At 69.1% G+C, this 446,159-nt stretch carries 422 protein-coding genes, 4 tRNA genes, 2 other RNA genes, 5 pseudogenes, 2 riboswitches and 1 other annotated feature; of the genes and pseudogenes, 230 read left to right on the top strand and 203 right to left on the bottom strand.

Annotated features, from left to right (window positions below):
- Positions 1–218 precede the first annotated feature (218 nt).
- The 8 genes from JOE48_RS22310 to JOE48_RS22275 form a co-directional block, all read right to left on the bottom strand.
- On the bottom strand, positions 219–1,241 hold the full coding sequence (locus tag JOE48_RS22310) for a zinc-binding dehydrogenase (RefSeq protein ID WP_210032965.1): 1,023 nt from the start codon (positions 1,239–1,241) through the stop codon (positions 219–221).
- 76 nt (positions 1,242–1,317) lie between these two features.
- Positions 1,318–1,602 carry an SH3 domain-containing protein gene (locus JOE48_RS22305; protein WP_210035987.1) on the bottom strand — a complete coding sequence of 95 codons (285 nt, stop codon included), beginning with the start codon at positions 1,600–1,602 and terminating at the stop codon, positions 1,318–1,320.
- A gap of 33 nt (positions 1,603–1,635) precedes the next feature.
- Positions 1,636–2,403 carry an SDR family NAD(P)-dependent oxidoreductase gene (locus JOE48_RS22300; RefSeq protein WP_409518607.1) on the bottom strand — a complete coding sequence of 256 codons (768 nt, stop codon included), beginning with the start codon at positions 2,401–2,403 and terminating at the stop codon, positions 1,636–1,638.
- Entirely contained in the window at positions 2,400–3,683 is a 1,284-nt protein-coding gene (locus JOE48_RS22295) for a beta-ketoacyl-ACP synthase (protein WP_210032964.1), read from the bottom strand. Before JOE48_RS22295 ends, JOE48_RS22300 begins: the two co-directional genes overlap by 4 nt.
- A 103-nt stretch (positions 3,684–3,786) precedes the next feature.
- A complete protein-coding gene (locus JOE48_RS22290) occupies positions 3,787–5,064 on the bottom strand; it encodes a Zn-dependent hydrolase (protein WP_210032963.1) in 1,278 nt (425 codons plus the stop codon).
- Positions 5,065–5,171: 107 nt separating this feature from the next.
- Entirely contained in the window at positions 5,172–5,633 is a 462-nt protein-coding gene (locus tag JOE48_RS22285) for a tellurite resistance TerB family protein (protein WP_210032962.1), read from the bottom strand.
- A 276-nt stretch (positions 5,634–5,909) separates the two neighbouring features.
- Complete coding sequence (locus JOE48_RS22280; protein ID WP_210032961.1) at positions 5,910–7,076, bottom strand: carboxylate-amine ligase; 1,167 nt, start codon at positions 7,074–7,076, stop codon at positions 5,910–5,912.
- Between the two features lie 88 nt (positions 7,077–7,164).
- Positions 7,165–8,682 carry a CYTH and CHAD domain-containing protein gene (locus JOE48_RS22275; protein ID WP_210032960.1) on the bottom strand — a complete coding sequence of 506 codons (1,518 nt, stop codon included), beginning with the start codon at positions 8,680–8,682 and terminating at the stop codon, positions 7,165–7,167.
- Positions 8,683–9,025: 343 nt separating this feature from the next.
- Here JOE48_RS22275 and selB point away from each other — a divergent pair, with 343 nt between their 5' ends.
- On the top strand, positions 9,026–10,987 hold the full coding sequence (gene selB, locus JOE48_RS22270; RefSeq protein ID WP_210032959.1) for a selenocysteine-specific translation elongation factor: 1,962 nt from the start codon (positions 9,026–9,028) through the stop codon (positions 10,985–10,987).
- On the opposite strand, the gene JOE48_RS22265 is transcribed toward selB, so the two are convergent.
- Positions 10,984–11,283 carry a hypothetical protein gene (locus JOE48_RS22265; RefSeq protein WP_210032957.1) on the bottom strand — a complete coding sequence of 100 codons (300 nt, stop codon included), beginning with the start codon at positions 11,281–11,283 and terminating at the stop codon, positions 10,984–10,986. The genes selB and JOE48_RS22265 overlap by 4 nt on opposite strands.
- Before the next feature lie 368 nt (positions 11,284–11,651).
- Positions 11,652–12,878 carry an MSMEG_0565 family glycosyltransferase gene (locus JOE48_RS22260; RefSeq protein WP_210035984.1) on the bottom strand — a complete coding sequence of 409 codons (1,227 nt, stop codon included), beginning with the start codon at positions 12,876–12,878 and terminating at the stop codon, positions 11,652–11,654.
- Between the two features lie 363 nt (positions 12,879–13,241).
- Here JOE48_RS22260 and JOE48_RS22255 point away from each other — a divergent pair, with 363 nt between their 5' ends.
- From JOE48_RS22255 to JOE48_RS22225, 7 genes are all read left to right on the top strand, one after another.
- Entirely contained in the window at positions 13,242–14,048 is an 807-nt protein-coding gene (locus JOE48_RS22255) for an SGNH/GDSL hydrolase family protein (protein WP_210035983.1), read from the top strand.
- Between the two features lie 161 nt (positions 14,049–14,209).
- On the top strand, positions 14,210–14,740 hold the full coding sequence (gene hslV / locus JOE48_RS22250; protein WP_192707359.1) for an ATP-dependent protease subunit HslV: 531 nt from the start codon (positions 14,210–14,212) through the stop codon (positions 14,738–14,740).
- 497 nt (positions 14,741–15,237) lie between these two features.
- Positions 15,238–16,923, top strand: a complete 1,686-nt coding sequence (locus tag JOE48_RS22245) for a methyl-accepting chemotaxis protein (RefSeq protein WP_210035982.1) — start codon at positions 15,238–15,240, stop codon at positions 16,921–16,923.
- 210 nt (positions 16,924–17,133) lie between these two features.
- Positions 17,134–18,804, top strand: a complete 1,671-nt coding sequence (locus tag JOE48_RS22240; RefSeq protein ID WP_210032955.1) for a methyl-accepting chemotaxis protein — start codon at positions 17,134–17,136, stop codon at positions 18,802–18,804.
- 65 nt (positions 18,805–18,869) lie between these two features.
- Positions 18,870–18,925 (top strand) — a sequence feature (sul1 is cis-regulatory element that is thought to sense ions involved in sulfur or methionine metabolism; They are found in Alphaproteobacteria).
- Between the two features lie 60 nt (positions 18,926–18,985).
- Entirely contained in the window at positions 18,986–20,482 is a 1,497-nt protein-coding gene (locus JOE48_RS22235) for a SulP family inorganic anion transporter (RefSeq protein ID WP_210032953.1), read from the top strand.
- A 102-nt stretch (positions 20,483–20,584) separates the two neighbouring features.
- Positions 20,585–21,898, top strand: coding sequence for an ATP-dependent protease ATPase subunit HslU (hslU, locus tag JOE48_RS22230; protein WP_210032951.1), 1,314 nt, complete (start codon positions 20,585–20,587; stop codon positions 21,896–21,898).
- Between the two features lie 2 nt (positions 21,899–21,900).
- Entirely contained in the window at positions 21,901–22,785 is an 885-nt protein-coding gene (locus JOE48_RS22225) for an EamA family transporter (RefSeq protein WP_409518646.1), read from the top strand.
- Between the two features lie 7 nt (positions 22,786–22,792).
- On the opposite strand, the gene JOE48_RS22220 is transcribed toward JOE48_RS22225, so the two are convergent.
- From JOE48_RS22220 to JOE48_RS22205, 4 genes are all read right to left on the bottom strand, one after another.
- On the bottom strand, positions 22,793–23,194 hold the full coding sequence (locus JOE48_RS22220) for a PTS sugar transporter subunit IIA (RefSeq protein WP_091714599.1): 402 nt from the start codon (positions 23,192–23,194) through the stop codon (positions 22,793–22,795).
- Positions 23,195–23,369: 175 nt separating this feature from the next.
- Positions 23,370–23,810 carry an HPr kinase/phosphorylase gene (locus tag JOE48_RS22215; protein ID WP_210032949.1) on the bottom strand — a complete coding sequence of 147 codons (441 nt, stop codon included), beginning with the start codon at positions 23,808–23,810 and terminating at the stop codon, positions 23,370–23,372.
- Positions 23,810–25,603 (bottom strand): stimulus-sensing domain-containing protein, encoded by a 1,794-nt coding sequence (locus JOE48_RS22210; protein WP_409518645.1) that lies wholly within the window; start codon positions 25,601–25,603, stop codon positions 23,810–23,812. The genes JOE48_RS22215 and JOE48_RS22210 overlap by 1 nt, the downstream gene beginning before the upstream one ends.
- Before the next feature lie 29 nt (positions 25,604–25,632).
- Positions 25,633–26,343 (bottom strand): response regulator transcription factor, encoded by a 711-nt coding sequence (locus tag JOE48_RS22205; RefSeq protein WP_210032945.1) that lies wholly within the window; start codon positions 26,341–26,343, stop codon positions 25,633–25,635.
- 305 nt (positions 26,344–26,648) lie between these two features.
- On the opposite strand from JOE48_RS22205, the gene JOE48_RS22200 reads away from it, so the two are divergent.
- The 3 genes from JOE48_RS22200 (at position 26,649) to lepA (ending at position 29,869) form a co-directional block, all read left to right on the top strand.
- Positions 26,649–27,434: a HugZ family protein gene (locus JOE48_RS22200; protein ID WP_210032943.1), complete on the top strand. Its 786-nt coding sequence runs from the start codon at positions 26,649–26,651 to the stop codon at positions 27,432–27,434.
- Between the two features lie 24 nt (positions 27,435–27,458).
- Complete coding sequence (locus JOE48_RS22195; protein WP_409518605.1) at positions 27,459–27,695, top strand: hypothetical protein; 237 nt, start codon at positions 27,459–27,461, stop codon at positions 27,693–27,695.
- 371 nt (positions 27,696–28,066) lie between these two features.
- Complete coding sequence (gene lepA, locus JOE48_RS22190; RefSeq protein WP_210032941.1) at positions 28,067–29,869, top strand: translation elongation factor 4; 1,803 nt, start codon at positions 28,067–28,069, stop codon at positions 29,867–29,869.
- Positions 29,870–30,031: 162 nt separating this feature from the next.
- Here lepA and JOE48_RS22185 read toward each other — a convergent pair whose 3' ends face one another.
- From JOE48_RS22185 to JOE48_RS22175, 3 genes are all read right to left on the bottom strand, one after another.
- The gene (locus tag JOE48_RS22185; protein WP_210032939.1) at positions 30,032–30,349 is read right to left on the bottom strand and encodes a cytochrome c; all 318 of its coding nucleotides are present in this window, start codon (positions 30,347–30,349) and stop codon (positions 30,032–30,034) included.
- A 151-nt stretch (positions 30,350–30,500) separates the two neighbouring features.
- Positions 30,501–31,784 (bottom strand): PQQ-dependent sugar dehydrogenase, encoded by a 1,284-nt coding sequence (locus tag JOE48_RS22180; protein ID WP_210032936.1) that lies wholly within the window; start codon positions 31,782–31,784, stop codon positions 30,501–30,503.
- Between the two features lie 278 nt (positions 31,785–32,062).
- The gene (locus JOE48_RS22175; RefSeq protein ID WP_210032934.1) at positions 32,063–33,565 is read right to left on the bottom strand and encodes an NAD(P)/FAD-dependent oxidoreductase; all 1,503 of its coding nucleotides are present in this window, start codon (positions 33,563–33,565) and stop codon (positions 32,063–32,065) included.
- A 242-nt stretch (positions 33,566–33,807) separates the two neighbouring features.
- On the opposite strand from JOE48_RS22175, the gene JOE48_RS22170 reads away from it, so the two are divergent.
- Positions 33,808–35,595, top strand: a complete 1,788-nt coding sequence (locus JOE48_RS22170; protein ID WP_210032932.1) for a hypothetical protein — start codon at positions 33,808–33,810, stop codon at positions 35,593–35,595.
- A gap of 3 nt (positions 35,596–35,598) precedes the next feature.
- Here JOE48_RS22170 and glp read toward each other — a convergent pair whose 3' ends face one another.
- From glp to JOE48_RS22135, 7 genes are all read right to left on the bottom strand, one after another.
- The gene (glp, locus tag JOE48_RS22165) at positions 35,599–36,828 is read right to left on the bottom strand and encodes a gephyrin-like molybdotransferase Glp (RefSeq protein ID WP_210032930.1); all 1,230 of its coding nucleotides are present in this window, start codon (positions 36,826–36,828) and stop codon (positions 35,599–35,601) included.
- On the bottom strand, positions 36,825–37,316 hold the full coding sequence (gene moaC / locus JOE48_RS22160; protein WP_210032928.1) for a cyclic pyranopterin monophosphate synthase MoaC: 492 nt from the start codon (positions 37,314–37,316) through the stop codon (positions 36,825–36,827). Before moaC ends, glp begins: the two co-directional genes overlap by 4 nt.
- 3 nt (positions 37,317–37,319) lie before the next feature.
- Positions 37,320–38,222 (bottom strand): indole-3-glycerol phosphate synthase TrpC, encoded by a 903-nt coding sequence (trpC, locus tag JOE48_RS22155; RefSeq protein WP_210032926.1) that lies wholly within the window; start codon positions 38,220–38,222, stop codon positions 37,320–37,322.
- A complete protein-coding gene (trpD, locus tag JOE48_RS22150) occupies positions 38,219–39,256 on the bottom strand; it encodes an anthranilate phosphoribosyltransferase (RefSeq protein ID WP_210032924.1) in 1,038 nt (345 codons plus the stop codon). Before trpD ends, trpC begins: the two co-directional genes overlap by 4 nt.
- Positions 39,257–39,291: 35 nt before the next feature.
- Positions 39,292–39,906, bottom strand: coding sequence for an aminodeoxychorismate/anthranilate synthase component II (locus JOE48_RS22145; protein WP_210035978.1), 615 nt, complete (start codon positions 39,904–39,906; stop codon positions 39,292–39,294).
- Between the two features lie 157 nt (positions 39,907–40,063).
- Positions 40,064–41,584 (bottom strand): anthranilate synthase component I, encoded by a 1,521-nt coding sequence (gene trpE / locus JOE48_RS22140; protein ID WP_210032922.1) that lies wholly within the window; start codon positions 41,582–41,584, stop codon positions 40,064–40,066.
- A 3-nt stretch (positions 41,585–41,587) separates the two neighbouring features.
- Positions 41,588–43,489: a peptidylprolyl isomerase gene (locus tag JOE48_RS22135; RefSeq protein WP_210032920.1), complete on the bottom strand. Its 1,902-nt coding sequence runs from the start codon at positions 43,487–43,489 to the stop codon at positions 41,588–41,590.
- 189 nt (positions 43,490–43,678) lie between these two features.
- On the opposite strand from JOE48_RS22135, the gene tpiA reads away from it, so the two are divergent.
- Positions 43,679–44,440 (top strand): triose-phosphate isomerase, encoded by a 762-nt coding sequence (gene tpiA, locus JOE48_RS22130; RefSeq protein ID WP_210032918.1) that lies wholly within the window; start codon positions 43,679–43,681, stop codon positions 44,438–44,440.
- A 248-nt stretch (positions 44,441–44,688) separates the two neighbouring features.
- Here the strand turns inward: tpiA and JOE48_RS22125 are convergent, their stop codons facing one another.
- The gene (locus tag JOE48_RS22125; protein WP_210032916.1) at positions 44,689–45,135 is read right to left on the bottom strand and encodes a nuclear transport factor 2 family protein; all 447 of its coding nucleotides are present in this window, start codon (positions 45,133–45,135) and stop codon (positions 44,689–44,691) included.
- A 251-nt stretch (positions 45,136–45,386) separates the two neighbouring features.
- On the opposite strand from JOE48_RS22125, the gene secG reads away from it, so the two are divergent.
- The 13 genes from secG (at position 45,387) to cobJ (ending at position 59,517) form a co-directional block, all read left to right on the top strand.
- Complete coding sequence (gene secG, locus JOE48_RS22120) at positions 45,387–45,806, top strand: preprotein translocase subunit SecG (protein WP_210032914.1); 420 nt, start codon at positions 45,387–45,389, stop codon at positions 45,804–45,806.
- A 155-nt stretch (positions 45,807–45,961) separates the two neighbouring features.
- Positions 45,962–47,590, top strand: a complete 1,629-nt coding sequence (locus JOE48_RS22115; protein ID WP_192706773.1) for a CTP synthase — start codon at positions 45,962–45,964, stop codon at positions 47,588–47,590.
- A 205-nt stretch (positions 47,591–47,795) separates the two neighbouring features.
- Positions 47,796–48,248: a DNA polymerase III subunit chi gene (locus JOE48_RS22110; RefSeq protein WP_210032912.1), complete on the top strand. Its 453-nt coding sequence runs from the start codon at positions 47,796–47,798 to the stop codon at positions 48,246–48,248.
- Between the two features lie 2 nt (positions 48,249–48,250).
- Positions 48,251–49,840 (top strand): S10 family peptidase, encoded by a 1,590-nt coding sequence (locus tag JOE48_RS22105; RefSeq protein ID WP_409518604.1) that lies wholly within the window; start codon positions 48,251–48,253, stop codon positions 49,838–49,840.
- 75 nt (positions 49,841–49,915) lie between these two features.
- A riboswitch (cobalamin riboswitch) is annotated at positions 49,916–50,111 on the top strand.
- Between the two features lie 33 nt (positions 50,112–50,144).
- A complete protein-coding gene (locus JOE48_RS22100) occupies positions 50,145–50,327 on the top strand; it encodes a CbtB domain-containing protein (RefSeq protein WP_210032911.1) in 183 nt (60 codons plus the stop codon).
- A gap of 16 nt (positions 50,328–50,343) precedes the next feature.
- The gene (locus tag JOE48_RS22095) at positions 50,344–51,081 is read left to right on the top strand and encodes a CbtA family protein (protein ID WP_210032910.1); all 738 of its coding nucleotides are present in this window, start codon (positions 50,344–50,346) and stop codon (positions 51,079–51,081) included.
- Positions 51,074–51,475: a DUF1636 family protein gene (locus tag JOE48_RS22090; RefSeq protein WP_210032909.1), complete on the top strand. Its 402-nt coding sequence runs from the start codon at positions 51,074–51,076 to the stop codon at positions 51,473–51,475. Before JOE48_RS22095 ends, JOE48_RS22090 begins: the two co-directional genes overlap by 8 nt.
- The gene (gene cobW, locus JOE48_RS22085; protein WP_210032908.1) at positions 51,472–52,506 is read left to right on the top strand and encodes a cobalamin biosynthesis protein CobW; all 1,035 of its coding nucleotides are present in this window, start codon (positions 51,472–51,474) and stop codon (positions 52,504–52,506) included. Before JOE48_RS22090 ends, cobW begins: the two co-directional genes overlap by 4 nt.
- A 73-nt stretch (positions 52,507–52,579) precedes the next feature.
- On the top strand, positions 52,580–55,927 hold the full coding sequence (cobN, locus tag JOE48_RS22080) for a cobaltochelatase subunit CobN (protein ID WP_210032907.1): 3,348 nt from the start codon (positions 52,580–52,582) through the stop codon (positions 55,925–55,927).
- A complete protein-coding gene (gene cobG, locus JOE48_RS22075) occupies positions 55,924–57,291 on the top strand; it encodes a precorrin-3B synthase (RefSeq protein WP_210032906.1) in 1,368 nt (455 codons plus the stop codon). The genes cobN and cobG overlap by 4 nt, the downstream gene beginning before the upstream one ends.
- Positions 57,288–57,980, top strand: coding sequence for a precorrin-8X methylmutase (locus JOE48_RS22070; RefSeq protein WP_280921331.1), 693 nt, complete (start codon positions 57,288–57,290; stop codon positions 57,978–57,980). Before cobG ends, JOE48_RS22070 begins: the two co-directional genes overlap by 4 nt.
- Positions 57,980–58,759, top strand: coding sequence for a precorrin-2 C(20)-methyltransferase (locus JOE48_RS22065; RefSeq protein WP_210032905.1), 780 nt, complete (start codon positions 57,980–57,982; stop codon positions 58,757–58,759). Before JOE48_RS22070 ends, JOE48_RS22065 begins: the two co-directional genes overlap by 1 nt.
- Positions 58,756–59,517, top strand: a complete 762-nt coding sequence (gene cobJ, locus JOE48_RS22060) for a precorrin-3B C(17)-methyltransferase (protein ID WP_210032903.1) — start codon at positions 58,756–58,758, stop codon at positions 59,515–59,517. The genes JOE48_RS22065 and cobJ overlap by 4 nt, the downstream gene beginning before the upstream one ends.
- On the opposite strand, the gene JOE48_RS22055 is transcribed toward cobJ, so the two are convergent.
- Positions 59,484–60,251 (bottom strand): cobalt-precorrin-6A reductase, encoded by a 768-nt coding sequence (locus JOE48_RS22055; protein ID WP_210032902.1) that lies wholly within the window; start codon positions 60,249–60,251, stop codon positions 59,484–59,486. The genes cobJ and JOE48_RS22055 overlap by 34 nt on opposite strands.
- Before the next feature lie 28 nt (positions 60,252–60,279).
- Between JOE48_RS22055 and cbiE the strand changes: the two genes are divergently transcribed.
- Genes cbiE through JOE48_RS22035 form a run of 4 tightly spaced genes read left to right on the top strand, consistent with a single transcriptional unit; the run spans position 60,280 to position 64,002 of the window.
- Positions 60,280–61,512 (top strand): precorrin-6y C5,15-methyltransferase (decarboxylating) subunit CbiE, encoded by a 1,233-nt coding sequence (gene cbiE / locus JOE48_RS22050; RefSeq protein ID WP_210035972.1) that lies wholly within the window; start codon positions 60,280–60,282, stop codon positions 61,510–61,512.
- A complete protein-coding gene (locus JOE48_RS22045; RefSeq protein ID WP_245252917.1) occupies positions 61,509–61,913 on the top strand; it encodes a cobalamin biosynthesis protein in 405 nt (134 codons plus the stop codon). The genes cbiE and JOE48_RS22045 overlap by 4 nt, the downstream gene beginning before the upstream one ends.
- Positions 61,910–62,686: a precorrin-4 C(11)-methyltransferase gene (gene cobM / locus JOE48_RS22040; protein ID WP_210032900.1), complete on the top strand. Its 777-nt coding sequence runs from the start codon at positions 61,910–61,912 to the stop codon at positions 62,684–62,686. The genes JOE48_RS22045 and cobM overlap by 4 nt, the downstream gene beginning before the upstream one ends.
- Complete coding sequence (locus tag JOE48_RS22035; RefSeq protein WP_210032899.1) at positions 62,683–64,002, top strand: cobyrinate a,c-diamide synthase; 1,320 nt, start codon at positions 62,683–62,685, stop codon at positions 64,000–64,002. The genes cobM and JOE48_RS22035 overlap by 4 nt, the downstream gene beginning before the upstream one ends.
- Before the next feature lie 56 nt (positions 64,003–64,058).
- Here JOE48_RS22035 and JOE48_RS22030 read toward each other — a convergent pair whose 3' ends face one another.
- Positions 64,059–64,466, bottom strand: coding sequence for a helix-turn-helix domain-containing protein (locus JOE48_RS22030; protein WP_210035970.1), 408 nt, complete (start codon positions 64,464–64,466; stop codon positions 64,059–64,061).
- Positions 64,467–64,848: 382 nt separating this feature from the next.
- Between JOE48_RS22030 and JOE48_RS22025 the strand changes: the two genes are divergently transcribed.
- Positions 64,849–65,196 (top strand): antibiotic biosynthesis monooxygenase family protein, encoded by a 348-nt coding sequence (locus JOE48_RS22025; RefSeq protein ID WP_210032898.1) that lies wholly within the window; start codon positions 64,849–64,851, stop codon positions 65,194–65,196.
- Between the two features lie 368 nt (positions 65,197–65,564).
- Positions 65,565–67,070: an undecaprenyl-phosphate glucose phosphotransferase gene (locus tag JOE48_RS22020; RefSeq protein WP_210032897.1), complete on the top strand. Its 1,506-nt coding sequence runs from the start codon at positions 65,565–65,567 to the stop codon at positions 67,068–67,070.
- An 86-nt stretch (positions 67,071–67,156) separates the two neighbouring features.
- On the opposite strand, the gene JOE48_RS22015 is transcribed toward JOE48_RS22020, so the two are convergent.
- Positions 67,157–67,642, bottom strand: coding sequence for a transcriptional repressor (locus JOE48_RS22015; RefSeq protein WP_210032896.1), 486 nt, complete (start codon positions 67,640–67,642; stop codon positions 67,157–67,159).
- Between the two features lie 126 nt (positions 67,643–67,768).
- Here JOE48_RS22015 and JOE48_RS30895 point away from each other — a divergent pair, with 126 nt between their 5' ends.
- The 3 genes from JOE48_RS30895 to JOE48_RS22005 are packed head-to-tail and all read left to right on the top strand — an operon-like array spanning position 67,769 to position 69,584.
- On the top strand, positions 67,769–67,903 hold the full coding sequence (locus tag JOE48_RS30895) for a hypothetical protein (RefSeq protein ID WP_280921330.1): 135 nt from the start codon (positions 67,769–67,771) through the stop codon (positions 67,901–67,903).
- Positions 67,900–68,712: a metal ABC transporter ATP-binding protein gene (locus tag JOE48_RS22010; RefSeq protein WP_210032894.1), complete on the top strand. Its 813-nt coding sequence runs from the start codon at positions 67,900–67,902 to the stop codon at positions 68,710–68,712. The genes JOE48_RS30895 and JOE48_RS22010 overlap by 4 nt, the downstream gene beginning before the upstream one ends.
- 47 nt (positions 68,713–68,759) lie before the next feature.
- Positions 68,760–69,584 carry a metal ABC transporter permease gene (locus JOE48_RS22005; RefSeq protein WP_210035967.1) on the top strand — a complete coding sequence of 275 codons (825 nt, stop codon included), beginning with the start codon at positions 68,760–68,762 and terminating at the stop codon, positions 69,582–69,584.
- On the opposite strand, the gene JOE48_RS22000 is transcribed toward JOE48_RS22005, so the two are convergent.
- From JOE48_RS22000 to JOE48_RS21990, 3 genes are read right to left on the bottom strand one after another with little or no spacing between them, the layout of a single operon-like run.
- On the bottom strand, positions 69,585–70,448 hold the full coding sequence (locus JOE48_RS22000) for an SDR family oxidoreductase (RefSeq protein ID WP_210032892.1): 864 nt from the start codon (positions 70,446–70,448) through the stop codon (positions 69,585–69,587). It lies immediately after the preceding gene.
- Positions 70,445–71,587, bottom strand: coding sequence for a tRNA epoxyqueuosine(34) reductase QueG (gene queG / locus JOE48_RS21995; protein WP_210035965.1), 1,143 nt, complete (start codon positions 71,585–71,587; stop codon positions 70,445–70,447). The genes JOE48_RS22000 and queG overlap by 4 nt, the downstream gene beginning before the upstream one ends.
- 29 nt (positions 71,588–71,616) lie before the next feature.
- Positions 71,617–72,309: a glutathione S-transferase family protein gene (locus JOE48_RS21990; RefSeq protein WP_210032890.1), complete on the bottom strand. Its 693-nt coding sequence runs from the start codon at positions 72,307–72,309 to the stop codon at positions 71,617–71,619.
- 255 nt (positions 72,310–72,564) lie between these two features.
- Between JOE48_RS21990 and JOE48_RS21985 the strand changes: the two genes are divergently transcribed.
- From JOE48_RS21985 to JOE48_RS21965, 5 genes are all read left to right on the top strand, one after another.
- Positions 72,565–73,368 carry an undecaprenyl-diphosphate phosphatase gene (locus JOE48_RS21985; protein WP_210032889.1) on the top strand — a complete coding sequence of 268 codons (804 nt, stop codon included), beginning with the start codon at positions 72,565–72,567 and terminating at the stop codon, positions 73,366–73,368.
- A gap of 169 nt (positions 73,369–73,537) precedes the next feature.
- Positions 73,538–75,427, top strand: a complete 1,890-nt coding sequence (locus JOE48_RS21980) for a methylmalonyl-CoA mutase family protein (RefSeq protein ID WP_210032888.1) — start codon at positions 73,538–73,540, stop codon at positions 75,425–75,427.
- 42 nt (positions 75,428–75,469) lie between these two features.
- Entirely contained in the window at positions 75,470–75,844 is a 375-nt protein-coding gene (locus JOE48_RS21975) for a hypothetical protein (RefSeq protein WP_210032887.1), read from the top strand.
- Positions 75,845–75,981: 137 nt separating this feature from the next.
- Positions 75,982–76,431, top strand: coding sequence for a hypothetical protein (locus JOE48_RS21970; RefSeq protein WP_210032886.1), 450 nt, complete (start codon positions 75,982–75,984; stop codon positions 76,429–76,431).
- A 49-nt stretch (positions 76,432–76,480) separates the two neighbouring features.
- Entirely contained in the window at positions 76,481–77,197 is a 717-nt protein-coding gene (locus tag JOE48_RS21965; RefSeq protein WP_210032885.1) for a glutathione S-transferase, read from the top strand.
- Positions 77,198–77,210: 13 nt separating this feature from the next.
- On the opposite strand, the gene JOE48_RS21960 is transcribed toward JOE48_RS21965, so the two are convergent.
- Positions 77,211–78,971 carry a bifunctional protein-serine/threonine kinase/phosphatase gene (locus tag JOE48_RS21960; protein WP_245252916.1) on the bottom strand — a complete coding sequence of 587 codons (1,761 nt, stop codon included), beginning with the start codon at positions 78,969–78,971 and terminating at the stop codon, positions 77,211–77,213.
- Complete coding sequence (locus JOE48_RS21955) at positions 78,968–80,506, bottom strand: YifB family Mg chelatase-like AAA ATPase (RefSeq protein WP_210032884.1); 1,539 nt, start codon at positions 80,504–80,506, stop codon at positions 78,968–78,970. The genes JOE48_RS21960 and JOE48_RS21955 overlap by 4 nt, the downstream gene beginning before the upstream one ends.
- Positions 80,507–80,652: 146 nt before the next feature.
- Here JOE48_RS21955 and JOE48_RS21950 point away from each other — a divergent pair, with 146 nt between their 5' ends.
- The 4 genes from JOE48_RS21950 (at position 80,653) to JOE48_RS21935 (ending at position 83,374) form a co-directional block, all read left to right on the top strand.
- Positions 80,653–80,913 carry a PepSY domain-containing protein gene (locus JOE48_RS21950; RefSeq protein WP_210032883.1) on the top strand — a complete coding sequence of 87 codons (261 nt, stop codon included), beginning with the start codon at positions 80,653–80,655 and terminating at the stop codon, positions 80,911–80,913.
- Positions 80,914–80,967: 54 nt separating this feature from the next.
- Positions 80,968–81,066, top strand: an RNA gene (gene ffs / locus JOE48_RS21945) — signal recognition particle sRNA small type.
- A 36-nt stretch (positions 81,067–81,102) separates the two neighbouring features.
- Positions 81,103–82,968, top strand: coding sequence for a DNA polymerase III subunit gamma/tau (locus JOE48_RS21940; protein WP_210032881.1), 1,866 nt, complete (start codon positions 81,103–81,105; stop codon positions 82,966–82,968).
- Positions 82,969–83,050: 82 nt separating this feature from the next.
- Entirely contained in the window at positions 83,051–83,374 is a 324-nt protein-coding gene (locus JOE48_RS21935) for a YbaB/EbfC family nucleoid-associated protein (protein WP_210032879.1), read from the top strand.
- Positions 83,375–83,643: 269 nt separating this feature from the next.
- Here JOE48_RS21935 and JOE48_RS21930 read toward each other — a convergent pair whose 3' ends face one another.
- Entirely contained in the window at positions 83,644–85,263 is a 1,620-nt protein-coding gene (locus tag JOE48_RS21930; RefSeq protein WP_210032878.1) for a phosphoenolpyruvate carboxykinase, read from the bottom strand.
- Positions 85,264–85,666: 403 nt separating this feature from the next.
- On the opposite strand from JOE48_RS21930, the gene recR reads away from it, so the two are divergent.
- The 4 genes from recR (at position 85,667) to truA (ending at position 88,590) form a co-directional block, all read left to right on the top strand.
- Positions 85,667–86,272, top strand: a complete 606-nt coding sequence (gene recR, locus JOE48_RS21925) for a recombination mediator RecR (RefSeq protein ID WP_210032877.1) — start codon at positions 85,667–85,669, stop codon at positions 86,270–86,272.
- Between the two features lie 104 nt (positions 86,273–86,376).
- Positions 86,377–86,892 (top strand): peptide deformylase, encoded by a 516-nt coding sequence (def, locus tag JOE48_RS21920; protein WP_210032876.1) that lies wholly within the window; start codon positions 86,377–86,379, stop codon positions 86,890–86,892.
- A gap of 7 nt (positions 86,893–86,899) precedes the next feature.
- Complete coding sequence (fmt, locus tag JOE48_RS21915) at positions 86,900–87,829, top strand: methionyl-tRNA formyltransferase (protein ID WP_210032875.1); 930 nt, start codon at positions 86,900–86,902, stop codon at positions 87,827–87,829.
- Positions 87,829–88,590 carry a tRNA pseudouridine(38-40) synthase TruA gene (truA, locus tag JOE48_RS21910; protein ID WP_210032874.1) on the top strand — a complete coding sequence of 254 codons (762 nt, stop codon included), beginning with the start codon at positions 87,829–87,831 and terminating at the stop codon, positions 88,588–88,590. The genes fmt and truA overlap by 1 nt, the downstream gene beginning before the upstream one ends.
- Here truA and dapE read toward each other — a convergent pair.
- The 3 genes from dapE to JOE48_RS21895 all read right to left on the bottom strand — a co-directional run bounded on the left by dapE (position 88,572) and on the right by JOE48_RS21895 (position 93,457).
- Positions 88,572–89,750, bottom strand: coding sequence for a succinyl-diaminopimelate desuccinylase (gene dapE / locus JOE48_RS21905; RefSeq protein WP_210032873.1), 1,179 nt, complete (start codon positions 89,748–89,750; stop codon positions 88,572–88,574). The genes truA and dapE overlap by 19 nt on opposite strands.
- An 82-nt stretch (positions 89,751–89,832) precedes the next feature.
- Positions 89,833–92,178 (bottom strand): amylo-alpha-1,6-glucosidase, encoded by a 2,346-nt coding sequence (locus JOE48_RS21900; protein ID WP_210032872.1) that lies wholly within the window; start codon positions 92,176–92,178, stop codon positions 89,833–89,835.
- 148 nt (positions 92,179–92,326) lie between these two features.
- Positions 92,327–93,457 carry a glycosyltransferase family 4 protein gene (locus JOE48_RS21895; protein WP_210032870.1) on the bottom strand — a complete coding sequence of 377 codons (1,131 nt, stop codon included), beginning with the start codon at positions 93,455–93,457 and terminating at the stop codon, positions 92,327–92,329.
- A gap of 601 nt (positions 93,458–94,058) precedes the next feature.
- Here JOE48_RS21895 and rpmI point away from each other — a divergent pair.
- The 5 genes from rpmI (at position 94,059) to JOE48_RS21870 (ending at position 99,345) form a co-directional block, all read left to right on the top strand.
- Positions 94,059–94,262 (top strand): 50S ribosomal protein L35, encoded by a 204-nt coding sequence (gene rpmI, locus JOE48_RS21890; protein ID WP_007561407.1) that lies wholly within the window; start codon positions 94,059–94,061, stop codon positions 94,260–94,262.
- A 51-nt stretch (positions 94,263–94,313) separates the two neighbouring features.
- Positions 94,314–94,691 (top strand): 50S ribosomal protein L20, encoded by a 378-nt coding sequence (gene rplT / locus JOE48_RS21885; protein WP_091778722.1) that lies wholly within the window; start codon positions 94,314–94,316, stop codon positions 94,689–94,691.
- 160 nt (positions 94,692–94,851) lie between these two features.
- Complete coding sequence (gene pheS / locus JOE48_RS21880) at positions 94,852–95,934, top strand: phenylalanine--tRNA ligase subunit alpha (protein ID WP_210032869.1); 1,083 nt, start codon at positions 94,852–94,854, stop codon at positions 95,932–95,934.
- 98 nt (positions 95,935–96,032) lie between these two features.
- Positions 96,033–98,453, top strand: a complete 2,421-nt coding sequence (pheT, locus tag JOE48_RS21875) for a phenylalanine--tRNA ligase subunit beta (RefSeq protein WP_210032868.1) — start codon at positions 96,033–96,035, stop codon at positions 98,451–98,453.
- A 10-nt stretch (positions 98,454–98,463) separates the two neighbouring features.
- The gene (locus tag JOE48_RS21870) at positions 98,464–99,345 is read left to right on the top strand and encodes a DUF1186 domain-containing protein (protein WP_210032863.1); all 882 of its coding nucleotides are present in this window, start codon (positions 98,464–98,466) and stop codon (positions 99,343–99,345) included.
- Here the strand turns inward: JOE48_RS21870 and JOE48_RS21865 are convergent.
- On the bottom strand, positions 99,334–100,119 hold the full coding sequence (locus JOE48_RS21865) for a molybdopterin-synthase adenylyltransferase MoeB (protein ID WP_210032862.1): 786 nt from the start codon (positions 100,117–100,119) through the stop codon (positions 99,334–99,336). The genes JOE48_RS21870 and JOE48_RS21865 overlap by 12 nt on opposite strands.
- A gap of 105 nt (positions 100,120–100,224) precedes the next feature.
- A complete protein-coding gene (infC, locus tag JOE48_RS21860) occupies positions 100,225–100,746 on the bottom strand; it encodes a translation initiation factor IF-3 (RefSeq protein ID WP_238194347.1) in 522 nt (173 codons plus the stop codon).
- A 288-nt stretch (positions 100,747–101,034) separates the two neighbouring features.
- Between infC and JOE48_RS21855 the strand changes: the two genes are divergently transcribed.
- Positions 101,035–101,457 carry a MerR family transcriptional regulator gene (locus JOE48_RS21855; RefSeq protein WP_210032861.1) on the top strand — a complete coding sequence of 141 codons (423 nt, stop codon included), beginning with the start codon at positions 101,035–101,037 and terminating at the stop codon, positions 101,455–101,457.
- Complete coding sequence (locus JOE48_RS21850; protein WP_210032860.1) at positions 101,396–101,806, top strand: carboxymuconolactone decarboxylase family protein; 411 nt, start codon at positions 101,396–101,398, stop codon at positions 101,804–101,806. Before JOE48_RS21855 ends, JOE48_RS21850 begins: the two co-directional genes overlap by 62 nt.
- 13 nt (positions 101,807–101,819) lie before the next feature.
- Here JOE48_RS21850 and JOE48_RS21845 read toward each other — a convergent pair whose 3' ends face one another.
- Entirely contained in the window at positions 101,820–103,070 is a 1,251-nt protein-coding gene (locus JOE48_RS21845; protein WP_409518603.1) for a glycosyltransferase family 4 protein, read from the bottom strand.
- A 143-nt stretch (positions 103,071–103,213) separates the two neighbouring features.
- Between JOE48_RS21845 and JOE48_RS21840 the strand changes: the two genes are divergently transcribed.
- Positions 103,214–103,981, top strand: a complete 768-nt coding sequence (locus JOE48_RS21840) for a carboxylesterase (protein ID WP_210032859.1) — start codon at positions 103,214–103,216, stop codon at positions 103,979–103,981.
- A 31-nt stretch (positions 103,982–104,012) separates the two neighbouring features.
- Here the strand turns inward: JOE48_RS21840 and JOE48_RS21835 are convergent, their stop codons facing one another.
- A complete protein-coding gene (locus JOE48_RS21835; RefSeq protein ID WP_210032857.1) occupies positions 104,013–104,297 on the bottom strand; it encodes a DUF1150 domain-containing protein in 285 nt (94 codons plus the stop codon).
- A gap of 110 nt (positions 104,298–104,407) precedes the next feature.
- Positions 104,408–104,836 (bottom strand): Hsp20 family protein, encoded by a 429-nt coding sequence (locus JOE48_RS21830; protein ID WP_210032855.1) that lies wholly within the window; start codon positions 104,834–104,836, stop codon positions 104,408–104,410.
- Positions 104,837–105,241: 405 nt separating this feature from the next.
- Here JOE48_RS21830 and JOE48_RS21825 point away from each other — a divergent pair, with 405 nt between their 5' ends.
- The 7 genes from JOE48_RS21825 to JOE48_RS21795 all read left to right on the top strand — a co-directional run bounded on the left by JOE48_RS21825 (position 105,242) and on the right by JOE48_RS21795 (position 109,538).
- The gene (locus tag JOE48_RS21825; protein ID WP_210032853.1) at positions 105,242–105,733 is read left to right on the top strand and encodes a hypothetical protein; all 492 of its coding nucleotides are present in this window, start codon (positions 105,242–105,244) and stop codon (positions 105,731–105,733) included.
- 75 nt (positions 105,734–105,808) lie between these two features.
- Complete coding sequence (locus JOE48_RS21820; protein ID WP_210032851.1) at positions 105,809–106,285, top strand: Tat pathway signal protein; 477 nt, start codon at positions 105,809–105,811, stop codon at positions 106,283–106,285.
- A gap of 132 nt (positions 106,286–106,417) precedes the next feature.
- Positions 106,418–107,107 carry a MotA/TolQ/ExbB proton channel family protein gene (locus JOE48_RS21815; RefSeq protein WP_210032850.1) on the top strand — a complete coding sequence of 230 codons (690 nt, stop codon included), beginning with the start codon at positions 106,418–106,420 and terminating at the stop codon, positions 107,105–107,107.
- Positions 107,108–107,162: 55 nt separating this feature from the next.
- Positions 107,163–107,636, top strand: a complete 474-nt coding sequence (locus tag JOE48_RS21810) for an ExbD/TolR family protein (protein WP_192706724.1) — start codon at positions 107,163–107,165, stop codon at positions 107,634–107,636.
- 4 nt (positions 107,637–107,640) lie between these two features.
- Positions 107,641–108,639: an energy transducer TonB gene (locus JOE48_RS21805; RefSeq protein ID WP_210032848.1), complete on the top strand. Its 999-nt coding sequence runs from the start codon at positions 107,641–107,643 to the stop codon at positions 108,637–108,639.
- A gap of 296 nt (positions 108,640–108,935) precedes the next feature.
- On the top strand, positions 108,936–109,265 hold the full coding sequence (locus tag JOE48_RS21800) for a hypothetical protein (protein WP_210032846.1): 330 nt from the start codon (positions 108,936–108,938) through the stop codon (positions 109,263–109,265).
- Between the two features lie 6 nt (positions 109,266–109,271).
- Positions 109,272–109,538 (top strand): BrnA antitoxin family protein, encoded by a 267-nt coding sequence (locus JOE48_RS21795; RefSeq protein ID WP_210032844.1) that lies wholly within the window; start codon positions 109,272–109,274, stop codon positions 109,536–109,538.
- Between the two features lie 14 nt (positions 109,539–109,552).
- Here JOE48_RS21795 and JOE48_RS21790 read toward each other — a convergent pair whose 3' ends face one another.
- The 3 genes from JOE48_RS21790 to JOE48_RS21780 are packed head-to-tail and all read right to left on the bottom strand — an operon-like array spanning position 109,553 to position 111,308.
- The gene (locus tag JOE48_RS21790; RefSeq protein WP_210032842.1) at positions 109,553–110,035 is read right to left on the bottom strand and encodes a YaiI/YqxD family protein; all 483 of its coding nucleotides are present in this window, start codon (positions 110,033–110,035) and stop codon (positions 109,553–109,555) included.
- A complete protein-coding gene (locus tag JOE48_RS21785) occupies positions 110,032–110,235 on the bottom strand; it encodes a hypothetical protein (RefSeq protein ID WP_210032841.1) in 204 nt (67 codons plus the stop codon). The genes JOE48_RS21790 and JOE48_RS21785 overlap by 4 nt, the downstream gene beginning before the upstream one ends.
- Positions 110,235–111,308, bottom strand: a complete 1,074-nt coding sequence (locus JOE48_RS21780; protein ID WP_210032839.1) for an adenylate/guanylate cyclase domain-containing protein — start codon at positions 111,306–111,308, stop codon at positions 110,235–110,237. The genes JOE48_RS21785 and JOE48_RS21780 overlap by 1 nt, the downstream gene beginning before the upstream one ends.
- A gap of 279 nt (positions 111,309–111,587) precedes the next feature.
- Here JOE48_RS21780 and JOE48_RS21775 point away from each other — a divergent pair, with 279 nt between their 5' ends.
- Positions 111,588–112,427, top strand: coding sequence for an aldo/keto reductase (locus tag JOE48_RS21775; RefSeq protein WP_210032837.1), 840 nt, complete (start codon positions 111,588–111,590; stop codon positions 112,425–112,427).
- A 13-nt stretch (positions 112,428–112,440) separates the two neighbouring features.
- Here JOE48_RS21775 and JOE48_RS21770 read toward each other — a convergent pair whose 3' ends face one another.
- The 3 genes from JOE48_RS21770 to JOE48_RS21760 all read right to left on the bottom strand — a co-directional run bounded on the left by JOE48_RS21770 (position 112,441) and on the right by JOE48_RS21760 (position 116,875).
- Positions 112,441–114,066 carry a sensor domain-containing diguanylate cyclase gene (locus JOE48_RS21770; protein WP_312893339.1) on the bottom strand — a complete coding sequence of 542 codons (1,626 nt, stop codon included), beginning with the start codon at positions 114,064–114,066 and terminating at the stop codon, positions 112,441–112,443.
- Positions 114,067–114,173: 107 nt separating this feature from the next.
- Positions 114,174–116,348, bottom strand: a complete 2,175-nt coding sequence (locus JOE48_RS21765; RefSeq protein ID WP_210032835.1) for a transglycosylase domain-containing protein — start codon at positions 116,346–116,348, stop codon at positions 114,174–114,176.
- A 140-nt stretch (positions 116,349–116,488) separates the two neighbouring features.
- Positions 116,489–116,875 carry an ATP-dependent helicase gene (locus JOE48_RS21760; RefSeq protein ID WP_210032833.1) on the bottom strand — a complete coding sequence of 129 codons (387 nt, stop codon included), beginning with the start codon at positions 116,873–116,875 and terminating at the stop codon, positions 116,489–116,491.
- Between the two features lie 172 nt (positions 116,876–117,047).
- On the opposite strand from JOE48_RS21760, the gene JOE48_RS21755 reads away from it, so the two are divergent.
- Both JOE48_RS21755 and JOE48_RS21750 read left to right on the top strand, forming a co-directional pair.
- Entirely contained in the window at positions 117,048–117,500 is a 453-nt protein-coding gene (locus JOE48_RS21755) for a hypothetical protein (protein WP_210032832.1), read from the top strand.
- A 112-nt stretch (positions 117,501–117,612) separates the two neighbouring features.
- Positions 117,613–117,867 carry a pilus assembly protein PilZ gene (locus tag JOE48_RS21750; RefSeq protein ID WP_210032830.1) on the top strand — a complete coding sequence of 85 codons (255 nt, stop codon included), beginning with the start codon at positions 117,613–117,615 and terminating at the stop codon, positions 117,865–117,867.
- 9 nt (positions 117,868–117,876) lie between these two features.
- Here the strand turns inward: JOE48_RS21750 and JOE48_RS21745 are convergent, their stop codons facing one another.
- From JOE48_RS21745 to JOE48_RS30460, 4 genes are all read right to left on the bottom strand, one after another.
- The gene (locus JOE48_RS21745; RefSeq protein WP_210032829.1) at positions 117,877–118,947 is read right to left on the bottom strand and encodes an acyltransferase family protein; all 1,071 of its coding nucleotides are present in this window, start codon (positions 118,945–118,947) and stop codon (positions 117,877–117,879) included.
- A 107-nt stretch (positions 118,948–119,054) separates the two neighbouring features.
- Positions 119,055–119,429, bottom strand: a complete 375-nt coding sequence (locus tag JOE48_RS21740) for a restriction endonuclease (RefSeq protein WP_210032828.1) — start codon at positions 119,427–119,429, stop codon at positions 119,055–119,057.
- Positions 119,430–119,498: 69 nt separating this feature from the next.
- Complete coding sequence (locus JOE48_RS30465; RefSeq protein ID WP_245252913.1) at positions 119,499–119,882, bottom strand: hypothetical protein; 384 nt, start codon at positions 119,880–119,882, stop codon at positions 119,499–119,501.
- A 20-nt stretch (positions 119,883–119,902) separates the two neighbouring features.
- Positions 119,903–120,271: a hypothetical protein gene (locus tag JOE48_RS30460; RefSeq protein ID WP_245252912.1), complete on the bottom strand. Its 369-nt coding sequence runs from the start codon at positions 120,269–120,271 to the stop codon at positions 119,903–119,905.
- A gap of 112 nt (positions 120,272–120,383) precedes the next feature.
- A riboswitch (TPP riboswitch) is annotated at positions 120,384–120,489 on the top strand.
- Between the two features lie 71 nt (positions 120,490–120,560).
- Here JOE48_RS30460 and thiC point away from each other — a divergent pair.
- Positions 120,561–122,447, top strand: a complete 1,887-nt coding sequence (gene thiC, locus JOE48_RS21730) for a phosphomethylpyrimidine synthase ThiC (protein ID WP_210032827.1) — start codon at positions 120,561–120,563, stop codon at positions 122,445–122,447.
- 22 nt (positions 122,448–122,469) lie between these two features.
- Here thiC and JOE48_RS21725 read toward each other — a convergent pair whose 3' ends face one another.
- On the bottom strand, positions 122,470–123,129 hold the full coding sequence (locus JOE48_RS21725) for a TY-Chap domain-containing protein (RefSeq protein ID WP_210032826.1): 660 nt from the start codon (positions 123,127–123,129) through the stop codon (positions 122,470–122,472).
- Between the two features lie 110 nt (positions 123,130–123,239).
- Between JOE48_RS21725 and JOE48_RS21720 the strand changes: the two genes are divergently transcribed.
- Positions 123,240–123,578: a hypothetical protein gene (locus JOE48_RS21720; protein WP_210032825.1), complete on the top strand. Its 339-nt coding sequence runs from the start codon at positions 123,240–123,242 to the stop codon at positions 123,576–123,578.
- Positions 123,579–123,588: 10 nt separating this feature from the next.
- On the opposite strand, the gene JOE48_RS21715 is transcribed toward JOE48_RS21720, so the two are convergent.
- Together JOE48_RS21715 and JOE48_RS21710 are read right to left on the bottom strand one after the other, a co-directional pair.
- Positions 123,589–124,413 (bottom strand): class II glutamine amidotransferase, encoded by an 825-nt coding sequence (locus JOE48_RS21715; protein WP_210032824.1) that lies wholly within the window; start codon positions 124,411–124,413, stop codon positions 123,589–123,591.
- Between the two features lie 122 nt (positions 124,414–124,535).
- Entirely contained in the window at positions 124,536–126,305 is a 1,770-nt protein-coding gene (locus tag JOE48_RS21710) for an N-acetylglutaminylglutamine amidotransferase (protein ID WP_210032823.1), read from the bottom strand.
- Between the two features lie 233 nt (positions 126,306–126,538).
- Between JOE48_RS21710 and JOE48_RS21705 the strand changes: the two genes are divergently transcribed.
- Positions 126,539–126,613 (top strand) — tRNA-Gly (locus JOE48_RS21705).
- A gap of 78 nt (positions 126,614–126,691) precedes the next feature.
- On the opposite strand, the gene JOE48_RS21700 is transcribed toward JOE48_RS21705, so the two are convergent.
- From JOE48_RS21700 to JOE48_RS21685, 4 genes are all read right to left on the bottom strand, one after another.
- A complete protein-coding gene (locus tag JOE48_RS21700; protein WP_210032822.1) occupies positions 126,692–127,972 on the bottom strand; it encodes a cytochrome P450 in 1,281 nt (426 codons plus the stop codon).
- A 59-nt stretch (positions 127,973–128,031) separates the two neighbouring features.
- Positions 128,032–129,168, bottom strand: a complete 1,137-nt coding sequence (locus JOE48_RS21695; protein WP_210032820.1) for a helix-turn-helix transcriptional regulator — start codon at positions 129,166–129,168, stop codon at positions 128,032–128,034.
- Between the two features lie 155 nt (positions 129,169–129,323).
- Complete coding sequence (locus tag JOE48_RS21690; protein WP_210032818.1) at positions 129,324–131,117, bottom strand: di-heme-cytochrome C peroxidase; 1,794 nt, start codon at positions 131,115–131,117, stop codon at positions 129,324–129,326.
- A gap of 221 nt (positions 131,118–131,338) precedes the next feature.
- The gene (locus JOE48_RS21685) at positions 131,339–132,085 is read right to left on the bottom strand and encodes a glucose 1-dehydrogenase (RefSeq protein ID WP_210032816.1); all 747 of its coding nucleotides are present in this window, start codon (positions 132,083–132,085) and stop codon (positions 131,339–131,341) included.
- 107 nt (positions 132,086–132,192) lie between these two features.
- On the opposite strand from JOE48_RS21685, the gene JOE48_RS21680 reads away from it, so the two are divergent.
- Positions 132,193–132,597, top strand: a complete 405-nt coding sequence (locus tag JOE48_RS21680; protein ID WP_210032815.1) for an ArsR/SmtB family transcription factor — start codon at positions 132,193–132,195, stop codon at positions 132,595–132,597.
- A gap of 58 nt (positions 132,598–132,655) precedes the next feature.
- Here the strand turns inward: JOE48_RS21680 and JOE48_RS21675 are convergent, their stop codons facing one another.
- A complete protein-coding gene (locus tag JOE48_RS21675; protein ID WP_210032814.1) occupies positions 132,656–133,999 on the bottom strand; it encodes an LLM class flavin-dependent oxidoreductase in 1,344 nt (447 codons plus the stop codon).
- A 619-nt stretch (positions 134,000–134,618) separates the two neighbouring features.
- On the opposite strand from JOE48_RS21675, the gene JOE48_RS21670 reads away from it, so the two are divergent.
- The 4 genes from JOE48_RS21670 (at position 134,619) to JOE48_RS21655 (ending at position 138,209) form a co-directional block, all read left to right on the top strand.
- Positions 134,619–135,575, top strand: a complete 957-nt coding sequence (locus JOE48_RS21670) for an aliphatic sulfonate ABC transporter substrate-binding protein (protein WP_210032813.1) — start codon at positions 134,619–134,621, stop codon at positions 135,573–135,575.
- A gap of 8 nt (positions 135,576–135,583) precedes the next feature.
- Positions 135,584–136,363, top strand: coding sequence for an ABC transporter permease (locus JOE48_RS21665; RefSeq protein ID WP_312893338.1), 780 nt, complete (start codon positions 135,584–135,586; stop codon positions 136,361–136,363).
- A gap of 68 nt (positions 136,364–136,431) precedes the next feature.
- Entirely contained in the window at positions 136,432–137,214 is a 783-nt protein-coding gene (locus JOE48_RS21660) for an ABC transporter ATP-binding protein (RefSeq protein WP_210032811.1), read from the top strand.
- A gap of 38 nt (positions 137,215–137,252) precedes the next feature.
- Positions 137,253–138,209, top strand: a complete 957-nt coding sequence (locus JOE48_RS21655; RefSeq protein ID WP_210032810.1) for an aliphatic sulfonate ABC transporter substrate-binding protein — start codon at positions 137,253–137,255, stop codon at positions 138,207–138,209.
- Positions 138,210–138,235: 26 nt separating this feature from the next.
- Here JOE48_RS21655 and JOE48_RS21650 read toward each other — a convergent pair whose 3' ends face one another.
- The 3 genes from JOE48_RS21650 to JOE48_RS21640 form a co-directional block, all read right to left on the bottom strand.
- The gene (locus tag JOE48_RS21650; RefSeq protein WP_210032807.1) at positions 138,236–141,400 is read right to left on the bottom strand and encodes an efflux RND transporter permease subunit; all 3,165 of its coding nucleotides are present in this window, start codon (positions 141,398–141,400) and stop codon (positions 138,236–138,238) included.
- A complete protein-coding gene (locus JOE48_RS21645; RefSeq protein WP_210032805.1) occupies positions 141,393–142,502 on the bottom strand; it encodes an efflux RND transporter periplasmic adaptor subunit in 1,110 nt (369 codons plus the stop codon). Before JOE48_RS21645 ends, JOE48_RS21650 begins: the two co-directional genes overlap by 8 nt.
- 308 nt (positions 142,503–142,810) lie before the next feature.
- Complete coding sequence (locus tag JOE48_RS21640) at positions 142,811–143,206, bottom strand: exopolysaccharide production protein YjbE (RefSeq protein WP_210032804.1); 396 nt, start codon at positions 143,204–143,206, stop codon at positions 142,811–142,813.
- Between the two features lie 400 nt (positions 143,207–143,606).
- Here JOE48_RS21640 and JOE48_RS21635 point away from each other — a divergent pair, with 400 nt between their 5' ends.
- The 4 genes from JOE48_RS21635 (at position 143,607) to JOE48_RS21620 (ending at position 147,011) form a co-directional block, all read left to right on the top strand.
- Complete coding sequence (locus JOE48_RS21635) at positions 143,607–144,368, top strand: LamB/YcsF family protein (protein ID WP_210032802.1); 762 nt, start codon at positions 143,607–143,609, stop codon at positions 144,366–144,368.
- Complete coding sequence (locus JOE48_RS21630) at positions 144,365–145,099, top strand: 5-oxoprolinase subunit B family protein (RefSeq protein WP_210032801.1); 735 nt, start codon at positions 144,365–144,367, stop codon at positions 145,097–145,099. The genes JOE48_RS21635 and JOE48_RS21630 overlap by 4 nt, the downstream gene beginning before the upstream one ends.
- Positions 145,099–146,115 (top strand): biotin-dependent carboxyltransferase family protein, encoded by a 1,017-nt coding sequence (locus JOE48_RS21625; RefSeq protein ID WP_210032800.1) that lies wholly within the window; start codon positions 145,099–145,101, stop codon positions 146,113–146,115. Before JOE48_RS21630 ends, JOE48_RS21625 begins: the two co-directional genes overlap by 1 nt.
- A 107-nt stretch (positions 146,116–146,222) precedes the next feature.
- Complete coding sequence (locus JOE48_RS21620; protein ID WP_210032799.1) at positions 146,223–147,011, top strand: aldolase; 789 nt, start codon at positions 146,223–146,225, stop codon at positions 147,009–147,011.
- A 5-nt stretch (positions 147,012–147,016) separates the two neighbouring features.
- Here the strand turns inward: JOE48_RS21620 and JOE48_RS21615 are convergent, their stop codons facing one another.
- Entirely contained in the window at positions 147,017–148,222 is a 1,206-nt protein-coding gene (locus JOE48_RS21615) for a lytic murein transglycosylase (RefSeq protein WP_409518644.1), read from the bottom strand.
- A 212-nt stretch (positions 148,223–148,434) separates the two neighbouring features.
- Between JOE48_RS21615 and JOE48_RS21610 the strand changes: the two genes are divergently transcribed.
- The 3 genes from JOE48_RS21610 (at position 148,435) to JOE48_RS21600 (ending at position 150,711) form a co-directional block, all read left to right on the top strand.
- Positions 148,435–148,929, top strand: coding sequence for an SRPBCC family protein (locus tag JOE48_RS21610; protein WP_210032797.1), 495 nt, complete (start codon positions 148,435–148,437; stop codon positions 148,927–148,929).
- Between the two features lie 143 nt (positions 148,930–149,072).
- Positions 149,073–150,485: a pyruvate kinase gene (pyk, locus tag JOE48_RS21605; protein ID WP_210032796.1), complete on the top strand. Its 1,413-nt coding sequence runs from the start codon at positions 149,073–149,075 to the stop codon at positions 150,483–150,485.
- 97 nt (positions 150,486–150,582) lie between these two features.
- The gene (locus JOE48_RS21600) at positions 150,583–150,711 is read left to right on the top strand and encodes a TFIIS helical bundle-like domain containing protein (protein ID WP_192706684.1); all 129 of its coding nucleotides are present in this window, start codon (positions 150,583–150,585) and stop codon (positions 150,709–150,711) included.
- A 52-nt stretch (positions 150,712–150,763) separates the two neighbouring features.
- Here JOE48_RS21600 and JOE48_RS21595 read toward each other — a convergent pair whose 3' ends face one another.
- Positions 150,764–151,951: a patatin-like phospholipase family protein gene (locus tag JOE48_RS21595; protein ID WP_210032794.1), complete on the bottom strand. Its 1,188-nt coding sequence runs from the start codon at positions 151,949–151,951 to the stop codon at positions 150,764–150,766.
- 419 nt (positions 151,952–152,370) lie between these two features.
- Between JOE48_RS21595 and JOE48_RS21590 the strand changes: the two genes are divergently transcribed.
- Positions 152,371–152,898, top strand: a complete 528-nt coding sequence (locus JOE48_RS21590) for a GcrA family cell cycle regulator (protein ID WP_210035957.1) — start codon at positions 152,371–152,373, stop codon at positions 152,896–152,898.
- A 12-nt stretch (positions 152,899–152,910) separates the two neighbouring features.
- Here the strand turns inward: JOE48_RS21590 and JOE48_RS21585 are convergent, their stop codons facing one another.
- Complete coding sequence (locus tag JOE48_RS21585) at positions 152,911–153,858, bottom strand: TAXI family TRAP transporter solute-binding subunit (RefSeq protein WP_210032792.1); 948 nt, start codon at positions 153,856–153,858, stop codon at positions 152,911–152,913.
- Between the two features lie 209 nt (positions 153,859–154,067).
- Here JOE48_RS21585 and cysK point away from each other — a divergent pair, with 209 nt between their 5' ends.
- The 4 genes from cysK to JOE48_RS21565 all read left to right on the top strand — a co-directional run bounded on the left by cysK (position 154,068) and on the right by JOE48_RS21565 (position 156,802).
- Positions 154,068–155,042 carry a cysteine synthase A gene (gene cysK / locus JOE48_RS21580; RefSeq protein ID WP_210032790.1) on the top strand — a complete coding sequence of 325 codons (975 nt, stop codon included), beginning with the start codon at positions 154,068–154,070 and terminating at the stop codon, positions 155,040–155,042.
- 514 nt (positions 155,043–155,556) lie between these two features.
- Positions 155,557–156,054 (top strand): hypothetical protein, encoded by a 498-nt coding sequence (locus JOE48_RS21575; protein WP_210032788.1) that lies wholly within the window; start codon positions 155,557–155,559, stop codon positions 156,052–156,054.
- Positions 156,055–156,335: 281 nt separating this feature from the next.
- Positions 156,336–156,647 (top strand): hypothetical protein, encoded by a 312-nt coding sequence (locus JOE48_RS21570; protein ID WP_210032786.1) that lies wholly within the window; start codon positions 156,336–156,338, stop codon positions 156,645–156,647.
- A complete protein-coding gene (locus JOE48_RS21565) occupies positions 156,644–156,802 on the top strand; it encodes a hypothetical protein (RefSeq protein ID WP_210032784.1) in 159 nt (52 codons plus the stop codon). The genes JOE48_RS21570 and JOE48_RS21565 overlap by 4 nt, the downstream gene beginning before the upstream one ends.
- Before the next feature lie 47 nt (positions 156,803–156,849).
- On the opposite strand, the gene JOE48_RS21560 is transcribed toward JOE48_RS21565, so the two are convergent.
- Both JOE48_RS21560 and typA read right to left on the bottom strand, forming a co-directional pair.
- Entirely contained in the window at positions 156,850–157,086 is a 237-nt protein-coding gene (locus tag JOE48_RS21560; protein WP_210032781.1) for an RAG2 PHD domain containing protein, read from the bottom strand.
- A gap of 169 nt (positions 157,087–157,255) precedes the next feature.
- Complete coding sequence (gene typA / locus JOE48_RS21555; RefSeq protein WP_210032779.1) at positions 157,256–159,079, bottom strand: translational GTPase TypA; 1,824 nt, start codon at positions 159,077–159,079, stop codon at positions 157,256–157,258.
- Positions 159,080–159,504: 425 nt separating this feature from the next.
- Here typA and JOE48_RS21550 point away from each other — a divergent pair, with 425 nt between their 5' ends.
- Both JOE48_RS21550 and JOE48_RS21545 read left to right on the top strand, forming a co-directional pair.
- The gene (locus tag JOE48_RS21550; protein ID WP_409518602.1) at positions 159,505–162,156 is read left to right on the top strand and encodes an ABC transporter transmembrane domain-containing protein; all 2,652 of its coding nucleotides are present in this window, start codon (positions 159,505–159,507) and stop codon (positions 162,154–162,156) included.
- Between the two features lie 77 nt (positions 162,157–162,233).
- Positions 162,234–163,670 carry a cytochrome P450 gene (locus tag JOE48_RS21545; protein ID WP_210032777.1) on the top strand — a complete coding sequence of 479 codons (1,437 nt, stop codon included), beginning with the start codon at positions 162,234–162,236 and terminating at the stop codon, positions 163,668–163,670.
- On the opposite strand, the gene JOE48_RS21540 is transcribed toward JOE48_RS21545, so the two are convergent.
- The 5 genes from JOE48_RS21540 to minC (JOE48_RS21520) all read right to left on the bottom strand — a co-directional run bounded on the left by JOE48_RS21540 (position 163,660) and on the right by minC (JOE48_RS21520) (position 167,656).
- A complete protein-coding gene (locus JOE48_RS21540; protein WP_210032775.1) occupies positions 163,660–164,544 on the bottom strand; it encodes an alpha/beta fold hydrolase in 885 nt (294 codons plus the stop codon). The two genes, JOE48_RS21545 and JOE48_RS21540, sit on opposite strands and share 11 nt — an antisense overlap.
- A gap of 260 nt (positions 164,545–164,804) precedes the next feature.
- A complete protein-coding gene (minE, locus tag JOE48_RS21535; RefSeq protein ID WP_210032773.1) occupies positions 164,805–165,143 on the bottom strand; it encodes a cell division topological specificity factor MinE in 339 nt (112 codons plus the stop codon).
- Complete coding sequence (gene minD, locus JOE48_RS21530) at positions 165,140–165,955, bottom strand: septum site-determining protein MinD (protein WP_210032771.1); 816 nt, start codon at positions 165,953–165,955, stop codon at positions 165,140–165,142. The genes minE and minD overlap by 4 nt, the downstream gene beginning before the upstream one ends.
- 13 nt (positions 165,956–165,968) lie before the next feature.
- The gene (gene minC / locus JOE48_RS21525; protein WP_210032768.1) at positions 165,969–166,700 is read right to left on the bottom strand and encodes a septum site-determining protein MinC; all 732 of its coding nucleotides are present in this window, start codon (positions 166,698–166,700) and stop codon (positions 165,969–165,971) included.
- A 302-nt stretch (positions 166,701–167,002) separates the two neighbouring features.
- A complete protein-coding gene (gene minC / locus JOE48_RS21520; RefSeq protein WP_409518643.1) occupies positions 167,003–167,656 on the bottom strand; it encodes a septum site-determining protein MinC in 654 nt (217 codons plus the stop codon).
- Between the two features lie 211 nt (positions 167,657–167,867).
- Here minC (JOE48_RS21520) and addA point away from each other — a divergent pair, with 211 nt between their 5' ends.
- Complete coding sequence (gene addA / locus JOE48_RS21515; RefSeq protein ID WP_245252910.1) at positions 167,868–171,359, top strand: double-strand break repair helicase AddA; 3,492 nt, start codon at positions 167,868–167,870, stop codon at positions 171,357–171,359.
- 195 nt (positions 171,360–171,554) lie between these two features.
- Positions 171,555–171,878, top strand: coding sequence for a thioredoxin (trxA, locus tag JOE48_RS21510; protein WP_010682902.1), 324 nt, complete (start codon positions 171,555–171,557; stop codon positions 171,876–171,878).
- Positions 171,879–171,991: 113 nt separating this feature from the next.
- Here trxA and JOE48_RS21505 read toward each other — a convergent pair whose 3' ends face one another.
- From JOE48_RS21505 to trpA, 4 genes are all read right to left on the bottom strand, one after another.
- Entirely contained in the window at positions 171,992–172,885 is an 894-nt protein-coding gene (locus JOE48_RS21505) for an outer membrane protein (protein WP_210032762.1), read from the bottom strand.
- Positions 172,886–173,119: 234 nt separating this feature from the next.
- Positions 173,120–174,445, bottom strand: coding sequence for a folylpolyglutamate synthase/dihydrofolate synthase family protein (locus tag JOE48_RS21500; RefSeq protein ID WP_210032760.1), 1,326 nt, complete (start codon positions 174,443–174,445; stop codon positions 173,120–173,122).
- Positions 174,446–174,455: 10 nt separating this feature from the next.
- On the bottom strand, positions 174,456–175,355 hold the full coding sequence (gene accD / locus JOE48_RS21495) for an acetyl-CoA carboxylase, carboxyltransferase subunit beta (RefSeq protein WP_210032758.1): 900 nt from the start codon (positions 175,353–175,355) through the stop codon (positions 174,456–174,458).
- 78 nt (positions 175,356–175,433) lie between these two features.
- Entirely contained in the window at positions 175,434–176,273 is an 840-nt protein-coding gene (gene trpA / locus JOE48_RS21490) for a tryptophan synthase subunit alpha (protein WP_210032755.1), read from the bottom strand.
- Between the two features lie 205 nt (positions 176,274–176,478).
- Between trpA and JOE48_RS21485 the strand changes: the two genes are divergently transcribed.
- Positions 176,479–177,144 carry an HAD-IA family hydrolase gene (locus tag JOE48_RS21485; protein WP_210032753.1) on the top strand — a complete coding sequence of 222 codons (666 nt, stop codon included), beginning with the start codon at positions 176,479–176,481 and terminating at the stop codon, positions 177,142–177,144.
- Between the two features lie 100 nt (positions 177,145–177,244).
- Entirely contained in the window at positions 177,245–179,917 is a 2,673-nt protein-coding gene (locus tag JOE48_RS21480) for an MGH1-like glycoside hydrolase domain-containing protein (RefSeq protein WP_210032750.1), read from the top strand.
- A gap of 35 nt (positions 179,918–179,952) precedes the next feature.
- Here JOE48_RS21480 and JOE48_RS21475 read toward each other — a convergent pair whose 3' ends face one another.
- The 8 genes from JOE48_RS21475 to JOE48_RS21440 form a co-directional block, all read right to left on the bottom strand.
- Positions 179,953–180,360, bottom strand: a complete 408-nt coding sequence (locus JOE48_RS21475) for a MucR family transcriptional regulator (RefSeq protein WP_210032749.1) — start codon at positions 180,358–180,360, stop codon at positions 179,953–179,955.
- Positions 180,361–180,610: 250 nt separating this feature from the next.
- Complete coding sequence (locus JOE48_RS21470; protein ID WP_210032747.1) at positions 180,611–181,327, bottom strand: LrgB family protein; 717 nt, start codon at positions 181,325–181,327, stop codon at positions 180,611–180,613.
- A 3-nt stretch (positions 181,328–181,330) separates the two neighbouring features.
- Positions 181,331–181,735, bottom strand: coding sequence for a CidA/LrgA family protein (locus JOE48_RS21465; protein ID WP_210032746.1), 405 nt, complete (start codon positions 181,733–181,735; stop codon positions 181,331–181,333).
- Positions 181,736–181,751: 16 nt separating this feature from the next.
- Positions 181,752–182,213 (bottom strand): TerB family tellurite resistance protein, encoded by a 462-nt coding sequence (locus JOE48_RS21460; protein ID WP_210032745.1) that lies wholly within the window; start codon positions 182,211–182,213, stop codon positions 181,752–181,754.
- 78 nt (positions 182,214–182,291) lie between these two features.
- On the bottom strand, positions 182,292–182,978 hold the full coding sequence (locus JOE48_RS21455; protein WP_245252909.1) for a DJ-1/PfpI family protein: 687 nt from the start codon (positions 182,976–182,978) through the stop codon (positions 182,292–182,294).
- 151 nt (positions 182,979–183,129) lie between these two features.
- Positions 183,130–183,813 (bottom strand): TenA family protein, encoded by a 684-nt coding sequence (locus JOE48_RS21450; protein ID WP_210035955.1) that lies wholly within the window; start codon positions 183,811–183,813, stop codon positions 183,130–183,132.
- Between the two features lie 17 nt (positions 183,814–183,830).
- Positions 183,831–184,505, bottom strand: coding sequence for a response regulator (locus tag JOE48_RS21445; RefSeq protein ID WP_210032743.1), 675 nt, complete (start codon positions 184,503–184,505; stop codon positions 183,831–183,833).
- Positions 184,502–185,977 (bottom strand): ATP-binding protein, encoded by a 1,476-nt coding sequence (locus tag JOE48_RS21440; RefSeq protein WP_210032742.1) that lies wholly within the window; start codon positions 185,975–185,977, stop codon positions 184,502–184,504. The genes JOE48_RS21445 and JOE48_RS21440 overlap by 4 nt, the downstream gene beginning before the upstream one ends.
- Before the next feature lie 276 nt (positions 185,978–186,253).
- On the opposite strand from JOE48_RS21440, the gene JOE48_RS21435 reads away from it, so the two are divergent.
- Positions 186,254–187,081: a hypothetical protein gene (locus JOE48_RS21435; RefSeq protein ID WP_210032741.1), complete on the top strand. Its 828-nt coding sequence runs from the start codon at positions 186,254–186,256 to the stop codon at positions 187,079–187,081.
- 196 nt (positions 187,082–187,277) lie between these two features.
- On the opposite strand, the gene JOE48_RS21430 is transcribed toward JOE48_RS21435, so the two are convergent.
- A complete protein-coding gene (locus JOE48_RS21430) occupies positions 187,278–189,032 on the bottom strand; it encodes a DEAD/DEAH box helicase (protein ID WP_210032740.1) in 1,755 nt (584 codons plus the stop codon).
- A 405-nt stretch (positions 189,033–189,437) separates the two neighbouring features.
- Here JOE48_RS21430 and JOE48_RS21425 point away from each other — a divergent pair, with 405 nt between their 5' ends.
- On the top strand, positions 189,438–190,535 hold the full coding sequence (locus tag JOE48_RS21425; RefSeq protein ID WP_210032738.1) for a calcium:proton antiporter: 1,098 nt from the start codon (positions 189,438–189,440) through the stop codon (positions 190,533–190,535).
- Between the two features lie 213 nt (positions 190,536–190,748).
- On the opposite strand, the gene JOE48_RS21420 is transcribed toward JOE48_RS21425, so the two are convergent.
- A complete protein-coding gene (locus JOE48_RS21420) occupies positions 190,749–191,486 on the bottom strand; it encodes an FAD-binding oxidoreductase (protein ID WP_210032736.1) in 738 nt (245 codons plus the stop codon).
- On the bottom strand, positions 191,461–192,066 hold the full coding sequence (locus tag JOE48_RS21415) for a sulfite oxidase-like oxidoreductase (RefSeq protein ID WP_210032734.1): 606 nt from the start codon (positions 192,064–192,066) through the stop codon (positions 191,461–191,463). The genes JOE48_RS21420 and JOE48_RS21415 overlap by 26 nt, the downstream gene beginning before the upstream one ends.
- 168 nt (positions 192,067–192,234) lie before the next feature.
- On the opposite strand from JOE48_RS21415, the gene JOE48_RS21410 reads away from it, so the two are divergent.
- Positions 192,235–192,537, top strand: a complete 303-nt coding sequence (locus JOE48_RS21410) for a hypothetical protein (RefSeq protein WP_210032732.1) — start codon at positions 192,235–192,237, stop codon at positions 192,535–192,537.
- On the opposite strand, the gene JOE48_RS21405 is transcribed toward JOE48_RS21410, so the two are convergent.
- From JOE48_RS21405 to JOE48_RS21395, 3 genes are all read right to left on the bottom strand, one after another.
- Positions 192,507–193,475 carry a DMT family transporter gene (locus JOE48_RS21405; protein WP_210032730.1) on the bottom strand — a complete coding sequence of 323 codons (969 nt, stop codon included), beginning with the start codon at positions 193,473–193,475 and terminating at the stop codon, positions 192,507–192,509. The genes JOE48_RS21410 and JOE48_RS21405 overlap by 31 nt on opposite strands.
- Positions 193,472–193,747: a translation initiation factor IF-1 gene (infA, locus tag JOE48_RS21400; protein ID WP_091781030.1), complete on the bottom strand. Its 276-nt coding sequence runs from the start codon at positions 193,745–193,747 to the stop codon at positions 193,472–193,474. Before infA ends, JOE48_RS21405 begins: the two co-directional genes overlap by 4 nt.
- Before the next feature lie 211 nt (positions 193,748–193,958).
- Entirely contained in the window at positions 193,959–195,098 is a 1,140-nt protein-coding gene (locus JOE48_RS21395; RefSeq protein WP_210032728.1) for a branched-chain amino acid ABC transporter substrate-binding protein, read from the bottom strand.
- A gap of 254 nt (positions 195,099–195,352) precedes the next feature.
- Between JOE48_RS21395 and JOE48_RS21390 the strand changes: the two genes are divergently transcribed.
- Positions 195,353–196,558 (top strand): amino acid aminotransferase, encoded by a 1,206-nt coding sequence (locus JOE48_RS21390; protein WP_210032727.1) that lies wholly within the window; start codon positions 195,353–195,355, stop codon positions 196,556–196,558.
- Positions 196,559–196,562: 4 nt separating this feature from the next.
- The gene (locus tag JOE48_RS21385; protein WP_210032725.1) at positions 196,563–197,594 is read left to right on the top strand and encodes a hydroxyacid dehydrogenase; all 1,032 of its coding nucleotides are present in this window, start codon (positions 196,563–196,565) and stop codon (positions 197,592–197,594) included.
- Positions 197,595–197,706: 112 nt separating this feature from the next.
- Here JOE48_RS21385 and JOE48_RS21380 read toward each other — a convergent pair whose 3' ends face one another.
- From JOE48_RS21380 to JOE48_RS21370, 3 genes are all read right to left on the bottom strand, one after another.
- Entirely contained in the window at positions 197,707–198,501 is a 795-nt protein-coding gene (locus tag JOE48_RS21380; RefSeq protein ID WP_210032723.1) for a hydroxypyruvate isomerase family protein, read from the bottom strand.
- A gap of 3 nt (positions 198,502–198,504) precedes the next feature.
- Positions 198,505–199,176 (bottom strand): aspartate/glutamate racemase family protein, encoded by a 672-nt coding sequence (locus JOE48_RS21375; protein ID WP_210032722.1) that lies wholly within the window; start codon positions 199,174–199,176, stop codon positions 198,505–198,507.
- 105 nt (positions 199,177–199,281) lie between these two features.
- Entirely contained in the window at positions 199,282–200,262 is a 981-nt protein-coding gene (locus JOE48_RS21370) for a LacI family DNA-binding transcriptional regulator (RefSeq protein ID WP_312893333.1), read from the bottom strand.
- 231 nt (positions 200,263–200,493) lie between these two features.
- Here JOE48_RS21370 and JOE48_RS21365 point away from each other — a divergent pair, with 231 nt between their 5' ends.
- The 8 genes from JOE48_RS21365 (at position 200,494) to JOE48_RS21330 (ending at position 210,721) form a co-directional block, all read left to right on the top strand.
- Complete coding sequence (locus tag JOE48_RS21365; RefSeq protein ID WP_210032720.1) at positions 200,494–201,801, top strand: alpha-hydroxy acid oxidase; 1,308 nt, start codon at positions 200,494–200,496, stop codon at positions 201,799–201,801.
- 13 nt (positions 201,802–201,814) lie between these two features.
- Entirely contained in the window at positions 201,815–202,885 is a 1,071-nt protein-coding gene (locus tag JOE48_RS21360; protein ID WP_210032719.1) for a lactonase family protein, read from the top strand.
- 116 nt (positions 202,886–203,001) lie between these two features.
- Entirely contained in the window at positions 203,002–204,297 is a 1,296-nt protein-coding gene (locus tag JOE48_RS21355; protein WP_210032718.1) for an MFS transporter, read from the top strand.
- Between the two features lie 32 nt (positions 204,298–204,329).
- A complete protein-coding gene (locus JOE48_RS21350) occupies positions 204,330–205,166 on the top strand; it encodes an NAD(P)-dependent oxidoreductase (protein ID WP_210032717.1) in 837 nt (278 codons plus the stop codon).
- A gap of 46 nt (positions 205,167–205,212) precedes the next feature.
- The gene (locus JOE48_RS21345) at positions 205,213–205,914 is read left to right on the top strand and encodes a substrate-binding domain-containing protein (RefSeq protein WP_210032716.1); all 702 of its coding nucleotides are present in this window, start codon (positions 205,213–205,215) and stop codon (positions 205,912–205,914) included.
- A gap of 213 nt (positions 205,915–206,127) precedes the next feature.
- Complete coding sequence (locus JOE48_RS21340) at positions 206,128–207,450, top strand: MFS transporter (RefSeq protein ID WP_210032715.1); 1,323 nt, start codon at positions 206,128–206,130, stop codon at positions 207,448–207,450.
- A 148-nt stretch (positions 207,451–207,598) separates the two neighbouring features.
- Positions 207,599–209,230, top strand: a complete 1,632-nt coding sequence (locus JOE48_RS21335; RefSeq protein WP_210032714.1) for an ABC1 kinase family protein — start codon at positions 207,599–207,601, stop codon at positions 209,228–209,230.
- Positions 209,231–209,485: 255 nt separating this feature from the next.
- Positions 209,486–210,721 (top strand): sensor histidine kinase, encoded by a 1,236-nt coding sequence (locus JOE48_RS21330; protein ID WP_210032712.1) that lies wholly within the window; start codon positions 209,486–209,488, stop codon positions 210,719–210,721.
- Positions 210,722–210,795: 74 nt separating this feature from the next.
- On the opposite strand, the gene JOE48_RS21325 is transcribed toward JOE48_RS21330, so the two are convergent.
- Positions 210,796–211,152, bottom strand: coding sequence for an Hpt domain-containing protein (locus JOE48_RS21325; protein WP_210032710.1), 357 nt, complete (start codon positions 211,150–211,152; stop codon positions 210,796–210,798).
- A 368-nt stretch (positions 211,153–211,520) separates the two neighbouring features.
- Here JOE48_RS21325 and JOE48_RS21320 point away from each other — a divergent pair, with 368 nt between their 5' ends.
- The 3 genes from JOE48_RS21320 (at position 211,521) to JOE48_RS21310 (ending at position 215,842) form a co-directional block, all read left to right on the top strand.
- Positions 211,521–212,981, top strand: coding sequence for a sensor histidine kinase (locus tag JOE48_RS21320; RefSeq protein ID WP_210032708.1), 1,461 nt, complete (start codon positions 211,521–211,523; stop codon positions 212,979–212,981).
- Positions 212,966–214,369 carry a sigma-54 dependent transcriptional regulator gene (locus JOE48_RS21315; protein ID WP_210032706.1) on the top strand — a complete coding sequence of 468 codons (1,404 nt, stop codon included), beginning with the start codon at positions 212,966–212,968 and terminating at the stop codon, positions 214,367–214,369. Before JOE48_RS21320 ends, JOE48_RS21315 begins: the two co-directional genes overlap by 16 nt.
- 147 nt (positions 214,370–214,516) lie before the next feature.
- Positions 214,517–215,842 (top strand): MFS transporter, encoded by a 1,326-nt coding sequence (locus JOE48_RS21310; protein WP_210032704.1) that lies wholly within the window; start codon positions 214,517–214,519, stop codon positions 215,840–215,842.
- A gap of 161 nt (positions 215,843–216,003) precedes the next feature.
- Here JOE48_RS21310 and JOE48_RS21305 read toward each other — a convergent pair whose 3' ends face one another.
- Positions 216,004–216,219 (bottom strand): hypothetical protein, encoded by a 216-nt coding sequence (locus JOE48_RS21305; RefSeq protein ID WP_210032702.1) that lies wholly within the window; start codon positions 216,217–216,219, stop codon positions 216,004–216,006.
- Between the two features lie 168 nt (positions 216,220–216,387).
- On the opposite strand from JOE48_RS21305, the gene JOE48_RS21300 reads away from it, so the two are divergent.
- The 3 genes from JOE48_RS21300 (at position 216,388) to eda (ending at position 220,405) form a co-directional block, all read left to right on the top strand.
- The gene (locus JOE48_RS21300; protein ID WP_210032700.1) at positions 216,388–217,509 is read left to right on the top strand and encodes a type II asparaginase; all 1,122 of its coding nucleotides are present in this window, start codon (positions 216,388–216,390) and stop codon (positions 217,507–217,509) included.
- 411 nt (positions 217,510–217,920) lie between these two features.
- The gene (gene edd / locus JOE48_RS21295; RefSeq protein WP_210032699.1) at positions 217,921–219,747 is read left to right on the top strand and encodes a phosphogluconate dehydratase; all 1,827 of its coding nucleotides are present in this window, start codon (positions 217,921–217,923) and stop codon (positions 219,745–219,747) included.
- A gap of 22 nt (positions 219,748–219,769) precedes the next feature.
- Positions 219,770–220,405 carry a bifunctional 4-hydroxy-2-oxoglutarate aldolase/2-dehydro-3-deoxy-phosphogluconate aldolase gene (gene eda, locus JOE48_RS21290; protein WP_210032698.1) on the top strand — a complete coding sequence of 212 codons (636 nt, stop codon included), beginning with the start codon at positions 219,770–219,772 and terminating at the stop codon, positions 220,403–220,405.
- A gap of 61 nt (positions 220,406–220,466) precedes the next feature.
- Here the strand turns inward: eda and JOE48_RS21285 are convergent, their stop codons facing one another.
- Together JOE48_RS21285 and JOE48_RS21280 are read right to left on the bottom strand one after the other, a co-directional pair.
- Positions 220,467–222,578, bottom strand: coding sequence for an ABC transporter ATP-binding protein/permease (locus tag JOE48_RS21285; RefSeq protein WP_210032697.1), 2,112 nt, complete (start codon positions 222,576–222,578; stop codon positions 220,467–220,469).
- A 152-nt stretch (positions 222,579–222,730) separates the two neighbouring features.
- Positions 222,731–223,048, bottom strand: coding sequence for a hypothetical protein (locus JOE48_RS21280; RefSeq protein ID WP_210032696.1), 318 nt, complete (start codon positions 223,046–223,048; stop codon positions 222,731–222,733).
- 291 nt (positions 223,049–223,339) lie between these two features.
- Here JOE48_RS21280 and JOE48_RS21275 point away from each other — a divergent pair, with 291 nt between their 5' ends.
- Both JOE48_RS21275 and JOE48_RS21270 read left to right on the top strand, forming a co-directional pair.
- The gene (locus JOE48_RS21275) at positions 223,340–223,972 is read left to right on the top strand and encodes a 2OG-Fe(II) oxygenase (protein ID WP_210032695.1); all 633 of its coding nucleotides are present in this window, start codon (positions 223,340–223,342) and stop codon (positions 223,970–223,972) included.
- Positions 223,973–223,993: 21 nt separating this feature from the next.
- Positions 223,994–224,641: a peptidase inhibitor family I36 protein gene (locus JOE48_RS21270; protein ID WP_210032694.1), complete on the top strand. Its 648-nt coding sequence runs from the start codon at positions 223,994–223,996 to the stop codon at positions 224,639–224,641.
- A 3-nt stretch (positions 224,642–224,644) separates the two neighbouring features.
- Here the strand turns inward: JOE48_RS21270 and lpxB are convergent, their stop codons facing one another.
- The 9 genes from lpxB to JOE48_RS21225 all read right to left on the bottom strand — a co-directional run bounded on the left by lpxB (position 224,645) and on the right by JOE48_RS21225 (position 236,536).
- Positions 224,645–225,820, bottom strand: coding sequence for a lipid-A-disaccharide synthase (gene lpxB / locus JOE48_RS21265; protein ID WP_210032692.1), 1,176 nt, complete (start codon positions 225,818–225,820; stop codon positions 224,645–224,647).
- The gene (locus tag JOE48_RS21260; protein WP_210032690.1) at positions 225,817–226,680 is read right to left on the bottom strand and encodes an LpxI family protein; all 864 of its coding nucleotides are present in this window, start codon (positions 226,678–226,680) and stop codon (positions 225,817–225,819) included. The genes lpxB and JOE48_RS21260 overlap by 4 nt, the downstream gene beginning before the upstream one ends.
- Before the next feature lie 12 nt (positions 226,681–226,692).
- Positions 226,693–227,511, bottom strand: a complete 819-nt coding sequence (lpxA, locus tag JOE48_RS21255; RefSeq protein WP_210032688.1) for an acyl-ACP--UDP-N-acetylglucosamine O-acyltransferase — start codon at positions 227,509–227,511, stop codon at positions 226,693–226,695.
- Positions 227,508–227,984 carry a 3-hydroxyacyl-ACP dehydratase FabZ gene (gene fabZ, locus JOE48_RS21250; protein WP_192706618.1) on the bottom strand — a complete coding sequence of 159 codons (477 nt, stop codon included), beginning with the start codon at positions 227,982–227,984 and terminating at the stop codon, positions 227,508–227,510. Before fabZ ends, lpxA begins: the two co-directional genes overlap by 4 nt.
- A 289-nt stretch (positions 227,985–228,273) precedes the next feature.
- Positions 228,274–229,332 carry a UDP-3-O-(3-hydroxymyristoyl)glucosamine N-acyltransferase gene (lpxD, locus tag JOE48_RS21245; protein WP_210032686.1) on the bottom strand — a complete coding sequence of 353 codons (1,059 nt, stop codon included), beginning with the start codon at positions 229,330–229,332 and terminating at the stop codon, positions 228,274–228,276.
- A gap of 50 nt (positions 229,333–229,382) precedes the next feature.
- The gene (gene bamA, locus JOE48_RS21240; RefSeq protein WP_210032684.1) at positions 229,383–231,953 is read right to left on the bottom strand and encodes an outer membrane protein assembly factor BamA; all 2,571 of its coding nucleotides are present in this window, start codon (positions 231,951–231,953) and stop codon (positions 229,383–229,385) included.
- A 426-nt stretch (positions 231,954–232,379) separates the two neighbouring features.
- A complete protein-coding gene (locus JOE48_RS21235; RefSeq protein WP_210032682.1) occupies positions 232,380–233,534 on the bottom strand; it encodes an RIP metalloprotease in 1,155 nt (384 codons plus the stop codon).
- A gap of 165 nt (positions 233,535–233,699) precedes the next feature.
- Complete coding sequence (locus JOE48_RS21230; protein WP_245253430.1) at positions 233,700–235,214, bottom strand: DHA2 family efflux MFS transporter permease subunit; 1,515 nt, start codon at positions 235,212–235,214, stop codon at positions 233,700–233,702.
- Positions 235,215–235,291: 77 nt separating this feature from the next.
- Positions 235,292–236,536 carry an HlyD family secretion protein gene (locus JOE48_RS21225; protein ID WP_210032680.1) on the bottom strand — a complete coding sequence of 415 codons (1,245 nt, stop codon included), beginning with the start codon at positions 236,534–236,536 and terminating at the stop codon, positions 235,292–235,294.
- 139 nt (positions 236,537–236,675) lie between these two features.
- Between JOE48_RS21225 and JOE48_RS21220 the strand changes: the two genes are divergently transcribed.
- On the top strand, positions 236,676–237,314 hold the full coding sequence (locus JOE48_RS21220; RefSeq protein WP_210032678.1) for a TetR/AcrR family transcriptional regulator: 639 nt from the start codon (positions 236,676–236,678) through the stop codon (positions 237,312–237,314).
- A 112-nt stretch (positions 237,315–237,426) separates the two neighbouring features.
- On the opposite strand, the gene dxr is transcribed toward JOE48_RS21220, so the two are convergent.
- The 7 genes from dxr to JOE48_RS21185 all read right to left on the bottom strand — a co-directional run bounded on the left by dxr (position 237,427) and on the right by JOE48_RS21185 (position 243,661).
- Positions 237,427–238,605, bottom strand: a complete 1,179-nt coding sequence (dxr, locus tag JOE48_RS21215) for a 1-deoxy-D-xylulose-5-phosphate reductoisomerase (protein WP_210032676.1) — start codon at positions 238,603–238,605, stop codon at positions 237,427–237,429.
- Between the two features lie 19 nt (positions 238,606–238,624).
- Positions 238,625–239,482, bottom strand: a complete 858-nt coding sequence (locus tag JOE48_RS21210) for a phosphatidate cytidylyltransferase (protein ID WP_210032674.1) — start codon at positions 239,480–239,482, stop codon at positions 238,625–238,627.
- Positions 239,483–239,501: 19 nt separating this feature from the next.
- On the bottom strand, positions 239,502–240,065 hold the full coding sequence (frr, locus tag JOE48_RS21205) for a ribosome recycling factor (RefSeq protein WP_210032672.1): 564 nt from the start codon (positions 240,063–240,065) through the stop codon (positions 239,502–239,504).
- Positions 240,066–240,377: 312 nt separating this feature from the next.
- On the bottom strand, positions 240,378–241,100 hold the full coding sequence (gene pyrH, locus JOE48_RS21200; protein WP_210032670.1) for a UMP kinase: 723 nt from the start codon (positions 241,098–241,100) through the stop codon (positions 240,378–240,380).
- A gap of 196 nt (positions 241,101–241,296) precedes the next feature.
- Complete coding sequence (locus JOE48_RS21195) at positions 241,297–241,440, bottom strand: hypothetical protein (protein WP_210036140.1); 144 nt, start codon at positions 241,438–241,440, stop codon at positions 241,297–241,299.
- A 108-nt stretch (positions 241,441–241,548) separates the two neighbouring features.
- Positions 241,549–242,475, bottom strand: a complete 927-nt coding sequence (gene tsf / locus JOE48_RS21190) for a translation elongation factor Ts (RefSeq protein ID WP_210032669.1) — start codon at positions 242,473–242,475, stop codon at positions 241,549–241,551.
- 118 nt (positions 242,476–242,593) lie between these two features.
- The gene (locus JOE48_RS21185; RefSeq protein ID WP_210032667.1) at positions 242,594–243,661 is read right to left on the bottom strand and encodes a 30S ribosomal protein S2; all 1,068 of its coding nucleotides are present in this window, start codon (positions 243,659–243,661) and stop codon (positions 242,594–242,596) included.
- A gap of 459 nt (positions 243,662–244,120) precedes the next feature.
- On the opposite strand from JOE48_RS21185, the gene JOE48_RS21180 reads away from it, so the two are divergent.
- Entirely contained in the window at positions 244,121–247,210 is a 3,090-nt protein-coding gene (locus JOE48_RS21180) for a patatin-like phospholipase family protein (RefSeq protein ID WP_210032665.1), read from the top strand.
- Here JOE48_RS21180 and JOE48_RS21175 read toward each other — a convergent pair.
- The 7 genes from JOE48_RS21175 to JOE48_RS21145 all read right to left on the bottom strand — a co-directional run bounded on the left by JOE48_RS21175 (position 247,167) and on the right by JOE48_RS21145 (position 252,843).
- Entirely contained in the window at positions 247,167–247,904 is a 738-nt protein-coding gene (locus JOE48_RS21175) for a pseudouridine synthase (protein ID WP_210032663.1), read from the bottom strand. The two genes, JOE48_RS21180 and JOE48_RS21175, sit on opposite strands and share 44 nt — an antisense overlap.
- A complete protein-coding gene (locus JOE48_RS21170) occupies positions 247,901–248,806 on the bottom strand; it encodes a class I SAM-dependent methyltransferase (RefSeq protein ID WP_210032661.1) in 906 nt (301 codons plus the stop codon). Before JOE48_RS21170 ends, JOE48_RS21175 begins: the two co-directional genes overlap by 4 nt.
- A gap of 160 nt (positions 248,807–248,966) precedes the next feature.
- Complete coding sequence (gene era / locus JOE48_RS21165) at positions 248,967–249,938, bottom strand: GTPase Era (protein WP_210032660.1); 972 nt, start codon at positions 249,936–249,938, stop codon at positions 248,967–248,969.
- Positions 249,935–250,714: a ribonuclease III gene (gene rnc, locus JOE48_RS21160; RefSeq protein WP_210035953.1), complete on the bottom strand. Its 780-nt coding sequence runs from the start codon at positions 250,712–250,714 to the stop codon at positions 249,935–249,937. The genes era and rnc overlap by 4 nt, the downstream gene beginning before the upstream one ends.
- Positions 250,711–251,496: a signal peptidase I gene (lepB, locus tag JOE48_RS21155; protein WP_210032659.1), complete on the bottom strand. Its 786-nt coding sequence runs from the start codon at positions 251,494–251,496 to the stop codon at positions 250,711–250,713. Before lepB ends, rnc begins: the two co-directional genes overlap by 4 nt.
- Positions 251,497–251,686: 190 nt before the next feature.
- On the bottom strand, positions 251,687–252,097 hold the full coding sequence (gene acpS / locus JOE48_RS21150; protein ID WP_210032658.1) for a holo-ACP synthase: 411 nt from the start codon (positions 252,095–252,097) through the stop codon (positions 251,687–251,689).
- Positions 252,094–252,843 (bottom strand): pyridoxine 5'-phosphate synthase, encoded by a 750-nt coding sequence (locus JOE48_RS21145; protein ID WP_210032657.1) that lies wholly within the window; start codon positions 252,841–252,843, stop codon positions 252,094–252,096. The genes acpS and JOE48_RS21145 overlap by 4 nt, the downstream gene beginning before the upstream one ends.
- A gap of 404 nt (positions 252,844–253,247) precedes the next feature.
- On the opposite strand from JOE48_RS21145, the gene rpsF reads away from it, so the two are divergent.
- The 11 genes and pseudogenes from rpsF to JOE48_RS21085 all read left to right on the top strand — a co-directional run bounded on the left by rpsF (position 253,248) and on the right by JOE48_RS21085 (position 262,462).
- Positions 253,248–253,712: a 30S ribosomal protein S6 gene (gene rpsF / locus JOE48_RS21140; RefSeq protein WP_210032655.1), complete on the top strand. Its 465-nt coding sequence runs from the start codon at positions 253,248–253,250 to the stop codon at positions 253,710–253,712.
- A 3-nt stretch (positions 253,713–253,715) separates the two neighbouring features.
- Positions 253,716–253,973, top strand: a complete 258-nt coding sequence (gene rpsR, locus JOE48_RS21135) for a 30S ribosomal protein S18 (protein WP_091712669.1) — start codon at positions 253,716–253,718, stop codon at positions 253,971–253,973.
- Positions 253,974–254,101: 128 nt separating this feature from the next.
- Positions 254,102–255,118, top strand: coding sequence for a hypothetical protein (locus JOE48_RS21130; RefSeq protein WP_210032653.1), 1,017 nt, complete (start codon positions 254,102–254,104; stop codon positions 255,116–255,118).
- A 41-nt stretch (positions 255,119–255,159) separates the two neighbouring features.
- Entirely contained in the window at positions 255,160–255,732 is a 573-nt protein-coding gene (rplI, locus tag JOE48_RS21125) for a 50S ribosomal protein L9 (RefSeq protein WP_192706596.1), read from the top strand.
- Between the two features lie 317 nt (positions 255,733–256,049).
- Positions 256,050–257,537: a replicative DNA helicase gene (locus JOE48_RS21120; RefSeq protein ID WP_210032651.1), complete on the top strand. Its 1,488-nt coding sequence runs from the start codon at positions 256,050–256,052 to the stop codon at positions 257,535–257,537.
- A 19-nt stretch (positions 257,538–257,556) separates the two neighbouring features.
- Positions 257,557–258,060 (top strand): annotated as a pseudogene (locus JOE48_RS30455) (DUF29 domain-containing protein).
- 70 nt (positions 258,061–258,130) lie between these two features.
- Positions 258,131–258,580: a cupin domain-containing protein gene (locus JOE48_RS21105; RefSeq protein ID WP_210032647.1), complete on the top strand. Its 450-nt coding sequence runs from the start codon at positions 258,131–258,133 to the stop codon at positions 258,578–258,580.
- Positions 258,581–258,589: 9 nt separating this feature from the next.
- Positions 258,590–259,492: an SMP-30/gluconolactonase/LRE family protein gene (locus JOE48_RS21100; protein ID WP_210032646.1), complete on the top strand. Its 903-nt coding sequence runs from the start codon at positions 258,590–258,592 to the stop codon at positions 259,490–259,492.
- Positions 259,489–260,388, top strand: coding sequence for a VOC family protein (locus JOE48_RS21095; RefSeq protein WP_210032645.1), 900 nt, complete (start codon positions 259,489–259,491; stop codon positions 260,386–260,388). The genes JOE48_RS21100 and JOE48_RS21095 overlap by 4 nt, the downstream gene beginning before the upstream one ends.
- Before the next feature lie 80 nt (positions 260,389–260,468).
- Positions 260,469–261,377: a prolipoprotein diacylglyceryl transferase gene (gene lgt / locus JOE48_RS21090; protein WP_210032644.1), complete on the top strand. Its 909-nt coding sequence runs from the start codon at positions 260,469–260,471 to the stop codon at positions 261,375–261,377.
- Positions 261,374–262,462, top strand: coding sequence for an SAM-dependent methyltransferase (locus JOE48_RS21085; protein WP_210032643.1), 1,089 nt, complete (start codon positions 261,374–261,376; stop codon positions 262,460–262,462). The genes lgt and JOE48_RS21085 overlap by 4 nt, the downstream gene beginning before the upstream one ends.
- A 25-nt stretch (positions 262,463–262,487) precedes the next feature.
- Here JOE48_RS21085 and JOE48_RS21080 read toward each other — a convergent pair whose 3' ends face one another.
- Positions 262,488–262,685, bottom strand: a complete 198-nt coding sequence (locus JOE48_RS21080) for a fibronectin-attachment protein (FAP) (RefSeq protein ID WP_210032642.1) — start codon at positions 262,683–262,685, stop codon at positions 262,488–262,490.
- Positions 262,686–262,832: 147 nt separating this feature from the next.
- Here JOE48_RS21080 and pgeF point away from each other — a divergent pair, with 147 nt between their 5' ends.
- From pgeF to JOE48_RS21065, 3 genes are all read left to right on the top strand, one after another.
- Positions 262,833–263,603 (top strand): peptidoglycan editing factor PgeF, encoded by a 771-nt coding sequence (gene pgeF / locus JOE48_RS21075; RefSeq protein WP_210035950.1) that lies wholly within the window; start codon positions 262,833–262,835, stop codon positions 263,601–263,603.
- A 271-nt stretch (positions 263,604–263,874) separates the two neighbouring features.
- Positions 263,875–264,726 (top strand): outer membrane protein, encoded by an 852-nt coding sequence (locus tag JOE48_RS21070; RefSeq protein WP_210032640.1) that lies wholly within the window; start codon positions 263,875–263,877, stop codon positions 264,724–264,726.
- 206 nt (positions 264,727–264,932) lie between these two features.
- Positions 264,933–265,709: a DUF2076 domain-containing protein gene (locus tag JOE48_RS21065; protein WP_210032639.1), complete on the top strand. Its 777-nt coding sequence runs from the start codon at positions 264,933–264,935 to the stop codon at positions 265,707–265,709.
- Between the two features lie 94 nt (positions 265,710–265,803).
- On the opposite strand, the gene JOE48_RS21060 is transcribed toward JOE48_RS21065, so the two are convergent.
- On the bottom strand, positions 265,804–266,634 hold the full coding sequence (locus JOE48_RS21060; protein ID WP_210035948.1) for a L,D-transpeptidase: 831 nt from the start codon (positions 266,632–266,634) through the stop codon (positions 265,804–265,806).
- Between the two features lie 289 nt (positions 266,635–266,923).
- Here JOE48_RS21060 and JOE48_RS21055 point away from each other — a divergent pair, with 289 nt between their 5' ends.
- The 5 genes from JOE48_RS21055 to JOE48_RS21035 all read left to right on the top strand — a co-directional run bounded on the left by JOE48_RS21055 (position 266,924) and on the right by JOE48_RS21035 (position 271,199).
- On the top strand, positions 266,924–267,640 hold the full coding sequence (locus tag JOE48_RS21055) for a protein phosphatase CheZ (protein ID WP_210032637.1): 717 nt from the start codon (positions 266,924–266,926) through the stop codon (positions 267,638–267,640).
- A gap of 79 nt (positions 267,641–267,719) precedes the next feature.
- Positions 267,720–269,780 (top strand): excinuclease ABC subunit UvrC, encoded by a 2,061-nt coding sequence (gene uvrC / locus JOE48_RS21050; RefSeq protein ID WP_210032635.1) that lies wholly within the window; start codon positions 267,720–267,722, stop codon positions 269,778–269,780.
- Between the two features lie 73 nt (positions 269,781–269,853).
- Complete coding sequence (gene pgsA, locus JOE48_RS21045) at positions 269,854–270,453, top strand: CDP-diacylglycerol--glycerol-3-phosphate 3-phosphatidyltransferase (protein ID WP_210035946.1); 600 nt, start codon at positions 269,854–269,856, stop codon at positions 270,451–270,453.
- Positions 270,454–270,505: 52 nt separating this feature from the next.
- The gene (gene moaD / locus JOE48_RS21040; RefSeq protein ID WP_192706584.1) at positions 270,506–270,757 is read left to right on the top strand and encodes a molybdopterin converting factor subunit 1; all 252 of its coding nucleotides are present in this window, start codon (positions 270,506–270,508) and stop codon (positions 270,755–270,757) included.
- A 211-nt stretch (positions 270,758–270,968) separates the two neighbouring features.
- Positions 270,969–271,199, top strand: a complete 231-nt coding sequence (locus tag JOE48_RS21035) for a hypothetical protein (protein WP_210032633.1) — start codon at positions 270,969–270,971, stop codon at positions 271,197–271,199.
- Between the two features lie 175 nt (positions 271,200–271,374).
- On the opposite strand, the gene JOE48_RS21030 is transcribed toward JOE48_RS21035, so the two are convergent.
- The gene (locus tag JOE48_RS21030) at positions 271,375–272,145 is read right to left on the bottom strand and encodes an SDR family NAD(P)-dependent oxidoreductase (RefSeq protein WP_245252906.1); all 771 of its coding nucleotides are present in this window, start codon (positions 272,143–272,145) and stop codon (positions 271,375–271,377) included.
- A 160-nt stretch (positions 272,146–272,305) separates the two neighbouring features.
- On the opposite strand from JOE48_RS21030, the gene JOE48_RS21025 reads away from it, so the two are divergent.
- On the top strand, positions 272,306–272,713 hold the full coding sequence (locus tag JOE48_RS21025) for a flagellar biosynthesis repressor FlbT (RefSeq protein WP_210035942.1): 408 nt from the start codon (positions 272,306–272,308) through the stop codon (positions 272,711–272,713).
- A 6-nt stretch (positions 272,714–272,719) separates the two neighbouring features.
- On the opposite strand, the gene flaF is transcribed toward JOE48_RS21025, so the two are convergent.
- Positions 272,720–273,091, bottom strand: a complete 372-nt coding sequence (gene flaF, locus JOE48_RS21020) for a flagellar biosynthesis regulator FlaF (protein WP_210032631.1) — start codon at positions 273,089–273,091, stop codon at positions 272,720–272,722.
- 111 nt (positions 273,092–273,202) lie between these two features.
- Here flaF and JOE48_RS21015 point away from each other — a divergent pair, with 111 nt between their 5' ends.
- Positions 273,203–273,505, top strand: a complete 303-nt coding sequence (locus tag JOE48_RS21015; RefSeq protein WP_409518601.1) for a hypothetical protein — start codon at positions 273,203–273,205, stop codon at positions 273,503–273,505.
- On the opposite strand, the gene JOE48_RS21010 is transcribed toward JOE48_RS21015, so the two are convergent.
- From JOE48_RS21010 to JOE48_RS21000, 3 genes are all read right to left on the bottom strand, one after another.
- Positions 273,506–273,646 (bottom strand): hypothetical protein, encoded by a 141-nt coding sequence (locus tag JOE48_RS21010; protein WP_210032629.1) that lies wholly within the window; start codon positions 273,644–273,646, stop codon positions 273,506–273,508.
- A gap of 88 nt (positions 273,647–273,734) precedes the next feature.
- Positions 273,735–274,058, bottom strand: a complete 324-nt coding sequence (locus JOE48_RS21005) for a hypothetical protein (RefSeq protein WP_210032627.1) — start codon at positions 274,056–274,058, stop codon at positions 273,735–273,737.
- A 128-nt stretch (positions 274,059–274,186) separates the two neighbouring features.
- Positions 274,187–274,696 (bottom strand): metallophosphoesterase, encoded by a 510-nt coding sequence (locus JOE48_RS21000; protein ID WP_210032625.1) that lies wholly within the window; start codon positions 274,694–274,696, stop codon positions 274,187–274,189.
- A 157-nt stretch (positions 274,697–274,853) separates the two neighbouring features.
- On the opposite strand from JOE48_RS21000, the gene JOE48_RS20995 reads away from it, so the two are divergent.
- The 6 genes and pseudogenes from JOE48_RS20995 to JOE48_RS20970 all read left to right on the top strand — a co-directional run bounded on the left by JOE48_RS20995 (position 274,854) and on the right by JOE48_RS20970 (position 281,891).
- The gene (locus JOE48_RS20995) at positions 274,854–275,573 is read left to right on the top strand and encodes a cytochrome c biogenesis CcdA family protein (protein ID WP_210032623.1); all 720 of its coding nucleotides are present in this window, start codon (positions 274,854–274,856) and stop codon (positions 275,571–275,573) included.
- A 28-nt stretch (positions 275,574–275,601) separates the two neighbouring features.
- Positions 275,602–276,110 (top strand): annotated as a pseudogene (locus JOE48_RS20990) (hypothetical protein).
- A gap of 87 nt (positions 276,111–276,197) precedes the next feature.
- Positions 276,198–278,177: a glycosyltransferase gene (locus tag JOE48_RS20985; protein WP_210032621.1), complete on the top strand. Its 1,980-nt coding sequence runs from the start codon at positions 276,198–276,200 to the stop codon at positions 278,175–278,177.
- The gene (locus JOE48_RS20980) at positions 278,174–279,277 is read left to right on the top strand and encodes a glycosyltransferase (protein WP_210032619.1); all 1,104 of its coding nucleotides are present in this window, start codon (positions 278,174–278,176) and stop codon (positions 279,275–279,277) included. The genes JOE48_RS20985 and JOE48_RS20980 overlap by 4 nt, the downstream gene beginning before the upstream one ends.
- Before the next feature lie 282 nt (positions 279,278–279,559).
- Positions 279,560–281,035: a GumC family protein gene (locus tag JOE48_RS20975; RefSeq protein ID WP_210032617.1), complete on the top strand. Its 1,476-nt coding sequence runs from the start codon at positions 279,560–279,562 to the stop codon at positions 281,033–281,035.
- Positions 281,028–281,891 (top strand): WecB/TagA/CpsF family glycosyltransferase, encoded by an 864-nt coding sequence (locus tag JOE48_RS20970; protein ID WP_210032615.1) that lies wholly within the window; start codon positions 281,028–281,030, stop codon positions 281,889–281,891. Before JOE48_RS20975 ends, JOE48_RS20970 begins: the two co-directional genes overlap by 8 nt.
- A gap of 2 nt (positions 281,892–281,893) precedes the next feature.
- Here the strand turns inward: JOE48_RS20970 and JOE48_RS20965 are convergent, their stop codons facing one another.
- The 5 genes from JOE48_RS20965 to JOE48_RS20945 form a co-directional block, all read right to left on the bottom strand.
- Positions 281,894–282,469 carry an NUDIX domain-containing protein gene (locus JOE48_RS20965; protein WP_210032614.1) on the bottom strand — a complete coding sequence of 192 codons (576 nt, stop codon included), beginning with the start codon at positions 282,467–282,469 and terminating at the stop codon, positions 281,894–281,896.
- Between the two features lie 39 nt (positions 282,470–282,508).
- Positions 282,509–282,766 (bottom strand): sulfurtransferase TusA family protein, encoded by a 258-nt coding sequence (locus JOE48_RS20960; protein WP_245252904.1) that lies wholly within the window; start codon positions 282,764–282,766, stop codon positions 282,509–282,511.
- An 82-nt stretch (positions 282,767–282,848) separates the two neighbouring features.
- On the bottom strand, positions 282,849–283,178 hold the full coding sequence (locus JOE48_RS20955) for a hypothetical protein (RefSeq protein ID WP_210032612.1): 330 nt from the start codon (positions 283,176–283,178) through the stop codon (positions 282,849–282,851).
- Between the two features lie 98 nt (positions 283,179–283,276).
- Positions 283,277–284,644 carry a glutamate--cysteine ligase gene (locus JOE48_RS20950; protein ID WP_210032611.1) on the bottom strand — a complete coding sequence of 456 codons (1,368 nt, stop codon included), beginning with the start codon at positions 284,642–284,644 and terminating at the stop codon, positions 283,277–283,279.
- A 295-nt stretch (positions 284,645–284,939) separates the two neighbouring features.
- Positions 284,940–285,692, bottom strand: a complete 753-nt coding sequence (locus JOE48_RS20945; protein WP_210032610.1) for a 16S rRNA (uracil(1498)-N(3))-methyltransferase — start codon at positions 285,690–285,692, stop codon at positions 284,940–284,942.
- A gap of 219 nt (positions 285,693–285,911) precedes the next feature.
- On the opposite strand from JOE48_RS20945, the gene JOE48_RS20940 reads away from it, so the two are divergent.
- A complete protein-coding gene (locus tag JOE48_RS20940) occupies positions 285,912–286,391 on the top strand; it encodes a hypothetical protein (protein WP_210032609.1) in 480 nt (159 codons plus the stop codon).
- Positions 286,392–286,475: 84 nt separating this feature from the next.
- Positions 286,476–287,423, top strand: coding sequence for a 4-hydroxybenzoate octaprenyltransferase (gene ubiA, locus JOE48_RS20935; protein ID WP_210032608.1), 948 nt, complete (start codon positions 286,476–286,478; stop codon positions 287,421–287,423).
- A 15-nt stretch (positions 287,424–287,438) separates the two neighbouring features.
- Here ubiA and JOE48_RS20930 read toward each other — a convergent pair whose 3' ends face one another.
- Positions 287,439–287,894 (bottom strand): DUF6101 family protein, encoded by a 456-nt coding sequence (locus JOE48_RS20930; protein WP_210032606.1) that lies wholly within the window; start codon positions 287,892–287,894, stop codon positions 287,439–287,441.
- A 410-nt stretch (positions 287,895–288,304) separates the two neighbouring features.
- On the opposite strand from JOE48_RS20930, the gene JOE48_RS20925 reads away from it, so the two are divergent.
- Positions 288,305–289,120 carry a 3'(2'),5'-bisphosphate nucleotidase CysQ gene (locus JOE48_RS20925; protein ID WP_210032604.1) on the top strand — a complete coding sequence of 272 codons (816 nt, stop codon included), beginning with the start codon at positions 288,305–288,307 and terminating at the stop codon, positions 289,118–289,120.
- A 219-nt stretch (positions 289,121–289,339) separates the two neighbouring features.
- Here JOE48_RS20925 and JOE48_RS20920 read toward each other — a convergent pair whose 3' ends face one another.
- Both JOE48_RS20920 and JOE48_RS20915 read right to left on the bottom strand, forming a co-directional pair.
- Positions 289,340–289,576: an AsnC family transcriptional regulator gene (locus tag JOE48_RS20920; RefSeq protein WP_210032602.1), complete on the bottom strand. Its 237-nt coding sequence runs from the start codon at positions 289,574–289,576 to the stop codon at positions 289,340–289,342.
- A gap of 240 nt (positions 289,577–289,816) precedes the next feature.
- Positions 289,817–290,026, bottom strand: a complete 210-nt coding sequence (locus tag JOE48_RS20915) for a cold-shock protein (protein ID WP_210032600.1) — start codon at positions 290,024–290,026, stop codon at positions 289,817–289,819.
- A 316-nt stretch (positions 290,027–290,342) separates the two neighbouring features.
- Between JOE48_RS20915 and JOE48_RS20910 the strand changes: the two genes are divergently transcribed.
- Positions 290,343–290,732, top strand: coding sequence for a hypothetical protein (locus tag JOE48_RS20910; protein WP_210032598.1), 390 nt, complete (start codon positions 290,343–290,345; stop codon positions 290,730–290,732).
- Between the two features lie 21 nt (positions 290,733–290,753).
- On the opposite strand, the gene JOE48_RS20905 is transcribed toward JOE48_RS20910, so the two are convergent.
- Entirely contained in the window at positions 290,754–290,957 is a 204-nt protein-coding gene (locus JOE48_RS20905; protein ID WP_210032595.1) for a hypothetical protein, read from the bottom strand.
- A gap of 157 nt (positions 290,958–291,114) precedes the next feature.
- Here JOE48_RS20905 and JOE48_RS20900 point away from each other — a divergent pair.
- A pseudogene (locus JOE48_RS20900) lies at positions 291,115–291,460 on the top strand (DJ-1/PfpI family protein).
- An 18-nt stretch (positions 291,461–291,478) separates the two neighbouring features.
- Here JOE48_RS20900 and JOE48_RS20895 read toward each other — a convergent pair.
- A complete protein-coding gene (locus JOE48_RS20895) occupies positions 291,479–293,140 on the bottom strand; it encodes a calcineurin-like phosphoesterase family protein (RefSeq protein WP_210032593.1) in 1,662 nt (553 codons plus the stop codon).
- A gap of 155 nt (positions 293,141–293,295) precedes the next feature.
- Positions 293,296–294,594, bottom strand: coding sequence for a murein L,D-transpeptidase (locus JOE48_RS20890; protein ID WP_210032591.1), 1,299 nt, complete (start codon positions 294,592–294,594; stop codon positions 293,296–293,298).
- Positions 294,595–294,823: 229 nt separating this feature from the next.
- Between JOE48_RS20890 and JOE48_RS20885 the strand changes: the two genes are divergently transcribed.
- The 5 genes from JOE48_RS20885 (at position 294,824) to JOE48_RS20865 (ending at position 299,613) form a co-directional block, all read left to right on the top strand.
- Positions 294,824–295,210 carry a hypothetical protein gene (locus tag JOE48_RS20885; protein ID WP_210032589.1) on the top strand — a complete coding sequence of 129 codons (387 nt, stop codon included), beginning with the start codon at positions 294,824–294,826 and terminating at the stop codon, positions 295,208–295,210.
- 41 nt (positions 295,211–295,251) lie between these two features.
- On the top strand, positions 295,252–296,226 hold the full coding sequence (locus JOE48_RS20880; RefSeq protein ID WP_210032587.1) for a DUF1775 domain-containing protein: 975 nt from the start codon (positions 295,252–295,254) through the stop codon (positions 296,224–296,226).
- Positions 296,227–296,290: 64 nt separating this feature from the next.
- On the top strand, positions 296,291–296,713 hold the full coding sequence (locus tag JOE48_RS20875) for a hypothetical protein (protein ID WP_210032585.1): 423 nt from the start codon (positions 296,291–296,293) through the stop codon (positions 296,711–296,713).
- Positions 296,714–296,757: 44 nt separating this feature from the next.
- Positions 296,758–298,902, top strand: coding sequence for a TonB-dependent receptor family protein (locus tag JOE48_RS20870; protein WP_210032583.1), 2,145 nt, complete (start codon positions 296,758–296,760; stop codon positions 298,900–298,902).
- Positions 298,903–299,082: 180 nt separating this feature from the next.
- Positions 299,083–299,613, top strand: a complete 531-nt coding sequence (locus JOE48_RS20865; RefSeq protein WP_210032581.1) for a DUF1465 family protein — start codon at positions 299,083–299,085, stop codon at positions 299,611–299,613.
- A 148-nt stretch (positions 299,614–299,761) separates the two neighbouring features.
- Here the strand turns inward: JOE48_RS20865 and rpmE are convergent, their stop codons facing one another.
- Complete coding sequence (gene rpmE, locus JOE48_RS20860; RefSeq protein WP_012322259.1) at positions 299,762–300,010, bottom strand: 50S ribosomal protein L31; 249 nt, start codon at positions 300,008–300,010, stop codon at positions 299,762–299,764.
- Positions 300,011–300,253: 243 nt separating this feature from the next.
- On the opposite strand from rpmE, the gene JOE48_RS20855 reads away from it, so the two are divergent.
- Together JOE48_RS20855 and JOE48_RS20850 are read left to right on the top strand one after the other, a co-directional pair.
- Positions 300,254–302,098, top strand: coding sequence for an ABC transporter transmembrane domain-containing protein (locus JOE48_RS20855; RefSeq protein ID WP_210032579.1), 1,845 nt, complete (start codon positions 300,254–300,256; stop codon positions 302,096–302,098).
- A 49-nt stretch (positions 302,099–302,147) separates the two neighbouring features.
- Positions 302,148–303,170: a D-cysteine desulfhydrase family protein gene (locus JOE48_RS20850; protein WP_210032578.1), complete on the top strand. Its 1,023-nt coding sequence runs from the start codon at positions 302,148–302,150 to the stop codon at positions 303,168–303,170.
- A 15-nt stretch (positions 303,171–303,185) separates the two neighbouring features.
- On the opposite strand, the gene JOE48_RS30890 is transcribed toward JOE48_RS20850, so the two are convergent.
- From JOE48_RS30890 to JOE48_RS20815, 7 genes are all read right to left on the bottom strand, one after another.
- Entirely contained in the window at positions 303,186–303,575 is a 390-nt protein-coding gene (locus JOE48_RS30890; RefSeq protein WP_312893327.1) for a methyl-accepting chemotaxis protein, read from the bottom strand.
- 228 nt (positions 303,576–303,803) lie between these two features.
- Positions 303,804–304,817, bottom strand: coding sequence for a peptidoglycan -binding protein (locus JOE48_RS20840; protein ID WP_210032576.1), 1,014 nt, complete (start codon positions 304,815–304,817; stop codon positions 303,804–303,806).
- Positions 304,817–305,791, bottom strand: coding sequence for a MotA/TolQ/ExbB proton channel family protein (locus tag JOE48_RS20835; RefSeq protein WP_210032575.1), 975 nt, complete (start codon positions 305,789–305,791; stop codon positions 304,817–304,819). Before JOE48_RS20835 ends, JOE48_RS20840 begins: the two co-directional genes overlap by 1 nt.
- Positions 305,792–305,891: 100 nt before the next feature.
- Positions 305,892–306,710 (bottom strand): TIGR00282 family metallophosphoesterase, encoded by an 819-nt coding sequence (locus tag JOE48_RS20830; protein ID WP_210032574.1) that lies wholly within the window; start codon positions 306,708–306,710, stop codon positions 305,892–305,894.
- A gap of 3 nt (positions 306,711–306,713) precedes the next feature.
- Positions 306,714–307,325 carry a 5-formyltetrahydrofolate cyclo-ligase gene (locus JOE48_RS20825; RefSeq protein WP_210032573.1) on the bottom strand — a complete coding sequence of 204 codons (612 nt, stop codon included), beginning with the start codon at positions 307,323–307,325 and terminating at the stop codon, positions 306,714–306,716.
- Positions 307,315–307,471: non-coding RNA, 6S RNA (ssrS, locus tag JOE48_RS20820), on the bottom strand. The genes JOE48_RS20825 and ssrS overlap by 11 nt, the downstream gene beginning before the upstream one ends.
- A gap of 94 nt (positions 307,472–307,565) precedes the next feature.
- On the bottom strand, positions 307,566–309,065 hold the full coding sequence (locus tag JOE48_RS20815) for a formyl transferase (protein WP_210032572.1): 1,500 nt from the start codon (positions 309,063–309,065) through the stop codon (positions 307,566–307,568).
- A gap of 261 nt (positions 309,066–309,326) precedes the next feature.
- Between JOE48_RS20815 and JOE48_RS31090 the strand changes: the two genes are divergently transcribed.
- Positions 309,327–311,432 carry a GumC family protein gene (locus JOE48_RS31090; RefSeq protein WP_210032571.1) on the top strand — a complete coding sequence of 702 codons (2,106 nt, stop codon included), beginning with the start codon at positions 309,327–309,329 and terminating at the stop codon, positions 311,430–311,432.
- A complete protein-coding gene (locus JOE48_RS20805; protein WP_210032570.1) occupies positions 311,432–312,733 on the top strand; it encodes a VpsF family polysaccharide biosynthesis protein in 1,302 nt (433 codons plus the stop codon). The genes JOE48_RS31090 and JOE48_RS20805 overlap by 1 nt, the downstream gene beginning before the upstream one ends.
- Positions 312,734–312,740: 7 nt before the next feature.
- Here JOE48_RS20805 and JOE48_RS20800 read toward each other — a convergent pair whose 3' ends face one another.
- Positions 312,741–313,976 (bottom strand): glycoside hydrolase family 5 protein, encoded by a 1,236-nt coding sequence (locus JOE48_RS20800; protein WP_210032569.1) that lies wholly within the window; start codon positions 313,974–313,976, stop codon positions 312,741–312,743.
- Entirely contained in the window at positions 313,976–315,157 is a 1,182-nt protein-coding gene (locus tag JOE48_RS20795; RefSeq protein ID WP_210032568.1) for a DUF1972 domain-containing protein, read from the bottom strand. The genes JOE48_RS20800 and JOE48_RS20795 overlap by 1 nt, the downstream gene beginning before the upstream one ends.
- A gap of 160 nt (positions 315,158–315,317) precedes the next feature.
- Between JOE48_RS20795 and JOE48_RS20790 the strand changes: the two genes are divergently transcribed.
- The 3 genes from JOE48_RS20790 to JOE48_RS20780 all read left to right on the top strand — a co-directional run bounded on the left by JOE48_RS20790 (position 315,318) and on the right by JOE48_RS20780 (position 318,845).
- Entirely contained in the window at positions 315,318–316,460 is a 1,143-nt protein-coding gene (locus tag JOE48_RS20790) for a glycosyltransferase family 4 protein (protein ID WP_312893324.1), read from the top strand.
- Between the two features lie 262 nt (positions 316,461–316,722).
- Positions 316,723–317,712 (top strand): sterol desaturase family protein, encoded by a 990-nt coding sequence (locus JOE48_RS20785; RefSeq protein WP_210032566.1) that lies wholly within the window; start codon positions 316,723–316,725, stop codon positions 317,710–317,712.
- 2 nt (positions 317,713–317,714) lie between these two features.
- On the top strand, positions 317,715–318,845 hold the full coding sequence (locus JOE48_RS20780) for a GNAT family N-acetyltransferase (RefSeq protein WP_210032565.1): 1,131 nt from the start codon (positions 317,715–317,717) through the stop codon (positions 318,843–318,845).
- A gap of 32 nt (positions 318,846–318,877) precedes the next feature.
- Here JOE48_RS20780 and JOE48_RS20775 read toward each other — a convergent pair whose 3' ends face one another.
- Both JOE48_RS20775 and JOE48_RS20770 read right to left on the bottom strand, forming a co-directional pair.
- Positions 318,878–320,215, bottom strand: a complete 1,338-nt coding sequence (locus JOE48_RS20775; RefSeq protein ID WP_245252902.1) for a hypothetical protein — start codon at positions 320,213–320,215, stop codon at positions 318,878–318,880.
- Positions 320,216–320,331: 116 nt separating this feature from the next.
- A complete protein-coding gene (locus tag JOE48_RS20770) occupies positions 320,332–321,525 on the bottom strand; it encodes an aminotransferase class V-fold PLP-dependent enzyme (RefSeq protein ID WP_312893323.1) in 1,194 nt (397 codons plus the stop codon).
- A 104-nt stretch (positions 321,526–321,629) separates the two neighbouring features.
- Between JOE48_RS20770 and JOE48_RS30445 the strand changes: the two genes are divergently transcribed.
- Genes JOE48_RS30445 through JOE48_RS20760 form a run of 3 tightly spaced genes read left to right on the top strand, consistent with a single transcriptional unit; the run spans position 321,630 to position 323,325 of the window.
- A complete protein-coding gene (locus tag JOE48_RS30445; protein ID WP_245253603.1) occupies positions 321,630–321,914 on the top strand; it encodes a hypothetical protein in 285 nt (94 codons plus the stop codon).
- A complete protein-coding gene (locus JOE48_RS30440) occupies positions 321,848–322,414 on the top strand; it encodes a molybdopterin-binding protein (protein ID WP_312893420.1) in 567 nt (188 codons plus the stop codon). The genes JOE48_RS30445 and JOE48_RS30440 overlap by 67 nt, the downstream gene beginning before the upstream one ends.
- Before the next feature lie 38 nt (positions 322,415–322,452).
- On the top strand, positions 322,453–323,325 hold the full coding sequence (locus JOE48_RS20760; RefSeq protein WP_210032564.1) for a 4-(cytidine 5'-diphospho)-2-C-methyl-D-erythritol kinase: 873 nt from the start codon (positions 322,453–322,455) through the stop codon (positions 323,323–323,325).
- Positions 323,326–323,336: 11 nt separating this feature from the next.
- Here JOE48_RS20760 and JOE48_RS20755 read toward each other — a convergent pair whose 3' ends face one another.
- Both JOE48_RS20755 and JOE48_RS20750 read right to left on the bottom strand, forming a co-directional pair.
- Positions 323,337–323,810 carry a hypothetical protein gene (locus JOE48_RS20755; protein ID WP_210032563.1) on the bottom strand — a complete coding sequence of 158 codons (474 nt, stop codon included), beginning with the start codon at positions 323,808–323,810 and terminating at the stop codon, positions 323,337–323,339.
- Positions 323,807–325,621, bottom strand: a complete 1,815-nt coding sequence (locus tag JOE48_RS20750) for a chloride channel protein (protein WP_210032562.1) — start codon at positions 325,619–325,621, stop codon at positions 323,807–323,809. Before JOE48_RS20750 ends, JOE48_RS20755 begins: the two co-directional genes overlap by 4 nt.
- Before the next feature lie 164 nt (positions 325,622–325,785).
- Here JOE48_RS20750 and JOE48_RS20745 point away from each other — a divergent pair, with 164 nt between their 5' ends.
- Positions 325,786–326,226: a MarR family winged helix-turn-helix transcriptional regulator gene (locus JOE48_RS20745; RefSeq protein ID WP_210032560.1), complete on the top strand. Its 441-nt coding sequence runs from the start codon at positions 325,786–325,788 to the stop codon at positions 326,224–326,226.
- A gap of 42 nt (positions 326,227–326,268) precedes the next feature.
- Positions 326,269–327,147 (top strand): protein-L-isoaspartate O-methyltransferase family protein, encoded by an 879-nt coding sequence (locus JOE48_RS20740; protein WP_210032558.1) that lies wholly within the window; start codon positions 326,269–326,271, stop codon positions 327,145–327,147.
- A 9-nt stretch (positions 327,148–327,156) separates the two neighbouring features.
- On the opposite strand, the gene JOE48_RS20735 is transcribed toward JOE48_RS20740, so the two are convergent.
- Complete coding sequence (locus tag JOE48_RS20735) at positions 327,157–328,176, bottom strand: polyprenyl synthetase family protein (protein WP_210032556.1); 1,020 nt, start codon at positions 328,174–328,176, stop codon at positions 327,157–327,159.
- 171 nt (positions 328,177–328,347) lie between these two features.
- Here JOE48_RS20735 and JOE48_RS20730 point away from each other — a divergent pair, with 171 nt between their 5' ends.
- Positions 328,348–328,572, top strand: a complete 225-nt coding sequence (locus JOE48_RS20730) for a DUF2007 domain-containing protein (RefSeq protein ID WP_210032554.1) — start codon at positions 328,348–328,350, stop codon at positions 328,570–328,572.
- Positions 328,569–329,315, top strand: coding sequence for a tRNA1(Val) (adenine(37)-N6)-methyltransferase (locus JOE48_RS20725; protein ID WP_210032553.1), 747 nt, complete (start codon positions 328,569–328,571; stop codon positions 329,313–329,315). Before JOE48_RS20730 ends, JOE48_RS20725 begins: the two co-directional genes overlap by 4 nt.
- A 9-nt stretch (positions 329,316–329,324) precedes the next feature.
- Here JOE48_RS20725 and JOE48_RS20720 read toward each other — a convergent pair whose 3' ends face one another.
- Positions 329,325–329,636 carry a hypothetical protein gene (locus JOE48_RS20720; RefSeq protein ID WP_210032552.1) on the bottom strand — a complete coding sequence of 104 codons (312 nt, stop codon included), beginning with the start codon at positions 329,634–329,636 and terminating at the stop codon, positions 329,325–329,327.
- Between the two features lie 62 nt (positions 329,637–329,698).
- Positions 329,699–330,373, bottom strand: coding sequence for a trna delta -isopentenylpyrophosphate transferase (locus JOE48_RS20715; protein ID WP_210032551.1), 675 nt, complete (start codon positions 330,371–330,373; stop codon positions 329,699–329,701).
- Between the two features lie 517 nt (positions 330,374–330,890).
- Here JOE48_RS20715 and JOE48_RS20710 point away from each other — a divergent pair.
- Genes JOE48_RS20710 through JOE48_RS20700 form a run of 3 tightly spaced genes read left to right on the top strand, consistent with a single transcriptional unit; the run spans position 330,891 to position 332,450 of the window.
- Positions 330,891–331,688 carry a heme ABC transporter permease gene (locus tag JOE48_RS20710; protein WP_210032550.1) on the top strand — a complete coding sequence of 266 codons (798 nt, stop codon included), beginning with the start codon at positions 330,891–330,893 and terminating at the stop codon, positions 331,686–331,688.
- 10 nt (positions 331,689–331,698) lie between these two features.
- A complete protein-coding gene (gene ccmD, locus JOE48_RS20705; protein ID WP_210032549.1) occupies positions 331,699–331,842 on the top strand; it encodes a heme exporter protein CcmD in 144 nt (47 codons plus the stop codon).
- Positions 331,839–332,450, top strand: coding sequence for a DsbE family thiol:disulfide interchange protein (locus tag JOE48_RS20700; RefSeq protein ID WP_210032548.1), 612 nt, complete (start codon positions 331,839–331,841; stop codon positions 332,448–332,450). Before ccmD ends, JOE48_RS20700 begins: the two co-directional genes overlap by 4 nt.
- A gap of 3 nt (positions 332,451–332,453) precedes the next feature.
- On the opposite strand, the gene JOE48_RS20695 is transcribed toward JOE48_RS20700, so the two are convergent.
- Positions 332,454–333,068, bottom strand: a complete 615-nt coding sequence (locus JOE48_RS20695) for a septation protein A (protein WP_210032546.1) — start codon at positions 333,066–333,068, stop codon at positions 332,454–332,456.
- 88 nt (positions 333,069–333,156) lie between these two features.
- Between JOE48_RS20695 and JOE48_RS20690 the strand changes: the two genes are divergently transcribed.
- Positions 333,157–333,330 carry a hypothetical protein gene (locus JOE48_RS20690; RefSeq protein ID WP_210032544.1) on the top strand — a complete coding sequence of 58 codons (174 nt, stop codon included), beginning with the start codon at positions 333,157–333,159 and terminating at the stop codon, positions 333,328–333,330.
- Positions 333,331–333,340: 10 nt separating this feature from the next.
- Positions 333,341–333,478, top strand: a pseudogene (locus JOE48_RS20685) (type II toxin-antitoxin system VapC family toxin); the annotation flags it as partial.
- Here the strand turns inward: JOE48_RS20685 and ftsY are convergent.
- Complete coding sequence (ftsY, locus tag JOE48_RS20680) at positions 333,475–334,815, bottom strand: signal recognition particle-docking protein FtsY (protein WP_210032543.1); 1,341 nt, start codon at positions 334,813–334,815, stop codon at positions 333,475–333,477. The pseudogene JOE48_RS20685 and the gene ftsY overlap by 4 nt on opposite strands.
- Positions 334,816–334,872: 57 nt before the next feature.
- Between ftsY and JOE48_RS20675 the strand changes: the two genes are divergently transcribed.
- Positions 334,873–335,547, top strand: a complete 675-nt coding sequence (locus JOE48_RS20675; protein WP_210032542.1) for an RluA family pseudouridine synthase — start codon at positions 334,873–334,875, stop codon at positions 335,545–335,547.
- 237 nt (positions 335,548–335,784) lie between these two features.
- Here JOE48_RS20675 and mtaB read toward each other — a convergent pair whose 3' ends face one another.
- Complete coding sequence (mtaB, locus tag JOE48_RS20670) at positions 335,785–337,017, bottom strand: tRNA (N(6)-L-threonylcarbamoyladenosine(37)-C(2))-methylthiotransferase MtaB (protein ID WP_210032541.1); 1,233 nt, start codon at positions 337,015–337,017, stop codon at positions 335,785–335,787.
- Positions 337,017–337,904: a diaminopimelate epimerase gene (dapF, locus tag JOE48_RS20665; protein WP_210032540.1), complete on the bottom strand. Its 888-nt coding sequence runs from the start codon at positions 337,902–337,904 to the stop codon at positions 337,017–337,019. The genes mtaB and dapF overlap by 1 nt, the downstream gene beginning before the upstream one ends.
- 195 nt (positions 337,905–338,099) lie before the next feature.
- Here dapF and JOE48_RS20660 point away from each other — a divergent pair, with 195 nt between their 5' ends.
- The 5 genes from JOE48_RS20660 (at position 338,100) to tam (ending at position 342,455) form a co-directional block, all read left to right on the top strand.
- Positions 338,100–338,843 (top strand): GyrI-like domain-containing protein, encoded by a 744-nt coding sequence (locus JOE48_RS20660; RefSeq protein WP_210032539.1) that lies wholly within the window; start codon positions 338,100–338,102, stop codon positions 338,841–338,843.
- 189 nt (positions 338,844–339,032) lie between these two features.
- Positions 339,033–339,794 carry an endonuclease III gene (nth, locus tag JOE48_RS20655; protein ID WP_210032538.1) on the top strand — a complete coding sequence of 254 codons (762 nt, stop codon included), beginning with the start codon at positions 339,033–339,035 and terminating at the stop codon, positions 339,792–339,794.
- 93 nt (positions 339,795–339,887) lie between these two features.
- The gene (gene trpS / locus JOE48_RS20650) at positions 339,888–340,952 is read left to right on the top strand and encodes a tryptophan--tRNA ligase (RefSeq protein WP_210032537.1); all 1,065 of its coding nucleotides are present in this window, start codon (positions 339,888–339,890) and stop codon (positions 340,950–340,952) included.
- A complete protein-coding gene (locus JOE48_RS20645; protein ID WP_210032536.1) occupies positions 340,949–341,650 on the top strand; it encodes a haloacid dehalogenase type II in 702 nt (233 codons plus the stop codon). Before trpS ends, JOE48_RS20645 begins: the two co-directional genes overlap by 4 nt.
- A gap of 22 nt (positions 341,651–341,672) precedes the next feature.
- Entirely contained in the window at positions 341,673–342,455 is a 783-nt protein-coding gene (gene tam / locus JOE48_RS20640) for a trans-aconitate 2-methyltransferase (protein WP_210032535.1), read from the top strand.
- Positions 342,456–342,478: 23 nt separating this feature from the next.
- Here the strand turns inward: tam and JOE48_RS20635 are convergent.
- From JOE48_RS20635 to aroQ, 13 genes and pseudogenes are all read right to left on the bottom strand, one after another.
- Positions 342,479–344,554: pseudogene (locus tag JOE48_RS20635) on the bottom strand (methyl-accepting chemotaxis protein).
- Positions 344,555–344,793: 239 nt separating this feature from the next.
- Positions 344,794–345,447 (bottom strand): pyridoxamine 5'-phosphate oxidase family protein, encoded by a 654-nt coding sequence (locus JOE48_RS20630; RefSeq protein ID WP_210032534.1) that lies wholly within the window; start codon positions 345,445–345,447, stop codon positions 344,794–344,796.
- Positions 345,448–345,613: 166 nt separating this feature from the next.
- Positions 345,614–346,633, bottom strand: coding sequence for a ketol-acid reductoisomerase (ilvC, locus tag JOE48_RS20625; protein WP_210032533.1), 1,020 nt, complete (start codon positions 346,631–346,633; stop codon positions 345,614–345,616).
- A gap of 12 nt (positions 346,634–346,645) precedes the next feature.
- Positions 346,646–347,302, bottom strand: coding sequence for a TetR/AcrR family transcriptional regulator C-terminal domain-containing protein (locus tag JOE48_RS20620; RefSeq protein ID WP_210032532.1), 657 nt, complete (start codon positions 347,300–347,302; stop codon positions 346,646–346,648).
- A gap of 83 nt (positions 347,303–347,385) precedes the next feature.
- Complete coding sequence (locus JOE48_RS20615) at positions 347,386–348,030, bottom strand: glutathione S-transferase family protein (protein WP_210032531.1); 645 nt, start codon at positions 348,028–348,030, stop codon at positions 347,386–347,388.
- Between the two features lie 24 nt (positions 348,031–348,054).
- Positions 348,055–348,210 carry a hypothetical protein gene (locus tag JOE48_RS30435; RefSeq protein ID WP_245252901.1) on the bottom strand — a complete coding sequence of 52 codons (156 nt, stop codon included), beginning with the start codon at positions 348,208–348,210 and terminating at the stop codon, positions 348,055–348,057.
- A gap of 109 nt (positions 348,211–348,319) precedes the next feature.
- Positions 348,320–348,574 carry a MazF family transcriptional regulator gene (locus JOE48_RS20605; protein WP_245252900.1) on the bottom strand — a complete coding sequence of 85 codons (255 nt, stop codon included), beginning with the start codon at positions 348,572–348,574 and terminating at the stop codon, positions 348,320–348,322.
- 92 nt (positions 348,575–348,666) lie between these two features.
- On the bottom strand, positions 348,667–349,209 hold the full coding sequence (ilvN, locus tag JOE48_RS20600) for an acetolactate synthase small subunit (protein ID WP_210032530.1): 543 nt from the start codon (positions 349,207–349,209) through the stop codon (positions 348,667–348,669).
- Between the two features lie 82 nt (positions 349,210–349,291).
- A complete protein-coding gene (locus JOE48_RS20595) occupies positions 349,292–351,067 on the bottom strand; it encodes an acetolactate synthase 3 large subunit (RefSeq protein ID WP_210032529.1) in 1,776 nt (591 codons plus the stop codon).
- Positions 351,068–351,491: 424 nt separating this feature from the next.
- The gene (locus JOE48_RS20590) at positions 351,492–352,937 is read right to left on the bottom strand and encodes an amidase (RefSeq protein ID WP_210032528.1); all 1,446 of its coding nucleotides are present in this window, start codon (positions 352,935–352,937) and stop codon (positions 351,492–351,494) included.
- 174 nt (positions 352,938–353,111) lie between these two features.
- Positions 353,112–354,191 (bottom strand): dihydroorotase, encoded by a 1,080-nt coding sequence (gene pyrC / locus JOE48_RS20585; protein WP_210032527.1) that lies wholly within the window; start codon positions 354,189–354,191, stop codon positions 353,112–353,114.
- Between the two features lie 13 nt (positions 354,192–354,204).
- Positions 354,205–354,906 carry an orotate phosphoribosyltransferase gene (locus JOE48_RS20580; protein WP_210032526.1) on the bottom strand — a complete coding sequence of 234 codons (702 nt, stop codon included), beginning with the start codon at positions 354,904–354,906 and terminating at the stop codon, positions 354,205–354,207.
- 141 nt (positions 354,907–355,047) lie between these two features.
- On the bottom strand, positions 355,048–355,497 hold the full coding sequence (aroQ, locus tag JOE48_RS20575) for a type II 3-dehydroquinate dehydratase (RefSeq protein ID WP_210032524.1): 450 nt from the start codon (positions 355,495–355,497) through the stop codon (positions 355,048–355,050).
- Between the two features lie 175 nt (positions 355,498–355,672).
- Between aroQ and JOE48_RS20570 the strand changes: the two genes are divergently transcribed.
- The 3 genes from JOE48_RS20570 to JOE48_RS20560 all read left to right on the top strand — a co-directional run bounded on the left by JOE48_RS20570 (position 355,673) and on the right by JOE48_RS20560 (position 356,983).
- Positions 355,673–356,515 (top strand): 3-keto-5-aminohexanoate cleavage protein, encoded by an 843-nt coding sequence (locus JOE48_RS20570; RefSeq protein ID WP_210032522.1) that lies wholly within the window; start codon positions 355,673–355,675, stop codon positions 356,513–356,515.
- Between the two features lie 45 nt (positions 356,516–356,560).
- A tRNA-Gly gene (locus JOE48_RS20565) sits at positions 356,561–356,634 on the top strand.
- Between the two features lie 61 nt (positions 356,635–356,695).
- Positions 356,696–356,983 carry an MTH1187 family thiamine-binding protein gene (locus tag JOE48_RS20560; protein ID WP_210032520.1) on the top strand — a complete coding sequence of 96 codons (288 nt, stop codon included), beginning with the start codon at positions 356,696–356,698 and terminating at the stop codon, positions 356,981–356,983.
- A 47-nt stretch (positions 356,984–357,030) separates the two neighbouring features.
- On the opposite strand, the gene JOE48_RS20555 is transcribed toward JOE48_RS20560, so the two are convergent.
- The gene (locus JOE48_RS20555; RefSeq protein ID WP_210032518.1) at positions 357,031–357,204 is read right to left on the bottom strand and encodes a metallothionein; all 174 of its coding nucleotides are present in this window, start codon (positions 357,202–357,204) and stop codon (positions 357,031–357,033) included.
- Positions 357,205–357,358: 154 nt separating this feature from the next.
- On the opposite strand from JOE48_RS20555, the gene JOE48_RS20550 reads away from it, so the two are divergent.
- Together JOE48_RS20550 and JOE48_RS20545 are read left to right on the top strand one after the other, a co-directional pair.
- Positions 357,359–359,677 (top strand): FdhF/YdeP family oxidoreductase, encoded by a 2,319-nt coding sequence (locus tag JOE48_RS20550; RefSeq protein WP_210032516.1) that lies wholly within the window; start codon positions 357,359–357,361, stop codon positions 359,675–359,677.
- A gap of 45 nt (positions 359,678–359,722) precedes the next feature.
- Positions 359,723–361,084: a pentapeptide repeat-containing protein gene (locus tag JOE48_RS20545; RefSeq protein ID WP_210032513.1), complete on the top strand. Its 1,362-nt coding sequence runs from the start codon at positions 359,723–359,725 to the stop codon at positions 361,082–361,084.
- A 31-nt stretch (positions 361,085–361,115) separates the two neighbouring features.
- Here the strand turns inward: JOE48_RS20545 and JOE48_RS20540 are convergent, their stop codons facing one another.
- On the bottom strand, positions 361,116–361,586 hold the full coding sequence (locus JOE48_RS20540) for a MarR family winged helix-turn-helix transcriptional regulator (protein WP_210032511.1): 471 nt from the start codon (positions 361,584–361,586) through the stop codon (positions 361,116–361,118).
- 142 nt (positions 361,587–361,728) lie between these two features.
- Positions 361,729–363,105 carry an L-seryl-tRNA(Sec) selenium transferase gene (gene selA, locus JOE48_RS20535; protein ID WP_245252899.1) on the bottom strand — a complete coding sequence of 459 codons (1,377 nt, stop codon included), beginning with the start codon at positions 363,103–363,105 and terminating at the stop codon, positions 361,729–361,731.
- A gap of 249 nt (positions 363,106–363,354) precedes the next feature.
- Here selA and JOE48_RS20530 point away from each other — a divergent pair, with 249 nt between their 5' ends.
- The 4 genes from JOE48_RS20530 (at position 363,355) to JOE48_RS20515 (ending at position 367,214) form a co-directional block, all read left to right on the top strand.
- Complete coding sequence (locus JOE48_RS20530) at positions 363,355–364,785, top strand: mannose-1-phosphate guanylyltransferase/mannose-6-phosphate isomerase (RefSeq protein WP_210032506.1); 1,431 nt, start codon at positions 363,355–363,357, stop codon at positions 364,783–364,785.
- Between the two features lie 131 nt (positions 364,786–364,916).
- Positions 364,917–365,930: an SDR family oxidoreductase gene (locus tag JOE48_RS20525; protein WP_210032505.1), complete on the top strand. Its 1,014-nt coding sequence runs from the start codon at positions 364,917–364,919 to the stop codon at positions 365,928–365,930.
- Between the two features lie 12 nt (positions 365,931–365,942).
- Complete coding sequence (locus tag JOE48_RS20520) at positions 365,943–366,842, top strand: alpha/beta fold hydrolase (protein WP_210032503.1); 900 nt, start codon at positions 365,943–365,945, stop codon at positions 366,840–366,842.
- A 174-nt stretch (positions 366,843–367,016) separates the two neighbouring features.
- Positions 367,017–367,214 carry a hypothetical protein gene (locus JOE48_RS20515; protein WP_210032501.1) on the top strand — a complete coding sequence of 66 codons (198 nt, stop codon included), beginning with the start codon at positions 367,017–367,019 and terminating at the stop codon, positions 367,212–367,214.
- 84 nt (positions 367,215–367,298) lie between these two features.
- Here JOE48_RS20515 and JOE48_RS20510 read toward each other — a convergent pair whose 3' ends face one another.
- Positions 367,299–367,727, bottom strand: coding sequence for a cupin domain-containing protein (locus JOE48_RS20510; RefSeq protein ID WP_210032499.1), 429 nt, complete (start codon positions 367,725–367,727; stop codon positions 367,299–367,301).
- A gap of 98 nt (positions 367,728–367,825) precedes the next feature.
- Between JOE48_RS20510 and JOE48_RS20505 the strand changes: the two genes are divergently transcribed.
- Positions 367,826–368,449, top strand: a complete 624-nt coding sequence (locus JOE48_RS20505) for a ribonuclease D (protein WP_210032497.1) — start codon at positions 367,826–367,828, stop codon at positions 368,447–368,449.
- 170 nt (positions 368,450–368,619) lie between these two features.
- On the opposite strand, the gene JOE48_RS20500 is transcribed toward JOE48_RS20505, so the two are convergent.
- The 3 genes from JOE48_RS20500 to glnA form a co-directional block, all read right to left on the bottom strand.
- Positions 368,620–369,258, bottom strand: coding sequence for a VOC family protein (locus JOE48_RS20500; protein ID WP_210032495.1), 639 nt, complete (start codon positions 369,256–369,258; stop codon positions 368,620–368,622).
- A 112-nt stretch (positions 369,259–369,370) separates the two neighbouring features.
- Positions 369,371–369,637 carry a hypothetical protein gene (locus JOE48_RS20495; protein WP_210032494.1) on the bottom strand — a complete coding sequence of 89 codons (267 nt, stop codon included), beginning with the start codon at positions 369,635–369,637 and terminating at the stop codon, positions 369,371–369,373.
- A gap of 535 nt (positions 369,638–370,172) precedes the next feature.
- Positions 370,173–371,582 (bottom strand): type I glutamate--ammonia ligase, encoded by a 1,410-nt coding sequence (gene glnA, locus JOE48_RS20490; protein WP_192706492.1) that lies wholly within the window; start codon positions 371,580–371,582, stop codon positions 370,173–370,175.
- 336 nt (positions 371,583–371,918) lie between these two features.
- On the opposite strand from glnA, the gene JOE48_RS20485 reads away from it, so the two are divergent.
- A complete protein-coding gene (locus JOE48_RS20485) occupies positions 371,919–372,953 on the top strand; it encodes a glutamine synthetase beta-grasp domain-containing protein (protein ID WP_210032493.1) in 1,035 nt (344 codons plus the stop codon).
- A gap of 209 nt (positions 372,954–373,162) precedes the next feature.
- On the opposite strand, the gene JOE48_RS20480 is transcribed toward JOE48_RS20485, so the two are convergent.
- Both JOE48_RS20480 and JOE48_RS20475 read right to left on the bottom strand, forming a co-directional pair.
- The gene (locus JOE48_RS20480) at positions 373,163–373,342 is read right to left on the bottom strand and encodes a DUF2735 domain-containing protein (protein ID WP_210032492.1); all 180 of its coding nucleotides are present in this window, start codon (positions 373,340–373,342) and stop codon (positions 373,163–373,165) included.
- A 186-nt stretch (positions 373,343–373,528) separates the two neighbouring features.
- A complete protein-coding gene (locus JOE48_RS20475) occupies positions 373,529–373,867 on the bottom strand; it encodes a P-II family nitrogen regulator (RefSeq protein ID WP_003600526.1) in 339 nt (112 codons plus the stop codon).
- A gap of 193 nt (positions 373,868–374,060) precedes the next feature.
- Here JOE48_RS20475 and JOE48_RS20470 point away from each other — a divergent pair, with 193 nt between their 5' ends.
- On the top strand, positions 374,061–375,563 hold the full coding sequence (locus tag JOE48_RS20470) for an NAD(P)H-hydrate dehydratase (protein ID WP_210032491.1): 1,503 nt from the start codon (positions 374,061–374,063) through the stop codon (positions 375,561–375,563).
- On the opposite strand, the gene JOE48_RS20465 is transcribed toward JOE48_RS20470, so the two are convergent.
- Positions 375,556–377,046, bottom strand: a complete 1,491-nt coding sequence (locus JOE48_RS20465) for a multicopper oxidase family protein (protein WP_210032490.1) — start codon at positions 377,044–377,046, stop codon at positions 375,556–375,558. The two genes, JOE48_RS20470 and JOE48_RS20465, sit on opposite strands and share 8 nt — an antisense overlap.
- A gap of 148 nt (positions 377,047–377,194) precedes the next feature.
- On the opposite strand from JOE48_RS20465, the gene JOE48_RS20460 reads away from it, so the two are divergent.
- The 11 genes from JOE48_RS20460 (at position 377,195) to JOE48_RS20410 (ending at position 387,110) form a co-directional block, all read left to right on the top strand.
- Positions 377,195–377,279, top strand: a tRNA-Leu gene (locus JOE48_RS20460).
- A 131-nt stretch (positions 377,280–377,410) separates the two neighbouring features.
- Entirely contained in the window at positions 377,411–378,820 is a 1,410-nt protein-coding gene (gene tig, locus JOE48_RS20455; protein WP_210032489.1) for a trigger factor, read from the top strand.
- Positions 378,821–378,944: 124 nt separating this feature from the next.
- Positions 378,945–379,571 carry an ATP-dependent Clp protease proteolytic subunit gene (locus JOE48_RS20450; protein WP_012322036.1) on the top strand — a complete coding sequence of 209 codons (627 nt, stop codon included), beginning with the start codon at positions 378,945–378,947 and terminating at the stop codon, positions 379,569–379,571.
- A gap of 184 nt (positions 379,572–379,755) precedes the next feature.
- A complete protein-coding gene (gene clpX, locus JOE48_RS20445) occupies positions 379,756–381,027 on the top strand; it encodes an ATP-dependent Clp protease ATP-binding subunit ClpX (protein WP_091712519.1) in 1,272 nt (423 codons plus the stop codon).
- Positions 381,028–381,273: 246 nt separating this feature from the next.
- Entirely contained in the window at positions 381,274–383,700 is a 2,427-nt protein-coding gene (gene lon, locus JOE48_RS20440; RefSeq protein ID WP_210032488.1) for an endopeptidase La, read from the top strand.
- A gap of 70 nt (positions 383,701–383,770) precedes the next feature.
- On the top strand, positions 383,771–384,541 hold the full coding sequence (locus JOE48_RS20435; RefSeq protein ID WP_210032485.1) for an aspartate/glutamate racemase family protein: 771 nt from the start codon (positions 383,771–383,773) through the stop codon (positions 384,539–384,541).
- A gap of 12 nt (positions 384,542–384,553) precedes the next feature.
- Positions 384,554–384,629: transfer RNA gene (locus JOE48_RS20430), tRNA-Val, on the top strand.
- Between the two features lie 970 nt (positions 384,630–385,599).
- Positions 385,600–385,809 carry a cold-shock protein gene (locus tag JOE48_RS20425; protein ID WP_210032484.1) on the top strand — a complete coding sequence of 70 codons (210 nt, stop codon included), beginning with the start codon at positions 385,600–385,602 and terminating at the stop codon, positions 385,807–385,809.
- Positions 385,810–385,914: 105 nt separating this feature from the next.
- Positions 385,915–386,277, top strand: coding sequence for a DUF6481 family protein (locus JOE48_RS20420; protein WP_210032482.1), 363 nt, complete (start codon positions 385,915–385,917; stop codon positions 386,275–386,277).
- A 44-nt stretch (positions 386,278–386,321) separates the two neighbouring features.
- Entirely contained in the window at positions 386,322–386,522 is a 201-nt protein-coding gene (locus JOE48_RS20415; protein ID WP_210032480.1) for a hypothetical protein, read from the top strand.
- 375 nt (positions 386,523–386,897) lie between these two features.
- On the top strand, positions 386,898–387,110 hold the full coding sequence (locus tag JOE48_RS20410) for a hypothetical protein (protein WP_210032478.1): 213 nt from the start codon (positions 386,898–386,900) through the stop codon (positions 387,108–387,110).
- A gap of 132 nt (positions 387,111–387,242) precedes the next feature.
- On the opposite strand, the gene JOE48_RS20405 is transcribed toward JOE48_RS20410, so the two are convergent.
- From JOE48_RS20405 to rsgA, 5 genes are all read right to left on the bottom strand, one after another.
- The gene (locus JOE48_RS20405) at positions 387,243–387,464 is read right to left on the bottom strand and encodes a hypothetical protein (RefSeq protein WP_210032476.1); all 222 of its coding nucleotides are present in this window, start codon (positions 387,462–387,464) and stop codon (positions 387,243–387,245) included.
- A 409-nt stretch (positions 387,465–387,873) separates the two neighbouring features.
- Complete coding sequence (locus JOE48_RS20400; RefSeq protein ID WP_210032475.1) at positions 387,874–388,143, bottom strand: hypothetical protein; 270 nt, start codon at positions 388,141–388,143, stop codon at positions 387,874–387,876.
- Positions 388,144–388,397: 254 nt separating this feature from the next.
- Complete coding sequence (locus JOE48_RS30875) at positions 388,398–388,529, bottom strand: hypothetical protein (RefSeq protein WP_280921329.1); 132 nt, start codon at positions 388,527–388,529, stop codon at positions 388,398–388,400.
- 221 nt (positions 388,530–388,750) lie between these two features.
- Complete coding sequence (locus JOE48_RS20395; protein ID WP_210032474.1) at positions 388,751–388,957, bottom strand: hypothetical protein; 207 nt, start codon at positions 388,955–388,957, stop codon at positions 388,751–388,753.
- A 384-nt stretch (positions 388,958–389,341) separates the two neighbouring features.
- The gene (gene rsgA, locus JOE48_RS20390) at positions 389,342–390,376 is read right to left on the bottom strand and encodes a ribosome small subunit-dependent GTPase A (protein WP_210032473.1); all 1,035 of its coding nucleotides are present in this window, start codon (positions 390,374–390,376) and stop codon (positions 389,342–389,344) included.
- A gap of 389 nt (positions 390,377–390,765) precedes the next feature.
- Between rsgA and groES the strand changes: the two genes are divergently transcribed.
- Positions 390,766–391,053, top strand: a complete 288-nt coding sequence (gene groES, locus JOE48_RS20385) for a co-chaperone GroES (protein WP_210032472.1) — start codon at positions 390,766–390,768, stop codon at positions 391,051–391,053.
- 99 nt (positions 391,054–391,152) lie between these two features.
- Positions 391,153–392,796: a chaperonin GroEL gene (gene groL, locus JOE48_RS20380; RefSeq protein WP_210032471.1), complete on the top strand. Its 1,644-nt coding sequence runs from the start codon at positions 391,153–391,155 to the stop codon at positions 392,794–392,796.
- A gap of 307 nt (positions 392,797–393,103) precedes the next feature.
- On the opposite strand, the gene JOE48_RS20375 is transcribed toward groL, so the two are convergent.
- On the bottom strand, positions 393,104–394,720 hold the full coding sequence (locus JOE48_RS20375) for an FAD-dependent oxidoreductase (protein WP_210032470.1): 1,617 nt from the start codon (positions 394,718–394,720) through the stop codon (positions 393,104–393,106).
- A 554-nt stretch (positions 394,721–395,274) separates the two neighbouring features.
- Between JOE48_RS20375 and JOE48_RS20370 the strand changes: the two genes are divergently transcribed.
- The 10 genes from JOE48_RS20370 (at position 395,275) to JOE48_RS20325 (ending at position 408,623) form a co-directional block, all read left to right on the top strand.
- Positions 395,275–396,051 (top strand): VOC family protein, encoded by a 777-nt coding sequence (locus tag JOE48_RS20370; RefSeq protein WP_210032469.1) that lies wholly within the window; start codon positions 395,275–395,277, stop codon positions 396,049–396,051.
- A 233-nt stretch (positions 396,052–396,284) separates the two neighbouring features.
- A complete protein-coding gene (locus JOE48_RS20365; protein WP_210032467.1) occupies positions 396,285–396,479 on the top strand; it encodes a hypothetical protein in 195 nt (64 codons plus the stop codon).
- Positions 396,476–397,105: an aldehyde dehydrogenase iron-sulfur subunit PaoA gene (gene paoA, locus JOE48_RS20360; RefSeq protein WP_210032465.1), complete on the top strand. Its 630-nt coding sequence runs from the start codon at positions 396,476–396,478 to the stop codon at positions 397,103–397,105. The genes JOE48_RS20365 and paoA overlap by 4 nt, the downstream gene beginning before the upstream one ends.
- Positions 397,102–398,052, top strand: coding sequence for a xanthine dehydrogenase family protein subunit M (locus JOE48_RS20355; RefSeq protein ID WP_210032463.1), 951 nt, complete (start codon positions 397,102–397,104; stop codon positions 398,050–398,052). The genes paoA and JOE48_RS20355 overlap by 4 nt, the downstream gene beginning before the upstream one ends.
- A 4-nt stretch (positions 398,053–398,056) precedes the next feature.
- Positions 398,057–400,270 carry an aldehyde oxidoreductase molybdenum-binding subunit PaoC gene (gene paoC, locus JOE48_RS20350; RefSeq protein WP_210032462.1) on the top strand — a complete coding sequence of 738 codons (2,214 nt, stop codon included), beginning with the start codon at positions 398,057–398,059 and terminating at the stop codon, positions 400,268–400,270.
- Between the two features lie 28 nt (positions 400,271–400,298).
- Positions 400,299–400,802, top strand: coding sequence for a VOC family protein (locus tag JOE48_RS20345; RefSeq protein WP_210032460.1), 504 nt, complete (start codon positions 400,299–400,301; stop codon positions 400,800–400,802).
- Between the two features lie 190 nt (positions 400,803–400,992).
- Positions 400,993–401,877, top strand: a complete 885-nt coding sequence (locus JOE48_RS20340) for a helix-turn-helix domain-containing protein (RefSeq protein ID WP_210032458.1) — start codon at positions 400,993–400,995, stop codon at positions 401,875–401,877.
- A 294-nt stretch (positions 401,878–402,171) separates the two neighbouring features.
- Positions 402,172–404,916, top strand: coding sequence for an ATP-binding protein (locus JOE48_RS20335; RefSeq protein WP_210032457.1), 2,745 nt, complete (start codon positions 402,172–402,174; stop codon positions 404,914–404,916).
- Positions 404,917–405,609: 693 nt separating this feature from the next.
- The gene (locus JOE48_RS20330; RefSeq protein ID WP_245253416.1) at positions 405,610–406,644 is read left to right on the top strand and encodes an STELLO glycosyltransferase family protein; all 1,035 of its coding nucleotides are present in this window, start codon (positions 405,610–405,612) and stop codon (positions 406,642–406,644) included.
- Complete coding sequence (locus tag JOE48_RS20325) at positions 406,644–408,623, top strand: hypothetical protein (RefSeq protein ID WP_210032453.1); 1,980 nt, start codon at positions 406,644–406,646, stop codon at positions 408,621–408,623. The genes JOE48_RS20330 and JOE48_RS20325 overlap by 1 nt, the downstream gene beginning before the upstream one ends.
- A 127-nt stretch (positions 408,624–408,750) precedes the next feature.
- On the opposite strand, the gene JOE48_RS20320 is transcribed toward JOE48_RS20325, so the two are convergent.
- Positions 408,751–409,662, bottom strand: coding sequence for a DMT family transporter (locus JOE48_RS20320; protein WP_210032452.1), 912 nt, complete (start codon positions 409,660–409,662; stop codon positions 408,751–408,753).
- Between the two features lie 99 nt (positions 409,663–409,761).
- On the opposite strand from JOE48_RS20320, the gene JOE48_RS20315 reads away from it, so the two are divergent.
- Positions 409,762–410,988 (top strand): glycerophosphodiester phosphodiesterase family protein, encoded by a 1,227-nt coding sequence (locus tag JOE48_RS20315; RefSeq protein WP_210032451.1) that lies wholly within the window; start codon positions 409,762–409,764, stop codon positions 410,986–410,988.
- 218 nt (positions 410,989–411,206) lie between these two features.
- Here JOE48_RS20315 and JOE48_RS20310 read toward each other — a convergent pair whose 3' ends face one another.
- The 4 genes from JOE48_RS20310 to JOE48_RS20295 form a co-directional block, all read right to left on the bottom strand.
- Complete coding sequence (locus tag JOE48_RS20310) at positions 411,207–411,446, bottom strand: hypothetical protein (protein ID WP_210032450.1); 240 nt, start codon at positions 411,444–411,446, stop codon at positions 411,207–411,209.
- A gap of 21 nt (positions 411,447–411,467) precedes the next feature.
- Positions 411,468–411,935 (bottom strand): hypothetical protein, encoded by a 468-nt coding sequence (locus tag JOE48_RS20305; protein ID WP_210032449.1) that lies wholly within the window; start codon positions 411,933–411,935, stop codon positions 411,468–411,470.
- Positions 411,936–412,364: 429 nt separating this feature from the next.
- A complete protein-coding gene (phbB, locus tag JOE48_RS20300) occupies positions 412,365–413,093 on the bottom strand; it encodes an acetoacetyl-CoA reductase (RefSeq protein ID WP_210032448.1) in 729 nt (242 codons plus the stop codon).
- A gap of 114 nt (positions 413,094–413,207) precedes the next feature.
- Complete coding sequence (locus JOE48_RS20295) at positions 413,208–414,392, bottom strand: acetyl-CoA C-acetyltransferase (protein WP_210032447.1); 1,185 nt, start codon at positions 414,390–414,392, stop codon at positions 413,208–413,210.
- 324 nt (positions 414,393–414,716) lie between these two features.
- Here JOE48_RS20295 and phaR point away from each other — a divergent pair, with 324 nt between their 5' ends.
- The gene (phaR, locus tag JOE48_RS20290) at positions 414,717–415,307 is read left to right on the top strand and encodes a polyhydroxyalkanoate synthesis repressor PhaR (protein ID WP_210032446.1); all 591 of its coding nucleotides are present in this window, start codon (positions 414,717–414,719) and stop codon (positions 415,305–415,307) included.
- Positions 415,308–415,744: 437 nt separating this feature from the next.
- Here phaR and rpmF read toward each other — a convergent pair whose 3' ends face one another.
- Positions 415,745–415,933: a 50S ribosomal protein L32 gene (gene rpmF / locus JOE48_RS20285; protein ID WP_003601373.1), complete on the bottom strand. Its 189-nt coding sequence runs from the start codon at positions 415,931–415,933 to the stop codon at positions 415,745–415,747.
- A 226-nt stretch (positions 415,934–416,159) separates the two neighbouring features.
- On the opposite strand from rpmF, the gene JOE48_RS20280 reads away from it, so the two are divergent.
- A complete protein-coding gene (locus JOE48_RS20280; RefSeq protein WP_210032445.1) occupies positions 416,160–416,519 on the top strand; it encodes a helix-hairpin-helix domain-containing protein in 360 nt (119 codons plus the stop codon).
- A gap of 4 nt (positions 416,520–416,523) precedes the next feature.
- Here the strand turns inward: JOE48_RS20280 and JOE48_RS20275 are convergent, their stop codons facing one another.
- Together JOE48_RS20275 and JOE48_RS20270 are read right to left on the bottom strand one after the other, a co-directional pair.
- Positions 416,524–417,162: a hypothetical protein gene (locus JOE48_RS20275; protein WP_210032444.1), complete on the bottom strand. Its 639-nt coding sequence runs from the start codon at positions 417,160–417,162 to the stop codon at positions 416,524–416,526.
- On the bottom strand, positions 417,159–417,461 hold the full coding sequence (locus tag JOE48_RS20270) for a hypothetical protein (protein ID WP_210032443.1): 303 nt from the start codon (positions 417,459–417,461) through the stop codon (positions 417,159–417,161). The genes JOE48_RS20275 and JOE48_RS20270 overlap by 4 nt, the downstream gene beginning before the upstream one ends.
- Positions 417,462–417,658: 197 nt before the next feature.
- Here JOE48_RS20270 and JOE48_RS20265 point away from each other — a divergent pair, with 197 nt between their 5' ends.
- The 3 genes from JOE48_RS20265 (at position 417,659) to JOE48_RS20255 (ending at position 423,932) form a co-directional block, all read left to right on the top strand.
- On the top strand, positions 417,659–420,538 hold the full coding sequence (locus JOE48_RS20265) for a phosphoenolpyruvate carboxylase (protein WP_210032442.1): 2,880 nt from the start codon (positions 417,659–417,661) through the stop codon (positions 420,536–420,538).
- Positions 420,539–420,872: 334 nt separating this feature from the next.
- On the top strand, positions 420,873–422,807 hold the full coding sequence (locus tag JOE48_RS20260) for a sensor domain-containing diguanylate cyclase (protein WP_245252897.1): 1,935 nt from the start codon (positions 420,873–420,875) through the stop codon (positions 422,805–422,807).
- A 63-nt stretch (positions 422,808–422,870) separates the two neighbouring features.
- Positions 422,871–423,932, top strand: a complete 1,062-nt coding sequence (locus JOE48_RS20255; RefSeq protein WP_210032440.1) for an HD-GYP domain-containing protein — start codon at positions 422,871–422,873, stop codon at positions 423,930–423,932.
- Positions 423,933–424,140: 208 nt separating this feature from the next.
- Here the strand turns inward: JOE48_RS20255 and JOE48_RS20250 are convergent, their stop codons facing one another.
- The 3 genes from JOE48_RS20250 to JOE48_RS20240 all read right to left on the bottom strand — a co-directional run bounded on the left by JOE48_RS20250 (position 424,141) and on the right by JOE48_RS20240 (position 427,312).
- Entirely contained in the window at positions 424,141–425,640 is a 1,500-nt protein-coding gene (locus JOE48_RS20250; protein WP_210035934.1) for an HWE histidine kinase domain-containing protein, read from the bottom strand.
- Between the two features lie 230 nt (positions 425,641–425,870).
- Positions 425,871–426,329 carry an NfeD family protein gene (locus tag JOE48_RS20245; RefSeq protein WP_210032438.1) on the bottom strand — a complete coding sequence of 153 codons (459 nt, stop codon included), beginning with the start codon at positions 426,327–426,329 and terminating at the stop codon, positions 425,871–425,873.
- Between the two features lie 5 nt (positions 426,330–426,334).
- A complete protein-coding gene (locus JOE48_RS20240) occupies positions 426,335–427,312 on the bottom strand; it encodes an SPFH domain-containing protein (RefSeq protein WP_210032437.1) in 978 nt (325 codons plus the stop codon).
- 351 nt (positions 427,313–427,663) lie between these two features.
- Here JOE48_RS20240 and JOE48_RS20235 point away from each other — a divergent pair, with 351 nt between their 5' ends.
- From JOE48_RS20235 to JOE48_RS20220, 4 genes are all read left to right on the top strand, one after another.
- Positions 427,664–428,758 (top strand): glycosyltransferase family 4 protein, encoded by a 1,095-nt coding sequence (locus JOE48_RS20235; protein ID WP_210032436.1) that lies wholly within the window; start codon positions 427,664–427,666, stop codon positions 428,756–428,758.
- Between the two features lies 1 nt (position 428,759).
- Complete coding sequence (locus JOE48_RS20230; RefSeq protein ID WP_210032435.1) at positions 428,760–429,848, top strand: glycosyltransferase family 2 protein; 1,089 nt, start codon at positions 428,760–428,762, stop codon at positions 429,846–429,848.
- Positions 429,845–430,891: a glycosyltransferase gene (locus tag JOE48_RS20225; protein ID WP_210032434.1), complete on the top strand. Its 1,047-nt coding sequence runs from the start codon at positions 429,845–429,847 to the stop codon at positions 430,889–430,891. Before JOE48_RS20230 ends, JOE48_RS20225 begins: the two co-directional genes overlap by 4 nt.
- A 216-nt stretch (positions 430,892–431,107) precedes the next feature.
- Positions 431,108–431,338, top strand: coding sequence for a DUF6894 family protein (locus JOE48_RS20220; RefSeq protein WP_245252895.1), 231 nt, complete (start codon positions 431,108–431,110; stop codon positions 431,336–431,338).
- A 128-nt stretch (positions 431,339–431,466) separates the two neighbouring features.
- On the opposite strand, the gene JOE48_RS20215 is transcribed toward JOE48_RS20220, so the two are convergent.
- Positions 431,467–431,649 carry a hypothetical protein gene (locus JOE48_RS20215; protein ID WP_210032433.1) on the bottom strand — a complete coding sequence of 61 codons (183 nt, stop codon included), beginning with the start codon at positions 431,647–431,649 and terminating at the stop codon, positions 431,467–431,469.
- Positions 431,650–431,949: 300 nt separating this feature from the next.
- Here JOE48_RS20215 and JOE48_RS20210 point away from each other — a divergent pair, with 300 nt between their 5' ends.
- The 4 genes from JOE48_RS20210 (at position 431,950) to JOE48_RS20195 (ending at position 437,667) form a co-directional block, all read left to right on the top strand.
- Complete coding sequence (locus JOE48_RS20210) at positions 431,950–433,110, top strand: efflux RND transporter periplasmic adaptor subunit (RefSeq protein ID WP_210035931.1); 1,161 nt, start codon at positions 431,950–431,952, stop codon at positions 433,108–433,110.
- Positions 433,111–433,119: 9 nt separating this feature from the next.
- The gene (locus JOE48_RS20205) at positions 433,120–436,257 is read left to right on the top strand and encodes an efflux RND transporter permease subunit (protein WP_210032432.1); all 3,138 of its coding nucleotides are present in this window, start codon (positions 433,120–433,122) and stop codon (positions 436,255–436,257) included.
- A gap of 201 nt (positions 436,258–436,458) precedes the next feature.
- Positions 436,459–437,016: a DUF4337 domain-containing protein gene (locus JOE48_RS20200; protein ID WP_210032430.1), complete on the top strand. Its 558-nt coding sequence runs from the start codon at positions 436,459–436,461 to the stop codon at positions 437,014–437,016.
- Positions 437,017–437,139: 123 nt separating this feature from the next.
- A complete protein-coding gene (locus JOE48_RS20195) occupies positions 437,140–437,667 on the top strand; it encodes a phosphate-starvation-inducible PsiE family protein (RefSeq protein WP_210032428.1) in 528 nt (175 codons plus the stop codon).
- Positions 437,668–437,732: 65 nt separating this feature from the next.
- Here the strand turns inward: JOE48_RS20195 and JOE48_RS20190 are convergent, their stop codons facing one another.
- A complete protein-coding gene (locus JOE48_RS20190) occupies positions 437,733–438,251 on the bottom strand; it encodes a TspO/MBR family protein (RefSeq protein ID WP_210032426.1) in 519 nt (172 codons plus the stop codon).
- A 91-nt stretch (positions 438,252–438,342) separates the two neighbouring features.
- On the opposite strand from JOE48_RS20190, the gene JOE48_RS20185 reads away from it, so the two are divergent.
- From JOE48_RS20185 to JOE48_RS20170, 4 genes are all read left to right on the top strand, one after another.
- Positions 438,343–439,548 carry a trans-sulfuration enzyme family protein gene (locus JOE48_RS20185; protein WP_210032424.1) on the top strand — a complete coding sequence of 402 codons (1,206 nt, stop codon included), beginning with the start codon at positions 438,343–438,345 and terminating at the stop codon, positions 439,546–439,548.
- Between the two features lie 302 nt (positions 439,549–439,850).
- Positions 439,851–440,309, top strand: a complete 459-nt coding sequence (locus JOE48_RS20180) for a hypothetical protein (protein ID WP_210032422.1) — start codon at positions 439,851–439,853, stop codon at positions 440,307–440,309.
- Between the two features lie 105 nt (positions 440,310–440,414).
- On the top strand, positions 440,415–441,344 hold the full coding sequence (locus JOE48_RS31085; RefSeq protein ID WP_210032420.1) for an AEC family transporter: 930 nt from the start codon (positions 440,415–440,417) through the stop codon (positions 441,342–441,344).
- A 113-nt stretch (positions 441,345–441,457) separates the two neighbouring features.
- A complete protein-coding gene (locus JOE48_RS20170) occupies positions 441,458–442,687 on the top strand; it encodes an acyl-CoA dehydrogenase (protein ID WP_210032418.1) in 1,230 nt (409 codons plus the stop codon).
- A gap of 172 nt (positions 442,688–442,859) precedes the next feature.
- Here JOE48_RS20170 and addB read toward each other — a convergent pair whose 3' ends face one another.
- Complete coding sequence (addB, locus tag JOE48_RS20165; RefSeq protein ID WP_210032416.1) at positions 442,860–446,024, bottom strand: double-strand break repair protein AddB; 3,165 nt, start codon at positions 446,022–446,024, stop codon at positions 442,860–442,862.
- Between the last annotated feature and the right edge of the window lie 135 nt (positions 446,025–446,159).

Below are 446,159 nucleotides of genomic sequence, written 5' to 3'. Positions count from 1 at the left end.
GGGGCGGGTCAGTTTCCCACCCACCAGCCCGGACGTCGGAGCGCTTCGGGATCGCGTGCTGCGTTGGTCCTCGCCCGGGGGCTCGATCCTGCGCCGTCGTTCCGGGGCGGCGAAGGCGAGCCCGGAACCCAGAACCGCAGAGGCAGTGCCGGGTGTCGCTTAAAGACCGCGGACATGGGCGCCGTCTTGCCGTGCTTGCGACACTGCAAAGCGATGACTTAGAGGCTGACGAGGATCTTCCCGAAGACCCGGCGTGATTCAAGCCGTTCCAGGCCCTGCGCGAAGTCGGCCAGCGGGTAGACGGTGTCGACCACCGGCCGGATGCCGGCTGCCATCTTGTCGAGCGACTGGCGAATGTTCGCGAGCGAGCATCCGAAGGAGCCGGTGATCCGATACTGCTGCTGGAACAGCTGCATCAGGTTCATCGTCGCTGAGACACCGGAAGTCGATCCGCAGGTGACGAGCCGGCCGCCGCGCTTCAGGCACAGCAGGGAGCCGTTCCAGGTATCGGCCCCGACATGCTCGAACACCACGTCGACACCCTTGCGCTTGGTCAGGCGCCGGACCTCGCCCTCGAAACGCTCGGTGCGGTAGTTGATCACGTGGTCGGCGCCGAGCTCGGCGGCCTTGCGGCCCTTCTCGTCGTCCCCGACCGTCGTGTAGACCGTGCAGCCGATCGCCTTGGCCATGCGGATCGCCGCGGTGCCGATCCCCGAGCCGCCGGCATGGACCAGCACGCTCTCGCCGGGCTCAAGCCGGGCATTGTCGAACAGCATGTGCTGGACCGTCCCGAAGGCGATGCCCGCGCAGGCCGCGTCGGTGTCGCTGACGCCCTCCGGCACCTTCACCACCAGCCGCGCCGGCATCGTCACGCGCTCGCGGGCGAAGCCATCGAGGTGAAAGCCCATGACCCCCGAGACATCCTCGCAGAGGTTGTCGCGGCCGTCGCGACAGGCGCGACACCGCCCGCAGGTCATGGCACCGTAGGGCACGACCCGGTCGCCGGGCGCGAGATCGGCGACGTCCTCTCCCACCGACTCGACGATCCCCGCGGCCTCGGCCCCCACGATCAGCGGCATCTTCCGCTTGGCGAAGGCCATGCCGCGAAAGCCCCAGACGTCGATGAAGTTGAGGCCGACCGCGCGGATCCGGACCTGCACCTCGCCGGCGCCGGGGGCGGACGGCGCTTCGATCTCACTCACGCGCAGATCGCGGTCACCGAACAGCTGAAGGGCTTGCATAAGCGTTGTTTCCGTTGGCGGCGGCGAGGCACGCAGCTCGGTGATGTCAGGGCGGGTCAGGCTTCGAGACCTGCCGCTAATCCGGCGCCAGGTAGCGCCGCCTTGCCCAACCCAGCACCCGGCCGGCCTTGACCCGGCACCAGGTGGTGCGGCTCGGGGTCTCGTTGGTGCAGCCGAAGACCAGCGCCCGCGACCGGATCTCGCCGAGCTGCTCGGCCGACGGGTCCGGCTCCGCGCGGATGCTCAGAGCCTCGCCGGGCGCGAGACCCGAGATGCGATACGTCTCTGGCTCGGCCCAGGCCGGATCCGCCGCGAGCGGTGCGATGCAGAGGGCAACAGGGAGGGCGAGGCGGGCGCGCATCGGCAGGGACGTCCGGTTCGGCGGCGTCACCGGTCAGGTCCGATGCACGCCCAGCATGGCGGTCAGGCCGCCATCGACAGGCAGCACGGCCCCGGTGATGTAGGAAGCCCCTTCGCCCATCAGGAAGGCTGCGAGTGCGGCGACATCCTCGGGACGCGCAAAGCGGCCCGCGGGGATCTGCCGCTCCATGCCGTCCCGATACGCGGCGTAGCGCTCCATCATGGCGGTGTCGACGAAGCCCGGCGCGATGACATTGACGGTGACGCCGCGCTTGGCCGTCTCGATGGCGAGCGTCCGGCAATAGGCGATGAGCGCGCCCTTGGTCGCCGCATAGGCGGCGTTGCCGGCATTGGCCCGCAGCGCGGCGACAGAACCGATCGCGACGATCCGGCCTGACCGCGACCGCGTCATCTCGCGCACCAGGGCCTTCGCCAGACTGGTCAGCGAGAAGAAATTGACCTGCATCGCGGCCTCGGCCCGCTCCTGATCGAGCATGGCCGCGAGGGCATCGGAGGATTGGCCGGCATTGTGGACCAGCCCGTAATAGCCCGTCGCCTCCGCAATTTCGCAGAAGCCGTCGAGCGCCGCCTTGTCGGCAAAGTCCAGGGCATGGGCCGCGAAGGCGCGATCCGGATGCGCCGCGCGCAGATCGGCGAGCAGAATCTCCGCCGCGTCGGCCGAGGCGCGGTAGGTGAAGTCGACCGCGTGACCCGCACCGGCGAGCGCGCGCACGATCGCGGCGCCGATCCCGGAGGCGCCGCCGGTGACGAGGACCCGGCGCGAAGAGGCCACGCCGCTCACGCCGGTTCCGCGCCGAAGACCAGGCAGGTGTTCTGGCCGCCGAACCCGAAGGAGTTCGACAGCACCGTGCGGACCGGCAGATCGCGGGCGGTCTCGACCACGTCGAGGACGATCGTCGGATCCGGCACCCGATGGTTGATGGTCGGCGGGATTCGGCCGTTCCGCAGCGTCAGCAGCGACACGGCCGCCTCGATGGCACCGGCGGCGGTGAGGGTATGGCCGATCATCGACTTGTTGGACGTCACCGGCAGGGAGGCGGCCCGGTCGCCGAACACGGCCCCGAGACCCAACCCCTCCATCTTGTCGTTCTCCGGCGTGGAGGTGCCGTGGGCGTTGACCGTGTCGATCGCGTCGGCCTCGATCCCGGCATCCTCCAGGCTCGCCCGGATCGCCGCGATGATCGGGGCCCCGTCCGGGCTGGAGCGGGTGCGGTGGAAGCCGTCGCCCTTCTCGCCGCATCCGAGGACGTAGCCGAGGATCGCGGCGCCCCGGGCGGCAGCGGCCTCCGCGTCTTCGAGGACGAGGGCCGCCGCGCCCTCGCCCATGACGAAGCCGTCGCGGTCCTTCGAGAACGGCTTCGAGGCCGCTGCCGGATCGTCGTTGCGGGTCGAGAGCGCCGACAGCAGCGAGAAGCGGATCAGCGATTCGGGATTCACCGACCCGTCGGTTCCGATGCAGAGCGCCGCCGCGGTCTCGCCGCGCCGGATCGCCTCGACGCCGAGTTGGATGGCGGTGGCGCCCGACGAGCAGGCAGTGGAGAGCGAGATCGGCGATCCCTTGGTGCCGAAGCGATCGGCGATCCGGTCAGCCACAGTGCCGAAGATGAACAGGTCGTGCCAGGGATCGAATCGGCGTGTCGCAGCGGCCCGGAGCAGGCCGGCATAATCGACCGGCCCGTCGCCGCCGGCGGCCTCGGCCAGAGCCTGCCGCTGCGGCCACTCCATCTCGACCGGCGGCACCGCGATGAACAGCGCCCCCGGGAAATCGCCCTTGGACCCGATCCCGGACTGCGCCACCGCCTCCTCGGCGGCGACGGCGGCGAAGCGCTCGGACAGCAACGGCGCGACCAGAGGCTCGGTGTTCAGGAAGTCGACCGTACCGGCGATGCGCGTGCGCAGGCCGTCGGTGGAAAACCGGCCGATGGCGTGGATCCCGGACCGGCCCTCGGTCATGGCGGCCCAGGTGTCCGCCTGTCCCTGGCCGAGGGAGGAAACGACGCCGATGCCGGTGACCGCGACGAGCGGCCGGCCCTTGGCGTCGCGGTACGATCGCGCGCTCATGCCGTGGTCCTTAGAAGATTTTTGCGGTTTCGCACACCGGGCCACCCGGCATGTTCCGAAGCGCCGCCACCGGCTGCGGCGATCCGGACCACGCTCCGGCCGATCAGGCAGCCGTTGTCGCCCTCGGGGCATTGGCGAGGCGCAGCACCGTCTGCAGCAGCACGTCGGCTCCGGCCGCGCAGTCGCTTTGGGTCGCGGATTCTGCCTCGTTGTGGCTGATCCCGTCCTTGCAGGGCACGAAGATCATCGCGGCCGGCACCTTGCCGGCGAGGTTGCAGGCATCGTGCCCGGCGCCCGAGATGATCCGGCGGCGGGCATGCCCGAGCCCTTCGGCGGCTTCGTCGATGGCCGTCACGATGGCGGGATCGAACGGCACCGGCTCCTTCCGCCAGATCCGGCTCAGCGCGATCTCGAGCTTGCGCCGCGCCGCGATCTCGGCCGCAGCCTCTTCGAGCGCCGCCTCCATCGCATCGAGGGTCTCGGAGCGCGGGTCGCGGACGTCCACCGTGAAGGCGACCCGGCCGGGCACGACGTTGCGGGAGGGGGCCAGGATCGCGGCCTCGCCGATCGTCGCCACCGCCGAAGGCGCGTGCGCCAGGGCGATCCGCTCGGCGGCCAGCGCGAACTCCGACAGCGCCAGCAGGGCGTCCCGGCGGCGCGGCATCGGCGTGGTGCCGGCGTGGCTCTCGAAGCCCGTGATCACGCCGTCGAACCACATGATGCCCTGGCCGCCCTCGACCACGCCGATGGTCTTGCCCTCGGCTTCGAGGATCGGACCCTGCTCGATGTGCAGTTCGACGAAGGCGCCGATCTCCTGCGCACCCACGGCCTCGGCGCCGCGATAGCCGATGGCGTCCAGGGCCTCCGCGACCGTCGTGCCGGCGGCGTCGCGCTTGGCCAGGATCGCGTCGGTGGTGAACTCGCCGGCATAGGCGGCCGAGGCCATCATGGCCGGCGCGAAGCGCGAGCCCTCCTCGTTGGTCCAGTTCACCACCATCAGTGGTGCCTCGGTCTCGATGTTGGCGTCGTTCAGACTGCGCATCACTTCGAGACCGGCCAGGACACCGAGAACGCCATCGAACTTCCCGCCAGTGGGCTGGGTGTCGAGATGCGAGCCGAAGGCGATCGGCTTCCGGCTCATGTCGCGGCCGGTCCGCAGGGCGTATTGCGTGCCGAGCGCGTCGACCGAGACCGTCAGCCCGGCCGCCTCGCAGGCGTCCCGGAACCAGTCACGCACGCGCCCATCCTCGGGCGAGAGCGTCAGCCGGTTGATGCCGCCGGCAGGGGTGCCGCCGAACGCGGCGGTCTCCAAGATCGTGGACCAGAGCCGCGTGCCATCGGCGCGCAGGTTGTGGGTCTTGCTCGGGATCGTCTCGGCCATGCCGGTTCCTTTCACGGCGCGGGGCCGTGCGACAAGTGCTTTGTGAGGAGACGCCGCCCTCTCGGCGACGCGCCACCCTCCAGCAACGCCGATGCCAACCGCGCCCGTCAGGCCGGCGAGCGACGTACCGGATTGGCCCGCAGGAGCCCGACGCCGTCAACCCGCAGCGCCGCCGCGATCTCACCGAGGGCGCTCGCCTCGATGTTGCTGATCCCGTCTTGGTCGGCGACGTCCGCGGCGATCAGGAACACGTTCTGGCGCTGGATCTCGGGCCGTTCTGCGATCGCCCCGACATGGCGCAGGTTCTCGGCACGGCCGAGGCGCGTGCGCGCCCGGGCGATCCCCTCGTAGAGTTCGGTCTCCAGCATCAGCGCGTCGTAGCCCTTCATCAGCACCGGATCGGCACGAAGACCGTGGAGGGCGGCGTCGAATTCCCGGCCAGCGACCTCGCCGTCGGCCACGATGACGTTGGCGGACGCCGAGACGGCGGCGAGCATCAGCGCCTTGTCGCCCGCGTAAGCGGTCACGGTGCGGCCGACTTGGCCGATGATGTCGCGCAGGAGGCTCATGCCGGACGATCGCGGGTGGCTGCGGAAAACGTGTGAGGGATAGCAGAGCACGGCCGATAGGGAAGCCATTGCGGTGCAGGCCGTCGACGCGACGCCGGCATGGGCAGATGACAGCCGATCAGATCCGCCGAATACAGGCAAATCGGTGATCGATTCGACGAATAGACACGCTTCGGCAACATGCGTGTGCGACTCATCAAGACAACCGCGCCGTCAAAGCGCGGTCGGCGGATCGCAGGCTCCGACACCCCCCCTCAGCCGGATCCTGTCCCGTCGTCACGCCGCCGGAACGTTGTTCGGGTGCCCCCCAGGCCCGAGCGTCGTGCCGGCGGCGGTTTCGTTGGCGAGATGGTCCACCACGGCCGAGAGTGCTGCGCGCTCCGTGGATCCGGACCGGCGCGCGGCCGCGAAGACAGCCATTTGACGATCCGCGCTCGTCCCATCGGCCGCGATCGCGCGTGCGCGCCCGCAGGCCTCGGCGCAGTGCAGAGCGTCGGCGTCCTCGGCGATCAAGCCGAGCACATTATCGACGCTCGCATCCAAGGCTATGGCCTGCGCGCGGGCCTCATCGATAAGCGTGGCCCGGATGCCGTCGCGCTCGGCCCGCCACAGGTTCTCCATCACGAAGCCCCGTGACGCCGCGGTCATGCCGGCATTGCAGGTCCGGTCCCGTACGACGTGCCGGACGAGGCACCGGAACAGCGACGCGATACAGAGCGCATCGTCGAGGTGCGTACAGCTGTCGGCCACCCGCAATTCGAGCGTCGGGTACTTGAGCGAGGCGCGCAGGTGCCACCAGAGATAGCTGGCATCCGCTATGGCGCCGGCCCTGGTCATGACATCGACGTAGCGGGCGTAGTCGGCCTCGTCTGCGAACAGCTCCGGCACACCGGTCCGCGGCAGCTCGGCATAGGCGCGCATCCGGTAGCCGGCCAGCCCGGTCTGCCGGCCCTGCCAGAACGGCGACGAGGTCGAGAGCGCCAGCAGCACCGGCAGGAACGGCAGCAGCCGGTTGATCAGCCCGATCCGTGCCTCCGGGTCCGGAACTTCGACGTGGACATGGAGGCCACAGACGAGGTTGCGCCGTCCGAGCATGCGGAGGTCGGCCATGATGCCGTGATAGCGCGCCTTGTCGGTGGGACGCTGGTCGCGCCAGCGCGCCGTGGGATGCGTGCCCGCCGCGAAGGGCAGAACCCCCCGCTCGGTGCCGATCTCCGAGAGGCTGCGCCGCAGGTCAGCGAGGTGCCCCCTGGCCTCGGCGACGTCGGCGCTCGGCGGAGAGGCCACTTCGACCTGACACTGAAGCTGCTCCCGTTCGGCATGGTCGAGGCGGGCCCGCACGGCGGCGTGGAAGGCCCGGAGCCCGGCGCGCGGCGTCCCGCGCGTGCGGGCATCGGCGAGGAAGAACTCCTCCTCAATACCGAACCTGTAGGCGTGGGCCATCGGCGCTCCCTGCCCGCGCCCGGGCGGACCTTCCGGCGAACGCCACCGCACCGGCCAAGTTCCGGACCGTGCGGTGCCGCGAGACGCGTCAGCGCCAGAACGGCTTCACGTCGAGGAGCTCGGCCCGGGCGTCCGCGGCAGCCTCAAGCAGCTTCTGTGCCCCGGGATCGTCCGGGCCCGGCATCGGCGGGCCGGACAGGCTCTCGGTCATCGCGCGCGCGGTCTCCTGATCGTTCAGCACGCCGAGGTGGTCCTGAAGGTCCGACAAGGCGGCCCCGAATTTCTCCTGCCGCCGCCGGGATTTCTTCTTGTGAAAGAGGCCGGCGAAGAATTCCGCGCCGTAGCGCAGCTTCTTCGCGGCGATGCGGGCACGGTGGCGGGTATGGGGGTCAAGCTTTTTGAGGCCGCGGCCGCGCTTCTTGAGCCGCAGACGGGCCCTGTCGAGCACGCGGGCCGCAAAATCGCGACCGTCCTCCTTGGCCGCCGGCTGTGCCGCCCAGGAGCCGGCCTCGATCCAGCCGGCGAACTCGATGATGAGGCCGCGCCATTGCGGGCTCTCCAAGGTTGCGAGAACCGCGTCGTAGGCGCGCTCCCGCTCCGCCTCCGCCCGCTCGCGCAGGCCGTCGAGACCCTGATCATCCGGACGCTCCTCGACAAGGGTCGGCAGCGTGTGTCCGAGGAACACATCGAGGTTGCGGGCATGGCCGAACGGCTCGGTCACCCGCTTGATCTCGTCGTTGAAGCCCTCCGCCCGCGGATCGCCCTCCAGCATGGGCGCGAACAGTGACAGGGCCGAGCGCAGCCGGCGCAGCGCCACGCGGATCTGATGCAACGCCTCGGGTGCCCGGCCGCCCTCAAGAAACGCCGTCTCGTTGAGGCGCATGTGGCGCAGGCAGGCCCGCGCGACGCGCCGAAAGACGTCGCCCGTGCTCGCACCCTCCGGGAGGTCCAGGATCTCGGACTTGGCGATGGATGGTCCCTTGCCGTCGAGAAGCGCGAATCCGACGGCACTCTTGGCCTTCACCGACAGGCGCAGGGGCACGCTTTCGGCGAGCGCCTGAGCGACCAGGAAGAGGTCGGCCGGATCGCCCTCCTGAAGTTCCAGCTCGACTTCACAGAGCGACGCATCGCCGGTCGGAGCTTCGACACGGCCCTCGTCCAGGGTGACGAGGATCTTCGACGCGCCTTGCTCGACCGGGATCTCACGGCGCCTGACCACGGTGGAGAACAGACGCTCCAGGGGCGCATCGGCCTCGCGCAGGACCTGCTCGGCTGCGGTCCCGGCCCAGGCCGCCGGGTCCGGCGTCTCGCCGACGATCTCGGATTCCCACTCGGCCCGATTGAACAGGCCGACATCGCCGCGGCCCGCCTTCACGGTCTGGATATGGCGGCTACCCTTGGCGCGCACGCGCAGGGTCAGGCCAGCCGCCCTGAGGTCGCGGCCCGGCGTATCGTAGTAGGTCGTGACCAGAAGCTCGGGTTCCAGGGCCGCAGCGCCCTCCAGCCGCGGATGGGCGGCGAGTGCGGTCAGGTCCGGACCTGCGCAGTCGAGCTTCAGCTCGATCTCGCGGGGCTCTGCCGGGGCGGCGCTATCGGTGTCGCTCATGCTCTCCTCTTTGTGACCTGCCTTGCCGGATGGCGCGAGGCACTCAGCCGGTTGCATCGAAGGGTCGCGCTGATGCCACTTAGGCTCGCCATCCGGTGAAGCATGCTGAGGGACACAGACGCTTTCACGGCATCAAGCAGGGCGCAAGAGCATCGCCGTATGCGGATGAGGCATGTTGCGCCGCGTTAAAAACGCGCTTTCCCAAAACCGAATCGCGTGGCAAAACAAATTGTCCACAATCCAATCCGCCTTTCTCGCTCCGGTCCCGATCGTCCGGAGGCTCGCGGTTCGATGTTGAACCGGTGAGGCAGACTTCCCTTGCTACGAGAGTGGTGCGCCCGGCGTGGACGGTAGCACCGCGGAGATCATCCGGTCGGTGGCTGCGTTGAAGACCCTCCTCGTCGGCGTGATCGGGCATGTCGATCACGGCAAGACCGCTTTGGTGCGTGCGCTCACCGGGATCGAGACGGACAGGCTCAAGGAAGAACAGGCCCGCGGCGTATCGATCGTCCCGGGCTTCGCCCTGCTGTCCTCGGACCAGGGTGAGATCGACCTCGTCGACCTGCCCGGTCACGAACGATTCGTGCGCGCCATGGTGTCGGGCGCCACCGGCATGCGGGCCGTCCTTCTCGCCGTCGATGCACAGGAAGGCATCAAGCCGCAGACCGTCGAGCATCTGGAGATCGCCCGCCTGATCGGCGTGCGTCGCGGCGTGCTGGCGCTGACCAAGACGGATCTCGCAACGCCCGACGCGATCGCGGCGCGGTCGGCCGAGATCGCCGCCGCGGCGTCCCGCGCCGGTCTCGAGGCGGGTCCCGTCATCGCAACCTCCACGATCACCGGTTCGGGCTTCTCAGAGCTTGCCGCGGCTTTGTCGGCGCTGCTCGTCGAAGGCGAGCCCAGCATCGACGACGGCTTTCCATATCTGCCAGTCGATCGGGTGTTCTCGCGGCCGGGCTTCGGTACCGTCGTGACCGGCACGCTGCGACGCGGCCCGCTCGCGGTCGGCGACACCGTTGAGATCGCGCCCGGCGGCCGGACTGCCACGGTCCGCGGCCTCCAGATTCACGGCCGTCCGGTCGAGCGCGCCGAGCCCGGGCGTCGGACCGCCGTCGCCCTGCGCGGCATCGGCCTCGACGAGATCGCCCGGGGTCAGGCCCTGTCGCTGCCGGGCCTGCTCGCGCCGAGTCATTGGCTCGATGTGGCGATCACGGCCGCGGCCAGCGCGGAGGCAGCGCTGGCCGCTGGCACCAATTGCCGCCTGCTGGTCGGCACCACGGAGGTCGAGGCCCGGCTGCGACTGCTCGACCGCGACGCGCTCGAACCGGGCGCGAGCTGCCAGGCGCAGCTGCACCTCGCCGAGCCGGTTGCGGTGCCGGCTCGGGAGCCCTTCGTCCTGCGGCTCGATTCCCCGGCGGCGACGGTCGCTGGCGGCCGCGTGATCGACCCGGAAAGCCGGCGGCGGCGGCGCAACGATCCGCGCGTGATGGTTGATCTCGCCAAGCTCGCGACCGGCCGGCCGAGCGAGGTGATCGCGGTCCGTCTCGGGCAGGCCGGCGCGGCCGGCGCAGTGCTGCCCGAACTGGCTCGGCTCGCGGGCGTGGCCCCGGAGCGCGCTCGGGCATTGCTGGTCGAAGCCGGCGCGCGGGACGTCGGCGAGCGGCTCATCGGGGCCGGAGCCTTCGAGGCCCTTCGCACCGGCGCACTGGCAGCCCTGTCGCAGCACCATCGTGACAACCCGATGGAGCACGGAATTACGATCGAGCGCCTGTCCCGCTCGCTGTCCCTCGCTGAAGCGCTCACCGCCACAATCCTGCGGGCTCTCGCCGCTTCAGGTGCGGTCACCCAGGCCGGAACCCTGTGGCGGCGCGCCGATTTCGATCCGGCTCGGAACGAAAGCGAGGCCGCGCGCCGGCTGGAGCAGCTCTTCCGCCGCGCCGGCCTCAACCCGCCGGACGAAAGCGACGCCGTGGGTCGCGACGTGCGCCGACGCGAGGCCCTGACATATCTGGTCGGAGCCGGCACGGTGATCCGCGCTGTCGATCGCGTGCAACGCCGCGCGGTGCTGTTCCACCGGGAGGCGGTGGCGGGTGCCCGGGCGCGTCTTGCCGAAGCCTTTCCTCACGCCACCACGGCCGAGTCGGGCTTCCTGGCCCGAGAGGCCGGCGCGACCCTGGGAATCTCGCGCAAGTTTTCGATTCCCCTCCTCGAGCACCTCGACGCGGTCGGCTTCACCCGTCGGGCGGGGGATCGCCGGGTGATCGTCGGTTTGGAGCCGGACTCCACCGGCGAGGGTTCGGCCTAGAAATCCTCGCCGGGCCAGTCGCCAGGACCAGGTTCGTAGCAGGTGTATCCGATCAGGCAGTTCGGGTTGTCCCGGGTCGGGCGAAACGCGCGTTTGGCGATCTCGGTCGGCTCGCAGAACGTTCGGTCCCGGACGAATCGATCGTAGGTCATGCCGCCGGTTCCGAGCACCAGGGCACCCCGCGCCTGGATCAGCCGCATGGTCTGCTGGCAGGTCATGGTCGTGCTGGAGAGTCGCGTCTGCGCTGCGGCTGGGGTCGCGGCCAGGATCAGCGCCGCGGCAATCCGGATCTTCATCGCCTTCGCCTGTCGTCTGCGGGAAGATATGCGAACAACCCGACCGGTTCGGGCACTGCTCCCGTGTCGGTTCTCCACGTCGGCCGGCGGGCGACGGCTGACGCCTCGAAAAGCTCGGCCTGGACTGTACCGGGCTCCGGACGGCGCGCCGATGGCTCGATCCGGGCCGGCTGCGCTTGTGTCCGGCCGGAGGGATCACCGAGGCGGGGCCGAACACGCGTGTGAGCCATACCAAGGGCCAGGCAGCTCAGGGCCGCGAGTTCCTCGACCGGGGGGGCCTGACCGACCGAGAGGTGATCCTTGTCCACCGGCGACGGCGAGCAGCATGTTTCCCGGATCCGCCCGGCCAGCGGATCAGGAAGTGGGTCTCAGGCATCGCGCGGGAACCGCTGGATATTCCAGGCTGCCGAGCCCGTGGCCACGGGCATCAACGGCTTGCGGCTAGGCGCGAAGGACTCGTAGATCGGCAGGTGGCGGGCAGCGCAGGTCTCCCAGGTGTGAGCGCGGGCGACTTCGCGGCCGGCGTTGCGAAACTGTGCACGGCGCGCGGGCTCCAGGCTCGTGCGCATCGCCGATGCGATCGCACCGGCATCGTCAGGGTCGGCCGTGAGGGTCTCGACCAAGGCAGGGCCATCGACGCCGGACGACTGCGCCGAGATGATCGCCGGTGTCCCGCACGCCATGGCTTCCAGGACGCAAAGGCCGTAGCTGCCGGTCAGGGATGGCGCGATCAACGTGTCGGCGATTCGGTAGAGGCTTGGCATGTCCGCCTGCGTCATCGGTCCGGCGCGAATCACAGGCTGGCCCGGACCGATCGCCAAGCCCGCGCGCTCGAGCAAGGCGCAGCACCGGGCCTCGTAGCCCGCATGGTCGGCGCGCGCGTCGCCGCCAGCCACGAGGAGTTGCGCATCCGGGACAAGCTGACGGATGGCCGCAAAAGCCTCGATGATCGTGAGCGTGTTCTTGCGCAGCGCAAACCCGCCTACGCTGAGGAAGACGGGCCCTGCGCCGAGCCCGAGCCGGCGGCGCAGATCACCGTCGCCGGATTCAGGCTCCGGCCGGTACACCGCGCCGTCGACACCATGGCCGATCATGTCGGCCCGCATCCCGAACTCGGCCAGCAGCTCTGCGGCTCCGGTCCGGCTGACGCAGAGCAGCCGGCCGGCATCGACGATCGCGCGCTCCTGCCATTGTGCGAGCTGGGACTCGGCAACCATCGTGACGTGATGCACCGTACGCACGAAACCGGGAATGAGGCGGCGGCGGGTCAGGGTCGCCAGCGCGTTGCCGCTGATGCCGCATTGCGCGTGAAAGATGTCGAAGTCGCACGCCGCCGGCGTCGAGAAATGGGCGAGGTAATCGGCGATCCGAGTACCCACCAGGGCAGCGGCCGTTCCGGTCACCGGCTTGGCCGACACCGAAACAACCGGGCACCTTGCGTCACGGAAGAAGCCGCGCCCGCTGGGATCCGGGGCGTGGACCACGGCCTCGTGCCCGTGTGCGCAGAGCGCTTCGCCGAGGGCGAGCGCATGGACCGTGCTGCCGCAGGGTTCGGTCGAGCGCGTGAGGATCGCGATGCGCAAGCTGTCGACCAAGGGACGACCTGTCGTGGCTCGCAGCCGGTCCGGAGTCGCGCCCGAAATTCCGAACCGCGTTCTCCGCCGCCCTGCCGGAGATCCGCAGCAGTCTCGACGCATGGTTCGTGCCGCGTGGGGCTCTCGACGCCGGCCTGCACCATCGGTCTGTCGCCTGACACCGCCCGCAGCCGACGGACGCAAGCAGCAGGATCAGTTTTGCCCGCCCGGCCATCCCGATCCTCGGCGGCCGAGTTCGATAATTTTGTGTTACGAATTCAACGCGCATTAAAGCGAAGGACGGAACCCCACTTTGCAGGCGGGTGTGTCAGATTGTATCCGTTGCTCACGAGAGCCGGAGCAGTCGGTCCCTTGTCCCAGACTATGAACAGCGTTGGTCCCGCCCGGCCGCTCCGGAAGATGCTGCGCCGGCTTGGTGTCCTCTGTAGCCTCTTGGTCGTGCCAACGGCCGTCTTGGCCTACGCGGACCTGCTTCCGGATTCGCTGGATCTTCTCGGACTCGACCTGCGGGAAAGCCCGGACTTGCCGCATGTTGCGCGCCAGATCGCGATCGGCGCGCCGTTGAAGATCGTGGCCTTCGGCTCGTCATCGACGGAGGGTGTGGGCGCTTCCAGCCCGGCCAACGCCTACCCGGCGCGTCTCCAGATCGATCTGCGCAAGAAGCTGCGCGGGATCGACGTCGCCGTGATCAACCGCGGCATCGGCGGTGAGCACGTGGACGACATGCTGGCACGCCTTGATCGGGATGTGATCGCGGCCGAGCCGCAGTTGGTCATCTGGCAGACGGGGAGCAACGATCCCCTGCGCGGAGTCTCGATCGACCATTTCCGTGAGGCCACGGTGGCGGCGATCCGGCGGATCCGTGAGGCCGGCATCGATGTCGTGCTCATGGAGCCGCAATGGTGCCCGAAGCTCGAGGCGACGCCTGGTTCGTCGCGGTTCCTGGACGCGGTGCGCAGCATCGGGGATGAGCTCGACGTGCCGGTCATCCGCCGGGCCGACCTGATGCACGGCTGGGTGCGCGAGGGAAAGCTGACCGCGAAGCAGCTGTTCGCCTCCGACGGCCTGCACATGGCTGATCGCGGCTACGCCCTTCTCGCCGAGGCGGCGGCGCAATCGATCCTGCAGGATGCCGGCAGCACGCAGACGGCCGAGGCCGTCGCGGAGTAAGACCTCTTTTATCGCCACGGATGCGGGTGCTGCTGCGCGGTCATCGTGGATCGGCGGCTGGACGCCGCCGACAAGGCTCCCCATCTCGGCGCGATCGAGAGCGGAGCCGAATCTTGAGCCAAGACGCATTCAGGCATGACGACCGGGGCAACCCGCCTCAGATGCACGCGACCACCATCCTGATGGTCCGGAAGGGCGGCCGTGTCGTGCTCGGCGGCGATGGTCAGGTGAGCCTCGGCCAGACGATCGTGAAGGGCAACGCCCGAAAGGTCCGGCGTCTCGCGAAGGGGGCGGTGATCGGCGGGTTCGCGGGTGCCACGGCCGACGCCTTCACGTTGTTCGAGCGCCTCGAAGCGAAGCTCGAACAATATCCCGGCCAGCTGACCCGGGCCTGCGTGGAGCTGACGAAGGACTGGCGGACCGACCGTTACCTGCGTCGCCTCGAAGCGATGATGCTGGTCGCCGATCGCGACGTAAGCCTTCTCCTGTCGGGATCGGGGGACGTGCTGGAGCCGGAGAGCGGCGTGATGGCAATCGGTTCGGGCGGTAATTATGCGCTCGCGGCCGCACGCGCCTTGGAAGATGGCGAACTCGACGCGGAGGCGATCGTGCGCCGCGCCATGGCGATCGCAGCCGAGATTTGCGTTTACACGAACGGCAATCTCGTGATCGAAGCGCTCGACGCGGCCTGAACCGCCGCAGCAATCCATCCTGCGAACGCGCATGATCAAAACACCGTGACGCGCGAGACTTAAGGCGAACGAGCAGTTCCGTGCGTGCCGGTCCGCGGTTTCGACCGCAGACTGGCGGCGCATCCTGTTCCCGATCATAAACGAATCCATCAGCGACATCTTTGCCAAGATTGCGGATACGCGCTGAGGCAATTAATATCTTTGCGCCTGGACCAAAACTCATATTCGCGCAAGACTTGCCCAATGAGATCTCGGGCATGGCATCCGCTTGCTCATCAGGTGCCCGGCCAGTCGGCCTGCTGACGCTCGCAATACCTGACTCGCATAGTCTCGGCCTGGCTGCGGATCGACAGACGTTCACGCCTGCGAATCATTGTCGATGTCTTCGAGCGCTCACCCAGCCTGCACGAAGTAAGACAAATTTTACACGGTACAAATTAATACGTTCCCGCGAGATCAGCAATTCGATGATGTCGTCGCCTAGTAGGAACTGCAGGATGCGCTTCATCAACGATATTGGGATCGTAACCAAGCTCTCGGTTGCCTTCGGAACACTGACCGCAGTCACCATTGGCATCAGTGCAGTCGGATACAGTCGTTTATCATCGATCGAGCACACCAATGGTTTGACGGAACACACCTATAAAGTTCTGACGGAACTCGAAGGCCTGACCATGTCGATGGTCAATCAGGAGACCGGTCTGCGCGGATACCTCCTGTCTGGAGATCCGAAGTTCCTCGAACCCTTCCGCGCGGGCCAGAAGGCCTACACGGCCGTCATCGCGTCGGCGAGGTCGCTCACCGCCGACAACGCCGAACAGCAAGGGCGCCTCGACGCTGTCGGCCGATCCGCTCAGACGTGGTCGGACGTCGCCGCGAAGGAGATCGCGCTCGTCGAGGCGGGCAATCTCGCGAAGGCCCAGCAGCTCGAGGCCGGAGGCGCCGGAAAGGCGTCGATGGATGCGTTGCGCGCCAAGGTCGACGACGCCGCGCAGGCGGAGCGGGATCTCCTCGCCATCCGGAGCAGCGCGCAGGCGCAATCCTTCAGGACGGCCTACCTCACGAGCATCCTCGGCAGTGCGGCCAGTGTCGTGATCGCAGGTCTGCTGGCGATCCTGGTCTTCGCGATGCTCACACGGCCTCTGAGCCGGCTGGTCGCCGTGCTTCAGCGGATGGCGCGGGGCGAGATCGAGGCGCAGATCGCCGAGGCGCAGCGCGGCGACGAGATCGGCGCCGTGGGGAAGGCCGTGGAGGGCATCAAGGCGATGGTGGCCGAGAAGGCGGCCGCGGACGCTGAGACGAAGCGCAAAGCCGATGCGGCGGCGGCGGCCGAACGGCGGAAGACCATGATCAAGCTGGCGGACGACTTCGACCGCGCAATCGGCGGCATCGTCGGCATGGTCTCGTCCTCGGCCACGCAGTTGCAGGCCACCGCCAGGACCATGTCGGTGACCGCGACCGAGACGTCGAGCCAATCGACCACCGTGGCGGCCGCGGCGGAGGAAGCCGCCTCGAACGTCAACACCGTAGCGGCCGCAGCCGAGGAACTGGGTTCGTCCGTCCAGGAGATAGGCCGGCAGGTGAACGGCTCGGCTCAGCTGGCGCAGCGCGCCGTCAGCGATGCCGACCAGACCGGCGCTCTCGTCCAGGAGTTGAGCGGGTCCGTGGCCCGGATCGGCGATGTGGTCGGCCTGATCTCCAACATCGCCGGACAGACCAATCTGCTGGCGCTCAACGCGACCATCGAAGCCGCCCGGGCCGGCGCGGCGGGCAAGGGCTTCGCCGTGGTGGCCGCGGAGGTGAAAGCGTTGGCCGAGCAGACCGCCAAGGCCACGCATGAGATCTCCGGCCAGATCGCTCAGATCCAGGCCTCGACGGGGCAGGCCGTGGCGGCCATCGGCGGTATCACCGGTCGCATCCGTGAGATCAGCGGTGTCGCCACGTCCATAGCGGCAGCCGTCGAGGAGCAGGGCGCGGCCACGCAGGAGATCGTTCGGAACGTCGCGCAGGCGGCTCTCGGAGCCGGCGAGGTGACGACCAACATCTCCGGCGTCGCCGGCGCGGCCGAAGAGACGGGTGCCGCGGCCGATCAGGTCCTCGGTGCAGCCTCGGAATTGTCGCGCCAGTCCGAAAGCCTCACGGCCGAGGTCGGGCGCTTTCTCGAGACCGTGCGGGCGGCGTGAGAGCGCCGCCAGGATTGATCGCGTTGATCGGCGCACCTCCCGGCGAGAGGAGACCGGGAGGTGCAGATTGGAGCGCTTCGATGACCGATGGGCGAACCACGCGTCCAGCTGAATTCAGGCGGAAACCAGTGTAGATCCCGCTAGTGAGTTAACGGGCTTTTGAACAATTAGCGCCATTTTTCTCCAACCACGCCTCGGGGTTGGAATACAATGCAAATCGGCGCAAAACTCCTGGGCTTTGTGGCGGCCTGCAGCCTGACGACGCTGGTCGTCGCCGGTGTCAGCGTGGCGACGCTCCAAAGCTTCGAGCAGTCGTTGACGCGTGTCGAGAATGCCTCGATCCGCGCACTCAACGCCGCGAACTTCAACCGCCTCGCCGCCGAAGTCACTATGGACTCGCGCGGCGTCTACGCGTCCGCCGACCGGGCCGAAGCGGCGAAATATGCCGCCGGCCTTCGCAAGAGCTTGGCCGACATGGACGCGCTGCGCGCCGCGTGGGCGCCACTGGTGACCGAGGCCGAACGACCGCTCTTCGACACGATGACGCGCAATGCCGACGCCTTCCGGGCGCTGCGCACGACCCTCGCGGAGGCGGGGGAGACGGTGAGCCCCCGCGCTGCCGCCGAGCTCGGCTTCAACGACGCGAACCGTGCCAACCGCAAAGCCTTCCAGGCGAGCATCGATACCCTGGTGAACCAGGGGCGTGCCGAGATGGCGGCCATCAAGGGCGAGACGCAGGCGCTGTTCCAGGCGCGGACGCTGCTTCTCGTGGGCCTCGCCCTGGCCGGAGCCCTGATCTGCGGCGCGCTCGGCCTGCTCGTGGGGCAGCGCCAGATCGCCCGGCCGCTTCGGGCGGTCTCGGATGCGATCCAACGCCTGTCGCGCGGCGATCACGTCCTGCCGGCCATCAAGCCCAGCCGCGACGAGATCGGGGCGATCTGGGCGAGCATGCAGGTCTTCAGCGCGACCATGCGGGACGCCGAAGCCCTGCGACAGGACAACGAGCGCATGGGCGTCGAGGCGACGACGCGCAAGCGGGCCGAGATGTCGGGTCTCGCGGACAGGTTCCAGGGCAGCATCGGCGGCCTCGTCGATCATCTCGCGGGCGCTGCGGCCGGGATGGAGCGCACCGCCGCCGCGATGGCCGGGAACGCCGAGCACACCGGCGCGCAGTCGCAGGCGGTGACACGCGCGGCCGAGACCACCGCGCACAACGTCGAGGCGGTCGCGGCCGCCACGGAGGAACTCGCCGCCACCGCGAGCGAGATCGGGGTTCAGGTGACCCAGACGTCCACCGCCGCCGAGAGCGCTGTCGAGGCGGCGCGGCGGACGCGCACCAGCGTGCAGGCGCTGGCCCGCAGTGCCGACGGCATCGGGCAGGTCGTCTCCCTCATCTCGACGATCGCGGGCCAGACCAACCTCCTGGCGCTGAACGCTACGATCGAGGCCGCCCGGGCCGGCGAAGCTGGCCGCGGCTTCGCTGTCGTCGCCACCGAGGTGAAGGACCTCGCGACCCAGACCGCCAAGGCCACCGAGGAAATCGCCGGCCAGATCGCCGCCATGCGCGCCGCGACCCACGAGGCTGTCGCCGCCATCGAGGAGATCGGTGGCACGATCGAGCAGGTCCACGGTATCGCGCTCGGCGTCGCCGCGGCGGTGGAGGAGCAGCAGCTCGCCACGCAGGAGATTGCCCGCAGCGTGTCCGAGGCCGCGAGCGGCACCCGGTCGGTCACCGAGACGATGGCGCATGTCCTCGAGGCCGCCCGCCAGACCGGCGCCAGCGCGGCCGAGGTGCTGGACGCGGCCGCCGACATCGCGCGCCGCTCCAACGGGCTCGGCGGCGAGGTCGCCGGCTTCGTGGCACAGGTGCGCGCCGCCTGAGCCGCGGCGCCGCTTCGAAGCGATATTGCATTGCAGCGCAGGGGCCCGTAGGGTCCGGGCATTCGCAAGGACCCGGTGAAAGCCCGGGTGGCTCTTCCGGCCGCCGATCCGCCGGACCACGCATTCGAGACGCTGATCGCTCCGCCCAAGCCTGCGGACACGCGTCCCGTGCGGAACTTACATGTCACACACAGTATCGAGACTGGCCGGCCTCCTTCACGGGTGGAGGTCGAACGTGCGTGCCGACGCCTTGTCGGGAATCGTCGTCGCGCTCGCGCTGATCCCGGAAGCCATCGGGTTCTCGGTCATCGCCGGAGTCGACCCGAAGGTCGGCCTCTACGCCTCGGTGGTGATCGCCTGCACGATCGCATTCGCGGGCGGCCGCCCGGCGATGATCTCGGCGGCCACGGCCGCCACCGCGGTCGTGATGGTCGACCTCGTGCGCGAGCACGGCGTCCAGTACCTGTTCGCCGCCACCATCCTGATGGGGCTGATCCAGATCCTCGCGGGCCTGCTGAAGCTCGGCCGGCTGATGCGCTTCGTGTCGCAATCGGTCATGACCGGCTTCGTCAACGCGCTGGCGATCCTGATCTTCCTGGCGCAGCTTCCGGAGCTGACCGGCGTCACGCCCGCCACCTACGGGCTGATCGCCCTGGGTCTCGCGATCATCTACGGCTTTCCGCGGATCACGCGGGCGATCCCGTCACCGCTCGTGGCGATCGCGGTGCTGACCGCGCTGACGGCGGCGTTCCACCTCGACGTCCGGACGGTCTCGCATCTGGGCGCCCTGCCCTCGGCGCTGCCGAGCTTCGCCCTGCCCGATGTGCCCCTCACCCTCGAAACACTGCAGATCCTGCTGCCCTACGCGGCGACCCTGGCGGCGGTGGGGCTGCTGGAAAGCCTGCTCACCGCGCAGATCGTCGACGACATGACCGATACCGGCAGCGACAAGAACCGCGAATGCATCGGCCAGGGTGTCGCCAACATGGCCTCGGCGGTGTTCGGCGGCATGGGCGGCTGCGCGATGATCGGCCAGTCGGTGATCAACGTCTCGTCGGGGGCGCGCGGGCGGCTATCGACGCTGGTGGCCGGCGCCTTCCTGCTGGCCCTCCTCGTGTCACTGCAGGGCCTGCTCGCCGTCGTTCCGGTTGCGGCGCTCACGGCGGTGATGATCATGGTCTCGCTGAACACCTTCTCATGGCGCTCGCTGGCGCAGCTGCGCACCAACCCCCTGCCGTCCTCGACGGTGATGCTGGCGACCGTCCTGGTCGTGGTGGCAACCCGCGACCTCGCCATCGGCGTACTGGTGGGCGTGCTCCTGTCCGGCGTGTTCTTCGCCGGGAAAGTGTCGCGGCTGAGCGGGGTGACATCCGCGCTTTCCGCCGATGGTGGGACCCGGACCTATCACGTCACCGGCCAGGTCTTCTTCGCCTCGGCCGGGACCTTCACGGAAGCGATCGACGTGCTTGAGCCAGTCGAGCGCCTCGTCATCGACGTGCACGCCGCGCATTTCTGGGACATCTCGGCGGTCGCCGCCCTCGACCGCACGGTCCTCAAGGCTCGCGCGCGGGGACGGAGCGTCGAGGTGATCGGCCTCAATGCCGCCAGCGCCACCCTGGTCGAGCGGTTCGGCACGCACGACAAAGCCGGCGCGGCGCCGTCGCTGGCAAGCCATTGAGGCGGCTATTCGCGCGCGCGCGGCCTCTTGCGCGCGGCGGCGCGCGACCCCATTCCCGCGAAGGGCCAGCGTTTCGGGCCGGGAAACAGGGATGGCTAAGCGGTGACGACGTTCTCTCCGCGCGAGATCGTGTCCGAACTCGATCGCTTCATCGTCGGGCAGCACGACGCCAAGCGCGCCGTCGCGATCGCGCTGCGCAACCGCTGGCGCCGCCAGCAGCTCACCGGTCCGCTCCGCGAGGAGGTGGCGCCCAAGAACATCCTGATGATCGGCCCGACGGGCTGCGGCAAGACCGAGATCGCCCGGCGCCTCGCCCGCCTCGCCAACGCGCCGTTCCTGAAGATCGAGGCCACCAAGTTCACCGAGGTCGGCTATGTCGGCCGGGACGTGGAGCAGATCGTCCGCGACCTCGTGGAGGTGGCGATCGGCCTGACCCGTCAGGTGAAGCGCGAGGGCGTGAAGGCCAAGGCCGAGGCCGCGGCGGAGAACCGGATCCTCGATGCGCTGGTCGGGCCCACCGCGAGCGCCGCCACCCGTGACAGCTTCCGCCGCAAGCTCCGCAACAACGAGCTTGATGACAAGGAGGTCGAGCTGGAGCTGGCTGCCGGCGCGCCCGCCGGCATGCCGATGTTCGAGATTCCCGGCATGCCGGGCGCGTCCATGGGGGCGATCAACATCGGCGACATGCTGGGCAAGGCGCTCGGCGGCCAGCGCGGCAAGCCGCGGCGGATCCTGGTGCGGGACGCCTACGCGCCGCTGATGGCCGAGGAATCCGATAAGCTCGTCGACGACGAGGCGCTGGTGCGCGAGGCGATCCGCGAGGTCGAGAACAACGGCATCGTCTTCCTGGACGAGATCGACAAGATCTGCGCCCGCGAGGGCCGCGCGTCCGGCGACGTCTCCCGCGAGGGCGTGCAGCGCGACCTGCTGCCGCTGATCGAGGGCACGACGGTCGCCACCAAGCACGGCCCGGTGAAGACCGACCACATCCTCTTCATCGCCTCCGGCGCCTTCCACGTCTCGAAGCCCGCGGACCTCCTGCCGGAATTGCAGGGGCGCCTTCCGATCCGGGTCGAGCTGCAGCCGCTCACCGTGGACGATTTCAAGCAGATCCTGACCACGACCGAGGCGAGCCTGATCAAGCAGACCGTCGCCCTGATGCAGACCGAGGGCGTGACCCTCGCCTTCACGGAAGACGCGGTGGACGCGCTCGCCCGGGTTGCCGTCGAGGTGAATTCCTCGGTGGAGAATATCGGTGCCCGCCGTCTGCAGACGGTCCTGGAACGGGTGATCGACGAGATCTCGTTCACGGCGACCGACCGGTCGGGCGAGACCGTCCCGATCGATGCCGCCTATGTGCGCGCCCGGGTGCAGGATCTCGCGGCCAACGCGGATCTGAGCCGGTTCATCCTGTGAGCATCCTCGGGCGGGGCGCCCCGTCCGCAGTCGGGCTGTCGGTCGCGGCCCTGGTCGCCGGCATGGTCTCGCTTCAGTGCGGGGCGACCTTCGCCAAGAGCCTGTTCCCGGCCATCGGTGCGGCCGGGACGTCCGCGCTGCGGGTCGGCTTCTCGGCGCTGATCCTCATCGCCGTGTGGCGGCCGTGGCGGCGATGCCTGCCGGCGCGGGAGGCGGGCTGGATCGCGCTCTACGGTTCGGCCCTGGGATTGATGAACCTGCTGTTCTACCTCGCCCTGGCGCGGCTGCCCCTCGGTCCGGCCGTGGCGATCGAGTTCGCGGGGCCCCTGGCCGTCGCGCTGATCGCCTCGCGGCGCCGGTCCGATTTCCTGTGGATCGGCCTTGCCGTCATCGGGCTGATGCTGCTCCTGCCGATCGCCACGACCGACGGGCTCGATCCCGTCGGCGTCGCGCTCGATCTCGGGGCGGCGCTCGCCTGGGCACTCTACATCCTGTTCGGCCAGCGCGCCGGCCGGGTCGATGGCGGCCAGGCGGTGTCGCTCGGCATGTTCACCGCCGCACTCGTGGCGGCACCGTTCGGTGTGGCCGAGGCGGGTGCGAGCCTTCTCGCGCCTGAAATCCTGCTCTCCGGGCTGGCGGTCGCGATCATGTCGAGCGCCCTGCCCTACTCGCTGGAGATGGTGGCCCTTCGGCGCCTCGACCGGAAGAGCTTCGGCGTGCTCATGAGCCTGGAACCGGCCGTCGCGGCCTGTGCCGGCCTCGTGCTGCTGGGCGAACGAATCAGCGCCGTACAATGGCTCGCGATCGGCCTCGTCATCGCGGCCTCAGTGGGGATCACGGTCGGTTCGCGGCGATCGGCGCCGCCGGTGGCGATCCTGGAGACGTGAGCGGCGGTTACTTGCCGGCGAGAACGCGCGAGGCGACGTTGATATACTTGCGACCGGCTTCCTGGGCGTGGAGCACCGCGTCGCCGAGATTCTCCTCGTCGCGGACGCTGGCAAGCTTGATCAGCATCGGCAGATTTATCCCCGCGACGACCTCGACCGATCCGCCGTTCATGCAGGAGAGCGCGAGATTCGACGGTGTGCCGCCGAACATGTCGGTCAGCACCACCACACCCTCTCCGGTATTGACGCGACAGACCGCGGACATGATGTCCCGTCGTCGCAGCTCCATATCGTCCTCCGGCCCGATCGTGATCGTTTCGATCTGATCCTGCGGGCCGACCACGTGCTCCAGAGCGGCCTTGAACTCGGTCGCCAGCAGCCCGTGAGTGACGAGCACCATGCCAATCATCGACACGTGTTCCAACGTCCTGTGTGTGCTGCCATGTTGTGCATCGCACAGCCCCCCACAAGGCGAACGCGACTTTTTTGCCCGGACATCGCTGTAATCATGCCATGGCTGCCTCGTGCGCGCCATGGGGGGATACCACCGTTGCGCGACTCGGCACACCTGTGCGGCTGCGAAGTCACGGCTGCCCTTTTCGCAGCGCCGCACGAATGATCAGCGGCGCGAGGCCCGCGGCACGCACGCCGACGTCGAGCGTGACCTGCGGGAGCTTGACCCCGAGCAGGTCCACCGGATCGATCGGTTCGGGCAGGCGCGGCACCTCAGGAACCAAATCGACGGCGAGGTGCAGAGCCGTTTCGGCGCAGGGCACAAGACCGAGATCGGTGAGCGACAGGATGCCCTGTCCCCGCACCTCGACCCGGCCGGCCAGCGCGGGATGCGGCCGGGCCACGAGCCGTGTGCCCTCCCGTGCGCAGATGACCCGGTCGTCCGCCACGAACGTCCCGTCCTCGGCAGATGCGAGAAGCAGTGCCAGACTTGTCTTCCCGGACCCGGACTCGCCGCGGACCAGGATCCCGGCGCCGCCGAGCGTGCAGCAGGCGGCATGGAGCGTGATCATCAGGCGTGAAGCTGGCGGGGCGCCGCCGGCAGGCGCACGATGAAGCGCGCGCCGCGGATTGTCGGCTCGCCATCCTCGTCGGGTGCGCCGGGACGGTTCTCGGCCCGAATCGTCCCGCGATGCGCCTGGACGATCTGGCGCGAGATCGACAGGCCCAGGCCCGAATTCTGGCCAAAGCCCTGCTCGGGCCGGTCGGTGTAGAATCGCTCGAAGATCCGCTCCAGCGCGTGCTCCGGAATGCCCGGTCCCTCGTCCTCGCAGATCAGCTCGACCTCGCCGCGAACCCGACGCAGCACGACGCGAACCTTCGCGTCCGACGGCGAGAACGAGCGTGCATTGTCGAGGAGGTTGTTCACGACCTGTCCGAGCCGGCTGTCATGGCCGATGATCGTGAACGGCGCATCGAGGTCCGATGCCGTCGCCTCGACGTCGAGCTGAATGAGGCAGTCCTTGGGCCGGCGTCGCTCGTTGGCGACCGACACGACCGTGGTGAGAAGCCGCCGCAGGTCGACCCGGCGCGCCTCCGCGCGGGCGAGCTCGGCATCGAGGCGCGAAGCGTCGGCGATGTCGCTGATCAGCCGGTCGAGGCGCTTCACGTCGTGCTGGATGATCGCCATCAGCCGGCCGCGCGAATCATCTGTCTTGGCGAGCGGCAGAGTCTCCACGGCGCTGCGCAGCGAGGTGAGCGGGTTCTTCAGCTCGTGGCTGACGTCGGCTGCGAAGCTCTCGATCGCGTCGATCCGCCGGTAGAGCGCCTGAGTCATGTCGCGGAGCGCTCCGGACAGGTGGCCGATCTCGTCGGTGCGCTCGGTGAAGTCCGGAATCTCCTCGCGGGTCTTGATGCCCATGCGCACCTTCTCGGCAGCCTCCGCGAGGCGCCGCACCGGGCCCGCAATGGCGCCCGCGAGCAGGAACGACAGCACCACCATCACGGCCGAGGCGACGAGGAACACCTGCAGAAGGCCGAAGCGTTCCGAGGCGATGACGCGGTCGATGGCGTCGCCCTGCGTCGAGATGAGCAGGGCGCCGCGGACCGAGCCGGCCCGGTGGATCGGCACGGCCACCGAGACGGTGGTCTCGCCGAGTTTGTTGCGCCGGACGAGGCTGCCGCGATTGCCGCCGAGGGCGGCCTGGACTTCGCGGAGCGAATGGCCGTTCACCGGACCGGTCTCCTCGGCCTGCTCGGTGCGGCTGCGGAACAGGCCACCCAGCTTGGTTTGGACCGTCTCGAAGGCGGATTCGAGCATACCCGGCTTGTGCGGCTTGGGCTCGAGCGGATCCGGCCGGCCGGCGTCCCCGCGCTTGAACAGGGTGCGGGTATCGAACAGGAGGCCGCCCTCCTGATCGTAGACGCGGGCGCGATTGCCGGTGGGGGTGACGAGACGCGAGAGCAGCGGCGCCACCTTCTCCGGGTTGAGCGAGAAGGCGAGCGGCTGCGATTCCTCTTCCGCCGCCTCGCCGGCCTGCTGCTGGAGCAGCTTGTCGGGATCAATGCGGATGGTGTCGGTATCCACCGACGCGGAAGCCGCGATCGCCCCGGCGATGATCTCGCCCTGTATGGCGAGGCTCTGGATCCGGGCTTGGATGAGGCCCTGGCGGAACTGGTTGAGGTAGAGGAACCCGACGAGCAGCGCGATCAGCCCGACGAGGTTGAGGACGACGATGCGGCGCGTCAGGCTCGACGAGGCGCGCTGGCCGACCGCGTCCCAAAGGGCGCGCGGCCAACCGAGCGGACGCGACAGGGCTTGGGTCAGCGAGGCGCGGGCCGGGGCATCCTCGGCCTGGGCGGGCATACGGGTGGACATGCGGCGGATCCTGAAGATCACGCCTCCTTGAACCGGTACCCGACTCCGTAGAGCGTCTCGATCATGTCGAAGCTCTGGTCCGTCACCTTGAACTTCTTCCGCAGCCGCTTGATGTGGCTGTCGATGGTGCGGTCGTCGACGTAGACCTGGTCGTCGTAGGCCGCGTCCATCAGGGCGTTTCGGCTCTTCACCACGCCGGGACGCTGCGCCAGGGCCTGGAGGATCAGGAACTCCGTCACCGTCAGGGTGACCGCCTCACCCTTCCAAGTGCAGGTATGGCGCTCCGGGTCCATCATCAGCGCGCCGCGCTCCAGCGAGCGTGCGGCGATCTCCTCGGCACCGCGCGGCGTGGCGCCGGGCGCCTCCTTGGCGAAGCGGCGCAGGACCGCCTTCACCCGCTCCACGAGCAGCCGCTGCGAGAACGGCTTATGGATGAAGTCGTCGGCGCCCATCTTGAGGCCGAACAGCTCGTCGATCTCCTCGTCCTTCGAGGTCAAAAAGATCACGGGAAGGTCAGATTTCTGCCGCAGGCGTCGGAGAAGCTCCATCCCGTCCATGCGGGGCATCTTGATGTCGAAGATCGCGAGATCGGGCGGCGAATGCCGCAGACCGTCGAGGGCCGAGGCGCCGTCCGTATAGGTCTGGATGCGGTAGCCTTCGGTCTCAAGCGCGATCGACACCGACGTGAGGATATTCCGGTCGTCGTCGACGAGGGCGATGGTCGGCATGCGCGGTCCCTGACTGAACGGGCTCAAGCGCGGTCCCGGCTCAACGCACAGGCCGCGCCACGTCCCGGCCCCCGAGGGGCAGGCGGACACGCGAGAAAGGCCGTTTTCGGCGCAGCCCGGCTCGCGCAAAGGGACAGGTGCTTTAGTACGGCCAATCGGAAAAAGCGAGCGGCGGTCATAGCTTGGCCGTAACGCCCATCGATCGCGGCCGATCTGACGCGGTCCCGATGCCTCGCGCGCTGCCGGCCGCGCCGCTAAAGTGCTGGCGGACAACAGCGACGCTCGCAACACGGGAGACTGCGCGGATGAGCGAGAGGATCGAGGCCGGATCCGGACCGAGCGGTCCGGCGCGGCCGCTCCCGGCCGAGGCAGCGCCGTTCGACGCGATCGGCCTGTCGCGCATGCTTCTGCGCAGCATCCGCTCGGGTGCGCTCGCGACGCTCGATCCGGACGGAACGCCCTTCGCCTCGCTCGTCACCATCGCCACCGATTCGGACGGCACGCCGCTGATGCTGCTGTCGCGTCTCTCGGCCCATACCCGCAACCTGCTTGCCGATCCGCGCTGCTCGCTTCTGTTCTCGCAGGGTGGGAAGGGAGACGCCCTGGCCCATCCCCGGCTGACCGTGGTCGGGCGCGCCGCCCAGAGCACCGAGGCCCGTGCCCGGGCGCGGTTCCTGGCCCGGCACCCGAAGGCCAAGCTCTACGCCGATTTCCCGGATTTCGGCTTCTTTGCCCTCGATCCGTCGGCCGGCCACCTCAACGGCGGCTTCGCCAAGGCGGCGACTCTGACGCGCGACCAGCTGCTTCTCGATCTCGCCGGGGCTGACGCAATCGTGGCGGGCGAGCGGGGCGCTGTGGAGCACATGAACGCCGATCACGCTGACGCGCTGGCGCTCTACGCCGTCGGATCCGGCACGGACGCCGGCCTGCCTTGGCGACTCACCGGACTTGACCCGGAAGGCATGGACCTGATGGCCGGTGACCGCACTGCGCGGGTCCTCTATCCGGAGCGCGTCAGCGACATGGGTACGCTGCGCAAGAGCTTGGTTGCCATGGCCGCGCAGGCCCGCACGACCGGCACTGAAGCCTGAGAGCGCAACGACTTCACGAGGGGCATGGCGAAAAGTTGCTGGATGCCCCATATCGGCAGCATGAGTGAGACCCAGACTGATACCTACCCCTTCAGCCTCGATGTCGAGCCGGTCGGCGAGAGCGGCTCGTTGTTCCAATGGAGCATTCGCAAGCACGGCAAGCTGCACCAGCGCTCGGACCGGAAGCATCCGACCGAGGCCAAGGCGCGCTCGCACGGCGAGGCCGAGATCGAGCGCCTGATCCGCGATCGCGGCCGCTGAGCGGTCGATCGCTGTTCACGGCCTGAATCGTCCTTCACCCGGGGGGCCGGACCATGCCGGCCCCCGTGGGTTTACGCGTCCGAGCCGACCCGATCGGATCTCTGCGTCATCCCAGGGCCGCGCAGCGGACTCCAGGATCCAAACCCGCCGGCGGGCCAAACCTTTCATCGACGGTATGTCTGGACCACCGGCCCTGCTGCGTAGTCCACGAATGACGGGGCTGGAGCTTCGACCCGGCCGGTGCGTCCTCCGGCGTTCAGGCCGCGCTTGGCGCCTTCCCGCTGCGCTGCTATCTCGCGCGTGAGCCGCTCCATCCGAACACGTCCCGATGTCAGACGGCGCGCGCCGGCGCGCGCCCGAACGGAATGCCGATGACAGCCCCGATCGAATCCATCCGCAACTTCTCGATCGTCGCGCATATCGACCACGGCAAATCGACCCTGGCGGACCGGCTGATCCAGGCCACCGGCACCGTCGCGTTGCGCGACATGTCCGAGCAGATGCTCGACTCGATGGATATCGAGAAGGAGCGCGGCATCACCATCAAGGCGCAGACAGTGCGCTTGGAATACAAGGCACAGGACGGCAAGGATTATGTCCTGAACCTCATGGACACGCCCGGCCACGTGGATTTCGCCTACGAGGTCTCGCGCTCGCTGGCCGCCTGTGAGGGCTCGCTGCTGGTGGTCGATGCCTCGCAGGGCGTAGAGGCGCAGACCCTCGCCAACGTCTACCAGGCGCTCGACGCCAATCACGAGATCGTCCCGGTCCTCAACAAGGTCGACCTGCCGGCGGCTGAACCGGACCGGGTGAAGGAGCAGATCGAGGAGGTGATCGGCCTCGACGCCTCCCAGGCCGTGCCGATCTCGGCCAAGACCGGACTCAACATCGAGGCGGTGCTGGAGGCGATCGTTACGCGCCTGCCGGCGCCGAAAGGCAACCGCGATGCGCCTCTGAAGGCGCTGCTCGTGGACAGCTGGTACGACGCCTATCTCGGCGTCGTGGTGCTGGTGCGGATCATCGACGGCACCCTCAAGAAGGGCATGACCATCCGCATGATGGGCGCCGACGCGGTCTACGGCGTCGACCGGATCGGCGTGTTCCGGCCGAAGATGGCCGATATCGACGCGCTGGGACCGGGCGAGGTCGGCTTCCTCACCGGCTCGATCAAGGAAGTGGCCGACACCCGCGTCGGCGACACCATCACCGAGGACAAGCGCCAGACCACCGACATGCTGCCGGGCTTCAAGGAGGTCCAGGCTGTGGTGTTCTGCGGCCTGTTCCCGGTGGACGCGGCCGAGTTCGAGAACCTGCGCTCGGCCATGGGCCGGCTCCGGCTCAACGACGCCTCGTTCTCGTACGAGATGGAGAGTTCGGCCGCTCTCGGCTTCGGCTTTCGCTGCGGCTTCCTCGGGTTGCTGCACCTGGAGATCATCCAGGAGCGGTTGGAGCGCGAGTTCAACCTCGACCTGATCTCGACCGCGCCCTCGGTGGTCTATCGCCTCCAGATGCGCGACGGCGAGGTCAAGGAACTGCACAACCCGGCCGACATGCCGGACATCATGAAGATCGAGACGATCGAGGAGCCCTGGATCCGCGCCACGATCCTGACGCCCGACGAGTATCTGGGCGGCGTGCTGAAGCTCTGCCAGGACCGCCGCGGCGTCCAGATCGACCTCAACTACGTCGGCAAGCGCGCCATGGTGGTCTACGACCTGCCGCTGAACGAGGTGGTGTTCGACTTCTACGACCGGCTCAAATCGATCTCGAAGGGCTACGCCTCCTTCGATTACCACGTGTCGGATTACCGCGAGGGCGACCTCGTGAAGATGTCGATCCTGGTCAACGCCGAGCCGGTGGACGCCCTCTCGATGCTGGTCCACCGCACCCGCGCCGAGTCGCGCGGCCGGGCCATGTGCGAGAAGCTCAAGGACCTGATCCCCCGCCACCTGTTCCAGATCCCCGTCCAGGCGGCGATCGGCGGCAAGATCATCGCCCGCGAGACGATCAAGGCCCTGTCCAAGGACGTGACCGCCAAGTGCTACGGCGGCGACATCTCGCGCAAGCGCAAGCTGTTGGACAAGCAGAAGGAAGGCAAGAAGAAGATGCGTCAGTTCGGGCGCGTCGAGATCCCGCAGGAGGCGTTCATCGCGGCGCTGAAGATGGACGATTGATCGGCGCTTGGACGTCCGGTCCGTCATTCCGGGGCCGCGAAGCGGAGCCCGGAATCTAGAACCGTCGCGCTGCTCAGATCGAGCACGGTCGATCGTTTGGGCAGGTGCGGCGGCTCTCGCCTTCGGCGAGCCGCGGAAGGACGGCGTCCTTGCGCAGCTCCGTCAGCCCGGCGGCAGCACGTCGATCTGGATGCCGGAATAGTACGCTGCCAGATTGGCAATGTCCGCGTCGGTCAGCTCCTTGGCGACCACGTTCATGATCTCGTTCTGCCGCTTGCCGTCGCGGTATTCGCTGAGCGCCTTGACGAGGTAGGGCTCCACTTGACCGGCGAGGTTCGGCGCCTCCGGCAGCTTCGACAGCCCGTCCATGCCGTGGCAGGTCTGGCAGGCGGATGCGCGCTTCCGGCCCGCGGTCGCATCGCCGGCCTGCGCCGAGAGCGGGATGAGAGTGGCGATCAGGACGAGAAGCGGTCGGATCATCGGCTGGGCTCGGATCGCGCAACGGTGCTCACCTCCCCCTTTTGGGGAGGCGTGGATGTAAAGGCGGTGTAGGATCGAGCGGCGCGGTGCCGTTCGCAACCTCCCCTTCCCCGCCCCTCCCCGCAAGGGGGAGGGGAAAGATCGCAGGAAGCTACTTCTCGTAGGAGATCCGGTAGATCGCCCCGGCGGAATCGTCCGAGACCAGCAGCGAGCCGTCGAGCATCACCGCGACGTCCACCGGGCGTCCGAGATACTCGCCGTCGCCGGTGAGCCAGCCCTCCGCGAACGGCTTGACCGACTCGACCTTCCCGTCGGCCCCGAGCTTGGCGAACATCACCCGGGCGCCCACCGGCTCGGTGCGGTTCCACGAGCCGTGCTCGGCGATGAAGATCCCGCCCTTGTACGAGGCTGGGAACTGCTTGCCGTTGTAGAAGGTCATGCCGAGATCGGCCGCGTGCGGCGGCAGCTCGGCCATCGGGGCGACGGCGTCGGCCGGCGGGGCTTGGTCCTTGTACTCGACCGTCCGGACCGCGCCGCCGCCGAACCAAGGGAAGCCGAACGTCTCCCCCGCCTTGGTGGCGTGGTTCAATTCGCCCGGGGGCTTGTCGTCGCCCATCCCGTCGACCTGATTGTCGGTGAACCAGAGCGTCTTGTCGGCATTGAAATCCATGCCCACGGAATTGCGGATGCCGGTGGCATAGACCTCGCGGTTCTTGCCGTCGGCGTCGATGCGGATGATGCCGCCGATCCCGGTCTTCTTGTAGAGGTCCATCTTCTCGGCGGGCGGGACGTTGTAGGGCTGACCGAGGGCGATGTAGGTTTTGCCGTCCGCACCGACCCGGCAGACCCGGGCGGTGTGGTTGAAGCTCTCCTCGGCCGCCGGGATCAGCTCACCCTGCTTGACCAGCACGCCGGCGGCGACATCCGGATTCTCGTAGAAGAACTCGGCGGCCGGGAAAGCGAGAACGCGGTTCTGCTCGACCACGGTGAGGACGCCGTCCTTCGAGAAGCAGACGCCGTTCGGGATCTTGAACTCGATGCCCGGAGCGAAGGGGCGCACCTCGTCGGCGACCCGGTCCTTGTCGCGGTCGGTCACCGTGTAGATCTTGCTCTTGCGCGTGCCGACGAACAGCACCCCGGCATTGGGACCGACCGCGATCGAGCGGGCATCCGGCACGACGGCGTAGAGATCGATCTTGAAGCCGTCGGGCATCTTGATCTTCGACAGGTTCTTGCGGATCGCATCCGCGCGCCGGCCCGTCTGCGGGACCTCGGCAGCGGCCTGGGTGTTGGTGCTGTGAAAGCCCTGGAGCTTCTCCAGATCGTCGGTCTTGGCCTTGGTCTCGGCAGGGGCGGCGCCCTGCGCCAGGACGGGCAGCACCGTCGCCGGCACGGCCACGCTCGCGACGAGCGCAGCGAGAAGCAGAGATCGCATCGATAATTTCCTCCCGGCGGCCCTTGGACCAGGGCATCGCCGGACAGAAACGATAGAGGCGCGCGAGAGACCGGCAAGCGGCCCCGGTGACGCGGCCCGGACCTTGTCGCCTCGTATCGGGACTCCGGGTGCCGCCTCGAGGAGGCTGGCCGTTCCGTCATCAGGATCAACGCGCAGTGACCCAAGGCCGCTCGCCCTCGGAGAGTTCGGCGTTGCCCTGGATTGCTTCGCTCCGCGCGCAAGGACGATGCGGCCGATCCGGTCGATCGGAAACGGTCTCAGGCGACCTTGCGCGGCACGAGGCGCTCGCTGCCGAGGGCGGCATCGGCTCCCGAGATACCGGCCTCGGTGTACTCGGCGTCCTCGTTGACCCGCCAGACGTCGTGCCGGCGCCGGCCGCAGAGGATGTTCTCCACGGTCAGCATCGCGGTCATCATCGCGTGGTCCTGGTTGTTGTACTTGTGCATACCGTTTCGGCCGACGAGATGCAGGGTCGGGAAGTCGCGCTCCAGTTCCCGCCGCACGGTGGCGACGTGGGCTGCATAATCCTCGTCGTAGACTGGGTAGGCCTTCGGCTGGCGGACCACGCAGGCATCGACCACGTCGGCCGGATCGATCAGGCCGATCTGCCCGATCTCGCGCTTGGCGAGCGCCACCAGCTCGGAATCGTCCGCGTTCCAGAGACCGTCGCCCTCGAAGCAGAAATACTCCAGGCCCAGGCAGGTATGGTCCGCATCCGGCACCATCTCGGGCGACCAGGAGCGAAAATTCTGGACGCGGCCGACCTTCACCGACGGATCGTGGATGTAAATCCAGTTGTCGGGGAAGTTCTTCTGCGACTTGGCGATCAGCGCCACGGTGACGAAGTCGCGATACTTCAGTGCCCGGGCGTTGAAGGTGCTGAGAGGCCGCGGCCGGATCGCGTCGACCAGCTCGCGCACCGGCGCAGAGGAGATTACGTGCCGGGCCGTGAAGGTCTCGCGGCTGCCGTCGGCGCGACGGGCCGCCACCGTCCAGATGCCGGTGCCCGCATCGTAGCTGAGGGAATCGACGCTGCGGTCGAGGTGGAGCTTTCCGCCCTGGGCCTCGATCTTGGCGGCCGCCGCCTCCCACATCATGCCGGGTCCCCGGCGGGGATAGCGGAACGATTCGATCAGCGTCTTGATGACGGGGCCTCCGGTCTTGGCCGGCTTGCGCAGGCCGAGGGAACGCTTGATCCCGTCACGGATCGCCGCGCCAAGATCGAGGCCCTTGATGCGCTGCGCCGCCCAATCGGCCGAGATCGCATCGCACGACATGCCCCACACCTTCTCGGTGTAGGTCTTGAAGAAGATCGAGAACAGGCGCTCGCCGAACTGATTGCGGACCCAGGCATGGAAGGTCTTCGGGTCCTGCGTCGGCCGCAGGCGTGCGTAGAGGTACGAGGCGACGCAGGCCGCACTGGTGAACAGGCCGAGATTGCGGAGTGCTTCGAAGGCCTTCAGCGGGTAGGCGTAGTACCGGCCGCGATAATAGATCCGCGACAGGCGGGGCCGTTCGATGAAATCGTCGGGGAGCATCTCGTCCCAGAGATCGACCACGGCCTGCGACTTCGAGAAGAACCGATGGCCACCGATATCGAACAGGTAGCCTTTGTACGAGACCGTGCGCGAGATCCCGCCCACCTGACCGGGGTCCCGCTCCAGGACGGTGACGGACCGACCCTGCTTCGACAGCAGGTAGGCGGCGGTGAGGCCCGCGGGCCCCGCGCCGATCACCAGCGTCTCGGTGTGGTGGCTCATCCCCTGCTCCGGCAATTCGTGGGTCGCACGACGCGCGAAGCGCCGACCTGCCGGGAGCATGGGTCGTCGTGGTTAAGGAATCGCTGGCAGGACCCTCGGACTTGCGCCGGCGGACATGGTCGCCGGCCGTGTCCCGCGCTCGGGAGCGCGGCAGACGCCCGGCCTTCCTTGACCCTGCGTTAAGCACGCCTGCGCGACGATGCGCGCCAAGGCACCCGCCGCCCGACCCAGGGTGACCCATCGTGACCGCCCCAGCGCAGACCATCACCCGGGCGCTCCCACGCCTCGACAGCCGCATCGTCCTCTGGGTCGTGATCGCGTTGTGCGTCGTGACCATGAGCACGCCCCAGGCCGTCTGGGACACGATCCAACACCTGCGCGTGCCCGATACCGACGACGCCATGCGTCTCGTCGAGGTCCGGGATCTTCTGTCCGGGCAGGGCTGGTACGACAACGTTCAATCCCGCTTCCTGCCGCCGGCCGGCGTATTGAGCCATTGGTCGCGCCTCGTCGATGCGCCGATCGCCGGGATGATCCTCGCGCTGAGTCCGATCGCCGGCCCGGCACTGGCCGAGGGCCTGACGGCCGCGCTGTGGCCATTGCTGCTGTTCGGGCTGTACGGCTGGGTGCTCTACCGCGGCGTCCGCCACAGCTTCGGCGAACGGGCCGCGCTTCTGGCGGTCCTTGTTGCGACCCAGACATTCGGGGTCACGACCCAGTTTCAACCCGGACGGGTCGACCACCACAACGTCCAGATGATCGCGCTGCTCGGCTTGGCCGCCTGCATGATCCGCGGGGGTTTCCGCAGCGGACTGATCGGCGGCGGTTCGGCAGCCCTGTCCCTGGCGATCGGGTTGGAAGGCCTGCCCTCCGTCGCGGTGGCGACCCTGTATCTGGTCGGCGACTGGTGCCTGCGCGGCCGGCCTGCGCGGCCGACGCTGTCCGGGTTCGGCTTCGGGCTCGGAGCCGCGGCGCCGGTCCTGTTCGCGGCCCAGACCGCCCCAGACCAGTGGGCCGTTCCGCGCTGCGACGCGCTCTCGCCACCCTGGCTCTTCCTCGCCTCGGCCGGCCTGATCTTCGTCCTTGGCGCCACATGGGCTGGCGACCGCCTCGCCACGATCCGCGCGCGCGCCGCCCTCGCGGGGCTGTGCGGCGCAGTCATGCTGGCGGCCTTCGCGGCGGCATTCCCGGCCTGTCTGGGCGGCCCGTTTCCGGGGATGCCGGCCCTGGTGCGTGACCATTGGCTGCTGACAGTCAACGAGATGGCCTCGGTCCCGAAGCTGATTGCCGGAGGCCAATGGGAAGCGCTGGCCTTCCACCCGGTCGTGGCGCTCGCCAGCCTGACAGCCGCCTGGCTGGCCTGGCGCGGCTTGCAGCGGCGCGCCTGGACGGTCGCGGCGCTCTTCCTGTGGCCCGGCCTGATCCTCGGCGTCTTCCAGTTCCGCGGTCTCTACATCGCCTCCGGCTTCGTGCCGCTGGTCGCGGGTGCCGTGCTCGACCGCGCCCTGACGCAGGCTGAAGAATCCGGAACTGGCGCGCGCCGATGGGGCTTCGCACTCCTCGGCGGCAGCATGGTCAGCACCCTGTGGATGGCGCCGGCGCTCCTGGGCGAGGTTCTTCTGCCAGCCTCGCGCACGGCACCCGATCCCGGTGGCGCGGCGGCGTGCCAGAGCGATACGGCGCTGAGGCCCCTCGCTGCCCTACCGCCGGGTACGATCCTGGCGCCGATCTTCCTGGGACCGTCGATCCTGCTGCGCACCCCGCACAGCGTCGTAGCCGCCCCGTACCATCGCGCCATATCGGGGCTGGAGGCGGCAATCGAGGGACTGGGCGGCACCGAGGCGGATCTCGATCGCGTGCTGACGGCGCTCCGGATCCGCTATCTCGTCGCCTGCCCGGCCCGGCCGGCCGACGACCTCCAGGCCGAGCCCGCCTTCGCGACCCGGCTGGCCCGCGGCGCGGCGGAATCCGCCCGGCTGGCACCCGTGGCGCTGCCCGGTCCGCTCAAGGTCTGGCGGGTGACACGCTGAGCGTCAGAGCAGCCGCCGGTCGAGCCGGATGATCCGGCACAGATCGCCGGCCTGGGCGGGCGGCTCGTGGGGCGCGCGGATCAGCAGCGCCTCGGAGCGGCCGAGCACCGCCAGCATCGAGGAATCCTGACGCTGTTCGGGCGTCGCCACGGGAAGTTGGCCCGGATCGAACGCGAGGCTCGCCCGCATGTAATCGGCGCGACCGTCGTTGGCCGGGAGATCGCGGCCGAGCGTCGCCGGCTCGCTACGATCGGCCCCGGCCTGCGGGTCGCCCTGGAGCGCGCGGATCGCCGGAATGACGAACAGTAGGCCGCAGACGATGGACGAGACCGGGTTGCCGGGAAGCCCGATCACCAGCATGTCGCCGAGGCGGCCGTGCATCAGCGGCTTGCCGGGCCGGAGCGCGACGCGCCAGAAACCCAGTTCCAGCCCTTCCCGGGCGAGCGCCGCCTGGACGAGGTCGTGATCGCCGACCGAGGCGCCGCCGAGCGTGATCAGCAGGTCGGCCCGCGCCCCGCGCGCGCGCCGGAAGGCGTCCTCCAGGGCGCCGTGATCGTCCGCCGCGATGCCCAGATCGATGATCTCGGCACCGGCCTCGGCCGCCAGGGCCGCGAGCGCGAGGCTGTTCGACGCGACGATCTGATCCCAGGCCGGCGTCGCGCCGGGCTCCACCAATTCGTCTCCCGTCGCCAGGATCGCGACCCGGGGCCTGCGCCGGACCGACAGGCACGGGTGGCCGGCTGCGGCCGCCAGGGCGAGGCGGCGGGCATCGAGGCCGAGGCCCGCCGTCAACAGGGTGTCACCCGCGGTGAAGTCCAGGCCGGCCCGGCGGATGAAGCGGCCGGGCTCGACCGCTTCGAGGACACGGACAATACCGTCCTCGGCGCGCGCATCTTCCTGGATCAGGATCGCGTCGGCGCCGTTCGGTACCGGCGCGCCGGTGAAGATCCGCACCGCCTCGCCCTCTCCGACCTGCCCGGTGAAGCCGTGACCGGCCGCGCTAGTGCCGATGAGCCGCAGACGGGCGTCGATATGGTCCGCATCGGCGCTGCGCACCGCGTAGCCGTCCATGGCCGAGGCGGGAAACGGCGGCTGGGTCCGCGACGCGACGATGTCGGCAGCGAGCGTGCGGCCGGCGGCCTGGGCCAACGGCATGGTCTCGGCTTCCACCGGGCCCGTGACGCTGGCCAGGACCCGCGCCAGCGCCTCGGCGACCGGAATCAGGCCGCTCATACGGCAGGGGCCCGGTAGGTGCCGGACCGGCCGCCATCCTTGGCGGTCAGCCGGATGCCCTCGATCCGCATGCCGCGATCCACGGCCTTCACCATGTCGTAGACGGTCAGACATGCCACCGAGACGGCGGTGAGCGCCTCCATCTCGACGCCGGTCGGGCCCTGGACCCGGACCTCGGCGGCGATGCGCAGGCCGGGCAGCGCGTCGTCGGGCTCGATCTCCACCCGGACCTTCGAGAGCAGCAGCGGGTGGCACAGGGGGATCAGCTCGTGGGTGCGCTTGGCCGCCATGATGCCGGCCAGCCGCGCGGTGCCGATCACGTCGCCCTTCTTGGCGTCGCCCTCGCGGATCAGCGCAAGGGTCTCAGGCTTCATCACGATGCTGCCCTCGGCCCTGGCGGTGCGGTCGGTGGCCGGCTTGTCGGTGACGTCGACCATGTTGGCCGCGCCGCTGGTGTCGAGATGGGTGAGCGTCGTGCCCGGCTGCATCGCTCAGCCCTTCTTCCGGGCCTTGCCGCCCTTGGTGTCGGAGCCTTTGGCCTCGCCGTCCCCGAAGAGCAGCGCGCGGGTGGCCTGCATGACGTCGGCCTGACGCATCAGGCTCTCGCCCACCAGCACGACGCCGAGGCCGTTCTCCTGCAGACGCGCGACGTCGGCATGGCCGCCGATGCCGCTCTCCGCCACGGCGATCCGGTCGGCCGGGATGCCGGGTGCGAGGCGGATCGCCGTCTCGAACGAGACCTCGAAGGTCTTGAGGTTGCGGTTGTTGATGCCGATCAGCGCCGTGCCGAGTGGGACCGCCCGCGCGAGCTCGGCCTCGTCGTGCACCTCGACCAGAACGTCCATCCCGAGGAGATCGGCCGTTTCTACCAGCGCCACCGCCTCATCGTCGTCGAGGCAAGCCATGATCGCCAAAATGCAGTCGGCCCCCCAGGCCCGGGCCTCGTAGACCTGGTAGGGCTCAAACAGGAAGTCCTTGCGCAGCACCGGCAGCCTGCAGGCGGCCCGCGCCTGGGTCAGGTATTCCGGGCGCCCCTGGAACGATGGCTCGTCGGTCAGGACCGACAGGCAGGTAGCGCCGCCCTGTTCGTAGGCGGCGGCCAGGGTCGCTGGGTCAAAATCGGCACGGATCAGGCCCTTCGAGGGCGAGGCCTTCTTCACCTCGGCGATGAGCGCCGGGCGCCCCTCGGCGCGGTGGGCGCGGATCGCCGCCGCGAAGCCGCGGACCGGATCGGCCTGCGCCACCTTGCGCTCGAGCTTGGCGAGGGGCACGCGCAGCTTGGCTTCGGCGATCTCGCGGCGCTTATAGGCCTCGATCCGGGCCAGCACGTTCGGCCGCTCGGGCGGCGCCTCCGCGACGGTCTCGTGGGTCGCCTCTTGCGTGAGCGAGCTCATCGGCCCTCCTGCCCATTGAAGCGGTCGTTCGAGGCCTGGACGAGGCGGGCAAGGGTCGCCCGGGCTGCCCCGGAATCGACCGCATCCTGCGCCCGCGCGAGCCCGTCCGCCAGGGTCGGCACCTGACCCGCGACGACAAGTGCCGCCGCCGCATTGAGAACCGCGATGTCCCGGTAGGCGTTGCGCGCCCCCGCCAACACGGCTTGAAGCGCCTTGGCATTGTCGGCGGGATCGCCGCCGCGCAGCTCCTCGGGCGAACGCAGGGGCAGCCCGAGGTCGCGGGGATCAATGGTGAAGCGGGTAACGCGCCCACCTTCCAGAGCGACGACCCGCGTCGGCCCGGTGACGGTGATCTCGTCGAGCCCGTCGGACCCGTGGACGGTCCAGACGCGACGGCTTCCGAGTTCGGCCAGAACCCGCGTGAGCGGCTCGGCCAGCGCCTCCTGGGCGACGCCGAAGAGCTGGTAGGCGACACCAGCCGGATTGCTCAAGGGTCCCAGCAGGTTGAAGATCGTTCGGACCGGCAGCTCCGAGCGGATTCCGGCCACGTGGCGCATGGCCGGGTGGTGGGCCTGCGCGAACAGGAAGCACAAACCGGCCTCCGCGAGGCAGCGCGCCTGGTTGTCGGCATCGAGCCCGAGCCGGACGCCGAGGGCCGCGAGCACATCGGCCGCGCCGGAGCGCGATGTCGCCGCACGGTTGCCGTGCTTGGCCACCGGCACGCCGCAGGCCGCAACCAGGATCGCCGCCAGCGTCGAGACGTTCACGCTCCCGGAATGGTCGCCGCCCGTGCCGACCACGTCGATGGCATCCGCCGGCGCGGCGACGCGGGTCATGCGGGCGCGCATCGCCTCGGCCGCGCCGACGATCTCGTCGACGGTCTCGCCGCGCACCTTGAGGGCAATCAGGAACGCGCCGGCCTGAACGGGCGTCACCTCGCCCGACAGCAGGTCGTCGAAGGCCGCGCGCGCCTCGGCACGGTCAAGGGCGAGGCCCCCGGCGACCTTCGCGAGATGGGGTCTGAAACTGTCCATGGATTCTATCGGAGGGCCGCCCCGGCGCCCGGCCGTCAATGCACGTCGGCGCGGGTCCTGTCACGCGCCGCGTTCCACGCCGCAGCGAGATCGAGGAAGTTCTTCACGATCTCGCTGCCGTGCTGCGAGCGGATGCTCTCCGGATGGAACTGGACTCCGTGAAGCGGGCGCTCGGCATGCTCCAGCCCCATGATCAGGCCGTCCGCCTCGGCGGTGACCCGAAGCGTCTGCGGGCAAGTCGCACGGTCGACCACCAGGGAGTGGTAGCGTGTCGCCTCGAAGCTGTCGTTCAGGCCGCGGAACAGGCCGCTGGCCCCATGGCGGATGGTCGAGACCTTGCCGTGCAACGGCAGGGGTGCCCGCACCACGTCGCCCCCGAAGGCCTGACCGATCGCCTGGAGCCCGAGGCAGACGCCGAAGATCGGGACTTCCTCGGAGAGGTCCCGCACCACGTCGAGGCAGATCCCCGCCTCGTTCGGCGTGCACGGGCCGGGCGAGAGCACGATCGCGTCCGGCGCCCTGGCGCGGATTTCGGGGACGGTGAGCGCGTCGTTGCGCACGACATCGATCGCGCCGCAGAGCGGCCCGATCAGATGGACCAGATTCCACGTGAAGGAATCGTAGTTGTCGATGACGAGGACATTGGGCATCGCGGCGGCACGCTCGGGCATGCAGGCGATGTGACCGCTCGAGGGAGGCCGGTCAACCGGGCACGGCTTGCAAGCCCCCTGCTCAACCCAGAGACCTCATCCTAAGGTGCCTGCGTCGAGATGAGGGCGTGCTCGGGGGAGCAAGGAGCGCGGCCCCTCACTGACCCCGCTTCGCCTGGGCGGCAAACCGCACCGCCTCCTCGGCGGCCCGGAACAAGGCCTTGGCCTTGTTGACGCATTCCTGCTGCTCGGACGCGGGATCGGAATCGTAGACGATCCCGGCGCCGGCCTGGACGTGCATCCGCCCGTCCTTCACCAATGCGGTGCGCAGGACGATGCAGGTATCCATCTCGCCGCGCGCGCCGAAATAGCCGATGCAGCCGGCATAGGGTCCGCGCTTCTCGCGCTCCAGCTCGTCGATGATCTCCATGGCGCGCACTTTCGGCGCGCCCGAGACCGTGCCGGCCGGGAATCCCGCCGCCAGGGCGTCGAGCGGATCGTGACGCGGGTCGAGGTCGCCCTCGACGTTGGACACGATGTGCATGACCTGGCTGTAGCGCTCGATGAAGAACGAGTCGGTCACGCGGACACTGCCGATCCGCGAGACGCGGCCGGCATCGTTGCGCCCGAGGTCGAGCAGCATCAGGTGTTCGGCCCGCTCCTTCGGATCGGCGAGGAGTTCCTCGGCCAGAGCCGCGTCCTCGGCCGGCGTGGTGCCGCGGCGGCGCGTTCCGGCGATCGGCCGGACCGTGACGGTGCCCTCACGCACCCGCACGAGAATTTCCGGCGAGGAGCAGACGATCTGGAAGGCCTCGAAGTCGAGGTAGCAGAGGAACGGCGCCGGGTTGGTGCGCCGGAGCGACCGGTACAGGCTGAAGGCCGGCAGCGTGAACGGTGCCGAGAAGCGCTGGGACAGCACGACCTGGAAGACGTCGCCGGCGACGATGTACTCCTTGGCCCGCGCCACCATGGCGAAAAAGTCGTCGGGCGAGGTATTCGAGACCGGCTCGGGGTGGGCCACAGCCGTGAGATCGATCCGCGCCTCGATCGGCAGCGGGCCCTCGAGCGCCGCCGCCACCCGGTCGAGGCGCTGCAGAGCGTCCTCGTAGGCGGCGCGCGCCGCGATGCCCGCGGCCGGCCGAACGGGAGTGACCACGGTGATGAGGTCGCGGATCGAGTCGAAGACCACCATAACCCGCGGCCGGATCAGGATCGCGTCCGGCACCCCGAGGGGATCGGGATTGGGCTCCGGCAGCCGCTCCATGGCACGGACCATGTCGTAGCCGAGATAGCCGAACAGGCCGGCAGCCATCGGTGGCAGATCCTCGCCCTCCGGCGCGCCGATCGCGCTCTCGGCGATCAGGGCCCGCAGGCTCGCGAGCGGCGCCCGTTCGTCGGGCTCGAAGCGCTCGAGATCGGCACCGCGCGCGACGGCGGCAGTGCCGTCCCGGCAGCGCCAGACGAGGTCCGGATCGAGGCCGATCATCGAGTAGCGTCCGCGGACGGCGCCCCCCTCGACCGATTCGAGCAGGAAAGCCGATCCCGCGTGCCGGGCGCGCAGCTTCAGGAACGCCGCCACCGGCGTCTCGAGATCCGCCACGAGACTCAGCGCAACGAAGCTGGGCTGGCCGGCCTCGTAGCGATCCGCGAAGGCCGCGAAATCCGGAGCCTCGGCCATGCCTCAGTACTCGCCGCCGATCGCACGGCGCAGGGCCGGCGCATCGATCTTCACGCCCGCGTTCTTCTGGACCTCGGCGATGTACTCGGACAGCACGTCGTCGGCGAGCGCGGCCTGGAAGTTCTGCGTGATCGTCCTGTCGCTCGGGCTGTCGGCGACGAAGGCCGGCATCGTCGCGGCCGTGACCTTGAAGACTGCCCGGGAATCGTTCGCCGCCGCGGTCCCGGCCTTGCCGACCGGCGTGGCGAAGATCAGGTTGACGTTGTCGGTCGTCAGCATGTCCTTGGCCTGGTTGCGGGCCAGATCCTGCACCTCCTGCGGATTGACGCCGATCTCCTTGGCGACGTCCTCCAGAGAGGCGCCGTTGTTGAGCTTCTCCATCAGCTCGCGCCCCTTGGCCTGCAGGCGTTTGGCGATTTCGGCGGCGGTCCAGCCGGCCTTCACGCCGTCCTTGACTTGATCGAGCGGCTTGTCGTGGGCGGGATCGATGTTGGTGACGTCGTACCAGACATAGCCGCCGGCCTTGGTGCGCAGGGGCTCGTTGTCGCCGCCGATTTCGGCGCGGAACAGAGCCGGCAGGGTCGTGTCGGGGTCGGGAATGTCGCCGACCTTCCGGCCCTCCGGATCCTTGCCGTTGGGATCGACGGCCTTCACGGCCACGAGCTTGAGCCCGCGCTCGGCCGCGATGTCGGTCAGCGGCTTCGCGCCGGCCCGCTGGTCCTCGATGGCGTCGCGGGTCGTCTCCATGGCGTCGCGGGCGCGGGCCAGGGCGAGGCCCTTGCGGATCTCACCTTCGACCTGCTCGAACGGCTTCACCGTTCCGGCCTCGATCTTGGTCACCCGCAGGAGCACCGTGCCGAAGCGGCCCTGGACCGGCTGGCTGACGCCGCCTTCCGGAAGCGCGAAGGCGGCATCGGCCACCGCCTTGTCGAACAGCTCGCTCTTGGTGAGCGTGCCGAGGGTCAGATCCTTCTCGTCGGTACCGCGCTCGGTCGCGACCGCCTCGAAGGTCTTGGAGCCGTCCTCGATCGCCTTGCGGGCCGCCTCGGCGGCGGCGTTGTCGGGGAACACGATCTGCTGGATCGTGCGCTTCTCCGGGCTGCCGTAGCGATCCTTGTTCAGCCCGTAGGCGGCGCGGGCATCGGCGTCGGTGATCGCCTCGGGCTTGGCCATCGCTTCCGGGTCGACCACCAGTAGATTGGCGGACCGGAATTCCGGTGCGCGGAAGCCGGACTTGTTGGCCTCGTACCAGGTCTTCAGCTCCTCGTCGGTCGGATCCGGGATCTGGCCCGCCGTCGAGGGCGTCAGCATCAGGTAGGACGCCGCGCGGCGCTCGGTCGTGTAGCGGTGGACCGCCTCGCGCAGGGCGACCGGCACGTGCAGGCCGGACGACACCGCCTCGGCGAGCTGGAGCCGGGCAATCACCGCGCGCTGCTCGCGCACGAACATCCCCTCGTTCAGCCCGGCGCGCTGCAGGGTCTGGTAAAACAGCTGCGGCTCGAACTGGCCCTGCTGATTCTGGAAGCTCTTCTCGTCGTGGATCGCTTTGATCACCGAGGAATCCGGGACCGCGAGGCCCAGATCATGGGTCTTCTGGTCGAGGGCGGCCTCGGTGATCAGCTGGGACATCACCTGCCGGTCGAGGCCGAGCATCCGCGCTTGGTCCGGAGTGAGCGCGCGCTTCAGCTGCGCCTGATAGCGCTGCATCTGGTTCTGATAGGCCGACCGCACCTGCTCGGCCGTGATCGGCGTGCTGCCGACGGTCGCCACGTTGTTGCTGGCGCCGCCACGGAAGAACTCCTCGACGCCGTAGATGCCGACGCCGGCGATGAGCAGCGTGAAGACGACCGTCAAGACGATCTTGCCGAGCCAATGCTGGCTCGCGTTGCGGATGCCCTGAAGCATGGTCTGTGATCGAATACCTTCAGCGGCCGGACCGTTTCCGGACCGGCACTCTTCCTGAGAGCCGACCGCGATAGACCATTCGCGCCCACAGGCAAAGGCTCGGCGTCCGCACTCCGTTTGCGCGCTCAAGCTCGCTCTGGTAGGCCGCGGCAACTTCGGAAAAAGGCCGCGGCGGAAAGAGGGCGGGGAATGACGCAGTCGGGGCGCAGGCCGCTGGTCGCCGGCAATTGGAAGATGAACGGCACGCGGGCGTCGATCCAGGTGGTTGAGGCGATTCGCGAACGCCTCTCGCCGGACCTCGCCTCTCGCATCGACGTGCTGATCTGCCCGCCCGCGACCCTGATCGGCTCCTGCGTGGCCGCCGCCGCCGGCTCCCCGATCGCCATCGGCGGCCAGAATCTACACGCCCGCCCAAGCGGCGCCTTCACCGGCTCGATCTCGGCCGAGATGCTCGCCGATCTCGGCGCGCAATACGTGATCGTCGGCCATTCCGAGCGGCGGGCCTACCATCACGAGACCGACGACGGCGTCCACGCCAAGGCGCTGGGCGCCCGCCGCGCCGGCCTGTGCGGCATCATCTGCGTCGGCGAGACCATCGAGGAGCGCGAGCAGGGCCGCGCCCTCGACATCGTCCGCGCCCAGCTCGCCATCGGCTTGCCCAAGGGCGCGACCGCGGCCGACACGGTTATCGCCTACGAGCCGGTCTGGGCGATCGGCTCCGGCCGCACGCCGACGCCGCGCGACATCGCCGAGGTCCACGCGTCGCTCCGGGAGATGCTCGACAAGCTCGTCGGCGACGAGGCGCAGAAGATCCGCATCCTCTACGGCGGCTCGGTGAAGCCCGGGAACGCGAAGGAGCTCCTGTCGGTCGACAACGTCGACGGCGCCCTGGTCGGCGGCGCGAGCCTCGTCGCCGAGGACTTTCTGGGGATTTGCGCCGCCTACGCGTGAGCGCGCCTTCGCGCCGCGATCGGGAAGCGGAGTGCGGCACTGTCTGAGACCTGTCTCCCGATCGAGCGATGATCCGCGCCGTCATTCCGGGGGGCCGCAGGCGAGCCCGGAATCCAGTCCCGCTGTCGGTGCACGATCTTGACGCGCCGGCGGCTCTAGATCCCGGGCTCCGCCGCAAGGCCCCGGGATGACGGGGAGCAGCTCAAACGCTTCGCTCCGTTCGGGATGACAACCGGAATGAGCCGCGTTCAGATCTTGAACGCTTGGCGGGCCAGCAGTTGCCAGCGCCCGCCGTCCCGGTGCCAGACCTGCAATACGCCGATATGCACCGGGGAGGTCTTACCGTTCGCGGTGGATTCGCCGGTGAAGACGTGGCGCGCGATCGCGTCGTCACCCACGATCGAGACCGACCGGTCGGACAGGGTGATGCTGGGGAAGGAGGCACGCTTGGTCGCGAGCGGCTCGATGAAGGCCGCCTTGTCCTGAACCAGGCCGCTGGAATGGCCGTAGCTCAGACCGGCATGGGTCAGGGCTTCGAGGGCCGGCCCGTCGCCGGCGAGCAGGGCCTTGGTCAGGGCGTCCACCGCCTCCTCCACGGCGGCAACGTCCGAACCGGCGGCCGTCCCGGGAGGTGTCTGCAGCAGGATCGGCGTGGTGAGGGCAGCGCCCAGCGCTGCGCGGCGTGAAATCGGCATGGCTTCCTTCCCGGACGGGACGGCGGATTGGGTGCGCCGTCCTACGGTCCGAGACAGAGCACAGCCGGCTGCGGTGCGCGAGGCCCGCGTGCGACAGGCGCGACCGGATCATAAAGTTGGCGCCGGACCGTGAGTGGTGTATGGCCGGCGCAGATTTGCGGCCGTTGCCGGGAGCGGCGGTCGTCGCGCGCCCTCGCTGGTCCCCGCGACTGGCCGACTCGCGCGAGCCTGAAGACGTTTTCGGAACCCTGATGCAGACCGTCCTGATCGTCGTCCACCTCATCATCGTGCTCGCACTGATCGGCGTGGTGCTGCTCCAGCGCTCGGAGGGCGGCCTCGGGCTCGGCGGTGGCGGCGGCGGCGGTGTCGCGGGCTTCATGACCGGACGGGGCCAGGCCAATGCCCTGACCCGCGCCACCGCGATCCTGGCGGCCCTGTTCTTCGCCACCAGCCTGGTGCTCGCGATCCTGTCGCATCGCTCTGCGGCGCCGAAATCGATCCTCGACACCGGGGCGCAGCAGAATGCGGGGCAGCCCGCCAAGCAGCCGACCGGTGCCGACAATCTGCTCGACACATTGCGCCAGCAGCAGGACCGGGTCCCAGCGACGGCCCCGGCCCAGCCGGCCACCCCGGCGCAGCCGACGGTTCCGGACGCGCCTCAGTCGCGCTGACGCCAGGCGCCCGGGGCGGCGCAGCGTCTCACCCAATCCCGCTGGATCGGCGCAGTGCCGGTCCGTGCCATGCGCGGCGCGATCCCCAGTCCATATACGGGCCGGGGCATTCGCCGTTTGGCAAATGCCTGCACCTTCTTTATGGACCGAGGCCCATGACGCGGTACGTTTTCATCACCGGCGGCGTGGTTTCATCCCTCGGCAAGGGTCTCGCTTCGGCAGCCCTGGCGGCGGTGCTTCAGGCCCGCGGCTACCGGGTCCGGATGCGCAAGCTCGACCCCTATCTGAACGTCGATCCGGGCACGATGAGCCCGACGCAGCACGGCGAGGTGTTCGTCACCGACGACGGCGCCGAGACCGACCTCGACCTCGGCCATTACGAGCGCTTCACCGGCGTTCCGGCGAGCCGGGCCGACAACATCACCACGGGCCGGATCTACCAGGACATCATCGCCAAGGAGCGGCGCGGCGACTATCTCGGCGCCACGATCCAGGTGATCCCGCACGTCACCAACGCGATCAAGGATTTCGTCCTCGACGGGAACGACAGCTTCGACTTCGTCCTCGTCGAGATCGGCGGCACGGTCGGCGACATCGAGGGGCTGCCGTTCTTCGAGGCGATCCGCCAGCTCGGCCAAGAGCTGCCCCGGGGCACCTGCTGCTACGTGCACCTGACGCTGCTGCCCTACATCCCGTCCGCGGGCGAGCTGAAGACCAAGCCGACGCAGCACTCCGTGAAGGAGCTGCGCTCCATCGGCATCCAGCCCGACATCCTGCTCTGCCGCTGCGACCGGGACATCCCGGTCGACGAGCGGCGCAAGCTGGCGCTGTTCTGCAACGTCCGCGAGACCGCGGTGATCGAGGCGCGGGACGTGGCGTCGATCTACGAGGTGCCGCTTTCCTACCGGACGGCCGGTCTGGACCGGGAAGTGCTCGGCCATTTCGGCCTGGAGCACGGCGAGGAGCCGGATCTCGGACGTTGGCGGACCATCGCCGAGCGGGTGCGCAACCCCGAGGGCGAGGTCTCGATCGCCATCGTCGGCAAGTACACCGGGCTGAAGGACGCCTATAAGTCGCTGACCGAGGCGCTGACCCATGGCGGCATCAGCCACAGGGTGAAGGTCAACCTCGAATGGATCGAGGCCGAGGTGTTCGAGCGCGAGGACCCGGCGCCGTTCCTGGAAGGTCTCAACGGCATCCTCGTACCGGGCGGGTTCGGCCAGCGCGGCGCCGAGGGCAAGATCCGCGCGGCCCGCTACGCCCGCGAGAAGCGCATTCCCTATCTCGGCATCTGCTTCGGCATGCAGATGGCGGTGATCGAAGCGGCCCGCTCGCTGGCCGGGATGCCCGAGGCGAACTCCACCGAGTTCGGCGAGACCTCGGAGCCGGTGGTCGGCCTGCTGACCGAGTGGCTGCGCGGCAACGAGCTGGAGCGGCGTGCCGCGGCCGGCGACCTCGGCGGGACCATGCGGCTCGGCGCCTACGAGGCGAAGCTCGATCCGACCTCCAAGATCGCCCAGATCTATGGGTCCGAGCAGATCTCCGAGCGGCACCGCCACCGCTACGAGGTCAACATGGCCTATCGCGAGCGGCTGGAGGCCAAGGGCCTGCGCTTCTCGGGCGTCTCGCCGGACGGGCTCCTGCCCGAGACGGTCGAGCATGTCGGGCATCCGTGGTTCATCGGCGTTCAGTTCCATCCGGAGTTGAAGTCGCGCCCGTTCGAGCCGCACCCGCTGTTCAAGGGCTTCGTCGGCGCGGCGATCGAGCAGAGCCGGCTGGTCTGACAGGGCGCCACGCGGCCCTCGCCGTCCTTGCGAGCGCAGCGAAGCAGCCCAATTGCGCCACGCTCAATGAGGGCGCGCCGCCCTGGGTTGCTTCGCTGCGCTCTTGAAGTCGAAGGCGTGGGCTGACACGGCCATGCATTCGGCTCGGCGAGCGACCTTGCGCCGCTCCTCGCGCCGCGGTCCCGGACCCTATATTGACCGGGCCGTGACCGAGATCCTCTTCTACCACATGCAACGTCAGCCCCTGGAGAAGGTGCTGCCGACTCTCGTCGAGCGCTCGCTCGACCGGGGCTGGCAGGCCGCAATCCAGGTCGCCACCGAGGAGCGTCTGCAGGCGCTCGACGACCACCTCTGGACCTATTCGGACGACAGCTTCCTGCCGCACGGCACCGACCGCGAGCCCGACGCGGGAAGCCAGCCGGTCGTGCTGACCCTGCGCGACATCAATCCCAACACGGCGTCGATCCGCTTCCTCGTGGAAGGCGCCGACCTGCCGCCGGACGCCGAAGCCTACGAACGCATCTGCATCCTGTTCGACGGGACCGACCAGGATGCGCTCCTGCGCGCCCGCGAGCAGTGGAAGCAGGCCAAGGAGGCGGGCCACGCGGTCGCCTACTGGCAGCAGGACGATTCGGGCCGCTGGAACAAGAAGGCATAATCGTGCTCCTCACCAGACGTTTCGCGCGCGCCGCCTTCGCCGCCGCGCTGATCCTTGGGGTGCCTCCGTCGGTGGGCGCACATGAGGCGCCGCACGACCAGCGGCCGTCGGAAGCCAGGCAGGCGCCGCGGGGGCCGGAGGGCCGTCGCCTGCCTCCGGACTCGATGACGCGGCACAGCCTTACGCTGCCGAACGGCAAGCGCCTCGATTTCACCGCCACGGCCGGCAGCCTGCCCCTGGTCGACGAGTCCGGGAAACTGCAGGCCGAGATCGCCTACGTGGCCTATACGGTGGCGCCGGAGGCCGGCCGCGAGCGCCCGGTCACCTTCGCGGTGAACGGGGGGCCCGGCGCGGCTTCCGCCTATCTCAACATCGGGGCGATCGGCCCCTGGCGCTTGCCGACGGGGGGCGACAGCATCAGCCCTTCGCAGCCAGTCGCGCTCACGCCCAATGACGGGACTTGGCTCGGCTTCTCCGATCTGGTCTTCATCGACCCGGTCGGCACGGGCTACAGCCGCGCGGCGGACGGCAACGGCAAGGCCTATTGGAACATCGATTCCGACGCCGCGACCCTGGCCGCAATCATCGCGCGCTACCTGCGCGTCAACGACCGGATGGCCAGCCCGAAATTCTACGTCGGCGAGAGCTACGGCGGGTTCCGCGGGCCACTCATCACCGAGAAGCTTCAGGACGATATCGGTGTCGGCCTGTCCGGGATGGTGCTGCTTTCGCCGGTTCTCGATTTCGGCTGGCTGGAGACATCGCGCGCCAATCCCTGGGGCTACGTCCTGAAGCTGCCATCCCTGGCGGCCGGTGCCCTGGAACGGGCTGGAACCGTTCCGACGCCGGCGCTTCTGTCGGATGCGGAATCCTACGCCTCGGGCGCCTACCTGGCGGATCTGCTCAAGGGCCCGGGCGACGCGGCCGCCGTGGCGCGGATGACCGAGCGGGTCGCGCCCCTCGTCGGGCTCGACGCGGCTCTCGTGCGCGCGCAGGCGGCGCGCCTGTCGACCCGCAGCGTTCAGCGCGAGATCGACCGTGCCGACGGCCGCGTGACCAGCGCCTACGACACCGGCATCACCGGCTGGGATCCCAACCCGGATGCGGCCCAGTCGAGCTTCGACGATCCGCAACTGACCGCGCTGCAGGCGCCGCTGACCAGCGCGATGCTCGACCTTTACGCGCGCACGCTGAAATGGCCCGTGCCCAACATGCGCTACGAACTCCTGAACAATGCGGTGAACCGCGGCTGGAGCTGGGGGTCGGGCCGGCAGGCGCCGGAGGTGTTGTCGAACCTCAAGAGCACCCTGGCGCTCGATGGCCGCCTGCGGGTGCTGGTGGCGCACGGCTTCACGGATCTTGTGACGCCCTATTACGCCTCGAAGCTCCTGCTCGCGCAGGTGCCGGCCTATGGAGCCGGCCGCGTCAGCCTCGCCGTCTATCCCGGCGGCCACATGTTCTACACGCGACCGGATTCCCGCGCCGCGTTCAAGGCGGATGTCGAGCGCCTCTACGCGGATGCCGTGAAGGCGCGTGACGCCGGACCGGCACCGGGCGGAGCACCCGCCGAGCGCCTCAAGGATACGCCCTGACGGTCGGGAAACTCGCGCTCTCGAGAATCCCGATCTTACCGCTTGCCACTCCGTTGTGCGCAAGCCGCCATGCGTCTACAACGGCTTCGTGACGGTGCCCCGGCGACGGGGTGAAAAGGGAATGCGGTGAGGGGCGCGAGCCTCGATTCCGCGGCTGCCCCCGCAACTGTGAGCGGCGAGCACCTGCCAGAGCGCCACCGGAGCGATCCGGGAAGGCGGCAGGCGCGCAGAGCTGCGAGCCAGGAGACCTGCCGTCACGCCAGGATCCCGGAATGCCGCCGGTGGGGCGGCTGGAGACACATTGATGACCACCTCGACCCTCGCCCCAGTCGCCGCCGGCACCCGCTCGTCCGAGCGCTCGGTCGCCGTCGCGCTCGCGGCTTTCCTGGGCCTCGGCCTCCTGTTCATGGCGGGCTTCTCGCCGGCGATTGCGCTCCACAATGCGGCGCACGACTTCCGGCACACCCAGAACTTCCCCTGCCACTGACGCCTGCGTCACAGGGATGATCATCCGGCTTCTGTCGGCGGCGCTGGCCGCCGGCTTCCTCGCGGCTGCCGTCGTGACGGGGCTCGAGCTCACGCTGACCTCGCCGCTGATCGTGGCGGCCGAGCGTTACGAGCACAAGGAACCGACGCATCAGGCGGCGATCGGCCTCCCGATCGTGCTGGCTCATGCCGGGCACGACCATGCCGCGCCCGACGCGGCGCCGGAATGGCAGCCCGGCGAAGGGCTCCCGCGCATGGCGTTCACCGCACTCGCGACCCTAGTCGGTGGCGTCGGCTACGCCCTGCTGCTCGGCGCCGTGATGCTCGCCTGCGGGCGCGATCCGACCCCGCAGGTCGGCCTCGCCTTCGCGGTGGCAGGCTTCGCCAGCGTTGCCCTTGCGCCGTGCCTCGGCCTGCCGCCGGAACTGCCCGGCAGCGAGGCCGCGCCGCTCGCCGCGCGGCAGCTCTGGTGGGTCATGACCGCCGCCGCCACCGGGATGGGCCTCTACCTGATCGGTGTCCGGCGGTCGCTGATCGCGATCCTGGGCGGCCTCGTCCTGATCGTCGCGCCGCACACCGTCGGCGCACCCGAGGCACCGGCCGGAGCGTCCGAGCTGCCGGCCGCGCTGGCCGCACAATTCGCGGCCCGCTCGCTGGCCATCAGCTTCGTATTCTGGATGCTGATCGGGCTCGGCCTCGGCTGGGCCTGGCAGGCCTTCTCGCGTGAGCCGGCAGCGAGGGCGGCCCGTGTCTGAGACCGTCCTGTATGTCTGCACCTCCTGCCGCCGGGAGGGTGACGACCCGGACGGCCCCCGGTCCGGTGCGCGCCTGCTCGATGCGCTGCGGGACCGGGCCGGCGATGCCCCGCATCTGCGGGTCGAGCCGGTGGAATGCCTGTCGGTGTGCAAGCGGCCCTGCACGGTGGCAGTCGCCTCAGCCGATCGCTGGACCTACGTGTACGGCGACATGGATCCGGCGGCCTCCGCCGAGACCATCCTCGCCGGGCTCGCCGCCTACGCGGCGACCCCGGACGGCATCGTGCCCTGGCGCGAGCGTCCGGCCGAGTTCCGCAAGGGCGTGATCGCCCGCATCCCCCCTTTCCCCGAACCCCGCCCGCGCACCGCCGGCACCCTGGAGGCCGCGGAATGACCCTCGTGAACAAGATCCCCTGCACTATCGTCACGGGCTTCCTCGGCGCCGGCAAGACGACGCTCGTTCGCCACGTCGTCGAGAATGCCAAGGGCCGTCGCCTCGCCATCCTGGTGAACGAGTTCGGCGATGTCGGCTTCGACAAGTCGTTCCTGGCCGCCTGCGGCGTCGAGGGTTGCACCGAAGAGTCCATCGTCGAGCTCCCGAACGGCTGCATCTGCTGCACCGTCGCGGACGATTTCGTTCCGGCACTGGAAACGCTGCTGTCCCGCGCCGAGCCGCCGGAGCACATCCTGATCGAGACCTCGGGTCTTGCCCTGCCGAAGCCCCTGGTCCAGGCCTTCCAGTGGCCGGCAATCCGCTCGCGGGTCACTGTGGACGGCGTCGTCGCGGTGGTCGATGGGCCGGCGGTTGCGGCCGGCGCCTTCGCGGAGGATCCGGAGGCTCTGGCCGCCCAGCGTGCGGCGGACCAGTCGGTCGATCACGACAATCCACTCGAGGAGGTGTTCGAGGATCAGCTTCTCTGCGCCGATCTCGTGGTGCTCAACAAGGCCGACCTGATCGATGCCGCGACCCGTGCCCGCGTCCGCCGCGAGGTCGAGGGGCATTTGCCCCGCGCCGTGAAGGTCGTGGAGACTGAGAACGGCGCCATCGACCCGCGCGTGCTGCTGGGCCTCGGCGCCGCGGCCGAGGACGATCTGGCCTCGCGGCCGTCGCACCACGGCGAGGGCGAGGATCACGACCACGATGATTTCGAGACCGTGGCGCTGTCGCTCCGCCCGGCCTTGACGGCAGCCGATCTTGCGGCCCGTGTCGAGAAGGCGGCCGAGGCCGGAGGGGTCCTGCGGATCAAGGGCTTTGCCGAGGTCGAAGGCAAGCCGATGCGCCTCGTTGTGCAGGGCGTCGGTCGGCGCGTGGCCCACCATTTCGACCGGCCCTGGCGGGCGGGCGAGCCCCGGGATGGCAAGCTCGTGGTGATCGGCCTGAAGGGCTTCGATCAGGGCGCGGTCGCCGCGGCGTTGGCGGGATGACGGCACTCGCACGCGCCTCCACGATCCGCGGCGGCGCGCGGTCACGCGCGGTCACGGTCTAGGGGCCGCCGCGATGCATCTCGTGCGCATCGATACCGTCTCGCTCGACGATGGCGAGGCGGCGGTGGATCTCGGGCAGGAGCCCGGAGATCTCGTCGTGCTGTCCTTCACCGACAGCGACCTCGCGGGGATCGGGCAGGCACATGCCGCCGAGCCCGGTCTGCCGAGCCTGCGCCTCGCCAAGCTCTCCAGGCTGCGGCATCCGCTCTCGGTCGACCTCTACGTCGAGCGCGTGGTGGCGCACGCCAAGGTGGTGGTGATCCGCTGCCTCGGCGGGCTCGATTACTGGCGCTACGGCGTCGAGCGCTGCGCCGAGGCGGCGCGGGCACACGGCGTCGTCCTGGCGGTGCTGCCGGGCGACGACCGGCCCGATCCGCGGCTCGCCGCCTTCTCCACCGACCTCGATCTCGCCGCGCGGTGCGACGCCTATTTCCGCGCCGGCGGTCCTGACAACTTGCGCCGGATGCTGCGGTTGCTGGCCACCCGGGCCGGCGCCGATCTGGCGATCGAGCCGCCCGAGCCGTTGCCGCGCGGTTTTCCCTGGTGTGCAGGCTGCGGCGTGCTCCCCCTCGACCGAGCCGTCGCGGCCGCCGCGAGCGCCGTGCCGCTCGCGGGTTCACCGATGCCGGACACACCCGTGGCCCTGCTCGTGATCTATCGATCCGCCGTGCTGGGCGGCGATACCGCGCCGTACCTCGCGCTCACTGAAGCCCTGCGCGCGCGCGGGATCGGCGTGCTGCCGATGGCGGTGTCGAGCTTGAAAGAGCCGGTCGCTGCAGCCGCGGTCGCGGAGGCCGTGCGGGCGCGCAGGCCCGATCTGGTCATCGCCGCTACGGCCTTCTCGGCCCGCGAGGACGGCCTCGATTTCGTGCTCGACGGCGCCGATTGTCCGGTCCTTCAGGCGTTTACGGTCGGCTCGTCGCGGGCGGCCTGGGAAGTCTCGGCCCGGGGCATGGGCGCGGCCGATCTCGCCATGCAGGTGGCGTTGCCGGAATTCGACGGACGGCTTTCGGGCTTCCCGATCTCCTTCAAGGAGGAGGCCCCTGAGATCGCGGGCTTTGCGGAGCGGCGGGCGGTCCCCTACGCCGCCGGGATCGCGGCGCTCGCCGAACGGGCCGCCGGTTGGCTGCGCCTTGCCGCCCTGCCCCGCTCGCAGCGACGCGTGGCCCTTGTCCTGTCCGACTATCCGGCGCGCGGCGGAAGGGCCGGCTTTGCCGTGGGCCTCGATACGCCCGAGAGCGCGCGGATGATCGCCGCCGATCTGGCCGAAGCCGGCTACGCGGCAAGCGGGCTTCCGGATTCCGGAGCCCTGATGATCGCACTCACGGGGGGCGCTGCGGCGTTCTGCGTGCCGCTCGCCGACTACGCGGCTTGGCTCGCCGGGCTCCCCGAGGACACGCGCGCCGCGCTCACCGACGCGTGGGGTCAACCCGACGCCGACCCCGGCTGCGTAGGTGGAGCATTCCGGTTCCGCGTGGTCGAGGGCGCGCCGGAGGCGGCCGAGGGTCGCCTCGCCGTCTTTCTCCAGCCGGATCGCGGGCGCGATCCCGACCGGAAAGCCGGCTATCACGATCCGGAGCGCGTCCCGACCCACGCCTATCTGGCGTTCCATCTCGGGCTGCGGCGGCATTTCGACGTGCTGGTCCAGCTCGGCACGCATGGGACGACCGAATGGTTGCCGGGCAAGGCCGTGGCGCTCGCGCCCAGCTGCTTCCCCGCTCTCTGCGTGGGTAGCCTTCCGGTGGTCTACCCGTTCATTGTCGATGATCCGGGTGAGGCTGCCCCGCTCAAGCGCCGCCTGGGCGGGATCGCGCTCGGTCATCTGACGCCGGCGACCACCGCGCACGACTTGCCGCCTGAGGCCGCGCGCCTGCGCGAGTTGGTGGAGGAATATTCCGCCGCAAGCGTCCTCGATCCGCGCCGGGCCGCGCTCATCGCCCGCGCCATCTTGGAGGATGCCGAAGCCGCCGGGCTCCTCGACGGTGCCGGCATCGGCCCGGAAACCGCAATGGACGAGGCGCTGACCCGGCTCGACGCCCATCTCTGCGACCTCGGCGAGACCGTCTTCCGCGACGGCCTGCATATTTTCGGGCGCGCGGCCGGCGGGGCTTCGGACGCGGCTTCGTCCTGCGCGACCGGCGAGCGCACCGGGCTGCTGACGGCCCTCGACGGCCGGTTCGTCGCGCCCGGTCCCGCCGGGTCACCGTCGCGCGGGCGCGCAGACGTGCTGCCCACCGGCCGGAACCTCGCCACCCTCGATCCCCGCGCGATCCCGAGCCGCGCTGCGGCGAGCCTCGGCGAGCGGGCGGCCGCGGCGGTCGTGACCCGCTACCTCCAGGACGAGGGCGCCTATCCCGCGCGGATCGTCATGGATCTCTGGGCCTCCCCGACCCTGCGCACCGGCGGGGAGGATGTGGCGCACGCCCTGGCGCTGATGGGCGTGCGGCCGGTCTGGGACCATGCCAGCACCCGGGTCACCGGGTTCGAGGTGCTGCCGCTCGCCCTGCTCGACCGGCCCCGGATCGACGTGACGGTACGAGTCTCCGGGGCATTCCGCGATACGTTCCCCGACACTCTCGCGCTGCTCGACCGGGCCGCACGGGCGGTGGCCGACCGCGACGAGACGGACGACGAGAATCCATTGGCGGCCGCCCGGCGTCGCGGCGAGACGGCCGCCCGGGTCTACGGGGCGGCGCCGGGTCGGTACGGGGCCGGAACGGCGGCCACCGCGCTTGACGGCGCCTGGGACGCGCGCAGCGTTCTTGGACGTGCCTACCTGTCGGCCAGCGGTCACGCCTACGGCGACCGCGAAGGACCGGACGCGGATTTCGCCGCCCGAGTTGCGGCAGCGGACGCCTACCTGCACGCCTTCGACGTGGCCGAGCGCGATCTGTTCGACGGCGATGCCGCAGTGGATGCAATGGGCGGATTCGCGGCGGCGGCCTCCCTCGGGGGCGGCAGCCCGAAACTCTACAGCCTCGACGTCTCTGTGCCGGAGCGGCCGAAGACGCGCACCGCCCAGGAGGACGCGACGCGTCTCATCGGCGGGCGGCTCGCCGATCCGCGCTGGATCGCCGCGCAGATGCGCCACGGCTACCGGGGGGCGCAGGAGCTGGCACAGGGTCTCGACGCGGTCTTCGTCCTCGCCGCGACGAGCGACGCCGTGACCGATGCCGGTTTCGACCGGCTCTACGCCGCCTGGATTGCCGACGCGGACGTCTTCGAACGTTTACGCGCCGCCAATCCCGCGGCGACGAAGGCGATTCTGGAGCGCTTTGATGAGGCGCGAGACCGCGGCCTCTGGCACAGCCGCCGCAACGCCCTCCCGGCCGACGCTCTGATGCCGGAGGCGGCGGAATGAGCGCCCCCGCGCGCCAGCACCGCCGGGCCCTGCCCGAGGCCTCTTCCCGACGTGGCTGGTGCCCGGGTCTCGCCCGCCCGATGCCCACCGGTGACGGTCTCCTCGCGCGCGTGCACCCGCCGCTCGGTGTGCTCACCTGCGATCAGGCACGCGCCGTGGCGGAGGGCGCACGCCGGTTCGGCAACGGCCATATGGACTTCACGGCCCGCGCCAATCTGCAGATCCGCGGCGTGTCCGACACGACCCGCAGGCCCCTGGCCCGCCTGCTGGAAACGGCTGGGCTCGGCGACGTGCGCACCGACGGCGGTCCGCAGCGACTGACGCTCACGAGTCCGCTCGCCGGCTGCGACTCGACCGAACGGCTCGATGTGCCGGTGCTGGCCCACGCCATCGAGGCTGCGGGCCGAGCTATTCCGGGTCTCCCGGCCAAGACCCTCGTGGTCGTCGAGGGTCGCCCGGATGTGACGCTGCCGGACGCGGATTGCTTCGTCGCTGCTTCCGTCGCGGATACCGTTGTGATCGCGGCCGCGACTACTGAGGGCCGGCGCGACTTCGTCACCTGCGGGGAGCACGAGGCCCCTCCCCTGGTGGCGGCGCTCCTGGCCGCCTTCGCACGCACCGGTCACCGCCGGATGCGCGACCTGTCGGACGAGGAACTCGAGGCGCTCGTGGAAACTCTGCACGCGCTCCGTCAGGCGAAGGATCCGCCTCTCAAGGCGGATCGTCGGCGCGGCAGCAACACCCGGGACGGCAAGCCTTTCGCACCCAATGCCGGTCTCCGAACGATAGCGGGTCATCACGTCATCGCCATCGATGCGCCTTTCGGCCGGTGCAGCGCAGCCTCCCTCGACCGTGTCGTGCGGATGGCGGATGTGATCGGCGCGGACGCGATCCGCCTCTCGCCGACGCGCGGTTTCGTCCTGCGCGCTGCACCCGGCACGGACGCTGCACCGCTCCTGGCTGCGCTCGCGGACGCGTTCATCGTCACGCCCGACGATCCCCGGCGCGGGATCGATGCCTGCACGGGCGCACCGGGCTGCGCCTCCGGATCCACGCCGACGCTGGTGGATGCGGCGCGTCTGGCGGACGCGTTGCGATCGTTGGAGATGCCGCCGCTCGCCGTGCACGTCTCCGGCTGCGCCAAGGGCTGCGCCCGGCCGGCGCCGGCCGACCTGACCCTGGTCGGCCGGGCGGGCCTGTATGGCGCCATCATCGGGCGCGCCCCCGGCGATGAGCCGGCGCTCTATCTCCCTATCGAGGCGGTGCTGGAGCGGTTAGGAAGAGCCAAGACTGTCGGGCTCGCCGCCGCGTTCGCGCCGGATACAGACTCGATGGTGTGCGGGAGGACCAGGAGACCGGCATGAGCGCGAGCCAGAACGCCCTGCGCCAGACAGGATCGGAGCCGGCCGCGGCCCACGAGCCCCCGTCCCGCTACGATTACGTCCGTGATGGCGGCGCGATCTACGCCCGTTCCTTCGCGATGATCCGGGCCGAGGCCGACCTCGCGCGCTGGTCAGGCGCGGCCGAGCGCGTCGTCGTACGCATGATCCACGCCTGCGGCATGACCGACCTGCCTGCGGACGTGGAGATGTCTCCGGATTTCGCCGAAGTCGGCGTCGCGGCGCTCCAGGCCGGCGCACCGATCCTGTGCGATGTGCGCATGGTGGCCGACGGCGTCACGCGGGCGCGGCTGCCGGCCGGCAATAAGGTCATCTGCACGCTCGGCGACCCGCGCGTGCCGGATCTGGCGAAACAGCTCGGCACCACCCGATCGGCCGCCGCCATGGAGCTTTGGCGCGAGCACCTTCCGGGCAGCGTGGTGGCGGTGGGCAACGCGCCGACCGCTCTGTTCCGCCTGCTGGAGCTGCTTGACGCGGGGGTGAGGCCCCCGGCCGCAATCATCGGGATTCCCGTCGGCTTCGTCGGAGCCGCCGAGTCCAAGGACGCGCTCGCTCGGGACGGCCGCGTTCCCTTCGTGGTGGTCCATGGTCGGCGGGGCGGCAGCGCTATGACGGCTGCCGCGGTCAACGCCCTCGCCAGCGAGGTCGAGTGATGGACGGGTTCGAACGTCTGGACGCGCCTGCCGAAGAGATCCCGGCTGTGGCGGTGACCGGCATGCTCTACGGGGTCGGCATGGGCCCTGGCGATCCGGAATTGCTGACCGTGAAGGCACAGCGGATCCTGATGCGCGCGCCGGTGCTGGTGCATTTCTGCAAGCGCGGGAAGCGCGGCAATGCCCGCACCATCGCGGACGCGATTCTCCGCGACCCCGATCGCGAGATGGCGCTGGCCTATCCCTACACCACCGAGATTCACCCGGAGCATCCCGACTACGTCGCCGCGCTCGCGGCGTTCTACGACGATGCGGCCGGGCAGCTTGCGGACCATCTCGGCGCCGGACGCGACGTGGCGATTCTGTCGGAGGGTGATCCGTTCTTCTACGGTTCGTTCATGCACCTCTGGCGGCGCCTGAAGGACCGCTTCCCTGTGGAAGTGGTGCCAGGCGTGACCGGCATGTCCGGCTGCTGGACCCGGGCGGGGACCCCGATCACCTGGGGCGACGACGTGCTCACGGTTCTGCCGGCGACTCTGTCGCTCGATGCGCTCACCGAGCGCCTGAGCGGGACCGACGCCGCGGTCGTCATGAAGCTGGGGCGGCATCTGCCCAAGGTGCGCGCGGCGCTGGCGGCCGCGGGGCTGCTCGAGCGGGCGGTCTATGTCGAGCGCGGCACCATGGCGGGCGAGCGGGTCGTGCGGCTCGCCGACAAGGCTGACGACGACGCCCCGTATTTCTCGATGGTGCTGCTGCCCGGTGAGGGGCGGCGGCCTTGAGCGGAAGCGTCACGGTCGTCGGCCTCGGCCCGGGCGATCCGAGTCTGCTGACTGAATCCGCACGTCGTGCCCTGGACGCCGCCGAGGATCTGGTCGGCTACTTTCCCTATGTCGCGCGCGTGCCCGAGCGTCCGGGCCTCGTCCGGCATGCCAGCGACAACCGGGTCGAGGTCGACCGTGCCCGCCACGCGCTGCAGCTTGGGGCCGGGGGCCGACGGGTGGCGGTCGTCTCCGGGGGCGACCCCGGAGTCTTCGCGATGGCGGCGGCGTTGTTCGAGGCGGTGGAGCACGGCGAGCCCGGCTGGCGCGACCTCGCGATCACGGTCGAGCCGGGGATTACCGCCATGCTGGCGGCGGCGGCACGGCTGGGAGCGCCATTGGGGGGCGATTTCTGCGCCCTGTCGCTGTCGGACAACCTGAAGCCCTGGCCTGTGGTGACGGCCCGGCTGGAGGCCGTGCTTCGGGCGGATCTCGTCGTCGCGCTCTACAACCCGATCTCGTCCGCTCGGCCCTGGCAGCTCGGGGCCGCGCTCGAGATCGCGGCCGGGATCCGTGCCCCCGAAACGCCCGTGATGTTCGCCCGCGCCATCAGCCGGCCCGATGAGGCGATCCGGGTCGCGACGCTCGCCGAGGCCCGCGACGTGCCGGCCGACATGGCAACGATGGTCATCCTCGGCGCCTCGACCACGCGCCTGATCCCCCGGGACGGCCGTCCCCCCTTCGTCTACACCGCGCGCAAGGTCGAGGGGGCGGCGTGATCGCACAATCCCAGCCATCGGCGTGCGCCCTCGGCATCCGGGACGTTCGGCACATCGGGCTTCTCGGGCCGACGAACCATGACCACGGGAATCGCCAGATCGCGCGCCGCCGCGATCTTGCCGTAGGTCGCGGCGCCACCGGAATTCTTGCTGACGACGATCTCGATGCCGTTGGCGCGCATCAGCGCGATTTCGGAGTCCGCGTCGAAGGGGCCGCGCGCCTCGAGCGCGGTCAGATGCGGTACCGGCAGCAGGTCGCCCAGCGGCTCGACGGTGCGGGCCAGATATCTGTGCTGCGGCGCCGCCGCGAAGGCTCCCGCTTCCTGGCGGCCGATCGTCAGGAACACGCGCCGGGATTTCGGCCCCAGGGCGGCAACGGCCTGCTCCATGGTGTCGACTTCGTTCCAGAGGTCGCCGGTGCTCCGGCACCAGGCCGGACGGCGGATCGCGAGGAGCGGCACCTCCGTCAGCGCGGCCGCGCGCGCGGCGTTGGCGGAGATAGTTGCGGCGAACGGATGGGTCGCATCGACCAAGCGATCGATGCCCTCGGCGCCAAGGTATCGGGCCAACCCATCGGATCCCCCGAAACCGCCGACGCGGGTCGACACGGGCTCAGCCTTCGGCGCGGCGGTCCGGCCTGCCAGCGACAGCACAACGGACAGGTCAGGCCGGCCGGCGAGAGACCGCGCGAGGGCGCTCGCCTCGCCGGTCCCGCCGAGGATCAAGATCCGCATGCCGCCGCTCGTCATGGGCACCTTGTCCATGAGCGCTGAGCCTCTGTCGAGCCAGATTGGCCCCGCCCCCTGGCTATCGATCGTGGGCATCGGCGAGGACGGGCGGGCCGGGCTCGCGCCCGCCGCCGCTGCGGCGCTCGACTCCGCTCGCGTCGTCTACGGTGGCCGGCGCCATCTCGCCCTCGCAAGTCCGCTCGATGCGGAGACACGGCCTTGGCCGAGCCCGATCCACGAGGCCTATCCGGGCATCCTTGATCGCAGAGGCGAGCCCACCTGCATTCTGGCCACCGGCGACCCGTTTCACTACGGCATCGGCGCCGAGATCGCGCGGCTCGTGCCGGCGGCCGAGATCCGCGCGTTTCCGCAGCCATCGGCGTTTAGTCTGGCCTGCGCACGGCTGGGCTGGCCGCTGGCCGAGTGCGGCCTGATCACCCTCCACGGTCGGGCGCTCACCCGGATCAATCCGCATATCCATCCGGCCGCCCGGCTCGTCGTGCTGTCATGGGACGGATCGACCCCGGCGGCGCTCGCCGGCCTGCTCTGCGAGCGCGGCTTCGGCGCGTCGCTTCTGACCATCCTCGAGGCCATGGGCGGTCCGCGCGAACGCATCCGCGCGATTCGGGCCGACGCGTTCGATGTCGGCACCATCGATCCGCTCAACACCGTGGCGATCGCCGTCGCCGGCGAGGGCCGCAGCATCCCGCTCGCGCCGGGGCTCGACGACAGCCTGTTCGAGAATGACGGGCAGCTCACCAAGGCGGAGATCCGCGCCCTGACCCTCGCGGCCCTCCGCCCCCATCCAGGCCTGCACCTGTGGGACATCGGTGCCGGCGCGGGCTCGATCGCAATCGAGTGGATGCTCCGCCATCCGAGCCTGCGCGCCACCGCGATCGAGGCGCATCGCGACCGGGCCGCGCGCATCCTGAGGAACGCCGAGGCTCTGGGCACCCCCGATCTGACGGTGGTCACCGGCACGGCTCCCGAGGCGTTCGCCGGCCTGCAGGCGCCGGATGCGGTCTTCATCGGCGGCGGCGTTTCTCAGCCGGGCCTCCTGCGGGCGGCGCTGGCTGCGCTCAGGCCGGGCGGGCGCTGCGTCGCCAACGCGGTGACGCTTCAGGGCGAAGCCGCCCTCCTGGCCGCCTTCGCGCAACATGGCGGCAGCCTGCGACGCTATTCGGTCGACCGGGCCAGCCCGGTGGGCGGCCTGCACGGCTGGCGGCCGGCGATGCCGGTGACCCAATGGGCCTGGACGAAGCCATGACCGAGCGTCTGGTCGCCGGGATCGGATTCCGCCGACATACCGGCCCGGACGAGATCGCGGCGTTGATCACCCGTGCGCTCGACCAGGCCGGGTTCGACGGCACGGCTCTCGCCGCCGTCGCGACCGCGGCCGACCGCGCCGGCGAGCCCGCCATCGCCGCGGCCGCGGCGGGGTTCGGCCTGTCGCCCTGCCCGGTCGAACCCGCGGCCCTGGAGGCCTCCGATGCGCGGGTCGTCACGCGCTCCGCGCGCATCGAGAACCTGCGCGGGATCGGCTCGCTGGCGGAGGCGGCCGCGCTGGCCGTCGCGGGACCGGAGAGCCGCCTCGTCCTTCCCAGGATCGCGAGCGGCGGCGCCACCTGCGCGCTGGCCCTGCAACCCGACACCGATCCTGCCCCATGACGGTTCACTTCATCGGCGCCGGCCCCGGCGCGGCGGATCTCATCACCGTGCGCGGCCGCGACCGGATCGCGGCCTGCCCGGTCTGCCTCTACGCCGGATCCCTGGTGGCGCCCGAGATTCTCGGCTGGTGCCCGCCCGGCGCGCGGATCATCGATACCGCCCCCCTCGACCTGGATGCCATCATGGCGGAGATTGAAGCCGCGCATGCCAGCGGACGGGACGTGGCGCGTCTGCATTCGGGAGATCTGTCGATCTGGAGCGCGCTGGCCGAGCAGATGCGGCGGCTCGACGGGCTCGGGATCCCCTACACGGTGACGCCCGGTGTCCCGGCCTTCGCGGCCGCGGCGGCCCTGCTGCGACGCGAGCTCACCGTGCCGGGCGTGGCCCAATCCGTCGTGCTCACCCGCACCTCCGGCCGGGCGAGCGCCATGCCGGAGCGCGAGACGCTCGCGGCCTTCGCGGCCACCGGCGCGACGCTGGCGATCCACCTGTCGATCCACGTGGCCGAGCGCGTGGCGGGCGAGCTGATCCCGTTCTACGGGCCGTCCTGCCCCGCGGCGGCGGTGTTCCGCGCGTCCTGGCCGGATGAGCGGATGCTGGTGGGCGACCTCGCCTCCCTGCCGGGCCTGATCGCGGAGGCGGGGCTGGAGCGGACCGCGCTGATCCTCGTCGGGCCAGCGCTCGGCGCGGAGACCTTCCGCGAAAGCGCGCTCTACGCCCCCGATTATGATCGGCGCTACCGGCCCGGCGGCACCGTCGGGACCGCGTCGTGAGCGCCCCCGGACTCCTCGTCGCGGCGCCCCGGTCCAGCTCCGGCAAGACCACCGTCGCGCTCGCCCTGATGCGGGCGCTGACCCGACGGGGGCTGCGGATCCGCGCCGCGAAATGCGGGCCGGACTACATCGATCCGGCGTTTCACAGGGCCGCGACAGGCTGGCCGAGCTTCAACCTCGACAGCTTCGCCATGGCGCCCCCCATGCTCGACGCTCTCGCGTCGGCAGTAGCAAGCGATGCCGACCTCGTGATCGCGGAGGGCTCAATGGGTCTCTTCGACGGTGTGCGGGCCGCGGAAAGCCGGACCGGGGCGAATGCCGACATCGCCGCCCGCTTCGGCTGGCCGGTCGTGCTGGTGGTCGACGTGTCCGGCGCGGCCCAATCGGCTGCCGCGGTCGCGCTGGGCTGCAAGCTCTACGACCCGCGGATCACCATTGCCGGCGTGATCCTGAACAAGGTCGCGAGCGCGCGCCATCGCCGCTTGGTCGAGGCCGGGATGGAGCGGGTCGGATTGCCGGTTCTCGGCGTGTTGATGCGCGACGCGCAGCTCGTCCTGCCCGAACGCCATCTCGGCCTGGTCCAGGCCGGCGAGACCGCCGATCTCGAGATGCGCCTCGACCGGCTGGCCGATCTCGCCGAGGCGGGGATCGACCTCGACGCCGTGACATCCTGCGCCGGTGGCGCCGTACCGGTTTCGACGGGCGCGTTGCTCACCCCGCCCGGACAGCGCATCGCCGTCGCGCGGGATGCGGCGTTCAGCTTCCTCTATCCGCACATCGAAGCCGGATGGCGCGGGGCGGGGGCGGAACTTGTCCCGTTCTCGCCTCTAGCCGACGAGTCGCCCCGCGCGGATTGCGACGTGTGCTGGCTGCCCGGTGGATATCCGGAGCTGCATGCGGGACGTCTGGCGGCCGCGAGCCGGTTCCTGGATGGACTGCGCAAATTCGCGCAGGCTCGTCCCGTCCACGGTGAGTGCGGCGGCTACATGGTCCTGGGACAGAGTCTCGAAGATGCGGAAGGCGCGACTCACGCCATGGCGGGCCTGCTTCCGGTCAGGACCTCCTATCTCCGCCGCAAGCTCCACCTCGGCTACCGCGTCGCGCGGCTCTGCGGCGACGGGGTTCTGGGCAGGCGCGGCGTCCGTCTGATCGGACACGAGTTCCACTACGCCAGTGAAGTGTCGTCGGTGCCGGATGGATCGGCGGCGCTTGCCCAAGTCGCGGATGCGGAGGATATCGCGCTCGGCTTCGCAGGGCACCGGCTCGGCACGGTCACCGGAAGCTTCTTTCACGTCATTGCCGCAGACCAGACATAGGGTCGATGTCGACCCGGCGACGGACTTCCAGATGACGGCTCCGACCCGCCGGTGCGTCAGGTCGGGTTGACCGGAGGCGGGACGTTGCGCGCCTGAGCGAGGCGGGCAACGCTGCGGACCAGCGCCAGCACGTCCCGACGCATCTGCTCGTCCTCGATCTGCGCGTAGGCCCGCAGCAATTCTATCGCACCGTGTGCGCTCAGGAAACCGAACACGTCCTCGCGGGAATTTTCGCGAGGCTCGTTCTCCTCGAAGAAAGCCGAGACAGGCACCTCAAGTAGCCGTGCAATCTCGCGCAGCCGCCCGGCGCCGACCCGGTTCTGACCCTTCTCGTATTTTTGCACCTGCTGGAACGTCACGCCGACCGCGTTGCCCAGCGCGGTCTGGCTCATGCCACGCGCCTTGCGCAACGCTGTGATGCGGATGCCAACAAGACGGTCGACGTCCGTCGTCTGCTTCGGCATCGTCTGACCGGACACATCCTTCTCCGCGGAGGAGCTTGCGTCCTGTTGCGGACGCGGTGTCTTCGCCTCGCTGTCGCGCCGCTTCACCGCCCGCCCCTGCGTCCTATGTCGTACGAGTCGATCTGACCGCTCAAGTGATCGCAATCGGCAATCGCCAAGCCTGCGGCACAATCGAGCGACGCCGCAGTAGGACACCAAGTTGTCAGGCTATGCAAGTCTAAGCTTACAGCTTCTAGTTTAACTGTACACATCTTTGCAACATTGTTGCTGAAATGTCGACATCCAAAGTCTGCGCAGTTCCTGTGGTGCGCCTTGTCGCCGCGCCATGGGTCGCCCAAGAGACAGCGACGCTTGTACGATCAATGCCCACAAGGAGAAACGCATGTTCATCGCGATGAATCGCTTCAAGGTAGTCAAGGACGCGACTGACGATTTCGAGGCCGTCTGGCTGGGTCGCGACAGCCATCTGGGCGAGATGGAGGGTTTCGTCGAGTTCCACCTTCTTCGCGGGCCGGAGCACGAGGACCACGTTCTGTATGCATCCCATACGATCTGGCGCTCGCGCACGGATTTTGAGGCTTGGACGCGGTCCGAGCAGTTCCGGAAGGCTCATGGCCGCGTTCCGTCGACCAAGCCCCTCTATCTGGGCCATCCGCAATTCGAGGGCTTCGAGACGATTCAGACCGTCGGTGTGCCGAACGCAAATGCTGCAAGCGCCGAGCCCGTCTGACGAAGCTGGGCCACACGAAGGGTCGCGACGGCCGTGACGCGTGCGCGAGACGGACGGCTCCGTACGGTACAGGACGATCGAGCGCGACCAGGTCGAGCGCGTCAGAACTGAACAGGTTCAGCCATAAACGCTCTCACGCCCCGCGGCCGGAGCGCTGAGCGCGCGATAACTGCGCTCAGCATTAGTTCAGCATTAATCATGTATTGCGGCGATCCAGGCTTCGCTCTAAGTCGCGCCGTGCCCAAAATCCTCGGATCGTGAGTCGCTCGGGCCCACGGCTTGCTCCGTCATGGATACAGGCCGGCGCTGAAACCTTCCGCGTTTCAGACTGGTACAAAGTCCGATCAAGACGGGACGTGGCGCGGCTTATGTTTCACGAACGGCTTCCGGAAACGTTCCAGGCCCTTCCCGAAGCGGCGGAGCATCGCCGCAACGTATGGTCGGCGCTACTTCCCCGCCGCGGTCGCGCCCTGGCGCGGATCGGTTTGTCAACGGCGCTGGCTCTCACCGACGTCCTGGCGATCCTGGCCGTCACACTCTGCGTCGAGTTCGGCTACCACGTCGCGTACGAGGACGGCCCTCTTTGGTTGGGCAGCCTCCGCGGTCTGAGGCTTTCAGCGCTGCTGAGCTTGGTCATCGTCGCCACAACCGCGTTGCGCTCCGAATACAATCTCGACAACGTGATCGCGCGGAAGGCGAATATCCAGCGCGTGGCGTCGCTGTGGCTTGTGGCCTGGGCGGCTCTGCTTGTCGTCAGCTTCATGACCAAGACGACCAACGACTATTCGCGGATCGTATCGATCGGGATCTTCCTACTCGGGCTGCCCACATTGATGACGACGCGAGACCTGATGACTCGCGTCGTACGCAGGCGTCTGACGGCCGGATCGGCCTCCGTCAGCCGCGTCCATCTGGTCGGCTACGAGGAGGACATCACCCGGTTCTATGCCGCCAACGAATCCGGGAATCTCGGTCTGCGGATCGTCGGCACCAGCTACCTGCGCCGGGTTGATCCGGGGGCCGACACGGCGACGCGCCATGATCAGTTGCAGGAAGATCTCGACCTCGCCGTATCGGTCGTCCGTTTCCTGCGGCCGGACGACGTCTTCGTGCTGGTGCCCTGGGCCGACACCGCGGAGGTCGAGCGCTGCATCGATGCGTTCCTTCGGGTTCCCTCGGCCCTGCATCTGCGGCCCGGCACCGTGCTCGACCGGTTTCCGGACCTGCAGGTCGCGCGGGTCGGCGGCATCTCCGGGATCAACATCGGCCGTCGCCCGCTCAACCTGGGCGAGGTGCTGCTGAAGCGAGCCTTCGATCTCACGGTATCGGCAATCGCCCTCGTCTCGCTGTCGCCGCTGCTCGGCGCGATCGCCGTGGCGATCAAGCTCGACAGCCGGGGGCCGGTCTTCTTTCGTCAGAAGCGGTACGGGTTCAATCAGCAGCCCTTCGGCGTGTACAAGTTCCGGTCGATGCGCGCTGAGCCGAGCGCGGCCTTCCGCCAGGCGACGCGCAACGACAGCCGCATCACCCGCGTCGGCGCTTTCCTGCGGCGGACCAACCTCGACGAGCTACCCCAGTTGATCAACGTGCTGCGGGGCGAGATGTCGCTGGTCGGCCCGCGGCCGCACGCCCTCGCCCACGATCGGAGCTTCGAGCGGCGGATCGCGCTCTACGCCCGTCGCCACAACGTTCGGCCCGGGATCACCGGCTGGGCGCAGGTCAACGGGTTTCGCGGCGAGACGCTCACGGACCTCGACATGGAGCGGCGTGTCGCCTGCGACCTCCACTACATCGACAATTGGTCGATCTGGTTCGACATCCAGATCATGGCCCAGACCGTCGTGTCCCGCCGCGCTTACCGGAACGCGTTCTGACGGGCTCCTGAAACAAGGGCCTCACGCCTGCCGTTGCACGAGCTCGCGCGGCATTGTCGAGGCCATTGCGCAGGGATCCATCAACCTCAGGACGCGTGCTTCTGCTGGCTGCAGGCACCACAATCGCCTTCGACCTCAAGAATGCTGTGCGTGGGCGTGAACCCGGCACGCTTCAGCGTGCGCCCGAGGCCGCCCTCGACCTCCTCCGAAGACGTCTCGTCAACGCCGCCGCAGGTGCGGCAGATCAGGAAGATGACGCCCTCCCCCGGCGCGTGGCCATGCGCGCAGGGGATGAACGCATTGCGGCTGGCGATCCGATGGACCAACCCCTGTTCCATGAGGAAATCTAGGGCGCGATAGACCGAGACCGGTGCCACGCGCCTGCCCGGCACGCTCAGTCGCTCGGCGATGTCGTATGCGCCTTGCGCCTTTCCGGCTTGGACCACGGCCTCCAGCACCTCACGGCGCAGCGGCGTGAATTGCAGCCCGCGTTCGCGACAGTGGGCTTCCGCCCGCGCGAGCATGTCACCCGCGCCCGCGTGGCACGCGTCGTGACCCTCGTGACGGTGCATGATGGCTCCAGTGGCATGATCCGCAGGTTGTCCCACGGGTATGTTACAGTGTATCACCGCTACCCTGGACAGCACCAGTAGCCCTGCACGGTGCCCGCGCCGCCCCGAGCGCGTGACGAGGACGTCTTGCCGATCACCCCCCGCCCGAGACACGCGGCCCGGCGGTCCCTGTTTCAGAACGGGATCGGGCTGCGCCTGACGCTCGCCGGAGCGCTCTCGGCCTTCGTGTGGCTGGCCATCGCCTGGGCACTCACGGCATGAGTGTTGCGCAGCAGCCAGCCCCGATCCGGCTCGTCGGCCTGACCCTCGGCTATGACCGGCATCCGGCCGTCCACCACCTCGACGGGACGGTCCGGTCCGGGGATCTGCTGGCGCTGGTCGGGCCGAACGGGGCCGGCAAATCGACCCTGCTCAAGGGTATGGCCGGGGAAATCCGCTGCCTGGAAGGGCACATCGAACGCGCGGGCGCCCTTGCCTACATGCCGCAGGCCGACGAGATCGACCGGAGCTTCCCGCTCAGTGTCATGGATCTCGCCGGCATGGGTCTCTGGCGGCGGTCCGGCGCCTGGCGGAGCCTCCGCCGGAACAGCCAAGCGATCGAGACAGCGCTCTCGGCGGTCGGTCTCGAAGGGTTCGAGGCGCGGCCGATCGGCACCTTGTCCGGCGGCCAATTCCGCCGCGCCCTGTTCGCACGGCTCATCCTGCAGGATTGTCCCGTCGTGCTCCTCGACGAGCCGTTCACCGGCATCGATGCCCGGACGGTCGACGATCTGCTCGCGCTGATCGCGGCCTGGCACGCCGAGGGCCGCACGGTAATTGCCGCCCTTCATGACCTGGCACAGGTGCGGGCGCATTTCCCGTCCACGTTGCTCCTCGCGCGGGAGCCCGTGGCCTGGGGGCCGACCGCACGGGTACTGACGCAGGACAACTTGGCGCGCGCGCGCAATCTCTCCGAGGCCTGGGACGAGGGCGCGCCGATCTGCGCCGGCCCGCAGGCCGCGGGCGCGCACGCGCACGACCACGCCGCGCACGGGCCGGGCGCCCACGATCATCACGAGGACGCCGCGTGATCGAACCGTTCGCGACGTTCCTCGCGCCCTTCGTCGAGTTCGGCTTCATGCGCCGGGCGCTGGCCGGATGCCTGGCGCTGTCGGTGTCGGCGCCACCGGTCGGGGTGTTCCTGACACTGCGCCGGATGAGCCTGATGAGCGACGCGATGAGCCACGCCATCCTGCCGGGCGCGGCGGCCGGCTTTCTGGTCGCGGGCCTGTCCCTGCCGGCAATGACCCTGGGCGGCCTCGTCGCCGGCCTCGCGGTGGCGTTGCTCGCCGGCGCGGCGACCCGCGCCACGGTGGTGCGGGAGGACGCCAATTTGGCGGCCTTCTACCTCATCTCGCTGGCGGGCGGCGTGCTCCTCGTCTCCCTGCGGGGCTCGCAGATCGACCTGATGCACTTTCTCTTCGGCTCGGTTCTGGCGCTGGACGATGCTGCCTTGTGGCTCCTGGGCGGCATCAGCACGCTGACGCTCATGGCGCTCGCGCTGATCTACCGGCCGTTGGTCATGGAATGCGTCGACCCGCTGTTCCTGCGCACGGTGAGCCGCAGCGGCGGCCCGGTGCATCTCGCCTTCCTGGCGCTGGTGGTCGTGAATCTCGTCGGCGGCTTCCAGGCGCTCGGCACCCTACTGGCAGTCGGGCTGATGCTGCTCCCGGCGGTCGCCGCTCGATTCTGGACCCGCGACCTCGGCGGTCTCATCCCGGTTTCGATGCTGATCGCCGCGACGGCGAGCGTCTCGGGGCTCAGCCTGTCCTACCACTTCGATCTGCCGAGCGGTCCGGCCATCGTGCTGGCGGCCGGCGCCCTGTATGTCGCTTCATTGATGGTTGGGCCCTGCGGTGGCCTGCTCCGTCGCCTCGTCCGGACGCGCCACCTCGAAGCCTGATCAGGGCTGGTCCTTCAGGGCGGCCAGACCCTCACGATAGGTCGGGTAGGCGAGCGCGACACCGAGTTCATCGCGGATCAGCGCGTTCCGCACGCGCTTATTCTCGCCGTAGAAGCTGCGCGCCATCGGCGACAGGTCGGCGGTCTCGAAATCGATCTCGGGCGGCAGCGGCAATCCGGCGAGTGCGGCGGCGTGCTCGGTCACCGTCTGCGGCGCAGCCGGCTCGTTGTCGGTGACGTTGTAGACGGCCCCGGCGCGCGGCCGATCGATGGAGGCGCGCAGTGTCGTGGCGATGTCGTCCACGTGGATCCGGTTGAAGACCTGACCGGCCTTGACGATGCGCTGGGAGCGGCCTTCGCGAAGCTTGACGATCGGATTGCGGCCCGGCCCGTAGATGCCCGACAGTCGAAAGACCTGCACGGCCTTGCCGGTCTCGGCGCCGAGCTTGAGCCACGCCGCCTCGGCGTCCAGGCGGATCCGGGAGCGGGCACTGCGCGGCGCAGCCGGCGTGGCCTCGTCGATCCAGGCCCCGCCCTGGTCGCCGTAGACCCCGATGGTCGAGAGATAGCCGATCCAGCCGATCCGCCCGGCCCGGATCGCAGCCGCGTAGCGGGCGAGGACCGGGTCACCCTCCGCGCCCGGCGGTGCCGACACCAGGAGCGCGTCCGTGTCGGCGAGGTCGTCGGCAATCCGGGGATCGTCGGCGTCCGGCCCGAAGGCGCGCATGATGAAGCCGGTCTCGGCCGCGATGCGGTCGGCGGACACCGCCTCGGTGACCGTGGCGCGCACAATCGCGAACCGGTCACGCGCGCGCTCGGCGAAACGGCGGCCGGTGAAGCCGAGCCCGAAGACGAAGAGATTCATGCGGCGGATGTCTCGCCTACCCCAGCTCCCGTCAAGCCGGTGCCCTGCCACTCGTCGCGGACATGCGCATCGGTTTCACCGACGCCGAACCGGCGATAGAGAATCTCGAGCCTGCCCGACCCGAGAAGCCGGCCGCACGCCCAGACCGCCATGCCGCGCACCAGCGGCGACGCATCGGCGAGCCGGGCGACGGCCGTCTCAGCGAGATCCGGGTCGCCGGAATTGCCGATCGCGATCATCACGTTGCGCAGGAAACGGTCGCGGCCCGTGCGCTTCACGGGCGTGCCCGCGAAGAACGTGCGGAAAGCGGCATCGTCCAGCTCCGCGAGGTCCTTCAGCGCGGGTGCCGCCAGATCCGCGCGCGCGGCAAGCCGGTTCTCCGCGGCGGTGCGGGCGAACTTGTTCCAGGGGCAGACCGCGAGGCAGTCGTCGCAGCCGAAGACGCGGTTGCCGATCGCCGGCCGGAATGCCTCGGGGATCGGGCCGGGATGTTCGATGGTCAGGTAGGAGATGCAGCGCCGGGCATCGAGGCGGTAGGGCGCCGGGAACGCGTCGGTCGGGCAGATGTCGAGGCAGGCCCGGCAGGAGCCGCAATGATCACGCCCAGGCGGGTCGGGCTCGAATTCCGCGCTGGTGTAGATCGCTCCGAGAAGCAGCCAGTTGCCGTGCTCACGGGAGATCAGCACCGTGTGCTTGCCCTGCCAGCCCAGACCCGCCGCCTCGGCCAGGGTTTTCTCCATGACCGGGGCGGTGTCGCAGAATACCTTCACCCGCACGTCACCCTTGGCCGACAGGTAGCCGCCGAGTTCCTTCAATCTCCCCTTCAAAACCTCGTGGTAATCCCGGCGCTGGGCGTAGGCCGCGATCGCGCCATGATCCGTCAACGCCAACAGCGCCAGCGGATCTTCGTCGGGCCGGTAGCTCATGGCCAGGACCAGGATGCTGCGCAGGCCGGGCCAGAGGTCTGTCGGACGGGCGCGCTGGTTCGACCGCTCCTCCATCCACTCCATCGTGCCGTGCGCACCCTCGGCGAGCCAAGCCGAGAGGCGGCCCGGCAGATCCGGGAGACGGTCGGGGCGGGTGACGCGCAGGCCGCAGAAGCCGAGCGCCCGGGCCCGGGTCTCGACGAGGCGGCGCAGATCGGCGCCGAGATAGGTTCGTCGGTGGCTCAGAAATCCAGATCCGCGTAATGGGCGGCCGGCGCCATGCCGGGCACCCGGTCGGCGAGCAGGCCGCGGAACGAGGGCCGCGACTTGATCCGCGCATACCAGTTTCGCGCCATCTCGTCTTCGTCCCAGGGCACGTCGCCCAGATAGTCGACGCACGAGAGATGCGCGGCCGCCGCCAGATCGGCATAGGTCAGGTTGTCGCCAGCGATCCATCGGCGGCGCGCAATCAGGTAGCCGATGTACTTGAGGTGATAGCGCACGTTGCTGCGCGCGGCCCGAATCGCATTCATGTCGGGCGGGCCGCCGCCCTCGTGGGCCGACATGAAGCGCTTCGAGATTTTCTCGTTCACCAGATAGGCCGTGACCTCGGATTCGAACTTGACCAGGAACCAGTCGAGGAGGCGCCGCACCTCGACGCGTTCGACGGTGTCCTCCGGCAGCATCCGCCGCCCCGAGAGACCGAGCCCGCGCGTCTCGTCGAGATACTCCGCGATCACGCCCGCGCCGGGGATCACCAGACCGGTCTGCTCCAGCAGCACGGGCGTCACGCCCGCCGGGTTGATCAGCAGGAAATCGTCGCGCCGCTCCCAAGGCCGTTCTTCGAACAGCGTCGGCTCCATGCCCATCTCGGCGAGCACGAGACGGATGAACCGGGAATTCGCGCAGAAGGGGAAGTGGTAGAGGGTTGCCATCGAGGCCGTGCGGGACGTTCGGTCTGCCAGCGCGGCCGGTCCCGCGCTCGTCGAGGGTCCTGCAGCGCGGATCTTCGGCGCGCAGGACTTCGGACCGAGCGTTATTGCCCGACCGTTGCGGAGCCCTTAACACGCGCAGCCGGCTCCGGTAACCGCCCGTCAACCCTGATCGGCGAAGCCTCCGGCACAACTATTCAGGTGGTTCGCGGCGTTCCCGGCACGGGTCGACGCGCGCCCGCGGCACAAGGCTTCGCGATGGATCCGGCAAGCATCGGCAAGGCAGTCCTGCTCGCCCTGGTTGAGGGCGCGACGGAGTTCATTCCGGTCTCCTCCACCGGTCATCAGCTGCTCGTCGGCCACTTCATCGGCTTCCACTCGCCCAACAACACCTTCGAGGTCTTGATCCAGCTTGGCGCTATCCTGGCCATCCTGGCAGTCTATTTCCGGCGGCTGCTGGGCATCGCCACCGCCCTTCCCAACGATCCGAAGGCGCGCCGCTTCGTGCTCGGAATCCTCGTGGCCTTCCTGCCGGCGGCGATCATCGGCGGCCTCTTCTCGAAGATGATCAAGGCGTACCTGTTCAACCCGTGGATCGTGTGCGCGACCCTGGTGGCCGGCGGCCTCGTGCTGCTCGTCATCGACGACACCGACCTGCGCGTGAAGAAGACCGACGTCTATGATTTCTCGCTGCCGATGGACCTGAAGATCGGCATCTTCCAGTGCCTTGCGATGATCCCCGGCGTGTCGCGTTCGGGCGCCACGATCGTGGGCGCGATGCTGATGGGCGCCGACAAGCGCTCGGCCACCGAATTCTCCTTCTACCTGGCGATGCCGACGATGGCGGGTGCCTTCGCCAAGGACCTGCTCGACAACTACAAATACCTGTCGAGCAACGATGTCGGCCTGATCGTGATCGGCTTCATCGTGTCGTTCATCTCGGCGCTGTTCGTCGTGCGGGTGTTGCTCGACTACGTGTCCCGGCACGGCTTCTGGCTGTTCGCGTGGTGGCGGATCATCGTCGGTGCGCTCGGCTTCGCGGGGCTGATCATCTTCGGCTGACCCGTAGGCGGTCGCGGCGGCTTCGGACGGGACGCGTCTCGAGCGGTCAAAATTCGGTCACCCGCGGCTTGAGGTTTCCTAAACCTTCGGGCGATTGCCTCCGGCGGAACGGCATGCGAGGCAATCCCATGAGAGCGGCGCGGCAGACGCCGCGCCTTGGGACGCTCCGATGGAAGACACACCGCTCGCCGACCTCTTCGAGCCCGCCGACCGGGCGCGCTGGCTCGGCCTCGTCGAGGGTGTGCTGAAAGGCGCCGATTTCGAGAAGCGTCTCGTATCCCGGACGGCAGACGGCCTGCGGATCGAGCCGCTCTACGGGCCGGCCGAGCCGGCAGCCCAGCCGGTCCGCGGGCCCGGCCCGTGGCGGATCGTGCAGCGCGTCGATCATCCGGACATCGCCGCCGCCAACGCGCAGGCGATGACTGACCTTGAGGGCGGAGCTGACGCCCTCGTCCTGACCTTCGCGGGCGCGCCCGGCGCCCGGGGTTACGGCCTGACCGCGGCGACCGTCGAGGATCTCGATGCGGTCCTCAAGGGCGTGATGCTGCCGCTGATCGCCCTGCGCGTCGATGCCGGCGGCCGGGGGCTCGAGATCGCCCATCTCGTGAAGGCCCTGGCGGAGCGCCGGGGCGAGGATCTTTCGACCTACGATCTCGATCTGGGCATCGATCCCGTCGGCGTCCTGGCCGCCACAGGCAGCCTCGGCGCAGTCTGGAGCGAGATCGCGCCGCGCCTGGCCGAGACCGTCGCGGAACTGAGCGCCGCGGGTTTCCGCGGGCGGGCCTTCCTGGCCGACGGACGGCCCTACCACGAGGCCGGAGCCGGAGAAGCCGCCGAGCTCGGCGCCGTCCTGGCGACCGCCGTAACCTACCTGCGCGCGCAGGAAGCCGCCGGCCACGACCTCGACAGCGCCCGCGACCGTATCGCGGTGCTCCTGACGGCCGACGCCGACGAGTTCGTGACGGTCGCGAAGTTCCGCGCCGTGCGGCGCCTCTGGGCGCGGGTCGAGCAGGCCTGCGGCCTCGAGCCGAAGCCGCTCCGGGTTCACGCGGAGACCGCGTGGCGGATGATGACGAAGCGCGATCCCTTCGTGAATATCCTGCGCACCGGCATGGCGGCGGCGGCCGCCGGGATGGGCGGTGCCGACAGCGTTGCGGTCCTGCCCTATACGCAGGCGCTGGGCATGCCCGATGCCTTCGCCCGGCGCGTCGGCCGCAACTGCCAGATCGTCCTGATCGAGGAATCACATCTCGCCCGGGTCGGCGATCCGGCTGCGGGCGCCGGCGGCTTCGAGGCGCTCACCGGCCAGCTCGCCGAGGCCGGCTGGGCGGCGTTCCAGGCCATTGAGGCCGAGGGCGGGATCGTCGCCTCGCTCAGCGTCGGCAAGCTGCAACGGCGGATTGAGCTCACCCGGGACGCGCGGGCCAAGGCGGTCGCGACGCGGCGTGAGGCTCTGACCGGAGCCAGCGAGTTTCCGAACCTCGCCGAGAAGCCTGTTGCCGTGCTCGACGTGGCGCCGGTCAGCGCACCGCAAGGGTCGAATTTCGGCTCGGGCTCTGCGGTTGCGTGCGACGCCCTGCCCTCCCAGCGCCTCGCAGAACCCTACGAAGCGCTGCGCGACGCCTCCGATGCCTATCGCGCCAAGACGGGGCGCCGGCCGGCAATCTTCCTCGCCAATCTCGGTCCGGTGGCCGCCTTCAACGCGCGGGCGACCTTCGCGTCCAACGCCTTCGCGGCGGGCGGCATCGAGGCCCTGTCGAACGACGGCTTTGCCGACACGGACGCGCTCGCGGCGGCCTTCCGCGATTCGGGGGCCGCGCTCGTCTGCATCTGCTCGACCGACGCGATCTACGCGGAGCGCGCCGTCGCGACCGCGGAGGCGCTGACGCGGGCCGGTGCCGGAACGGTGTACCTCGCCGGCAAGCCCGCCGACCTCAGCGAGCCGCTGAAACAGGCGGGTGTGCAGGCCTTCCTGCATGCCGGCTGCGACCTCCTCGCCCTGCTCGATGCGGCGCTGCGCACAGCGATGCGCGCGCCGGCCGAGCAGCCGGCGACCTGACCCGTCACCGGATCTCGTGATCTTTCCCCGGACCGAAGTCGCATGACGCGCCTGATCGCCGCCGCCCTGATCGTCGCCTGCGCGCTTCCCGCCACGGCCGCACCGCACAGGGCGCCGATCCCGAACCGGTTCGACGGCACGTGGAGCGTCGAGATCATCACCGAGGCGGGCACGTGCGACAGGGCCTACCGCTACCCAGTCCGGATCGAGGACGGCCGGGCTCGCTTCATCGGCGCAGCCTTCACGGTTCAGGGGAGAGTCGCCGGAAACGGCGCCGTCCGGGGCTCGATCTCGAACGGGATGGCCACGGCCGTTGTCAGCGGACGCCTCGGCGCGAACGGGTTCGGCGCCGGGAGCTGGGTCGCCTCCGGATCCCTCGCATGCCGGGGACGCTGGAACGCCGAACGCCGAGGCTGAGCCTCGGTCGGAAGCCGTCGCAAAACGGTCTGGATCTTGCCCGGAATCGGGCACGCCGACTGACGGATCAGCCCCGTTCCCGACGCAATCATGAGGGAATGCTGAACGTGGTTCGGACACCCGACGAGGCCGCCCGCATGAAGTCTTCGATCCTCGCCACTCTCACCGTCCTCGCTCTCGTCTCGACGGCGCAGGCGCGCCCGCACCGGCAGCCCGCGGCCCCGGCAGTGAACGCGGCCGAGGCCGAGAAGGTGCTGGCGCCGCTGCGGCAGGCCGCCACCGAGTGCTTCGCCGATACGGTGCTGTCGAACCCGAAGGCGACCGCCGAGGCACGGGCGGGCCGCTGGTACGAGGCCGTCGGCATCACCGGCTTCCTCTGCCGCCCGGAAGTCGCCGCGATGATCAAGGCGCATGATCGGCTCTACGGTGCCAAGACCGGGGAGCGGTACTTCAAGGGTGCCTACGCCACGCATCTCGATCAGCAACTCGCCGAGCGGCTTCAGCCGATGCTGGCCCACAAGGCCGTCGCCAGTGCCGAGCCCCCCGCCGAGAAGGCGACCGCCGAAGACGCCGCAGCCGGCAACTGACGCGGAAGCGGCATCGTCGGGTCCCGTCTTCACCAACGATGAGGCGGCCATGGCTTACGAGCTTCATTATTGGCCGATGATCCAGGGCCGCGGCGAGTTCGTCCGCCTCTCCCTGGAAGACGCCGGGGCCGATTACGTTGACGTCGCCCGGCAGGACGACGAGGCCGGCGGCATCGAGCCGATGCAGGGCCGCCTCTCCGATCCGGAGAACCCCCGCCCGCCATTCGCACCGCCGTTCCTGCGCGACGGGGACGTGTTCGTCGCTCAGACGTCCGCGATCCTGCTCTATCTCGGTCCGCGTCTCGGCCTCGTCGGCGCATCGGAGCGCGACCGCATCTGGACGCACCAGCTTCAGCTCACCATCGCGGACGCCGTAGACGAGGCGCACGACTCCCACCATCCGGTCGGTGTCGGCCTGTATTATGCCGAGCAGAAGCCCGAAGCCCTGCGCCGGGCCAAGGGCTTCCGCGAAGAGCGCATCCCGAAATTCCTCCGCTACTTCGAGCGCGTGCTGACGGCCAATGGCGGCCGGCTGGTCGGCTCCGATCTGTCCTACGCGGATCTGTCGCTGTTCCAGCTTGTCGAGGGATTGCGCTACGCCTTCCCGAAAGCGGCGGGCGCGGCCTTGCGCGACACACCTCGGGTCGTGCGCCTCCACGACGCCGTGGCGCAGCGACCGCGGATCGCGGCCTATCTGGCGAGCGAGAGGCGGATCCCGTTCAGCGAGGACGGTGTCTTCCGCCATTATCCCGAACTGGACGCCTGACAGGGCGGCGCCCTCACCGGGGCGGATGGGCGACGAGGATGCCGGCGAGCGTCAGCGCCACGATCCCCAGCGTCAGCGACAGAAGACGCCAGAACAGCAGCGGATCCCGCTCCAGCAACGATGTCCGCCTCCCGTCCGCGAAGGCCGGGTTGGGATACCGGAGATCCTGGATGAACTCCGAGAGGGCCTGATAGCGCCGGACCGGATTCGGATGAACCGCCTTCCGCAGAGCGCCATCGACCCAGACCGGCAGCAGCGGGCGCGTCGCCAAGGCTGAGACGTAGCGCAGCCGGCGCTGCGCCGCCGGCGTACGTGCGCGCGGCACCGCATCGCCGTAGGGAAGCCGGCCGGTAAGCATCTGGTAGGCCATGACCCCAACCGCGAACACGTCGGAGCCGGCCGTCGACGGCACGCCCAGGAAGCATTCCGGCGCCGTGTACTGCACCGTGCCGAGGATCTCGGCCGGGTCGATCCGCGGATCGCCCTCGACGACGCCGGCAACCTTCGTAGCACCGAAGTCGATGACCTGAACGGTCCCCGATGCGTCGATCAGGACGTTGTCGGGCCGCAGGTCCTGATGGACCATCTCCCGCCGGTGGAACGCCTGGACCCCCTTCGCGAGCTGCTCGATGAGGCCCCGGACGGCCTCGAGCTCGGGCACGGCGTGATCGCGCATCCACTGCGTCAGGGTCTGACCCTCGACGTAGCGCATCACCGTGTAGAGGTGACTGCGGCGCCGGTTCTGCGGATGGGCCTGGAGGACATGCGGATTGTCGATCCGGCGGGCGATCCACTCCTCCATGACGAACCGTTTGCGCTGAGCGGGATCGTCGCGCAGGTCCAGCGACAGGACCTTCAAGGCGACGTGCGCCCCGGTCTCCAGATCCGCCGCGAGGTAGACGCGGCTCCGAGGACCGGAATGGAGCGTGCGCAGGAGGCGGTAACCATCGAACTCGGAAGGCGGGTCGAGCAGGGGGGCGGGATCGAGTCCCTGAACATCCTCGAGCAGATCGACGGCTTCACCCGCCGGCACCGAGTCGACCCGAACGATCTGGATCGTCAGGTTGTCCGTACTGCCGGCAGAGAGAGCCGCCTCGACGATGGCTTGGGCGGCGACATCGAGGTTCTCCGAAGACGTGATCGCCGAGACCATATCGCGCGGCGTGACATGCTCGTGGACGCCGTCCGTGGTGAGCACGAAAGTGTCGCCCGCGTCGATGCTGAGCGTATGGTAATCGATCTCGACCCGGCCGTTCACGCCCAGAGCGCGACCGAGATAGGATTCCGCCGCGGAGACGATGACGCGGTGGTCCTCGGTGAGCTGCTCGAGGGATCGTCCCGCCACACGCCAGATCCGGGCGTCGCCGGCGTGGAAGAGATGCGCGGTGCGCGACTTCAGGATCAGGACATCGAAGGTCGTGACGTAGCCGCGGTCGGCATCGTTCGGATCCAGGCCGCGCCGGGTCTGGGCGTGGAGCCAGGAGTTCGCGGCCGCGATCACCTTCTGGGCGGAATTCTTCACCGACCACGTGTCAGGGGTGGCGTAGTAGTCGCTGAGGAAGCTCTTGATTGCGGTCTCGCTCGCCGCAGCCCCCGCCGCGCTGCTGCTGATCCCGTCGGCAAGCGCCACGGCGATGCCTTTCAGGCCGAGCGCCGGTTGCTGCGGCACGAGGGCGCCGTGAAAATCCTGGTTGGCGTCCTTGCGGCCGGCCGTGCTGTGCTGCCCGATCGAGACGGTCAGATCCGAACCCGGATTGCTGATGGCCGCACTCAAGCCGCGACCGCCGTGCCGTCGCCGCGACCGCGATACGAGAGGGCTTCCGCCAGATGCAGCCGGCGGACCTGCGTCTCGCCGTCGAGATCGGCGAGCGTCCGGGCGAGACGGAGGGTGCGGTGGAAGCCACGGGCGGAGAGCCGCATGCTCTCGGCCGCCTGCCGGATCAGCGCCGTCCCGTCGGCATCGGGGCTGGCGACCTGCTCGATCAGGTTCGCCGGGCAGGTGGCGTTGGTGGTGGCGGACGACAGGCCCCGGCCGGCATAGCGGGCGCTCTGAAGGGCGCGAGCCGCAGCGACCCGGGCGGCGGCCTCGGCCGAACCTTCCGCGGGCGGCGGGAGGATCAAGTCGGCTGCCGTCACCGCCGGGACCTCGATGCGCAGGTCGATCCGGTCGAGCAGCGGGCCCGAGATCCGCGCCTGATACTGCGCCATGCAGCGGTCATTCGGGCCTCGCCGGCAGGCGTAGCCCGGCTCCAGACCCTGGCCGCAGCGGCACGGGTTCATCGCGGCCACGAGCTGGAACCGGGCCGGATAGGTGACCCGGTGATTGGCGCGGGCGATCATCACCTCGCCGGTCTCCATGGGCTGACGCAGACTGTCGAGGACCTGCGGGGCGAATTCGGGAAGCTCGTCCAGGAAGAGCACGCCGCCATGGGCCAGGGAGACCTCGCCCGGGCGCGCGCCGAGGCCGCCGCCGACCAGCGCGGCCATCGAGGCGGAATGGTGCGGCTGGCGGAACGGGCGACGGTTCGAGAGCGCGCCGTCCTTCAGTTCGCCCGCGACCGACTGGACCATGGAGATGTCGAGCAGCTCGCGGGGGCCGAGGGGCGGCAGGATCGAGGGCAGCCGGGCGGCGAGCATCGACTTACCCGAGCCGGGCGGTCCGTTCATCAGCAGATTGTGCCCGCCCGCGGCGGCGACTTCGAGGGCGCGCTTGGCCCCCTCCTGACCCTTGATGTCGATCAGGTCCGGCAAGGGTCCCGCCAGACCGGCCATTGCGGGCTCCGGGCGCGCCATGACCTGGCTGCCCTTGAAGTGGTTGGCGAGCTGGATCAACGATCGGGGGGCGAGCACGTCGAGGTCGCCGCCGGCCCAGGCCACCTCCGGTCCGGTCGATGCCGGGCAGATCAGTCCGAGGCCGCGCGCGCCCGCCGCGATGGCGGCCGGCAGCACGCCGTTGACCGCGGTGATGCTGCCGTCGAGCGCGAGCTCGCCCAGGACGCAGTAGCCGGAGAGGGCATCCGCCGGGATCGCGCCGATGGCCGCCATGACGCCCAGCGCGATCGGCAGGTCGTAATGTGAGCCTTCCTTGGGCAGATCCGCAGGGGCGAGATTGACGGTTATGCGCTTGGCCGGAAGCGCCAGCCCCGAAGCGATCAAGGCACCGCGCACCCGCTCGCGGGATTCGGCCACCGCCTTGTCGGGCAGGCCTACCACCGTGAACACCACCGAGCCCGGGATGATCTGGACCTGCACGTCGACCGCCCGCGCCTCGATACCCTCGAAGGCGACGGTGGCGACGCGCATGACCATAGGTGAAGAATCCTCGACGCCTCAGGCTCGGGCGCTCCAGATCTGCGGGAGAATTGTAGGGGACTCAAGAGGATCCGCGGCGCGCGGGAACCCCTCTGCTGCATTCCTGTTCACAGCCGACAACTCGTGATGGATTGGAGACCGCCTTGCGCCTCGCCACGCCACTTCTCGCGCTGACTTTCGCTATCGGCCTCGCGACCGCTGCCGAAGCCGACCAGAAGCTTCCACCCGACCAGCAGGCCAAGGTGGAAGCGATGCTCAAGCAGGAAGGATTCACCAAGTGGGACGAGATCGAGCTCGACGATGGCATGATCGAGGTCGATGACGCGATCGATGCCAGCGGCAAGAAGTTTGACCTGAAGCTCGACCCGAAGACCTTGGCCATCGTGAAGCGCAAGGCCGAGTAGGCGCCACCGAGCGGCAGCGCTTGCGTTCAGGCCGAGGCCCGGCCATATAGCCGGCGGGGGGTTGGCGAGGGACGTTTCACTCGCCAACCGGGTCAGGTCCGGAAGGAAGCAGCCCTAACGAGACCGAGCGGGTCTTCGTCCAGCCTCCCACCTCATTCCCTGCGCGCGGCAGCTTGATTCTGACACGGCATGGACGCTTCGACCGGCACGCCTGACGACGAGCCGGGCCTGCCCGGATTTGCAGCGCCCCCCGCCGCGGTGACGCCCTACCGGGTGCTCGCGCGAAAATACCGCCCCACGAATTTCGGCGACCTGATCGGCCAGGATGCGATGGTGCGGACCCTGGCCAACGGGTTCGCGGCCAACCGCATCCCCCAGGCTTGGATGCTCACCGGTGTGCGCGGCGTCGGCAAGACCACCACAGCCCGCATCCTCGCCCGCGGCCTCAACTACGCCCGGGCCGGCATTCCCGATACCGGGCCGACCGTGTCGATGCCGGAACTCGGCGTCCACTGCGCGGCGATCATGGAATCGCGGCACATGGACGTGCTGGAGATGGATGCCGCCTCGCATACCGGCATCGACGACGTCCGGGCGATCATCGACGGCATCTGCTATGGACCGGTCTCGGCGCGCTACAAGGTCTACATCGTCGACGAGGTCCACATGCTGTCTGAGAAGGCGTTCAACGCCTTCCTGAAGACGCTCGAGGAACCGCCCCCGCACGCCAAGTTCGTCTTCGCCACCACTGAGATCCGCAAGGTCCCGGTGACGATCCTGTCGCGCTGCCAGCGGTTCGATCTCCGCCGGGTCGAGGCCCCGACGCTGCACGCCCATCTCGCCAAGGTCTGCGCGGCCGAACGCGTCGAGGCCGAGGACGAAGCGCTGGGCGCAATCGTGCGCGCTGCGGAAGGCTCGGTGCGCGATGCCCTCTCGCTGCTCGATCAGGCGATCGCCCACGGCGCCGGGACCGTCACCGCGCAAAGCGTGCGCGACATGCTCGGATTGGCCGATCGCGCCCGCATCCTCGACCTGTTCGAGGCGGTGATGCGCGGATCCGTGCCGGCGGCCTTTGCGGAATTGCGGGCGCAGTACGATTCCGGCGCGGACCCGTCGGTGGTGCTCTCGGATCTCGCGGCCTTCACGCATCTCGTGACCCGTCTGAAGGTGGTGCCGGAAACCGCGTCGGATCCGACGCTGAGCGAGACGGAACGCGTTCGCGGCGCTGAGTTCGCCGAGAAGCTCTCGGTCCGCGCGCTGTCGCGGGCGTGGCAGATCCTGCTGAAGGCGATCCCCGAGGTCCAGGCTGCGCCCCGGCCGCTTGCGGCGGCCGAGATGGCGATCGTGCGCCTCGCCTACGCGGCCGACCTGCCCACGCCGGATGAGGCTCTGCGCCAGCTGAAGTCCGAGGCGGCCGCCGCGCTCCAGGACGATCCGCCCGCGCCGTCGGTGCGCCCGCCTCTCCCACCGATCCCTGATCTGCGGGGCGGCGGCTCTGCGGCTCTCGCGGCGTCACCTCGAACGGACATGGCACAGCCGAATCCCTCGGTCATGCCGACGGCGATGGCGGCCCCGGCTCCGCGGCCGGCACCAGCGGCGCCGCCGACGCCGCGGCTCGGCCGATTCGAGGATCTGATCGCTCTGGCGGATGCCAACCGGGACATCCTGCTCCGCACGGCGCTGGAGCGGGACATCCATCTTGTGCGGTTCGAGGAGGGCCGCATCGAATTCCGGCTCGCGTCCGGCGGGCGTCCAAGCCTTGCCACCGACCTCGCAGCGGCCATCGAGCGCTGGACCGGACGGCGCTGGGTCGTTGCCCTCTCGAAGGAAGAAGGCGCGCTGACGCGCGATGCCGCGGCCAGGGCGGCGACCGAAACCCGCCTGGAGAACGCCGCTGCCGACCCGTTCGTGCGCGAAGTGTTGACGCGTTTCCCCGGCGCGGAAATCGTTGACGTGCGTGAGACGGCGCCGGAGGCGTTGCCTATCGGCGAGGCGGAGATCCTGGGCGAAGGCGAGGCAGCGCGGGTTGACGAGGCCGCGGACGACGACTTCTAGGGACAGCGGCCACGCGGCAACGTAGCGAAGCGGCGACCCAGTCCCCAGATCAGATCACGACGAGCGAATGGAAGGCAGCCGCATGCGCGACCTTATGGGCATCATGAAGCAGGCCCAGGCCATGCAGGAAAAGATGGCCAACCTGCAAACCGAGATGGACGACATCGAGGTGACCGGCGCCTCGGGCGGCGGCTCAGTCCGGGTTACGATGACGGCCAAGGGTCAGATGAAGGGCGTCAGCATCGACCCATCCCTGATGCTGGAGGATGAGCGCGAGATCCTCGAGGACCTGATCGTGGCCGCCTGCAATGATGCCCGCGGCAAGGCCGAGGCGACCATGCAGGAGCGCATGGCCGAACTGACCAAGGGCCTGCCGCTACCGCCGGGCATGAAGCTGCCGTTCTAGGGATTGCTGAGGCAGCCTGGCTTCCGCACTGCCGGGCGGTCATCGACGCGTTCCGTCATCTCGGGGCCGTGCAGCGGGGCCCGGGATCCAGACCCGCCGACCTGTTAAACACTTGCACCATCTGTGGGTCTGGATTCCGGGCTCGCCTACGGCGCCCCGGAATGACGGGCTGTCCGGCCCCTTCTCGATCGATGCCACGCGAACCCGTCGAACACGATCGCTCGGATCAGGCGATTACGGGCGGCCTAGACGGCCGCCCGATCTTGTATTCAGGCGGCGATCGCCTGTGCGCTCGGTCCGGCGGCGCGCACGTCGGCGTCGACATGAGCCTCGAACCGCTTGAAGTTGTCGTCGAACATCTTCACCAGCCGCGCCGCCGTCTCCACGAAGGCACCCTTGTTGGCCCAGGTCTTCACTGGGGTCAGAATGTGCGGCTCGACGCCCGGCACCGAGACCGGCACCGCGAAGCCGAAATACGGGTCGCGGCGGAACTCGGCCTGAGCCAGCGAGCCGTCGAGCGCCGCGCCGAGCAGGCGCCGGGTCACGCGGATCGGCATGCGACGGCCGGTGCCGACGCCACCGCCGGTCCAGCCGGTATTGACCAGCCAGCAATCGACGCTGTGCTTGGCGATGAGGTCGCGCAGCAGGTTGCCGTAGGTGCTCGGGTGCCGCGGCATGAACGGCGCGCCGAAGCAGGTCGAGAAGGTCGCCTCCGGCCCGGTCAGGCCGCGCTCGGTGCCGGCCACCTTGGCGGTGTAGCCCGAGAGGAAGTGGTACATCGCCTCGGCGCCGGTGAGCTTGGCGATCGGCGGCATCACCCCGAAGGCGTCGCAGGTCAGCATCACGATGTTCTTCGGATGGCCGGCCCGGCCGGTGGCGCTGGCATTGGCGATGAAGTCCAACGGGTAAGCGCAGCGGGTGTTCTCGGTGAGTGCGGAATCGTCGAAATCCGGAGCGCGGGTGATGGGGTCGATCACCACGTTCTCCATCACCGTGCCGAAGCGCTCGGTGGTGGCATAGATCTCCGGCTCGGCGTTGCGCGACAGCCGGATGGTCTTGGCGTAGCAGCCGCCCTCGAAGTTGAAGATGCCCGCATTCGACCAGCCGTGCTCGTCATCGCCCAGAAGCTGGCGGGACGAGTCGTTCGACAGCGTCGTCTTGCCGGTGCCCGACAGGCCGAAGAAGATCGCCGAGCCGCCCTCGGCATCGAGCGCCGCATTGGCCGAGCAGTGCATCGGCATCACGCCCTGACCCGGCAGGATGTAGTTCAGGTAGGTGAAGACCGACTTCTTCATCTCGCCCGCGTAGGCCGAGCCGCCGATCAGCACGAGCTTCTTCGAGAAATCGATGGCGATGACGGTCTTCGAGCGGCAGCCGTGCCGGGCGGGATCCGCCTGGAAGCTCGGCAGGTCGATGATCGTCATGTCCGGCACATAGGACGCGATCTCCGAGCGGTCCGGCCGGATCAGCAGGTTGCGGATGAACAGCGAGTGCCACGCGAACTCGGTGAAGACCCGCGCCTTGACCCGATAGGCCGGATCGGCACCGCCGTAGAGGTCCTGGGCGAACAGCTCCTTGCCTTCGGCGTGCTTCAGGAAGTCCTGCCGCAGGGTCTCGAACTGCTCCGGCGTGATCGCGCCGTTGTTGTCCCACCACACCTCGCTCTCGGTGGTGGCGTCGCGGACTACGAACTTGTCCTTGGGCGAGCGGCCGGTATGACTGCCGGTGGTGGCAACAAGCGCGCCGCCGCGGGCGAGCTGCGCCTCCCTGCGGGACAGCGCCTCCTCGTAGAGGCGCGGAGCCTCGAAATTCCAGTGGACGGCCTTGAGGTTGCGGAAGCCGGACGCCTCAGCACCATGGGCCGCGTTGTGATCACCGATGTTGGTCAAGAGCGTATCTCCCGGGCCCCTGTTCGACCGTCGACGCGACTGAGCCGGACGGCACCGCCGTCCGAACCTGACCGGGAGACGTCCGCGCGGTCGTACAGGTCCGCCGCGCGCAGGATCTCCGTTTCCCGGCCGCCTGCCGTCCCTGCAACGAGTAGGCGGCGAAGCTTCGCTGTCATTATGGGCTCCATCAGAGGCCCGCAATGTGGACAAACAGGTTAGACCACAGTCGTGGACTCAGGAACCCAAGTCTGTAAGCCGTTTCATGCGTCGTGCAGCAGATCGGCACAGGCGCAGCGGCGCTGGAATACCCATATACCACTCCTGCGTGCTCGCACCCTTGCGCGCGGCCAGGGTGCGTCTATGCCCGTCCGAATCCTCAGCCCTTCCTCGCCCAAGAGGCACGATGCCCCAAGCCGTCGCCGGCCCCGAGATTGAGCGCCTGATCCAGCTTCTCGCCCGCATGCCGGGCCTCGGACCCCGCTCGGCGCGGCGGGCCGCTCTCCAGCTCATCAAGAAGCGCGACACGCTGCTCGGGCCCCTCGCCGACGCCATGCGGGTGGCGGCCGACCGCATCATCGTGTGCACGAGCTGCGGGAACGTCGACACCTCGGACCCGTGCACGATCTGCCGCGACGCGGAGCGGGACCCGACGACGCTCGTGGTGGTCGAGGACGTGTCCGACCTGTGGGCCCTTGAGCGCTCCGGGGCCGTGAAGGCGCGCTATCACGTGCTCGGCGGCGTCCTGTCGGCGCTCGACGGCGTGCGGCCGGAGCATCTGAACCTCGCGAGCCTCGTGGAGCGCGTGGCCCGGCCAGAGGTGACGGAGGTGATCCTGGCGCTGAACGCCACCGTCGACGGCCAGACCACCGCCCATTACGTCACCGAGTCGATCCGGCATTGCGGCGCGAAGGTCACGCGGCTCGCCCACGGCGTGCCGGTCGGCGGCGAGCTGGACTATCTCGACGAGGGCACCCTGTCGGCGGCGATCCGCAGCCGGACGGCGTTCTGACGGTCTGCGACGGGCGGCGAACCGGTATTTGACCGGTCCACGGCCGCACCCTATTCGACGCTGAGCCCGGACCCGTCCTGGCGCCTTCCCTGCCGGTTTCCGCCATGACCATCCGTCCGCTCGTCATCCTCCCCGATTCCGTCCTGCGCCAGAATTCCGAACCGGTCGGTCAAATCACCGCCGAGATCCGCACCCTCGTCGCCGACATGTTCGACACGATGTACGACGCCCCCGGCGTCGGGCTCGCGGCAATCCAGATCGGCGTGGCGAAGCGCGTCGTCACGATCGACACGTCGAAGGAGGAAGGCGTCCGCGACGCGCGGGTGTTCATCAACCCCGAAATCGTCTGGTCCTCGGAAGAGAAGCGGGTCTACGACGAGGGCTGCCTGTCGATCCCCGACTATTACGCCGAGGTCGAGCGGCCGGATTGGGTGCGCGTGAAGTTCCGCGACGTCGATGGCACGGAGCAGGAGATCGAGGCCGACGGTCTGCTCTCGACCTGCATCCAGCACGAGATTGACCACCTCAACGGCGTGCTGTTCATCGACCACCTGTCGAAGCTGAAGCGCGACCGGGTGATCAAGAAGTTCGCCAAGGCGGCCAAGCGCGACGCGGCCTGACCCGGCCATGCGCGTCGTCTTCATGGGCACACCGGACTTCGCGGTGCCGACACTCGCCCGGCTCGCTCAGGACGGGCACGACATCGTCGCGGTCTATACACGCGCACCCGCGAAGGCCGGCCGCGGCATGAGCCTTCGCCCTTCGCCGGTTCATGCGCTCGCCGACACGCTCAACGTGCCGGTTCTGACGCCCGCGACGCTGCGCACGCCCGAAGCCGCCGAGACCTTCGCGGTGCACCGGGCCGACGTCGCCGTCGTCGTGGCCTACGGGATGCTCCTGCCGCAGGCGATTCTCGACGCGCCGAAGCACGGCTGCCTCAACCTGCACGGCTCATTGCTGCCGCGCTGGCGCGGCGCGGCGCCGATCCAGCGCGCCGTCATGGCCGGCGATGCCGCGAGCGGCGTCGGGGTGATGCGGATGGAGGCGGGCCTCGATACCGGCCCCGTGGCCCTGGAGGCCCGACTCCCGATCGCCCCGGGCATGACGGCGGGCGCGCTGCATGACGCCCTGATGCCCCTCGGCGCCGACCTTATGGCGCAAGCGCTCGCCCGGCTCGACGCGGGCACGCTGACCTTCACGCCACAAGCGGAAGACGGCGTCGTCTACGCCCACAAGATCACCAACGACGAGGCGCGGATCGACTGGTCCCGGCCGGCGGCTGAGGTCGCCAACCGGATCAACGGGCTGTCGCCGTTTCCCGGCGCCTTCTTCGAAGTGGATCTTGGCAAAGGGCCCGAGCGCGTGAAGGTGCTGCGCGCCGCTCCCGCCGACGGCGATGGCGCACCGGGTACGCTGCGCGATTCCGAGGGAACGGTTGCGTGCGGCGAAGGCGCCGTGCGACTCATGGAGCTGCGCCGCGCCGGGAAGGGCGTCCGTGCGAGTGGCGCCGAGTTCGTGCGCGGCGCCCGCCTGACGCCCGGCGCCCGCCTCGGCTGATGCCCCGCTACAAGCTCGTCATCGAGTACGACGGCGGCCCGTTCTGCGGCTGGCAGCGGCAGGTCGAAGATCCGACGGTCCAGGGCGCGATCGAGGCGGCCGTCACGCGCTTCTCCGGCGAGGAAGTCCGGCTCACCTGCGCCGGCCGGACCGATGCCGGCGTGCACGCGATCCATCAGGTCGCCCATCTCGACCTCGCCAAGGACTGGCGAACCGACACGGTGCGAGATGCCTTGAACGCCCATCTGCGGCCGCAGCCGGTGGCGATCCTGTCCGCCGAGATCGTGCCGGAGAGCTTCGACGCCCGCCACTCGGCGATCCGCCGGCACTACCGCTACCGCATCCTCAACCGGCGCAGCCCGGCGGCGCTGACTCGGGACCATGTCTGGCACGTGCCGTGGCCGCTCGACGTGGATCGCATGCACGACGCCGCCCAACGCCTCGTCGGCCACCACGACTTCTCGGCTTTCCGCGCCGCCGAATGCCAAGCCAAAAGCCCGATGCGTACGCTGGAGCAGCTCGACGTCACCGGCGTGCCGATGGCACTCCACGACGAGATCGTGGTGGCGACCGCGGCGCGCTCGTTCCTGCACCATCAGGTGCGGGCGATGGTCGGCACGCTGATGCTCGCGGGTTGCGGCCGCCTCTCGGCGGACGACGTCGCCGCGATCCTGGCCTCGGGTGATAAGCGCCGCTGCGGGCCGCTGGCCCCGGCCGCGGGCCTGACGTTCGTGGGCGTCGACTACGATCCGGGGAAGTAGGCCTCGAGTACCCGCTCGTAGATCGCCGTCAGCCGCTCCAGATCGGCGACCGCCACGCACTCGTCGACCTGATGCATGGTCTCGCCGACGAGGCCGAACTCGATCACCGGGCAGGCATCCTTGATGAAGCGCGCGTCCGACGTGCCCCCCGTGGTCGAGAGCGTCGGCGTCAGGCCGGTCTCGGCCCGGATCGCCTCGGAGACGAGCGTCACGAAGCCGTCCGGCCGCGTCAGGAAAGCTGGCGCGTTCGATGGCTGAAGGTCGAGGTTGAAGCGCACCGCGTTCCCGGCCGCGTGCTCCAGCCGCCGACGGATCTCGGCGCCCAGGCTCTCGGCCGTCCAGTCGTCGTTGAAGCGCACGTTGAAGGTCGCCCGTGCGGTCGCCGGGATCACGTTGGTGGCCGCGTTGCCGACGTCGATGGTGGTGAATTCGAGATTCGAGGCGTCAAAATGTGCGGTCCCGGTATCGAGCGGCGCGGCGACCAGCGCCGAGGCGAGGCGCAGCAGACCCGGAATCGGGTTCTCGGCCTTGTGCGGATAGGCGACATGGCCCTGGCGACCGAGCACGGTGAGCTTGCCGGTGAGCGAGCCGCGCCGCCCGATCTTGATCATCTCGCCGAGCCGCCCCGGGTTGGTCGGCTCTCCGAGGACACAATGATCGAATCGCCCGCCCCGCGTTCGCGCCCAGTCCAGCAGCTTCACGGTCCCGTTGACCGCGGGCCCTTCCTCGTCGCCGGTAATCAGGAATGCGAGGGAGCCGCCGAAAGCAGGGCCGCGCCGTTCCAGGAAGGCAAGCGTGGCCGCCAGCATGCAGGCGATGCCGCCCTTCATGTCGGCGGCCCCCCGGCCGTACAGCATCCCGTCGGCGACCGCGCCCGCAAAGGGGTCGTGGCGCCACGCACCCTCACCCTCCGGCACGACGTCGGTATGGCCGGCGAAGACGAGGCACGGCTCTTCTTGTCCGATGCGTGCGTAGAGATTCGGCGTGTCGGGATAGCCAGGCTCCGAGAAGACCGGCCGCTCGACGGCGAAGCCGGCAGGCCGGAGCGCGTCGGCGATCACGTCGAGGGCGCCACGATCCTCCGGTGTCACCGATGGGCAGCGGATCAGGGCCTGCGCGAGGCGCAGGGCCGCGTCGGGCGCGTGATGATCAGCCGGCATGAACCCGTCCCCGGCGGCGTGACATGCCGCGCGGCCCGCTTACCCCGAAGCGGGCCGCCCCGGAACTCCCGTGTGCCCGGCCCTACTTGGTCACCACCACCTGCGCGTCGCCGTGGCGACGCTGTACCGAGACGGTGACATCGTCGTCGTAGCGCTGGAAGCGGAGATCCAGGCGCGAACCGCCGAGCTTGACGTTGTAGAGCGTCACACCGTCGAGGAAGGCCGGGAGAATCGGGTTCTTGAGCCGAACGCGGTTGCGCTCGTGGTCGAGTTCGAGGCCGAGACACGCGGCCAGGAACGCGAACGGCGCCGCCGCCGCCCAGGCCTGCGGGCTGCAGGCCACCGGATACGAGACCGGCCCGCGCTGCTTGCGGCGCATGAAACCGCAGAACAGCTCCGGCAGGCGCTTCTGGTCCTGGTAGAGCGAGGTATCGAACATCCCCTGGAAGATGCGCGCGGCCTCGTGCTTGCGGTCGTAGCGCGCCAGACCCATCGCGATCAGCGCGTTGTCGTGCGGCCAGATCGAGCCGTTGTGGTAGGACATCGGATTGTAGCGCGCCTCGCCCTTGGCGATCGTGCGCACGCCCCAGCCGTTGAAGCCGTCCTTGCACAGCAGCGTATCGGCGACGCGGGCCGCCCGCTCCGGCTTGGCGATTCCGGTGAACAGGGCGTGGCCGGCATTGGACGAGCGCACCGCGCATTGCGTCTTCGCGCCGTCCAGCGCCAGGGCGTAGGTGCCGATTTCCTCGTTCCAGAACGCCGCGTCGAACTTCTCGCGGAGGGAAGCGGCTTCCTGCGTCAGGCGCTCGGCCATCGGGTCGTGACCCAGCTGAGCCGCGAGCTTCGCCATGCCGTTCTTCGCCGCGTAGACGTAGCCCTGCACCTCACACAGGGCGATCGGGCCCTTCGCGAGCTGACCGTCGGTGTGGAAGATCGAATCGTGGCTGTCCTTCCAGCCCTGATTTTCCAGGCCCTTGTCGGTGTCGCGGGCGTACTCGACGAATCCGTCGCCGTCCCGGTCGCCGTAGCGGTCCATCCATTCCAGCGCGAGTTCTAGCGCCGGCCAGATCGCCCGGACGGTCTCGAGGTCGCCTGTGACCGCGTAGTACTCCCAGGCCAGCATCACGAAGAGCGGCGTGCCGTCGATGGTGCCGTAATAGTGCCGGAACGGCACCTCGCCGAGCATCGCCATCTCGCCGCGCCGGGTCTCGTGGAGGACCTTGCCGGGCTGGGCATCGGCCGCCGGATCGACCGCCTTGGCCTGGGTCGAGGCAAGGTAGCGTAGCACGCCCCTGGCGAATTTCGGGTCGATCCAGAGCGCCATCATCGCCGTGATGATTCCATCACGCCCGAACACAGTGGAGTACCAGGGGATGCCGGCAAACGGGTAGATGCCCTCCGGAGTGCGGGTCGCCAGCATGTAGAGGTCGGCCGTGGCCCGGCACAGGCCCTCGTTGAACTGATCGTTCGACGAGATGATCGTGGTGATCCCCGCCGTCAGCGTGCGGAGATCGCGCCGCGAGTCGCGGTAGGCACGGGCGAAGATCGTGCCCTCGCCGAGTTCCTTGAGTTCGCGCCGGGCACCGCCGGCATTGGCCGCGAGCGTCAGCTTGGCGGCCGCATCCTCGCCGACCATCGAGTCGGCCGGCGGCTTGGTGAAGGCCCGGTGCGCCTCGAAGGTCACGCGGATGAACAGGGAGGTCCGCCCCTCCGGCGGCAGCGACACGTCGAAGACGACGCGGCCCGGCTCGATCAGGTCGGGCTTCGGGCCGAAATGCAGCGCCGTGGTCCGCACGATCTCATCTAGGCCGACGTAGCGGAACTGCACCTCGCGGTCGCTCGCCACCAGGACGCCGCGCTTGCCGCGCGCCTGACGGTCAGTCCCGCGGACCTCGAACAGGTCGCGGAAATCCGCGTCGAAGGTCACGGCGATGCGTAGGCGGCGGTGCTTCGAATCGTAGGAGCGTAGGCCGATCCGGTCGTAGCAGGCGCCGCGGAACAGGAATTTGGTGCGCTCGATCGCGATCGTCTCACGGGGGATCGAGGTCTCGTCGTGGGCGTCGGTGCGGATGTCGGGCGTCGTCATGTCGACGCTGAGCGCGCCGTTATCGTCCTGCATTACCGAGGAGAGCATCAGCGGGCGCTGACCCTCCACCATGACCTCCAGGCGCGACAGGTAGCGCGTATCCTGGAAATAGAGCCCCTCGGGGCCGGGCTGAACGCCGATATCGCCGTAGGAATCGAGGACGCCGAACGCCTCGCCGAATTTCAGCGAGCGCAGGGGCCGCTCCACGAGGGAGGTCTGCGCCTCGATGTGATAGGTCGGCAGGACATCGTCCGCGTCCTGGAATCCGTGCGCCACGCTTCCGGAACTCGCCGCGGTCCGGGCCTTCGCGTCGTGGGCCGCTGCCGTGTTGTCCGCCGCCATGCAGGGCATCTCCGGGTACAAGTGAGAGGTGCGAATCGAGAGGGCTGCCGCATCTCTTCGATGCAGCAGCCCTTGTTCACTCTACGGATGAGTCGCCTTTAAGACGCTAGGCCGGTCCGAACCCGCTTCGCAAGCCCGATGCCGGGGTTCAGGCCGGCATGGCGGCGACCGGGATCGCCGGGCGCGCCGAGCCGTTCACCTCACCGTATTGCGGCTTGAAGCCGGACTTCGGCAGCTTGATCACATCGGCGCCACGGGCGAGCAGATCCTCGTAGGCGGCGACGTACTTCCTGACCATGCACTCGGCGGTGAAAGCGCTCTCGAAGTGGCGGCGGACGCCGGCGCGGCTCATAGTCTTGACCTTGGCGACCGCGGCCACGGCATCGTCCATGGTCTCGCAGAGAACGCCGCCGACGCCATCCTTGATCACCTCCGGAACCGAGCCGTTCCGGAACGCGATCACCGGCGTGCCAGCCGACATCGCCTCGATCATCACGAGGCCGAAGGGCTCCGGCCAATCGATCGGGAAGGCAAGCGCCAGGGCGTTTCCGAGGAAGTCCTTCTTCTGCTCCTCGTTGATCTCGCCGATATACTCGATCAGCGGGTGATGGATCATTGGCTCGATGACCTCGTCCCAGTAATCCTGGTCGGCCTTGTCGACCTTGGCGGCGATCTTCAGGGGCGTGCCGGAACGGATCGCCATCTCAATCGCGCGGTCGGGGCGCTTCTCGGGCGAGATCCGGCCGAGGAAGGCCAGGTAGCCGCCCTTCGCGTCCGGGTAGTACGGGCAATTCTCGGCCGGCAGGCCGTGGTGGATCGTCGCCAGCCAGTTCGAGGTCGGCGGCATCGGCAGGCGCTGATTGTCGGAGATCGAGACCAGCGGCATGCCCGTGAAGGTGCGGTAGACCGGCATAAAGTCCGGCACGTCGAGGCGGCCGTGCATCGTGGTAATGCACTTGTGGTTCAGATCCTCGAACATCGGATACTGAAGCAGGTCGATATGGAAGTGCAGGATGTCGAACTCGTGCGCGCGGCGGTGCACCTGATGCAGCATTGCCAGGTGGCTGGCGGTGTGATCCCGGTAGCCGAGCAGGCGCAGGCCCTCGGGCGTGCACGCCGCGAGCTTGGCAGTCGTCTCCGAGTCACCGCTCGCGAACAGCGTGACTTCGTGGCCCTGGCGGACCAGCTCCTCTGTAATCCAGCTGACGACGCGCTCGGTGCCGCCGTAGAACTTCGGAGGGACGGCCTCCGACAACGGAGCGATCTGGGCAATGCGCACGAAGTGTCTCCTGGTTGGCCGAATTTGACGGGGAGTCTAACTCTGCCGGCCTGAGCGGGACATGAATGAAACGGACGGCCAAGGTTATGGTTCCTGGCGCCCGGGGCTGTCGCGCCTTCTTTTGTGCAGCGCGTCATCTGTCCCCGAATTCCTCCGACTCAGCCGGGGCAAAAGGGTGCGGATTGTTCCCCGGGTGTGCAGTCCGACACGGCGTGCACCACCCGGCCGGCAGTCGATCTGTAAACGCGTTGCACCGGATCGACTCGGAGGGACGAACACGTCATTCCGGGACGGCGCAGGCGAGCCCGGAATTCAGAACCGCAGCGGGCGGCCAGCACGGCTTCGGCGGCGGTTCTCGATTCCGGGCTCGCCTGGGGCGCCCCGGACTGACGGCGCGAGCGCTCACTTCCCGACGGATGCACGGCGCACGACCAGCCGTTGCCGCCGCGTCAGCTTTCTGTCATAAGCCGCCCCGCGTCGAACCGCCCGGCCGATAGGGCTGCCGTGGCGGCTCGTGCTGCTCCACCAGAAGCATCAGCGCGCGAACCTCATCCGACCCTTGCGGGGCGGTCCGAGATCCTTTCGCGCAACGGAGAGCCAAATGCCCAAGTTGAAGACGAAATCGGGCGCGAAGAAGCGCTTCAAGATCACCGGCACCGGCAAGGTGATGTACGCCCAGGCCGGCAAGCGCCACGGGATGATCAAGCGGACGACCAAGCAGATCCGCAACCTGCGCGGCACCACGACCCTGTTCGAGGGCGATGCCGCCAACGTGAAGAAGTACTTCCTGCCGAACGCGCGGTAAGTCCTTCAACACCCGTTGCCACTGTCTTTCGTCGAATCCAGGAGATAACCGATGGCCCGCGTCAAACGCGGCGTGACCAGTCACGCGAAGCACAAGAAAGTCCTGAAGGCCGCCAAGGGCTATTACGGCCGGCGCAAGAATACGATCCGGATCGCCAAGCAGGCGGTCGAGAAGGGCATGCAGTATGCCTACCGCGATCGCAAGAACAAGAAGCGCACGTTCCGCGCCCTCTGGATCCAGCGACTCAACGCGGCGGTCCGCGAGCACGGCCTGACCTATTCGCGCTTCATCAACGGTCTGGCCAAGTCCGGCATCATCGTCGACCGCAAGGCTCTTTCAGAGCTCGCGATCCACGAGCCGGCGAGCTTTGCCGCCGTCGTCGAGAAGGCGAAGGCCGCGCTGCCGGAGAACACCGCCAAGGCCGCCTGATCCAGGCCTGAGGCGAGACGAACGGAAGGCGCGGTTCCCCAGGGAGCCGCGCCTTCGTCGTTGACGAGGCCCCGCGCCCAGCGCTTGCGCCCGGGCGCACAACGCGCGAGAGCACGCCCGCGACCGCCGCCGACTCCGCCAACCCTGCTCGAAGACAGCGATGACCGATCTCGACACCCTCGAACGCGATCTCCTGGCCCAGGTGAGCGCTGCGTCCGACGAGGCAGCCCTCGATGCGGTTCGCGTCGCCGCGCTCGGCAAGAAGGGCAGCGTCTCGGATCTCCTGAAGACGCTCGGGTCGATGACGCCGGACGAGCGCAAGGAGCGCGGCCCGTTGATCAACGGCCTGCGGGACCGGATCCAGGGCGCCGTCACCGCGCGCAAGACCGAGCTCGGCGAGGCAGCGCTAGAGGCCCGCCTCGCCTCCGAGCGGGTCGACGTGACCCTGCCGGTCCGCGAGGCCCCGGAGGTCCGCGGCCGGATGCACCCGATCTCCCAAGTGATCGACGAGATCACCGCGATCTTCGCCGACATGGGCTTCGCGGTGGCCGAGGGTCCGGACATCGAGACGGACGAGCTGAACTTCACGGCCCTCAACTTCCCGCCCGGCCACCCCGCCCGCGAGATGCACGACACCTTCTTCCTGGCTCCGGACCGCGACGGGAAGCGCAAGGTGCTGCGGACCCATACCTCGCCCGTGCAGGTGCGGACCATGCGGGCGCAGACGCCACCGATCCGGGTGATCATCCCGGGCCGGACCTACCGGCACGATTCCGACCAGACCCACACGCCGATGTTCCATCAGGTCGAGGGGCTGGTGATCGACACGAACGCCAATATCGCCAACTTGAAATGGGTGCTGGAGGAGTTCTGCAAGGCGTTTTTCGAGGTCGAGGGCGTGAAGATGCGCTTCCGCCCGTCGTTCTTCCCGTTCACGGAGCCCTCCGCGGAGGTCGACATCCAGTGCTCGCGCAAGGGCGGCGAGATCCGCTTCGGCGAGGGCGACGATTGGCTGGAGATCCTGGGCTGCGGGATGGTCCATCCGAACGTGCTGCGCAATTGCGGGCTCGACCCGGACGCCGTGCAGGGCTTCGCGTTCGGCGTCGGCATCGACCGCATCGCTATGCTGAAATACGGCATGCCGGACCTGCGCCCGTTCTTCGAGGCCGACGTCCGCTGGCTCGACCATTACGGCTTCCGGCCGCTCGACGTGCCGAGCCTCGTGGGCGGCCTCACCGCTTGAGCCACATGCGCTCTCATGCGGCCGTCCGGCTCCGGTGACGGCCCCGCGATCCTGTTCCTCCGACGGTTGAGCCGACCTCAGGCTCTCGAAGGTCCATCATGAAATTCACCCTCTCCTGGCTTAAGGACCACCTCGATACCGAGGCTTCCCTCGACACCATCGCCGAGACGCTCACGCGGATCGGCCTGGAGGTGGAGGGTGTCGACGACAAGGCTGCTGCGCTCAAGCCCTACGTGATCGCCCGGATCCTGACGGCCGAGCAGCATCCGAACGCCGACCGGCTCAGGGTCTGCACCGTCGACACCGGCGCGGGCGCGCCCGTGCAGGTGGTCTGCGGCGCACCGAACGCCCGGGCCGACCTCGTCTCGGTCTTCGCACCGCCCGGCACCTACGTGCCAGGCAAAAACATTACCCTGTCGGTGGGCACGATCCGCGGCGTCGAGAGCCGCGGCATGCTGTGCTCGGGCGCCGAGCTCGGTCTCGGCGATGACCATGACGGAATCCTGGAACTCCCGACCGACGCGCCGATCGGCCAAGCCTACGCCCTCTATGCCGGGCTCGACGATCCGGTCATCGAGATCAACCTGACGCCGAACCGTCCGGACTGCACCTCGGTCCACGGCATCGCCCGCGACCTCGCGGCCGCCGGCATCGGCACACTCAAGCGCGACACCCTGCCGGCCGTGCGCGGCGAAGGCCCCTGCCCGGTCGAGGTCGAGCTGGCGTTCGAGCCGGCCGACCGGCACCTTGCCCCGCTGTTCGCCCTGCGGCTGGTGCGCGGCGTCCGGAACGGCCCGTCGCCGGCCTGGATGCAGGCGCGGCTGCGCGCCATCGGCCTGCGCCCGATCAACAGCCTCGTCGACATCACAAACTACGTCACGTTCGACCGCGGCCGGCCGCTGCACGTCTTCGATGCCGCCAAGGTCGCCGGCAAGCTGACAATCCGGCGGGCGCGCGAGGGCGAAAGCCTGCTCGCCCTCGACGGCCGAACCCATGCGCTCACCGACGATACGGTGGTGATCGCCGACGCGAACGGCGTCGAATCCATCGCCGGCATCATGGGCGGCGAGGCGTCCGGCTGCGACGCCGGCACCACCGACGTGCTGATCGAGTCGGCCCTCTGGGATCCGGCCAACATCGCCCAGTCCGGCCGCCGCCTCGGCATCATCACCGACGCGCGCTACCGGTTCGAGCGCGGTGTCGATCCGGCCTTCACGCTGCCCGGCCTCGATTGGGCGACGCGGCTGGTCACCGATCTCTGCGGCGGCACGCCGACCGAGGCACACATTGCCGGTGAGCTGCCCGACTCCGAGCGGATCATCGAGTTTCCCTGGACCGAGGTCCGCCGCCTCGCCGGCCTCGAAGTCCCGCACATCGAGATGAAGCTGATCCTCGAGACGTTGGGCTTCCAAGTCTCCGGCACCGGCGACCGGGTGAAGGTGCTGACGCCGTCGTGGCGACCGGATGTGGAGGGCAAGGCCGACCTTGTCGAGGAGGTCGTGCGCATCGCGGGCCTGGACCGGATCGAGGCCAAGCCCCTGCCCCCGCTCGCCGGAATCGGCCGTCCGCTGCTCACCGTGATGCAGAAGCGCACCCGCGTCGCCAAGCGCGCCCTGGCGAGCCGCGGGCTCATGGAGGCGGTCACGTGGTCGTTCGTGCCGCATGCCGACGCCGAGCTGTTCGGCGGTGGTGGCGCCGACCTCGTCCTGGCGAACCCGATCGCGTCCGAACTGTCGGACATGCGGCCGAGCCTGTTGCCGGGTCTCCTGCGTGCGGCGCAGCGCAACGCCGATCGCGGCTATCCGGACGCGGCCCTGTTCGAGGTCGGACAGTGCTTCGCCTCGGACGAGCCGGAGGGCCAGACCATCCGCGCGGCGGCGGTCCGCCGCGGCGGCGCCACCCTGGCCGGCGCCGGGCGGCACTGGGATGGTGCCACCGCGACCGTTGATGCCTTCGACGCCAAGGCGGACGCCCTCGCCCTGCTCGGAAGCCTCGGCGTCCCGACAGGCGGTCTGCAGATCACGGCGGGTGGCCCGTCCTGGCTGCATCCCGGCCGCTCGGGCACGCTGCGCTTCGGTCCGAAGACCGAGATCGGCTGGTTCGGCGAGGTACATCCGCGGACGCTTCAAGCCCTCGACCTGAAGGGGAACCTCGTGGCCTTCGAGATCGTCCTCGATGCCCTGCCCTTACCCAAGCACAAGCCCACCAAAGCGAAGGCCGCTCTGGCGCTGTCGGAATTGCAGCCGCTGTCGCGCGACTTCGCCTTCGTGGTCGGCCGCGACGTGCCGGCAGCGGACATCGTGAAGGCCGCCCAGAACGCCGAGCGCAAGCTCGTGACCGGAGTCGACGTCTTCGATCTTTATGAGGGCCCCGGCGTGCCCGAGGGCTCGAAGTCGGTCGCGATCGCGGTGCGGCTGCAGCCGCTGGAGCGGACCCTGACCGACGCAGAGATCGAGGCGGTGAGCGCCAGGATCGTTGCCGAGGTGTCACGCAAGACGGGCTCTACGCTCCGGAGCTGAGGAGGATCGCGTGGACCGGATTGCCCTGCTCATCGATGACCTCGCCGCGGCCGAGCATCGGCCGACCGCGGCTTTGCGCGAGGCTCTGAAGCATCCGGCCGCGGTCGCCGACGCGACCCTGCCGCTGCTCGAAGCGGCGGCCGACCGGCGCGCGCTGACCCCGGAGCAGACCAACCTCCTCTTCTGGGGCTTGCACGTCATGGCGCATGCCCGGGACGCGCGCGCGCTCGCGCCGCTCCTGCGCCTCCTGCGACAGGACGAGGAAGATCTCGACGCGCTCCTCGGCGACGCCCTCACGGCGACCCTGGCCAAAGTCCTGGCGAGCCTGTTCGACGGCGATCCGGCCCCCCTCTTCCGCCTGATCCTCGACAGCACGGTCGACGATTTCGCCCGCATGGCCCTGCTCTCCGCCTGCACCTTCCTGACCCTGGAGGGGCGAATCGACCGCGCCGCCATGCACGACCTCCTTGTCCGCTTCGACGATGCGAAGGCCGCCGTCGAGGAGGCACCGGTCTGGGCCGGCTGGGAGGAGACGATCGCCCATCTGGGCTTTCGGGATCTCGCGCCTCGGGCGGCGGCGGCCCGCGCCGACGGACGCCTGACCGACGAGGTCAGCGACGCCGCGTGGTTCAAGGAGGCCTTGCGCAAGGCGGAGACCAAGCCGGATGACCGGGATCGGCTCGGCCCGTACCAATACGGCTACCTCGACGATCCGGTGGACGCGCTCGACTGGACCGTCGAGGGTGCGGGCGAGCCGCAGCGCAACCCGCTCAAGGATGTCGGCCGGAACGATCCCTGCCCCTGCGGATCGGGCAAGAAGTTCAAGAAGTGCTGTCTCGGCAGGGTCGAGGCGGAGGGGCCGTGGATGCCGCCGGAGCCGCTAGGCCGCTGAGGCGGCCGTCCCGCTGAGCGGATTCTCGGGATCCCAGCCGTAGCTCAGCGTCTCGAAGCGCATGGAACGGGCATCGACCATCAAGAGGCGCCCGACGAGCGGCTCGCCGAAGCCCGCCACGGCGCGAAGCACCTCCATGGCCATCAGCGAACCCATGACGCCGGCCAAGGCCCCCAGCACGCCGGCCTCCGCGCAGGCGGGTACGCTGCCGGGCGGCGGTGGGTTCGGGAACAGGCAGCGGTAGGTCGGGTTCGGAAGCCCGTCGGAACCGGTCTCGTGCGCGCGGATCGTGGTCAGCGTGCCGTCGAAGCGACCGAGGGCCGCCGTGACTAGCGGACGCCGCGCATGGAAGCAGGCATCGGATACGGTGTAGCGCGTGGCGAAATTGTCGGATCCGTCGGCCACAAGGTCGTAGCCAGCAATCAGGTCGGCCGCGTTGTCCGGCTCGATCCGGAACGGATGCCGGACCACGGTCACGTGCGGGTTGAGTCGCGCCACCGCATCGGCAGCGCTCTCGACCTTCGGCCGGCCGAGATCCGGCGTCCCGTGGATCACTTGCCGCTGAAGGTTCGACAGGGAGACCGTGTCGTCGTCGACGAGGCCGATCGTCCCGATCCCGGCCGCGGCGAGGTACTGGATCAGCGGCGCGCCGAGCCCCCCTGCTCCGACGACGAGGATCCGCGCAGCCTTGATCCGGGCCTGACCGGGTCCGCCGACTTCGGCGAGGACGAGGTGGCGGGCGTAGCGTTCAATCTCATCGGGAGCGAGGGCCATAGCCTGCCCATAATCCGCGGCGCCCCCGATCGGAAGCGCTGAAAAAGACGACGCCGCCCCCATGAGAGGGCGGCGCGGGTCTCGCGACTCTGGATCCGACCGCGCTCAGCGCGGCGCGAGGATCATGATCATCTGCCGGCCTTCGAGCATCGGCTCGCTCTCGACCTTGGCGATCTCGGCCGTCTCATGCTTGACGCGCTCCAGGAGGCGCAGACCGATATCCTGGTGAGCCATCTCACGACCGCGGAAGCGCAGGGTCACCTTGACCTTGTCGCCCTCCTCGAAGAAGCGGTGCACCGACTTCATCTTGGTGTCGTAATCGTGCTTGTCGATACCGGGGCGGAGCTTGATCTCCTTGACCTCGACCGTCTTCTGACGCTTGCGCGCCTCGTTCTGCTTCTTCTGCTCGTTGAAGCGGAAGCGCCCGTAATCGAGCAGCTTGCAGACGGGCGGCACGGAGTTCGGCGCGATCTCCACGAGATCGAGGCCGACTTCCTCAGCCAGATTGAGGGCGTCGAAGAAGGGGACGACGCCGCGGTTCTGCCCGGTATCGTCGATCAGCTGCACTTCCCGCACCCCGCGTATGTCGCGGTTGGCGCGCGGCCCGTCCTTCTGCGGGGCCGGCATGGCTCTCATCGGTCTACGAATGGCTCAGGTCTCCTGCTGCAACGACGAAACGGCGGACCGGACGACTCCCGTGGGAATCGCCTGACCGCCAGCCGTTCCGGTCTCGTCCGGACATACTACGTTGGGGGAAGCGCGGCCAGAGTCAACGGCCTACAATGGCAGCGCTCAAAATAATAACCCGCCGTGATGGCGCGACCGGCGACCGCGCTGCGTGACTGTTCGAGGCCCTTGACCTCGAGCGCGCTCGAAGCGGTACCCGTGTTGCCGTCGAGACGAGAGCAGGCACCCATGAAGATCGGAGATCTCGCCAGGCGATCAGGCTTATCGGTCCATACGCTTCGTTACTACGAGCGTATTGGGCTGATACCCTTCGCAGACCGAGACCGATCCGGGCGGCGGGATTACGATGTTTCAATCCTCACGTGGATTGCCTTCCTCGGTCGCCTGAAAGCGACCGGAATGCCGATCAGCGAGATGGTGCGCTACGCCGATTTGCGGGCTCAAGGCGCCACGACGGCTCCTGAACGCCGACGGCTGCTTGATCATCATCGCGCGCAAGTGGCTCGAACCATCGCCGAATTCCAGAGCTGTCTACTCGTCCTCGACGCGAAAATCGCCGGCTACGGCGACAGCCCCGAGAGGATCATCGATGACACAGACGCAAACGCCGGACGTAAGCCGGTTCGATCGCGGGCAGCGGGCCCTCTCTGACATCGACGGTGAGGCCGGGGAAGCGGTCGTGGCGGCCCTTGCAGACATCGCGCCGGACTTCGCCCGCTATTTGATCGAGTTTCCGTTCGGCGACATCTACAGTCGCCCGGGTCTCGACCTCCGCAGCCGCGAGATCGCGACGATCGCGGCCCTCGCCGCACTCGGCAACGCGGCGCCACAACTTAAGGTGCATATCGCGGCCGGTCTCAACGTCGGCCTGACCCGGACCAAAATTACCGAGATCCTGATGCAGATGGCCGTCTACGCCGGGTTCCCGGCGGCATTGAACGGGCTGTTCGCCGCGAAAGAGGTGTTCGCACGACATCCAAAGCCAGCGGAGACAGCCTGAGCCGACGCGTCGCCTACCGGTCGCGCGCCAGCAGTTCCGCGTAGACCGCGAGCGTGTCACCCGCCATCCGCTCAAGAGAGAAGTTGGCCTCGACATGCGCGCGGCCCCTGCGCGCGAGCGCGTCGCGGGCGCTGGCGCCGAGCGATAGGGCTTCCGTGAGCGCCGCCGCCAGCGCGGCGGCGTCTCCGGGGGGTACGCGCCAGCCGGTGCGCTGACCGGCGGGTACGTCTGGCGGGGCTAGAACCGTTTCCGGGACGGCGCCGAGATCCGAGACGACCACCGGCGCGCCGAGCGCCTGCGCTTCGACGGCGGAGCGCCCGAAGGCTTCGGGCTCGACGGATGGCACAGCAACCACCGAGGCAGCCCGGTAAGCCGCCGGCATGTCGGTGCAATGGCCGACCCTGCGGACAACGCCGCCCAGGTTCCGTGCCGCGATCAGCGCATCAAGCTCGCGCTCGTAGGCGGCGCGGCCCTGCGGGTCGCCGGCCAGCACGACCGCGATATCCGGAACGCCCCGGTCGCGCATTTGCGCCACCGCCTCGATCAGGACGCGATGCCCCTTCCAGGCTGTCAATCGGGCCGCCAGAAGAATCACCCGCTCGTGCGGTGCCACGTTCCAGGCGCGGCGCAGGGCTTCGACCCGGGCCGTGCCGACGGCCACCGGATTGAAGGTGGACAGGTCCGTTCCGCGATGGATGACCCGGACGCGATCGCCGGCCTGCTCGGCGTGAAGGCGATTGATCAGCGACGCCGTGTAGTGCGAATTGGCGATCACCACGTCGCCACGAGCCATGACTGAGTTGTACAGCACCTTCACGCTGGTGCGGCCGGAATAGCTGCCGTGAAAGGTGGTGACGAAGGGCAGTCCGAGCCGACGCGCGGCACCGAGGGCGACCCAAGCCGGAGCCCGGGAGCGCGCATGGATGATCTGCACGCGCTCCCGGCGGCAGAGCGCCATGAGCCGCAGGACGTTCACGGCCATCAGGACCGGGTTCTTCGACGCCGCGGGGAACGGGTGCCAGTGCCCGCCCTTCGCCTGCAGCTCTCCGACCAGCCGCCCGCCCTCGGTCGCGACCAGGGGGCGGGCGCTGACGGCCGCCAGGGCAGCCGCGACGTCGACGGTTGTCCGCTCCGCGCCGCCGGCGTCGAGTTCGGGGATGATCTGCAGGATCCGCGCTCCGGCCAGGACGCCGATCTCCGTCGGGAAGCCCGACAGACCGCGGCGCTCGTCGCCCATTCGCGGTCCCTCGGCGAGGACGCGCATGCCCCCGGCCGGTATCTGCCAAATGCTCGCTGCCATTGCTCCAGCATCAACGCCGCGCTTTACGGTCCGGTAAACGGAAATTGAAATCGACTCGGTCAGGGAAGGACTTCGTCCGATCCCAGACGGAGTTATCGGAGAATACGATGAGCGATCCAAGCCCCGCATTCATCATGGTCGGTACCGGCAGCGCCGTGCGCCGCATCGCGGTCCGCGTGCGCGACGGCGCGGGGCCGCCGGTCGTGTGGCTGGGCGGATTTCGTTCGGACATGAGCGCCACGAAGGCGACAGCCCTCGATGATTGGGCCAACCAGGCGGGGCGCAAGCTGGTCCGATTCGACTATGCCGCCCACGGGGCGTCCAGCGGCACCTTCGCGGATTGCACGATCTCGTCGTGGCTCGAAGACGCGCAGGCTGTGCTCGCCGCACAGGTCGACGCGCCGCCGATCCTGGTCGGCTCGTCGATGGGCGGCTGGATCGCCTGTCTCGCGGCACGTGCTCGCGCGGCGGAGGGCGCGAAGACGGCCGGGCTGGTCCTGATCGCGCCCGCCCTGGACTTCACCGAGGACCTGATCTGGAATCGCCTGAGCGAGGACGCCCGCAAGATGCTCCTGCGGGACGGCGTCCTCCGCCGGCCGAGCGACTATGCGCCGGAGCCGGATCCGATCACCCTGAAGCTCATCGAGGATGGGCGCGAGAAGTGCCTGCTCGACCGCCAGTTCGATCCCGCCTGCCCGGTCCACATCCTCCAGGGCATGCGCGACACCGATGTGCCCTATAAGCACGCCCTCAAGATCCTTGGGCGGCTGCCGGCGGAAGGCACCGTCGCCACCCTGATCGCCGACGGCGACCACCGCCTGTCGCGGCCGCAAGACATAGCGCGGCTCATCGCGGCGGTGGCCGAAATCGGCTGATCCGGACCCTTGGATGGGCCCTGTGTTCGGGTCAGTGGAGGCTGACAGGCTGCAGGTCGTGCGCGAACGCGTTGGCCAGCACGACATCGCGGGAGTCGGCCAGCATGATCGGCGCGCCGCTCGCCGAGAGAAGGGCGAACAGATCCAGGCCGGGCGTCAGTTCCGGAGCCTGCGGGAAGAAGCGGCGCACCTCGTCGGACCGGATCGGCCGGACGTAGGCGATATGCCCCTCGCCCAGCGCAGCGAGATCCGCCGGCTGGAAATCGGCCGGATCGAGATCGGCGGGGGTCAGGGGCGACATGTTCAGATCGGTCATCAATGCCCTCCTGGGGTGGCAGAGCGTCCACCGCCGGTCCAAGCGGCACCAGCGGATCGAGCCTGATGTGGGGATGATCGACGTCCAATCAATCGGACGGTCGATCTGTCTCAGCCGCGGGCGCCGATATCGATCTTCCGCACGATGCGGTCGGGCTCCGGACGCACCAGATCGATGGACAGCAGGCCGTTGGCGAGGTCTGCCCCCAGAACCTCCATGCCGTCGGCCAGGAGAAAGGTCCGTTGGAACTGGCGGGCGGCAATGCCGCGATGGAGGAAGTGGCGCTCGCGCTCGTCCACCTGCCGGCCGCGGACCACCAGCTGGCTCTCCTCCAGCATCACGTCGAGCTGGTCCCGGGTGAATCCGGCCACCGCCAGCGTGATGCGCAGACGCTCGGGCTCGCTCTCCGTTCGGGGCAGACGCTCGATGTTGTAGGGCGGATAGCCATCGTTGGCGGCCTTGGAGACCCGGTCGAGCGCCTGCTCGATCTCATCGAAGCCAAGCAGGAACGGGTGCCCGAAGGGCGAGGATCGGGTCATCGCGGCCGTCATCCAGAAAGCGAAGCCTCCGCACTCCGGGACTTGCCGCGCCCCGGGGAACGTTGAGCACCTCGACGATGGGGAGCCCGCACGGGACAGCGCTCCGCCGGGCAGAACGCCTCGGCAAGGCAGAGATATGGCCAAGGCCCCCCGAGCCATCAAGGGACGCCCGCCTTTTGTGCGTCAAACGTCCAGGATGGAAGTAAATGGGATATTTTGGCACATCTAATTGGGAAGCTTAGGCAATATCCGAAACGGCCACGCTTCCCGGTAACAGTTTGGAACTGCTCTGATTTTCTCGCCGGGCCTTGATCCCGGCAGCGCTCATGGCTACTGCCGCGGCTGATAAAGGTCCGCCGCTTACGGATCTCCCGCAACTCCCTGCCATGCGAGGCATCGAAGCCCATGAGCGCGCCCTCGACCCCGGCGGATCAGGCGGCGATGCGGCGCGTCACGGACGTGTGCGGTGACGAGGCCGACATCCTGGCGTTGTCGGTGGCCCGCTTCGTGGCCGCCGGCTACATGACCAGCGACGTGGCCTGCTGGAACGCCGCCTTCGACGGCGCCGAGCAGCTGCTCGGCCCTGCGGAAGGCTGCCGCTTCGTCGCCTGCGTGGTGGCGATCATCCGGGCGCTGCGGGCTGAGCGCGATGGCGATTGGTCGTTCATGCCGGCGAGCTGCTGCCGCGTGACCGGGCATGAATGCGCGTTGGTGAAGCTGATCGACCGAGGACGGCGACGGCTTTGGGCGGATCTCGAGGAGGCAGCGGCTGCGATTACCGGGCGTGAGGCAGCGCCTCGCCTCGTCGCTGCGGTCCGCGCGTCGGTCGGACCATTCGATGCAGCGGCCCAGCGCCTCGCGCCGGCGGTCCGTCCCGGCGGCGCGGTCCTGCATTGAGCTGCTTCTGGTGAAGGAAACGGGCCGGACGGCGTGCCGCTTGGCTTGGCTGAAGAGAAAGAGGATATCCGTTCGGTGCTTGCCTTGAGCATACCCCTGTATCGCCGGCGTATCGGGCGCATCGCCCTCGACACGGCCGCCTGCTTCGCGCTCTCGGCGCTTCTCGTCGTTTCGGCGCTCGCTCAGGATGCGTCCGAGAAGGCGGCACCAATCAAGCTTCAGCTCAACAAGGTCGAGACGGCCGGTGAGGCCTGCCGGATCACCATGGTGATCGACAACGCCAAAGGGACCGGCCTGAAATCCTACAAGGTCGACCTCTTCGCCTTCGACACCGACGGCGTCGCGCAGAAGCGGGTGGCCGTGGAGCTCGGCCCGTTTCCGCCCCGCAAGACCACCGTCAAGATCTTCGATTTCCCCGGGATCGCCTGCAACAAGGTCGGCCGGATCCTCCTCAATGACGTCCTGGCTTGCGACGGCGGGGATTCCGCCCGCGAGGCTTGCCTCGAACGGACCGAGACGGAGACCAAGGCCAGCCTCCCCTTCGACCGCTGATGCGGGTGGCTTGAGGGCCGACGAGACCAAACCGCCCTGCAGCGCATGCCGCCGGGCGGCGAGCGGCTTTCGCCGCACAACGCGATGGATGCGGCACGAGACCGCTTGAGATCAGAACGCCAGGAGCCCGCGATGGACCCGACACAAGCCCCGATCGAGGCGGCCCACGACTTCTCGTTCCTCGGCCTGTTCCTTCAGGCCGACCCGATCGTGAAGGGTGTGATGATCCTTCTGGTGATCGCTTCGATCGCGTGCTGGACGGTCGTTTTCGAGAAGGTGATCCGGCTGTCCGCGGCACGGCGTCAGGCGAAAGCCTTCGCGACGCTGGTGCGCTCGGGTGGAAGCCTCGACGGTGACCACAGGGGCATCGCGGGCCACGTCGTTAAGGCCGCGATCGATGCGTGGCGCGACCAGGATTCGTCGGAGACGCGCGCGGAGCGGCGCGAGCGGATCGAGCGGGCCATGAAGGGGGCGCTCACCCTTGAGATGAAGAGACTTCGGACCGGGTTGTCCCTGTTGGCCACCTCAGGCTCGACGGCGCCCTTCGTGGGCCTGTTCGGCACCGTCTGGGGCATCATGAACTCGTTCTCGTCGATCGCCCGCAGCCAGGACACTTCGCTCGCCGTCGTCGCGCCGGGTATCGCGGAAGCGCTGTTCGCGACCGCGATCGGCCTCGTCGTCGCGATCCCTGCCGTGATGGCCTACAACAAGTTGTCGGCTGATATCGGCGGCGTCCAGAGCACGTTCGGATCCTACATCTCCGTGCTCGGGAACCGCCTCGCGCGCGACCGCGCCGGTGCCCACCGCGCCGCCGCCGAGTAACCCCTTCGTGCGCCTGCCCCACAGGAGCCGACCGTAACCGAACCGGAGACGCCCGATGGCGATGGGATCCATTCGCGCGAGCGACGACGACGATCTCGACGACGCGCCGATGTCCGACATCAACGTGACCCCGATGGTCGACGTGATGCTCGTCCTGCTGATCATCTTCATGGTCGCCGCCCCGCTGATGACCACCGGCGTGCCGGTTCAGCTGCCGAAGACGGCGGCGCCCAAGGTGGCGCAATCGAAGAAGCCGCAGGAGGTCACCGTCGACAAGGACGGCAACCCGTCGATCGCCAAGGAGGTGTTCACGATGGACAGCATCGTGCCGCGCCTGCGTGAGATGGCAGCCGCCGACAAGGATCAGGTCATCCTGGTCCGCGGCGACCGCGATGTCCCCTACGGCAAGGTCATGGAAGTGATGGGGCTCGTCGGCCAAGCCGGCTTCACCAAGGTGTCGCTGATCGCCCAATCGCCGGGCGGCGCGGCCCCCGCGGCCCCGGCCGCGCCCGCAGGGACTGCCCGCTGACCCGATGAGCACCTTTACGTTGACGGATCTGCCGGCCGGTCTCGGCGAGCGCCGCCCGTCCGGGCTGATCGCCGCCTTCCTCGTCGCCCTGATCCTGCATGCCCTCGTGCTGGCTGGGGTGATGTTCCTGCGGCTCTCGCCGCCTGCCCCTCCCGGTGAGCAGCAGATTACCGTCGACCTGGCGCCGGTCATGACCGACGCAGCCACCGAGGCCCCGGCCGAGCAGCAGATGAGCCAGGCCGCACCGCCGGAGACGAAGCCCGTCGAGCTGCCGCCCGACGAGGCGGTTCAGCCACCGCCGCCCGCCGAGATGGCGGAAGTGAAGCCCGAGGAGACCCCGGCCGTCGAACCGCCGCCGGCCTCCGAGCCGGTGGAAACCCAGAACCAGGTCATCACCTCGACTTCCGAGGCCGCCGAGCCGCTGGCTGCGCCGCCGACGGAGTTGGCCAAGACCGAGGAGCCACCGAAGCCGGCGCCCGATCCCGCCAAGCTCAAAGCCGAGCGCGAGGCGAAGCTGCGGAAGATCCGCGAGGAGAAGATCCGCGAGCAGAAGCGTGAGGAGGCGCGGCAGGAACGGCTCGAGGAGATCCGTGAGGCGAAGGCGAAAGCCGCGCGTGAGGCGAAAGCGCGCCAAGCCAAGGCGCAGCAGGGTGCCGAATCCCGCAATTCGGCCTCGGCATCGCGTCAGAACGCGGCCGGCCGTGCGGCTGCCGGCAACGATCCCAGTGCGCTGCGCCAGTGGACGGGCGCGATCAGTTCGGCGATCCACGGACGCATGAATGCGGGTGCTGCCAACGGCACGAGCGGAGGAACCGCGGTGGTCCGGTTCACGGTCATGCGTTCGGGTCAAGTCACGGGGGCCGGTCTGGCCCGTTCCAGCGGGGTCGGTCAGATCGATAGCGCCGCCCTCTCGGCGGTTCGCGGTTCTCTGCCGCCGGCGCCGGCCGGGGTGACCCAGTCGAGCCTGTCGGTGTCCATCCCTCTCAACTTCCGCGTGCGCTAAACTCTTCCACACGAAGCTGCCAGAGACCGAACCGGCCCGTTGGATTGAACAGGACTTCCGCCAGCGCGGCCAATATTGTGCGCTGACGTACCGAACGCGCGTCGCGGATTCGCCATCCGACCGAGGAGCGTGCTAAGGCCTTGTCGAAATCGCCTCTGTGCGCGTCCAATGACGCTGCGCGAAAGCGATTGACCCGGCCTTGCCCCTCCCCCATCGAACAGGCCGGGCCCGCCCAGTCACCGTCCCGCGCATCGAGCGCGTGGCCGGAATCGCTGAGCCGGGGCGAAAGGGACAGGATGAGCGACGAGACCGAGTTCGAACTCGACGAAGCGAATGCCATTCGCGACGCGGAAGCCGAAGCGAAGACGCGTGCGGAAAACCGCATCGAGCGGGCGGAGCGCGCCGAGCGCATGGCCCGCGAAGGCGCCCAGGCCATGGCGGAGCACCACGCGGCAATCAAGGCCGTGGACGAGCGAACGCTCCGTCTGCGCTCCCTTCGGCTCGCGAAGGAGGCTGCGGACGCGCAGACCAAAGCCGCCGAGATGAAAGCCAAGGCAGCCGCCAAGAGTGCCGGCAAAGGCGGAGCCAAAAAGGCGGCGCCGAAGAAGACTGCTGCGAAGGATTAGAGGCCGATGGCCGACGATCGCAACCGCCGCCGCTTCACCGATCCCCGCGCGGCGGCCGAAGCCGCTTTTCGGGCCGCCACTACCCCGAAGCCGTCCGAAACACCGCCGCAGCCGGTCTTGCGGCCGGCCGTAGCGCCCGCCGCAATTCCCGGTGCGCGGGAGGTTGTCAGCCTTCGCCTCGACAGCACCGTCCTCGCGCATTTCCAGAAGGATGGGCCGGGCTGGCAGGACCGCATCAACGAGGCGCTGAAGGCGCTCGTCGCCGGCGCCTAGGATTGCCGGCGCCGTCAGCCGGCGGTCGGACGCTGCCGAAGGATTCGGTTGACCGCGTGATCGAGCGCCGACAGCAACGCCGATCGATCGGCGCGTGAAAACGGTTTCGGTCCGCCGGTGACGGCGCCCGCCTCACGCAGCGATTGCATGAGGTCACGCGTTGCGAGCGCCATGCCGATCGACGCCTCGCTGAACGGCTTGCCGGTGAAGGCGAGGACCGTCGCGCCGGCCTTCACGCAGCGTGCGGCGAGCGGCACGTCGGCCGTCAGCACGATGCTGCCGGGACTGGCCCGGGCGGCGATCCAATCATCGGCGGCGTCGAGTTCGGAGCCGACGACGACGCGCACGATCCAGGGCTCGCGCGGCAGGTTCAGCACGCTGTTGGCGACGACGTGGACCGTCAGGCCGTAGCGCGCGGCCACCCGGTACGTCTCGTCCTTCACCGGGCAGGCGTCGCCATCGAGGTAGATCGGCGGGGACGCGCGCGTCGAGGTCATGAGCGCGGCACGAGCTTGGAGATGAAGCCCGCCAGGATCAGCAGGACACCGAGGGCGAACAGCCCGTGCTCGATATCGCCGCCGACCGAGAGCAGGATGGCGCGACCGAACACAATCAACCCGATCAGCGGCAGCCCGAAGCGCAGCGCCATCTTCACGGTAACCAGGACGGTCGAACGCCTCGCGCCGGCTTGCGTCATCAGCGGGCGGCCACCGCACGGCGGGCCGCCAGATCCTCGATCGGCGCGGTCTCGGCGAGGCCCCGCTCGAGCGTGGCCACGGCCAGCGGCGCGCCGCGCCCGCGCAGGGCATGGGCGCCGAGCGAGCGCGCCCGCACGCCTGCCGGCAGGCGCGGCAGCCGCCCGAGAAGATCCTGCGAGATCAGGATACCGACGCCCAGCGGGCGGCACAGGGCTTCGATCCGGGACGTCACGTTCACGGCATCTCCGAAATAGGCGATCTTGTGCCGATCGACGCCGACTTCGGCCGTCACCACGGAGCCGCCGTGCAGGGCCGCCCGCAGCTGGGGCACTGTCCCGAACCGGGCTTTCCAGGCCGCGGCATCCGCCTCGATCCGATCGAGCACATCGAGCAGGCACGTCACACAACGCGCATCCTTGAGCCCTCGGGCCATCGGCCAAGTCACCATGGCCAGATCCCCGATATAATCATCGACGGATCCGCCGTTGCGCCGCACCGGCTCGGCCAGGGTCGCGAAGACGGCGCCGAGATATTCCTGGGCTCTCAGATCGCCATGCGCCTCGGCGAAGGCCGTCGAGCCGACCACGTCGAGGAACAGGAAGATCCGCTCCTCCGCCACCGGCTTGTGGTAGCGGCCGATCATGAAGTTCACGAACACCTCGCCGCCGATGAGGTCGCGCATCCGGATCACGAACACGAGGAGGCCGGACACGGCCAACGCGTAGGCGAGCACACGCGCCGTCATGCGGGTCGCGGTGGCTAGATCGTCGGGCGTGAGGGCGAAAGACCAGACCACCAGCCCGCCGATCGCGTTGCCCGCCATGATCATCAGTACGTAGGCGAGTTCGGCGGCCGGCACGTAGAGCCAAGCCGGGAAACGCCGGATCCGGGCCTGCAAGCCGGCCAGGATCAGGCCGCGATCGAAGGCCAGCACCGTCGCGCCGGTGCAGAGACCGTAGGTGAACCCAGCGAGCGGCGCGGCTCCCGCGGCGAAGATGACATTGTAGAGAAGTCCGGCGCCTGCGGAGGCCAGAAGGATCAGCGCCCAGAACATCCGGTGGGCCGGCAGCATCGGCGCATCTCCAGCATGGCCTACCGATGGACCGCGCCTCGAACCGGGCTCCGCCGTGATGCGAAACCTGCAGACGCGGCAAACCCTCGTCGCCCGATTCCAGGCCATGGCCTAAAGTTCAGCGCCGCGGGTAACACCCACCCATTGCTCAACGCCCCAAGATGGCGCGAGTAAGGCGTGCCGGACGGCGAGCGGCAGAGATACTGCACGCCGAGCGGGGGCCGTCAGCCATGAGGCGCGCCCCTCGAATCAGGTCGCGGCAGGGAAGGGAAGGCTGCCATGTACGCCAGAAGCTTCGGTGCGACGCGCGTCCCGGTTTCGGTGATCGGCCAGGGCACGTGGCACATCGACAGCGCGGACCGCGCGGATGCGGTTCGCGCGCTGCGGGCCGGCATCGATGCCGGCATGACCCATATCGACACCGCCGAGATGTATGGCGACGCCGAAGCGATCGTCGCCGAGGCGGTCGCAGATTGCCGCGAGGAAGTCTTCCTCGTCTCGAAGGTCGTGCCCGGCAATGCCACCCGCCGGGGTGTCGCGCGGGCCTGCGAAGCCTCGCTCCGCCGCCTGAGGACGGACCGGCTCGACAGCTACCTGCTGCATTGGCCGGGGCCGCACCCGCTTGAGGAGACGATCGCGGGATTTGAGGATCTGCGCCGGGCGGGGAAGATCCTCTCCTGGGGCTTGAGCAACTTCGATGTCGACGACCTCGACCGGGCGCTCGTCATCGCCGGTCCGGACCGGATCGCCTGCAACCAGGTCCTGTATCATCTGAACGAGCGGGCGATCGAGCACGCGGTTTTGCCCTGGTGCGAGAAGCACGGTGTTGCGATGGTCGGCTACTCGCCCTTCGGCAGCGGCGAGTTCCCCGATCCCGCAAGCGTCGGCGGGCAGGTCTTGGAGGGAATTGCCCGCGCGCACGGGACGACCCCCTATGCCGTGGCGCTCGCCTTCCTGACGCGGCGCCCCGGAGTCTTCACGATCCCGAAAACGAGCCGCTCCGGCCGGGCAGTCGAGAATGCCGGCGCGGCGGACCTGCATCTGGGCCCGGCCGAGATCGCCATGATCGACTCGCATTTCCCGCGCGGCCCGCGCCCCCGGATGCTGCCGATGCTCTGACCGTCGCCGAGCCTCAGGCGCACCGCGCACGCAGGACCGGCTCCTCGGCGGATGCGGCGCGCACGCGATTGCGGCCCGCCTTCTTGGCCGCGTACAGCGCCGCATCCGCCGCCATGAACAGCGTGTCTGGAGCACCGCCGGAGCCGGGATCGGCACTCGCGAGGCCGATGCTGACGGTGGCGACACCGCCAACCTCCGGAGCGTGGGCGATCTGCAGATTCACCACGGCTCTGCGCACCTGCTCGGCCACGTCGCAGGCGGCCGCGGCGTCGAGCCCCGGCAGGAGCACAACGAACTCCTCGCCCCCGATCCGGAAGCAGAGCCCATCGATCGGATGCGTCCGGCGGATGCAGTCGGCGATCACCTTGAGGACCTCGTCACCGCGGTGATGGCCAAACCGGTCGTTGAACTGCTTGAAGTGGTCCGCATCCACGATCATCAACGCCAAAAACGAGTGGGTTCGGGCGGCACGCGTCCACTCCGCAGCGACGTGCTCGTCGTAGCTGCGCCGGTTGGGAAGGCCGGTCAGGCCATCCGTCCGCGCCAGGATGGCAAGCGCGGCATTGGCCTGCTGCGTGGAGGCTTCGGCGATCGCCCGACGTCCGACTTCCCGATAAAGCAGGATCGTCAGGCAGAAGGTCAGGACGTTCAGGCAGAGGATCAGGACAGCGATGATGGCAGCCTTGTAGATCCAGTGGGCGCGAATGCTCTCGACGCTGGTGGCCACTGTCACGATCAGTGGAAGATCGTGGAGGTTGGTAAAGGCGTAGAGGCGCGCCTCTCCGTCGAGACTCGAAAAACCTACAAACTCGCCCTGCTGATGCGTCTGATAGGTCCGGTAGCCGGGGCTGCTTGCGATGTTCCGGCCGAGCACCGCCGGGCGCTCCGGCGCGCGCATCAGCAGCGTCCCGTCGCGGTGGAAGACATTGATGATCAGGCCGTCATCGAAGCGCAGACGGTCGAAGAGCCGCTGGAAGTGCGCCAGGACGATCGACCCCGTCACGATACCGGCGAAAGCGCCATCGGGCATCTCGATCCGACGGCTCATGCGGATGATCTGGCGCCCCGTCATACGAGAACGGGTCGGCCCCGTCAGGATCAGACCCGCCTGTGGATCGGAACGCAGAGCCTGAAACTCCGGTAGATCACTCAAGTTGAGGGCCGGCGACTGGTTGGGATCGCTCGTCAACCGTACCTGGCCTTCGACGTCCGTAATCGCGGCCAGACCCAGACCCGACTGCAGAGGGGAAAGATTGAAGACGGCCAACCGCCTGAGTTCGGGCTCCAGGGCGGCGATCTCCGGCCGGCGCGCCAGGCGGGCCGCATCACGCAGCGCTTGATCGTAGGACCGGATGCTTTGACCGACCCCCTCCTCGATCACCGCCAGCAGGTTGGCGCCATTGCGTCGTGCGCCATGCCAAGCGATGTCGCGCAGATCGACACAAAGATAGACACCGAGCAAGGTCAGACAGACGAGCAGGCTGGCGCCGGCTGCGGCGATCAGGCGGGTTGCCCGATCCGCGAGATGCGTGTGCAGGGCTATGGCAGCTGATCGCAGGATCATCACCGTCGCGTCACCACGGCTGCAGCCGAACGCGCACTCGCGGTGGCTGTACTCAGAATTGAGGCGAATAATCACCTATGAAGATTGACAAAGGCACCATCGAGAAGATTAGCGATCGGTGAACCGAAGAGCCGGACCGGGGGATGTCACAGGCAGCGCTCGCGCCCAGGAAGGACCGATCGTCAGTCGCCGATCCCGAACAGCTTCTCGATGAAGTTGCGGTCTTCCTTCTGGGCCCGGCGTGCCGGCGCGGCCGGACGCGGCGCCGGCGCCTCCGGCTCGCCGAAGATCTGGCCGAGGATGCCGGCCGGTGAGCCCGGAGCGGCGCTCGCCACCGAAGCGGTCGTCTCAGGCGCCTTGCGCCAGCGGTTGATGTTGGGCAGCGGAACCGGATTCTGACCCTTGAGCGCCTGGGTCATGTAGGTCTTCCAGACTTCGGCCGGCAGGTTTCCGCCGGTGACCTTCTTGGTCAATTCGCCATCGTCGTTGCCGAGCCAGACACCGGTGACGAGGCTCCCCGAGAAGCCGATGAACCAAGCATCGCGGTAATCCTGGGTGGTGCCACTCTTGCCTGCGAGGTCCCAGCCCGGGATGTCGGACTTCTTGGCGGTGCCGCTGACGAAGGTCTCGTGCATCATCGCGTTCATCATGCCGTCGGCATCGGCGCTGATGACCCGGCCGAGGCCGCTGTCGGCGCGCTTGTAGAGCACCTTGCCGTCCTGGCTCTTCACGCTGGTGACCACGTACGGGATCACGCCGATGCCACCATTGGCGAAGGCGCCGTAGGCTCCGACCATCTCCAGCAGCGTCACTTCCGACGTGCCGAGGGCGATCGACCCGTTCGCCTGGAGCGGGGACGTGATCCCGAGCCGCTGGGCGGTCTGCACCACCGCCTTCGGGCCGACTTCCTGGCCGAGACGCACCGCGACGGTGTTCAGCGATTGCGCGAGCGCGGTCCGCAGGGTGACCGGACCCTCGTAGCGATGCGAGTAGTTTTCCGGCGCCCAATTGCCGATGCGGATCGGGGCGTCATCGCGCACGGTGTCGGGCGTCGCCCCATGCTCCACCGCGGTGAGGTAGACGAAGGGCTTGAACGACGAGCCGGGCTGCCGCTTCGCGGTGGTCGCGCGGTTGAACTGGCTCTGGGCGTAGTCGCGACCGCCGATCAGGGCGCGGATCGCGCCGTCGGGCCGCATCGAGACCAGGGCGCCCTGGCCCACGTTGAACCGCGCGCCCTTGGCGTTGAGCTCGTCGGTGAGTGCGCGTTCGGCGGTGGCCTGGAGACCGGTATCGACGGTGGTCTGCACGGAGATGTCGGTGTCGAACTTGCCGACGTAATCGTCGAGCACGTCCATCACGAGGTCCGCGACGTAGTTGGCCGAGCCGCCGCCGCGGGCGTTGGCGGGCTTCGCGGGCTGAGCGAGGGCCACCTTGACGTCCTGCGCCGACGCGAAGGCGAGGTCCTGCATGGCCGCGAGCACCTGTGCGGCGCGCGCCTGGGCGGCGGGCAGGTTGCGGTTCGGGGCGAGCCGCGAGGGGGCCTGCACGAGGCCGCCGAGCATGGCCGCCTGCGCGAGGCTCACCTCCTTGGCAGGCTTGCCGAAATACCGCTGCGCCGCGGCCTCGACGCCGTAGGCGCCGGCGCCGAAATAGACGCGGTTCAGGTACAGCTCGAGGATCTCGTCCTTGGTGTACTTGTGCTCCAGCCACAGGGCGAGGATGGCTTCCTGGATCTTGCGCGAGGCGGAGCGCTCGGGCGTCAGGAACAGGTTTTTGGCGAGTTGCTGCGTCAGGGTCGATCCGCCCTGGGCGACGCCGCGCCGGGTCAGGTTCTGGCCGATGGCGCGCAGGATGCCGACCGGGTCGACGCCGAAATGCTGGTAGAACCGCCGATCCTCGATCGCCACGAAGGCGCGGGGGAGATAAGGCGGGAGCTCCTTGATCGAGACCACGCGGCCGCCCGTCTCGCCGCGGTTGGCCAGCAGCGAGCCGTCGCTCGCCAAGATGGCGATGTTGGGCGGCCGCTTGGGTACGGCGAGCTGGTCGATCGGGGGCAACTGAGAGGCGTGGTAGGCGATCAGTCCGGCCAGACCGATCACGGCCCAGAGGCCGAGCACGACGGTGCCGTAGACGATCCGGCCGAGCCACGACCGGCGACGGCGGGCGCCGCCCGAACGCTTCGGTCGGCCGCCCGTCTTGGCCGGCTGCCGCGCCGTGCCGCCCGATCGCTTCGCCACGCGCTCTCCTGTCCCGGGACGGTCCTCCCGGGACAGGCGCAGATCGAGTTCGCCGCGATCCCTCACGCGCCCTTCGGGCACATCGAAGTTCGGCTCAATCCTGCCTCGACCCTTGGCCATGCATCCCGTCTTCGCATTGATCCGAACCGACGCGCGGGTCCCGTGCGACGCGTAGCGGTTTCCGCACGCTAAATGCGGCCGTTTAAGGGGCCGTTATCGATGCGGTCCGCGCCCGTTCCCGGCTTCGACCGGAGAGAGCGTCAGGACCCCGATGCCTGATCAACGGGAGGCGTCACACCGAGCACACGCCGGGACTCGGTAAGGAGCACATCGTGACGCACGGCTTGCGGACCCGAATCCGGCGTCTCGCGGCCGAGGCGGGCGATGCGTGACCGGAAGAGCCGTCGGCGCAGACCGAGCCACCCGATGCTCTTCGTGAGCGCATGAAGGACGAGGCGGACGGCCTCCGTCCGCTCCCGCTCCAGCACGAGTTCGCTCTTGAGATTCTCCTCGCGATGAAGTGCGGCCTCGAGGTCGTGCCGCAGGGCGGCGCCGGCCTGTTCGTCCTTGCGTGCGGCCGTGAGTTGGATCCGGCATTCCTGCAGTGCGCTGAGCAGCAGAAGTTCCTGCGCGGACGCATCTCTCATCAAGCCCTCCTGAGGCGCCACCTTCGCATGAAGACCGGACGGTGCGGCCACACACAGCCCAATGCGCGATGTCGATGGCTGCCGGCGACGGCATAGCGAGCGACGCCGCTGGCCGGAAGCCGGCATCCGGATTATTCGGCAGCGTGACCACGAACCAGGGGGAATCAGGGACGTGCGCCATCGGATCGTTGTGGCCTTCGGGGCCTTGTCGTTGGGATCGGCCGTGCTGCACCTGACGCCCGTGCAGGCCTACCAGCTCGACACCGTGAACCTGGTCGGCTGCGCCCAGGAGGGCGGAATCTGCCGGATGCCCTACCCGACCAACGTGTATTACGGGGTGCCGGGCCGGACCAACGGTCGCCCGTTCCCGCAGGGCGGCACGGTTCCGTGCAACACGCAGACTTTCGGCGACCCGGCTCCGGGCCAGCCGAAGAGCTGCTGGTACGCGCCGCGCATCACCGCCGGCGGCGGTAACGAGCGCAGTCGCATTGACGAGGACGACGAGCCGCGCCGCGATACCTATCGCTACGGTCGCGACTACGATCGCCCGCCGCTACGCCGTCCCTACGACGCGGATTACGGACCGTCGCGGCGTCGCGATCGGGACGATCCGGACGAGGATTGATCTGCGACCTTGAAACTCAGTCCGCGCGCGCAACCGGCCTGTTAACCGTCGCTTGGCAACATGGTGACGCGCGAAGCCCGGCTCCACGGGCTGACGTGATCGGTGGGAGGCCATGACGGAGAATCGCCGCAGCGTTTTCCGGAAGAACGCCTTCACGATCGGCAGCGTGGTGCTCGCCCACGGCGAGGCCGGCTGCCTGGTCTGGGATGTGACCGAGACGGGCGCCCAGATCGAGGTCGAGGGCGACCAGGTCGTCCCGGCGACGTTCCTGCTGCGCTTGATTGAGGGAGCCGAGCCGCGGCCGGCCGCCGTGGCGTGGCGGCGAGGCCGCCGGATCGGCCTGACCTTCGAGCCTGTCGAAGGCTGAGCCCGCGCCTCAGCCCGGTTGCAGAGCGGTCACGGTGCGGGCGCCGGCCGTGGCGAAGACGAAGCGCCGGGGTCGCACGAACAGGAAATCGAACGGCGTGCCGCGCACGATCCGCTCGAGGATCAATGGCATCAGCACCGCCATCGCGATGACCATCAGGCTCGTCACGCCGACATCGGCGATCCAACCGCTGCGCACGAGAATCTCCCGCGTTGCGGCCATAGGCAACGAGAAGGCGAGATAGATCACGATCGAGCGCTGGCCGCAGATTCTGATCCCTTCGGCGACCGGACCGCCCAACCGGACGATCAGCGCGGCGGTCACGACGATCGCCAGGGCGCCTGCCGCACCCAGCGCAAGACTGACGAGCGGCAGACTGGCCAAGGTGGGATGATCCGGGTTGCGCCAGGGGGTCAGGGCCAGCCATCCTTCCAGGGCAGCCCAGGCGGCAAGGCCGCACAGGGCAAGACCGATCCGGCGGTGCGCGGTGTCGGCCAGCGCGAAGATCCGGCCCGCAAACAGGTACCCGGCGAGGAAATAGACATAGCGGGCGCAGAATTCATCGATCAGCGTCGAGTCGCTGCGGATGTCGGCGATCTGCAGCAGGGCAGCGCCCGCCAGCACCAAGCCCGCAGGCAGCTGGCGGAGCGCCTTGGTCACCACCGAGAACACCGCCAGCAGATAGATGAACCACAGGCTGGAATAGGGTTCGATCAGCGCATGGGCGAGATGCGCCACGAAGTCGGTCGGCCCACCGTCGCCTACGATCTTGCCGTACCGCGCGACCGACTGGATCACGAGCCAAAGCAGGTAAAAGTAGGCGAAGTGCACGACGCGGCGGTCGGAGAACAGACGCCAGTCACGGTCGATCACCCGGCCCATGAACAGCCCGGACAGCAGGAAGAAGTCCGGGATCCGGAACGGCTTCGCGAAGGCCACGACCGGATGCAGAAAACCTTCGCCGCCCATGGCTTCGCCGGTGCCGGTCACCGCATGCATCATGACCACGAGGAGGATGCAGATGCCCTTGGCGATATCGACCCAGGCGAGCCGATCGCTCGCATCCCCGGTTCCTGCCATCGTCCCGTCCTCGAAGCCGAGGCGATCCTGAACCGGGAACGGTTGACGACAAGGCTCTGCGCCGGCGCGAGCTGTCGACGTGGCGAATGCCCGGTAAATGGTGTGCGTCAGGACTTGCGCCGTGCCGCGCGCCGGTCGCGGGTCGTGCGGGTCGCGGCGTGGAAATCGGCGGGCTTGCCGCGGACCCAGGTCAGGAACCGCTCGATCTCCGGATCGGCCCTGAGGGCCTCCACATCGGCGAGGCGCTTGGCGATCTCGGCCTCGCTGTAGCGGGCATGGATGGCCGAGTGGCAGATCTGGTGCAGCCGGACCGTGCCCCGGTGCGTCCCGCCTTTCAGCTTCGGAGTCAGGTGATGGAGGCTGGAGCGGGCGCTGGGCGGGATCGGTCGCTCGCAGAGCGGGCAGACCGGATCCGGACGCGCGACCGTCTCCAATGCATCGGGATCATCGAAACTCCAACGCCGTGAGCGCCGTCCGACCACGCACATCCTCCCCCGTTCACCCTTTTACCCCTCAAAATCCGCCGGCGCCCAGACGGGCGCGAGGCGTTTTTAAAACAGCGCCTCGGCCTCGCGATCGCGGACGCCCAGGATCGAGACGTGGTCACCCGGAATGACCGCGATCCGGGCTCGTGGCCCGGCTGAAGCCGCAAGGGCGACCGCAAGCTTGGCCGGCACCACGGGATCACGGCGTCCGGGAACGATCAGCACGGGCGCCGTCCCGGTGCGGATGCGCCGGTCCGAGCGATAGGTGTCGCGCAGGAGCCGGGATGGGGCCAGCGGGACATGCCGCCGCACGGCATCCGTCATCGAGTCGAACGGCGCCTCCAGAGACAAGCCAAGCGACGAGGTGCGCGCGCCGATCGCGACTGCGACGGCGGCGCCCAAGGAATGGCCGTGAAGCAGGATCGGGGCACCCGGTGCCGGCGCGGCCACCGCCGCCATTCCGTCACGGATCAGCCCCGTCTCGCTCGGTTGCCCGGTCGAGCCCGGATAGCCGCGATCGGCGGGGGCCAGGACGCCCCAGACGCCAGGTGCCAGGCACCATCGCTGAAACGGGCCCCCTGCGGCTCGGGTCTCGAGCCATGGCCGTGGAAACTGACCACCACGCCGCAGCCCGGCTGCGACGACTTCCACAACGCGTGCAGCGTCTCGCCGTCCTCGGTGACGAGGGCGATCGCGGCCGCATCCGGAACTGCCACGCCGGCGCGCGGTGACCGATCGGCGCCCGGATAGAGGACGCGGCGCTGGTTGAGCCCGAGCACGACCAGGGCGAGCCCGTAGAAGAGAATGGCCGCGAGAACCAGGCCGATCAGGAGACGCATATCCGCCGGCGGGAAAGCGCCGCTTTCGCCGGAGCGCGAGACGGGCCGGGAGCAACTGTTCTTTACGGATTGCCCCCGGCATTGACAAAGCGGCCCGCGAGCCCGAGTCTTGAAACGTTCCGAGGGGGGCCCTGCAGGGGGCTGAGATTGGGCACGCTGCCCTGACCCTTGAACCTGATCCGGCTCATACCGGCGGAGGGACGGGAACCTGCGGTCGCGCGTCGCGCGGCCGGCTCTCTTCTCAGCCATCGCGTGGACCGGACCGCTCCAGAACGAGGAGAGGCCCACGATGAACGCACCCGTTCTCCCCAAGGACGTGAAAGGCAGCCCCGAGGCCGTGACCACCGGTCCGGTTACCGGATCGCGCAAGGTCTATGCGAGCCCGGCCGGCAGGCTGGATATCCGCGTGCCCTACCGCGAGATTGCCCTCTCCGATCCCAAAGAGGCTCCGGTGCGGGTCTACGACCCGTCGGGGCCCTACACCGAGACGGATGCGCGTATCGACCTCAATGCCGGCCTGCCCGGCGTGCGCGAACCCTGGATCGCCGGTCGCGGCTACGCGGCGGTCGCGCCGCGGGCGGTCAAGCCGGAGGATAACGGCTTCGCGGGCGACAAGCTCGTCGCCGCCTGTCCCGCCGAGCGGCTCATCCGCAAGGCCGCGCCGGGCCAGATGGTGACGCAGTACGAGTTCGCCCGCGCGGGGATCATCACCGAGGAGATGATCTACGTCGCCCATCGCGAGAATGCCTGCCGCGAGACGATGCTGGAGGGTGCGGACGCCGCACTCGCCGACGGCCAGAGCTTCGGGGCCTCGGTCCCGCCCTTCATCACGCCCGAATTCGTTCGGGACGAGATCGCCCGCGGCCGCGCGATCATCCCGGCCAACATCAACCACACCGAGCTGGAGCCGATGGCGATCGGCCGGAACTTCCTGGTCAAGATCAACGCCAATATCGGCAACTCGGCCGTGACCTCCTCGGCCGCCGACGAGGTCGAGAAGTTGGTCTGGTCGATCCGCTGGGGCGCCGACACGGTCATGGACCTGTCCACCGGCCGCAACATCCACAACATCCGCTCGTGGATCATCCGCAACAGCCCGGTCCCGATCGGCACGGTGCCGATCTACCAGGCGCTGGAGAAGGTCGGCGGCGATCCGCTCAAGCTCGACTGGGAGGTGTTCAAGGACACACTCATCGAGCAGGCCGAGCAGGGCATCGACTACTTCACCATCCATGCCGGCGTTCGGCTGGCCCATGTGCCGCTGACCGCCCGGCGCGTCACCGGCATCGTCTCGCGCGGCGGCTCGATCATGGCGCGCTGGTGCCTCGCCGGGCACCGGGAATCGTTCCTCTACGAGCGGTTCGACGAGATCTGCGACATCATGCGGGCCTACGACGTGTCGTTCTCGCTGGGCGACGGCCTGCGCCCCGGCTCGATCGCCGACGCCAACGACGCCGCGCAGTTCGGCGAGCTGGAGACGCTGGGCGAGTTGACCAAGGTCGCCTGGGACAAGGGCTGCCAAGTGATGATCGAGGGTCCCGGCCACGTGCCGATGCACAAGATCAAGGTCAACATGGAGAAGCAGCTGAAGGAGTGCGGCGAGGCGCCGTTCTACACCCTCGGCCCGCTGACCACCGACATCGCCCCCGGCTACGACCACATCACCTCGGGCATCGGCGCCGCCATGATCGGCTGGTTCGGCACCGCGATGCTCTGCTACGTCACCCCGAAGGAGCATCTCGGCCTGCCCGACCGGGACGACGTGAAGACCGGCGTCATCACCTACAAGATCGCCGCTCACGCCGCCGACCTCGCCAAGGGCCACCCCGCCGCGCAGCTGCGCGACGACGCGCTCAGCCGCGCCCGGTTCGACTTCCGCTGGGAAGACCAGTTCAACCTTGGGCTCGATCCAGACACGGCCCGGCGCTACCACGACGAGACGCTGCCGAAGGATGCCCACAAGGTCGCGCATTTCTGTTCGATGTGCGGGCCGAAATTCTGCTCGATGAAGATCACGCAGGACCTGCGCGCCGAGGTGCTGGCGATGGAGGAGGCCGGCGAGGTCGTGGGCGCATCGCCCGCGATGTCGAAGGCCGAGGCCGAGGCCGGCATGCGGGCGAAGTCGGAGGAATTCCTGGCCGAGGGTGGCAAGCTCTACGTCGACGCCGCCGAGTGAGATGGCGGCACGCCCGGTCCGTTCAGGATCCGGGCGTGCCGCAGCCCCGCCCCAGCGTTCCGCCACGCGGGGCCGCGATATCGAGGACCGCGCCCGGGCGGGCGCCGTAGGCATCGTGCAACGTCGCGAGCATCAGATCGGCAGCAATCCCGACGTCCGGTGGATCTCCCAGCTCCACGATCCGCGCAAAATTTTCCCGCGGACCATCCTGAACGAAGTGGAGCGCCGCCAGGGCGGCCAGAGCGGATGCATTCAGCCGCAGGCGGTCCCCTCCTGGTGGCCCGTAGGCGCCCGAGGCTGCCTCGCAGAGCATCTGCATATCCCGGTTCTGGAAGATGCACTGGACGTAACGCTGCGGGTGCGCGTGCAGCGTTAGGACGATGAAGCGGTCGCGCGAGACGGTGATCGATCCGCGTCGGTGTATGGCCTCGAGCCGCTCCGCGATCGCGCAGCGGTGTTCGCCGATGAAAAGCGTGCGCCCGCCCGGATCGACTCCGGAATCCGGCGCGGCCAGCGCCGCAGTCGCCGCAAAAGCGAGTGTGTAACAGACCCTGCGCATCTCGAAGCCACGCGATGCCGGAAGGCGTTCGGCCGTCACCGATCGACGGAACGGTGCCTGATCAGTCGCCCGACGCGAAGAATGCAGCACGAATTTGTGACGTGGCGGTAACGGGATGTTCATCGCATCGCCGAACGCCCTCAGGTGTCCGGTGGACCGTCCGCCGGCCTTAACCGATGATTAGGCAGGCGCGCGGTTCAATCCTCCGATCACAGGATCGCAGGAGACCGGCCATGGAGATCCGCACGCTGACCACCTCGTCGTCGGGGCCACAGGGCCTCGACGCCCTCGGAGCGACGGCCGCCGCCGCCGTGACCCAGAAGGCGCCTGAACCGCAGGTCGAAACCGCGCCGCTCGAACCTGCGGTGAAGCTCGACATCGGCTCCAATGGCGGCAAGGCGCGCTACATTCAGGATCCGGACACCAGCACGATCGTCTTCCAGGTGCTCGATCCCTCATCCGGTACCGTGATCGAGCAACTTCCGAGCGAGACCGCCTTGCGCAATCGCGCCTACGATTCCGCGCACGGAACGCGCAGTTCCCATTCCGGCAGCCTGTCGCGGGTCGCCTGAATCCGCCGGGTCAGGCTCGAAGGCGACGGAGGCCGTCGTCCGAGGCGTTGCCCCGCAGGCCGAACGCGGTCAGCGGAAGGATCTCCACGCGCTGATTGTGCCGGGCGATGAGGACGCTGTTTTCTGAGACGGAGGTCCACGTTCCGTGGTCGCGATCGAGCGGCTCGGAAGCGACGACGACGCCACCGTCGGACGCGCGATAGTAGAGAGAATTGGCCTTGTCGTTGGCGGCGTATCGGAACGCGTAGAGATCGCGTCCGTCCGCCAGAGCGGCTGTGAACCGGAACGGATGTTCACCCGCCAGATCGGTCAGCCGAACGAGCGCGCGCGCCGTTGCATCCACGGGATCGCGGCGCGGACCGGACCCCATCAGGCCGCAGCCGAGCAGGCCGAGGAAGATCGCCTCGGAATCCGTCGTGCCGGCACGGGACGGGTAGAGTTCGTCGGGGATCATCGCCTCGACCGGTCGCCGCAGCCGGCTCCAATCGCCGATATAGCCGTTGTGCATGAACAGCCACGGCCCGCACGCGAACGGATGGCAGTTCGGCCGGGTAATCGGCGTGCCCGTCGCGGCCCGCACATGCGCGAAGAACAGGTGCGAGTGCAGGTGGCGGCACAGGTAGCGCAGGTTGTCGTCCGACCAGGCGGGCTGCACCTCGCGATAGCGACCCGGCTCGGGATGATCCCCGTACCAGCCCAGCCCGAAGCCGTCGCCATTGGTCGCCGCCGTCGACTCCAGCGCCTGGATGCTTTGCGAGACCAGGCTATGGGATGGCTCAGTGACGTAATGCTCCAGCGGGATGGTGCGTCCCGCATAGGCGATCCAGCGGCACATCGACGGGAATCCTCCGGGTGCGTGTCGCGAGGCTGATCCGGGACGATCGTGGATAAAGCGGGGCACCTTGAGCGCCGCGTCAATCACATTCGCTCGCGAGAACCGTGCCGCGCCGGTCAGCCTCAGACGCCGTGGGTCTGCAGCCAGCTCTCGAGAAGGGCGACCTGCCAGAGCTTGGAATTGCCCTTGGGCGTCAGCGTGCCGTCCGGATCGGCAAGCAGGTGGTCGACATAAGCGCGGTTGAAGATGCCGCGCGCCCGCGCCTCCGGCCTGTCCAGAACCTCGCGGACGAAATCCAGGAATGGGCCGCGGATGTGCTTCAGCGCCGGGACCGGGAAATAGCCCTTCTTCCGGTCGATGACTTCGGCCGGAACGACCGCGCGGGCCGCCTCCTTGAGGATGTACTTGCCGCCGTCCCGGACCTTCAGCTCCGCCGGAATGCGTGCTGCCAGCTCGACGAGGTCGTGGTCCAGGAACGGGACGCGGGCTTCGAGACCGCAGGCCATGGTCATGTTGTCGACCCGCTTCACGGGATCGTCGACCATCATGATCTGCTGATCGAGCTGCAGCGTCTTGTCGATGGCACTGGCGCTTTGGGAACCTGAGAAGAACGCTTCGAGATACGCGGTGCTGTAGTCGCCGTTCAGCATGTCCGGCGCCAGCGCCTCGCGCATCTCGTCATGATCACGGTCGAAATAGGCTCTCGCATAATCGGACACGGGATCGGTCGAGCCCATCAGCTTCGGGTACCAGTGATAGCCGCCGAACACCTCGTCGGCGCCTTGGCCGCTCTGGATTACCGTCACGTGCTTGGCGACCTCCTGCGACAGGAGCAGGAACGCGACCGCGTCGTGGCTCATCTGCGGCTCGGCCATGGCGGCGATCGCTGCGGGCAGCGCCTCCAGCGTGCGTGAACCATCGACGGCAAGCTTGGTGTGGTCGGTCGCGAAGGTGCGGGCGATGATGTCCGAGTACTTGAATTCATCACCCTCGACGCCGTTCACCGCGTCGAACCCGACTGAGAAGGTCTTCAATCCGGTCTGGCCCTTGCGGGCCAGGAGCGCAACGAGAAGCGAGCTGTCGAGTCCGCCCGACAGGAGAACGCCGGTGGGCACATCCGCCACCTGCCGGCGCTCCACCGCCGTGCCGAGCGTCTCGAGGACCGCGTCGCGCCAATCGGCCTCGGTCATGCCGCGATCGGCCTGGCGCGGACCGATCGTGACCGACCAGTAGATCTCCTCGTGTCGGGTGCCGTCCCGTTCCAGGGTGAGGATCGTCGCCGGGGCGAGCTTGCGGACGCCCTTGAGGATGGTCAGCGGCGCCGGTACGCCCGCGTGCCAGCTCATGTAGTGGTGGAGCGCCGCCGGATCGATCGCCGTGTCGACATCGCCGGCCGCGAGCAGGGCCGGCAGTGACGAGGCGAAGCGGAAACGGCCTTTCACGTCGCTGTAGTAAAGAGGTTTGACCCCAAGCCGATCACGCGCGAGCACGACGCGTCCGGAGTCGCGCTCCAGGACGGCGAAGGCGAACATGCCGTAGAACCGCTCGACGCAGGCCCGTCCCCAGGCGTGATAGGCCTTGAGCACGACCTCGGTGTCGCTCGTCGAGAAGAAGACGTAGCCTTTCGCTTCCAGCTCGGCGCGCAGCGCGCGGAAATTGTAGATGCAGCCGTTGAAGACGATTGCCAGCCCGAGGCCCGGATCGACCATCGGCTGCTGACCGGCCTCGGACAGGTCGATGATCTTCAGCCGGCGGTGGCCGAAGACGACACGGCCGGAGCCGAACAGACCCTCGCCATCCGGGCCGCGTGCTTGGAGGCAGCCCACCATGGCCTGGACGGCAGCGGGATCGGCCGATCCATTGAAGCTGATCTCACCGCAGATCCCGCACATCGTCGCTGTCGGCCTTCGTTCCGGCGGCATGACCGCATCAACCGAGCGGAACGGCCGGCGCGCCGTGACGTTCCTTCGTCCGCGCGGCATGGAGCAGCTGCACAGGTAGCCTGAGGCAGGGTCAACGCGTTTGACGCCGTCGCTGTCCGACTGCTAGACCATGGCCGTGCATGAGCGCATGGATCGCGAGCGGGCCGGTGGCTCCGCCCCGATGATCTGTGCAGTCCATGTCGGCGGGCGTAGTTCAGTGGTAGAACGTCAGCTTCCCAAGCTGAATGTCGTCGGTTCGATCCCGATCGCCCGCTCCAGCACTTCTTTCCAGTTATATCACAGCCTGTTCGGTGCCGCCGTCGCAGCGATCGCGAACGCCGAAGGAAACCACCCGTTCACGGGGGCGTGGGAGCGCCTGTCGACGGCACCTCCGCGTAAGTGATCTTGTAGGCCGTGGGGAACGGCGTGCCGCCGTCCTCGATCGGGCCGTCCGCCTGCAAGCCATCCCGCAGTAAAATCCGACGAACGATTTCCGGGATCATCGCGGCCGCCACGTAGCGGCCCAGGCATTCGTGGTGCCCGAGACCGAAATGCAGGTACGCATGATCGGGCCGGGTCGAATCGAACCGCTCGGGATCCGGCACCCATTCAGGGTCGAACATCGCAGACAGGCTCAAAGGCAGCACGACCTGGCCCTTCAGGATGCGGGTCTCGCCAGCGCTGTCGCGCCGGAGTACGTGATCGGCTTCGGCCTGACGGAACATGAAAGCGACGATCGGCGCGAAGCGCAGGGCTTCCCAGACATAGCCGTCGAAGGCGGCGGGACTGGCGGCGGCTGCACGCGCGGCCGCGTGGATGGCGGGGCGCCGGAGGATCTCCGCGAGGGCATTCACCACCGCCTCCGCGGTCGTCTCGATGGCGCCAATGAGGAGGCCGCCCACATTGATGACCACCCGGTCCATGCCGAATCCGCTCGCCGCCGGAAGATTCAGCCGGAGGAGGCGCGTGAGGATATCGTCAGGGAGAGGGGTGCCCGCTTTCAGCGCTGCAAGCCTTGCCGGGATCAGCGACGCGAAAGTGGCGCGCATCTCCTCGCGAGCCCGTTGCGCGGCACCCTGGACTGCCTCGGCATCGGGCCGATTGTCGAACGGAAGATTGTTGAACTGGTCCAGCTGGTTCGCATAGGACCAGCGCAGCAGGTCTCCGTCCGGGGCCGGGAAGCCGAAATAGCTCTGCACGATCCGCAAAGGGACCAGGCGCGAGATCGAGGCGACCACGTCGAGCGCCCCGCCGCCCGTGTCGAGGGCGGTGTCGGTGATCGCGCCGGCCTGCTCGCGGATGGCTGGAAGATCCTCCCACGACAGCATGGCGCGCATCACTGCCTTGTCGCGGTAGTTCACGTCGGTGCCGTCGAGGGCCAGCATGAACTGGCCCATCTTGGGCTTGTAGAGTGCCACCGAGAACACCGTCGGCAGGGAGAGGATCTCAGCGATCTCGGGCCGGCGGGCAACAAGGACGACCGTGCCACAGTCCAGCACCGGCCGCCGCTGACGCAACTGCGCGAAGAAGGGAAGCGGTGCGCGTCGAATCCAGTCCCGGGCGAGCGGCCAGCGCTCGGCAAGGGGCAGCGCTTCGAGTCGGTCGAGGCAGGGGGCGTCAGGGTCGGCAGGGCGCATGGACCTCTCCCATTCTGTTGCGATCCGGCCCGGACGGTCCGGCGATGGGGCGCGGGTCGTCAGTTGAGCGAGATGTCCAGGCCTTCGCGCAGGCGCGCGACGAGCTCGCCCTGCCGGTGCGTTTCCGTTTTCGCGAAGAGGGCGCGCAGCTGCGTGCGCACGGTCGAGATCGCGATGCCGCGCTCCCGGGCATGGGCGTCGAGCGACCGCCCCGAAGCGACCGCGTGGGCGAGGATCGCCTCGGCAGAGGTCAAGCCGAACAAGCTCTGAAGACGGACGGCGCCATCCTGGCCCTTTTTAGCACCGCTTCGGATCACGACGGCCAATTCGGCCTTGACCCGCGACCCGGTTCCGGACGGTCGTTTCGACAGCGGATGCAGCGATACGCGAAACGGGATGCCGGTCTCGGCACAGGTGATCGCGATGTGCTCGGCCTGCGTGATCTTCACGTCGCCCGTCGCCGCCGCAAGAGCCTCACTGGCCGCGTGCGCAATCCGCCGGGAGCACGGGCCGTCCTTGAGCGCGAGGCTTCCCTTGTCGAGGGACAAGCCGGTGCGCGACTTCGCGAGCTCCTCGGCGGCGCGATTGGCGTGCGCGACCCGCAGGCGCGAATCGGTCAGGATCACGGCAGCGTCGAGAAGATCCAGTGCAGCGGCGAGGTCGGAGGAGCGCTCGGAGGCCTGCCGCATCAGGGCATAGAACTCGAAGGCCCGCCGCAGGTGCGGCACGAGCATCGCCAGGCGCCGCGCCTCGACAGATCGGAAGGGCCCCGCCTCCTCGTCGCGCATGGCGGCGAGCGTCGCCATGACGTCGGCCTCCTTGGCGAAGTAGGTGACGAGGCTGTGCTCGATGCCGAAGGGCCGCACGACCTCCTTGAAGAGAGCCGTCTCGCGGAACTGCACCGGGTCGACACCCTCCTCCGCCCGGATGACTTTGCCCTGGTTCGACAGGATGTAGGGCAGCCGGGGATCCTCCGTGGCGTGCCGGTAGAGGAACGTTCGGTACTGCGTACGGTCGAAACCCGACACCGCCCACATCGGCTTGCGGCTCCCGTCGAGGCTGAACACCGCGAGCTGACCAACGCGGCCTCCGACGAAATTCGTCAGATCTCCCAGTAGGGCCGACCACTCCTCAGGCTGGCCGACACGGTCGTAGATGGATCCGACCAGGTGCGAGTAGGCCTCAACTTCCTGCATCGCGGGGCTCCAAAGTTGGCAACGGGCGTGACGACGCGACTTTTCCGTTTCCGATCAGCATGGGTGAGGCACGAGCGACGCCCAGTACTAAGTACTTCCACTCATACAGCAATATGAGCTCGCATCATCAGTGACTATTCCGACGTTCCGACGACTTACAAGGTCCGAAGATACTCCAGAAGTTGCCGCCGCTTCGCATCATCGAGGCGGTCCGTCCCGTACGCGGGCCCCTCGTGGCCGCGATTCGCGTTTCCCGGTAGCGTCGTGTCGAACAGGAACGGGCCGACATCCGAACGGAAGCCGAGGCGGGCCTCGTCCAACTCCCGGCTTCCGACATGGAAGGTTTTGGAACGTTGTTCGGAGGGGAGCAGAAGTTCGTACAGGTTCGGCACCGAGCCGTTGTGCAGGAACGGTCCCGTGGCCCAGATCCCATCGAGCGGGCGCGCCTTGTAGGCGAGGAGATCGCGATCCTTGCGCCTATCGAGGAAGGTGGCGACCGCACCTTTACCACCGGCTGTCGAGACGTCGTTGAGGAGAGGGTTGCCGGATTTGATCGTCGAGGCACCCCGCTTGAGCAGGCGGTCGATGACAACGCTCTGATCGGCGCGGATCCGGGTCAGATCCGGCGCCTTATCGACCGGCGCCAGGATCGCGCCCGCGACGATCGCGCCGACGAGGTCGAGGCTGCGCGTCTCGGCGGGTAGCGGCGGCGTGGTCGCCAGAAACGGCATGCGGACACCCTCCAGGATGCCGGTCTTGGCCCGCCGGTTCGCAGCATTCTCTGCCATCTTCACATCGGTGCCGATGTCGGCGAGCGGCGTCATGACGATTGTCTGGGCGCGGTTGGATCCCTTGGCGGCGATCGCATGGCAGGACAGGCAGAGCTGATCGTACAGAACCTTGCCGGCGACGGCGTCGCGCTTCTGGGCCGGGGTGCGCGGCGCGATCCGGTCGGGCCAGATCGGTGCCGTCAGCGCGCCCAGCTGGTTCTCGATCCGCAGCAGGTTGAGCCGGTCCGCCGAGGTCTCGAACCAGAGCGGCGGAAGGGTCGGCTCGCGGATGTCGGCGTAGGCGAAGACGCCGAGCACTTCGCCGACGTTGCGGCCGAGGCGCTCGACGGCGAGCTTGTTCGGCGCGGAGCCGTTCCACTGCACCTTATCGTGCCAGGACGTGTCCCACAGGAACGGATAGCTGACGGGTGCATCGGGCTTGGCGATGTTGCGCCGGTCGTGCAGATCCAGGCCTGTCGCCCGGTTGAAGATCATCCCGAAAGCGTCCAGGCGCGCCGGCCCCCAGGACACCGACGCGCGGCTCGTCTCCACATAGTCCGAGAAGTCTTTAGCAAAACTGTCGAGGCTTTTGCGCAGGCGGTCACGGTCGGCCCCCGAGGCGCCCCGGTCTCGCGCAGACAGCTCAGGCGGGATGACGCGGTCTGCGAAGCGTTCGAACCGATCCGACTCGGTCGCGGTCAGGGTTAGGGCCCGGCCGAGTTCCTCGATGAAGGCGAACATGTCCGCATTGGTCGGGCCGCCGTCGATCTGGATCGTCTGCCCGCGCAGCTGGACGCGGTTCACGTGACAGGCGGCGCAGGTCATACCGACCCATTCGCCCCGGTCGTCGACATCCTTCACGAAGCCGATGGGCAGGCCGGTGCGGACGGAGCCGGACTCGCCGTCGTAGGGATTCGGCAGGTATCCGAAGCGCGCGAGATTGTCGGCCACGAACAGGCGGCCGCCCTCCGCACTCTCCAAGGACATGAACCACGCGTAGGGCATGATCTGCGAGCCCTGGCTCGCCGTGTAGAACCACGCCCTGTCCGAAGCGCTCCAAGACTGATTGAGGAAGAGCGGCGCCGGCCCCGGCTGCTTCGCGCCTGCCGGTATCGCCGGTCGCGCTGTCAGCACGATCAGCGCAGCGAGCGCCACGCCCGCGATCCTGGACCGGGTCACGATCGCATCTCGCGCATGGTCGGGACCTGCCGCCTCTCAGGGTGCTCCGAAAATTGATTAGACGTCGGTCATTTCAGCCGCTTCCCCCAAATGGAGGATAATCAGAGTAGGAATTCAAGCGCGAAAGAAACTTCCAGTGACAACGAACACTGGATTGGCAACCCGGTCCTGCTCGGCGCGCCGGCGCTCCAGACGGCCCGCGCGCCGCTCGTCCCCGCGCGTCAGCGCACCCCGCCACCGACGTTGATGTCCTCACCCGTCACCCAGCGGGCATCGTCGGACGCGAGGAACGCCACGACGCCCGCAATGTCATCCGGCTGGCCGGCGCGGCCGAGCGGGGTCTGCGCGACCATTCCCGCCTCCATCTCCGAACCGGAAATTCCGGCCGTATGCGTGCCCTCGGTCACCACGTAGCCGGGGCTGACCACGTTGACCCGGATCTTGCGCGGGGCCAGCTCATTGGCGAGGACGCCCGAGATCGCGTTCACGGCCCCCTTGGTGCCGCTGTAGACCGCCGTCGTGGCCGGATGGATGCTGGCCGCCACCGACGAGATGGTGATGATGCTGCCGCCCTCCCCGAGATGCTCCGAGGCGGCCTGCGTCGCCAGGAGCACGCCCAGCACGTTGACGTCGAAGATCCGGCGATAGTGCGCCTCGGTCACCTCGGCGAGCGCGGCGAATTCATACACGCCGGAATTGTTGACCAGGATGTCCAGCCGGCCGAATTCCTTGATCGCCGCTTGGATCAGCCCGCGCGCCTGCGCGGCGTCGGAGACGTCGGCCTGGACCGCCGTCGCCCTGCCCCCCGCCGCGGTGATCGCCGTCACGACGGCCTCCGCGCCCGTCCGGCTCGACGCGTAATTGACCACGACCGCGGCCCCATCCTTCGCCAGCGCCTTCGCGATCGCGGCGCCGATCCCCTTCGATGCCCCGGTCACCACTGCGACCTTGCCGTCGAGCTTCGACATGTGTGTTAACCTTCGACATGGGCCGGTTCCGGGATGGAAGCCATCGTCCCATAGTTCCGAATTTCGGAACTAATGAATCGGAGTTCAAGGCCCCATATGGCTGAAACATGAGGCCCCTGACTCACCCTGCGATTGAAGACGTTCAGCCCGAGGCGATCCTGCACGCGCTGGCCGATCCCGACCGGGCGGCGATCTTCGCCCGCATCACGCGCGCGGGCTGTGTCGAGGCCTGCTCGGCCGTCTCCGCGCTGGGCGAACGGGTGATCCCGAAATCGTCGCTGTCCAGCCATTTCAAGGTGCTGCGCGAGGCCGGCCTGATCCGGTCCGAGCGCCACGGCGTGGAGATGCGCAATCACTCACGCTTCGTCGAGGTCGATGCCCGCTTTCCCGGCATGCTCGCCGCGATCCTGAACGCCTATGCGGCCCGGTTCGCCGAGGACGGGACGGCCGAGACCAGGGCGGCCGAGACCAGGGCGGCCGAGACCAGGGCGGCCGAGACCGGCGGGACCTGAGCCACCGCCGGTCGATCGAGCCCCGCGGCTTCGGGGCGGCTCGCGCCGTCGATGGCGGTCAGCGTGCCGGACTTCCCCCGGGACCGAAGCCCGCGGGCGGACGCGAGCCGAGATGGCCTCGCAGGGTCCGGCTCTCGTAATCGCTGCGGAAGAGGCCGCGCCGCCGCAACTCGGGCAGCACCAGCTCGATGAAGTCGTCGAGGCCGCCGGGCAGGGTTGGCGGCATGATGTTGAAGCCGTCCGCGCCGCCGGCCTGGAAGCGCGCCTCCATCTCGTCGACGATCTGCGCCGCCGTTCCGACGATCTGCGAATGGCCGCGGGCGCCCGCGATGCGCAGGTAGAGCTGGCGCAGGGTCAGACCCTCGCGGCGGGCGAGATCGAACATGAGCTGCTGGCGGGACTTGATGCCTTCGGTCTCGGGCAGCTCCGGCACCGGTCCCTCGGGATCGTAGACCGACAGGTCGTGGCCGCCGATCATGCGGCCGAGCAGCGCCAGCCCGACCACCGGGTCGATCAGGTCTTGCAGCGCCTCGAACTTCGCCCGCGCCTCCGCCTCGCTCCGTCCGACGACGGGGAACAGGCCGGGCATGATCTTCAGGTCATCCGGCGCACGCCCGAACCCGGCCATACGCCCCTTGAGATCGCCGTAGAACGCGACCGCCTCGTCCAGTGTCTGGTTCGCGGTGAAGACGATCTCGGCGGTCCGCGCCGCGAGATCCTTGCCGGGCCCGGAAGCGCCGGCCTGCACCAGCACCGGCTGGCCCTGCGGCGTCCGCGAGATGTTGAGCGGCCCGCGGACCTCGAAATGCTTGCCGCGATGGTCGAGGGGCCGGAAGCCGTCCGGCTTCGAGAATTGGCCGCTGGCGCGGTCGATGATCACCGCGCCGTCTTCCCAGGTGTTCCAGAGGCCGAGGACCACGTCGACGAATTCCTCGGCGCGCTCGTATCGGTCGGCATGGCGGGCGATCCGGTCGCCGCCGAAATTCGCCGCCTCCGCGTCGGAGGCGGATGTGACGAGGTTCCAGCCGGCGCGTCCGCCGCTGAGATGATCGAGCGATGCGAAGCGCCGCGCCACGTTGTAGGGCTCGTTGAAGCTGGTCGACGTCGTGGCGACGAGACCGATCCGGCTCGTCACGGCAGCAAGGGCCGAGAGCAGGGTCAGCGGCTCGAAATGGGTCGAGCGCGCCGTCCGCTCGCTCGAGCGGAGGTCCAGATCACGGATCCCCGTGCCGTCCTCGAGGAAGATCAGGTCGAATTTGGCGGCTTCGGCCCGGCGCGCCCAGCCGACATAGCGCTCCAGAACGAGCCCGCCGTCGGCCTCGCTGGAGGGATGACGCCAGCCGGCCACATGGTGACCCGTCGCGTAGAAGAACGCGCCGAGGCGCAGGGTGTCCTGTCTCATCAATCCGACCGGCTTCGAAGACGGCCCGCTCCGGGCCGCGTCATGGGACGGAGTGTAGCCGACCGAGCAGCGGCCGCGAACCGCCGGTTGCGGACGCGGCGGAAGCCGCGAGCCCTCGCAACGGCGGACAGCTCACGCGGGGCTGCCACGACAGAGCTTCGAGATCAAATCCTTCTCCCGCCGCGGCCGAAAGCCGAAAATTATTGTCTTTATACTCCAAAGTAGAGAATGCACTTTCGTTGACTCGGGCGGCCTCCGAAAGGATCTTGTATACACTGTCTGCACCAGGGACGCCGCGGCACCGATGAAGACGCAGAAGCCGTCCGGCCGTGGCTCCGGAGCGACTTTGCGCGAAGGCCGCGCGCGCGAACGGCAATCCGCTCTGCCTCAAGGCGGTTTCACGAGCCTGCCTCGATGTCCCGCATCGGCAGGCCGCGTCCCGCCACGCCAAGTGCTGCTGTTCGCGCGCCACTGAGCGGCTTCCCCGTCAGCCAGACCGACCAAGACCGAAACGCCGGGCGCAGGGCCTCGGCCTCCCCAGCGGGGCGCCAGAACTCCGCGCATCGCAAGCCTCTCAAGCCTTAAGGTTACGCCCGTGTCGTTGATCCGCCGATCCCTGATGGCCGCCGGACTTGCTCTGGCCGGTCTGGCATTCCCCCTCGGGCAGGTTGCCCGCGCCGAGGAACCCAAGGAGATCCGGCTGGACTGGGCCACCTACAATCCGGTCGGCCTGCTCCTCAAGGAGAAGGGCTTCCTGGAGGAAGCGCTGGCCCCGCGCGGGATCAAGGTCCGGTGGGTCCAGTCGCTCGGCTCCAACAAGGCCCTCGAATTCCTCAATGCCGGAGCGATCGATTTCGGCTCGGCGGCGGGCGCGGCGGCCCTCGTGGCGCGGATCAACGGCAACCCGATCAAGGCGATCTACGCCTACTCGCGGCCCGAATGGACGGCCCTCGTCACCCGCAAGGACACCGGCATCACGAAGCCGGCCGACCTCAAAGGCAAGCGCGTCGCGGTCACCCGCGGCACCGATCCGCACATCTTCCTGATCCGCGCGCTCCAGGGCGCCGGCCTGACCGAGCGCGACGCCAAGCTCGTCCTGCTCCAGCACCCGGACGGGCGCACCGCCCTCGACCGGGGCGACGTCGACGCCTGGGCGGGCCTCGACCCGATGATGGCGGCCGCCGAGATCGAGAACGGCGACGTCCTGTTCTACCGCGACGCCGCCGCCAATACCTGGGGCCTGCTCGATGTCCGGGAGGCGTTCGCCAAGGAGAATCCGGACCTCGTGCGGGTGGTGATTGCCGCCTATGAGCGGGCGCGGGCCTACGCGCTGGCCAACCCGCAGGCGCTCTCCGCGGCCCTGGTCGCGGCCACCAAGCTGCCAGAGCCGGTGATCGCCCGCCAGCTCGAGCGCAACGATCTGTCCCAGCCGGCGATCGGCCCGGCCCAGGCCGAGTCGATCAAGGCCGCCGGCCTCGCCCTGCAGCAGGCCGGCGTGATCCCCGCCGGCACCGACGTGGCGGCTGCGGTCGACGGCCTGCTCGACCCGAGCTTCAATCCCGTCGCCGGACGGTGAGGCGCGGCGTGCCGCTGCTGCAGCGGGGCGGTCGCGCCGGACTCGGGCTGGTTCTGCCGCTCCTCCTCGCGATCGGATGGGAGATCGCGGTCGATACGGGACTCGCCTCCGGGCGCCTACTCCCGCCGCCGAGCCGGATCGGCGCGACGCTGTGGGACCTCGCGGCCTCGGGAGATCTCTGGATGCACGTCGAGGCGACCGTGGTCCGGGTCGGCCTCGGCTTCCTGTGCGGGGCCGCGGCCGGAATCCTGGCCGGCGCGCTGGTCGCCACGGTTCCGGTCCTGCGCTGGCTGGTCGATCCGAGCCTCCAGGCGCTCCGGGCCGTCCCGTCGCTGGCCTGGGTGCCGCTGTTCATCCTGTGGTTCGGCATCCTTGAGACGCCCAAGGTGCTGCTGATCGCCGTGGGCGTGTTCTTCCCGGTCTATGTCGGCGTGGCCGGGGCGATCGCCTCGGTGGATCGGAAGCTCGTGGAGGTGGGGCAGATCTTTCGCCTGTCGCGCCTCGCCCTTGCCCGCCGCATCCTCCTGCCGGCCGTCCTGCCGGCCACGCTCATCGGCCTGCGCACCGGCCTCGGGCTCGGCTTCCTGTTCGTCGTCGCGGCGGAGCTGATGGGTGCCTCCGAGGGCCTGGGCTACCTGCTGGTCGACGGCCAGCAATTCAGCAAGCCGGATCAGATCGTGGCGGCGATCATCGCCTTCGCGGTGGTCGGCAAGCTCGCCGACATGGCCCTGATCACGCTGACACACCCCTTGACGCGCTGGCAGGATACCGTGCGGGGGAGCCTGTGACGGCCGATCCGAGACCCGCGCAATTCGTGACGGCTCCGCGCACCGACCCAGACGGATCAAGGTTACAAGTGCTCATCGTCGACGACCTCTCGAAGACCTATGCCGACGGTACCGAGGCGCTGTCGGGCATCGGCCTGTCGGTTCGGCAGGGGGAGATCGTCGCGCTGATCGGCGGCTCGGGATGCGGGAAGACGACGCTGCTCCGCCTGATCGCGGGCCTCGATCAGGCGAGCCGCGGGTCCGTGCAGGTCGACGGCGAGGCGATCCGCGCGCCGCATCCGAGCGTCGGCGTCGTCTTCCAGGAGCCGCGGCTCCTGCCCTGGCTCGACGTGGCGGGGAATGTCGGCTTCGGGCTCGCCGCCCTGCCCCGCGCCGAGCGCCGCCGCCGTGTCGCCCACGCCCTCGAGCGCGTCGGCCTCGCCGAGTATGGACATCGCTGGCCGCGCGAGCTCTCCGGCGGCCAGCAGCAGCGCGTCGCCATCGCCCGGGCCTTCGTGGCCCAGCCCCGGGTGCTTCTCCTCGACGAGCCGTTCTCGGCGCTCGACGCCTTCACCCGCAAGGGGCTGCATGCGCAGCTTCTCGACCTCTGGACCGAGTCGAAGCCGACGATCCTGATCGTCACGCACGATGTCGGCGAGGCCGTCACGCTCGCCGACCGGGTCGTGGTGATGCGCCCCCGGCCGGGCCGCCTCGACGAAACCGTGGCGATCGGGCTCAGCCGCCCGCGCGATCCCGTGGCACCCACCTACGAGGAGGCGGTCCGCCGGGTGCTGGCCGCCCTCGACCGTTCCCTGCGACCGGCCCAGGCCAACCCCCGTCCCGCTCCCGAGACCCGGGCCAGCTGGTGGTGAGCCACCGCCGACCGGCGGCCCGAACCATGGATGACTCGATGCCCGTCACGCGCCGTGCCCTGCTCACCGGCCTCTCGGCCACGGTCGTCGTCGGGCTGAACCGCCCGGCCCAGGCCGCCCCCACGCTGCGCATCGGCTACCAGCGCTCCTCGACCCTGATCGCGCTGCTGCGCCAGGACGGCGCCCTGGAGCGCGCCGTGGCGCCCCTCGGCACCGGCCTGTCCTGGCACGAATTCACCAGCGGATTGCCGATCATGGAGGCGCTGAATGCCGGGCAGATCGACGTCTCGGCCGATGTCGCCGACACCGTCCCGATCTTCGCCCAGGCCGCCGGCGTCCGGATCACCTACATCGCCCAGGAGGCACCCTCCCCCGAGGCCCAGGCGATCCTCGTGCCCGCCGAATCCCCGGTGACATCGGTCGCCGACCTCAAGGGCAGACGTGTCGCCGTGACCAAGGGTGCGGGCAGCCACTACCTGCTGCTCGCGGCCCTCGCGGAAGCCAAGCTCACCTTCAAGGACATCACGCCGGCCTACCTGACGCCGGCCGACGGACGCGCCGCGCTGGCCAGCGGCGGCGTCGAGGCCTGGGTTGCCTGGGACCCGTTCCTGTCCGCGGCCCGGCAGCAATCGGGCGCGCGGGTGCTGCGCGACGGGGCCGGATTGTCGCTCTACAAGCGCTACTACCTCGCGGCCGATCCCTACGTGGCCGCCAATGGCCCGGTTCTCGCCGCCCTGTTCGACCGGCTCGCCGAGACGGGCGCCTGGGTCAAGGCGAACCCGACCGAGGCGGCCTCCCGTCTGGCGCCCCTCTGGAAGATCGAGCCGGAGGTGATCCTGCGCGCGAACGCGCAGCGGAGCTACCGGGTCGAGGCCGTCACCCGCCCAGGCCTCTCGGAGCAGCAGAAGATCGCCGACGCGTTCCGCGCCGAGGGATTGCTGCCCCGTGCCGTCGATGCCGGTGCCCTCGCCCTCTGGACTCCGCCGGCGCGCTGAGCCGGCCGGGCCGGAGATCGGGCCGCTCAGAGAGCCGGCGACAGCTCCCGATCCTCCGGCTCGACCTGGCGGAACCGCGCGAAGCGCAGGGCCATCACCGGCAGGATCAGCAGGTTCAGCACCGTCGAGGTGACCAGGCCGCCGAGGATCACCAGCGCCATCGGCCCCTCGATCTCGCGCCCGGGCTCCCCGGCACCCAGCGCCAGCGGCAGCAGGCCGAGGCCGGTGACCAACGAGGTCATCAGGATCGGCACCATTCGGTCGGCCGCGCCCTCGGCGGCGGTGTCGGCGTTCCAGGAACGGCGGTCGCGCGTCACCATCTGCTCGTAATGGGCGATCATCATCACGCTGTTGCGCAGCGAGATCCCCGACAGGGTCACGAAGCCCACGACCGAGCCCAGTGACAGCACACCGCCCGTGAGCGCCGCCGCCGCGACGCCGCCCACGAAGGCGAAGGGCAGGTTGATCAGCACCAGCAGCAGGTTCGCCGCCGAGCCGGTGACGATGGCGAGCAGCACCACGATGCCGAAGCCGGCAAGCGCCGCATGGAGCAGCAGGTCGCGGCGGGCGGCCGCCTGGGCTTCGGCAGCCCCCGAGAAAGTGACATAGACGCCTTCGGGCAGCCGCACCTCCTTGGCGATCTTGCGCTTGGCCGCCGCCACGAAGCTCGCGATATCGCGCCCGACGACGTTGGCGGTCACCGCCTGGACCCGCTGGGCGCCCAGGTGCTGCACCTGGTAGCGGCCGGCGCTCTCGTAGACGTCGGCCACCTGCGACAGGCGGACGTAGCGGCCGCCGGGAGTCCGCAGCGGCAGGTCGCCCACCGCGCTGAGGCGCCCCCGCGCCTGGGCGTCGAGGATCACCAGCACGTTGAACACGGCATTGCCGCGGTAGGTCTGGCCGACGACATCGCCCTGATAGGCGGTGCGGACCGCCTCCAGGACCTCGACCGGGTCAAGCCCCCAATGGCGCAGGTCCACCGGCCGCAGGGCGACGGTGACCTGAGGCAGGCCGGCGGGCGAGGCCTGCTGGACGTCGCGCGCGCCCTTCACCTCCGAGAGCTCCCGGGCCACCGAGCGGGCGGCGGCCTCGATCCGGTCGAGATCGCTGCCGACCACGTTGATCACGACCGGTGCGGTGAAGCCCGAGACCGTCTCCTCGATCCGCTCGGTCAGGAACGTCTTGAGCGAGAAGGCCGCGCCGGGAAATCCCGCGATCAGCGCGCGGATCGCGGTCTCGACGGAGCGCTGGGCAGAACCGTCGAGGCCGGGCTGCAGGTCGATGTGGATCTCGCTGTAATGCGGCCCCGCCGTGTCCTCACCCGCCTCCGCCCGGCCGATCTGCGACGCCACCGCACGCACGCCCGGGATCTGCTTCAGGTCCGCAGTGATCAGGGTGCCGAGCCGCTGCGATTCCTGCAGCGAGGTCCCCGGAATGGCTACCATGTGCAGGATCATGTGCCCCTCCCGGAGATCGGGGAGGAACACCGCCCCGAGGGTCGGTAGGATGGCGGCGCCGATCAGCGTCACCAGCAGACTGCCGAGCATCGCGAGCCGCGGCACCCGGCCGACGAGGGCGAGCAGCCGGAGATACGCCGCGCGGCTCCAGCGCACGACCGGCGGCTCGCGGAACGGGACGGCCTCCCCACCCTTCAGCCGGCCGCCCAGCAGAAGCAGCGCCAGCGCCGGCGTGACGGTGAGCGCGACGAGGAGCGAGGCGACGACCGCCGCGATGTAGGCAAGCGCCAGCGGGCCGAACAGGCGTCCGGCGACCCCGTTGAGCGCCAGCACCGGCATGAACATCAGGAGGACCGCCAGCGTGGCGTAGGCCACCGAGGTGCGCACCTCCAGCATCGCGGAGAACACCACGCGCGCTGCCCCGCGGCCGGCGCCGCGGGCCGCCCGAAGCCGGCGGGCGACGTTCTCGACGCCGATCACCGCGTCGTCCACCACCTCGCCGATGGCGAGGGCCAGCCCGCCGAGCGTCATGGTGTTGAGGCTCTCGCCCCAGGCCTGGAGGGCCAGGGCGGCGGCGATGAGCGAGAGCGGGATCGCCGCCGCGCTGATCAGGGCCGCCCGCCAATCCGCCAGGAAGACGAGGAGCACGAGCACCACCAGCACGCCGCCCAGCGCGAGGGCCTGGAGGACGTTGCCGGTCGCGACATCCACGAAGTTCGCCGGCCTGAACAGGTCGGGACGCAGGCTCACGCCCTCGCGGTCGAGAACCGGGCGCAGCTCGTCCAGCGCCGCCTCCAGGCGGGCGGTCACCGCGCGGGTGTCGACCCCGATCTGGGCGCCGACCATCAGCAGCACACCGGGCGTCCCGTCCACCAGGGCGCCGCTGATCGCGGGCTCGGGCGCGGCCGTGACGGTCGCCACGTCCGACAGGACCACGCTCGCCCCGCCGTCATTGTGGAGGACGGTCCGTCCCAACGCCTCGGGCGTGAGCGACTGCCCCTCGGTCCGCAGCAGCACCCGCTGGTTCGGCGTGTCGACGAAACCCGCGCCCCGGACCCCCGTCGCCTTCCGGGCCGCCGCCAGGACATCGTTGAGGCCGATCTGGTAGCGGATCAGGTCGTCCGGGCGGATCTGGACCTGGAGCGACCGGACCGAACCGCCGTAGATCGACACCTGGGCGATGCCCGGGACGGCCTGCAGGCGGCGGCGCACGGTCCATTCCGCGATATGGCGCAGGTCCATTCCATCGCGGGTCTTCGAGGTCAGCCCGACGAGGAGCACCGTGAGCGTCGAAGAGGTCAGCGGGGTCATGGCGGGCGCCGAGACCCCGTCCGGCATGCGGCCCGCAAGGGCCGCCAGCCGCTCGTTGACGCGCTGGCGCACCCGGTCGACATCGCTCCCGGATCTGAACGCCGCGGTGATCACCGAGAGGCCCTGGATCGACGTCGAGCGCAGGGTTTCCAGGCTTGGCAGGCCGCCCACCGCGACCTCGACCGGCTGGGTTACCAGCACCTCGACCTGCTCCGAATCGAGGCCCGGCGCCTCGGTCTGGATCGTCACGATCGGCGGCGCGAATTCCGGGAAGACGTCGTAGCGGGCCCCGGCGAGGGCGTAGAGGCCGAAGACGATCACCGCGCAGGCCAGCGCCAGCACCACCCGCGGCAGCCGGACCGCGAAGCCGACGAGGAGCGCCTGGGGGCCGCCGCGGCCGCCAGCGGCGGGCGGCTCAGTCATCGTCGTCGCCCACGACCCGGATGCGGCTCTTCATCTCCTCGGAGAGCAGGGCCTGGCCGCCCTTCAGGACGATCTCGCTGGCCTCGGGCAGATCCTCGACGACGAAGGCATCGGCCGACATGGGTGCGTCCGGACGGATCGGATGCCGCACATAGGCGCCGTCACCGGTGCCCCGATACACCCAGGTGCCCCCCTCCCCGTGCACGACGGCATCCTCGGGCACGAGGACGCCGCGGACCGGGCGCGCGGCCGGCAGGAAGGCCATCGTGCTCGTGCCGGGCAGGAGCCCGCTCTCGCCCGAGACGAGGTAGAAGAAGCTCTGACCCTGGATGCGCGGATCCGTGCGGGTCGCGGCCGAGACCAGCCGCAGGGCCACCCGCTCGCTCTGCGGCGGCACCTCGGCAGTGGCTGCCTTCGGCGGCTCCGGTAGGCTTTCGCTTGGCGGCAGCGTCACCTGAACCAGGAAATCCGAGCGCTCGATCAGCCGCGTGACCAGGGGCGCGCGCTCGATGATCGCCTTGCCGAGCACCGAGCCCCATTCCTGCCGGGCGGTCGCCGCGAAGGTCCGCACCTGCGATTCGGCCGCGGTCACGGCGGCCCGATCGGTCAGAAGCGTCCCCTCGGCGGTCTCGATCTGTGCAACCGCCACCACCCCGGCCCCGAGGCTGCGCGCGCGCCGCGCGGCGCTGGCGGAGACCTCGACCCGCGCCTGGGCGGTCTGAAGCGCCGCGACAGCCCCAGCGTAGTTGTTGGCGAGTTCGGTGATGCGGGCAAGGTCGAGGACGCTGCCATACGCGGTCAGCTCCTGCTCATGTGCCACGGAGGGCCGCGTCTCGGTGACGAGGCCGATCCGTTCGCGCTCGGCGGTGGAAAGCCGCACGACGGTGCGCCCGTCCTCGATCGCGGTGCGCGGCGCGGGAAGCCGCACCTCGGCGACGGCGTCCCCGCGAAGGCCGGGGACAAGGGGTTCGAGCTGCTGCCGCAGGTCCGACAGGAACGGAGCCGCGCGCGCGCGGAGGAGCGCACCGGGCTCGGTGAAGGCGACGCACGCGGCCGCGAGCAGCAAGCCTCCGGCGAGCAGGAGCGTCCGCCGCTGACCCACGTCACGTCCCTCCCCCGCGCCATTGCCGAATTTGCCCGGCTAAGATGCCGAATACACCCGGATGCGCCGCGCTCAAACTGCGCTCGTAGGGCGTGGAGAAAGGATCCGGAGGAATGTCGCGGGTCCGTGCCCGCCGATGGCGACGCTGTCCAAAGGGTGACCGTACCGTCTTCGGATGAAGGCATCGGCACTGCCGCCGCACAGCGTTCAACAACGTGGAACTTCGTCGACGATGCCCGAACGGCGAAAGGCCCGCCTCGTGCTTGCGAGGCGGGCCTTCACCGGCGTGCTGCGGTCGAGGCCGAGACTTAGCAGTCGTTGCCCGACACCGGAGCCGTCTGCCGATCGGCGGCGGCGTTGTTCATCGCGCCGACGGTGCCGGGCGACGCCGGCTGCTGACCGCCCGCAAGGTTGGCGGCGGCCGGATCGGTCGAGTTCGACTTGGCACCTGGGCTCGACTTGGCGCTGTCAGCCGTCTGCGTCGCGCCGACGTTGTTCATGGCGCCTACGGTTCCGGGCGAGGCCGGCTGCTGACCACCGGCAAGGTTCTTGCTCGACTTGTCGGCGTCCGAGCTGCTGGGGTTGGATGACTGCTGGTCCGGCGTCTTCGACTTCGTCGTCCCGGTGTTGCAGGGCGCGGCGAGGGCGGGCCCAGCGACGAGGGCGAAAAGCGCAACCGCACTGGCCAGGCGTGAGACCTTCATCAAAGCGTTCCTCCTAATTATTTCGAGGGTTCAATTGCCAAATCGACCCGAGAGTTCCGTCAATAGTAGCGCTAATTCGATGACGGATGCTCGCAAGCTGATGTCTTCGAAGCGCCGATCGCTGGGTGCGCTTGGTGATACCGGATCTTTGCCACGCGAAGCGGTGAGCAGGATTGCGGCGTCACGCCAACGGGCCGGGATCCTCGACTGGGGTCATGCGGAACTCTACCGGCAAAGCCTGGGCTTGTCGGTGCCCAGGCCAGGCATTGTTCGGGCATCGTCACGGCATCGGCCTCGCAGGCGGTGGAGGCCGGCGCACGACTTCTGCTAGAGCACATCGGCGGATGGGGTCGGATCGCACTCCGAATGACGGAGCGGCAGGGTTGAGGGAGCAAGTCCGGTGACGCGCGTGGACCTGAACTCCGATCTCGGCGAGGGCTTCGGCGCCTATGCCTGCGGCGACGACGCCGCCATCCTCGGGATCGTGACCTCCGCCAACGTCGCCTGCGGACTGCATGCGGGCGATCCCGAGATCATGGCCCGGACCTTCGCACTGGCGAAGGAGCGCGGCGTCGCGGTCGGCGCCCATCCGGGCTTCCCGGACCTGTGGGGCTTCGGCCGGCGGCGGATGCCGTTCAGCCCGCCCGAGATCGAGCGTCTGGTCGCCTATCAGGTCGGCGCCGCGCAGGCGCTCGCCGCCTATGCCGGTCACCGAATCACCTACGTGAAGGCGCACGGCGCGCTCGCCAACATCGCCGCCGAGGAGCGGCCGGTCGCCGACGCCATCGCCCGGGCGGTCCGTGCGGTGGACCGCGACCTCGCGCTGCTGGCCATCGCGCTGACCGCCCAGGTGCCGGCGGGCGAGGCCTGCGGGCTCGAGGTCCATCAGGAGATCTTCGCCGACCGCGGCTACACGGAGGCCGGCCTGCTGATCCCGCGCGGCCAGCCCGGCGCGATGATCACCGAGGCCGACGCGGCCGCCGACCGGGTCGTGCGCATGGTCGAGGCCGGCGCGATCATCACGGCGGCGGGCACGCATCTGCCGACACCGATCCGCTCGATCTGCGTTCACGGCGATTCCGACCATGCCGTTGCCACCGCCCGGGCAGTGCGCGCCCGGTTGGAGGGGGCGGGGGTGACGCTGGCGCCGTTCCGGCCGTGAGCGCGCCCGCCGAAGAGCCCCGGCTCCTCGATGCCGGCGAGGCGGCTCTGGTCGTCGAGTTCGGCACCACCGTCGATCCCGCGATCAGCGACCGGGTGCTGGCGCTCGACGACGCCCTCGACGCGGATCCGCCGGAGGGGCTTCGGGAGCGCGTGCCGACCTACCGGTCGCTGATGCTGCACTACGACCCTCTGGTTCTCGACCGAGACACGCTCGCCGCCCGAGTGCGGGCGCTCGCGGCGGGCGCCGCCGCGCGGGCGGCGACGCCGACCCTGTGGACGCTGCCCTGCTGCTACGACGCCCCGCACGGCGAGGACATCGCCCAGGTGGCCGAGCGCACCGGCCTATCGGCGGAGGCCGTCGTCTCGACCCATGCCGGGGCGACCTATCGGGTCTACATGTACGGCTTCGCGCCGGGCTTCGCGTATCTCGGCGGCCTGCCGAAGGCCCTGGCGGTGCCGCGGCGGGCGAGCCCGCGGCCGCCGCATCCGGCGAACGCCGTGGTAATCGGCGGCGGTCTCGCCGCCGTGGCGACGGTGCCGATGCCGACCGGATGGTACGTGATCGGCGCCACACCGTCCCGCCTCTACGCGCCGGAGCGCGATCCGAGCTTCTTCGTCGGCGCCGGCGACCTGATCCGCTTCGAGGCGGTGGATGCCGCGACCTTCAATGCCCTGACGGCGCGGGAGGCCGCGGGCGAGCCGGTGGCGCGGCGCGGGGAGGCCCGCTGATGGCTGCCCTCGTCGTCGAGGCCGCCGGGCCCGGGATCACGCTGCAGGATGGCGGCCGGCACGGCTACCTGCGCTACGGGATCACGGCCGCAGGGCCGATGGATCCGCTGATCTACGCCACCGCCAACCGGGCCGCGGGCAATCCCCTGGACGCCGCCGCGATCGAGATCTCGACCGGCGGCCTGGCCGTCACCGCCGCGGACGGTGCCCTCGGGCTGGCGCTGATCGTCCCCGGCTTCCGGGTCACGCTGGACGGCACGGCGCTTCCCGACGCCGTCGCGCTGACCCTCGAACCCGGACAGAGGCTCGTCGTCCGGGCGGGCGACGCGGGCGCCTGGGGCTATCTGGCGGTGAGCGGCCGCCTCGACGTGGCGCCAATCCTCGGCTCGGTGGCGACCCATACGCGCTCGGGCCTCGGCGGTCTCGACGGCCGCGCCCTGGCCGCCGGCGACCGGCTGCCGATCCGCGAACCCGGACCGGGCGACGGGGCGCCCCAGCGGCTGGTGACGCCCTGGCTCGACCGGGATCCGCGGGAGATCCGGGTCGTGCTCGGACCGCAGGACGATTACTTCGCCCCCGACCAGATCGAGGCCTTCCTGGCCGGCCCCTGGACGGTCTCGCCGCGGGGCGACCGCATGGCCTGCTTCCTGGACGGCACGCCCCTGATTCACGCCAAGGGTCACGACATCGTCTCCGACGGCATCGCCATGGGGGCGATCCAGGTGCCCGGCAACGGCCTGCCGATCATCCTGATGGCCGACCGCCAATCGACGGGCGGCTATCCGAAGATCGCCACGGTCATCGGCCCCGATCTCGGGCGCCTCGCGCAGATCCGCGGCGGGGCCCGGCTGTCGTTCCGGCGCGTCTCGGTGGCCGAGGCGGTGGCGGCGCGGCGGGCCGAGCGCGACATCCTCGCCGAACCGGTGCGCCGGGAGCCGGTGGTGCGGACCGATTTCGCGTCCGACTTCCTGCTGGGGCTGAACCTCGTCGGCGGCGTCACCGACGGACGTCCCTGAACGCGAAAGAGCCGCGCACCGCGTGCTCCGCCGCGCGCGGACGCGTAAGAGACCGCGCCGGCCGCCTCGCCGGCCGCAGTTCCGAGAGAGCAGGAAGGTCGTCACGCATGGCTCACGCCGTCACCGCATCGGATGCGCCGCCCGCGCGCAGCAACGAGCCCCTGAACGCCGACAGCGTGCGCCGCGCCCGCATCGACCTCGCCGCGTGCCTGCGCTGGGCCGCGCGCAACGGCCTTGAGGAAGGCATCTGCAACCATTTCTCGGCCGTGCTGCCGGAGCGGCCCGACCTGTTCCTGGTCAACCCCTACGGCCTCGCCTTCGCGGAGGTGACCGCGTCGAGCCTTCTGCTGTGCGACTTCCACGGCAACGTCGTCGACGGGGATGGCCAGCCGGAGGCGACCGCCTTCCACATCCATGCCGAGCTGCACCGGCTGAAGCCGCGCGCCCGGGCAGCCTTCCACACGCACATGCCCTACGCCACGGCACTCGCCATGCTCGAGGGCGAGCCGCTGATGTGGGCCGGCCAGACGGCCCTGCGCTTCTACGGCCGCATCGCGGTGGACGAGGATTACAACGGGCTGGCGCTGGACTCGTCCGAGGGCCAGCGGATCGCCATGAGCGCCGGCGAGGCGGACGTGGTGTTCCTGAAGAACCACGGCGTGATGGTGCTCGGCGAGACCATCGCGGAGGCCTGGGACGACCTCTACTACCTGGAGCGGGCCGCGCAGGCCCAGATCCTCGCCATGAGTACCGGGCGCGCCGTCAAGGTCGTGCCCGAGGCGATCGTCCGGCACGTGGCGGCCCAGGAGGCGGCCGGGCGCGCCGAGAGCGCACGCCTGCATCTGGAGAGCGTCAAGCGCGTCCTCGCCCGGGATGAGCCGGCCTTCCTCGCCTGACCGGCTCAGGGCGCCGCGCGGATCCGGTCGAGCAGCGGCGCGTCGGCATAGCCGTCCGGCGGCAGGCCGACCGAGCCCTGGAAGGCGCGCAGCGCCGCCCGGGTCTTCGGGCCGATCTTGCCGTCGACGCCGCCGGTGGCGAAGCCGCGCTCGACCAAGCGGGTCTGGAGGTGGCGGCGCTCGTCCGCGGTGAGGGCCCGGTCGCCCCGCGGCCAGTCGCGGGTGAGCGCCGGATCGCCGCGAAGGCGGTCCGACAGAAGTGCCACCGTCAGCGCGTAGGACAGGGCGGTGTTGTAGCGTAGGATCACCGCGAAGTTCGGCTGGATCAGGAAGGCCGGGCCACGGATCCCCGCGGGCAGGATCAGCGTCGCCTGGGCGTCGTCCGGCACCGGCCGGTCGCGGGCCGGCGTCACGCCCAGCGCCCGCCACGCCGCGAAGCTGCGGGCGGTGGTCTCGTCGGCGAGCGCAGCGTCGAAGCGTTCAGGCAGCACCGCCTCGGTGCCCCAGCCGTCTCCGGGTTTCCAGCCGTGGACCCGGAGGTAATTCGCCGTGGACGCCAGGGCATCGGGCACCGACGTCCAGATGTCGCGCTTGCCGTCGCCGTCGAAATCGACCGCGTCACGCTGGTAGACGGAGGGCATGAACTGGGTGTGGCCCATGGCGCCGGCCCAGGATCCGGTGAGCCCGCCCGGCATCCGGTCCAGGGGCGCCTGGTTCCAGGCCAGGATCTGAAGCGCGGCCGCGAGCTCGTCGCGCCAGTACGGAGCGCGGACGGGATCGCCGCACCCGAGCGTGGCGAGGGACCGGATCACGGACTTCACGACCGCCGGATTGTCGAGCACGGCCCCGTAGCTCGATTCGACGCCCCAGAAGGCCACGAGGATATGGCGGTCGACGCCGTACTTCGCCTCGATGGCCGCCAGGGTGTCGGCATGCTCGGCGAGCTTGCGCTGGCCGGCCTCGATCCGGGCCGGCGTCACGCTGGCTTCGATGTAATCCCAGATCGGCCTGACGAATTCGCCCTGGCTTCCGGTCGCGGCGAGGACGTCCGGATCGGGTGTGAGGTTGGCGAGCTGCGCCTCCGCGAGGCTCTGCGGCACCGCCCGCGCCGTCGCCCAGGTAATCAGATCGGTGCGGCACGACTCGAAAGGTGGCAGTGCGGCAGGCGGAGGCGGACCCGTCTCCGCGACGGCGAGAGCCGGCACGAGCATGCAGGCGAAGACCGCGATGCGGACCGAGCCGCGCCGCTTCGCGTGTCGGATCAGCGCGTTGCCGTGATCCATGAGGTCTCCGGTGGCCCAAGTCTTGTCTGTCTGCCAGCATAGCCGCCAAGGCCGAGCGACTTCCAGGCGCCAGCCTGCCCCGCGACGGACACGCGCGGCGCCCTACATCGGACCGGTGTGGCCCGACGGAGAGGGAAACCGTGAAGCGCTTTGCCTGCGCGGTCCTCGGCGCGACGCTCCTTGTCGCCGAACCCGTCCATGCCCTGGAAGTGTCCCGAAGCCGCGATATCCCGGTGCGGCCGGATGCGGTCTGGGCGCTCATCGGGGATTTCTGCGCCATTCAGCTCTGGCACCCGCAGGTGCAGCGCTGCGTCCTGTCGAACGACGACGACGATGACGGCATCCGTGCCCAGATCCGCGGCCTCGTCGTGAAGGGTGGCCAGGGCACGATCGTCGAGGTCGAGACCGCCCGGGACGAGCCCGGTATGAGCTACAGCTACAGCTTCATCCAAGGCCCATTGCCGGTACGCGCCTACAACGCGACGCTGGCGGTTCGGCCGAACGGGACGGGCGCGACGGTGATCTGGAGCGCGACCTTCGACGCGGATGGCATGAGCGATGCGGAGGCCGTCGCCGACATCACCGGTGTCTTCGATGCCGGGCTTGCTGGAATCGCCCGAGAAACGGCACGATGAGCGCGCGACCGGTTGCGTTCTTGCGCGAAAAACGCTTGCCCCGCCCCTCGCCGCAGCGCCGTCGATTACCGATGTGAGCGGCGTCGGCGCGACCGCTCGGCCGGCGCGACATCCCCGAGGCAGCCTCAGGAGCCCGAGACCGCATGCGCCGTCACCGTCACGCCAAGATCGTCGCCACCGTAGGTCCTGCCAGCTCATCGCCGGACCGGTTGCACGCCCTGTTCCTCGCCGGGGTCGACACCTTCCGGCTCAACTTCAGCCACGGCGTGCAGGAGGATCACGCCCGGGTCCATGCCGCGATCCGAGCCCTCGAGAAGCAGGTCGGCCGGCCGATCGGCATCCTGCAGGACCTCCAGGGTCCGAAGATCCGGATCGGCACGCTGCAGGGCGGCCGCCTGGATCTCGACGCCGGCGAGATGGTCCGCTTCGTCCTGGAAGGCGCCGAGGGCGACAAGCAGTCGATCCCGCTGCGCCACCCCGAGATATTCGACGCGGTGGTGCCGGGCCAGGAATTGCTCATCGATGACGGGCGGGTGCGCGTGCGGGTGACCGGACCGGATCGGACCGCCATCACCGCCGAGGTCATCACCGGCGGGCCGATCTCGAACCGCAAGGGCGTGAACCTGCCGGGCACGCTGCTGGACCTGTCGCCGCTCACCGAGAAGGACCGGGCCGACCTCGCCTTCGGGCTCGATCTGGGTGTCGACTGGGTCGCCCTGTCCTTCGTCCAGAAACCCTCGGACGTCATCGAGGCACGGGGAATCATCGGCGACCGCGCCGGCATCATGTCGAAGATCGAGAAGCCGCAGGCGCTTGAGCGGATCGACGACATCATCCGCCTCTCGGATGCCGTGATGGTCGCCCGCGGCGATCTCGGTGTCGAGATCCCGCACGAGGATGTCCCGGGCCGGCAGAAGGAGCTGATCCGCGCCTGCAGGCTCGCGGTGAAGCCCGTGGTCGTCGCCACCCAGATGCTGGACTCCATGGTCAGCGCGCCGGCGCCGACCCGGGCCGAGGCCTCCGACGTCGCCACCGCCATCTACGACGGCGCGGATGCGGTGATGCTGTCGGCGGAATCGGCCACCGGCCGCTATCCGATAGAGGCCGTGTCGATGATGGACCGGATCATCCGGAGCGTGGAGGGCCACAAGCTCTACCACTCGATCGTGGCCGCATCCGAGCCGGGCGAGGAGGAGACCCCGCCCCATGCCGTTGCGACCGCCACGGCGGATCTCGCGGAGGCCGTGCATGCGGCCGCGATCGTCGCCTACACGGCGAGCGGAACGACAGCGGCGCGGGTCGCGCGCAAGCGCCCGGCCGCCGCGATCCTGGCCTTGACACCGAACGTCGCCACCTCGCGCCGATTGAGCCTCCTCTGGGGCGCGCACAGCGTTCTGACGGAGGATGTCGACTCTTATGAGGAGATGACCACGAAGGCCCGCCATCACGCGCAGGACGAAGGTTTCGCGAAACCGAACGATATCATCGTGGTCACCGCCGGCATCCCGTTCCACACCGCCGGCAACACCAACAACATTCGCCTGATGCAGATCTGAGGCCTGCGTTGGTACGGTCGCCGGTGGAACGCGGCCGGCGGGTCACCCGTTGAATCGAAAGCTGCGCCGTTCTGGCGCGAAACCGGAGGGCCGACCCATGAACCTGATCGGACGTCTCGTCACCAAGCTCCTCGGCAACGAGAACCGCCCCATCGATCGCGACGACCGGAACGCCAGCACGGCGACGCCGATCGGACGCCTCGTCACGAAGATCCTGGGCAAGTAACCCAGTCCGTCGCCGCGCGCCCGGGCGGGCGCGCGGCACGCGATCCGCAGGGTCAGTTCCCGAGCGCGCTCGCCGTGGCTTTGACGATCGGGGCTGCCGGCACCGTATGCTGCCACAAGGTGCCGCTCCGGCCCTTCTCCAACCCCGCCTCGTAGAGGGCTCGCATGTAGGCGGTGTCGAAGCCCTTGGCGGCCGACGCCTTCGGTCCGTTCTCGTCAATGTAGGTCAGGTTGAAGCCGATGCCGTTGCTGCGCGCCAGAGCGTAGGTCGCCGTGAGCGTCGCCCGCGAGCGCGCCCGGCTCGCCGTGGTGAAGGAGCGCTCGACGATCGAGAGCGTGTTGTCCTTCGTGACCTCGAAATCTGGCTCCAGGCGGCCGTTGATCACCACGTAGATTTCGGCCTTGCCTCCGGTGCGGATGCGGCCATCGCGCAGCAGCAGCGACTGCGGCAGCGTGAAGACCGGGGTCACCACCGAACCGTCGACGTGCATCTCCTGGAAGCGGGCATCTCCGGCCGAGACGTCGATGAATTGCGGCGGGAACACCGCCGGGATGCTGGCCGAGGCGGCCAGCACGTCGCGGAACAGCTCGCGGGCATTGGGCACGCCGCTCGCCGCGATGGCGCCCATGTTCCAGATGACAGCCCGCTGCGAGTCGAGATTGGTCGTCACCACGAGCAGGCGCCGGCCCTTGGCGTGCTCCTCCGCGACCGCCCGGATCAGGTCGGACGTCACGTAGCGGTCGATCAGGCTGCGCAGGCGGCCGTCGCCGAACAGGCCCGAGCCGAACAGCACGTTGGCGAGGTTGGGCGAGGCCACGAGCTCGCCGGCGACCCCGCTGGTGTAGAATTCGGTCAGGTACGGGTCGTAGGCCGCGCCCAGGAACGCGAACGGCGCGATCAGTGCGCCGGTCGAAACGCCCGAGACCAGGGTGAATTCCGGCCGCTTCCCGGAGGCGGTCCAGCCGTTCAGCACGCCCGCCCCGTACGCGCCGTCGCCGCCGCCGCCCGAGAGCGCGAGATAGGTGAAGCCGGAGGAGCGCCGCTGCGGGTTGGCCGCGAGTTCCGCGATCGTTTCGACCGAGGCGTCGGCGTAGACGCGCGCGCCCGGGATGCCGGGCACGCTGGCGAAGGCGGCCTGATCGGCCGTGTAGGATCCGCGCGGAACGCTCCCACAGGCCCCGACCTGAGCCGCCAGCCCGAGCGCGACCAGCGCGCGCAGGCGTGTCTGACGGAAATCCATCGTCGTGACCTCAATCCGTGAAACCCGAGCCATTGTGCCATACAGAACGAGCTTGGCCGTATCGGGCGTTCCGCCTTTGCCGGCTCAAAGGCACGATACGGCCGCGCTGTTGCGCTGCGGTCACGATCGGGTCGGATCGCGGCGCGAGCGTGGCCGTGCGTGATCCGCGGGCTCGCCATCGTCGCCCATTGCCGGTGGACAGGGGCAACGGTGGGCAGGGTGACGCCCTTGCAACGCGCGCGAACGCCGCGCTAGGGTTCGACCGTGGCCTGACAAGACAGGATGTCGCACGCGGTGCGGCAGCCAATTCGCCGGCGCACAGTCTGCATCACGGCTCGCACAGCCGGATGGCGGGTCATCGACCCGGGATGCACATTGCCAGTGTGGCGCATGGCAGGCCGCAGGGGGCGGAGGGGATTATGGAAGCGGGCCTTGGCTGGACGGATGATCGCGTGGCTCTGCTGCGGCGGCTCTGGGAAGACGGGCAGAGCGCGAGCAAGATTGCCGCGCAGCTCGGCGGTGTGACCCGGAACGCCGTGATCGGCAAAGTCCACCGCCTGGGTCTGGCCGGCCGCGCCCGTGGCTCCGAGGAAGCCCCAGCCGCCGCAACGCCGTCGAAGATCGTGGACATCGAGACCGCCATCGCGGTGGTCGAGACCCAGGCACCGGAGCCTGTCGCGATCCTGTCCCATCGGCCAGCGCCGGAGTTTCCCGCCTCGACACCCGCCAAGGAGCCCGTCGCGATTCCCGTTTCCCAGCGGGTCACCATCATGGACCTTCGGGAATCCATGTGCCGCTGGCCGCTCGGGGATCCGACCACGCCGGAATTCCGCTTTTGCGGCGCGCGCTCGATCACCGGGCTGCCCTACTGCACCCATCACGCGGAGATCGCCTATCAGCCCGCCACGGAGCGGAAGCGCGATCGTCGGGTGGCGTCGTTCCGCTGAGAGATTGGCGCTTCAGCGCAAGCCGTTCCCCGCCTCGGTCATAAGGCGGGCGGTGGCGGGATTGATCCAGGCTGCTGGAACGATGCCGACGAGGTTTTTCGGCTGGGTCGCCCCGAGATCGGCGCGGGCGATGGCCCGGACGATCTGGTCGGCCAGCGCGTCGTCGAGGTTCGGCCGTGCCAGGACGAAGCTCCACGAACCAACGGTTTCGATCGGCTCCGTTTGCCCGGGAAAGCTGCCCGCGGGCACCGTGAGCCGCCGCATCGCCGCGCCCGGCTGGGCCAGCCGCGCGATGCCCCCCTCGGACGGGCCGAAGAAGCGGGCGCCCCCCGGCTCCTGCGCGAGGGCCTGAAATCCCGGCCAGTCCACGCCACCGCCCCAGAGCGCGTCGGCTTGACCCTCCCGCACGAGCGCCGGTCCGTCCCCGGCCCGATCAAGCAGGATGGGACGGATGTCCCGCGCGGGATCGAGGCCCGAGGCGTCGAGCGCGCTGCGCCCCATGACCGTCAGTCCGGAATTGTGGGTGCCGAGCACCACGGCGCGCCCCCGCAGATCGGCGACGGTTCGGATCTGACTGCCGGCCGGAACCGCGAACAGACCGGGCGTGGGGTACATCGGCGCGAGAATGGTGAGGCCATCGGCTGCGGCGAGGGCCGGATAGGCGTACTCGCCCTGCACAAGGGCCAGATCGACACGTCCGTCGCGCAGGAGCCCGGTATTCTGGGCCGATCCGCCCGTGCTCCGCGTCTCGATCGTCAGTGTGGCGTCGGCTTTGTGGACCGCCGCCGCGAACGCCTCACCGAAGGCGGGAAAGCCGCCCCCGGGCGTGGCGGTGGCGAGGACCACCCGCGCCTCGGCCGCGCGTCCGGGGCGGGCCAGCATCAATCCGAAGACCGACAGGATCGCCGCCCGGCGAGTCGGGCACCCGCATCGCTGGCTACCGGCACGTCCGCGCGTCATCGGCCACGGACCGGCGCGCGGCAACAGTTTGGAGAACGAACTTCTATCGTAACCGCGAATTTCAGCATAGCCGTTCCATCTCCGGCGCTCCTGGCTCGCGAAAGCGGAAAGAACTTTCGGTATCAGGACTTAGCCCGATTGCCCCCGCGTCAGCAACGCGATATCGCACCCTCCTGTCCATCCCCTTTTTCACGATCAGGAGTTCCGCGATGGCCGATACCCTCAACGCGCCGCCGAAGGTCGGCCACGGCCGTGTTTACGGCTCGATCACCGAGACGATCGGCAACACGCCGCTGGTCCGCCTGAACCGCCTTCCGAAGGAACACGGTGTCGAGGCCGAGATCCTGCTGAAGCTCGAGTTCTTCAACCCGATCGCCAGCGTCAAGGACCGCATCGGCGTCAACATGATCGATGCGCTCGAGGCGTCCGGCAAGCTCCAGCCCGGCGGTACCCTGGTCGAACCGACCTCGGGCAATACCGGCATTGCCCTGGCTTTCACGGCGGCGGCCCGGGGCTACCGCTTGATCCTGGTCATGCCGGAGACGATGTCGCTGGAACGGCGCAAGATGCTCGCCTTCCTGGGCGCCGAACTGGCGCTCACCCCCGGCGCGCAGGGCATGAAGGGAGCGATCGCCAAGGCCGAGGAACTCCTGAAGGAGATCCCGGGCTCCGTGATGCCGCAGCAATTTTCGAACCCGGCGAACCCAGAGATCCATCGGAAGACCACGGCCGAGGAGATCTGGAGCGACACCGGCGGCCAGCTGGACGCCTTCGTGGCGGGGGTCGGCACCGGCGGCACTGTGACCGGCGTCGGCGAGGTGCTGAAGCCGCGCCTGCCGAACCTGAAGGTCTTCGCGGTGGAGCCGGAGGATTCGCCGGTGATCTCCGGCGGCCAGCCGGGCCCACACAAGATCCAGGGCATCGGGGCCGGATTTATCCCCGACAACCTCCACACCGACATCCTCGACGGCGTCTTGAAGGTCTCCAACCAGACTGCGTTCGAGACTGCGCGGGCCCTCGCGCGCCTCGACGGCATCCCGGGCGGCATCTCGACCGGCGGCAATGTGGCCGCCGCGCTTGAGCTGGCCAAGCGGCCGGACTTCAAGGGCAAGCGGATCGTCACCGTCGCCTGCTCGTTCGCCGAGCGCTACATCTCGTCGGCGCTGTTCGACGGGATCGGCTGAGCGCCCGTCACCGGCCGCGACGTGACTCGTCCCTCGGCCGGCGTCCGAACAGGGCGCCTGCGCCGAGGCGCCCATAGTTATCCCGGGGCCGCGTCGCGGAGCCCGGGATCCAGACCCGACGACAGGGGTCCGACGAACACCTTTGAGATTTCTGGGTCGTCAACCCGGGGCTTGCCGTTCCAGCTCGGGCTCGCCGCCCCCCCGGACGGGTGGCCGCACGAACGCGGCCCAGCACCATGCTCGTCGCCAGGGAAGAGGGCCAGTCCAGTTCCAACAACCAGCCGATCTGTCGGCTCTATAAGTGCCGATTGGTCTACATTTGACCCCATCAGCATCATAGCTTCAAATAAATCCTGCTCTTCCAATCGATAATTCAGCTGTATTTGGCAATTCGGAACCTGTAAAGCGTTGCGTCGGATCGACGCGGCACAAGGCGAATACTGAACGGAATCGATCTGGATCTTCGTACGACCTTCCGCTACCGCCGATCGAGCAACCGGAAGGCGATTCTCCCATGCGCGGCCTGCTCTGCCTTCTATGGTGCCTCTGGGCGCAGGCGGGTCTCGCCCAAGGCTTCGCGATCCACGACCTGACGCAGGTGGCCGAAGCGGTCCGCACGAGCCTCGGCAGCGGATCGACGGCACAGGCGAAGCCGGAGCATCTCATCCTGACCTGCACGGCCTTCGCAGGTGCGCCCACCGCCGAATTGCAGCTCGGGCGGCTGAGCGACGGCACCGAGCAGCGGGTCCGATCGGGAAAGACCTCCTTCGGCGCGTTGGAAGCCCTCTGCATGAAGCGCAACCCGGATTGCCGGCTGTCCGGCCTTCCCGCCGGCCCGGCCATCGGCTGGATCACCGTCTACGCTCTCGGGTACGGCGGAGGCGCCACTGCGGTGATCCTGCGTGACGGCGACCTGCTGTCGATCGACGCCCGGGCGACGAGCCGCGGCAGCGCCGAGGATGCGGTGCAACGACTGGCGCAGTCGATCATGCCGCGGATCGTCGGCCCCTGACGTCCGGGTCGGCACCGATCGCGCAACCGTCCGTCTCCGCCTCCGTTGTCCCGCGAAGACGCAGAGAGGCGGATGATGACAGATCACGCAGACCGATCGTCGCCGAAGGACGACAACGCACCTGCCGGCGGCGCGAGCGCATCGGGGTCCGGCACAAGCGGCAACCAAGCCGGATCGAAGCGCGAGAATCGCGGTGGACCAAAGGGTCAGGCCAACCCGGAGCTGCGTGAAGCGATCGATCGCGCCACTGCGGCGGTCGGCCAGGATGACGGGAAGCGCTGATGGTCACGCCAACGAGCGATTCCGGAACCGTGAACCGCAAGCCCGACGACGCAGTCGGCTCCCGCGGGGATCCACCCGCCGGCGGCCGACAGACCGCCGATCAGGCCGCCATCACCGAGATGGGCGGCGGCGGAACGCCGCGGACCGAACCGAAGGACGGCTGGGGGCACGCCGGCGAGCCGGGACGATCGCCGCCGGCCGTCGGAGGCTCATCGGGCGGGCACTCCGATCAGACGGCGTCGCGCGGACCGGCCGAAGACGAGAAGGTCGCGGGCGGACGCTATCGGGCTGAGCGGGAGAACCGGGAATGAGCGAGCGCGAGGAGACCGGCTCGAAGCCGGACAAGCCGAAGAATGTCGCGCCCGACGCGGTGAAGGATCCGAACGAGAAGACCGACGGCAAGCCCGGGATGGGGCCACCGGCCGGCGGGACCCAGCGCGACGAGACAGATCCGGGCGGCAGCTGAGCTTGGGGTGACGCGGGCGCGGTAATCCCCGCCGCGCCCAGCCGCGCTCAGGCGAGCCGAAACGGGATCGGCTCAGCGGAGAGCGGGACGTCGTCCGGCCGGCAGCCCGTCTCGACACAGGCGTAGCGGATCGCGTCCTGGCGGGTCCGGAATATGCCTCCAGCCCGTCCGCCTGTCTCGATGGCCACCCAGTGACCGTCGCCATCCTGGCCTACGAGATAGGAGAGCGGCGCCTGGGTGCCGAGCGACCGGGCCGGTTGGAGCGAATTCATCGCGACGGACATGGAGATTATGGGGTTCACACGGACCTCTCGGGTCCGCCATGCCGAGTTACGCCACACGGCATAAGGGTTCGATGGACTCGAATGCGTCCAACAATAAGGACCGCATCAGCAACCGGGCCTGAGCGCCCGGTTGCCGTCCGTTCATATCCAATGGCCCCGGCCGTTCGGCTCAGGCCGCATTCTCCTTGGAACGCTCGGCGCGCTTCCGGTCGTTCGGGTCGAGGACCGCCTTGCGCAGGCGAATCGACTTCGGCGTCACCTCGACGAGCTCGTCGTCCTGGATCCAGGCCAGCGAGCGCTCCAGGGTCATCCGGATCGGCGGCGTCAGGCGGACGGCCTCGTCCTTCGAGGTCGTGCGGATGTTGGTGAGCTTCTTGCCCTTGAGCACGTTGACCTCGAGGTCGTTCTCGCGGTTGTGCTCGCCGACGATCATGCCCTGATACACCTTCCAGCCGGGCTCGATCATCATCGGGCCCCGGTCCTCCAAGTTCCACATGGCGTAGGCGACGGCCTCACCCTGGTCGTTGGAGATCAGCACACCGTTGCGCCGGCCCGGCATCTCGCCCTTGTGGGGCTCGTAGGCCTTGAACAGCCGGTTCATGATCGCCGTGCCGCGGGTGTCGGTCAGCAGCTCGCCCTGGTAGCCGATCAGGCCGCGGGTCGGGGCGTGGAAGACGAGGCGCAGGCGGTTGCCGCCCGACGGCCGCATCTCCAGCATCTCGGCCTTCCGCTCGGACATCTTCTGCACGACGACGCCGGAATGCTCCTCGTCGACGTCGATCACGACCTCCTCGATCGGCTCGAGCAGGCCGCCGGCCTCGTCGCGCTCGTACACCACGCGCGGACGCGACACGGCGATCTCGAAGCCCTCGCGGCGCATGGTCTCGATCAGGATCGAGAGCTGCAGCTCGCCGCGGCCGGAGACGTAGAAGCTGTCCTTGTCGGTCGCTTCCTCGATCTTGAGCGTGACGTTGCCCTCGGCCTCCTTGAACAGGCGGTCGCGGATCATGCGGCTCGTGACCTTGTCGCCCTCGGTGCCGGCGAGCGGGCTGTCGTTCACGATGAACGACATCGTCACGGTCGGCGGATCGATCGGCTGCGCCTGGATCGGGGTTTCGACCTGCGGATCGCAGAAGGTGTCGGCCACGGTGCCCTTGATCAGGCCGGCGATCGAAACGATGTCGCCCGCCTCGCCGATCTCGATCGGTGCGCGCTCAAGGCCGCGAAAGGCGAGGATTTTCGACACGCGGCCGGTCTCGACGACCTTGCCGGTGCGATCGAGAACCTTGATCTGCTGGTTAGGCTTCACCGATCCGGCAGCGATCCGGCCGGTGATGATGCGGCCCAGAAACGGGTTGGCCTCCAGCAGAGTGCCAAGCATCCGGAACGGCCCCTCCTCGGTCCGGGCCGGGGGGACATGCTTGAGCACGAGCTCGAACAGCGGCTCCAGGCCCACGGACGGGTCGGCCTCCGGAGTATCGGCCATCCAGCCGTTGCGGCCCGAGCCGTAGAGGATCGGGAAGTCGAGCTGCTCGTCGGTGGCGTCGAGGGCGGCGAACAGGTCGAACACCTCGTTCACGACCTCGTTGATCCGCGCGTCCGGACGGTCGACCTTGTTGATCGCAACGATCGGGCGAAGGCCGATCTTGAGCGCCTTGCCGACCACGAACTTGGTCTGCGGCATCGGGCCCTCGGCCGCGTCGACCAGCACGATCACGCCGTCGACCATCGACAGGATGCGCTCGACCTCGCCGCCGAAATCGGCGTGGCCGGGGGTGTCGACGATGTTGACGCGGGTATCTTTCCAGAGGACCGAGGTCGCCTTGGCCAGGATCGTGATGCCACGTTCCTTCTCGAGGTCATTCGAGTCCATCGCCCGCTCCTCGACCCGCTGGTTTTCGCGGAAGGTGCCGGACTGGGCCAGCAGCTTGTCGACGAGTGTCGTCTTGCCGTGGTCGACGTGGGCAATGATGGCGATGTTGCGCAGATTCATGGCGGCCCGAAACGGGTTGTGCCGGCTCCCTGGCGGCCGCGCGGCGCGGCCGTCCGCGCCGGTCCAGGTACGGAGTCGTGGTGGTTGCGTCGCAATATAAGGACATGCGTCCGTCGGCAAGGCCGCCGAGGACATGACGGGCCCGCGAAGCCCGAAACATTGGGGCAGACTCCCGGATCGGTCGCGCGTGGCTTACACCGCCAGACGACCGCCCTTCACCTGCAGGGCTGCCCTGCACGTCCGCCTGCTGCGTCGTTCACCGCCCTATATCAAGACGCGATCGCGCCTTGGCGGCGTCCGCCGCGGCCGCATCGGGTGGAGTTGGATGGAATCGAACCGCTCGGGTACCCTGACGCCGGCAGCTTTGTGTCCGGCTGTCGTGATTCGGCCCTCGCCCCACCAGAACGGACTTACGTCGGAAGGACATGATGCGCGCGCTTGAGCCGCGGCTGTTCCCGTATATCTGGCGCTACTCCAAGGCCGATCAGCTCAAGATCTGCGCCGTGGTGTTCGCGTCGCTGCCGTTCTACTTCGCGTCGCTCGACCTGCCCAAGCGGATCGTCAACGACGCGATCACCGGAAAGGCTTTCTCGCACGGCGAAGCGACCGCACCGTTCCTCGAGATGACGGTCCGGTGGCCCGACGCGCTCGGCGGCGGGACGACACGGCTGTTCGAGGGCTTCCAGCTGGACCGGTTCGAGTTGCTCCTCGGCCTTTCGACGCTGTTCCTGTCGCTGGTCCTGATCAACGGCGCCTTCAAGTTCTGGATCAATCTCCAGAAGGGCATCCTCGGCGAGCGGATGCTCCGGCGGCTCCGGTTCCAGCTCTTTTCCCTGATGCTTCGCTTCTCGTCCGAGGCGCAGCGCGAGGTGAAATCCTCCGAGACCGCCACGATCATCCGCGACGAAGTCGAGCCGATCGGCTCCTTCATCGGCGACGCCATCGTGGTCCCGGTCTTCCTCGGGACGCAGGCCGCCACCGCGCTCGCCTTCATCATGATGCAGAACCTGTGGCTCGGCCTCGCGGCCGGCGGCATGGTGGGCGTGCAGATGATCGTGATCCCGCGGCTGCGGCGCGAGATCATCCGCCTCAGCCGCCGGCGCCAGATCGCCTCGCGCAACCTCGCAGGCCGCGTCGCCGAAGTGCTCGACGGGCTGCCGGCGGTCTTGCTCAACGATACCGGACGCTGGGAGCGGGCGGAGATCGGCGGCCGCCTCTACAGCCTCTATGACCTGCGCCTGCGGATCTATCGGCGCAAGTTCGCCGTCAAATACCTGAACAACCTGCTCGCCCAGGTGACCCCGTTCCTGTTCTACGCGATCGGCGGCTACTTCGCGCTGAAGGGAGAGCTCGACATCGGCCAGCTGGTGGCCGTCCTCGCCGCCTATCGCGACCTGCCCCCGCCCCTGAAGGAGCTGATCGACTGGGATCAGCAGCGCCTCGACGTCGAGGTCAAGTACGAGACCGTGGCGGCCCATTTCGGGCCGCAGCGTCTGCGGCCGGCCGAGCACGAAGCGCAAGGGTCGCCGCCCCGGCTCGGCAGCCCGCTCCGGGTGGAAGGTCTCACCCTGCGCGATCCGCAGGGCGGCGCTTCGGTCGAGGTGCGCGACGCCGAAGTGAGCCTCCCGCAGAGCCTCGCGCTGGTGCCGTCCGGCCCGGTCGCGCAGGAATTCACGCGCGTCCTGGCGGGCCTTCAGTCCGCGCCGAGCGGCTCGATCCGGATCGGCGAGCACGACCTGTTCACCCTGCCCCGTCCGGTCCACGCGCACCGGATCGCGTATGCCGGCGTCGATCCGGTCCTGTTCCCCGGGACATTGCGCGAGAACATCCTCTACGGGCTCCGGATTCAGCCGCTGCGGACGAACGGCCTCGATCTCAGCAAGAGTCGGATCAACGAGGCGGTGAAGACCGGCAATCCGTGCGACAGCGTCGATGATCCCTGGATCGATTACCGGCGCCTCGGCGTCCGCGATGCCGACGAACTGGACGAGCGCTTGGTCGATCTTCTCGGCCGGCTCGACCTCGGGGACGACCTCTACCGGTTCGGCCTCGGGGCGCTCAGCTCGGTCGCGCACGACACGCCGGTGGGCCAGCGCATGATCGCGGCCCGGGAGCATCTACGCGAGCATTTCGCCCGCAAGGGCCTGGACGACCTGGTGATCCCCTTCGCCCGCGGGCGCTACAACGATCAGGCGACGGTCGGCGAGAACCTGCTGTTCGGCGTCCCCCGCGACCCGAGCCTGAAGGAGCCGCAGCGGCTGGCGGCCACCCCCCTGTTCCGCCAGTCCCTCGAGAAGGTGAAGCTGCTCGACGAACTCGACCGCATGGGCGTCGCGATCGCCAGCAATCTCAAGGACATTTTCGCCGACGTGCCGCCCGGCCATCCGCTGTTCCGGCGGTTCTCGTTGATCACCCCCGATGCGCTGCCGGACTACCTGCGCCGGCTGGGCCGCCTGCCTGCCGAAGGGCGCCTGAGCGAGGCCGACAGCGTGGCCTTCCTGGCGCTGACCCTGGCCTATGTGGAGCCCCGGATGCGCTTTGGCCTGCTCGACGAGGGCCTCGCCATGCGGATCGTCGGCGCCCGCGGCATCGTGCAGGGCTTCATGCACGGCGATGACGGCTGCGACGTCGAATCTTATGATCCCAACCGCATCAATCCGCGCAGCACCGTTCTCGACAACCTCCTGTTCGGCCGCATCGACACGGCGCGGATGCACGGCGAGTCGCTGATCCAGCGGGAGGCGCGGGCGGTGTTCCGGGAATTCGACCTGGAGCGGCCGATCCAGCGGCGTGGTCTCGAGAAGGACGTGGGCAACCGGGGGCAGCTGCTGGTGGAGCGTGTCCGCGTGCGGATCGGCCTCGCCCGGGCCATCCTGCGCGAACCCGAGATCCTGGTGGTCGATCGGGTCGACGAGCACCTGGAGCGCGGCGTCGAGACCCTGCTCGACGTCGCCGGCGCCACGCTGCCCCGCGCCAGCCTGGTGGCCAGCCTCTCGCCGGATGCGGATCTCGCCCGCTTCCCCGCGCGACTGCCGCTCCGCGACGCCGACGCCGGCCTGCGCAGCGCCGCCGAATGACGGAGACGTGACCCAGGCACTCGGTGTGCCCGCGATGGTTTACAGATCATCGCGTGTCCGGCACAGGATGGCGCCTCATGCCCACATCAATGGACGCGACCGCACCCCCGGCCCGGTCGACCGTGAGCCTCGCCGGCCTGCCGCGCGTGGTGCCGCCGCATCGCGCCCCGCCGGAGCGCGAATTGCCGATCGCGGCCTATCTGCGCTCGATCCGCGACAACAGCCTCCGGGGCTTCCCGAAGCGTGCCTTCGAGGAGCCGGTGACCCGCCGCGGCCTGCTCGGGCGCGCGAGCTTCATCCTCAACGACCCGGAGGCGATCCGCCGGGTTCTGGTCGAGAATCAGGGGAACTACGCGCGCACCACCGGCACGACCCGGATCCTGCGCCCGATCCTCGGCGACGGGCTGCTGATCAGCGAGGGCACGGCGTGGCGCCATCAGCGGCGCACCCTCGCCCCGGCGTTCACGCCGCGGGCCATCGACGGCTTGGTCCCGCACATCTCCGCCGCCGTGGATGACGGCTTGGATCGCATCGCCGCGGAGGCGGCGGCGGGGCCGGTCGACCTGTTCAATGCCTTCTACCGCCTCGCCCTCGAAGTTGCCGGGCGCGCCATGTTCTCGGTCGGCATGGACGAGCACGGCGCGGAGCTGCGCCGCTTCATCGCCGAATACGCCGAGCGGATGGGGCGGCCGCATCTCCTCGACATCGTGACGCCGCCGGGCTGGCCCGTTCCCCTCGATTGGTCGCGGGCGCGCTTTCGCCGCCGGTGGATCCCGTTCCTCGACCGGATCATCGCGGCCCGCCAGGCCTCGGACTGGGGTCAGGCCCGCTCGGGCGACCTGCTGGATCTGCTCGCGGCGGCGCGCAACCCGGATACGGGCGCCGCCTTCTCGCCGGGCGAGCTGCGCGATCAAGTCGCCACCATGATCCTGGCCGGCCACGAGACGACCGCCGGCACGCTGTTCTGGGCCGCCTACCTGCTTGCCCTCGCTCCGGAGGTGCAGGAGCGCGTCGCCGCCGAGGCGCGGGCCGCCGACCTCGTGGACCCGACCGGCTGCCAGAGCGACGGGCGGCTCCCCCTCACCCGCGCGGTGGTCGACGAGACCCTGCGCCTGTATCCGGCAGCGTTCGTGGTCGTCCGCCGGGCGCTCGGCCCGGACTCGGTCGCCGGCCATGCGGTGAAGAAGAACGACATCGTGATGGTCAGCCCCTGGGTGCTGCACCGGCACCGCGGCCTCTGGTCCGACCCGGAGGCCTTCGATATCAGCCGCTTCCTGCCGGGTGCGCCGCAGCCGCCGCGCTTCGCCTACCTGCCGTTCGGCGCCGGCCCGCGGGTCTGCATCGGCGCGCAATTCGCGCTGAGTGAGGCGGTCCTGTCGCTGGCGCGGCTGCTGGCGCGGTTCCGGATCGTGCTGGACGAGTGCGAGCCGGTCCTGCCGCAGGCCGTGGTCACCACCCAGCCGGACCGGGCGGCCCGGTTCCGGCTGATGGCGCGGGATCCGGTCAGCTCTTGATGCCGGTGATCGTCGCCGAGACAGCTCGTGGGTCGCGCAGCGGCCAGCGGCCGCTCTCGACCTGTGCCAGGAACGCGTCGAGCAGCCGGTTGTAGGCATCCGGCTCCTCGACCGAGAGCGCGTGGCCGGTATTGGGCAGCATGGCCAGCGCGGCGGACGGAATGATCTGTTTCAGCATCAGGCTCGGAGCCAGGCAGGGCCAATCCTCGTCGCCGGCGACGATCAGGGTGGGCACGGTGATCCCCGCCAGGGCGTCGGTCAGATCGTAGAGCGAGGGACGCCCCTTCTGGACACCGGCCTGCGTATTGGCCGAGCCGACAGCCGAATGTTCGGCGAGCATCCGCTTGAACGCGGCGTGGCCCCGCGGATCCTTGTTGGCGAACTGCACCCGAGTCGGTCCGTAGGCGTAGCGCTCAGCGAAGGCCGCCATGCCGTCGCGGCGCAGCATCTCGGCGGTGGCGTCGGCCTCGGCACGGAACAGCGCCTGCCGGTCGGGCTCCGCGCCGTAGCCGACGCCGCCGAGGCAGAGCGACAGTGCGCGCGCCGGGTGGCGCAGGCCGAAATGGAGGGTCGCGAAGGCGCCCATCGAGATCCCGGCCACGTGGGCCTTCTGCGCCCCGACATGGTCGAGAATGGCCAGGATGTCGTCGGCCGCGCGGGCCTGCGAATAGGCCGAAACGGCCTCCGGAACGTCGGAGGGCGGATAGCCCCGGGCATTGAACGCGATCGCGTGGTAGCGCTGACCGAAATGGCGGAGCTGCGCCTCGTAGCTGCGATGGTCGCCGGCGAATTCGTGGACGAAGATCAGCGGCGTCCCGCGCCCGCTTTCTTCGTAGTGAAGGCGAACTCCGTCATCCGTCGTGGCGCTCGGCATGGCGATCCCTGTGCTGATGCCCCCTTCACACCATACCGAAAACCCGAGCCGCCCGAGATGCTGCGGGCTGCCACAACGGCCGGGGTGAAACTACGCGCCGCTCGGCCCAATCGAATAAGCGCCCGTCATTCCGGGGCGCCGCAGGCGAGCCCGAAATGACGGGCTATGAAATCCCGATACCAGAATGTCGAAAAGCCGCGCCCGGCTGCCCGGACGCGGCTTGTGTCGATCCTTGCCGGCGGGAGCGATCCCGGCCCGGTTCAAGCGGCCTTCTTGGAAGCCAGCTTACCGCCGCCCTTGTTGGCGGCGACCTCGGCGAGCTTGGCCGCGAGCTTCGCGTCGAGCTTGGCCGAGGCACCGAGCGGAAGCTCGATGTCGAGGCCGAGGGTCGAGACGCCCTCGCCGCGCTCCAGGGTGACCTTCACCTTGTCGGCTTCCACCGACACGTGGTTGGCGATCACCGCCAGGATCTCGTCCCGGAGCTGCATCACGAGGTCGGGACGCCCCGACTCCGCCCGCTCGTGAGCGAGGATCAGCTGCAGGCGGTCGCGGGCGACCGTGCCGGAATTGCGCTTCTGGAAGATCCCGAGAATGCTCATGCCGCCCTCCGCATGAACAGCTTGTCGAGGAAGGACTTGCGCTCGACTGGCAGGCTCATCGGCACCTCCTCGCCCTTCAGACGGCGGGCCGCGTCGGCATAGGCGCGGGCCGGAGCGCAGAGCGGGTTATTGAGGGTGACCGGGCAGCCGAGGTTCGAGGCGCGCAGCACCTCCTGGCTCTCCGGGATGATCGCGAGCAGCGGGATCGACAGGATGTCGAGCACGTCCTCGGTCTTGAGCATGTCGCCGCGGTCGGCCCGCAGCGGGTCGTAGCGGGTGAGGATCAGGTGCTTCTCCATGTCCTCGCCCTTCTCGGCCTTGGCGGTCTTCGAGTCGAGGAGGCCGATGATCCGGTCGGAGTCGCGCACCGAGGAGACCTCGGGGTTGGTGACGACCACCGCCACGTCGGCGTGGTACATGGCGAGCTGGGCGCCGCGCTCGATGCCGGCGGGCGAGTCGCAGATGACCCAGTCGAACTTGTCCCGCAGCTCTTCCATGACCCGGGCGACGCCGGCGTCAGTGAGCGCGTCCTTGTCGCGGGTCTGCGAGGCCGGCAGCAAGTGCAGGGTCTCGACCCGCTTGTCCTTAATCAGCGCCTGCGGGAGCTTGGCGTCGCCGTTGACCACGTTGATCAGGTCATAGACGACCCGGCGCTCCGCACCCATGATCAGGTCGAGATTGCGCAGCCCGACGTCGAAATCGACGACGCACACGCTCTGCCCGCCCTGTGCCAGGGCTGCTCCGAGGGCCGCGGTCGTCGTCGTCTTGCCGACGCCGCCCTTGCCCGATGTGACGACGAGAACCTTTGCCACGCGTCGATCTCCCTTAATCCAGGCTTGCCATTCGGATGTTGCCGTTATCGAGCCAGACCTGTGCGGCCTTGCCGCGCAGGGCCGTGCCCATGTCCTCCGCCGTCCGCACGAGGCGGTCGATCCCCAGCAACTCGGGTTCGAACTTGCGGCAGTAGATACGTGCGCGCGGGTTGCGTGCCGCCCCGGCGATCGCGCGTCCGCGCAGGGCGCCGTAGACGTGGATGGAGCCGCCGGCCAGGATCTCGGCCCCGGAGGAGACCGAACCCATCACGGTCACGTCGCCGGTCGGGTTGATGACGCTCTGGCCGGAGCGGACCGAGCCCTCGACGGTGATCGAGGTGACCACCTGCGGCTCCGGCTCGGCCGGGACGCTCGGGATCTGGATCGTCTCGGACGGGTGTCCCTTGACGAGGAGCGGCGGCAGGCCCGCCGCGACCGTGTCGGCGCCCTCGATGCCGAGGACCGCGATGCCGCGGGCCTTGAGCTCGGCCATTAAGGTTTCGAGCGCGTCCGGCTCGGGCTTGAGCTGGGCGCAGTCCAGGATGACGGCCCGGCCTTGCAGCAGGGTCGGCGAGCGCTTCAGCGCCGCGTCGAGGGCCGCGAGCCACTCGGGAAGCGGCGGCTCGGGAGAGAGGGCCAGGGCCTTGAAGGCCCGTCCGCGCAGGCTGAGCGGCCGGGGCGCGGAAGGAGAAGCCGCCGCGCGGGCGGTCTCCGGATCGATCGGCTCGGGGAGAGTCTCGCTCATGTCCGCCCGTTAAGAGTTCTTACCGGACCATTGACGGTTGGGATGGTTACCGAAGGGTTAAGTTTCTGATCCGGTCGGCAAATTCTGCCGGGATCCTTGTATCGGTGCGGAAGAGGACACTTTCACGCTTCGGCCCCAGCCGCTGCGGGCAAGGTCGAGCGCGCCCGTCCTTCCGGACGCGGCACAGCAAGCCGGCGGCGTCAGATTCAGGGACGTCGCGCCCAGACGCGAATGCTTCGCTGCGCTCGTGAGGACGCCAAGAATCTCGAAACGCCGACCGAACCGCTCCAGCGGGAAGTCGCTTAACCGCGCTCGAACAGGTTGAGCTTGATCGCGTCTTCGAGGAGCCGGACCTCCACGGCCTGTCCCCGGAAAGCCGGGTCGAGGTCGTCGGCCGCTCGGTAGAGACCGTCGATCGCCACCAACTCCGGCTCGAAGCGGCGACACCAGATCCGCGCCGTGGGATCCCCGGCTGCCCCGGCGATGGCCCGTCCGCGGAGCGCCCCGTAGACGTGGATCGAGCCGCCGGCGATCACCTCGGCACCCGAGGCGACGGCGCCCAGCACGGTCACATCACCTTCCAGATGAAGCACCGTCTGGCCCGAGCGCACCGGCGCGTCGAGGATCAGCGAGCGCACGGTCTCCTTGGGCGGCGCCTCGGCCGGCGCGGCTTCACCGGGCGTATCGATTTCGCCCGCGGGGCGCCCGCCCGACAAGGCCGGCGGCATCCCGGATCCAAGAAGCGATGGCGCTGCACCCTCGATGCCGAGGATGGCGATGTTGCGGGCGGCGAGTTCCGCCAGCAGCCCGTCGAGATCCTCACGGCCGAGCCGCAATCCGCCGAGGTCGAGGATCACCGGCCGGCCGGCGAAAAAATTCGGCGCGCGCCGGTTCAGCGCATCCAGATCGCCGAACCACTCGGACACCGGTGGCACCGGCGCCAGAACGGTGGCCATGAAGGAGCGGCCACGAAAACGGATCGGCGGGCGCGCCGGCTCGGATGTCGGCTGGGTCACGGGCGTGTTCGATGTCGCTGCGAGGATCGTCCGCATCCATGCGGCGGCGCGGCGCCGGGAGCAATCCCGCATCCCCCGGTGTGACGCCTTGGCGGGCGCGCAAGCCCGTTTCTGTTGTAGAGAGATGCGGCAGCCGAGCCGGACGAGACCGTTGAGCAGCGCCACCACGCAAGCCCTCAGACCCTTCGTGGTCGATGACCTGACGCAGGCAAACCAGCGCCGCGCGGCCGACCCGCGCGCCTCGGCCTGGGTTTCGGCCAATGCCGGGGCGGGCAAGACCAAGGTGCTGACCGATCGGGTGGTGCGGCTGCTGCTCGACGGCGCGCCGCCTGGACGCATCCTGTGTCTGACCTTCACCAAGGCGGCCGCCGCCAACATGGCGATCCGCGTCTTCCGCCTCCTCGGGCGCTGGGTGACCCTGGATGACGCGGCTCTCGCCGCCGAACTCGCGGACCTGACCGGCGAGCGCGCCGGACCGGATCGGCTGCGCATGGCCCGGCGCCTGTTCGCCCGGGCCGTGGAGACGCCGGGCGGCCTGAAGATCGAGACGCTGCACGCCCTCTGCGAGCGGCTGCTGCACATGTTCCCGTTCGAGGCCAATGTCCCGGCCCGTTTCGTGGTGCTCGACGACACCAAGGCGCGCGAGCTGTTCGAGATCGAGATGGCCAACGTCCTGGCCGACGCGGTCTCGAACGGCGATACGCCGCTGAGCGCGGCCCTCGCTCGCGTGACGCCGGAGGCGACAGGCGACACCCTCCGGGCGGCGATCCGCTCCGCGATGCGGGCGCGCGCCCTGATCGATGACCGCGCCGGGCTGGACGACGCCTTCGCGCGCCTTCACGGCGCGCTCGGGCTCGCCGCGGAGGAGACCGCCGAGCGGATCGAGGCTGCGATCCTGGATGGGGGCGCCGGATGTGAGCCGGACGATCGCGCCGCCCTGGTCGAGGCGCTCCGCACCGGCAAGGCCAACGACGAGAAGCTCGCGGAGGCGCTCGCCGCCGCGGAGACCGAGCGGGTGCGATCCGAGGCGCAGCCCGACCGGAGCGAGGCGCTCGCGCTGTATCGCGGCGTGTTCTTCACCCAGAAGGACGAGCCCAAGGCCGACAGCAGCCTCGGGACCAAGAGCGTCCCGCCCACCGTTAAGGACGCCCTGATTGCCGAACGGGAGCGGCTGGTGCCGCTCTTCGATCGCCTGCGCGCCGCACGGGCCCATGCCCGCACGCAGGCCTTGTTCCAGCTCGCGGCCGAGATCCATCGACGGGTCGAAGCCCAGAAGGCCCGGCTCGGCGCCCTCGATTTCGATGATCTGATCCACAAGGCGCTGGATCTGCTCGACCGCGTCGGCGCGGGCTGGGTCCTGTACAAGCTGGACCGGGGCATCGACCATGTCCTCGTCGACGAGGCGCAGGATACCAACCCGGAGCAATGGGCGATCCTGCGGGCGATCACCCAGGAATTCGCCGCCGGCGATGGCGCCCGTGCCGGGATCCGGACGCGGTTCGCGGTGGGCGATCCGAAGCAGTCGATCTACGGCTTCCAGGGCGCGGAGCCCCGGGAATTTGCCCTCACCCGGGCGGCCTGGATCGCCGAATCGCGTTCGGCCGGCCTGACCTTCGAGGACGTCCCGCTCACGCTGTCGTTCCGCTCCACCAGCCTGGTCCTGCAGGCGGTGGACGCGGTGTTCGCCCTCGACGCACACAACGAGGGTCTGTCCTTCGAAGACACGGTGCGCAAGACCGTCCACGCCAGCGCCCGGCCCGGTGCGCCGGGAGCGGTCGAGCTGTGGCCGATCGCCGAGCCCGAGCCCACCGCCGAGCCAGAGGCCTGGACCGCGCCGCTGGACGCGCCCGAGATCAGCGCTCCCGCCATTACTACGGCCCGCCGCGTGGCGCAGGCAGTGCGGACCTGGACCACACGCGGCGACGCCACCGGCCGGGTCTGGCGTCCCGGCGACGTCCTGATTCTGGTGCGCAAGCGCGGACCGGCCTTCGAGGAAATGATCCGGGCCCTGAAGGGGCTGGGCGTTCCCGTAGCCGGGCAGGATCGACTGGAGGTCTCGGCCCATATCGCGGTGGCCGACCTCGTGGCGGCCGGACGGGCCGGGCTCCTGCCGGCCGACGACCTGACCCTCGCCACAGCGCTGAAGACGCCCCTCGTCGGCCTGACCGACGACGATCTGGTGCGGATCGCCACGCGCCGCGACTTGTCCGAGACCCTGGAGGACGCCCTGCATCGGCACGCGGCGGCCGGCGACGCGGCGGCGGCCGGCGGGCTCGCGGCGCTTTCCGAATGGATCCGGCTGGCCGGCCTCCACGGCCCGTTCGGCTTCTATGCCCGGCTTCTCGGCCCGCAGGGTGGCCGCGCCAAACTCGTGGCCCGTCTCGGCGGCGAGGCCGGTGACGCCATCGACGTGTTCCTCGCCGCCGCAGCCCAGGCGGAAACCGGCGCGGATGCGCCCTCGCTCGGCGGTTTCCTGGCGCGCTACATCGGTGCCGAGGCCGGGCATACGGTCAAGCGCGACCTGGAATCGGGTCGGGACGAGGTCCGCGTGATGACCGTGCACGGGGCCAAGGGTCTCGAGGCGCCGGTGGTCGTGATCCTCGACGGCTGCGAGCCCCTGGGACGCAACGATCCGCCGCTGCTGCCGCTGGCGATCCAAGGGGCCGTCCTGCCGCCGGTCTGGTCAGCGGGAAAGACGCAGGATTGCGCGGCCGCCGGCGAGGCGCGCGCGGCACTCCTGGCCCGTGCCCGGCAGGAACATAACCGTCTGCTCTACGTGGCCATGACCCGGGCCGCCGACCGTTTGATCGTCGCCCCCTTCCGTGGCCACGAGCGCGAGAGCGAGGCGGCGTGGTGCCGGATGATCCATGCCGGGCTGGAAAACGCCTTCGGCGCCGGCCGGTCGATCGAGCTGTCCTATGGTCCTGCCACTGTGTGGCACGACGGGATAGCGACGGACCGCAAACCCGACGGGCCGCCGCCCACCGCCGCTCCGGCGCCGGAGCCGTCCTGGCTGCGCAGCCCCGTACCGCCGGAACCGGAGGTGCCGACGCTCAGCCCGTCCGGCGCGCTCCAGGCCGCGGATGGCACGCGCGTGCCGCCGCCACGCCTGGCGGATGCTCAAGCCCGGCGGCGCGGCATCCTGATCCACGCGCTGCTGCAGCATCTGCCCCGCGTCGAGGGGGCACGCCGGGAGGCGGCCGGCCTCGCCTTCGTGCGGTCGCGGGCGCCCGGATTACCGCGTCCCGCCATCTACGGCATTGTCCGATCGGTACTGCGAATCATCGACGACCCGGACCTCGCAGCGCTCTTCGCGCCTGAAGCACGGGCGGAGGTGAGTCTGTCGGGGCGGGTGCGGACGGAGCGGGGCGAGCGCTCGGTCCAGGGGCGGGTCGACCGGATCTCGGTCACAGCCGACACGGTGCGCATTGCCGACTTCAAGACCGGACGACCGCCGGAACAGGACGCACCGCTCCCGCCGGCCGAGGCGGGCCAGATCGCGCTGTATGCCCGTCTCCTCGGCCAGATCTATCCCGGTCGGACGATTCGGCCCATGCTGATCTGGACCTCCGGTCCCGTGATCCGAACCCTCGATTCCGGCGACATCGCAGCGGCCCTCGAACACGCCGGGATCGTGACATGAGGGAATGTCCTTTGCGCTCCGCCGGCGCCGACATGCGCCAGCGCACACGCAGCAACGGGGGACGCGACCCCGCTCCCACCGGAGCGACAGGACTTCTTGACCGCGCAGTCACCCGTCGCCAATTCTGGTTGGACCGCGCGGGCCCCTGCCCGTTCGACGCTGCCCGACCGGTGGCGACTTCCGAAAGGTGACGTTATGGCGACGGTGAAAGTAACCGACGCGAGCTTCGAGCAGGACGTTCTCAAGTCCGCCGAGCCCGTCGTGGTGGATTTCTGGGCGGAGTGGTGCGGCCCTTGCCGTCAGATCGGCCCGGCGCTCGAAGAGATCGCGACCGATCTTCAGGGCAAGGTGAAGATCGCCAAGGTCAACGTCGACGAGAATCCGCAGATCGCCGCCCAGTACGGCATCCGCTCGATCCCGACCCTGCTGCTGTTCAAGAACGGCGAGCGGGTTGACCAGAAGGTAGGCGCCGCCCCGAAGGGCGACCTGTCTCGCTGGATCGGCGCGCAGACCGCCTGAACGATCCACGAGGACGCCAAAAGGAAAGCCCGGCCGCAAGGCCGGGCTTTCTCGGTTTCAAGACCCTGTTCTTTTGAAGTCCCGGGCTTCTGCCCGGGACCTGACGTCCGGTCTCAGTACGAGCCGAACTTGTAGTTCAGGCCGGCGCGGACGACAGCGAAGGCGTTCTCGTCGCGGCGGGCGTTGGTGAGCGAGTAGACCGGCAGGAGGCCGGCCCCGGTGACCGCGGCGCCGACCAGCGGCAGCTGGGCGCGGCCGTTGTTGTCGAGGTTCACGTACAGGCCTTCCACCTTCAGCGTCACGGCCGAGGAGCGGAAGAAGTTCAGGAACGAGTCGGTGGGCAGCGCGTATTCGATACCGCCGCCGACGGTCCAGCCGGTCTTGAAGTCGTTCCGACGGCCGGCGAAGTTCTGGAAGCCGACGCGAGCGCCGTCATCCGTGCCGGTGGCGTAGGCGAAACCGCCGGTGGCGTACACGAGGGTCCGGTCGAAGGCGTAGCCGAGACGGCCACGGACGGTGCCGAAGAAGTCGATCGTGTTGAGCGTGCCGTTGATCGGCACGAAGGTCGGGTTGATCAGCGCGGCGTTCGTGGCGAAGCGGGCGCGACGGCCGAAGTCGAGGTACTGCGCGTCGGCCTCGAAGCCGATCACGGCGCCGTTGCCCGGGCTCAGCTGCCAGTTGTAGCCGATCTGGCCACCGCCGGTGAAGCCTTCGCGGCTGTCGTTGCTGTAGGCCAGCGACGAGCCGTTCGGCAGCAGCGCCTGGTAGGGCGCGATACCGGCCGGCGTCACGACAACCGGGTTGCCGGGCGTCTGGACGAAGCCGCGGCCCGAGTTGCTGCTGGCGTCGAAGCCGTAGCCGGCGTTGATACCGAAATAGGCGCCGGTCCAGGTAAACACCGGAACGGGGGTGAACACCGGCGGCGGAGCGCGGCGCGGCAGGTCGGCGGCCGAAGCGGCGGCGGTGAGCGCCGTAAACGCCGCAAGAGAGGTAACAAGCTTCTTCATTACTGTGATCCCCAGCATTAGCCCGATCGACGGTGAAAATAAGCGATCGCGGCTTTTGGGGATGTAGCTTAGCTGCCACAGCCGAGGGAAAGCGTGGCCGTGGGGTGGCTTTCGCCGCGCCGATTGCGGCGGATCCACGACGTTTGGAACGCGGAAACCAAAGTTCCCGAGATGTCCAGCGTCATGCCCTGGAGCTGCCGGGGCTGACCCGAACCGCTCCGGACTTGCGATCACTCAGACCGGCGGCGTGTCGTTGGCCGCAAGGACTAAGCCGGCCAAGTACAGCGATCCGCAGATCAGGATCCGCGGCGGCTGTTCGAAGGCGATGTCCTTCACGAGTGCGAGAGCGGCCTCGATGCTCGGCGCCGCGTAGGTCGAGAGCCCGACGCTCGCGCCGATCTGCGCCACCTCGTCCGCGGGGCGTGCCGCCATTGTGCCGGTGATCGGCACGGCGACGAGGGCGCGCGCGAGCCCGACGAAGTTGCGCAGGAAGCCGTCGGCATCCTTCGTGCCGAGAAGGCCCACGATCAGCACCAGCGGCACGTCGCTCCGCTCGCCCAGATCGGCCATCGCGGCGGCCAGGATCCGGCCGCCGTCGATGTTGTGGCCGCCATCGAGCCACAGCTCGGTGCCGGGATCGAGTTGCGCTGCCAGGCGACCGCGGCCGAGCCGTTGCAGCCGGCCCGGCCAATCGACCTCGGTCAGTCCCTTCTCCAGCGCGGTGATTCCGATGTCGCCGAACCCGGCCGCGCGCAGAGCCGTGATCGCCGTTCCGGCATTGACCAGCTGGTGGCGGCCGGCGAGCCGAGGGCGGGGCAGGTCGAACAGGTCCGTCTCATCCTGGTAGACGAGGCGTCCGCGCTCCTCGTGGACCGAGAAATCCTGGTTGCCCACCAGGATCGGTCCGGCGCCCACGGTCTCGGCTTTCCGGCAGAGCACGGCGTCGGCCTCGGCATAGTCCTGGGCGGCGATCACCGCCGGACAGCCGCGCTTGAAGATCCCGGCCTTCTCGGTCGCGACGGATTCGACCGTATCGCCGAGATACTCGGCATGGTCGCGGCCGATGGGCGTCACCACCGCGCAGGCGGGCCGATCGATCACGTTGGTGGCATCGAGCCGTCCCCCGAGACCGACTTCCAGCAACAGCACGTCGGCGGGGCTTTCCGAGAACAGCAGCAGCGCCGCGGCCGTGGTAATCTCGAACATGGTGATCGGCTCGCCGCCATTGGCGGCTTCGCACCGTGAGAAAGCGTCGGCCAGCCGGTCCTCGTCCACGAAATGGCCGCCGCCGATCCCGCCGATCCGGATCCGCTCGTGGAAGCGCACGAGGTGCGGCGACGTGTAGACATGCGCGGCCAGACCGCCGGCCTCCAGGATCGCCCGCATGAACGCGATGGTCGAGCCCTTGCCGTTGGTCCCGGCGACATGGATCACCGGCGGCAGGCGCCGTTCCGGATGATTGAGCCGCCCGAGCAGCCGCTCGATCCGGCCCAGAGACAGGTCGATGGTGCGGGGGTGCAGCGCGAGGAAACGCGCCATCAGGGCGTCGGACGAGGCCATCGCGCGGGACTTACGCCGCCTCGGAGGCCGCCGCGACCGGCACGCCGGCCTGGGCGACGTTGGTCAGCAGACCGCAGAGGCGCGTGATCGTCTCCTTGAGCTGGTGTCGATGCACCACCTGATCGACCATGCCGTGGTCGCGCAGATATTCCGCCCGCTGGAACCCGTCGGGCAGCTTCTCCCGGATGGTCTGCTCGATCACCCGCGGGCCGGCGAAACAGATCAGGGCTCCCGGCTCGGCGAGATGTACGTCGCCGAGCATCGCGTAGGAGGCGGTGACACCGCCGGTGGTGGGATTGGTGAGGACCACGATGTAGGGCAGGCGCGCGGCGTTGAGGCGGCGCACCGCCACCGTCGTCCGGGGCATCTGCATCAGCGACAGAATGCCCTCCTGCATGCGGGCGCCGCCCGAGGCCGCGAACAGCACGTAGGGGGTGCGCTTCTCCAGCGCCGTCTCGGCGCCGCGCACGAAGGCCTCACCGGCCGCCATGCCGAGGGATCCCGCCATGAAGCCGAATTCCTGCGCGGCCAGCACCATCGGCAGGCTGCCCACCCGGCCGAAGCCGACCTTGAACGCGTCCTGCAGCCCGGTCTTGGCACGCGCCTCCTTGAGCCGGTCGGCGTAGCGCTTCTCGTCGCGGAACTTCAGAGGGTCGGGGGCGACCTCGGGAAGCGCGACGTCGATCCAGGTGCCCTCGTCGAACATCATCTTCAGGCGCGCCTGGGCCGACATCTTGAGGTGATGCTCGGAGCCCGGAATAACCCAGTGATTGGCCTCCACCTCCTTGTGGAAGACCATCTGCCCGGTATCCGGACACTTGACCCAGAGGTTCTCCGGGGTCTCGCGCTTGAACAGAGTCTTGATCCGGGGGCGCACAACCTCCGAGATCCAGTTCATCGGTTCGACCATTGCGTTGCGTCCGTCCGCTTCAAGCCCGCGCAGATATCAGGATGGGCGCGCCCCACCGCCAGGGTTCAGAAATCCCGCTCAGGCCGCCCGCTCGACACCGGCGGACCGCACACCCTCGGCCAGCTCGCGCACGAGGTCCACGACAGCCGGCACGCTCCCGGCATGCGGTCGGCCCTCGCCGTCGAGGGAGCGGACCAGGGCGTCCACCAGTGCCGAACCGACGACGACGCCGTCGGCGCCCTTGGCGATCGCGGCTGCATGCGCGCCGGTCTTCACGCCGAAGCCGACCACCACGGGCAGGTCGGTATGGCGGCGGATTCGGGCGACCGCCTCGGAGACCTTGCCGAAATCGGGCGTCGCCGTGCCGGTCACCCCGGTGATCGACACGTAGTAGACGAAGCCCGCCGTATTCGCGAGCACCGCCGGCAGGCGACGCTCGTCCGTGGTCGGCGTGGCCAGCCGGATGAAGGCCAGCCCCTTGGCCAGAGCCGGCAGGCACAGCTCGGTATCCTCTTCCGGCGGCAGGTCGACCACGATCAGGCCGTCAACGCCGGCCGTGACCGCCTCCTCAAGGAACCGGTCGACGCCGTAGGTGTGGATCGGATTGTAGTAGCCCATCAGGACGATCGGCGTGCTGTCGTTCTCCGCGCGGAAACGGCGGACGAGGTCCAGCGTGCCGGAAACGGTCTGCTTGGCCTTCAGCGCCCGCAGGCCCGCCGCCTGGATCGCCGGACCGTCCGCCATCGGGTCGGTGAACGGAAGGCCGAATTCCAGGATGTCGGCCCCGGCACCGGGGAGCGCCTTCAGGACCTCAAGAGAGGTCTCGGGATCAGGATCGCCCGACATCACGTAGGTGACGAGGACGGACCGGTTCTCCGCGCGGGCACGGGCGAAGGTGGCGTCGATGCGGCTCGGCATGGTCTGGCGGTGTTCACAGTTGCAGGCCGAGAACGGCCCGGGGTTGCACTGGCGCTACACCAAAGGCGCCGGCCCGTGAAGCGGGCGGCCGCTGCGGTCGCGCCTGAAGCCCGCTTGTTGCCGTCGCCCCCGCACGTCCGCGCGCGAGACGCCGCCATGCGCGGCGGCCGATTGTCGAGCCCGCCGCAGCTGGATAGCAGGTCGCATGTCCGAGATTCCGCTTCCGACGCACCCCTTCTCCGCGCTGCTGTTCGACATGGACGGCACGATCATCAGCTCGATCGCCTCGGCGGAGCGGGTCTGGTCGCGCTGGGCCGAGGCGCACGGCCTCGACGTGGCGTCGTTCCTGCCGACGATCCACGGGGTGCAGTCCGTGGAGACGATCCGGCGCCTCAACCTGCCCGGGGTCGACCCGGCGGCCGAGGCTGCCGCGATCACGCGCGCCGAGATGGAGGATGTCGGCGACATCACCGAGATCCCCGGGGCGCGGGCCTTCCTGAAGGGGCTGCCGCCGGAGCGCTGGGCGATCGTCACCTCGGCGCCCCGGGCGCTGGCGGCCCGGCGCCTTGCGGCGGCCGGCATGCCTCTGCCCACCCTCATGGTGGCCGCCGAGGACGTTCGACACGGCAAGCCCGCGCCGGATTGCTTCCTGATGGCGGCGGATCGGCTGGGGGTCGCGGCACCGGAGTGCCTTATCTTCGAGGATGCGCCGGCGGGTATCCAGGCGGCCGAGGCCGCTGGCGCGACCGTGCTGGTCGTGACCGCCACCCATCACAGGCCGGCGAGCGCCGGACACGCCGCGATCCCGGATTATTGCGGGCTCTCGGTCGATGCGGCCGCGGATGGAATCCGCGTGGTCGCGCGCGCCTGAGCGGATCGGCCCTGCAGCCGCCTCCTGGGGCATTGACTTCCCGCAGTCACAACACGGCACTATCGGGCCCGCGAGGATCGGGCACGGGAGCAGCAAGCCGATGACCAAGCCCGACAGCCTGCCGCGCAACCTCTTCGAGACCGCCGAGGGCCATCGCCTCGTGAAGGCCCGTACCGACCCGGCCTGGCGCCTTTGGGGACCGTATCTCAGCGACCGGCAATGGGGCACGGTCCGGGAGGATTACAGCCCGGGCGGCGATGCCTGGGACTATCTGCCCCACGACCATGCCCGCTCCCGTGCCTATCGGTGGGGCGAGGACGGGATCGGCGGCTTCGGCGACCGCCATCTCAACTGGTGCCTGTCGCTCGCGCTCTGGAACGGGCGCGACCCGATCCTCAAGGAGCGGCTGTTCGGTCTCACCAACCAGGAGGGCAATCACGGCGAGGACGTGAAAGAGCTCTACTACTACCTCGACGGCCTCCCGACCCACGCGTTCATGCGGATGCTCTACAAGTATCCGCAGGCCGCCTTTCCCTACGGGCAGCTGGTCGCGGAGAATGCAAGGCGGGGCCTCGACGACTCGGAATACGAGCTGCTCGATACCGGCCTGTTCGACGAGGGCCGCTACTTCGACGTCGAGATCGCCTACGCCAAGGCGGCACCCGACGACGTCCTGATGCGTGTCACCGCGACGAACCGGGGTCCGGACGCTGCGGACCTAACGCTCCTGCCACAGCTCTGGGCCCGCAATCTCTGGTCCTGGAAGCCGGACGTCGCCAAGCCGGAGCTGACGGCCGGGTCCGACGGCTCGGTCTGGGCCCGCCATGCCGGGATGCCGCCGATGCGGTTCTTCGCGGAGGGCGCGGCGGAGCTGCTGTTCACCGAGAACGAGACCAACACGCACCGGCTGTTCGGCAGCGGCCCGGCCGCGGGCTTCTACAAGGACGGGATCGACCGCTGCGTGGTCGGCGGCGACCGGGGCGCGGCCAACGGGTTGTCGGGCACCAAGTGCGCCGCCCGCTACGACCTGCATCTCGGCCCCGGGGAGACGCGGATTCTGCGCCTGCGCCTGCGCGCCGAGACCGTCGCGGGGGAGCCCTTCGCGGATTTCGATGCGGCTTTCGCCGCGCGCGAGGACGACGCAGACGCGTTCTACGCGGCGCTCCAGGCACCGATCGCCGATCCCGAGATGCGTCTCGTCCAGCGGCAGGCGCTGGCCGGCATGCTCTGGTCGAAACAGCTCTATCACTACGACGTGCGCGAGTGGCTCGCGGGCGATCCGGCCCAGCCCGCCCCCGCACCCGAGCGCCGGCGCGGGCGCAACAGCGATTGGGCGCACCTCCGCGCCAACGACATCATCTCGATGCCGGATGCCTGGGAATATCCCTGGTTCGCATCCTGGGATCTCGCCCTCCAGGCGATCGTCTTCGCGCTGATCGATCCCGATTTCGCCAAGAACCAGCTGCTGCTCCTCGTCGACGAGGCCTACGCGCATCCGAACGCGGCGCTGCCGGCCTACGAGTGGGGGTTCGGCGATGCCAACCCGCCGGTTCACGCGCTGGCGGCCTGGCGGGTGTTCGAACTGGACCGCGCGCTTACCGGGGTACCGGACCACGCCTTCCTCAAGCGCATCTTCAACAAGCTCACCCTGAACTTCACCTGGTGGGTGAACCGCAAGGATGCGGACGACCGCAACCTGTTCCAGGGTGGGTTTCTCGGTCTCGACAATATCGGCATCTTCGACCGCTCGAAGCCGGTGGGCGACGGGGCGACTCTCACCCAATCCGATGCGACCGCGTGGATGGCGACCTACGCCCTCAACCTGATGCGCATCGCCATCGAGCTGGCTCTGGAGGATCCGACCTTCGAGGACATGGCGGAGAAGTTCTTCGAGCACTTCCTCCTGATCGCGGGCGCCACCGGCGCAGGCGTGTGGGACGAGGCGGACGGCTTCTTCTACGACGTGATCGAGACCCGGGACGGCCAAAGGCTGCCGATCCGGGTGCGGACCATGGTCGGCCTGATCCCGATCTTCGCCGTGGCGACGATCAACGCGTGCGACCTCGAGAAGCTGCCGTCGCTGCGCGACCGGATGGAGTTCTTTCTGAAGAACCGGCCGGATCTCGCAACCCTGGTCTCGCGCTGGAACGAGCCCGGCCAGGGTCAGACCGCGCTGCTCTCCCTGTTGCGGGGCCATCGGCTGAAGGCGCTACTGCACCGGGCCCTGGATCCGGGCGAGTTCCTGTCGGATCACGGCCTGCGCGCCGTATCCCGGGCCTACGCCGACCAGCCGTTCTGCTTCGCCTGGAACGGCCGTGACCTCGGCCTCGCCTATGAGCCCGCGGAGTCCCGGTCACGCCTGTTCGGCGGCAATTCGAACTGGCGCGGTCCGGTCTGGATGCCGGTCAACTACCTGCTGATCGCAGGCCTCAACCGTTTCCACGACTATTACGGCCCGGATTTCCGGGTGGAGGCGCCGGCCGGTTCGGGCAAGACCTACGCGTTGCGGGAGATCGCCCGGAATCTGTCACAGCGGCTGATCGGCCTGTCGACCCGCGGCCCCGAGGGGCGGCGGCCGGTCTACGGGGACAGCCGGATCGAGCAGGACGACCCGAACTTTCGCGACCTCGTCCTCTTCTACGAATATTACGATGGCGATACCGGACGCGGCGTGGGCGCCGCGCACCAGACCGGATGGTCCGGACTCGTGGCCCTGCTGATTCAAGACGTCGCGACGGCGGCCGCCGAGGCGTCAGCTTCGGATCGGCCGTAACGTGCCCCGCCGGTCCGCAGCCGGGTGACGCGGCGCTACTCCGCCGCCTGTCTGGTCCGCAGCCGCTGGTCGATCCCGATCTGCCGCGAAATGTTCGACCGGCGAGCGCTGTAGGCGGCCGAGACCAGCGGATAATCGACGGGCAAGCCCCATTTCGTCCGGTAGGCCTCGGGCGTCAGACCGCGAATGGTCAGGTGGCGTCGCAAGGCCTTGTAGGGCTTTCCGTCCTCGAAGCTGATCAACGAATCAGGGCGGATCGATGCGCGGATCTGCGCGTCGGTCGGCCGGTCGATCGAGGTCGTTGAGGGTCGGCCAAGCGCCGCGATCGAGCGGTGAACCTGCAAGAGCAGCTCGGGGAGAACATCCGCGGGCACGCTGTTGCGCGTCACGTACGCGCTCAAGATCTTCGCTGCGATTTCAATACCAGGCGAGGCCGTTCGCATGGTCGTCTCCTCGATGTTTCTTTATGATCGCTCTGGCGCTAGTCTGTCTCGTCGGCTGCACCTCTGCCGCCAGCCATTATGCGCAACCGGCAACATAGTACAACTAAGGCGCGCATTTGTCGCACCTTAAATACTACCTCGAGTAGAAAAATTTGGGTCGCCGTAGCCGCTGCATCGGCCAAGATGCAACATTGCGCCTGCGCGCAGCACGCTGGCCCGGCGGTTACGCGTCAGAGGCGTATCATCGGCCTCAGAACAGCAGATGCAACGCCAGCGGCGCCAGGATTGCCGTCACGAAAGCATTCAGCCCCATGGCGATGCCGGCGAAGGTCCCCGCTACCTCGCTGACCTGAAAAGCGCGCGCCGTTCCGATCCCGTGTGCGGCGAGCCCGGCCGCGAACCCCCGGGCGCGCATGTCGTGGATCTTCAGCGCGTTCATCATCGGCGTCACCAGGATGGCGCCGATGATGCCCGTGAGGATGACCAGGATGGCGGTCAACGTCGGGTCGCCGCCGAGCGCCTCCGCGATGCCCATGGCGACGCCGGAGGTCACCGATTTCGGCGCGAGCGAGACGAGTACCGGCTGCGGGATGTCGAGCAACCGCGCCAGCCCGATGACGACGGCCAAGGTCGTGGCCGAGCCGGCGGCCAGGGCCGTGAGCATGGGCAGCAGCGCGCGCATCACGGTGGCCCGCCGCTCGTAGAGCGGCATCGCCAGCACCACGGTGGCGGGTCCGAGCAGGAAGTGCACGAACTGCGCGCCCTCGAAATAGCTCGGGTAAGGCGTGGCGGTCGCCGCCAGGACCCCGCCGACCAACGCCACCGTGATGAGCACCGGATTGGCGATCGGATGCCGGCCGGTGGCGGCGGCGATCCGGTCCGCCAGCACGTAGGCCGTCAGCGTGACGGTCAGCCACAGCAACGGTGTCTTGGCGAGATAGACCCAGAGGGAGAAGTCGCCGCTCACGCGTCAGGGCTCGCGGTCGGACCCGCGCCGCTCCACCAGGGCGGCCACGGCGCGAAAGACGAGGACGGTGACCAGGAGCGACAAAGCCGTCGAGACGACCAGCACGATGGCGAGCTTGAGGCCCTGTGCCCGCAGCAGGTCGAGACGACCGACGACACCGACGCCCGCCGGGACGAACATGAGCGACAGATTCATCAGCAGGCCGCGGGCCGTGGATTCGAGCGTTCCGTCGGTGAGCGGCTTCGGCAGATAACGGGGCAAGCCGAGCCGGGCATTGTCGCGCACAAGCAGGAACGCGAACATCAGCCCCATGCCGATGACCGGGCCCGGAACCGGCACGCCTGCGCCGCGCGCGAGGACCTCGCCCAGGAGCTGAGCGAGCAGGATCAGCGCCAGACTCGCGATCATCGCCGTCCCCGAGGCTTCAGGCGATTCCGGCGCCGTGCTGTCCGCTGCGCCGCGCGGCCGCGATGGCGCCGTCGTCGAAGCCGAGCAAACGGCCGAGCCGCTCGACCAGCGCTTCCTCGAATTCGTCGACATGGCCGTCTGCGGCTGCGACCGACCAAGCCATGGCGAGCAGTTCCTGCCGCTCGGTCCTGTCGGCCTCGTGGGGAATCATTTCCACGAGGCTCACAACGTCACGCGTCTCCGCGTCGATCGCGGCCGCCCGGTCGATGAGCGCGCGGGCCGCGTCCGGACCATCCGCATAATGACCCTGCACGAGGCGGGACAGGCGCTCACTCTCGGACGGAGCCAGGATCCCGTCCACCCGGGCCACGTGGACGAGGAGGGCCGTCGCGGCCAAATGCGTGTCGTCGACGGTTTCGTGGCTGCCGACGCCCAGGGCCTCGGTCGCGTAGGCGCGCAGGCGTGCGATCAAGGACATGTCGGCTCCGGCGGATCTTGCACCGCACAGTTCGGACGGGCGGCTGCCTCCGTCAAGGACGCGTCCGCATGTCGCCGCTCAGCGTGGCAGAGCTGCATCGCTGAGGCCACGGTCCGGGGAACGCGCCGCTTCCGTCGCTCCGGCGACCAGCGACCCCAGGATCGCATCGGCCGCCCGGACGACGGCCGGTCCAGCCTCGGCGGGTGTGCCGGCCCGGAAAGGTGGCTCCGGAGCGTACTCGGCGACGAGCTGCGCAGTTCGGGCGTACTCCGCACCGCGCAGCCGCGCCGCGAGCGCCAGCCCGAGATCGAGCCCCGCCGAGATCCCGGCTCCCGTAACGCGGTTCCGATCAAACACGACGCGCTCGGCCACAGGCTCGGCGCCGAGGAGCGGCAGGGCCGCATCGCGCAGACACCAGTGCGAGGTGGCCCGGTAACCGCGCAGCAGCCCGGCGGCGCCGAGGATCAGCGAACCGGTGCAGACGCTGGTGAGCCACATCGTCCGCGCGGCGCGCTCGCGCAGGAAGGCGAGCAAGGCCGGATTGCGCATCTGTGCCGGCGTGCCATCGCCGCCAGGGACGAACAGGACATCGAGCGCCTGCGGACACGTCTCGAAGCTGTGCGTCGCCACGAGCGCAAGTCCGGTGTCGGTCGCGACCGGGCCGGCCTTTTCAGCGACGAGGTAGAGGCTGTCCTGAGCCAGGCCGGCGAGCAGCGTCTGCGGCCCGACGAGGTCGAGGGCGGTCATGTCCGGGAAGAGCAGCATGGCGATCCGGACCGGTCGATCCGGCGCAATCGACCCGGGCGCGTCTGATCCTGCGGCGAGCGGCGGCCAGGACGCCGCGGCCGCCGCTGCGGCGGCCATGAGCGCGCGCCGGCTCGGACCCGATGACGCTCTCATGGATGCCGCCGGCCCTTCAGACCGGCCATCCGGCATCGCGGTAGGCACTGTCCCAGAACATCCATTCAAGCCGGGTCGCCTGCGTGAAGGCCCGGTGCATACGCTCCCGCGTGCCTACCGAAGCCGTCAGCGCCGCGTGGTCGGTGGCCGCGATCATTCCCGCCACCGCTTCCGCGAACTCCTCGCCCGCATAGGTGTCGATCCAGGCCCGATAGGGATTGCCGGCCGCCGCGCGGGCGAAGATGTCGTCGCCGACGGCCTTGTAGATCCAGAAGCAGGGCAGCAAAGCCGCGCAGACGACCTCGAAGGGCTCGGCGTAAGCCGTCGCCAGCAGGTAGGACACGTAGTGATCGCAGGCCGGCGTCAGCGGGGCCGCCGCAAAGCTCTCGGGACCGATCCCGTAATCGCGGAAGAAGCCGCCGTGGAGCGCGCGCTCCACCACGATCGCGTCCTGCGCGGCTCGGGAGAACTGCACGATCCCGTCCGGTTCCGGCGCCTTCGCGGCGGCGAGGCTCAGGGCTCGGCCGAAGCCGATCAGGTAATGCGCATCCTGGACGATGTAGTGCTGGAAGGTGGCGCGCGGCAGCGTCCCGGCAGCGAGGTCCGCGTTGAACGGCATCGACCCGATGGTGGTGCAGGCGGCGGCGTTGCGCGTCCAGGCTTCACCGGAGAAGGAGCCCGGTCCGCCGTCTCCCTTCATCATGAGGGCCATCGCGGCTAGCCCTGCCGCTGCGCGTGAGTGACGGCGACGTGGATCAGCTCGGCGAGGGTCCGCACGCCGAGCTTCTGGCGCATCTGCGAGCAGGCGTTGGTGACGGTCTTGTAGCTCACCGACAGGTCGGCCGCGATGGCCCCGTAGGAGCGCCCCTGGGCGAGGCGGGCCAGGATCTGCTGCTCGCGGGGCGTGAGCTGCGATTCCGGGGTTCGGCGGGCGTCGGCGCGCAGCATCGCCACCTCGGTGGCGAGCCGGCGGTCCAGATAGACCTCGCCGTTCCGCACCTTGCCGAAGGCCTCGAACAGCTCGGCCGAGGCATGGTCCTTCAGGACGTAGCCGAGGGCCCCGGCCTCGAGGGCGCGCGCGACGATGACCGGATCATTGTGCATGCTGAACACAAGGATCCGCGTCTCCGGCGCCACCGCGCGGATCCTCCGGATCAGGCCGAGACCGGCCATGCCGCTGCCCTGGAAGGTCAGATCGCAAATCACGATCGGCGGCCGGAGGCGGTGGAAGATGCGGTAGCCGCCGACCACCGTGGTCGCTTCCGCGATGGTCTCGACGCCGGCATCTTCCAGCACGCGTCGACAGCCCTGCAGGACGATCGGGTGATCGTCGATCACCAGGACCGGCAGACGGGTGGCTGCGACGTCGATCTGGGAAGCGATGGCGTTCATGCGCTCGGCGCGTTGTTCTCGTCGCCCTGCTCCGGCGGAACGGGGATCGTGATCCGGACGATTGCTCCGGGGCCGCCATTGTCAAGGGCGAAGCTGCCGCCGAGGGCCTCGACGCGCTCCCGCATCCCCGACAGACCGAGCCCGGTCCCGTGTTCCGCCGGGATCCCAGAGCCGTTGTCGCGGATCGTGGCCTGCACCCGACCGTCCGTCTCGCCGGCCTCGGCCTCGACCTGCGACGCGCCCCCGTGGCGCACGGCGTTGGTGGCGCTCTCCTGCACGCAGCGGAACACGGTGAGATCCACGAGGTCGCCGTAGCCGCGCGCCAAGCCGTCGAACCTGCCAACGAAGGCGATGGCGGGGTGGCGCTGGGCGAATCCGCGCAGGAGCAGGTCGAGGCAGGTGGCCAGGGGCGCCTGGCCGAGCCCGTGCGGCCGCAGGCGGTTCAGGAGTTCCCGGTTCACCGTCTGGACCTGAGCCACGATGGTGCTGATCTCATCGGCCCGGGCCGCGAGCTTCTCGCGGCTGGGCTCGGCGGGACCGGAGGCGATCCGGGCGATCGAGGCGGCATTGGCTTCGAGGGCGAACAGGCAGGGGCCGAACTCGTCATGCAGTTCGAGGGCGGTGCGGCGCCGCTCGTCATCCTGTGCGGTCAGCAGCTGTCGATTGAGCCGATTGTTGGCCGCACGAACCTCGCCCAGCGCCTCCGCCACCTTGTTGAAGCGGTCTGCAATGACCGCCAGCTCGCGGGCCCCAGGGGGCTCCAGCCGCGCCGTGTAATCGTGGTGCTCCAGCTGCGTCAGGCCAACGCCGAGCCGCCGCAGCGGCGCCAGGATGCGGCCGAGGGCGACGTAGAGCGCGATCAGCATTGCCGCGTTGATCGCCAGGGTGGTCAGCGACAGCGCGCGGGCATAGCCCCAGATCTCGTCGATCTCGTCGAGCGGCTGCGTGGTGATCTGCGCGGTGCCGAGCTGCTGGCCGTTCACCGCGATCGGCAGGGTGTGCCGCTCGATCGGCGGCATGATCAGGTCGGCGAACCAGCGCGGCGCCTCGCGCTCGGACCGGTGAGGCAGGGCCGGCTGCCCGACCTGGTCCCCGTCCGCGTCACGCACGGCGACGCGGACGTGGCGGAGCACCTTGAAGCGGAGATCCAGGGTCTGAAGCAGCGTGTCGGGGTTGCTGGTGTCCGAGAGGCGGATCGTGTCCGCGACCAGGGATTCGACGGTGGCCAGCGAGGCGCGGGTCTCGACCCGCACGGCCGTGCGGGCGTTGAGCACGATCACACCGCAGGAGATCAGGGCCGCCAGCGCATCGATCAACAGCACGACGGCGACCAGCCGCGCGCGCGTGGACCAGCCGGCCCAAGGCCAGCGCCCGATCCGGGACCCGAAAGGCGCGGACGCGTTGTTCAACGACAGGTTTCTCGGTCCGGTATCCACCGGGTGACGCATAGCGGGCGCATCGCCGAAGTCCATGCCAAGCGGTCTCGTGGAACCGCGCCCGGACAGGCTGCGCGGTGTCGGAAACGCCGCGATCACGGCGATGACAGATTCTTAAGCCGATCACGTATATCTTGTGGATAGCCGAGCCACGACTGGGCCTGCTGCCAATTCGAGCCGACATTTTTGCGCCGTATTGCGCTTTCACTGTCGATGGCAGCAACGAATCTCTTCCGTTTCATCGGAAGACGCTGGCCGGTCGCGGGGGAGCCCGGTCGCGCGCATTGTGCATCGTGTCAGAGACCCCGGACCATGATCGATCTCGCCCTGGATCCCTCTGAGACCCGAGAGACTCGGGAGCCGGAGTTGCGTCCGAAGCGTGGCGTTAACCTGCGCGTCATCCTGTTCGGTCTCGCCGGGACCGGGGCCATCTGCGGCTTCGGCGTCGCCGCCTCGACCTTGATGGCCGGCCTCGCCGCACCGGCGCCCGTGACGTTCAAGGTGTCCGGAAAAGCGGCCGACTGGCCCGACTTGAAGGATGGCCTTCCCGCTCTGGCAGGATCCGGCAAGGTGGCTTCGGCGCCGAAGCCGGCGGCCGAGCCTGCATCGCCCGCTCTGCGGATGGCCGCCCTGCCCGAGGCCTTCACGCCGGCAGCGGTGCCAGCCCGGGACGCGGCCGCGCCGCCGGCGAAGGTTGTCGCCGCCGCGGAACCGCCGGCCCGCCGCATCCCGATCCCGACCCCGATCGCGCCGGTTACGGCCGGACGCCAGGCCGTGACGCTGCCGCCGAGCCGGACGGCGGCGCTCATCGCTCCGCGGTCCTCGGAGACCGTCAAGGCGCGCGACGTGATCGAGCCCGCGGCTGCGCCTGTCCAGAAGCCGGTCGCCGCGTCCGCGCCGGTGGCCGAGAAGAGCGAGAAGCCGGTGCGCAAGGCGGTGGCGGCGCAGAAGCCGCCCGCGTCGCCCAAGGTGGCCGGCACCGCGAAGGCGCCGGCATCCGCCACGGTGGCACAGGCCGAGGCTTCGGAACCGGAGGAGACCGAGGTTCTCGGCATCAAGCTGCCGTCCCTCGCGCCGGCGGGACGCAAGCTCAAGGAGAGCGTCGACGCCCTCGGCGCAGCGGTGAAGAACGTCTTCTGAGCGGGCTGCGGCCCCGCGCGGCGGCCCGTCCATCAAGGCCCCCGCTCGCGCCCCGCGGCCAACGCAGGGGCGGTGACTGTCAGGCGGCGATCCGGACCGACCGATTCGCTCCCACGCCGTGCGCCGCCTTCAAGAGCCGCGCATTCGCCGCGGCGCCGCATGCGCGGCGATGCAGCAAGGCGGCCGACGCCGTTTCTCAGCCCCGGCCCGAATGGCGCCCAGGCTTGTGGTCAGGCTTCGGCCCGGTACGCTCGACCTTGCGCTGATGCTTTCCAGCCCGCGGGCTCGCGAAGCCCTTCGGACTGCCAGGCCGTCCGCTGCGTTCGCCGGAATCGCCATCGCCCATCAGCGCCTCGACCTGGATTTCCGGCGATCCGTTGCGGGCGAAGGCTTCGGCGAAGCGTGCCGCCGCATTGCCGCGCACCTCGAACTTGGTCTCGCGGTCGAAGATCTTGATCGCGCCGATCTCCTGGCGGCCGATGCTGCCCCGACGGGTGAGCATCGGCAGCAGCCGGCGCGGGTCGGCGTTGTCGCGGCGGCCGAGATTGAGCCGGAACCACACGGCCGGGCCTATGGCGGCGATCTTCTCGGGATCCATCGGGTCGTAGGGCGGTCGCTCGCCCCGCGGCGCGCGGCCCTCACCCGGATCGCTGACCTCCTCGGGCGCCGGCAGGCGGGTGCGGTAGACGCGGGCCAGGAGCGCAGCCAGTTCCTCCGGGCTCTTGCCGGCGAGCAGCGTCTCGGCCAGCGCCACATCCTCCTCGGCCGGCGGCTCGGAGAAGAGAGGGTCTGAGAGCATGCGCTCGCCGTCGAGGCGCCGGATCTCGTCGGCCGAGGGCGGACCGGACCATTCGGGGCTCACCTTGGCGATGGCGAACATCTGCTCGGCCCGTCGCCGACGCGAGTTCGGGATCAGGAGCACGGAGGTGCCTTTGCGGCCGGCACGGCCGGTCCGGCCGCTGCGATGCTGCAGCACCTCGGCGTCGTGCGGCAGATCCGCGTGGATCACGAGGCTCAAGGACGGCAGGTCGATGCCGCGGGCGGCCACGTCGGTGGCGACGCAGACCCGGGCGCGGCCGTCGCGCAGGGCCTGGAGCGCGGCGTTACGCTCGCCCTGGCCGAGCTCGCCCGAGAGTGCCACCACGGAGAAGCCGCGCTCGGTCAGGTTCGCCTGGAGGTGGCGGACGGCGTTGCGGGTATTGCAGAAGACCATCGCGGTCTTGGCGTCCGCCTCGCGCAGGAGGTTCAGCACCACGTGCTCGGTCTCGCGCGGCATGATTCGGACCGCCCGATAGGCGATGTCCGCATGTCCGCGGGTCTCGCTCTTGATCGCGAGTCGGAGCGCGTCGCGCTGATAGCGCTCGGCCAGCGCCTCGATGCCCTTCGGCAGCGTCGCGGAGAACAGGTAGGTCGCCCGCTCCGCCGGCGTCGCCGAGAGGATGAACTCGATATCTTCGCGGAAGCCAAGATCCAGCATCTCGTCGGCCTCGTCGAGAACGACGGCTCGCAACGCGGTGGGATCGAGGTTGCGCCGCTCCAAGTGATCGCGAAGGCGGCCGGGCGTCCCGACGACGATATGCGTGCCGTCGGCGAGCATCCGGCTTTCCCGGCGCGGATCCATGCCGCCCACGCAGGCGGTGATCCGGCCGCCGGCCGGGCCGTAGAGCCAGAACAGCTCGCGCTGGACCTGGAGCGCGAGTTCCCGGGTCGGAGCGATCACCAGGGCGAGCGGCGCCGCCGGCGGCGGGAGCATGTCGCCGTCGCCGATCAGCAGGCTCGCCATGGCGAGACCGTACGCCACGGTCTTGCCGGAGCCGGTCTGCGCGGAGACGAGGAGATCGCGGGAGCCGGCAGCCGCCTCCAGCACTGCGGCCTGAACCGGGGTCGGATCGGCATAGCCACGATCGGCAAGGGCCCGCGCGAGGGGGGCGGGCAGGGTCGGAAAAGGCAAGCTCGGGAAACTCTCAACGGCCGCGCCGCACCCGGCAGCGCGCCATCGCGCGGCGGAGGAATCAGGCACCGGACTCTATTCGGGTGGTGGTAACGTAATGCCTCGCGGGCCAACTGACCACTCCCGCCGCAACATGGGGCGGTTGCGCGGGCTCGTTCCGAGATGCGGATGTCCTGATCTCGGCCGACCGCGCCCGCCAGGACTCACCGGAGCGCCGCCCGTCTTCGCGATCGACGCGAAGCAGCCGAGGGCTGCGCGAGTTCGGCCAGCGCGGCGCCGCCTCGATTGCTTCGCTCCGCTCGCAAGGACGGTAAGAAGCCGACACCGTCGCGGCGACCTGCTAAGGCACGGTCAAGTATCGTACGTAGCGGCGTCGGCGCCAATGGACGGGAGTCACCTTTCATCATGATGGCAGCCCTGCGGGTGGCGACAGCCTGGGCCACGGTCCTTGCCTTCGCGTGGTTCGGCAAGGACTGGCTCGGCGACCTGTCGCAGCCGCTCTTCGCGGGCGGATTGTTCGCGTGGCTGCTGGTGGTGATCGTGTGGGCGGCGTTCGGCGTCGTGCATGAGGCCGAGGAACTGGCTCACCGGCTCGGAGAGCCACTGGGCACCCTGGTGCTCACCCTCGCCATCGTCATCATCGAGGTGGCGCTGATCTCGGCCGTGATGCTCTCGGCCAAGGATGCACCGACGCTCGGCCGCGACACGATGTTCGCCGTGCTGATGATCGTGCTGAACGGCGTGGTCGGACTCGGCCTCCTGGTCGGCGGCTTGCGCCACCACCAGCAGCGCTACAACCTCAAGGGGGCCTCGGCCTTCATGTCGGTGATCATCCCGCTCACCACCATCGCGCTGATCATCCCAAACTTCACCAGCTCCACCAGTGACGGGACGCTGACGACCCTGCAGGCGGTGACGTTCTCGGTGTTCACGCTGGCGCTCTACGGCGTGTTCCTGCTGATCCAGACCGGCCGGCACAGCGAGTTCTTCATCGACGCCGAGGCCCGGGATGCGGACGCGCATCCCGGTGAGGCCTCTTCCATCTCGGGCGGCAGTGTCGCCAAGCATGTCGGCCTGCTGCTCGCCAATGTTATGCCGATCGTCATCCTGGCCAAGAGCCTCGCGGTCATCCTCGACCATGGCATCGCAGCGCTCGGCGCGCCCTCGGCACTGGGCGGCGTGCTGATCGCCGCCATCGTGTTCACCCCGGAGGGCATCTCGGCGCTCAAGGCGGTGGCCCGCAACGAGCTGCAGCGGGCGATCAATCTGTGCCTTGGCGCGGCGACCTCAACGGTCGGCCTCACCGTACCGGCCATCCTGACCATCGGCCTGCTCACGGGCCAGACCGTGGTGCTCGGCCTCAAGCCCACCGAGATGACTCTGCTCGCCGTGACGCTGATCCTCAGCGCTCAGACCTTCTCGGGGTCGCGCACGACCGTTCTCGAAGGCGCGGTGCACCTCGTGCTGTTCTTCGTCTACCTCGTCCTGATCTTCAGCCCGTGATCCACGCAGGCTACCGGATCGACGCGTCATCCCGGGGCCGCGCAGCGGAACCTGGGATCCAGAGCCGCCGCCGCGCGACGGACTAAGACCGACGGAGGTTCTGGATTCCGGGCTCGCCTGCGGCGCCCCGGAATGACGGCGCTGGTCATCCGCTGGAGAGCGCCGAAGCGCCGGAGATTCCGCGTGAGGCCGCTCCTGCCCAGATCGCTTCGCTCAGGCGCCGAAGCGCTCCGTTCGGATCAGGCCCGGGGCAACGCCGGCTGCCACGATCAGGGCCGACGCCGCGGCGACGAACCGGTTGGAGCCGCAGAGGAACACCTTCCCTGGCGGGCCAGTCCGCGCCAGCGCGTCCGCGACCAAGGCCGCGTCGATCCGCCTGCCGCCAGGTTCGCGGGTGATCGCGAGGTGCAGGGAGACGCCGGGATCCGTCGCGGCGAACCGCTCCAGCTCGGCGACCGCGATCGCCTCCGCGCGGGTGCGGGCCGAGTAGATCAGCGCCGCCGGGATCGCGCGCCAGCCCTGGGCTCGACGCCGCAGCATCGCGAGCAGCGGCACCACACCGGAGCCGCCGGCCGCCAGGAGCAGCGGGCCGCCATCGGGTCCGTCCCACGAGAACGAACCGCCGATCGGCCCGCGCAATTCCACGCGGTCGCCGACGTCGGCGCAATCCGAGAACCAGCCCGAGACCTCGCCGTCCGGCAGGCCCTCGATCATCAGCTCGAGGGTCCCGCTGCCGTCCGGGGCGGAGGCGATCGAGTAGCTGCGCTGGGCTTGGTAGCCGTCCTCGGCGGTGAGGCGGACATCGACATGCTGCCCGGCCCGGTACTGCTCGGCCAGGCCGCAGCGCAGCCGGACGCTCTTCACATGGGGCGTGACCGGCGCGATCGCGGTGATCTCAGCCTGATGCCAGCGGAAGACGACGGGCTCAGTCACCGATGTAGCGCTGCTCACGCCAGGGATCCCCGTACATGTGGTAGCCGCGCAGCTCCCAGAAGCCGGCGGTGTCGATGTTCGTGAAGCGCAAGCCTCTCACCCACTTGGCGCTCTTCCAGAAATAGAGATGGGGTACGAATAGCCGCGCCGGGCCGCCGTGATCCGGGTGGATCGGCTCACCCGCGTAGCGGGTGGCCACGAGCGCGCGGCCGCCCACGAGATCCGCCACCGGAACGTTCGTGGTGTAGTCGTCGTAGGATTCCGCCAGCAGGAAGCCGGTCGGCGCCGCGACCCCGGCATCCGCCAGCAGATCGTCGAAGCTCACACCCTCCCAGTCGGTATCGAACTTAGACCACTTGGTGACGCAGTGGATGTCGCCGTGCCACGTCGTCCGCGGGAGCGCCTCGAATTCGTCCCAGCTCCAGGACTTGATCGGCCGCGATCCCTCGCGGAGCGTGAACCGCCACGTGGCGAGGTCCACCACCGGGTTGGGGCCGATCTGCAGGATTGGGAAGTCATCGGTGAGATACTGGCCCGGCGGCAGGCGTGCCCCGGTCTCGGGCGGCTGCCTGCGCCCGACGAAGCCCCGTGTCACCATGCCGGCCTCCGCGCCCCTCGCTGTCGCCCCGGGTTTGGTGCGGCGGCACACCTCACGTCAAGCCGCCAAGTCCCGTCACGTGCGGCCGAACAAACGCCCCAAAGCTCGGATGTGCTAGCGGGACTGTGCCGACGTTCGGCACGAATCGCCTGCTTTCAGGGGGAAGTCATGAAGTACCTTCTCGCGACGAGCCTTATCGTCGGGAGCCTCGCCACCCTCGCGCCCGCCGCCCAGGCACGCGACGGTATCGGTGCCGGCGGCGCGGCCGCGCTCGGCGTGCTCGGCGGCCTTGCGGTCGGCGGCGCCATCGCGTCCGCCAACAACGGCTATTACCCGGGCCGCCCGGTCTATCGCGCCCCGGCGCCGGTCTACGTCGAGGAGGATTACGGCCCGGTCTGCCACTTCGAGCGCCGCCGGACCGTCGATCCCTACGGCGACGTCTACATCCGCCGCGTCCGCGTCTGCGAGTAAGCGGCCTCCGGGACGGGCTCGACGGCGAGCGCCGGCTTCAGGCGCTCGGCACAGGCGATCCCGCAGAGGACCAGCGCGAGGGCGGCGGCTTCCGTCGCCCCGAACGGCTCGCCGACCAGCAGGACGGCGAGGACCGCGCCGAAGATCGGCACGAGGTTCACGAACAGGCCGGCGCGGTTCGGGCCGATCAGCTCGACGCCGCGCATGAAGAACAGCTGCGCCAGCAGAGACGGCCCCAGGCCGACGAACGCCACCATGGCCCAGCCCTCGCGGCTGGGCCAGACGGCATGACCGGTTGCCCACTCGACGGCGAGCGGCGGCAGGGATGTCACGAAGGCGGCCACCGCCATGGCGGCGAAGAAGGCCAGCGCCGAGACCTTCGGCCGGGTCGGCAGGAAGATCGTATAGCCCGCGTAGAGCAGGCAGGCTCCAAAGACGAGCACGTCGCCGCGATTGAACGCCAGGTGCGTGATCACCGACCAGTCGCCATGGGTCGCGGCCAGGCCGGCGCCGAGGAGCGTCAGGACCACGCCCGCGACTTGGCCGCCAGTGACCGGCACGCGATAGGCCAAGCGGTTCAGGAGGATCACCAGAACCGGGATCGCGCCCTGGAAGAGCGCGAGGTTGATCGCGCCGGTATGCACGCCGGCCGCGTAGAACAGGCAGTTGAAGGCCGTATAGCCCAGCCCGCCCATCAGCAGGATGCGCAGCCAGTGCGGGCGCAGAAGCGGCCAGTCGGCGGCGAGCCTGCGGGCAGCGAACGGCGTCAGCGCCGCGCAGGCCACCGCCCAGCGCAGGGTCGTGATCACTTGAGGGGAGACGTGGCCCGGCGCCCAGCGGCTGGTGACGGCGTTGCCCGCCCAGAGGAGCGCCGTGGCTGTGAGCAGGAGGTAGGCGGGCGCGGCCGACGGAGCCCGGGCCGCGCGCTCGCTCCTCAACGGCGGCGGAACTGGCCGCCGCGCACCTGAGGACGCGGCCCGGAGGAACGCTCGTCCTTGTGGCGGAACACGAGGCGCCCCTTTTCAAGGTCGTAGGGCGACATCTCGACGGTCACACGATCGCCGGCCAGCGTCTTGATGCGGTTCTTCTTCATCTTGCCGGCCGTGTAGGCCACGATCTCGTGGCCCTGGTCGAGCTGCACGCGGTAGCGCGCATCCGGCAGGATCTCGATCACGAGACCGTCGAACTGCATCAATTCTTCTTTCGCCATGCACCTTCTCCAGTCGGACCGTCCGGCAGCAGGCGTTCCGGCAATGCGTTTTCGGCTGTCATCGAGCTCGGGAAACGCCGCAGGGCGCGGAGCCGATCCGATGGACCGACCGCGCCAGCTCAGCAGCACCGCCCGCATGTAGTCGCCGCGGGAACAGGCCGCAAGTCACGGATGCCGAACCCGTTCCGTCTTCGACATGAATTACGCCGCCTTACGGCTCAACGTCGTTGCCGGCATAGTCGATGCGCCCCTCCGGCGAGCGCCGCCAGATTCGCAGCGCCACGGAGTTGCCGGTGCGATCGCCCCGGGCATCGAAGTTCACGGGACCGAGCACGGTGCGCACAGGCTGCGGGCCGCGGAGGGTTTCGGCCACCTTTCGGCCCTCCGCGATCCGGCCCGTCTTCGGGTCTGCGGCGTGGGACTGCTCGGTCGCCCGGGCCAGAAGTTCCACCGCCGCGTAGGCGCCGGCCGCGACGCTCTCCGCCTCGGGCCCCCGCGACGCCGGCTTGCCGCCGCGGGGATCGGGCAGGCGCGGCGGGTCCGGGAGCAGCGTCATCACCGTGCCCTCTGCGGCAGCGCCGGCGGCGGCCGGGAAGCTCGGGTCGAGGATCCCGTCGCTGGCCACCAGGGCCGCGCCCAAACCCGCTTCTCGCATCGCTCGCAGCAGCGCGGCGGCCTCGGGCGCGAGCCCACCGAAATAGACGGCGTCGAGCCGGGCAGCCTTCAGGCGGGCGACGAGGTCGGAAAGATCGCGCGTGCCCCGCGCGAAACCGTCGAACAGCACCTCCGGCGCGCCACTCTCCTTCAGCCGCGCCGAGACCGCATCGGCCAGGCCGCGCCCGAAGGTCGAGCGATCGTTGAGGATGCCGACGCGGCGCCCGGCATAGGCCTTCGCGAGGTATGCCGCCGCGGCCCGGCCCTGCTGCACGTCGCTCGGCGCCAGCCGGAACAGGCTCCAGAGGCCGCGGCTGGTCAGCGGCGTATAGGCCGCGCCGGTGGTCATCGCGATGGCGCCGGCATCCTCGTAGACCGGTGCGGCGGCCGCGACCGCACCGGATTCGAACGGCCCGATCACGAGACGCACCCCGTCGGCGGAGAATTTCCGGGCCACCGCCACGGCCTGCTTGGCGTCGCCGGCGTCGTCGGCCGGGACGAGAACCCAGCGCGGGCGGCCGCCGGCGGCCCGGTTCAGGTCGGCTACCGCCTGCTCCGCCCCCTGCCGGAGCCCCTGGCCGAAGGCGGCGTCTGGGCCGGTCAGCGGGGCCGAAAGCCCGATCCGCACCGCATTCTGTGCGGCGGCGGGGGCGACGGCGAGAAAGGCCGCGAGAGTGAGGGCGAGAGAGCGCAACATGCCGGCACTCTACGGCGGAGTCCGCTGCCACCGGAAGGCCCGTCTCCAAGGGAGCTCGGACACTGGACGAGTGACAACGATCGCCGTCGCTTGCCGGATTCTGTTTAACTTGGGCCCGTCGGGACGCAGATAAGCGCGGAAGCGCTGGCGCGCGCGGTCGATGTGCGGAATAAGGCCCTCGGACCGATCCTCGCCGGTCGACTGAACCGCCCTTCGCGGCCGTATTCGAAGACCCTCTGGGACGATTGACGATCATGACCTCGCTGTTCGCCGGCATCCAGGACGCGCCGCTCGACCCGATCATGCGCCTGTTCGAGGCTTTCAACGCCGATCCGAGCCCGAAAAAGCTCAACCTCGTCGTCGGCGTCTACACGGATGCGGACGGCAAGGTGCCGCGCCTGCGCGCCGTGCAGACGGCCGAGAAGCGCTGGATCGAGAAGGGCCTGCCGAAGACCTACCGGCCGATCGAGGGCACCAAGCCGTTCCGTGACGCGGTCCAGGAGCTTCTGTTCGGGAAGGGTGCGCCGATCCTGTCGCAGAACCGCGTCGCGACGCTCCAGAGCATCGGCGGCACCGGCGCGCTGAAGACCGGCGCCGACGTGCTGGCCAAGCTGTACCCCGGCGCCACCGTCGCGGTGAGCAACCCGAGCTGGGAGAACCACAAGGCCCTGTTCAGCCAGGCCGGCTTCACCGTGGCCGACTATCCCTACTTCTCGGCTGAGACCGGCGGCGCCGATTACCCGGCCATGAAGGCCTATCTCCAGGATCTGGCGAAGGGCTCGATCGTGGTGCTGCACGCCTGCTGCCACAACCCGACGGGCGCGGATCTCAGCCTCGACGAGTGGCGTGACCTCGTGCCCCTGATGGCCGAGCGCGGCCTGATCCCGTTCCTCGACATCGCCTATCAGGGTTTCGGGAATGGCCTCGACGCCGATGCCGAGCCGGTGCGGCTGTTCGCCGAGTCGGGGCAGGAATTCCTGGTCGCCTCGTCGTTCTCGAAGTCGTTCTCGCTCTACGGCGAGCGCGTCGGCGCACTGACGATCGTGGCCGAGAACCCGGCCGCGAAGGCGAAGGTGGAGGCGTTCGCCAAGCGGCTGGTTCGGGCGAGCTACTCGAACCCCCACACCCACGGCGCGGCGATTGTCGAGATCGTCCTCACCGATCCGGAGCTGCGCGCCGATTGGGAACGGGAACTCGCGGAGATGCGCGACCGGATCCGCACCATGCGCGAGCGAATGGCCGACAGCCTGCAGCAGCGTCATCCCGAGCGCGGCTTCGACGCCATCAAGACGCAGAAGGGCATGTTTTCCTACACGGGCCTGAGTCCCGCGGAGGCCACCCGGCTTCGCGAGGAGCACGAGGTCTACGCGTTGGAGACCGGCCGGATCTGCGTGGCTGCGGTCAACACCCACAACATCGATCACGTCATCGACGCGATCGACGCCGTGGTGAAGGGCTGACGTCGTGGTGGCTCTCAAGCGCGTCTGCCGGTTCAACGTCTGGATCAATCCGGTCTTCGATGCGCGGCTGAGGGCCGAGCCCGATATCGACCTGCAGATCGGCGATCTGCAGGGTCCGGACAGCGCGCTCAAGGCGCTGCTCGAGCAGGCCCATATCTTCCACGTCTCGCCGGCGCGGGACGAGTTGCCGCGCCGCTGGCACGTCACCGACGAACTGCTCGCGTCCTGCCCGAACCTGCTCGCAGTCTCGTCGGGCGGCGCGGGCTTCGACACGGTCGATGCCGCCGCCTGCACCCGGGCCGGCGTCGCGGTGGTCAATCAGGTCGGCGGCAATGCCCAGTCGGTCGCGGAGCTCGCGATCGGTCTGATGCTCGCCGTTTCGCGCAAGATCTGCGTCTCCGACCGGCTGCTCCGGACGGCGCGGGGCTTCTCGCGGGAATCACTGATGGGCCACGAGATCGGCGGCGCGACCCTCGGCCTCGTCGGGATCGGGCATACCGGCAAAGCGGTGGCCAAGCTCGCCCGCGGCTTCGACATGCGGGTTCTCGCCTATGACCCGCTGCTCTCCGCCGAGGAGATCCGGGCGCGCGGGGCGGAGCCGGTGGAGCGGGCACAGTTGCTCGCCGAGTCCGACATCGTGTCCCTGCACTGCCCGCTCGACGACACCACGCGCGGGAGTTTCGACGCGGCGGCCTTCGCGGCGATGAAGCCGGGGGCGCTGTTCATCACCACCGCGCGGGGCGGCGTGCACGACGAGGCCGCGCTGGCCGAGGCTCTGACCTCCGGGCACCTCGCGGGGGCGGGCCTCGATGTCTGGGCGCCGGAACCGCCGCCCCTCGAGTCGGCGCTCCTCAAGCTCGAGAGCGTGGTGGCGACCTACCACACCGCCGGCGTCACCCATGAGGCGCGCCGCAACGTGGCCGCGTGGGGTGCCGAACAGATCATCGGCATCCTGAACGGCGTGACCCCGCCGCGGCTGGTCAACCCGGAGGTCTGGCCGGCCGTGCTGGAGCGCCGGGCACGGTTGCTGGGCTGAGCCCCTCACCTTTGCGGGCGCAGCGAAGCAACCCAGTCGGCGCCTCGGCGACCAATGCCGCGCTACCCTGGATTGCTTCCCTGCGCTCGCAAAGACGGCGCGGGTTTTGCCGCTACGTCGCCGCCCGCATCCAGCCCAGCCCAGCCTCGGTGCCGGCCGCCGGATGGTACTCGCAGCCGACGAAGCCGGCATAGCCGACTTCCTCCAGCGCCGCGAAGATCGGGTCGAACGCGATCGTGCCGGTCCCAGGCTCGTGACGGCCGGGATCATCGGCGATCTGGACATGGGCGATGAGCGGCGCATGTGCGCGGATCAAAGCCGCCGGGTCGTGGCCCAGGCAGACGCAGTGGTACGCGTCGAACAGCAGCTTGACGTTGTCGCGCCCGATCGCCCGAATTGCCTGGACCGCAACCAGCGGATCGTCGATCACGTAATTGGCGATCGAGCCGGGCCCGATCGGCTCGACGATCACCGTCATCCCGCGCGCCTTGGCGGCATCGGCCGCGAAGGCGAGGTTGTCGAGGTAGGTCTCCCAGAGACGCGCCTGCTCGATACCGGCCGGCCGGACGCCCGCCATCGGGTGGACCATGCGGCAGCCGAGCTGCGCGACGTAGTCGAGCGTCGGCTCGATCGTGGAGCGGTAGTACTCGACCTTGTCGGGCAGCGCTGCGAAGCCCTTCTCGCCCTTGGAGGCGTCGCCAGCCGGGAAGCCGGTCTGGACCAGCGGCACCCCCGCCCGTTCGAGCCAGCCCGCCACCTCCCGCACCGGCGTCGCGAACAGGTTCGGATGCTCGACGGCGCGGAATCCCGCTTGCGCCGCGGCGGCGAAGCGCTCCGCGAGCGGCAGCTCCGTGAACAGGAAGCCGCAATGGCCGCTGAGGCGGTCCTTGAAGGCACCGAGCTTCATGGGTCAGGCGCTCCTGCCGGTCTCGATCATCGCGCGCATCCGGTCGACCGCGGCGTGGGGCGCCGTCAGGACCGGGACGTTCACCACCTTCCGCACCGCCTCGGCCGCCCGGGAGGTCGAGAAATGCGCGAGCATGATCGCATCGCAATCGCCCAGTTCCGGCGCGCGGTCTGCGACCAGCCGGTTATGGGTCTCGGCGTCGCCGGCCCGCAGTCGCGCCATCGCGTCGTCCACCAGCACCGTGCGCAAGGTGGCCGGCCGCTCCGCCTGCCCGACGAATTCGTCGAACTCGTCGGTCATCGTGCCGACGGACGGGCCGAAGGTAGCCAGCATGCCGATGCGCTCGCCCTGCGCGATCGCCGCGCGGAACATCGCCTCGTTGGGCTTCAGCACCGGGATCGGCACGGTCTCGATCAGCCGGTCGATGGCCGGACCGAAAGCCGAGCAGGTGATCAGGATACCGTCCGCGCCCATGTCGTGGCCGTAGCGGCCAAACCGCACGAAGCGCTCGATCATGCCCTCCGAGATCTCACCCGGCTCCTTGGCGCGGTCCAGCGACAGGCCGTCGTCGAGGAGATTGACGGTCTCGGCCTCCGGCCAGTTTTCCGCGAAGGCCGCCTGGATCGGCGCCATGGCGACCGGCGTAGCGTGCAGGAGAACGATGCGGGGAGCCATGCTGTGTCTCAGGTTGGGCGCCTCGGCCGCGGGCCGAAGCGGCATCAATCGACTTGTAAGCGATTTCAAACAGGGAGCAAGATAGCGCTACCTGTGTTCGGAAGCCTAGCGCCGGGGGGGCGCCGTGCTGGCGCGAAGGATCAGTTCGGCATCGATCTCGGTAAGCCGCACCACGGGGCGGCCCTGGATGCGGGCGATCAGGTGATCGCCGGCAGCGTGGCCAATCTCGGCGGAGTGGATCCGGATCGTCGTCAGGGGCGGATCCAGGAAGGGCGCGAAGTCGGAATCGTTGTGGCCGACCACCGACAGATCGCCCGGGATGGCGAGGCCGCGGGCGCGGGCCTCGATCATCGCGCCGAAGGCGATCTGGTCGGTGCCGCAGATGATCGCGGTGGGCGGCGGACCGCTCGCGAGCATCTGGCGGAAGCCATCGCGGCCGCCGCCGATCCCGTAGGAGATCTCGATGTCGTGCTCCGGCGTGAGCCGCAGTCCGCGGGCCGCGAGCGCCTGCGCGATGCCGTTCACCCGCGCGCCGCCGCGGTCGTTGTCCTTGCGCAGGCCCGAAATCACACCGATCCGGCGATGGCCGAGATCCATCAGGTAGTTGGCCGCCCGGGCCGCCGAAGCGGCGTTGTCGAACCCGACGCAGGGGCGCTCCCGCGACAGGCTGAAGGTCTGCACCATCGGGATACCGGTGCTCGCGATGCGGGCGTAGAGATCCGGGTGGTGAATGTCGCCGACCAGCATCAGCCCGTCGACGCCCCGCTCCAGCAGGAAGGTCGCCTCCCGCAATTCGTCCTCCAAGTCGTAGCCGGCATTGGCGGCGACCAGGGTGTAGCCCGCCTGCCGCAGCCGGTCCTGGAAACTCGACAGAACGCGTACGAAGGCCTCGTTCTCGATGTTGGGGACCACCGCACCCACTGCCATGAACCGGCGGGTCGAGAGCGCCCGGGCCGCACCGTTGGCGACGAAGCCGAGATCCTGCGCGGCGCGGATGACCGCCTCGCGCTTGTCGGCCCGGACTCCCGCGGAGCCGTTGAGCACCCGGGACACGGTGGCGGTCGAGACGCCCGCGCGGCGGGCCACGTCCCGCGCCACCGGGCTACGCCACGGTGGCTCGAGAATCTCACCCGGCAGATCCAGCACTGAAATCGACCGCCCCCCTGTCACCCGGCTTCGGCTGTCTCGCGACGCCTCATCCGCGCCTCGGCGTCGGTGCCGACTCGAACAGGCAGTATATTGACACCCCTCGCGCCACCTGACTATCTGAAAGCGCTTTCAAAAGCCGTCTGCTGGACGGTCTACAGGGAGGAGCGGATGGCGACGCTCGACCGGCCGGTCTCCGGCCCGGGTGCACTGGAACGCGAGGCGCCGACGGTGGGTGGGGCAGATGCCACGGCCCCGGGCATCGCCGCGCCCCAGGCGCTCGTGACCAGTCTCAAACGCAGCGATGCGGTCACGCCCTACCGGTTCCGCGACCTGCTGGCGCTGGACGATTTCGAGCGCCACGCGCGGCGGCTGCTGCCGCCGATGATCTTCCAGTACGTGTCCGGCGGGGTCGAGACCGGCTCGGCGCTGGCGCATAGCCGGGGCGCCTATGCCGATTACGCCCTGGTGCCGCGGCTGATGCGCGATACCTCGGCCCGCGACACCGCCACCGAGCTGTTCGGCCAGACCTACGCGGCCCCCTTCGGGATCGGGCCGCTCGGCGGAGCCGCCTTCATCGCCTATCGGGGTGATCTCGTCCTGGCCGAGGCGGCCAAGCGCATGAATGTCCCGATGTGCCTGAGCGCCTCGTCGCTGATCAAGCTGGAGGATGTCCACGACCAGAACCCGCAGGCCTGGTTCCAGGGCTACCTGCCGGGCGACCAGACCCGGATCGACCGCCTGCTCAACCGCGTGGAAGCCACCGGCTACCGCACCTTCGTGGTGACCGCCGACACGCCGACGCTCGGCAACCGCGAGCACAACACCCGCAGCGGCTTCTCCATGCCGATCAAGGTCACGCCGAAGGTCGCGTGGCAGAGCGCGACCCATCCGCGCTGGCTGCTCGGCACCGTGGCCCGGACCTTCCTCAAGCACGGCGCGCCGCATTTCGAGAACACCGAGGCCGAGCGCGGGCCACCGATGATGTCGCAAGGGGCTGTGCGCAACACCATCGCCCGCGACCAGCTCTCCTGGAAGAACCTGGAGGCGATCCGCAAACGCTGGTCCGGCAACCTTCTGGTGAAGGGGCTGCTCGCCCCGGAGGATGTCCAGATGGCCCGGGAATGCGGCGCCGACGGCGTGATCCTCTCGACCCATGGCGGTCGACAGCTGGACTACGCCATCGCGCCCCTCGACGTGCTGCCGGAGATCGCCGCGCGGAAGGGCGGCCTGAAGATCATCGTCGATAGCGGCATCCGCCGAGGCACCGATGTGATGAAGGCGCTGGCGCTGGGCGCCGACTTTGTTCTGCTCGGCCGGCCCTTCATGTTCGCCGCAGCGTTGGGCGGCGTGGCGGGCGTCGAGCACGCGATGCGGATCCTCAAGGAGGAGCTGAACCGCGACATGGCGCTGATCGGGGTGAACCGCCTGTCGGAGCTCAATCCTGATTTTCTGCGCCGCGTCCCGCGGCGGGGCTGACCCGGAGATCGCCATGTCCGATGCCGCGCTCCGCCCTGCCCCGCTCGGCCTCGCTTTCGTCGGCTGCTTCACCAGCGAGCGCCGCCGCGCGCGCGGACGGGGCATCGACGTGTATCGCACCGGCGCCGGCCTGGAGGGCTGGACCCATCTCGGGCGGATGGAGGGGCTGACGAACCCATCCTTCCTCGTGACCGATCCGGCGCGTGCCATGCTCTACACCGTTCAGGGGGACGGCGAGGCGGCGAGCGCCTTCGCGGCCGGGCCCGACGGAACCCTGCTCGCCCTCGGCAGCGCCGCCACCGGCGGCAGCAACAGCGTGCATCAGGCCCTCGACCCGAGCGGGCGCTTCCTGATCGTCGCCAATTACGCCAGCGGATCGGTGGCCCTGCTGCCGGTGCGCGCCGACGGCGGGCTGGAACCGGCGAGCCACGTCCTGCCGCTCTCAGGTACACCCGGCCCGCATCGGACGGAGCAGGCCTGCGCCCACCCGCATCACGTGGTCCTCGCGCCGGGCGGAAGGCACGTGCTCGTTCCCGACAAGGGTCTCGACCGCATCTTCGTCCTGCGAATTGAGGGCGAAGGCCTCGCAATCGTGTCGGAGGTTGCGATGCGGCCGGGGGCCGGTCCGCGCCACGTCGTCTTTCACCCGGGTCGACCCCTCGCCTTCCTGGTCAACGAGTTGGACTCGAGCGTCGCGACCTGCCGCTGGGACGCCGCGTCCGGGACACTCATCCCCCGGCATCTCGTGCCGACCCTGCCCCCGGACTTCTTTGGCGCGAGCACGGCGGCGGCGATCGTGGTGACGCCCTGCGGGCGCTTCGTCTACGCCTCGAACCGAGGCCAGGATGGGATCGCCCGTTTCCGCGTGGAGGAGTCCGCCGAGCGCCTCGACCCCACCGGCTGGACGCCCTCGGGCGGCCGGGACCCGCGCTTCATGACGCTCACTCCCGACGGCAAGCACCTGCTCGTCGCCAACGAGCAGGGCGACAGCCTCGTCGAGTTTGCGATCGATCCCGCCAGCGGCGATCTCGCCCAGACAGGGTCACGGCAGAGCCTGAGCCCCTGCACGATCGCGTTCCTGTGACGACGACCTCCGGATGCCGGGTCGTCCTCCCGAGCGGAGCGAAGCGATCACAGTGCGTCTCAAGAAATCATTCGATCAAACAAAAATAAGAACATGAACACCTCGGAGGAAACCAAATGTTCGCTAAGCGGTATAGATTCCTGATCGCGTCCCTGCTCTTCATAGCCGGGATCATCAACTACATGGACCGCGCCGCGCTCGGCGTCGCGGCGCCGTTCGTCAAGCAGGACCTCAACCTGTCGCCCTCCGAGCTGGGGGTGATCTTCAGCACGTTCTTCTTCGGCTACGCGATCTTCGCCTTCGTGGGCGGCCAGCTCGCCGACCGCTACGGCCCGCGCAGCGTCTACAGCTGGGCCGCCGCCGCGTGGTCGATCCTGTGCATGCTCACCGGCGCGGTGACCGGCTTCGCCCAGATGTTCGTGGTCCGCGCCCTGTTCGGCTTCGCCGAGGGGCCGATGAACTCGACCACGAACCGCACCATCACCACGTGGTTCCCCCGCGAGGAAACCGCCCGGACGATCGGCTTCACCTTCTCGGGCCAGACCGTGGGCAGCGCCATCGCGGCCCCCGTGGTCGGCCTGCTGGCGATCCAGTACGGCTGGCGGGTGGCGTTCGTCGCCATCGGCGCCGTCGGGCTGCTCTGGGTCGTGGCGTGGCGTCTCCTGATGACCGACCGGCCGCAGGACAACCCGCGGGTCAGCCCGGAGGAGATCGCCCTCGTCGAGCGCAGCCGGGCCGTGACCCATCTCGCGCCATCGGACCACGCGCGCTCCCTGCGGGAGTACCTGTTCCTGCCCAGCACCCTGTCGCTGGGACTGGGCATGTTCGCGGTGAACTACACCCTCTACATCTTCCTCTCGTGGCTTCCGAGCTACCTGACCGATGCCCTGCACATGCCGGTGCAGCAGATGGCGCTCGTGGCCTCGATCCCGTGGGCCTGCGGCTTCGTCGGCTATGTCGGCGGCGGCATCGTCGCCGACCACCTCTACAAGCGCATGGGCGACAAGCTGGCCGCCCGGAAGCTCACCACGATCGTGCCGCTCGCCATCGCGGGCGTCGCGCTGATCACCGTCAACGCCGCGCCGAGCCCCGCCGCGGCGGTCGCGCTGATCGCGCTGGCGGTGTTGATGCTGACGAGCTCGGTGCAATCCTGCTGGGCGACGATCCACGAGCTGGTTCCGGAGGCGCGGGTCGGCGGCGTGAGCGGCTTCATCCACCTGCTCAGCAACATCTCGGGCATCGTCGGGCCGACCGCGACCGGGCTCGCCGTGCAGTATCTCGGCGGCTACGCCAGCGCCTTCGTCATCGCCGCCCTGATCGCCGCGGCGGGCGTGATCGCCATGGCGATCTTCGTGCGCCGCCCGCGCCTGCCGGAGGCGGCTCATCCCCTGAATGCCGCCAAGACCGCCTGAACCAATGCCCCCCTGATCCCGGAGTGCAGACCATGAGCGCGCGCGCCGACATAGTCCCGCAGAAACCCGTCCTTTTGACCGGAGCCTCCGGCGCCCTCGGGCGCGTCCTGACCCGGGCCCTCGCAGAGCACGGCTGGCCCCTCCGGCTCACCGATCGCGTGCCCTTCCCGGACCCGCTGCCCGAGGGATCGCGCTTCCAGCTGGCCGATTTGGAGGACGGGCCGGCGATCCTGCGGCTCGCAGAGGGCTGCGGCACGATCCTCCATTTCGGCGGGATCTCGGTGGAGCATCCGTTCGAGACGGTGATCGGCCCGAATATCCGCGGCCTCTACCACGTCTACGAGGCCGCACGCCGCGAGGGCGCCCGGATGGTCTTCGCTTCCTCGAACCACGCCATCGGCTTCCACGAGCGAACCGAGATGCTGGATGACGACTGCGCCCTGGCGCCGGACGGCTATTACGGCCTGTCCAAGGCCTATGGCGAGATGATGGGCGGCCTGTATCGCAACAAGCACGGCGTCGAGAGCGCCTTCCTGCGCATCGGCTCCTGCTTCCCCGAGCCGACCGACGCGCGGATGCTCGCCACGTGGCTCTCCTACGGCGACATGACCCGCCTGGTCATGCGCGCCACCCTGGCCCAGACCCTCGGCCCCGCCGGAACGGTCGTGATCTGGGGCGCTTCCAAGAACAGCCGCATGACCTGGTGGCGCAGGGACGGCCGCGAGACCATCGGCTGGGCGCCGCAGGACAGCGCTGATTCCTACGCGGCGGCGCTGGAGGGAAAGACCAGCGGCAACCCGGTGGCCGAGCGCTACCAGGGCGGCGGCTTCACCGCCCGCGACTATTCCCGCGACGAGCCTGCGCGGTGATGGCGGAACGGTCGACCGGCTCTCAGATGAAACGATGAGACACGATATGGCAGACGAGCAGACCGCGACCCGATTGAAATGTGCCCTCGTGGTGCGGGGCGCCTTCGACGCGTACGTGGTGCCGGCCTTCGAGTCGGCCGGTGGCCGGGCGGCGATCCATTGGGCGCCGACCGCGGTCATCATGAAGGAGATCGAGGACGGTGCGACCGCCGACGCGGTCCTTGTCCTGTCGGATGCCATGGACCGCCTGATCGCGGCGGGCCGGGTCGAGGCGGAGACCCGGGTCGACGCGGTGCGTTCCCGTTACGGCATCGCCGTGAAGGCCGGGGCACAGCACCCGGACATCTCGACCGTGGAGGCGCTTAAGCGCACGCTGGTCGAGGCGCGCTCCGTCGCCTACTCGCGCACCGGCGCGAGCGGGATCTACTTCGCGGGGCTCCTGCCGCGGCTCGGGCTGGCCGAGGCCGTGAACGCCCGTGCGACGATCATCCCGCAAGGTTTCACGGCCGAGAAGCTGGTCTCCGGCGAGGCCGATATTGCGGTCCAGCAGATCAGCGAGCTGATGGTCGTGCCGGGCATCGAGGTCGTCGGCCCCCTCCCCGATCCGGTGCAGGAGATGACGACCTTCTCGGCCGCAATCATGCGCGGCGCGACCGACCGGGCGGGCGCCGAACGTTTCCTGGCCGGCCTGACGACACCGCAGGCCGCCGAGGCCTACCGGACCAGCGGCCTCGAACCGGCCTTCTGACCGGCGTGGCGGTCCCGATCGCGCCGTCATCGTAAGGTGCGGGCGCGTTTCCGCCCTCTCGACGCTCTCCTCCCGCTGCTGGGGGCGCGATCCTCGAACCTTCCTTCGAAGCGCGCCCGGCGGGCACCTGAGGGGGGTCTGAGCTGGGTAAGGCGGCCCGATCGGATCCCAGCCTGCCGGGCCAAGAACAGAACCATGGACCCAGAGGAAACGATGCCCCCGAACGAACAGGACCGGATTGTCCGGCAGGTCTTCTTCAGGCTGATGCCGCTGCTCTTCATCGGCTACGTGATGGCCTATGTCGACCGGATCAATGTCGGCTTCGCGGCTCTGCGGATGAACGCCGACCTCGGCATCGGCCCGGCCGTGTTCGGCCTCGGCGCCGGGATCTTCTTCATCGGCTATTTCCTCTTCGAGGTGCCGAGCAACCTGATCCTGGAAAAGGTCGGGGCGCGGCGCTGGATCGCCCGGATCATGATCACCTGGGGCCTGCTCTCGGCGGCGATGATGTTCGTGCAGGGCGCGACGAGCTTCCTCGTCCTGCGCTTCCTGCTCGGCGCGGCCGAAGCCGGCTTCTACCCGGGGGTGATCCTCTACCTCACCTACTGGTTCCCGAAGGCCTACCGCGCGCGGATCTTCGGCGCCTTCGCGGTTGGAATTCCGGTCTCCCTGGCGATCGGCGCGCCGCTCTCCACCTCGATCATGCAGCTCGACGGAGTCCTGGGCCTCAAGGGCTGGCAATGGCTGTTCCTGCTCGAGGGTGTGCCCACCACCCTGTTCGGCTTCGTCTTCCTCGCCCTGATCCCCGACCGGCCGAAGGACGCGGCGTGGCTCGCGCCGGCGGACCGGACGGCTCTGCAGGCGGTGATCGACGCCGAGCAGGGGGCGGTCGCGGCCAGCCACGGAACCAGCCTGCGCGCGGCCGTCACCGACCCGCGGCTGATGGCCCTGTCGTTCATCTACTTCGCCAATACGGGCGCCAATCTCGGATTGGCGTTCTTCCTGCCGCAGATCCTCAAGAGCACCGGCCTGTCGGACATGCAGACCGGCCTGATGACCGCGGTTCCTTACGTGTTCGGGGTGATCGGCGGCCTGACCATCGGCTGGATCTCCGACCGCACCAACGACCGCCGGGTGACGCTGGCGAGTGCTTTGATGCTCACCGCGGCGGGCCTGGCGCTCGCGGGGCTCGCCACCGGCTCGCTGTGGGCGGTGGCCTTCATGGCGGTGGCGGCAGCCGGTCTCTACGGCGGCAAAGCGCCATTCTGGGCGCTGCCGCCGGTTTTCCTCTCCGGCAGCGCGGCGGCCGGCGGCATCGCGCTGATCAACTGCATCGGCAATCTCGGCGGCTTCGTTGCGCCGTCCATCGTCGGCTGGATCCGCGAGAGCAGCGGCAGCTTCGAGGCCGGGCTTTACTTCCTGGCGGCCCTGGCCTTCTCGGCGGTGATCGTGACCCTTCTGGTCGTCAATGCCCGCTTCGGCGACGCCCGCCGGCCGGCGGCGCTTCCCGTCCCGGCAGTGGCGCCGCGCACCTGACGCGACCCGGGTGGGGATCGCCCTCAGATCCCCACCCGCAGCGCCGAAGTCGCCCGAGGGTTCGCCATCCCGGGTTCGCGACCGCAAAAAAGTCCTTATGCTCGTGCTGTCCGGACACCTCATCCCGTCGGACCGGATCGCGCCCTCCATGCTGAAGACAGCCTTCGTTGCCGCCCGCGACCGCCAGCGGCTGTCCGAGATCGCGACGATCCTGATCGGCTTCGGCGTCACGCGGGTCGTCGACCGCCTCGGCCTGCGCTATCTGCCGCTGCTGCCGCGCCGCCAGCCCCGGCTCGACGTCACCCGCCTGTCCGAGCCCGAGCGCCTGCGGCGGGCGATCGAGGCGCTGGGTCCGACCTTCATCAAGTTCGGGCAGGTTCTGGCGAGCCGGCCCGACCTCCTGTCGCCCGCCTGGACCGAGGAGCTGCAGAAGCTTCACAGCCAGGTCGTGCCGGTGTCGTGGGAGCAGATCGGGCCGCAGCTCGAGCAGGATATCGGCGGATCACCGCTCGAAGTCTTCGCCGAATTCGACACCAACCCGATCGCCTCGGCGTCGATCGCCCAGGTCTACAGGGCGCGGTTGCACTCGGGCGAGGATGTGATCGTCAAGGTGCTGCGACCGAACCTGCGCAAGATCATCGAGGCGGATTTGCGCCTGATGGCGCACGGCGCCCGCATCGTCGAGAACGAGTGGCCCGACATGGCCCGCTACCAGCCGCGGGAGCAGATGCGCCACCTCGCGGAGGGCCTCAACGGCGAGCTCGACCTCCTCAACGAGGCGCGCAACTGCGAATTGCTGGCCCAGATCTTCGAGGATCGCGACGACATCGTCTTCCCGAAGATCCACTGGGAATACTGCTCCGAGCGGGTGCTGGTGCAAGACTTCATCCACGGCATCCCGCCGAACGACGAGGCGGCCCTCCGCGCGGCCGGTGTCGACAAGAAGCTGCTCGCCCAGAAGGGCACCGACGCGTTCCTGCAGATGGCGCTGATCGAGGGCGTATTCCACGCCGATCCGCATCCCGGAAACATGCTGGCGATGCCCGGCAACAAGATCGGCTTCATCGATTTCGGCATCATCGGCCGGCTGTCGCAGCGGCGGCGCTCGCAGCTCCTCGTACTAATCGGCGCCATGCTCAAGCAGGATGCCGACGGCCTGATGGCCGTGCTCCTCGACTGGACCGGCACCAGCAACCCGGACCTCACCCGCCTCCAGGTCTCGGCCCAGTCCTTCGTGGAGAGCCACTCGTCGATCCCGCTGAATCTCGGGCTGGTGCTCACCGACTTCATGAACATGGCCCGCGAGAACGACCTCGCCATGCCGACCGACCTTGCCATCCTGTTCAAGGGGCTGGTCACAGCCGACGGCGTGATGCGCCACCTCGATCCAAATTTCGACCTGTTCGCCGCGGCCGGCCCAACGGTCCGGGCGAGCATGCAGACGCAGTTCTCGCTCTCCGCGCTCAAGCAGAAGGCCGAGGCCCTGGGGGTCGGCCTCTACGGTGCCGCCTCGGAGCTTCCGACCCTGATCCACCTGATGCTGGTGCGCCTGAAGCAGGGCCGCGTCACCGTCGAGATCGAGGTCAAGGGGCTCGACAAGGTCACCCGCGGCATCGAGCGCGCCGCCGCCCGCGTCGCCGTCGCGCTGGTGGTCGCGGCCTTCGCCACGCAGCTCGCGCCCCGGCTGATCGACCTCGGCACGCCGGTCTTCGTGTCGATTGGATTAATTATTTTCGTACTCGGGATCGGCTGGCTCGTGCTGCTGATGCGTAACAAGTAGGCGACTTGATCGCCAATCTTGTTACAAACGTAAGGTGTGGCCCTGCGGCGAATACCGGGCTCATTTGATTATCTTGCGCGTCATGTTAGCGTAACACATCCAACGATTCGCCGGGTCGCGGGCGAAGAGTGTACCAGAAGCGGCAGAACCGCCGGCACCTCTGAGCTTCCGACAATCCGTCGCCGCGCCTGCGGTCGGGGGAAGGCTGGCGGCGCGCCGCGCAGAGGCGCCCGCCGGGACCATAGGGGGCGGGCGATGGATGCGGGCCTCGTGTTGCCGTGGACCGACGGGGCGACGCACCGCCTCGGCGCGCTTGAAGCAGAAAACATCCGCCTGCGGAACCTGCTGACGCAGGCGACCGCGCAGGCCGACCGGGAGCGCCAGCGCAGCCGGCGGCTCGGCCGCATCATCGAAGCCGCGAGCCGGGTAGAGGCCGGCCGCCTCGCTGCCGGGTGCGAAGCGCCCCCGCCGGGTCCGACCCGGCGCCCGGTCTCCGACCCCGACCTCGTGCCGGCCAACGACGTCCGGGCGGAACGGTCCGCACGTCATCAGGCGACCAACGATTACCTGGAGCTGCTCGACTGCGACGGCCGCCTGATCACGGCCAGCGACGAGGGCCCGGCCCTCTTCGGCGTTCGGGACGAGGCGGACGCGGTCGGTCGCCTCTGGATGGAGATCTGGACCCGGCCGGAGGATCGCGAGGCTGCGGCGGTTGCCCTGGAACGGGCACGCGCGGGCCGGCCGAGCCGCTTCCAGGCGGAGCTGGAGACCGGCGGCACGGTGCGATGGTGGGATGTCGCCGTCACCCCGCTCGGCGCAACGCCCGACCGGCCTGAGCGCATCCTCGCGGTGTCGCGCGACATCACCGAGCTGAAGCTGACCGAGGCTCGTCAGGCCCTGCTGATGCAGGAGCTGGCGCATCGGATGAAGAACACCATGGCCCTGGTCCAAGCCGTCGCGGCGCAGACCATGCGCAACGCGGCGTCCCTTGAAGCGGCCGGCGAGGCCCTGTCGGCGCGGCTGCTGGCACTCGCCAAGGCGCACGATGTGCTCCTGCAGGGCTCCTTCGCCCGCGCCTCCCTGACCGACCTGGTGGACGGGGCGATCTCCCTGCACGGCGACGGTGTCTCGGGACGGTTCGCGATTGCGGGTCCCGAACTGACCCTGAGCCCGCGCCACGGCCTGACCCTGGCGCTCATGCTGCACGAACTCGGGACCAACGCAGCCAAGTACGGTGCGCTTTCGGTCGCGGCTGGCCGCGTCGGCATCACCTGGGACGTGACCCAGACGGAGCGCGGACCGGCGTTACAATTCCGGTGGGAAGAGACCGGAGGACCGCCGGTGGAGCCGCCGACCCGCACCGGATTCGGCACCCGCCTGATCGCCCGAAGTCTCGCCCACGGCTTCGGCGGGACGGCGACGCTGCTGTACCCACGTGCCGGGGCCGTCCTGACCTTCGAGGCGCCCCTCGACGCCGTGGCGGCTGCCTGACTGGGGATCGGCGTCACGCCGTTCCGGGCCGCATGTCCCGGACCCGACGCCGACAGGACGATGCCTCGGTTCCGTCAGCCGGTGGCCCGCCGGGTCGACGGCTCCACCGCTGGCCGCATGTCCCGAAGAGCCGTGACCGTCCGGTCGCGCAGCTTCCTGAGGTCGATCAGCGATCCCGTCAGGTCGTCGCCCGCCTTGGCGGCCTCCTCAAGGCCGCGGCACGCCAGTGACAGGGGTGTGCAACCGAGCATGCCCGACATGGACACCATGGTATGCGCCTCCCGCCCGTAATCGGCCGGACCGCGATCCGAACCCTCGAACGCGGTGGCAAGGCTCACGACGAATCGGTCAAGGAGCCGGACGAGTTTCTCCCGGCCGATCGCGGCTGTCAGCTCGTCGAGCGCATCCCGATTCACGAGCGCGTGAGACACCGTCCGCCTCCGGTTACGGGCGCGATACGAGGACGGTCCAACCTCGTTCTCTCGCCCAGGGAACGCGGTCACGCGGACATTCTCAACTCCGCCAGTGCCACGTATTCAAAAAGAAGCGCACACTTCAAGCGGCACCTGCGCAAAACCTCGCTGAATTGCAAGCACCGACGCGAGGCATTTCGACCGCCAGACCCGAATTCCCATCGCTATTCTCATCGTAAAGTTGCACTCATCTCCTTGAAGAAGCCACCGCTTGTCCACGACTCCCGCCTGCGGGCTGGTGGCCGCTGCGGTGACCAGTGCTAAGCCTTCGAACGGGCGGCGCGAAACCGTCGAGGAGCCCGCAGCTTGCCCGACCGGACAGCATCGTGACAGCCTACAGCCTGCGCGCCCGGCTGCTTGCCCTGTGGGTGCTCCTGCTGACCTCGGCAGCCGCGACCGCCTACCTGATGTATGGCGTCTACAACCAGTCGACCGGCGTGCAGGTGGCTCAGACCGAGATCGCGGTGGCGCGGGCCTGTCGCGCGATCATCGACCGGTACGCCCTGCTGGTCCACGACCGCGGCGGCAGGATTGCTGAAGGTGACCTCGCCGAAATGGTCGAGGCGGCGCTCGGTCGTTTCGGGGAGGTCGAAGGCGGCATCTGGAGCGCGTCGGACGGTTCGGTCGCCTATGCCTATCCCACCTACGAAGGGACCGGGCCGAAGACGGACGTCCCGGCGGCCGAGCGCGATACGATCGCGGCCGTGAACGCCGAGGCGCTGCGCGTCGACCACGCGGTCCCACAACGCCGGCCGAGCCGTACGCAGGTGATGCTGCTGCAGGGTTGTCCGCTGCATGGGCCCGAGCCCGGGCTGACCGCCTGGGCCATGGGACGCGCCCGCGTCAACGACGGCCCCACCTACACGCGTTTCGTGGCCGGGCTCGGCTTCCTGGCCGCCACGGTGCTCGGGTCGGCGGCCTTGCTCGGACGGTTCCTGTACGGGTTCTCCGGCCGGATCGCGCGGCTTGAAGCCGCACTCGCGACGCAACCGGACGGCGAGGATCTGCCTCGGCTCGACCGGACCGGCGAGCGCGAACTCGACCGTCTGGTCGACGCCCTCAATGCGGCGGGCGGGCGCCTGCGGGAGGCGCGGGCGCGGGTCGTGGCCGCCGAGCGTCTGGCCACGGCCGGCCGGCTCGCGGCCAGCATCGCCCACGAGATCCGTAACCCGATCGCCGCGATGCGATTGAAGGCCGAGAACGCCCTGGCCAGCGGCGATCCGAACCGCGCCACGCTGGCCCTCGAAGCGATGCTCGGCCAGATCGCGCGGGTGGACACGCTGTTGCGCGACCTCCTCAACCTGACCCAGGCGCGGCCGCTTCACCGGATACCGACCGCGATCGCCCCGCTGCTCACCGAATGCGCGCGCCTGCACGAGGATCTCGCGACCGCCGGCAACGTCCGGATCGAGACGGTGCTGGACGGTCTGCCCGGGTCGGACCACCCGCATATCGACCGAGCCCAGGTTGCGCGCGCCCTCGACAACCTGCTGCTTAACGCGCTCCAGCACACGCCCGCCGGCGGTCGTGTCCGCCTCGCCGCCGCGCGGGACACGGTTGATGGAACGATGCGTCTGCGGCTTCGCGTCAGCGATACCGGTCCTGGGGTCGATCCCGCGATCCGCACCAGCCTATTCGAGCCGTTCGTCACCGGCCGCCCCGACGGGACCGGCCTCGGACTCGCGATCGTGCACGAGATCGCGCTGGCGCATCGCGGCGCAGCCGGGTTGGTCGACAACGCGCCCGAGACCACCTTCTGTCTGGAGCTGCCATGGCGACCATCCTGATCGTCGACGACGACCGCGCCCTCCGGGAAGGCCTCACCGAGACCGTGGCCGATCTCGGACACACGCCCGTGCCGGCGGCATCCGGCTCGGAGGCGCTCGCGCGGCTGCGGGAAACCCCGGTGGCGGCCGTGCTCCTCGACCTGCGCATGCCCGGCGACCTCGACGGCATGGCCACGCTGGAGCAGATCTGCGCGTTGCCGGACCGGCCGCCCGTGACCGTCCTGACCGCCTTCGCGAGCCCGGCCAACACGATCGAGGCGATGCGCCTCGGCGCCCACGACCATCTCACCAAGCCGATCGGCCGCTCGGATCTCGCCGCTGCCCTCGACGCGATGCTGGCGCATGCCCGGCCGGACACCGCCGCTCAAGCCGCGCATGCCGGTCATCCGGGCCTCGTCGGATCGAGCGAAAGCATGCGGCGGGTCCAGAAGACCATCGGTCTCGTTGCCGACACGGCGTCGACCGTGCTGATACGTGGCGAGACCGGCACCGGCAAGGAGGAGGTGGCACGCGCCCTCCACGCTTTCTCGCGGCGGCGGGCGCGGCCGTTCATCCCGGTGAATTGTGCGGCCGTCCCGGGCGACCAGCTGGAGAGCGAGCTGTTCGGCCACGTCCGGGGCGCCTTCGCTGGGGCAGCCGCGGACCGTGCCGGCGCCTTTCACCAGGCCGAGGGCGGCACGCTGTTCCTGGACGAGATCGGCGACATGCCGGCTGCCATGCAGGCCAAGATCCTGCGCGTCATCCAGGATTGCGTTGTGACGCCGCTCGGCGGCCGTTCCGCACGGGTCGATGTCCGTCTCGTCGCCGCCACGCATCGCGATCTGCCGGCCCTCGTGGCCGAGGGCGGGTTCCGGGCCGACCTGTACTACCGTCTCGATGTCGTGCCGATCGACCTCCCCCCGCTGCGCGAGCGCCTTGCCGACATCGTGCCGCTCGCCGAGCATTTCCTGGCCCGGTCGGGCAAGCGCCTGAGCGGCGGCGCGGCATCCCGCCTCCTGGCCTATGATTGGCCGGGCAACGTGCGCGAGCTGCGCAACGTCGTGGAGCGGGCGGCGGTGCTGGTGCGCGGCGGTGTGATCGCGGCCGACGACATCGATCTGCCGGCGGGCAGACCCGAGCGGAAAGCCGGTGACGGATTACCCCAGGACTGGCTCTCCGGCGATCTGCCCGGCGCGGTGGCACGCCTGGAGCGGACCATGATCGCGGCGGCCTTGCGCGAGGCCGATGGCAATCGGGCTCGGGCCGCACGCCGTCTCGGCATCCAGCGTCAGCTCCTGTACGCCAAGATCGAGCGCTACGGGCTCGGCGCGCCGGGCACCGATCTGTCGGGAGACACGACAGGACCTGTCGGGAATCCCGACGCATCGGATCTGCCTGAGCCGGGCTAAGCCGCTCACGGAACACGGAATCTCGAGCCGGCGGCGTGCCACCTGCCTCCTGCGGGAACCGATTGCCTGCGCGCGCGTCGAGCCACGCGGCGGGCCGGCCGGATCGTAGGTGCTGGGCCCCGCCGCCGGTCGGGGGATCGAGGCACGATGGACAGGATCGAGGGGGGCCGGCAGGCCCGGGACGCGCACACCCGGGCACCCGCCAGCAAAGCCCTGCGCGGCCTCGACGCGCTGAACTTTTTCCTGGCTGACGTGCGTGACGGCCTCGGCCCCTACCTCGCCATCTATCTCATCGCGGTGCGCGGCCCCGACCAGGGCTGGAACGAAGCGACGACCGGCCTCGTCATGACGATCGCCGGGATCCTCGGCCTCGTCGCGCAGACGCCGGCGGGTGCGCTGATCGACGCGACCAACCACAAGCGCGCGGTGGTGATCGGCGGCGCCATTGCGGTGACGGCGAGCTGCCTCGTCCTGCCGTTCATCGCGAACTTCTACCTCGTGGCCGCGACGCAATCGATCGCCCACGTGGCCGGGACGATCTTCCCGCCGGCGTTGGCCGCGATCACGCTGGGCCTAGTCGGCCCGAAGATGTTCGCCAAGCGGATCGGCCGCAACGAGGGCTTCAACCATGCCGGCAATGCGGTCTCGGCCGCTCTGGCGGGCGGGCTGGCCTATTTCTTCGGCCCGGTCGTGGTGTTCTGGCTGATGGGCGTGCTGGCGGCCCTCTCGATCGGCGCCATGCTGATGGTGCCGGCCGACGCCATCGACAACGATCTCGCCCGCGGCATGACCGAAGGCGAAGCGCAGGCGCAGGCGCAGGAAACGCCCTCGGGCCTCGCCACCCTGCTGCAGAACCGCGCGCTGCTGCTGTTCGCGGTGCTCTGCGCGATCTTCCATCTCGCCAACGCGGCGATGCTCACCTCCGTGGGCCAGCTCCTCACGCATTTGTCGGGCCAGGACCATGCGACCTCGCTGATCGCCGTCTGCATCGTGGCGGCACAGTGCGTGATGGTGCCGGTGGCGATCTTCGTGGGCGCCAAGGCCGACGTGATCGGCCGCAAGCCGATCTTCCTGGCGGCGTTCGGGGTCCTGGCGCTGCGCGGCGTGCTCTACACGATGTCGAACAACCCGTTCTGGCTGGTCGGCGTCCAGCTCCTCGACGGGATCGGCGCGGGCGTCTACGGCGCGCTGTTCCCGATCGTGGTGGCCGACCTGACCCGCGGCGGCGGCCGCTTCAACGCGGCCCAGGGCGCCGTCGCGACCGCACAGGGGATCGGCGCGTCCTTGAGCGCGACGCTTGCCGGCGTGATCATCGTGTCCGCGGGCTATTCCACCGCCTTCCTGGCGCTCGCGGCCATCGCGGCCTTTGGCTTCGTGCTCTACCTCATGCTGATGCCCGAGACCCGCGGCGGCAGCGCGAGCGAGCCGGAGAGCGACGGGAATCTACCGCCGGCGGTGCCAGCGAGCGCGTGAGCGGTCACGAGTCGGCGACTCCGTCTTTGCGTGCGCAGCGAATCAACCTCGGGCAGCGCGCCCTCGGAAGAGTGGCGTGCCTGGATCGTTTCGCGCCCCGCCGGCGGCGTCGAAGAGGCAGCGGCCTAGGCTGACAGCAACCCTCTCGCCGCAAGGCGGCGTCAGAGGGTGGCGGCCAGGATCGGATCCGGCGGCATCGCCGCCACCGTCGCTTCCGGCGGAGCCTTTCGCGAGACGTAGTAGAGATCGATGGCGTGCCAGAACGCGCCCTGCTCCTCGACCGAGCGGCGCGAGAGTGAGCTCTCGAGGATCGACATCGCGGCCCGCGCGGGCTCGCTCCGCTCGAGTTCCTCGAGCAGGCCGGCGAGATGCAGCATGGGCTTACCTCCGAACGAACAGTAACTCCGTAAAACGCCCGAGCCACCCGTTCGATCCAGAGGCCGCGCGCCGGCGCGTCCCGCACGATCCTTGCCTCGCGCGGAACCGCGGCTACCATCGTGTCGCCCGAGTCTGACTCGCTTTCCTTCAACCATCGAGGATCACCGATGTTCTCAAGCCGAAGCGGCGCGGCCCTGACCGCGCGCGGCGCTTTCTTCGCGCTGGCCCTGGCCGGCACGCTCGGGGCGGGTCCGCTCCGCGCCCGCGAAATGCCCGAGGCCGGCACGGCGGCGGCGACGAAGAAGCCGAACGTCGTGATCCTCGCCACCGGCGGCACGATCGCGGGCGCCGGGGCGGATGCCGCCAACAGCGCCACCTACACGGCCGCGAAGGTTCCGGTCGACAAGCTGATCGCCGCCGTGCCCCAGATGAGTGCCGTCGCCAACGTGCGCGGCGAGCAGGTCTTCCAGATCGCCTCGGAGAGCTTCACGGATGCGCAGCTCGTCCAGCTCGGGAAGCGCGTGTCCCAGCTGCTGAAACAGGATGACGTCGACGGCGTGGTCATCACCCACGGCACCGACACGCTGGAGGAGACGTCCTTCTTCCTCGACCTCGTGGTGAAGAGCGACAAGCCGATCGTGGTGGTCGGCTCGATGCGGCCCTCCACGGCGATCTCGGCGGACGGTGCCCTCAACCTGCTGGACGCCGTGACGGTGGCCGCCAGCAAGGAGGCAATCGGCCAGGGCGTGACCGTGACGATGAACGACACCATCCAGTCGGGTCGCGACGTGACCAAGCGGACCAACGTCGTGCCCAGCGCCTTCTACAGCCAGTGGGGACCGCTCGGCATGGTGATCGAGGGCAAGACCTACTTCTTCCGCTCCCTGTCGAAGCGCCACAACTCGACCTCGGAGTTCGACATCGACCAGATCGACAGCCTGCCGTTGGTGGGCATCGTCTACGGCTCGGGCAATATGATCCCGGGCGTCTACGACGCGGAGGTCCAGGCCGGCGCCAAGGCGATCGTCAATGCCGGCACCGGCAACGGCTCGGTGGCCGGCTATCTCGTCGACACGCTCAAGGACATCCGGTCCAAGGGCACTCTCATCATCCGCTCCTCGCGGGTGCCGGACGGGCTCGTCCTGCGCAACGCCGAGCAGCCGGACGACAAATATGACTGGGTGGTCGCCCACGACCTGAACCCCGCCAAGGCCAAGATCCTGGCCGCCGTGGCGCTGACCAAGACCAACGACACCAAAGAGCTTCAGCGGATCTTCTGGGAGTACTGAGGCGCATCGAGGCGACGCGCCTTCGCCGAGGAAGCGACTTCCGACCCGCGGGCACCCTCGCCCTCTCGGGACGCGATGTTCGCAGATCGTCGGCCGAGACGCGCGCTTCTCCGCCTTGTGGGGAGGCGTTGGAGGTGGTCGAGGAGGCATCGGGACGCGCAATCCTGCACCACCCGCCACCCCCGCCCTCTCCCCGCAAGGGGGCGGGAAAAAGGGCTTTGTCTTCCGAGTGTCGAGTATCGGACTTAGCCGGGTCGACCCAGAAGTCCTCTCGTGGGCGAAGGAGGCCGCATCCGCCGGGTTACATCCCGCGGCGCACCCTTTAGATACCGGTCAGCACCGCGGTCGCGCGGGCCGAGCCGAATCGCGGCACCGGCCCCGGCCGTCGGCACCGAGCCTGGAGGAACGAGCATGACCGAGCTTCATCCCGAGGTCGCGGCGGTCACCGAGCGCGTGGTGGCGCGCTCCCGCGAGACCCGGCGCGCCTATCTCGACCTGATCGCCCGCGAGCGCGAGGCGGGGGTCCGGCGCGGCAAGCTCGCCTGCGGCAACCTCGCCCACGGCTTCGCGGCCTCCGGCGAGGACAAGGCGGCGATCCGCGACGAGCGGACCGTGATGAATATCGGCATCGTCACCGCCTACAACGACATGCTCTCGGCGCATCAGCCCTACGGACGCTACCCAGATCAGATCAAGCTGTTCGCCCGGGAGCGCGGCGCGACCGCCCAGGTGGCGGGCGGAACGCCGGCCATGTGCGATGGCGTCACGCAGGGGCAGACCGGGATGGAGCTGTCGCTGTTCTCCCGCGACACCATCGCCCTCTCGACCGCCGTGGGCTTGAGCCACGGCATGTTCGATGGCGCGGCGCTTCTCGGCATCTGCGACAAGATCGTGCCGGGCCTGCTGATCGGCGCGCTCCGCTTCGGCCACCTGCCGACCATCCTGATCCCGGCCGGGCCGATGCCGTCGGGCCTCGCCAACAAGGAGAAGCAGCGAATCCGCCAACTCTACGCCGAGGGCAAGATCGGCCGCGCGGAACTGCTCGAATCCGAGTCGGCCTCCTACCATTCGGCCGGCACCTGCACGTTCTACGGCACGGCCAACTCGAACCAGATGATGATGGACATGATGGGCCTGCACATGCCGGGCGCGTCCTTCATCAATCCCGGCACGAAGCTGCGGCAGGCCGTGACCCGCGCGGCGGTCCACCGGCTCACCGAGATCGGCGCAGCCGGAAACGATTATCGACCGCTCGGCCTGTGCGTCGACGAGAAGGCGATCGTGAACGCCGCCGTCGGGCTGCTGGCTACGGGGGGCTCGACCAACCACGCGATCCACCTGCCGGCCATCGCCCGCGCCGCCGGCATCGTGATCGACTGGGAGGATATCGACCGGCTCTCGAGCGCGGTGCCGCTGATCGCCCGCGTCTACCCGAACGGCGCCGGCGACGTGAACCATTTCCACGCCGCGGGCGGCATGAGCTTCGTGATGGCGGCGCTGCTCGATGGCGGCCTGCTGCACGACGACATCCTGACAGTGGCGGGCCAGTCGCTGCGCGATCACGCCCGCGACCCGAAGCTCGCCGGGGAGGAGCTGGTCTTCGAGGACGCCGTGCCGGAGAGCCTCGACGACACCATGCTCCGCCGTCCCGAGAACCCGTTCCAGCCGGATGGCGGCATGCGGCTGGTGAAGGGCAATCTCGGCCGGGCGACCTTCAAGACCAGCGCCGTGGAGGCGCAGCGCCGGACCATCGAGGCGCCGGCGCGGGTCTTCTCGGACCAGGACGAGGTGCTCAAGGCATTCAAGGCCGGCGAGCTGGAGCGGGATGTCGTGGTGGTGGTCCGGTTCCAGGGCCCGAAGGCGAACGGCATGCCGGAGCTGCACAAGCTCACCCCGCCGCTCGGCGTACTGCAGGACCGCGGCCACAAGGTCGCGCTGGTCACCGATGGACGCATGTCGGGGGCGTCGGGCAAGGTTCCGGCCGCGATCCACGTGAGCCCCGAGGCCCTGGGCGGCGGCCCGATCGGCCGGATCCGCGACGGCGACATCGTCCGGCTCAGCGCCGCTGAGGGGCTGCTGGAGGTGCTGGTCGACGACAACGAACTCGCCGCGCGCGGGGACGCCGTGGCTCCGGCACCCGCGCAGGGCACCGGTCGCGAGCTGTTCGCGTTCATGCGCCATGGGGCCGACACGGCCGAGCGGGGCGCTTCGGCGATGCTCGCCGCCGCCGGCCTCTGAAACCCGACAGGAGGTGCCGACCATGAACGATCTGACCAGCATCGACGCGCTGATGCGCTCCGTGCCCGTCATTCCGGTCCTGGTGATCGACGACGTGGCTCAGGCCCGGCCCATCGCCGAGGCCCTGGTGAAGGGCGGGCTGACCGCCCTGGAGGTCACCCTGCGCACGCCGGCCGCCCTCGAGGTGATCCGGGAAATGACCCGGGTCGAGGGCGCGGTGGTCGGGGCCGGGACGGTGCTTAATCCCCGCGACCTGGAGAACGCGCTCGGGGCGGGGGCCGAGTTCATCGTCTCGCCCGGCCTGACCGAGCCGCTGACCGACGCCGCCAAGGCCAACGGCGTGCCCTACCTGCCGGGTGTCGCAACGGCGGCCGACATCATGCGCGGCCTGGATCACGGGCTCGACCGGTTCAAATTCTTCCCGGCTGAGGCGGCGGGCGGGATCAAGGCGTTGAAGGCGCACGCGGCGGTGTTCGGCGCGGTGCGGTTCTGCCCGACCGGCGGGATCACCGAGGCGACCGCCCCAGACTGGCTGGCGCTTCCCTCGGTACTCTGCGTCGGCGGCAGCTGGGTGGTGAGGCCCGGCACGCCGGATCCGGCGGCGATCGAGCAGGCAGCCCGGGCGGCGGCGGGATTGCGGACGGCGACGCAAGGCTGAACGGCGGACGCGGGTCCCCTCCCCCACAGGGGGGGAGGGAGAGGCGCGGATGCGGCTCGCCTCACTCCGCCGGGAGTGCCTCCCGCCGCGCACGGGGCACGAACACCCCACCCTCCGGCTCCAGCGTGATGCGCCGGTCGTGGAAGGCGTCGAGCGTCGAGCGGTGACCGATCGACACGATCGTCGTACCGGGGAGCTTCTCGCGCAGCATTCGGTAGAGCGCCGCCTCCGAAGGCTCGTCCAGCGAGGCCGTCGCCTCGTCGAGGAACAGCCATTCCGGCTTCGCGAGCAAGGCGCGGGCGATCGCGAGGCGCTGCTGCTCGCCCCCCGACAGCCGCCGCTCCCAGGTGTCGATCTCGTCGAGGCGGTCCACCAGGGGGGCGAGCTGGGCCGCCGTCAGCGCCTCCTTGATCGCCGCATCGGAGAACTGGTCGACGGTGTTCGGGTAGACGACGGCGCCGCGCAGGGTGCCCTGCGGGATGTAGGGCCGCTGCGGCAGCACCAGCGCCGACTGCCCGGCGGGCACGTCGACCCGGCCCTTGCCGAAGGGCCAGATCCCCGCGATGGCCCGGAACAGGGTCGACTTGCCCGAGCCGGAGGGCCCGGTGACCAGGGTCGCGCCGCCGCGCGGCAGCGTCAGCGTGTCGGCGGTGACGATCGGGCGCCCGTCCGGCAGGGCGAGGACGAGACCGCGCGCGGTCACGTCGCCGGTGCTGTCGTTGCCCTGGACGAGGCCGTAGCCCGCCGCCTCCAGCGCCTCGGCCTTGGTCATCGCCCGGCGGAAGGAGCCCAGGCGGTTGGTGTTGGCCTTGTAGGCGGCCAGCGTCGTGTAGGAATCCACGAAGAACGACAGCGAGCTCTGCACCTGCCCGAAGGCCTGCGAGGTCTGCTGGAGCGCGCCCAAGGTGATCTTCTTGGCGAAGAACGAGGGTGCCGCCAGCACCATCGGGAAGATCACGCTGGCCTGCCGGTAGCTGAACGTGAAGGCGATCAGCTTGATGCGGCGGAAGATGATGCCGACGTAATTGTCGATGACGCTGTGGAACAGCGTCGCCAGCCGGGAGGCCTCCGCGCGCTCGCCGCGCAGCAGGGCGATCTGCTCGGAATAGATGCGGTTGCGGGCCAGCGCGAAGCGGAAATTCGCCTCGACTTGCTCCTGGCGGAAATCGAGCCCGATGAGCGGCCGGCCGATCAGGTGGGTGAGCCACGTTCCGACCACCGCGTAGCCGATCACCAGCCAGACCAGGAATCCCGGGATCACCGCATCGGTGAACGGCACGACGAAGTCGCGCGACAGGGTCCAGAGAATGACCATGAACGAGACGAGCTGCGCGGCCTGGCTCAGCAGCCGGATCGACAGCGTCGTGGTCTGTACGATGAAGCTGTTGACGTCGGCCTGGATGCGCTGATCCGGGTTGTCCGCCTCCTCGTCGGTGAACGGGATCCGGTAATGTGTGCCGTTGCCGAGCCAGCGCTCGTACAGACTGTGGGTCAGCCACGTCCGCCAGCGGATCAGAAGCGAGGAATCCACGAACAGGTCGAACATGCCGATGGCGATGTTCAGCGTGGCGAGCGGTACGAACACCCAGAGCAGCTGATACCAGAAGGCGGACGCGTCGTATTCCTGCAGCGAGTTGTAGATGTCGCGGTAGAAGAAGTTGAATCGCAGCGTCAGCGCGACATCGGCAAAGTTGACGAAGATCGAGAGCGCCACGAGATTGCGGCCGATCCGCCCCTCGGTGGTTCCGAACCAGCGGAACAGGCCGATCTCCTTCGTCGGCTTGTCGCGATTGGCGAAATAGGGGTCGGCAATGTTGGTGATTGCCCGGATCGGCTCCAGATACGAGATGCCGAGCACGATGGCGGCGAACACCACCGCGCCGGTGGCGGCGAAGGCCGGAGGCAGCAGCGCCGCGACCACAGGCGGCAACAGGCCCATCGTCGCGATGGTCTTCGACCCGGCAAGCAGCAGATAGCCGATTCCGTAGACCGAGACGAACACCTTCAGATAGGCCGAGATGCGGTTGGACGCGATCAGGATCGCCGCCATGGCGAAGCCGGCCAGCGAGACGTAGAGCGGCGGGCTCGGGATGCCGGGAACCGCCAGCAGGATCAGCGCGGCGACGGCCGTGAGCACGGCCTGGATTCCGAGCCCGGTCCTGAGTGCAGCCACGCGTCGATCCCCCGTCCCGCTCGCACCCGGCCAGGGGCGCAACCCGGCGGCCTTGGCCCCGGCTGATGGCCAGATAGTGGCACTGGCCCCGCGCTGTCGCGTGAAACTTTCGTCACGTTGACGCGCTGCGGCGATTTAGGCCGGCGGCGTGCCTACCAGTTCCATTCCTCGAAACCGGGCTCGCGGCAGTGATAGCCGATCGGGCATTGCGGGTTGTCGCGGGTGGGCGCGAAGCGCAGCTCCGCGATCTCCGAGCCGCTGCATTGTCCGGGCCCGCTGACGAAGCGCTCCGGGGCGGCGCCGGCGACGATCACCACGTCGCCCTCGCCCCTCACCAGCGCCATCGCCTCCGCGCAGGTCATCCGGGCGGTGACCGAGCCGCGCGGCCCTCGCGGTTGCGCAATCGCTCCCGACCCGGCCGCCACGGCGACGAGGTGTGAGCACAGCAAAGCGAGGGCCAAAGGCCTCATCAACAACGGATTCCAACACCAACCCGGGAAGAAAGCCCACGGGCGTCGCACCATCCTGCACGGGCGGGCCGCCCGAGACTGTCACCGGAATGTGCCACCGCACGGCTTTCGCCGTCGGACCGCCGCAATCGGCGGATTATGAGATTTTCGGACCGCCGCGAACAGTTGCACAATCCGATCCGGGGCCACCTGCGCGGGCGACCCCGGCAGAGCGTCGCGAACGGCCCTTCGGCACGCGTCTCCGGCGCCCGGCGTGCCGGTCGACCTGCGTCGGAGCCAGGGGATCCAACGATGTCCGCCCTCTCGATCCTTGACGTCTCTGCGGTGCGCGCCGCGCCCGTGTCCCGGGAGCCCTACGCCTATACCCTCGGGAACAATGTGCTCAATCCGGACGCAATCGACGAGATCCGGCGCGACTTCCCCAATATCGCCAAGCCCGGTTACCTCACCGTCGACGAGGTCGCCCTCAAGGGCCGGTTCAAGGCCCTGATCGACGAGCTGGAAAGCGACGAATTCTCGGCGATCCTCGGCGAGAAGTTCGGGATCGATCTCGTCTCGTGCCCGCGTCTCACCACGATCATGCGGCGCAGCCAGCTGAAATACGGCTCGATCCATACCGACGGCCCGTCGAAGGTGCTGACGCTCCTCGTCTACATGAACGACGCCTGGGACGCGCCCGCCGCGGGCCGCCTGCGGGTGCTCTACGACGGCAAGAACTACGAGCCGTTCGCGGTCGAGGTGCCTCCGACGATGGGCACGATGTTCGCCTTCCAGAGGGCCGACAATTCCTGGCACGGCCACGAGCCGTTCGAGGGCGAGCGCCGCGTCGTCCAGGTCGCGTGGCTCAAGGACGCCTCGGAACTGGAGCGCAAGCGCAAGCGCAACCGCACGGCACAGTTCCTGAAGGGCATCTTCGGCCGCTGATCGGACGATGGGGGGTGGACGATGGGGGCGTTGGTGCTGGCCGATCCGGGCGGCGGAGCGGGTTCGGGCTCCGGGCGCCGCTACGCGCTGCCGGCGCTGCTCATCCTCGGCTGGCTCGGGCTGTTCGCCTACAGCGCCGCCTACCTGACCGAGGACCTGCCCTTCCGCTCGCAGGCGCCTGAGGCGACCGCCTCGGCAGAAGCCGCCGCGCAGCGGGCACCATCGAGCCGGATCGTGATGCTCGATACGCCCGATCTGCCGAGCCTGGGTGGGCCTGCCGCGGCGAAGGCGCCGCCCGCGCAGAGCATGCAGGCCGCGCCGGTGCCGGCGGCGCTGCCGGTCGCCCGACCGGCTCCGACACCTGCCCCGGCCAGTGCCGAATATGTCGGGATCTGGGGTCCGACAGCCGAGGCCTGCGGGTCCAGGTCCCGGCGGCGGGGCTACATCCCGGCGACGATCACGCAGGATCGCGCGCGGGCCGGCCGCACGATCTGCACCTTCCACGACACGCGCCGCACCGGAAGCGCCTGGGTCACGTCGGCCGAGTGCAGCGACCGCGGCCGCCGATGGTCCTCGCAGGTCCGCCTGACAGTCGAGGGCGACCACCTGACTTGGTCGAGCAGCCGCGGGACCTCCGCGTATATCCGCTGCAGCCGCCGCGCCGGCTGAGCGTCACGGTCCGGGGGCGACCAACCCTGCGGCCTGCAGGACGATCCGCGCGGCGGCCCGGCTCGGCGTGTCCGCAGCCGCGAGCCGCATGCGGCCGTCGATCCGGGCGAGCGCGGCTCGCTGCGCGTCCCGGGCGCTGCCGCCGGCCAGGAGCGGCTGCAGGGCCCCGGCGAGACGCGCGGGCGTGCAATCGGCCTGGACGAATTCCGGCATGGCGTTCTCGGCCAGGATCAGGTTGGGCAGAACGATGCTCGGAACCTGGATCAGGCGGCGGGCGATGAATTCCTCGGCCCGCGAGACCTTGTAGGCGACGACCATCGGCACGCCCGCCAGCGCCAGCTCCAGCGTTACCGTCCCCGAGGCGGCGAGCGCCGCGCGGGCCTCGCGGAACGCGGCGTATTTCGGCGCCTCGCCGGTCACGATCCGCACCGGGACCGGCCAATCCGCCGCCAGGCGCTCGATCAGGGCACGGTGGCGCGTCACGGCCGGCAGCGAAGCCTCGATGGGCAGCGTGCGACCGACCTCGGCCATGGCCTGCCCGAAGATCGGCATCAGCCGTTCGATCTCCGAGCGGCGCGATCCGGGCAGCACCACGAGGCTGTACGGCAGCGCGTCGCGGCGCCTGAGCTCGGGATCGGCGGGGCGCAGCTCGGTCAAACGCTCGATCAGCGGATGCCCGACATAGGTGCAGGGCGGCCCGCCGAGCCGCAGATGCGCGTCCGGCTCGAACGGGAGCAGGGCCAGGACATGGTCGATGAACGGCCGCATGCCCTTCGCCCGCCAGGGACGCCACGCCCAGACGCTCGGCGAGACGTAGTCGATGATCGGGATGCCGGGCGCGGCCTTGCGCACCCGCTTCGCCACCGCGTGGGTGAAGCCGGGGCTGTCGATGATCACCAGCACGTCCGGCCTGGCGCGGACCACGGCTTCCGCGGTCTCGCGGATACGGCGCAGCAGCGTCCGCGCCCGGGCGAGCACCGGCAGGTAGCCCATCACCGCAACGTCATCGAGGGGGAACAGCGATCTGAACCCGGCCTCCGCCATGGCCTCGCCGCCGACGCCGCCGAAGGCGATATCCGGCGCCGCCGCCTGCAGCGCCCGCATCAGCTTGGCACCGAGCTGATCGCCGGAATCCTCGCCGGCCACGAGCCAGATCGTGCGGGACCGGGCGGCGCTCATGGCGCGCTCCCGTAGCCGATCACGAACAGCCCGAGGCGGTCGGCCTCCGCGGCGGTGGCCTCGCGGTCGATCACCAGGGTTCCGCCGGCTTCCAGCGCAAGGCCGACGCAGCCGGCCCGGGCGGCGTTCCGGATCGTGCGCGGGCCGATCGCCGGTAGGTCGACGCGCAGGTCCTGACCGGCCTTCGGCGCCTTCACCAGCACGGTCGCCGGCAGGGGGCGCCCGAAACCGAAGGGCCGGCGCCCGAGGGCGCGCGCCCGGGCAAGCATCCGGTCGGTGCCCTCCGGTCCCTCGACGGCGAGCACCCGGTCGCCGGCGACCGCCGTCGCCTGGCCGAGATCGTAGGGCGACAGGGCGGAGAGCACGGCCCGCCCGGTTTGGATCGAGACGGACGCCTCCGCGCCCGGTACGCGGCGGCCGATGGCGCCCTCCGGACAGAGCAGGTCCGGCGCGGCCTCGTGGACGCCCAGGACCCGATGCCCCTCCTCCTCGACGAGGGCCAATGCGGCGCGGAGCAGGCGGTCGTCACCCCCGCCCGCGATGGCGCGCAGGGCCTCGCGGTTGCGCAGCGCCGCACCGGCGTTGAGGATGGCGGCCGGGCTCGGGCGGGAGACGCCGCCGGCCGGCACGACCAGGGCCGGCCCCCAACGGCGCAGCAGCTTCAGCGTGGCCGCGAGATCGAGGAGATCGACGGTCGCGTCGGCGCTGGCGCGCAGGGTCCGCCCGGTGAAGCCGCGCAGCGCGATCACCCGGAACGGCCGGTGTGCCCGGCGGAGCGACTCGGCGACGAGTTCCGGCAGACGGCCGGCCCCGGCGATCAGGACGAGAGCCCCCTCGGGCGCGGGATCGGCCAACGCCATGTCCTGCGCCGGTCAGGCGGCGCTGATCGGGGTCGGCACCTCGCGCGGCGTGCAGATCGAGCGCTTGCCGCCGACGCGGATGAAGTCGAGGATCTCCCGCACCGCCGTGTGGGACTCGAAGGTCGCCGCCACGTCCTCGACGCGCTCCATCAGCGTGCCCTCGGGAGCGAAAAGCAGGCGGTAGGCCCGCCGCAGGGCGTGGATGTCCTCCCGCGCGAAGCCGCGGCGCTGAAGCCCGATGATGTTGAGCCCCGAGAGGGTGGCGCGGTTGCCGAGCACCATGCCGTACGGGATGCAGTCGTTCTCCAGCCCCGAGAGGCCGCCCACGAAGGCATGCGCCCCGACGCGGGCGAATTGAATCACCGCGGCGCCGCCCCCCAGGATCGCGTAATCGCCCACCGAACAATGGCCGGCCAGCATCACGTTGTTGGAGAAGATGACGTGGTCGCCGACACGGCAATCGTGGCCGACATGCGCGTTCGCCAGGAACGTGCAGTGATCGCCGACCCGGGTCTCCAGCCCGCCGCCGCTGGTGCCGGGGTTCATCGTGACGCCCTCACGGATCAGGCAGTCGGAGCCGATCGTGAGGGTCGAGGCCTCGCCGCGATACTTCAGGTCCTGCGGCGGGTGACCGATCGACGCGAAGGGAAAGATCCGGGTGCGGGCGCCGATGGTGGTGCGGCCCGCCAGGACGACGTGGCTGACCAGCTCGCAATCGGGGCCAAGCACGACCTCGGGCCCGACATGGCAGAAGGGGCCGATCCGCGCCCCGTCGCCGATCTCGGCGCCGGGCTCGACCACGGCGCTCGCGTGGATGAACGGCGCGCTCACTCCGTCACCAGCATGGCACCGATCTCGGCCTCCGCGACCAGCGTCCCGTCGACTCGGGCCTCGCCGCGGAACCACCACATGGTCCGGCGCTGGTTCATCTTCGTCATATGGAAGCGGACCTGGTCCCCGGGGGTGACCGGCTTGCGGAACTTGCACTTGTCGATGGTCATGAAGAACACCTGCTTGGTGCGCAGCTCGTCGGTCCGGATGTGTCGGCAGCAGATGGCGCCGGCCGTCTGGGCCATGCCCTCGATCAGGAGCACGCCGGGAAAGACCGGCAGACCCGGGAAATGTCCCATGAACTGCGGCTCGTTGGCGGTGACGTTCTTGATACCGACGCAGGATTCGTCTCGGTCGATCTCGACGATGCGGTCCACCATCAGGAAGGGATAGCGGTGCGGCAGCAGCTCCAGCAGCGTCTGGATATCGGCTGTGCCCAGCTCGCCGCCGGTCTCGCGCGCCGCCTCACTCATCAGATCCCGCACCTCGACGTGCCGCCCGAGGCGGCCTGGTATCCGACCGCCGACGGCGGACGGACCGCCCTCTTCGGAAGAAATCGTCGGAAGCGCAAGGCCTTCCCGGTCATGCGCGCGCGGCAAGGCGGACGCTGACACGATGGCGAGCCCGGCCGCGCCGAAAGGACGGGTGCCCGGTCCCCCGCCCTCAGGTGCCGAGGCTTCGCGGCGGCATCCAGGGAGCGGTCGGGGATCCTTGTGACCTTCGGACCCGCGTTCGCGCCGGCTGCGGCGGGGGATCGTCAGGTCACGATTCCTCGCCCGCCGAATCCTTCCCGGAGCGCTCGGCGAGACGGGCCAGCGTCGTCAGTTCCCGGAACCAGGCCCGCACGGGCTTGGCGGGGGTTCCGCCCCAGCGGCTGCCCGGCGGGACATCCCGGTTGACGTTGGACGAGCCGGCGATCTGGGATCCGCGACCGATGCGCAGGTGACCGACGACGCCGACCTGGCCGCCGAGGACGACGTAATCCTCCAGCGTCGTCGAGCCCGAGATACCGACTCCCGACACGATGACGCAGTGGCGTCCGATCACGACGTTGTGGGCAATCTGCACGAGGTTGTCGATCTTGGTCCCCTCCCCGATCACCGTGTCGCGCGAGGCGCCTCGGTCGATCGTGGTGTTGGCGCCGATCTCGACATCGTCCTGGACGATCACGCGCCCGATCTGCGGCACCTTGAGATGACTGGCGCCCATGGCGAAGCCGAAGCCGTCCTGGCCGAGCCGCGCCCCCGGATGCACAATCACCCGGTTGCCGAGGAGCGCGTGACTCAGGGTGGTCCCCGCGCCGATCGCGCAGTCGCGGCCGATGCGGACACCCGGACCGACCACCGCGTTGGCGCCGATCACCGTGCCGGTGCCGACCTCAGCGCCCGGGCCGATGACCGCGCCGGGGTCGACCGCGACACCCTCCTCAAGCCGCGCATCCGTATGGACATGGGCGCCCGGCGCAATACCGCGGGCCCCGAACTGCGAGCCGGGGCGCAACGCGTCCGGGTGCAGTCGGCCGAGCAGCACAGCGTAGGCGCGGTAGGGATCGCGGCTGATGAGGGAGATGGTTCCGGCCGGGCAGCGCGCCGCGAACCGGGGGGAGACCAGACAGGCACCCGCCCGGGTCGCGGCGAGGGCGTCGCCGTAGCGGGCATTGTCCATGTAGGCGAGGTCGCTGGGCCCGGCGCTCTCGAGCGGTGCGGCGCCGTCGAGCCTGAAGTCCGGGTTCGCACCCTCCGGAAGGGTCGCGCCGGCGACTGCCGCGACTTCGGCGAGGGTCAGGCCGCAGGCGGCGGTGAAGAAGATGGGATCTGACATGTTCGACAACGCGTCGGCCGGGACAAACCGACCGACGCGTGAGGTTTCTATCAGAACCGCGAGCCGCCGGAGAAGCGGAACGCCTGCGTCTGATCCTTGCCGACGTGGCCGTACTTGCCGAGGATCGGCACGTAGACCGCGATACCCTCATCCTTCGACAGAGCGTAGGCATAGTCGAAGCGGATCGGGCCGAGCGGCGAGTTCCAGAGGATGGACGCGCCGACCGAGGAACGGATCGTGGCGCTGTCGCGGACGTTCACGCATTCCGGCTCGACGCCGACTGTGAAGGCGTTGAAGTTGCAACGCCCGGTCACCGGCGACGTGCCGTTGATGAAGCCGTCGCCGTTCACGTCGAAGTTCCGGCGGCTGTTGTAGCCGAACAGCGTGCCGGCGTCGGCGAAGAGCGCGCCCTTCAGGCCCAGATCACGCGGAACCAGCGGCAGCGGGAACTGCACTTCGAGGGTGCCGCCGATATAGGTCGAGCCGCCGATCGCGTTCGAGCGGGCGTCGGCAATGCCGACGTCACGCGGGCCGATGCCGTTCGGCGCGAAGCCGCGGACCAGCGACGGGCCGAGGAAGAACTCGTCGGTCACCCGAAGCGGCTTGCCGTCGATCGACGAGATGTGGCCGCCCTGGAACCGGACGAAGCCGACCACGTCCTCGAAGATCTCCTTGTAGTACCGCGCATCGGCGGTCACGCGGAAGAACTTGGAGTCGCCGCCCAGGCCCGCGACATCGGGCTTCAGCTCGGCATAGAGGCCGTTCCGCGGCGCGCCGATCACGTCGAGCGTCGAGTAGGCGAGCGTCAGGCCGGCCAGCGAGGTCAGGGTGTTGCCCTGCGAGCCCTTGATGGCGATCGAGGCCTCGCCGTCATACGCGCAGTTCGGGTACAGCGCCTGGCCGCCGATGTTGCGGCCCGTGTTCGGGTCGATCGTGCCCGCCGCGTAAGTGGCGGTGTAGCCCGGGATCGGGATCGAGCAGTCGTTGTACGGCCGCTTGAGGGTGTTCGGCACCTTCAGCTCGGTGTTGTACAGCGAGTACCGGAGGGTGATGCCGAACTCCTCGGTGATCGGCAGGCCGAGGCGCAGCTGGCCGCCGTAGACCGTGGTCTCGTAGCGCGAGTACCGGGTCAGGTCGGAGTACTTGTAGAAGGCATCGAAGCCAGCGGCGAGCCGGTAGCCGAGGAAGTACGGCTCGGTGAAGGAGAAGTCGACGCCGCGCGAGTACTGGCCGCCGGTGCCGGCGAGGCGGACATACTGACCGCGGCCGAGGAAGTTCGACTCGGAGACCGAGACCTCGCCGATGATGCCGTCCTGGGTGGAGTAGCCGCCCGCCACCGAGAACGAGCCCGTGGGCTGATCCTCGACATCGATGTTGATGACCACCCGGTCCGGGGCTGAGCCCGGCTCGTTGGAGAAGCGGACCTTCTTGAAGAAGCCCAGGCCGTTCAGGCGCCGCTCGGCGCGGTCGGTCAGCACGCGGTTGTACGCATCGCCTTCCGCGATATCGAGCTCGCGGCGGATGACGTAGTCGCGGGTGCGGGTGTTGCCGCGAATGTTGATCCGCTCGACATAGACGTGGGGGCCATCCTCGACCACGAAGCCGAGGGAGACCTGGTGGCTCCCCGGGTCGCGCTGGCCGGTCGGGCGGACCTGCGCGAACGGGTAGCCGGCGCGGTTCACCTGACGGGTGACGTTGTTGAGCGTCTTCTCGACGTCGTCGGCGTTGTAGACGTCGCCCACGGCGGTGGCGACGTCGCTGTTGAGCTGCGCGGTGTCGAGACCCGGCAGGCGCGAATCCACCTGAACGGCGCCGACCTTGTACTGCTCGCCCTCGCTCACCGTGACGGTGATGACGTAGCCCGAGCTCTCACCCTCGACATAGCGCGCGTCGGCGCTGACCACCTGGAAATCGGCGTAGCCGTTCTTCAGGTAGTAGCGGCGGACCTGGTCGAGGTCGTTGGTGATGCGGTCGGGGTCGTAGACGTCGGAGGTCTTGATGAACGACAGGAAGTTCATCTCCGAGGAGCTCATCAGCCCCTTCAGCGTCCGCTCCGAGTAGGCGTTGTTGCCGACGAAGTTGATCGAGATGATGCCGGTCTTGTCGCCTTCGTCGACCTGATAGATCACGTCGACCCGGCCGTTGGGCAGGTCGACCGTGCGGTAGGTCACCTTGGCGGTGCCGCGGCCGAAGCGCTTGTAGACGTCGCGGATTCGGGCGAGGTCGGCGTTGATGATCGCCTCGCTGTAGGGGCCGCGGGCCTTGGCCTCGACGATACCCTCGAGGGTGGCCTTCTCGACCTTCTTGTTACCCTCGAAGACAACCCGGTTGATCAGGTTGTTCTCGCGGACCGTCACCACCGTGCGGCCGCCCGACTGGGCCACCTTCACGTCCGAGAACATGCCGCTCGCCAGCAGGTTGCGGCGGGCCTCCTCGGCGGAGCCGGACGCCGTCCCGGTCACGTAGGACCGGATCGTGTCGGCATCGACGCGCTGGTTGCCCTGAACGACGATCTGCTGCGCCTGAGCGGCTCCGCCCAGGACAACACCGAGACCCGCGGTGACTAGGACGATGGTTCTCCGCACCGACTTGCGTCGGTGCTTCCCCGTCAACGACATCATGCAATCGCCCGTTTCTGTTCTGGTCGCGGGGGTTAGCCCGTCACAGGCGACCGTTGATCGGTCGTCCCGTCACCTGGTCCAAGCGTGGCTTCGGTCCAAGCGTAGCTCTTAGCGGGATTCCCCTGCCAAGCAAACGCGCGGGAGGCCATCGTCAGGGGATTTTGGGGGGTCGTGGCCTTCGCGCCACTTAACGGTGGCGTCCGCCTGTGGGCAAACCACCGATCGTGGTGAACGACCCGTAAACGCTTGCGGCGACGGGTCTTTTCAATCCCGCCATCGCAAGCTTGAACGCGGCTTTAACCGAGATTCAGCGCCCCGCGAGGGCCCGTTCTGGGCGCTCTCCCGGCGAGATCGCGGCGGGAATGGGGCATCCTTTCCGGTGGAGTGCGGACAGGATACCCAGCGCCGTCGCGCGGCGGCAGCGGATCAGGTGTTCCGCCAGGACGCGCCGAGGTTGAGGATGTCGTTCCAGGCGGCGAACAGCATCAACATCAGGACCAGCGCCAGGCCGATGCGGAACCCGATCTCCTGGGCGCGCTCGCTCAGCGGGCGGCCGCGCACGACCTCGAAGGCGTAGAAAAGCAGGTGGCCACCATCGAGCAGCGGCACCGGGAAGAGGTTCAGGAGACCGATCGAGACCGACAGCAGCGCGATCAGCCCGACCAGGCCGCCGACGCCGCCGTTCTTGGCGACCTCGCCGGAGACACGGGCGATGCCGATCGGGCCGGAGAGCTGGTCGGCGGATTCGCGGCCGGTGGCGAGCTTGCTGAGATACGAGAACGTGCGCTCGACGACGAAGTAGGTCTCGTGCACCCCGAGGTCGAGTGAATCGAGCGCCCCGTAGCGGACCAGACGGGCTTCCGTGCCGGCGGGCGAGCGGATGCCGAGGCGGCCGATCCGGTGGCGGCCGAACGGTGTCTTCTCCTCGAAGGTCGCCGGGGTCGCCTGGATGGTGATCGGCTGGTTGCTGCGCTCGACCGTGAAGGTGAGCGGCGTCCCGGCGCTGCCGGTCACCGTCCTGTACATGGCGTTGAAGTCGCCGATCTTCTCGCCGTCGATGGCGGTGATCAGGTCCCCTGGCTGGAAGCCGGCCTGGGCGGCGACGCTGCCGGGCTCGACCGACGAGACGCGGGCCGGCAGCTCGTAGCGGCCGCCAAGCCAGATCGCGCCGGCGAAGAGCAGGATCGCCAGGATGAAGTTCGCCACCGGTCCGGCGGCGACGATCGCGGCGCGCTTGGCCACGGGCTGGGTCGGGAAGCTGATCGCCCGCTCCTGCGGGCTCATCCGGGCGACCGCCTCGGGATCGGGCATGCTCGCCCCGTTCACGTCGCCGTGGAACTTGACGTAGCCGCCCAGCGGGATCGCGCAGAGCTTCCAGCGGGTGCCACGACGGTCGTTGAAGCCAAACAGCTCCGGGCCGAAGCCAAGCGAGAAGGCGTGCACGCCGACCCCGCACCAGCGGCCGACCAAGAAGTGACCCATCTCGTGCACGAACACCACGACGGTGAGCACGAACAGGAACGGGATCACGGCGCCGAAGAAGCCGCCGGCGGTGCCGGTCATCGCGTTGAGGAAGTCCATAAGCCGTTCCCTGGCCGTCTTCGCGCCGGCTTCTCGGGCCAGGCATCGCGCTGTTCTAGCAGATCGGAGCCGCCCCCTGCCAACGCAATCCTGCGCGCAGGCTGCGGAAGGTCGCACGCGCCGTCCGATTCCGCACGCTCTGCGCGCGCCGGCCGGCCGGGGCCGTCAGTGCCCGCCGCCCCCGCCCGCCGCGGCGTTCGGGCGACGGATCAACGGTACGGCGCAGGCGATTGCCAGGAACAAGGCCGTGAGAGCCAGGAACACATCCTCGAAGGCCATCACCAGACCCTGGATCCGCACCGTATTCGTCATCGCCTGCAGCGCCATGCCGGGCGCAGCGCTGCCGTAGGCCTCGAAGCCGCGCTGCAGGGTGTCGAGGCGCTCCAGCGCGGCCGTGTTCGCCCAGGTGAACCGCTCGTGAAGCCGTGTGAGATGAAGGTCCCACCGGTCGTTGAGGATCGTGTTGATCAGCGCGAGGCCGACCGCGCCGCCGAGATTGCGCGTCAGGTTGAACAGGCCCGACGCGTTCTTCATGCGCGCCGGCGGCAGCGTCCCCAGCGCGATGTTGTTGATCGGGATCATGCACAGCATGAGCGAGCAACCCCGCAGGATCTGCGGCAGCAGCAGCTCGTAGAAATCCCAGTCCTTGGTGAGCCCCGTGACGATCCACGTGCCGCAGGCGAAGCCGACGAAGCCGAGCCCCATCATGAGGCGCGGATCGACCTTGCCGGACAGGCGGCCCGCGATCGGCGCCGTCGCGAACATGCACAGGCCGGAGACGAACATGGTCTCGCCGATCATCAGCGCCGAGTAGCCGCGGACCCGGGCGAGGTAGACCGGGTAGATGTAGGTCAGCCCGTAGAGGCCAATGCCCAGCACGAAGCTGGCAACGCAGCCGCTGGCGAAATTCCGGTCCGAGAAGGCGCGCAGGTCGACGATCGGCTGCCTGGCGGTGAACACCCGCCAGAAGAACAGCAGCGCCGAGGTCCCGCAGATCGCCGCGCAGGCGAAGACCGCCTCGTCCTGCAACCAATCGTGGTTCGGGCCCTCCTCCAGTACGTATTCGAGGCAGCCGAGGAACCCGGCCATGAAGGCGAGCCCAGCCCAGTCGAACGACTTGATCAGGCCGTAATTGGGCTCGTCGAAATCGACCAGGATCCAGGTCGAGACCGTCACGAAGATACCGGGGACGACGTTGATCAGGAACAGCCAGTGCCAGGACATCAGGTCGGTGAGATAGCCGCCCACCGTCGGGCCGATCGTCGGCGCCAGCGTCGCCACGAGGCCGATCATCGGCGACACGATGGTCCGCTTGGAGGGCGGAAAGATCGTAAAGGCCGCGGCGAAGACGGTCGGGATCATGCCGCCGCCGATGAAGCCCTGGGCAGCCCGCCAGACGATCATCTCGCCGATCGACGAGGAGGTGGCGCACATCAGGCTCATGGCGGTGAAGCCGCCGGCCGAGATCGCGAACATCCAGCGCGTCGAGAGTACCCGCGACAGGGTGCCGGAGAGCGGGATCGAGATGACCTCGGCGACGAGGTAGCTGGTCTGGACCCAGGGAATCTCGTCGCCCGAGGCCGAGAGGCCGGCCTGGATCTCGTTCAGGGAGGCCGAGACGATCTGGATGTCCAGGATCGCCATGAACATCCCGAAGACCATGCAGAGGAACGCCACCATGCGGCGGCGGTCCAGCGGCGGCTCGACGGTGCGGGCCAGCCCGCCCGTGGAACGTGCGGCACTGGCCACGGCCTGCCTCAGCGGCTCGCGGTGCTGACCGGCCGCTCGCGCGCGGCCCGGTCGAGCACGGAGCGGTCCGCGCCGGCGCGGGTATCGACCCGCACCACCGCCGACAGGCCCGGCCGCAGCAGACCCTCGCGGGCGACGTCCTCGGGCACGCGCACCCGTACGGGCAGGCGCTGGACGATCTTGGTGAAGTTACCCGTCGCGTTGTCGGGCGGCAGCAGGCTGAACACCGAGCCGGAGGCGGGCGAGAACGACTCGACCACGGCGTGGATCTCGCGGTCCGGATAGGCGTCGACCGTGACCGTGACCGGCTGGCCGGGGCGCATGCGCTGAACCTGCGTCTCCTTGAAGTTCGCGTCGATCCGCACGCTCTGGAGCGGCACCAGGGCGGCGATCCGGGTGCCGGGCGAGACGTAGGCGCCGGCCTCGACCGCCTTGTTGCCGACCACGCCGTCGAACGGCGCGCGGATCACCGTGAAGTCGAGATCGCGCCGGGCCCGGTCGACCGCGGTGCGCAGCTCCGCCGCGAGGCTCTCCGCCTCGCGTCTCTGCGCCTGCAGAACGTCGACATTGGCGCGAGCCGCGACGAGGCCGGCCTCCATGGCCTTGACCGAAGCTTCGGTCCGGTCGCGGTCGGCGCGGGTCTGGTCGATGCGGGACTTGGCGACGTAATCTGCCTGCATCTGCGTCGCCCGGGTGAAGTCCGCCTGGGCGCGGACAGCATCGGCGCGGGTGCCGTCGAGTTGCGCGGCGGCCTGGGCGACCTGCGCCTGCGCCGCCTCGGCCTGCCGGCCGATGCGCGCGATCGTGCTCTCCTGGGTCGCGAGCTTGTCCTGCGCGGCCTGGAGCGCGAGGCGGTAATCGCCGTCGTCGAGCTTTGCGATCACCGCGCCCTTCTTCACCGACAGGCCGTTCACCACTGGGACCGCTTCGAGGTAGCCCGGGACCTTCGCGGCCAGCACCGAGATGTCGGCCTGGACATAGGCGTCGTCGGTGGCGACGAAGAACCGCCCGACGGTCCACCATTGCCAGCCCTCATAGGCACCACCCGCAAGCGCGGCGGCCAGCACAGCGAGCAGGATAAGCTTCTTGAGAGGCCGCTTGCTCACTGACGCCGCCGATGTGGCGACCGATCCGGCCGCTGTAGCCGAATCGGCCGCCGCAGGCACTGCATGCTCCGCGCGTTCGTCCGATCCGATCTCGGCGGGGTTCTCGAGGCCGGAAGTCGGCCGATCCGCGTCCTCGCGAAGGGACATCTCAGCGCCTCGAAGTGTATGACCGAACCGTTCGGTCAATGAGGAAGACGCGTCTTGACGCGCTTCGGTAGACGCCTCAGATTATGTTGACCGAACGGTTCGGTCAAGCGCGGCGGCGTCTGGGGCGCGGAGCGGAACGATGGCTCAGGGTGTGGTGCTGGAGCGGAATCAGGCCCAGCACGAGGGCGACAAGCGGCGGCAGATCCTCGACGGCGCGCGGACGGTGTTCCTGTCGGCGGGTTTCGACGGCGCCAGCATGGGCGAGATCGCCCGGGCGGCCGGGGTCTCCAAGGGCACGCTCTACGTCTACTTCGAGAACAAGGAAGACTTGTTCGAGGCGCTGATCATCCAGGAGAAGACGGGCCTCGCCGAGGCGCTCTTCACCCTCGACGCCGACGATCCGAACGTGCCGGGTGTGCTGGTGCGGCTCGGCATCAGCTTCCTGACCGAGATGTGCCGGCCGGAGCACGTCTCGGTGGTCCGGACGGTGATCGGCGCCTGCGAGAAGTTCCCGCGTTTCGGGCAGGCCTTCTACGAGGCCGGACCCGCCTGCGGCATCGAACGCCTGTCAGGCTATCTCGACGCACAGGTTGCGGCCGGCCGGCTGCGGATCGCCGATACCGAACTCGCGGCGCGGCACTTCCTGCACCTGTGCCAAGCGGGCCTGCTGACCCGGCTGCTGTTCAGGGCGGGCGGCATCGCCGATGCGGCCCTGACGCGCCATCAGGTCGATGAGGCGGTGCGGGTGTTCCTGGCCGGGTACGGGACGGAGCGCTGAAGCGCAGCTTTGGCGGCGACCGTCTTTAAGAGTGGGGCGAAGCAATCCAACGGCGCCGCTTGCAGATGTCGCGCCGCCCACGGTTGCTTCCCTGCGCCCGTAGAGACGGGGTCTAACCGGCCGCGCGCAGCTCCGGCAGCGCCTCGGCGCTCCAGGCCCGCACATGCGCGTCGATGGCGAGCGCCTCGTCGACGTCGGCCGGCGCTGACCGGTACGGACCGGCGAAGTGCGTGCAGGCGCGCTCGACCAGATCGCTGATCCCGTAGAAGCCGATCCGGCCGGCGATGAAGGCCGCCACCGCGATCTCGTTGGCCGCGTTCATCACGGTCGGCGCCGCGCCGCCGGCCGCCAGCGCCGCGCGGGCGATCCGCAGGCAGGGGAAGCGCGCCTCATCCGCCGCCTCGAAGGTCAGCGATCCGAGCTTCACGAGGTCGAGGGGCCGGCCCCGCTCGATAGTCAGGCGGTCGCCGAGCCCCAGGCAGTGCGAGATCGGCACGCGCATGTCGGGCAGAGCCAGCTCGGCGGTGACGGCGCCGTCGAGCCAGTAGACCATGCCGTGGATCACCGATTGCGGGTGCACCACGACGTCCAGGCGCTCGGGTTCGATGCCGAACAGGTGGTGCGCCTCGATCAGCTCGAGGCCCTTGTTCATCAGGCTCGCCGAATCGATGTTGATCTTCATGCCCATCGACCAGGTTGGATGGGCGGCTGCCTCGGCCGGGGAAGCGGCAGCAATTCGTTCGCGGCTCCAGGTCCGGAACGGACCGCCCGAGGCCGTGATCATCATGGTGCGGACATCGGCGAGCGGACGGCCGGCCAGCGCCTGGCTCAGGGCGTCGTGCTCGGAATCCATCGGCAGGATCGTGGCGCCGTAGCGCGCCGCGTCGCGCATGAAGGCATCACCGGCGCAGACGAGGCTCTCTTTGTTGGCCAGCGCGACCGTGCGGCCGAGACGAAGCGCCGCGTGGGTCGATCTCAGCCCGGCCGCCCCGCTCACCGCCGCCACCACGATATCGGCGTCCCGGGCGACCGCCTCCATGACGGCGCCCTCACCCGCCCCGCTCGGGATTCCGGAACCCGACAGGGCCTCTGCGAGGACCGGGCCTGCGGCTTCGTCGGCGAGCGCCGCGAACGAGGCGTTCAACTCGCGGGCGACCTTGGCCAGTGCGATGGGATCCTTGCCGCCGACCAGGGCACCGACGCGGAACCGGCCGGCGTGCTGGGCCAGCAGGTCGGCGGTCGAGCGACCGATCGAGCCGGTGGCGCCGAAGACGCTGACGATCTGGGTCACAGGTTCAACTCCCTCATCGTCACGCGATCGCACCGATCCCGAGCAGGGCGAGATAGACGGCCGCCAGCGCGGCCACCGCAAAAAATCCGTCGAGCCGGTCCATGACGCCGCCATGGCCCGGGATGATCCTGCCGGAATCCTTGACGCCGTAATGGCGCTTCAGCCCAGATTCGATGAGGTCCCCCGCCTGGCTCAGGACGGAGGCCAGCGCGCTCACGCCCGCCACCACGGGCAGGGAAGCGGCGCTGGGCAAGGTCATCCCGGCGAGGTCGGCGACCACCGGGACGAGCGTGCCGGCCGCGACCGCGCCGACGAGGCCACCGAGGGCGCCCGACCAAGTCTTGTTCGGCGAGACCCGGGGCATCAGCTTCGGTCCGCCGATCTTTCGGCCGGCGAAATAGGCGGCGATGTCGGTGCACCAGACCACCGCGAACATCCAGGCCGGCCCGACAAGTCCAATGGCGGGGTCGTCGCGCAGGGCGACCGGCACCGCCGCGACCGCCGCCGCGCCGAGCACACCAAGGAAGGCGCGGAGCCGTCCCCGGCCGGTCCGGGCCACGGTGGCGCAGGCCGCGGCACCCAGCAGCAGGACCGCAAGGCAGGCCGGCGTCGGCGCACCGCCGCGCTGGCAGAGCAGCAGGGCCCCGAGTGTCGCCGCGCCCAGCGCGATCAGCACCTCGCGCGGCTCGGTGCGGCTCATCACCATCCACTCGGCGAAGCCGACGATGCCGGCGGCGAGCCAGATCCCCGCGAAGGGCCAGCCGCCATAGACCAGCGCGGCCAGCACGCCGGCCCCGAGCACGAGACCCGAGGCGACGCGCAGCCACAGCTCGCGCCGCCCCGAGGGACGCGCGGCCGGTGCGGCGGCGGAGGTCACGCGCGTCCCGTCCTTCGCCTCAGACCTGCATGATCTCCTTCTCCTTGGAGGCCAGCACGCCGTCGATCTCGGCGATGTACTGGTCGGTCGCCTTCTGAACGTCGGTGGCCTGACGCTTCTCGTCATCCTCCGAGATGGCGCTGTCCTTCAGGAGCTTCTTGAGGTGGTCGAGGCCGTCCCGGCGGACGTGGCGGACGGCGACGCGGGCCTCCTCGGTGTACTTGTGGGCGACCTTGACCATCTCCTTGCGGCGCTGCTCGTTCATCTCGGGGATGCGGAGCCGAATGGTCTGCCCCTCGGTCTGCGGATTGAGGCCGAGGTCGGATTCGCGGATCGCCTTCTCGACGGCGGTGACCATGCTCCGGTCCCAGACCGAGATCGACAGGAGCCGCGGCTCTGGCACGCTGACGGTAGCGACTTGGGCCATCGGCATCATCGAGCCGTAGGCGTCGACCTGGATCGGGTCGACGAGCGACGGCGTGGCGCGGCCGGTGCGCAGCGAGCCGAGATCCTTCGAGAGCGAGGCGACGGCGCCCTGCATCCGGCGCTTGATGTCGTTGAGATCGAATTCCGGTGTGGCCATGAGGGTCGTCCCGAGACGTCTGACGGTATCTTGTAGCCCTGCGCGGGCAGTCGCGGCCTCAATGGACGAATTTTTTCAGGGCCGCAAACCGTCTTCCGATCGGAACGAGCCCGGACCGGTCGGGCGGCGGTCGAACGGGTTGGGGGAACGCACGCCGTCATTCCGGGGTGCCGGAGGCGAGCCCGGAATCAAGAACCACAGACGGTGCCTTGCTTTTGCATGTCGGCGCGTCTGACGCCCGGGCTCCGCTGCGCGGCCCCGGGATGACGATGTCGGCTGCGGGCACCGGGACGCGCGGCCGGACCCGCTCCCTCAGGGTGCCACGAGTGTGGAAGGCGCCTCGCCCGACAGGATCGCGGCGATCGAACTCGGCGGATGGAGCGAGCCGACCAAGATCGATAGCTTGCTCTCGCGGGCGAGCGCGAAGGCGGCGGTGTCCATCACCTTGAGATCGCGGGCGATCGCTTCGTCGTGGGTGAGGCGGTCGTAGCGGGTCGCGGTCGGATCCTGCTTGGGGTCTGCCGAGTAGACACCATCGACCTGCGTCGCCTTGAGCACGGCGTCGCAGCGGAGTTCCGCGGCGCGCAGGACGGCGGCGGTGTCGGTGGTGAAGAACGGGTTGCCGGTACCGCCCGCGAGGACGACCACCTGACCCTTGTCGAGGTGATGCAGAGCGGGCTGGCGGGCATAGGTCTCGCAGATGGTCGGCATGGAAACCGCCGACATGGTCCGTGCCTGGACACCCGCGGCATTCAGCGCGGTCTCGATGGCCAGTGAGTTCATGACGGTGGCCATCATGCCGAGTGAGTCGCCGGTGGCCCGGTCGATCCAGCCGGCCGCTGAGATCCTGGCCCCGCGGATCATGTTGCCGCCGCCGACCACGATGGCGATCTCGGCACCCGCCTCGATCGTGCGGGCGATGTCCTCGGCCAATCCGGCCAGGGTCGGGGGGTGCAGCCAATAGCCGTCCGGAGCGGCCAGAGCCTCGCCCGACAGCTTCAGCAAGATCCGGCGAAACGGCGTCGTATCCGGCATCGGGTCTCCCGGCTCCATCCCGTATCGCGCAAGCCGGGAGGCTTCTACGTCAGGCGCGGGAGCACAGTCGAGGGGTCGAGGCCAACCCGGTGGCACATACCCCGGTCGAATCGCGAGCGATGCGGGAGCGCACGGTCGATGTTCATCCGGGCCCAGGGAGGCGCCGGCAAGCCCAGGGGCATGCCGGCGCCCGATTTCAGCTGCCCGTCAGGACGCCGACGGCGCCGAGGACGGTCATGACGAGACCGGACGCGAACACGCCGATCATCAGGTAGGAGAAGGGTTTCAAAGCCATGCCGGGAACGTAGCGCAGCGCGGCGAAATGGCGTGTGCGCCGCAACACGATCCGGCGTGGAACGGATTCGGCAGACGAAAACACGAAGCCCCGCCCGGCTCGCGCCGGACGGGGCTTGAATCGAACGGGGCCTGCTAGATCAGGCCGGTGCGATCAGGCGCGACCGGCCTGCTGCGCCACCTCGGTGGCGAAGTCCGGACCGTCTTCCTTCTCGATGCCCTCGCCCAGCGCGTAGCGGACGAAGCCTGTCAGAACCACCGGGCCGCCAACCTTGGCGCCGGCCTCCTTCAGGACTTGGCTCACCGTTTTCGAACCGTCATGCACGAAGGGCTGATCCAGAAGGGTCACCTCCTTGTAGTAGCTCTTCAGGCCGCTCTCGATGATCTTGGCGAGGACGTGATCCGGCTTGCCGGCGTTCTTCTCGCGCAGGATGTTCGACTCGCGCTCCACCGTGGCGGCGTCGACACCCGAGGCATCCAGTGCCACCGGGTTGGTCGCCGCGACGTGCATGGCGATCTGACGGCCGAGGGCCGACAGCGCGTCGACGTCGCCCTCGGATTCCAGCGCCACGAGCACGCCGATCTTGCCGAGGCCCTCGGAGATCTGGCTGTGCACGTAGGAGGCGATGACGCCCTTCTTGACCTCGAGCTTGGCGACGCGCCGCAGGTTCATGTTCTCGCCGATGGTCGCGATCAGGGCCTGCAGCTTCTCGGAAACGGTCTCGGTGGCGCCCGGGAAATGGGCGGCCTGGAGACCCTCCAGCGTGCCGTCGGTGTTCAGCGCGATCTTGGCGGCCTCGCGGGCGAAGGCCTGGAAGGCGTCGTTGCGGGCGACGAAGTCGGTCTCGGAATTCACCTCGACCACAGCGGCATGGTGGCCGGCGGACTCGACGGCGACGAGGCCCTCGGCTGCGACGCGGCCGGCCTTCTTGGCGGCCTTCGCGAGACCCTTCTTGCGCAGCCAGTCGACGGCGGCCTCGATGTCGCCCTGCGTCTCGTTGAGCGCGCCCTTGCAATCCATCATGCCGGCGCCGGTCTTGTCCCGGAGCTCCTTCACCATCGCGGCGGTGATGTTGGCCATGGCGGTCCCTTTCGTGTGGTCTGGATGAGAGAGGCCCGGCGCGCGGGTGAGCGGCCGGGCCCGGTATGTCTGGAACCGCGACGGCCCGATGACAGGGCCGCCGCGATCATCCGATGGATCAGGCCGCCGCGGCGGCCTCGACGAAGCCGCGCGCCTGCGAGACCCACGAATCGCGGTCGATGCGGCCGTTCAGCTTCAGGTCCGCATCGACCTTGGCGACGTCCTCGGGGGTCATCGCGGCGAGCTGCCAGTAGTGGTAGATGCCGGCGTCATTGAGCTTCTGCACGATCTGCGGGCCGGCGCCGTTGAGCTTGGTCAGATCGTCGGGCGCGCCGCGCGGGGCGGCGAGCAGCTCGAAATGCTCGGTCGTCTCGGCGAGCATCGCGACGTCGGCCGGGTCGAGGGCATCGGACTCGACCGAGACGGCCGCGGCGTCGTTCGCCGGCAGCTCCTCGGCCATCGGCTCCTCGGAGGCGCCGAGATCCATGCCGGACGAGCCCTGGGCACGCGAGATGCCGTCGATCGCGGCCTTGGCGATCAGGTCGCAGTAGAGCGCGATGGCGCGGCCGGCGTCGTCGTTGGCCGGGACGATGTGGGTGATGCCGTCCGGGTTGCAGTTGGTGTCGACGATGGCGGCCACTGGGATGCCGAGGCGGTTCGCCTCCTTGATCGCCAGCTGCTCCTTGTTGGTGTCGATCACGAACAGCAGGTCCGGCACGCCGCCCATGTCCTTGATGCCGCCGAGCGCCTTCTCGAGCTTCTCCTTCTCACGGGAGAGCATCAGGCGCTCCTTCTTGGTCAGGCCCGGGCCGCCGGTCTCCAGCGTCTCGGTGACCTTGCGCAGGCGCGAGATCGAGCCCGAGATGGTCTTCCAGTTGGTGAGCATGCCGCCCAGCCAGCGGGAATTGACGTAGTACTGGGCCGAGCGCTTGGCCGCCTCGGCGATCGTGTCGGCCGCCTGGCGCTTCGTGCCGACGAACAGCACGCGGCCGCCCTTGGCAACGGTGTCGCTCACCGCCTGCAGCGCCGTGTGCAGCGCCGGCACGGTCTGGGCGAGATCGATGATGTGGATGTTGTTGCGCGTGCCGAAGATGTACGGCTGCATCTTCGGGTTCCAGCGGTGGGACTGGTGACCGAAATGGGCGCCCGCCTCGAGGAGCTGACGCATAGAGAAATCGACGGCCATATCGTTGTGCTCTCCGGTTAGATCCGCCGCGGAGGGATGCGGTCGACCGAATGCTCGGGCGACCACCGGAAACGCCTCATTCAGGCATGAGGCCGGCTCCGCGTGTGGGATGGGCGGGCGCTTAGCAGAGTGCGCGCCCGGCAGCAAGTCTGTCAGGTGCGATCCGGCCGGCGAGAGCGCCGCGGACCCCACGTCGAAAGGATCTCCAACCCCGTACGATCGAGCGCCGCCATCCAGCGGCAACCATGCCGTTCGACGCCTCAAAATCGTCTTGCGCCAGCAATAATTTCTGATCTAAATTATATTTTCCGGCTATAATCCGCATCTCCGAGTTAAATACGATCGGTCTGAGGCCGATAGACTGAAGTTCGCCGCACCGCACGTCGCTCGATCAGCCGACGCGGTGTGACGGAACAAGGCGCGCCGCTGGTCCGCGGCTTGTCGGGGAGATCGTCAACGATGGCGTCAGTCGATCCTGCGGAGCCGTCGGACGAGAAACCACGCGCGATGCGCGTCGACTGGGACAAAGCCTTCGCTGAAGAAAAGACGGCGCTCGGCCTCGACGGAGACACCCAGCCAGCGGCCCTCTGCCTATCGGGCGGTGGCGTGCGCAGCGCTGCCCTGTGTCTGGGCGTGCTGCGTTCGCTGGCGGATCAGAAGCACGCGCTGCTCCAGAACGTCCATTATCTCTCCACCGTCTCGGGGGGCGGATATATCGGGTCCTGGCTGACGCGATTCGTCGCCGATCAGGACAAGGCACAGCGGGCCATCCCGACGATCGCGCGGACGATCGGCAAACGCGCTCACGAAGGCGAGGCGGCGCCGGTCAGACAGCTGCGACGCTATACGCGCTTCCTGGCGCCGCAGGCGGGCCTGCTGTCCCTCGACACCCTGGCCGGCATCCTGCTGTGGATCCGCAACACGCTGGTCAATTGGCTCATCTTCCTGCCGATCTTCGGCGCGGTGGCGAGCCTGCCCCTCTGTCATTTCGCCTTGACGGCGGCCATGGTCGGGGTCCCGGAGGATCATCCGTTCCGATTGGCGCTCGCGCTGGTCGCCTTCCTCGGTCTGACGTGGGGCGCAGCGGTTTCGATCCTCTACCTGCCCAGCCACTATCATCCCGATCCGGAGGCAAGCCCCCCGAAGGCGGGTACTTACGGCATCGCGTGGCAGAAAATCCTCGTGCTGGTCGTCGTGCCGATGCTGGCCTGGTGCGTGCTGGTTCCGCTGATGGTCGCCGACACCGTGCTGCCTCGTGCACAGATCCGGCACGCGCAGACCGTGTTCGGCACGCGGCCCGACGTGGCGTGCCCCGCCAATACGCCGGCGGCGTGCCCGCGGGCGGACGGCCAGGCGCCGCTGACCGCGGTGGTGCGCGAAGCACTCCGGATCGCCGCCAGGGACCCGTCGATCGCGGCGGATGGCCGAACCTGCGGCGCGGCTTTCCCGTCAACGGCCTGCGCACGACCCAAGCGCCCCGACTACCCCTCCGCCGCCGACCTCTGGCGGGTACCGGTCTTGAGCGCCGGCGCCTGCCTCCTGGCATACCTCATCGCAGCCTTCTTGATAGCGCTCCGGCGCTACACGCCGATCGAGCGCACCGGGCGAACCATTGACCCACGCAGGAAGCATATCGCAGTGCTCGCGCAGGGCTTCCTTCCCTGGGTGGCGGGCGCCGCGCTGTCCTGCACGTTCCTTTGGGCGGGCATCGCCCTCGCGCGCGACGGCGGCCTGTTCTGGCTGGCCATCGCCGGTCCGCTCTGGGTCGGCATGGCGGAGACTTTGCGAACGACGGTGTTCGTCGCGCTGCGCCATAAGCGGATCCGCGGCGACCTCGACCGGGAATGGCTGGCCCGCATCAGCGGCGCCAAGCTGCTCGTCATCCTGGCCGGCACCGCCGGCGGTGCCGTCGTGGTGGTCGGCGGCGCCGGGCTCGCACTGCTCAGTGGCGGCGCATTCAAGGTGCTGGCCGGCGGTGGCCTGGCATCGGGGGGCCTCGTGGCGTGGATCGGGCGGAGCGCCGCGACGGTCTTCACGCCGCGTGCCGTCGGCGGCCCCGCGCCCGCGCTTCAACTGCCCCTCGCCGCGATCGCCAATGTCGGGGTCATCGTGTTCGGAGCCATCCTGTTCGCCCTGATCGGCCACGGCCTCGCGATCCTGATCGGATCGGCGGCAATCCGGATCGCCATCCCCGCGGAGCCCGGAATGTTCGGGATCTCCGGTCTCTCATTCGCCGTCGCTGCGGCCTGCGCCGGGCTCGCCTGGAGCCTCGGCCTCGCGATCAACCTCAACCGCTTCTCGATGCATGCGGTCTACCGCAACCGCCTGACGCGCGCCTTCCTGGGCGCGGCCCGCAGGCCCGAGAGCCGGCATCCGGACGGTTTCACGGGCTTCGATCCGGCCGACAACTTGCGCATGGCCGATGCCTTCGACCGGCCCGCGGGCGGTAACCGCCTGTTTCCGGTCATCAACGTCGCCCTCAACAGCACGGTCGGCGAGGATCCGGCACGGGCCGAGCGCAAGGCGGTGTCGTTTACGATCACGCCGCTGCGCTGCGGCTCCGCGGCGCTCGATCTGGAAGACAACAGGGCGGACCCGAAGGGCGCCTATGTGCGCAGCGACATGTATGCCGGCGACGAGAAGCAGACCGGCCTGCTCGATGAGCGCAAAGGCATCAGCCTCGGGACGGCGATCACGATCTCCGGTGCCGCCGCGAGCCCCAACATGGGCTACCACTCCACGACCCTGATCGCCAGCGTGATGACGTTGTTCAATGTCCGGCTCGGAGCGTGGCTGCCGAACCCGGCCGTCGTGGACGATCCGAAGCAGCTCGGCCGCGCCGGACCACGCAACGCCGTCGGGGTCCTGCTCTACGACCTGCTGGGTCTCGCCAGCCTGCAATCCCCGTACATCTACCTCTCGGACGGCGGCCACTTCGACAATCTCGGAATCTACGAGATGCTGCGCCGACGCTGCGGCACGATCCTCGCCATCGACGCCGGGCAGGACCAGCATTACGCCTACGAGGACCTCACCCGAGCCATCGAGTATGCGCGTATCGACCTCGGTGCGGAGATCACCTTCCTCCCGCCGATCCGCGTCGGAGACGCCAAGCTGGAGGCCCAGGGTGCTTTTGCCGAAATTCGCTACCAAACGGCGACCGACAATGAACCGCCGCAGACGGGCCGCTTGATCTACCTGAAGGCGTGGCTACCGCCGGATGCGCCGGTGGAATTGCTGGCGATGCAGAAGCGGAAAACGAGCTTCCCGCACGAGAGCACCCTGAACCAGTTTTTCACCGAGAGTGATTTCGAGAGCTATCGACGGCTGGGCGAGTACCTGATGGATTGCCTCATCGATTTGTCGAATCAGGCGAACAGCGAGACTGGAACCCGGTCGCCGCCCGGAAACAAAATGGAACACCTGTTCGATGGGCTGGAACGCTTGGCGCGGCGATCCCAACAGAGCCCGTCGCCACGCCCACGCGACTTGTCGACCCAGGCCGTCAGGATGCGGCGAGAACGCGCGCGACGGCCGCCGGGCTCATGATCCGATAATCTCCGGCCGCCAGATCCTCCGGCAGATCGAGGCCGCCGACCCGATCGCGGTGCAGCGCCGTGACGTGGTTGCCGACGGCGGCGAACATCCGGCGGACCTGATGGTAGCGCCCCTCGGTCAGCGTCACAGCGCAGTGGATGGCATCATCGGCGACGAGGTCCACCGGCAGCAGCGGTCGCGCCTCGCCTTCCAGCATCAGCGTGCCCGACGCGAAGACCGCCGCCTCGTTCCCCGTCAGCGGCCGGTCGAGGGTCACGCGGTAGCGCTTCGCCACATTGGCCTTCGGGCTGATGATCCGGTGCAGCAACGCGCCGTCGTCGGTCAGCAGCAGCAGGCCGGAGGTCTCCTTGTCGAGGCGACCCACGGTGGAGAGCGGCGGCTCGCGGCGGCGCCAGCGCTCCGGCAGCAGTCCGTAGACCAATGGCCCTGCTTCCTTGTGCGAGCAGGTCACGCCCAGCGGCTTGTGCAACATCAGGCACAGGCCCGGCAGCGGATCGAGCGGCGCGCCGTCGATTACCAGCCGATTCGGCAGGTCGGGCTCGAGGGTGATCCGGTCCCCCGCATCGGCCCATTCCGCGCCGTCGAGGCGGATCGCGCCGGCACGGGCCAGCCCCTGAATCTCCCGGCGCGAGCCGTAGCCGAGATTGGCGAGCAGCTTGTCCAGCCGAACCGCCTTCGCGCTCATCGACGCGCCTCGTAGACCCGATAGCCGTTCGCCTGCACGGTGACGGCAACGCTGCGGAACGCCGCCTGAAGCACCGCCTCGTAGGGCAGGTGCGCGTTGGCCACGAGCCACAGGGTGCCGCCGGGCCGCAGCACCTCGGCGGCCCGGGCAACGAAGGCCCGGCCGAGCGCCTGATCCTCGGCGCCGCCCTCGTGGAAGGGCGGGTTCATGACGACGAAGTCGAGGTTGCCGGGCACCAGCCCGGGCGCACGGATATCGGCCCAGAGGATCGTCGCCCGCGGGTCGGCGACGTTGCGGCGGGCCATCTCGACGGCGCGACGGTCGATCTCCACGAGTGTCATCGCAGTCACGGCCTCCGCGGCGAGGACCGCCCGGGCCAGGATCCCGAGGCCGCAGCCGAGATCGACCCCCCGCCCCTTCAGGGACGGCAGGTTCGCGAGAAGCAGGGCCGTGCCGGGATCGAGCCGGTCCCAGGAGAAGATGCCGGGTTGCGTGCACAGGGCGAGGTTGTCGACGTGGCGGGGGCCGCCCTCGTCGACCGCCTCGGCGAGTCCGGCCGGCTCGGACGGCCGGTCGGTCCGGCAGATCCGGTGGTGGCGGCGCGGCTGGTCGGCTACGGCGCACCCGAAGGTGGTGAGTTCCTTGGCGAGCCGGGCCCCGCCCCGGTCCTTGGGCGCCAGGGCAATCATCCGGCCGCCAGGACCCAGGGCGCGCAGGATGTGCGCGAGCACGTAGCGCCGCTCGAGCGTTCCGGGCGGCGCGAGGACGGTGGCGGCGTCGAGGCTGTTCTCGGACAGATCCTCCAGCCGGGAGGCACCGGGAATCAACGGTGAAACCTGGACGGCATCGCCGGGGACCTCAGCGAGATCCGCCGGCGGCAGGCCGTAGACGGCATGTCGCATGAACGTTTCAGAATCTGGAGAGATGAGGCCGGAACGCGGCTCCGGTGCGGTGCGGGACCGGCCCGCGCCCGACTCGGATCATCCGGGGGAACGGCCCCATTTTACAACGGATCGATCCCGGAAGCCCAGCCTGCCGGCTCGTCCGGAGCCGCGGGGCCGGTCAGCCCCGGGGAAATTCGAGGCCCATCTCGCGGTAGCGGGCGGGGTCGTCGGCCCAGTTCTCTCGGACTTTCACGTGCAGGAACAGGTGGACCTTCGCGTCGGCCGCCTCGGCGATCTCAAGGCGCGCCGCCTGCCCGATCGACCGGATGGTCTGGCCACCCTTGCCGAGCACGATCGAGCGCTGGCTCTCCCGCTCGACGAAGATCGTCTGCTCGATCCGCACCGACCCGTCGGTCCGGACCTGCCACTGGTCGGTCTCGACCGTCGAGCGATAGGGAAGTTCCTCGTGCAGCCGGTCGTAGATCTTTTCGCGCGTGATCTCGGCGGCCAGCATCCGCAAGGGTGCGTCCGAGACCTGATCCTCCGGGTAGAGCCAGGGACCTCCAGGCATCCGGGCGGCGAGCGCGCGTCGAAGATCCTGCACGCCGCTGCCATTCAGCGCCGAGATCATGAAGGTCTCGGCGAAGGGCGCGGCGGCATTGAGCTTCGCCGCGAGATCCAGCAACCGCTCGCGGGCGATCAGGTCGATCTTGTTGAGGATCAGCAGCTTGTCGCGCTTCACTGCGCCGAGACGGCCGAGCACGGCCTCGACCTCCTCATCGACGCCCTTGCGGGCATCCACCAACAGACAGACGGCATCCGCATCCGCGGCGCCGCTCCAGGCGGAATGCACCATCGCCCGATCGAGCCGCCGCTTGGGCGCGAAGATGCCGGGCGTATCGACGAGGACCACTTGGGCATTGCCCTCGATGAAGATGCCGCGCACCAGCGCCCGGGTGGTCTGCACCTTGCGGGAGACAATCGACACCTTCGTCCCGACGAGGTTGTTCAGGAGCGTCGACTTGCCGGCATTCGGCACGCCGATCAGCGCGACGAAGCCCGCCCGGGCGTCGGCCGGCGTGCCCGGCAGCGCCGAGACGGCGTTGGCGGGCCCCTCGTTCGAAGCGTCGTCCTGATCGTGCTCGCTCATGCTGTCTCCGTCGGCCCCGCCTCCGGCAGGGCCCCGATCCCCTCCCGCTCCAATAACGCCTGGGCGGCCGCCTGTTCGGCGATCCGCTTCGATGTGCCCTCGCCGAGGCCGGGTTCAAGTCCCTCGACCTGAACGGCAATCCGGAAACGAGGCGCGTGGTCCGGGCCGGTTCGCTCCACAACCGCATAGGTGGGGATCGGCAGGCTCCGCCCCATGGCCCATTCCTGCAAGGCCGATTTCGCGTCGCGACCGCGGGCCGCGGCCGTTGGCTCGCCCGGTCGGAAATGCGCCTCGACCACCGCCCGGGCGGCCTCGAACCCGGCATCGAGATAGATGGCACCGAGGATCGCCTCGCAGACATCGGCGAGGATCGTCTGGTTGCGCCGGCCGCCGCCCATCACCTCACCCTGGCCGAGGATCAGGTGCGGTCCGACCTCCCACGACGCGGCAACTGTCGCGCAAGTCTCCCGCCGCACCAGCGCGGCGAGCCGGCGCGAGAGGTCGCCCTCGTCCGCGTCGGCGAAGGCGCCGTAGAGGCGGTCCGCCACCGCGAGGCCGAGCACGCGGTCGCCGAGGAACTCCAGGCGCTGATAGCTGCCGCCCCGCCCACTCGCCTTGCTGGTGTGGGTCAGGGCGCGCGTGAGCAGGTCCTGATCGGCGAAGTGGTGACCGATCCGCTCCTCGAGCGCGCCGAGTGGCGGGCGCGGCTTGTGGGCCCGTCGCGTCCGAGCGGAGGATCGGTGCTGTGCCGCGTCGTCCAAGTCCGAGCCGGTCAATGAATCGTCGTGAACAGGCGCGACCAGCGGACATGGGCCGGCCAGTTCCAGACCTGCCACGCCGGGGTACCCTCGTCGATCGAGAAGAAGATCATCTCGGCCCGCCCCACGAGATTCGCGAAGGGAACGTACCCGACATTGGCGAGGTCGCGCGAATCCGTCGAGTTGTCGCGGTTGTCGCCCATCATGAAGAAGTGATTGGGCGGGACCGTGTAGAGCTCGGTCTTGTCCCAGAAGCCGTTGTCGCCGTCGCGTTCGATCACCCGGTGGACCACGCCGTTCGGCAGCGTCTCGAGATATTGCGGGACCTTGGTCGCCTGTCCGTAGGGGTCGGTGGTCTCGTAATCGGCGATGCGCTCGCGCTTCACCGCCTTGCCGTTGATGTTGAGCACACCGTCGATCATCTGGATCTTGTCGCCCGGCAGGCCGATCACGCGTTTGATGTAGTCGGTCGCGTTGTCCTTGGGCAGCTTGAACACCGCGATATCGCCGCGCTTCGGCTCCGCACCCCACACCCGCCCCTCGGCCTGAACCGGGATATATTCCGAGAGGGGCAGCGAGTACTTTGAGTAGCCGTAGGAGTATTTCGAGACGAACAGGTAGTCGCCGATCAGCAGGGTCGGGACCAGCGAACCGGACGGGATGTTGAACGGCTGGAACAGCAGCGTGCGCACCACCAGGGCGATGAGCAGCGCCTGGATGCCGACCTTCAGCGTCTCGCGGATGCTGGCCCAGGTGCCGGTCTCGGCGGGTTTCCTGAGCGGCTTGCCGTCGTAATCCACGCGCGCGTTCCGTCTTCGGTTGAGGTTCGTCGCCTGCCGCCAGCGGGGCGCGGCCCCGCCGCGCGCGGCTTTGATGTGCGGTTGTCCCGAGGAATGCGCCGCAATCGTGTCCGCTGTGTGCGGCGGTCTAGACCAAGCGCGAGCCACCCGCAACGCGCGAGAGCGACCGGCTAATCCGCGGTGCCGGATCTCAGCGGGTGCCGGTCCGTGGCAGCGCCTCGATGATCACGAAGGCTTGTGCCATGGGTGGATCGTCCGTGAGACTCACGTGGAGGCGCCCCTCGTGGCCCGACGGCAGCAATTCCTGAAGCCGCGCCGCCGCCCCGCCCGTGAGGCACAGGGTCGGCTGCCCGGAGGGCAGGTTGATTACTTCCATGTCCCGCCAGAACACCCCCGCACTGAGGCCAGTGCCAAGGGCCTTGGCACAGGCCTCCTTGGCGGCGAAGCGGCGGGCGTAGCCCTCCGCGCGGGCGGCCCGCCGATCGCAGCGGGCCCGCTCGCCGTCGGTGAACACCCGGTGCGTAAAGCGCTCGCCGTGACGCTCCAGGGTCCGGGCGATCCGGCGGATATCGCAGAGGTCCGAGCCGATCCCGATGATCATGGTGCCCGCGTGCGGTCCATGGCGGCGCGCATGTCCCGGACGGCCTGAGCGAGCCCGACGAAGATCGCGTCGGCGATCAGCGAGTGGCCGATGTTCAGCTCCCGGATCTGCGGCAAAGCCGCGACCGGGCCGACGCTGCCGAGGGTGAGACCGTGGCCGGCATGGATCTCCAGGCCGAGGCTTGCGCCGTGCTCGGCCGCCCGCCGGATGCGGGCGAGCTGGTGCGCGGTGTGCGCCTCGTCCGCTTCCAGGGCGGCCTCGCAATAGCTGCCGGTGTGGAGCTCCACCACCGGTGCGCCGAGGGCGCGGGCCGCGTCCATCACGGCCGGCTCCGGCTCGACGAACAGCGAGACCCGGATGCCGGCCTCCGCCAATGCCCGGATGCGCGTGGCGAGATGGTCTCGGCCGCCGATGATATCGAGCCCGCCTTCGGTCGTGCGCTCCTCCCGCTTTTCCGGGACGAGGCAGGCGGCGTGGGGACGGGTATCCAGCGCGATCGCCACCATCTCGTCGGTGGCCGCCATCTCGAAGTTAAGCGGTACGGTGAGGCCGCGCTTCAGCGCCGCGATGTCCGTGTCGCGGATGTGGCGTCTGTCCTCGCGCAGGTGTGCGGTGATGCCGTCGGCCCCCGCCTCGACGGCGAGCAGCGCGGCCCGTACCGGGTCCGGATAATCGCCGCCGCGCGCGTTGCGAACGGTGGCGACGTGGTCGATGTTGACGCCGAGGCGCAGCTTTTCGGAAGTCATCCGCTCGTTCGTCCCCGTATCGGCGCGGTCCGACAGGCCTGCGGGAAAGATCCGCCGCGCGGCACGCCGCCCCTCCGTGGCTGCGATATGCTGGCGTTTGGCCGCCCCGACAAGACGGATCGCGCGCGTCCGCCCCACGGACGGCCCGCCGGCAGACTTGCCAGCGCCCGGAAAACCGACTATCCGCCGCCCCTCGCGTTCGCTCCGGCCGGGGGCTGAACGGACGGTGCCGCTTGCGGCATAGGGCTCATCAAGAACCCGTCGTCCGGTGTCTCCGCCTTCGATCAACCGCTCGGGCCTGAAAATCGGCTCGAAGGGCTTGGCGCCGAGCGTTCCGCGAGATGAACCGGCCCGAACCCCCGCCTCCGGCGGACGGGCTCCTTTTGACGACGAAAGGCCCGACAATGCCTCTCTACGAGCATGTGCTCTTGGCCCGCCAGGACGTGACGTCCCAGCAGGTCGAGACGATGATCGACACCTACAAGGGTGTGATCGAGCAGAACGGTGGCCGTCTCGAGAAGATCGAGATGTGGGGCGTGAAGTCCCTCGCCTACCGGATCAAGAAGAACCGCAAGGCGCATTTCGCGCTCCTCAACATCGACGCCCCGCCGGCCGCCATCGCCGAGATGGAGCGCCAGATGCAGATCTCCGAAGACGTCCTGCGCTTCATGACCGTCCGGGTCGAGGAGCTCGATCAGGAGCCGTCCGCCATGATGCAGAAGCGCGACCGCGACGACCGCAAGGATCGTGAGCGCGGCCGTCGTCGCGACGACGAGGGCTTCGGCGGTGGCGGCGGCTTCGGTGGCGACCGGGGTGACCGGGGCGATCGAGGTGATCGCGGCGAGCGCAGCTTCGGCGGGGAGGGCTAAGCCATGGCATTCGGTGCTGGTGCGGGTGCGGGCGGCGGACGCCGTCCCTTCTTCCGTCGTCGCAAGACCTGCCCGTTCTCTGGCGCGAACGCGCCGAAGATCGACTACAAGGACGTCAAGCTCCTGTCCCGCTACGTGTCCGAGCGCGGCAAGATCGTGCCGTCGCGGATCACCGCGGTCTCGGCCAAGAAGCAGCGTGAACTCGCCCAGGCGATCAAGCGCGCCCGCTTCCTCGGCCTGCTGCCCTACGTGATCAAGTAGGCCATCGACACCCGCCGGCCCGGGCCAGCCCGGGCCGGTTCCTCGCAGAGGGCGGCTCGCGCCGCCCGATCGTTGGGGCGCATCGCCGCCCCTAACCCTGCCGCAGCGGCAGCGGGACAGCGGAATTCATGGCACAGCATATCGGCATCGGTATCGGCGCGGGCCTCGTCTCGGCACTCCTGTTCGGGGTGCTCCTGAAGGCGACGCCGCTGGCGATCCTGCTCTACCTCGTGGCGCCGCTGCCGATCCTGATCGTCGGACTGGGCTGGAGCCACAAGGCCGCCCTCGCGGCGGTCGCGACCGGAAGCCTCGCGCTCGTCCTGCTGATCGCGCCCTTCATGGGCCTGGCCTTCGGCGCCTATATCGCCCTGCCGGCGTGGTGGCTCGCCTATCTGACCCTGCTGGGTCGCGAGACGCCGAACGGCCTCGAATGGTATCCGACCGGCCGCCTGCTCGGCTGGATCGCGGCCACGGCCGCCCTCGCCTTCATCGCCATCGCGGTCCTGTCCTCGCCGAACCACGCGGCCTTCGATGCGCAGTTGCGCGGGCTCGCCAACACGTTGGTGCAGGCCCGGATGCCGGACGCCCCGTCCGATTCGGACAAGACCCGCGATGCCGGGCGGGCGTCCGAGACCGGGGACACCGCTGCCGATCCGAAGGCGGCACCGGACGCGGACCCGGCCGACGTGACGCGGACCGAATTGGCCGACGCGCTGGCGCGGGTGGTACCGGCCTTCGCGGCGAACGGTCTGGCTCTGCTGCTCGCCTTCTATCTTTGGGCCTCCGCCCGGATCGTCAAGATCTCGGGACGCCTGCCGCGGCCCTGGCCGGACATCCCGTCAACCGCCATGCCGCGTGCGACGCTGGTGACGCTCGCGGTCGCGGTGCTGATGTGCTTCGCCCCCGGCTATGTCGGCGTGCTCGGCGTCGCGCTGGTCGGCGCGTTCAGCGCCGCCTTCTCGCTCCAGGGGCTCGCCGCCTTCCACGACCGCTCGCGCGGCCGCCCGGGGCGCGGGCTGATGCTGTTCGGCATGTACCTGACCCTGTTCGTGACCCAGGGCATCGCCCTGGTGGCACTCACCCTGTTCGGCCTCGCCGACACTGCCCTCGACCGCCGTCGTCCGAAGGACAGTCCGGCGCCGTGAGACCTCGGCCCCAGCGGCCGACAACCTGAAGGAGAAAGACCATGGAAGTGATCCTGCTCGAGCGCGTGGCCAAGCTCGGCCAGATGGGCGAGACTGTGAACGTCCGCCCGGGCTTCGCCCGCAACTTCCTGCTCGCCCGCGGCAAGGCCCTGCGCGCGACGGAAGCCAACAAGAAGCACTTCGAGGGCCAGCGCGCCCAGCTCGAAGCCCGCAACCTCGATCGCAAGAAGGACGCCGAGGCGGTGGCCGAGAAGCTGAACGGCCAGAGCTTCATCCTGATCCGCCAGTCGGGCGAGACCGGCGTGCTCTACGGCTCCGTCTCGACTCGCGACCTCGCCGAGGTCGTCGCGAAGGATGGCTTCACGGTCGAGCGCGGCCAATTCACCCTGAACCAGCCGATCAAGACGCTGGGCCTCCACAAGGTCCCGGTGGTGCTGCACCCCGAGGTCGAGGTCGAGATCACCGTCAACGTCGCCCGCAGCCCCGAGGAAGCCGAGCGTCAGGCCCGCGGTGAGTCGGTCACCGAGCGTGAGGCATTCAACCTCGACGACCTCGGCCTCGAAGTCGGTGCGGCGCTGGCCGATGCCGGCGAGGGCGCCGACGATCGCGGCTGATTCCTGTCGCGGCACCGACCGGCCTCGCAGTCGGCCGGAGCCGCGGCTGGGACCGAGCGTCGAGCCGTTCTGCCGCGGGTCGGCGGCGCCTGTATACCGGTGAACATCGGGGATCGTCCTCCCCAAGGCTTGACACGTTCCAGTTTTGTTCCAGCATGAACGCCCGCCGCTTGCAAGAGTCGGCGGGCGTTCGCTTGTCCGGGATCGGCCCCGGTAAATGCAGCGTCGGCTAGGCTTCGGTAACCATACCGCGGCCAAGGTCGTGCGGTGTGATCCTGGTGCGCCCGCCGCGGCGCCTGATACGGAGTCGTCCGCCGATGGCCCTGCCCAATGCGCTCACGGCCAAGCTCGAAGCGGTCCAGGCCGAGTACCGCGTCGCCCCGCACAACATCGACGCGGAGCAGGCGTTGCTGGGCGCGATCCTGGTGAACAACGATGCCTATTACCGGGTGTCGGACTTTCTGCTCGCCGAGCACTTCATGGAGGATGCCCACCAGCAGATCTTCACGGTGGCGGCCTCGCTGATCCGGGCCGGTAAGCTCGCGACGCCGATCACCATGAAGACCTATCTGGGCGACGCCGATTTCGGCGGCCAGACGGTCATGCAATACCTCGCCCGGCTCGCCGCCGATGCCACCACGGTGATCAACGCCGGCGATTACGGCCGCACGATCTACGATCTCGCCATCCGCCGCCGGCTGATCACCATCGGCGAGGATCTGGTCAACGGCGCCTACGAGGCGCCGGTGGAGCAGGCTCCTCGGGACCAGATCGAGGAGACCGAGCGCCGCCTCTACGAACTGGCCGAGGCCGGACGCTACGACGGCGGCTTCCAGAAGTTCTCGGACGCCCTCACCGCCGCCGTCGACATGGCCGCCAAGGCCTACCAGCGCGACGGCAAGCTCTCGGGCATCGCCACCGGCCTGAGCGATCTCGACGCCAAGATGGGCGGCCTGCAGCCCTCCGACCTAATCATCCTCGCGGGGCGCCCGGCCATGGGCAAGACCTCGCTGGTGACCAACATCGCCTTCAACATCGCCAAGGCGTATCGCGGCGAGAAGCAGCCGGACGGCACGACCAAGACCGTGAACGGCGGCATCGTCGGGTTCTTCTCCCTCGAGATGTCGGCCGAGCAGCTGGCGACCCGTATCATCGCCGAGCAGTCGGGCGTGCCCTCCTACAAGATCCGCCGCGGCGACATCCGTCCGGAGGATTTCTACAAGATCACCGACGCCGCCCGCGATATGCAGACGATCCCGTTCTATATCGACCAGAGCGGCGGCATCTCGATCGCCCAGCTCTCCGCACGCGCCCGACGCCTCAAGCGCCAGAAGGGCCTCGACCTGCTGATCGTCGATTACCTGCAGCTGCTCTCTGGCTCGGGCAAGCGCAGCGACAACCGCGTGCAGGAGATGACCGAGATCACCACCGGCATGAAGGCGCTGGCCAAGGAGCTGGCGGTGCCGATTATCGGCCTGTCGCAGCTCTCCCGTCAGGTCGAGAATCGCGACGACAAGCGTCCCCAGCTTTCGGACCTGCGCGAATCGGGCTCGATCGAGCAGGACGCCGACGTGGTGATGTTCGTGTTCCGCGAGGAATATTACGTCGGTAACAAGAAGCCGCGCGAAGGGACGGAAGAGTTCTTCGCCTGGGAAGCCGAGATGCAGCGCGTCCACGGCAAGGCCGAGGTGATCCTCGGCAAGCAGCGCCACGGCCCGACCGGCACGGTGGAGCTGCAGTTCGACGCCAACATCACCCGGTTCTCGAACCTCGCACAGACCGATCGGATTCCCGAGCAGATGTGATCCGCTTAGCACGCCCTGAATGGGGTGCGCGGAGGCGGCCGTGACCGGTCGCAAGCGTGCGCCGCACGGATCGGGCGCCACGGACTACGATGAGGAAGGCGACGCCTGGTCTCAGGGGCAGGCGCGCTTCCTGCGGGCGGAGGCTTGGTCGCGACTCGATATCGAGCATCTTGCGGATGAGATCGCCGACGTGGGTCGCAGCGAGCGTCATGCGCTGACCAGCGCGCTGAGCGTGGTACGACCTCATCTGCTCAAACGGGATCATCAGCCCACACGTCGGATCCCGAATTGAGTCACGTCGACACGGACCCGGCGCCCTATCGTCCAAGATCGTCTGAAAGACAGTCCCAGCCTGCGATCACGGATTCGCCGACTCATTGCCCGGGCCTTTCACCGTGCGCGAAGTGTGGCCGCGGGCGAAACTGGACTCGACGCGGCGGCTTTTCCGGAGGATTGCCCGGCTGCTTGGGACTTGATCATGACCCGGCCGATCCCCTGGCCCGAGGGTTCCGGATTGTCCTGATTGCAGGCCGCGAACCATCGCCGGATCCACTCGTTGTGCGAGGATCAAGATCTCCGCCGCAGGAGCGACGATGAGCGAGCCGACCCCTCCGACGATGCCGTACTGGCACGTCTACACCGACGCAGAGGGGATGAGCCGCCAGGAGCTTTTCCACCTGGAACGCTTCAAGTTCGAGGGGATCAACCCCGAGACCGCGCCCCAGTGGAACGACAAGATGGCCCCGGCGCAGTCGATCGTGACCTTCACGGTTCTGCCGGTGGGGTGGGTCGGCGAGTGGCACGAGAACCCCCGCCCGCAATGGATCGCGATCCTTTCCGGACGCTGGTTCGTGGAAACCATGGACGGCCATCGGGTCGAGATGGGCCCCGGCGAGCTGATGATGGGCGAGGACCAGAACACGAAGGAACAGGGCGGAAGAAAGGGCCATCTGTCCGGCACGGTCGGCGACGAGCCCTGCACGATGATCGTGACCGGCCTTCAGGTGGAGCCGACCGTGAACCAGCCGGGCCGGTTCAAGTAGGGACCGGCCATGGACGGCTTCGAACTCACGCAGCCGCGCTTCAGGGCCTACGTTCTGCCGAATGCGCCCTTGCAGAAACTGGCCGAGGGGTTCCGATGGACCGAAGGTCCCGTCTGGTTCGGTGACCGGGATGAGCTGCTGTTCTCGGATCTGCCCAACAACCGGGTGATGCGCTGGGCGGAAGATGCAGGCCTCAGCGTCTACCGGGAGGCGAGCGACTTCGAGAACGGTCACGCCCGCGACCGGCAGGGGCGGATGCTGTCGTGCTCGCATCGCGGCCGGCGCATCCACCGGACCGAGCTCGACGGCCGCATCACCAGCTTGGTCGAGCGCTACCGGGGGCGGCGGCTGAATTCGCCCAACGACATCGTCTGCAAGTCCGACGGCACGGTCTGGTTCACCGACCCACCCTACGGCATCCAGACCGACTACGAGGGCGGCAAGCAAGAATCGGAGCTGCCCGCCGCCATCTACCGCTTCGACCCGCGCGACGGCTCGCTGCGGGTGGTGGCCGACGATTTTCAGGGGCCGAACGGGCTCTGTTTCTCGCCGGACGAGCGCAAGCTCTACATCGTCGAGACTGGCCTCCAGTTCGACCCCGAACCGCTCCAGCACGTTCGGGTGTTCGACGTTGCCGAGGACGGCAGACTGTCTGGAGGCGCGGTGTTCTGCACGATCCATCCGGGCAATGCAGACGGGATCCGCTGCGACGAGCACGGCAATCTCTGGTCGAGCGCCGGGGACGGGGTGCACTGCATCGACCCCGGAGGCGAATTGGTCGGCAAGATCCTGGTGCCCACAACCGTGGCAAACCTGACCTTTGGCGGACGAAACGACAGCCGCCTGTTCCTCTGCGCGTCGCACACGCTCTACGCGATCTACGTGAACGTGCGCGGAGCGCCTTTGCTGTGAGCGGCGTACGGGCGATCGTCGGCTTCAGCCGCACCGTCTCGGATCTCTCGGTCACCGAGGCGTTCTACCGCGACGGACTTGGCTTCGTGCGGATCGCCCCGCCGGAACCCGTGCCGGCCGCGCAAGCGGAGGTGATGGGGCTTACGGACCGTCGCGCGACGCAGTTGCGCATGCAGCTCGGCGCCCAGACCGTGACCTTCCTGGTGCTCGATCCGCCCGGCGCGCCCTACCCGGCCGATCCTGCGGCGACGGACGCGTTCTTCCAGCACCTCGCAATCCCGGTTCGCGACATGGCGGCCGCGATGGCGCAGCTGGCGCGACTCGCCCCCACACCCATCAGCCGCGGTGGGCCGCAGCGCCTTCCGGCATCCACAGGAAGCGTGACCGCCTACAAATTCCGCGATCCCGATGGGCATCCGCTGGAGTTGATCGTCTTTCCCGGTGGCCCGCCCGCCGCGCGCTGGCGCGACGCGCCGGGCCTGTTTCTGGGCATCGATCATTCGGCGATCACCGTCACCGGCCTCGACGCCACCCTGGCTTTCCTGACCGGGTCGCTCGGCCTGACGGTGGCGGCGCGCGGCTTGAATCAGGGTCCGGAGCAGGCGCGCCTCGACGGGCTTGAGGATCCGCAGGTCGACGTGATCGCGCTGGAACCGCCGGCCTCAGAACCGCACGTGGAGTTGCTCCACTATCGCCGGCCTCCCGTCATCGCGCGGGGGCGGGGCGCCGGTCCAGGCGACCGAGCCGCGACCCGCTACGTTTTCTCCGCGGCCGATCTGCCGGGGCTGTCGCGACGACTGCGCGCGTCCGGACTTGCGCCGCAGGCTTCCGCCGACGGCTCGACCGTGTATTGCGCCGGGCCGGACGGACACGGCTTCTTGTTCGTGCCGGCCTGAGGGCACCTGTCCGATCAGCTCCTGCGCAGGCTTGACGCCTCGCCCCTTCGGCGTCCAATCCGGCCGCTCCGGAGGTGAGATTGATGCCGCTCCTCGCCCTGCCCTTTCCGGCCATCGATCCGGTGGCGCTCGCGATCGGGCCGATCACGATCAAATGGTACGCGCTCGCCTACATCGCCGGCCTGATCGGCGGCTGGTACTATGCGCGCCGCCTCGTGATGGCCGACAGCCTCTGGGGCGTGGTGAAGCGCCCGCAGGTCGTCGACATCGACGACCTCGTCGTCTGGGTGGCGCTGGGCGTCGTGCTGGGCGGCCGGATCGGCTACGTGCTGTTCTACAACCTGCCGATGTATATCGCCGACCCGATCGAGATCCTGGCGATCCGCAACGGCGGGATGTCGTTTCACGGCGGCTTCATCGGCGCGATCCTGGCCTTCCTGCTGTTCGCCCGCGCCAAGAAGCTCAACGGCTACACGCTGCTCGACATCGGCGCCGTGGTCGTGCCGATCGGGCTGTTCTTCGGCCGCATCGCCAATTTCGTGAATGGCGAGCTCTGGGGCCGTGTCGCGACCGATTTTCCCTACGCGGTCGTGTTCCCCAGCGGCGGTCCCCTGCCCCGTCATCCGAGCCAGCTCTACGAGGCGGCGACCGAAGGGCTGCTGCTGTTCATCGTCATGGCGATCGCCGTGCACCGGTTCGGCTTCCGCAAGCCCGGCCTGCTCGGCGGCATCTTCGTCCTCGGCTACGCCCTGGCCCGGACCTTCTGCGAGTTCTTCCGCGAGCCGGATCGCCAGCTCGGCTTCCTGTTCGGCGATCATCTCGGCCCGATGGGCGGCGGCGTGACCATGGGCATGCTCCTGTGCGTGCCGATGATGATCGTCGGGCTGACCTATATCGTGCTGGCCGCCACCGGCCGGACACGCCCGCGCCACCCGGTCGATGGGCTCGCCGCCGCCGAGGAGGCGCCGAAGGCGCCCGTGGAAGCGTGACGCCCCTCGGGGCCGAGATCGCCGCGCTGATCCGGCAGAACGGGCCGATCGGCGTCGATCGCTACATGGCGCTGTGCCTCGGCCATCCGGTCCACGGCTATTATCGCACCCGCGATCCCCTCGGCGCGCAGGGAGACTTCACGACGGCGCCCGAGATCAGCCAGATGTTCGGCGAGCTGATCGGCGCCTGGACGGCCTATGTCCACGGGCTGATGGGTCAGCCGGACCCGCTCGTCCTGATCGAACTCGGCCCAGGCCGCGGCACGCTGTTGGCCGATGCCTTGCGGACCTTGCGGGCCGCAAGTCCGGATGTGCGGGTCACGCCGCACCTCGTCGAAATGAGCCCGATCTTGCGCGCCGTGCAGGAGCGCAACCTCGCTGGCACCGGCGCGATCTGGCACGCAGAGATCGAGACGCTGCCTCCAGGCCCGGCGATCCTGCTCGCCAACGAATTCTTCGACTGCCTCCCGGTCCGCCAGTTCGAGCGCCGGCCGACCGGTTGGCACGAGCGGCAGGTCGGCCTGGGGCCGCAGGGCATGTTCGTCTTCGGCCTCGCGCCGGAGCCGACCCCGGGCCTCGACGCCGACGGGCCAGACGGGGCGTTGCTCAGCGTGCCGACAGCTGGTCTCGCGGCGATGCGGGCGCTGGCGCAACGGTTCACTGCATCGGGAGGCGCTCTGCTCGCCGTCGATTACGGCCATGTCCGACCTGGCTTCGGCGACACCCTGCAGGCGGTGGCGGGCCACCGTTTCGCGGATCCGCTGGCTGCCCCTGGGGAAGCGGACCTGACCCATCACGTCGATTTCGCGGCGTTGGCCCGGGCGGCAAGCAGCCAGGGCGCGCAGGTCCATGGACCTGTCGATCAGCGGGATTTCCTGTTCGCCCTGGGCCTGAGCGCCCGCGCCGAACGGCTGAAGACCCGCGCGACGGATGCCCAGTCCGCCGAGATCGACCGGGCGGTCACTCGGCTGACAGACTCTGGCGAGCGCGGGATGGGCTCTCTGTTCAAGGTTCTGGCGGTGAGCGGCCCGACATCGGGGCCGCTCCCTGGCTTTCCCGATGCCGGATCGTCGGCAACCGTTTGATGGCCGTCCTGGCGACCGCGGAGGATCAGCCGAAGGAGCCGAACCCTGAATCCGTCTGGCTGGGCGCCCGCGGGGTCGGCGGTGCAGGCGGGTTCGGATCGTTCGGGTCGAAGGCAGCGGGTTCGCCCGTGACCGGAGGTGCGGGCGTTGTCGGGATCCGGGGCTCCTCGGCCTCCGGCTTGGTCGTTTCAATCAGGGCGTCGGTCTCGATCCATTGGGCCATTGCGATCCTTCTCGGAATGAAGCCGTCCGCGGCTCCATACTGCATTGCAACAAGAATCTGACGCCTGAGCGACATCGTCAAGGGGCGGCCCTTGCGGTATCGGAGCGCGACAGGGAAACCGGAATGGGAGCGGGCGTGACTTCAGGCATGTTGATCGAAGCGCCGCAGCTCTCCGCGCATCCGAACCTTCGGCACGCGTTCTTCACCCGCCAGGGCGGCGTATCGGAGGACATCTACGCCTCCCTGAACGGCGGTCTCGGGTCGCGGGACGATCCGGAGCGCGTCGCTGCGAACCGAGCGCAGATGTGCGCCCAGCTCGGCCTTCCGCCGGACAGGCTCGTAAGCCTGTACCAGGTCCATTCCGCCGAAGTGGTGACCGTCGAGGCGCCGTTCGCGGCGGCGATGCGTCCCAAGGCCGACGCCATGGTGACGCGCGTACCGGGGCTGGCCCTCGGCATCGCCACCGCCGATTGCGGGCCGATCCTCTTTGCCGATGCCGAGAACGGGGTGGTGGGGGCGGCGCATGCCGGGTGGAAGGGCGCGCTCACCGGGGTGATCGACGCGACGGTGGGGGCCATGGAGGCGCTGGGTGCGCGACGGAACAGGATCGTGGCGGTGCTCGGCCCGACGATCAGCCAAGCGTCGTACGAGGTCGGTCCCGATTTCGTCGCACGGTTCCGGACGGAAGCGCCCGGCATGGAGCAGTTTCTCGGCACCGCGACTCGGCCCGACCACGCACAATTCGACCTGCCGGGTTTCATCCTGGCGCGGCTGGCTAAAGCCGGAATCGACGAAGCGACGTCGCTCGGCCTCTGCACGTATGCCGACCCGCACCGCTTCTACAGCTACCGGCGCACCACGCATCGCGGCGAAGCGGATTACGGGCGCCTAATCTCGGCCATCGCGCTCGTGCCCTGAAACCGAAACGCCCACCCGAAAACAGGGTGCGACAATCTGCCGACCTGGCGCTCGGAAAAAAGCGTAGCCGGAAGCGAACCTTGGCCGTTCGAGCGCGTTAGGGGATCAAGGTGCCGGGGAAAAACGGCGGGTTGCCTTAAGGGGCCGCGAACAGCGGTCGGCGACACCGCGGAGCGCAAAGCAGCCCTGGAACCGCTGGAAGACAACCAGATCCGCGCTCTGCGCCAGTCCGGACAACGGGCGGTGCGGAACCACCAGTGAGGACCAGATCATGAAATCCGTGCTCCGTCTGTCCACCGCCCTCGCGGGCGTCGCGCTCGCCGGCTCCGCTTTCGCCGCTGACCTGCCGCGCCGCGCTGCGCCGCCGCCGGTGTTCACCCCCGTCCCGGTCTTCACCTGGACCGGCGCCTATTTCGGTATCAACGCCGGCTACGCCTTCGACGCCAGCAGCCGCTCCAACAACTCGACCTTCGTCATCCCGGGCGGCGTCGGCCTGACCACCGGCCCGGCCGCGGTCGCCACCTTCCGCAACCGCAGCCAGGACGGCTTCACGGGCGGCGCGCAGATCGGCTACAACTACCAGTTCACCCCGGGCTCGGGCGTGGTGATCGGCATCGAGGCCGACGCCCAGTACCTCGATTTCGGCCGCAACCGGAACAACGCCTTCGTCACTGGCGGCGCGATCGCACCGGGCCTGATCCTCAACGACCCGCGCGGCCTGGCCAGCCTCGACTACTTCGGTACCGTGCGCGGCCGCCTCGGCTACGCCTTCGACCGCACCCTCGTGTACGGCACCGGCGGCTTCGCCTACGGCTCGGGCAGCGCTGACCGCTCGTTCGGCGGTTTTGCCGGCAACGACAGCTTCCGCACCGGCTACGCCGTCGGCGGCGGCATCGAGTACGCCCTGCCCACCGACTCGTTCCTGAACTTCTTCCGCTCGTCCGCCGTGACGCTGAAGGTGGAAGGCCTGTACGTGAACCTCGACCGCGGCACCCGCAACCAGGGCGTCCTGCTCGTCAACGCCGCCAATCTCGCGCCGGTCTACACCACCGGCATCGGCCGCCGCGACGACGAGTTCGCCGTGGTCCGCGCCGGCCTGAACTACAAGTTCGGCTCGTACTAAGAGGCTGCGGCGGCCCGGCTCCAGTCGGGCCGGCCCAACCGATCGAGCGAGGAGAAGCCCGGCCGAGAGGTCGGGCTTTTCGCATTCAGTCTTCGGACGAATGAAGTTTTCGCCATCGCCCCTGACAAAGCGTCGCCGCGCACCCATGTCGTGTCTGCCATGCGGCGCGTTCGAGCCCGCGGGTGAGATTCGAGGAGGACGACTCCATGAACAGCGAAGAACGCGACGTCATATCGGGCATCTTCCAGCGGCTGGAACAGGCGCAGACCCAGCCCCGCGACGCGGAGGCCGAGCGCTTCATCGCCGACAAGCTCCGCACGCAGCCCTACGCACCCTACGCGATGGCGCAGCTGATCTACGTGCAGGAAGAGGCGATCAAGAGCTTGAACCAGCAGCTCGAGCAGGCGCGCCGACAGGGCGAGCAGGCGCAGTCCTCCGGTGGCGGCGGCTTCCTGTCGAGCATCTTCGGCGGAGGCGGCAGCCAACGCCAGGAGCCGCAGCAGCAGCCGGGCTACGGCCAGCAGCGGCCGGCGGGCCAGCCCTGGGGGAATCCGGGGGCGCCTCCGCAAGGCTATCCCCAGCAAGGCTATCCCCAGCAGGGCTACCCGCAGCAGGGCAACCCGCAGCAGCAGGGCGGTCCGTGGGCCGGCCAGCCCCAGGCTCCGGCGCGTGGCGGCGGCTTCCTGGCGAACGCCCTGCCGATGGCCGCGGGCGCGGCGGGCGGCATGCTGCTCGGCAGCGCCCTGTCGAATGCCTTCGCGGGCGGCCATTCGAGCCTTGGCAGCGCCGCGGCTGCGGGCCTCGGGGGTGGTGGCGAGACGATCGTCAACAACTACTACGGCGACGGCGGCAACCAGGATCTCGGCTCGGCGCTCGACAACAGTGGGGGCGATCTCGGCGGCTTCCAGGATGCAGGCTTCAGCGATCCGGGCGGTGATCTCGGCGGTGATCTCGGCGGCGGCGACGACAGCGACTGGACCTGATCGTTCCGTTGCCCAGTGAGGTGGATTGGCCCGGTCGTGTTCAGGCACGGCCGGGCCTTTCTGTATCCGCTCACCGTCGGAACCGAGCCGACAGTCAGAGAACCTCGACGCGCGTGCCGACCGGGACGCGTTCGTACAGATCGATGACGTCGTCGTTCATCATCCGGATGCAGCCCGACGAGACCGACTGCCCGATCGTGTTGGGCTCGTTGGTGCCATGGATGCGGTAGAGCGAGGAGCCGAGATAGAGCGCCCGCGCACCGAGCGGGTTCTCGGGGCCCCCCGCCATGTGGCGCGGCAGATCGGGGCGGCGGGCCAGCATCTCGGACGGCGGGATCCAATCCGGCCACTCGGCCTTGCGGCTGACGGTCTTGAGCCCGGACCAGGCGAAGCCGGGACGGCCGACGCCGATGCCATAGCGCAGCGCCCGCTGGCCGGCCTGAACCAGGTACAGGTGCCTCCCGGCGGTGTCGATCACGATGGTCCCCGGCCGCTGCGATCCCGCGAACGGTACCTCCTGGCGCTGGTATTCCGGCGCGACCGCGCGGGCGATTCGGCTCGGATCCGGCTGAGATGCGCCGTAGATTCCGGCAGCGACGGCGCCCGCAGGAGCGGCTCCGTAGGGTCGGGACGGCACGGCATTAACCGGGGCGACGTCCGGCTCGGCGGGCAGCAGGTCGCCGGAATAGGCCGCGACGCGCTGAGGGGTCGCGATGGGTTGGGGAGCACGCATCGGTTGCGAGGTGGCGTAGCGCTGCGGCGCGCTCCGGACGCCGCCCGCGCTGCCGGTGACCAGATATTCGATGAGGCCGCCGCCGTAATTGCTGCCGCCTTCCGCGTAGCGCGCCTGCTGCGCCTGGACGGGCGCGCACCACACCAGGGCGGCAACGCTCGCCCACACACCCAGATGGACTGATCCCCGTATCATCGCACGCTCCCGCACCGGGGCTGCACATCCCGGTCGCGCGAATAGTCCCGCCTGGAACCCGCGAATCAGGTGAATGAGCGTGGTGAATCGAATGCGGTTTCGGCGCTGTCCCGCGATCCGACGACGACACCGTGAATCACCGGTAAAGCATCGCTGCCGGAGCTCGGGACGATCCGGGCGCGGACGGGAACGCACCAATCGCACGATCGAAGCGTGGCAGTCACAGTCCGCTAACCGATGTGTTAGAGAGTTACTGAGACGGAACCCGAACGCCTACGCCCGGACGATGACCCAGAAGCGCTATCGCATCGAAGACGCCCTTGGGCTTCCCGGGGCTCCCCCGCCGGCGTCGAGTACGCCCGCCTCCGGGGAGCGTCTCGAAGACATCTTCAACGCCATCCAAGACTTGCGCCGCGTCACCCAGATGAGCGCGAGCGAGACGATCGAGTCCTGTCGCCGGGACCTGCACGAAGCTCTCGCGATGCGCACCGAACTCGACATCATGAAGGATGCGATCACGCGGACCAAGTCCGAGCTGGCGACGCTGCACCGGACCGAGAACACCGGCAAGGGCATGCGCCGGGCGGCCGACGAGCTCGACGCCGTGGTCGATTCGACGGAGCGCGCGACCACGCAGCTCCTCGGGGCGATCGAGGAGATCGAGAGCCACGCCGGCATGCTCAACGCCGCGACCCTTCCGCCCGGCATGAAGCCGCATGTCGACGTGATCCTCGAGCGGGTCATCAGCGCCTACGAGGCGTGCAACTTCCAGGATCTGACCGGCCAGCGGATCACCAAGATCGTCGGCGTGATGAAGTTCATCGAGGAGCACCTCGACCGGCTGATCGCAACCTGGTCGGAACTCGACAGCTTCAAGGAGCTCATCACCGTCATGCCGGTGCCGACCGCGCTGGACGACGAGAGTTCGCTGCTCAACGGACCGAAGCTCGACCACGATCCCGGCCACGTCGATCAGAGCGACATCGACTCGCTGTTCGACTGATCCGCCTGCGGGCCGGCGGCGTACGATTTTTGTACGCCGCCCTGTCCCCCTCGGCGGCAGGAACGCTTAGATCTGCGGTATGAGCCGCAGAGCCCTCACCGACCTGCCCCCCGACGTCTTCGACGACGGCCGCGATGCCGAGCGGGACGAGACCGCCGACGAGGCTGGCCTGCCCGCCGACGCCTCGCCGGAGATCGATTTCGACTTCGAGCCCGGCGCGGTCCAGGCCGGCACCGAGGTGATCCGGCGCTTCTGGTCGACGCTTCCGTCCTCCCCCGGCGTCTACCGGATGTTCGACCATCGCGGCGACGTCCTCTACGTGGGCAAGGCCAAGAACCTGAAGGCCCGCGTCGGCTCCTACGCCCGGGGTCAGGCGCATTCGAACCGCATCGCCCGGATGATCTCGCAGACGGCGGCGATGGAGTTCGTCACCACTGCCACCGAGACCGAGGCGCTGCTCCTTGAAGCCAACCTGATCAAGCAGCTGAAGCCCCGCTTCAACGTGCTGATGCGGGACGACAAGTCGTTCCCCTACATCCTGGTCACCGAGGATGGCCCGGCCCCGCAGATCGTCAAGCATCGCGGCGCAAGGCGTCGGAAGGGCAGCTATTACGGCCCCTTCGCCAGCGTCTGGGCGGTCAACCGGACGGTGAACGCCCTGCAGCGTGCCTTCCTGCTGCGCACCTGCACCGACAGCTACTACGAGAACCGCACCCGGCCCTGCCTGCTCTACCAGATCAAGCGCTGCTCCGGCCCGTGCACGGGCGAGATCGGGCAGGAGGATTACGCGGCCATGGCGGATTCGGCGCGCGCGTTCCTCGCGGGCAAATCCAACGCCGTGAAGGATCGGATGCGCGGCGAGATGCAGGACGCGTCCGAGGCCATGGAATTCGAGCGCGCTGCCCGCTTCCGCGACCGGATCGCCGCGCTCTCGGCGATCCAGGGCGTGCAGGGCGTCAACACGCAGGGCGTCGAGGAGGCCGACGTGTTCGCCCTCGACGAGCAGGCCGGTCAGTTCTGCATCGAGGTGTTCTTCTTCCGCAACTTCCAGAACTGGGGCAACCGCGCCTACTTCCCGAAGGCGGATCGGACGATGACGCCCGACGAGGTGCTGGGCTCGTTCATCGGCCAGTTCTACGACGACAAGCCGGCGCCCCGGACAGTGCTCACCAGCCACGCCATCGAGGACGCGGAGCTGGTCGCCGCCGCCCTGTCGAGCCGGGTCGATTACCGGGTCGAGCTCCACCGCCCGAGCCGCGGCGAGCGCAAGAACCTCGTCGACTACGCCCAACGCAACGCCAAGGAGGCCCTTGCCCGACGGCTCGCCGACACGGCCTCCCAGGGCAAGCTGCTCGGAGCCCTGGGACAGGCCTTCGGGCTCGAGCGTGCGCCGCGGCGGATCGAGGTCTACGACAATTCGCACATCATGGGCACGAATGCCGTCGGCGGGATGATCGTCGCGGGCCCCACGGGCTTCATGAAGGCGCATTACCGCACGTTCAACATCAAGTCCGAGGAACTCACGCCCGGCGACGATTACGGCATGATGCGCGAGGTGCTGCAGCGGCGATTCAAGCGGCTCGCGAAGGAGGCACCGCGCACCGGGCGCGAGGACGCCCTGGCGGCGGCCGAAGGCGGCGCGCCGGAGCCGGTGCCGGCGCCTGCCGACGCGAGCGAGGCCTTCCCGGCCTGGCCCGACCTCGTTCTCATCGACGGTGGCAAGGGCCAGCTCGACGCGGCCAGAGCGGCGCTCGACGCGGTCGGTGTCGCGGGCGTGCCGCTTGTCGGCGTCGCCAAGGGGCGCGACCGCGATGCCGGGCGCGAGACGTTTTTCGTACCGGGCCGGCCGCCTTTCAAGCTTCCGCCGCGCGATCCGACGCTCTACTTCGTGCAGCGACTCCGCGACGAGGCCCACCGCTTCGCCATCGGGAGCCACCGGGCCAAGCGCAAGCGAGAGATGGTGAAGAACCCCTTGGACGAAATCGCCGGCATCGGCCCCAGCCGCAAGCGCGCGCTGCTCCACCATTTCGGGACCGTGAAGGCGATCGAGCGCGCCGCCTTCGAGGACTTGGCCAAGACCCCGGGCGTCAACGCCGCAACCGCGCGGGCAGTCTACGACTTCTTCCATGCCGGCGCCTGAGAACCCCGCCGTCATGACCGAACCGGGCACGAAGGCGTTGACGCCCGCGCCGGGCTCTGATTTCACCCCGGCGATGAACGCCGTCCTTCCCCGACGACGGTCGCCGGCCTGGACGCTCGCGAATTGCCTGACCTACGGGCGCCTCGTTGCCGTGCCGGTGATGGTCGCGCTGCTGTTCTGGCCCGAGTCACACACGGCGCGGTGGACGGCGCTCGGCGTGTTCGTCGCGGCCGCGATCACCGACTACCTCGACGGCTACGTCGCGCGGACCTACGACCAGAGTTCCGCACTCGGCCGGATGCTCGACCCGATCGCCGACAAGCTGCTCGTCTCCGCCTGCCTGCTGATGCTGACCGCGGACCACACCATCGTCGGCTCGAACATCTGGGCCGCGATCGTGATCCTGTGCCGCGAGGTCCTGGTTTCCGGGCTGCGGGAGTATCTGGCCGAGTTGAAGGTCGGCGTGCCGGTGAGCCGGATCGCCAAGTGGAAGACCACGGTGCAGTTGCTGTCGCTGGGCTTCCTTGTGGCTGGACCCGCCGGCGAAACGGTGTTGCCGGGGACGGAATCGATCGGCCTGACGCTGCTGTGGCTTGCCGCCGCCCTGACGCTTTGGACCGGCTGGGACTACATGCGGGCGGGGATCAAGCACGTCATCGACGACCCGCGCTGATGACGCGGAGCGCAAGCGGCACAGTCCCAGGCCTCTGTTCGGCGGTGTTGCCATGAAGCTCGTCTATTTCGCCTGGGTCCGGGAGCGGATCGGCCGCCCCGAGGAGGAGCTGGCCCCGCCTCCGGAGGTCGCCACCGTGACGGATCTCGTCGCGTGGCTGCGCGGGCGGGGCGAGGAATATGCCTACGCCTTCGAGGATCCGGGCGTCGTGCGCGCCGCCATCGATCGCGCCCATGCCAAGCCCGACGCCTCGATCGTCGGTGCTCGGGAGATCGCCTTCTTCCCGCCGATGACCGGGGGTTAGCCGCACGGCGCACGTAGTCGACCCGGCTTGAAGCGCGCGGAATTCCGGCGTCAATGATGCCGTCGCTCCGGCTGCCCTTCATGCCGAACGGCGCGCGGTCCGAGCCAAGTTCCTGTACGGGTTCGGGCCGCTTCAAGACTTCGTTGGCTGCGGAACGCTCAAGCTAGGGCCGCCGTTACCGAGTACCTCTATCGGTTACCGGAGCCCGAGAATGCGCAAGACCCTGCTCGCCACCGCTGCCCTGTTGAGCCTCTGCGCCGCCGCGCAGGCGCAGACTACCGTCATCGAGCGCGACCGGCCCGCTGTGGTCGTCGATCGTCCGGCCTCCGAGTCGAAATCCGTGACCGTCCACGATCACGGCGACGGCTGCGTCACCAAGACGGTGCGCAAGGAGAACGAGATGGGCGACTCCAAGACGGTGAAGAAGGAGACGTGCGACTGAGGCACGCTTCCGCGCGGCCGGGCCTTTCGCCAAGTCCGGCCGCAAACCCTCGGACGCGCGGTCTGACCTCCGGGGACCTTCCTCGCACCGACGCACGGTTTTAAGCGCCGGGCCGCTGACCGGTGCCGCCGGCCCCGCGAGGACGATCGCGGGTGACGGCGTCGCGCCCTCACCGCTAACCGGCATCCACGAAATATCCGTGGCCCGTACACATCCGGGCGTCGTCCGAGACCAGGAACAGGGCCAGCGCCGCGACATCGGCGGGCTGGATCCGGCCGTCGAGGCATTGGGCCGCGACGATCGCGGCTTCCCCCTCCGCTGTGTACCACTTCTCCTGCCGCGGGGTCTGGACGTTCCCCGGCAGGATCGCCGCCACCCGGATTCCATCACGTCCGAGATCGCGCGCGAGCGCCCGGGTCATGCCCTCGATCGCGGCTTTCGCGGTCTGATAGAGCGGCATGTCCGGCAACCCGAGATGCCAGCTGATCGAGCCGAAGTTCAGAATCACGCCTCCGCCGGCCCGCCGCATCGCGGGTACCGCCGCCTGGGCGGCGAAAAACAGATGGCGCAGATTCACCGCCATGCGGTCGTCCCAGTAGGCCGGCGTGACATCCTCGAGCGTGTGGCGGTCGTCGTTGCCGGCATTGTTGATCAGGACATCGAGGCCACCCAGGACCGTCTCGGCCTCGCTCACGAGGGCGCGGACCGCCTCGACATCTGTCAGGTCACAGCAGCGGTAGAGCGGCGTGTGAGCCGCGCCAGGCGCGAGCCTCGCCACCAGGGCTTCCGCTGCGGCGTCGGCGATGTCGCAGAAGAGAACGCGCGCGCCCTGCGTCACGAGGGCTTCGACCAGACCCGCGCCGATCCCGGATGCGCCTCCGGTCACCAGCACGCGCTTGCCGTGCAGGCTCGGATAGAGCGCGCGGTTCACAGGCGGTGACGACATCGGACTCTCCCCACTTCGATCGCGATGGCCTCAGGCCCGCGAATTGTCGGAGTTTTACGCGCGCACGGACGCCCCGCGATGCCACCGCGGGGGCCGTGGATTCGCGAAACGTTAAGAGTTGCCGAATGAAATCGCTGCGTCTTCTAGAAAGGAAAACGCCGTGCCTCTGCGCCTGGAACTCAAGCCGTTCGAGCGGCTCATCATCAACGGTGCGCTGATCCGCAACGGGGACCGGCGGTCCGCGTTCCTGATCGAGACGCAGTGCAAGTTCCTGCGGGAAAGCGAGATCATCACGGAGAGCGAGGCTGATACAGCCTGCAAGCAGCTCCACCTGACCCTGACGGTCATCTACCTCGCCGATGACCCGGCACAGGGAATCGACCTGTTCTTCCGCCAGGCGACCGACCTGATTCGTCTGGTGCCCGCGGCCGCGCAGCAGATCGCGGCCATCGCCGAACTCGTCGAGTCCGGCGAGCATTACCGCGCGCTCAAGCTCGGCCGAAAGCTCGTGGAGTGGGAGTGCGCGAGCCCGCCAGTGCCTGAGGCTCCGGCGGCACCCCAAGGCTAGCGGTGCTCAGCCCGGATTACCCTGCAGACCGGCTGCGATCTGGTTGTTGATCGAGACCAGCGTCGCGATCTTCTCGGGGGTCGGCGCAATCATCGTGTCGACGCAGTTGCGCAGGACGAAGGCACCCAGACGGGCCACACCCTGCTTGACGTCGGCCGGGAGAGGATTCTCGTCGGCCGTCGCCTCCGAACTGAGCAAGGTCCAAACGCGCTGATTGAAGGAAAGCGCCTCGTTCAGCGGCTTGGTCTCCCCCGCGGGAAGCTCACGCCCGGCGCTGATGAGTTGTTGCGCCGCTTTCAACAGCAGGGCCGATTCGGCCTCACGGGGCGTCAGAGCGCTGCGCGCGGTTCTGGCGTAGGCATTGGCGGCAGCGTTCATCGGCGTTCCCCTCCCGGCATCGCACTCGCCTGCGCAGCAGGCTTGCGCGTAGCTGTCGCAGAACAGGAGTTAAGACGGCGTGAGCGGCAGATCCGCCATGATACTGCCGGGTTGGACAACGACCACACTTTGTGGCTCGAAGGAATCCGCCGCCGGACCCCCTCACCAATGCTGAATTTCTGTCTCGGAACTGTTGCTGGCGGCCTCATCGCCTGCGTTCTGACCATCGCGGCGGCGCGTCAACCGGAGGTTCAGGCACGTCTCGGCTTGAAACCGACCCTGCCGCCGATGGCCTTGGCGGCGCTTCCGAAGCCGCCGGAGCCGGATTGCGTCCGTCGCCCCGATGCGGCCCCGAAGATCGGTACGCAGGATATGCTCTTCAACCGCCAGAGATTCTGGTCGGTTTCGCCCTAATCAGAAGGTGCCGATCAGCACGAGCAGCATGGTTGTTGCGACTGTGGTGCTGACGAAGCCGCAGAGGGCGGCCGCGAAGGATGGACCGGTCCGGACGGTGGTCGGGGATTCGAGATCGTTCGAGAGCGTGGCGGGGGTCATCGGCACAGAACCTTTTGGGCGACGTGGGTCGCGCATGTCGGGATAATGCTGGTGGCGTGGCGCGGCCGAGGTGCGGGCGCGCACCCGATCAGTCGCAGCGGTTGATTTTCTTGGCGATCCGCAAGCCCCGAAGCTCGCTGCGCAGGTCGATCGCCACGACGCCCTCGCCGCATCGCTCGAACGCGTCGCGGGCATCGTCGTAGCGGTCGCCGACCTCATCGAGCGTGTCGCAGACACGATCGTGATTGCCCAGCCGCGCCTCTTGGCGCGCCTGGAAACGCAGGGCATTCGCCTCATCGACCTTGCGCTGTGCCTCCAGGCACGCCGGCAGGGCCAGCGCCGAGGAGGTCATGACGAGGCCGGCCAGGACACTGGCGAGGCAGCGAGACAGAGTGGCCGAACTGGCACTCACGGGAACACTCACACACTGGACGTGATGGCAGACCTTCATCGGATCTGCCGGGTTTCTCGGGACGGCTCGTGTCCGCCCCGTCTCTGACCGCTCAAACGGTGAAGCTGACGTGAAGGTTCCGGTCCGGGTCAGCTCTTCCGGCGCAGTCGCGAGGTGAGGATTGCGGGCAACGCCACGGGCGCCGGCCCCATCGGATCGACGCCGACATCGTATTGCTTGGGCATCGGCTTGAGCTTGCCGTGGCTGTGCCCGTGCAGATTGAGCGCGCCTCGGCTCATGCCATTCCAGGTTCGAAATGCGTAGTGGCAGAGAACGACCATCCGGCCCTCGACCGCGAATTCCGCGTAGTGGCGGACCGAGGCCCAGCCAGGCGCCGCCAGCGTCTCGGCGCCGTCGTTGTTGCCGATGATCAGATGCTTCTCGCCGTTGAGCCCGTCGAGGATTTCGCGGATCCGCGCCCCGCTCGGACCGAGCGCGAAATCGCCGAGATGCCAGACGGTGTCGGTTGGCGCCACAACGTCGTTCCAGGCCGCGATCAGGCCGGCATCGTGGGCGGCCAGATCGGGATAGGGTCGGTGGTCGAAGCGCAAGGCCCGCTGATCGCCGAAATGCGTGTCGCCAGTGAAGAAGGTCGTCACTCGTCGCCCCACCCTGAGCCCGTCATCTAGCCGGGATTGCCGCGAAGCGCGGCGCCAGCGGCGTTGTTCCATCGGCCGCGTGGCACGTCGGCGCGTTGACGCGGCCGGCATCCGGCGCGAAGCGTGGCGTGCGGGGCGATCGTGTGAGGGCGCGAATATGCTGGGGACGGTCGGATTTGCCTTCCTGGCCGGCCTGCTCTCGGTGCTCTCGCCCTGCGTCCTTCCGCTGCTGCCGATCGTGCTCGGGACGGCGGCGTCGGAGCACCGGCTCGGTCCGGTTGCCCTTGCAAGCGGGCTCGCGGTCGCGTTCACGACCATCGGCCTGTTCGTGGCGACGATCGGCTTCGCCATCGGGCTCGACGGCGACGTGTTCCGGAGCGCCGGCGCGGTCCTGCTGGTCATCCTCGGCGTGATCCTCATCCTGCCCCGTCTCCAGGCCCAGGTCGCGACCGCGGCCGGTCCGGTGGCGGCCTGGGCCGAGGAGCGATTCGGCGGGTTCGGAACAGGGGGTCTGACCGGCCAGTTCGCCGTCGGCCTCCTGCTCGGGGCAGCCTGGAGCCCCTGCGTGGGCCCGACCCTCGGGGCGGCCTCGCTGATGGCGTCGCGGGGCGAGCACCTCGGGAGCGTCGCCCTCACGATGCTGGCCTTCGGGATCGGCGCAGCCGCGCCGCTGATGCTGCTCGGTCTCGTCTCCCGCCAGGCGCTGATGCGCTGGCGCGGCGGGCTGGCGGCCGCCGGTCGCGCCGCGAAAGCCGCCCTGGGCGCCGTCATGGTCCTGCTCGGCCTGCTGCTCCTGACGGGGCTGGACAAGCGCGTCGAGGCCGCCGCCGTCTCGGCCTCGCCGGACTGGCTCAACGCGATCACGACGCGCTACTGACAGGCAGCGCCCGCAACAGAGATCGGCGATGCCCGATGCCCCTCGTCTGACCAGTCTCGCGCATGGGGGCGGCTGCGGCTGCGAGCTCGATCCCGCCGTCCTGCGCCGGCTCCTCGCCCAGCAACCCGCCGCCGGCCCGTTCGATCGCCTTCTCGTCGGCAATGAGACCCCCGACGATGCGGCGACCGGATTCGGCATCCTGGGCCATGGGCTGGACTCGCCCGCGGCGCCGGGCTGACGCTCGCCCTCGAGGCCGATGCCCTGCCGCTGCTGCCGCGGGCGGAGGCGCTGGCGCGCGACGGCTACGTCACGGGGGCCTCACATCGCAACTGGGCTGCGTTCGGCGAGGCGGTGGACCTGTCGGCGGATGTTCCCGATTGGCGCCCCCACCTCCTGACTGACTCGCAGACCTCCGGTGGATTGCGGGTCTCCCGCGCGGCAGAGGTGGCGGATGCGATCCTGGCGCGCATCCGCGCTGCCGGCGGCCCGGATCGGCCGCGTGGAGCCGGGCCGCCCCGGATCCGTGGTGACGGCTGAGGACGTGGCGTCGCCGGGGAGGCAATCTTCAACAATCGCGGGCAGGCTCTTGCCCCGCACCGTGCAAGAGCCGCCGCCAGACCTGCTGTGACCGACGCCTCACTCCTGCCGCCTCCCGCGCACGGCATCGCCCGCTGGCCCTTCGGGACCGCCGCCTGCGGCCTCGCGCGTCCCACGTCCCTGCCGGACGGGCGGCCGTGGCCGCGGATCCGAATCATCACGGTCACGCGGCACGGGGCCGATCCGAGCGAATCCGTCGCCTCGGTCCTCCGCCAGGACTACCCGGAGGTCCGGCACGACCTCCTGCCGCCCGGCTCTGGCCGCGCCGCGGTCGAGCCGATGCTGGCCGATCCGACCATCGACCACCTGCTCTGGCTCGGCGCGGGCGATCTCCTCGCTCCAGGCGCCCTCACGGCCCTGGCGCTCGAGGCTGCGCTTACGGGCGCTGCCGCGGTGGCGGGCCTGCGCGTTCTGTACGACGACGCGGTCCGTGCGCTCGATGCGCCGGCCGCCACGATGGAGCCTGGGGACGGCACGTTCACGGACAGCGCAATCCTTTGGGCGCGCGACGCGCTGCCCACGCATGCGATCCTCGACGCCGACGGCATGCCGAATTCCGTCACGGCCTGGTCGTCGCTCGGCGAGGCTCGGTGGGCGTGGATCGGGCGCCCCGTGCTTCTGCACAGGCTCGCGGCGGCGCAGATCCCGGCGGGCGGCCTGACGATCGTCTCGCTCACCGGCCTGGGCACCCGGGGCGGCGCCGGCGTCGCGCAGCGACGGCTCGCCGACGCGCTCTCGCTCGCGGGCCACCGCGTGACTGGAATCGTGTTGAGCGGCCGCCCCGAGGCCGCCGAGTGGACCGACACGTTCCCGCAGGCCGAGGCGGCGATCGCGGCGGCCGCCCCCGACCTGGTCCTCGCCGGCAACCTGCACGGGGCGACCCGGAGCCTTGACGTCGTCGGACGTCTGGCGCGGCGGGGACCGGTCGGCTTGGTCCTGCACGACCTCTTCCCGCTCACAGGCCGCTGCTGCCATCCCCGCGATTGCGGCCGCGCCCTGGCCGGCTGCGACGCCGCCTGCCCGACACCGGATGAGTACCCACAGCTCGCCCCGGACCGGATTACCGGCATGCACCTCCGCAAGCGCGCGGTGCTTGCCGGTTCCGCCAGCTCGTGGATGCTGGCGAATTCCGACTGGACGCTGGCGCGCGCCCGGGATCTCGCGCCGCCGGGCGCGATCACGGAGCGGATCCGCTTGGCCTTCCCGACTGCCGTATTCCGGCCGGGCCATCGCGCTGCCCTGCGCAGCCGGCTCGGCCTGCCGCACGGTGACGTACTGATCCTGGTGTCGTCGGTGATCGTCGACGGGCCCGACAAGGGCTTCGCGGACCTGCGCGTCGCACTCCAGGCCGTGGCGCGACCGGGCGTCGGGGTGGTGGCGGTCGGCCGGCTCGACGACCCGACCAGGCTCGGTGTCCCGAACCTGTTCGTGCCCGGCATGATCGCCGACGAGGAGACTCTCGCCGCGTGGTACGGCGCCTGCGACATCCACGTCACGGCAAGCCGCCACGAGACGCTGGGCCAGACGCCGATCGAGGCCGGTCTGTGCGGCGTGCCGACGCTCGCTTACCGCGTTTCCGGCCTGACCTCCTCGGTGATCGACGGCGTCTCGGGCCGCCTCGTCCCGGTGCGGCCCGGCGCCCTGGCGGAGGCCCTGACCGTGCTGGTCGAGGACCGCGACGCACGGGCGCGGCTCGGCGCCTTCGCGCGGATCGCCCTCGAGAGCCGCTACAGCCCGGCCGCTGCCGCCCTGTCCCTGGACGCGGTGTTCCGCCGACAAGGCCTGGTGGACGCCACGATGCGCCCGACCTTCGCACCGGCGATGCTCGGCCACTTTCCGTTTGCAGCCGAACTGCAGAAGGGCGCCGTCGGCACGGTTCCGGCGGCCTCGCCGCCCCTGGTGCGCCGGCTGCGCCGGGCCAAGCAGATGGTCCTGGGCCGCAGGATGCCGCTCTTCGTTCGCCGCTGCCTCTATTTCGCCGGTACGCTGCGACGGAGCGCCCCGTGAGGCACGCGGGGGACGCCGGACGGCGGCGGATCTATCTCGACGAGACGCATCTGCGCGGGCACGTGACCGGGATCGAGCGGATCACGCTCGACCTCTTCGCGCCCGAGATTCTGGCGCCGCACGAGGTCCGCCCGGTGACCAGCGGATCGCTGCCCACCATGATCGCCGCGCAGCAGCTCGGCCTGCCGCTTCGGGCGCTCCGGGATCGGGAAGCCCTGTTCCTGTTTCCCGGATTCCCGCCGGGGCCGCTCTGCGCCGTCGCAGCCGCGCGGTGCCTGCTCTACGTCCATGACACCTTCCTGATCACCCGGAAGGCGGATCTGAGCCTGCGCAGCCGCCTCTACATGAGCCCGAGCTTCGCCCTCGCCCTGCGCTGGTGCCCGAACCTGTTCGTCAACAGCCGCACCACCGGCGAGGCCGTGCGCGCCCTCTGCGCGGACCGCGCCCGCGTCGCGCTGCTTCGCCCGAGCGTGCGCGACGCCTTCGGCCTCGGCGCCTTGCCCGGACCGGCCGGTTACGCCGCCGGCAAGCCGCTGCGGCTGCTCGCGATCGGAACCATCGAACCCCGCAAGAACTATCCGGCCGCCCTGGCCCTGACGGCCGCGCTGATCCGCGTCGGCATCCCGGCGGAACTCCATCTTGTCGGCCGGGTCGGCTGGGGTCGGCACGCGTTCCTCGACGATCCGCCACCCTATCTGCATCGCTACGGCTACCTGTCCGACGCCGCGCTGCGTGACCTCGCGGCCTCGTGCCATCTGCTGATCTCGACATCGAAGGCGGAGGGACTCGGACTGCCGCTGCTCGAGGTGCAGCACGGCGGCCTGCCGGTGGTGGCGCCGGATGAACCCGTCTTCCGCGAGGCTCTCGGCGCGTCGGGGCTTCTGATCCGCCCGGATCAACCGGACGCTGCCGCCGCGGCGCTGCTCGGCTGGATCGCGGAAGGCGGTCTGACCCGGGCGATCCAGGCAAGCCGGGACAACGTGGCACGCTGGAACGGAACGGCAGCCGAGGACGCGCGCCGGTTCCGAAGTTTCCTCGCCGGAGATCGAACAGCGTACGATCCGGCGGATTCAATTGTCGCACCTGGAGGCGCCGCGTGAGACGGAATACGTAGTCCCCAACAAAATCAGGGCTTCCCCCGCCTCTCAGCCGTGACACTTACGTTCGTCTCTGTATCGCTGATCTGCATGTTCCCTGCGTCAGGAACCTGCACCACCGCGAGAGTACTTGTTCGGTATGCGGGTTGCTCGACTGCCGGCGACGAGACCGCCGCAAGCGAGGATCTGTCCCGGATCGGCACGGAGCTGCACCGCGGAGAGACAGGGCGATGGAGGCGGTGGCGGGCGGCGTTCTCCGACCCGGCAGGTCAAGGAGCGAGGCGTATGTTCGACTTCTCGACACGAATGGGCGGTGATCAGCCCGTGCGCATGGTGCTGCCCCAGGTCACGCCTCGGACGGAACCGCGCGTGATCCTGCGGCGCCTGTGGCGGGGAAGCGGCTTCATCGTCCTGGGCGCCCTGTTCATGGTCGCGGTCGCAATCGCGCTGCTCGGCCTGATCCCGCCGCGCTACACATCCAGCATGCAGGTGCTCGTCGATCCGAGCGACCTGCGCGTCGTCGAGAACGACGTGAACGCCCGTCAGCCCCAGGCCGACAGCGGCGTTTCGATCGCCGAGAGCCAGGTGCGGATCATCCAGTCCGACAACGTGCTGCGCCGGGTCATCGCCAAGCTGCACCTCGATCAGGATGACGAGTTCGTGCTGCCGGACGGCAACAATCCCACCCTGAACTGGATCAAGGGCGCGCTCGGCATGCTGCCACCGCCGGCGAGCCGGGATCCGATCAACATCGCCCTCGATACGCTCCAGAACCGGCTCACGGTCCGGCGGGCCGAACGGACATTCGTGATCGACGTCGCGGTTCAGTCCCGCGATGCCGAGAAGGCCGCGCGGATCGCCAACACCATCGGCGACGCCTACTTCGCCGAAGAGGCCGCGGCCCGGACCGACACGGCGCGGCGCGCCTCCGACGCCCTGGGGGGCCGGCTCGCCAACCTGAAGCGGGACGTAGAGCAGGCCGAGAGCGCGGTCGTACGCTACCGGGAGGATCACAAGCTCGTGGCCTCCAGTGGCCGATTGCTGACGGACCAGCAGCTCGGCGACCTGAATCAGCAGCTCGTCACGGCCTCGATCAAGACCGCGGAGGCCAAGTCGCGCCTGGATCAGGCGCGCAAGATGCGGTCCTCCGATCCCAGCACGGCGCTTCCCGAGATGCTGCAATCCCTGGAGATGCAGGCTCTGCGTCAGCAATACGCCACGCTCTCCCGCAACACCGCCGAGCTCGCCACCCGTCTCGGCGAGCGGCATCCGGCGATGGCCGAGCAATACGCCCAGCAGCGCGACCTTCAGCGGCTGATCCAGCGCGAGAAGGAGCGGATCATCGACACGACCCAGAAGGATTACGACCGCGCCGCCGCCAGCGAAGCGGCGATCCGGGTCAATCTCGACCGGGTCAAGGCCGAGACGGTGTCCAGCGACCGGGCCTATGTCGGCCTGCGCGAGTTGGAGCGGACGCTCGATGCTCGCCGAGGCGTCTACGAGGCCTATTTGAAGCGATCCCGCGAGGCGAGCGAGCAGGAGCGGCTGAACACCACCAACGTGCGCGTAATCTCGGTGGCGACGCCCGCCCGCCAACGGACGTTCCCGCCTTCGCCCAAGATCGTCCTTCCGGTCGCCCTCGTGCTCGGGCTGCTCCTCGGCGGCAGCATTGCCCTCGCGCTCGGCGCAGACAGCGACCGCCGACGCGGTCAGCGCGCCGCCGCCCGTCCCGCCGCGAGCTTCCGGGCCGCCGATGCGTGAGATCGGCAATGTCGGCTTCGGGCTGGATGCCGCGGATCCACCCCGTCGCGAGGCCCGCACGACGCGGCTGCCCGCCTCCTTGGTCCCAAGCGCCGTGCAGGCGTGCCCGACCGTGGAGCTGTTCGGCCTGCGCTTCAACACCGGGACCGCCGCAGGGATCGTCGCCGCGGTGGCGGCCCGACAGGACGATGCGCCGCGCATGATCGTGACGGCCAACATCGACCACATCGTCCAGCTCAACGAGGATGCCGGCTTCCGCGGAGCCTATGCCCGCGCGGTCGCCAGGACGCTGGACGGGATGCCACTGGTCTGGCTGGCGCGGGCGGTGTGTCGCCAACCCGTGCAGCGGGTCACCGGCCACGACCTGCTGGCTTGCGTTCTCGCCGACCCGCATACCTTCGCCCGGCGCGTCTTCTTCGTGTCCTCGCGCCAGGACGCGGCCGACGCCCTGGTCGCCCGCCTGCGGGCGGAGGGCCTTCCGGATGGCGCGGTGGCCAGTATCGTGCCGCCCTTCGGCTTCGAGAATGACCGGGATTACAGCCGCGCCCTGGCGGAGCGGATCCAGGCGCACGGCACCACGCTGCTGGTTCTGGGGGTCGGGGCTCCGAAATCCGAGATCTGGGTCGATCGACACGCCTCGGCACTCGGCAACCCGATGGTGCTCTGCGTCGGCGACGCGCTCAATGTCGCGGCCGGATGCCTGAAGCGGGCGCCCGGCGTCATGCAGCGCCTCGGCCTCGAATGGATTTTCCGATTCCTCCAGGCGCCGCGCAGGCTGTTCCGCCGGTACTTCATCAAATCCTGGCGCTTCGTCGGCATCGCGGCCCGGGTGTGCCTCCCACACCGGATCGGCTGATCTCAGCCCGCTTCGGTGAACAGGTCCGGTCGGCGCAATTGCAGCGCGAAGAGCAGCACCAGCGATTTCATGTCGGTGAGGGCTCCGCGCCGACCCATAGCCGCCAGTTCCGGGAGTGGGATCTCGTGCACGGCCACGGCCTCGCTCTCCGAAGCCAATCCGCCGCCTGCGCCGGTCCGGTCGGCCTCGCGATAAGCCGCCAGGAACAGGTCCATCCGTTCGGTGGAGATGCCCGGCATCGACCAGGCGCTGGAGACGAACTCGAGCTCGCCGAGGCGTAAGCCCGTCTCTTCCATGGCCTCGCGCCGGGCCTCGTCCTCCGGCAAGCCCTCGTCGAGGAGGCCGGCCGGCACCTCGAGGTGGCTCGACGGGCCGTTGGCGTAGAGAACCGGAGCGCGAAACTGCGAGACCAGCGTCGCGACGCGCCGGTCGGGATCGTAGGGCAGCACCGCCACGGCCCGGCCGTGATCCTCGATCTCGCGCGTGATGCGGGTTCCGTCCTCCTGCAGCACCTCCGCCACGAGGTAGCGCGCCCAACCCTCGTGCACGAGGCGCACGCCCCCAATCCGTGGTGCCATACCGTTCCCAATCTCATTCCCGAGATCCTGACGGATCGTTCAGGAATACGGCGGCTTCGCGGAGACGGTCATGCGAAAACGCAACCTGTCGCCGAGGCGCTCGGCCGCGTCGAGCCGGGCGCCCTCCTCGCGCACGAGGTTCGGGATATCGATCATCGCCAGAGGATCGGTGCAGGTCACAGCGAGGGTCTGGCCGGGCCTCAGCGCCCGGAGGGCCTTGCGGGTGCGCAGCACCGGCAGCGGGCATTTCAAGCCGCTCAGGTCGATGTCGATGCAGTCCGGCGCCTCGTCCCGCAAACCTCTGGCTCCCGGAACTGGCTCAGCTGACCGGCTTGCGACGGTCATAGGCGGCCACGCGCGCCGATACCAGCGGGCCGGCCTACCACTCGTAATAGCCGAAGGCCGGACCGTAATAGCCGGCGGGCGCGGTCCAGACGTAGCGCGGGCCATAATACCCGGTGTCGAACCCGTGGCTTGGTACCGGTGCGTAGGCGACTCCGTAGCCGAACGGGGCCGGGTAGCCGTATTCGCCATAGTAGCTGTATTGCGGCCGGCCGCGTGCCGCTACGGTACCGGCGATCCGGCCCTCGACACCGTAGTGAAAGCGGCCGGGCACGTTCGATTGAGCCGGGTCGGCGGCTTGGCACGTGCCGGCGGCGATCGTCAGAAAGGCCATACCGGCCAGAATGATGGTTTTCGTACGGATCATAGAACGCCCCCCGGCGAGGCCGGACACGGCCTCCGAACGTTCCATTAGCACGTCGCGCTAGGGATTCGCGCCGGGGCAGGCGCGCCATCGGAGCCGGATCAGAAGACGCATTCCGAGAAGGCAGCACGTACGCAGGAACCCCAGCGCCCCTCGTAATCGGCCAGGAGATCGTCGGCCCGGGTTCGGCCCGCCGCCACGATGGCTTCAAGCGGCTGGAGGTAGCGCGTCTCGTCACGGCCCTCGGCATCATGGCACGCCCGCGCACGCAGACCCGACCGGGCGATGGCCAAGGCCTCGGCCGCGACCGCACCGAGCGTCGTGTTGGCCACCGGGGTCGCGAGCCCGAGCCGCGGCGCCGTGGCCCGTGCGGCCTCGCGGTTGGCCGGGCTCCAGTCCTTCACGAGGTCAAGGGCGGCGTCCAGCGCCGATTCGTCGTAGAGCAGCCCGACCCAGAAGGCCGCCTGCGCGGCGATCATGCCGGGATCGCCGACATCGGCACCGCGCATCTCGAGGAAGCGCTTCAGACGGACTTCCGGGAAGGCGGTCGACGCGTGGTTGGCCCAATCGGAGACCGTCGCGTACTCCCCCGGAAGCTGCGGAAGCTTGCCGGCCATCAGGTCGCGGAACGAGGCGCCCGAAACGTCGTGGTAGGTGTCGCCGCGCTTGACGAAATACATCGGCATGTCGAGCAGCCAGTCGACATAGGCCTCGTAGCCGAACCCCGCCTCGAAGGCGAAGGGTAGCATCCCGGTGCGATCCGGATCGGTGTCGCGCCAGATCTCCGACCGGCGCGACAGAAAGCCGTTGGGCCGTCCGTCGGTGAAGGGGGAGTTGGCGAAGAGCGCAGTGGCCACCGGCTGCAGCGCCAGAGCGGCGCGCATCTTGCGCACCATGTCGGCCTCGGAAGAGAAGTCGAGGTTGACCTGGACGGTGGCCGTGCGCAGCATCATGTCGAGGCCGAGCGATCCGACCTTCGGCATGTAGCCGGCCATGATCCGGTAGCGGCTCTTAGGCATGACCGGGGTCTCGTCACGGCGCCATTTGGGGCTCATGCCGAGGGTCAGAAAACCGATGCCCAGCGGATCGGCTACCCGCTTGGTGGCCGCCAGATGGGTGGCGAGTTCCGCCGCCGTCGCGTGCACGTCGGGAAGTGCCGCGCCGGACAGCTCGAACTGGCCGCCGGGCTCGATCGAGATCGCGCCGCCCTCCTCCGCCGACAGGCCGATGATGTTGCCGAGATCGAGGATCGGCTCCCAGCCGGTCTCGCGACCGAGGCCTTCCAGCAACGCGCGGATCCCGCGCTCACCGTCATAGGGCACGGGTGACCGGGTCTCCCGGTAGAACGGGATCTTCTCGTGCTCGGTGCCGATCGCGAAGCGCTCGCGCGGCTTCTCACCCGCGGCGAACCACTCGATCAGTTCGGCGCGCGCGGTGAGCGGCGTGGTGTCGTTGCTGTCGCGCGCCATGCGCTGCCTGCCCGTGCGTCTGACCTGTGCCTGGGAGAGGGCGCGCCGAACTGCTTCGGCGGGTCCGCCCGATGCAAACCCCATCTCGCGAACGGGGTTCGGGCTGACACCCGCCCCCGACCGCGATAAGCCCGCGGCGCAGGCGGCGTCCGGTGAGGGACATAGTCGAGCCGCCGGGAACCCACAACGCGGCGGCGCCGACCCGGGCCCTGCATCACGTTCGATCCGGCCCGACAATCGTTCGCCAGGCCACCCTTATGTGCGCCGGCACACATGGATCCGGCGGGCGGACATTTCAGCGCGCATCGCCGAGAACCGCCTGCACCAGTGTCAGCACCGCGACTGCGGCGGTGTCGGCCCGGAGGATCCGCGGCCCGAGCGACAGCGCGACGGTATTGGGTCGCGCCCGAATCAGCGCCCGCTCCTCCTCGGAGAAACCGCCTTCCGGGCCGACCAGCACGGCGAGTGGCGGCGGCGCCTGCGGATCGCCCGCAGCACGCAGGGCCGCCACCGGATCGCTGACCGGGGCGTCCTCGTCGCAGAAGACCAGGAGACGCTCCGGCGCGAGTCCGGCGAGAACCACGGGCAGTCGTTCGGGCTCCGGGCAATCCGGGATCGCCAGGATGCCGCATTGCTCGGCGGCCTCCACGGCGTTGGCGCGCAGCCGGTCCATCTTGATCCGCTCGCCCTGCGTGTATCGGGTGATCACCGGCTGGATCGTGCCGGCTCCCATCTCGACCGCCTTCTGCGCGAGGTAGTCCAGGCGCGCGCTTTTCAGGGGTGCGAACAGGTAGTGCAGGTCTGCGGGTGGAGTCTGCGGGCGCGTGCGCGCGGCAACGTGCAGGTCGGCGCCCTTGCGGCCGGTCTGGACCAGATGCGCCCGCCACTCACCGTCGCGGCCGTTGAAGACCAGCACGGGATCGTCCGCCCCCCGGCGCAGGACGTTGAGCAGGTAGTTCGCCTGCGCCCGATCGAGGGGGAGAATCACGCCCGCGGCGAGATCGGGAGCGACGTAAAGGCGCGGAGCGGTGAAGTCGTAGGCCGGCATGGCGCGTGGTTGCCCGCCCCGCCAAGCGTGTCAACGCAGAACGCGCCCTGCAATCTGTTGCCAAAAGGTTACGGGAGCGGCTTTTCCGCGCCTCGTCCACCGGTGCATCGCGCAGCCGGTTTGCCGCTTGATTGACGCCACAATCCTATGGCGAACCCAGGGAAACGGATGAGAGCCGGCCGCATGCGGATTCGGCAGGGGCGTCGAGGGAGTCGTGGAATGGTGAAGAGGAGCTTGAGCCTGGGGGCCGCGGTGCTGGTCGGCACCGTTCTGTTCGGTACCGCCGCCTTCGCGCAGAGCGCGACGCCGGAATGCGGCGCGATCCAGAAGACCCTGGCCGATCGCAAGGCCCTGGTCGGCCGCGCCAACGCGGCGTCGCAGTCCAAGAAGAAGATGACGCCGCAGGAAGCCTGTGCGCTGTTCGGCAAGCTCCAGACCAACGGCGCCGAGGGCCTGAAGTGGATCACCGCCAACAAGGAATGGTGCTCGATCCCGGATTCCTTCGCCGAAGGCTTCAAGGCTGACCACCTGAAGGTCAGCGGCATCCGCACCAAGATCTGCAGCGTGGCCGCCCAGGCGACCAAGATGGAGGCGCAGGCCCGCGCCCAGGCCCAGGCTCAGGCCAGTGGCGGCGGCGGCGGCCTGCTCGGCGGTCCGGGCTTGACCGGGAGCTTCAAGCTGCCGCAGGGCGCCCTGTAAGATCGTCTGAGAGGATCACGGATCCGGCGCGGATCCCCTCTGCAGCGGAGGGGACCTCACGTGCGGCGACCGGAGATCCGAGCGATGAGCAGGACGGCGATAGACGATGGGCGGCCGGCGGATGCGGTGACCGGGCACTGGGTCGACCGGTTCGCGCCGCGGCCCTGGCGACCGTATCTGCGCCTGGCGCGCATCGACCGGCCGATCGGGTGGTGGCTGCTGCTCCTGCCCTGCTGGTGGTCGGCCGCGCTGGCGGCGATCGCCGCGGAGCAGCCCTTCCCCGATCCCTGGCACTGCCTGCTGTTCCTGATCGGTGCGGTGGCGATGCGCGGGGCGGGCTCGACCTACAACGACATCGCCGACCGCGACCTCGATGCCCAGGTCGAGCGCACGCGCCTGCGCCCCCTCCCCTCGGGGCAGGTGCGGCCCCGCCACGCGGCCTTGTTCCTGCTGGTCCAGGCGCTGATCGGGCTCGCAGTGCTGGTGCAGTTCAACGAGGAGGCGATCCTCATCGGGCTGTGCTCGCTCGTGCCGGTGGCAATCTACCCGTTCATGAAGCGCGTCATGCCGCTGCCGCAGGCGATCCTGGGTCTGGCCTTCGCGTGGGGCGCGCTGATGGGGTGGGCGGCGGTGTTCGCCCGCCTCGACCCGCCGGCACTGCTGCTCTACGCGGGCGCGCTGTGCTGGGTCATCGGCTACGACACGATCTACGCGGTCCAGGACATCGAGGATGACGAGATCGCCGGGATCCGGTCCTCGGCCCGGCTGTTCGGCCGGCGTGTCAAAGGCGCCGTCGGACTGTGCTACGCCCTGGCGGCCATCCTGATCCTGCTGGCGGCCAAGGGCGCGGGCGCAGGTCTTGTCGGTTACCTGGGCGTTGCAGCCTTCGCGGCGCATCTCGCCTGGCAGGTGGTGGCGCTGCGGGAGCGCGACGGGCGCGGAGCGCTCACCCTGTTCCGGTCGAACCGGGATGCGGGCCTGATCCTGTTCGTCGGCCTCGCTGCCGACGCGTTGCTACACGGTCTCTTCTGAGGTCTGGGAAGACGATCAGGTGCGGGCGATGATCTCGTTCTCGCCGCGGAAGATCTGCGGCCGCGCCGGCAGCCGCCCGGTCTTGCGGCGAGCCAGGAAGCGCGGGCGGCGAGCGCCGAGCCCGGCATGGCGGCGGCGGATGCGCAACTGACCGAGGATCAAGCGGCCGATCTGCTGGGACACCGGCACGAGGGCGCCGTCCTCCCGCACGATCATCCGCACGAGCCCGGCCCGGCCCGCGATGTCGCGCCACACGGCCACGACATCGTCTTCGTCGAAGCTGCCGAGGCGGTGAAGCGCGGCGCCTTCCGCATCGACGAGGATCAGCGTGAACCGATCGGTCCCGGTGATCTCGGCATCCTCGGCCGCGTAGGCGAGTGCGATGCCGGCGGCCCGGCAAGCGCCGGACATCCGGCCGATCACCGGGAGCGGCGAAGCCGGGAAACAGAGCGCGATGTCCGCATCAAGCATCGGCTGTCCTGTGCGACGTTCGTCCGCGATCGGGGAAGTGTTCATCGGTCCGAGTCCCTGGATCAAGTGGCGACCCCTGTCGGGGCGTCCGTTATGCCAAGCAAAATCGCACCCGAACTCCTCCGCACCGCTTAAGAGCCGTCGTTAAGCGAATCTGGACAGCGCTGTCATTTGCGGAATGCTCAATGCTTCCTTGAATGCTCAACATTTCCTTGCGCTGTTCGATCATTATCGATCGATCAACCAACATCCTTGTGGCGGTGCGGGAGGCGCCGTACAACGGAGCGGCCGGATGCGCGGTCCTCCCGCACCCGGACCTCTCAGCCCAGCCGGGCCCCGACATCCGCTCAATCGGATGGACGGCGCAACGAGGCCCTCTGCGGGGCCTGACCGATTCCACGCGGAGCGCGATGCCCGAGCCTTTCACCGACGACGCCGTATCCGCCCTCATGCCGGACCTGCGCGCCGTCATGCGGGAGGCTGCCGAGATCGCGCGGCCGTTCTTCAGGCTCGGCGGCCAGACCTCCGCGCGGATCTGGTCGAAAGCCGGCGGCTCGCCGGTGACCGAGGCCGACGTAGCGGTGGACGCTTTCCTGAAGGTCCGGCTGAGCAGCCTCGTGCCGCGGGCGGCTTGGCTCTCGGAGGAGACGGCCGACGATCCGGCACGCATCGGCCACGATCTCGTCTGGATCGTGGATCCGATCGATGGGACCCGCGCCTTCCTGTCGGGCCATCCCGACTGGTCGATCGCGGTCGCCCTGCTCTCCGGCGGCCAGCCGGTGATCGGCTTCGTCCACGCGCCCGCAGGCGGCGCGGATTACGAAGCGGTGCGCGGACGCGGCGCCACGCGGAATGGCGAACCGATCCGGGTCGATGACCGGCAGAGCCTGCCGGGCGCGCGCATCACCGGCCCGAAACCGATGCTCGACCGCCTCACGCGCGGCGCCGCCCCGGATCCGGATTTCTCGGTGATCGCGCGGATCCCTTCACTGGCCCTGCGGCTCGCCCGCGTGGCCGATGGGACCGTCGATGTCGGGATGATCAGCGGTCATGCCCGGGACTGGGATCTCGCGGCCGCGGACCTCGTGCTGCGCGAGGCAGGCGGGATCGTGTGCGACTTCAACGGTGACGCCACACCCTACAACCGCCCGGATCCGGTCCATGGCGAATTGCTCGCCGCTCCCGTGGCGCTGCGCGATCCCGTCCTGGCGGCCTGGGGGCGCTGAGACGCGGGACGCGTTGTGAGCCGGGGGAGGCCCGATCGCTGGCTGACGTCCGCGATCCGATCGCGTCATCCGAGATGAGCGGCCTTCCGGAGCTGCGATGCGGAGCCCGGTCCCCGGTCGCCCCGACGCGTCAAGGTCTTCACCTACGGCGCGTCCGGGTTCCAGGTGCGCCTGCGGCGCCCCGGAACGGCAGCGTGAGCCACCGCTCCGTCGTGGCCGTCAGGCCGCCGCGGACTCGCGGAGCCTGACCGCGCCGGGCGCGAGCCCGAGGCGCTCGGCGAGATGCCAGTGCAGTTCCCGCGGAGAATGGTAGTTGTAGGACCGGTCGATCAGGTCGGTGATATCGGCCCCGGTCTGATCCGCGGTCTTGGCCCGTGCCAGCTTGCCGACCCGAAAGGTCGGCGCGTCGGTGACGGGGGACCGGACGCCGCGGCGCCGTGTATATTCGAACAACATAAATCTGGATTTTTCTTATCTGGACCGGACGTTTTACGCCGCCCGGCGTCGTTTCTAGGATTTTGCCTCCGACGCAACCGGATCCCGAACTGTCTCGTCCGGCATGGCAGCGTCGGAAGGTTGAACCGCGTCGCGCGGCCGGTTCAGGATCCCTCACACGCATCCGTCTTCTGGACCGTCTCCCTCTGCGCGCAGGGCGCAGCGGGAGGTCTGTGAGGCGCCTTCACACCTGCGGGACGGTCAGGCCGCCTGCAGGTTGCCGGCGGCGTCCTTGCCGCTGCGCTTGTCGGTGAGGATCTCGTAAGCGATCCGCTGGCCTTCGATCAGATTGCGCATTCCGGCGCGCTCGACGGCCGAGATGTGAACGAACACGTCCTTGCCGCCATCATCGGGCTGGATGAAACCGAAGCCCTTGGTCTCGTTGAACCACTTCACAGTGCCGGTATTCACGTAGTGTACCTCGTTCGTCCATAGGCATCGGCGCGGCGAAAGGGCCGCATGATGCACCAAGGTCTCTCTGGGTTTTGGCCAGTTTGGCGGGGCGCGAGATGCCGGACGCCTGAAGCGTCGGTCTCGGTGGAAAAGCCCCCCGAGGACGTATTTAGAGATAGGCTGCGGCCGCAACAAGGCGGTTCGGGCGATACATCTGTGTCGCAGGCCGGATCGCGGGCGCGGGCGGGGCACGCCGCCCCCTGTGATTTCCGGCGTTCACGATGCATATACGGAATGCGCTCAAGCAGTTAAGGCGCGTGGCTCTGGACGGTACATGGCAGGCATCTCGGTCTCGCTGGACGGTGCGAACATCCAGCTCTCTTTCCAGAAGGATGATCAGGCGACGGCGGTGGTGATGGATGCCCGCGCCGCCCGCGCCCTCGTGCGCGCCGTCGGCCAGCTCCTCACGGCGATCGACGACACGGACGAGCCGGATGTTGGCGACGAGATGGGCGACGAGGAGGTCGCCATGCTCGAAGTGACCTCCTCAGCCATCGAGATCGGCACGGACGACGAGGGCCAGGCCGTGGTCGCTCTGCAGGCCGGCGCGCTGCCGCCCTTCCAGCTTCGCCTGACGGACGAAGAGGCCCGCCACGTCGTGACGAGCCTCTCAGAGATCCTCAGCGCTCCGCGCGACGTCCGCTCCTCGCACGGCGGCCACTAGACCTTCAGCACCGTCCGCGGATCACATCCGCGTCCCGGGATCGGTCGGCGCCCCCGGGAAGATGTCGGGTTCGGAACCCGGACCGCCCGGCTCGCCGATGCCGGGGTCGTTCACCGGATAGGGTGTGCGCGGGCCGGTCGGGCCGATATCCGGCTCTTCGTCGGGCGTAGGCGGCACGGGCGGCAGATCGCCGGGCGTGGGTTCGGGCAGGCCGGGATTGGCCATGGCGCGACTCCTGATGCGTTATGGGATGATCACTAACGGACCGCGCTCCAGGGGGTTCCTTGGGCCGCCGACGCGGCCTCGGTCGCCGTCCGGCCGCGGACCGGGGTGATCAGCCTTCCGTTGCTCGGGCACCTCTCCGCAACGCGGGACGCCTGCCATGCCCGACATCGAGCAGGCCAAGATCCTGGCCACCCACGGATTCGAGGAGGCCGAGCTGACGGCTCCGCAATCCACATTGTCCCTGACCGGTGCGAACGTCACCGTCGCGGCCCCGCAATCCCGCCAAAGCAAAGGCACGATCCGGGGCTGGGACAAGACCGACTGGGGCAAAGCGGTCGCCGTACGGACGTAACCAACGCCGGCGGCCGCTGGCACGACCGGGAGATGGTGGCCGACCACGGCATCGTCACCACCGCAAACCGGGCGATCTCGACGCGTTCTGCGCCAAGGTCATCGAGGAAATTCAGGACGGCGGCCACGGCACGCGCCGGCTCGCGGCCTGATGTGACGCGAGCTGGCGGCTAGCCGCGGCCGCGCTCGCCCGCGACCTCGAGTACCGCGCAGCTCCGGATCGGCCGCCCGTACTCGTCCGTGCCCTCGACCGCGACCCGGTGAGCACCCGGCGCGAGATCGTCCGGAAGCCGCGCTGTCCAGATGTGGGTCGAGGGTATCGCCCGCACCCAGCTCTTCTTCGTCTCCGGATAGCGCTCGAACAGCTCGGTGACGAATGGGTCGGGACGGCGGGTGCGGACCAGGGCCTGCGACGGTCGCTCGCCGATCCGGAACGACAGGCTGGTGCGCGGGCCGCCGTCGAAGACATTGACCACCATTGTCGTGTCGGCGAGCGCGTCCTGCGGGATCGGCGGCCGCAGACCTTGCAGGGGGCGGGTCGCCCGAATCACTTCCGGCGCGCCGGAGCGCAGCTCGCTCTCGAACAGGATCCGCATCGTCGCGTCCGGCTGTGCCTGCGCCGGGACGAAGCGCGTCGTGTAGTCGGAACCGCGGACCGAGAGGACGTGGAACCCGTTCGGCGTGCCGTCACGGCTGTCGGCCGAGGGAATGCCGGTGCGAGTGTCGGGTCCGCTCCACCAGGAACCGGACACCGCCGTCAGCACGTGATGATGATGGCGGTCGGCGAGGTAATGGTGCTCGGTGGTGTGGGTGTGGCCCGCCAGGCTCAGCACCCTGCGCCCGGCGAGAAGATCGAGGAGCGCGTCGCGGTCGACGGTCGTGCTGCGAGGATCGTCCGGCGCGGTGTCGGTGTGCAGGGGGATATGCGTCGCGAGCACGATGAGGTCGTCCCGCGGGATCTCGGCCAGAAGGTTGCGCAGGAAGGTCAGGCCGCGCGCGCCGATCTCGCCCCGGTAAGTGTTGGCGCCGACCGGAACCGGGGGCCCGAGCCACACGACGTTGTCGAGCATCACGAACCAGGCCCGGCCGTGCCGGAACGCGTAGCTCGGCGCACCGAAGACCCGCTTCCAGGTCTCCCGGCTGTGGCGGGCATCCGGGGCCTGCATGTTGAGGTCGTGGTTGCCCGGCAGGCTGTACCAGGGCAGCCCGATCCGGCCGACGAGGCGGTTCGACCGGCCGTAGAGCGACAGATCGTCGAACAGCACATCGCCGGTGGTCAGACCGAAGGCCGCGGGAATCGCCATCGCCCGGGCGATCGCCGTGTCCCGCACATGATCGAGCTCGAGCCGGGTCTCGGGCTGGGGATCGGTGAACAGGAGGACGTCGAAGTCGTCCGGCTCCTCGACGCGGGCGAGCACGAAGTCGATCGAGGCCGGCAGCGGCCCGGTGGGTGCGAGCCCCCGATAGCGCAGGTCGAGCGCGGCGGGCGTCCCGCCCGGCTGGTGGATGTACGAATGGCGCGGGACGTTGTCGGCATCGCGCGGCAGCGCATAGCCTGGCGGCTTGATCACGAAGACCGCACCGTCGCCCGGCATCGGCAGGCGGTAGCGCCCGGCATCGTCGGTGCGGACGACGTCCTGGCCATTGGAGAGGAGCACGCCCGGCAGCGGCCTCCGGTCTGCGCCGGACCCACCGGCCGCGTAGACGAAACCCGTAGCCTCTGCGCTCCCCTGCGCCGCGGCACCACCGGCGACGAGCCCCAGAGCCGCGGCGGCGACGAGGGTCTCCCGGCGGCTGAGGAAGCCGTCACCGGGTTTAGGGTCACGCGACATGGGCGGCTCCTGCACGGGTCCGCCACGGACAAGCAGATGCGTTTGACCGATGCATGACAGCAGCCCCGAAACGCGCGCGGCCCGCATCCTGCTCGAGGATACGGGCCGCGGCCTGTCGGTATCGGGTTCGACGAGTTCCGCGTCGCGCGGGACGCTTACTCCTCGTCGCCGGGCTCGAAGGATTGCGGCATCGACTCGGCGCTGGCGACCGGCGTCGGGGCGCCGATGGTCGAGGGCACGTTCACGCCGTCACGCTTGTAGATGTCGTCACGGAACTGCACGAGTCCATCCGGGGTCGACCAAGCGGTGATGTAGGTCCAGTAGACCGGCACCGGCTGGGCGATGTTCGCATCGACGCGCTTGCCGCTCTCGATCGCCTCCTCGACCTTCTGGCGATCCCAGCCGGGCGTGTCCTTCAAGAGCCACGTGATGTACTCGCGCACGTTCTGGACGCGCACGCAGCCCGACGAGATGAAGCGGAAATCGTCGCCGAACACGCCCTTGGTGTTCGTGTCATGCATGAACACGCCGTAAGGGTTCGGGATGTTGATGCGGACGATGCCCATCGAGTTGAAGTCGGCGCCCGAATCCTGCCGGTAGGTGAAGCGGGTGCCCTCGTCGGAGAACCAGTTGACCGACTTCGGCGAGACCTCCTGACCGTTCGACAGGATGCGGATCCGGTTGTCGGTGAGGTAGTTCGGATCCTTCTGCATCTTCGGGATCAGGTCCTTCTTCACGATGGAAGCCGGGACCGTCCAGGTCGGGTTGAAGTTGATCTGGGTCGCCTTCGTGTTCATGATCGGCGACTGCCGGTCGATCTTGCCCACACCCGCAGCGTGGAGCGTCACGACCTGACCGTTCTCGACGGTCTCGACCAGGGCCGCCGGGATGTTGGTGATCACGAAGCGCCGGCCCAGATCGCCCGAGTAGGAGCGCAGGCGCACGACGTTGGTCTCGAGCTGGCGCAGACGGACATCGGCCGGGACGTTCATCGCCTGCTGCGTGGCGAGGCTCATCGTGCCGGTCTGGCTGAGGCCATGGCGGGCCTGGAAGCGCTTCACGCCGGCCGCGACATAGGAATCGTACACGCCAGAACCGCCGGCCGCCGGATCGATGTCACCGGTGACGATCAAGCGCTGGCGGACGGCGGCGACGGCTGGGCCGCGCGAGCCGATCCGCAGGTGCTCGGCACCGGAAACCTGCTTCCAGCCGCCGCGGCCGACGATGTCCTTGTAGCGCTCGACCATCTGCTCGGTGGCCGAGACGGTCTGCGGCGAGAGGATCGGCACCGTCGCGCGCTGCACCTGCATCGCCGCGGGCGAGGCATAGTCCTGCGCCCATTCGGCCTGGGCGTAGCTGCCCTGGTCGCGGGCTTCGGCGGCACCGATGCCCAGCGCGCCGAGGGCGGCGACACTGAGGAGGGTGGTGAACCGGTTTTGTGCCTTCATGCGCATCGGTCGCTGGCTCTGGTCCGGAGTACGTCAGAATGTGGCGGGAGCGGATTGTCTCGGACGCCACGGTGTCGGTCTGACGTTAAGAACCCTTATCGAAGGGGCCGGAATGTGGCATCGCGGTGCGCTAGCGCACGCGGCGCCCGGGTGCGGCGCGCTGGCAACAGCCAAGGCCATACCGGTGTGGCAGTGATGCCATAGGCGTCCGGACCGGACGACGCGCGGGAGCAGCATGACAGCGGGCCTGTCCCCCACGGATCGACGCGACCGACCTTCGGCCGCTGCCCTGCGGGCGGCGATCGCCGTGCTGGCGCTCTACGCCTTCGTGCTCCAGGCTTTCCTCGGTGGGCTGATGCCGCTCCCGGCCGCGGCCGAGGGACTTTGCGCCCAGCATGCCGCGAGCGACGCGGCACCCGACAAAGCCCTGCCGCACGGTCACGGCGCTTGCTGCACGGCCGCGCAGGCCACCACCACGGCGCTTCCGGGGCGAGCGGCTTCGGCCGTCATCGTGTGGCGGACCGCGGCAGCCTCGCGCCCGGCCTGGGCGATGACCGATGGACCGCGCGCCCGTGCCCCGCCCGGCGGCATCGCGTCACCGCGAGGTCCCCCCGCCGCCTGAGCGATCTCCACCCTCGGATCTCTCAGGACGGATGCATTCCCATGAAGACCTTTGTCTCGGCCGCCCTTGGCCTCGGCCTGCTCGCCTCCGCGGCACAGGCCCACGCGGTGCTGGAGCGCAAGCAGGCGAGCCCCGGCGCGTCGTATCGCGGCGTCGTCCAGATCATGCACGGCTGCAGCGGCAAGCCGACCACCCGAGTGAGCGTGACCATCCCGGAGGGGCTGATCGGCGCCAAGCCGATGCCGAAGCCCGGCTGGACGCTGGCGACCACGCGCGGCGCCTACGCGAAGACCTACACGACTCACCACGGCACCGCCTCCGAGGGGGTGACGGCGATCACCTGGAGCGGCGGCTCTCTGCCGGACGACGAGGTCGACGAGTTCACCTTCCTGGCGCAGGTCGCCGACACGTTCGAGCCGGGCGCGACGGTCTACGTCCCGGTGCAGCAGGATTGCTCGGAGGGTGGCCATTCCTGGATCGAGGTGCCGAAGCCTGGCCAGGATGCCCATGACCTGAAGGCGGCCGCCCCCGCGTTCCGCATCGTCCAGGTGGCGCAGATAGGCGGGGCCATGGCGGCCCCCGCGGCAGCGCCCGCTGCGTCGGCGCCCGTGAAGGCCGGCGATCTCACCATCGAGACGCCCTGGCTCCGGGCGACGCCGAACGGCGCCAAGGTGGCGGGCGGCTACGTCCGGATTACCAACACCGGGCCCGCGCCCGACACGCTGACCGGTGCCTCCGTGCCCTTCGCCAAGACGGGGGACATCCACTCCATGTCGATGGAGGGCGGCGTCATGAAGATGGCCCCGGTTTCGGACGGCCTGACGATCAAGCCCGGCGAGACCGTCGAGCTGAAGCCCGGCGGCTACCACCTCATGTTCGAGGGACTCACCGGGGCGCCCAAGGCCGGCGAGGCCGTATCGGGCACGCTGACCTTCCAGCGCGCCGGCACCGTGCCGGTGATCTTCTCGGTTGCGCCGATCGGCGCGGCGTCACCGGGCGGGCAGCACCAGCACTGACGATCCTGAGTGGCGCGCCAAGCGTCCGATCGTGACGGCTCCTGAGCACGACCCGACTCGGTCCGTGGACCGGACGCCCCTCCCGACGCGGGAGCGGGCGCCCGTTTCGTCGCCGCCCTGCCGAGCCGCGCTGGGCTGGGGCCGCCGCGCCGTGGCGCTTCTCGCCCTCTACGCGTTCGCCCTGCAGACCACGCTCAGCGGCATGGCAATGGCCGCGGCCGCCGGCCCCGAGCACGTCCTGTGCCTTGGCGATGCCGGCCAGCCCGGCGCGATGCCGGACGGCAAGCACCTGCCGGCGCACACGCCTCCGGATTGCTGCGCCTTCTGTCACGCCGCCGGTCCGGCCGCCCTCCCCGCTCCTGCGCCGGCCGCGGACATGCCGTCCCCGCGCCCGGTCGCCGCGCCCCGGACGCGCCCGGGCGGCCGCGCGCTTCCGCGGGCGCCGCCCCGCCATGGTCTCGGAGCCCGCGCACCCCCCGTCGCCTGACCGATCGCCCGCCTCTCCCGATCGCCAGACACGGATCCTTGACCATGCCCCGCTTCATCCCGGCCGGCTGCCGCGCCGCGCTCACCCTCCTCGCCTGCGCCATGCCGCTCGCCGCGCGAGGTCAGACCGCGCCGGCCGCGGTGGTCGCCCTCCCTGAACTCAGCGTGGTCGGCAGCGCCACGCCGAACGGCCCGCTACCGGGGGAAGCGCGCGGCTCGCTCTCGGTGCCGAGCGTCGATACGCAGCGTGCGACGCTGTACGGGACCGTCGGCTCGGTGGCCTTCGTGGACGCCGCCACGATCCAGGATCGCTACGCCAACACCATCCGCGACGTCCTCAAGGAGGTACCCGGGGTCTACGTGCAGGAGCGCTACGGCCAGGAGTTGCGCCTGTCGGTCCGCGGCTCGGGCATCGCGCGGAACTTCCACCTGCGCGGCATCGAGCTTCTGCAGGACGGCATCCCGTTCAACCTCGCGGATGGCAGCGGCGACTTCTATCAGATCGACCCGCTCGCCCTGCGTTCGGTTGAGGTCTACAAAGGCGGCAACGCCCTCACTTTCGGGGCGACGACGCTCGGCGGCGCGATCAATTTCGTCACGCCGACCGCCTACACGGCGCTGGCGCCCAACATCCTGCGCCTGGACGGCGGAAGCTTCGGCACGATCCGCGAGCAGGCGCAGATGTCCCGCATCGACGGGCCGCTGGACGTGCTGGTCAACGCCACGCTGACCAACGCGGACGGCTTCCGCGCCCACGAGGCGCAGGCGACGAAAAACTTCAACGCCAATATCGGCTACCGGATCGCGCCCGATATCGAGACCCGCTTCTATCTCGGCACCTACATCACCGACCAGAAGCTGCCGGGCAGCCTGACCTTCGGCCAGAGCCTGACCACCCCGACGCTCGCCAACCCCACCGCGATCACCGGCAACCAGTCGCGCAAGGTCGAGACGGAGCGGATCGCCAACCGCACCTCGTTCCTGCTCGATGTCGGCAAGCTCGATGTGGACAGCTGGGCGATCCACAAGAGCCTGTACCATCCGATCTTCCAGGCCATCGATCAGGATGGCTGGACCTACGGGATCAGCCCGCACTGGGCCGGCACGTTCGATCTCGGCGGCTACCGGGACGACGTGGTTTTGGGCCTGCGCGCCTTTGCAGGCCAGAACTCAGCGCTCCAGTTCGTCAACATCCGCGGCCAGCGGGGCGCCCAGACGCTGAATTCCCTCCAGAGCGCGTCGAGCTACGAGGCCTATGGCGAGAACCGGTTCTGGTTCCTGCCGGACGTAGCGCTGATGACCGGCGCCAAGGCATTCTCGTCGAACCGGACCTTCAGCAACAAGGGCGGCGTTCCGGGAAACCTGACGCCGCGCTACGCCGACCTGACCTATTCCGGCATCAATCCGAAGATCGGCCTGCTCTGGCAACCGCGGCCCGACCTGCAGGTCTTCGGTGACGTGACCCGGTCCCGCGACGTGCCGGACTTCTCCGACCTGGTGCAGCAGAACCTGTTGAACACCACCTTCGTCCCCCTGCAGGCCCAGCGGGCCTGGACCTACGAGGCCGGGGTCCGCGGCCGGGTCGACCGCCTCGCCTTCGACGTGACTCTCTACCGTTCGGACCTGCGCGACGAGCTGATCAACTTCTCCACCAATCCCGGCCTCAACATCCCGGCCGCCACCTTCAACACGCCGCGCTCGATCCACCAGGGCGTCGAGGCGGCGGTCACGGTCGACGTCGCCCGGGATCTCGCCGCGTCCGGCGACGGCTTGAGCCTGACGCAGATCTGGACCCACAACGATTTCCGCTTCGTCCGCGACCCGGTCTTCAACGACAACCGCATCGCGGGCATTCCGACGGATGTCCTGCGCACCGTCCTGAGCTACCGGCACCCGAGGGGCTTCCACATCGCTCCGGCCCTCGACTGGGTGCCGCAGGGCGCTTTCGCCGATCACGCCAACACCCTGCGGGTGCCGGGCTACGCGCTCCTCGGCCTCGAGGCCGGGATCGACTTCGCCAACGGCGTCTCGCTGTTCGTGGATGCCCGCAATCTCACGAATGCGCGCTACGTATCGGACATCGCCGTGGTCGCCAACGCCGCCGCGACGGCCGGCGGTGCCGGCGCGCTGGCGGCGTTCTATCCCGGCACCGGCCGCAGTGTATTCGGCGGCGTCCGCGCCTCGTTCTGAGCGCTGGCATCCGCCGCCGCCGACGATATCTGCAGACGGGAACAGCCCATTAAGGTTAAAAAACAATGAACCCTGATATCGCCGTCGTTCGGCGCTAAGATTGCCCCGTCGTCGGAAAGCCACGGACGGAGCGTCCCAAATCCGGACGGACAGGCCGTCGGACGGCACAGGAGAGGCAGAATGAACGGCTTCGATGTCACGTTCCGGGACGATCAGGACTGGGTCGATTTCGGCAAGTCCTACGTCAATTCCGAAGCCTTCAAGACGCTGTTTCGCGAGGGGATGACGCTCGTCGAGGAAACGGCCGCCTATCTCGACGGCGAGGGCCGCGACGAGTCGCGTCTCGTCTCCCGCGACGCGACGCTGAGCTACGCGGCCGAGAGCATGCGCCTGACGACGCTGCTGATGCAGATCGCCTCCTGGCTGCTGGTGCAGCGCGCGGTCGCCGAGGGCGAGATGACCCCGGCCGAGGCGCTCCTGGAGAAGCACCGGGTCAAGCTCGGCAGCTCCGAGCCGCCGAAGCCGCAGGATTTCACACTTCTGCCGGTGCGGCTCCAGCAGCTGATCATGCGGGCGCGGCGCCTGCACACGCGCATCCTGCACCTCGATGTGCTCATCACCGAGGACAGGCCGACCCCGGCGCCGGTCGAGAGCCCTGTGGCACAGCAGCAGGGCCTCCTGCGGATGGCGTTCCGCATGGCCGAGGGTTGAGCGCGTCCGCGCGCGACCGGATCCAACACCTGTCCTCGGCGGCCCTCTGCTGAGGACGGGCGCGCAACGAAAAACGGGCGGCCTCACGCGGAGACCGCCCGTTCTCATGGCGCCGCGCCGGAGGCGCAGCGCCCGATCCGTCTGGATCTCAGCGCTTGCCGAGGTTCCCGAAGCGCGAGTTGAAGCGCGAGACACGGCCGCCGCGATCGAGCATCTTCTGCTCGCCGCCGGTCCAGGCCGGGTGGGTGAGCGGATCGATGTCGAGATTGAGGGTGTCGCCCTCCTTCCCGTAGGTCGAACGGGTCTGGTACTCGGTACCATCCGTCATCACGACCTTGATGAAGTGGTAATCGGGGTGTTCAGTCCCCTTGGCCTTTGCGGCCGCGTCCTTCGCCATGACCTGTCGTCCCTGATCTGGCACGCCGGCGGGAAGCGCAGGAGGCGCCGCCCGGCCCGGAATGCGGAAGATATCACCGGTTGCACCGAACCGGGGGTTCGTGGCAACGGCACGTCTAAGCCGACCGTGGTGGCGGCCCGCGGCCATTGAACACACGCAATCGGATGAGCGGCGGCGTATACCGCAGGCTCTCCCCGGTCACAAGCGCCGCGGACCGGGGGAACGACTGACTCGTGAGGCGTGATGGCCCGTAGACCCAAGGCGGCCGCGGACGGCCGGCCCAAAGCCCCGCTCGGCGCGCTCCGGCCGTTGCTGCCCTTCGCGCTGCGCTATCGCGGGCGAATCGTCGCCGGCCTTATCGCCCTCATCTGCGCTTCGGGCTCGACGCTGGTCGTGCCGATCGCCATGCGCCGGGTGATCGACCACGGCTTCACGGCCGACGGCTCGGTCGTGATCGACGCCTATTTCCTCGCCCTGCTGGGCGTAGTCGCGGCCTTTGCGCTGTCGAGCGCAGCACGTGTCTACACGGTGGTGACGCTCGGAGAGCGCGTCGTCGCCGACCTGCGCAGCGCCGTGTTCGCGCGGCTGACGCAGCTGGATCCCGCCTTCTTCGACCGGGCCCAGTCCGGCGAGATCGTCTCGCGGCTCACGGCGGACGCGACGCAGATCAAGTCGGCCTTCGGCGTGTCGGTCTCGATCCTGCTGCGCAACCTCTTCCTGTTTGTGGGCGCCACCGCCATGATGGTGATCACGAGCCCGCGCCTCTCGGTGATGGTGCTGGCGGCCATCCCGGTCATCGTGTTCCCGCTGATCTTCTCCGGTCGCGGTGTGCGGCGGCGCTCCCGCGCCGCGCAGGACCGCCTGGCCGATGCCTCCGCCTACGCCGCCGAGGCGGTCGGAGCGGTTCGGACCATGCAGGCCTTCGGTCGCTCGGCCACGACCGCGGCCCGGTTCGCGGCGGCCTCCGAGGAAGCTTATGCGGCCGCCCGCGCCTCGATCCGGGCGCGGGCCCTGCTCACCGGCGTCGCGATCTTCCTCATCTCCGCCTCGGTGGTCGGTGTGATGTGGTACGGCGCCCAGGGCGTCCTCAACCATACGATGACGGGCGGCGAACTCTCGCAATTCGTGCTCTACGCCGTCTTCGGCGCAGGTGCCCTCGGCCAGCTCTCGGAGGTCTACGGCGACCTTGCCATGTCGGCTGGGGCGGCCGAGCGCCTCACCGAGATCCTCGCAGCCGAGCCCGCGATCCAGGCGCCATCGCCGGCCTTGCCGCTGCCAGAGCCCGCGCGGGGCGCGGTGGCCTTTGAGGATGTGCGCTTCGCCTACCCGACGCGCCCAGAGCACGCTGCCCTCGGCCGGCTCAGCTTCGCGGCGGCTCCGGGCGAGCGCATCGCCATCGTGGGGCCCTCCGGGGCCGGCAAGTCGACGGTGTTCCAGCTGCTCCTACGCTTCTACGATCCGCAGGGCGGCCGGATCGTCGTCGACGGTACCGACATCGCGCAGGTCGATCCCGAAGACCTGCGCGCCCGGATCGCCCTGGTTCCGCAGGACCCGGTGGTGTTCTCTGGGACCGTCAGCGAGAACATCCGGTATGGCCGCCCGGAGGCCGGCGAGGCGGAGGTCCGGCGCGCGGCCGAGCTCGCCAACGCACACGTCTTCATCACCGCCCTGCCGCAGGGCTATGCGACCCAGGTGGGCGAGCGCGGCGTGACGCTCTCCGGCGGCCAGCGGCAGCGCATTGCCATCGCGCGGGCCATCCTCAAGGACGCGCCGATCCTGCTCCTCGACGAGGCGACCTCGGCGCTGGACGCCGAATCCGAACGCGCCGTTCAGGCCGCCCTCGACACGCTGATGCAGGGACGCACCACTCTGGTGATCGCACACCGGCTGGCCACGATCCGCGCCGCGGACCGTATTCTGGTCCTCGACGACGGCCGTATCGTCGAGACCGGGACCCACGAGACCCTGCTGGCGCAGGGCGCGCTCTACGCGCAGCTCGCAAACCTGCAATTCACCGATGCGCTGGACGAGACCGCCCGGGGCAAGGAGCCCCGAACGCGAGGCGCGCGGCTGCCGGCGGCAGAATGAGGCACGCGGCACCGCGACAGGCACGGCCCCGCCGTGTAGATATGCCGCGATGCCGACGCTCGACCTCGCCCGCTTCCCACGCCTGCCTCTGCTGACGCAGCCGACGCCGATCGAGCCTCTGGATGGGCTGGCGCGACACCTGGGCGACAGCCTCAACGGCGTGCGTATCTTCGTGAAGCGCGACGACGTGGCGGGGATCGGGCTCGGTGGCAACAAGCTGCGCAAGCTCGAATACCTGCTCGGCGCGGCGCAGGCGGATGGCGCCGATACCGTCGTCACGGTCGGCGCAATCCAGTCGAACCACGCGCGGCTCACGGCGGCTGCATCCGCGCAGGCAGGCCTCGCCTGCGAGCTGTTCCTGACACGCAGCGTGCCGCGCCAGGATCCGGATTATACCGGCAACGGCAACCGGCTGCTCGACGACGTGTTCGGTGCCACGGTCCACGAGCTGCCGGGCGACGCGGATTCCCTGGCGGCGGCCGAAGCGCGGGCCGCCGAGCTCCGCGGCCAAGGGCGGCGGGTCTATACTTTCCCGTCCGGCGGCTCGAGCCCGACCGGCTGCCTGGGATACGCGAACGGCGCTGCGGAGATCCTGTCCCAGGCGGACCGGATGGGCGTGCGCTTCGCGCAGATCATCACCGCGAACGGCAGCGCCGGCACCCATGCCGGGCTCGTGGCGGGCCTCGCCGCCATGGGCCTCGACCCGACGCTCGCCAAATCCTTCGCGGTGCTCGCCGAGGACGGGCGTGCCCGCGCGGAAGTGCTCGAGAAGGCGAACGCCACGCTCGCGCTGATCGGTTCCGAGCGGCGCGTGTCGCCCCAGGACATCAACCTCGACGGCACGCATCGGGGGTCGGGCTACGGCATTCCCACGGACGGCATGCTCGAGGCGGTGCGGCTCATGGCCCGTACGGAGGGCAAGCTCCTCGATCCGGTCTACAGCGGCAAGGCCTTCGCGGGCCTGCTGCACGATGTTCGTGCCGGTCTCTACCCGGCTGCGTCGTCCGTTCTGTTCCTGATGACCGGCGGGACGCCCGGCCTCTTCGCCTACAAGGAAGCACTGGCTGGCTGAGGCCGCCTCAAGCCTTCAGGCACGTGCCCGCCGCATCGCATCCGCCCTGTCATGCGAACGCTGGGCTGCCGCCTGGATCCGGCCGACCTGCGAGACGAGCGTGTCCGTGGCCCTGGCCATCTGTCCGGCCAAATCCTTCACCTCCGCGGCCGCAGCCGCGTAGCCGCTCCCGGCCTCGCCGTCGCGGGCCGCCGCAATCGAGGCTCGGAGGGCCAGCAGCCCCGTCTGTCCGGCGATTGCGGCCAGCAGGCCGGTCACGTCCGCGTCCGCTTTAACGTTCGGAGCCTGATCGGCCGCCCGCGTCCCGAGGGCATGCAGGCGGCTCAACCCGTCCTCGAAGACCCGCACCGCCTCCGCGATCGCGGCGGCCTCATCGGGTAACATGGACGGGTTGAGATTCGCCATCGGTCGCAGCCTCCTCGAAGCGGCGACACCATGCAGCGACAAGGATAACATCGTGTTAATCGGCAGTGCGCGCGGCATCCGCGCCACGGCGCACATCTGACGCAAAGACCTTATGAGATGGTTTCGGGCTCTCGCCCCGATCATTCGGGCGGATAGACGCTGGCATACGGGCCTGTTCATCGCGCTATACGCAGACGCGCCAGCGATACCGACCTTGAAAACTATCCTCTACCGCTCCGTGAGCTTCATCTCGATCCGGCGGTTGCGAGCGTAGGCGTCCTCGGTGGTGCCAGGATCGAGCGGCTGGAACTCGCCGAAGGCCCCGGCCAGGAGATGCTGGGCGGGGATTCCCTTCCCGGCCAGATATTGCACCACCGCGATGGCCCGGGCGGCCGACAATGCCCAGTTCGACGGAAATTGCGGCGTGCTGATCGGCCGGGCATCGGTATGGCCATCGACCCGCAGCACCCAGGGCAGATCAGCCGGAATCTGCTTGGCGAGGTCCACGATGGCGCCGGCGATGCGGTCCAGTTCGGGTCCGGCCTCGGGCTTCAGGGTCGCGGCACCGGCGGGGAACAGCACCTCGGATTGCAGCACGAAGCGGTCGCCGACCACGCGGATGTCCGGGCGGTTGCCGAGAATCTGGCGCAGACGTCCGAAGAAGTCGGACCGGTACCGGGCAAGTTCCTGGACCTTCTGGGCCAGCGCGACGTTCAGCCGGCTGCCGAGTTCGGCGATGCGCGCCTGGGATTCCCGGTCACGGCTCTCGGAAGCCGAGAGGGCGTCTTCCAGGGCGGCGAGCTGGCGCCGCATGGCGCCGATCTGCTCGTTGAGTAGATCGACCTGTGACAGCGCCCGCTTGGTCGCGCCCCGCTCAGCCTCCAGCTGCTTGTCGAGAGCGCCCGCCGCACCCTGGCTGACCGTCGCGGCCTCGGCCTGGGACCTGGCCTGATCGCGCTCGGCCTCGACACCGGCAAGCGTCGTGCGGAGATTGCGGGCCTCGTCCTCCTGGCTGCGACGGGTCGAACGCTCCAGGGCAAGGAGGTCGGTCAGGTCCGCGATCTGCCGGTTGAGCCGGACCAGCGTCTCGTCCCGGCCGGTGAGTTCCTGCGACAGGAAGAATTGGCCGACGACGAAGATCGTGAGCAGGAACACCACCGACAGCAGCAGCGTCGCCAGCGCGTCGACGTAACCGGGCCAGACATTGAGCGTGCGCCGCGCGCGCGTCGCCGTGGAAGCCACTACACGCGCTCCCGGCCCAGCCGGTCCAGCACCTGCTTCAGCTCGCGCTCACGGCTCGCCTGCGCCTCGACCCAGTCGCGGATCATCTGCTGCTCGGCGCGCATGTGCTGAACGAGGCCCTGAATGCCCTCGGCGAGATTGGTCATGGCGAGCGTGGCGGCGCGGCTGCCTCCGCCCTCGGCCACCAGGGCGGTCAGGCGGTCGATCGCGTCCTTCAGCTCCTGCGTGCCAGCGGCCGGCCGGGCCGCCACGAGCCCCGTCTCGGCGACCGCCTCGCCGGACATCAGCCAGTCCTGCAATTCGTTGTGGAACCGGGCATGGGCCTGGCCCGCCTGCAATTCCAGGAAGCCGATGATCAGCGAGGAGGCGAGGCCGAACAGCGAGGCCGAGAAAGCGAGGCCGATTCCCGACAGCGGCACGGCCAGCCCGGATTTCAATTCGTCGAACATCACGCCGGCATCGCCGCCGCCGCGCATCCCCTTGATCACACCACCCACCGCCGAGAGGGTGTCGATGAGGCCCCAGAAGGTGCCGAGGAGGCCGAGCAGAATCAGGATGCCGGCGATGTAGCGCAACATCTCACGCCCCTCGTCGAGGCGCACCGCGATCGTGTCGAGATAGCCGGCGGTCCCCGGAAGGGTCGTCCCGGCGGCCCGGGCCGCGATCATCGGCGTCATGGGGGCCAGCAGGGCCGGCGGACGCTTGGCCTGGGCGCCGCGCGCCACGGCATTGACGTAGCTGGTCTCGCGGAACAGCCGGATGACTTGGCCAAAGGCGATCAGCACCGCGATGAGCAGCACGCCGAGGATAAGCCCGTTGAGTCCGGGATTGGCCAGGAAGGCCGGCGTGATCTGCTTGAACAAGATGAAGGCTAGGAAGCCGACGAGGATCAAAAAGATCAGCATCCGCCCGAGATAGATCCCAGGCCGTGCCAGCGGCTCTCTCTTGATTTCGCCGGTATCGCGGGCGGCCATCGGTCGCTTTAGCCTAATCTCGGGATGCGGCCGCCGACGGCGTCCGTCGAGGCCACTGTGGGGGTAGGCTTGCACGCGATCAAGTCACGCGAAGGACACGCTAATCCCAGAAGTGCGGCGCGCTCTCCTCGAGATTCGGCCCGAGGCGCAGGGCCGCGACCCGGGTGGCGAGGCCGCGCCCGTCGGTCTCGACGGCGATCCCGCAGAGCGTTCCCTCGCCGACGGCGACCTCCCAGCGGGATCCCGGCGTCTTCTGAATCATGCGGCGGATCGGCTCGTCCTTCTGCATGCCGATGACCGAGTCGTAATCGCCGCACATGCCGGCATCCGACATATAGGCCGTGCCGCCGGGCAGGATCCGATGGTCGGCGGTGGGGGTATGCGTGTGGGTCCCGACCACGAGGCTTGCGCGACCGTCGAGGTAATGGCCGAAGGCCTGCTTCTCGCTGGTCGCCTCCGCGTGGACGTCGACCACCACGGCGTCGGCCGCCGCCCCCAGGGGGCAGGCCTCGATCTCGCGCTCGACCGCGGCGAACGGATCGTCCATCGCGTCGAGGAAGACGCGGCCCATGACGTTGACCACGAGGACGCGCGCGCCGGCCTGCGTCTCGATGACCGTCGCCCCGCGGCCGGGCGTGCCGGGCGGGTAGTTCGCCGGGCGTACCAGCCGGGGCTGGCGGGCGATGAACACCAGAGCCTCGCGCTGGTCGAAGCTGTGGTTGCCGAGCGTCACGGCGTCGGCGCCGGCCTGAATCAGCTCGTCGCAGATCGTCTCGGAAATGCCGAAGCCGCCGGCCGCGTTCTCGCCGTTGACTACCACGCAATCGAGGCGCCAGCGCTCGCGCAGGCGCGGCAGGTGCTCGCAGACCACATTGCGGCCCGAGCGGCCGACGACGTCGCCGAGGAAGAGCAGGCGCATGGGTCAGGCCGTCCTCTCGAAACGGATGACCTCCGCTTCCGTAATCACGAAGTGCAGGGGCTGGTCGTGCGGCTCGGCGGGCACGCGCGCGACCGCCTGGGCGGCGAACCCGATCCCGACGGTCAGGACGGGCCGATGGCGCGACAGCCGCGTGATCGCGCCATCGTAGTAGCCGCGGCCGTAGCCGATGCGCTGACCGGTCCGGTCGAACGCCGCGAGGGGCACGATGAGGGCGTCGGGGTCGACGGGAGGAAGCGCGGGATCCGGCTCGCTCAGGCCGAAGCGGCCGGCGACCAGGGCCTCGCCCAGGCGCCACTCCCGAAAGACGAGGCCCTCCGGCGTCACATGGGGCAGCGCCACGGCCTGTCCGCGGGCGAGCAGACCCTCGGCGGCGGGGCGCGGATCCACCTCGCTGCGGATCGGCCAAAACGCCCCGATCAGCCGGGCCTCCGAGAGTTCGGGCAGGGCGAGCAGCGCCCGGGCGATCACCGCCGAAGCGGCCTGCCGCGCGGCCGGATCGAGCGCGTCGCGCGCCGCAAGGGCTTTGCGCCGGAGTTCTGCCTTGCGCGCCACGTCGGGGCAGGCGGAATCGGAAGAAGTCGGGTGCGGAGCCACGTGAGCCGTTGGAGGATCGATCCCGGGAAACCTACAGCGTAGGTGGGCGCCGTGTTGGCCAAGTCCAGGGACGAGGCCAGGGACAGCTCCCGAGGGAGTCGATAAGGCCCCGGGGATAGTGCTCCTGACGAACTCTGCAGCCCCGCCACAGACATGTAGCTGTCCGGGCAGCCGACCGCCAGGGCCATGCCGGCTAAAAATCGGCTCGCCGTCGCGTCAGGGATGCGGAACGAGACGGCGTCAGAAGCGCCGCGCGCGGGCAGCACCGTCGATGCACTCGATGCCGCCGCCGGAGTTGAGGGTATGCAGGCGGCTGCCCGTCCAGCCGGGGCCTGGTGCAATCCGAGCGAGGACGGTCTGGGCGAAGCCTGCGTCGTCGAGGCGATCGATCCGCGCCAGCCCCAGGGCGCGGCCGTAGCCGGCGGCGCAGTCCTGGATCGGGCGGATCAGGTCTCCGCCGCGCGCGACGATGCGTCCGGCCGGACGCGCGAGCGCGGGATCGACCAGGACCGGATTGGCCGGATGCGGCGTGTAGGGACCGCGGAAATCCGGTGCGGACCAGAGGTAGAGGGCATCGTGGAAGGAGCCCGCGCCGGCTGGCGCATCGCGCTCGGCATCGCGCACGGTGGCGAACATCCACCAGCGACACGCGTGCTCGACCAGGGTCGCATCGCTCGCGACCACGCCGGACAGAAGCGTCGCCTCCTTGGTCCATCCGCCCGGAAAGCGGGTCGCGCGATACAGGTCGACCGTGCCGGCCGCAGAGCTTTCCGGCACCATCCAGATCGAACCCTCGCGCTCGAACACGAACGGATACGAGAGGTGGTGGGGCTCCTCCAGAACCGGGATAGGTACGCCCTCGGGACCGTCCGGACCGAAGCGGAGAACCGAGATGATGGCCTTTCCGGTCGCGTGCGGAAAATCCTCGACGAAGAGGTAGGTCGTTCCGGCGACGGCGATCGGGAACGGATCGGCGTAGAAGCGGCGACCGTCGTCCGGCAGCACGGTCCAGGCCGAGTCGGGCAGGCGCCCGAGATCGATCAGATCGGGCCCGACGAGTCGCCGCCACCCGCAACGCCAGTGCGGGGCATTGTAGCAGAGGCGGTAGAGCCGGTGCACGAGCGCGCCGGCGAGCATCCGCCCGGCCTGCCTGGCAAAAACCGGGAGTGGCAGGCCACCGGATCGGCGCGCCGGCTCTGACGAGCCGGCTGGCGCGCCGGCGCGCCCCGCGATCCGATTGCGCAGGGCGGCGGCGATCACCGTCACCGTGCGGGCGAGCGCATCGTCGAAGCTCGGGAGCACGAGGCCCGGCCGGTCTGCGCCGAGATGGCCCTCGGCGACGATCCGACCCTCCGCCGCCAGCGTGGCACGCGGAACTGCGTGGGCGAGCAGAGCGGCGAGCAGAGCCACCTCGCCCGGAGCGCCGTCATAGGCCAGTTGCCAGGTCGCAGGACCGGGCGGAAGGTCGCCGCACACGTCGATCACGAGATCGGCTGCCGTGTCGCGGTGACGCCATCGGTCGAGTTCGTGTAGCGGTAGGAGCGCCGATCCGAGCGGCTGCAGGCCATGGATCAGGGCCTCGAGGCGGAACAGCAGGTCGGCACCGGTCGGCCACGCCGCAGGTCCGGGTGCGTCGTCGACGCTCACGCTGAGGATTCCGGGGATGTCGGAGATCCGCTGCAGCAGCGCAACCTGCCATTGGCGCGGTCGCGTACCGTCGAGGCGAACTCTCACATGCATCGACGTTCGCGCTCCGGCCCAGCGCGGCAACCCATCGCTGCATGGACCGTGCAACGCTATATGCCATCCGCCGTATCGAGAACGAGAAGATCGCGAAAGGGCGCTTAAATCTGTGAAGAGCGTTTACCAACGTTCCAGTAATCAGCGTTCCTTGCTAGGCCGATCGCAGTTATCACGGCTTGTCAGAAGCCTGCGCGACTCTTGCAGCAGGACATGTCACCCGGGCGGAACTGACCTGGATTGAGACGACGGTGACCGATCGTGGCACGGATCGACCCTAATATCGCTGTCGCAACCTGGCTCACCCCCGTGCAGCCCGGTTATCCCGAGCGTCCGGGCCTCAGTCAGCCGGAGACCACGGCCGAGTTCGGCGACCTCTGGCGCATCCTGTGGCGCCGCAAGCGGCTCGTCTTCGGGACGGCTTTTCTGCTCGGCCTGCTGGTCCTGGCCTATGCCCTGATCACCCCATCCCTCTACACGGCAACGGCCCAGATCCTGATCGACCCGCGGGACCGGCAGGTCGTGTCCAACGACGTCAATCCGGGTGCTCTCTCTCCCGATGGCGGCATCGCGCAGGTCGAGAGTCAGGTGCGGGTGATTGAATCGGACGTGGTCCTCGGACGCGCCGTCGCGCAGGCCGGGTTGGAGAAGGAGCCCGGTTTCGGGGTGCCCCAGGAATACCGCGTGCTCAACGCGCTCGCCGCGCTGCGGGAGATGATTGCCGGTCCCAAGGCGGAGCGGCCTGTCGATCCACGTGGCCGCGCGCTCGACCAGCTGCGGCGGCGCCTTGCGGTGAAGCGCGCCGACAAGGTCTTCGTGATCGACCTCGTCGTCACGACCATCGACCCGGACCTCTCGGCCCGCATCGTCAACGCCATCGCGAACGCCTACCTGACGGATCAGACAGATGCGCGATCCGATGCCGCGAAGCGCGCGGCGGGCGACCTGCGGGGCCGGCTCGACGAGCTGCGCAAGGCGGTCAACGTCGCCGACAAGAAGCTTGAGGACTACAAGGCCCGCAACGGTCTGATCGCCTCGAGCGGCCGCCTGGTGAACGAGCAGCAGCTCACCGATCTGAATACCCGGCTCGTGGCCGCCCAGGCGCGAACAGCCGAGGCGAAGGCGCGCCTGCAGGGCATCCGGAGCGCCCGCGGTCAGCCGGTCGGGTCCGGGGAGACGCCGGAAGCGGTCCAATCCTCCGCGATCGACCGCCTGCGCGGCCAATACGCCGAACTCGCCGCCAAGGAGGCGGATCTGCGCACCAATCTGGGCGAGCGCCACCCCTTCATCGCCGCGGTACGCACGCAGATGCAGGACGTCCGTCGGCTGATCGACGCAGAGCTCAGTCGCATCGCGGGCGCCGCCGAGATCGAGGCCCAACGCGCCCAGGCCAATGAGCGGACCCTGACGGCCGAGCGGGAGAAGCTGCAGCGGCAATCGGCTGTGACCGCCCAGTCGTCCGTGCAGCTGCGCGAACTGGAGCGCGAGGTCGAGGCGGCACGATCGGTCTACAACACGTTCCTGGTCCGAGCCCGCGAGATCAAGGAGCAGACCAGCATCGACAGCTCCAACGCCCGGATCATCACGGCGGCCCGGCCGCCTCAGGATCCGAGCTGGCCGCCCCGGCTGATTCTGGTCGCCGCAGCGCTCGCCGGCGGACTCGGCCTCGGGGCGGGCCTCGCGCTGACGCGGGAATACCTCGCGCCGACGGTCCTGTCGTCGCGCCAACTCGAGAGGCTCTCGAATGCGCCGGTCGTCTCCGTGCTGCCGGGTGCCCGGCCCAGCCGCGCCAACGCGGCGGCCGCGAGCTACACCCTCGACCATCTCGCGACGACATCGGGGAACCGTGCCCCCGCGCTGGCGCTGCTTGTGACGTCCGGCAAGTCGGACGAGGCCCGGCGCCGGGCCGTCATCCAGTTGCTTGCATCGGTGGCGGTCGGACGCGGGGACCGGGTGCTTCTCGTGGATGCGGACCTGCGCGCAGACGGCTCCGGCGCGGGCGGGCTGCTCGACGTATTGCGCGGCGAGCAGAGCCTCAACACGGTCACGAAGACAGACCCGAAATCCGGCATCCGCCGGATCGGCCTGGGCGACACGCAGAAACCGATCCGCGACGCCCTCACACGGGCCAACGTCGAGCGCTTCATCGCAGGCGTGAAGGGCCGGTTCGAGCTGCTGATCATCGACGGCGGCGTGCTGACCGAGAATCTGCGGCTCGGCCCCTTGGCGGCTGCGTCGGACAGGCTGCTCCTGGTCGCCTGCAACGGCGCGACGCGCCAGAGCGACCTGATCGACCTCGTCGGCACCTCGGAAGCGCTCGGGCGGCCGATCTCGGGCTCGGTGCTGTTGGGCGGACGCCGGGCTTGATGACCCCGCGACCGGCCTCGGTGGGGCGCCGCTTCGATGCGCCCCCGCGTACGAGGGCGGGCCCGGGCGTGATCGCACGGGCCGAGACCGGCGCTTTCCTGATCTGGACGCTGGCGCTCGTCGGCATCTCGGGCGGCCTGCTCTGGGCCCTGGGGCTCAATTACGACGGGATCAGCGGCTCGGCGCCGTCCAAGATCCATCCGGCAACCTACTTGGCGGTGGCGCTGTTCGGCTGGGTGATGCTGCGCGCCGGCAATCCGGTCATTCCGGTAGCCAACGCGCTGACCCGCCGCCCGGCCAGTGTTCTGCTGGCCGTCTGCGGCGTCCTGCTCCTCGTCTTGATCGCGGCTCAGGGCGGGACGGGCCTCGCAGGCTCGATCGACACCTTCGTATTGGCCGGCCTGGTCCCGATCCTGCTCATGGACCGCGACGTGGCCACGCTCGGGCGACTCGAGACCGTGTACCACCTGGTCATGCTCGCCAATGCGCTGCTCGGGCTGTTCGAGGCGGTGAGCGGCCAGCGTTTCTTCCCGTTCCGGTTCGACGGGATCGCATTCGAGACCGACACCCGGTCTGCGGCGCTCCAGGGCCACCCGCTGGCCAATGCCACCATGACGGCCTGCTACATCCTCGCTTTGGCCAAGGGCGGCGGCCGACTCGCCCCGCCCCTGCGCGCCGGCATGATCGCCCTTCAGCTCGTCGCGCTGGTCACCTTCGGCGGCCGCTCGGCCACCGTGACGACGCTCGTCCTCGGCAGCGGCGTCGGCCTCTCCGCGCTGAACCGGACGCTGCGCAGCGGCCGGATCCCGCTCGCCGGTGCGGCCTGCGCCTGCTTTGCCCTGACGCTGCTACCGCTGGCCATGGCGGCCCTGGCCGCGATCGGCTTCTTCGACACGCTGTTGAGCCGCTTCGTCTCGGACGGCGGCAGCGCGCAGGCCCGGGTCGACATGCTGGCGATCTTCGACGCCATCCCGTTCCGGCAGCTGTTGTTTGGGCCGGACGTCCTCCAGGTGAGCACCCTGCGGCGGATCTACGGCTTGGAATGGGGCATCGAGAATTCGATCATCTCGGACATCTTCTACCACGGCGTCCTGGTGACGGCGGTGCTCGTTCTGGCGGTGGGTCTCTACCTCACGGAGGTCGCGCGCAGCTGCCGGCCGGGCGTCTGGCTCCCGATCCTGGCCTTCGCGATCCTGGTCAACACCTTCGAGGGTCTGGCCGGCAAGACCACGATGCTCGCCAAGTTCGCCCTGATGCTGATCGTCCTATTCCCGCCCGGCCGACGCGCCCCGCGCAGCTGACGTCGCCTCAGCGCCGCAAGCCGAGCGCTGCCACGAGGGCGGGGTCGGCGACATGGGCGTCGTTCATCAGGCCGAGGCCGTCGAACAGGTTCCAGAACGACCACGCGAAACCCGCCCGTTCCGCCGCCTCGCGCACGTCGTGGATGTAGGCGGCGCGGTCGGGCGCGCGCGCGGCCGTGAAACGGGCATCGGTGCGCAGGGCCCCGAACTCGCCCATGAGAACAGCGGCGGGCGGGATCCCGTAGAGTTCGGCCCAGGTCGAGACGGGCGCCATCGCCCGGGCGATGTAGGCCGGACCGGGCTCGGCCGCGAAGTACTCGCGCAGCTTGGCCTCGATCACGGCCAGATCGCGGGCCTTTTCCGTCTTCGGGACCGCCGTGTTGGCCTCCATGCGGGCTCGGACCGCCGCGAGCGTCTCTTTGAGGCTGCCCTGCGTGCCGGGCCATGGCACGGCGTTGAGCCAGCGGTAGAACGGCTCCTCGGTGAGCCACGTCGCGCCCTGGTGGGAGAACAGGTAGGGCTCATAGAAGTGGAAAGTGTACAGGAGCGGCGCGAACGTCCGGAGCGGGGCCGGGTCGAGGGCCGTCAGCCCGTCGACGAGGCTGCCGCAGGCGCCGGTCGCCACCAGGGTGAGCGACGGCGCGGCCGTGCGCGCGGCTGTGAGAAGAGCGGCCTGGACGCGGTTCCAGGCGAGCGCTCCGCAGGCCTGCGGCGGCTCGTTGACCGGCTCCAGCGCCACCCGGTCGGCCCCCTTCCGGGCGCACAGACGGGCCAGATCGACGATGAGATCGCGGTAGGCCTGGAAGAGCGGGGCTCGGTCGGTCCCGTAGAAGGCGTCCGGTGTGTAGTGGTGCGTCGCCGCGTTCGCCTGGACGTTGACCAGGACGCGCATGCCGGTGGCCAGCACGGCGTCGATCGCAGACGACAGATCGCCGAGGAGTTCGCTGCGCCGCGCGCCGGTGAAAGCGACGAAGGGACCGGGATCGAGCGGCAGGCGCGCGAAGTCGAAGCCGAGCGCCGCGAGCTGGCGCAAGTCGGACCGGCTCGGCACCGGCCGGTCCGCCTGGAAGGGCGGCCAGGCGTATTCGGTGCGCGGGGCCGGAAATTCGGTGGTGAGCGAGAACCAGGGCCAGAGCGCGATCCCGCGGCGGAGCCGCAGCGGCTCCGCGTCGCTCCGGGCCGGGTGCGTACCCGCCGCCGCGACGGCGAGGCCGCCCGCCAGGAGCGCCCGCCGGCTCGGCATCACAATTCCGTCCCGGCGGTTGCGCGGGCAGGCGTGATGACGGGCGCGGGGCGGCGGAGTGGCGCCTTCGGATAGCCGCCGACCCGCCGCACCTCCTCCTCGTAGGCCGCCAGCACGTCGTCCCAGCGGAAGCTCTCGGCGCGCTGCCGCGCCGCCGTACGGGCGCTGCTGACTGCAATCTCGTCGGCGAGCACGCGCTCGATCGCGGCGGCGCAGGAATCCCCATCCGTGAAGTAGAACTGGGCGTCGCCCGCGGTGCCGCGGTTGAACGGGTTGTCGTGGGCGATCACCGCATTGCCCGCCCAGAGGGCCTCGACCAGCGACGGATTGGTGCCGCCAACCGTGTGTCCGTGTAGGTAGGCGCGGGCGTGAACCCGCAGGGCCTGGACTTGGTCGGCCTGGTAGATGGCGCCGGGAAACAGCACCTCCGTCGAAGCGGCATCCTCTACGGCGCGGTGGTAGGGGTCGCCGACCTTCATCGTGCCGAGCACCACGAGCCGCATTCCCCTCGGCCGACGCGAGAACGCCTCGACCAGCGTCAGGATGCTGTTGTCGGGCTCGATGCGGGCGATCGAAACCAAGTAACGATCGGGTTCCAGGCCCAGCGGCGGCGGCCCGAGACCCGGTGGCGGCGGATCGCCCCCATACGGGATCGTCGCGATGGCGTCGCGTGAGCGGCGCTCGGCGAGATGATCGGCGATGGCCGGATGGTCCGCCACGAGCCGCTGCGACGACCAGGCGGCGATCCATTCGCTGACGTAGAAGAACGCCCTCACCGGCAGTGACCATTTCGGGCGGAGCCACTCGATCCCGTCCATGTTGGTCAGGATCCGGCCGCCGCGAGCGCGCAGATAAGGCAGGAACACCGCCCCGTTATAGCCCAGCACGAGGCAGACCCCGTCCCGACCGGCTGCGTCGTGGGCGCAGATCGCGTCGAAGGCCAGCGTGGCGGCCGGACCGCGCAGGCCGACCTCGACGGTGATCAGCTCGACGCCCTCCCACCGCCGCGACGAGATCCGCGAGCCCACGCGATCGACATCCTTCTGGCAGTACACACCGACGCGCCAACCGCGGCCCGCCATGTGCAGCGCGAAACGTTCAGCGAAAGTCTCGAATCCGCCATGGGCGGCAGGGATGCCGCGCGTTCCGAGAATAAGTACCGCGGGCGCGCGATCCGACATCGTCCTTCCTTCTCAGTCTGCCCGTCATATTATATTAGGTCTGCGAACACCAAGCCCGCTAATCGAATTCTCAACCTTAGGTTCATAGTTGATCACGGGAAACAATCTTCTTGCGGGCAGATCGACATACACGATGACTTGTTCCGGAGGGGATCGCGGCGTGCCTGCGCGGGAACTACGCATAACCTGCGTGCACCAGGGCTATGAGCTTTACGGGTCCGACCGCTGCTTCATTGAGACGGTGCGGGCCATGCGGGCCCTCCATCCGCGGGCGCAGATCGACGTGGTCCTACCCCAAACCGGCCCGATCGTCGCGGCCCTGCAGCCCTACGCATCTCACATCGTTGTCGAGCCGCTCTGGATCCTGCGGCGAAAGAACCTGGCGCGCCTCGCCACGCTGGGCATGATGGCGCTGCCCGGCGCGGTGCTGCGCGCGCTGCGACGAATCCGTGCGAGCGACCTCGTTTATATCAACACCTCCGTCGTGGCCGATTACCTGCTGGCCGCGCGGCTATGCCCCGGGCACAGCATCGTGCACGTCCACGAGATCGCGGAGGGGGCGGTGCTGGCGGTCCTGCGCGGGCTGATCCGCTGGAGCGGCGCCAGCGTGGTGTTCAACTCGCGCGCCACGGAGCGCGCCTTCGCGTTCCCGCCATGCCTCCTGACGCGGGTGGTCTACAACGGCATTGCCGGGCCGGCCGAGCCGAACCCCTCGACCTACGACGGAACCCGCCCGCTCCGGGTGCTGATGCTCGGGCGGATCAGCCGGATCAAGGGCCAGGACGTGCTGATCGAGGCGATGGCCTCGCTCCCGGAGGCGACGCGGCGACGGATCGAGCTGCGCATCGTCGGCAACGCCTTCGAGGACGAGGCCCGCGAGCGCGCCCTGGCGGCCCGGATCGCCGCGACCAGCCTGTCGGACCATGTCAGCCTCCGGCCGTTCGTGACCGATCCGGCCGCGCTCTATCGCTGGGCCGATGTGGTGGCCATGCCGTCGCAGCAACCCGAATCCCTCGGGCGGGTGGCGATCGAAGCCATGTCGTACGGGGTGCCGCCGCTTGTGACGGCGATCGGCGGCCTGCCGGAGGTCGTGGAACACGGCAAGACCGGATGGATCGTGGCGCCCGGCGGCCCCGAGCCGCTCGCCGAAACGCTGGCGTGGATCGTCGCCGACCCGGAGAGCTGGCGCGAGTTCGGCCGTGCGGCACGCACGCGCTACGAGGCCCTCTTCTCGGAACAGTCCGCGGCCGACGGAATCGCCAGCATGGTGCAGGCGACGCTGAGCCGAGCGCCGGCACCGTGATCAGGGCTGCCGTCATGCCCGAGCCCGGACGAAACCGGTATCAGCCCCGTATTCGGCCACGAATGGTCCGGTAATGTGTTCCATGTTATGAGCGACCCGCTCTGCGACCGGAACCAGTCTAGTGCGGCTGATTGAGAGAGCACGCTAGTGGGGTGAGGACCGCTCGAAGGTCTTGCCGGCGAAATATCCGGTTTCAAGCGTGGCAGCGCACACGCGGCAATCGTGAGAATCGGGCCTTTTTCGGCCAAGGGAACGCGTCTTGATGGATATTGCCCATTTCATCCAGCAGATTGTCGAGAAGGTCTCAACCGAGAATCTGCTCGCGGCGGGCATGCTGTTCGCGACGGCGCTCGGTTGCGCGCTGATCGCCTATCTCCGAACGGCGGAGAGGTACTCGTTCGCGGAGTTCTTCGAATTCGCGATCCCCCACGAGGTGATCACGCATCCCTCCGCGCGGGCCGACCTGCTGTTCTACGTCACCCGCAAGGCGATCATGCCGTTCCTGCTGATCCCGGCCGGCGTGACCTTCGTGGTGGCGGTCGGCTATGCCACCAACCGGGTGCTGGGCGCGATCTTCGGGATCCACGAGCCGGTGTTCGGCGCACCGGGACCGATCACCGTGGTGATCTTCACCGCGACGATGCTCCTCGCCTACGATGTCTCCTACTATCTCTATCACACAGCCCAGCACCGGTATCCCTTTCTCTGGGAACTCCACAAAGTCCATCACTCGGCCGAGGTGATGGTCGGAATTACGAAGGATCGGGTGCACCCGCTCGATGAGTTGATGAACCGCGCCTGGGACGGGGTGATCCCCGGGATCTGCTTCGGAATCTGGAGCCTCGTCGCCCTCAACCCCGTCGAGCTGACGGTGTTCGGCATCAACGTCTACATCATGCGCAACATCCTGATGATGGACTTCGTGCGGCACACGCATTTCAAGATCTCGTTCGGGCCGCTGAACAACATCGTGCTGTGTCCGCACTGGCATCAGCTCCATCACTCCACGGCACCGCAGCATTACGACAAGAACTTCGGCCTGCTGTTCTCCTTCTGGGATCGCTTGTTCGGGACGCTTTACGTGCCGGATCCGCACGAGGATTTCAAATTCGGGCTCGTCGATCGGGATGTTGCAGATTATCAATCCCTTTCGGGTCTCTACCTGCTGCCGCTCAAGAAGATGGGCCGGCGGATCACGCGGCAGGCCCGGCGCCTGCGCGGAGCCGTGTCCCAGCCACGGCCGGGCGCTTGACCATGGCCCTCGAGCATTTCGAGACGATTCGGACGAGCGAACGGCTGGCAGAGGTCGGTCCGGCCTGGACCGACCTCTGGCGGCACAGCGGCGCCCTCGTCTTCCAGAGTCACGCCTGGATTTCCGCATGGTGGGCCAGCACACCGGATCGGGAGCGCCGGGCCCTGGCCATCGTGCTGGCCTGGCGCGGCGGGTCGCTCGTCGGCGTGATGCCGCTCGCGACCGTGCGCCGGAAGGGTCTTCGGGTTCTCGAATGGGCCGCCAAGGAATGCGCGGATTTCGGTGATGCGCTCCTGGCCGCCGGGACGGACCGGGACCTCGTCCGGCGGATGTGGCGCCATGCCGGCCAAGCTGGCGGATTCGACTTGGCCTATCTGAACCGACTCCTGCCGGGCGCTGCGGCACGGGCGCTGGTCGATGGCCCAGGCGACGGGATCCGGCTGCGCCTGAACCACCGCGAGGAAGCGAATTGGCGGGTGCGCGGGCCCTGGAAATCCGGGACGGCGTGGTTCGACGCGCAGTCGAAGAAGACCCGCCAGAACTATCGCCGCGGCCAGAAATTCATGGGCGAGCGTGGCGCGCTGGCCTTCCGCCTCCTCGGGCCGGAGGAGCCGCTCGCACCGGTTCTCGAGCGGCTGATGACCTTCAAGCGGGCCTGGCTCGCGGCCCATGGGCTCGCCTCGACAGCGTTCTACGACGAGGGGTCGCAGGCCTTGCCTGCCATGGTTGAGGTCCTGCGTGAGACGGGGCTGCTCCACGCCTTCGTGCTGGAATGCGGCGGCGAGGTCGTGGCGGTGTCGATCAACTTCGTGCAGGCGGGCGCGATGATGGCCTTCGTCACCACCTACGATCCGGCGGCGGAGCGGGCTTCGCCCGGCATGGTCCTGATGATGGACTACATCATGTGGTCGATCGACCACGGGTTGCAGACCGTGGATTTCCTGTGCGGTGACGAGGGCTTCAAGGGCCGTTTCGGCACCGAGAACCTCACTCTGGCCTCGCTGATGGGCGCGCGCACGCCGCAGGGCGCGGTCGCCCACTTCGTGGACCGCGCGCAACACGCGTTGCGCGGCCGCTTCGGAAGACCGGCGGATCCCGTGGTCACGGCGCCGCCCGCCGAGGCCGCGACCTGACGGGACAGGTCCTTATCGGGAAGCGCTCGGCCTCACGTCGCGCACGCGGCGGACGGCGCGGCGTGCGACGCGCGCGCGAGGCTCCGGAAGGCGTTCACCGACCACGCCAGCGTGGCAATCTCGGAGGCGAGCAGGCCGAGGAGTGCGGTGGCCGCCGGCAGGAGCAGGAGGGCCGGCACCATCAGGGCGAAGCCCAGCGCGGCGCTCGCCACGGCCCCCGCGGTGATGGTTCGGAATGCCGCCGCCGCTTCCAGATAGGCGCGGGGGAGCGCGTAGAGCAGCGAGACGGTGACCACCGCCCAGACACCGAGCCCGATCCATCCGAGCGGCGCGCCCGCGAATCGTCCCTTGAACAGAACCTGCTCGATATGCGGTAGCAGCGCCGCCATCGCGGCGCCGTAGGCGAGGCAGGCGCAGCCGAGCAGCGCTGCCTGGCGCCGCACCATCCGTTGGGCCGCCTTGGCCTGCCCGCTCGCGCGCAGCCGGATGATCTCCGGCAGGACCATGTTCATCAGCGCGCTCGTGGGAACGCGCAGGGGCGCGTAGAGCACAAGCGTCGCCGCGATGGGGGCGTAGGCAGCCGGGCCGGCGAGGAGGGCGAACAGCAGGGTCAGGCCCTGGCCCTGCACCGTCAGGCTGGTCACGCCCGCCAGCGACCACGCCAGGGTCCGCCAGATCGCCCGGTAGCGCGCCCGGGCCCGCGCGCGGAGCGAGATCCGGAGCCGCTCGCGGAGCACCGCGTAGGCCATCCCGATGGCGACCGCGTGAGCCAGCGCGATCGCCGCGAACGCCTGATCGAGGAGCGCCGTGCCCGAACCGCCGAGGCCGAGTGCCACGAACATCGTCCCGCAGGCTGCGTAGACGAGATCGCTCAGGCCGGCGATCCGGGGACGGCCCCGGGCGAGGAGCACGATCCGCAGATAGCTGCGGAAAGCGTAGAGACCCACGAAGGCGCCCCCAGCCAGGGCGCCGAGGCCGATCACCGGCACCAGGGCGAGTCCGACGCCGACGCCCATCACGCCGGAGACCAGCAGCGCGCCGGTGCCGAACATCACGTCGTAGCCGAGGGCCGCCGGCCGGCCGATGCTCCGGGCGACATGGAGAATCGCGGGAATCGCCACGAGTGCGCGGATGTAGGTGATCCCGACGGCGCCCACCGCGAACACGATCGCGAACAGCCCGTAATCGTGCGCATCAAGCTCACGCACCAGCAGGATGTTCAGGACGAAGTGGAACAGGCTCTGGATCAGCTCGCCGGAGAGGATCACGGCGAACCGCCCCGAGGCGCCAGCCTTCAGCGCATGGAGCAACCGGACGGGCAGCGTGCGGCCGGCAGCCGTCGTGCGCAGGACTTCATCGGGATACGCCATCGGTCTCGACATACGTGTGCGGGCAGCCTCTCTCCGCGAAAGGCAAGAGAGCCTCCCCGCGGGGATCTCGGCTTCAGAGACAGTGGCGGCATCCGCAGAGGCCCGCGAAGCTCGGCCTAGCGACGGTACGTTTCGATGCGGCCTCCGGTTTCACGGCCGAATTCGCGCTGCAGTGCGGCCATAAGGCGCGTGAGGTCGTCCTCGTCGGTCCAGACATGCGGGCTGACCCGCAGGGCGTCCGAGCGTTCGCTCACGAAGACGCCGTTGCGGCGCAGGCGTTCGGCGATGCCCGCAGGAAGCCCTCCCCGACAGCGCAGTCCGAGGATGTGAGGCGCGCGCAGGTGACGCGGCGCGACGGTGAGGGGCAGTGTCGCCGCTGCCTCCGCGAGGCGATCCGTGAGCCCGCGCAGCCGGACCGCCACGGCCGGCACGCCCCATCCGGCGATCAATTCCAGCCCGGTCGCCGCCATCGGCAGAGCGACGGGATCGTTCAGCTCGCCACGATCGTACCGGCGCGCACCCACGGCTGGGGGCCGGTTTCCCAGATTGTCCTCGATCGCCGTGCCGTCCTGCCGGTGGGGTGCGGCGTAGAGGAATCCGACGCCGTAGGGTCCCAAAGCCCATTTGTAGGTCGGGAAAGCCAGGAAGTCGGGTCGCCAGCGTGCGACATCGACCGGGACAGCACCCACCGCCTGCGTTGCGTCGATCACCAGAGCAGCCCCGGCCCGGTGGACCGCAGGCGCCAAGCGATCGAGATCGATCAGGCCACCGTCGGTCCAGTGCAGGGGTGTCAAAGTCGCGAGCGCGAGCGGCGGGGCACCCGGGCGCTCGATCGCGTCCAGCAGCGCGGCGGTCCAGTCGCCGTCCCGGGGACGCGCGACCTCCTCGACGACGAGGCCGTGGACGGCGGCCAGATTGTCGAACGCGAAGCGCAGGGACGGGAACTCGTCGGCGACCCGCAGCAGGCGGCCGCCCGACACAGGTTCGATGTTGCGCGCGGCGACGGCCATGGCGTGGCTGATCGAGTTGACGATCGCGACGTCGGCGGCGGCCGCGCCGATCAGCCCGGCGGCGGCCGCACGGGTCCGCTCCGCCCAGGCCGCGTTCGCCTCGCGGGGATGTTCCCACGGACGGCTCTTGGTCAGGATGCCCGCCTCGCCGGCCGCGCGGACGGCCCGCGGCAGGGGCGACCACGCCGCCGCGTCGAGATAGCTGACCTCGGGCGGGACCTCGAAGAGATGGCGCTGGGACGGGAGCTCTTCGGCGATCGGCATGGCGGGACCGTAGAGGATCGGACCCGCCGGAGCCACGCTCCGGGGCTTGATCGCGCCGCCCTGATGCCGCACGCCGGCGGACCATAGCCCGCGAGGCCGCCCGTGCCGACCCGCCTGCCCCGTCCCGATGCCGCGCCGCCATGGGCCGCCTGAGCCCCGATTGCTTCGACGCCGCGCCCGCCCTGATGCGGGTCGCCGATGCCGTCGCGCCGATCCGGGACCGGTTGCCTGTGCTGTCCGGGATCGAGACGGCGGACCTCCCGCGGGCAGACGGCCGCGTGCTCGCCGGGGATCTGGTCGCGCCGATCGATCTGCCGCCCTCCTCCGCCATCTCGGCACCGAGCCGGTCGATTTCGGCATCCTGCGCGATTCGGCCGCCGCTCTGCGAGAGCGCGTCGCGGCGGCGGCGGCGGATCACGACCTGATCCTGACCTCGGGCGGCGTCTCGGTGGGTGAGGACGATCACGTCCGCGCCGCCATCCAGGCCTCGGGGGACCTGACCTTCTGGCGTCTCGCGATCAAGCCGGGCCGACCTGTAGCGCTGGGGCATATCGCGGGCACGCCGTTCATCGGCCTGCCGGGCAAGCCGGCCGCCGTCTACGTGACGGCGCTGGCGACACTCCGCCCGCTGGTCCTGCACCTGTCGGGGGCGCTGGCGGCGACGGCGCCGTTCACGGTGAGAAGCGGCTTCGCCAGCGCGAAGCGTCCGGGCCGGCGCGAGTATCTGCGCGTGTGCCTCCGGCCTGGCGTCGACGGGGCGCCCGAGGCCGTCCCGGCACCCGGGTGCCCTGTCGGGCCTGGCCGGCAGCGACGCGCTGGTGGAACTCGCAGAGGATCTGACCGCGATCCGCCTCGGCGATGCCCTGCCCTGTACCGCGCATGGGGATCTCGGCTGAAGCTGTTGTTCCCGCGCGCGAGCCTGTAGAGCCTCGCGGAGCGTTTTCACCACCGTTTCGAGATCCCGTGTCCCTGCTCGCAGACCGCGCCCCCGCCAAGGTCAACCTGACGCTGCACGTTCTCGGACGGCGGGCGGGCGACGGCTATCACGTGCTCGAAAGCCTCGTGGCCTTCGCGGGCACCGCGGACCGGCTGACTCTGGATCCGGGCGCGCCGCTGGGGCTCGCCGTCAGCGGGCCGACGGCCGGGCCGGCCGGGCCGACGGCGGACAATCTGGTGCTGCGCGCAGCTCGGGGGCTGGCCGGGCGGGTGCCGGATCTGCGGATGGGCGGCTTCCATCTGATCAAGCGCCTGCCGGTCGCCGCCGGCATCGGGGGCGGTTCCTCCGATGCCGCCGCGGCCCTGCGCCTGCTCGCGCGCCTCAACGGGCTCGCCCTGGACCACCCGGCCGTCGTCGCGGCGGCGCGGGAGACCGGGGCCGACGTTCCGGTCTGCCTCGATCCGCGGGCCCGGATAATGCGTGGCGCCGGTGAAGAGATCGGACCTGCCCTTTGCGCGACGCCGCTCCCGGCGGTGCTGGTCAATCCCGGCGTTCCGGTCCCCACCGCGCCGGTGTTCAAGGCACTGGGCCTGACGGTCGGCGAGACGCGCACGGGCGTGGCCCATCCGGTGATCGCCGCGGGCCTCGACCCTGACGCGCTCGTCGCGGCAATCGGCCCGGCCCGCAACGACCTGGAGGCGCCGGCCCTGACCGTGGCGCCGGTGATCGGCGAGGTCCTCGCGGCGCTGCGGGCGCGCGGCTGCCGGCTGGCGCGGATGTCGGGCTCCGGCGCAACGGTGTTCGCGCTGTTCTCCGACCGGCGCGGCGCCGTGCGCGCGGCGTCGGCGCTGCGCCGCGCCCATCCCGGTTGGTGGGTGGCGCCGACCGTCCTGCGCTGAGCCGCGGGATCTCAGGCCGGCTCAGCGTCATAGACGGTGACGGCGCCGCCGGCCTCCGGCACCATCACGCGCCAGCATCGGGTCCGCGGCAACACGGCCGGGTCGATGGCGCTCGCGAGACCGCTCCCGACATCGAAGATCGTGTGCCGGCCGAATTCGTCGCGGCCGCACAAGTAGGTGCGCCCGTCACCGAGATGGAGTGCGGCCGCCGACGTCGCGGTTTGGCCGGATGCGGAGCCACCGCTCGGCGCGATGACGGCGCCCCGCAACGCGAGAACATCCGCGTCGGGCGGCAGATCGAAGCGGACGGGCAGGTGCCTGTCCTCCGCGCTGCGCCGGTTGAGCAGCAGCGCCGCCCGTCGTCCCTCCCGGCTGACCAGCAGGACGAGATCCGGCCCGTCGCGGCCGGCCATCAGGCAGCAGGCCCCGGGCCGGACGCGGTCGAGCCAGGTTCTCCGCCCCGGAGTGCGAAAATCCTCGGTCATGCTCCGACCGGTGCTCGACGCGCGCCGCGGCTGCGGAAGAATGCGCGCCGCTCGGCTTCGGCGCGCACCACGGTGGCGCGGACCTGGAGCAGGTCCTTGCGGGTCAACAGCCCGACCAGCCGGCCGCTCTGCGGATCCGTGACCGGCAGGCGCCCCTGTCCGGCCGCGAGCATCACGTCGATCGCGTGCGAAACCACGTCGCCTGGATGGATTACCGCGAGGCCGGCATCCGAGACGCGCTCGCCGAGGGTGCCCTCCGCCGCGTCGCCGTCACGCTCTTCGAGAGCCCAGTCCAGCGCATCGCTGCGCGAGACCAACCCGACGGGGCGGCCCACCCCGTCGACGACCGGATAGGCATGGTGGGCTCCGTCCTCGATAGCCGTGAGCGCGTCTGCCAGCGGCAGGTCGGCGGCCAAGGTGTCGACCCGCGCGGTCATCACTGCCTCGACCCGGGCGAGGTCGTAGGGATCGATCCCGTATTCGCGGGTCACGTGCTGCCCGCGCCGGGCGATCTTCTCGGTGAGGATCGAGCGTTTCAGGAGAAGGACGGTGACCGCGTAGGCCGCCATGGTGGCGGCCAGCAACGGGGCCAAAGCGGCGATATCCCCCGTGACCTCGACCGCGAAGACCACGCCGGTGAGCGGCGCCGGCAAGGTGCCGCCGAGCATCGCGGCCATCCCGATCAGCGCCCAGAAGCCGTGCGCACCGGGCAGGAGCAGGCCGATCAGCCATCCCACCGCGCCACCGATGATCAGGAGCGGCGCGAGCACGCCGCCGGACGTTCCGGAGGACAAGGCGGCGAGCCAGATGATCGCCTTCACCGCCAGGATGGTCACGACGGCGCCCGCCAGCATGTGCCCGGACAGCAGATCGTGGATGACGTCGTAACCGACGCCGAGCGCCCGCGGCTCCACGAGGCCGCCCAAGCCGACCACGACGGCGCCCAGGGCCGGCCACCACATCCAGTGAATGGGCAACCGGCCGAAGCCGTCCTCCAGAGCGTACAGGGTCCGGGTCAGGCTGCCCGAGATCAACCCGCAGGCAACGCCCACGGCCGCGCAGGCGGGCAGGCCCCACCACGGTAGACTCGGGTTGTCCGCGAAGGGAAAGAGCGGGCCGGCCCCGAACAGCGCGGGACGCCAGCAGGCCGCCGTCACCGCCCCGACCGTCACCGGGACGAGGCTGCGCGGACGCCACTCGAACAGCAGCACCTCGAGGGCGAGCAAAACGGCCGCTACCGGCGTTCCGAAGATCGCCGTCATGCCGGCAGCCGCCCCTGACACCAGGAGGGTCTTCCGCTCCGCCGCGCTGAGATGAAAGAACTGCGCGAACAGAGAGCCGACCGCACCGCCCGTGACGATGATCGGCCCTTCGGCGCCGAACGGGCCGCCGGTCCCGATCGCCACAGCCGACGAAATCGGCTTCAGCACCGCAACCTTGGGCGACATCCGGCTGCCGCCGATCAGGATCGCCTCCATGGCTTCCGGGATGCCGTGGCCGCGAATCTTCTCGGAGCCGTAGCGCGCCATGGCGCCGACGATGACCGCGCCGATCACCGGAATGGCGACCATCCAGGGGCCCGGCGTCGCGTCCGCGAGGGAGGTCAGGGCCGTGTCGAAGCGGCCGTACCACGCGAAGTTGGTCACGAGGCCGATCAGCGTCAGCAGGATCCACGCGGTGCCGCTTGCGGCGGTACCGGTGACCACGGCCATCCCGGCCAGCGTCAGGACCCGTCGATCGGCGCTGAAGTCGCCCAACGCCCGGCGCAGCGGCCTCTCGCCGCCGCGCTCGATCTCGGTCCCGCCGTTCATCCGGATCTCCACTTCGTGTGCCGGACAATTATGTCGTGATACGATATATTCCACAACTCCGCCGCTTCGGGCGAGACGCGGTCCGGGCGTATTGAGTGCGTTCGGGGCGTCGGTGGCACAGAAGGCGCACGCCAGGATCCGAGCCGGGACATCTGGAGGCCGTGATGAGCCACGCAGCGCCGACGGGCGACGCACCCGCCGAGGCGCTCTCGCCCGAGCAGTACGCGGCGTTGGCGGATTTCCGGTTCCGGCTCCGGCGCTTTCTCGCGTTCAGCGAAGCCGCCGCCGGGCGGGCGGGATTGCCGCCTCAGCAGCATCAGGCGCTGCTGACGCTCGCGGGCCATGCCGGGCGCCAGCCCGCCACGGTCGGCCTGCTGGCCGAGCAGCTCCTGATCGCGCCCCACAGCGCTGCTGAGCTGGTCACCCGGATGGTGGAAGGCGGTCTGCTCGCCAAGGCGCGCGCGGCGGACGACCGGCGACGGACCGAGCTGTCGCTCACCCCGCGGGCCGAGGCGCTGCTCAAGACCTTGACGGCAGCCCATCTGGAAGAGCTGCGCGATCTCGCACCGGCGCTGATCGAGGCGTTGAAGCCGGCAGTCCCTTGACGGCCCGCGGTGCCGGTGGCCCGCTTCCGCCCGGAGTATCCGATGGCGAACCGGAACGACGCGGAGGCGCGCAGCGCCAAGCTGCGGAAGGTCTATGCGACCCTGGTCGCGGGTCCCGCATCGGTCGCCGATCCGCGGATCGAGGCGGCCTTCGCGACGATCCCTCGCGAAGCCTTCGCCGGGCCGGCGCCCTGGACGATCCTGACACCGGCGCCCAGGCGGTTCCGTCAGCACGGTCCGGTCTACGTGCGGACGCCGGATGACGATCCCGCCTTTCTCTACCAGGACGTGCTGATCGCGCTGGACACCGAGCGGGGCATCCATATCGGCCAGCCAAGCCTCCACGCCCTCTGCCTCGACGCCCTCGCGCCGCAGCCCGGCGAGACCGCGATCCAGGTCGGCACCGGCAGCGGCTACTACACGGCGCTCCTGGCGCATCTGATCGGGCAGACAGGCCAAGTCCACGCCTTTGAGATCGATTCGGCCCTCGCCGCCCGCGCGACGGCCAACCTCACGCCGTGGTCCTGGGTGCGGGTCTGCGCCCGGTCAGGCGTGGCCGACCCGCTCCCCGCCTCCGATGCGATCTACGTCAATGCCGGCGCGGCACGACCGGCCCGCGCCTGGCTGGACGTTCTGCGGCCTGGCGGCCGTCTGCTCTTCCCGCTCCAATCCGCTCAAGGTCGCGGCGGCATGCTGCTGCTGCAGCGTCCGAGCACCGGGTCGGCTTGGCCGGCCCGGTTCGTGTCCTTCGCGATCTTCATACCCCTGCGGGACATGCCACCGGAGGATGGCCCGGGGCTCACCGCGGCCTTTGCCCGCGGCCACCTCCGGGCGGTGCGGTCATTCCGGCTCGCGGGACCGCCCGACACGAGTTGCTGGTACGATGGCGGCGATTGGTGGCTCTCCACGCGGGAACCGTGAGGCGTGGCCTCAGCGCGCCCGCGCCACGCAGAATTCCACGGCACCGATGAGCGCCGTCTTCACGGGACCGTCCGGGAAGACGTCGAGGGCCGTCCGGGCCTGGGCGCCGTAATGGTGCGCACGTGCGACGGTCTCCTCGAGAGCGCCATGGCGCTGGAGCAGATCGAGGGCCGTCTCCAGGTCGTCGTCGCGGACCTCGCCCTGCTGCAGGGTCCGCCGCCAGAAGCCGCGTTCGCCCTCGCTGGCCCGGCGATGGGCCAGCACGATCGGAAGGGTGATCTTACCCTCGCGGAAATCGTCGCCGACGTTCTTGCCCAGCTCTGCCGAGGTGCCGCCGTAATCGAGGACGTCGTCAATCAGCTGGAAGGCGATGCCGAGATTCATCCCGTAGGCGCGGGCCGCCGCCTGCTCGGCCTCCGGCCGGCCGGCGAGCACGGGCCCGACCTCGCAGGCCGCGGCGAACAGCTCGGCGGTCTTTCCGCGGATCACCGCGAGATAGGCAGCCTCATCGGTCTCGAGATTCTTGGCATTGGTGAGCTGCATCACCTCGCCCTCGGCGATCACCGTGGCGGCGGCCGACAGGATGTCGAGCGCCCGAAGTGAGCCGACCTCGACCATCATCCGGAAGGCCTGACCGAGCAGGAAGTCGCCGACCAGCACGGAGGCTTCGTTGCCCCACTTGATCCGGGCAGCCACGCGGCCGCGGCGCATGTCGCTCTCGTCGACCACGTCGTCGTGCAGGAGCGTTGCGGTGTGCATGAACTCGACGCTCGCGGCGAGCTTCACGTCGCCGTCCGTGTCGCCCGCGTAGCCGCAGAGCTTGGCGCAGGCCAGGGTAAGGATCGGGCGCAGACGCTTGCCGCCGCTGGCGATCAGATGGTTGGCAACCTCGGGGATCATCGCCACGTCCGATCCCGTCCGCGACAGGATCGTGGTGTTGACCCGCGCCATGCCCTCAGCCACCAGCGCGACGAGGTCGTTCAGCCCCGCCTCGGCCTCGGGCTTCGGGTTCTCGATGGAGAGGGCCATACCCAAGATCCGTGACCTCCAGATCGGTTGCCCCACGGGGGGCGGGCGATCCCTTCGCACGCGCCCCGCGGCGCCGCAACATCGCACCCAGACGGATATGGTGTGCCGGAAACGCGGATCTCACGCGGCGAATGCGCCGATCCGCGCATCTCTGAGCTCAGTGCACGCGCGATGATCGAGCTGATCCGCGCCAACGACGTCGTGCTGATCGGGTTCGCCCGCTCAGTTCTCGAAGCGGCCGAGATCCCGGTTCTCGTCGCCGACAGCCACATGAGCCTGATGGAGGGCTCGATCGGCGTCTTCGGCCAGCGCCTGCTGGTACCGCGCGACCACGAAGCCCAGGCACGGCGTCTGCTCGTCGATGCCGGAATCGCCCACGAGTTGCGCCAGCCGTGAGCCCAGAGCCGGACGCCTTTCTCGGTGGACGCCTGCGCCTGCATCAGCCGCCGCGCGGCGCGCACAGGGCCGGGACGGACGCGGTCCTGCTCGCGCGGCTGCTGGTTCTGACGTCCGGTGATCGCCTCTGCGACGCGGGTGCCTCGGCGGGCGCCGTCGGCCTCGGTTGCGCCGCACTGGTACCCGGCCTGCAGCCAACGCTGATCGAGCACGATCACGACGTCGCCGAACTGGCTCGGGCGAACGTCCTCCTCAACGGCATCGAAGCCAGGGTGATCGAAGCCGACCTGCTCGCGACCGCGGCCGAACGTCGCGCTTCGGGTCTGTTGCCGGACAGTTTCGACGTGGTGCTGACCAACCCGCCCTTCTTCGACGGCGGCGCCCATCGCAGTTCGCCGCATCCGGGTCGGGCGAACGCCCATACCTTCGACGGAGGTGGCCTCGATGCCTGGATCCGGGCCTGCACGGCGATCCTGCGCCCCGGCGGCCGCCTCGGCCTGATCCACCGGGCTGACGCGCTGAAGATCTGTCTCGATGCGCTCTCAGGGCGCTACGGCGGCATCACGATCCGCCCGGTCCACGCCCGGGCCGAGGCGCCCGCGATCCGCCTCCTGATCAGCGCGACCAGGGGTAGCCGTGCCGCGCTGAGTCTGCGCCCGGCCCTCGTGCTGCACGATTTCGAGGGGGGCTTCACTCCGGAAGCCGCAGCGCTCCATCGCGGAGAGCCGTGGCCACCGGGCTGACCGGTCGGCTCACGCTGCCAGGGCAGCCGGCTCCTCCTCGCGGATACCGAGAAACCGCTCGACCTCGGTGAGATCCGGAAAGGACAGGAATTCCGGACGCAGCGGCGCGGGCAGACCGTCGAAATTGAGACCCGGGAACGTGTCCGGATGCGGGTAGAGCTGCCAGGCGGCACCGGGCTCCAAGGGCGGGAACAGGATCGCGACCTTCTCGTCGCCGAGCCGCACGATCCGCGACGGGCTGTACGACAAGGTCTCGATGCTCCAGCCCCGATGGGCGTCCCGGCGGGCCTTCATGGTGCGGCGGCTCGTCGCGCGATGCATGGCGGTCTCCTTCGCTTGGGGGTTCGCTTGAGGGCTCGCTTGGGGGATCGATGGCGGATGGGTCAGGCGGCGCTCTTGCGTCCGGACCGCTTGGGCCAGCCAAGCGCCACGAGGCGCGCTTTGGCGTAGTCGCGCACTTCGTCGCGGGTGCCGGACGGCATCGTCGCCAGAACGGCCTGGGTGGCGCCGTCCAGCATCAGGTCCGTGACGGCGTTGATCGTCTCGGCCTCGTCGATGCGGCGCTTGAGATCGCCTTCGGCCTCGGTGATCTGGTCGAAGGCCGGCGGCTCCTCGAAATCCTCGTCCACGGCACGGACTGCGGGCTGGTGGGCGCGGAACTCGTCGGCCTCCTCCTCCGAGTAGACGAGGCCGTGCAGCTCGATGAGCTTCAGGATGACGCGGTCCTTTCCGCGCTTCTCGGCCATGGCGTAGACGTAGGCCGCCTGCTTCCCCGAGACGCGGTAGTTCACGTTGACCAGCGCCTCGCCCAGCGACCACTCGACCCGCTCGGTCCCCGGCTTCGCGCCGGGCAGGCGGCCGGTGACGAGGATCACGGCCTCGTCGCGCTCGCACCGGATGATGGTCGGCGGCTCGAACACGATCCCCGCCTGGGCGGCGATGCGCTCCAGGGTCTTGTGGTAGATCACGGCCGTTCCCTGGACGCGCCAGACGTTGCCCCCGAAGGGCTCGCCGTAGCGGACGAGGATGTCGGCGATCTGCTTGTCGGCGGTTCGCATGCGAGGCTCGGTCCGTCAGGATTGGGCCGCGTCGTCCACAGCTTTGTGCGGCGGCGCTCTTTTGTTCTCTTTTTGTTCGTTTCTATATGCGCAATCTCCCCGAGATACGCAAGGGTCGGTCGCGGATTCGCGTGCCTTTGGACCTAGGTATGGTGCGCGCGCGCCCCGCCGTTCCGGCTCGCTTCGCCCGGCCCGGGCTGCCCCGTTATCCCGGGGCCGCGCAGTGGAACCCGGGATCCAGACCCGCCGACGCGCGAAGGACTGGCACGGGATAAGGTTCTGGGTACGGGGTGTTGAACAGCGTTGGCGTCTGCGTGCGTGATCCCGGATGCCGGCCGTGCGGCTGCGTCCGACGCCCGTGTTGGCCGGACAAGTCCCTCAGGAACCACCCGCGCTGACCGCGCTCAACGGGCGCTCAACAGATCGGTCGGCAGCCGCGCTGCGCCGGAGACCCGCATTGTTGCTGCACCGCACCCTAGGGTAGACCGCATGAACGATGTCTGAGGCAGCCGGCGCGATGACCCCTTCCCTCTGGACCCGCTTGTCGAATCCGAGCCACTTCATGCGGTGGTCGGGCGCGCTGGTGCCGTGGCTCACCGCCCTGTCGCTCGGTGTGCTCGCTGTCGGCCTGTACATGACCTTCTTCATGGTGCCGCCCGACTACCAGCAGGGCGAGACCGTGCGGATCATGTACATCCATGTCCCCGCGGCGTGGCTCGGGGTCTTCTTCTACGGCGCCATGAGCGTGTCGGCGATCGGCAGCTTGGTCTGGCGCCATCCGCTCGCGGATGTCGCCCAGCGCGCCGCGGCGCCGATCGGAGCCGCCTTCACGCTGATCTGCCTCGTCACCGGTTCCCTGTGGGGCAAGCCCATGTGGGGGACCTACTGGGTCTGGGACGCGCGCCTGACCTCGATGCTCATCCTGCTGCTGATCTATTGCGGCATCATCGCGTTGTGGCGGACCCTGGAGGACCCCAACCGGGCCGCGCGCGCGGTGGCGATCCTGACCCTCGTCGGCGCCGTGAACCTGCCGATCATCAAGTTCTCGGTGAACTGGTGGTCGACGCTGCATCAGCCGGCCTCAATCCTGCGCATGGGCGGTTCGACCATCGATCCGTCGATGCTGTACCCGCTGCTCGTCATGATCGGCGCCGCGACGCTCGGCGGGACGACCCTGCACCTCTACGCGATGCGCACCGAGATCATGCGCCGCCGGGTGCGGACGCTGACGATCCGCGAGGCGGAGCGCCTGGACCGTACCCAGCCGCGCATCATGCCCAATCCGGCCGCGATGCCGGTCGGGCAACCGGTCTAGGAGGGCCGCGATGGATCTTGGATCTCACGGCGGCTTCATCGTGGCGGCCTACGGCTTCACGGGGCTGGTCATGGTCGCCCTCATCGGCAACGCGATCCGCGACCGGCGGGCGCAGTTGCGCGCGCTCAAGGGCTTCGGCGAGGACCGGCGATGATGGCGCCCCTCGACGAGGTAACCGGGCCGCCGCCCGTCCGCCGCTCGCTCCTGCTGATCGTGCCGGCCCTCGCCTTCGCGGCGCTCGCGGCCGTGCTGTTCCTGCGCCTGCGCTCCGGTGCAGACCCGGCGGCCCTGCCCTCCGCGATGATCGGCAAGCCGGTGCCGAGCTTCGAGCTGCCCGCCGTGCCGGGACTGATCGCCGCGGGCGCGCCCGTGCCGGGGCTGTCGAGCCGGGACCTGCGGGGCCAGATCACGGTGGTCAACGTCTTCGCCTCGTGGTGCGCCCCCTGCCAGGTCGAGCACCCGATGCTGATGCGGCTGGCGAAGGAGCCCGGGATCCGGCTCGTCGGCATCGACTACAAGGAGCCGAGCCCCGAGGCAGGCCAGCGCTTCCTCGCCCGGCACGGCGTGCCGTTCAGCGCGGTCGGGGCGGATGCCAGCGGGCGGGCGGCCATCGATTTCGGCGTATACGGCGTGCCCGAGACGTTCATCGTCGGGCCCGACGGCGTGATCCGCGACAAGCTCGTCGGCATCCTGACGCCGGAGAACTTCGCGAGCGTGCTCACGCGCATCCGCGCTGCCGGGAAGGTTGCCGCGGCGCAGTAGCGCCTACGCGCCCGGCTGCGGCTCCTTGCGCTCGTAGCGGGTCAGCAGCGGCGTCTGCGCCAGCGCGAACAGCACGGTGATCGGCATGATGCCGAAAACCTTGAAGTTCACCCAGAAATCTTCCGTCTGGGTCCGCCACACCACTTCGTTGAGCGCCGCCAGCACGAAGAAGAACACGCCCCAGCGGAAGGTGAGCTTGCGCCAGCCCTCCTCGGTGAGGCTGAACATCGAATCGAGCACCACCGACAGAAGCGGGCGTCCGAAGGCGAGACCACCGAGCAAGATGGTGCCGAACAGCGTATTCACGATGGTCGGCTTGACCATGATGAAGGTCTTGTCCTGCAGCGCCAGCGTCAGGCCGCCGAACACCACGACGACCACACCCGAGACCAGCGGCATGATCGGCAGGCGCCGGACCAGGATGTAGTGGATCGTCAGCGCCACCACGGTCGCCGCGATGAACAGGCCGGTCGCCACAAACAACTTCTGATCAGGCGTGACGCCGAATTTCTCCGAATACGCGTTGCCGAGAAAGAACAGCACCAGCGGCCCGAGTTCCAGCGCCAGCTTCACGAGGGGCTGCAGGTGGCGGCGCGGGGGGACGGTTTCGATCTGCATGCGCGTCATGTGGCTCGGATGCGGCGTCCTCGGTAGGCTGGACGCGCCGGACTGAATTCGTCGGGGTGTGTGTAACGCGAGGCGCGGGATGTCCATCACGATCGACAATGCCGAGGCCGCGGCACTGCTGGCCGATCTGGCGGAAACGACTCGGCAGCCCGCGCTGGAGCTGCTCCGGCGAGAGCGGGTGCGGATCAACCCGGACCTGGAGCGCCGCATCGCCGAAGGCTTGGCCGCGGATGAAGGGATGCGGCGTCGCTAAAACGCAAGCCCGCTACGGCACGGGCCGGCACCCGGCCGGCCTGAACTTTGGCGACGGCTTCGCTTACGCGCTGGCCCGGTCGCGCAATGCGCCACTCCTGTTCAAGGGCGACGATTTTGCCTGCACCGACGTCGTGCGCGCCGCCTAGTCCTTCTCCAGCCCGGCGATGGCCCGGGCGAAGTCGCGGGCCGCGAACGGCTCCAGATCCTCGACACTTTCGCCAACGCCGATGAAGTGCACCGGCAGGCCGAACTTCGCCGCCAGCGCCACCAGGATCCCGCCCCGGGCGGTCCCGTCGAGCTTGGTCATCACGAGCCCGGAGACCGGCGCGGCCTGCGAGAACAGCTCCACTTGACTGAGCGCGTTCTGGCCGACCGTGGCGTCGAGGACCAGGAGGGTCGCGTGCGGGGCGTCAGGATCCTGCTTGCGCAGCACGCGGACGATCTTCTCCAGCTCGGCCATCAGCCCGGCCTTGTTCTGGAGCCGACCGGCGGTGTCGATCAGCAGCACGTCGGTTCCGGCGGCGGCGGCCTGCTTCAGGGCGTCGAAGGCGAGCCCGGCCGCATCCGCACCCTGGGCGCCGCTCACCACGGGCGTACCGGTGCGCGCGCCCCAGACCTTGAGCTGGTCGATGGCCGCCGCCCGGAACGTGTCGCCCGCCGCCAGCATGACCGTGCGCCCCTCCGCGCGGAGCTTCGAGGCGAGCTTGCCCAAAGTCGTGGTCTTGCCGGCGCCGTTGACGCCCACGGTGAGGATCACGAACGGCTTCCGCGCGGTGTCGATTGCGAGGGGCACGGCCACGGGCTCCAGGGCCCGCTCGACCTCGGTCGCCAGGATCGCCCGCACCTCGTCGGGCGAGATGCCCTTCTCATACCGGCCCTTGCCGACGGCTTCCGAGATCCGCATCGCGGTCTCCAGGCCGAAATCGGCCTGGATCAGGGCGTCCTCCAGATCCTCCAGGGTGGTGGCGTCGAGCTTGCGCTTGGTGAACAGGCCGGTGACCCGGTCCGACAGGGCCGACGAGGTCCGCTTCATCCCGGAGGTGAGACGGCTCCACCAGCCCTTTGCCTCCGGCTCGCGGTCCGGTCCGGCTCCGGCATCGTGGGCGAGGGCAGCGGCGGAATCGAGGGGCTGGATGTCGGGGGACGGATCCGTGATCGGCGCGTGAACCGCGTCCCCGGTATCGACCGGATCGGCCCCGTGCTGCGGATCATCGCCGGCCGTACCGGCGGGCGGGCGCTCCGGTTCGCCGGCGATCGGCAGCAGATCCGCACCCTCGACGACGTCGGCGACGGGCTCGCCCGACTCCTCGGGCGGCAGGGGAACCTGCTCGACGTGTTCCGCCCCGGTGGCGAAGTCGGGCTGGCCCTCGGACGGCGAGGCCGCCTCCGGCGGCAGTTCGGCCTCGGGCTTGTCCTCGGTCGCGGCCTGGCCTTTTCGCCCGAACAGGCGTCCGAACCAGCCGGGCTTCTCCTCGCTCGCCATGCACTCGCGTCCTCAACCCACCTTGCCCACCCGGCGCCGACCCTCTAGCCGATCCGGATGCCCAACGCCTTCGACATAGGCGCGCGCCTCCTCTACCGCGATGCCCTGCTGCTCGTCATCGACAAGCCGGCGGGGCTGCCGGTCCATCCGGGGCCGCGGGGCGGCGAGACGCTCACCGATCATCTCGACACGCTCCGGTTCGGCCTGCCCCGCCGGCCCGAAGCCGCGCACCGGCTCGACCGGGACACGTCGGGCTGCCTCGCGCTGGGCCGCCACGCCAAGGCGCTGGCGCGGCTGGGCAAGCTCTTTGCCGGCAGCGCCGTCGACAAGATTTACTGGGCCATCGTCGAGGGCGGCCCCCTTGAGGAGAGCGGACGCATCGACCTGCCGCTCGCGCGGCGCTCGGACGATCCACGCTCGTGGTGGATGAAGGCCGACCCGTCAGGGGACCCGGCGCTGACCCACTGGCGCGTGCTCGGGCGGGCGGACGGTCGGACCTGGCTGGAGCTGAAGCCGGTGACCGGCCGGACCCACCAGCTCCGGGTTCACTGCGCCGCCTCGGGCTGGCCGATCCGCGGCGACGCGATCTACGGCCCCGCGCCACGCGGCAGCGCCCTGCACCTGCATGCGCGGACCTTGTCGATCCCCCTCTACCCGAAGCGCGACGCGATCACGGTCACGGCGCCGCCGCCGCCGCACATTGCGGACGCCGTGGACCGGATGCCCGTCTGAGCCCCATCGTCATCATCCGCGCAGAAGTGACCTTGTGCAGAGTGACGGCGGGTACGAGGCGCTGCTGGAATGCTTCGCTCCGCGCGCAAAGACGAAGAGCCAGGACCGAATTCCTCCGGATCGAGTCCGCGGCTTCGGTAACTCTGCGACGTTGCGCCGTCGTCCCGGAGCTCGCCGCAGGCGAGAGCCCCGAAAGGGCGCAGCTGATTGAATACCGGCCGCAGCGAGTACCGAACGCTAGGCGCCAATGAGTCGCGTACCGTCGTGCCCCACGATGTCGATGCTGTGGAACGTCCCCGGGGCTTCCGGTGCGGCTAGACGCACCGCAGTGAAATCTGCGCTCCGCCCGACGCCGCCGCGCTCGGCCAGGACGGTCAGCCGCCTTCCGACCTGGGCGTCGAGGTGCCGCCGCAGCGCGTCGGCGCCGGCCTCGCGCAGTCGCGCCGCCCGCGCGCGGATCGCATTCGGAGCCACCGGCGGCATGCGCGCGGCGGGTGTTCCGGGACGGGGCGAATACGGAAAAACGTGCAGATGCGTCAGGCCGCATTCCGCCACGAGATCCAGAGAGCGGGCGAACTGCGCCTCGGTCTCGGTGGGAAAGCCCGCGATCAGATCCGCGCCGAAAACCACATCGGGCCGCATCCGCCGCATCGCCTCGCAGAAGCGGATCGCGTCGGCGCGCAGATGCCGGCGCTTCATCCGCTTGAGGATCAGATCGTCGCCGGCCTGCAGCGACAGGTGCAGGTGCGGCATCAGCCGCTCCTCCTCGGCGATGGCGTCGAGCAGCGCCGCGTCCGCCTCCACGGAGTCGATGGAGGAAAGCCGCAGGCGCGCGAGGCCGGGCACCGCGCGCAGGATCTGCCGGACCAGGCTGCCGAGGCTGAGCCCGGGCCAGGGCCCGGCAAGGTCGCGGCCATAGGCCGTGAGGTCCACCCCGGTCAGCACCACCTCGCGGCCGCCATGATCCACGATCCGCGCGATCTGCGCGACGACGTCGTCCGCCGGTACGGAGCGTGAGTTCCCGCGGCCGAATGGAATGACGCAGAAGGTGCAGCGATGGTCGCATCCGTTCTGCACCGGCACGAAGGCGCGGGTGTGCCCGGCCATCGCCTCGAACCGCGTCGGCTCGGCCGTCCGGGCCGTCATAACCCTACCAGGGCCCGTGCCGGCCTCAGACCATCCCTCGGGCCGGAGCTTTTCGGCGTTGCCGACGAGGCGCGACACCTCGGGCATCGCCGCGTAGGCCTCCGTTTCGACCTCGGCGCCGCAGCCGGTGACGACGATCTCGGCCCCGGGCCGCTCCCGGGCGATACGCCGGATCGCCTTGCGGGCCTGCCGCCCGGCCTCGGCGGTCACCGCGCAGGTGTTCACCACCACGCGGTCGCGCCCGTCCGCCGCCGCATGGGCCCGCAGGGCCTCGGACTCCACGGTGTTGAGGCGGCACCCGAAGGTGAGGGTCTCGATCGCCATCAGGCCGCGCTGTCGAACAGCTCCGGCGCCAGGGTCCCCTCGGCGACGAGCGCGACCGGGCCGGTCATCAGAACGTGGTCGTCGGCCCGCCATTCGACGAACAGCTCGCCGCCGGGCAGCGCGACATGCGCCTGCCGGCCGATCATCCGCAGCCGCGCGGCGGCCACCACGGTCGCGCAGGCGGCCGTGCCGCAGGCGAGCGTCAACCCGGCGCCGCGCTCCCAGACCCGGAGCTTGATGGTCTCCCGGCCCGTCACCTGCGCCACCGAGATGTTGGCGCGCTCCGGAAAGAGCGGATGGTTCTCCAGCATCGGGCCGATTCGCGCGAGGTCGAAGGCGTCCGGGTCCTGCTCCACGAAGAACACCGCGTGCGGATTGCCCATGTTCACGACGCCCGGCGAGTGCAGGACGGGATCGTCGATCGGACCGATCTGCAGCTCGACCCGGCGCGTGTCGGGGAACGGCTCAGACAGCGGAATCTCGTCCCAGGCGAGCCGGGGCCGACCCATATCGACCGTAAAGGCCCGCTCCGAGACGCGCCGCACGCCGAGAAGACCAGCCGCCGTCTCCAGGGTGAGCCGCCCGCCCTCGGCCGGCCGGGCCATGGCCGGATCGTCGAGCATCGCAAAGGCGACGCAGCGCGTGCCGTTGCCGCAGGCGCCCGACTCCGAGCCGTCGGTGTTGTAGATCCGCATGAATGCATCGGTGCCGCGGCTCACGGGATCGTGCAGCACCATCAGCTGGTCGAAGCTCGACCCCGGATCCTGCGCGATCGCCCGTGCCTCCTCGGGCTGCACCATCACGGAGGAACCGCGCAGGTCCAGCACCACGATCGCGTTGCCGGCGCCGTGCATCTTCAGGAAGCGTCTGTGGGCGAGTGCGCTCATGCGGTCCCGCGGCGAGAGGGAAGTCTGGGCTATATGGCAAACGCGGCCCCCGAGCGCGAGAGGAACGCGCAGCGTGGCAGATGCGCCGCACCCGCAGCTCTCGTCCGCGGCGGTCTCGCGGGCCGTCCCGTTCGCCATTAGGTTATGTGGCGGGAGCCCGCGCGATCATCCGCTGGCCTCGACCGGAGCGCCCCCGTGATCCGCCTTCGTCCGCTCGTCGCCGTCTCGGCCGCTCTCATGCTCGCATCCGGCGGCCCGATCGCCGCCCAACAACAGCCCGCACCGCCGCCATCCACGGCGCCCGCGCCGGCCCAGACGAATCCGCTGCCGACGACGACGGCACCGAACCCGGTGCCCGATCCGGGCAAGAGCCCGGCCCCGGCGCCCCAGCAATCGGTGGCGCCCCCGCCCGCGGGCCAGTCCGCAGTGGGAACGCCCGCGCGGCCGACGCTCCTCGAGAAGGCCGGCGAACCCGGCGACGTCGACGAGGTCACGCTTCCCGCCAAGCCGGCCGCGATCCTGTCCGGCAAGACCAAGTGGGAAGAGGCGGTGCCGAACCTCAAACAGGCCTTCGCGCGGATCGAGGCCGACCTCGCCAAGATCGGCCTCGCGCCGGCCGGCCGGCCGCTGGCCGTCTTCACGCGCACCGACGATGACGGTTTCGAGTTCGAGGCGATGATGCCCGTGGCGTCCGCCCCGAACCCGGCGCCGGCCGAGACCGACGGGTTGCGCTTCGGCACCACGCCCTCCGGCAAGGCGCTGCGCTTTGCCCACAAGGGGTCCTACGAGTCGATCGACAGCACCTACGAGACGCTGACCGCCTATCTCGATGCCAAGGACATCGTGGTGCAGGACCGCTTCGTCGAGGAATACGCCACCGACCTGAAGGACGGCACCGACGACAACCTCGACGTGAACATCTACGCCCTGGTGAAGTAGGCGCCTGTCATTCCGGGGCCGCGCAGCGGAGCCCGGAATCCGGAGCCGCCGGCATGCCAAGATCCTGAGCCGCCAGGGGTTTTGGGTTCCGGGCTCGCCTGCGGCGCCCCGGAATGACGGCGGATCGGACAGATCGCCGCTGGGCAGCCCCGACCGGAACAGCAGCGTCGGCTCGCGGATTCGCCCGACATGCCCGACGCCGACCTCAGATCCGCGATTGTCCCGCGTCCGCGCCGCAAGGCGGCTGCCACCGTCACGGATCCCGCACTTGCCGAAAAAGCGCTCGCGATCCATGCGCGGCTCTGCCCGGTCTACGGCTGCCCGATCCCGTATTTCCACAGCCTCGATCCGGTCAGCGAACTCGTCTCCTCGCTCCTGTCGCACAGGACCCGCAACGCCGAATCCGGGCGCGCCTTCAAGGCGCTGCGGGCGCGCTTCTCGGACTGGGACGCGGTGATCGCGGCGGAAGTGCCAGAGATCGAAGCCGCCATCGCGGGTGTGACCTGGCCGGAGATGAAGGCCCCGCGCATCCGCGACGTGCTCCGGGCCCTGCGCGATCGGTGCGGATCCCTCGATCTCGCCTTCCTGGCCGACATGGAAGTCGAGGTGGCACGGGCATGGCTCCAGGCCATTCCCGGAATCGGTCCCAAGACCAGCGCCGCGGTCCTGTCGTTCTCCACCCTGCGGATGCCGGCCCTGCCGGTGGACAGCCACCATCATCGCGTGGCGCAACGCCTGGGACTGATCGGCAAGAAGGTCGATGTCGGCCCGTCGCACCCGATCCTGCGGGCGCAGCTCCCGGCCGAGTGGAGCGCGCAGGATCTCTACGACAATCACGAGATCCTGATGCTGCATGGCCAGCAGGTCTGCCATCATCAGCGTCCGGCCTGCGGGCGCTGCGTCCTGGTCGACCTCTGTCCGAGCGCGAAGCTGCCCATACGGGAGCCGTGAGCGTGTCCTTGACCATTCCGGCCTACGGGTGCGAGTAACCCCGCGCCCGGCTGGCGCGGAGCCCCGGTCTTCCCTTGCTCAGGATCGGCGCCGATGGCCGCGTTCACCGAATTGGTCTTCTCGGGCGTCCAGCCCACCGGCAACCTGCATCTCGGTAACTATCTCGGGGCGGTGAAGCGCTTCGTGGAGATGCAGGAGCGCGACGCGCAGTGCCTGTATTGCGTGGTCGATATGCACGCGATCACCGTCTGGCAGGATCCGGAAGCGCTGCGCGGCCAGATCCGCGAGGTCACGGCCGCGTTCCTGGCCGCCGGCATCGATCCGAAGCGCTCGATCGTGTTCAACCAGAGTCAGGTGCCACAGCACGCCGAGCTCGCCTGGGTGTTCAACTGCGTCGCCCGCCTCGGCTGGTTGAACCGCATGACCCAGTTCAAGGAGAAGGCCGGCAAGGACCGGGAGAACGCTTCGATCGGGCTCTACGATTACCCGGTGCTGATGGCGGCCGACATCCTGGCCTACCGGGCGACGCATGTGCCGGTCGGCGAGGACCAGAAGCAGCATCTGGAGCTGACCCGGGACATCGCCCAGAAGTTCAACACCGACTTCGGCGGCTCCATCGCGGCGCACGGCCACGGCGACGCCTTCTTCCCGATCACCGAGCCGCTGATCGGCGGCCCGGCCGCCCGGGTCATGTCGCTGCGCGACGGGACCAAGAAGATGTCGAAGTCGGACCCGTCCGACAATTCCCGCATCAACCTCACGGACGACGCGGATGCCATCGCCCAGAAGATCCGCCGGGCCAAGACCGATCCGGAGCCCCTGCCCTCCGAAGTGGCCGGGCTGAAGGAGCGGCCGGAGGCCGACAATCTCGTGGGGATCTACGCGGCGCTCGCCGGAATCACCCGCGAGGAGGTACTGCGCGACTTCGGCGGGGCGCAGTTCTCGGCCTTCAAGCCAGCGCTCGCCGACCTCGCGGTGACGAACCTCGCGCCGATCGCCGGTGAGATGCGCCGCCTCACGGCCGATCCCGGCCATATCGACGCCGTGCTGGCCGATGGCTCCGCCCGGGCCGAGACCATCGCGGCGCAGACGCTCGACGCCGTCAAGGACATCGTCGGCTTCGTGCGGCGCGGTCCGAGCCTTCAGGCGGTGCGATGACCGTCCGGGCGCTGGTCTTCGACGTCTTCGGTACGCTGGTCGACTGGCGCTCCGGCGTTGCCCGCGAGGTGGCGCGGCTGCTCGCGCCCGTCGCGCCGGGCCTCGATGCCGGCGCCTTCGCGGATGCGTGGCGCGCCCGGTACAATCCCTCGATGGAGACGGTGCGCTCCGGCGCGCGGCCCTTCGTCGACCTCGACACGCTCCAGGCCGAATCGCTGCCCGACGTGCTGGCGCAGTTCGGCATCGCGGGCGTATCCGAGGCCGTGCAGCGCGAGCTGGTCCAGGCCTGGCACCGGCTCGACGCGTGGCCCGAGGTGCCGGACGCGATGCGGCGACTACGCGAAAAACACCTCCTTGCGCCGAATTCGAACGGGCATGTCCGGCTGATGGCCGACCTCGCCCGCCGCAACGGGCTGATCTTCGACGCGGTGCTCGGCGCCGGCTATTCCCGCGACTACAAGCCGAAGCCGGCGCTCTACCGCGACGCGATCGCGGCGTTCGGCTTCGCGGCGGGAGAGACCATGATGGTCGCCGCCCATTCGAACGATCTCGCGGCGGCCGCGAGCCACGGATTGTCCACCGCGCATGTCGCCCGGCCGCACGAGCACGGGCCGGCCGGCGGCGAGACCGCGCCGACGGTGCCGGTCACGCACGCGGCGCGAGACCTCGCGGATCTCGCCGACCAGCTCGGCTGCTGAACGGGACCGACGGAGGGTTGCCATGGCCGACTGGAACCCCGCCCTCTACACCCGCTTCGAGGACGAGCGGACGCGGCCGGCGGCCGAGCTCCTCGCGCGCGTGCCCCTCGACGCGCCGCGTCTGGCCGTCGATCTCGGCTGCGGGCCGGGCAATTCCACCGCGCTGATCGCGGCGCGCTTCCCCGACGCGGAGGTGATCGGCCTCGACACATCCCCCGCCATGCTGGAGAGCGCCAGCGCCCGCCTGCCGGGCCTGTCCTTCGCGCTGGCCGATGCCGCCACCTGGGTGCCGGAGCGCGCCCCCGACCTGATCTACGCCAACGCCGTCCTGCAATGGCTGCCGGACCACGCGACTCTGCTGCCGCGGCTGTTCGGACTTCTCGCCCCGGGCGGGGTGCTCGCCGTGCAGATGCCCGACAACCTCGCCGAGCCCACCCACCGACTGATGCGCGAAGTCGCGGCGGCCGGCCCCTGGGCGGCAACGATCGGCGACCCGGCCGTGGCCGGCCGCCTCGGCCGCATGCTAGAGCCCGCAGCCTACTACGACCTGCTGGCGCCATTGGCCGCCGAGGTCGATGTCTGGCGCACCGCCTATCACCATAGGATGGCGGATGCGGCCGCCATCGTGGACTGGGTGAGCGCCACGGGGCTCCGGCCCTTCCTCGATCCGCTGGCGCCCGGGGAGAAGGCCGGCTTCCTGGCGGCCTATACCTGCGCGATCGACGCCGCCTACACGCCGCGCAGCGACGGGCAGCGCCTGCTCGCCTTCCCGCGGGTGTTCATCGTCGCCCGAAAAGCCCCGTAGCGCGCAGGACGGCCCGGTGGTCCTCAGGCCGCGCGCACCGTTCCGAGGAAGCGGCTGACCTCCGCCCGGAGGTGCTCGGATTGCTGCGACAGGTTCGCGGACGAGTCCAGCACCTGGCCCGCGGCCGAGCCGGTCATGTCGGCGGCTTCGGCCACGTGGGCGATGTTCGTCGTCACCTCGCCCGTGCCGGCGGCGGCCTGGGTCACGTTGCGGACGATCTCCTGGGTCGCCGTACCCTGCTGCTCGACCGCGGCCGCGATCGTCGTGGCCACGCCGCTGATCTCGTCGACGCGCGTCGTGATGCTGCCGATCGCCGAGGCCGCCTGCGCGGTCGAGGCCTGCACGCGGGCGATCTGGCCCGCGATCTCCTCGGTGGCCCGCGCGGTCTGTTCGGCCAGTGCCTTCACCTCGGCGGCCACGACCGCGAAGCCCCGTCCGGCCTCGCCGGCACGGGCCGCCTCGATGGTGGCGTTGAGGGCCAGCAGGTTGGTCTGGCCCGCGATGCCGCTGATCAGCGCCACCACGTCCCCGATCTTCATCACGGCCGCACTCAGATCCTCGACCAGCCGCACCGTGCGCCCGGCCTCGTCGGCCGCGGCCCGCGCGAGCTGCGCGGAGCCCTGGACCTGACGCCCGATCTCCTGCACGGAGCTGCCGAGCTCCTCGGCCGCCGAGGCCGCGGCCCGGACGTTGGCGGCGGCCTCCTCGGCTCCGGCCGCCACGGTGGTCGACTGGCCGGCGGTCTCCGACGCCGTGGCGGCCAACGCCCGGGCCGTGGCCTACAGCTCGGTGGCCGCGTTCGTGACCGTCTCGACGATGCCGCCGACCGCCTGCTCGAAGGTGTTCGCCAGATCCGCCGTCACCCGCTTGCGCTCCCGGTCGGCGGCGGCCTGGGCAGAAGCCCGCGCCTGCGTGTCGGCCTCCGCCTGCGCCCGGAGACCGTCGCGCAGCTTCAGGACGGCCCGCCCGACCAGCCCGACCTCGTCGCGGCGCCGAGCCTCGGGCACGTCCGCCCCGTAATCGCCCGCGGCCATGTCGCCGATGGTCCTGCCGAGCGCGCGGACCGGCTTTCCGACGAGGCGGTGCAGCGCACCGAAGACGAGCGCGCAGCCGATCAGCACGCAGAGGACCGCGATGCCGATCAGCCTGGCGCGCGCCTGATCGGCGGCGGCCGTGAGCGTCGCCACCGGCACCGCGACCACGATGGCCCAGCGGTCGGGCGTCTCACCCGCCTGGATATGCTGCGCCATGTACCGCCACGGCGCCCCATCCGGACCCGGCGCATCGGTCACCACCACGGCGCCCGCTGCGATCGCCTGCCTGGCCGCGTCGGCTGCCGACGCGTCGAAGCCGTGCATCGGCTTCCCGGCCGCCGCGCCGGTCGGATGCGCGACGGTCGTTCCGCTTGCCGAGACAACGGCCAGGTAGCCGGTCCCGAACGGCTTCACCGCGCCGAAGGCGGTATTCAGGGATCCGAGGTCGATGTCGACGCCGGCGGTGCCGCGATACGTGCCGTCCACGCTGATCGGCGCGCCGAAGGACATCATGACGACGTCCTTCCCGGCCACCTTGTAGATGTAGGGTTCGATGGCCACCAAGCGGTTCAGCTTCTTCGGCTGAAGGTAATAGGCGCCGTCCGGCTCGGCCTCGTATCCGGTGAGAACCTCCCGCTTGATCGTGCCGCTGCCGCGATTCCAGTAGGGCATGAAGCGGCCGCTCGCGTCCGAGGAGGCCGTGCCGGCGAACGCGCTGTCGCGCCCGTCCAGGGCATCCGGCTCCCAGCCCGTCCAGGTCGCGATCAGGCTGGGGTTGGCGCGCAGAAGCTCGCGCAGCATCGCATCGTAGACCTCACGGTCCTGAATGCCGCGGGCGCGCAGGGCTGAGGCGGAGGCCGCGATGCTCTCGGCGGTCTTGGCCGCGACCGCGAGGCGAAACCGGACCTCGCGCGCCTCGTTCGACAGAGTCTCCGACTGCATCTTGGCCGCCTGCTCCTCGAAGGAAGCGTTGATTCGACGGGCAAGAAAAGTCATCCCTCCCGCGAAAACCGCAGCGATCAGGATGCTACAGATAACGGCGACACGCAGGGGCAGCGAAAGCATGTTCTTTACGATCCGCGCAAGGATGTGCCCGACCAGATTTTCAGGAAATCTAGCGGCCACCCGCTCGCATCGTCAAGAAATTTTGAACCCAACCGCAATCAATCGCGATTATATCGCTACATCAATATGAAGCGCTGCGTATATCTACTTGGTATCAACTTATGCGCCGAAGATTGAATTCCCGGCATATCGAGCGCCCGCCGGCCGCCCCATTTCGCGGGGCGGCCGGCAAAGGGCTGTCAGGCCTCGCCGCGGGCGACCAGCGCCTCGTACTCCGAGACCTCCAGCTTACCCTCCCGGGCGACCCGCGCCTTGTCTTCGTCGCTGATCACGTCGCCCGCGAGGTCCAGACGCTTCCAGGCGGCCAGCGGCGTCTCGCGGCCGGGCCGCGGCACGTACTTGTTCTGCTCGAGCTTCTGATACTGGTGGATGTAGCGCGGGCAGTTGATCCAGATCTTCGTCACCGCGACCTTCACGAGGTACTTGGCCTCGGTGTACGCGGCCATCAGGGCGTCGTCGCGCAACAGCGTCGCGTGGCCTTGCACGCGGATGCGATGGGGCGTCTCGAAGTCGATGAACAGCAGGCCGACCTTGGCCTGCCCCTCGATGTTGCCCATCGAGTAGAACATGCCGTTGCCGTCGAAGCCCGGGAACACCAGCGTGCTGGGGTCGAGCACCTTCACGAAGCCCGTGGGGCCGCCCTTGTAGGAGACCGTCGGCATCCCGTCCGGGTCGACGGTCGAGAGGAAGAACATGTCGCGGGAGCCGATGAAGGCGGCCTCGTCCGGCTGGACGGTCTCGTGGACCCAGTCCTCGTCGAGCCGCACGGCAAGCTTGGTGGTGCCGAACTCCTCCTGCAGCGCCCGGTGCGCGTCGGAATAGAGCGATGCCATGGGTGTCCTCTCCGCTGGCCGGTCCTCGTACGCGCGGGACCGCTGGCGGGCTTATGGCCGGGACGCCCCATGTCGGGCAACCCGGAACGCGAAGGGCCGGCCACGCCTCCGCGCGACCGGCCCCCGGGCGCGGCCGAGCAGAGCCCGGCCGCGCGATCCGAAGCAATCAGTTGCGGGTCTTGTCGACCAGCGCCTTCTCGGAGATCCACGGCATCATGCCGCGGAGCTTGGCGCCGACCTCCTCGATCGGGTGGGCGGCGAGCTTGGCGCGAGTCGCCTTGAACGAGGTCTGGTTGACCTTGTTCTCCAGCATCCAGTTGCGGGTGAAGGTGCCCGACTGGATGTCGTTCAGCACGCGCTTCATCTCGGCCTTGGTCTCGGGCGTGACGATGCGCGGGCCGGTGACGTACTCGCCGTACTCGGCCGTGTTGGAGATCGAGTAGTTCATGTTGGCGATGCCGCCCTCGTAGATGAGGTCGACGATCAGCTTCACCTCGTGGAGGCACTCGAAATAGGCCATCTCGGGGGCGTAGCCCGCCTCGACCAGGGTCTCGAAGCCGGCCTTGATCAGCTCGACGAGGCCGCCGCAGAGCACGGCCTGCTCGCCGAACAGGTCGGTCTCGCACTCCTCCTTGAAGGTCGTCTCGATGATGCCGGCGCGGCCGCCGCCATTCGCCGAGGCGTAGGACAGGCCGAGGTCGTGGGCGTTTCCGCTCGCGTCCTGCGCGATGGCGATCAGGGTCGGCACGCCGCCGCCGCGCAGGTACTCGGAGCGCACGGTGTGGCCCGGGCCCTTCGGGGCGACCATCAGGACGTCGAGGTCCTTGCGCGGCTCGATCAGGTTGAAGTGGACGTTGAGGCCGTGGGCGAACAGGAGCGCGGCGCCCTGCTTCATGTTGCCCTCGAGGGACTCGCGGTAGATGTCGCCCTGCAGCTCGTCGGGGGTGAGCATCATCACCACGTCGGCCCACTTGGCCGCCTCGGCGACCGGCAGGACCTTGAAGCCCTCGTGCTCGGCCTTCTTGGCGGTGGCGGAACCCTCGCGCAGGGCGATGACGATGTCCTTCACGCCGGAATCGCGCAGGTTCAGCGCGTGGGCGTGGCCCTGGCTGCCGTAGCCGACGATGGCGACCTTCTTGCCCTTGATCAGGTTCAGGTCGGCGTCGCGATCGTAATACACCCGCATGTCTGTCTCCTCTTAAACTTGGTGCTTCGGGTCGGGTTTGGCCCGGCCGTAGAGGGCCAGGAACTGCTCGACGGCGCGGCCCGCGTCGCGCCGGATCCCGGCCCCGTCGAGGTCGAGGGTCTCGCCGAGCAGAAGGCGAATCTGGATATCCCGGCCGACGAGGCCGAAGAAGGTGCGGAAGGCGGCCTCGCTGTCGGCGAAGGTGAGCAGGCCGGCGGCGCGGCCCGCCTCCAGCACGGGCTTCACCCGCTCGCCGATGGCGAAGCGCCCGTTCGCCAGGACGATGCCGCCGAGGTTGCTCTTGCGCGAGCCTGCATGGGCGATGGCGATGCGGTTCAGCGCCACCGAGGTCGGACCGGTGATGACCTCCAGCCACGTCACGGCGAAGTCCTGCAGGCGCTCCCGCAGGGTCTCGCCGTCGAGCACCTGCGCGGCGTCGTGCCCGGCATGGACCCGGGAGGCCTGCCAACGCACCGTCGCGGTCAGCAACCCGTCCCGGTCGCCGAACCACTTGTAGAGGGTTTCCTTCGAGCAGCTCGCCCGACGCGCGACGGCGTCCATGGTGACCTGCTCGCCGTCCTCGACCATGAGGCCGAGCACGGCGTCCAGCACCGCCTGCTGGCGTGCCGACGGCGCGTCCTGCTCTGCTGTGGCGCTGGACTGCATCATCTCAAATGGTGTACCGTACCGTACGGTACGGTCATTAGGCCGTTTCGACGGCCGCGGCAAGGGGGTGCAGCGACCGGGACGCGTCAGCGCGGGAGCGGCAGTCCCTCGCGGGCGAAGACGGCCTGGACGGCGGGGCGCTCGGCAACGCGGCGGGCATGGGCGGTCCAGGCCGGGAAACGGCCGGCCATGTCAAACCGGAGAACCGGGCCGTTGGCCCAGAACCAGAAGACCATCAGGTAGGCGTCGACGACGGAGAACCGGTCACCCACCGCCCAGCCGCCTTGCGAGAGTCGCACCTCGGTCATGGTGGCGAGATCCGCGTAGGTGTTGGCCGCCTTGCTCTTGATGCCTTCGAACGCGTCCTCATCCTCGGTGTAGCGCTCCGGACGGCGGACATGCGCGTAGGTCACGTGGTGGTTGCAGGCGAGCCAGCCGAGCCACTCGTCCGCGGCGGCCTGCTCCCGCAGGTCGGCGGGCCACAGAGCCGTCTCCGGCACCTGACGGGCGACGTGGCGCATGATGGCCGCGCACTCGGTGAGCACCCAGCCGTCCTCGGTCAGCGCCGGCACGCGGCCGCGATCGTTGATCGCGAGGTATTCGGGCCGGCGCTGGTCGCCCGCGGCGAGGTCGAGCTTGATGCCCTCGTAGGGCAGCCCGGATTCCTCCAGGATAATGTGGGCGGCGAGCGAGCAGGCGCCGGGGGCGTAGTAGAGGGTGCGGGCGGTCATGCCACTGCTATACGCCGTCCGGCATCAAAGCCCGAGCAGTTTCGCGATCTGATGCCGGTCTTCGGCGATATCAGCGCCCGGCGCGACGCCGACGCGCCTCAGAATGCGCGCCCGCTGATCCAGGGACCGGATCTGATCCGTCAACACCGCGCCTGCGACAGTCATTCCGACCGGAAGCATGACCTTCGTCGGTCATGGTTCGATGTTGCTCGTAATCGGGCAGACGTGTTCAGTCCCGCGGACAGGACCGAATTTGACGCGGATCGAATCGCCGGCCTGAAGCAATGGCTCAGCGGGGGGCGTCGTCATCGATGATCTCGGAGCCGACATCCGGCTCCCAATCCACGGTCGGCGGCTCGAAATCCGGGCCCAGACGGCGCATCTCGGCGACCATGTCCTCGAGCGTATAGACCGGAAGCCCGTCGACGTACCGGCGCCCGGCCCATTGCTGCGGCTCCGGCGGGACAGGGCGCTTCGCGACGATCTCGACCGTCTCGCCCGCGCGGATGCCGCGTTCCTCGGCCTCCGCGCTGCTCAGCCGCATGGCGAGGTCGTCACCTTAGCGAATGACCTTGGCTTCCATCGCTCCGCCTCCTGCGGGGACGGCGCATCCTAGCTGAGGCGAAGGAGCAAGTCCTACAGCGGCTCCGCCCCGCGCCCCATCGCGGAGATGCCGGTCCGGCAGATCTCCACCAGCCCGATCACGCTCATCAGGCGCACGAACCGGTCGACATCCTCGGTGGCGCCCGTCAGCTCGAACACGAAGGAATTGAGCGTGGCGTCCAGCGTCTTGGCGCCGAAGGCGGCGGCCAGCCGCAGGGCCTCGCTGCGGTGCTCGCCCTCGCCCTTCACCTTCACGAGGCAGATCTCGCGCTCGAGGGCGTTCCCCTGGAGCGTCAGGTCCACCACCCGGTGCACCGGAACCAGCCGGTCCAGCTGCGCCTTGATCTGCTCGATCACCGCGTTCGTTCCGGTGGTCACGATGGTGATGCGCGAGATGTGGCGCGCCTCCTCGGTCTCGGAGACGGTCAGGCTCTCGATGTTGTAGCCGCGGCCGGAGAACAAGCCCGAGATGCGGGCGAGCACGCCGGGCTCGTTGTCGACGATCACCGCCAGCGTGTGCCGGTTCACCGGCTCGACGCGGACCGCATCGGGGTAGTGGGTGTTCATCGCGTTCATCGCCGGCCTCGTCCTCGTCGTTCGACCCATCGCCGCCGCAGCGGCGGATCGCGGCCCGGCGGTGACGCCGGGCCGCCCGCCCTCACACCAGCATCTTGCCTTCCTCGGAGATGACGTCGCCGAGTTCGACGCCGGTCTCGCCGAGGTAATCGGACAGGAGCATCTCGTTGTGCGCCTTGCCCGACGGAATCATCGGGAAGCAGTTCTCGGTCTTGTCGACGATGCAGTCGAAGATCACCGGACCGTCATGGGCGAGCATCTCCGCGATGGCGCCGTCGAGGTCGCCCGGCTTCTCGCAGCGCATGCCCTTGGCGCCGTAGGCCTCGGCCAGCTTCACGAAGTCCGGCAGGCTCTCCGAGTAGCTCTGCGAGTAGCGCGAGCCGTGAAGCAGCTCCTGCCACTGCCGGACCATGCCCATGTACTCGTTGTTGAGGATGAACACCTTGACCGGCAGGCGGTACTGCACCGCCGTCGACATCTCCTGCATGTTCATCAGGATCGAGGCTTCGCCGGCGATGTCGATGACGAGCCCACCGGGATGGGCGAGCTGCGTGCCGATCGCCGCCGGCAAGCCGTAGCCCATCGTGCCGAGGCCGCCGGAAGTCATCCAGCGGTTCGGCTCGTCGTACTTGAAGTACTGGGCGGCCCACATCTGGTGCTGGCCGACCTCGGTGGTGATGTAGGTCTCGCGGTCCTTGCAGGCCTCGTAGAGGCGCTGCACGGCGTATTGCGGCTTGATGATCGTGCCCGACGGCCAGTAGGCGAGGCAGTCCCGCGCCTTCCAGGTCTTGATCTTCTGCAGCCAGGGCTCGAGGTTCGACACGTCGGGCCGCGACGGCAGGGCGCGCCATGCCTCCAGCATGTCGGCGAGCACCGAGGCGCAGTCGCCGACGATCCCGACATCGACCTTGACCACCTTGTTGATCGAGGAGGCGTCGACGTCGATGTGGATCTTCTTGGAGAACGGCGAGAACGCGTCGAGCCGGCCGGTGATCCGGTCATCGAACCGGGCGCCGACGCAGATCATCACGTCGCATTCGTGCATCGCGAGGTTGGCCTCGTAGGTCCCGTGCATGCCGAGCATGCCCAGGAACTTCTCGTCCGTGCCCGGATAGGCGCCGAGGCCCATCAGGGTCGAGGTGACCGGGAAGCCGGTCTCGCGGACGAGCTCGCGCAGCAGGCGCGAAGCCTCGGGGCCGGAATTGATCACGCCGCCGCCGGTGTAGAAGACCGGCCGGCGCGCGGTGGCCATCAGCTCGACGGCCGCGCGGATCCGGTCGGCATCGCCCTTCACGGCCGGACGGTAGGTCTTGTGGCTCGCGATCTCCGGGCGCTCGTAGAGGCCGGAGGCGAACTGGATGTCCTTGGGCAGGTCGACGACGACCGGGCCGGGACGGCCGTTCGCCGCCACGTAGAACGCTTCGTGCAGGATGCGCGGCAGGTCGTCGATCGATTTGACCAGGTAATTGTGCTTCGTGCAGTGGCGCGTGATGCCGACCGTGTCGCATTCCTGGAACGCGTCGGTGCCGATCAGGTGCGTCGGGACCTGGCCGGTGATGCAGACCAGCGGGATCGAATCCAGCATCGCGTCGGTGAGGCCGGTGACGATGTTGGTGGCGCCGGGGCCCGAGGTGACGAGGACGCAGCCGACCTTGCCCGAGGAGCGGGCATAGCCCTCCGCGGCGTGGACGGCGCCCTGCTCGTGGCGGACGAGGATGTGCTTGACGGCGTTCTGGTGGAACAGCGCGTCGTAGATCGGAAGTACGGCGCCGCCCGGATACCCGAACAGCGTATCGACACCCTGATCCTGGAAGGCCCGGATGACCATCTCGGCCCCGGTCATGACCTCGCCGCTCATGCTCGTCTCCTCGCGCTCTCCGGAGCCACGGCGATCCACGACCGCCGCCCTGCCCCGTCGTCTCTCACCGCACCCTCGTCTGGCGGGGCGGTCACCGCCTCGCCCGAACGTGCCCTTCGCTTCGATATCCTGTCTGCGCCGATCCCATGCTGCCCTGACGCGGGCAACAAAAAAGGGCCCCGAGGGACCCTGCATGCGCCACCGCTCGGACCGCGGCCCTAGCTCAGGGCCGCCCCGTCGGTGACGCTACCGCTACAATAAGGATCGTGGTCATCGGATATCCGAACTTGCCTCGCGGTGGCCGACCAATCCAGCATGGATTGCAACGGGTCGCGCGTAAAGCGTCGGGCCTCTTAGCGGAGAGCGCGGAGCGGGTCAACGGTTCCGGTGTGCCGTTTCGGTGTTTCGAGCCGCGTCCGCACCCTCACTGCAGCGGCGGCGGGTAGCGGCGGACCCAGTTGCTCGCCGCGTCGTAGGCTGTGCCGAGTTGCAGGCAGGCCAGTTCGCCGTGGTTGGGACCTACGATCTGGATGCCGGTGGGCAACCCGGCCTCTCCGAACCCGGCGGGCACGTCGAGGGACGGCAGGCCCGCCATGGTCACCGGGATCACGGTCTGCATCCAGCGGTGATAGGTGTCCATCCGGCGCCCGCCCACTGTCTCGGGCCAGCGCAGAGCCTTGTCGAACGGGAAGACCTGCGCCGTCGGCATCACCAGGTAGTCGTAGGTCGCCATGAACCGGCGCAGGGTCTCGTACCAGCGCGTGCGCCCCTCCAGGGCAGCGATGATCTGGTCGGCCGTGAGCGCCAGCCCGCGCTCAACCTCCCAGACGGCCTCCGGCTTCAGCAGGGACCGATGTCGCGGCTCATCGTAGAACGGGCGCAGAGCCGCCGCGACGGTGAGCGCCCGCAGCACCAGCCAATCCTGCCAGAGCTGCTCCATGGCGTAGCGGGGCACGGCCTCCTCGACGACGCAGCCGAGCTCGACGAAGGTGCTCAGTGCCGCGCGTCCGAGGTCCAGCACGCCGGGATCGAACGGGATCTGCCCGCCGAAATCGCCGAGCCACGCGATCCGGGTGCCCCGAAAATCTCGGGCGCGCGGGCTCGCGAAGGCGGAAGGGTCCTGGCGGATGGAATTCGGGTTGCGCGGATCGTAGCCCGCCTGGACGGAGAGCATCAGGCCGATATCGGCGGGCGTGCGGCCGATGGCGCCCAGCACGCCGAGGCCGGGGCTGAACACGTCCTTGGCCTCGGCGGGGATTCGACCCCAGGCCGGGCGCAGGCCGTAGCAGTTGTTGAAGGCCGGCGGGTTTCGCAGGGAGCCGGCATGGTCGCTGCCGTCGGCGACCGGCTGAAGCCGTAGGGCCACCGCCACCGCGGCGCCGCCGCTCGACCCGCCTGCGGTCTTTTCGAGGTCGTAAGCGTTGGCAGTGGTCCCGTAGACCGGGTTGAAGCTGTGCGAGCCGAGGCCGAACTCCGGGACGTTGGTCTTGCCGATGAAGATCGCTCCCGCGGCGCGCAGGCGCGCCACCATGATCGAGTCGGTGTCGGCGATCCGGTCGGCGAAGATCGGCGAGCCCTGCGTGAATCGCAGGCCCCGCACGGGATCGAGATCCTTTACGGCAAGGGGGAAGCCGTGAAGGGGTCCGACCGCCTCGCCGCGCGCCAGGACGGCATCCGCGGCCTCCGCCTCCTGTAGAAGCGCGGCGTCGTCCCGCAGGCCCACGATGGCGTTCACCTGCGGGTTGATCCTGTGGATCCTCTCCAGATAGGCGCGCATCACCTCGGCGCAGGAGACGACCCGGCCGCGAATGGCGGCGGCGAGATCCACCGCGCCCATGGCCGTGATGCCGTCCGGTCGCGCGTCCTGCATCGTACCGCTCCTTCGATCGGGTGGGCTGTGCCGACCACGCCGCGATGCAAGATCGGAGACCGACCTTGCGAGCGGAGGGTAGCAATCCAGCGGCTCTACGCCGGTCGGCCTCGCGCGACGCTGGCTCGCTTCGCTGCGCTCGCGATGACGGTGCGCAGACCTGTCCCTAGATGATCACGCCACCGACCAAGGCAGCGTCTCCTCGCCCCGGAACACCACCACCGCCGTGTCGTCGACCGTGACCGCCTCGGCGATGCGGCTCTCCCGACGCTCAAGGGTGACGGTCCCGGTATTCGGCTCCAGCCCGTGGAAGCGGGCGCCGTTCAGCGACGCGAAGGCCTCGAACCGGTCCAGCGCCCCCTCCTCGTCGAAGACCTGCACGTAGGTCTGGAGCGCGGAAGGCCCGCAGAACACGCCGGCGCAGCCGCAGGCCGCTTCCTTGGCGCCGCGGACATGCGGGGCCGTGTCGGTGCCGAGGTAGAAGCAGGCCTCGCCGGAGGTGGCGGCCTTGCGCAGGGCCAGACGGTGCCGCTCGCGCTTGGCCACCGGCAGGCAGTACAGGTGCGGGCGCAGGCCCCCCTGGAAGATGTGGGTGCGGTTGATCACCAGGTGGTGCGGCGTGATCGTCGCCGCGCAGCGGCTGCGGTGCTCCCGGACCACGTCGAGGATCTCCGCCGTGGTGGCGTGCTCCACGGTGACTTTCAGCCCCTGGTGGCGGCCGAGCAGCGGGATCAGGCTGCCCTCCATGAAGACCGCCTCGCGGTCGAAGATGTCGATCTCCGGGTCGGTCGCCTCGCCGTGGATCAGCAGCGGCATGCCGATCCGCTCCATGCGCTCCAGCACGGGCGCGATCCCGTTGAGGTCGGTGACGCCCGCGTGCGAGTTCGTGGTCGCGCCCGCCGGATAGAGCTTGGCGGCGACCCAGACCTTGTCGGTGAAACCGCGCTCGATCTCGTCCGGATCGGTGTCGTCCCGCAGGTAGCAGGTCATCAGCGGCGTGAAGTCCTGGCCCTCGGGCAGCGCGGCGAGGATGCGCTCGCGATAGGCCTGCGCCGCCGCGACCGTGGTCACCGGCGGCACGAGGTTCGGCATGATGATGCCCCGGGCGAACTGCGCCACGGTGTAGGGCAGCACCGCCTTCAGCATCGCGCCGTCGCGCAGGTGGATGTGCCAGTCGTCCGGCCGCCGGATCGTGATCCGGTCGGCCGTCTTCGCGTCCTGGCGCTCGGCGGGGAACAGGTCGGCGACGCTCATCGCGGGATGCCCCTCAGGACTGGCCGAAGGCGGAGATGCCGCCATGGGCGGCGGACCAAGCGGCCGGCGCGTTGAGGAAGCTCTCGACCTCGGCCAGCGTCTTCGGGTCGAAGGTGCCCATCTCCTTGGCCACCGCCAGCACGTCCCACCACGTGGTGAGGTAGTGGAGCTTGATGCCGATCTCCTCCATCAGCGCGGCGCTGTCGGGGAAGATGTCATAGTAGAACAGCACGAAGCAGTGATCGACCTGGGCGCCGGACTCGCGCAGGGCCTTGCAGAAATTGACCTTGCTGCGGCCGTCGGTCGCGAGATCCTCGACCAGCAGCGTCCGGGCGCCCTCGACGATCTCGCCCTCGATCTGGGCATTGCGGCCGAAGCCTTTGGGCTTCTTCCGGATGTACTGCATCGGCAGCATCATCCGGTCAGCGATCCAGGCGGCGAAGGGGATTCCGGCGGTCTCGCCGCCCGCGATGTGGGTCAGCTTCTCGTAGCCGATCTCGCGCACGATCGTGGCGGTGGCGAAATCCATCAGCGTCGTGCGCAGGCGCGGGAACGAGATGATCTTCCGGCTGTCGGTGTAGACCGGGCTCGCCCAGCCGGAGGTGAACTTGAACGGCTCGTCCTTGTAGAAGAGCACCGCGCCGATCTCGAGGAACATCTTGGCCGCTTCGCGGGCGATCACTTGCCGGTCGAGGGGCAGAAAGGGGCTGGTCATGCGGCGTGCGCGCTCCGCTTGGTTGCTCTCCGGGGTTTGAAGACCAGTCCGGCCGGAGAGAACGCGTTGAATAAGGGCCTGACCGCCCTCCTCCGCCCTGTCTCCGCCAGCGTCAACCCTGATCGCGCCGCTATCCGCGCTTCACGCAGTGTTGCCGGCCCGCAGATGCGCGAGGTGCCGGATCGCCAGAGCGTAGCCGTGCGTCCCGAACCCGGCCAGCACGGCCGTCGCCGCCAGCGAGATGTAGGAATGGTGGCGGAAAGCCTCGCGCCGGTGGACGTTCGAGATGTGGCACTCGATCACCGGCACCTCGCAGGTGTTGAGCGCGTCGAGGATGGCGACCGAGGTGTGAGTGTAGGCGCCGGCGTTGATGACGATACCGGCGGAGCCGACGCGGAATTCATGGATCGCGTCGATCAGCACGTGCTCGGCGTTGCTCTGGCGGCACTCGACCGCGAGGCCGAAGCCCGCGGCGGTCTCGCGGCACAGGGCCTCGACGTCGGCCAGCGTCGCGCGGCCGTAGACCTCCGGCTGGCGCTTGCCCAGCAGATTCAAGTTTGGACCGTTCAGGACCAGGATCGTGTCGTTCATCGTGTGCCTCGCGGCCCGAGAGGTGCGGCAAGCGCCCGCAAGACACAAGTCCGGCTTGTCATCGGGCCGGAGATGTCCCGCACTCGGACCTGCAGCCCGCGCCGGGCGGTTCAGATCCGGGATCGACGGCGCTATCCCGGTTCGCGAAACCCGATGAGGCAGGGAGGACAGGCGGATGGCAGGATCCCGGAGCGAGGCGCCCGTAGTGATCGCGGTGGCGATCACCGGCTCCGTGCCGCGCAAGTCGGACAATCCGGCCGTTCCGGTGACGGTCGCTGAGCAGATCGAGTCGACGCACCGGGCCTTCGAGGCGGGGGCCACGCTCTGCCACATCCACGTGCGCAACGACGACGAGTCGCCCTCCTCCGACCCGGACAAGTTCGCCGCCGTGCAAGAGGGGCTGCGCCAGCACTGCCCTGGGATGATCGTGCAGTTCTCCACGGGCGGGCGCGGGCGCGATCCGGCTGCCCGCGGCCTATCGCTCAAGCACCGGCCCGACATGGCATCCCTGTCCACGGGCTCGGTGAACTTCCCGACCATCGTCTACGAGAATTCCGCGAGCCTCGTGACCGACCTCGCCAGCCAGATGAAGAATTACGGCGTCCGCCCCGAAATCGAGATCTTCGACCTCTCGCACCTGCACGGCGCCAAGCGGCTGGTGGAGACGGGCCTGATCGACGCGCGCCCGCACGTGCAGTTCGTGATGGGCGTCCAGAACGCCATGCCGGCCGAAGAGCACCTGCTCGACATCCTGCTCGCCGAGACAAGACGGATCCTGCCGGAGGCGACCTGGACCGCCGCCGGGATCGGCCGCAATCAGGCGACGGTCATGGACTGGGCGCTAGCGCGCGGCGCCGACGCGGTACGCACGGGACTCGAGGATAATATCCGGGTGACGAAGGACCGTCTGGCCGCGAGCAATGCCGAGCTGGTCGGTCTGGCCGCCGACGCCGTGGCTCGGCACGGCCGCCGTGTGGCGACGCCCGCCGAGGCTCGCGCCGCGCTCGGACTCGGCTGAGGCCACCTTCTCATATGCGAGGCGGCGTGCTAACGATCCGCCCGCGCGGGTGTAGCTCAATGGTAGAGCAGCAGCCTTCCAAGCTGAATACCCGGGTTCGATTCCCGGTACCCGCTCCAGCCCGCGCACCGGCCGCGGTCGCCGCGCCGGGTGGCGCCTCTTCCGGATCAGGCACACATCATGAAGGTTTCGGCCGACCTCTGCATCGTGCCGATGGGCGTCGGCCCGTCGGTCTCGCCCTATGTCCGCGCCATCAAGACCATCATCGAGTCGAGCGGCCTGACCGCCACGATGCATCCGAACGGCACCAACATTGAGGGGGAGCTCTCGGAGATCTGCGCGCTGGCGGAGCGGTGCGAGGCGAAGCTTGCGGAACTCGGCGTCCAGCGGACCTTCTTCACGCTGATCTTCTCCACGCGCCGGGACAAGGACCAGTCCATGGCCGACAAGCTGACGGCCGTCTCCTGACGCGGCGCTCGGCGCTCCCGCCGGGCGGTCTGGGCGCCTGATCGGTCTCAGCCGTGGCAGGCGCAGCCGGCATGATCGCAGCCGGCCTGATCCGTGTGCCCGTCGGCGCACGAGTCGCAGCAACAGGCCTTCCCGTCCCGGGACACCGCCTTCGCCACCGGGATCACGCAGACGCAGTCCTGGCAGGCACACTTGACCATCTCGACGTCGACGCTGGCCACGATGTCCTCCTCAGTACTGATGTGTACGAGCCGACGTTAGATCCGGCACATCCCTAAGAAAAGCCGGCCCGGCCGCAGTGACGCGCCCGTGATCCGTTTCCTGGCTCGCGCGTTCCCCTCGTCCGGTCACTAGCGTGCCGGATGGGAGGACGGCATGGCAGAGCAGGAAACCGGCGACGTACGGATCGAGCCTTATGAAGGCCCGGCGGGCGGCTGGGGCTCGGCGCGCTCCCTCGTCGAGATCCTGACCCGCGAGGGTGTGCCGGTCACCGGTTCGGCGATGCTGCTGAAGCAAAACAAGCCGGACGGTTTCATGTGCGTGTCCTGCGCCTGGGCGAAGCCCGCCAAGCCGCTCGCCTTCGAGTATTGCGAGAACGGCGCCAAGGCGACCGCCTGGGAGCAGACACGGCGGCGCGCGACCCCGGACTTCTTCGCGGCCCACACCGTCACCGAGCTGCTCGGCTGGAGCGATTACGCCCTGGAGGAGCAGGGTCGCCTCACCCAGCCCCTGCGCTACGATCCCGAGACCGATCGCTACCGCCCCGTCTCGTGGGCCGAGGCGATGGCGGAGATCGGGCGGGAGCTGAAGGCCCTGCGTGCGGCCGACCCGAAATCGGTCGTGTTCTACGCCTCGGGCCGGGCCTCCCTCGAGACCAGCTACATGTGGGCGCTGCTGGCGCGTCTCTACGGCAACAACAACCTGCCGGATTCCTCCAACATGTGCCACGAGCCGACCTCGGTGGCACTGCCCCAGTCGATCGGTGCGCCCGTGGGCACGGTGCTCCTCGAGGATTTCGAGGACACCGACCTGATTTTCTTCTTCGGCCAGAATGTCGGCTCGAACGCGCCGCGGATGCTCCACCCGCTCCAAGAGGCACGGCGCCGCGGCGCGCAGATCATCACCTTCAACCCGCTGCGCGAGCGCGGGCTGGAGCATTTCACCAATCCGCAATCGCCGGTGGAGATGCTGACGCGGTCCTCCACGAAGATCTCGACCCAGTACCATCAGGTGAAGGCGGGCGGGGATCTGGCGGCGATCACCGGCCTGTGCAAGGCGCTGCTCGCCCTGGACAGGGCGGCGTCGGCTGCCGGACGGACCGGCGTGCTCGATCACGCCTTCATCGCCGAGCACACCCACGGATTCGACGATTTCGTCGCCTTCTGCGACGGGCAGGACTGGGCCGCGCTGGAGCGACGCTCCGGCCTGACTCGAGCCGCCTTGGAGGCGGCGGCTGCAGCCTACGCCCGCGCCAAGGCGGTGATCGGCATCTACGGGATGGGTCTCACGCAGCACCGCAAGGGCACCGAAACCGTGCGGATGCTGGTCAACCTGCTGCTCCTGCGCGGAAATATCGGGAAACCCGGAGCCGGGATCTGCCCCGTGCGCGGCCATTCCAACGTGCAGGGTCAGCGCACGGTCGGCATCACCGAGAAACCGGAACTGGCACCCCTCGACAAGCTCAAGGAGCTCTACGATTTCGAGCCGCCGCGGGAGAAGGGGCTCAACACCGTCGAGACCTGCGAGGGCATCCTCGACGGCAGCGTGCAGGCCTTCATCGGGCTGGGCGGCAACTTCCTGCGCGCGGTCCCCGATACCGGCCGTATGGAGCCGGCTTGGCTCCGGCAGCGGCTGACCGTCCAGATCTCGACCAAGCTCAACCGCTCGCATCTCGTGAACGGGGCGGTGGCCTACATCCTGCCCTGCCTCGGCCGCATCGAGATCGACCGGCAGGCGAGCGGCCCGCAGGCGGTCTCGATGGAGGATTCGACTGCGCGCTTTCACGGCTCCCGGGGTGTGTCAGACCCGGTCGGACCGCACGTGCGCTCGGAGCCCTGGATCGTGGCGGAGATCGCCAAGGCGACCCTGCCGCCGAATCCGCGCGTCGACTGGGATTCCTGGGTCGGCGATTACGGCCGGGTGCGTGCGGCGATCGAGGCCACGTACCCCAAGGTGTTCCAGGACCTGAACGGTCGGATGTTCCAGCCCGGCGGCCTGACCAAGCCCCTGGGCGCCCGCGACCGGAAGTGGGAAACGGAGAACGGTAAGGCGAACTTCGCCGTGCCGGCCGGCCTGGAGGCCGACCCGGACCTGCCGGCCCGCGGCCCAGACGTGCTCGACCTGATCACCCTCCGGTCGAACGACCAGTTCAACACCACGGTCTATGGCTACGACGACCGCTTCCGCGGCGTGAAGGGCACCCGCTCGGTGCTGTTCATGAACCGGCAGGACATCGCCCGGCTTGGACTGAAGGACGGTGGCGGCGTCGACGTGGAGACCGAGGCCGACGACTCGGTTCCGCGGCGTGTCGGTGGGCTTCGGGTCGTGGCCTACGACATCCCGGAAGGGAATTGCGGCGGCTACTACCCTGAGTTGAACGTCCTGCTGCCGCTCTGGCACTATGACGAGCAGTCCAAGACGCCCGCCGCCAAGGCGATCACCGTCCGGGTGACCGCAGCGGCCGGCTTAGGCTGAGAGGAGCGTCTGGCGCGCGGTCGCTCCTTCCGGCAAGGAACGATCATGGACCAAGCGACCCCACCCGACGCGCGACCAGACGCCCTTGCGGATCCGCGTCTGCTCGACCTCCTGGATCGGATCGCGAGCGGGACGCCCCTGCAGGCGCCGGGGCAAGATCTCTCGCTTCTGCAGGCGTGTCCGGATGTGCTGGCCTCGGAGGCGGGCGCCGCCGATCCCGAGTCCGGCGGCCTTCCGCTCGCCGAGGCCGATCTCTCCGGAGCCCGAATGGAGGAGGCCGACCTCACCGGCGCCAACCTGCGCCGGGCCAAGCTCGGCGGCGCGGTCGGGCGCTCGACCCGCTTCACGGGCGCGATTCTGGAGGAGGCCGACCTCTCCGAGGCGGACCTGTCGGGCGCTGATTTCACCGGGACCGTCGCGGGCCAAGTGAAGTTCGTCGGCGCCATGCTGGAGGATGCCCGCTTCGGTCAGGCCGCGATGCGTTTCGCCGACCTGTCCGGCGCGCTCCTCGACGGGGCGGATTTCGCGGGCGCCGATCTCTGGGGCGCGAATTTTTCCGGGGCGGACGCCGACGACACGGTGTTCCGCGAGGCCCGCCTGGACGAGGCCAAGCTCGCGGACGCCAACCTCACCCACGCGGATTTCACCGGCGCCAGCCTGACGAAGGCGAGCTTGACGGGCTCGCGGTTGCGGGGGGCGAACTTTACCGGGGCGAAGCTCGACGGGGCCGATCTGTCGGGCGCTGATCTGTCCGATACCGATCTGGTGCGCTTGAATCTCGCGACCTGCAGCCTCCGGCACGCCCGCTTCTCCGGCGCGTGGCTGAACGGCACGCGGATGAGCGTCGAGCAGCTCGGCGGTTCGGTCGGCGAGGAGCTGGCCGGCACCTATGAAGCCGCACAAGCGAGCTATCTGGCCCTGGAGCAGAACTGGAAGAGCATCGGCAACCACGACGCGGCGAGCTGGGCCTACAAGCGAGGCCGCCGGATGGGCCGTTTCCATGCCGGGCGGCAGGCGCTTGCCGCCTGGACCGAGCGGGACTGGAACGGCGTTCTGAGGCACGGCTATCGCTGGACCGCCGACCGCTTCGTGGAGTGGCTGTGCGATTACGGCGAGAGCCTGTCGCGCATCGCCCGGGCCTTCGCCCTGCTGATCGTCGTGTTCGCGGGCCTCTACGGGCTGACCGGCGGCCTGTTCATCCTGGACGGGCCGGAGGCGGGCCCGACCTACAATCCCCTCGATCTCCTGAGCTACAGCGCGCTCAACATGATGACCGCGAACCCGCCGGAGATCGGTCTGAAGCCCACCGGCCGCGTCACCAACCTGCTGGTCGGCCTCGAGGGCGCGGTCGGCATCATCCTGATGGGGCTTTACGGCTTCGTCCTGGGCAATCGCCTGCGGCGATAATGGGCGGCTGCGAGGCCGCCGCGCGGAGCCGTCACTCGCCCACGCTCAGGCGGTCGATGACGAGGCTGAGGTCCTTGCGCAGGGCGCGGATCTCCGGCTCGCTGAGTTCGAGCTGGCACATCACGCTCTCGCGGACGGATACGGCCTCGGAGCGCAGCGCCGAGCCCTTGGGCGTCAGCGCGATCTCGACCTCGCGCTCGTCGGACTGCCGGCGGGTGCGAAGCAGGAAGCCCGCGCTCTCCAGCCGCTTCAGCACCGGCGTCAGGGTGCCGGAATCGAGCCGCAGCCGCCGGCCGATCTCGGAGACCGTGACGCCGTCCTGCTCCCACAGGACCAGGAGGACGAGGTATTGCGGATAGGTCAAGCCGAGCCGCTCCAGGAACGGGCGGTAGGACTTGGTCATCCGGTGCGCGGCCGCATAGAGCGCGTAGCAAAGCTGGTTATCCAGAAGGAGCGGGTCCGACTCTCGCTCCGCCTCTAACGTGTCGGCAGTGTACGCCATATCGTTCGCCCATCGCGGTCCAGGCACCGCCACTCTCGACCGCGACCGCGGGTCTGTCATGATACCATAACACGCGAAGCCGGCGCACAAGGTCCGGCCGAGCGTCACGATTTCCTAACAACCCGGCTAGGATCGTGACTCACTATTTTGACGATGCGAGCGCCGCGAGGGTGTCGAGGAGGCCGGTCTCGTCCTCGAGGGTCCGGAGATCGAGGACGATCGTGTCGTCGCTGATCCGGCCGATCACCGGCATCGGCAGCCCGCGCAGGCGCTCGGCCAGTCGCATGCATCGACCGCCGGCGCCGCGCCGGCCCGGTCCGTCCCCCGGAACCGGATGGAGAACCAGGGCGGCGCTGGGCAGCGTCTCGACCGGCAGGGCACCGGAGCCGATCTGGCTGATGCAGGCTGCCACCGTAACTGTCGCGCTGCCGGCGAGCCGCTGCGCCACCGCGGGCGCGAGCCGCTCCGCCTGCTCGGCGATCGCCGCACGGTCGCGGGTCAGCAGCCGCAGGGTCGGCAGCTCTGCTCGCAACCGCTCAGGGTGCAAATAGAGGCGCAGCACGGCTTCAAGGGCCGCGTAGGTCATCTTGTCGACGCGCAAGGCCCGCTTCAGCGGGTTCTTGCGCACGCGGGCGATCAGATCCTTCCGGCCGGCCACGATGCCGCATTGGACCGCACCGAGGAGCTTGTCGCCGCTGAACGTCACCACGTCGGCCCGCGCCAGGGCCGCCCGCACGGTGGGCTCGGGCGGAAGGCCGTAGGCCGCGAGATCGACGAGGCTGCCGCTGCCGAGATCGTCGGCAAGCGGCACGCCGCGCTCGCGGCAGAGGGCGTACAGGGCGGCCGGGTCGGCGGCGGCGGTGAAGCCCGCGATCGCGTAATTGCTCGGATGCACCTTCATCACCAAGCCGGTGCGCGGGCCGATCGCGTCCGCGTAATCGCCCAGATGCGTGCGGTTCGTGGTGCCGACCTCGCGGAGACGACATCCGGCGCGGATCATGACGTCCGGCACCCGGAAGGAGCCTCCGATCTCTACGAGTTCTCCGCGCGAGACCACCACCTCCTTGCGCATGGCGAGCGCGTTCAGCACCAGCAGGACCGCGGCCGCGTTGTTGTTCACCACCACCGCGGCTTCGGCACCAGTGAGGCGGCAGATCAGGCCCTCGACGTGGTCGTCCCGCTCGCCCCGGGCCCCGGTTCCGAGATCGAATTCCAGGTTGCTCGCCTGCACCATCACGGCGGCCACCGCCTCGGCGGCCGAGCGCGGCAGCAGGGCGCGACCCAGATTGGTGTGGAGCACGGTCCCGGTGAGGTTGAACACGGGCCGCAGGGAGGGGCGTCTCTCGGCGGCGAGGCGCGCGCACGCGGCAGCCCGGATCTCCGGCGCCTCCGGCACCGGGCCACCCTCGCCGCGGAGGCCGGCCAGCACGGCCCGGATCGCGTCGGTGAAGGCTGTCCGCCCATAGGCCTCCAGTTCGGACGCCGGCGCCCCGCCGACCAAGCGCTCGACGGATGGCATCCGGCGGGGTGTCCGGGCGGCGTTCGGGTCGGTTGGGGCGGACGAGGTCATGCAGACGCACAGATAACGATCCGCCGGCGCCGGGCCAGCCCGGCCGGACGCGGACAATCCGCGCAGGATTGTTCCGTCCCAGGTCCGACGTTAAGGCCACATCCGGAAAACGGTCGCCGATGGCGAGCCGAAGCTTTACGAAGCGGCCCGGGGCCCGGCCATGTGGGCCACCCGCCGACCCTATCGGGAGACGTCACCATGTCCCGGGCCTCTGCTGCCATCCATCCGATGATCCTGTGCGGCGGGACGGGGACGCGGCTGTGGCCGGCCTCGCGGGAGAGCATGCCCAAGCAGTTCGCCCGGCTGGTGGAGGCGGAGCGCTCGACGTTCCAGGCGACCCTCGCGCGGGTGTCGGACGCGGCCGTGTTCGCGAAGGCGACCGTGATCGCTTCGGCCGAGGCTCGGTTCATCGTCGCCGAGCAGCGCGATCAGCTCGGACTGGCCGCCGACATCCTGCTCGAGCCGCAGGGGCGCGACTCGGCCGCGGCGGTGGCAGTGGCGGCGCTGCACGCGGCGGCCACCGACCCGCAGGCGGTCGTGCTGATCATGGCCGCCGACCACGTCGTGCCCGACACGGCCGCCTTCGTGGACGCCGTAAGGCGCGCGGCCGCCGGCGCGCAGGCGGGCTACACCATGACGCTGGGCATCGAGCCGGACCGCCCCGCCACCGATTACGGCTACATCCGACGCGGAGAGCCGATCGCGGAGGCGCCCGACGCCGCCCGCGTCGCCCGCTTCGTCGAGAAGCCCGACCGGAAAGGCGCCGAGGCGCTGATTGCGGAGGGGGCGCTGTGGAACTCCGGCTACTTCCTCTTCCGCGCCGACCTGATGCTGGCCGAGCTGGAGGCATTCGTGCCGGACGTGCTCGCGGCCGCGCGCGCGGCCCTGGAGGCCGCGGTGACCGACCTCGACTTCGTGCGCCTCGATGCGGCGGCCTTCGCCCAGGCCCCCAAAATCTCGATCGACTACGCGGTGATGGAGCGGACCGCCCAGGCCGGCGTGCTGCCGGTATCGTTCCCGTGGTCGGATGTCGGCACCTGGGACGCGGTCTGGCAGGTACTGGACCACGATGAGGCGGGCAACGCGGTGCGGGGCCGGGTGTCGCTGATCGATACGAAGAACAGCCTGGTCCACAGTCAGGGCGATGGCGTGACCGCCGTGGTCGGCCTGGAGGACGTGGTGGTGGTGTCCACGCCCGACGCGGTGCTGGTGGCCTCGAAGGCGCGCTCGGGGCAGGTGAAGGAGCTGGTGGCCGCGCTGCGGGCGAAAGGTGAGCCGGAGGCGGACGCGCATTTGCGGATGTACCGGCCGTGGGGCTGGTACCAGCGGATCGACATCGGCGAGCGGTTCCAGGTGAAGCGAATCCAGGTTGTGCCGGGCGGCCGCCTGTCGCTGCAGAAGCACTACCACCGGGCGGAGCACTGGGTGGTGGTGCGCGGCACCGCCGAGGTGACGATCGACGAGCGGGTGGTTCTGGTCCACGAGAACGAAGCGGTCTATCTGCCGATCGGGTCGATGCACCGGCTGGCCAATCCGGGGAAGATCCCGCTGGAGCTGATCGAGGTGCAGGTCGGCTCCTACACCGGCGAGGACGACATCATCCGCGTCGAGGACATCTACGGACGCTGAGCGAAACCGCGCCCTGCGACGCAAACACCCTCCCGGTATCCGGAACCATGAAGCCCTCCCGGTGAATAGCAGGGTGTGTGGCCCCGCTCCTTGCGGACGGCAGCCGCACATCGCGACATCGGGGACGTTTCATGAAGCACAAGCCGCTCCGCGAGCAGGTCATCGTGATCACCGGCGCATCGTCGGGCATCGGGCTGGCCACGGCGCGGATGGCGGCCGAGCGCGGCGCCCGCGTCGTCATGGCGGCGCGCAGCGGCGATGCCCTGGCGCGGATCCGCGCGGAGATCGAGGGGATCGGCGGCAAGGCGATCGACGTGGTCGCCGATGTCGGTCGCCGCGCGGACGTCCAGGCGGTCGCCGACCGCGCGGAGGCCACCTTCGGCGGCTTCGACACCTGGGTGAACGTCGCGGGCGGCTCGATCTACGGCCGGCTGCGCGAGATCAGCGACGCCGACCATCAGCGGCTGATCCAGACCAACTTCTGGGGCACGGTCTACGGGTCGCTGGTGGCGACCGAGCACCTGCGCCAGCATGGCGGCGCGCTCATCAACGTCGGCAGCATAGCCTCGGACCTCGCCTTCCCGTTCCAGGGTATGTACGCGGCCTCGAAGCACGCGGTGAAGGGCTTCACCGACGCGTTGCGCATGGAGCTGATGTACGAGAAGGCCCCGGTCTCGGTCACGCTGATCAAGCCGGCCTCGATCGATACCCCCCTGCCCCAGCGCGCGCGCAACTACATGGACCGCGAGCCGAGCCTGCCGCCGCCGATCTACCCACCTGATGAGGTGGCGAACGCCATCCTGCACGCGGCCGTGCACCCCCAGCGCGACATCTTCGTGGGCGGCGCCGGCAAGGTCTTCACGGCCGGCAAGGAGTTCGCGCCCGGCGCCTACGACAATCTCGCCCCGGCGATCATCGCGCTCCAGAAGCGCGCGAGCGCCCCGCGCAATCCGGATGGGGCACTGCACGCGCCGGTGCCGGCGGGCGAGATGCGCGGCGACCCGCCCCTCCCCGTCATGCGCACCAGCGCGTACACCCGGGCGACGCTGCATCCGCTTGCGGCGGTGGCCGGCCTCGTCGGCATCGGCGCAGCCACCGCGTTCGCCGTTCTCAAGACCGCGCCCGGCCGCCGGCGGCCCCTGTAGTCGACCTTCGTGATGGACACTCTGCCCGCTCCGGGCGGGCCTGCGCCGGACGTGCAACGCGATCCGCGTATCGTCCCGCGCCGGATCATCCAGCTCTCCGAGGACCGGACCGTCGCCTACGCGGAAACCGGGCGCGGCCCCGATCTCGTGGCGATCCACGGCACGCTGATGTGCCTGGAGGACATGTGGCTCGGGCCGGTGCCGGCGCTGGCGGAGCATTTCCGGGTTATCGCGGTCGACCGTCCGGGCCACGGCTTCAGCCTGCGCCCTCGCGGGCGCGCCGCCGATCTTTGGGATCAGGCCGCCCGGATCCGGGACGCGGTGCAGCGCCTGGATGTGCACCGTCCGGTGATTGTCGGTCACTCGTTCGGTGCGGCGGTCGCCCTCGCCTACGGGATGCTGCACCCCGAGGAAATTTCCGGCGTCGTCGCCCTCGCCCCGATCTGCTTCCCCGAACCCCGCCTGGAGCACGTGCTGTTCGGCCCCCGCGCGCTGCCGTTCGGCGGCGATCTCCTGTCCAAGCTCCTGAGCGCCGGAAGCGACAGGGCGCTGCTTCCGCTGCTCTGGAACGCGATTTTCTTCCCCAAGCCGATACCGGACACCTTCGCCCGCCAGTTCCCCTTCGACCTCGCTGCGCGGCCCGCGCAGATCACCGCGGATGGCGAGGATGCCGGATGGCTCTGGCCGGCACTCACCCGCAGCGTTCTGTCCTATCCGACAGCGCATGCACCGGTACGTTTCGTGTGCGGCAGCGCCGATCTCGTCGTGAACACGTTCATCCATGGCCGGCGCGCGGCCCGCCTGATCCCGTCGGCCACGTTCGACCTCCTGCCGGGAGCCGGACATATGCTGCACCATTTTCACGCCGACTCGGTGATGCGTGCGGCGCTCTCGCTGCGTCCGGCGACATAGGCGCGCCGGCGCTCCTCGCCCGCCGGCGGCCGAATGCCAGCCTGTGATCTTCGTGGAAAGCCGGTACAAACCGGTGCTTAGCCGACACAGGTTGTTGCGCGGGCCAAGTCATTAACACGTCACGATTTTTTTCGCGGCGCATCATCCGGGCATGACGTCGCTCGCGAGCCTGCCATGCACTTCAAGATTCGCACCACCGGCCGGCATCTCTGGATCTGGGTGCTTCTGGATGAAGCCGAGGCGATGGTCGCCGAGTCGGACCGGTCGTTCCCGACGCAGACGCAGGCCTCTGCCGCCGCGATGGCGTTCGCGCAGCTCGTGGCGCGGGCCGGCCGGTCGCTGAATGCGGGATCGACCGGGAGCCTCATCTGATCGATTCTCTCGGTCTCATGCCGTTCGGTCTGGCTGCGGGTGGGCACGGCCGCTCCGCCGAGGGACAGCCCCACGCGACGACCGCTACGACCGCGGCGTCGGCCGCCAGTCGGGCGCGGCCATCTCGAAGCCCGCGAAGTCGAAACCCGGCGACACCGTGCAACCCACGAGCGTCCAGGCTCCGAGGCTGGTGGCCGTCTGCCAGTGACCGGCAGGCACCACGCATTGCGGTCGCTGCCCGGCGGCGAGATTCGGCCCCAGATGCTGTGCGGCGGCGTCGTGGCCGTTGGGGCTCGTGGTGATCACCAGGGGCGCCCCGGCATGCCAGTGCCAGATCTCCGTCGCATCCACTCGGTGCCAGGCCGAAACCTCGCCGAGATCGAGCAAGAAGTAGATCGCGGTTCCGACGGAGCGGCCGTCCACGGTCCGCGGGTCGCGGAAGGTCTCACGGTAATGGCCGCCTTCCGGATGGGGCTTCAGCCCCAGCGTCGCGATCACCTCGGCCGCCGTCATGTCCGCCTCTCCGTCCTCGGGCCGCGCGCGAATTGCCTCGGGCTTGCCGGCACTTGGCACCGATGGTACCGGCCGAAAACCCTCAAGGTCCGAAAAACATGCCGAGCCCCACCGTACGCCTCCACCGCGGCGACCTGCCCGCCACCTACGACGCGGGCCGCGCGGTCGCGATCGACACCGAGACGCTCGGGCTCAATCCGCACCGCGACCGGCTCTGCGTGGTGCAGATCTCCACGGGCGACGGCACCGCCGACGTCGTGCAGATCCCGCAGGGCGGCCCGGAGCCGGTCGTACTCAAGCGCGTCCTGGCAGATCCGGACGTGCTGAAGATTTTCCACTTCGCCCGGTTCGACGTCGCGGTCCTGTACAAGGCCTTCGGGGTGATGCCGCAGCCGGTCTACTGCACCAAGATCGCCTCGAAACTCGCCCGCACCTACACCGACCGGCACGGGCTCAAGGATGTGGTCCGCGAACTCGTCGGCGTCGACCTGTCCAAGCAGCAGCAATCCTCCGACTGGGGCACCGAGAGCCTGTCTCAGGCGCAGCTCGACTACGCGGCCTCCGACGTGCTCCACCTCCACGCAGCCCGCGAGAAACTCGACGCGATGCTGGCCCGCGAGGGCCGGACCGACCTCGCCGCTTCCTGCTTCGCCTTCCTGCCGACCCGGGCGCGCCTCGACCTCGACGGCTGGCCCGAGACCGACATCTTCGCGCACACGTGACGTTGCTTCGGCGGGATCCGGCGCGATTCCCGTCCGGGGTGAGCCTTTCCTGCCACCGCATCGCGGAACGCCGCTGCTAATTTGCCCGTGCCGCGGCTCCCGAGTCTCGGCCAGGCCCTCCTCGCCGGTCACTTTCCCGATCAGGCCGGCGAGGAGGGTCCGTCGATCGCTCAGGTCAGGATCCGGGCGCCGGAGGGCGTTGCGATCCGTACGCTCCAGCGCGGGCCGGGGCCTTTCACGAGCTTCGGGGGATCGGCGAGGCCGAGCGCGGCGTGAAGGTGCGTGACGCCGTCCGGCTCCGGATGCGTCAGGACGATTGCTTCGAGGCTGGCGCCGAGATCCGGCATCGACGCGGCGGGATTCCGGTGCGGCCCCCAATCCATCACGTACGGCACGGCGCCATCCGCCGGCCAGGCCCCGTCCGGGCGCACGCCGAAGCGCCACGACAGAGCGCCGCGGGTCATCGTGGCGGCCTGCCCGAGGAGGTCACCGTGGGCGGCGAGCACGCCGTCGAGGTCGTCGGTGCGGGCGACGAACCCACGCAGCCGCCGGCCCGAATCCCAGTCCGCCCGTACCTGCGCGGCGTCGCCGAGCCCGAACCAGCGGGCGCGGGGCGGGACGGGTGCGTCCGGATCGACGGCGATTACCTCCAGGAACGTCGCCTCACCGAGGCGCAGCAGGTGGTTGCGGGTGCCCATCTCCCGATGGCGACCGCCCTCCGGCATGGTGAGGCCGAGGCAGTCGCGGACATGCGCGACGCCCTCTGCGAGGTCCGGCGCGACGACGGCAAGGTGGTCGAGGGTGAGCATGCGCGCATCCGTTGTCTTGGATGGTTGACACGCTGACGTGTCACAGGCCCTTCCGCAGGTCGAGACGGACCCGGGTCAGAAAGCGTCTGCGATCGTCCGGGCTGCGGACACGTCAATCCGTGCAGGCGGTGGCCCAGAGCTTCATCTGTTCGTCCGGCGTCAGGTCGCTCTTGAGGACCGCACCTGTGAAATCGCGCAGGCAGCGCCACTCCTCACCCTTGAAGCCGCTCAGGATCGCGGCGGTGGTCTCCTCGAATGATGCGTACCGATAGCCGATGCTCTGATTGAATAGCTCGCCGAAGCGGACGCATTTCAGTGGGGCGGGCAACCGCCCGGCTTTCCGCCGCGCCCGGTTCCGTAGCTTCGTCCGCCGGGTCATGGCTATTCTTGCGTCATAGCCTAGCCCGCACTCTCTTGAGGAAGGCTCTGAGTTCGGCTCTGTCATAGAATAAGAAGTCGGCGCTCGACGACCACTACAGCTTTCGTAAGTCCTCGTCCGTACCGTCGTCCCGCGTGATCGATCCGAGGTACGCTCGAAGGCGCTGTCGTTCGGCGTTTTCCTTCAATGGGGAGAGAAACCACCCCGGCTGATGCCACATCACTGGCTCACTGACCACCTTCAGGTTGGCCAGCCGGCCCGCGCGGTTGGTTGGGATTGTAGATTCGAAGAACGAGTCCGAGCGAAGCAGCTTCAGCTCCATCCCGAGGACCGCAAGCTGCCACCGCGATCGGGCGACGACGCCCTCGTCCAAATACTAATCACCCTCGCCAGGACCCGGGTGATTTAATAGGCCAATTAACTCATAAGTCGAGAATGTTCGACTTTTGTTCTAAAGCGGAACCCTGCCGTGAGGGTTAGGTACCCGGTCTCCTGTCGACGAGGAGGCCGGGCTCGCACCCGGCCCCCGGTCACCTCACAGCGAGTAGTACTGCACGAACTCGATCGGGTGCGGTGTCATCTCGTAGCGCAGCACTTCGGTCATCTTCAGCTCAATGAACGAGTCGATCTGATCGTCCGAGAACACGCCGCCCTCCTTGAGGAAGGCCCGGTCCTTGTCGAGGCTGGTCAGCGCCTCGCGAAGCGACCCGCACACGGTCGGGATCTTCTTCAGCTCCCGCGGGGGCAACTCGTAGAGGTCCTTGTCCATGGCCGGGCCCGGGTCGATCTTGTTGCGGATGCCGTCGAGGCCGGCCATCAGCAGCGCCGAGAACGCCAGGTAGGGGTTCGCCATCGGATCGGGGAAGCGGACCTCGACGCGCTTGGCCTTCGGGCTCTTGGTCCACGGGATGCGGCAGGAGGCCGAGCGGTTGCGCGCCGAGTAGGCGAGCAGCACCGGCGCCTCGTAGCCCGGCACCAGGCGCTTGTACGAGTTGGTCGACGGGTTGGTGAAGGCGTTGAGCGCCTTGGCGTGCTTGATGATGCCGCCGATGTACCAGAGGCATTCCTGGGAGAGGCCGGCATACTTGTCGCCGGCGAAGACCGGCTTGCCGTCCTTCCAGATCGACTGGTGGACGTGCATGCCCGAGCCGTTGTCGCCGTAGACGGGCTTGGGCATGAAGGTCGCCGACTTGCCGTAGCTCTGCGCGACGTTGTGGATGCAGTACTTGTAGATCTGCATGTGGTCGGCGAGCAGGGTCAGCGTGTCGAACTTCATTCCGAGCTCGTGCTGGGCCGAGGCCACCTCGTGGTGGTGCTTCTCGACTTTCACACCCATGGATTGCATGGCGGCCAGCATCTCGCCGCGCATATCCTGCGCCGAATCCTGCGGCGGGACGGGGAAGTAGCCGCCCTTGGTCTGGACCCGGTGGCCGAGATTGCCGCCCTCGTAGTCGGTGAAGCCGTTGGTCGGCAGCTCGGTGGAGTCGAGCTCGAAGCCGGTGCGGTACGGGTCGGCGCCGAACTTCACGTCGTCGAACACGAAGAACTCGGCCTCGGGGCCGACATAGATCGTGTCGCCGATGCCGGTCTGCTGCAGGTAGGCCTCGGCGCGCTTGGCGGTGCCGCGCGGGTCACGGCCGTAGGGCTCGCCGGTGGCCGGCTCCAGCACGTCGCACACGATCGACATGGTCGCGGCCGAGAAGAACGGGTCCAGGGTGGCGGTGACCGGATCCGGCATCAGCAGCATGTCGGACTCGTTGATCGCCTTCCAGCCGGCGATCGAGGAGCCGTCGAACATGGTGCCCTCGTCGAAGATCTCCTCGTCGATGAGCGACACGTCGAACGTGACGTGCTGCCACTTGCCGCGCGGGTCGGTGAACCGGAAGTCCACGTAGCGCACGTCGTTGTCCCGGATCGTCTTCAGCACCTCGGCCGCAGTGGTCATCGTGGGCATCCTCCAGGGATCTTCGGAAACGTCTCTCGTGGCGCACCCGCACGCCGTCAGGTGCGCAAGCAAGCGAGGCTTGATATCCGGCACAGGCGTGCCTTGCCACCCGCCGGGTGCCGGAATCAGCCGTCGGATGGAACGATCGGCCCGCGATCCCGCGCGATCTCGAAAGCGTGATCGCGCGGGAGGGTTTTTAGGGCATCGTTGTTCTCCGGCAATGGTCGCCCTGGCACGATCCATGCGATGGCGGCCCCAGCCGTCGACGAGGCGGCCAGCCGTTCGCGTCTGCCCGGGTATCCGAGGTCGCGCATTGATACGGACGAGAGAACCGGAATGACCAAATATAAGCTCGAGTACATATGGCTCGACGGGTACACGCCGACCCCGAATCTCCGCGGCAAGACACAGATCAAGGAATTCGACAGCTTCCCGACTCTCGAGCAGCTCCCGATGTGGGGCTTCGACGGCTCTTCCACCAAGCAAGCCGAGGGCGGCAGCTCCGACTGCATGCTCAAGCCCGTGCGCCACTTCCCCGATCCGGCCCGCAAGAACGGCGTGCTGGTCATGTGCGAAGTGATGATGCCGGACGGCGTGACCCCGCACGAGTCCAACAAGCGCGCCACCATCCTGGACGATGCCGGAGCCTGGTTCGGCTTCGAGCAGGAGTACTTCCTGTACAAGGACGGCCGCCCGCTCGGCTTCCCGACCTCCGGCTATCCGGCGCCGCAGGGCCCGTACTACACCGGCGTCGGCTACGCGAATGTCGGCGACGTCGCCCGTAAGATCGTCGAGGAGCACCTCGACCTCTGCCTCGATGCCGGCATCAACCACGAGGGCATCAACGCCGAGGTGGCCAAGGGCCAGTGGGAATTCCAGATCTTCGGCAAGGGCTCCAAGAAGGCCGCCGACGAGATGTGGATGGCCCGCTACCTCCTGCAGCGCCTCTGCGAGAAGTACGGCATCGACGTCGAGTACCATTGCAAGCCGCTCGGCGACACCGACTGGAACGGGTCGGGCATGCACTGCAACTTCTCGACCGCGTTCATGCGCGAGCATGGCGGCAAGGCCTATTTCGAGAAGCTCATGGACGCGTTCAAGAACGCCCGCGAGGAGCACATCGCCGTCTACGGTCCGGACAACCACATGCGCCTGACCGGCAAGCACGAGACCGCCTCGATCCACGAGTTCTCGTACGGCGTGGCCGACCGCGGCGCCTCGATCCGAGTGCCGCACTCCTTCGTCAACAACGGATACAAGGGCTACTTGGAGGACCGCCGTCCGAACTCCCAGGGCGACCCCTACCAGATCGCCTCGCAGGTGCTGAAGACGATCGCGTCCGTACCGACCGAGGCCGCTGCAGCCGCGTGAGATGCGGGGGGAGCTTCAGGCTTCCCGATAGATCCAGCGAAGCCGGGCCCTCGGGTCCGGCTTCGCCGTTTCCGGGGCGCCGCAGGTGAGCCCGGAACCCAGAATCGCTGTGGGTGCAAGCTGCTCACACACCGACTCGGCTGAATTCCAGGCTCCGCCACGCGGGCCCTGGATGAAGCCGCAATTGGCAGCGCGGCCGGCGTTCGACGTCAGGGCCGCCGCGGGCGCTCGTCCTCGCGGATGGCGGCCTCATGGTACCACGCACCACCGCTGAAGCTCGGCACGGGCGCCGGCTTCGCCTCCGCGACGACCTGAGACGTCACCCGTGCGCGCCGGAACGCGGATAGATCGTAGATCTTGGCGGTCTCGCGCGGGTCCAGGGCGGCCATCGCACATCCTCCTACATCAGGTTCAAGCGGCCGATCAGGCCGGCCGTTCCCAATGATGTGGGGTGCGGAAGACGGCGCTCCAGGGCCGGAGGCGCCGATGCCGGACATTCGCGCAGTGCGAAATCTTAGGCAGATGTCGCGTGTCGCCTGGCCGCCGGTAGTATCGGGACGACGGGCGGGGGTGCGTCAGATCGCGTCCGTGCCGGTCTCGCCGGTGCGGATGCGGATCGCTTCCTCGATCGTCGAGACGAAGATCTTGCCATCGCCGATACGCCCGGTCTGGGCCGACTTGCGGATCGCCTCCACGGCACCCTCGACGAGAGCATCGGACAGGACAATCTCCAGCTTCACCTTGGGCAGGAAATCGACCACGTACTCGGCGCCCCTGTAGAGCTCCGTGTGGCCCTTCTGACGGCCGAAACCCTTCGCCTCGATGACGGTGATGCCCTGGAGACCGACCTCCTGGAGCGCCTCCTTCACCTCGTCGAGCTTGAAAGGCTTGATGATCGCTTCGATCTTCTTCATGCCGCTCGGGCCTGCGCTGCGGTGCGTGGCATTTCTAACATCCTCGTGACGCCTTCGCCATGCCGTTTTCGCGGCGCGCTCGACCATGATGCCCATTCCGTGTGCGTTTCAAGCACATCCTTCGGGCATCGCCCGGGAATCTGGCGCATCTTTGGTCACGTCTGATCGGCACACGGGCAGAGCGGAGATGGATATGCATGTGCTGACGACCGCGGCGATGAGGCGGGTTGATGCCACGGCCATCGACGGTGGTGTGCCGGGTCTCGCGTTGATGGAGGCAGCCGGTGCCGCAGTGGCTGATCGCGCCCGGGCTCGGCTGCCAACGGATGGCCACGCCGTCGTTCTATGCGGACCGGGCAACAACGGCGGCGACGGCTTCGTGGCTGCGCGCCTGCTGGTCGAAGCCGGTTACGCCGTAGACCTCTTCTGTCTCGACTCGATCTCAGCGTTGACGGGCGACGCCGCCCTGGCCGCCCAGGCCTGGATGGGACCGGTGCGGCAGCCCCCGAGCGACGCGCTACCGTCCTGCGACCTCGTGATCGACGCCCTGTTCGGGGCCGGGCTGTCGCGCGACCTCGATGGTTCCGCCCGCGCGCTCGTCGAGGCGGTGAACGAAGCCGGGATCCCGGTGCTCGCGGTCGATGTGCCGAGCGGGGTCGACGGCGATACCGGCGCAGTGCGCGGCGGCGCCATCCAGGCGGTGGAAACCGTGACCTTCGTGACCTTCAAGCCGGGGCATCTGCTCCAGCCGGGCCGTGGCCTGTGCGGCCGGCTCAGCCTCGCGGATATCGGGACCGGTCCGGAGGCTCTAGCGGCCGGCCTCGTCGTCTGTCCGCATCTTCATCGGAACGGGCCCGACCTATGGGCCCCGGGTTTTCCGCGGCTCACCGGCGCCAGCCACAAATACACCCGCGGCCACGCCCTGGTGCTGTCGGGGCCAGCCACCAAGACCGGTGCCGCCCGCTTGGCCGCCCGCGGTGCCCTTCGTGTCGGCGCCGGGCTGGTCACGGTCGCGTCGCCGGCCGCGGCGCTTTGCGAGAACGCCGCTCACCTCACGGCGATCATGCTGCGGCCCTGTGAGAGCGCCGACGATCTCGACGACCTCCTCACCGACGAGCGCCTGAACGTGATCCTGGCGGGACCGGGGCTCGGCACCGGCGAGCCAACCCGCGAGCGCGTCGCCGTGGCGGCTTCGGCCGGACGCGGCCTCGTCCTCGACGCCGACGCGCTGATGAGCTTCGCCGGGCAGGCGCTGCTGCTGGCGGCCCATCTCGCGGATGGCCAGGCCCATGCGGTGCTCACACCGCATGCCGGCGAGTTCGCCCGGCTGTTCGAGAATACCGACGCGACGGCGGAGGGAGCCGACAAGGTCGCGCGGACCCGTGCAGCGGCTGCACTGACCGGTTCCGTCGTGGTCCTGAAGGGGGCCGATACCGTGATCGCCAGCCCGGACGGGCGCGCCGCGATCAACGACCATAGCAGCCCCTATCTCGGAACTGCGGGCTCCGGTGACGTCCTGAGCGGCCTGATCGCCGGCCTGATGGCGCAGGGCATGGCGCCCTTCGAAGCCGCCGCCGCCGGCGTCTGGCTTCACGGCGACGCCGGCTTGCGCCACGGCCCCGGACTGATCGCCGAGGACATTCCGGAGCTTATGCCGGCGGTGCTCCGGGCCGTCGTTGAGGCTGAACTCAGGTGACCTCGAACAGGGTCCAGAGGCCGGTGTCGAACCGCTCCAGCACCGTGGCACTGATCAGCCAGCGCCCCGGATTGTCGGCCAGGAAGCCGATCCTGGCGGTCCGGCCCTCCAAAAGCTGGAACGTGTCGAGCCAGTAGGGCTCCCAGCCATCGTCGAGGGGGTGCAGCAGGCGGAAGCAGTGCCCGTGCAGGTGCAGGGCCTGCGGGAAGCCGGTCTCGTTGCGCAGGGCCAGGACCACGACCTGGCCCCTTTTCACCGAGAAGATCGGCTGGAGGCCGACGACGCCGCTCGCGCCGTTCACCGACCAGATCTTCTGCGGGTCGCCCGTGTAGACCGGATCGGGTGCGGCGGCGTCCTTGGTCCCGTCCTTGCTCTTCGGCACGAAGGCGCCGCCGGTGATCACCACGTCGCGGCGCAGGGCATTCTGAAGCTTGATCTCGGCCGGCAGGCGCTTGTTCTCGCCGATCGGCCCGATGGGCGGACGCTTCTCGGTGATCCTGGCGCCCTTGGTGGTGACGCTCGCGAGGGTCAGGCCCTTCCCGACCAGCGCCTCGATCGTGCAACGGGCGCCTTCCTCCTCGGGCAGGTCGACCATCAGGTCGTAGCGGGTGCCAGGCGGGAACGGCAGGGTGGCCCGCAGCGGCTCGAACGTATCGGTCGGCTGACCGTCGACGGCCGCCACATAGACCTTCACGCCCTCGAACTTGATGCGCGTCGCCCGAGCGTTGCAGGCATTGCCGAGCCGCAGGCGGACCCGGGAGCCCGGTCTGGCCTCGAAGGTGCCCGGCACGGGTTTGCCGTTGACCGTAACGAGGTTGCCCAGCCGGCCATGGGCGGCGGCCAGCGCCGTCTGCCCGAACGCCATCAGGGTACCGTCGTCCTGAAGCCGCCAGTCCTGAAGGACGACGCTGACATCGGCGTCGACGACGGGCGGGTTCGCCTCCTCGACGACCAACATGCCTGCCAAACCCCGGCCGGACGGCTCGCTGGCCCCGCCGACGACCAGCGGCCGGATGAGGTAGGAGCCGGCATCGGGGGGTGTGAATGCGTAGAGGAAATCGCCCCCTGGCGCGATCGGCGCCTGGGTCACACCGCCGACACCGTCCATGGCGTTGACGTTGCGTACGCCATGCCAGTGCAACGACAACGGCTTGTCGGTCCGGTTCTCGACCTTCAGCCGCACCCCTTGGCCGAGCTTCACGCGTACGACCGGCGGCAGCGCCTTGCCGTCGAAGCACCAGACCGGCGTTTCGGGCGCGGAGTCCGGCCTGAACCGCGCCTTGCCGGGCGCCGCTTGCAGAACGCCTGCCTCAGCCTGCGCGGGCGCCGGCGCGGCGGAAGGCATGCCCGGCGAAGATTCCTGACCTTCGGCCCGCACCGCCTCCGGAGCGAGCCCGAAGGCGGCCGCGGCAGCGAGCAGGGTCCGGCGCGACGGCGAACCGGCGCGCGAATCGGTCGGCGGCACGGGGCGGGAAGGCGGCATGGAATCTCGGCTGCGGCTCGCGACGGGTTCGCTCCTTAGCGGCGTGCGGGCTTGCGCGCCACAGGGGCAAGTTTTTTGCTGCGGGCCGGCCGGCCCATGCTATAGGGCGCGCTTCCGGCGGCCGGCGATGCGCCGGATGTCGGCGCGCGCGGGCGTGGCGGAACTGGTAGACGCGCTGGATTTAGGTTCCAGTGTCGCAAGACGTGGGGGTTCGAGCCCCTCCGCCCGCACCAGGACCTCTGCTGAGGTTGCGGTCCCTGCGGGACCCTCCGCCCCGTACCCGACATCTCGGCATCCCGGTTCGCGCGAGCACGACGCCGGCCCGGCCGGCGACCCCAGGTTTCTTTGAAGAGCGACGACGACGATGCAGGTGACCGAGATCAACGCCCAGGGGCTGAAGCGCGAGTTTCAGGTACTGCTGGCCGCCCAGGAACTCGAGGAGCGCCTGACCACCGAGCTGTCCGGCATGAAGGACAAGGTGCAGCTCAAGGGCTTCCGTCCTGGTAAGGTGCCGGTCGCGCACCTGCGCAAGGTCTATGGCCGCTCGGTGATGGCCGAGGTGGTGCAGAACGCCGTCAACGAAGCGAACCGCCAGATCGTCACCGATAACGGCCTCAAGCTCGCCCTCGAGCCGCAGGTCGAGTTCCCGACCGATCAGGCCGAAGTCGAGAAGGCGCTGGATGCCAAGGGCGACCTCGCCTTCAAGGTCGCCCTCGAAGTGATGCCGAGCTTCGAGCTCGCCGACCTCTCCGACGTCAGCCTCACCAAGTTCGTCGCGAAGCCCTCCGACGCGGAGGTGAACGAGGCCCTCGAGCGCATGGCCGGCCAGAGCCGCCAGTTCTCCGAGCGTGACGAGGGCGCCGAGGCGCAGAGCGGCGACCGCGTCACCATTGACTTCGTCGGCCGCATCGACGGCGAGGAGTTCCAGGGCGGCAAGGGCGAGGGCATCGACCTGGAGCTCGGCTCCGGCTCGTTCATCCCGGGCTTCGAGGACCAGCTCGTCGGCGCCAAAGTCGGCGACAAGCGGCACGTGAAGGTCACGTTCCCGGAGGCCTACGGCGCCGAGAACCTCGCTGGGAAGGATGCCGAGTTCGACGTGACGGTCACGAAGATCCAGGCTCCGGGCGAGGCCAAGATCGACGACGAGCTCGCCAAGTCCATGGGCATGGAGTCGCTGGAGAAGCTCCGCGAGGCCGTGTCCGAGGCGATCGGGCGCGACTTCGAGACCGCCACGCGCCGCCGCCTCAAGAAGGACCTCCTCGACGCCCTCGACGGCAAGTACGCCTTCGAGCTGCCCCCGTCCCTGGTGGCCCAGGAATTCGCCGCGGTGTGGGCCCAGGTCGAGCAGGACCTCAAGACCCGCGGCAAGACCTTCGCGGACGAGGACACCACCGAGGAGAAGGCGCAGGCCGAGTATCGGAAGATCGCCGAACGGCGCGTTCGCCTCGGTCTCGTGCTTGCGCAGGTCGGCGAGAGCGCCGATATCAAGGTCTCGGATGACGAGGTGAACCAGGCCCTCATCGCCCGGGTCCGGCAGTTCCCGGGCCAGGAGCAGCAGGTCTGGGACTTCTACCGGAAGAATGCACAGGCGCTCGCGGAACTCCGCGCGCCCCTGTTCGAGGAGAAGGTCGTTGACCACGTCCTCGGGCAGGTCAAACTCGTCGAGGAGCCCGTCTCGAAAGAGGCGCTTTTCGCGGACGAGGATGAGGACGACACGACCGGCGAAAAGCCGGCAGACAAGGCTGGGGCCGAGACCGAGCCCAAGGCCGACTGAGTCCCGCTCTGTCCCAGGACGGCGGGCAAGGGTTAGGCGATGGTTAAGCATCGCCGGTGTTCGCTGACATGTCCGGAGCTGCCCCGATTCGCGGCAACTCCGGGCCTCACTTGGGCAGGACGAGATGAGAGATCCGATCGACGTCTACAACAACGCGCTCGTGCCGATGGTCGTCGAGCAATCGAGCCGCGGCGAGCGCGCCTTCGACATCTACTCCCGCCTCCTGCGCGAGCGCATCATCTTCCTCACCGGCCCCGTGGAGGATTACGGTGCCTCGCTCATCGTGGCGCAGCTGCTGTTCCTCGAGGCGGAGAACCCGAAGAAGGAAATTTCCTTCTACATTAACTCCCCCGGCGGCGTGGTCACCTCGGGCCTGTCGATCTACGACACGATGCAGTTCATCCGCTGCCCGGTGACGACCCTCTGCGTCGGCCAGGCCGCCTCGATGGGCTCGCTGCTGCTGACCGCCGGTGAGCCCGGCCACCGCTTCGCCCTGCCGAACGCCCGGATCATGGTTCACCAGCCGTCGGGCGGCTTCCAGGGTCAGGCGACCGACATCCTGATCCACGCCCGCGAGATCGAGGCGTTGAAGCGACGCCTGAACGAGATCTACGTGAAGCACACGGGCCGCGACTACGACACGATCCACACGGCGCTCGAGCGCGACAATTTCATGACCGCTGACGCGGCCAAGGAGTTCGGGCTCATCGACGAGGTGATCGAGAAGCGCCCTGAGCCCGCCGCCGCCTGAGCGGCATGCGGCGCCTGACCGCCGCGGCGTGGCCTTGATCCCGCCGCGGCAGCGTGTTTGCATCCGGGATTGGGCCCTTCGGTCAAACACGCGCAGCACACTGTTTCTTTAAACGGGCCCCCTACATTCACGCGATGCGCGTCCGCCCCTAGCCGGCTGCGGACGCGAGGAATCGGAGACCGATATGAGCAAGACTGGCGGCAACGACTCGAAGAGCACGCTGTATTGCTCGTTCTGCGGCAAGAGCCAGCACGAGGTCCGCAAGCTGATCGCCGGCCCGACGGTGTTCATCTGCGACGAGTGCGTCGAGCTGTGCATGGACATCATCCGCGAGGAGTCGAAATCCTCTCTGGTGAAGAGCCGCGACGGCGTGCCGACCCCGAAGGAAATTCGCCGCGTCCTCGACGACTACGTCATCGGCCAGGACTTCGCCAAGAAGGTCCTCTCGGTCGCGGTGCACAACCACTACAAGCGGCTGGCCCACGCGACGAAGCACAATGACGTCGAGTTGGCCAAGTCCAACATCATGCTGATCGGGCCGACCGGCTCGGGCAAGACCCTGCTCGCGCAGACGCTTGCCCGGATCCTCGACGTGCCATTCACCATGGCGGACGCCACGACGCTGACCGAGGCCGGCTATGTCGGTGAGGATGTCGAGAACATCATCCTCAAGCTGCTCCAGGCGTCGGATTACAACGTCGAGCGGGCCCAGCGCGGCATCGTCTACATCGATGAGATCGATAAGATCTCCCGCAAGTCCGACAACCCGTCGATCACCCGCGACGTGTCGGGCGAAGGCGTGCAGCAAGCGCTCCTGAAGATCATGGAAGGCACGGTCGCCTCCGTTCCGCCGCAGGGCGGAAGGAAGCACCCGCAGCAGGAATTCCTGCAGGTCGACACCACCAACATCCTGTTCATCTGCGGCGGTGCCTTCGCGGGGCTGGAGCGGATCATCTCCCAGCGCGGCAAGGGCACCTCGATCGGCTTCGGCGCGACCGTCCAGGCACCGGACGACCGCCGCACCGGCGAGATCTTCCGCTCGGTCGAGCCGGAGGACCTGCTGAAGTTCGGCCTCATCCCCGAGTTCGTCGGCCGTCTGCCGGTCCTGGCGACGCTGGAGGATCTCGACGAGGCCGCCCTGAAGAAGATCCTGCAGGAGCCGAAGAACGCCCTGGTCAAGCAGTACCAGCGGCTGTTCGAGATGGAGAACGTCGACCTGACCTTCCAGGACGATGCCCTGTCGCTCGTCGCCCGCAAGGCAATCGAGCGCAAGACAGGCGCCCGCGGCCTGCGCTCGATCCTGGAGACGATCCTGCTCGACACGATGTACGACCTGCCGGGCCTCGAGTCCGTAGAGCAGGTCGTCATCGGTCCGGAGGTGGTCGAGGGCAAGTCGCGCCCGCTCTACATTCACGGCGACCGCAACAAGGACGCACCCGCCAGCGTCAGCGCGTAAGCGCTTGGTAGGGTTGCATTTAGCGCCCGGCTCCGGCCGGGCGCGCTACGGGGAACGCCTTGAAAACGCTGCCCCCCGCAGCCACCTCAGGCTTAGCGCGGTGGCCGCACGCTCCTTCGAGGTTCGGTCCGCGTCGCCAGCCGCAAAGTTAGCGAAATCCGACCCTCGCGGCCCGGTCGGCCCCTGGCTGTAGGCGCGCTCCGTGCATGGAGGCGCCGAAACCGGGCGTCCTGAGAGGAAGTCAGCATGTCACAGTCGAAATCGCGCCAGCCGGTGGTCCCGGGTTCGACCGGCTCCTACGCCGTCCTTCCCCTGCGCGACATCGTCGTCTTCCCGCACATGATCGTGCCCCTGTTCGTGGGCCGCGAGAAGTCGATCCGCGCCCTTGAGGAGGCTGTCCGCACCGATCGCCACATCCTGCTCGCCACCCAGATCAACGCGGGCGACGACGATCCGGCCACCGATGCGATCTACAAGATCGGCACGCTCGCCTCCGTGCTCCAGCTCCTGAAGCTGCCCGACGGCACCGTGAAGGTGCTGGTCGAGGGGGTCGGTCGCGCAAAGGTCACGGGCTTCACCCGCTCGGACGAGTATTACGAGGCGACCGCGGAAGCCCTGCATGACGAGCTCGGCGACAGCGTAGAGGCCGAGGCGCTTGCGCGGTCCGTGCTCTCGGAGTTCGAGAATTACGTCAAGCTCAACAAGAAGATCTCCCCCGAGGTCGTCTCCGCCGTGACCCAGATCGACGAGCCGTCCAAGCTCGCCGACACGATCGGCTCGCACCTGCTCGTCAAGATCTCCGACAAGCAGGGCATCCTGGAGACCCCCACGGTGGCGCAGCGCCTCGAGCGCGTGCTGTCGCTCATGGAGAGCGAGATCTCCGTGCTCCAGGTGGAGAAGCGCATCCGGACCCGCGTCAAGCGGCAGATGGAGAAGACCCAGCGCGAGTATTACCTGAACGAGCAGATGAAGGCGATCCAGAAGGAGCTGGGCGACTCCGAGGACGGCCGTGACGAGCTGGCCGAGCTCGAGGAGAAGATCGAGAAGACCAAATTCACCAAGGAGGCCCGCGACAAGGCGACGGCCGAGCTGAAGAAGCTGCGCCAGATGTCGCCGATGTCGGCCGAGGCGACCGTCGTGCGCAACTATCTCGACTGGATGCTCGGCATCCCGTGGGGCAAGCGCTCGAAGATCAAGAAGGATCTGCTCGGCGCCCAGGCGCTGCTCGACGACGATCATTTCGGCCTCGACAAGGTCAAGGAGCGGATCGTCGAGTACCTGGCCGTGCAGCAGCGCGCCAATAAGCTCACCGGCCCGATCCTCTGCCTCGTCGGCCCGCCCGGTGTCGGCAAGACCTCGCTCGGCAAGTCGATCGCCAAGGCGACAGGTCGCGAGTTCGTCCGGATGTCGCTCGGCGGCGTGCGCGACGAGGCCGAGATCCGCGGTCACCGCCGGACCTATATCGGCTCGATGCCCGGCAAGATCGTGCAGTCGATGCGCAAGGCCAAGACCTCGAACCCGCTCATCCTGCTCGACGAGATCGACAAGATGGGCATGGATTTCCGCGGCGATCCGTCGGCGGCGCTCCTCGAGGTGCTCGACCCTGAACAGAACAGCACCTTCAACGACCACTACCTGGAGGTGGATTACGATCTCTCGAACGTGATGTTCGTGACCACGGCCAACACGCTCAACATCCCGGGTCCGCTCATGGACCGGATGGAGGTGATCCGCATCGCCGGCTACACCGAGGAGGAGAAGGTCGAGATCGCGCGCAAGCACCTGATCCCGAACGCCCTGAAGAAGCACGGCCTCGGGACGCACGAGTGGTCGATCGACGATGATGGCTTGATGATGCTGGTCCGCCGCTACACGCGGGAGGCCGGCGTCCGCAACCTGGAGCGCGAGCTGTCCAACCTGATCCGCAAGGCGGTGAAGGAGATCCTGATCACCAAGACCAAGTCGGTCGCGGTGACGACGGAGACCCTTCCGGTCTTCCTCGGCCCGCCGAAGTTCCGCTACGGCGAGATCGACGCGGACGATCAGGTCGGCGTGGTGACGGGTCTGGCCTGGACCGAGGTCGGCGGCGAGTTGCTGACGATCGAGGGCGTCATGATGCCCGGCAAGGGCAAAATGACGGTCACCGGCAACTTGAAGGATGTGATGAAGGAGTCGATCTCGGCGGCGGCGAGCTATGTCCGCTCCCGGGCCATCGACTTCGGGATCGAGCCGCCGCTGTTCGACCGGCGCGACATCCACGTCCACGTTCCGGAGGGGGCAACCCCGAAGGATGGTCCGTCGGCCGGCATCGCCATGGCCACCGCGATCATCTCGACGCTGACCGGCATTCCGGTCCGCCGCGAGGTCGCGATGACCGGCGAGGTGACGCTCCGCGGCCGGATCCTGCCGATTGGCGGCCTGAAGGAGAAGCTGCTCGCGGCGCTGCGCGGTGGCATCAAGACGGTGCTGATCCCCGAGGAGAACGCCAAGGACATCGCCGAGGTGCCCGACAGCGTCAAGAACGGGCTGGAAATCATCCCGGTCTCGCGGATGGATCAGGTGCTGGAGAAGGCGCTGGTTCGCCAGCCTGTCGCCATCGAGTGGGAGGAGCCGCTGCCCGTGGCCAAGCCCGCCCGGACCGAAGAGGACGGTGCCACCTTCGTGGCGCACTGATCCGCCTGAACGAATGAGGCGAGCCCCCGGAGCTTTCAGCCCCGGGGGCTTTTCTATGCGCGGAGGTCGGATGCGCATCCTGCTGATCAACCCGAATACCAGTCCGCATGTCACCGACCTCGTGGCCGGCCATGTCCGTGCGCAGCTCGACGGCCGGGCGGAGCTTTGCGCCGTTACCGGACGCTTCGGGGCCCGCTACATCGCGAGCCGGGCCGCTGCGGCGATCGCAGGCCACGCTGCCCTCGATGCCCTTGCCGAGCACGGCTCCGCTTGCGACGCCGTGTATCTGGCCTGCTTCGGCGATCCCGGACTGCTCGCGTTGCGGGAGCTGTCACGGGTGCCGGTGGTTGGCATGGCGGAGGCCGCCTGCCGCGAGGCCGCCGCGCGCGGTCGGTTCGGCATCGTCACCGGTGGCTCTGCGTGGGAGCCGATGCTGCGGGAGTTCGTGGCTTCCCTCGGCCTGTCCGACGCCCTGGCGTCGCTCCACACCGTGGCTCCGAGCGGCGGCACCATTGCCAGCGATCCGGACGCGGCATTGGCGATGCTGGTCGAGGCCGGCCGGGCCTGCGCCGCATCAGGATCCGAGACAGTCATCCTTGGCGGAGCCGGTCTTGCGGGTCTGGCGGCGCGGATCGCCCCACAGGTCCCCATTCCGGTGATCTGCTCGGTTGAAGCAGGAACCCGCGCGGTTCTGGCAGCCGCGGATGGATCCGCGACCGCCTGGCCAGAGCTGGACCCCGTCGAGAGCGTCGGCTTGGCACCATCCCTGGCGGCGCGGCTGCTTGATTCCCGACGCGGATCCGAAATGCGGAGCTTGCACCGGACCGGCGCCATGCCGTAACGCTCGCCAACCGGGCGGTTAGCTCAGTCGGTAGAGCGTCTCCTTTACACGGAGAGGGTCGGCGGTTCGAGCCCGTCACCGCCCACCAAAATTTCCAGTGATTCGAGAGGGATTTCCCAACTTGCGGCACCCTGCCGCTTCCGCTGGGGTTACGTCCGGGCGGTTCTGCTCGGTAGCGAGGGCTGTTTGGTCCCGCGCTTTGGTGGTGTGAGTTCTGGGCGAACCTAGATTGTAGGCGGCCAAGAAGCGGGCAAAGTAATGCCGAAGCTGGCTGTGACCGTCTTAGTCGAAGCGCTTGGCAATGGCGTCCTCGATCGTGCGATTCATCCTCGCGACTTGAGGCTTCGTCCAGAAAATGGCGCGGTTTTGTGAAACGGTGCTGGATGTCAATGTCGGCGCAGGCGCCCTCGAAGGAGTGGCCGCTGAACAGGACCGCCGTCATTCAAGTGTTTCCGGACGGCTCGGTGGCACGCGTGTTGTTGTCTGAGAGCACGGCGCATAGAAGATAAGCGTCCTGAGATGAGATAATCTAGCAAAAATAAATTATAAGAAACATAAAAATACCGATTTTATCTAAATCTTACAGCAATATCACTTGGAATTTTGACAGTCGTGCCGCCGGATCGCTGTGCCACCGCGCGCCCTTTTCCTTTTATCGCGGCGGTCGAGTGCCTTCATGCTCCCGCTGGCGAGCACGTCGGTTGCCGTGTTCGTCCCCCGTTCACCTGTGGCCGATGCGTCCCCTCACCAGGACAGGCCGCCGAGCGCGTTGCCTGCGGATGAGGTGCACCGGGATTGTTGGCGGGGTTCAATCATCAGTCTGCCGCGTGGGCTGAGCTTGCCGAACCTCCAAGCATATCTGCCCCGACCGGATGCGCGCTTGTGATCGTCTCGCAAGTGGCGTACAGATCATTTATCGACTTTTGGCCAGATATTCGGCCGTATCGCCTGAACAGGGCGAGCGTTCTGCATCTCTCCCATTTTCGACGACCAGCGATCGGGCGCGTGCGGTGCATGCGCTCGACCCATTCGTTTGCCTTTATAGATACGGAATACCTATGAGCATCGGCACCGTTAAGTGGTTCAACGACACCAAGGGCTTCGGCTTCATCCAGCCGGATGACGGCGGCAAGGACGTGTTCGTCCATATCTCCGCCGTCGAGCGCGCCGGGATGGCCAACCTCGTCGAAGGACAGAAGGTCTCCTACGAAATGGAGACCGACCGTCGCAGCGGTAAGCAGTCCGCCGGCAGCCTTCAGGCTGCTTGAGCCTCGCTCATCTGCCTATGACGAATTTCGAGGCCGTTCCTTCGGGAGCGGCTTCATCTATTTCTCGCTACCCCGGCCGGGCCGTGGGGCGCATAAGGAATATACGTGGGTCAATTCAAAACCAATCAGCTCGTCGATCGTCTAGAGGCGACTGCCAAGGCACGGCAGGCGACACTCGCCCAATTTCAGGCACGCCCGGCGGCCGACGATCCGGCCGTCCTTGCACGACAGGCCGCGCGGAGCGCAGTCGTTCAGGCGCGGGAAGTGCGCATCACTGAGCGGGAGATCACCCGTTTGGCCGGCGAGGCCGAGCGCGAGGCTGAGGCCCTTGCGGCAAGGGAGCGTGTCGCGGCGGAACTCATTCGTGAGGCTGCCGAGCACGCGGAACGGCAGGCTGCCCTCGCTGCCGAACAGAAGGCTGCGCGCGATGCACGCTTTGCCGCCCGCAAGGCCAAGGCCCGCCGGTAGGTCGACCCCGATCGGCACGACCCCATCATTCTGGAGGACGAGAGATGTCTCACAAGTTCAAGATCGGTCAGAGCGTCCGGCAGCTCGGGACAACCTATGCCGGCAACAAGAGCAGCGTCGTCGACGGTCTCTTTGAGGTCGTTCGACTCATGCCGGACGACCGTTCAGGCGAGCCCTGCTACCGGATCAAGTCAGCGGGTTGTGAGCGGGCCGCTCGTGAAGGCGAACTCGTTCTCGCTTCCTAAGGTGACAGGCGCGGGCGGCCGGACACGGTTGTCGGCGTTCCGACAGATCCCGATCACGATCTGTGCCTCCTTCATCGCGTAGACGATTGCCTGGCGCAGGCACGCCGCCTTCAGCTTCCTCGGAGCGTTATCCCTCCTTGCAGGCCGAGGCCAGGCTCTTGCCCTGGGCCCTTTAAGCTTCGATTGGGCGCAGCTTCAGCACCACCGGCTCCGGACTCGGCTTCTGGCCTCGCTTCATGTCCCAGATCCGTCGGTCCTGGTCGATCCTCTCCATCAGCCCGGTCCAGAGCCAGCCGGTCAGGTCATTCCGATCTGCCGTCCTTTCACGCCGCTCCATTGGCTGGCATATGCTTCGCCCAAAACGGGATCGGAACCATGCCTGAGAACGAAGCCTGTGAGGGCGCGGTTGCTCTGCTCAAACGCCAGCACGAAAAGATCGGCGCGTTGCTGCGCGATCTGAATGACGGCCGCTGGTGGCCCGACGATCATGTGGGCAACGAGGACGCCGCCAACGTCCTGGTCCACACGCGTACCATCGAGGAGAGCGTGCGCGCGATCAGTCGGATCGTCGCGACGATGAAGGACTGAAATGCTGAGCGAGGCCCCAGGCCCGCATCCGCCGGGTCTCAAATCCCGACGCCCGACCGCGGCACCGCTCGGGCGTGGCGCCGGCCTTTCGCGACGCGCGTCAGCCTTGGCTCAACCCGCACATCGACGGCTCTAGCTTGATTTGGGCGCCGATCCACGACTGACCCAATCCTGGCTGTCGAGCGTGCAGGCGCCGTTCGTGACCTTGGCGATCGCCGACATCGCCTCATCAAGCGAGGCATGAATCGATTTGACGGTTCGTAGCGTGCCCTCAGGGTGGGGCATGATCACGAAGACGTCTGAGTTCTCGGACTTGGTGATTTCGCCGAGGTTTCGCCCGAGGCGATCGTTCAAGCGCCAAGCGTTTCCTACAGTTCCTGTAGGGGTAAGAACGACGTCCATCGCCACCGCCTCGCTGATGCAGAAATTGGGGTCTATTCCGAGTCCATCAGGGGCGGGTAAGGTCAGGCCCTGAGGCAAGCCGTGACCCGCCGCCGCATCGGCGGGGCGACGAATTATGGCTGCAGGACAGGTAAGTCCTGGACCCCGTCCGCGGTCGAGATTCCGACACGCCGCGCGTCCGCCGGTCCGACAGCGCGGTACATCGACTTTCCCAGCCCGTTCGAACCAGCGTCACGATGGGCCTCTCTCCGAGATAGGTGACGTCGAGTAAGACTGGACGCCTGCTGGAACCCGGCGCCACAACCCCCACCCGCCCGGTTCGCCGATAGGGTTTTTTCTCCGGCGACGGGACAAGGCAATCCTACGACGCGATATCCGCGGAAGCTCCCCGTTCGGGCTGTGGCTCCTCATCCGAGTCCAAACCAGCCAACAGCGAATCCTTCAGCGCCTGCGTGATGACCCTCGCAATCGCTTCCGCCTGAACCGGCCCGACACGCTTGGTCGAGGCCTGACTATCGGGGTCTCCGGCGAAATACACGTAGGCTGCAGTGCGACCGGCGGCGTCGGTAATTCCGATGGCATCCCTCAACCTGCGGATGCGAAGAGGGAGCGAGAGGCCGAGATCGGTCATTTCGACACCGGAAGGATCACCACGTTACGCAATCGGCAGGTCTGCCTTATCGACAACCGCTCAGTCTGCGCCTGGTTTCGATCTCAGGCGAGCGGAGCGCCGCCCAATTCGGGTGAACGGACGGATTCGAGCAAAGGCCGTGTCACCGCAGGACAGCCCTCGCACCTTCGGTGTGGCGACAGACAGGCCAAGAGGGCAGCCGGGCGGACGGGACGCGCCGCCCGACCCGTCGCAGCGCTGAACCTGTGCCTATCCTACTTCTTCGATCCTGAAGCGGGTTTGGCCGCTACCGTGCCCTTTGTGGATGGTGCCGCAGCGATCGTCTTCACCTTCGGGGCCTTGGGCTTCTTCGCCTCGCGATTGCCGCGCTTGTTATCCGTCGCCATGAGCGCCTCCGTGAGAAAACCGGTGACCCAGCTTGCACGGCCTGGGCAATCGCCAAGCGATCACCAAACCGTGCCGGCTAAAGAACACCCTTGGCGCAGCCCCGCAATCCCGCCGTCGGGCTTGGCTCAGGCGCGATCCGTCACAGGCGGGGATCGAACGCCCCTTGTGTCACGCCGTGTTGCCAAGCTGCCCGATCGGCGCAGCCTGGAAATTTCCGCGCTCAGCGGCGGCCGCCATCAGATCCCGGCTTCAAGGCACGTTCGACGGCCTCCATGGCGCTCTCATAGGCTTTCGCTTCGCTGCGATGCGGGCGATCGGATCGCTCGGTCAGCTTACCGCTCTTGCGGATCGCCCATTGAAAGTGGCCCTCCGGCTTGGCCAAGGGCGAGACCTCGATGGAGTAGGGGTGCGGGACTTTGTCGTTCATTGGCCCGATATGTCAGCTCAGCGCCGCCGACGCCAGTCTCCGGCGCACCCCCGCCCGATCTGATCACAGCCTGGCGAGGCTTGGCGCCATTCCTTACGAGCGAGGCCAGACACGCGACGGGGCCCGAGAGGCCGGAGAGGGCGTGCGGATAGCCGAGGCTCATAAGCCACGTCGGGAACGGTCCCGCGACGGGAATGCGCGGCCGGCAAGCGCCCTCAGAGGCGCGGCACCTCTGGACGCTCAGGTAGCAAGCTGGAGCAGCACATTTGCCTCGGCGCCGATGAGACAGTGACGCGCACATTTGGCCACCGGCCGGACTCGATCGCAACAAGCGACTTGCGCACCAACTCAAAGCGTCCAGATCTGACGGGCTTTGTTGCGGATTTACCTGGAAGGACGGCGACGGCCCCGTGGACCGACACAAGTCGGTGTATTGTCCCTATTCTCGTCAAGAAGCTTGCGCCACCGGATTAGCCGCTCCGGTTCGATCTTGCCTTCGGTGATGGCGGCCTGCACGGCGCAACCGGGTTCGTGGGCGTGCGTACAGTCACGGTATCGGCACAAGGGCGCGCGTTCGACGATCTCGGCAAACAGGGTATCGATCCCTTCCGCGGCGCCACTGACGTGCAGCGTCCGCATTCCCGGCGTGTCGATGACCCAGCCACCGCCGGCGATCGCATGCAACGATCGCGACGTGGTCGTGTGGCGTCCCTTCGCATCGTGCTCGCGAATGCCGCCGGTCTGTTGAGCAAGGGCCTGACCTGGACCGACCAGCGTGTTCACCAGAGTGGATTTGCCGACACCGGAGGAGCCGACCAGCGCCACGGTCCGCCCCACTCCGCACCACGGCGCGAGCGTGCCTGCAGCCGTCGAAAGACGGGGATTGACGGTCACGACGTCGAGCCCGCGCTGCAACTGAGATGCTTGGCGCTGGTAAGCTCCCAAATCGGCGGTTGTGTCGGCCTTGGTGAGCAAGATCACCGGGGTTGTGCCGCCTTGATTGGCCAGTGCCAAATAGCGCTCCAGGCGCGCGGGATTGAAGTCGGCGTTGCAAGAGGTGACGATAAACAGCGTATCGACATTGGCCGCAGCGGCTTGAAGCGTTCGGCTGCCTTCCGTGCGTCGCTCCATCACCGTCCTGCGGCTGAGACGGCGATGCAGTGTCTGTGTCCGGGGGTCGGCCAGGATCCAATCGCCCACCGTGAAGTCGCCCGTATTTGCATGAACGGCCAGCGACAGCTCGACCGATCCGGCCTGCGATAGGGCAGTCAGACGGGAGCGGTGAATCGCAGCAATCCGCATCGGGGCGAAATCAGCCTCGTGGGGTTCGCGCTGGTCTTCGAAGAAATCGGACCAACCCAGGCTTGCAAGCGATAGGGGTTGGGAGGCGGTGGGATGATCGATCACCGCCCTGCCCATGACATGACATCACGCGCCTGGCCAGCCCGCCGCATCAGACCCACACCGAAGCCCGCGGGAACGCGCGGACGGTTCCACAACTGTCCCGCTTGAACATACCCGATGAAGCGGAAGGTCGTGTCGATGCGCAGGCTGATCCGAACCGCTCCATGACGAACTGAGGAATGCGGCCGGTTTGAACTGCCGTGTCCGGATTGAGGTGGCGGAGGTGCATCATTTCCACCTCCAACAAGCGCATCGCGATCCTGCGACATGGAGTTAGCACTTCTACGTCGCGAGTGCTAAGGATGCGTCGATCGGGCAGTGAAGTGCTCCTTCGCCGCGACGCCTCCCGCGACAGAGCCCACCATGTCGGTTGGATCTCGCTTGGGAACGATCAGGATCTCACGATGAAATTCCGTCCGTTGCACGACCGCGTGGTGCTCCGTCGCATCGAAGGCGAGGAGAAGACCAAGGGCGGCATCATCATTCCCGATACGGTCAAAGAGAAGCCGCAGGAAGGTGAGGTCGTCGCCGTGGGGCCAGGTGCTCGGGACGAGGCAGGCAAGATTAACGCACTCGAGGTGAAAGCCGGCGACCGCGTCCTGTTCGGCAAGTGGTCCGGCACCGAAGTCAAGATCGACGGTCAGGACCTTCTGATCATGAAGGAATCCGACATCCTGGGCATCGTCGCCTAGCTCGGATCAGGCCGCAACGGCCTCGATCCCCGACCTGCCCTTTGAGGCGCCCGCTGTGGCGCGCCTCGGGGCCAAACGACAGATGATGAGCCCCCGACCATGTCCGCCAAAGACGTTCGCTTTTCGGTCGATGCCCGCGAGAAGATGCTGCGCGGTGTCGAACTGCTCGCCAGTGCGGTGAAGGTGACGCTGGGCCCGAAGGGCCGCAACGTCGTGATCGAGAAGAGCTTCGGCGCCCCGCGCATCACCAAGGACGGTGTGACGGTCGCCAAAGAAATCGAGCTGGTCGACAAGTTCGAGAACATGGGCGCCCAGATGGTGCGCGAAGTGGCCTCGAAGTCGAGCGACACGGCCGGTGACGGCACCACTACCGCGACCGTTCTGGCTGCCTCCATCGTCCGGGAGGGCGTGAAGTACGTCGCCGCCGGCATGAACCCGATGGACCTGAAGCGCGGCATCGATCTGGCCGTGGCCGCAGTCGTGAAGGATATCGGCGCGCGCTCTCGCAAGGTCGCTTCGTCCGACGAGATCGCCCAGGTCGGCACGATCTCCGCCAACGGCGACATCGAGATCGGCCAGATGATCGCCCACGCCATGCAGAAGGTGGGCAACGAGGGCGTGATCACGGTCGAGGAGGCCAAGACCGCCGAGACCGAGCTCGACGTCGTCGAGGGCATGCAGTTCGACCGCGGCTACCTCTCCCCGTACTTCATCACCAACGCGGAGAAGATGGTCGCCGAGCTCGAGGACCCCTACATCCTCATCCACGAGAAGAAGCTGTCCTCGCTCCAGGCCATGCTGCCGGTGCTCGAGGCCGTGGTCCAGACCGGCAAGCCGCTCCTGATCATCGCCGAGGACATCGAGGGCGAGGCTCTGGCCACGCTCGTGGTCAACAAGCTCCGGGGCGGCCTGAAGGTCGCAGCCGTCAAGGCGCCGGGCTTCGGTGACCGCCGCAAGGCGATGCTCGAGGACATCGCGATCCTGACCAAGGGCCAGATGATCGCCGAGGATCTCGGCATCAAGCTCGAGAACGTGACGCTCCCGATGCTCGGCCGCGCCAAGCGCGTGCGAATCGAGAAGGAGAACACCACGATCATCGACGGTGCCGGCGAGAAGTCCGACATCGAGGGCCGGATCAGCCAGATCAAGGCGCAGATCGAGGAGACGACCTCGGACTACGACCGCGAGAAGCTGCAGGAGCGCCTGGCCAAGCTCGCGGGCGGCGTCGCGGTGATCCGCGTCGGCGGTTCGACCGAGGTCGAGGTCAAGGAGAAGAAGGACCGCGTCGACGATGCGCTCCACGCAACCCGCGCGGCGGTCGAGGAAGGCATCGTCCCCGGCGGCGGCACGGCGCTCCTGCGCGCCAAGGCGGCCGTCCAGGGCCTTTCGAACGACAACCCGGACGTCCAGGCCGGCATCAAGATCGTGCTGAAGGCGCTCGAGGCTCCGATCCGTCAGATCGCCTCGAACTCCGGCGTCGAGGGCTCGATCGTGGTCGGCAAGATCCTGGCCAATGCCTCTTCGACCTACGGCTTCAACGCCCAGACCGAAGAGTATGTCGACATGCTCCAGGCCGGGATCGTCGACCCGGCCAAGGTCGTCCGCGCTGCGCTTCAGGGAGCGGCTTCGGTCGCCGGACTTCTCGTGACCACGGAGGCGATGATCTCCGAGGCTCCGCGCAAGGATACTCCTGCCATGCCTGCCGGCGGCGGCATGGGTGGCATGGGCGGTATGGACTTCTAACCGACCATGGCGCGAGCGGCGCTTTCTGACGAGCCGAAGATCGGCTCGTGAGCGAGCGCCGCGGGGCGCGGCACGGCCCGATCGAACCAGGGGTCGCTCACGCAGCACCCGCCTGTGCCGTCGACTGCCGCTTCAGCACCCAGACTATTTCTTATCGCGCCAAGACAGCTGTCCCGACTTCGATATCCAGCAATCGATGTCTGAACGGGTCAAGCAGCAGACCGGCCGCAGGATCTCGGATCCGCGCGGTCGAGCGCCGCACGGAACACGCCCTGGCCCGGTCAGGTCCGCAGAACGCCAGGGCGTTTCAGTGCCGGACATAGTCCCAGACCTTGGAGATCACGACCGACCCCTCCCCCACGGATGAAGCGACACGCTTGACCGAGCCCGCGCGGACATCGCCGACCGCGAAGATTCCCGGATGCGAGGTCGCATAGGGGGACGCTGCGCCGGCCGTGTCGCCCGTCAGCACGAATCCATGGTCGTCGAGCTTGATGAGATCGGCGAGCCAGCGTGTGTTGGGCGCCGCCCCGACCATGACGAATACGGCGCATGTCGCGACCGTGCGGACGGTCCCATCCTCCACGTTGCGAACGGTCACGGCATCCAGGCGATCCTCGCCGTGGAGAGCGCTGAGTTCAGAGCCATACTCGATGGTGATCGCCGGGTCCGCTTCCAGGCGGCTCGAGAGATATTGCGACATCGAGGCCGCCAGCGACTGTCCACGTACCAGGAGCCGGACATGCCTGGCTGAGCGACTGAGAAACATCGCCGCCTGTCCTGCGGAGTTGCCACCACCGATGATGATCGCCTCGGCATTCCGGCAGTAGCGCGCCTCGATGTCCGTCGCCGCATAATAAATGCCGGCGCCTTCGAACGCTTCGAGCCGGTCGATCGGCAGGCGCCGGTACTGGACACCGGTCGCGACGACGACGGCGCGCCCACGAACGCGTTGCCCGTTCTCGAAGGTCGCGCAGAACGCACCGTCCTCAAGCCGCTCCAGCTTCGCCACCCGTCGCGGCATCGCGAACCGCGTTCCGAACTTCATCGCCTGAACCTCGCCGCGCCAGACGAGGTCGGCTCCGGAGATGCCGGTGGGAAATCCCATGTAGTTCTCGATGCGGCTCGACGTACCGGCTTGGCCACCGATCGCGACATCCTCGACCACCAGGGCGCGAAGCCCCTCTGCACCGGCATAGACGCCGGCCGCCACACCGGACGGACCGCCGCCGACGATGATCACGTCGAAGGCTTCGTCGTCGATGAGTTTGTGGTTGAGCCCGAAGAGCTGAGCGATCTTGTCGGGCGTCGGTTCCGCCACGACGATGTCGCGTCCGAAGATCACGGCCGGCCGGTCTGCCGCGACCGCACAGCTCTGCGCGACAGTACGCGCCTCCGGGCTGCCGAGCGCGTAGGACCGGTAGGGAAGGCGATTGCGACTCGCGAATTCCGCGATTTTACGGACGGCTCGGTCGTCATCCTCGCCGATCAGCACCAAAGCGCCGTCCCGCGCGTCGAGCTGCCGCCGCCGCCGTGCCGCGAGGACCGTGATGACGATGTCCGACATCTCGGGGATCTCGGACATCAGCCGCAGCATCTCCAGCCGCGGCACCTCGATCACGGCGGTATCCAGGACCGCCCGCATGGGCATCGACCAGTTCCCGCCGTTCAGGAACGAGATCTCGCCCATGAACTGCGTTGGCCCGAGCGTGGCCGGAAGGTGCCGCTCACTCGTGAACGGGTTGACCACTTCGATCTTGCCCGCTTCGACATAGACGAACCGGTCAGCCGGTTCGCCCGCGCGAGCGAGGAACGTCCCGGCTGGATAATGTCGCTCGACACCAGCCGCCTGAAGCGCGGCGATATGGGATGCGGCGAGGGGGACACGCTGCATCTCACGCAGATCACGGCCGATCGTTTCCATCTTTCTGCTTGCCCCTCACTGTGACCGATGCCGCGAAAGGTCGATCGCGCCTCGTTCTCAAGCCACGTCCAACATTCCAGGATGCATGGGTTCACGTCGCGTCATTGCTGGCACCGACCTGCGCGCGACCGATCATCGTACACGGACGAGCCTTCCGCGTTCGGGTTCGAAACCTTTGCTTTCATCAATGGTATCGCGCGGTCCGCGCGACACTGCGAATCAGAAACGTGAGCGCCCCACACGCATCCTCTGCGCGGAACGCGCCGCCGCCGGCCATCCGCCCGCCTTTCGTACACCGCGCGAACGCCCCTTATCCGAAACCCTCCGCTACCATGGGCGGACGTTCCGATACTTGTCCGTAATCCACGCTTCATGCAGCAGCCAGGGTCGCCATCGACCGCAGATCTTACCCGATTTTACCACCGGGCCTGGCCGAACTCGCCTAGCGTCGCCCCAACACTGAGCGTGGAGGGCGAGGCGACATGAACCCGAGCGGATCCGTCCATCCGGCGGACAGCGACCGACGCGATCTTCTTGTGGCCGCAGGCGCAGCGATGGCTGCCGGGATGGTCGCACTCGCGCCCGCCGAGGCACAGTCCGGATCACCTGCTCGCAGCGGCGACCGTAATTCGGCGCCGCTGGGTTCGCGTCTCCAGGGCGTGCAGCATTTCGGCGTCACCGTCCAGAACATGGACAGGGCCTTCGAATTCTACACCGAGGTGCTGGGCGGCACCGAGATCCTGCGGGACGGCGACTTCAAGGGTGAGCCGGTTCACTACACGATCCTGGCCGACCAGGAGATCGACGCGCACGCGCGCAAGGTCGACCCGCGCACGATCGGCGTACCCGATCTCAAGGGCGGCTCGCAGCGGCTGGACGTCCGCTTCGTTCAGTTCGAGAACGTCGTGATCGAACTGCTCCAATACCGCGATGCAGGGCAGCCGATGGGCAACGGCGATAGCTGGGCGGAGCCGCGCGCCCACATGAGCCCGGCCTACCCGCGCTCCATGCACATCTGCTTCTACATCCGGGATGATGTGAACTTCGACACATTCATCACGGACCTCGAGGCGGAATGCGCCCGGCGGGGCATGACCCAGGTTCGGGCCAACCGCACCATCGCGGTCAGGACAGAGGACGAGCGCCGGGCCGCTCCCGCCAGCACGAACACGATCAAGATTCGCGAAGGCGCCTCGAATGGCTGGTCGCTCATCTATTGCAAGGGACCGGAGGGCGAGCAACTGGAGTTCGTACAAGTGCTCGCCCCGGTGAAGCAGACATTCGCCGACGCCCTCGACCGCCGCCGGCAGATCCTTGCCGGACGAGGGTGATGGCGGTCGCCGGGAGCGACAACAGCGGATAGGTGGAAGCTCCGTTCGGAGCGGCGCCAAGACGGCCTGCGGCGACGACGCTTGCAGACGTTGAAAGCGACCATCGAGCTCGGCGCATCACGATTTTACTTCGTTTTACCGGCGACATCGCGACCACGCGTCTAGTCTTCCGAGGATCGGTCACACCGGCCCGTGAACCCGAGCCGATCGCCATGCGAGCTTGAGGGCGCATCATGGCCTCCTTCGATTTGCCCACGCTCTGCACCGCCGCGGCCCTGCTGGCTGGCGCGATGGCTGCACGCGCCGAGACCGGTTCGGACCGCGTCTATGCGACCGTGCCGGACGCGGCCTTCCCGGTCGTCGCCGAGATCCGCGCCAAGCGCAGTGAGGTAAAGCGGCTTCCAACAGCACCGGAGACCGCGCGATGAGCATTCCAGGCGCAGGTGACACTGGCCGAGACGAGGGAAACGCCGGATCCGCAGTTGACACGCCCCCCGCAGGCGCCTCGTCCCGGGCGTCGGCAGAGGCGACGAGCGCGCGGCAGCCGAACGCGGTCGCCTTCACGGTGAACGGGCAGACACGACGGGTCGAACTCGACACGCGCGTCACGCTGCTGGACGCTCTGCGCGAGCATCTGCTTCTCACCGGCACCAAGAAGGGCTGCGACCACGGCCATTGCGGCGCCTGCACGGTGCTGGTGAACGGCGTGCGCATCAACGCCTGCCTGAGTCTCGCGGTCATGCATGAGGGCGACGCGATCACGACGATCGAGGGGCTCGGCCGGCCCGACCAGCTCCACCCGATGCAAGCGGCTTTCATCGCGCACGACGCGTTTCAGTGCGGCTACTGCACGCCCGGCCAGATCTGCTCGGCGGTGGTCGTACTGGACGAGATCAGGGCGGGGGTACCGAGCCACCTGACCGGCGATCTCACCGGGCCGATGACGCTCAGCAATGCCGAGCTGCGGGAGCGGATGAGCGGCAACATCTGCCGCTGCGGCGCCTATTCCAACATCGCCGAAGCCGTCGCAGCCGTCGCGGGACGCGCGCCATGAGACCCTTCACCTACGAGAGGGCCCAGAGCCCGGCGGCCGCTGCGGCACGCGTCGGCGCGACACCCGGCGCCACGTTCATCGCCGGCGGGACGAACCTCCTCGACCTGATGAAGGTTCAGATCGAGACGCCAAGCCATTTGGTCGACATCCGTCACCTCGCGTTGCGCACCATCGACGATACCCCGGAGGGCGGACTTCGGATCGGGGCGCTCGTCACCAACACCGAATTCGCCGCCCACCCGCGGGTGAAGCGCGATTACGCGGTCGTTTCACGGGCGATCGTCGCCGGTGCCACGGCACAGCTGCGCAACAAGGCGACGACCGGCGGCAACCTCCTGCAGCGCAACCGCTGCCCGTATTTCTATGAGACCAACCTGCCCTGCAACAAGCGCGCGCCGGGATCGGGCTGCTCGGCGATAGGCGGGGTCTCGCGCGCGCTCGCCGTGATCGGCACCAGCCCGCTTTGCATCGCCCAGAATCCCGGCGACATGGCCGTTGCGCTGCGCGTGCTCGATGCCGAGGTTGAGACCGTACGTTCGGATGGGCGCCGACGCACGATCCCGATCGGCGAATTCCACCTCCTTCCTGGGCAGACCCCGGAGAAGGAATCCGCGCTCGAGGCCGGTGAGCTGATCACGGCCGTGATCCTGCCCAGGCCGATCGGCGGGACGCACCATTATCACAAGGTCCGCGACCGGGCGTCGTACGCGTTCGCGCTCGTGTCCGTCGCGGTCGTCCTGCAGGCGGACGGGACGGGGCGCGTCGCCTTCGGAGGCGTCGCACCGCGGCCCTGGCGCGTGGAGGCCGCTGAGGCGCTTCTGCCGCAAGGTCCCGCCGCGGTCGTTGAAGCCGCCTTCGCGGGCGCGATGCCGACGGCCGAGAACGCCTTCAAGATCCCGCTGGCGGAGCGGACCCTCGCGCTGATCCTCGCGGAAGGACGGGCGTGACGCCATGAAGTTCGACACGCCTGCCGGACAGAATCCCATCGATCGGCTCGACGTGGTCGGTCATCCCGTCCATCGCATCGACGGGCCGCTCAAGGTCACCGGCACGGCCCCCTACGCCTATGAGCGGCACGACGCCGTCACCGATCCGGCCTATGGCTGGATCATCGGCGCCACGATCGCCCGCGGGCGCATCCGGCAGGTCGATACCGCGGCCGCGAAGGCGGCCCCCGGCGTTCTCGCGGTGCTGTCGACCCTCGACCACGCCGCTCTGACACCCGGCTTCCGGACCACGCTCCACCTGTTCGGCGGCGCCGAGGTGCGGCACTACCATCAGGCGGTCGCGCTGGTCGTGGCGCGAACGTTCGAGGAGGCGCGCGCGGCCGCCCATCTGGTCCGCATCGCGTACGAACCCGCCATGCCGCGCTGCGATCTGGCGGCGGAGGCGTCGAAAGCCGAGCCGGTCGCCGATCGGGACAGCCCGGATTATCCGGTCATCGACCGGGTCGGCGATTTCGACGCGGCCTTCGCGGCGGCTCCGGTGACGCTCGACCAGACCTACGCGACCCCGGATCACACGCACGCGATGATGGAGCCGCATGCCACGATCGCGGCTTGGCAGGATGGCAAGTTGACCGTCTGGACCTCGGCCCAGATCGTCGCCTGGCATCACAACAGCCTGGCGAAGGCGCTCGGTCTCGCGAAGGACGATGTGCGCCTCGAGGCGCCGTTCATCGGCGGCGGCTTCGGCGCCAAGCTTATCATGCGGGCCGACGCTCTGCTGGCGGCACTCGGCGCCCGGTCCGTCGGGCGCCCGGTGAAGATCGCGCTGCAGCGGCCGCTGATCGCCAATAACGGTACGCGGCGCGCCGGCACGATCCAGCGCATCCGGCTCGGAGCCACGCGCGACGGACGGCTCACCGCGATCGGCCATCACAGCCTCAACGGCAACCTGTCGGGCGCCTTCGCCGAGGCGGCGATCGGGCCGACTCGGCTGCTCTACGGCTCGTCGACCCGTGACCTCTCGATGAAGCTCGCGACCCTCGATCTCGCCGAGGGGAACGACATGCGGGCGCCGGGCGAGGCGCCGGGGCTGATGGCGCTCGAAATCGCCGTCGACGAAATGGCCGAGACCCTCGGGATCGACCCGGTCGCGTTCCGCATCCGCAACGACACCCAGGTGGATCCGCGCAAGCCCGGCCGGCGCTTCTCGGAGCGCCACTTGGTCGAGTGCCTGCAGGTCGGCGCCGAGCGGTTCGGCTGGTCGCGCCGCAATCCCGTGCCGGGATCGGTGCGCGATGGACGTTGGCTCGTCGGCATGGGGGTGGCGGCGGGCGTCCGCCTCAACCTCCTGATGCCCTCTGCCGCGCGGGTCCGGCTCGAGCGGGACGGCACGGTGACCGTCGAGACCGACATGACGGATATCGGCACCGGCACCTACACGATCCTCGCCCAGACGGCGGCCGAGATGCTGGGTGTTCCGATCGCGGCCGTGACCGTCCGGCTCGGAGACTCCGCCTATCCGGAGGCCGCGGGGTCCGGCGGCCAGTTCGGCGCGAACAACGCGACGTCCGGCCTTTACGCCGCCTGCCTGAAGCTTCGGGAGGCCGTGGCGCTCCGGCTCGGCCTCAACTCCGAGGATGCGGAGTTTATGGGCGGAACGGTGGTTGCGGGCGGCCGCGCATGGCCGCTCGCGGAGGCGGCGACGGACGGACCGCTCACCGGCGAGGACGGGATCCGCTACGGCGATCTCGACAAGGATTTCGTCCAGGCGACGTTCGGGGCGCAGTTCGCCGAGGTCGCGGTCGACCGGTTCACCGGCGAGACGCGCATCCGCCGGATGCTCGGTGTGATCGACGCGGGCCGCGTCCTCAATCCCCTGACGGCGCGCAGTCAGGTGATCGGGGCCATGACCATGGGCGTCGGCGCCGCCCTGATGGAGGCGCTCGCCATCGACAAGCGGCATGGCTTCTTCGTCAATCACGACCTCGGCGGTTACGAGGTCCCGGTCCACGCCGACATCCCCCACCAGGACGTGATCTTCCTCGATCATCCCGACCCGGTCTCGTCCCCCATGAAGGCGAAGGGCATCGGAGAGGTCGGCCTGTGCGGGGTCGCGGCTGCGGTCGCGAACGCCGCCTACAACGCCACCGGGATCCGCATCCGGGACTACCCGATCACGCTCGACAAGATGCTGGACCGCCTGCCCAGCGTCGCCTGATCCACGCCCACACCGAACGGGAGGCTCCATGACCTATCATCCGGTTGCCGTGACGCATGTCGGCATGACCGTCACCGACATCGCAGCGGCCACGAACTGGTACACGGAGGCGTTCGGCTGCCGGCACATCATCGGCCCGCTGCACGTCAAGAACGACGGCTCGCAGATCGGGCGCGTCTTCAAGGGCATCTTCGGAGAGCGGTTCGAAGAGGGCTACGTGTCCCACCTCGCGACCGCCAACGGCGTCGGGATCGAGCTGTTTCAGTTCGTCATCCCAGAGTCTCAGCCCGTCGAGGACAACTTCCGCTACTGGAAGACGGGAGTTTTCCATTTCTGCCTCGTCGACCCCGATATCGAGGGTCTGGCGCGGCGGATCGCCGGGATGGGCGGGAAGCAGCGTTCCGAAGTCTGGACCTTGTTCGAAGGCGAGCCGTTCAAGGCCGTCTATTGCGAGGATCCCTGGGGTAACCTGATCGAGATCTACTCGCATTCGACAGAATTGATGTACGCCAATCGCGATCGGGCGGCCTGACGGCATCAAGACTCGGATCGCGGCGGGATCCCGTCCGCGAAGGATGGTCGGTGGCGGCACCGGGACGACCCGCACCAATGCGTCCTGAACGTGCGGCGCACGGCATTCGAACGCTGAAGCGTTGCTTTCATCGCGGGTTTGGTTTCAGATACTCGGAAGTGCAAACTTCGAACACTTCCGAGGTCAACCCATGTCGTTCGAGACCATGGGCGATCATCGACGCGCCACGTGCCAGGTGCATGGTCGCCTCGATCACTGGTCTCGCTTGGTCGTCGAACGCCGAACCAACGGTGCCGGCTCCCATCCCCGGCAGGCCTATCCCTGCAACGAACTGATCATCATGCTGGACGGGCGCGCGGTCGTCCGGCGCAGCGGCGACGGTCAGGTCGAGGAATGCCTTGCCCAGGCCGGAACGGTCTGGACCGGTCCGCTCGGATTTCTCGAGAAGGCCGACCTGTCCGATCCGATCCCGTGCCTGCATCTCTGCCTGCCGCCGACCCTGATGGAGCACAGCGCCCTCGCCGATTATGGCATCGACCCGTCCCGGGTCGAGCTGGCCTTCATGGGCGGGGCGACCGATCCGCTGATCGTGAGCATCGCACAGGCCCTCCAGGGCCTGATGAACAGGCCGCAACAGCCGACCGACCGGCTGTTCGTCGACGGCGTGACGGCGGCGCTCGCCGCACACCTGATCGCCAATTACACGATCGACCGCTGGAAGCCGTCCGGCGAGCCGGTGGGTCTCGATTTCCGGCGGCTGAAACGGGTGCTCGACTACATCGATGCGCACCTGTCCGAATCGATCAGCCTCGACCAGCTCGCAGCGGAAGCCTGCCTCAGTCCCTTCCATTTCGCGCGGTTGTTCCGGACGGCGACCGGTCTCACACCGCACCGTTACGTCACGGACCGTCGTATCGCGGCCGCCCAGAGGGCGCTGACGCGGAATCGGTTGTCGCTGCTCGAAATCGCGCTCGCCAACGGCTTCGGCTCCCAGGACAACTTCACGCGGGTGTTCCGGAAGAGCACCGGCCTGACGCCCCGGCAGTTCAGGGACCATGCGGGGTCCGGTTCCTGACGGCGCCGCTCCTCGTGCCGCTGCGCCGCGGGCCGCGACGGAGGCTTGATCGACCAAGAAGCGCAACATCGGCCGGCAGGATCGCAAGATCGACCGATACGTTGAGGCGCGACGCCTGTAAGTCCTTGGGGCAGACGCGGCAGTCTCGACCCATGCGGCTGCGCCTCCGTGAAGTCCGGAGCCGGCCCCGCGCCGCCGGGATGCTGTCGATCCGCCTCGGAGGCATCATGATGTTCGAGGTCGCACGGCTCGCTCCTCGGTCCCGCTGTCGCGAAACGGATGGCTGGGCTTCGCGTGAGTGACGCGATCTATCGCTTCGGCGCCTTCGAGCTGTTCCCGCGCCGGCAGCTTCTCGTTCATGCCGGCACCCCGGTGACGATCGGCAGTCGCGCAGTCGCGATCCTCACTCATCTGGTCGAGCATGCGGGGTCGCTGATCAGTCAAGACGCTTTGCTTGCAGCAGCGTGGCCGAACCTTTTCGTCCACCCGGGCAATCTGAAGGTCAACGTGGCGGGTCTTCGCCGCGTCCTGACGGCGCACGATCCGCGTCAGGATTACATCGTCAGCATCCCGGGCCGCGGCTATCGGTTCGTCGCGCCCGTGAGGCGCGAGACGTCCGCGCGCACTGTCTACATCTCCGCCGTCCGATGCACCGCGCTTCCAGCCGCAATCCCGCTCGTGGGCCAGTCGGCAGCGATCGACGCCATCTGTGCGGCGCTGGAGACACGGGGCTTCGTCACGGTCACGGGGACGGGGGGCGTCGGCAAGACCGCGTTGGCGCTCTCCGCCGCGAACCGTGTCGCGGCCCGCTTCGCCGACGGCGCCTGCTTCGTCGATCTTGCCGCCGTTGCCGATGAACGGCACCTCGCCGCGACGATCAGCGCCGAATTCGGCGTGCGATCCGACAGCGACGACCTGCTCGGCGCGGTGATCCATGCGCTGCGCGACCAGCGTCGGCTGCTGATCCTCGACAATTGCGAGCATCTCCTGCCGGCGATCGCGGCGGCGGCCGAACGCCTCGCTGCGGCTCTGCCGGCCGTGACGATCCTGGCCACCAGCCGTGAACCTCTGCGCCTGGGACGCGAGCATGTGTTCCGGCTGGCGCCGCTCTCATATCCTTCGGACGCCGGAGGGATTCTGCCCGCGGAGGACCCGCTCGGCTTTGCGGCCGTCGAACTCTTCAGCCGGCGCGCCTGGGAGGCAACCGGGATCGCAGTGGCGCCGGCCGGGCTCGTGACCGTCGCGACGATCTGCCAGCGCCTCGATGGCATACCGCTCGCCCTCGAACTGGCGGCGGCACGATGGGCCGCCCATGCGCCGGCCGAACTGCTGGGACTGCTCGAGGACCGGTTCGATCTTCCCGGGCAGACCGACGATGCCAGGCCTGCTCGGCAGCGCACCCTCCGCGCCACTCTGGCCTGGAGCTACGGCTTGCTCAGGCCGCAAGAGGCCGCCGTCTTCGTCGCGCTCGCCATCTTTGGCGGTCCCTTCACGATCAAGGACGCCCTGGCGCTCGTGCAGGCGACCGAGGTTGCGCCGGTCGAAGCGCTGGAATGCATTGCCAGTCTGATCGGGAAATCCCTGCTCGCTCCGGACGGACGGGAGCATGGGACGGGTTTTCGCTTCCTCGAGAGCACGCGGGCCTTTGCTTCCGAGCTGCTGCACGCGGACCCGCGGTGCCGTCACATCCAGCACCGTCATGCCGAGCATGTCATCTGGTCGCTCGAGCAGGCGTGGGCGCTCCAGCACGCCGCGCCCGAGGACGAGCGGGCCGAGATGAAACGCTGGGGCGTCGACCTCCGCCGCGCGCTGGACTGGGCCTTCGGCGCGACGGGATCCATCCCGATCGGCGTGAATCTGGTCGTTGCGGCCATCCCGCTCTGGGAGCGGCTCTCGCTCATCGAGGAGAGCATCGTCTATCTCACGATGGCGATCGCGCATTGCCACGACGGCGGGTCGGAGAACCTCGAAGCGGAAATCCGGCTGCAAACGGCCCTTGCAACCGCGCTCTTCCACGCGCGGGGCCCCACCCCGAGCCTCGATGCGGCCTTGCGCCGTGCCATGACGCTCGGCGAGAGGCTCGACGAGCCGGACCATCTGATGGACGCGCTCTGGGGCAGCGCCGTCTGCGCGCTGCACGCGGGCAGCCCGTCTCTGACGGTCGATCTGTTGCGTCGCTTCGATACCCTCGGCCGATCGCTGGCCGATCCGTCCATGCTGCCGGACGGCGACCGACTCCTTGCCGCCGCCGAGATGTATCTCGGTCGGCTCGCGAGCGCGGCGGAACGCCTGGAGCGCGTGCTGTCGGCGCGCGATCGGGTCGGCGGGCTGTCGCGTCGGTTGATGTTCCAGCTCCACCGCCGACCCGCGGCGGGCGCGACGCGCGCGCTGGTGCAGTGGTTGATGGGGGACCGGATCGGGGCAGCGCAACGCGCCGAGCGGACTGTCCAAGAGGCCGCGGCCACCGGCCATCCCGTCTCCCTGTGTAACGCCATCATCCAGCATGCTCTCCTGATCGCGCTGTTCGACGAACGACTGGACGACGCACAACGCTATCTGGTTCTGCTCCGCGAGCAGTTTGCGGACGGCGGGCTGCGCTGGTGGGCGCAGATCGCACGCTGTCCGGAAGCCGCGCTGGCGATGCGCCGGGGCGAGCCGTGCGGCCTGGAGCGCCTGCAGAGCGCGATCGTGGACGTCACCAAGAGTGGAACCGGTCTCCGCATCCCTGCCTATCTCGGTATCCTGGCGGAGGGATTGGCAAAGCGAGACCGCCTCGCCGAAGCCGATGGCACGATCGCGGACGCGCTCGCGCGCGCAGCCGCTCAGCAGGAGCTTTGGATCGTTCCCGAGCTGCTCCGCATCCAGGCCGATCTCCGCGCACGGCAGGGGCACGCCGCGCGAGCCGAACAGATTCTGGAAACTGCCGTTGCGATCGCAGACGACATGGGAGCGCTGTCATGGCGCGCAGGTGCCTTGGCCGATCTCGCCCGTCTTCACCACGTCAACGCGATACAGGATTTCGCGCAGCCAGAGCCTTGAAGGCCATCCATCGTCACCGCGCCCGCGTCTATCGCGGCGACCTCGAAAACCCTGAACGTTCCCTCTCAAATCCATCGATGTTGATCGATGAAGGTCGCCGGCAATCCAGACGGTGGGTGCGTTTTGCTATCGCGCTTGATGGAAAGACGGCCAACCGACGTCAGGTTTGCGGCACAGCTTGAACGCCTCCGCTTGACGGCAAAGGGCGCCGATCGGACGGTGACGTTAGAGTTTCCGGCCCGTCTCAAGCGGTTTCCGGCGGAAGACACTTCTCGCCGGTGATCGATACAGCGGAGGATGCCGCGTAGCGATCCGGCGACAGAGCCCTGCCGGCTCGCGAATGTCGGGATCTTCGACCGCCTGGAGACGATCGACAGCCCCACCCTTGCGGCCGAGGCACGATCCATGGACGGAGCCGCGGAAGCGGAGCCGCCGGCCAACACCATTCTATCGGCCCGGCTTGAACGGCGTCGCACCGGCGCTTCCTCGCGGCAATTGCGTCACGACTCGTCTTAGGCCTAAAGTCAGCGCGAATAGTCTTTATTCCGGCTGAGATATGACTCTTGTTCGATTGGACGGCCCCGGAGGCGGGGGCTGCATCGTGCGTACAGCTCGTAAGCCGGCTCTGGGCTACGCCTCGGTCGATAGGTTGCTTCGGGTGGTTGACGCGCGTTGTGCAGCCGGTTGCGCGTCATGACCGATCGCTATGCCGTGATTGTCACGAGCATCAATCATCCGACCCGTGCGGTCGTTGAGATCGCTCGTGATGCAGTCCGACTGACCGCAGACTTCATCATCATCGGCGATCGCAAGAGTCCGCCCGGCTTCACGCAGCCCGGTGCGACATATCTCGATCTCGCCGCTCAGTCGCGCACGGGCTTCCGCTATGCCGCCGAAGCGCCGGCGCAGCACTATGCCCGGAAGAACGTGGGCTACCTTCACGCCATTGCCCGGGGCGCGACAATCCTGATTGAGACGGACGACGACAACATCCCGCGTCCGGAGTTCTGGCAGCCCCGCTCGGCGCAGATGATTGCTCGCGTCGTTGAGCATCCGGTCTGGACGAACGTCTACCGATACTTCCATTCGGGATTGGTCTGGCCGCGCGGCCTGCCGCTCGATCAGGTCAACGCACCTTTGCCCGATCTGCAGGAGAGCCAGACAGTCTATTGCCCGATCCAGCAGGGATTGGCGGATGATAACCCGGATGTCGATGCCATCTACCGGCTGCTTCTGCCGATCCCGTTCCGGTTCGAGGCGGCGGAGCCCGTAGCCCTGCGCGGAGCGTGGTGCCCTTTCAACAGCCAGAACACCACGTGGTGGCCGGACGCGTTCCCGCTCCTCTATCTCCCCTATCACTGCTCATTCCGGATGACGGATATCTGGCGCAGCTTCGTCGCGCAGCGGATCGCCTACGCCAACGGCTGGGCCGTGCTCTTTCACGCGGCGACCGTGTTCCAGGAGCGCAACGCCCACGACCTGATGCGCGATTTTGCCGAGGAGGTGCCGGGTTACCTGCACAACGCGGCGATCCGTCAGGCCCTCGATGACGTCAGCATCGCGCCGGGTTCGTCGCGGATCCCCGATGGCATGCGCGCCTGCTACGAGCGCTTGGTGGCGCTCGAGCTTGTCGGACGCGCGGAACTGCCGCTGCTGGATGCCTGGCTGGACGATCTGCAGGGCTGTCGGACCGAACCGCCGGGCAGCAACCGCCGGAACGCCGGCTGATGCCGCTTCAGGAGAACGCCCTGGCCGAAGGAGCTCAAGCGCTTTCCCGGCCGCGTGGCGACGTCTGGCCCGTGCCTCTGGCGCTGATGTCCTGCGTCATCGGCACAACCTACGATCCCGACACCGACAAACTTCGCTATCCCGGCGGCGCGACCGGCTTCGCCCTCTACGGGCCCTATCTGCCTGTCCAGCCCGGCCTCTACGAGGTCGTCGTCGACATCGCGCTCACCGGGGAGAAGAACCCGAAGCTCTATCTCGATCTCTGGATCGAGGGTCATGTTCTGACCAAGCAGGCAATCCTGCTCGATCGCGCCTGTATCGTCCTACGCGGCTGGGTCCACGCCGCGAGCCACCTCGAAGTGCGGGCCCATTCCTCCAATACGGGCTTCGTCATCCACGGAATCGGCGCAAGGCGCCTCGATCCGATGGCCGCCATCGCGCACCGACCGTCGGAGCCGGAGCGGACCCTGCGCCGGCAGCATCTGCGCGCGGCGATGGGCCTCGACGGCGCGGGATCGCAGGATCGCATCCCGCCGATCGCCGATCTGTTCGACGCCACCCTCTCCGATCCCGGCTTCCTGTTCCTCGATGACGGCGAGATCCCGGCGCACGAGGGCGCATTGGTCCGGGACGGGATCCAGCCCTTGGCGGTCCAGCTTCTGTTCGCCCGGAACAACACGCGGGCCTTGCGGGATCCCGAGGAGAAAGAGGCGCTGATGGACGGGCACCCCGACATCAGCAACGCGCTCCAGTTCGACATGCTGCGTCACGGGGCGCTCACCATACCCTCGCTGTTCGGGCCGGGCACGATGACGAGCCGTGCGAGCTTTCCGGTGCTGTCGCCGGTTCAGGGCATCGTGAATCTCTTCTACGAGTTCACCGAGCCGCACCACGTGATCGTCGGGGTCAGCACGTCGTGGATCGGCGCGCTCTCGTTCGTCTGGTTCGTCGACCACGATGTGCTGATCTACGATGCGCGCCTGCACTGGCTGGTCGATTATGAGCCGACCCTCGCCGTTCTCAGAGCCTTCGTGACTTTGTGCGCGCGGCATCACGCTGCGGCACGCAGTTATCGCGCCTCGGCCAAGACAACGGCCTGCGTCAGCGGCTTCATCTCGAACATGGGCCATTATTTCTGGAATGAGGTTTCCGGCCTCGAACGCGTCCTGCGGGCGGGTTTCCGGCCTCCGGTCCTGCTCGCCGATCCGCGGTGGTTGCCCCTGCACACCATCTTCGCAGGGGACGGACTATCGATCGTGGCCGAAGTTGCGCCGGACCGTGACGCGCTGTTCCTGACCGCGCTGGCGCATCGCCTGTTCTTGGTGCGGCCGACCGGCAACGCGATCGACGCGCCGCTGGCCACGAAGGTCCAGAACGCCGCCCGGCAACGCCTCGACACCGAGAAACCTGGCCGGATCGCGCAGCTCGACGCGGCGACGGAGGGCGCCTTCGTCGTGTTCTTCAACCTGCGGGCCCACAACAAGTCGTGGATCGAGCAGGTCGACGGGGCCGCCGAAATCGTGGCCCGTCTGGAGCCCCTCACGGCGTCACGCCGGATCGTGCTGTTCCTCGACGGCTACGGCGACTGCGCGGAGATCGCAGCGACGATCCGCGAGCGCCTGGCATCGACCTGTGCGGTCATCGACGGAACGCGTGCGCCTTTCGCCGAGACATTGGTCTGGGCTTATCGCTGCGACCTGTTCGTGGCGGTCATCGGCAGCGGCCTCGTTCCGCTCACATGGCTGGCCGCGAAGCCGGGCGTGTGCCACGGCGATCACCGTCATCTCGACCAAATGGCATTCTGGCCGCTGGTTCGGCCCGGGTACGACCGACTCGCTTGGCCGCGCTACGAGGATGTCGCGATGGTTGCGGACGCTTGGTACGCGAATTACAGCGTACCGCCTTCCCTGATCGCCGATCTGGCGGTGGCGCAGCTCCGCGAAAGCAGCGAGGCCGCCGCCGAAGCGGGACGCCCGTGATCCAGTTGATGACGCCTCTTTGCGTGGCGGTCATTCACAGCCGGATCCTCGCTCAACCAGGGTTCGCGATCGGCCCTCGCAGACGCCCGGCCTTCGCCGCGCCGTCGAGGACGCCCGGCAACGCGCCCTAGCCTCTCGGCGCAGCCCGGGACGCCCCCACCGCCGCGAGCGCTCCAGCCACGATGAGCAGGCAGGCCAGCGCCAGCGCCGGGCCGGGATTGGCATAGCCGGCCGCCACCAGGATCAGCGTCGAGAGGACCGGTGCTGCGTAGGCCGCGACGCCGAGAAGCCGGACGTCGCCGCGTTTGCAGCCGACATCCCAGAGGTAGAAGGCGGCGCCGACCGGTCCGAGGCCGAGCAGCAGCACCGCGCTCCACTGAACCGCATCGACCGGCCAGACCGTCGCCTCGACGGCCTGATGGCACGCGAGGCTGAGTGCGGCGGTGGCGAGGCAGAAGCCCGCAACGGCGTCGGTCGGAACTGTCCCGACCCGCGCCGAGAGCACCGAGTAGCCGGCCCAGACGAAGGCGGCAGCCAGGGCCGCCGCGTAGCCCGGCAGCGCCCCGGCGGTGAAGCCGAGTTCGTCGCGGCCTGCAAACAGCGCCACAACGCCGGCAAGCCCCAGCGCGGCGCCGGCGAGGTGGCCCGGCCGCAGGCCGCCCGATCCCGGCAGGCGGGCCGAGAACAGGACGATCAGCAGCGGCCAGAGATAGTTGATCAGCCCGGCCTCGGCCGGCGGCGCGAGGCGCAGGGCGCTGAAGTAAAGGGCGTGATAGCCGAACAGGCCGCCCACGCCGAGCAGCCAGACCGGCCAGGGCTGAAGCAGCGCGCGGGCGCGCGCCGGTCGGGCGAGCCAGGGCAGGCAGCCGCACAGGCCGCCGACCAGGAAGGTCATGGCGGCGAGCTGGAACGGCGGCACCTCGCCGGAGGCCGCGGTGAACAGCGCGAGCAGCGACCAGAGCAGGATCGCGCCGAAGCCCGCGAGGGTGGCGGCCGAGCGCGGCGTGCGGCGAGACAAGGATGAAGCGGCGTCACTCATGGGCGGCGGCTATCATGCGGATCTTGAGTCGGCGAGACGTGCGGTCACGTGCCTGTCATTGAGGCATCCTACCGGCGGGCCGGAAGAGGGAGATCTGCGATGCGTGCGATTGTAGCCGGGCTGGCGTTGAGCCTCGCGGGCATTCCGGCACAGGCGGGAGACGCCGCGCAGCTCGGACCGCGGCCGTTCTACCTCGTCGACCAGTTGAAGCCCGGTCCGCTGAAGGACACGCTTGCCGCCTGCGGGATCGACCGCACCTACACGCCCCGCACCTTCTCGATCTCGCATCGGGGCGCACCTCTGATGTTCCCGGAGCATACCCGCGAGGGCCTGTTCGCCGCCGACCGCATGGGTGCCGGCATCATCGAGTGCGACGTGGCCTTTACCAAGGACCGCCAGCTCGTCTGCCGCCACAGCCAGTGCGACCTGCACGCGACGACCGACATCCTGGCCCGGCCGAACCTCGCGGCGAAATGCACGCAGGGCTTCCAGCCCGCGGACCCCGCGACCGGGCGCAAAGCCTCGGCCAAGTGCTGCACCAGCGACCTGACCCTCGACGAGTTCAAGTCGCTCAGCGGCAAGATGGACGCGGCCGATCCGGACGCCACCACGGTGTCCGCCTACATGAACGCGACGCCCCGCTGGCGCACCGACCTCTACGCCGGCACCGGGACGTTGATGTCCCACAAGGAGTACCTCGCGCTGGTGAAGGGTATGGGCCGCAAGTTCACTCCGGAGTTGAAGGCACCGCAGGTCGCGATGCCGTTCGAAGGCACTTACACCCAGGACATGTACGCCCAGCAGCTGATCGACGAGTATCGGGAGGCCGGCATCCCGGCCTCCGACGTCTATCCCCAGAGCTTCCAGCTGCGTGACATCCTCTACTGGCTGGAGAAGGATCCGGATTTCGGCCGTCAGGCGATCTTCCTCGACGACCGCGACGAGACCGCCAAAGGGTTCGACCCCGAGAAGCCGGCGACCTGGAATCCCGGCATGGCGGACCTTGCGGCCAAGGGCGTCCGGATCCTGGCGCCACCGCTGTGGATGCTGGTCCGGCCCGGGCCGGAGGGCACTATCGAGCCCTCGACCTATGCCCGGGAGGCGAAGAAGGCCGGGCTCGGCCTGATCGCCTGGTCGCTGGAACGCTCGGGCCCGCTGAAGGACGGCGGCGGCTATTACTACCAGTCGATCAAGCCCGTGGTGACCGGGGACGGCGATATCCTGCGGCTCCTCGACGTGCTGCACAGGCAGGTCGGCGTCATGGGCGTGTTCTCCGACTGGCCGGCCACCACGACGTTCTACGCCAATTGCGTGGGCGCGCCGTAGGGCCGCCGCTCAATCGGCCCACAGGGCGACGAGCGAGAAGAGACCGGCCATCGCGAAGTTGACGATGAGGATGCCGGTGATGATCAGAGCGAGCGTCATGGTTGCCTCGGCGGCGGGGCATTGTGTCGGGAAGGGATTGGGGAGCGACGGGGCGTTCAGACCCACGCCGCCCGGGACGGCCCCGCGGATCGTCCGCGCGGGCCGAGACTGGCGTCGCCTCAGGGCGGGCTGATCACCCGGAGGAGGTCGAACAGATCGTCCCCGTTCAGCGGCTTCCAGCCCAGCCACCGCCGGACCAGGGCATAGCCCCCGCAGAGCAAGGTGGCGCTGGCGATGACGGCCAGCATGAACCACGTGATGTCCCGGGTGCCGAACCCGACCGCGATGCTGAACAGGGCCGTCGTCACGAAGATGATCTTGCTCGGGTCGCGCGGGCCGCGCGTCGTCACGTCAGACATAGGAATCTCCTGCGATCCAAGTCAGCGGGCGCGGCAGTTCGGGCCGTACCAAGTCATGGTCCGGCGATCCATGCCGCCGTCAGACGAGGCTCCGCAGACAGGGAAGCGCGGGTCGCCGCTGCGCTGAAGGCTCGCGATCTTGTAGAGATCCTGCTGGGCGTCGCGGCGGCGGTTCTGATCGGCACGTTGGGCCTGCCAGAACAGATTGCTGTTGGCCTGGGCCGCGGCGCGCTCTTGGTGAAGCCCCATCATGCACTCGGCGAAGGGCTCGGTCTCGGGCTCGAACCCGAACGCGTAGCACTGGCTCTGATCCATCGCGTGCCGTTCCTGCGGTGTGACGCAGGCGGCGAGGCCGAGCGCGCAGGCCGCCGCGAGGCCGAGCTTGATGCCGGTCGGAAGCCCGTTCCGAACGGTCGCGGATCGCGAAGACCAGCCTCGACCGTCGCCAACACGATGAACGTCGAATTTACCGTAAAACCATGTGTTCATGATGCCCGCGGTCTCGTTTTTCTGTCCGCGCGAACATCCGCGGCGCGACAGAACGGGACCTATACGAGGTAGATCGATTTGTTCGTGTTTCAGAGCACGCGCGCGATTGGGCCGATCACTTCCCGCAATGCCCGTTCTCCCGGGACATGGAAGAATGTGAATCGGGAAAGGAATCGCTCACACTCGCGCAAATGAGCGCGGGGCGCGCCATCCAGGCCGACCGGGATCGGATCACTTCCGCGGGATGTCATCGCACCGTGCGTGCAACGGAGCGGGTGCGGCGGGACAGGTCCGCCTGAAGCGGCTGCCCCGAAACCGTGCTTCCGGATCCGTGACGTGGGATGGCCAAGCCGCAACGAGGCCCGCACCGCGTCGAACCAGAACAGGATTACGGGCGCGCCGGGCCGAACCCGGCGCGCCCGGTCGCAATCAGACGAAGTGCTGTCCGCCGTTGATCGTCAGCGTCGAGCCGTTGACGAAGCCGGCCTCGTCGCTGGCAAGATACTCGACCGCGTGGGCGATCTCGTCGGCCTCGCCGAGGCGGCCGGTCGGGATCGTCGAGATGATCTTGTTCCGGATATCCTCCGGCACCGCCATCACCATCTCGGTGGCGATGTAGCCCGGCGCGATCACGTTGACGGTGATGCCCTTGGCGGCACTTTCCTGAGCCAGCGCCTTGGCAAAGCCGATCACGCCGGCCTTGGCGGCCGAGTAGTTGGTCTGCCCGGCCTGGCCCTTCTGGCCGTTGATCGACGAGATGATGATGATGCGGCCGAAGCTGCGGCTGCGCATGCCCTCGATCAGCGGGCGGGTGCAGGTGAACATCGAGTCGAGGTTGGTCTTGATGACCGCCTGCCACTTCTCGAAGGTCATCTTGTGGAAGGCACCGTCGCGGGTGATGCCGGCGTTGTTGACCAGGATGTCCACCGGGCCGAGTTCGGCCTCGATGGCCTTGATGCCGGCCTCGCAGCTGGCAAGATCACCGACGTCGAACTTGAAGACCGGGATGCCGGTCTCGGCCTTGAAGGCGTTGGCCGCCTCGTCGTTGCCGCCGTAATTGGCAGCAACCTTGTAGCCCTTATCCTTGAGCCGCTTGGATATAGCCGCGCCGATACCGCGGGTGCCGCCCGTCACGAGGGCGACGCGTCCTTGGGTCATTGTTTCCTCCTGTTCGCATCACGTGATGCCGCGTGCGGATGGCGTCCGCACGCGATTTTTTCTGACTTCGGCCTTAAGTCTATGTTGTTGGTCGAGACAGACGTTACGGACGAATCAGGTCCGCTCGATACACATCGCGACGCCCATGCCGCCGCCGATGCAGAGCGTGGCGAGGCCCTTCTTGGCATCGCGCCGCTTCATCTCGTGCAGCAGGGTGACAAGGACTCGGGCCCCCGAGGCGCCGATCGGGTGACCGATGGCGATGGCGCCACCGTTGACGTTCACCTTGGCGTCGTCCCAGCCCATGTCCTTGTTCACGGCCAGCGCCTGGGCCGCGAAGGCCTCGTTGGCCTCAATCAGGTCGAGGTCGGACGGCTTCCAGCCGGCCTTCTCGAGGGCCTTGCGCGAGGCGGGGATCGGGCCGGTGCCCATCACCTTCGGGTCGACGCCCGCGGTCGCCCAGGACTTGATCCGGGCGAGCGGGGTCAGGCCGCGGCGCTCGGCCTCCGAGGCCGACATCAGCACGAGCGCGGCGGCACCGTCGTTCAGGCCGGACGCGTTGGCGGCCGTCACCGTTCCCTCCTTGGCGAAGGCGGGCTTCAGCTTGGCCATCGCCTCCATGGTGGCACCGTCGCGGATATACTCGTCGGTGTCGACGACGGTGTCGCCCTTCTTGCCGGGCACCGTGACGGGGACGATCTCGTCCTTGAAGCGGCCCTCCTTGCGGGCGGCCTCAGCCTTGTTCTGCGAGCGCGTCGCGAACTGGTCCTGCTGCTCGCGGGTGAGCTGGAAGGCCTGCGCGACGTTCTCGGCGGTCTGGCCCATGTGGTAGCCGTTGAAGGCGTCCCAGAGCCCGTCCTTGATCATGGTGTCGACGAGCTTCAGGTCGCCCATCTTCTGGCCACCGCGCAGATACTGCGCATGGGGCGAGAGCGACATGGATTCCTGGCCGCCGGCCACGATGACCTTGGCGTCGCCGTTGGCGATCTGCTGCATGCCGATGGCGACCGTGCGCAGGCCCGAGCCGCAGACCTGGTTGAGGCCCCAGGCGGTGGCCTTCTCGGGGATACCGGCCTTGATGGCCGCCTGACGGGCGGGGTTCTGGCCGGCGCCTGCGGTGAGCACCTGGCCGAAGATCACCTCATCCACGTCGTCGGGCGAGACCTTGGCGCGCTCCAGAGCGGCCTTGATCGCGGTCGCGCCGAGCTCGTGGGCCGGCACCGCCCCGAAGGCGCCGCCGAACGAGCCGACCGGCGTGCGCGCGGCCCCGACGATGACGATCTCTTCGCTGCCTGCCATGTGAACGTTCTCCTCTCACGAGCCGGCGCGCCTTCCAATTCCCGGGCGCGCTCTGTGCCGGTCTTGGGATGAAGGGCGTGAGGGAGGCGAAGTCAAGGTTGTGCATCGGTGGCGTGAAGCCCGCGATGACGTGTTGAAGTGACTGAAATGATCTCGCCACCGGGCGGGCTCTGCATTATTCTGCGTTGAAGACGTGCAATTTGCTGTTTTCTGCGCCCGGAGAAGGCTTTAAGGATCGTGCTGCGGGCGCGAAGACGGCCCCCGCCAGGCCGCACCGCGCGCCTGCGACACCCCTAGGTCCCGAGTCCAGAAAGGCCGTTCCCGATGGCGGATACCGTCAAGGCCACCCAGACCGTCATCAAGAAGTACGCCAACCGGCGCCTCTACCACACGGGCACCTCGACCTACGTGACGCTGGAAGACCTCGCCACGATGGTCCAGAACGGCGAGGACTTCGTCGTCTACGACGCCCGCACGGGCGACGACATCACCCGCTCGGTGCTCACGCAGATCATCTTCGAGCAGGAGAACAAGGCCGGCGCGGAGAACCTGCTGCCGGTGGCGTTCCTGCGCCAGCTGATCCGCTTCTACGGCGACAGCATGCGCACGATGGTGCCGAGCTTCCTGGAGTTCTCCATGGCGAACTTCGCCAAGGATCAGGATGGCCTGCGCGAGAAATTCGCCCACAGCTTTGGCCCGGCCGCATTCCAGAACGCGATCGAACAGCAGGTGCGCACCAACATGAACTTCTTCGGCGATGCCATGAAGATGTTCACGGGCTTCGCACCGCCCGCCGCCGGGTCGCACCCCTCTGTGCCGTCCGCGCCGGCACCCTATGCCGGCGGCGAGCTGGATGACCTCAAGCGGCAGATGCTCGAGATGCAGCAGCGCCTGGAAGCCCTCGCAAAGAAATAATTACCGCCGGTGCGGCGGTATAGAAGGTTGACGATTAGTAAACATCGGCCCCACCTTTGCGACATCGGCACGGAAACGTGCGGAGGATGTGGCGATGGTTCGGATCGGAACAGGCAGCCGTCTCGAGCCGGCACAGGTCAGGCCCGCGCGGGACGTGCCGGGAGCGACCGAGGGCACGCCAAGGGATGGCACACGGCGGACATCGCCCGAGGCACGCGCGCTCGTCCTGATCGATGGTGGACAGTCTGAGAGGTCTGAAAGGGCCGCACCGGCGGAACGCCCAGCCGCGGCGAGACCGCGCGCGGGCTTCATCGCACAATTGCTGACGGCCGGAGACCCGGCGCTGCTTCCGTCGCGTCTGGAGCGAACCCGTATGGCCGCCGCGTGCTACGCGGAGGCCGCGCGGCGCCTCGCCTGAGGCGCCGCCCTCGCGAGGCTCAGGCCTCGGCGGACTTCACCTTGAGCACCTGACGGCCGCGGTACATGCCGGTCTTCAGGTCGATGTGGTGCGGACGGCGCAGCTCGCCCGAATCCTTGTCCTCGACATAGGTCGGCGCCTTGAGGGCGTCGGCCGAGCGGCGCATGCCGCGGCGGGAGGGGGAAGTCTTTCGCTTCGGAACGGCCATGGCTGGATCCTTCGTGACGCCGCGGACAAAGCAGCGCGCAGGCGGCTCCTCGATCGAGGATCGCCACGCACACCGCGGGATACGGATGAGGGCGCGCTTATAGCGCCGGCACCGGCCCGTGGCTAGAGGCGCCCGACCACAACCGTTAAGCGGGGGTTCAAGCGAAGCCATGCAAAGCCGAGGCGACGGTACCGCGCAGCGGGCCGTGCCTCTCGGGAGAAACGCCATGGCTTCCTCCACCAAGACCCTTGCCCTCCTCGCCCTGCTGTCCGGCCTTCTGGGGGCCCCTGCCCTGGCGCAGGCACCCCAGACGCCGACGACCGCGTCGCCGACCGCCCCGGCCAAGCCCACGGCGCCGAGCGCCCCCGTCGCCGGGTCGCCCAATGCCGCCAAGGGCGCGCTCCTCGACCTCAACAGCGCGAGCAGCGAGGAGCTCGACGCGCTCCCCGGCATCGGCGCGGCGCGCGCGGCCGCGATCATCAAGGGCCGCCCCTATCGCGGCAAGGACGACCTGGTCTCCAAGAAGATCATCCCGAAGAACGCCTACGACGGCATCAAGGACAAGGTGATCGCCAAGCAGAAGTGACCGCCTACTCGGCGATCGCGCCCTGAGGCATGGAGAAGCCCGGGGGCGTCTTCTCGGCCGCGGCCTTTGGGGCCGCGTGCCGGGCCGGGCTCTTCTTGCGCGCCACGGGCTTCGGCGCGGTCTTCACGGCCGGCGGATCCTCGCAGGCCCGGAAGGCGAGCTGCGCCAGAGGGCTGCCCTCCTCCGAGACGATGGCGATCGGATCCGGCAGGGTCGGCAGGGCCGCCTGCCAGCGGATCGGGCCGCCGAGCATCGCCTCGATCGCCGCCGGGGCGCTGCCGCGTCGCAGGGTGCTGAAATCCGGACCGTAGGCGGTGGCGACCTTGCCGGCCACCACCACCAGCAGGACCTCGTTGACCTCGGGCGTCAGGGGTCGCAGCGGGTTGGTCGTCTGGACCTGCCCGGCCCGGATCACCACCATCTTGAATCCCTTCGCGCCCTCGAAGCGCGCGGCCCGGGCCCCGCAGGGCTGCTCGACCGGCGGGGCGGCAGCCGGCGGTGACGTCCCCACCTGCGGCGTTGCCGGATCCGGCGCCGGGCTCGGCGCGGCCGATGCGGGCGCGGTCTGGGCCAGAGACGGCTGAGCCGGCACAGCCGTCAGGCAGGCCGCTCCGGCCAGCAGCAGCCAAGCGAAGGCCCTCATCGCCCGGACTCCGGCACATCGCGCCGCGGCCCCTCGATCCGCTCTGTCCTGTCGAGTGCTCTGATCGGTTCCAATTCGATTGCGTCCAAATCCAAGACTCGGGGATCCAGCACCTGTGCCGAGCGGTCGATCGGGCTCGGGCGAGGGCCGACCGAACCGATGAACAGGTGCTCATCATCCACGTCGAGTTCGGAGTCCATGCGGAGTGGCTCACGCCGCATCCTCGCCGCCATGGCAAGGACAGTCGCGATGGCAACGGCGAAGACCAGTACGGCCAGGAAGATCAGCAGGCGCTCCATACTGTTCGAAGCTCTAACCCGCCTGAAGGGCCGCCGTCACCCCGTCGCGCACGACGGCATGGGCGCGCTGTCCGGAACCGACTCATGCAGGGCCGGACCACCCGTGCCGGAGGCTTGCCCTGCCGACGACGCGGAACGCTCCTTGCGTGGGGCGGCGGACCGGGTAGATGCGGGCAGACCTGAGGCGGAATCGATCGATGCAGCACCAGCCGAGCCGCAAGCCCGAGGAGCTGGAGAGCCACCTCCTCGGCCTGATCGAGGCAGCCCGCGACCAAGCCCGGGAAGATCCGTTCCGCAACCCGGTCCTGGCGGTCACCCTGGCGATCACGCGCCGCTTCGACCGGAACGAGATCTCGGCGGGCGATCTCGACAGCCTGTTCGCGCGGCTGCGCGCCGCATCCCTGGAGGCACGGGCAGCGCGGCTGCGGGCCTATGTCGGGCTGGAGTCGGGACCGGCGGACCCGCAGGCGGCCATCCCGGCCCGCTTGGTCGCCGCGGTCCCCGACCGACCCGACGCCTTCGAGGCCTTCGCGGACTTCATCCGCCGCACCGCCTTCGCGGTCGTCTTCACCGCCCATCCGACCTTCGGCATGCCGCGGGCCGTGGCGAGCCTGCTCGCGGAGGCCGCCAGCCTGCCCGACGCGACGGCCCGCGCCAACCTGATCGCGCGGGCCGCCGCGCTCTCGACCCGTCCGGACGCGCCGATCACCCTGGATGTCGAGTTCGAGCAGGCCTGCGCGGCAGCCAATAACGGCCGGCTCGCCCTCGATGCGTTCAATGCCGCGCTGCTCGACGCCGCCCGCGCCCGCTGGCCCGACCGCTGGACCGAGCTGACGCCGCGCCCCTTCGCGATCGCCAGCTGGGTCGGCTGCGACACCGACGGCCGCACCGATATCGGCTGGTGGGACACCCTGCGCTACCGGCTGATCTCGAAGCGCATGCAGTTCGATCGGGTGATGCGCGAACTGCCTGAGATCGGGGCCTGCCGCGAGGTCCGCGCCCTGGCCGACGGCGCTCTCGCGGCCGTGAATCGTCAGCTCGCCGTCGCCCCCCGCCTCGGCGACAAGCCCTCCCTCGAAGCGGTCCACCGTTTCTCTCTGGCGCTGATCATCGAGCGCGAGCGCGCCCAGACCAATGCGGGTCCGCTGATCGCCGGCCTTACCGCGGCGCTGGAAGCGGCCGAGGACCCGGCCGATCAGCGCAGGATCGCCGTCCTGCGGGCCGGCGTCGCCACGCACGGCCTCTCGAACGCGCTGCCGCATTTCCGGTTGAACGCCAGCCAGATCCACAACGCGGTCCGCCGCGTCGTCGACCTGGAGGGCGAACCCGCCGACGCGGCGCGCCGCCGCTCGCATCTGGCGACGGTCCACGCGCTGCTAAACGACGTGCGGCCCGTGGCGGTGGATTTCGGCGCGCTGGCCGCCGAGCGGGCTTCGGCCGCCCGCCTGATGATGACGATCGCCCAGATCCTCAAGCACGTCGACGGCACCCACCCGGTGCGCTTCCTGATCGCCGAGACCGAGACCGGCTACACCCTTCTCGCCGCCCTCTGGCTCGCCCGCCACTACGGCATCGCCGATCGGCTGGAGATCACCCCGCTCTTCGAGACGGCGAGCGCGCTGGAACAGGGCATCCGGGTGCTCGACGACGCCCTGCGCAACCCGCACTGGCGTCAGTACCTGAAGCGCATCGGCCGGCTCACCGTGCAGTTCGGCTATTCGGATTCCGGCCGGTACGTCGGTCAGCTCGCCGCGACCTTCTGGATCGAGCGGCTGCGGCTGCGTATCACCGAGATGCTGCTGCAGAACGGCCTGGCCGATATCGAGCTCGCGATCTTCGACACCCACGGCGAGTCGATCGGGCGCGGCGCCCATCCCACCTCGCTGCGCGACCGCCTCGCCTATCTGGCGCCCGAGGATGCCCGGGACCGCGCCCGCAAGGCCGGAATCAAGGTTCGGCTGGAATCGAGCTTCCAGGGCACCGACGGCTACCTGCTCTACGGCACCGAAGCCTTGGCGGCGGCGAGCGTCGCCCGCATCGCCGAGCACGTCTACGCGCTCGATGTGGCCGAAGACGACACCTTCTCGGATTACGCCCTCAACGACGCGCAGGCGAACGCCGACGCCAAGGATGACCCGATCTATTCCGAGCCGGACTTCGCCCTCGAATTCTTCACCGCGGCCCGCCAGGACATGGAGGCGCTGGTGGACGATCCAGGGTACGCCGCCCTGCTCGGCACGTTCGGCCCGAGCCTGATCGATCGCACCGGCTCCCGCCCCGTCGCGCGCCAGAGCGACAATGGCGGCCCGGCCCGCATCACCCACCCCAGGCAGATGCGGGCGATCCCCAACAACGCGATTCTGCACCAGCTCGGCTTCCTGGCGAATTCGCTGCACGGGATCGGCCGCGCCGCCCAGCGCGGCCCGGACCTGTTCCGGGATATGCGGCGCGACTCCGTGCGGTTCTCGCGCGCCTTCCGGTTGGTGCAGCATGCCGCATCGGTGGGCGATCTCGACGTGCTGCGCGCCTATATCGACACGCTCGACCCGGCCGTGTGGCTGGAGCGCGCCCGGCGCACGCAGAAGGACTTTCGCCGCGACGAGCTGGTGGTGATCTCGGGCGCACTGGAGCGCCTCGATCTCGCATCCGCACTGCGGAGTCTGTTCGGCCGGCTGACCCGCGACTGGCTTGCCCTGACCGCGGCGGCCCCCGACCTGCCGGCGATGTCGGCACGGCTGACATTGCTGCACGCCCTCCGGCTCGCGCTGATCCACCGCATCTGGTTCCTGGCGGTGCACATCCCGGGCTTCCGGCCGCAGGCCGGCATCTCCCGCGAGCAGCTCCTCGAGCGCTTCCTGCGGCTCGACATCGACGGCTGCCTGAAGCTTCTCGACGAGATCTTCCCGATCACCCCGGATCCGACCCTCGGCCTCAACTTCGGCGAGCCCGCGGGTCCGCGCGATGTCGGTACCTATGAGGCGGAGCACGCCAACCTGTTCCAGCCGATCCGGCAGATGTTCGACCAAATGCGAGAGATCTCCGGCATGATCCAGCACGAGGTCGGGGCATTCGGGTGAGAACACAATTCTCTCCCACCCAGTCACAGCGGGATGCGCGACGCGGTGGTACCGTGGCCGCTGACGGGGCTGCGTCGACCACCTGCTCGTCGAGAGGGCTCCGGCGACAGGGTAGCACCCTCTACGAACATTAATACTTGAATTTCACCTATACTTTCAAATTCAAAAAATATCAAGCGAAAGCAAAATTACAGACCTTATAAATTCGTCCCATCAATCTAGATCTACGAAGATTATTTTCATCGCCCCACACCGGCCTCTTATCGATGGCGTATGTTTCGCTCAAAATTTCGATATATTCGGATCTCTCCGCTCGAATCTGAAATCGATCGGTTTGGCCGTTCGAGGAGCGGCTTCCGATTCTTCACGGAAGCGCGCAACGTCCGCTTGCAGTCTGCTTGATGAGGCAAAGATTTACAGACGGAATAGGCCGCAACACGGCGACCGCCGCGCCGTTCAAGCAGCGCATTATTTACGAAGAAAGTTCACCCGCCGTCATGAACTGAGCCGCATACTCCTCGCTGGTCGAGGATGGCTCAAGATGTTCAAGCGGCTCGCGGACCGCGTTTCGTTGCGGCGTCAGATCAGCCTGCTCGCAGGTGCCATCGGACTGGCGATCGTCGGCGTGACCACGATCGGATCCGCGCTGCTGGCGCGGGGGCAGGCCACCGATATGGCGCAGAACGCCCTTCTCCAGGTCGCCCGCTCCATGGCCGATCGACTCGATCAGGACATGGCCGAGCGTCTCCGGGAAATCCGCAACGTCGGAGCCCTTGAACCGCTGCAACCTCACTGGATGGAGAACACCGGCAGCCTGCGCAAAGTCCTCGAGACGATGCAGAGGACGCTTCCGGATTACGCCTGGATCGGGTTTGCCGATCGCGACGGCCTGGTGCGTGCCGCCACAGGCGGCATTCTCGAAGGAGCGAGCGTCAGCCAGCGCCCTTGGTTCAACAACGGCCTTCGCCAAGCCGCGGTCGAGGACGTGCACGCGGCGATCTTGCTAGCATCCAAGCTTCCTCCCAACAGGGACGGAGCACCGTTCCGATTCGTGGATGTCGCCGTTCCGGTCGGTGACGCCTCGGGCCAGGTCGTGGGCGTTCTCGGCGCTCACCTGAGCTGGCGTTGGGCCGATGTCGTCCGGCGCGAAGTCCTGTCGTCTCGCAGGCCCGAGTTGAAGGAGGATGTCGTCGTCCTCGATCGCACCGGCCAGGTTCTGCTCGGATCCGAACTCGGGACGACCCCGTACACGGCCGCCGACCTCGCATCCGGTCATTTCATCGTCCACGGCGCTGAAGGCGATCGGCTCGCCACGGCCGCTGCCACGCGCGGACGGGGCGACTACCCGGGCCTGGGCTGGATCGTCGTCGCGCTGCAGCCGGTCGACACCGCACTAGCCGGCGCGAAGAGACTCACCGGCCTGATACTCCTGCTCGGCCTCTCCACGGCTATACTTGGCATCGCGGCGATCTGGTGGGTCGCGGCGCGCCTCACCCGGCCCTTGAAGCAGCTCACCGATGCCGTCGACCGCATCGGGCGCGAGCCGAATGCGCGGATGACCCGCCATGTTCACGGCTCCCCCGAGGTACTGCGCCTGTCCGCCGCGGTCAGATCGCTGCTGCGGCGCATCGGTACCGCCGAAGCGGATGTACGCCTCATCGAAGCCGAGGCGAACAATGCGGTTCATGCCGCAGAGGACCGCGTCAGACGCATCGGGGCCGACCTCCATGCCATGCAGGTTCTGGCCGACACTGACGCGCTGACCGGCCTGCTCAACCGGCGCGCGTTCCTGCCGCTGGCCAGCGACGCGATGAGCTACTTCAAGCGCTACCGGCGTGCGATCTGCATCCTGATGATCGACATCGATCACTTCAAGCGCGTCAACGACCTTTACGGGCACGCCGCGGGCGACGAGGTCATCAGTCAGGTCGGGCGCATCGTCAGCGAGGCGGTCCGAACCACCGACAAGGTGGCGCGCTTCGGTGGCGAGGAGTTCGTGGTCCTGCTCCGCGAGACCGACTTGAAAGGCGCGACCATCTTCGCGGACCGGATCCGGCAGACGGTGGCGAACACCGTATTCGAGCCAGACGGTCTGTGTCTCAGGGCGACGATCAGTATCGGCCTGGCCGAGGCCGAGTTCACCGACGGCGATGTCGACCACACGATCGAACGGGCCGACCGCGCGCTCTACGCGGCCAAGTCAGGCGGCCGCAACTGCGTGCGGTCGTTCGAGGCGTCGAAATCACCAAGCCTGCGGGCGGCCGCTTAGAGCGACCGCGAAATCACGACGCAGCGCACCGGCACGACAAACAACGAAAAAGAACACTCCTCCATGTTAGCTCTCATTCTCGACGATGCGGAGATGAACAACCTGGTGATCGTGGCCGCGCTTCGGCCACTCGCCGGATGCACCCCGCACGACTTCACCGTGCCGGAAGAGGCACTCGCGTTTGCGAAGGCGCACGCGTGCGAGATCGGGGTGGTGATCACCGACTACGAGATGCCGGGCATGAACGGTATCGAGTTCGTTCAGGCATTGCGGCGCAGTCCAGAGCTCGCGACCGTGCCAATCGTCATGGTCACGAGCTTCGACCAGCGCAGCCTCCGTCGCGCGGCGTTAGAGGCCGGCGCGACCGACTTCCTGGCCAAACCCGCCGACCCGGTCGAGATCCGCGCGCGCGTGTCGAACCTGCTGGCCCTCTCCACCGCTCATCGGCTCCAGCGCGAGCACACCGCGCAACTCGCCCGCGAGGTCGCAACCGCCGTAAGCCTGGTCGAGGAGCGCGAGCGCGAGATCGTCTCGACCTTGATGCGGGCGGCCGAACACCGGGACGCGGATACCGGCGATCACATCGTCCGGGTTTCCGCCTATGTGGGGCTGATCGCGGAGGCGCTCGGCCACGCCCCGGCAGAGTGTCGGCAGATGAGTCTCGCCGCAACCATGCACGACGTCGGCAAGATCGCCGTGCCGGATTCCATCCTGCTCAAGCCCGGTGCGCTCACGGCCGAGGAGCGTCGCGAGATGGAACTGCACGCCGAGCGCGGCCAGCGAATCCTGGGCGGGAGCGCCTCTCCCGTGATGCGGCTCGCGGCCGAGATCGCGGTGAGCCACCACGAGCGCTGGGATGGGACGGGCTACCCGCACCAGCTCAAGGGTGAGGCAATCCCGCTGTCCGGCCGGATCGTTGCCGTGGCCGACGTCTTCGACGCGCTCACGACCGAGCGCCCCTACAAGCAGGCCTGGTCGCCCGAGCGTGCGCGCGCTCACATGGCCGAGAATGCCGGTGCTCACTTCGACCCCCGTGTCCTGGCGGCGTTCCTCAGCCGCTGGGACAAGATCGAGGCGTTCCTGACGGTCGGCCGGCAGAACCGGCAAGTGCCTCACGCAGCGTGAAACGGTATACAGGCATACGGGTCGCTCGCCTGAGGGCTGACCGAACCACTGACCGGCCACGGCCAACGGACGTCGTCCACCCTGAGCGGCCTTTCACACGGCAAAGCGGATGGAATGCAGACCTTGGGTCGCCATCATTTGGTCAACCGATTTGGCCGGTTGAGTCGAAACGATCGGGAAGCGCAGAATTCTCCGCCGTCACGCGGCCTCAGCCATCTCTGTCCAGGTCAGGGAGGCGAGCGGCCGGCACCTGCTCGGGCAACGGAGCCTCCAGCGTGAACACCACGCCACGGCGGCGATAATCGATTGCGGCCGTGCCGCCCATCTCGGCTGCCAGGGCCCGCTCGATCAGGCGTGAGCCGAACCCGCGGCGCGTCGGCGCGACGACCGGCGGCCCGTCGACCTCCTCCCAGCGTAACCAGAGCTGAGCAGGCTGTGATCCTTCCACGATGTCCCAGTTGAGGATCACGCGACCGCCATCGTCCGACAAGGCACCGTATTTCACCGCGTTGGTCGCCAGTTCGTGCAGCGCCATGTTGAAGGCGAGGGTCAGGCGCGGCGGGAGCCAGACTTGGGGACCGCTGACGACAAAGCGTTGCGCAGCGCCGCTCTGAAACGCCAGCAACGCCCCGTCGACGATCTGCCCGAGCTCCGCGCCCGCCCAATCCTTCTGAATCAACACGTCGTGGGCGATCGAGAGCGAGTGCAGCCGGGCATCCAGCGTCCTGTGCGCCTCCTCGAGCGAGGCAGCGTTGCGGAGGGTCTGGTGCGCGATCGACTGCAAGGTCGCCATCGAGTTCTTGACCCGATGGTTGAGTTCCTCGGCCAGAAGCATTCGGTGCTCTTCGGCGCGCTTGCGATCGGTAATGTCGATGGTGACGCCCGCCATTGTCAGGGGCTTGCCGTCGACGCTGTAGAAGGTCTGCCCACGGGCCTGGAGCCAGCGGACCTCGCCGCGCGGCATGCGCACCCGGTATTCGATATCATAATCGGCACGGGTCTCGATCGACGTCCGAACCGCGGCCTGCATCCGCTCGCGGTCCTCGGGCAGGATCGCGTCGATCAGGTCCGCGTAGGTGAACGGCTCATCGGGCGCGCGACCCAGGTTGCACTTGCAGCTGTCCGAGGCCAGCAGGCGCATCTCTGCCAGGTCGAGGGTCCAAGAACCGAGGCGCGCGGCCGAGAGGATGAAGCGCAGCCGCTCCTCGCTGCGCAACAGGTCGCTCGTGCGGCGGGCGACCTCCTGCTCCAGGGCGTCGCGGTCGCGCTGAATCCGCGCCAGCTTGTCCCGTTCCAGCGTGACGTCGAACTGGGACGCGAAGAAGTAGGTCAGCTCGCCGTGCCTGTCGTAGACCGGTGAGATCAGCAGCCGGTTCCAGAAGACCGCACCATCCTTCTTGTGGTTCAGGACTTCGATCTCGACGGGCACCCGCCGGGCGATGGCGGACCGGATCTTGGCGATATCGTCCCTGTTGGTCTCCGGCCCCTGCAGGAAACGGCAATTCCGACCGATAATCTCGTCGTGGCCGTAGCCGGTCAGCTGCGAGAACGCCGCGTTCACGAACACGATCGGATTGTCCGGCTGATTGGGATCGGTGATCAGCATCGGCATCCGGGTCGCCCGGACAGCGGCGACGAAGGGATCCGTGCTGGCGTCTGTCCGCGCGAATTCCGCCTCGAACCGGCTGCGTTCCTGGTGATCTGCCACTGCCTCGCCGCCCACGCCGCGATCCTGCGGCACGCGCCTCCCGCAGCCGTCTCGACGGTGCCGTAACACAGCTGAACTCGCTTGTGCGCAACCCTCTTGCCTGAAAAGTTGTCGCAGGCTTGGGCGTGGCGTTCACCGATGTTTGCGGACGGTCGGAAGCAACGCGGCGGCTCTCGAGGTCGCCGGGGATCGAGCGTACGCCGCCTCGGAGGGTAGAGGCCGTCCGCGGCTCAGGCTGCCGCCACCCGGAGCACGGTTCCGCTGATGCCGATGACGCGCACCCGCTCGCCCACGGCCAAGTCCGGTCCCACGATGCGCCAGAGCGTGTCATCGAAGCGGATGCGGCCGGCACCCTGTACGATCGGCTCCTCCAGGATGGCCTCGCGCCCGATCAGGCCGCGATCGGGACGGTTCAGCGCCGGCCCCGAAGCGCCCGCGCTGCGCCTGTTCAGGCGGCTGGCGATCCCGACCAGGATGACGGCGAGGCCCGCGAAGAGCAGCGCCTGGCCCTGCCAGGGCATCGGGATCGCGGCGGCGGCGATCCCGGTGGCGAATGCCGCCAGGCCGAGCCAGATCAGGAACACGCCGGGGACCAGGATTTCGGCCGCCGCCAAGACGAGGCCGGCGATCACCCAGCTCCAGGCGGCTCCGACGGACTCGACGGCGCCGAGGACGGCGGTGAGCGTCATGGACGTCACGCCCGCGGCGGCGCCACATTGGGCGGGGGTCCCGCCCGGCGCGGCGGCGCGCCCTCGCCGAATACGGAGCGGGTCAGTTCCCCGATGCCCCCGAGGGTCCCGGCCAGTGCGGCCGCCTCGATCGGCACCACGACGACCCTCTGGTTCGGCGCGGTGGCGATGGCGCGGACGGCATCGACGTATTTCTCCGCCACCAGGAAGTTCGCCGCCGCGATATCGCCCTCGGCGATGGCCCGGCTGACCATCCCGGTCGCCGCCGCTTCGGCCTCGGCAGAGCGCTCGCGCGCCTCGGCATCGCGGAAGGCTGCTTCCCGCCGGCCCTCCGCCTCGAGGATCGCCGATTGCTTGCGCCCCTCCGCCCTCAGGATCTCGGCGGCGCGCTGACCTTCCGCCTCGAGGATCGAGGCGCGCTTCTCCCGCTCGGCCTTCATCTGCCGGGCCATAGCCCCCGCGAGATCCGGCGGAAGCACGATGTCCTTGATTTCGATGCGGTTGATCTTCACGCCCCAGGGCGAAGCCGCCGCATCCATGACGCGAAGCAGGCGCTCGTTGATCTCGTCGCGATGAGCGAGCAGTTGATCGAGATCCATCGAGCCGACCACGGTGCGGATGTTGGTCATGGTCAGGGTCGTGGCGGCGAGGTCGAGGTTCGAGACCTCGTAGGACGCGCGCGCCGCGTCGAGCACTTGGTAGAAGACCACCGCGTCGATGGTGACGCCGGCATTGTCGCGCGTGAAGGCCTGCTGGCTCGGCACGTCGATCACCTGCTCCATCACGTTGACCCGCCGGCCGACGCGCTCGACGAAGGGCGTGATCAAGCCCAGGCCGGCATCCAGGCTGCGGGCGTAGCGGCCGAAGCGCTCCACCGTGTAGACATAGCCCTGAGGCACGATCTTCACGCCGGCCGCCAAGGTGACGACGGCGAGCGCCGCGACGCCGACCGCGAAGACGCTCAGCCCGACCGAAAGATCCATCGATGGCCCCCTGATCCGCCGCGCGCGGAGCCCGGCCGACGGTATGAATCGCAGCCTATCAGCTGCGCTTCGGGCCCGCGAGGAGCGCCCGTCCGCGCTGGCGCGATCCACAAGCCGGGAACGGAACGAACGCCGCGTGAACGGGCGCCTTGCGGATCCGATCATCAGCGGTTCAGGCCGCCGCGCGTAAGAGTGACGAATGCGTCGCGCTTGTCGGCGCTCAGGCCCGTCCATCGCAACGCTTGTTGAAGAAACAATCGGCATGATCCCGCCCACGCTTGCCGCGGAAAGAAGTCCTTTCGCGCCACGGTGGGCGGCAGATATCCCCATCCTCCCGGACTTGGTGCGCGCGTGAAGATCGCTGTCCTCGCACATCTGAAATACCCGATCGGCCAGCCCTATGCCGGCGGGTTGGAGATGCACACGCACCTCCTCACCGTCGCCTTGAAGCGGCGCGGGCACGAGGTGACGCTGTTCGCGAGCCGCGGGTCCGACCCGGCTCTGGACCCGGTGATGCTCTGCGATCCGACCGGGGATGCGTTGCTCGACCCGGAGCGCGAGGTGGCGATCGACCGCGCCGAGCACGATGCCTATCGGCGGATGATGGAGAGGGTCGCGGCCGGCGGCTTCGACCTCGTGCACAACAATTCCCTCCACGCCCTGCCCTTGCGCGAGAGTGCCCGGCTCGGCCTGCCCTGGGTCACGGTGCTGCATACGCCGCCGTTCGACGCCCTCACGGCCGGGGTGGTCGAGGCCGATCCCGACATGGCGTTCCTGGCCGTCTCGCCCTCTCTGGCGCAGGAATGGGCCTCGCTCGTGCCGGGCGCACAGGTGGTCGATAACGGCGTCGATCTCTCGACCTTCGCGTTCTCGGAAAGGGCCGACGATCCGGCCTTCGTCTTCTGGTCCGGACGGATCGTGCCCGAGAAGGGGCTGCACCTCGCCATCGACGCCAGTCGCGCAGCCGGGCTGCCGCTGACCTTCGCGGGGCCGAAGCTCAACCCCGGCTACTGGGCCGCCGAGATCGCGCCGCGCCTCGGCCCGGATCTGACGCATCTCGGGCATCTCTCGCACCGGGATCTCGCGCATCATCTCGGGCGCGCCCGGGTGGCGATCGTCTCGCCACGCTGGGAGGAGCCCTTCGGCCTTGTCGTGGCGGAGGCGCTCGCTTGCGGAACGCCGGTGGCCGCCTTCCGCCGGGGTGCCATGCCGAATATCCTCGACGCCCAGTGCGGCCGCCTCGCGCGGCCGGACGATGCGCAGGATCTCTCGGTGGCGATCCGCGAGGCTGCGGGACTCTCCCGCCGCGCTTGCCGCGATCGGGCCGAGGCGCTCTACGATGCCGCCGCCATGACAGACCGGTACCTGGAAGCCTACGCGGCGGTGATCGCGCGGTGTGCCGAGCGGGCGCGGCCGGTCCTGCGCGTCGCCGGACGGCGGGCCTGACATGAGCGCCGATGCGGTCCGCACCCTGCCCTGCGCCGTCTGCATCCCGGCGCGGAACGAGGCGGACCGCCTGCCGCGGCTGCTCGCCTCCCTGGCCGGGCAGGACTGCATCCCGCAGCAGGGCGCCCTGCGGGTCGTGGTCCTCGCCAACAACTGCACCGACGGGACCGTGGCGGCGATCCGCGCCCTCGAGGCGTCCGGAGCCCTGGCGCCGCTCGCGCTCCGGTTGATCGAGGTGCAGCTTGCCGGTGCGGAGGCGCATGTCGGCACCGCGCGCCGCATGGCGCTCGACGCCGGGGCCGACTGGCTCGTCGCCGACGGGTTCTCAGACGGCATCCTGCTCACCACAGATGCCGATGCGCGCGTGCCGGCCGACTGGGTCGCGGCCAATCTCCGGGCGCTGCAGGCGGCCGACGTGGTCGGCGGCCGGCTCGTCATCGACGATGAAGGCGCGGCGGATCCGGCGCTCGCGGCCTTACATGCCCGGATCGAGCGCTACTGGTCCGGCGTCCGGCGGCTGGAGGACATCCTCGACCCGCCGCCGCACGATCCGGCGCCGCGCCACGGCGACCATACCGGCGCGAGCCTCGCAGTCCCGGTCGCCCTCTACCGGGCCGTGGGCGGGCTGCCGCCCCTGCCCTGCGGCGAAGACAACGCCCTGGTCGGGCTGTTGCGCGAGCACGGCGCCCGCCTGCGTCACTGCCCGGACGTGCGCGTGATGGTCTCGTCCCGCCACCAGGGCCGGGTGTCGGGCGGCATGGCCACCGAGATGGCCCGCCGCACCCGGGCGATCGGCGGCGAGGCCTACCTGCTGCCGGAAGCCGCCCACTGGCAGGCGCTGATCCTGCGCCGTGCGGCCCTGCGCCGGGCGTTCCACCTCGCGCCCCGGCTCCGGGCGGCGGCCTGTACCCGCCTCGGCCTCGGCCCGGACGATCTCGCCGCCGTCGGCGACTGCCCCAACGACATCGCCTTCGTGGAGCGGGCCGACAGAATCCTTGAGGCGCGCGCTGCACCGGCACGGGAATGCCCCCTCGACCGGGCGCTGGCCGATCTCGACGCGCTGGCCCTCGCCCTGCGGGATGCCGCGTGACCCGGGGAATCGGCTGGTACGTCCATCATCAGGGCGCCGGCCACCTGCAGCGGGCCCGGACGGTGGCGGCGCTCCTGCCCCGCCCGTGCACGATCCTCGGAACGCTGTCCGGGTTCGATACGGCCGGCCTCGACATCCTCGACTTGCCCGACGACCGCCCGCTCGGCGGCTCGGACGCGTTCGACGGTCGGGACGGTGCGGCCGAGCGGCCTGAGGCCCTGCACTACGCACCCCTGAACCATCCCGGCGTGCGGAGCCGTATGGCGCGCATCGCCGCCTGGGCGGAGCGCACCGATCCCGCCCTCATCGTGGTCGACGTCTCGGTGGAGATCGCCCTCCTGGCGCGGCTCCTGTCGATCCCGACGCTGGTGGTGCGGCTTGCCGGCACGCGGACCGACCGGCCGCATCTCGAAGCCTTCCGCAGCGCGACGCGGCTCCTCGCCCCTTTTCCCGCGGCCCTGGACGGCGCCCGGGTGCCGGAGTGGGTCCGGGCCAAGACGCACTATGCCGGATTTCTCGGCGCGCCGGCGCAGCCGGTCTCCGAGGCGGGCCGGGAAATCGTGGTGGTGTTCGGCCGCGGCGGCGCGGGCGGCAACGTCGAAGACCTCGCGGCGGCGGCCTGCGCCGTACCCGATCGGCCCTGGCATGTCCTTGGCCCAGTCGCGGGCTCGGGGCGGACACCCGACAACCTGCACCTGCACGGGTGGGTCTCCGATAGCGAAGCCCGGGTGGCGCGGGCGGCGCTTCTGATCGGCGGCGGCGGCGACGGTGTGGTGGCCCTCGCGGCCGCCCAGGCGAAACGCTTCGTCTGCTTGCCGGAAGAGCGGGCCTACGGCGAGCAAACGGAGAAGGCCGCCGCCCTGGCGCGCCTCGGTGCCGCCATCGTCCACGACGGTTGGCCTGCTCCCTCCGCATGGCCCAACCTGATCCGGGCCGGGCTCGCCCTCGATCCCTCGGTGATCGGCGGGTTGCACAGCCGGGATGCGGTGAAGGATTGCGCGGCGTCGATCGAGCGCCTGATCCAGCACGCCGACCGAGCCTGAAGAGCATCCCGGCCGCAGGCCGAGGGTGTGGCATAGCGGTCCGGCGCAGGAAAGCTTGATCTAGATGAGCGCGCCACGTCCCGTTATGTGCGAAAGGGGACCGTAGTTGCGGGCCTCGAACTAGGCACGTCCGCGACCGAGAGTCGACAGCTCCCGCCTTGAACGGCGGAGCAGCACCTGCTGCGCTATTTCTTCAATGTCTATGATGGCGTCAGCATGCCTGACGCAACAGGCACCGAACTGCCGGACTGGCAGGACGCGCGCGTAGAAGCCATTCAGCGGGCGGGCGCGATCTTCCAAGCCAATGCCGCCCGTATCGCCTTGGGCGAGGATTGGCATATCGAGGTGACTGACGAGCGCCAACTCGTGCTGTTTCGCTTCGATATCATCGCCCAGGAAGCGCCCGTGTTGTCGAGCCAGCGCCGGAAACCCGACGCCACCGTCTAGCTTCCACGGCCTGCCGCCTGCGAGCGGCCTGGGGCTACGACGGAGCTGAGCCCTCCTGTCGCAGAAAGGCCGCCGCACCGAAGGGGCGGCCGCTCCGACACCCATCTTGCGCGTTGCCGCGCCGCGGCTCAGGAGATCAGATCGAGCTTCGCCGCCTCGATCCCATTAGCTCGGAGCGCGTCGGGAAGGGCCGAGAAGTCCCGGTATCCGGCCTCACGCGCCATCGCGTCCAGGGCCGTCTGCTCGTCGTCGGCCGCGCCGGTCCAGAGCACCGCGCCGCTCTTCTTCTGCTTGATCTGAAAGATGCTCATCGATCCCTCCCCCGTCTCGCGAAGACCAACCGGGTGACAACGTCGCTATTCGCGGCCGGTTGCAGAGGACGACATTCAAAGAGGCTTCTGCGTCACAGGTCCGGAACATGCGGCGTGACATCCGGCGACGGAAACGTGCGACGGCGCTATGCTGGCTTCCGTGAAGGATAGCGCGCCATGAAAACGCCGGCCTGCACAGGGATAGAGGTGCGTCATCAATCCAGCACCGACCGCGAGGCCCCCGTCGTGAAGTACGTCCGTTGGCGCGCGTGCCGCCTCAGCGTCCTGTGCGGGCTCGCGATGCTCGCCGCGGCGCCGGCCAGGGCCGTCGAGACCGCCTCCGTTCCCGATGCCGCCACCATCGCGCCGGCGGTCACTGTCGTGCCCGCCGACAGCCGCGAGATCGTCGAGCGGGCGGTCGTCACCGGGACGCTGGTTCCGCGCGACGAGATCCTGGTCTCCCCGGAGGTCGAGGGCCTGCGCATCACAGAGCTGCTCGTCGAGGAGGGGGACCGCGTCACGAAAGGCCAGGTGCTCGCCCGGCTGTCGCTCGAGATGATCGCGACCCAGGAGGCCTCGAACGTGGCGGCGATCGCCCGGGCCGAGGCGGCGATCGTCCAGGCCCGGAGCCAGATCGTTCAGGCAGAGGCCGCCAACGTCGAAGCCAAGCAGTCGCTGGAGCGGGCCCAGGCGCTCGCCAAGACCGGCAACGCCACCGCGGCGGTTCTGGAGCAGCGCGTCTCGGCGGCGCAGGGGGCGGAAGGGCGCCTCGCCGCCGCCAAGGGCGGCCTGCAATCCGCCCAGGCCGACCTCGCCACCGCCCGGGCGGCCGGCTCCGAGATCGCCCTGCGGCGTGCCCGCACCGATATCCGGGCGCCGGAGGCCGGCATCATCAACCGCCGCACCGCCCGGATCGGCGCCACCGCCACCGCGGTGGGAGAGCCGCTGTTCCGGCTGATCGCCCGCGGCGAGATCGAGCTGGAGGGCGAGGTGCCCGAGACGTCGCTGGCCCGCATCCAGGTCGGCAACCCGGCGAGTCTCGATCTCGATGACGGTCGTCGCCTCTCCGGCAAGGTGCGCCGTGTCTACCCGGAGGTCGACCGGGCGACGCGGCTCGGCAAGGTGCGCATCCGGCTCGGCGACGATCCGGCCCTGCGGATCGGCGCCTTCGCGCGCGGCAACGTCGAAGTGGCGCGCCGCACGGGCGTCGCGGTCCCGGTCTCCAGCCTGCTCTACGCCGCCGACGGTCGCGCCAGCGTCCTCGTGGTGAAGGATGGGCGCGTCGAGGCGCGGCCCGTGACGACGGGGCTCTCCGCCGAGGGCTTCACGGAACTCCGCTCCGGCGTCGCCGCCGGCGAGAGCGTCGTGGCCCGCGCCGGCAGCTTCCTGCGCGACGGGGACCGGGTCCGCCCGGTCCCGGCGACCACCAGCACGCCGATCGCCGACGCGGCCCCGCGGTAGGACCGAGCCATGCGCCTCAACGTCTCCGCCTGGGCGATCCGCAAGCCGCTGCCGTCGGTGGTCCTGTTCCTGGTCCTGATGATCCTGGGGCTGGTGAGCTTCCGCGCCCTGCCGATCACCCGGTTCCCGAACATCGACATCCCGATCGTCTCCGTGACGATCACGCAGTCGGGCGCGGCCCCGTCCGAATTGCAGACCCAGGTCACCAAATGGGTCGAGGATTCGGTCGCCGGGGTGAAGGGCGTCAAGCACATCCTCTCGACGATCACGGAGGGCACCTCCACCACCACGATCGAGTTCCGCCTGGAGGTGAACCAGGATCGAGCGACCAACGACGTCAAGGACGCCATCGCCAAGATCCGCCAGAACCTGCCCCGGACCATCGACGAGCCGATCGTCTCCCGCGTCGAGATCGCCGGCCTGCCGATCATGGTCTACGGCGCCTCCGCGCCGGCCATGACGCCGGAGGACCTGTCGTGGTTCGTGGACGACGTCGTTGCCCGCGGCCTGCAGAGCGTGAAGGGCGTCGGCGGCGTCGAGCGGCTTGGCGGCGTCGCGCGCGAGATCCGCGTCACCCTCAAGCCCGATCGCCTGCTGGCGCTGGGCATCACCGCCGCCGACGTGAACCGGCAGCTGCGCCTGACCTCGGCCGACATGGCCGGCGGCCGTGCCGAGGTCGGCGGCCAGGAGCAGTCGATCCGGGCGCTCGCCGCCTCGGCGAGCCTCGACACGCTGGCCAAGACCTCCATCGTGGTGCCGGGCAACCGCAAGGTCCGCCTCGACGAGCTCGCGACCCTGTCGGATACCGCCGAGGAGCCGCGCACCTTCGCGCGCTTCAACGGCGAGCCGGTGGTCGCCTTCGCCATCTCCCGCGCCAGCGGCGCCAGCGACGCCGACGTCTCGGTGGGCGTCGCCAAGAAGATCGCGGCGCTCCACGCGGCGAACCCCGACGTGCGCTTCGACCTGATCGACACCAGCGTCGACAACACGATCGGCAACTACCACTCGGCCATGATGGGCCTGATCGAGGGCGCGGCCCTCGCCGTCGTGGTGGTGCTGCTGTTCCTGCGCGACTGGCGCGCGACCCTGATCGCCGCGGTGGCGCTGCCGCTCTCGGTACTGCCGACCTTCTGGGTGATGAGCGCGCTGGGCTTCTCGCTCAACGCGGTCAGCCTCCTGGCGATCACGCTGGTCACCGGCATCCTGGTGGACGATGCGATCGTGGAGATCGAGAACATCGTCCGGCACATGCGGATGGGGAAGTCGCCCTACCGCGCGTCGCTCGAGGCCGCCGACGAGATCGGGCTCGCGGTCATCGCCATCACGGCGACGATCATCGCGATCTTCTCGCCGGTCTCGTTCATGGGCGGGATCGCCGGCCAGTACTTCAAGCAGTTCGGCCTGACCATCGCGGCGGCGGTGTTCATGTCGCTGCTCGTGGCGCGGCTGATCACGCCGCTCCTCGCCGCCTACTTTCTGCGCGACCACGGGCCGGAGCACGAGCGCGACGGCGTCGTGATGCGCGGCTATACGCGGCTCGTGGCGTGGTCGGTCCGGCACAAGTTCATCACGCTGGTGCTCGGCATCGCGTGTTTTGCCGCTTCGATCGCTTCCACGGGGCTGCTGCCGGCGGGCTTCCTGCCGGCGGAGGATCAGGCCCGCACCCTGTTCGTGGTCGAACTGCCGCCCGGCGCCCGTCTTCCGGACACGGTCCGGGTCACCGACCGCATCGAGGAGAAGATCCGCGCCCTGCCCGAGGTGAAGAGCGTGTTCGTGGATGGCGGGCGCCAATTGCCGGCCAAGAAGGAGGTGCGGCTCGCGAGCCTCACCATCAATCTCGTCCCGAAGAACACCCGCCACCGCACCCAGAAGCAGGTCGACGCCGAGGTCGCGGCGATCCTGCGCGAGGAGCCGGACCTGCGCTTCTGGGCGCTGCGCGAGGGCGGCCAGCGCGACCTGGCCCTGATCATCGCCGGTCCCGACAAGGCGGTGGTGGCCGAGACCGCAGCCAAGCTGCAGCGCGAGGCGCAGCAGGTCCCGCACCTCGTCAATGTCATGTCGACCGCGCCGCTGGACCGGACCGAGGTCCGGATCCGCCCGAAGCCCGCGGTGGCGGCCGATCTCGGCGTCACCACCGACACGATCGCCGAGACCGTGCGGGTCGGCACGATCGGCGATATCGGCATGAACCTCGCCAAGTTCAACGCGACCGACCGGCAGGTGCCGATCCGGGTGCAGCTGCCCGAGAGCCTGCGCGGCCGGCTCTCCGACCTCGAGACCCTGAAGGTCCCGGTGAAGGGCGGGACCGCCGTTCCGCTGGCCACCGTCGCCGATATCAGCCTCGGCCAGGGCCCGACCGGCATCGACCGCTACGACCGTTCCGTGCGCGTGGCCCTTGAGGGCGACATGCAGGGGACCGACGCGCTGGCCGAGCTGATCAGCCAGGTGATGAACCTGCCGACCGCCAAGAACCTGCCCCCCGGGGTGACGATCAGCCAGACCGGCGACGCCGAGGTGATGGGCGAGGTCTTCGAGGGCTTCGCGCTCGCCATGGGCGCCGGCCTGATGATGGTGTTCGGTGTGCTGATCCTGCTGTTCGGCAATTTCCTCCAGCCGCTGACCATCCTGTTCTCGCTGCCGCTCTCCATCGGCGGCGCGATCCTGGCGCTGCTGATCTGCCACATGCCGATCTCGATGCCGGTGGTAATCGGCATCCTGATGCTGATGGGCGTCGTAACCAAGAACGCCATCATGCTGGTGGACTTCGCCGTCGAGCAGATCCACGCCGGCGTCGACCGCAACACCGCGATCGTCGATGCCGGCCGCAAGCGGGCGCGGCCGATCGTGATGACCACCATCGCGATGGCGGCCGGCATGGTCCCGTCCGCGATGGCCTACGGGATCGGCGGCGAGTTCCGCGCGCCCATGGCGGTGGCGGTGATCGGCGGCCTGATCGTCTCGACGGTGCTGTCGCTGGTCTTCGTGCCGGCGATCTTCGTGCTGATGGATGACCTGTCGCGCCTGATGAAGCGTCTGTTCGGCCGCTTCGTCGGCGAGCGCGACGACCCGGAGGATGCTGTAACCTTCGACCCGGTCCATCCCGCCAATGATGGCCGTCCCGCGCCGCCCCGCATCGCCGCGGAATAGGACGGAGCGGCCGGAATGTCGTCCGCTCCGTCATCCCGGGACGGCGCAGCGGGGCCCGGGATAGCCTCATGGCGTGCACCGGTAGCAGGCGAAGCGGTCGGATCCGCTTTCTAAGCCCTGTGTCCCAGCGGCGCGCATTGCGCGCGGCGCCGCGATGGGCTGTGACTCCGGCCAGCGAATCGAACGAGGATACGGGAAGCGATGTCGGGTGGTCACGGGGCGGTCGAGGGTTCGAACAAGCGCGTCGCGCTGCTGATCTCGGTGCTCGCACTGTTCCTCGCCTTCAGCGAGACCCTGGGCAAGGCGGCCCAGACGGAGTCGATCGGCGCGAACGTCGAGGCCGCGAACCAGTGGGCCTATTTCCAGGCGCGCACGATTCGTTCGACTGTGCTCAAGACCGCCGACGAGGCCCTGGCGCTGGTGCCGCCGGGCCCCAACCAGGATGCGATCTCGGCCAAGCGCGCCGAGTGGGCCAAGACGCTGGCACGCTGGGAATCCGAACCCGCCACAGGCGAGGGTCGCAAGGAGCTGACCGCGAAGGCGAAGGCCTCAGAGGAGCGGCGCGACCTGTCGCTGCTGCGCTACCATCATTACGAGCTGGCCTCGGCGGCCTTCCAGATCGGCATCGTGCTGGCCTCGGCCGAGGTGATCACCGGCATCGCCATGCTGGTCTTCGCCGGCGGCTTCCTGGGACTCGCCGGCGCGGCACTCCTCGGCTTCGGCTACCTCGCGCCGGACGCGCTGCCGTTCTTCCATTAAGGATCGTCCGCGCGGGAGAGCGGCGTAACGCCACGATCACTGGCGATTGACCGGCCGCGCGCGGCGCCGGGCTGGACGTGCGCGCCGGAAGCTGATCGTTTCGGCATATTCCAGGGGGGAATAATGTCCGATCACTCAGAAGAACAGGGACGCCTGACGAAACTCGCCAGCGCGATCTTCCTGCACACCGAACACGCGATCTACGCGGCGCTCGGCCTCCTGCTGGCGCTCACCGCGCTGATCGCGCTGGTCGACGCCGCCGGGCTGACCTGGGAAGCCATGCGGGCGCTCGGCGGCGCCGCGCAGATCCTCGAAGTGATCGACCGGCTGCTGTTCCTGCTCATGCTGATCGAGATCCTCCACACGGTGCGGGTCTCGATGCGGTCGGGCACGCTGACCTGCGAACCGTTCCTGATCGTCGGGCTGATCGCGTCGATCCGGCGGGTCCTGGTGATCACGCTGCAATCCTCCGAGATCACGCACGCCAAGGACTGGTCGCCCGAGAAGCAGGCTTTGTTCCAGGCCTCGATGATCGAACTCGGGGTGCTCGCCGGCCTGATCGTCACGATGGTCTTCGCGATCTTCCTGCTTCACCGCGCGCGGGACGACGGACGTCCGGCGGGCGAAGAGAAGTCGAGCGGCGAAGCCTGACGCCGCAGGCCGCCGCAATCCTTGCCGGCGGAGCGAAGCCATGATCGGGGCGAGCGGATCCGGCTTCAGTTCATCCGCAGGATCGCGGCGTTGAGGAGGGTCGCGAAGGCGACCCAGGCGGCGTAGGGCACGAGCAGCCAGGCCGCGACCCGGTCGAACCGCCAGGTCAGACGGATCGTCCAGAGCACCATCACCAGCAGCATCGCGACGACGATCAAACCGGCCCCGATCGCGTGGCCGGTGAAGAAGATCGGCGTCCAGGCGGCGTTGAGGGCGATCTGCACCAGGAAGGCGGCCAGCGTGAGCCACCAGCCCTCGCGGCTCGGCCCGGAGCGGGGCTTCGCGCCGAGCAGCCGCCAGAGCGCGATCGCGATCATCGTGTAGAGGATCGTCCAGGCCACCGGGAATACCCAGTTCGGCGGGTTGAAGGCCGGCTTGTTCAGGCCCGCGTACCAGCCCGGGATCTCCGCCTGCGTCGCCGCCGAGCCGATGGCAGCCGTGGCCGCCACCGGCAGGATCGTGGCGGCGAGGCGCAGCCAGCGCGGCAAGGGCGATCCTCCGGGGACCTGTGTGGCGGCGGTCATGGTCGTTCGTCTCCAGGCCGCATGGGCGCGCGGCTTGCCGAGGCCCGCGCGCCGTGGCACGCGCCCATCTCCATCCGCCGAGATTCGCCAGATGTCACAGCCTAACGCGCCGCAGGGTCCGTCGAATAGCCGGAGCGACGCCGCGCCGGATGTCACCCGCCGGAGCCGTGCCGCCCAGGCGATGGGCCGAATCGAACCGGAGACCCGGGCCGTGGTGATGCCGCTCCACGTCTCGACCACCTTCATCCGCGATCCCGACAACGGCTACAGCTCGGGCTATTGCTACGCACGGCCGGACAACGCCACGGTGCGTGAGGCGGAAGCCGTCCTGGCGATGCTGGAGGGTGCGGAGGCCGGCGCGCTGCTGTTCGGGTCCGGGATGGCGGCGGCGACCGCGGTGTTCGGCGCCCTTGAATCCGGCGACCATGTCGTCGCCGGCACCGTCATGTACTGGGCGCTGAAGCGCTGGCTGCGGGAGGAGGCGCCCCGGCGCGGCTTGACGCTGACCTTCGTGGAGACGGACGACCTGGACGCCCTGCGGGCCGCCATCGAGCCGGGCCGGACCAAGCTCGTGTGGATCGAGACCCCCGGCAATCCGCTCTGGACGGTGACCGACATCGCCGCTGCGGCCGAGATCGCCCACCGGGCAGGAGCCCGGCTCGCCGTCGATTCCACTGCGGCCTCGCCGGTGCACACGCGCCCGCTGGAACTCGGCGCCGATCTCGTGATGCATTCGGCCACCAAGATCCTGAACGGCCATTCCGACGTGGTGGCGGGCGTGCTGGCGGGCGCGCGAGCCGACCCGTTCTGGGAGCGGATCCGGAATATCCGCGCCGGAAGCGGCGGCATCCTCGGCCCGTTCGAGGCCTACCTGCTGATGCGCTCGCTCCGCACCCTCCATCTGCGCGCGGCGGCACAGTCGGCGGGTGCCCTGAGGCTCGCAGAGCGTCTGAGCGGGCACCCGCACGTGACCCGCGTCCTGTATCCAGGGCTCCCGGACGATCCGGGGCACGCGGTCGCCCGGCGGCAGATGTGCGACGGGTTCGGCTTCATGCTGTCGATCCGGGTCGCGGGTGCCGAGGCCGGTGCCATCGCGACGGCGGCGCGGGTGCGGCTCTGGAAGCGTGCGACCTCGCTCGGCGGCGTCGAGAGCCTCATCGAGCACCGCGCCTCGGTGGAAGGTCCGGGCAGCCCCTGCCCGACGGATCTGCTGCGGCTGTCGACCGGCATCGAGGATACGGACGACCTGTACGGCGATCTGGATCAGGCGCTGCGGGCGGCGCACGCGGTGGCTTGAGGGGATCCGCCCGCTGGCCGACGCGCTGAACCGGCTGTTCGGCGAGGGGTCGCGCGCGACCACGAGCGCAGCTTCTGACGTTCTCGCGCCTCGACGGCAGCATCCGGCCGGTCGCCACCGCCTGGATCTCCGCGGAGGCGCGGCGGCGCGACCTTCTCGCCGGGATGGCCGATAGGCCACCGCCGGAGCGCGTCAGGCACCTGAAGTGCCGCGACGGGCCGGCGGTGCCAAAGCGGCGACAAGCGCGTTGTGTTGGCGATGCCCTTCGCGGGCGCAATTTCTATCGTGAGCACCGCACGCCGATGAGACCACTCCTCCCCGCCGCCGCCCTCCTCGGCCTTGCCGTGACGGCGGCCCGCGCCGATGTGGTGCCCAACCTCGACGTCGAACGGACCTGCCGATCGGCACAGGTCGCCAACACGTCCATCAGCGACCAAGCCAATTACGACGGCTGCCTCCGCTCGGAGCGCGAGGCCAAGAAGGAGGCCGAGCGGCACTGGGGCAGCTACACCGCTGCCGCCAAGCGTCAGTGCGAGGACCAATTCAAGGCGGGCGGCTTCCCGTCCTATGTCGAGATGGTGACCTGCCTGGAACTCGCCTCAGGCGCCGTGCCGACGCAGAGCGACGCGGGCGGCCGGGCGGTGGGTGGCCCCGGCTCGCCGCGGGACGTGAAGGCGCAACAAGAGGGTGGCGCCAACCTCACCCGCGAGCCGCCCGCGAGCCAGCGCACGAACCCGATCGAGGTTCTGGAGAACAAGTAGGCCGCCGCGGCCGGAGCCGGCGAGCCATTCTCCCGGTGCAGACGCAGGCCCCCGCCATGGCGTGCTATGGGCTGAATTCCCGTCCCCAGCACGCCATCCGGATCCGTGAACGCCCTCGCCATCATCGCCCCGATCTTCGGGATCGTCCTGATCGGCTGGGGTGCGGCGCTCGCGGGTCTGCTCTCCGACAAGGTGAGCGACGGCCTGTCGGAATACGTCTTCGCGGTGGCCGTCCCGGCGCTGATCATCGCCACGCTGACGAAGCCCGGGATGAGCGGCACCGTGGCATGGTCCTACTGGGTCGCGTATTTCGGCGGCGCCGGCATCGCCTGGTTCGCCGGCACCCTGATCGCCCGGCGGCGCGCCGGGATCGAGCGGCGGGGCGCGATCCTGCACGGCTTCGCGGCGAGCCAGTCGAACACCGTGTTCGTCGGCGTGCCGATGATCCTCCAGGCCTACGGCGAGGAGGGCGCCTTCCCGCTGTTCATGCTGCTCGCGGTCCACCTGCCGCTGATGATGGGCAGCGCCACCTTCCTGATCGAGTCCGATTCCGGCCTGCCGGTCCTGGCGCGGGTCCGGGGCCTCGCCCTGGTGCTGCTTCGGAATCCGATCTTCGTGGCTCTCCTGATCGGCATGGCCATGAAGGGGTTCGGCCTCGCACCAGCCGGCCTTGCCCGGTCGCTGATCGATGCCTTCGCGGGAACGGCCTCCACCTGCGCGCTGGTGGCGCTTGGCGCCGGCCTGAAACGCTACCGGGTGCTGTTCGATCTGAAGGGCGCGCTGGTCATCGCGCTCCTGAAGAACCTGCTGCATCCTTTGGCGGTCTGGATCCTGGCCTTCCATGTCTTCGCGATGCCGCCCGCTTATGCGGGGGTCGCGACCCTGTTCGCCGCCATGCCGGTGGGGATCAACGCCTACCTGCTGGCGGTGCGTTACAAGACCGAGACCGGGATGGTGGCCGCCTCGGTGCTGGTCTCGACCCTGCTGGCGCCGCTCACCACCTTGGCGTGGCTCATGCTCCTCGGCCGGGTGTGACGGTGGCGCCCCGGCGTCACCGCGCGCGTTGGACGGCGCGCCGTGCGGGTCTAGGGTAGGGGCAACTGCGCAGGCCCCGAAGACCGGCGCTTCCCTGCAGGCGAGGAATTTCCATGAATGCTCCGATGCGCCCTCCGGGCAGCGCCTCCCCGTCCGCTCCGGCCTCGGCGAGCTTCGTCTGGGACGATCCCTTCCTGCTGGAGGACCAGCTCACCGAGGACGAGCGGGCGATCCGCGACGTCGCCCAGAGCTTCGCGCAGGAGCAGCTCCTGCCCGGGATCGTCGAGGCCTACGCCACCGAGAAGACCGATCCCGGCCTGTTCCGGAAGATGGGCGAACTCGGCCTTCTGGGCGTCACGCTGCCGGAGGAATACGGCTGCGCCGGTGCCTCCTACGTGGCCTACGGCCTCGTGGCGCGGGCGGTCGAGGCGGTGGATTCCGGCTACCGCTCGATGATGAGCGTGCAATCCTCGCTCGTGATGTACCCGATCCACGCCTACGGCTCCGAGGAGCAGCGGCAGAAGTTCCTGCCGAAGCTCGCCTCGGGGGAATGGATCGGCTGCTTCGGCCTCACCGAGCCGGATGCCGGCTCGGACCCGGCCGGCATGAAGACGAAGGCCGAGAAGATCGACGGCGGCTACCGGATCTCGGGCGCCAAGATGTGGATCTCCAACGCGCCCTTCGCGGACGTGTTCGTGGTCTGGGCGAAGTCCGACGCGCACGAGGGCGCGATCCGCGGCTTCGTCCTCGAGAAGGGCATGAAGGGCCTGTCCGCCCCGACGTTGAAGGGCAAGCTGTCCCTGCGCGCCTCGACCACCGGCGAGATCGTCATGGAGGGCGTCGAGGTCGGCGAGGACGCTCTGCTGCCGAACGTCTCCGGGCTGAAGGGACCGTTCGGCTGCCTGAACCGGGCACGCTACGGCATCTCCTGGGGGGCGATGGGCGCCGCCGAGGATTGCTGGCACCGCGCCCGCAGCTACACGCTGGAGCGCAAGCAGTTCGGCCGGCCCCTGGCGCAGACCCAGCTCGTCCAGAAGAAGCTCGCCGACATGCAGACTGAGATCGCGCTGGGCCTCCAGGCCTCGCTCCGGGTCGGCCGGCTGATGGACGAGGGCCGGATGACGCCGGAGATGATCTCGCTGGTCAAGCGCAACAATTGCGGCAAGGCGCTCGACATCGCCCGCAACGCTCGGGACATGCACGGCGGCAACGGCATCATGGGCGAGTACCACGTGATGCGCCACGCCCAGAACCTCGAGACGGTCAACACCTACGAGGGCACCCACGATGTCCACGCCCTGATCCTCGGCCGGGCGCAGACAGGGCTGCAGGCGTTCTTCTGAGGCCCGGAAGACGTTTCTCCCACCGGATCACCTCAGCCTGAGGTGCGGCGAAGCCGCCTCGCAGGGGGGCTCCAGGGATCGCGCGGCCGGAACTCTTCTCCGAGGCCTCCGCCGCGCTTCGGCACCCTAGGGTGAGAGCGCGGGTGGGATATGTCCCAAGCGATGGGTGGGGTTACTCCCCGCCCTCCTCACCGGCCAGCGACCATTCGCGGACCCGGGCGAGGTGGTCGTAAGCCCCGTATTTGCTCGCGAATTGCGGATAGGGCCGCGCCGTGTAGGCGGCCTCGCCGGTCATGAAGCGGGCCACCAGCCCGCGGAGCCGCTCGGCATGTTCGGCGACGATCGCCTCGACGCCGCGCTCCTCGCCCCGGGGCGGCTTCACGGGGATCGGCAGGAACGGCTTCCGGCCGCCGGAGGCATGGACGTAGAGCAGGTCCGGCACCGCCTTCACGGCCGGCAGATCCTTGAAGGCGCCGCGCATCAGCATCGCGGCTTCCAGGGTGAGCTGCGGCGAGAACCCGGAGAAGATCATCTTCGCCGAGGGCGGCGCGCCGGTCTTGTAATCGACGATGCAGGCGGTACCGTCGGCCCGCAGCTCGATCCGGTCGGCGCGGGCGCGCAGCGTGAAGGTCTCGCGCCCCATCGGGATCACCCAGCGCCCGGAGACTTCCGGGACGATCCGGGACAGGCCGGGCCGGCGCTGCGCCTCCCAGTCGAGATACGCCGTCGCCATGCGCTCGTAGCGCGGCCACCACTCGGCGTAGAGGTTCGGGTACTCCGCCTCGATGTCGGCGAAGGCGTTCACCGCGAGGTTCAGCAGGCGCACTGCCGAATCCGGCGGCAAATCCTTGGGATGGCAGCTGGCGAATTCCGCGAAGACGTCGTGCACCAGCGAGCCGCGGGTGGCGACGCCCGGCGCCGCCGCCAGCGGCTCGAGCGGGTCGAGCCCGAGCACGTGGCGGGCGAAGATGCTGTAGGGATCGCGGACCAGCGTCTCGATCTCGGTGACGCTGAGCGAGCGCGGGAACAGCGCCGGGTCCGGCTTCGGCGCGGGGCGCTTCAGCCGCGGCTCCGGCGGCGCCGCGTCGAGCCGGGCCGCGAGTCCGGTAAGCCGGCGCCCCGCCTCCAGAACGGTCTCCCAGCGGGGATCGCCCGCGAGGGCCCGCAGCCGCTGGATCAGCCGCGACGGCACGGTCGGCGCGCCCTCCCGCTTCAGCGCCCGGGTGATCACCGCGTCGCGGCAGCCGAGCGCGTGCACGAAGTCGTGGGCCATCTGGCCGATCCGCCGCTCGGGCGGGTTCAGGCCGACGCGCTCGCGCATCGGCCGGTTGAGGAACGAGTCGGTCAGCGTGCGCACCGGCCACACGCCCTCGTCCAGGCCGCCGAGCACGACCCGGTCCACCGACAGAAGTCGCGCCTCCAGCAGACCGAGGATGCGCAGCCGCGGATGCGGCGCCTCGCCGGTGCAGGCGACTTTGCGCTCGCGGGCCAGCGCGGTGAAGAAGGTGGCGTAGTCGTCGAACCGCCCCGGCATAAGGCCGGGCTCGGCCATCTCCAAGTCGTCGAACAGGGCGTCGAGACAGGACAGGGATCCGTCCAGATCCGCCTCGGGCGCGTCCTCCGGCCCGGCGATCAGGCGGTCGCAGGCTTCGCGGTGGCTCGTGGCCGTGGTGACGAGGTCGCAATCCCCTGCGCCGCCGGCACCCGGAAAATCCCGGAACACCTGATCGAGCCGATCGAGCAGGTCCGCGGCCAGCGCCCAGTCGATGTCCTTCAGGCGCCGTTTGGCCCGGGGCCGATGCTCGGGCGGACCGGCCTGCTCGGCGGCGAGGGCGTTGCGCAGGCCGTCGAAGCCCAGGGCCGGAACCGGACCGCGCAGCAGCCCGATCTCCAGGGCGGCCGCGCCCCGGACCACGTCCGCGCGGGGCAGGCCGAGATGGACCATCGGGTGCGAGAGCAGCGCGATCAGCCGGGCCGGGACCGCATCGGCCTGGTTGCGGGCGAGGTCGGCGGCAAGTTCGGCCGCGAGCCGGGCGAGCCGCCCGGCGGGGCTTCCGGCCAGCGCCAATCCGGCGGAATCCTCGGCCACGATGCCCCAGCGCAGCAGCTCGACGGCGACCCGGCCGGCGAGTCCCCGGTCGGGCGTGATCAGGGCCGCGGTGGCGCCAGGATTCTGCAGAATCTCGCGCAACGCCAGCGCCGCGACCAGCGCCTCCTCGCGCTCGTCGGCGGCCTCGGCCAGCGCCAGCCCCTCGAGACCCAGCCGCGCGATGGCGTCGCGCCCGATCGGGTCGAGGTCAGCCCACGCATCGGTGGTGTCGGCCGGACGCAGGGCCTGCGACAGGAGCGCGGCCCGCGCGGCCTGACCGGCATCGGGCTCACCGAGGGCCACGATCTCCGTGCGGCTCAGGTTGAGATTCTCCGGCCCGAGCAGCCGGTGCAGCACCGCCTGCGGGTGGCCATGGGCGATCACCCGGGCGAAGCCCTCACCGGTGTCGATGCCGTCCCAGCCGGCCGCGTCGAGGTCGAGGTCTAGGCCCGGCAGCACCACGGCGCCCCGGGGCAGCTTCGCCACGGCGGCGATGAGCCGGGCCGTGGCCGGCACCGAGCCCAGCGAGCCGGCCACGATCACCGGGTCCGCGGTCGCGCTGCGCGACAGGCGCCGCTCCTCGGCCAGGACAAGGCCGCGCGCGCGGGCGACCGGATCGGCCAGCCCGCGCTCGGCGAGCAGCTTCGGCCAGTTCTCGGCGGCGATCTTCACGAAGTCGAGGGTCAGGCCGAAGTAGCGGGAATATTCGGCCTCGACGGCGGCGCCGATCTCCGACCAGGGCAGGCCCTCGACGGTGAGCGCGTCCATGAGCCGTTCGAGATCGCCGGCGAGACCGACCGCGTCGGCGGGGGAGGACGGCACGAGGAACGGCACCTCCGCATCCAGCGGCAGCAGGGTCCGGTCGACGCTCTTGGCCCAGGCCTGGACGAGACGGGCGAGGATCAGCCGACGCTCGAGCGCCGGCATCGGGACGCTCAACGGGTCTGCATTCGGCTCCAGCAGCGGCTCGGCGGCGAGGTCGAGTTCCGCCTCGTCGGCCTCGCCGAGGGGGATCATCCGCGGCAGCAGGGTGGCCTGCCCGGGCGCGTCCCGGCCGAGCCGATCGGCCAGGATCGCGCTGAGCGCCCGCGCCGCGCGGCGGGTCGGCAGGTAGAGGGTGACGGCGGCCAGTGCCAGCGGGTCGTCCGCGACCGAGCCGACGAGACGGCCGGAGAGCAGCGCCTCGGCGAGCGTCGGCAGGAACGGAACGCCGCGGGAGATGGTGAAGACGGCCTGACGGGCTGACATGGTCAGGCTTCTACGCCCGCGGCGGGATCCCGGACAGGGGGCGATGGGCCGCTGCCGGGATCAAAGCGGCTGGCGGAGTGCGCGCACCGCGGCGGCCCCCGCGCGTCACGACTTCGGCGTGCGCCGCCCTGTGCC

The organism is Methylobacterium sp. PvR107, assembly GCF_017833295.1.
Taxonomy (GTDB): Bacteria; Pseudomonadota; Alphaproteobacteria; order Rhizobiales; family Beijerinckiaceae; genus Methylobacterium.
This window is presented reverse-complemented; position numbering and strand designations above follow the sequence as displayed.

What these genes read in the sequence shown, in the direction of transcription:
- JOE48_RS22310 (WP_210032965.1), bottom strand. Translation starts at nt 1,241, where the DNA reads ATGCAAGCCCTTCAGCTGTTCGGTGACCGCGATCTGCGCGTGAGTGAG.
- JOE48_RS22305 (WP_210035987.1), bottom strand. Translation starts at nt 1,602, where the DNA reads ATGCGCGCCCGCCTCGCCCTCCCTGTTGCCCTCTGCATCGCACCGCTC.
- JOE48_RS22295 (WP_210032964.1), bottom strand. Translation starts at nt 3,683, where the DNA reads ATGAGCGCGCGATCGTACCGCGACGCCAAGGGCCGGCCGCTCGTCGCG.
- JOE48_RS22290 (WP_210032963.1), bottom strand. Translation starts at nt 5,064, where the DNA reads ATGGCCGAGACGATCCCGAGCAAGACCCACAACCTGCGCGCCGATGGC.
- JOE48_RS22285 (WP_210032962.1), bottom strand. Translation starts at nt 5,633, where the DNA reads ATGAGCCTCCTGCGCGACATCATCGGCCAAGTCGGCCGCACCGTGACC.
- JOE48_RS22280 (WP_210032961.1), bottom strand. Translation starts at nt 7,076, where the DNA reads ATGGCCCACGCCTACAGGTTCGGTATTGAGGAGGAGTTCTTCCTCGCC.
- JOE48_RS22275 (WP_210032960.1), bottom strand. Translation starts at nt 8,682, where the DNA reads ATGAGCGACACCGATAGCGCCGCCCCGGCAGAGCCCCGCGAGATCGAG.
- JOE48_RS22265 (WP_210032957.1), bottom strand. Translation starts at nt 11,283, where the DNA reads ATGAAGATCCGGATTGCCGCGGCGCTGATCCTGGCCGCGACCCCAGCC.
- JOE48_RS22255 (WP_210035983.1), top strand. Translation starts at nt 13,242, where the DNA reads ATGAACAGCGTTGGTCCCGCCCGGCCGCTCCGGAAGATGCTGCGCCGG.
- hslV (WP_192707359.1), top strand. Translation starts at nt 14,210, where the DNA reads ATGCACGCGACCACCATCCTGATGGTCCGGAAGGGCGGCCGTGTCGTG.
- JOE48_RS22245 (WP_210035982.1), top strand. Translation starts at nt 15,238, where the DNA reads ATGCGCTTCATCAACGATATTGGGATCGTAACCAAGCTCTCGGTTGCC.
- JOE48_RS22240 (WP_210032955.1), top strand. Translation starts at nt 17,134, where the DNA reads ATGCAAATCGGCGCAAAACTCCTGGGCTTTGTGGCGGCCTGCAGCCTG.
- JOE48_RS22235 (WP_210032953.1), top strand. Translation starts at nt 18,986, where the DNA reads ATGTCACACACAGTATCGAGACTGGCCGGCCTCCTTCACGGGTGGAGG.
- JOE48_RS22220 (WP_091714599.1), bottom strand. Translation starts at nt 23,194, where the DNA reads ATGATTGGCATGGTGCTCGTCACTCACGGGCTGCTGGCGACCGAGTTC.
- JOE48_RS22215 (WP_210032949.1), bottom strand. Translation starts at nt 23,810, where the DNA reads ATGATCACGCTCCATGCCGCCTGCTGCACGCTCGGCGGCGCCGGGATC.
- JOE48_RS22210 (WP_409518645.1), bottom strand. Translation starts at nt 25,603, where the DNA reads ATGCCCGCCCAGGCCGAGGATGCCCCGGCCCGCGCCTCGCTGACCCAA.
- JOE48_RS22205 (WP_210032945.1), bottom strand. Translation starts at nt 26,343, where the DNA reads ATGCCGACCATCGCCCTCGTCGACGACGACCGGAATATCCTCACGTCG.
- JOE48_RS22200 (WP_210032943.1), top strand. Translation starts at nt 26,649, where the DNA reads ATGAGCGAGAGGATCGAGGCCGGATCCGGACCGAGCGGTCCGGCGCGG.
- JOE48_RS22195 (WP_409518605.1), top strand. Translation starts at nt 27,459, where the DNA reads ATGGCGAAAAGTTGCTGGATGCCCCATATCGGCAGCATGAGTGAGACC.
- lepA (WP_210032941.1), top strand. Translation starts at nt 28,067, where the DNA reads ATGACAGCCCCGATCGAATCCATCCGCAACTTCTCGATCGTCGCGCAT.
- JOE48_RS22185 (WP_210032939.1), bottom strand. Translation starts at nt 30,349, where the DNA reads ATGATCCGACCGCTTCTCGTCCTGATCGCCACTCTCATCCCGCTCTCG.
- JOE48_RS22180 (WP_210032936.1), bottom strand. Translation starts at nt 31,784, where the DNA reads ATGCGATCTCTGCTTCTCGCTGCGCTCGTCGCGAGCGTGGCCGTGCCG.
- JOE48_RS22175 (WP_210032934.1), bottom strand. Translation starts at nt 33,565, where the DNA reads ATGAGCCACCACACCGAGACGCTGGTGATCGGCGCGGGGCCCGCGGGC.
- glp (WP_210032930.1), bottom strand. Translation starts at nt 36,828, where the DNA reads ATGAGCGGCCTGATTCCGGTCGCCGAGGCGCTGGCGCGGGTCCTGGCC.
- moaC (WP_210032928.1), bottom strand. Translation starts at nt 37,316, where the DNA reads ATGCAGCCGGGCACGACGCTCACCCATCTCGACACCAGCGGCGCGGCC.
- trpC (WP_210032926.1), bottom strand. Translation starts at nt 38,222, where the DNA reads ATGAGCTCGCTCACGCAAGAGGCGACCCACGAGACCGTCGCGGAGGCG.
- trpD (WP_210032924.1), bottom strand. Translation starts at nt 39,256, where the DNA reads ATGGACAGTTTCAGACCCCATCTCGCGAAGGTCGCCGGGGGCCTCGCC.
- JOE48_RS22145 (WP_210035978.1), bottom strand. Translation starts at nt 39,906, where the DNA reads ATGCCCAATGTCCTCGTCATCGACAACTACGATTCCTTCACGTGGAAT.
- trpE (WP_210032922.1), bottom strand. Translation starts at nt 41,584, where the DNA reads ATGGCCGAGGCTCCGGATTTCGCGGCCTTCGCGGATCGCTACGAGGCC.
- JOE48_RS22135 (WP_210032920.1), bottom strand. Translation starts at nt 43,489, where the DNA reads ATGCTTCAGGGCATCCGCAACGCGAGCCAGCATTGGCTCGGCAAGATC.
- tpiA (WP_210032918.1), top strand. Translation starts at nt 43,679, where the DNA reads ATGACGCAGTCGGGGCGCAGGCCGCTGGTCGCCGGCAATTGGAAGATG.
- JOE48_RS22125 (WP_210032916.1), bottom strand. Translation starts at nt 45,135, where the DNA reads ATGCCGATTTCACGCCGCGCAGCGCTGGGCGCTGCCCTCACCACGCCG.
- secG (WP_210032914.1), top strand. Translation starts at nt 45,387, where the DNA reads ATGCAGACCGTCCTGATCGTCGTCCACCTCATCATCGTGCTCGCACTG.
- JOE48_RS22115 (WP_192706773.1), top strand. Translation starts at nt 45,962, where the DNA reads ATGACGCGGTACGTTTTCATCACCGGCGGCGTGGTTTCATCCCTCGGC.
- JOE48_RS22100 (WP_210032911.1), top strand. Translation starts at nt 50,145, where the DNA reads ATGACCACCTCGACCCTCGCCCCAGTCGCCGCCGGCACCCGCTCGTCC.
- JOE48_RS22095 (WP_210032910.1), top strand. Translation starts at nt 50,344, where the DNA reads ATGATCATCCGGCTTCTGTCGGCGGCGCTGGCCGCCGGCTTCCTCGCG.
- cobW (WP_210032908.1), top strand. Translation starts at nt 51,472, where the DNA reads ATGACCCTCGTGAACAAGATCCCCTGCACTATCGTCACGGGCTTCCTC.
- cobN (WP_210032907.1), top strand. Translation starts at nt 52,580, where the DNA reads ATGCATCTCGTGCGCATCGATACCGTCTCGCTCGACGATGGCGAGGCG.
- cobG (WP_210032906.1), top strand. Translation starts at nt 55,924, where the DNA reads ATGAGCGCCCCCGCGCGCCAGCACCGCCGGGCCCTGCCCGAGGCCTCT.
- JOE48_RS22070 (WP_280921331.1), top strand. Translation starts at nt 57,288, where the DNA reads ATGAGCGCGAGCCAGAACGCCCTGCGCCAGACAGGATCGGAGCCGGCC.
- JOE48_RS22065 (WP_210032905.1), top strand. Translation starts at nt 57,980, where the DNA reads ATGGACGGGTTCGAACGTCTGGACGCGCCTGCCGAAGAGATCCCGGCT.
- JOE48_RS22055 (WP_210032902.1), bottom strand. Translation starts at nt 60,251, where the DNA reads ATGCGGATCTTGATCCTCGGCGGGACCGGCGAGGCGAGCGCCCTCGCG.
- cbiE (WP_210035972.1), top strand. Translation starts at nt 60,280, where the DNA reads ATGAGCGCTGAGCCTCTGTCGAGCCAGATTGGCCCCGCCCCCTGGCTA.
- JOE48_RS22045 (WP_245252917.1), top strand. Translation starts at nt 61,509, where the DNA reads ATGACCGAGCGTCTGGTCGCCGGGATCGGATTCCGCCGACATACCGGC.
- cobM (WP_210032900.1), top strand. Translation starts at nt 61,910, where the DNA reads ATGACGGTTCACTTCATCGGCGCCGGCCCCGGCGCGGCGGATCTCATC.
- JOE48_RS22030 (WP_210035970.1), bottom strand. Translation starts at nt 64,466, where the DNA reads ATGCCGAAGCAGACGACGGACGTCGACCGTCTTGTTGGCATCCGCATC.
- JOE48_RS22025 (WP_210032898.1), top strand. Translation starts at nt 64,849, where the DNA reads ATGTTCATCGCGATGAATCGCTTCAAGGTAGTCAAGGACGCGACTGAC.
- JOE48_RS22020 (WP_210032897.1), top strand. Translation starts at nt 65,565, where the DNA reads ATGTTTCACGAACGGCTTCCGGAAACGTTCCAGGCCCTTCCCGAAGCG.
- JOE48_RS22015 (WP_210032896.1), bottom strand. Translation starts at nt 67,642, where the DNA reads ATGCACCGTCACGAGGGTCACGACGCGTGCCACGCGGGCGCGGGTGAC.
- JOE48_RS22010 (WP_210032894.1), top strand. Translation starts at nt 67,900, where the DNA reads ATGAGTGTTGCGCAGCAGCCAGCCCCGATCCGGCTCGTCGGCCTGACC.
- JOE48_RS22005 (WP_210035967.1), top strand. Translation starts at nt 68,760, where the DNA reads ATGCGCCGGGCGCTGGCCGGATGCCTGGCGCTGTCGGTGTCGGCGCCA.
- JOE48_RS22000 (WP_210032892.1), bottom strand. Translation starts at nt 70,448, where the DNA reads ATGAATCTCTTCGTCTTCGGGCTCGGCTTCACCGGCCGCCGTTTCGCC.
- JOE48_RS21990 (WP_210032890.1), bottom strand. Translation starts at nt 72,309, where the DNA reads ATGGCAACCCTCTACCACTTCCCCTTCTGCGCGAATTCCCGGTTCATC.
- JOE48_RS21985 (WP_210032889.1), top strand. Translation starts at nt 72,565, where the DNA reads ATGGATCCGGCAAGCATCGGCAAGGCAGTCCTGCTCGCCCTGGTTGAG.
- JOE48_RS21980 (WP_210032888.1), top strand. Translation starts at nt 73,538, where the DNA reads ATGGAAGACACACCGCTCGCCGACCTCTTCGAGCCCGCCGACCGGGCG.
- JOE48_RS21975 (WP_210032887.1), top strand. Translation starts at nt 75,470, where the DNA reads ATGACGCGCCTGATCGCCGCCGCCCTGATCGTCGCCTGCGCGCTTCCC.
- JOE48_RS21970 (WP_210032886.1), top strand. Translation starts at nt 75,982, where the DNA reads ATGAAGTCTTCGATCCTCGCCACTCTCACCGTCCTCGCTCTCGTCTCG.
- JOE48_RS21965 (WP_210032885.1), top strand. Translation starts at nt 76,481, where the DNA reads ATGGCTTACGAGCTTCATTATTGGCCGATGATCCAGGGCCGCGGCGAG.
- JOE48_RS21955 (WP_210032884.1), bottom strand. Translation starts at nt 80,506, where the DNA reads ATGGTCATGCGCGTCGCCACCGTCGCCTTCGAGGGTATCGAGGCGCGG.
- JOE48_RS21940 (WP_210032881.1), top strand. Translation starts at nt 81,103, where the DNA reads ATGGACGCTTCGACCGGCACGCCTGACGACGAGCCGGGCCTGCCCGGA.
- JOE48_RS21935 (WP_210032879.1), top strand. Translation starts at nt 83,051, where the DNA reads ATGCGCGACCTTATGGGCATCATGAAGCAGGCCCAGGCCATGCAGGAA.
- recR (WP_210032877.1), top strand. Translation starts at nt 85,667, where the DNA reads ATGCCCCAAGCCGTCGCCGGCCCCGAGATTGAGCGCCTGATCCAGCTT.
- def (WP_210032876.1), top strand. Translation starts at nt 86,377, where the DNA reads ATGACCATCCGTCCGCTCGTCATCCTCCCCGATTCCGTCCTGCGCCAG.
- fmt (WP_210032875.1), top strand. Translation starts at nt 86,900, where the DNA reads ATGCGCGTCGTCTTCATGGGCACACCGGACTTCGCGGTGCCGACACTC.
- truA (WP_210032874.1), top strand. Translation starts at nt 87,829, where the DNA reads ATGCCCCGCTACAAGCTCGTCATCGAGTACGACGGCGGCCCGTTCTGC.
- dapE (WP_210032873.1), bottom strand. Translation starts at nt 89,750, where the DNA reads ATGCCGGCTGATCATCACGCGCCCGACGCGGCCCTGCGCCTCGCGCAG.
- JOE48_RS21900 (WP_210032872.1), bottom strand. Translation starts at nt 92,178, where the DNA reads ATGGCGGCGGACAACACGGCAGCGGCCCACGACGCGAAGGCCCGGACC.
- rpmI (WP_007561407.1), top strand. Translation starts at nt 94,059, where the DNA reads ATGCCCAAGTTGAAGACGAAATCGGGCGCGAAGAAGCGCTTCAAGATC.
- rplT (WP_091778722.1), top strand. Translation starts at nt 94,314, where the DNA reads ATGGCCCGCGTCAAACGCGGCGTGACCAGTCACGCGAAGCACAAGAAA.
- pheS (WP_210032869.1), top strand. Translation starts at nt 94,852, where the DNA reads ATGACCGATCTCGACACCCTCGAACGCGATCTCCTGGCCCAGGTGAGC.
- pheT (WP_210032868.1), top strand. Translation starts at nt 96,033, where the DNA reads ATGAAATTCACCCTCTCCTGGCTTAAGGACCACCTCGATACCGAGGCT.
- JOE48_RS21865 (WP_210032862.1), bottom strand. Translation starts at nt 100,119, where the DNA reads ATGGCCCTCGCTCCCGATGAGATTGAACGCTACGCCCGCCACCTCGTC.
- infC (WP_238194347.1), bottom strand. Translation starts at nt 100,746, where the DNA reads ATGCCGGCCCCGCAGAAGGACGGGCCGCGCGCCAACCGCGACATACGC.
- JOE48_RS21855 (WP_210032861.1), top strand. Translation starts at nt 101,035, where the DNA reads ATGAAGATCGGAGATCTCGCCAGGCGATCAGGCTTATCGGTCCATACG.
- JOE48_RS21850 (WP_210032860.1), top strand. Translation starts at nt 101,396, where the DNA reads ATGACACAGACGCAAACGCCGGACGTAAGCCGGTTCGATCGCGGGCAG.
- JOE48_RS21845 (WP_409518603.1), bottom strand. Translation starts at nt 103,070, where the DNA reads ATGCGCGTCCTCGCCGAGGGACCGCGAATGGGCGACGAGCGCCGCGGT.
- JOE48_RS21840 (WP_210032859.1), top strand. Translation starts at nt 103,214, where the DNA reads ATGAGCGATCCAAGCCCCGCATTCATCATGGTCGGTACCGGCAGCGCC.
- JOE48_RS21835 (WP_210032857.1), bottom strand. Translation starts at nt 104,297, where the DNA reads ATGACCGATCTGAACATGTCGCCCCTGACCCCCGCCGATCTCGATCCG.
- JOE48_RS21830 (WP_210032855.1), bottom strand. Translation starts at nt 104,836, where the DNA reads ATGACCCGATCCTCGCCCTTCGGGCACCCGTTCCTGCTTGGCTTCGAT.
- JOE48_RS21825 (WP_210032853.1), top strand. Translation starts at nt 105,242, where the DNA reads ATGAGCGCGCCCTCGACCCCGGCGGATCAGGCGGCGATGCGGCGCGTC.
- JOE48_RS21815 (WP_210032850.1), top strand. Translation starts at nt 106,418, where the DNA reads ATGGACCCGACACAAGCCCCGATCGAGGCGGCCCACGACTTCTCGTTC.
- JOE48_RS21810 (WP_192706724.1), top strand. Translation starts at nt 107,163, where the DNA reads ATGGCGATGGGATCCATTCGCGCGAGCGACGACGACGATCTCGACGAC.
- JOE48_RS21805 (WP_210032848.1), top strand. Translation starts at nt 107,641, where the DNA reads ATGAGCACCTTTACGTTGACGGATCTGCCGGCCGGTCTCGGCGAGCGC.
- JOE48_RS21800 (WP_210032846.1), top strand. Translation starts at nt 108,936, where the DNA reads ATGAGCGACGAGACCGAGTTCGAACTCGACGAAGCGAATGCCATTCGC.
- JOE48_RS21795 (WP_210032844.1), top strand. Translation starts at nt 109,272, where the DNA reads ATGGCCGACGATCGCAACCGCCGCCGCTTCACCGATCCCCGCGCGGCG.
- JOE48_RS21790 (WP_210032842.1), bottom strand. Translation starts at nt 110,035, where the DNA reads ATGACCTCGACGCGCGCGTCCCCGCCGATCTACCTCGATGGCGACGCC.
- JOE48_RS21785 (WP_210032841.1), bottom strand. Translation starts at nt 110,235, where the DNA reads ATGACGCAAGCCGGCGCGAGGCGTTCGACCGTCCTGGTTACCGTGAAG.
- JOE48_RS21780 (WP_210032839.1), bottom strand. Translation starts at nt 111,308, where the DNA reads ATGCTGCCGGCCCACCGGATGTTCTGGGCGCTGATCCTTCTGGCCTCC.
- JOE48_RS21775 (WP_210032837.1), top strand. Translation starts at nt 111,588, where the DNA reads ATGTACGCCAGAAGCTTCGGTGCGACGCGCGTCCCGGTTTCGGTGATC.
- JOE48_RS21765 (WP_210032835.1), bottom strand. Translation starts at nt 116,348, where the DNA reads ATGGCCAAGGGTCGAGGCAGGATTGAGCCGAACTTCGATGTGCCCGAA.
- JOE48_RS21760 (WP_210032833.1), bottom strand. Translation starts at nt 116,875, where the DNA reads ATGAGAGATGCGTCCGCGCAGGAACTTCTGCTGCTCAGCGCACTGCAG.
- JOE48_RS21750 (WP_210032830.1), top strand. Translation starts at nt 117,613, where the DNA reads ATGACGGAGAATCGCCGCAGCGTTTTCCGGAAGAACGCCTTCACGATC.
- JOE48_RS21745 (WP_210032829.1), bottom strand. Translation starts at nt 118,947, where the DNA reads ATGGCAGGAACCGGGGATGCGAGCGATCGGCTCGCCTGGGTCGATATC.
- JOE48_RS30460 (WP_245252912.1), bottom strand. Translation starts at nt 120,271, where the DNA reads ATGCGTCTCCTGATCGGCCTGGTTCTCGCGGCCATTCTCTTCTACGGG.
- thiC (WP_210032827.1), top strand. Translation starts at nt 120,561, where the DNA reads ATGAACGCACCCGTTCTCCCCAAGGACGTGAAAGGCAGCCCCGAGGCC.
- JOE48_RS21725 (WP_210032826.1), bottom strand. Translation starts at nt 123,129, where the DNA reads ATGAACATCCCGTTACCGCCACGTCACAAATTCGTGCTGCATTCTTCG.
- JOE48_RS21720 (WP_210032825.1), top strand. Translation starts at nt 123,240, where the DNA reads ATGGAGATCCGCACGCTGACCACCTCGTCGTCGGGGCCACAGGGCCTC.
- JOE48_RS21715 (WP_210032824.1), bottom strand. Translation starts at nt 124,413, where the DNA reads ATGTGCCGCTGGATCGCCTATGCGGGACGCACCATCCCGCTGGAGCAT.
- JOE48_RS21710 (WP_210032823.1), bottom strand. Translation starts at nt 126,305, where the DNA reads ATGTGCGGGATCTGCGGTGAGATCAGCTTCAATGGATCGGCCGATCCC.
- JOE48_RS21700 (WP_210032822.1), bottom strand. Translation starts at nt 127,972, where the DNA reads ATGCGCCCTGCCGACCCTGACGCCCCCTGCCTCGACCGACTCGAAGCG.
- JOE48_RS21695 (WP_210032820.1), bottom strand. Translation starts at nt 129,168, where the DNA reads ATGCAGGAAGTTGAGGCCTACTCGCACCTGGTCGGATCCATCTACGAC.
- JOE48_RS21685 (WP_210032816.1), bottom strand. Translation starts at nt 132,085, where the DNA reads ATGTCGAAGCTCGACGGCAAGGTCGCAGTGGTGACCGGGGCATCGAAG.
- JOE48_RS21680 (WP_210032815.1), top strand. Translation starts at nt 132,193, where the DNA reads ATGAGGCCCCTGACTCACCCTGCGATTGAAGACGTTCAGCCCGAGGCG.
- JOE48_RS21675 (WP_210032814.1), bottom strand. Translation starts at nt 133,999, where the DNA reads ATGAGACAGGACACCCTGCGCCTCGGCGCGTTCTTCTACGCGACGGGT.
- JOE48_RS21670 (WP_210032813.1), top strand. Translation starts at nt 134,619, where the DNA reads ATGGCCGCCGGACTTGCTCTGGCCGGTCTGGCATTCCCCCTCGGGCAG.
- JOE48_RS21655 (WP_210032810.1), top strand. Translation starts at nt 137,253, where the DNA reads ATGCCCGTCACGCGCCGTGCCCTGCTCACCGGCCTCTCGGCCACGGTC.
- JOE48_RS21650 (WP_210032807.1), bottom strand. Translation starts at nt 141,400, where the DNA reads ATGACTGAGCCGCCCGCCGCTGGCGGCCGCGGCGGCCCCCAGGCGCTC.
- JOE48_RS21640 (WP_210032804.1), bottom strand. Translation starts at nt 143,206, where the DNA reads ATGAAGGTCTCACGCCTGGCCAGTGCGGTTGCGCTTTTCGCCCTCGTC.
- JOE48_RS21625 (WP_210032800.1), top strand. Translation starts at nt 145,099, where the DNA reads ATGGCTGCCCTCGTCGTCGAGGCCGCCGGGCCCGGGATCACGCTGCAG.
- JOE48_RS21620 (WP_210032799.1), top strand. Translation starts at nt 146,223, where the DNA reads ATGGCTCACGCCGTCACCGCATCGGATGCGCCGCCCGCGCGCAGCAAC.
- JOE48_RS21615 (WP_409518644.1), bottom strand. Translation starts at nt 148,222, where the DNA reads ATGCTCGTGCCGGCTCTCGCCGTCGCGGAGACGGGTCCGCCTCCGCCT.
- pyk (WP_210032796.1), top strand. Translation starts at nt 149,073, where the DNA reads ATGCGCCGTCACCGTCACGCCAAGATCGTCGCCACCGTAGGTCCTGCC.
- JOE48_RS21600 (WP_192706684.1), top strand. Translation starts at nt 150,583, where the DNA reads ATGAACCTGATCGGACGTCTCGTCACCAAGCTCCTCGGCAACGAGAAC.
- JOE48_RS21595 (WP_210032794.1), bottom strand. Translation starts at nt 151,951, where the DNA reads ATGGATTTCCGTCAGACACGCCTGCGCGCGCTGGTCGCGCTCGGGCTG.
- JOE48_RS21590 (WP_210035957.1), top strand. Translation starts at nt 152,371, where the DNA reads ATGGAAGCGGGCCTTGGCTGGACGGATGATCGCGTGGCTCTGCTGCGG.
- JOE48_RS21585 (WP_210032792.1), bottom strand. Translation starts at nt 153,858, where the DNA reads ATGACGCGCGGACGTGCCGGTAGCCAGCGATGCGGGTGCCCGACTCGC.
- cysK (WP_210032790.1), top strand. Translation starts at nt 154,068, where the DNA reads ATGGCCGATACCCTCAACGCGCCGCCGAAGGTCGGCCACGGCCGTGTT.
- JOE48_RS21575 (WP_210032788.1), top strand. Translation starts at nt 155,557, where the DNA reads ATGCGCGGCCTGCTCTGCCTTCTATGGTGCCTCTGGGCGCAGGCGGGT.
- JOE48_RS21570 (WP_210032786.1), top strand. Translation starts at nt 156,336, where the DNA reads ATGGTCACGCCAACGAGCGATTCCGGAACCGTGAACCGCAAGCCCGAC.
- JOE48_RS21565 (WP_210032784.1), top strand. Translation starts at nt 156,644, where the DNA reads ATGAGCGAGCGCGAGGAGACCGGCTCGAAGCCGGACAAGCCGAAGAAT.
- JOE48_RS21560 (WP_210032781.1), bottom strand. Translation starts at nt 157,086, where the DNA reads ATGTCCGTCGCGATGAATTCGCTCCAACCGGCCCGGTCGCTCGGCACC.
- typA (WP_210032779.1), bottom strand. Translation starts at nt 159,079, where the DNA reads ATGAATCTGCGCAACATCGCCATCATTGCCCACGTCGACCACGGCAAG.
- JOE48_RS21550 (WP_409518602.1), top strand. Translation starts at nt 159,505, where the DNA reads ATGATGCGCGCGCTTGAGCCGCGGCTGTTCCCGTATATCTGGCGCTAC.
- JOE48_RS21545 (WP_210032777.1), top strand. Translation starts at nt 162,234, where the DNA reads ATGCCCACATCAATGGACGCGACCGCACCCCCGGCCCGGTCGACCGTG.
- JOE48_RS21540 (WP_210032775.1), bottom strand. Translation starts at nt 164,544, where the DNA reads ATGCCGAGCGCCACGACGGATGACGGAGTTCGCCTTCACTACGAAGAA.
- minE (WP_210032773.1), bottom strand. Translation starts at nt 165,143, where the DNA reads ATGAGCATTCTCGGGATCTTCCAGAAGCGCAATTCCGGCACGGTCGCC.
- minC (WP_210032768.1), bottom strand. Translation starts at nt 166,700, where the DNA reads ATGAGCGAGACTCTCCCCGAGCCGATCGATCCGGAGACCGCCCGCGCG.
- minC (WP_409518643.1), bottom strand. Translation starts at nt 167,656, where the DNA reads ATGGCCACCGTTCTGGCGCCGGTGCCACCGGTGTCCGAGTGGTTCGGC.
- trxA (WP_010682902.1), top strand. Translation starts at nt 171,555, where the DNA reads ATGGCGACGGTGAAAGTAACCGACGCGAGCTTCGAGCAGGACGTTCTC.
- JOE48_RS21505 (WP_210032762.1), bottom strand. Translation starts at nt 172,885, where the DNA reads ATGAAGAAGCTTGTTACCTCTCTTGCGGCGTTTACGGCGCTCACCGCC.
- JOE48_RS21500 (WP_210032760.1), bottom strand. Translation starts at nt 174,445, where the DNA reads ATGGCCTCGTCCGACGCCCTGATGGCGCGTTTCCTCGCGCTGCACCCC.
- accD (WP_210032758.1), bottom strand. Translation starts at nt 175,355, where the DNA reads ATGGTCGAACCGATGAACTGGATCTCGGAGGTTGTGCGCCCCCGGATC.
- trpA (WP_210032755.1), bottom strand. Translation starts at nt 176,273, where the DNA reads ATGCCGAGCCGCATCGACGCCACCTTCGCCCGTGCCCGCGCGGAGAAC.
- JOE48_RS21485 (WP_210032753.1), top strand. Translation starts at nt 176,479, where the DNA reads ATGTCCGAGATTCCGCTTCCGACGCACCCCTTCTCCGCGCTGCTGTTC.
- JOE48_RS21480 (WP_210032750.1), top strand. Translation starts at nt 177,245, where the DNA reads ATGACCAAGCCCGACAGCCTGCCGCGCAACCTCTTCGAGACCGCCGAG.
- JOE48_RS21475 (WP_210032749.1), bottom strand. Translation starts at nt 180,360, where the DNA reads ATGCGAACGGCCTCGCCTGGTATTGAAATCGCAGCGAAGATCTTGAGC.
- JOE48_RS21465 (WP_210032746.1), bottom strand. Translation starts at nt 181,735, where the DNA reads ATGATCGCGAGTCTGGCGCTGATCCTGCTCGCTCAGCTCCTGGGCGAG.
- JOE48_RS21460 (WP_210032745.1), bottom strand. Translation starts at nt 182,213, where the DNA reads ATGTCCTTGATCGCACGCCTGCGCGCCTACGCGACCGAGGCCCTGGGC.
- JOE48_RS21455 (WP_245252909.1), bottom strand. Translation starts at nt 182,978, where the DNA reads ATGCTGCTCTTCCCGGACATGACCGCCCTCGACCTCGTCGGGCCGCAG.
- JOE48_RS21450 (WP_210035955.1), bottom strand. Translation starts at nt 183,813, where the DNA reads ATGAAGGGAGACGGCGGACCGGGCTCCTTCTCCGGTGAAGCCTGGACG.
- JOE48_RS21445 (WP_210032743.1), bottom strand. Translation starts at nt 184,505, where the DNA reads ATGAACGCCATCGCTTCCCAGATCGACGTCGCAGCCACCCGTCTGCCG.
- JOE48_RS21440 (WP_210032742.1), bottom strand. Translation starts at nt 185,977, where the DNA reads ATGGACTTCGGCGATGCGCCCGCTATGCGTCACCCGGTGGATACCGGA.
- JOE48_RS21435 (WP_210032741.1), top strand. Translation starts at nt 186,254, where the DNA reads ATGATCGATCTCGCCCTGGATCCCTCTGAGACCCGAGAGACTCGGGAG.
- JOE48_RS21425 (WP_210032738.1), top strand. Translation starts at nt 189,438, where the DNA reads ATGATGGCAGCCCTGCGGGTGGCGACAGCCTGGGCCACGGTCCTTGCC.
- JOE48_RS21415 (WP_210032734.1), bottom strand. Translation starts at nt 192,066, where the DNA reads ATGGTGACACGGGGCTTCGTCGGGCGCAGGCAGCCGCCCGAGACCGGG.
- JOE48_RS21410 (WP_210032732.1), top strand. Translation starts at nt 192,235, where the DNA reads ATGAAGTACCTTCTCGCGACGAGCCTTATCGTCGGGAGCCTCGCCACC.
- infA (WP_091781030.1), bottom strand. Translation starts at nt 193,747, where the DNA reads ATGGCGAAAGAAGAATTGATGCAGTTCGACGGTCTCGTGATCGAGATC.
- JOE48_RS21395 (WP_210032728.1), bottom strand. Translation starts at nt 195,098, where the DNA reads ATGTTGCGCTCTCTCGCCCTCACTCTCGCGGCCTTTCTCGCCGTCGCC.
- JOE48_RS21390 (WP_210032727.1), top strand. Translation starts at nt 195,353, where the DNA reads ATGACCTCGCTGTTCGCCGGCATCCAGGACGCGCCGCTCGACCCGATC.
- JOE48_RS21380 (WP_210032723.1), bottom strand. Translation starts at nt 198,501, where the DNA reads ATGAAGCTCGGTGCCTTCAAGGACCGCCTCAGCGGCCATTGCGGCTTC.
- JOE48_RS21375 (WP_210032722.1), bottom strand. Translation starts at nt 199,176, where the DNA reads ATGGCTCCCCGCATCGTTCTCCTGCACGCTACGCCGGTCGCCATGGCG.
- JOE48_RS21365 (WP_210032720.1), top strand. Translation starts at nt 200,494, where the DNA reads ATGGCGACGCTCGACCGGCCGGTCTCCGGCCCGGGTGCACTGGAACGC.
- JOE48_RS21360 (WP_210032719.1), top strand. Translation starts at nt 201,815, where the DNA reads ATGTCCGATGCCGCGCTCCGCCCTGCCCCGCTCGGCCTCGCTTTCGTC.
- JOE48_RS21355 (WP_210032718.1), top strand. Translation starts at nt 203,002, where the DNA reads ATGTTCGCTAAGCGGTATAGATTCCTGATCGCGTCCCTGCTCTTCATA.
- JOE48_RS21350 (WP_210032717.1), top strand. Translation starts at nt 204,330, where the DNA reads ATGAGCGCGCGCGCCGACATAGTCCCGCAGAAACCCGTCCTTTTGACC.
- JOE48_RS21345 (WP_210032716.1), top strand. Translation starts at nt 205,213, where the DNA reads ATGGCAGACGAGCAGACCGCGACCCGATTGAAATGTGCCCTCGTGGTG.
- JOE48_RS21340 (WP_210032715.1), top strand. Translation starts at nt 206,128, where the DNA reads ATGCCCCCGAACGAACAGGACCGGATTGTCCGGCAGGTCTTCTTCAGG.
- JOE48_RS21335 (WP_210032714.1), top strand. Translation starts at nt 207,599, where the DNA reads ATGCTGAAGACAGCCTTCGTTGCCGCCCGCGACCGCCAGCGGCTGTCC.
- JOE48_RS21330 (WP_210032712.1), top strand. Translation starts at nt 209,486, where the DNA reads ATGGATGCGGGCCTCGTGTTGCCGTGGACCGACGGGGCGACGCACCGC.
- JOE48_RS21315 (WP_210032706.1), top strand. Translation starts at nt 212,966, where the DNA reads ATGGCGACCATCCTGATCGTCGACGACGACCGCGCCCTCCGGGAAGGC.
- JOE48_RS21310 (WP_210032704.1), top strand. Translation starts at nt 214,517, where the DNA reads ATGGACAGGATCGAGGGGGGCCGGCAGGCCCGGGACGCGCACACCCGG.
- JOE48_RS21305 (WP_210032702.1), bottom strand. Translation starts at nt 216,219, where the DNA reads ATGCTGCATCTCGCCGGCCTGCTCGAGGAACTCGAGCGGAGCGAGCCC.
- JOE48_RS21300 (WP_210032700.1), top strand. Translation starts at nt 216,388, where the DNA reads ATGTTCTCAAGCCGAAGCGGCGCGGCCCTGACCGCGCGCGGCGCTTTC.
- edd (WP_210032699.1), top strand. Translation starts at nt 217,921, where the DNA reads ATGACCGAGCTTCATCCCGAGGTCGCGGCGGTCACCGAGCGCGTGGTG.
- eda (WP_210032698.1), top strand. Translation starts at nt 219,770, where the DNA reads ATGAACGATCTGACCAGCATCGACGCGCTGATGCGCTCCGTGCCCGTC.
- JOE48_RS21280 (WP_210032696.1), bottom strand. Translation starts at nt 223,048, where the DNA reads ATGAGGCCTTTGGCCCTCGCTTTGCTGTGCTCACACCTCGTCGCCGTG.
- JOE48_RS21275 (WP_210032695.1), top strand. Translation starts at nt 223,340, where the DNA reads ATGTCCGCCCTCTCGATCCTTGACGTCTCTGCGGTGCGCGCCGCGCCC.
- JOE48_RS21270 (WP_210032694.1), top strand. Translation starts at nt 223,994, where the DNA reads ATGGGGGCGTTGGTGCTGGCCGATCCGGGCGGCGGAGCGGGTTCGGGC.
- lpxB (WP_210032692.1), bottom strand. Translation starts at nt 225,820, where the DNA reads ATGAGCGCCGCCCGGTCCCGCACGATCTGGCTCGTGGCCGGCGAGGAT.
- JOE48_RS21260 (WP_210032690.1), bottom strand. Translation starts at nt 226,680, where the DNA reads ATGGCGTTGGCCGATCCCGCGCCCGAGGGGGCTCTCGTCCTGATCGCC.
- fabZ (WP_192706618.1), bottom strand. Translation starts at nt 227,984, where the DNA reads ATGAGTGAGGCGGCGCGCGAGACCGGCGGCGAGCTGGGCACAGCCGAT.
- lpxD (WP_210032686.1), bottom strand. Translation starts at nt 229,332, where the DNA reads ATGTCAGATCCCATCTTCTTCACCGCCGCCTGCGGCCTGACCCTCGCC.
- bamA (WP_210032684.1), bottom strand. Translation starts at nt 231,953, where the DNA reads ATGATGTCGTTGACGGGGAAGCACCGACGCAAGTCGGTGCGGAGAACC.
- JOE48_RS21235 (WP_210032682.1), bottom strand. Translation starts at nt 233,534, where the DNA reads ATGGACTTCCTCAACGCGATGACCGGCACCGCCGGCGGCTTCTTCGGC.
- JOE48_RS21230 (WP_245253430.1), bottom strand. Translation starts at nt 235,214, where the DNA reads ATGGTGGCGTTCCTCTGCATGGTCTTCGGGATGTTCATGGCGATCCTG.
- JOE48_RS21225 (WP_210032680.1), bottom strand. Translation starts at nt 236,536, where the DNA reads ATGTCCCTTCGCGAGGACGCGGATCGGCCGACTTCCGGCCTCGAGAAC.
- JOE48_RS21220 (WP_210032678.1), top strand. Translation starts at nt 236,676, where the DNA reads ATGGCTCAGGGTGTGGTGCTGGAGCGGAATCAGGCCCAGCACGAGGGC.
- frr (WP_210032672.1), bottom strand. Translation starts at nt 240,065, where the DNA reads ATGGCCACACCGGAATTCGATCTCAACGACATCAAGCGCCGGATGCAG.
- pyrH (WP_210032670.1), bottom strand. Translation starts at nt 241,100, where the DNA reads ATGCCGGATACGACGCCGTTTCGCCGGATCTTGCTGAAGCTGTCGGGC.
- tsf (WP_210032669.1), bottom strand. Translation starts at nt 242,475, where the DNA reads ATGGCCAACATCACCGCCGCGATGGTGAAGGAGCTCCGGGACAAGACC.
- JOE48_RS21185 (WP_210032667.1), bottom strand. Translation starts at nt 243,661, where the DNA reads ATGGCCGTCGATTTCTCTATGCGTCAGCTCCTCGAGGCGGGCGCCCAT.
- JOE48_RS21180 (WP_210032665.1), top strand. Translation starts at nt 244,121, where the DNA reads ATGGCGTCAGTCGATCCTGCGGAGCCGTCGGACGAGAAACCACGCGCG.
- JOE48_RS21175 (WP_210032663.1), bottom strand. Translation starts at nt 247,904, where the DNA reads ATGAGCGCGAAGGCGGTTCGGCTGGACAAGCTGCTCGCCAATCTCGGC.
- JOE48_RS21170 (WP_210032661.1), bottom strand. Translation starts at nt 248,806, where the DNA reads ATGCGACATGCCGTCTACGGCCTGCCGCCGGCGGATCTCGCTGAGGTC.
- era (WP_210032660.1), bottom strand. Translation starts at nt 249,938, where the DNA reads ATGAGCGAGCACGATCAGGACGACGCTTCGAACGAGGGGCCCGCCAAC.
- acpS (WP_210032658.1), bottom strand. Translation starts at nt 252,097, where the DNA reads ATGATCATCGGGATCGGCTCGGACCTCTGCGATATCCGCCGGATCGCC.
- JOE48_RS21145 (WP_210032657.1), bottom strand. Translation starts at nt 252,843, where the DNA reads ATGACTTCCGAAAAGCTGCGCCTCGGCGTCAACATCGACCACGTCGCC.
- rpsF (WP_210032655.1), top strand. Translation starts at nt 253,248, where the DNA reads ATGCCTCTCTACGAGCATGTGCTCTTGGCCCGCCAGGACGTGACGTCC.
- rpsR (WP_091712669.1), top strand. Translation starts at nt 253,716, where the DNA reads ATGGCATTCGGTGCTGGTGCGGGTGCGGGCGGCGGACGCCGTCCCTTC.
- JOE48_RS21130 (WP_210032653.1), top strand. Translation starts at nt 254,102, where the DNA reads ATGGCACAGCATATCGGCATCGGTATCGGCGCGGGCCTCGTCTCGGCA.
- rplI (WP_192706596.1), top strand. Translation starts at nt 255,160, where the DNA reads ATGGAAGTGATCCTGCTCGAGCGCGTGGCCAAGCTCGGCCAGATGGGC.
- JOE48_RS21120 (WP_210032651.1), top strand. Translation starts at nt 256,050, where the DNA reads ATGGCCCTGCCCAATGCGCTCACGGCCAAGCTCGAAGCGGTCCAGGCC.
- JOE48_RS21105 (WP_210032647.1), top strand. Translation starts at nt 258,131, where the DNA reads ATGAGCGAGCCGACCCCTCCGACGATGCCGTACTGGCACGTCTACACC.
- JOE48_RS21100 (WP_210032646.1), top strand. Translation starts at nt 258,590, where the DNA reads ATGGACGGCTTCGAACTCACGCAGCCGCGCTTCAGGGCCTACGTTCTG.
- JOE48_RS21080 (WP_210032642.1), bottom strand. Translation starts at nt 262,685, where the DNA reads ATGGCCCAATGGATCGAGACCGACGCCCTGATTGAAACGACCAAGCCG.
- pgeF (WP_210035950.1), top strand. Translation starts at nt 262,833, where the DNA reads ATGTTGATCGAAGCGCCGCAGCTCTCCGCGCATCCGAACCTTCGGCAC.
- JOE48_RS21070 (WP_210032640.1), top strand. Translation starts at nt 263,875, where the DNA reads ATGAAATCCGTGCTCCGTCTGTCCACCGCCCTCGCGGGCGTCGCGCTC.
- JOE48_RS21065 (WP_210032639.1), top strand. Translation starts at nt 264,933, where the DNA reads ATGAACAGCGAAGAACGCGACGTCATATCGGGCATCTTCCAGCGGCTG.
- JOE48_RS21055 (WP_210032637.1), top strand. Translation starts at nt 266,924, where the DNA reads ATGACCCAGAAGCGCTATCGCATCGAAGACGCCCTTGGGCTTCCCGGG.
- uvrC (WP_210032635.1), top strand. Translation starts at nt 267,720, where the DNA reads ATGAGCCGCAGAGCCCTCACCGACCTGCCCCCCGACGTCTTCGACGAC.
- pgsA (WP_210035946.1), top strand. Translation starts at nt 269,854, where the DNA reads ATGAACGCCGTCCTTCCCCGACGACGGTCGCCGGCCTGGACGCTCGCG.
- moaD (WP_192706584.1), top strand. Translation starts at nt 270,506, where the DNA reads ATGAAGCTCGTCTATTTCGCCTGGGTCCGGGAGCGGATCGGCCGCCCC.
- JOE48_RS21035 (WP_210032633.1), top strand. Translation starts at nt 270,969, where the DNA reads ATGCGCAAGACCCTGCTCGCCACCGCTGCCCTGTTGAGCCTCTGCGCC.
- JOE48_RS21030 (WP_245252906.1), bottom strand. Translation starts at nt 272,145, where the DNA reads ATGTCGTCACCGCCTGTGAACCGCGCGCTCTATCCGAGCCTGCACGGC.
- flaF (WP_210032631.1), bottom strand. Translation starts at nt 273,091, where the DNA reads ATGAACGCTGCCGCCAATGCCTACGCCAGAACCGCGCGCAGCGCTCTG.
- JOE48_RS21010 (WP_210032629.1), bottom strand. Translation starts at nt 273,646, where the DNA reads ATGACCCCCGCCACGCTCTCGAACGATCTCGAATCCCCGACCACCGTC.
- JOE48_RS20995 (WP_210032623.1), top strand. Translation starts at nt 274,854, where the DNA reads ATGCTGGGGACGGTCGGATTTGCCTTCCTGGCCGGCCTGCTCTCGGTG.
- JOE48_RS20975 (WP_210032617.1), top strand. Translation starts at nt 279,560, where the DNA reads ATGTTCGACTTCTCGACACGAATGGGCGGTGATCAGCCCGTGCGCATG.
- JOE48_RS20970 (WP_210032615.1), top strand. Translation starts at nt 281,028, where the DNA reads ATGCGTGAGATCGGCAATGTCGGCTTCGGGCTGGATGCCGCGGATCCA.
- JOE48_RS20965 (WP_210032614.1), bottom strand. Translation starts at nt 282,469, where the DNA reads ATGGCACCACGGATTGGGGGCGTGCGCCTCGTGCACGAGGGTTGGGCG.
- JOE48_RS20955 (WP_210032612.1), bottom strand. Translation starts at nt 283,178, where the DNA reads ATGATCCGTACGAAAACCATCATTCTGGCCGGTATGGCCTTTCTGACG.
- JOE48_RS20950 (WP_210032611.1), bottom strand. Translation starts at nt 284,644, where the DNA reads ATGGCGCGCGACAGCAACGACACCACGCCGCTCACCGCGCGCGCCGAA.
- JOE48_RS20945 (WP_210032610.1), bottom strand. Translation starts at nt 285,692, where the DNA reads ATGCCGGCCTACGACTTCACCGCTCCGCGCCTTTACGTCGCTCCCGAT.
- JOE48_RS20940 (WP_210032609.1), top strand. Translation starts at nt 285,912, where the DNA reads ATGGTGAAGAGGAGCTTGAGCCTGGGGGCCGCGGTGCTGGTCGGCACC.
- ubiA (WP_210032608.1), top strand. Translation starts at nt 286,476, where the DNA reads ATGAGCAGGACGGCGATAGACGATGGGCGGCCGGCGGATGCGGTGACC.
- JOE48_RS20930 (WP_210032606.1), bottom strand. Translation starts at nt 287,894, where the DNA reads ATGCTTGATGCGGACATCGCGCTCTGTTTCCCGGCTTCGCCGCTCCCG.
- JOE48_RS20925 (WP_210032604.1), top strand. Translation starts at nt 288,305, where the DNA reads ATGCCCGAGCCTTTCACCGACGACGCCGTATCCGCCCTCATGCCGGAC.
- JOE48_RS20920 (WP_210032602.1), bottom strand. Translation starts at nt 289,576, where the DNA reads ATGTTGTTCGAATATACACGGCGCCGCGGCGTCCGGTCCCCCGTCACC.
- JOE48_RS20910 (WP_210032598.1), top strand. Translation starts at nt 290,343, where the DNA reads ATGGCAGGCATCTCGGTCTCGCTGGACGGTGCGAACATCCAGCTCTCT.
- JOE48_RS20905 (WP_210032595.1), bottom strand. Translation starts at nt 290,957, where the DNA reads ATGGCCAATCCCGGCCTGCCCGAACCCACGCCCGGCGATCTGCCGCCC.
- JOE48_RS20895 (WP_210032593.1), bottom strand. Translation starts at nt 293,140, where the DNA reads ATGTCGCGTGACCCTAAACCCGGTGACGGCTTCCTCAGCCGCCGGGAG.
- JOE48_RS20890 (WP_210032591.1), bottom strand. Translation starts at nt 294,594, where the DNA reads ATGCGCATGAAGGCACAAAACCGGTTCACCACCCTCCTCAGTGTCGCC.
- JOE48_RS20885 (WP_210032589.1), top strand. Translation starts at nt 294,824, where the DNA reads ATGACAGCGGGCCTGTCCCCCACGGATCGACGCGACCGACCTTCGGCC.
- JOE48_RS20880 (WP_210032587.1), top strand. Translation starts at nt 295,252, where the DNA reads ATGAAGACCTTTGTCTCGGCCGCCCTTGGCCTCGGCCTGCTCGCCTCC.
- JOE48_RS20870 (WP_210032583.1), top strand. Translation starts at nt 296,758, where the DNA reads ATGCCCCGCTTCATCCCGGCCGGCTGCCGCGCCGCGCTCACCCTCCTC.
- JOE48_RS20865 (WP_210032581.1), top strand. Translation starts at nt 299,083, where the DNA reads ATGAACGGCTTCGATGTCACGTTCCGGGACGATCAGGACTGGGTCGAT.
- rpmE (WP_012322259.1), bottom strand. Translation starts at nt 300,010, where the DNA reads ATGGCGAAGGACGCGGCCGCAAAGGCCAAGGGGACTGAACACCCCGAT.
- JOE48_RS20855 (WP_210032579.1), top strand. Translation starts at nt 300,254, where the DNA reads ATGGCCCGTAGACCCAAGGCGGCCGCGGACGGCCGGCCCAAAGCCCCG.
- JOE48_RS20850 (WP_210032578.1), top strand. Translation starts at nt 302,148, where the DNA reads ATGCCGACGCTCGACCTCGCCCGCTTCCCACGCCTGCCTCTGCTGACG.
- JOE48_RS30890 (WP_312893327.1), bottom strand. Translation starts at nt 303,575, where the DNA reads ATGGCGAATCTCAACCCGTCCATGTTACCCGATGAGGCCGCCGCGATC.
- JOE48_RS20835 (WP_210032575.1), bottom strand. Translation starts at nt 305,791, where the DNA reads ATGGCCGCCCGCGATACCGGCGAAATCAAGAGAGAGCCGCTGGCACGG.
- JOE48_RS20830 (WP_210032574.1), bottom strand. Translation starts at nt 306,710, where the DNA reads ATGCGCCTGCTCTTCCTCGGCGACGTCGTCGGCCGCTCGGGCCGCAAT.
- JOE48_RS20815 (WP_210032572.1), bottom strand. Translation starts at nt 309,065, where the DNA reads ATGCATGTGAGAGTTCGCCTCGACGGTACGCGACCGCGCCAATGGCAG.
- JOE48_RS20805 (WP_210032570.1), top strand. Translation starts at nt 311,432, where the DNA reads ATGACCCCGCGACCGGCCTCGGTGGGGCGCCGCTTCGATGCGCCCCCG.
- JOE48_RS20800 (WP_210032569.1), bottom strand. Translation starts at nt 313,976, where the DNA reads ATGCCGAGCCGGCGGGCGCTCCTGGCGGGCGGCCTCGCCGTCGCGGCG.
- JOE48_RS20795 (WP_210032568.1), bottom strand. Translation starts at nt 315,157, where the DNA reads ATGTCGGATCGCGCGCCCGCGGTACTTATTCTCGGAACGCGCGGCATC.
- JOE48_RS20785 (WP_210032566.1), top strand. Translation starts at nt 316,723, where the DNA reads ATGGATATTGCCCATTTCATCCAGCAGATTGTCGAGAAGGTCTCAACC.
- JOE48_RS20780 (WP_210032565.1), top strand. Translation starts at nt 317,715, where the DNA reads ATGGCCCTCGAGCATTTCGAGACGATTCGGACGAGCGAACGGCTGGCA.
- JOE48_RS20775 (WP_245252902.1), bottom strand. Translation starts at nt 320,215, where the DNA reads ATGGCGTATCCCGATGAAGTCCTGCGCACGACGGCTGCCGGCCGCACG.
- JOE48_RS30445 (WP_245253603.1), top strand. Translation starts at nt 321,630, where the DNA reads ATGGGCCGCCTGAGCCCCGATTGCTTCGACGCCGCGCCCGCCCTGATG.
- JOE48_RS20755 (WP_210032563.1), bottom strand. Translation starts at nt 323,810, where the DNA reads ATGACCGAGGATTTTCGCACTCCGGGGCGGAGAACCTGGCTCGACCGC.
- JOE48_RS20750 (WP_210032562.1), bottom strand. Translation starts at nt 325,621, where the DNA reads ATGAACGGCGGGACCGAGATCGAGCGCGGCGGCGAGAGGCCGCTGCGC.
- JOE48_RS20745 (WP_210032560.1), top strand. Translation starts at nt 325,786, where the DNA reads ATGAGCCACGCAGCGCCGACGGGCGACGCACCCGCCGAGGCGCTCTCG.
- JOE48_RS20740 (WP_210032558.1), top strand. Translation starts at nt 326,269, where the DNA reads ATGGCGAACCGGAACGACGCGGAGGCGCGCAGCGCCAAGCTGCGGAAG.
- JOE48_RS20735 (WP_210032556.1), bottom strand. Translation starts at nt 328,176, where the DNA reads ATGGCCCTCTCCATCGAGAACCCGAAGCCCGAGGCCGAGGCGGGGCTG.
- JOE48_RS20730 (WP_210032554.1), top strand. Translation starts at nt 328,348, where the DNA reads ATGATCGAGCTGATCCGCGCCAACGACGTCGTGCTGATCGGGTTCGCC.
- JOE48_RS20720 (WP_210032552.1), bottom strand. Translation starts at nt 329,636, where the DNA reads ATGCATCGCGCGACGAGCCGCCGCACCATGAAGGCCCGCCGGGACGCC.
- JOE48_RS20715 (WP_210032551.1), bottom strand. Translation starts at nt 330,373, where the DNA reads ATGCGAACCGCCGACAAGCAGATCGCCGACATCCTCGTCCGCTACGGC.
- JOE48_RS20710 (WP_210032550.1), top strand. Translation starts at nt 330,891, where the DNA reads ATGACCCCTTCCCTCTGGACCCGCTTGTCGAATCCGAGCCACTTCATG.
- ccmD (WP_210032549.1), top strand. Translation starts at nt 331,699, where the DNA reads ATGGATCTTGGATCTCACGGCGGCTTCATCGTGGCGGCCTACGGCTTC.
- JOE48_RS20700 (WP_210032548.1), top strand. Translation starts at nt 331,839, where the DNA reads ATGATGGCGCCCCTCGACGAGGTAACCGGGCCGCCGCCCGTCCGCCGC.
- JOE48_RS20695 (WP_210032546.1), bottom strand. Translation starts at nt 333,068, where the DNA reads ATGCAGATCGAAACCGTCCCCCCGCGCCGCCACCTGCAGCCCCTCGTG.
- JOE48_RS20690 (WP_210032544.1), top strand. Translation starts at nt 333,157, where the DNA reads ATGTCCATCACGATCGACAATGCCGAGGCCGCGGCACTGCTGGCCGAT.
- ftsY (WP_210032543.1), bottom strand. Translation starts at nt 334,815, where the DNA reads ATGGCGAGCGAGGAGAAGCCCGGCTGGTTCGGACGCCTGTTCGGGCGA.
- JOE48_RS20675 (WP_210032542.1), top strand. Translation starts at nt 334,873, where the DNA reads ATGCCCAACGCCTTCGACATAGGCGCGCGCCTCCTCTACCGCGATGCC.
- mtaB (WP_210032541.1), bottom strand. Translation starts at nt 337,017, where the DNA reads ATGGCGATCGAGACCCTCACCTTCGGGTGCCGCCTCAACACCGTGGAG.
- dapF (WP_210032540.1), bottom strand. Translation starts at nt 337,904, where the DNA reads ATGAGCGCACTCGCCCACAGACGCTTCCTGAAGATGCACGGCGCCGGC.
- nth (WP_210032538.1), top strand. Translation starts at nt 339,033, where the DNA reads ATGCCCGACGCCGACCTCAGATCCGCGATTGTCCCGCGTCCGCGCCGC.
- trpS (WP_210032537.1), top strand. Translation starts at nt 339,888, where the DNA reads ATGGCCGCGTTCACCGAATTGGTCTTCTCGGGCGTCCAGCCCACCGGC.
- JOE48_RS20645 (WP_210032536.1), top strand. Translation starts at nt 340,949, where the DNA reads ATGACCGTCCGGGCGCTGGTCTTCGACGTCTTCGGTACGCTGGTCGAC.
- tam (WP_210032535.1), top strand. Translation starts at nt 341,673, where the DNA reads ATGGCCGACTGGAACCCCGCCCTCTACACCCGCTTCGAGGACGAGCGG.
- JOE48_RS20630 (WP_210032534.1), bottom strand. Translation starts at nt 345,447, where the DNA reads ATGGCATCGCTCTATTCCGACGCGCACCGGGCGCTGCAGGAGGAGTTC.
- ilvC (WP_210032533.1), bottom strand. Translation starts at nt 346,633, where the DNA reads ATGCGGGTGTATTACGATCGCGACGCCGACCTGAACCTGATCAAGGGC.
- JOE48_RS20620 (WP_210032532.1), bottom strand. Translation starts at nt 347,302, where the DNA reads ATGATGCAGTCCAGCGCCACAGCAGAGCAGGACGCGCCGTCGGCACGC.
- JOE48_RS20615 (WP_210032531.1), bottom strand. Translation starts at nt 348,030, where the DNA reads ATGACCGCCCGCACCCTCTACTACGCCCCCGGCGCCTGCTCGCTCGCC.
- JOE48_RS30435 (WP_245252901.1), bottom strand. Translation starts at nt 348,210, where the DNA reads ATGCTTCCGGTCGGAATGACTGTCGCAGGCGCGGTGTTGACGGATCAG.
- JOE48_RS20605 (WP_245252900.1), bottom strand. Translation starts at nt 348,574, where the DNA reads ATGCGGCTGAGCAGCGCGGAGGCCGAGGAACGCGGCATCCGCGCGGGC.
- ilvN (WP_210032530.1), bottom strand. Translation starts at nt 349,209, where the DNA reads ATGAACGCGATGAACACCCACTACCCCGATGCGGTCCGCGTCGAGCCG.
- JOE48_RS20595 (WP_210032529.1), bottom strand. Translation starts at nt 351,067, where the DNA reads ATGAGCGGCGAGGTCATGACCGGGGCCGAGATGGTCATCCGGGCCTTC.
- JOE48_RS20590 (WP_210032528.1), bottom strand. Translation starts at nt 352,937, where the DNA reads ATGCAGGACGCGCGACCGGACGGCATCACGGCCATGGGCGCGGTGGAT.
- pyrC (WP_210032527.1), bottom strand. Translation starts at nt 354,191, where the DNA reads ATGAGCGTCGCCGACCTGTTCCCCGCCGAGCGCCAGGACGCGAAGACG.
- JOE48_RS20580 (WP_210032526.1), bottom strand. Translation starts at nt 354,906, where the DNA reads ATGACCAGCCCCTTTCTGCCCCTCGACCGGCAAGTGATCGCCCGCGAA.
- aroQ (WP_210032524.1), bottom strand. Translation starts at nt 355,497, where the DNA reads ATGAACGACACGATCCTGGTCCTGAACGGTCCAAACTTGAATCTGCTG.
- JOE48_RS20570 (WP_210032522.1), top strand. Translation starts at nt 355,673, where the DNA reads ATGGCAGGATCCCGGAGCGAGGCGCCCGTAGTGATCGCGGTGGCGATC.
- JOE48_RS20560 (WP_210032520.1), top strand. Translation starts at nt 356,696, where the DNA reads ATGAAGGTTTCGGCCGACCTCTGCATCGTGCCGATGGGCGTCGGCCCG.
- JOE48_RS20550 (WP_210032516.1), top strand. Translation starts at nt 357,359, where the DNA reads ATGGCAGAGCAGGAAACCGGCGACGTACGGATCGAGCCTTATGAAGGC.
- JOE48_RS20545 (WP_210032513.1), top strand. Translation starts at nt 359,723, where the DNA reads ATGGACCAAGCGACCCCACCCGACGCGCGACCAGACGCCCTTGCGGAT.
- JOE48_RS20540 (WP_210032511.1), bottom strand. Translation starts at nt 361,586, where the DNA reads ATGGCGTACACTGCCGACACGTTAGAGGCGGAGCGAGAGTCGGACCCG.
- selA (WP_245252899.1), bottom strand. Translation starts at nt 363,105, where the DNA reads ATGCCATCCGTCGAGCGCTTGGTCGGCGGGGCGCCGGCGTCCGAACTG.
- JOE48_RS20530 (WP_210032506.1), top strand. Translation starts at nt 363,355, where the DNA reads ATGTCCCGGGCCTCTGCTGCCATCCATCCGATGATCCTGTGCGGCGGG.
- JOE48_RS20525 (WP_210032505.1), top strand. Translation starts at nt 364,917, where the DNA reads ATGAAGCACAAGCCGCTCCGCGAGCAGGTCATCGTGATCACCGGCGCA.
- JOE48_RS20520 (WP_210032503.1), top strand. Translation starts at nt 365,943, where the DNA reads ATGGACACTCTGCCCGCTCCGGGCGGGCCTGCGCCGGACGTGCAACGC.
- JOE48_RS20515 (WP_210032501.1), top strand. Translation starts at nt 367,017, where the DNA reads ATGCACTTCAAGATTCGCACCACCGGCCGGCATCTCTGGATCTGGGTG.
- JOE48_RS20510 (WP_210032499.1), bottom strand. Translation starts at nt 367,727, where the DNA reads ATGACGGCGGCCGAGGTGATCGCGACGCTGGGGCTGAAGCCCCATCCG.
- JOE48_RS20505 (WP_210032497.1), top strand. Translation starts at nt 367,826, where the DNA reads ATGCCGAGCCCCACCGTACGCCTCCACCGCGGCGACCTGCCCGCCACC.
- JOE48_RS20500 (WP_210032495.1), bottom strand. Translation starts at nt 369,258, where the DNA reads ATGCTCACCCTCGACCACCTTGCCGTCGTCGCGCCGGACCTCGCAGAG.
- JOE48_RS20495 (WP_210032494.1), bottom strand. Translation starts at nt 369,637, where the DNA reads ATGACCCGGCGGACGAAGCTACGGAACCGGGCGCGGCGGAAAGCCGGG.
- glnA (WP_192706492.1), bottom strand. Translation starts at nt 371,582, where the DNA reads ATGACCACTGCGGCCGAGGTGCTGAAGACGATCCGGGACAACGACGTG.
- JOE48_RS20485 (WP_210032493.1), top strand. Translation starts at nt 371,919, where the DNA reads ATGACCAAATATAAGCTCGAGTACATATGGCTCGACGGGTACACGCCG.
- JOE48_RS20480 (WP_210032492.1), bottom strand. Translation starts at nt 373,342, where the DNA reads ATGGCCGCCCTGGACCCGCGCGAGACCGCCAAGATCTACGATCTATCC.
- JOE48_RS20475 (WP_003600526.1), bottom strand. Translation starts at nt 373,867, where the DNA reads ATGAAGAAGATCGAAGCGATCATCAAGCCTTTCAAGCTCGACGAGGTG.
- JOE48_RS20470 (WP_210032491.1), top strand. Translation starts at nt 374,061, where the DNA reads ATGCATGTGCTGACGACCGCGGCGATGAGGCGGGTTGATGCCACGGCC.
- JOE48_RS20465 (WP_210032490.1), bottom strand. Translation starts at nt 377,046, where the DNA reads ATGCCGCCTTCCCGCCCCGTGCCGCCGACCGATTCGCGCGCCGGTTCG.
- tig (WP_210032489.1), top strand. Translation starts at nt 377,411, where the DNA reads ATGCAGGTGACCGAGATCAACGCCCAGGGGCTGAAGCGCGAGTTTCAG.
- JOE48_RS20450 (WP_012322036.1), top strand. Translation starts at nt 378,945, where the DNA reads ATGAGAGATCCGATCGACGTCTACAACAACGCGCTCGTGCCGATGGTC.
- clpX (WP_091712519.1), top strand. Translation starts at nt 379,756, where the DNA reads ATGAGCAAGACTGGCGGCAACGACTCGAAGAGCACGCTGTATTGCTCG.
- lon (WP_210032488.1), top strand. Translation starts at nt 381,274, where the DNA reads ATGTCACAGTCGAAATCGCGCCAGCCGGTGGTCCCGGGTTCGACCGGC.
- JOE48_RS20435 (WP_210032485.1), top strand. Translation starts at nt 383,771, where the DNA reads ATGCGCATCCTGCTGATCAACCCGAATACCAGTCCGCATGTCACCGAC.
- JOE48_RS20425 (WP_210032484.1), top strand. Translation starts at nt 385,600, where the DNA reads ATGAGCATCGGCACCGTTAAGTGGTTCAACGACACCAAGGGCTTCGGC.
- JOE48_RS20415 (WP_210032480.1), top strand. Translation starts at nt 386,322, where the DNA reads ATGTCTCACAAGTTCAAGATCGGTCAGAGCGTCCGGCAGCTCGGGACA.
- JOE48_RS20410 (WP_210032478.1), top strand. Translation starts at nt 386,898, where the DNA reads ATGCCTGAGAACGAAGCCTGTGAGGGCGCGGTTGCTCTGCTCAAACGC.
- JOE48_RS20400 (WP_210032475.1), bottom strand. Translation starts at nt 388,143, where the DNA reads ATGACCGATCTCGGCCTCTCGCTCCCTCTTCGCATCCGCAGGTTGAGG.
- JOE48_RS30875 (WP_280921329.1), bottom strand. Translation starts at nt 388,529, where the DNA reads ATGGCGACGGATAACAAGCGCGGCAATCGCGAGGCGAAGAAGCCCAAG.
- JOE48_RS20395 (WP_210032474.1), bottom strand. Translation starts at nt 388,957, where the DNA reads ATGAACGACAAAGTCCCGCACCCCTACTCCATCGAGGTCTCGCCCTTG.
- rsgA (WP_210032473.1), bottom strand. Translation starts at nt 390,376, where the DNA reads ATGGGCAGGGCGGTGATCGATCATCCCACCGCCTCCCAACCCCTATCG.
- groES (WP_210032472.1), top strand. Translation starts at nt 390,766, where the DNA reads ATGAAATTCCGTCCGTTGCACGACCGCGTGGTGCTCCGTCGCATCGAA.
- groL (WP_210032471.1), top strand. Translation starts at nt 391,153, where the DNA reads ATGTCCGCCAAAGACGTTCGCTTTTCGGTCGATGCCCGCGAGAAGATG.
- JOE48_RS20375 (WP_210032470.1), bottom strand. Translation starts at nt 394,720, where the DNA reads ATGGAAACGATCGGCCGTGATCTGCGTGAGATGCAGCGTGTCCCCCTC.
- JOE48_RS20370 (WP_210032469.1), top strand. Translation starts at nt 395,275, where the DNA reads ATGGCTGCCGGGATGGTCGCACTCGCGCCCGCCGAGGCACAGTCCGGA.
- JOE48_RS20365 (WP_210032467.1), top strand. Translation starts at nt 396,285, where the DNA reads ATGGCCTCCTTCGATTTGCCCACGCTCTGCACCGCCGCGGCCCTGCTG.
- paoA (WP_210032465.1), top strand. Translation starts at nt 396,476, where the DNA reads ATGAGCATTCCAGGCGCAGGTGACACTGGCCGAGACGAGGGAAACGCC.
- JOE48_RS20355 (WP_210032463.1), top strand. Translation starts at nt 397,102, where the DNA reads ATGAGACCCTTCACCTACGAGAGGGCCCAGAGCCCGGCGGCCGCTGCG.
- paoC (WP_210032462.1), top strand. Translation starts at nt 398,057, where the DNA reads ATGAAGTTCGACACGCCTGCCGGACAGAATCCCATCGATCGGCTCGAC.
- JOE48_RS20345 (WP_210032460.1), top strand. Translation starts at nt 400,299, where the DNA reads ATGACCTATCATCCGGTTGCCGTGACGCATGTCGGCATGACCGTCACC.
- JOE48_RS20340 (WP_210032458.1), top strand. Translation starts at nt 400,993, where the DNA reads ATGTCGTTCGAGACCATGGGCGATCATCGACGCGCCACGTGCCAGGTG.
- JOE48_RS20330 (WP_245253416.1), top strand. Translation starts at nt 405,610, where the DNA reads ATGACCGATCGCTATGCCGTGATTGTCACGAGCATCAATCATCCGACC.
- JOE48_RS20325 (WP_210032453.1), top strand. Translation starts at nt 406,644, where the DNA reads ATGCCGCTTCAGGAGAACGCCCTGGCCGAAGGAGCTCAAGCGCTTTCC.
- JOE48_RS20320 (WP_210032452.1), bottom strand. Translation starts at nt 409,662, where the DNA reads ATGAGTGACGCCGCTTCATCCTTGTCTCGCCGCACGCCGCGCTCGGCC.
- JOE48_RS20315 (WP_210032451.1), top strand. Translation starts at nt 409,762, where the DNA reads ATGCGTGCGATTGTAGCCGGGCTGGCGTTGAGCCTCGCGGGCATTCCG.
- JOE48_RS20310 (WP_210032450.1), bottom strand. Translation starts at nt 411,446, where the DNA reads ATGTCTGACGTGACGACGCGCGGCCCGCGCGACCCGAGCAAGATCATC.
- JOE48_RS20305 (WP_210032449.1), bottom strand. Translation starts at nt 411,935, where the DNA reads ATGAACACATGGTTTTACGGTAAATTCGACGTTCATCGTGTTGGCGAC.
- phbB (WP_210032448.1), bottom strand. Translation starts at nt 413,093, where the DNA reads ATGACCCAAGGACGCGTCGCCCTCGTGACGGGCGGCACCCGCGGTATC.
- JOE48_RS20295 (WP_210032447.1), bottom strand. Translation starts at nt 414,392, where the DNA reads ATGGCAGGCAGCGAAGAGATCGTCATCGTCGGGGCCGCGCGCACGCCG.
- phaR (WP_210032446.1), top strand. Translation starts at nt 414,717, where the DNA reads ATGGCGGATACCGTCAAGGCCACCCAGACCGTCATCAAGAAGTACGCC.
- rpmF (WP_003601373.1), bottom strand. Translation starts at nt 415,933, where the DNA reads ATGGCCGTTCCGAAGCGAAAGACTTCCCCCTCCCGCCGCGGCATGCGC.
- JOE48_RS20280 (WP_210032445.1), top strand. Translation starts at nt 416,160, where the DNA reads ATGGCTTCCTCCACCAAGACCCTTGCCCTCCTCGCCCTGCTGTCCGGC.
- JOE48_RS20275 (WP_210032444.1), bottom strand. Translation starts at nt 417,162, where the DNA reads ATGAGGGCCTTCGCTTGGCTGCTGCTGGCCGGAGCGGCCTGCCTGACG.
- JOE48_RS20270 (WP_210032443.1), bottom strand. Translation starts at nt 417,461, where the DNA reads ATGGAGCGCCTGCTGATCTTCCTGGCCGTACTGGTCTTCGCCGTTGCC.
- JOE48_RS20265 (WP_210032442.1), top strand. Translation starts at nt 417,659, where the DNA reads ATGCAGCACCAGCCGAGCCGCAAGCCCGAGGAGCTGGAGAGCCACCTC.
- JOE48_RS20255 (WP_210032440.1), top strand. Translation starts at nt 422,871, where the DNA reads ATGTTAGCTCTCATTCTCGACGATGCGGAGATGAACAACCTGGTGATC.
- JOE48_RS20245 (WP_210032438.1), bottom strand. Translation starts at nt 426,329, where the DNA reads ATGACGCTCACCGCCGTCCTCGGCGCCGTCGAGTCCGTCGGAGCCGCC.
- JOE48_RS20240 (WP_210032437.1), bottom strand. Translation starts at nt 427,312, where the DNA reads ATGGATCTTTCGGTCGGGCTGAGCGTCTTCGCGGTCGGCGTCGCGGCG.
- JOE48_RS20230 (WP_210032435.1), top strand. Translation starts at nt 428,760, where the DNA reads ATGAGCGCCGATGCGGTCCGCACCCTGCCCTGCGCCGTCTGCATCCCG.
- JOE48_RS20220 (WP_245252895.1), top strand. Translation starts at nt 431,108, where the DNA reads ATGCCTGACGCAACAGGCACCGAACTGCCGGACTGGCAGGACGCGCGC.
- JOE48_RS20215 (WP_210032433.1), bottom strand. Translation starts at nt 431,649, where the DNA reads ATGAGCATCTTTCAGATCAAGCAGAAGAAGAGCGGCGCGGTGCTCTGG.
- JOE48_RS20210 (WP_210035931.1), top strand. Translation starts at nt 431,950, where the DNA reads ATGCTCGCCGCGGCGCCGGCCAGGGCCGTCGAGACCGCCTCCGTTCCC.
- JOE48_RS20205 (WP_210032432.1), top strand. Translation starts at nt 433,120, where the DNA reads ATGCGCCTCAACGTCTCCGCCTGGGCGATCCGCAAGCCGCTGCCGTCG.
- JOE48_RS20200 (WP_210032430.1), top strand. Translation starts at nt 436,459, where the DNA reads ATGTCGGGTGGTCACGGGGCGGTCGAGGGTTCGAACAAGCGCGTCGCG.
- JOE48_RS20195 (WP_210032428.1), top strand. Translation starts at nt 437,140, where the DNA reads ATGTCCGATCACTCAGAAGAACAGGGACGCCTGACGAAACTCGCCAGC.
- JOE48_RS20190 (WP_210032426.1), bottom strand. Translation starts at nt 438,251, where the DNA reads ATGACCGCCGCCACACAGGTCCCCGGAGGATCGCCCTTGCCGCGCTGG.
- JOE48_RS20185 (WP_210032424.1), top strand. Translation starts at nt 438,343, where the DNA reads ATGTCACAGCCTAACGCGCCGCAGGGTCCGTCGAATAGCCGGAGCGAC.
- JOE48_RS20180 (WP_210032422.1), top strand. Translation starts at nt 439,851, where the DNA reads ATGAGACCACTCCTCCCCGCCGCCGCCCTCCTCGGCCTTGCCGTGACG.
- JOE48_RS20170 (WP_210032418.1), top strand. Translation starts at nt 441,458, where the DNA reads ATGAATGCTCCGATGCGCCCTCCGGGCAGCGCCTCCCCGTCCGCTCCG.
- addB (WP_210032416.1), bottom strand. Translation starts at nt 446,024, where the DNA reads ATGTCAGCCCGTCAGGCCGTCTTCACCATCTCCCGCGGCGTTCCGTTC.